At 49.6% G+C, this 461,373-nt stretch carries 379 protein-coding genes, 6 tRNA genes and 2 pseudogenes (2 of these 387 running past the window's edge); 192 read left to right on the forward strand and 195 right to left on the reverse strand.

Going from position 1 to position 461,373, the window contains the following annotated elements; genetic code table 11:
- The 11 genes from LLH06_RS14490 to LLH06_RS14540 form a co-directional block, all read right to left on the reverse strand.
- Positions 1–1,286, reverse strand: the 5' portion of a protein-coding gene (locus LLH06_RS14490; protein ID WP_228170010.1) for a RagB/SusD family nutrient uptake outer membrane protein. 214 nt of this gene lie to the left of the window's left edge; the window shows 1,286 of its 1,500 coding nt (coding positions 1–1,286); the start codon lies at positions 1,284–1,286; its stop codon lies beyond the left edge, outside the window.
- An 11-nt stretch (positions 1,287–1,297) separates the two neighbouring features.
- The gene (locus LLH06_RS14495) at positions 1,298–4,747 is read right to left on the reverse strand and encodes a TonB-dependent receptor (RefSeq protein WP_228170011.1); all 3,450 of its coding nucleotides are present in this window, start codon (positions 4,745–4,747) and stop codon (positions 1,298–1,300) included.
- Positions 4,748–4,874: 127 nt separating this feature from the next.
- Positions 4,875–6,062 carry a FecR family protein gene (locus LLH06_RS14500; protein WP_228170012.1) on the reverse strand — a complete coding sequence of 396 codons (1,188 nt, stop codon included), beginning with the start codon at positions 6,060–6,062 and terminating at the stop codon, positions 4,875–4,877.
- Between the two features lie 77 nt (positions 6,063–6,139).
- Complete coding sequence (locus LLH06_RS14505) at positions 6,140–6,730, reverse strand: RNA polymerase sigma factor (protein WP_228170013.1); 591 nt, start codon at positions 6,728–6,730, stop codon at positions 6,140–6,142.
- A 171-nt stretch (positions 6,731–6,901) separates the two neighbouring features.
- Positions 6,902–8,044, reverse strand: coding sequence for a hypothetical protein (locus LLH06_RS14510; RefSeq protein WP_228170014.1), 1,143 nt, complete (start codon positions 8,042–8,044; stop codon positions 6,902–6,904).
- Positions 8,045–8,148: 104 nt separating this feature from the next.
- Complete coding sequence (locus LLH06_RS14515) at positions 8,149–9,066, reverse strand: helix-turn-helix domain-containing protein (RefSeq protein ID WP_228170015.1); 918 nt, start codon at positions 9,064–9,066, stop codon at positions 8,149–8,151.
- 79 nt (positions 9,067–9,145) lie between these two features.
- Positions 9,146–10,033: an SDR family oxidoreductase gene (locus LLH06_RS14520; protein WP_228170016.1), complete on the reverse strand. Its 888-nt coding sequence runs from the start codon at positions 10,031–10,033 to the stop codon at positions 9,146–9,148.
- 187 nt (positions 10,034–10,220) lie between these two features.
- Entirely contained in the window at positions 10,221–11,312 is a 1,092-nt protein-coding gene (locus LLH06_RS14525) for a phytase (protein ID WP_228170017.1), read from the reverse strand.
- Positions 11,313–11,372: 60 nt separating this feature from the next.
- A complete protein-coding gene (locus tag LLH06_RS14530; protein ID WP_228170018.1) occupies positions 11,373–12,629 on the reverse strand; it encodes a right-handed parallel beta-helix repeat-containing protein in 1,257 nt (418 codons plus the stop codon).
- A 17-nt stretch (positions 12,630–12,646) separates the two neighbouring features.
- On the reverse strand, positions 12,647–15,409 hold the full coding sequence (locus tag LLH06_RS14535) for a TonB-dependent receptor (RefSeq protein WP_228170019.1): 2,763 nt from the start codon (positions 15,407–15,409) through the stop codon (positions 12,647–12,649).
- 252 nt (positions 15,410–15,661) lie between these two features.
- Positions 15,662–17,311, reverse strand: coding sequence for a tetratricopeptide repeat protein (locus LLH06_RS14540; protein WP_228170020.1), 1,650 nt, complete (start codon positions 17,309–17,311; stop codon positions 15,662–15,664).
- Between the two features lie 202 nt (positions 17,312–17,513).
- Here LLH06_RS14540 and LLH06_RS14545 point away from each other — a divergent pair, with 202 nt between their 5' ends.
- Entirely contained in the window at positions 17,514–18,353 is an 840-nt protein-coding gene (locus LLH06_RS14545; protein WP_228170021.1) for an endonuclease/exonuclease/phosphatase family protein, read from the forward strand.
- A gap of 19 nt (positions 18,354–18,372) precedes the next feature.
- Here the strand turns inward: LLH06_RS14545 and LLH06_RS14550 are convergent, their stop codons facing one another.
- Entirely contained in the window at positions 18,373–18,954 is a 582-nt protein-coding gene (locus LLH06_RS14550) for a CAP domain-containing protein (protein ID WP_228170022.1), read from the reverse strand.
- A gap of 205 nt (positions 18,955–19,159) precedes the next feature.
- On the opposite strand from LLH06_RS14550, the gene LLH06_RS14555 reads away from it, so the two are divergent.
- The 4 genes from LLH06_RS14555 to LLH06_RS14570 all read left to right on the forward strand — a co-directional run bounded on the left by LLH06_RS14555 (position 19,160) and on the right by LLH06_RS14570 (position 21,672).
- Positions 19,160–19,483: a hypothetical protein gene (locus LLH06_RS14555; RefSeq protein ID WP_228170023.1), complete on the forward strand. Its 324-nt coding sequence runs from the start codon at positions 19,160–19,162 to the stop codon at positions 19,481–19,483.
- A gap of 81 nt (positions 19,484–19,564) precedes the next feature.
- Positions 19,565–19,924, forward strand: a complete 360-nt coding sequence (locus LLH06_RS14560) for a hypothetical protein (protein WP_228170024.1) — start codon at positions 19,565–19,567, stop codon at positions 19,922–19,924.
- 49 nt (positions 19,925–19,973) lie between these two features.
- Positions 19,974–21,029 carry a nucleoid-associated protein gene (locus tag LLH06_RS14565; RefSeq protein ID WP_228170025.1) on the forward strand — a complete coding sequence of 352 codons (1,056 nt, stop codon included), beginning with the start codon at positions 19,974–19,976 and terminating at the stop codon, positions 21,027–21,029.
- 34 nt (positions 21,030–21,063) lie between these two features.
- Positions 21,064–21,672, forward strand: a complete 609-nt coding sequence (locus LLH06_RS14570) for a DUF1349 domain-containing protein (RefSeq protein WP_228170026.1) — start codon at positions 21,064–21,066, stop codon at positions 21,670–21,672.
- Between the two features lie 20 nt (positions 21,673–21,692).
- On the opposite strand, the gene LLH06_RS14575 is transcribed toward LLH06_RS14570, so the two are convergent.
- From LLH06_RS14575 to proS, 5 genes and pseudogenes are all read right to left on the reverse strand, one after another.
- On the reverse strand, positions 21,693–22,655 hold the full coding sequence (locus LLH06_RS14575) for a HEAT repeat domain-containing protein (protein WP_228170027.1): 963 nt from the start codon (positions 22,653–22,655) through the stop codon (positions 21,693–21,695).
- A gap of 435 nt (positions 22,656–23,090) precedes the next feature.
- Positions 23,091–23,948 (reverse strand): TIGR02757 family protein, encoded by an 858-nt coding sequence (locus LLH06_RS14580; protein WP_228170028.1) that lies wholly within the window; start codon positions 23,946–23,948, stop codon positions 23,091–23,093.
- Positions 23,949–23,958: 10 nt separating this feature from the next.
- The gene (locus LLH06_RS14585; protein WP_228170029.1) at positions 23,959–24,495 is read right to left on the reverse strand and encodes a hypothetical protein; all 537 of its coding nucleotides are present in this window, start codon (positions 24,493–24,495) and stop codon (positions 23,959–23,961) included.
- Between the two features lie 16 nt (positions 24,496–24,511).
- A pseudogene (locus tag LLH06_RS14590) lies at positions 24,512–25,657 on the reverse strand (cystathionine gamma-synthase); the annotation flags it as partial.
- Between the two features lie 79 nt (positions 25,658–25,736).
- Positions 25,737–27,209 (reverse strand): proline--tRNA ligase, encoded by a 1,473-nt coding sequence (proS, locus tag LLH06_RS14595; protein ID WP_228170031.1) that lies wholly within the window; start codon positions 27,207–27,209, stop codon positions 25,737–25,739.
- Between the two features lie 105 nt (positions 27,210–27,314).
- Here proS and LLH06_RS14600 point away from each other — a divergent pair, with 105 nt between their 5' ends.
- Both LLH06_RS14600 and LLH06_RS14605 read left to right on the forward strand, forming a co-directional pair.
- The gene (locus tag LLH06_RS14600) at positions 27,315–28,235 is read left to right on the forward strand and encodes a hypothetical protein (protein ID WP_228170032.1); all 921 of its coding nucleotides are present in this window, start codon (positions 27,315–27,317) and stop codon (positions 28,233–28,235) included.
- Positions 28,236–28,255: 20 nt separating this feature from the next.
- Positions 28,256–29,725 (forward strand): OmpP1/FadL family transporter, encoded by a 1,470-nt coding sequence (locus tag LLH06_RS14605; protein ID WP_228170033.1) that lies wholly within the window; start codon positions 28,256–28,258, stop codon positions 29,723–29,725.
- Between the two features lie 98 nt (positions 29,726–29,823).
- Here LLH06_RS14605 and LLH06_RS14610 read toward each other — a convergent pair whose 3' ends face one another.
- Entirely contained in the window at positions 29,824–30,303 is a 480-nt protein-coding gene (locus LLH06_RS14610) for a Dps family protein (protein WP_228170034.1), read from the reverse strand.
- 107 nt (positions 30,304–30,410) lie between these two features.
- On the opposite strand from LLH06_RS14610, the gene LLH06_RS14615 reads away from it, so the two are divergent.
- The 5 genes from LLH06_RS14615 (at position 30,411) to LLH06_RS14635 (ending at position 34,720) form a co-directional block, all read left to right on the forward strand.
- The gene (locus tag LLH06_RS14615) at positions 30,411–31,172 is read left to right on the forward strand and encodes a DUF4905 domain-containing protein (protein WP_228170035.1); all 762 of its coding nucleotides are present in this window, start codon (positions 30,411–30,413) and stop codon (positions 31,170–31,172) included.
- Between the two features lie 14 nt (positions 31,173–31,186).
- A complete protein-coding gene (locus LLH06_RS14620; RefSeq protein ID WP_228170036.1) occupies positions 31,187–32,131 on the forward strand; it encodes a DPBB and LysM peptidoglycan-binding domain-containing protein in 945 nt (314 codons plus the stop codon).
- Positions 32,121–32,768, forward strand: coding sequence for a uridine kinase family protein (locus LLH06_RS14625; protein ID WP_228170037.1), 648 nt, complete (start codon positions 32,121–32,123; stop codon positions 32,766–32,768). The genes LLH06_RS14620 and LLH06_RS14625 overlap by 11 nt, the downstream gene beginning before the upstream one ends.
- A gap of 106 nt (positions 32,769–32,874) precedes the next feature.
- Positions 32,875–33,123 carry a hypothetical protein gene (locus LLH06_RS14630; protein ID WP_228170038.1) on the forward strand — a complete coding sequence of 83 codons (249 nt, stop codon included), beginning with the start codon at positions 32,875–32,877 and terminating at the stop codon, positions 33,121–33,123.
- Between the two features lie 94 nt (positions 33,124–33,217).
- Complete coding sequence (locus tag LLH06_RS14635) at positions 33,218–34,720, forward strand: malate:quinone oxidoreductase (RefSeq protein ID WP_228170039.1); 1,503 nt, start codon at positions 33,218–33,220, stop codon at positions 34,718–34,720.
- Positions 34,721–34,796: 76 nt separating this feature from the next.
- Here the strand turns inward: LLH06_RS14635 and LLH06_RS14640 are convergent, their stop codons facing one another.
- Together LLH06_RS14640 and LLH06_RS14645 are read right to left on the reverse strand one after the other, a co-directional pair.
- A complete protein-coding gene (locus LLH06_RS14640) occupies positions 34,797–35,822 on the reverse strand; it encodes a cytochrome d ubiquinol oxidase subunit II (RefSeq protein WP_228170040.1) in 1,026 nt (341 codons plus the stop codon).
- A 1-nt stretch (position 35,823) separates the two neighbouring features.
- Positions 35,824–37,170 carry a cytochrome ubiquinol oxidase subunit I gene (locus LLH06_RS14645; protein ID WP_228170041.1) on the reverse strand — a complete coding sequence of 449 codons (1,347 nt, stop codon included), beginning with the start codon at positions 37,168–37,170 and terminating at the stop codon, positions 35,824–35,826.
- Positions 37,171–37,344: 174 nt separating this feature from the next.
- On the opposite strand from LLH06_RS14645, the gene LLH06_RS14650 reads away from it, so the two are divergent.
- Together LLH06_RS14650 and LLH06_RS14655 are read left to right on the forward strand one after the other, a co-directional pair.
- Positions 37,345–37,785 carry a hypothetical protein gene (locus tag LLH06_RS14650; protein WP_228170042.1) on the forward strand — a complete coding sequence of 147 codons (441 nt, stop codon included), beginning with the start codon at positions 37,345–37,347 and terminating at the stop codon, positions 37,783–37,785.
- A gap of 105 nt (positions 37,786–37,890) precedes the next feature.
- Entirely contained in the window at positions 37,891–38,358 is a 468-nt protein-coding gene (locus LLH06_RS14655; protein WP_228170043.1) for an ankyrin repeat domain-containing protein, read from the forward strand.
- Between the two features lie 138 nt (positions 38,359–38,496).
- Here the strand turns inward: LLH06_RS14655 and LLH06_RS14660 are convergent, their stop codons facing one another.
- Both LLH06_RS14660 and LLH06_RS14665 read right to left on the reverse strand, forming a co-directional pair.
- The gene (locus LLH06_RS14660; protein ID WP_228170044.1) at positions 38,497–39,165 is read right to left on the reverse strand and encodes a LolA family protein; all 669 of its coding nucleotides are present in this window, start codon (positions 39,163–39,165) and stop codon (positions 38,497–38,499) included.
- A gap of 150 nt (positions 39,166–39,315) precedes the next feature.
- Entirely contained in the window at positions 39,316–41,994 is a 2,679-nt protein-coding gene (locus tag LLH06_RS14665; protein ID WP_228170045.1) for an FtsK/SpoIIIE family DNA translocase, read from the reverse strand.
- Positions 41,995–42,089: 95 nt separating this feature from the next.
- Here LLH06_RS14665 and LLH06_RS14670 point away from each other — a divergent pair, with 95 nt between their 5' ends.
- From LLH06_RS14670 to LLH06_RS14680, 3 genes are all read left to right on the forward strand, one after another.
- Positions 42,090–42,734, forward strand: coding sequence for an ankyrin repeat domain-containing protein (locus LLH06_RS14670; RefSeq protein ID WP_228170046.1), 645 nt, complete (start codon positions 42,090–42,092; stop codon positions 42,732–42,734).
- 164 nt (positions 42,735–42,898) lie between these two features.
- A complete protein-coding gene (locus LLH06_RS14675; protein ID WP_228170047.1) occupies positions 42,899–43,132 on the forward strand; it encodes a hypothetical protein in 234 nt (77 codons plus the stop codon).
- A 113-nt stretch (positions 43,133–43,245) separates the two neighbouring features.
- On the forward strand, positions 43,246–44,472 hold the full coding sequence (locus LLH06_RS14680) for an alkaline phosphatase family protein (protein WP_228170048.1): 1,227 nt from the start codon (positions 43,246–43,248) through the stop codon (positions 44,470–44,472).
- A 92-nt stretch (positions 44,473–44,564) separates the two neighbouring features.
- Here LLH06_RS14680 and LLH06_RS14685 read toward each other — a convergent pair whose 3' ends face one another.
- A complete protein-coding gene (locus LLH06_RS14685; RefSeq protein WP_228170049.1) occupies positions 44,565–45,425 on the reverse strand; it encodes an NAD(P)-dependent oxidoreductase in 861 nt (286 codons plus the stop codon).
- 78 nt (positions 45,426–45,503) lie between these two features.
- Here LLH06_RS14685 and LLH06_RS14690 point away from each other — a divergent pair, with 78 nt between their 5' ends.
- The 9 genes from LLH06_RS14690 (at position 45,504) to LLH06_RS14730 (ending at position 52,601) form a co-directional block, all read left to right on the forward strand.
- Complete coding sequence (locus LLH06_RS14690) at positions 45,504–46,193, forward strand: DUF2490 domain-containing protein (RefSeq protein WP_228170050.1); 690 nt, start codon at positions 45,504–45,506, stop codon at positions 46,191–46,193.
- Positions 46,194–46,342: 149 nt separating this feature from the next.
- The gene (locus LLH06_RS14695; RefSeq protein ID WP_228170051.1) at positions 46,343–47,467 is read left to right on the forward strand and encodes a GAF domain-containing protein; all 1,125 of its coding nucleotides are present in this window, start codon (positions 46,343–46,345) and stop codon (positions 47,465–47,467) included.
- 80 nt (positions 47,468–47,547) lie between these two features.
- Positions 47,548–48,843, forward strand: coding sequence for an MFS transporter (locus LLH06_RS14700; protein WP_228170052.1), 1,296 nt, complete (start codon positions 47,548–47,550; stop codon positions 48,841–48,843).
- Between the two features lie 70 nt (positions 48,844–48,913).
- Entirely contained in the window at positions 48,914–50,248 is a 1,335-nt protein-coding gene (argH, locus tag LLH06_RS14705; protein WP_228170053.1) for an argininosuccinate lyase, read from the forward strand.
- A gap of 44 nt (positions 50,249–50,292) precedes the next feature.
- Positions 50,293–50,496: a YwbE family protein gene (locus tag LLH06_RS14710; RefSeq protein WP_228170054.1), complete on the forward strand. Its 204-nt coding sequence runs from the start codon at positions 50,293–50,295 to the stop codon at positions 50,494–50,496.
- A gap of 38 nt (positions 50,497–50,534) precedes the next feature.
- Positions 50,535–51,230: a DUF1345 domain-containing protein gene (locus tag LLH06_RS14715; protein ID WP_228170055.1), complete on the forward strand. Its 696-nt coding sequence runs from the start codon at positions 50,535–50,537 to the stop codon at positions 51,228–51,230.
- Between the two features lie 201 nt (positions 51,231–51,431).
- A complete protein-coding gene (locus LLH06_RS14720) occupies positions 51,432–51,797 on the forward strand; it encodes a response regulator (protein WP_228170056.1) in 366 nt (121 codons plus the stop codon).
- Between the two features lie 168 nt (positions 51,798–51,965).
- Entirely contained in the window at positions 51,966–52,109 is a 144-nt protein-coding gene (locus tag LLH06_RS14725) for a hypothetical protein (protein ID WP_228170057.1), read from the forward strand.
- A gap of 126 nt (positions 52,110–52,235) precedes the next feature.
- Positions 52,236–52,601 carry a PleD family two-component system response regulator gene (locus tag LLH06_RS14730; protein WP_228170058.1) on the forward strand — a complete coding sequence of 122 codons (366 nt, stop codon included), beginning with the start codon at positions 52,236–52,238 and terminating at the stop codon, positions 52,599–52,601.
- Positions 52,602–52,610: 9 nt separating this feature from the next.
- Here LLH06_RS14730 and LLH06_RS14735 read toward each other — a convergent pair whose 3' ends face one another.
- Positions 52,611–52,832 (reverse strand): PspC domain-containing protein, encoded by a 222-nt coding sequence (locus LLH06_RS14735; protein ID WP_228170059.1) that lies wholly within the window; start codon positions 52,830–52,832, stop codon positions 52,611–52,613.
- A complete protein-coding gene (locus tag LLH06_RS14740; RefSeq protein WP_228170060.1) occupies positions 52,829–54,121 on the reverse strand; it encodes a DUF2851 family protein in 1,293 nt (430 codons plus the stop codon). Before LLH06_RS14740 ends, LLH06_RS14735 begins: the two co-directional genes overlap by 4 nt.
- A 135-nt stretch (positions 54,122–54,256) precedes the next feature.
- On the opposite strand from LLH06_RS14740, the gene LLH06_RS14745 reads away from it, so the two are divergent.
- The gene (locus tag LLH06_RS14745; protein ID WP_228170061.1) at positions 54,257–56,812 is read left to right on the forward strand and encodes a zinc-dependent metalloprotease; all 2,556 of its coding nucleotides are present in this window, start codon (positions 54,257–54,259) and stop codon (positions 56,810–56,812) included.
- A gap of 252 nt (positions 56,813–57,064) precedes the next feature.
- Here LLH06_RS14745 and LLH06_RS14750 read toward each other — a convergent pair whose 3' ends face one another.
- Positions 57,065–58,627, reverse strand: a complete 1,563-nt coding sequence (locus tag LLH06_RS14750; protein WP_228170062.1) for a M20/M25/M40 family metallo-hydrolase — start codon at positions 58,625–58,627, stop codon at positions 57,065–57,067.
- Positions 58,628–58,725: 98 nt separating this feature from the next.
- Between LLH06_RS14750 and LLH06_RS14755 the strand changes: the two genes are divergently transcribed.
- Positions 58,726–59,427 (forward strand): hypothetical protein, encoded by a 702-nt coding sequence (locus LLH06_RS14755; RefSeq protein WP_228170063.1) that lies wholly within the window; start codon positions 58,726–58,728, stop codon positions 59,425–59,427.
- A 53-nt stretch (positions 59,428–59,480) separates the two neighbouring features.
- Entirely contained in the window at positions 59,481–60,629 is a 1,149-nt protein-coding gene (gene pelA / locus LLH06_RS14760) for a pectate lyase (protein ID WP_228170064.1), read from the forward strand.
- Here the strand turns inward: pelA and LLH06_RS14765 are convergent, their stop codons facing one another.
- Both LLH06_RS14765 and LLH06_RS14770 read right to left on the reverse strand, forming a co-directional pair.
- Complete coding sequence (locus tag LLH06_RS14765; RefSeq protein WP_228170065.1) at positions 60,630–61,901, reverse strand: DEAD/DEAH box helicase; 1,272 nt, start codon at positions 61,899–61,901, stop codon at positions 60,630–60,632.
- A gap of 94 nt (positions 61,902–61,995) precedes the next feature.
- Positions 61,996–62,370: a response regulator gene (locus tag LLH06_RS14770; protein ID WP_228170066.1), complete on the reverse strand. Its 375-nt coding sequence runs from the start codon at positions 62,368–62,370 to the stop codon at positions 61,996–61,998.
- Between the two features lie 109 nt (positions 62,371–62,479).
- On the opposite strand from LLH06_RS14770, the gene LLH06_RS14775 reads away from it, so the two are divergent.
- On the forward strand, positions 62,480–63,346 hold the full coding sequence (locus LLH06_RS14775; protein WP_228170067.1) for a YitT family protein: 867 nt from the start codon (positions 62,480–62,482) through the stop codon (positions 63,344–63,346).
- Here LLH06_RS14775 and LLH06_RS14780 read toward each other — a convergent pair.
- Together LLH06_RS14780 and LLH06_RS14785 are read right to left on the reverse strand one after the other, a co-directional pair.
- Positions 63,343–64,263 (reverse strand): DUF72 domain-containing protein, encoded by a 921-nt coding sequence (locus LLH06_RS14780; RefSeq protein ID WP_228170068.1) that lies wholly within the window; start codon positions 64,261–64,263, stop codon positions 63,343–63,345. The genes LLH06_RS14775 and LLH06_RS14780 overlap by 4 nt on opposite strands.
- The gene (locus LLH06_RS14785; RefSeq protein WP_228170069.1) at positions 64,264–65,328 is read right to left on the reverse strand and encodes a M20 family metallo-hydrolase; all 1,065 of its coding nucleotides are present in this window, start codon (positions 65,326–65,328) and stop codon (positions 64,264–64,266) included.
- A 1,175-nt stretch (positions 65,329–66,503) separates the two neighbouring features.
- On the opposite strand from LLH06_RS14785, the gene LLH06_RS14790 reads away from it, so the two are divergent.
- The 5 genes from LLH06_RS14790 to LLH06_RS14810 all read left to right on the forward strand — a co-directional run bounded on the left by LLH06_RS14790 (position 66,504) and on the right by LLH06_RS14810 (position 70,631).
- Positions 66,504–68,192 carry a polysaccharide lyase domain-containing protein gene (locus tag LLH06_RS14790; protein WP_228170070.1) on the forward strand — a complete coding sequence of 563 codons (1,689 nt, stop codon included), beginning with the start codon at positions 66,504–66,506 and terminating at the stop codon, positions 68,190–68,192.
- 291 nt (positions 68,193–68,483) lie between these two features.
- Positions 68,484–69,290 carry a HipA family kinase gene (locus LLH06_RS14795; protein WP_228170071.1) on the forward strand — a complete coding sequence of 269 codons (807 nt, stop codon included), beginning with the start codon at positions 68,484–68,486 and terminating at the stop codon, positions 69,288–69,290.
- A complete protein-coding gene (locus LLH06_RS14800) occupies positions 69,268–69,651 on the forward strand; it encodes a DUF3037 domain-containing protein (protein ID WP_228170072.1) in 384 nt (127 codons plus the stop codon). The genes LLH06_RS14795 and LLH06_RS14800 overlap by 23 nt, the downstream gene beginning before the upstream one ends.
- Before the next feature lie 11 nt (positions 69,652–69,662).
- Complete coding sequence (locus tag LLH06_RS14805) at positions 69,663–70,172, forward strand: MOSC domain-containing protein (RefSeq protein WP_228170073.1); 510 nt, start codon at positions 69,663–69,665, stop codon at positions 70,170–70,172.
- Between the two features lie 51 nt (positions 70,173–70,223).
- The gene (locus tag LLH06_RS14810; protein WP_228170074.1) at positions 70,224–70,631 is read left to right on the forward strand and encodes a hypothetical protein; all 408 of its coding nucleotides are present in this window, start codon (positions 70,224–70,226) and stop codon (positions 70,629–70,631) included.
- A 146-nt stretch (positions 70,632–70,777) separates the two neighbouring features.
- On the opposite strand, the gene LLH06_RS14815 is transcribed toward LLH06_RS14810, so the two are convergent.
- Entirely contained in the window at positions 70,778–71,518 is a 741-nt protein-coding gene (locus LLH06_RS14815; RefSeq protein WP_228170075.1) for a DUF4932 domain-containing protein, read from the reverse strand.
- 373 nt (positions 71,519–71,891) lie between these two features.
- Here LLH06_RS14815 and LLH06_RS14820 point away from each other — a divergent pair.
- A tRNA-Arg gene (locus LLH06_RS14820) sits at positions 71,892–71,963 on the forward strand.
- Between the two features lie 74 nt (positions 71,964–72,037).
- Here the strand turns inward: LLH06_RS14820 and uxuA are convergent.
- From uxuA to LLH06_RS14875, 11 genes are all read right to left on the reverse strand, one after another.
- A complete protein-coding gene (gene uxuA, locus LLH06_RS14825; RefSeq protein ID WP_228170076.1) occupies positions 72,038–73,258 on the reverse strand; it encodes a mannonate dehydratase in 1,221 nt (406 codons plus the stop codon).
- Between the two features lie 40 nt (positions 73,259–73,298).
- Positions 73,299–75,065: a family 43 glycosylhydrolase gene (locus LLH06_RS14830; protein ID WP_228170077.1), complete on the reverse strand. Its 1,767-nt coding sequence runs from the start codon at positions 75,063–75,065 to the stop codon at positions 73,299–73,301.
- Positions 75,066–75,098: 33 nt separating this feature from the next.
- Complete coding sequence (locus LLH06_RS14835; protein WP_228170078.1) at positions 75,099–75,977, reverse strand: sialate O-acetylesterase; 879 nt, start codon at positions 75,975–75,977, stop codon at positions 75,099–75,101.
- A 29-nt stretch (positions 75,978–76,006) separates the two neighbouring features.
- On the reverse strand, positions 76,007–76,909 hold the full coding sequence (locus LLH06_RS14840) for an alpha/beta hydrolase (RefSeq protein ID WP_228170079.1): 903 nt from the start codon (positions 76,907–76,909) through the stop codon (positions 76,007–76,009).
- A 23-nt stretch (positions 76,910–76,932) separates the two neighbouring features.
- On the reverse strand, positions 76,933–78,216 hold the full coding sequence (locus LLH06_RS14845; protein ID WP_228170080.1) for a glycosyl hydrolase family 8: 1,284 nt from the start codon (positions 78,214–78,216) through the stop codon (positions 76,933–76,935).
- 9 nt (positions 78,217–78,225) lie between these two features.
- Entirely contained in the window at positions 78,226–80,166 is a 1,941-nt protein-coding gene (locus LLH06_RS14850) for a family 43 glycosylhydrolase (RefSeq protein ID WP_228170081.1), read from the reverse strand.
- 33 nt (positions 80,167–80,199) lie between these two features.
- Complete coding sequence (locus LLH06_RS14855; protein ID WP_228170082.1) at positions 80,200–82,341, reverse strand: alpha-glucuronidase family glycosyl hydrolase; 2,142 nt, start codon at positions 82,339–82,341, stop codon at positions 80,200–80,202.
- Positions 82,342–82,486: 145 nt separating this feature from the next.
- Complete coding sequence (locus tag LLH06_RS14860) at positions 82,487–83,524, reverse strand: GDSL-type esterase/lipase family protein (protein WP_228170083.1); 1,038 nt, start codon at positions 83,522–83,524, stop codon at positions 82,487–82,489.
- A gap of 30 nt (positions 83,525–83,554) precedes the next feature.
- Entirely contained in the window at positions 83,555–85,612 is a 2,058-nt protein-coding gene (locus tag LLH06_RS14865; RefSeq protein WP_228170084.1) for a sialate O-acetylesterase, read from the reverse strand.
- A 7-nt stretch (positions 85,613–85,619) separates the two neighbouring features.
- Positions 85,620–86,972 carry a family 43 glycosylhydrolase gene (locus LLH06_RS14870; RefSeq protein WP_228170085.1) on the reverse strand — a complete coding sequence of 451 codons (1,353 nt, stop codon included), beginning with the start codon at positions 86,970–86,972 and terminating at the stop codon, positions 85,620–85,622.
- Positions 86,973–87,001: 29 nt separating this feature from the next.
- The gene (locus LLH06_RS14875) at positions 87,002–88,615 is read right to left on the reverse strand and encodes a glycoside hydrolase family 43 protein (protein ID WP_228170086.1); all 1,614 of its coding nucleotides are present in this window, start codon (positions 88,613–88,615) and stop codon (positions 87,002–87,004) included.
- A gap of 391 nt (positions 88,616–89,006) precedes the next feature.
- Here LLH06_RS14875 and LLH06_RS14880 point away from each other — a divergent pair, with 391 nt between their 5' ends.
- Positions 89,007–90,677 carry a glycoside hydrolase family 43 protein gene (locus LLH06_RS14880; protein WP_228170087.1) on the forward strand — a complete coding sequence of 557 codons (1,671 nt, stop codon included), beginning with the start codon at positions 89,007–89,009 and terminating at the stop codon, positions 90,675–90,677.
- A gap of 75 nt (positions 90,678–90,752) precedes the next feature.
- Here LLH06_RS14880 and LLH06_RS14885 read toward each other — a convergent pair whose 3' ends face one another.
- Positions 90,753–94,922 carry a hybrid sensor histidine kinase/response regulator transcription factor gene (locus LLH06_RS14885; RefSeq protein ID WP_228170088.1) on the reverse strand — a complete coding sequence of 1,390 codons (4,170 nt, stop codon included), beginning with the start codon at positions 94,920–94,922 and terminating at the stop codon, positions 90,753–90,755.
- 431 nt (positions 94,923–95,353) lie between these two features.
- On the opposite strand from LLH06_RS14885, the gene LLH06_RS14890 reads away from it, so the two are divergent.
- On the forward strand, positions 95,354–97,984 hold the full coding sequence (locus LLH06_RS14890; protein WP_228170089.1) for a glycoside hydrolase family 3 C-terminal domain-containing protein: 2,631 nt from the start codon (positions 95,354–95,356) through the stop codon (positions 97,982–97,984).
- Positions 97,985–98,058: 74 nt separating this feature from the next.
- On the opposite strand, the gene LLH06_RS14895 is transcribed toward LLH06_RS14890, so the two are convergent.
- From LLH06_RS14895 to LLH06_RS14925, 7 genes are all read right to left on the reverse strand, one after another.
- The gene (locus tag LLH06_RS14895) at positions 98,059–99,171 is read right to left on the reverse strand and encodes a glycoside hydrolase family 43 protein (protein ID WP_394800287.1); all 1,113 of its coding nucleotides are present in this window, start codon (positions 99,169–99,171) and stop codon (positions 98,059–98,061) included.
- 68 nt (positions 99,172–99,239) lie between these two features.
- The gene (locus tag LLH06_RS14900; protein ID WP_228170090.1) at positions 99,240–102,113 is read right to left on the reverse strand and encodes a glycosyl hydrolase 115 family protein; all 2,874 of its coding nucleotides are present in this window, start codon (positions 102,111–102,113) and stop codon (positions 99,240–99,242) included.
- Positions 102,114–102,136: 23 nt separating this feature from the next.
- Positions 102,137–103,222: an endo-1,4-beta-xylanase gene (locus LLH06_RS14905; protein ID WP_228170091.1), complete on the reverse strand. Its 1,086-nt coding sequence runs from the start codon at positions 103,220–103,222 to the stop codon at positions 102,137–102,139.
- Between the two features lie 433 nt (positions 103,223–103,655).
- Positions 103,656–105,599, reverse strand: coding sequence for a RagB/SusD family nutrient uptake outer membrane protein (locus LLH06_RS14910; RefSeq protein WP_228170092.1), 1,944 nt, complete (start codon positions 105,597–105,599; stop codon positions 103,656–103,658).
- Positions 105,600–105,610: 11 nt separating this feature from the next.
- Positions 105,611–108,736 (reverse strand): SusC/RagA family TonB-linked outer membrane protein, encoded by a 3,126-nt coding sequence (locus tag LLH06_RS14915; RefSeq protein WP_228170093.1) that lies wholly within the window; start codon positions 108,734–108,736, stop codon positions 105,611–105,613.
- Positions 108,737–109,359: 623 nt separating this feature from the next.
- The gene (locus LLH06_RS14920) at positions 109,360–111,735 is read right to left on the reverse strand and encodes a glycoside hydrolase family 127 protein (RefSeq protein ID WP_228170094.1); all 2,376 of its coding nucleotides are present in this window, start codon (positions 111,733–111,735) and stop codon (positions 109,360–109,362) included.
- A gap of 17 nt (positions 111,736–111,752) precedes the next feature.
- On the reverse strand, positions 111,753–112,709 hold the full coding sequence (locus tag LLH06_RS14925; protein WP_228170095.1) for a glycoside hydrolase family 43 protein: 957 nt from the start codon (positions 112,707–112,709) through the stop codon (positions 111,753–111,755).
- A 441-nt stretch (positions 112,710–113,150) separates the two neighbouring features.
- Here LLH06_RS14925 and LLH06_RS14930 point away from each other — a divergent pair, with 441 nt between their 5' ends.
- Together LLH06_RS14930 and LLH06_RS14935 are read left to right on the forward strand one after the other, a co-directional pair.
- A complete protein-coding gene (locus LLH06_RS14930; protein WP_228170096.1) occupies positions 113,151–114,062 on the forward strand; it encodes an alpha/beta hydrolase family protein in 912 nt (303 codons plus the stop codon).
- A 55-nt stretch (positions 114,063–114,117) separates the two neighbouring features.
- Entirely contained in the window at positions 114,118–115,245 is a 1,128-nt protein-coding gene (locus tag LLH06_RS14935; RefSeq protein WP_228170097.1) for an alpha/beta hydrolase-fold protein, read from the forward strand.
- A 71-nt stretch (positions 115,246–115,316) separates the two neighbouring features.
- Here LLH06_RS14935 and galU read toward each other — a convergent pair whose 3' ends face one another.
- From galU to LLH06_RS14950, 3 genes are all read right to left on the reverse strand, one after another.
- Positions 115,317–116,195, reverse strand: a complete 879-nt coding sequence (gene galU / locus LLH06_RS14940) for a UTP--glucose-1-phosphate uridylyltransferase GalU (RefSeq protein ID WP_228170098.1) — start codon at positions 116,193–116,195, stop codon at positions 115,317–115,319.
- A 3-nt stretch (positions 116,196–116,198) separates the two neighbouring features.
- Complete coding sequence (locus LLH06_RS14945; protein WP_228170099.1) at positions 116,199–117,188, reverse strand: mevalonate kinase family protein; 990 nt, start codon at positions 117,186–117,188, stop codon at positions 116,199–116,201.
- Between the two features lie 183 nt (positions 117,189–117,371).
- Positions 117,372–118,274, reverse strand: a complete 903-nt coding sequence (locus LLH06_RS14950) for a glutamate--tRNA ligase family protein (protein ID WP_228170100.1) — start codon at positions 118,272–118,274, stop codon at positions 117,372–117,374.
- Positions 118,275–118,672: 398 nt separating this feature from the next.
- On the opposite strand from LLH06_RS14950, the gene LLH06_RS14955 reads away from it, so the two are divergent.
- The 9 genes from LLH06_RS14955 (at position 118,673) to smc (ending at position 135,948) form a co-directional block, all read left to right on the forward strand.
- Entirely contained in the window at positions 118,673–120,514 is a 1,842-nt protein-coding gene (locus LLH06_RS14955) for a glycoside hydrolase family 13 protein (protein WP_228170101.1), read from the forward strand.
- Between the two features lie 122 nt (positions 120,515–120,636).
- Positions 120,637–123,660, forward strand: a complete 3,024-nt coding sequence (locus tag LLH06_RS14960; RefSeq protein ID WP_228170102.1) for a SusC/RagA family TonB-linked outer membrane protein — start codon at positions 120,637–120,639, stop codon at positions 123,658–123,660.
- 27 nt (positions 123,661–123,687) lie between these two features.
- Positions 123,688–125,280, forward strand: a complete 1,593-nt coding sequence (locus LLH06_RS14965) for a RagB/SusD family nutrient uptake outer membrane protein (protein ID WP_228170103.1) — start codon at positions 123,688–123,690, stop codon at positions 125,278–125,280.
- A gap of 77 nt (positions 125,281–125,357) precedes the next feature.
- A complete protein-coding gene (locus tag LLH06_RS14970) occupies positions 125,358–126,389 on the forward strand; it encodes a SusE domain-containing protein (protein WP_228170104.1) in 1,032 nt (343 codons plus the stop codon).
- Between the two features lie 55 nt (positions 126,390–126,444).
- A complete protein-coding gene (locus LLH06_RS14975) occupies positions 126,445–128,907 on the forward strand; it encodes a glycoside hydrolase family 31 protein (RefSeq protein ID WP_228170105.1) in 2,463 nt (820 codons plus the stop codon).
- A gap of 132 nt (positions 128,908–129,039) precedes the next feature.
- Positions 129,040–129,507: a hypothetical protein gene (locus tag LLH06_RS14980; protein ID WP_228170106.1), complete on the forward strand. Its 468-nt coding sequence runs from the start codon at positions 129,040–129,042 to the stop codon at positions 129,505–129,507.
- A 97-nt stretch (positions 129,508–129,604) separates the two neighbouring features.
- Positions 129,605–131,227 carry a DUF6377 domain-containing protein gene (locus LLH06_RS14985; RefSeq protein WP_228170107.1) on the forward strand — a complete coding sequence of 541 codons (1,623 nt, stop codon included), beginning with the start codon at positions 129,605–129,607 and terminating at the stop codon, positions 131,225–131,227.
- Between the two features lie 165 nt (positions 131,228–131,392).
- On the forward strand, positions 131,393–132,001 hold the full coding sequence (locus LLH06_RS14990; protein ID WP_228170108.1) for a hypothetical protein: 609 nt from the start codon (positions 131,393–131,395) through the stop codon (positions 131,999–132,001).
- Between the two features lie 395 nt (positions 132,002–132,396).
- Positions 132,397–135,948 (forward strand): chromosome segregation protein SMC, encoded by a 3,552-nt coding sequence (smc, locus tag LLH06_RS14995; RefSeq protein ID WP_228173299.1) that lies wholly within the window; start codon positions 132,397–132,399, stop codon positions 135,946–135,948.
- A 56-nt stretch (positions 135,949–136,004) separates the two neighbouring features.
- Here smc and LLH06_RS15000 read toward each other — a convergent pair whose 3' ends face one another.
- The 4 genes from LLH06_RS15000 to LLH06_RS15015 form a co-directional block, all read right to left on the reverse strand.
- Positions 136,005–137,510: a S41 family peptidase gene (locus tag LLH06_RS15000; RefSeq protein ID WP_228170109.1), complete on the reverse strand. Its 1,506-nt coding sequence runs from the start codon at positions 137,508–137,510 to the stop codon at positions 136,005–136,007.
- Positions 137,511–137,579: 69 nt separating this feature from the next.
- Positions 137,580–138,179, reverse strand: coding sequence for an HAD family hydrolase (locus tag LLH06_RS15005; protein WP_228170110.1), 600 nt, complete (start codon positions 138,177–138,179; stop codon positions 137,580–137,582).
- Positions 138,166–138,474 (reverse strand): hypothetical protein, encoded by a 309-nt coding sequence (locus LLH06_RS15010; RefSeq protein WP_228170111.1) that lies wholly within the window; start codon positions 138,472–138,474, stop codon positions 138,166–138,168. Before LLH06_RS15010 ends, LLH06_RS15005 begins: the two co-directional genes overlap by 14 nt.
- 7 nt (positions 138,475–138,481) lie before the next feature.
- On the reverse strand, positions 138,482–139,135 hold the full coding sequence (locus LLH06_RS15015) for an ABC transporter ATP-binding protein (protein WP_228170112.1): 654 nt from the start codon (positions 139,133–139,135) through the stop codon (positions 138,482–138,484).
- Between the two features lie 183 nt (positions 139,136–139,318).
- Between LLH06_RS15015 and sucC the strand changes: the two are divergent.
- The 3 genes and pseudogenes from sucC to LLH06_RS15030 form a co-directional block, all read left to right on the forward strand.
- Positions 139,319–140,512, forward strand: a pseudogene (sucC, locus tag LLH06_RS15020) (ADP-forming succinate--CoA ligase subunit beta); the annotation flags it as partial.
- Positions 140,513–140,789: 277 nt separating this feature from the next.
- Complete coding sequence (locus tag LLH06_RS15025; protein ID WP_228170114.1) at positions 140,790–141,323, forward strand: YceI family protein; 534 nt, start codon at positions 140,790–140,792, stop codon at positions 141,321–141,323.
- A 216-nt stretch (positions 141,324–141,539) separates the two neighbouring features.
- Entirely contained in the window at positions 141,540–142,160 is a 621-nt protein-coding gene (locus LLH06_RS15030; RefSeq protein WP_228170115.1) for an L-threonylcarbamoyladenylate synthase, read from the forward strand.
- A gap of 155 nt (positions 142,161–142,315) precedes the next feature.
- Here the strand turns inward: LLH06_RS15030 and trpA are convergent, their stop codons facing one another.
- Genes trpA through trpD form a run of 5 tightly spaced genes read right to left on the reverse strand, consistent with a single transcriptional unit; the run spans position 142,316 to position 146,390 of the window.
- Positions 142,316–143,086 carry a tryptophan synthase subunit alpha gene (gene trpA / locus LLH06_RS15035; RefSeq protein WP_228170116.1) on the reverse strand — a complete coding sequence of 257 codons (771 nt, stop codon included), beginning with the start codon at positions 143,084–143,086 and terminating at the stop codon, positions 142,316–142,318.
- Between the two features lie 27 nt (positions 143,087–143,113).
- Positions 143,114–143,560, reverse strand: a complete 447-nt coding sequence (locus LLH06_RS15040; protein ID WP_228170117.1) for a hypothetical protein — start codon at positions 143,558–143,560, stop codon at positions 143,114–143,116.
- A gap of 4 nt (positions 143,561–143,564) precedes the next feature.
- A complete protein-coding gene (gene trpB, locus LLH06_RS15045; protein ID WP_228170118.1) occupies positions 143,565–144,746 on the reverse strand; it encodes a tryptophan synthase subunit beta in 1,182 nt (393 codons plus the stop codon).
- Between the two features lie 2 nt (positions 144,747–144,748).
- Positions 144,749–145,366: a phosphoribosylanthranilate isomerase gene (locus LLH06_RS15050; protein WP_228170119.1), complete on the reverse strand. Its 618-nt coding sequence runs from the start codon at positions 145,364–145,366 to the stop codon at positions 144,749–144,751.
- Between the two features lie 34 nt (positions 145,367–145,400).
- Positions 145,401–146,390, reverse strand: a complete 990-nt coding sequence (trpD, locus tag LLH06_RS15055) for an anthranilate phosphoribosyltransferase (RefSeq protein WP_228170120.1) — start codon at positions 146,388–146,390, stop codon at positions 145,401–145,403.
- Positions 146,391–146,769: 379 nt separating this feature from the next.
- Between trpD and LLH06_RS15060 the strand changes: the two genes are divergently transcribed.
- Both LLH06_RS15060 and LLH06_RS15065 read left to right on the forward strand, forming a co-directional pair.
- A complete protein-coding gene (locus tag LLH06_RS15060; RefSeq protein WP_228170121.1) occupies positions 146,770–147,630 on the forward strand; it encodes an SDR family oxidoreductase in 861 nt (286 codons plus the stop codon).
- Between the two features lie 143 nt (positions 147,631–147,773).
- Entirely contained in the window at positions 147,774–149,675 is a 1,902-nt protein-coding gene (locus LLH06_RS15065) for an ATP-binding protein (RefSeq protein WP_228170122.1), read from the forward strand.
- Between the two features lie 63 nt (positions 149,676–149,738).
- Here the strand turns inward: LLH06_RS15065 and LLH06_RS15070 are convergent, their stop codons facing one another.
- The gene (locus tag LLH06_RS15070) at positions 149,739–150,446 is read right to left on the reverse strand and encodes an LOG family protein (RefSeq protein ID WP_228170123.1); all 708 of its coding nucleotides are present in this window, start codon (positions 150,444–150,446) and stop codon (positions 149,739–149,741) included.
- Between the two features lie 20 nt (positions 150,447–150,466).
- Entirely contained in the window at positions 150,467–151,951 is a 1,485-nt protein-coding gene (locus tag LLH06_RS15075; RefSeq protein ID WP_228170124.1) for a sodium:solute symporter, read from the reverse strand.
- Between the two features lie 175 nt (positions 151,952–152,126).
- On the opposite strand from LLH06_RS15075, the gene recR reads away from it, so the two are divergent.
- From recR to LLH06_RS15110, 7 genes are all read left to right on the forward strand, one after another.
- Complete coding sequence (gene recR / locus LLH06_RS15080) at positions 152,127–152,744, forward strand: recombination mediator RecR (RefSeq protein ID WP_228170125.1); 618 nt, start codon at positions 152,127–152,129, stop codon at positions 152,742–152,744.
- A 5-nt stretch (positions 152,745–152,749) separates the two neighbouring features.
- Positions 152,750–153,595, forward strand: a complete 846-nt coding sequence (locus LLH06_RS15085; protein ID WP_228170126.1) for a glycosyltransferase family 2 protein — start codon at positions 152,750–152,752, stop codon at positions 153,593–153,595.
- Positions 153,579–154,394: an SDR family oxidoreductase gene (locus tag LLH06_RS15090; protein ID WP_228170127.1), complete on the forward strand. Its 816-nt coding sequence runs from the start codon at positions 153,579–153,581 to the stop codon at positions 154,392–154,394. Before LLH06_RS15085 ends, LLH06_RS15090 begins: the two co-directional genes overlap by 17 nt.
- 86 nt (positions 154,395–154,480) lie before the next feature.
- Entirely contained in the window at positions 154,481–155,752 is a 1,272-nt protein-coding gene (locus LLH06_RS15095; RefSeq protein WP_228170128.1) for a TCR/Tet family MFS transporter, read from the forward strand.
- Positions 155,753–155,799: 47 nt separating this feature from the next.
- Positions 155,800–157,038 (forward strand): TCR/Tet family MFS transporter, encoded by a 1,239-nt coding sequence (locus LLH06_RS15100; protein WP_228170129.1) that lies wholly within the window; start codon positions 155,800–155,802, stop codon positions 157,036–157,038.
- An 86-nt stretch (positions 157,039–157,124) separates the two neighbouring features.
- Complete coding sequence (locus LLH06_RS15105; RefSeq protein WP_228170130.1) at positions 157,125–159,566, forward strand: penicillin acylase family protein; 2,442 nt, start codon at positions 157,125–157,127, stop codon at positions 159,564–159,566.
- A 35-nt stretch (positions 159,567–159,601) separates the two neighbouring features.
- Positions 159,602–159,955, forward strand: a complete 354-nt coding sequence (locus tag LLH06_RS15110; protein WP_228170131.1) for a hypothetical protein — start codon at positions 159,602–159,604, stop codon at positions 159,953–159,955.
- 276 nt (positions 159,956–160,231) lie between these two features.
- Here LLH06_RS15110 and LLH06_RS15115 read toward each other — a convergent pair whose 3' ends face one another.
- Complete coding sequence (locus LLH06_RS15115) at positions 160,232–160,903, reverse strand: lipid-binding SYLF domain-containing protein (protein WP_228170132.1); 672 nt, start codon at positions 160,901–160,903, stop codon at positions 160,232–160,234.
- Between the two features lie 120 nt (positions 160,904–161,023).
- Here LLH06_RS15115 and LLH06_RS15120 point away from each other — a divergent pair, with 120 nt between their 5' ends.
- The 3 genes from LLH06_RS15120 to LLH06_RS15140 all read left to right on the forward strand — a co-directional run bounded on the left by LLH06_RS15120 (position 161,024) and on the right by LLH06_RS15140 (position 163,016).
- Positions 161,024–162,010, forward strand: coding sequence for a LuxE/PaaK family acyltransferase (locus tag LLH06_RS15120; protein WP_228170133.1), 987 nt, complete (start codon positions 161,024–161,026; stop codon positions 162,008–162,010).
- A 102-nt stretch (positions 162,011–162,112) separates the two neighbouring features.
- Positions 162,113–162,769: a PH domain-containing protein gene (locus tag LLH06_RS20715; protein WP_262909347.1), complete on the forward strand. Its 657-nt coding sequence runs from the start codon at positions 162,113–162,115 to the stop codon at positions 162,767–162,769.
- Between the two features lie 55 nt (positions 162,770–162,824).
- A complete protein-coding gene (locus LLH06_RS15140) occupies positions 162,825–163,016 on the forward strand; it encodes a hypothetical protein (RefSeq protein WP_228170134.1) in 192 nt (63 codons plus the stop codon).
- 8 nt (positions 163,017–163,024) lie between these two features.
- On the opposite strand, the gene LLH06_RS15145 is transcribed toward LLH06_RS15140, so the two are convergent.
- The 20 genes from LLH06_RS15145 to LLH06_RS15240 form a co-directional block, all read right to left on the reverse strand.
- Positions 163,025–163,750 (reverse strand): ThuA domain-containing protein, encoded by a 726-nt coding sequence (locus tag LLH06_RS15145; RefSeq protein ID WP_228170135.1) that lies wholly within the window; start codon positions 163,748–163,750, stop codon positions 163,025–163,027.
- 47 nt (positions 163,751–163,797) lie between these two features.
- Positions 163,798–165,639: a PAS domain-containing sensor histidine kinase gene (locus LLH06_RS15150; protein WP_228170136.1), complete on the reverse strand. Its 1,842-nt coding sequence runs from the start codon at positions 165,637–165,639 to the stop codon at positions 163,798–163,800.
- Between the two features lie 195 nt (positions 165,640–165,834).
- The gene (locus LLH06_RS15155; RefSeq protein ID WP_228170137.1) at positions 165,835–166,434 is read right to left on the reverse strand and encodes a DUF502 domain-containing protein; all 600 of its coding nucleotides are present in this window, start codon (positions 166,432–166,434) and stop codon (positions 165,835–165,837) included.
- 11 nt (positions 166,435–166,445) lie between these two features.
- On the reverse strand, positions 166,446–168,911 hold the full coding sequence (locus LLH06_RS15160; protein ID WP_228170138.1) for a bifunctional UDP-N-acetylmuramoyl-tripeptide:D-alanyl-D-alanine ligase/alanine racemase: 2,466 nt from the start codon (positions 168,909–168,911) through the stop codon (positions 166,446–166,448).
- A gap of 117 nt (positions 168,912–169,028) precedes the next feature.
- Positions 169,029–169,220 carry a hypothetical protein gene (locus LLH06_RS15165; protein WP_228170139.1) on the reverse strand — a complete coding sequence of 64 codons (192 nt, stop codon included), beginning with the start codon at positions 169,218–169,220 and terminating at the stop codon, positions 169,029–169,031.
- A 168-nt stretch (positions 169,221–169,388) separates the two neighbouring features.
- The gene (locus LLH06_RS15170) at positions 169,389–169,715 is read right to left on the reverse strand and encodes a hypothetical protein (RefSeq protein WP_228170140.1); all 327 of its coding nucleotides are present in this window, start codon (positions 169,713–169,715) and stop codon (positions 169,389–169,391) included.
- A 191-nt stretch (positions 169,716–169,906) separates the two neighbouring features.
- Positions 169,907–169,977 (reverse strand) — tRNA-Gly (locus LLH06_RS15175).
- 116 nt (positions 169,978–170,093) lie between these two features.
- Positions 170,094–170,339: a GIY-YIG nuclease family protein gene (locus LLH06_RS15180; protein WP_228170141.1), complete on the reverse strand. Its 246-nt coding sequence runs from the start codon at positions 170,337–170,339 to the stop codon at positions 170,094–170,096.
- Between the two features lie 44 nt (positions 170,340–170,383).
- Positions 170,384–170,456: transfer RNA gene (locus LLH06_RS15185), tRNA-Gly, on the reverse strand.
- A 40-nt stretch (positions 170,457–170,496) separates the two neighbouring features.
- A tRNA-Leu gene (locus tag LLH06_RS15190) sits at positions 170,497–170,582 on the reverse strand.
- Between the two features lie 53 nt (positions 170,583–170,635).
- Positions 170,636–170,708: transfer RNA gene (locus LLH06_RS15195), tRNA-Gly, on the reverse strand.
- Positions 170,709–170,820: 112 nt separating this feature from the next.
- Positions 170,821–171,321, reverse strand: a complete 501-nt coding sequence (locus tag LLH06_RS15200; RefSeq protein WP_228170142.1) for a regulatory protein RecX — start codon at positions 171,319–171,321, stop codon at positions 170,821–170,823.
- Positions 171,322–171,369: 48 nt separating this feature from the next.
- Positions 171,370–173,061: a glycoside hydrolase 43 family protein gene (locus tag LLH06_RS15205; RefSeq protein WP_317206682.1), complete on the reverse strand. Its 1,692-nt coding sequence runs from the start codon at positions 173,059–173,061 to the stop codon at positions 171,370–171,372.
- Positions 173,062–173,200: 139 nt separating this feature from the next.
- Positions 173,201–173,719, reverse strand: a complete 519-nt coding sequence (gene msrB / locus LLH06_RS15210) for a peptide-methionine (R)-S-oxide reductase MsrB (RefSeq protein WP_228170143.1) — start codon at positions 173,717–173,719, stop codon at positions 173,201–173,203.
- A gap of 139 nt (positions 173,720–173,858) precedes the next feature.
- On the reverse strand, positions 173,859–174,713 hold the full coding sequence (locus LLH06_RS15215; protein WP_228170144.1) for an oxidoreductase: 855 nt from the start codon (positions 174,711–174,713) through the stop codon (positions 173,859–173,861).
- A gap of 142 nt (positions 174,714–174,855) precedes the next feature.
- Complete coding sequence (locus LLH06_RS15220) at positions 174,856–175,530, reverse strand: GDSL-type esterase/lipase family protein (RefSeq protein ID WP_228170145.1); 675 nt, start codon at positions 175,528–175,530, stop codon at positions 174,856–174,858.
- Positions 175,531–175,636: 106 nt separating this feature from the next.
- On the reverse strand, positions 175,637–176,923 hold the full coding sequence (locus LLH06_RS15225; RefSeq protein WP_228170146.1) for an esterase-like activity of phytase family protein: 1,287 nt from the start codon (positions 176,921–176,923) through the stop codon (positions 175,637–175,639).
- Positions 176,924–177,007: 84 nt separating this feature from the next.
- A complete protein-coding gene (rocD, locus tag LLH06_RS15230) occupies positions 177,008–178,255 on the reverse strand; it encodes an ornithine--oxo-acid transaminase (RefSeq protein WP_228170147.1) in 1,248 nt (415 codons plus the stop codon).
- Between the two features lie 100 nt (positions 178,256–178,355).
- Entirely contained in the window at positions 178,356–178,997 is a 642-nt protein-coding gene (locus tag LLH06_RS15235) for a DUF47 domain-containing protein (RefSeq protein ID WP_228170148.1), read from the reverse strand.
- A 115-nt stretch (positions 178,998–179,112) separates the two neighbouring features.
- On the reverse strand, positions 179,113–179,322 hold the full coding sequence (locus tag LLH06_RS15240) for a hypothetical protein (protein ID WP_228170149.1): 210 nt from the start codon (positions 179,320–179,322) through the stop codon (positions 179,113–179,115).
- A 435-nt stretch (positions 179,323–179,757) separates the two neighbouring features.
- Here LLH06_RS15240 and LLH06_RS20720 point away from each other — a divergent pair, with 435 nt between their 5' ends.
- Positions 179,758–179,886 carry a hypothetical protein gene (locus tag LLH06_RS20720; protein WP_262909348.1) on the forward strand — a complete coding sequence of 43 codons (129 nt, stop codon included), beginning with the start codon at positions 179,758–179,760 and terminating at the stop codon, positions 179,884–179,886.
- 55 nt (positions 179,887–179,941) lie between these two features.
- Positions 179,942–180,490 (forward strand): PRC-barrel domain-containing protein, encoded by a 549-nt coding sequence (locus LLH06_RS15245; protein WP_228170150.1) that lies wholly within the window; start codon positions 179,942–179,944, stop codon positions 180,488–180,490.
- A 58-nt stretch (positions 180,491–180,548) separates the two neighbouring features.
- On the opposite strand, the gene LLH06_RS15250 is transcribed toward LLH06_RS15245, so the two are convergent.
- Together LLH06_RS15250 and LLH06_RS15255 are read right to left on the reverse strand one after the other, a co-directional pair.
- Positions 180,549–182,834, reverse strand: a complete 2,286-nt coding sequence (locus LLH06_RS15250) for a TonB-dependent receptor (protein ID WP_228170151.1) — start codon at positions 182,832–182,834, stop codon at positions 180,549–180,551.
- A gap of 77 nt (positions 182,835–182,911) precedes the next feature.
- A complete protein-coding gene (locus LLH06_RS15255; RefSeq protein WP_228170152.1) occupies positions 182,912–183,232 on the reverse strand; it encodes a hypothetical protein in 321 nt (106 codons plus the stop codon).
- A gap of 155 nt (positions 183,233–183,387) precedes the next feature.
- Here LLH06_RS15255 and LLH06_RS15260 point away from each other — a divergent pair, with 155 nt between their 5' ends.
- Positions 183,388–184,281: a cation diffusion facilitator family transporter gene (locus LLH06_RS15260; RefSeq protein WP_228170153.1), complete on the forward strand. Its 894-nt coding sequence runs from the start codon at positions 183,388–183,390 to the stop codon at positions 184,279–184,281.
- A 91-nt stretch (positions 184,282–184,372) separates the two neighbouring features.
- On the opposite strand, the gene pyrF is transcribed toward LLH06_RS15260, so the two are convergent.
- Positions 184,373–185,203: an orotidine-5'-phosphate decarboxylase gene (gene pyrF, locus LLH06_RS15265; RefSeq protein WP_228173302.1), complete on the reverse strand. Its 831-nt coding sequence runs from the start codon at positions 185,201–185,203 to the stop codon at positions 184,373–184,375.
- A 342-nt stretch (positions 185,204–185,545) separates the two neighbouring features.
- Between pyrF and rho the strand changes: the two genes are divergently transcribed.
- From rho to purS, 3 genes are all read left to right on the forward strand, one after another.
- Entirely contained in the window at positions 185,546–187,207 is a 1,662-nt protein-coding gene (rho, locus tag LLH06_RS15270) for a transcription termination factor Rho (protein ID WP_449560086.1), read from the forward strand.
- Between the two features lie 159 nt (positions 187,208–187,366).
- Positions 187,367–188,080 (forward strand): CDP-alcohol phosphatidyltransferase family protein, encoded by a 714-nt coding sequence (locus LLH06_RS15275; RefSeq protein WP_228170155.1) that lies wholly within the window; start codon positions 187,367–187,369, stop codon positions 188,078–188,080.
- A gap of 1 nt (position 188,081) precedes the next feature.
- Complete coding sequence (gene purS, locus LLH06_RS15280; RefSeq protein ID WP_228170156.1) at positions 188,082–188,333, forward strand: phosphoribosylformylglycinamidine synthase subunit PurS; 252 nt, start codon at positions 188,082–188,084, stop codon at positions 188,331–188,333.
- A gap of 102 nt (positions 188,334–188,435) precedes the next feature.
- Here purS and LLH06_RS15285 read toward each other — a convergent pair whose 3' ends face one another.
- Both LLH06_RS15285 and folK read right to left on the reverse strand, forming a co-directional pair.
- The gene (locus tag LLH06_RS15285) at positions 188,436–188,804 is read right to left on the reverse strand and encodes an Hpt domain-containing protein (protein ID WP_228170157.1); all 369 of its coding nucleotides are present in this window, start codon (positions 188,802–188,804) and stop codon (positions 188,436–188,438) included.
- A gap of 27 nt (positions 188,805–188,831) precedes the next feature.
- Complete coding sequence (gene folK, locus LLH06_RS15290) at positions 188,832–189,311, reverse strand: 2-amino-4-hydroxy-6-hydroxymethyldihydropteridine diphosphokinase (RefSeq protein ID WP_228170158.1); 480 nt, start codon at positions 189,309–189,311, stop codon at positions 188,832–188,834.
- Positions 189,312–189,397: 86 nt separating this feature from the next.
- Here folK and sppA point away from each other — a divergent pair, with 86 nt between their 5' ends.
- From sppA to LLH06_RS15315, 5 genes are all read left to right on the forward strand, one after another.
- Complete coding sequence (gene sppA / locus LLH06_RS15295) at positions 189,398–191,170, forward strand: signal peptide peptidase SppA (RefSeq protein ID WP_228170159.1); 1,773 nt, start codon at positions 189,398–189,400, stop codon at positions 191,168–191,170.
- Positions 191,171–191,294: 124 nt separating this feature from the next.
- On the forward strand, positions 191,295–192,974 hold the full coding sequence (locus LLH06_RS15300) for a DNA polymerase/3'-5' exonuclease PolX (RefSeq protein ID WP_228170160.1): 1,680 nt from the start codon (positions 191,295–191,297) through the stop codon (positions 192,972–192,974).
- The gene (rfaE2, locus tag LLH06_RS15305; RefSeq protein ID WP_228170161.1) at positions 192,971–193,477 is read left to right on the forward strand and encodes a D-glycero-beta-D-manno-heptose 1-phosphate adenylyltransferase; all 507 of its coding nucleotides are present in this window, start codon (positions 192,971–192,973) and stop codon (positions 193,475–193,477) included. The genes LLH06_RS15300 and rfaE2 overlap by 4 nt, the downstream gene beginning before the upstream one ends.
- Positions 193,478–193,487: 10 nt before the next feature.
- Positions 193,488–194,462 (forward strand): glycosyltransferase family 9 protein, encoded by a 975-nt coding sequence (locus LLH06_RS15310; RefSeq protein WP_228170162.1) that lies wholly within the window; start codon positions 193,488–193,490, stop codon positions 194,460–194,462.
- A 46-nt stretch (positions 194,463–194,508) separates the two neighbouring features.
- Complete coding sequence (locus LLH06_RS15315) at positions 194,509–194,991, forward strand: SixA phosphatase family protein (RefSeq protein ID WP_228170163.1); 483 nt, start codon at positions 194,509–194,511, stop codon at positions 194,989–194,991.
- Positions 194,992–195,041: 50 nt separating this feature from the next.
- On the opposite strand, the gene dprA is transcribed toward LLH06_RS15315, so the two are convergent.
- Positions 195,042–196,148 carry a DNA-processing protein DprA gene (gene dprA, locus LLH06_RS15320; RefSeq protein WP_228170164.1) on the reverse strand — a complete coding sequence of 369 codons (1,107 nt, stop codon included), beginning with the start codon at positions 196,146–196,148 and terminating at the stop codon, positions 195,042–195,044.
- 230 nt (positions 196,149–196,378) lie between these two features.
- Here dprA and LLH06_RS15325 point away from each other — a divergent pair, with 230 nt between their 5' ends.
- Together LLH06_RS15325 and LLH06_RS15330 are read left to right on the forward strand one after the other, a co-directional pair.
- Positions 196,379–196,762 carry a BlaI/MecI/CopY family transcriptional regulator gene (locus LLH06_RS15325; RefSeq protein WP_228170165.1) on the forward strand — a complete coding sequence of 128 codons (384 nt, stop codon included), beginning with the start codon at positions 196,379–196,381 and terminating at the stop codon, positions 196,760–196,762.
- Complete coding sequence (locus LLH06_RS15330) at positions 196,755–198,179, forward strand: M56 family metallopeptidase (RefSeq protein WP_228170166.1); 1,425 nt, start codon at positions 196,755–196,757, stop codon at positions 198,177–198,179. Before LLH06_RS15325 ends, LLH06_RS15330 begins: the two co-directional genes overlap by 8 nt.
- A gap of 91 nt (positions 198,180–198,270) precedes the next feature.
- Here LLH06_RS15330 and rsmG read toward each other — a convergent pair whose 3' ends face one another.
- Genes rsmG through LLH06_RS15345 form a run of 3 tightly spaced genes read right to left on the reverse strand, consistent with a single transcriptional unit; the run spans position 198,271 to position 200,615 of the window.
- Entirely contained in the window at positions 198,271–198,897 is a 627-nt protein-coding gene (rsmG, locus tag LLH06_RS15335; protein WP_228170167.1) for a 16S rRNA (guanine(527)-N(7))-methyltransferase RsmG, read from the reverse strand.
- Positions 198,898–199,491: an RNA polymerase sigma factor gene (locus tag LLH06_RS15340; protein WP_228170168.1), complete on the reverse strand. Its 594-nt coding sequence runs from the start codon at positions 199,489–199,491 to the stop codon at positions 198,898–198,900.
- Positions 199,482–200,615 carry a glycosyltransferase gene (locus LLH06_RS15345; RefSeq protein ID WP_228170169.1) on the reverse strand — a complete coding sequence of 378 codons (1,134 nt, stop codon included), beginning with the start codon at positions 200,613–200,615 and terminating at the stop codon, positions 199,482–199,484. Before LLH06_RS15345 ends, LLH06_RS15340 begins: the two co-directional genes overlap by 10 nt.
- 152 nt (positions 200,616–200,767) lie before the next feature.
- Between LLH06_RS15345 and tgt the strand changes: the two genes are divergently transcribed.
- From tgt to LLH06_RS15365, 4 genes are all read left to right on the forward strand, one after another.
- Positions 200,768–201,898 (forward strand): tRNA guanosine(34) transglycosylase Tgt, encoded by a 1,131-nt coding sequence (tgt, locus tag LLH06_RS15350; RefSeq protein WP_228170170.1) that lies wholly within the window; start codon positions 200,768–200,770, stop codon positions 201,896–201,898.
- Positions 201,898–203,007, forward strand: a complete 1,110-nt coding sequence (locus LLH06_RS15355; RefSeq protein WP_228170171.1) for an LptF/LptG family permease — start codon at positions 201,898–201,900, stop codon at positions 203,005–203,007. The genes tgt and LLH06_RS15355 overlap by 1 nt, the downstream gene beginning before the upstream one ends.
- Positions 203,008–203,086: 79 nt before the next feature.
- Entirely contained in the window at positions 203,087–203,992 is a 906-nt protein-coding gene (locus LLH06_RS15360) for a DMT family transporter (protein ID WP_228170172.1), read from the forward strand.
- A 1,144-nt stretch (positions 203,993–205,136) separates the two neighbouring features.
- A complete protein-coding gene (locus LLH06_RS15365; protein WP_228170173.1) occupies positions 205,137–205,433 on the forward strand; it encodes a LapA family protein in 297 nt (98 codons plus the stop codon).
- Between the two features lie 52 nt (positions 205,434–205,485).
- On the opposite strand, the gene LLH06_RS15370 is transcribed toward LLH06_RS15365, so the two are convergent.
- Both LLH06_RS15370 and glmM read right to left on the reverse strand, forming a co-directional pair.
- Positions 205,486–206,625 carry a cysteine desulfurase family protein gene (locus tag LLH06_RS15370; protein WP_228170174.1) on the reverse strand — a complete coding sequence of 380 codons (1,140 nt, stop codon included), beginning with the start codon at positions 206,623–206,625 and terminating at the stop codon, positions 205,486–205,488.
- A 112-nt stretch (positions 206,626–206,737) separates the two neighbouring features.
- Positions 206,738–208,123, reverse strand: a complete 1,386-nt coding sequence (glmM, locus tag LLH06_RS15375) for a phosphoglucosamine mutase (RefSeq protein WP_228170175.1) — start codon at positions 208,121–208,123, stop codon at positions 206,738–206,740.
- A gap of 220 nt (positions 208,124–208,343) precedes the next feature.
- Between glmM and LLH06_RS15380 the strand changes: the two genes are divergently transcribed.
- From LLH06_RS15380 to LLH06_RS15390, 3 genes are all read left to right on the forward strand, one after another.
- Entirely contained in the window at positions 208,344–208,907 is a 564-nt protein-coding gene (locus LLH06_RS15380) for a phosphatase PAP2 family protein (protein ID WP_228170176.1), read from the forward strand.
- Positions 208,908–209,621, forward strand: coding sequence for a ZIP family metal transporter (locus LLH06_RS15385; protein ID WP_228170177.1), 714 nt, complete (start codon positions 208,908–208,910; stop codon positions 209,619–209,621).
- Between the two features lie 119 nt (positions 209,622–209,740).
- Positions 209,741–210,313 carry an NUDIX hydrolase gene (locus LLH06_RS15390; RefSeq protein ID WP_228170178.1) on the forward strand — a complete coding sequence of 191 codons (573 nt, stop codon included), beginning with the start codon at positions 209,741–209,743 and terminating at the stop codon, positions 210,311–210,313.
- A 7-nt stretch (positions 210,314–210,320) separates the two neighbouring features.
- Here LLH06_RS15390 and LLH06_RS15395 read toward each other — a convergent pair whose 3' ends face one another.
- Positions 210,321–211,013, reverse strand: a complete 693-nt coding sequence (locus LLH06_RS15395) for a pseudouridine synthase (RefSeq protein WP_228170179.1) — start codon at positions 211,011–211,013, stop codon at positions 210,321–210,323.
- Positions 211,014–211,120: 107 nt separating this feature from the next.
- Here LLH06_RS15395 and LLH06_RS15400 point away from each other — a divergent pair, with 107 nt between their 5' ends.
- Genes LLH06_RS15400 through LLH06_RS15415 form a run of 4 tightly spaced genes read left to right on the forward strand, consistent with a single transcriptional unit; the run spans position 211,121 to position 213,002 of the window.
- Positions 211,121–211,579 carry a ferritin-like domain-containing protein gene (locus LLH06_RS15400; RefSeq protein ID WP_228170180.1) on the forward strand — a complete coding sequence of 153 codons (459 nt, stop codon included), beginning with the start codon at positions 211,121–211,123 and terminating at the stop codon, positions 211,577–211,579.
- Entirely contained in the window at positions 211,579–212,082 is a 504-nt protein-coding gene (locus tag LLH06_RS15405) for a TspO/MBR family protein (protein ID WP_228170181.1), read from the forward strand. Before LLH06_RS15400 ends, LLH06_RS15405 begins: the two co-directional genes overlap by 1 nt.
- 41 nt (positions 212,083–212,123) lie before the next feature.
- Positions 212,124–212,660: a hypothetical protein gene (locus LLH06_RS15410; protein ID WP_228170182.1), complete on the forward strand. Its 537-nt coding sequence runs from the start codon at positions 212,124–212,126 to the stop codon at positions 212,658–212,660.
- A 3-nt stretch (positions 212,661–212,663) separates the two neighbouring features.
- The gene (locus LLH06_RS15415; RefSeq protein ID WP_228170183.1) at positions 212,664–213,002 is read left to right on the forward strand and encodes a TfoX/Sxy family protein; all 339 of its coding nucleotides are present in this window, start codon (positions 212,664–212,666) and stop codon (positions 213,000–213,002) included.
- An 80-nt stretch (positions 213,003–213,082) separates the two neighbouring features.
- On the opposite strand, the gene dnaE is transcribed toward LLH06_RS15415, so the two are convergent.
- On the reverse strand, positions 213,083–216,667 hold the full coding sequence (gene dnaE, locus LLH06_RS15420; RefSeq protein ID WP_228170184.1) for a DNA polymerase III subunit alpha: 3,585 nt from the start codon (positions 216,665–216,667) through the stop codon (positions 213,083–213,085).
- Between the two features lie 264 nt (positions 216,668–216,931).
- Between dnaE and LLH06_RS15425 the strand changes: the two genes are divergently transcribed.
- The 4 genes from LLH06_RS15425 (at position 216,932) to LLH06_RS15440 (ending at position 225,238) form a co-directional block, all read left to right on the forward strand.
- Positions 216,932–222,103 (forward strand): translocation/assembly module TamB domain-containing protein, encoded by a 5,172-nt coding sequence (locus tag LLH06_RS15425; protein ID WP_228170185.1) that lies wholly within the window; start codon positions 216,932–216,934, stop codon positions 222,101–222,103.
- A 4-nt stretch (positions 222,104–222,107) separates the two neighbouring features.
- Entirely contained in the window at positions 222,108–224,369 is a 2,262-nt protein-coding gene (gene tamL, locus LLH06_RS15430) for a translocation and assembly module lipoprotein TamL (RefSeq protein WP_228170186.1), read from the forward strand.
- Between the two features lie 169 nt (positions 224,370–224,538).
- Positions 224,539–224,970, forward strand: a complete 432-nt coding sequence (locus LLH06_RS15435; protein ID WP_228170187.1) for an aspartyl protease family protein — start codon at positions 224,539–224,541, stop codon at positions 224,968–224,970.
- A gap of 37 nt (positions 224,971–225,007) precedes the next feature.
- Positions 225,008–225,238, forward strand: coding sequence for a PLD nuclease N-terminal domain-containing protein (locus tag LLH06_RS15440; RefSeq protein WP_228170188.1), 231 nt, complete (start codon positions 225,008–225,010; stop codon positions 225,236–225,238).
- A 250-nt stretch (positions 225,239–225,488) separates the two neighbouring features.
- On the opposite strand, the gene LLH06_RS15445 is transcribed toward LLH06_RS15440, so the two are convergent.
- From LLH06_RS15445 to gyrB, 6 genes are all read right to left on the reverse strand, one after another.
- Positions 225,489–227,393, reverse strand: coding sequence for a DUF294 nucleotidyltransferase-like domain-containing protein (locus LLH06_RS15445; RefSeq protein WP_228170189.1), 1,905 nt, complete (start codon positions 227,391–227,393; stop codon positions 225,489–225,491).
- Positions 227,390–228,094 (reverse strand): 3'-5' exonuclease, encoded by a 705-nt coding sequence (locus tag LLH06_RS15450; RefSeq protein WP_228170190.1) that lies wholly within the window; start codon positions 228,092–228,094, stop codon positions 227,390–227,392. The genes LLH06_RS15445 and LLH06_RS15450 overlap by 4 nt, the downstream gene beginning before the upstream one ends.
- 159 nt (positions 228,095–228,253) lie before the next feature.
- The gene (locus LLH06_RS15455; protein ID WP_228170191.1) at positions 228,254–228,919 is read right to left on the reverse strand and encodes a hypothetical protein; all 666 of its coding nucleotides are present in this window, start codon (positions 228,917–228,919) and stop codon (positions 228,254–228,256) included.
- An 11-nt stretch (positions 228,920–228,930) separates the two neighbouring features.
- Positions 228,931–229,599 (reverse strand): hypothetical protein, encoded by a 669-nt coding sequence (locus tag LLH06_RS15460; RefSeq protein ID WP_228170192.1) that lies wholly within the window; start codon positions 229,597–229,599, stop codon positions 228,931–228,933.
- Positions 229,596–229,934 (reverse strand): PadR family transcriptional regulator, encoded by a 339-nt coding sequence (locus tag LLH06_RS15465; protein WP_228170193.1) that lies wholly within the window; start codon positions 229,932–229,934, stop codon positions 229,596–229,598. Before LLH06_RS15465 ends, LLH06_RS15460 begins: the two co-directional genes overlap by 4 nt.
- Positions 229,935–230,044: 110 nt before the next feature.
- Positions 230,045–232,003, reverse strand: a complete 1,959-nt coding sequence (gyrB, locus tag LLH06_RS15470; RefSeq protein ID WP_228170194.1) for a DNA topoisomerase (ATP-hydrolyzing) subunit B — start codon at positions 232,001–232,003, stop codon at positions 230,045–230,047.
- Between the two features lie 153 nt (positions 232,004–232,156).
- Here gyrB and LLH06_RS15475 point away from each other — a divergent pair, with 153 nt between their 5' ends.
- Both LLH06_RS15475 and LLH06_RS15480 read left to right on the forward strand, forming a co-directional pair.
- Positions 232,157–232,765: an OmpH family outer membrane protein gene (locus tag LLH06_RS15475; RefSeq protein WP_228170195.1), complete on the forward strand. Its 609-nt coding sequence runs from the start codon at positions 232,157–232,159 to the stop codon at positions 232,763–232,765.
- 113 nt (positions 232,766–232,878) lie between these two features.
- Positions 232,879–233,349 carry a nucleoside deaminase gene (locus LLH06_RS15480; protein WP_228170196.1) on the forward strand — a complete coding sequence of 157 codons (471 nt, stop codon included), beginning with the start codon at positions 232,879–232,881 and terminating at the stop codon, positions 233,347–233,349.
- Between the two features lie 75 nt (positions 233,350–233,424).
- On the opposite strand, the gene LLH06_RS15485 is transcribed toward LLH06_RS15480, so the two are convergent.
- Both LLH06_RS15485 and LLH06_RS15490 read right to left on the reverse strand, forming a co-directional pair.
- Positions 233,425–233,700 carry a SelT/SelW/SelH family protein gene (locus tag LLH06_RS15485; protein WP_228170197.1) on the reverse strand — a complete coding sequence of 92 codons (276 nt, stop codon included), beginning with the start codon at positions 233,698–233,700 and terminating at the stop codon, positions 233,425–233,427.
- A complete protein-coding gene (locus LLH06_RS15490) occupies positions 233,697–234,131 on the reverse strand; it encodes an RNA-binding S4 domain-containing protein (RefSeq protein WP_228170198.1) in 435 nt (144 codons plus the stop codon). Before LLH06_RS15490 ends, LLH06_RS15485 begins: the two co-directional genes overlap by 4 nt.
- Before the next feature lie 105 nt (positions 234,132–234,236).
- On the opposite strand from LLH06_RS15490, the gene LLH06_RS15495 reads away from it, so the two are divergent.
- The 15 genes from LLH06_RS15495 (at position 234,237) to LLH06_RS15565 (ending at position 250,786) form a co-directional block, all read left to right on the forward strand.
- Positions 234,237–235,055 carry a 2,3,4,5-tetrahydropyridine-2,6-dicarboxylate N-succinyltransferase gene (locus LLH06_RS15495; RefSeq protein WP_228170199.1) on the forward strand — a complete coding sequence of 273 codons (819 nt, stop codon included), beginning with the start codon at positions 234,237–234,239 and terminating at the stop codon, positions 235,053–235,055.
- Between the two features lie 132 nt (positions 235,056–235,187).
- Positions 235,188–236,312 (forward strand): glycosyltransferase family 4 protein, encoded by a 1,125-nt coding sequence (locus LLH06_RS15500; RefSeq protein WP_228170200.1) that lies wholly within the window; start codon positions 235,188–235,190, stop codon positions 236,310–236,312.
- A complete protein-coding gene (locus tag LLH06_RS15505) occupies positions 236,305–236,871 on the forward strand; it encodes an L-threonylcarbamoyladenylate synthase (protein WP_228170201.1) in 567 nt (188 codons plus the stop codon). Before LLH06_RS15500 ends, LLH06_RS15505 begins: the two co-directional genes overlap by 8 nt.
- Positions 236,872–236,946: 75 nt before the next feature.
- On the forward strand, positions 236,947–237,381 hold the full coding sequence (locus LLH06_RS15510) for an RNA recognition motif domain-containing protein (protein ID WP_228170202.1): 435 nt from the start codon (positions 236,947–236,949) through the stop codon (positions 237,379–237,381).
- A 449-nt stretch (positions 237,382–237,830) separates the two neighbouring features.
- The gene (locus tag LLH06_RS15515) at positions 237,831–238,193 is read left to right on the forward strand and encodes a response regulator transcription factor (protein ID WP_228170203.1); all 363 of its coding nucleotides are present in this window, start codon (positions 237,831–237,833) and stop codon (positions 238,191–238,193) included.
- Between the two features lie 182 nt (positions 238,194–238,375).
- Complete coding sequence (locus LLH06_RS15520; RefSeq protein WP_228170204.1) at positions 238,376–241,441, forward strand: tetratricopeptide repeat protein; 3,066 nt, start codon at positions 238,376–238,378, stop codon at positions 241,439–241,441.
- Positions 241,442–241,462: 21 nt separating this feature from the next.
- Positions 241,463–243,298, forward strand: a complete 1,836-nt coding sequence (locus LLH06_RS15525) for a TonB-dependent receptor (protein ID WP_228170205.1) — start codon at positions 241,463–241,465, stop codon at positions 243,296–243,298.
- A gap of 45 nt (positions 243,299–243,343) precedes the next feature.
- The gene (locus LLH06_RS15530) at positions 243,344–244,786 is read left to right on the forward strand and encodes a hypothetical protein (RefSeq protein ID WP_228170206.1); all 1,443 of its coding nucleotides are present in this window, start codon (positions 243,344–243,346) and stop codon (positions 244,784–244,786) included.
- Complete coding sequence (locus LLH06_RS15535; protein WP_394800334.1) at positions 244,786–245,502, forward strand: MotA/TolQ/ExbB proton channel family protein; 717 nt, start codon at positions 244,786–244,788, stop codon at positions 245,500–245,502. Before LLH06_RS15530 ends, LLH06_RS15535 begins: the two co-directional genes overlap by 1 nt.
- Positions 245,502–245,900 (forward strand): ExbD/TolR family protein, encoded by a 399-nt coding sequence (locus tag LLH06_RS15540; protein WP_228170208.1) that lies wholly within the window; start codon positions 245,502–245,504, stop codon positions 245,898–245,900. The genes LLH06_RS15535 and LLH06_RS15540 overlap by 1 nt, the downstream gene beginning before the upstream one ends.
- A gap of 10 nt (positions 245,901–245,910) precedes the next feature.
- Entirely contained in the window at positions 245,911–246,732 is an 822-nt protein-coding gene (locus LLH06_RS15545; protein ID WP_228170209.1) for a cell envelope integrity protein TolA, read from the forward strand.
- A gap of 122 nt (positions 246,733–246,854) precedes the next feature.
- Positions 246,855–248,153 carry a bifunctional folylpolyglutamate synthase/dihydrofolate synthase gene (locus tag LLH06_RS15550; protein ID WP_228170210.1) on the forward strand — a complete coding sequence of 433 codons (1,299 nt, stop codon included), beginning with the start codon at positions 246,855–246,857 and terminating at the stop codon, positions 248,151–248,153.
- A gap of 102 nt (positions 248,154–248,255) precedes the next feature.
- Entirely contained in the window at positions 248,256–249,254 is a 999-nt protein-coding gene (gene mgrA, locus LLH06_RS15555; protein WP_228170211.1) for an L-glyceraldehyde 3-phosphate reductase, read from the forward strand.
- Positions 249,254–250,228 carry a Gfo/Idh/MocA family protein gene (locus LLH06_RS15560; protein WP_228170212.1) on the forward strand — a complete coding sequence of 325 codons (975 nt, stop codon included), beginning with the start codon at positions 249,254–249,256 and terminating at the stop codon, positions 250,226–250,228. Before mgrA ends, LLH06_RS15560 begins: the two co-directional genes overlap by 1 nt.
- A 39-nt stretch (positions 250,229–250,267) precedes the next feature.
- Positions 250,268–250,786 (forward strand): DUF2911 domain-containing protein, encoded by a 519-nt coding sequence (locus LLH06_RS15565; protein ID WP_228170213.1) that lies wholly within the window; start codon positions 250,268–250,270, stop codon positions 250,784–250,786.
- Between the two features lie 73 nt (positions 250,787–250,859).
- On the opposite strand, the gene LLH06_RS15570 is transcribed toward LLH06_RS15565, so the two are convergent.
- From LLH06_RS15570 to LLH06_RS15585, 4 genes are all read right to left on the reverse strand, one after another.
- Positions 250,860–251,036: a DUF6496 domain-containing protein gene (locus LLH06_RS15570; protein ID WP_228170214.1), complete on the reverse strand. Its 177-nt coding sequence runs from the start codon at positions 251,034–251,036 to the stop codon at positions 250,860–250,862.
- A 36-nt stretch (positions 251,037–251,072) separates the two neighbouring features.
- Complete coding sequence (locus LLH06_RS15575; protein WP_228170215.1) at positions 251,073–251,732, reverse strand: CatB-related O-acetyltransferase; 660 nt, start codon at positions 251,730–251,732, stop codon at positions 251,073–251,075.
- A gap of 175 nt (positions 251,733–251,907) precedes the next feature.
- On the reverse strand, positions 251,908–252,684 hold the full coding sequence (locus tag LLH06_RS15580) for a TlpA disulfide reductase family protein (protein ID WP_228170216.1): 777 nt from the start codon (positions 252,682–252,684) through the stop codon (positions 251,908–251,910).
- A 393-nt stretch (positions 252,685–253,077) separates the two neighbouring features.
- Entirely contained in the window at positions 253,078–255,312 is a 2,235-nt protein-coding gene (locus LLH06_RS15585; protein ID WP_228170217.1) for a sodium-translocating pyrophosphatase, read from the reverse strand.
- Between the two features lie 280 nt (positions 255,313–255,592).
- Between LLH06_RS15585 and LLH06_RS15590 the strand changes: the two genes are divergently transcribed.
- Together LLH06_RS15590 and dacB are read left to right on the forward strand one after the other, a co-directional pair.
- Positions 255,593–257,041, forward strand: a complete 1,449-nt coding sequence (locus tag LLH06_RS15590) for an APC family permease (protein ID WP_228170218.1) — start codon at positions 255,593–255,595, stop codon at positions 257,039–257,041.
- Positions 257,013–258,425, forward strand: a complete 1,413-nt coding sequence (gene dacB / locus LLH06_RS15595; protein WP_228170219.1) for a D-alanyl-D-alanine carboxypeptidase/D-alanyl-D-alanine endopeptidase — start codon at positions 257,013–257,015, stop codon at positions 258,423–258,425. The genes LLH06_RS15590 and dacB overlap by 29 nt, the downstream gene beginning before the upstream one ends.
- Here the strand turns inward: dacB and LLH06_RS15600 are convergent, their stop codons facing one another.
- Positions 258,426–259,088, reverse strand: coding sequence for an MgtC/SapB family protein (locus tag LLH06_RS15600; RefSeq protein ID WP_228170220.1), 663 nt, complete (start codon positions 259,086–259,088; stop codon positions 258,426–258,428).
- Positions 259,089–259,171: 83 nt separating this feature from the next.
- Positions 259,172–259,474, reverse strand: a complete 303-nt coding sequence (locus LLH06_RS15605; RefSeq protein ID WP_228170221.1) for a hypothetical protein — start codon at positions 259,472–259,474, stop codon at positions 259,172–259,174.
- Between the two features lie 78 nt (positions 259,475–259,552).
- Between LLH06_RS15605 and LLH06_RS15610 the strand changes: the two genes are divergently transcribed.
- A complete protein-coding gene (locus tag LLH06_RS15610) occupies positions 259,553–260,509 on the forward strand; it encodes an MBL fold metallo-hydrolase (RefSeq protein WP_228170222.1) in 957 nt (318 codons plus the stop codon).
- 80 nt (positions 260,510–260,589) lie between these two features.
- On the opposite strand, the gene LLH06_RS15615 is transcribed toward LLH06_RS15610, so the two are convergent.
- Entirely contained in the window at positions 260,590–261,681 is a 1,092-nt protein-coding gene (locus LLH06_RS15615; RefSeq protein ID WP_228170223.1) for an AI-2E family transporter, read from the reverse strand.
- 412 nt (positions 261,682–262,093) lie between these two features.
- Between LLH06_RS15615 and LLH06_RS15620 the strand changes: the two genes are divergently transcribed.
- From LLH06_RS15620 to LLH06_RS15630, 3 genes are all read left to right on the forward strand, one after another.
- Positions 262,094–263,626, forward strand: a complete 1,533-nt coding sequence (locus tag LLH06_RS15620; RefSeq protein ID WP_228170224.1) for an amino acid permease — start codon at positions 262,094–262,096, stop codon at positions 263,624–263,626.
- A 91-nt stretch (positions 263,627–263,717) separates the two neighbouring features.
- A complete protein-coding gene (locus tag LLH06_RS15625) occupies positions 263,718–264,911 on the forward strand; it encodes an MFS transporter (protein ID WP_228170225.1) in 1,194 nt (397 codons plus the stop codon).
- Positions 264,912–264,914: 3 nt separating this feature from the next.
- A complete protein-coding gene (locus LLH06_RS15630; RefSeq protein ID WP_228170226.1) occupies positions 264,915–265,493 on the forward strand; it encodes a MarC family protein in 579 nt (192 codons plus the stop codon).
- A 30-nt stretch (positions 265,494–265,523) separates the two neighbouring features.
- Here the strand turns inward: LLH06_RS15630 and LLH06_RS15635 are convergent, their stop codons facing one another.
- The 3 genes from LLH06_RS15635 to guaA are packed head-to-tail and all read right to left on the reverse strand — an operon-like array spanning position 265,524 to position 269,486.
- Complete coding sequence (locus LLH06_RS15635; RefSeq protein ID WP_228170227.1) at positions 265,524–266,729, reverse strand: RsmB/NOP family class I SAM-dependent RNA methyltransferase; 1,206 nt, start codon at positions 266,727–266,729, stop codon at positions 265,524–265,526.
- Positions 266,726–268,000 carry a hypothetical protein gene (locus LLH06_RS15640; protein ID WP_228170228.1) on the reverse strand — a complete coding sequence of 425 codons (1,275 nt, stop codon included), beginning with the start codon at positions 267,998–268,000 and terminating at the stop codon, positions 266,726–266,728. Before LLH06_RS15640 ends, LLH06_RS15635 begins: the two co-directional genes overlap by 4 nt.
- A complete protein-coding gene (gene guaA / locus LLH06_RS15645) occupies positions 267,957–269,486 on the reverse strand; it encodes a glutamine-hydrolyzing GMP synthase (protein WP_228170229.1) in 1,530 nt (509 codons plus the stop codon). Before guaA ends, LLH06_RS15640 begins: the two co-directional genes overlap by 44 nt.
- Positions 269,487–269,589: 103 nt before the next feature.
- On the opposite strand from guaA, the gene LLH06_RS15650 reads away from it, so the two are divergent.
- The gene (locus tag LLH06_RS15650) at positions 269,590–270,210 is read left to right on the forward strand and encodes a tetratricopeptide repeat protein (RefSeq protein WP_228170230.1); all 621 of its coding nucleotides are present in this window, start codon (positions 269,590–269,592) and stop codon (positions 270,208–270,210) included.
- Positions 270,211–270,232: 22 nt separating this feature from the next.
- On the opposite strand, the gene LLH06_RS15655 is transcribed toward LLH06_RS15650, so the two are convergent.
- Positions 270,233–272,767: a BamA/TamA family outer membrane protein gene (locus tag LLH06_RS15655; RefSeq protein WP_228170231.1), complete on the reverse strand. Its 2,535-nt coding sequence runs from the start codon at positions 272,765–272,767 to the stop codon at positions 270,233–270,235.
- A gap of 346 nt (positions 272,768–273,113) precedes the next feature.
- On the opposite strand from LLH06_RS15655, the gene LLH06_RS15660 reads away from it, so the two are divergent.
- Positions 273,114–273,773 carry a phosphatase PAP2 family protein gene (locus tag LLH06_RS15660; protein WP_228170232.1) on the forward strand — a complete coding sequence of 220 codons (660 nt, stop codon included), beginning with the start codon at positions 273,114–273,116 and terminating at the stop codon, positions 273,771–273,773.
- On the opposite strand, the gene LLH06_RS15665 is transcribed toward LLH06_RS15660, so the two are convergent.
- Complete coding sequence (locus tag LLH06_RS15665) at positions 273,763–274,263, reverse strand: DinB family protein (RefSeq protein WP_228170233.1); 501 nt, start codon at positions 274,261–274,263, stop codon at positions 273,763–273,765. The two genes, LLH06_RS15660 and LLH06_RS15665, sit on opposite strands and share 11 nt — an antisense overlap.
- A 165-nt stretch (positions 274,264–274,428) precedes the next feature.
- On the opposite strand from LLH06_RS15665, the gene LLH06_RS15670 reads away from it, so the two are divergent.
- From LLH06_RS15670 to LLH06_RS15685, 4 genes are all read left to right on the forward strand, one after another.
- Entirely contained in the window at positions 274,429–275,265 is an 837-nt protein-coding gene (locus LLH06_RS15670) for an MBL fold metallo-hydrolase (RefSeq protein ID WP_228170234.1), read from the forward strand.
- Positions 275,266–275,374: 109 nt separating this feature from the next.
- Entirely contained in the window at positions 275,375–277,984 is a 2,610-nt protein-coding gene (locus LLH06_RS15675) for a PAS domain-containing protein (RefSeq protein ID WP_228170235.1), read from the forward strand.
- 94 nt (positions 277,985–278,078) lie between these two features.
- Positions 278,079–278,462 (forward strand): response regulator transcription factor, encoded by a 384-nt coding sequence (locus tag LLH06_RS15680; protein WP_228170236.1) that lies wholly within the window; start codon positions 278,079–278,081, stop codon positions 278,460–278,462.
- Between the two features lie 199 nt (positions 278,463–278,661).
- Positions 278,662–279,027: a response regulator gene (locus tag LLH06_RS15685; RefSeq protein WP_228170237.1), complete on the forward strand. Its 366-nt coding sequence runs from the start codon at positions 278,662–278,664 to the stop codon at positions 279,025–279,027.
- Positions 279,028–279,065: 38 nt separating this feature from the next.
- Here LLH06_RS15685 and LLH06_RS15690 read toward each other — a convergent pair whose 3' ends face one another.
- Both LLH06_RS15690 and fabG read right to left on the reverse strand, forming a co-directional pair.
- Positions 279,066–281,156 (reverse strand): hypothetical protein, encoded by a 2,091-nt coding sequence (locus LLH06_RS15690; protein ID WP_228170238.1) that lies wholly within the window; start codon positions 281,154–281,156, stop codon positions 279,066–279,068.
- Positions 281,157–281,235: 79 nt separating this feature from the next.
- Positions 281,236–281,976 carry a 3-oxoacyl-[acyl-carrier-protein] reductase gene (gene fabG / locus LLH06_RS15695; RefSeq protein ID WP_228170239.1) on the reverse strand — a complete coding sequence of 247 codons (741 nt, stop codon included), beginning with the start codon at positions 281,974–281,976 and terminating at the stop codon, positions 281,236–281,238.
- A gap of 207 nt (positions 281,977–282,183) precedes the next feature.
- Here fabG and LLH06_RS15700 point away from each other — a divergent pair, with 207 nt between their 5' ends.
- Positions 282,184–282,516, forward strand: coding sequence for a hypothetical protein (locus LLH06_RS15700; protein WP_228170240.1), 333 nt, complete (start codon positions 282,184–282,186; stop codon positions 282,514–282,516).
- A gap of 128 nt (positions 282,517–282,644) precedes the next feature.
- Here the strand turns inward: LLH06_RS15700 and LLH06_RS15705 are convergent, their stop codons facing one another.
- The 4 genes from LLH06_RS15705 to LLH06_RS15720 form a co-directional block, all read right to left on the reverse strand.
- Positions 282,645–282,860 carry a hypervirulence associated TUDOR domain-containing protein gene (locus LLH06_RS15705; RefSeq protein WP_228170241.1) on the reverse strand — a complete coding sequence of 72 codons (216 nt, stop codon included), beginning with the start codon at positions 282,858–282,860 and terminating at the stop codon, positions 282,645–282,647.
- Positions 282,861–282,917: 57 nt separating this feature from the next.
- A complete protein-coding gene (locus LLH06_RS15710) occupies positions 282,918–284,636 on the reverse strand; it encodes an alpha-amylase family glycosyl hydrolase (protein ID WP_228170242.1) in 1,719 nt (572 codons plus the stop codon).
- Between the two features lie 95 nt (positions 284,637–284,731).
- On the reverse strand, positions 284,732–285,745 hold the full coding sequence (locus LLH06_RS15715) for a PorP/SprF family type IX secretion system membrane protein (protein WP_228170243.1): 1,014 nt from the start codon (positions 285,743–285,745) through the stop codon (positions 284,732–284,734).
- Between the two features lie 4 nt (positions 285,746–285,749).
- Positions 285,750–289,292, reverse strand: a complete 3,543-nt coding sequence (locus LLH06_RS15720; RefSeq protein WP_228170244.1) for a PKD domain-containing protein — start codon at positions 289,290–289,292, stop codon at positions 285,750–285,752.
- 281 nt (positions 289,293–289,573) lie between these two features.
- Here LLH06_RS15720 and LLH06_RS15725 point away from each other — a divergent pair, with 281 nt between their 5' ends.
- From LLH06_RS15725 to LLH06_RS15740, 4 genes are all read left to right on the forward strand, one after another.
- Complete coding sequence (locus LLH06_RS15725; protein ID WP_228170245.1) at positions 289,574–290,032, forward strand: MarR family winged helix-turn-helix transcriptional regulator; 459 nt, start codon at positions 289,574–289,576, stop codon at positions 290,030–290,032.
- A gap of 63 nt (positions 290,033–290,095) precedes the next feature.
- Positions 290,096–291,475: a TolC family protein gene (locus LLH06_RS15730; RefSeq protein WP_228170246.1), complete on the forward strand. Its 1,380-nt coding sequence runs from the start codon at positions 290,096–290,098 to the stop codon at positions 291,473–291,475.
- 36 nt (positions 291,476–291,511) lie between these two features.
- A complete protein-coding gene (locus tag LLH06_RS15735) occupies positions 291,512–292,615 on the forward strand; it encodes an efflux RND transporter periplasmic adaptor subunit (RefSeq protein ID WP_228170247.1) in 1,104 nt (367 codons plus the stop codon).
- A gap of 38 nt (positions 292,616–292,653) precedes the next feature.
- On the forward strand, positions 292,654–296,079 hold the full coding sequence (locus LLH06_RS15740; protein WP_228170248.1) for an efflux RND transporter permease subunit: 3,426 nt from the start codon (positions 292,654–292,656) through the stop codon (positions 296,077–296,079).
- Positions 296,080–296,427: 348 nt separating this feature from the next.
- On the opposite strand, the gene LLH06_RS15745 is transcribed toward LLH06_RS15740, so the two are convergent.
- Both LLH06_RS15745 and LLH06_RS15750 read right to left on the reverse strand, forming a co-directional pair.
- Complete coding sequence (locus LLH06_RS15745; RefSeq protein WP_228170249.1) at positions 296,428–297,657, reverse strand: hypothetical protein; 1,230 nt, start codon at positions 297,655–297,657, stop codon at positions 296,428–296,430.
- A gap of 154 nt (positions 297,658–297,811) precedes the next feature.
- On the reverse strand, positions 297,812–299,944 hold the full coding sequence (locus LLH06_RS15750) for an FUSC family membrane protein (protein WP_228170250.1): 2,133 nt from the start codon (positions 299,942–299,944) through the stop codon (positions 297,812–297,814).
- Positions 299,945–300,163: 219 nt separating this feature from the next.
- On the opposite strand from LLH06_RS15750, the gene LLH06_RS15755 reads away from it, so the two are divergent.
- The 5 genes from LLH06_RS15755 (at position 300,164) to LLH06_RS15775 (ending at position 307,600) form a co-directional block, all read left to right on the forward strand.
- A complete protein-coding gene (locus tag LLH06_RS15755) occupies positions 300,164–300,898 on the forward strand; it encodes a hypothetical protein (protein WP_228170251.1) in 735 nt (244 codons plus the stop codon).
- A gap of 4 nt (positions 300,899–300,902) precedes the next feature.
- A complete protein-coding gene (locus LLH06_RS15760; protein ID WP_228170252.1) occupies positions 300,903–303,677 on the forward strand; it encodes a TonB-dependent receptor in 2,775 nt (924 codons plus the stop codon).
- A gap of 3 nt (positions 303,678–303,680) precedes the next feature.
- Positions 303,681–304,847, forward strand: a complete 1,167-nt coding sequence (locus tag LLH06_RS15765; protein WP_228170253.1) for a DUF4249 domain-containing protein — start codon at positions 303,681–303,683, stop codon at positions 304,845–304,847.
- An 8-nt stretch (positions 304,848–304,855) separates the two neighbouring features.
- Entirely contained in the window at positions 304,856–307,231 is a 2,376-nt protein-coding gene (locus LLH06_RS15770) for a hypothetical protein (RefSeq protein WP_228170254.1), read from the forward strand.
- A 72-nt stretch (positions 307,232–307,303) separates the two neighbouring features.
- On the forward strand, positions 307,304–307,600 hold the full coding sequence (locus tag LLH06_RS15775; protein WP_228170255.1) for a Dabb family protein: 297 nt from the start codon (positions 307,304–307,306) through the stop codon (positions 307,598–307,600).
- Between the two features lie 132 nt (positions 307,601–307,732).
- Here LLH06_RS15775 and LLH06_RS15780 read toward each other — a convergent pair whose 3' ends face one another.
- The 3 genes from LLH06_RS15780 to LLH06_RS15790 are packed head-to-tail and all read right to left on the reverse strand — an operon-like array spanning position 307,733 to position 311,348.
- Positions 307,733–307,912 (reverse strand): histone H1, encoded by a 180-nt coding sequence (locus LLH06_RS15780; protein ID WP_228170256.1) that lies wholly within the window; start codon positions 307,910–307,912, stop codon positions 307,733–307,735.
- A gap of 42 nt (positions 307,913–307,954) precedes the next feature.
- Positions 307,955–310,456, reverse strand: a complete 2,502-nt coding sequence (gene galB / locus LLH06_RS15785) for a beta-galactosidase GalB (RefSeq protein WP_228170257.1) — start codon at positions 310,454–310,456, stop codon at positions 307,955–307,957.
- Positions 310,457–310,475: 19 nt separating this feature from the next.
- Entirely contained in the window at positions 310,476–311,348 is an 873-nt protein-coding gene (locus LLH06_RS15790; protein WP_228170258.1) for an AraC family transcriptional regulator, read from the reverse strand.
- A gap of 139 nt (positions 311,349–311,487) precedes the next feature.
- Here LLH06_RS15790 and LLH06_RS15795 point away from each other — a divergent pair, with 139 nt between their 5' ends.
- The 5 genes from LLH06_RS15795 to LLH06_RS15815 all read left to right on the forward strand — a co-directional run bounded on the left by LLH06_RS15795 (position 311,488) and on the right by LLH06_RS15815 (position 319,338).
- Complete coding sequence (locus LLH06_RS15795) at positions 311,488–311,817, forward strand: L-rhamnose mutarotase (RefSeq protein WP_228170259.1); 330 nt, start codon at positions 311,488–311,490, stop codon at positions 311,815–311,817.
- A 20-nt stretch (positions 311,818–311,837) separates the two neighbouring features.
- Positions 311,838–313,499 (forward strand): UxaA family hydrolase, encoded by a 1,662-nt coding sequence (locus tag LLH06_RS15800; protein ID WP_228170260.1) that lies wholly within the window; start codon positions 311,838–311,840, stop codon positions 313,497–313,499.
- A gap of 19 nt (positions 313,500–313,518) precedes the next feature.
- Positions 313,519–314,283, forward strand: coding sequence for an SDR family NAD(P)-dependent oxidoreductase (locus tag LLH06_RS15805; RefSeq protein WP_228170261.1), 765 nt, complete (start codon positions 313,519–313,521; stop codon positions 314,281–314,283).
- 122 nt (positions 314,284–314,405) lie between these two features.
- Positions 314,406–317,321, forward strand: a complete 2,916-nt coding sequence (locus tag LLH06_RS15810) for an FAD-binding and (Fe-S)-binding domain-containing protein (protein ID WP_228170262.1) — start codon at positions 314,406–314,408, stop codon at positions 317,319–317,321.
- 967 nt (positions 317,322–318,288) lie between these two features.
- Positions 318,289–319,338: a glycoside hydrolase family 53 protein gene (locus tag LLH06_RS15815; RefSeq protein ID WP_228170263.1), complete on the forward strand. Its 1,050-nt coding sequence runs from the start codon at positions 318,289–318,291 to the stop codon at positions 319,336–319,338.
- Positions 319,339–319,344: 6 nt separating this feature from the next.
- Here the strand turns inward: LLH06_RS15815 and LLH06_RS15820 are convergent, their stop codons facing one another.
- The gene (locus LLH06_RS15820) at positions 319,345–319,911 is read right to left on the reverse strand and encodes a DUF4256 domain-containing protein (protein WP_228170264.1); all 567 of its coding nucleotides are present in this window, start codon (positions 319,909–319,911) and stop codon (positions 319,345–319,347) included.
- 131 nt (positions 319,912–320,042) lie between these two features.
- On the reverse strand, positions 320,043–321,293 hold the full coding sequence (locus tag LLH06_RS15825) for a glycoside hydrolase family 28 protein (RefSeq protein ID WP_228170265.1): 1,251 nt from the start codon (positions 321,291–321,293) through the stop codon (positions 320,043–320,045).
- 268 nt (positions 321,294–321,561) lie between these two features.
- Between LLH06_RS15825 and LLH06_RS15830 the strand changes: the two genes are divergently transcribed.
- Together LLH06_RS15830 and LLH06_RS15835 are read left to right on the forward strand one after the other, a co-directional pair.
- A complete protein-coding gene (locus LLH06_RS15830; protein WP_228170266.1) occupies positions 321,562–323,391 on the forward strand; it encodes a GAF domain-containing sensor histidine kinase in 1,830 nt (609 codons plus the stop codon).
- A 124-nt stretch (positions 323,392–323,515) separates the two neighbouring features.
- Positions 323,516–324,157, forward strand: coding sequence for a response regulator (locus LLH06_RS15835; RefSeq protein ID WP_228170267.1), 642 nt, complete (start codon positions 323,516–323,518; stop codon positions 324,155–324,157).
- A gap of 2 nt (positions 324,158–324,159) precedes the next feature.
- Here the strand turns inward: LLH06_RS15835 and LLH06_RS15840 are convergent, their stop codons facing one another.
- The 5 genes from LLH06_RS15840 to LLH06_RS15860 form a co-directional block, all read right to left on the reverse strand.
- Positions 324,160–324,483, reverse strand: coding sequence for a single-stranded DNA-binding protein (locus tag LLH06_RS15840; RefSeq protein ID WP_228170268.1), 324 nt, complete (start codon positions 324,481–324,483; stop codon positions 324,160–324,162).
- Complete coding sequence (locus LLH06_RS15845; RefSeq protein ID WP_228170269.1) at positions 324,480–324,878, reverse strand: response regulator; 399 nt, start codon at positions 324,876–324,878, stop codon at positions 324,480–324,482. The genes LLH06_RS15840 and LLH06_RS15845 overlap by 4 nt, the downstream gene beginning before the upstream one ends.
- A gap of 147 nt (positions 324,879–325,025) precedes the next feature.
- Positions 325,026–325,676, reverse strand: coding sequence for a response regulator transcription factor (locus tag LLH06_RS15850; RefSeq protein ID WP_228170270.1), 651 nt, complete (start codon positions 325,674–325,676; stop codon positions 325,026–325,028).
- A 79-nt stretch (positions 325,677–325,755) separates the two neighbouring features.
- The gene (locus tag LLH06_RS15855; RefSeq protein WP_228170271.1) at positions 325,756–326,883 is read right to left on the reverse strand and encodes a metallophosphoesterase family protein; all 1,128 of its coding nucleotides are present in this window, start codon (positions 326,881–326,883) and stop codon (positions 325,756–325,758) included.
- A gap of 58 nt (positions 326,884–326,941) precedes the next feature.
- Positions 326,942–327,406, reverse strand: coding sequence for a GNAT family N-acetyltransferase (locus LLH06_RS15860; protein WP_228170272.1), 465 nt, complete (start codon positions 327,404–327,406; stop codon positions 326,942–326,944).
- 102 nt (positions 327,407–327,508) lie between these two features.
- Here LLH06_RS15860 and LLH06_RS15865 point away from each other — a divergent pair, with 102 nt between their 5' ends.
- Complete coding sequence (locus LLH06_RS15865) at positions 327,509–328,312, forward strand: mechanosensitive ion channel family protein (protein WP_228170273.1); 804 nt, start codon at positions 327,509–327,511, stop codon at positions 328,310–328,312.
- Between the two features lie 27 nt (positions 328,313–328,339).
- Here LLH06_RS15865 and LLH06_RS15870 read toward each other — a convergent pair whose 3' ends face one another.
- From LLH06_RS15870 to LLH06_RS15890, 5 genes are all read right to left on the reverse strand, one after another.
- Positions 328,340–329,716 (reverse strand): glycoside hydrolase family 28 protein, encoded by a 1,377-nt coding sequence (locus LLH06_RS15870; protein ID WP_228170274.1) that lies wholly within the window; start codon positions 329,714–329,716, stop codon positions 328,340–328,342.
- A gap of 53 nt (positions 329,717–329,769) precedes the next feature.
- On the reverse strand, positions 329,770–332,151 hold the full coding sequence (locus LLH06_RS15875; RefSeq protein ID WP_228170275.1) for a TonB-dependent receptor: 2,382 nt from the start codon (positions 332,149–332,151) through the stop codon (positions 329,770–329,772).
- A 103-nt stretch (positions 332,152–332,254) separates the two neighbouring features.
- On the reverse strand, positions 332,255–332,503 hold the full coding sequence (locus LLH06_RS15880) for a hypothetical protein (RefSeq protein ID WP_228170276.1): 249 nt from the start codon (positions 332,501–332,503) through the stop codon (positions 332,255–332,257).
- Between the two features lie 202 nt (positions 332,504–332,705).
- The gene (locus LLH06_RS15885) at positions 332,706–333,008 is read right to left on the reverse strand and encodes a hypothetical protein (protein WP_228170277.1); all 303 of its coding nucleotides are present in this window, start codon (positions 333,006–333,008) and stop codon (positions 332,706–332,708) included.
- Entirely contained in the window at positions 332,950–333,420 is a 471-nt protein-coding gene (locus tag LLH06_RS15890; protein WP_228170278.1) for a helix-turn-helix domain-containing protein, read from the reverse strand. The genes LLH06_RS15885 and LLH06_RS15890 overlap by 59 nt, the downstream gene beginning before the upstream one ends.
- Positions 333,421–333,602: 182 nt before the next feature.
- Here LLH06_RS15890 and LLH06_RS15895 point away from each other — a divergent pair, with 182 nt between their 5' ends.
- The 11 genes from LLH06_RS15895 to LLH06_RS15945 all read left to right on the forward strand — a co-directional run bounded on the left by LLH06_RS15895 (position 333,603) and on the right by LLH06_RS15945 (position 344,890).
- Positions 333,603–334,349: an NUDIX hydrolase gene (locus LLH06_RS15895; protein ID WP_228170279.1), complete on the forward strand. Its 747-nt coding sequence runs from the start codon at positions 333,603–333,605 to the stop codon at positions 334,347–334,349.
- 240 nt (positions 334,350–334,589) lie between these two features.
- On the forward strand, positions 334,590–336,269 hold the full coding sequence (locus LLH06_RS15900; protein ID WP_228170280.1) for a GMC oxidoreductase: 1,680 nt from the start codon (positions 334,590–334,592) through the stop codon (positions 336,267–336,269).
- Between the two features lie 19 nt (positions 336,270–336,288).
- Complete coding sequence (locus LLH06_RS15905) at positions 336,289–337,719, forward strand: Gfo/Idh/MocA family protein (protein WP_228170281.1); 1,431 nt, start codon at positions 336,289–336,291, stop codon at positions 337,717–337,719.
- A gap of 33 nt (positions 337,720–337,752) precedes the next feature.
- Positions 337,753–338,325: a gluconate 2-dehydrogenase subunit 3 family protein gene (locus tag LLH06_RS15910; RefSeq protein ID WP_228170282.1), complete on the forward strand. Its 573-nt coding sequence runs from the start codon at positions 337,753–337,755 to the stop codon at positions 338,323–338,325.
- Between the two features lie 17 nt (positions 338,326–338,342).
- The gene (locus LLH06_RS15915) at positions 338,343–339,494 is read left to right on the forward strand and encodes a Gfo/Idh/MocA family protein (protein ID WP_228170283.1); all 1,152 of its coding nucleotides are present in this window, start codon (positions 338,343–338,345) and stop codon (positions 339,492–339,494) included.
- 3 nt (positions 339,495–339,497) lie between these two features.
- A complete protein-coding gene (locus tag LLH06_RS15920; protein ID WP_228170284.1) occupies positions 339,498–340,550 on the forward strand; it encodes a sugar phosphate isomerase/epimerase family protein in 1,053 nt (350 codons plus the stop codon).
- Positions 340,551–340,560: 10 nt separating this feature from the next.
- Positions 340,561–341,010 (forward strand): c-type cytochrome, encoded by a 450-nt coding sequence (locus tag LLH06_RS15925; RefSeq protein ID WP_228170285.1) that lies wholly within the window; start codon positions 340,561–340,563, stop codon positions 341,008–341,010.
- Positions 341,011–341,016: 6 nt separating this feature from the next.
- The gene (locus LLH06_RS15930; protein WP_228170286.1) at positions 341,017–342,273 is read left to right on the forward strand and encodes a nucleoside permease; all 1,257 of its coding nucleotides are present in this window, start codon (positions 341,017–341,019) and stop codon (positions 342,271–342,273) included.
- Between the two features lie 35 nt (positions 342,274–342,308).
- A complete protein-coding gene (locus LLH06_RS15935; protein ID WP_228170287.1) occupies positions 342,309–343,193 on the forward strand; it encodes a hydroxypyruvate isomerase family protein in 885 nt (294 codons plus the stop codon).
- A 27-nt stretch (positions 343,194–343,220) separates the two neighbouring features.
- A complete protein-coding gene (locus LLH06_RS15940) occupies positions 343,221–344,093 on the forward strand; it encodes a sugar phosphate isomerase/epimerase family protein (protein WP_228170288.1) in 873 nt (290 codons plus the stop codon).
- Between the two features lie 50 nt (positions 344,094–344,143).
- A complete protein-coding gene (locus LLH06_RS15945) occupies positions 344,144–344,890 on the forward strand; it encodes a 3-keto-disaccharide hydrolase (protein ID WP_228170289.1) in 747 nt (248 codons plus the stop codon).
- A 74-nt stretch (positions 344,891–344,964) separates the two neighbouring features.
- Here LLH06_RS15945 and LLH06_RS15950 read toward each other — a convergent pair whose 3' ends face one another.
- Both LLH06_RS15950 and LLH06_RS15955 read right to left on the reverse strand, forming a co-directional pair.
- Positions 344,965–346,167 (reverse strand): Gfo/Idh/MocA family protein, encoded by a 1,203-nt coding sequence (locus LLH06_RS15950; RefSeq protein WP_228170290.1) that lies wholly within the window; start codon positions 346,165–346,167, stop codon positions 344,965–344,967.
- Positions 346,160–347,209 (reverse strand): FAD:protein FMN transferase, encoded by a 1,050-nt coding sequence (locus LLH06_RS15955; RefSeq protein WP_228170291.1) that lies wholly within the window; start codon positions 347,207–347,209, stop codon positions 346,160–346,162. The genes LLH06_RS15950 and LLH06_RS15955 overlap by 8 nt, the downstream gene beginning before the upstream one ends.
- A 204-nt stretch (positions 347,210–347,413) precedes the next feature.
- Here LLH06_RS15955 and LLH06_RS15960 point away from each other — a divergent pair, with 204 nt between their 5' ends.
- Positions 347,414–350,704 carry a ligand-binding sensor domain-containing protein gene (locus LLH06_RS15960; protein WP_228170292.1) on the forward strand — a complete coding sequence of 1,097 codons (3,291 nt, stop codon included), beginning with the start codon at positions 347,414–347,416 and terminating at the stop codon, positions 350,702–350,704.
- Positions 350,686–351,477 carry a response regulator transcription factor gene (locus LLH06_RS15965; protein WP_228170293.1) on the forward strand — a complete coding sequence of 264 codons (792 nt, stop codon included), beginning with the start codon at positions 350,686–350,688 and terminating at the stop codon, positions 351,475–351,477. Before LLH06_RS15960 ends, LLH06_RS15965 begins: the two co-directional genes overlap by 19 nt.
- A 75-nt stretch (positions 351,478–351,552) precedes the next feature.
- Here LLH06_RS15965 and LLH06_RS15970 read toward each other — a convergent pair whose 3' ends face one another.
- Genes LLH06_RS15970 through LLH06_RS15985 form a run of 4 tightly spaced genes read right to left on the reverse strand, consistent with a single transcriptional unit; the run spans position 351,553 to position 355,595 of the window.
- Positions 351,553–352,308 (reverse strand): 3-keto-disaccharide hydrolase, encoded by a 756-nt coding sequence (locus LLH06_RS15970; RefSeq protein ID WP_317206684.1) that lies wholly within the window; start codon positions 352,306–352,308, stop codon positions 351,553–351,555.
- A gap of 12 nt (positions 352,309–352,320) precedes the next feature.
- Positions 352,321–353,190 (reverse strand): sugar phosphate isomerase/epimerase family protein, encoded by an 870-nt coding sequence (locus LLH06_RS15975; protein ID WP_228170294.1) that lies wholly within the window; start codon positions 353,188–353,190, stop codon positions 352,321–352,323.
- A gap of 7 nt (positions 353,191–353,197) precedes the next feature.
- Positions 353,198–354,235: a DUF6807 domain-containing protein gene (locus LLH06_RS15980; protein ID WP_228170295.1), complete on the reverse strand. Its 1,038-nt coding sequence runs from the start codon at positions 354,233–354,235 to the stop codon at positions 353,198–353,200.
- A 4-nt stretch (positions 354,236–354,239) separates the two neighbouring features.
- Positions 354,240–355,595, reverse strand: a complete 1,356-nt coding sequence (locus tag LLH06_RS15985; protein WP_228170296.1) for a Gfo/Idh/MocA family protein — start codon at positions 355,593–355,595, stop codon at positions 354,240–354,242.
- A gap of 316 nt (positions 355,596–355,911) precedes the next feature.
- On the opposite strand from LLH06_RS15985, the gene LLH06_RS15990 reads away from it, so the two are divergent.
- A complete protein-coding gene (locus tag LLH06_RS15990; protein ID WP_228170297.1) occupies positions 355,912–356,847 on the forward strand; it encodes a glycoside hydrolase family 43 protein in 936 nt (311 codons plus the stop codon).
- Positions 356,848–357,470: 623 nt separating this feature from the next.
- Here LLH06_RS15990 and LLH06_RS15995 read toward each other — a convergent pair.
- The 7 genes from LLH06_RS15995 to LLH06_RS16025 all read right to left on the reverse strand — a co-directional run bounded on the left by LLH06_RS15995 (position 357,471) and on the right by LLH06_RS16025 (position 370,331).
- The gene (locus LLH06_RS15995; RefSeq protein WP_228170298.1) at positions 357,471–358,883 is read right to left on the reverse strand and encodes a glycoside hydrolase family 125 protein; all 1,413 of its coding nucleotides are present in this window, start codon (positions 358,881–358,883) and stop codon (positions 357,471–357,473) included.
- Positions 358,884–359,462: 579 nt separating this feature from the next.
- Positions 359,463–361,934 (reverse strand): glutaminase family protein, encoded by a 2,472-nt coding sequence (locus tag LLH06_RS16000; protein ID WP_228170299.1) that lies wholly within the window; start codon positions 361,932–361,934, stop codon positions 359,463–359,465.
- A gap of 32 nt (positions 361,935–361,966) precedes the next feature.
- A complete protein-coding gene (locus LLH06_RS16005; protein ID WP_228170300.1) occupies positions 361,967–363,157 on the reverse strand; it encodes an aldose epimerase family protein in 1,191 nt (396 codons plus the stop codon).
- Between the two features lie 70 nt (positions 363,158–363,227).
- On the reverse strand, positions 363,228–364,310 hold the full coding sequence (locus tag LLH06_RS16010) for a glycoside hydrolase 5 family protein (RefSeq protein ID WP_228170301.1): 1,083 nt from the start codon (positions 364,308–364,310) through the stop codon (positions 363,228–363,230).
- A 41-nt stretch (positions 364,311–364,351) separates the two neighbouring features.
- On the reverse strand, positions 364,352–365,434 hold the full coding sequence (locus tag LLH06_RS16015; RefSeq protein ID WP_228170302.1) for a glycoside hydrolase family 43 protein: 1,083 nt from the start codon (positions 365,432–365,434) through the stop codon (positions 364,352–364,354).
- Positions 365,435–365,524: 90 nt separating this feature from the next.
- Complete coding sequence (locus LLH06_RS16020) at positions 365,525–367,201, reverse strand: RagB/SusD family nutrient uptake outer membrane protein (protein ID WP_228170303.1); 1,677 nt, start codon at positions 367,199–367,201, stop codon at positions 365,525–365,527.
- Positions 367,202–367,211: 10 nt separating this feature from the next.
- Positions 367,212–370,331 (reverse strand): SusC/RagA family TonB-linked outer membrane protein, encoded by a 3,120-nt coding sequence (locus tag LLH06_RS16025; RefSeq protein ID WP_228170304.1) that lies wholly within the window; start codon positions 370,329–370,331, stop codon positions 367,212–367,214.
- 371 nt (positions 370,332–370,702) lie between these two features.
- On the opposite strand from LLH06_RS16025, the gene LLH06_RS16030 reads away from it, so the two are divergent.
- Positions 370,703–371,587, forward strand: coding sequence for a helix-turn-helix domain-containing protein (locus LLH06_RS16030; protein WP_228170305.1), 885 nt, complete (start codon positions 370,703–370,705; stop codon positions 371,585–371,587).
- A gap of 19 nt (positions 371,588–371,606) precedes the next feature.
- Here the strand turns inward: LLH06_RS16030 and LLH06_RS16035 are convergent, their stop codons facing one another.
- On the reverse strand, positions 371,607–371,951 hold the full coding sequence (locus LLH06_RS16035) for an L-rhamnose mutarotase (RefSeq protein WP_228170306.1): 345 nt from the start codon (positions 371,949–371,951) through the stop codon (positions 371,607–371,609).
- A 296-nt stretch (positions 371,952–372,247) separates the two neighbouring features.
- On the opposite strand from LLH06_RS16035, the gene LLH06_RS16040 reads away from it, so the two are divergent.
- Positions 372,248–373,465: an acyltransferase family protein gene (locus LLH06_RS16040; RefSeq protein ID WP_228170307.1), complete on the forward strand. Its 1,218-nt coding sequence runs from the start codon at positions 372,248–372,250 to the stop codon at positions 373,463–373,465.
- A 44-nt stretch (positions 373,466–373,509) separates the two neighbouring features.
- Positions 373,510–375,714 carry an alpha-N-acetylglucosaminidase gene (locus LLH06_RS16045; protein ID WP_228170308.1) on the forward strand — a complete coding sequence of 735 codons (2,205 nt, stop codon included), beginning with the start codon at positions 373,510–373,512 and terminating at the stop codon, positions 375,712–375,714.
- A 351-nt stretch (positions 375,715–376,065) separates the two neighbouring features.
- On the opposite strand, the gene LLH06_RS16050 is transcribed toward LLH06_RS16045, so the two are convergent.
- Positions 376,066–377,697, reverse strand: a complete 1,632-nt coding sequence (locus LLH06_RS16050; RefSeq protein ID WP_228170309.1) for a sodium/sugar symporter — start codon at positions 377,695–377,697, stop codon at positions 376,066–376,068.
- Positions 377,698–377,968: 271 nt separating this feature from the next.
- Between LLH06_RS16050 and LLH06_RS16055 the strand changes: the two genes are divergently transcribed.
- Both LLH06_RS16055 and LLH06_RS16060 read left to right on the forward strand, forming a co-directional pair.
- Positions 377,969–380,257 carry a GH92 family glycosyl hydrolase gene (locus LLH06_RS16055; RefSeq protein ID WP_228170310.1) on the forward strand — a complete coding sequence of 763 codons (2,289 nt, stop codon included), beginning with the start codon at positions 377,969–377,971 and terminating at the stop codon, positions 380,255–380,257.
- Positions 380,258–380,265: 8 nt separating this feature from the next.
- Positions 380,266–381,738, forward strand: coding sequence for a glycoside hydrolase family 28 protein (locus tag LLH06_RS16060; RefSeq protein WP_228170311.1), 1,473 nt, complete (start codon positions 380,266–380,268; stop codon positions 381,736–381,738).
- 1 nt (position 381,739) lies between these two features.
- Here LLH06_RS16060 and LLH06_RS16065 read toward each other — a convergent pair whose 3' ends face one another.
- Positions 381,740–382,753 (reverse strand): LacI family DNA-binding transcriptional regulator, encoded by a 1,014-nt coding sequence (locus LLH06_RS16065; RefSeq protein ID WP_228170312.1) that lies wholly within the window; start codon positions 382,751–382,753, stop codon positions 381,740–381,742.
- A 255-nt stretch (positions 382,754–383,008) separates the two neighbouring features.
- Between LLH06_RS16065 and LLH06_RS16070 the strand changes: the two genes are divergently transcribed.
- The 4 genes from LLH06_RS16070 (at position 383,009) to LLH06_RS16085 (ending at position 389,185) form a co-directional block, all read left to right on the forward strand.
- Positions 383,009–383,899 (forward strand): inositol oxygenase, encoded by an 891-nt coding sequence (locus tag LLH06_RS16070; protein ID WP_228170313.1) that lies wholly within the window; start codon positions 383,009–383,011, stop codon positions 383,897–383,899.
- A 41-nt stretch (positions 383,900–383,940) separates the two neighbouring features.
- Positions 383,941–386,973: a SusC/RagA family TonB-linked outer membrane protein gene (locus tag LLH06_RS16075; RefSeq protein WP_228170314.1), complete on the forward strand. Its 3,033-nt coding sequence runs from the start codon at positions 383,941–383,943 to the stop codon at positions 386,971–386,973.
- 13 nt (positions 386,974–386,986) lie between these two features.
- Complete coding sequence (locus tag LLH06_RS16080; protein WP_228170315.1) at positions 386,987–388,663, forward strand: RagB/SusD family nutrient uptake outer membrane protein; 1,677 nt, start codon at positions 386,987–386,989, stop codon at positions 388,661–388,663.
- A 150-nt stretch (positions 388,664–388,813) separates the two neighbouring features.
- Positions 388,814–389,185: a response regulator gene (locus LLH06_RS16085; protein WP_228170316.1), complete on the forward strand. Its 372-nt coding sequence runs from the start codon at positions 388,814–388,816 to the stop codon at positions 389,183–389,185.
- A gap of 10 nt (positions 389,186–389,195) precedes the next feature.
- Here LLH06_RS16085 and LLH06_RS16090 read toward each other — a convergent pair whose 3' ends face one another.
- Positions 389,196–389,393: a hypothetical protein gene (locus LLH06_RS16090; RefSeq protein WP_228170317.1), complete on the reverse strand. Its 198-nt coding sequence runs from the start codon at positions 389,391–389,393 to the stop codon at positions 389,196–389,198.
- Positions 389,394–389,443: 50 nt separating this feature from the next.
- Entirely contained in the window at positions 389,444–390,043 is a 600-nt protein-coding gene (locus LLH06_RS16095) for a hypothetical protein (RefSeq protein WP_228170318.1), read from the reverse strand.
- Between the two features lie 332 nt (positions 390,044–390,375).
- Here LLH06_RS16095 and LLH06_RS16100 point away from each other — a divergent pair, with 332 nt between their 5' ends.
- The 3 genes from LLH06_RS16100 (at position 390,376) to LLH06_RS16110 (ending at position 393,311) form a co-directional block, all read left to right on the forward strand.
- Positions 390,376–391,653 carry a hypothetical protein gene (locus tag LLH06_RS16100; protein WP_228170319.1) on the forward strand — a complete coding sequence of 426 codons (1,278 nt, stop codon included), beginning with the start codon at positions 390,376–390,378 and terminating at the stop codon, positions 391,651–391,653.
- Positions 391,654–391,908: 255 nt separating this feature from the next.
- On the forward strand, positions 391,909–392,658 hold the full coding sequence (locus LLH06_RS16105; protein ID WP_228170320.1) for an SDR family NAD(P)-dependent oxidoreductase: 750 nt from the start codon (positions 391,909–391,911) through the stop codon (positions 392,656–392,658).
- 68 nt (positions 392,659–392,726) lie between these two features.
- Entirely contained in the window at positions 392,727–393,311 is a 585-nt protein-coding gene (locus LLH06_RS16110) for a TetR/AcrR family transcriptional regulator (protein ID WP_228170321.1), read from the forward strand.
- A gap of 9 nt (positions 393,312–393,320) precedes the next feature.
- On the opposite strand, the gene LLH06_RS16115 is transcribed toward LLH06_RS16110, so the two are convergent.
- Positions 393,321–393,503, reverse strand: coding sequence for a hypothetical protein (locus LLH06_RS16115; RefSeq protein WP_228170322.1), 183 nt, complete (start codon positions 393,501–393,503; stop codon positions 393,321–393,323).
- 289 nt (positions 393,504–393,792) lie between these two features.
- Here LLH06_RS16115 and LLH06_RS16120 point away from each other — a divergent pair, with 289 nt between their 5' ends.
- Positions 393,793–394,164, forward strand: coding sequence for a response regulator (locus tag LLH06_RS16120; protein WP_228170323.1), 372 nt, complete (start codon positions 393,793–393,795; stop codon positions 394,162–394,164).
- Positions 394,165–394,419: 255 nt separating this feature from the next.
- Here LLH06_RS16120 and LLH06_RS16125 read toward each other — a convergent pair whose 3' ends face one another.
- From LLH06_RS16125 to LLH06_RS16140, 4 genes are all read right to left on the reverse strand, one after another.
- Entirely contained in the window at positions 394,420–394,878 is a 459-nt protein-coding gene (locus tag LLH06_RS16125; protein WP_228170324.1) for an alpha/beta hydrolase family protein, read from the reverse strand.
- A gap of 816 nt (positions 394,879–395,694) precedes the next feature.
- Positions 395,695–396,555: an SDR family oxidoreductase gene (locus tag LLH06_RS16130; RefSeq protein WP_228170325.1), complete on the reverse strand. Its 861-nt coding sequence runs from the start codon at positions 396,553–396,555 to the stop codon at positions 395,695–395,697.
- Between the two features lie 102 nt (positions 396,556–396,657).
- A complete protein-coding gene (locus LLH06_RS16135; protein WP_228170326.1) occupies positions 396,658–397,275 on the reverse strand; it encodes a TetR/AcrR family transcriptional regulator in 618 nt (205 codons plus the stop codon).
- 214 nt (positions 397,276–397,489) lie between these two features.
- Positions 397,490–397,563, reverse strand: a tRNA-His gene (locus LLH06_RS16140).
- 111 nt (positions 397,564–397,674) lie between these two features.
- Here LLH06_RS16140 and rnhA point away from each other — a divergent pair.
- Complete coding sequence (gene rnhA, locus LLH06_RS16145; RefSeq protein WP_228170327.1) at positions 397,675–398,142, forward strand: ribonuclease HI; 468 nt, start codon at positions 397,675–397,677, stop codon at positions 398,140–398,142.
- 1 nt (position 398,143) lies between these two features.
- Here rnhA and fbp read toward each other — a convergent pair whose 3' ends face one another.
- The 9 genes from fbp to LLH06_RS16190 all read right to left on the reverse strand — a co-directional run bounded on the left by fbp (position 398,144) and on the right by LLH06_RS16190 (position 405,801).
- The gene (gene fbp / locus LLH06_RS16150) at positions 398,144–399,193 is read right to left on the reverse strand and encodes a class 1 fructose-bisphosphatase (protein ID WP_228170328.1); all 1,050 of its coding nucleotides are present in this window, start codon (positions 399,191–399,193) and stop codon (positions 398,144–398,146) included.
- 22 nt (positions 399,194–399,215) lie between these two features.
- Entirely contained in the window at positions 399,216–399,707 is a 492-nt protein-coding gene (locus LLH06_RS16155; protein ID WP_228170329.1) for a metallophosphoesterase family protein, read from the reverse strand.
- Between the two features lie 91 nt (positions 399,708–399,798).
- Positions 399,799–401,463 carry a GH39 family glycosyl hydrolase gene (locus LLH06_RS16160; protein WP_228170330.1) on the reverse strand — a complete coding sequence of 555 codons (1,665 nt, stop codon included), beginning with the start codon at positions 401,461–401,463 and terminating at the stop codon, positions 399,799–399,801.
- A gap of 50 nt (positions 401,464–401,513) precedes the next feature.
- Entirely contained in the window at positions 401,514–402,026 is a 513-nt protein-coding gene (locus tag LLH06_RS16165) for a hypothetical protein (RefSeq protein ID WP_228170331.1), read from the reverse strand.
- Between the two features lie 293 nt (positions 402,027–402,319).
- The gene (locus tag LLH06_RS16170) at positions 402,320–402,793 is read right to left on the reverse strand and encodes an SRPBCC family protein (RefSeq protein WP_228170332.1); all 474 of its coding nucleotides are present in this window, start codon (positions 402,791–402,793) and stop codon (positions 402,320–402,322) included.
- Positions 402,794–402,803: 10 nt separating this feature from the next.
- Positions 402,804–403,733, reverse strand: a complete 930-nt coding sequence (locus LLH06_RS16175; protein WP_228170333.1) for a TIGR01777 family oxidoreductase — start codon at positions 403,731–403,733, stop codon at positions 402,804–402,806.
- 13 nt (positions 403,734–403,746) lie between these two features.
- Positions 403,747–404,565 carry a thiol-disulfide oxidoreductase DCC family protein gene (locus LLH06_RS16180; RefSeq protein WP_228170334.1) on the reverse strand — a complete coding sequence of 273 codons (819 nt, stop codon included), beginning with the start codon at positions 404,563–404,565 and terminating at the stop codon, positions 403,747–403,749.
- 288 nt (positions 404,566–404,853) lie between these two features.
- Entirely contained in the window at positions 404,854–405,216 is a 363-nt protein-coding gene (locus tag LLH06_RS16185) for a hypothetical protein (protein WP_228170335.1), read from the reverse strand.
- A gap of 78 nt (positions 405,217–405,294) precedes the next feature.
- Entirely contained in the window at positions 405,295–405,801 is a 507-nt protein-coding gene (locus tag LLH06_RS16190) for a GbsR/MarR family transcriptional regulator (RefSeq protein WP_228170336.1), read from the reverse strand.
- Between the two features lie 107 nt (positions 405,802–405,908).
- Between LLH06_RS16190 and LLH06_RS16195 the strand changes: the two genes are divergently transcribed.
- From LLH06_RS16195 to arsB, 3 genes are all read left to right on the forward strand, one after another.
- Positions 405,909–406,241, forward strand: a complete 333-nt coding sequence (locus LLH06_RS16195) for an ArsR/SmtB family transcription factor (RefSeq protein WP_228170337.1) — start codon at positions 405,909–405,911, stop codon at positions 406,239–406,241.
- A 61-nt stretch (positions 406,242–406,302) separates the two neighbouring features.
- Positions 406,303–406,725, forward strand: coding sequence for an arsenate reductase ArsC (locus LLH06_RS16200; RefSeq protein ID WP_228170338.1), 423 nt, complete (start codon positions 406,303–406,305; stop codon positions 406,723–406,725).
- A complete protein-coding gene (gene arsB, locus LLH06_RS16205; protein ID WP_228170339.1) occupies positions 406,722–407,849 on the forward strand; it encodes an ACR3 family arsenite efflux transporter in 1,128 nt (375 codons plus the stop codon). The genes LLH06_RS16200 and arsB overlap by 4 nt, the downstream gene beginning before the upstream one ends.
- Positions 407,850–408,028: 179 nt before the next feature.
- On the opposite strand, the gene LLH06_RS16210 is transcribed toward arsB, so the two are convergent.
- From LLH06_RS16210 to LLH06_RS16230, 5 genes are all read right to left on the reverse strand, one after another.
- Positions 408,029–409,651: an arylsulfatase gene (locus LLH06_RS16210; protein WP_228170340.1), complete on the reverse strand. Its 1,623-nt coding sequence runs from the start codon at positions 409,649–409,651 to the stop codon at positions 408,029–408,031.
- An 89-nt stretch (positions 409,652–409,740) separates the two neighbouring features.
- Positions 409,741–412,086, reverse strand: a complete 2,346-nt coding sequence (locus LLH06_RS16215; protein ID WP_228170341.1) for a hypothetical protein — start codon at positions 412,084–412,086, stop codon at positions 409,741–409,743.
- Between the two features lie 66 nt (positions 412,087–412,152).
- The gene (locus LLH06_RS16220) at positions 412,153–413,013 is read right to left on the reverse strand and encodes an SdiA-regulated family protein (RefSeq protein ID WP_228170342.1); all 861 of its coding nucleotides are present in this window, start codon (positions 413,011–413,013) and stop codon (positions 412,153–412,155) included.
- A gap of 15 nt (positions 413,014–413,028) precedes the next feature.
- On the reverse strand, positions 413,029–415,074 hold the full coding sequence (gene ppk1, locus LLH06_RS16225) for a polyphosphate kinase 1 (RefSeq protein WP_228170343.1): 2,046 nt from the start codon (positions 415,072–415,074) through the stop codon (positions 413,029–413,031).
- A 9-nt stretch (positions 415,075–415,083) separates the two neighbouring features.
- On the reverse strand, positions 415,084–416,355 hold the full coding sequence (locus tag LLH06_RS16230) for a Pycsar system effector family protein (protein WP_228170344.1): 1,272 nt from the start codon (positions 416,353–416,355) through the stop codon (positions 415,084–415,086).
- Positions 416,356–416,580: 225 nt separating this feature from the next.
- Here LLH06_RS16230 and LLH06_RS16235 point away from each other — a divergent pair, with 225 nt between their 5' ends.
- The 8 genes from LLH06_RS16235 (at position 416,581) to rseP (ending at position 424,613) form a co-directional block, all read left to right on the forward strand.
- Positions 416,581–417,189: a phosphatase PAP2 family protein gene (locus tag LLH06_RS16235; protein ID WP_228170345.1), complete on the forward strand. Its 609-nt coding sequence runs from the start codon at positions 416,581–416,583 to the stop codon at positions 417,187–417,189.
- 103 nt (positions 417,190–417,292) lie between these two features.
- Complete coding sequence (locus LLH06_RS16240) at positions 417,293–418,243, forward strand: glycosyltransferase family 2 protein (RefSeq protein WP_228170346.1); 951 nt, start codon at positions 417,293–417,295, stop codon at positions 418,241–418,243.
- 57 nt (positions 418,244–418,300) lie between these two features.
- Positions 418,301–418,606, forward strand: coding sequence for a four helix bundle protein (locus LLH06_RS16245; protein WP_228170347.1), 306 nt, complete (start codon positions 418,301–418,303; stop codon positions 418,604–418,606).
- 106 nt (positions 418,607–418,712) lie between these two features.
- A complete protein-coding gene (locus LLH06_RS16250) occupies positions 418,713–419,681 on the forward strand; it encodes a glycosyltransferase (RefSeq protein WP_228170348.1) in 969 nt (322 codons plus the stop codon).
- 6 nt (positions 419,682–419,687) lie between these two features.
- Positions 419,688–420,461: a hypothetical protein gene (locus LLH06_RS16255; RefSeq protein WP_228170349.1), complete on the forward strand. Its 774-nt coding sequence runs from the start codon at positions 419,688–419,690 to the stop codon at positions 420,459–420,461.
- 2 nt (positions 420,462–420,463) lie between these two features.
- Entirely contained in the window at positions 420,464–421,960 is a 1,497-nt protein-coding gene (locus tag LLH06_RS16260; RefSeq protein WP_228170350.1) for a GH3 auxin-responsive promoter family protein, read from the forward strand.
- A gap of 86 nt (positions 421,961–422,046) precedes the next feature.
- Complete coding sequence (locus LLH06_RS16265; protein ID WP_228170351.1) at positions 422,047–423,264, forward strand: 1-deoxy-D-xylulose-5-phosphate reductoisomerase; 1,218 nt, start codon at positions 422,047–422,049, stop codon at positions 423,262–423,264.
- On the forward strand, positions 423,264–424,613 hold the full coding sequence (rseP, locus tag LLH06_RS16270) for an RIP metalloprotease RseP (protein ID WP_228170352.1): 1,350 nt from the start codon (positions 423,264–423,266) through the stop codon (positions 424,611–424,613). Before LLH06_RS16265 ends, rseP begins: the two co-directional genes overlap by 1 nt.
- Before the next feature lie 92 nt (positions 424,614–424,705).
- On the opposite strand, the gene LLH06_RS16275 is transcribed toward rseP, so the two are convergent.
- Positions 424,706–425,260, reverse strand: a complete 555-nt coding sequence (locus LLH06_RS16275; protein WP_228170353.1) for a hypothetical protein — start codon at positions 425,258–425,260, stop codon at positions 424,706–424,708.
- Positions 425,261–425,474: 214 nt separating this feature from the next.
- Here LLH06_RS16275 and LLH06_RS16280 point away from each other — a divergent pair, with 214 nt between their 5' ends.
- Genes LLH06_RS16280 through LLH06_RS16295 form a run of 4 tightly spaced genes read left to right on the forward strand, consistent with a single transcriptional unit; the run spans position 425,475 to position 427,967 of the window.
- Positions 425,475–425,903 (forward strand): hypothetical protein, encoded by a 429-nt coding sequence (locus tag LLH06_RS16280; RefSeq protein ID WP_228170354.1) that lies wholly within the window; start codon positions 425,475–425,477, stop codon positions 425,901–425,903.
- Positions 425,904–425,921: 18 nt separating this feature from the next.
- Entirely contained in the window at positions 425,922–426,596 is a 675-nt protein-coding gene (locus LLH06_RS16285) for a hypothetical protein (protein ID WP_228170355.1), read from the forward strand.
- Positions 426,548–427,336, forward strand: coding sequence for a sensor histidine kinase (locus tag LLH06_RS16290; RefSeq protein ID WP_228170356.1), 789 nt, complete (start codon positions 426,548–426,550; stop codon positions 427,334–427,336). The genes LLH06_RS16285 and LLH06_RS16290 overlap by 49 nt, the downstream gene beginning before the upstream one ends.
- Complete coding sequence (locus tag LLH06_RS16295; protein ID WP_228170357.1) at positions 427,326–427,967, forward strand: response regulator transcription factor; 642 nt, start codon at positions 427,326–427,328, stop codon at positions 427,965–427,967. Before LLH06_RS16290 ends, LLH06_RS16295 begins: the two co-directional genes overlap by 11 nt.
- A 25-nt stretch (positions 427,968–427,992) precedes the next feature.
- Here the strand turns inward: LLH06_RS16295 and LLH06_RS16300 are convergent, their stop codons facing one another.
- From LLH06_RS16300 to LLH06_RS16320, 5 genes are read right to left on the reverse strand one after another with little or no spacing between them, the layout of a single operon-like run.
- Positions 427,993–428,568 carry a DUF4199 domain-containing protein gene (locus LLH06_RS16300; protein ID WP_228170358.1) on the reverse strand — a complete coding sequence of 192 codons (576 nt, stop codon included), beginning with the start codon at positions 428,566–428,568 and terminating at the stop codon, positions 427,993–427,995.
- 6 nt (positions 428,569–428,574) lie between these two features.
- Positions 428,575–429,255 carry a hypothetical protein gene (locus LLH06_RS16305; RefSeq protein WP_228170359.1) on the reverse strand — a complete coding sequence of 227 codons (681 nt, stop codon included), beginning with the start codon at positions 429,253–429,255 and terminating at the stop codon, positions 428,575–428,577.
- 18 nt (positions 429,256–429,273) lie between these two features.
- A complete protein-coding gene (locus LLH06_RS16310) occupies positions 429,274–430,533 on the reverse strand; it encodes a dihydroorotase (RefSeq protein WP_228170360.1) in 1,260 nt (419 codons plus the stop codon).
- Between the two features lie 38 nt (positions 430,534–430,571).
- Positions 430,572–432,626, reverse strand: a complete 2,055-nt coding sequence (locus LLH06_RS16315; protein WP_228170361.1) for a BatA domain-containing protein — start codon at positions 432,624–432,626, stop codon at positions 430,572–430,574.
- A gap of 51 nt (positions 432,627–432,677) precedes the next feature.
- Positions 432,678–434,675 carry an ATP-binding protein gene (locus LLH06_RS16320; RefSeq protein WP_228170362.1) on the reverse strand — a complete coding sequence of 666 codons (1,998 nt, stop codon included), beginning with the start codon at positions 434,673–434,675 and terminating at the stop codon, positions 432,678–432,680.
- Positions 434,676–434,969: 294 nt separating this feature from the next.
- On the opposite strand from LLH06_RS16320, the gene LLH06_RS16325 reads away from it, so the two are divergent.
- Positions 434,970–435,965 carry an aldo/keto reductase gene (locus LLH06_RS16325; protein WP_228170363.1) on the forward strand — a complete coding sequence of 332 codons (996 nt, stop codon included), beginning with the start codon at positions 434,970–434,972 and terminating at the stop codon, positions 435,963–435,965.
- A gap of 93 nt (positions 435,966–436,058) precedes the next feature.
- On the opposite strand, the gene LLH06_RS16330 is transcribed toward LLH06_RS16325, so the two are convergent.
- Both LLH06_RS16330 and LLH06_RS16335 read right to left on the reverse strand, forming a co-directional pair.
- Positions 436,059–436,883: a hypothetical protein gene (locus tag LLH06_RS16330; protein ID WP_228170364.1), complete on the reverse strand. Its 825-nt coding sequence runs from the start codon at positions 436,881–436,883 to the stop codon at positions 436,059–436,061.
- Positions 436,884–436,942: 59 nt separating this feature from the next.
- Positions 436,943–439,264 carry a family 20 glycosylhydrolase gene (locus LLH06_RS16335; protein ID WP_228170365.1) on the reverse strand — a complete coding sequence of 774 codons (2,322 nt, stop codon included), beginning with the start codon at positions 439,262–439,264 and terminating at the stop codon, positions 436,943–436,945.
- Between the two features lie 155 nt (positions 439,265–439,419).
- Here LLH06_RS16335 and LLH06_RS16340 point away from each other — a divergent pair, with 155 nt between their 5' ends.
- Entirely contained in the window at positions 439,420–440,043 is a 624-nt protein-coding gene (locus LLH06_RS16340; RefSeq protein WP_228170366.1) for a M949_RS01915 family surface polysaccharide biosynthesis protein, read from the forward strand.
- A 58-nt stretch (positions 440,044–440,101) separates the two neighbouring features.
- On the opposite strand, the gene trxB is transcribed toward LLH06_RS16340, so the two are convergent.
- The gene (gene trxB, locus LLH06_RS16345; RefSeq protein WP_228173303.1) at positions 440,102–441,067 is read right to left on the reverse strand and encodes a thioredoxin-disulfide reductase; all 966 of its coding nucleotides are present in this window, start codon (positions 441,065–441,067) and stop codon (positions 440,102–440,104) included.
- Positions 441,068–441,371: 304 nt separating this feature from the next.
- Positions 441,372–441,758 (reverse strand): helix-turn-helix domain-containing protein, encoded by a 387-nt coding sequence (locus LLH06_RS16350; RefSeq protein ID WP_228170367.1) that lies wholly within the window; start codon positions 441,756–441,758, stop codon positions 441,372–441,374.
- Between the two features lie 284 nt (positions 441,759–442,042).
- Between LLH06_RS16350 and LLH06_RS16355 the strand changes: the two genes are divergently transcribed.
- Entirely contained in the window at positions 442,043–442,276 is a 234-nt protein-coding gene (locus LLH06_RS16355) for a hypothetical protein (protein WP_228170368.1), read from the forward strand.
- On the opposite strand, the gene LLH06_RS16360 is transcribed toward LLH06_RS16355, so the two are convergent.
- The 4 genes from LLH06_RS16360 to rlmH form a co-directional block, all read right to left on the reverse strand.
- Entirely contained in the window at positions 442,277–442,861 is a 585-nt protein-coding gene (locus tag LLH06_RS16360; protein WP_228170369.1) for an LOG family protein, read from the reverse strand. It lies immediately after the preceding gene.
- A 66-nt stretch (positions 442,862–442,927) separates the two neighbouring features.
- Positions 442,928–444,451 carry a carboxylesterase/lipase family protein gene (locus LLH06_RS16365; protein ID WP_228170370.1) on the reverse strand — a complete coding sequence of 508 codons (1,524 nt, stop codon included), beginning with the start codon at positions 444,449–444,451 and terminating at the stop codon, positions 442,928–442,930.
- 171 nt (positions 444,452–444,622) lie between these two features.
- Entirely contained in the window at positions 444,623–446,092 is a 1,470-nt protein-coding gene (guaB, locus tag LLH06_RS16370) for an IMP dehydrogenase (RefSeq protein WP_228170371.1), read from the reverse strand.
- Positions 446,093–446,255: 163 nt separating this feature from the next.
- Positions 446,256–446,729 (reverse strand): 23S rRNA (pseudouridine(1915)-N(3))-methyltransferase RlmH, encoded by a 474-nt coding sequence (gene rlmH, locus LLH06_RS16375; RefSeq protein WP_228170372.1) that lies wholly within the window; start codon positions 446,727–446,729, stop codon positions 446,256–446,258.
- A 71-nt stretch (positions 446,730–446,800) separates the two neighbouring features.
- Here rlmH and LLH06_RS16380 point away from each other — a divergent pair, with 71 nt between their 5' ends.
- On the forward strand, positions 446,801–448,624 hold the full coding sequence (locus LLH06_RS16380) for a MutS-related protein (RefSeq protein ID WP_228170373.1): 1,824 nt from the start codon (positions 446,801–446,803) through the stop codon (positions 448,622–448,624).
- 111 nt (positions 448,625–448,735) lie between these two features.
- Here the strand turns inward: LLH06_RS16380 and LLH06_RS16385 are convergent, their stop codons facing one another.
- The 3 genes from LLH06_RS16385 to LLH06_RS16395 form a co-directional block, all read right to left on the reverse strand.
- On the reverse strand, positions 448,736–451,279 hold the full coding sequence (locus tag LLH06_RS16385) for an outer membrane beta-barrel family protein (RefSeq protein WP_228170374.1): 2,544 nt from the start codon (positions 451,277–451,279) through the stop codon (positions 448,736–448,738).
- A gap of 420 nt (positions 451,280–451,699) precedes the next feature.
- A complete protein-coding gene (locus LLH06_RS16390; RefSeq protein WP_228170375.1) occupies positions 451,700–454,660 on the reverse strand; it encodes a leucine--tRNA ligase in 2,961 nt (986 codons plus the stop codon).
- A 251-nt stretch (positions 454,661–454,911) separates the two neighbouring features.
- Entirely contained in the window at positions 454,912–455,334 is a 423-nt protein-coding gene (locus tag LLH06_RS16395) for a hypothetical protein (RefSeq protein WP_228170376.1), read from the reverse strand.
- A gap of 119 nt (positions 455,335–455,453) precedes the next feature.
- Here LLH06_RS16395 and dctA point away from each other — a divergent pair, with 119 nt between their 5' ends.
- From dctA to LLH06_RS16425, 6 genes are all read left to right on the forward strand, one after another.
- Complete coding sequence (dctA, locus tag LLH06_RS16400; RefSeq protein ID WP_317206685.1) at positions 455,454–456,752, forward strand: C4-dicarboxylate transporter DctA; 1,299 nt, start codon at positions 455,454–455,456, stop codon at positions 456,750–456,752.
- Positions 456,753–456,908: 156 nt separating this feature from the next.
- Entirely contained in the window at positions 456,909–457,475 is a 567-nt protein-coding gene (locus tag LLH06_RS16405) for a PPC domain-containing DNA-binding protein (RefSeq protein ID WP_228170377.1), read from the forward strand.
- Positions 457,476–457,684: 209 nt separating this feature from the next.
- On the forward strand, positions 457,685–458,566 hold the full coding sequence (gene sucD, locus LLH06_RS16410; protein ID WP_228170378.1) for a succinate--CoA ligase subunit alpha: 882 nt from the start codon (positions 457,685–457,687) through the stop codon (positions 458,564–458,566).
- A gap of 182 nt (positions 458,567–458,748) precedes the next feature.
- Complete coding sequence (locus tag LLH06_RS16415) at positions 458,749–459,813, forward strand: TPM domain-containing protein (RefSeq protein WP_228170379.1); 1,065 nt, start codon at positions 458,749–458,751, stop codon at positions 459,811–459,813.
- A gap of 31 nt (positions 459,814–459,844) precedes the next feature.
- Complete coding sequence (locus tag LLH06_RS16420; protein WP_228170380.1) at positions 459,845–460,837, forward strand: TPM domain-containing protein; 993 nt, start codon at positions 459,845–459,847, stop codon at positions 460,835–460,837.
- 351 nt (positions 460,838–461,188) lie between these two features.
- On the forward strand, positions 461,189–461,373 hold the beginning of the coding sequence (locus tag LLH06_RS16425) for a M16 family metallopeptidase (protein ID WP_228170381.1). It continues 1,054 nt past the right edge of the window; only the first 185 of its 1,239 coding nucleotides appear in the window; it begins with the start codon at positions 461,189–461,191; the stop codon falls past the right edge of the window.

A 461,373-nucleotide genomic window follows, 5' to 3' on the forward strand; every position in this document is an offset into this window, starting at 1 on the left:
ATGATCTCATCGATCAGTGCGGCGCCGGTCTTGGTGCTTAGGGTATAAGAAGCATCACGATTTTTGGCCAACGGCAACAGCGCTTGTGCGGCAGCAGCATTGTTACCACTGCGGGCCTGGGCTTCGGCTTCGATCAGGTACATCTCAGCTATACGCATGTAAGGGATGTCGCCTGCGCGGGTAGCCACATCAGGTACCAGGAACTTGCGGTGCATGTAGATCACCTTGGTTTGACCTGATATGTTGGGGAAATTATCGCGATCGGCTGCGGTACCGTTCCACCAAAGTTTTTTGCGAATATCGGTAGACGAGATCTTGGCGTACAACAACGAGTTGATCAATTTAGGGTTAACGCGGGTAAAGGCAGAGTTAAAGTTTGCTGACATATACGCATAGAACGACCCATAAGTTGGAACCTGATCGGCGGGCTGTATGATACCCCACATCCATTCCGGATTGTTGATATCGGTAAAACCGGCGGTGTATTGAGTGTTGCTCATCAGGTTGTCGATACCGGCACGAGCCTCCTGTGCAAATTTGATGGCTGAGGCCCAGTTCTGCATCGTTAAAGCCACGCGGGCCTTGAAGCCTTTGGCCACGTTAATGTTGATGTGCGTTTTGGCGCTGCCGGTACGTGCGGCTGGTGTTTTGGCCAGCGCAACTATGGCATCATCAAGGTCCTTGTTGATCTGGGTGTATACCGCCTCAACGGTAGAGCGTGGCTGACCTTCGGTAGTGGTGGTGATCACGATCGGGATGCCGGGCTGTGAGTTGGTAGCACCTGCACTGTAACGTTTACCGTACAACTGCACCAAATTAAAATGCGCCCAGGCACGCAGGGCCAACGCCTCCCCTTTGATCCCCGATTTGGTAGCGGCATCGCCCTCTACTCCATCTATACGCTCGATGATCTGGTTAGCGTTCGATATCACGATGTAATAAAAATAGTAAGCAAAGCCGTTCACGTTATCATCGGCCGAGTTGCGGTGTGCCAGCCAGCGATATGACTGGTAATGATAAACGTATGAGGCATTGGTACGCACGTAATCCTCGCCCATGGCGTCGAGGTTGATCATTATTGCGCCATGACCATCGCGGTGCTGGTTGGTGTATTGGGTATAAAGTATACGGTAGATACCGTTAAGCGCCTTTTGCGCATTGCCTACCGATACAAAAGCTGTCTCGTCAGATATACCACCGGTTGGGTTGGTGTCAAGCGCTTCTTTGCTGCACGAGAACAACAGGAACAGGGTACAAAAGGAAATGACCGATCTGATGTGTTTCATGATCTTACTGATTATAAAGTGATGTTGAGGCCTAAAGTAAGTATACGGGTCGGGGCGTAAGTGTACGATGACACACCGGTGAACGATTGTGTTGGATCTAAACCTTTACGTTTCGACAGGATGAACAAATTCTCACCGGTGAAGAAACACTGTGCACGGCTTACACCTGCCTTAGAGCTCACGGCACGCGGTAAGGTGTAAGTAAGCGATGCGGTACGCAGGCTCACTGCCGAAGCATCGATCAGCCAGCGGTCGCTATCATACATCGTGGTGCCTGTGTTGCGGATAGGCACATCGGTGATGTCACCGGGTTTTTGCCAGCGTTTCAAGGCATCTATATGCAGGGCTCTGCCGTAAGACCCGTTGTACATCAATGACTGGTAATCAGAGTCAAATGCCCTGCCACCTACCTGGTACATCAGCAAAAAGTTAAGTGAAAAGTTCTTATAAGTGAATGTGTTACCCAAGCTGCCATAAAAGTTCGGAATAGCCGAGCCTACATAGCGATACAAAGCGGCATTAGCATTGCTGGTCACGCGGTCGCCGTTGCTATTGGTGAAAGCAGAGGCATCGGTGGTAACGTCCGGGTCGGCATAATATAGTTCCAAACCATTGTCGGGGTTAACGCCGTACCAGTCGCGTAGCCAGTAATCATAAACGGAGTGACCCACTTGGCGGTTCTTGGTACCGCTGATGATCCTATCCTGGCCTTCAGGCAATTTGGTGATACGGTTCTTAAATTTGGTCCAGTTCACCGCCACGTTCCATACAAAGTTCTTGCTACGGATCGGGTCGCCGCTCAACTGGATCTCGAAACCGCTATTATTCAAGCTACCTATATTTTTAGGCTGACTTGTACGACCAGTTGATAGTGCTAGGGGCACGTTGAACAGCAACTTCCGCGATCCACGCCTAAAGTATTCTACAGTTCCATTGATACGGTTTTTGAACAGACCAAATTCCACCGCTACATCAAAGGTCTGATTTATTTCCCATTGAACGTCCTCGCCACCACCTACAGTGCGGCTTTGGGTCATGCCCGGTTCAGAGTTGTTGTTGTTACCAATGTTGTAAAAAGATTGATAAGGGTAAAAACCTATCTGGTTAGACCCAACCTCACCGTAAGATGAACGCAGTTTTAACAGGTCTATCCAGGTATATGGTTTCATGAACGACTCATTGTGGATCTGCCAGCCACCACCTAATGACCAAAAAGTACCCCAACGAGACGACGCCGCAAAACGGGATGAAGCGTCGGTACGCAACGATGCGGTAAGAAAGTAGCGATTATCATAACTGTATTGAAAACGGGATAAAAAACTTTCTAACTTATCTTCGTCGACACTTGACTCGGCCACAGCAGGGTTGGCATAATTATCTAATTCCACAGGACCATCCACTACCTGATTATCACGTCGAGCTGTAAGGCTAACAGATCTATAGGTGTAATATTCGTGTCCTGCCAAAGCATCGATACTATGTTTACCATAGTTTCGGTTGTAATTTAAGAGCTGATTAATAGTAAGTGTTTGGCTTTTAGTGTTGGTACGTGAGGTACGGCCGTTCACGCTCACACCATCACCAATGGTGGGATTACGGTAGAACAGGTATTCGTAATTGTTCACATCTACCGCCAGGTTGGCTGTAGCTTTTAAGCCAGGCAATAGCGTTACTTCGAGGTAAGTACGCCCACCGATAGCGTTACGTTTGTTGTAAAGCTGATTCAACATGGTCTCGGCAACGATGTTACGGCCTTGAAAGACCGGGCGCAGTTCGCCGTTGTCGAACGCTTTGTTGCCGGTAGCGTCATACACATAGTTACCTTGTGCATCATGCTTGTAAACAGGATATATAGGAGCCATTAAAAGGTCTACATAGAATGGGTTCTCATTGATACCGGCATCCTCATTAGCTAAAAGCGTTTTAGAGATGGTACCCGACATATTGATACCTGCCTTTAACCATTTTTTGGGGCTAAGGTCGAGTTTGGCACGGCCGGTGATCCTGTTAAAATCACTGCCTTTGCTATAACCTTTATCGTTCAGGTAATCTACCGATCCATAGTAGCTTGACCTTTCGGCACCACCACGTAGACCTAACGAGTAATTTTGCCTTACACCGGTCTGCTGCATGGCTTTACGGAAGCTTAGGTCATCAGGGTAAAGGAAAGACGCCGATGGGTTGATGGTACCATCGGTACGCACGATCTGGTTGTCAGGCACATTAAAAGGGTTGTATACCAATTGGCTCTTCACGTTATCGGTGGCCGATTGGTTAGCCACTGCCAATGCCTGACCATTGGCCAAATACTGGTTACGCATCGATTCCCATATTAACGGGTAGTATTGAAAAGCGTCCACCTTTTCATAATTTGCCAAACCGCGGGAGGTGATACCGCCTGTAGCACGAGCCTCGATCACATCCTTGTTCTTAATACCGGATTTAGTGGTGATCAACACCACGCCGTTGGCTGCGCGCGAACCATATAGAGCCGTAGCGGCCGCGTCCTTCAATACCGATATACTTTCAATATCGTTAGGATTTAGGTTATTGATCGCGCCGCCAAAAGGAGCACCGTCCACCACATATAATACGTCAGTACCGGCATTTATCGATCCAAATCCTCGAATACTCACGCCTACACCCGAGCCTGGTTGCCCGCTGCCAGTGGTGGTCTGTATACCAGGTGCTGCACCTGCAAGGGCCGTGGTAACACTAGTAATAGGGCGTTTTTCGATCTCTTTTGCACCAATGGTTGCCACTGAATTCGTGAGCGCTCCGCGTTTAATAGTACCATAAGCCTGCACCACAACTTCTTCTAACTGCTGATTGCCTGGTATCATCTTTACATCGAGCGAGTTACCACTACCAACCTCTACTTCGCGGGTAATGAAGCCGATATATTTGAACACCAGCACATTGTTGCCACTTGGTAAATTGATCGCGTAATGACCGTTAGCATCGGTCATTACAGCGCCCGACCGGCCTTTTACCGATACCGTGGCACCGATCACCGGCTCATTATCTGTTGACGAGGTCACCTTGCCTTCGATCGTTCTATCAGGGGCGTTGCGGATGATGGGCATGGTCTTAACGATGATGGCCTGGCCGCTGATCTCGTAACTAAGCGGTTGCTCGGCAAAGATCTTTTTTAGCGTACCCTCCAGCGTTTCGTTATGCACATTGATGGTCACCGGCCTCGAGCGTTCCAACACTTCATTATTGTAGATGAAGTCCTGACCGGTCTGTTTACGTATCTCCTTAAAAACTTCTTTTAAGGTAGCGTTGCGGATAGAGATACTGATCTTTTGTGCGTAAGCGATAGCATTGGCTTGCAGTACCAGCATCATGACCAGCACAGTGATCATTGGCCTTGCCATGCGGCTGGCGTCCCATGACCGGCTTTTTTTTGGCCATAGGGGTAGTAAGGCCCTTTTTTTAAAGGGTAAACAATTGATCATAGAAGAGCATTTTGGGGTTAATTAATAGCGTTCAAGAAATAGGGCCCCATCACAATTCCGGTTCACCGGTATCCCGTACATGCGATGGGTCAGTATTATTTTATTTTGCTTTATTCATTCAAAACGATCATTTACTTTTTACGATCACCTGGTTGTCAGCCAGTTCAAGGTCCACACCGCCGGTAGACCTCAATAACTCAAGTACTCTGGATAATCTATAGTTTCGCGAGATCATACCCGTAAATTTGACCGATGGCTTAGGCCCCTGAAATTCCACATCGATATTGTACCAGCGTTTGATCTTGTTCATCACCTTTTCCATACTGGCGTTGTCGAATTGAAAATAGCCGTTCTTCCAGTCTATCGCCTCCTCCACATCCACATCCTTCAGAGCGATCATGTCGTCATGACGGTTAAAGGACGCCTGTTCGCCAGGTTTTAGCACCGTCAGTTGTTTGCCTACGGTTAGTTTCACCGAGCCCTCGCAGAGGGTCACCTCGCTTAGGTCCTCATCAGGATAGGCCGAGATATTGAAATGCGTACCCAGCACCTGCACCACCGAACGGCCGCTTTTGACCATGAAAGGATGGCTGGCATCTTTAGCGATCTCGAAGTAAGCCTCCCCTTTCAATTCAACCTCACGGGTGGCACCGGTAAACGCGGCCGCATAGGTCAATGAAGAGTTCGAGTTGAGCCATACCTTACTATTGTCAGGCAGTACGAGCATATACTTGCCCCCGGCCGGTACAGTTAAAGTATTGGGTAGCGGCACCGCCTTACCTTTAGAGCCGTCGGCCGCGTTATAGCTAAGCTTGCCTCCTTCCTGTTGTTCTATCAGGGTAGTACCCTGTTTGGTCAGCACTCCTTTGCCGGCGTTATCCAAAACGATGCGGGTACCATCGGCCAGTTGCAATACTGCTTTGTCGGTACCTGGAGATACATCCTTTTTGGTCGGTATCTTGACCATGTGTTGCTGTGCAGGGCCATCACGCTGCACCAACCACCATGACAAGCCTGCGGTGCAAAGCATCACCACGGCAGCGGCGGCCGCCAGCTTACGGCTGAACATGCGCCTGATGTTACCTCCGCCATTTTGCTGACCTACGATGTTGGTATAAATAGTATCCCAATCTACCTGATGCACATCGGCGCCCGGCGAAAGTGACCTGAGCTCGTCTTTCATGCGCTCTTGCATCAGCTCATCATAAGCCGGATCTTCTATATAGGTAAAGAACTCGGCGAACTCCTCGGGAGAGCACTCCTTGTTCAGGTACCGGTCAAGCAGATAGTTAAACCTTGTGTTGTTCAATTCCATGCAGACACATTAAATGTGTTGTTTAAAGATATAGAGTACATTAAGGGAGAAAAGGACCGGAAAAAATGTAACTTTTTTCAATTTTCCATGAACCAGGCCACCAGGCCCAGTACTCCGGCGCATTGTTCAAGATAGGTACGCAGGAATTTGAGCACCTCAACAATGATATTCTTTACACGGCTTTTGGATAGCCCTGTTTGTTCGGCGATCTGCTCATGGCCCAAACCTTCGTAACGGCTAAGCTTGAAGATGTATCGTTTTTGCTCAGACAGCATGTTCAGCGCATCCTTGATCATGCGGTCGCTGTCGCGCAGGTGCATGAGGTCGTCGGTGGAGTTATGGTCTTCTTTCAGGTTGGCCCACACCTCTTTCATCAGCTTTTCGCTTTTGGAGGCTTGCTTGAGGTAATGAAAGGTTTTGTTACGAACTACGGTATAGATATAATTACGCGGATGTTCAATATTATTGAGCGTATAGCGGTTCTGCCATAAGGTGAGGAAGGTATCTTGTAATATTTCCTCGGCATCGGCCCTTGAATGGGTAAACCCTACGATAAAGGTATAGACCTTGGTCTTATACAGGTCAAATACGCGCCTAAAAGCGATCTCGTTGCCTTTTGCTATCTGCTCAAGCAGCACTTTTTCGCCAATGAGGTCATAAGTAGCCATTATGATCGTATTAACCTTTTAAAATTACGCTAAACAACAATTAATTAGTGATATCATCGGCCCAAAAGGCTTTGATAACGCAATATAAATAAAAGAACGAAGATATTAATGCTATTAAAATAAAAAAGACCGGCAAAACCGGTCTTTTTAACGTGTATGATTAGTTTAGGGTCAATTATTATTCGGATAGGTATAGCCGTACCAGTAGTTTAGGTAATTGATCACCGCTTTTTTGATCCTCGGACCTGAAATGGCAATGATGGATGAGTTATTACGTACGGTGATACCCGGCGTCTCGATCTGTATGGCAGCTATATTATCATTATAGCCAGTGGTAGAACCTGCACTGATAGTTCCATATTTACGCGTGCAGTAACCACCATTGAAATATGGCCTACGGTCAGGCTTGCCCGATGATAGCGTTCCAAAAAGCGTTGCATTGCGATCAAGGATCTGCATCACATTGCCCGGCACCGCATGTACACTCTGTGCTTCCAGCAAACCGCCGAAGCTGTACGAACCCCGGATCAGTTGCGAGAACGGTGTGGACGGGTGCGACAAAGCGATGTTACGTACGCTCGATGAATCGGCCAGGCCGTTCAGGTAAGTGTCGTTCTTTTCAAGCGAAAAATTGCTCAGGCCATAACCTACCTCTGTTTGATCAATGAAGTTGCTTTGTATACTGTTGCCGGTGGTGGTAGAAGTGTAGGGCTCGGTATGACCATTATCATACTGATGCGCATGACCATGTATATCTAAAAAAAGCGCCCCTTGTGTACCAGCGGCTCCGCCTGCCACGGCATTGCGGGCAAAGCTCAGTAATTCATGGTAGCTGTTGTACGTGTTCACGGCCTCAGGGTCGGTGTAACGGCTGGCCACTTCGTTAGGGTAAGTATTGGGATCAACACGCTTGCGGCCTATCTCGTTAATGATCATCCAGGGCTGCAGGCCGGTATCATTCTTGAAAGCGGTAGCGATAGACTTGGCCAGCAGTTTGGTGTTCAGGTCGCGGCCGGTGTCGCCGGTCTCTGGTATCACCGGGCTGCCGGTCATCACACCATCATGTGGTACACCCAGTATCAGCGGACTGCTGCTGGCTCCTACTACAAGCTTGATGTAGTTTTTGTATCCATAAATGGTATCGCCCACGTTGTAAGTTTGCCCTTTGAAGGTCACGGCGTTCACGTCCACCTTGTTGCCCTTTTCGGCCGGTGTTTCAGTTGCAGATACCGCATCGATCTTCTTACAAGAGGCATAGGCCATCAGCTGCGCCAGGCAGCAAGCAGAGAGTAACACTTTCAGGTTGTTCTTCATGTTCAAAAGTCTATGGTAATTAATGATATAGAGCATTGAATCGTGATGAAGGACCGCCTCTGATCAAAAATTTTTTCGATAAAGGTTGAACGATAGTTGCCTGATCAATTAAAGCTTGACCGGAACTGCAATGGCGAACTGTTGGTTTTGGAGCGAAAGAGCTTACTGAACGATTGCGAGTGCTCAAAACCCAGCTCATAAGCGATCTCACTTACCGATAAGTTAGTGGTCGAAAGTTTTTCTTTTGCCTTTTGGATCAGCTTCTCGTGAATGTGCTGCTGGGTGCTCAACCCGGTGGTGACCCGCAGCAGGGAGCTCAGGTAGTCGGGCGATAGATTAAGTTCATCGGCCAGGTAATTCACCGTGGGCAGGCCGTGTTGTGATGACCGGTGTAGAAAGTATTCATCAAGCAGCTTCTCTAACCGTTCGAGCACCTGGTGGTTGGCCATTTTACGGGTAAGGAACTGGCGATGGTAGAACCGGTCCGAATAATTGAGCAATACCTCGATCTGCGACAGGATGATCTGCTGGCTGAACCGGTCCATGTTCGTCTCACACTCCCGTTCTATGTTTTTGACGATATCGGATACAATAGCTTCTTCCTTTTCGGACAGGAAAAGTGCCTCGCGGGTAGAGTAGCCGAAATACTCGTAATTATTGATATCACGTGCTAATGGCGTACCCCACAACAGGTCGGGGTGGATCAGCAGGAACCAACCAGAGCGGTCTTGTGGCTGCTGCTGATCCATCTCTATCCTGAACACCTGATTAGGCGCAATGAAGAACATCGTACCATCAATCATATCATAGGTTTGCTGCCCATAGCGGAATACCCCGCTGATGTTCTTTTTCATGGCGATCATGTAAAAGTCGTACACCCAGCTAACGGCGTTCTTGTCGGGTGAATGCTGGACGTCACGATAATCGACCACGCTGATCAATGGGTGCAGCGGACTGCCCAATCCCCTTGAACGATGGTACCCAGCTATCGTGCTGATCCGTTGGATATGTTCATTGCTCATAATTGCCCGATGTTTAATGTCCCTAACTGGCCAATATCGGCATTTTGTACCAGAACAACTATTGGTCGAATATTGACCTTTAGAAATAGACCGCCTCCATGTCCTCAATTAAATTCGGGCCGGTAGGCTGCCAATCAAGTGAGTGCCTGGTCCGTTCGCTGGAGGCCTGTATATCCATAGCGGCAAAATGCGCAAAGCCACCAAAGTGTGCGTCCGCATCGGCTGCATCCATACCGGTCACCGGCAAGTTCAAACCCTTGCCTATAGCGGCAGCTATATCCATAAATGGAATACCCAGCTCGGCAGTAGCATGGTAACGAGTACCTGTTGGGGCAGCTTGTTCCAGTGCCTGTAGGTATAGTTTCGCTGCATCTTTGCGGTGCACTGCCGGCCAGTGATTCTTCGGTTCGTTCTGATATACCGACACCCCTTTTTGCCGGGCTATACCGATCAGCATGGGTATGAAGCCACGATCGCGTTCACCATGTACCGTGGGCGGCAAGCGCACCAACACTACGTTCACTCCTTTTTGCGCCACGGCATCGGAGGCCTGTTCGGTAAGTATGCGTGGGTTTTGGCCGGGTACAGGCTGGTCATTCTCGTCTACCATGCGGCCGCGTGGCAACAGCCCCAAGGCCGAGGTGATCACCAGCTTACAATCCGTACCGGCATACACTTCACCCAAAGCTTCAATGATGCGCCGGTCGTTCTCGCAACTAGCCTGATAAACCGTAAAGTCGTCATGGTTGAACGCTGTGTGGATCGTGCTGTCGGCAAGCGCCGCACCACGGCAAATGCCGTCGATATCGGTAAGGTCAGCAAAATGCGCTTGTACACCTTTGGCGGTCAAAGCGTCGGCTCCCTTTTGCGATCGCACCATGCCGATCACCTCGTGCCCTGCTCCTAATAATTCATCAATAATGGCTAAGCCGATAAATCCGCTGGCTCCGGTAACAAATACTTTCATAATCTTTGTAAGTTAAGTAAAGGGCGATGAAGGACTTACTCCTTGCCTTATCTTTCACAAAAATGAAAAATACCGGATCATTACATGTAGCTTAATCCGGCATCATAGTAGCCATAACCGATACATTGGAAAGATCAGCTATCGTAAAGCGATGTATCAATCTAATTCATGTGCACTTGCATCGCTTCTATCTCACTTTGAGTTCCTTTCCGGCAATATCTTCCCACCGGTAATAGTGAAATGTGCGATCTGTACTCATCACTACAAAAATGCCGTGCCTGAACTTGCTTGTTAGCGGTGTGGATAGCACCTCCGATCCGTCACTTTCGCGAGCGGCCACGGGCACGATCTTCAACTGGTCATGCTCGAACGGCTTGCCGGGCTTTCCTTCGCGGCTGAAGACCTGGAAACGGTTAGCTCCCTGGTCAGATACCAGGATGTAACCGGTGGTATCAGTGAGTTTGTAGATCGAGATCCCCTCGTGATCTACCGCAAAGCCTTTGGTACCGAAGATGGACAGTTGACGGTTACCTTTAGCTGGGTCAGCGTAGTATTGCCTTACCCCTACCTGCTCATCTGAGTAGTAAACGTAACCTAGTTCATTATCCACCGCTATGGATTCGATCTCCTTTTTACCGCTGTACTGGCCAAATTTGCGCACCAGCGTAGCTTTAACATTTCCCTTACCATCATCGCCTAACAGGTATTGCCATAGGTAACCGTCCTTTTGCGGTCCATTCTTACGGCCCACTATGGCGTACATCTTCCCATCCTTAGCGGTGTACATGGCTATGCCCATCAGGTCGCGATACTCGGGGCCGTTCTCGTTCTCAAATACGGGTATGCCACCATTGTCTACTGGCTTCATATCAGGCAAACTAAATATGCGCAGTTTGTGGGTCATGCGCTCGGTGACCACAGCTATATCGGTCGGCTTTCCGGCCAGCATCAAGCCATAGGCAATATCCACATTGTTAGGCCGCTTCAGGCCTTTGACCGTTAGTTGGGGCATGATCTTACCATTAAGGTCGAACACATACAAGGCGCCGTCCTCATTTTTATCAGTGCCTATGATCAGGCTCTTAGCCGTATCGGCAGCGTTGACCCAGATGGCCGGGTCGTCGGTATCATATTTGACCGGCTCGGTGATCACCACCGGCTTTATCTCGGCCGATACCGGTACGCCTGGCGCCACCTGGCCCGATGACGGCTGATGACAAGCCGACAATCCTAATGCACCAATAGCCAGCACAGTGATCAATAAACTAATTCTTCTCATTTATCAATTAAAACATAAAGCGACCGACCAGAAGGCCGGTCGCATAAAGATCTTTAACAATTACTTGGTACCAAAAGCGCCTACATATGCCGATGGAGCCGGCGAAGCGTAAGACACACCGTTAGCAATAATGCCGTTAGCATGATTGCGGGTAAAGGTAGTAATGCCTTTGGTAAGTGCGGGCGAACCAGCCTGCAAGTGAAAATCCCAAGCGGTGTTGAACGTCGATGTATTGGTAGGTGTATTTAATGGATAGTTCACCAGTTTGGGGTCGTTATCGCCTGCCACTTTGCTGATCACATCATTAACACCACCGATCACATCACTGCTTGGCTGGAACTGGTTCACGGTGGTTTGATCATAACCGTAGTACCAGTTGTTCTTAAATATCGACCTTGAGTCTTCAGGCTTTTTGGTATCACGCTTTACACCAAAACGGGTGTTCAGGAACAGGTTATTATACAGCTCGGCACGTACGGTACTTTCTACCCAAACCGAACCTCCTTTAGCGGTGGGCCTGCGCCAGCCTGTATTTACCATGGTATTATTATAAGCCACGATGTAAGCTTGAGGCGTTCTGTCGCCGCTGTTAGACAATTTGAGTGCATTGGTGTTGGTGCTGTAGATCAGGTTGTAGGCCACATCGGCCACGCAGCCCGACTTGAAGTTCATGGCCTCGCCGCCGGTCAAACCGGTGGTGTAAAATACGTTGTTGGCAAAAATGATCTTTCCACCCTCTATGTAAGTACAATCTTCCTGAAAGTTGCGGAACACGCTGTTGGTCACGATCAGTTTACCATTCACGTTAGCGAACCATAAGGCCGGCAGGTTCTCACCGGCAACGGCTTTGTACAGGCCTTGCTTTACAGAGGTAGAAGCATCAGAAGTGGTATTGCCGCCATACTCTAAAATGGTATGGTCAAGTACCAGTTCCTGGCAGGTGGGTGACGCCAGTATACCGCCCCACAGTTTACCGAAGCGCTTGGCATCGGTCTTGTAAAACTCATTCACGGTGAAGCGCACCGGGTTTTGCGCAGTACCTAACGAGTACAAGTTACCCTTTACAATGATCTCGGGCTTGGCAAGGGTATCCATCAGCACGGTAACACCTTCTTCAATGGTGAGCGACTTGCCCGCCGGGATAATGATATCGCCTTTGATCACCTGGGTACTGCCTTTAGCCCACACGCCCGACACCTCGCCGGTGGCCGAACCATCGGCCGAGGTGGTGTCCACATCAATGTTGGCTTTCTCGCAACCCGTAAAGATGAAGGCCAACAGGCCTAAAGCTGCTAAAAATGGTCTTAAAGTCTTCATATCAGTTGTAGTTTCTGTTAAAGTTTATAGCGGATACCGATCAGGTAGCTTTGTTTGTAATAGTCGGCACGCATAAGGGTCTGCCCGTCAGATACCACGTCTTCCCTGATGTTATTATTGGCCGGGTTGGTGCCTTTGATGAATAATTTGAGCGGGGTATTGAGCAGGTTGCCTGCCTTAATGAAGATACCCAGGTTGTTCTTGAAGCGTTTCTCGGCCGAGGCATCCATCTGGATGAAAGCTTTTTGCCAGAGGTCATTGTTCAGGAACTGCGATACGGTATTGATACGCTCGCCGGTGTAAGCAGCCGCCAACTGGGCATCCCAACCGCGCTTGGTGTCCTTATAAAGCAGAGAGATGTTGCCGATATGCTCAGACTGACCGTAAAGCGGGCGGGTTTGGTCCACGTTCACTAAACGAGGGTCGCCGTTGGCATCAATGATGCGGGTGCTTTTAGGCGTGGTGATGCGTGAGTGGGTATACGTATAATTAGCCTTGATGCCCACTTTGTTGAAGAACTTGATGTAATCCAGCTCGGCACCGAAGTTGCGTGCGGTGCCAAAATTGCCCGGACTATAGTAGATGTCCTGACCACGGGTAGCATCGGCCTTAAAGATGTATTCGATAGGGTCTTTGATGGATTTGTAGAACACGCCTGCAAGCAATTGCTCCGAAGCGCCCGGGAACAGTTCGTAACGCAGATCAAAATTATCGGCCAGGGCCCGCTTCAGGTCAGGATTGCCACGCTCCTGGAACTCCTCGTTCACCACCTTGCTTGGCACGATCTCATAAAATCCCGGGCGATTCACCGAGCGGTAGTAAGAGCCGTGTAACTGCTGATTCGGGGTCAGCCTATATTTCAGGGTCAGGCTTGGCAAAACATCAGTGTACACCTGGCTGCCATTAGGGCGTGGTTCACCCGCCGGGAACAGCAGGTTGTAACCCTGATCGGTATGCTCCACACGGGCACCACCGATCACCTGCAGGTCCTTTACATCGAGCTTGACCATAACGTAACCGGCGCCGATCTTTTCAGATGCATCATAGGTTAGCGGGTTGTTCACCGCACCACCCGGGTTGGTCACGTACAGTTGGATCTGGGTATAATCCTGAAAGTCTTTTCCGTAGGCAGCGGTCGAGTTGACCGGTGCTAAGGAGTAGTTATTGTAGAAACCGCTGCGTTGTTTGTCGCGGTATAATCCGCCAATGGTCACATCAACATGTTGGGCAGCTTTGTAGCTCAGGTCAAGGTAACCGGCCTTATCTTCGTCGGTGTTGCGTTCCCAACGGCGAGTAACAGGTGAAGTGTTCACCAACACGGTGCGGGTATCTACTCCATTCACGCGGTTGCCGTTCAGGCTGATCGAGGTGTTATCAGGCACATCGTTCTTGGCTGATGAGTAAACGGCCGACCATTGTAATTTTAATTTGTCGTTCAACAGCAGGTGATCACCATGCAAGGTGCTGTTGTAGATCTGCTGCTCGGTAAGCCGGCTACGGGTAGTAAAGGTGAGCTGGGCATTGCCGGTAGCAGGGTCAAAAGCGGTAGAATAATCGGTGTTCACGGCGTCACGCAGTTGGGCGTTGGCCAGCTTTACATACATATTATAAAAGCTCAGCTTATTGCGGCTGTTGAAGGCATAATCCAACTTAGCGTGCAGGCCATAACGCTTTTGCTGCTCCGAGTATTCACGGTAGCTTTTGCTGGTGATCTTGGCATACAGGTCAGTATTGTTCACCGCCGAGTTGTAAAAAGTGCTGTTGCTTCCGCGATAGGTGTTTTGGTAGCTACCGGCCAGGATCACGCCTAATTTATTGTTCAAAAAGCGCTGACCGATCGATAAACTACCCACCACGTTAGGCGCAGGCTTTTTACTGGTATAGCTCAGGTTGCCTTTTGGGAAATCGTTAGCGGTGGCATTATACGTGCGGCCATTGATCTCATAAGGCGACTTATGGTCAATGCCGCTACGGTCGAAGCTTACAAAGTTACGGTCGAGAAATAACTGGTTATAACCGCCGGCAAGGTTACCGTTGATGGTTAGGCGGCTTGGTGCGTCCTTCATTACCATGTTCACGGCGCCGCCTACGGCATCGCCTTCCATGTTCGGGGTCAAGCTTTTGTACACTTCCAATCGGTCGAGCAGGTCGGCCGGGAAAATATCCAATGGCACGTACCGGTACTGGTTGTCAGGGCTGGGGATCTTAACGCCATTCACTAACGTGTAGTTGTAGCGTTTGTCCATACCTCGCAGGATCGCGTATTGGGCATCGCCATTGCTGTTACGCTCTACCGATACGCCCGACACGCGCTGGATCACGTTGGCCACTGTGACATCGGGCGACACCTCGATGGCTTTGCCCGATACGATGTTCATCACCTGTACCGATTGTTGCTCCAACCGGCGGGCCTCCCGCTCGGCCGAACCATCTTTGCGCGACATAACGGTCACTTCGGTGAGGTCCTTGCCGGCCGGTTCCAGGTATATCTTTAAGTGGTGCAGGTCGTCCTTCTCTTTGGTGGCCTCTACCTCCAGGGTAGCGGTCTTGTACATGATATAGCTGATGCGGAGCGTGTATGTACCAGGCTTAACGTCTTTGATCGCGAAAGAGCCATCCAACCCGGTGGAGGTTCCTTTGCCGGTACGGTCGAGCATTACGGTGGCGCCTACCAGGGGCTCACCTGTGCGCTGATCGTAGGCATGTCCCTTAATAGTGGTGGCCTGTGCGGTGAAGATGCTGAGTAGTAATAGCAAAAAGATTTGTAGAAGTTTGTTCATTGCTTAGGGGCATTCGTTTACATGATCGGGTCATTTGACCGTTGATGCAGCAAAGGTGTTAACCCTGATCATACCTGCGAAATTTTGAGCGTTACATAAAGGAAACACCGTTACCAAGACCGTTAACCGAACATTACAACACTTTTAAAATCAATTGAAAATCAATGATTTACAAGCTTAAAAAAGCGCCGTTATGCTTTTATTAGCGTTACATTAAGCCAATGTTAACACCCATTTTGAGAAGATTTTTCGCTATAACGACTGGATGAACGACGACAGGTTGTCACCCTGCTCAATATTCAGTTTCTTACGTAAACGATGGCGGGCCACCCTTAAACTGTCCATGGAGATGCCCAGCAAACCGGCGATATCTTTTGAATCCATGTTGACCTTAAGCAAGGCGATAAGACGCATATCGGCCGAGGTGAGGTCGCTGCTGTGGGCCTTCAGTTTTTCGAAGAAGCTTTGGTGCACCTGCTCGAAGGCGCCGGTGAATTCCTTCCAGTTCTGTTCATGGTCAAAGCTTTGATCGATCTGTTGCACGATCTGCTGCATCTGGCGTTTTTGGTCGCGCTTATCTTCCTTCACCATTTGTTGCAGGGTGGCGCGCATGCCCTCCAGCAATTGATTGGTCTTGATCAGGTTGAGGGTATGGTTTGATAGTTCTTTGGTCTTGAGTTCGAGTTGCTGTTTCAACCCCTGCTCCTCCAGTTCCTTATTGCGGAGCTCGAGCTGCATCAGGTCATTTTGTGCCTCGTAGATGGAGCGCTGCTGCTCGGCCAGTACCTTTTGGTCGTGTATCTTGAGGCGTTGCCTGCTGAACACCACCACCCCAATAATAATGAGCAAGATCACCACTGTTACCACAGCCACGGTGATGATACGGTTGGTTTGGCGGATGCTGTTCAGACGTGCGATCTCGTCACTTTTCTTGTTGATATCATACAGCACCTGCAGGAATAGCGTTTGGTTAAGCCCCTCTTTTGAGTACACATCGAGCGATAACCTACGACTCAATTCCACGTAATGATATGCACTGTCCATTTGCTTGAGCAGCTGAAAACTTTTGCCCAGATCACGGCTGGCGGCTGCCTCCTGGTACAGGTTATTGGTACTCACAGCCAATGCATAGGCCTGGTGCGATAGTTTCAAGCTTTCTTTCAGGCGGCCGGTCTTTCGCAGTACATCACCTATGTTGTTGAGCACCTCGATCCTGGCTACGGTGTTGTGGTCTTGCTGGTATAGCCTGTCGGAGTTGGTGAAGCATACGTAGGCGGTGTCGTACCGTTCGAGGTCCTCATATATGCTGCCCAGGTTCTCATAGATCTTGGCCTGGCCCGACCGCGAGCCGACCTTTTGGTAACCCTGCAAGGCCCTTTGCTGATAGTAAAAGGCGCTATCATACCGTTGTCGCTTCTCGAACAGGTGCCCTATCTCGCCGAACACGGCAGCCTGCCCGTTCTGATCGTTGGTTCGCCGGTACAGGTACAGCGCTTTATTGTAGGTGGTGCGGGCCTTGTCCAACTGCTTGTTGTAGTAGTATAGGATACCGATCTTAAAGAGGTTATTGGCCAGTTGGGCTTTGTTGTTCGAGGTTTGAAAGATCTTCTCGGCCTGTAAATAAAGGTCGAGCGCCTGGCCGTAGTGGCCCTGATCAAAGCAGATCTGCCCCATTCGTTGCAGGCTGAGCCCGGCCTTCAGGTCGTCATCCTGGCTTAGGGCTTGGGCATGCAGTTTACGTAATTGGATCAGCGCCGAGTCGGGCTGGTGCTGGGCCAGGGTATCGAGGTAAGGCCATGGGCCGGCGTTGCCGTACTGCGCTATCGAACTTAAAGACAAAGAACTAAGGATCAGTATGGCCAACGGCCAGCATAAAAAGAGCTTACTTAAATACTTGATCATCAGCTATTAGGGCAATGGATCACACAGGCGACCCGTCACACAAAATAACACAGTTGATGTTAACTGAATATTAATAACACCGCCAGTAAGCCCATTACAATATAACATGCCGTTAACAAGCTGTTAAAATACTTTATGCTTACTTTGCGATGGTCAGGATCGTGATGAACGATCTGACATCATATTCGAATTACCTACTGACATGAGAAACACTATTGCCCTGTTCTGCTTTTTACTGATCGCCACCGTTGCCATGGCGCAGCCTATTAACGTGGCCACCTTTAACCTGCGATATGCCAACACCACCGATACGGGCAATCTGTGGACCAGTCGTGCGCCTATGGTGGCCAACCTGATCCGCTTTCATGACCTCGACATATTTGGCACCCAGGAAGCCCTGAGCAACCAACTGAACGACATCAGCACTGCCCTGCCCCAGTACGAGCACTATGGCCCCGGCCGCGACGACGGATTGGAGAAAGGCGAGCACTCGGCCGTATTCTATAAAAAAGATAAGTACCGGTTGTTGAACAAAGGCAGCTTCTGGCTGTCGCAAACTCCCGAAAAGCCATCCTTAGGCTGGGATGCCACCTGCTGCAATCGCATTTGCTCATGGGTATACCTGCAAGATGTGGCCACCAAAAAGAAGTTCTATTTTTTCAACGTGCACTATGACCACCAGGGGAAGGTGGCCCGCGAGGAAAGCAGCAAACTTATCCTGGCCAGGATCAAAACAATTGCCGGTACGCAACCGGTGATCCTCACCGGCGATTTTAATGGCGACCACGAAAGCGTACCCTACAAGCTCATTGCTACGTCGGGCTCCCTGCGCGACACCTATGCACAGGTCAAATACCCATACACAAACAACAATCCCACGTATCAGGATTTTGGCCGAAGCCTTAAGAACGACCAGATCATTGACCACATATTCACCTCAAGCCAGTTCAAGGTGAGCCGCTGGGGAATCCTGACCGATAGCTACCGGGGTAAATTCCCATCTGACCACTTCCCGGTAATGGCCACGGTGAGTTTGAAATGACTTCTATCAAGACAGTTACCTATTCAGGGCGGCTGCTCTTTTTGATAATGAGCCGGCCGCTCTTGATCAGCTTTTGTTCGGCCTGGCTAAAGGGTACGCGGCCGCCAAGGTCCTGTACCCAGTAGCGGTCATGCTCGGCAATGCCGATCTCGGTAAGGTCAGGGTTCATGAGATTGAGGCAATGGCCCGGGCTTTTGAACCAGCCTTCGGTCACTTCGGCTATGCTCTGCTGGCCTTGGGCAATATTCTCACCAATAGCGTAGCTCTTATATCCTTGGTACGTGTAGCCGGCCTGCATAATGCGGTCCTGAATGCCGCGGCCGTCCTTACTGGTGTGGCTAAAGTATCCGCGCCTGCTCATATCGCGTGCATGCCCGGCGGCGGCCTTGGCCAACACATCGTTCCAGATCAATGGCGGCGCAGGCTTCATGTACGTGGTACCGCAGTTACAACCCCTGGCCCGCACCCTGTTGATGCGCGACAAGAACTCCGACGCGAATTGTCCGCCGTCATCGTCATTCTTCATACTAAATGCTGTCACCGCCAGCACGATAAAAAGCGTGGCGGCAAGCAGGCTTGCTTTGGTCAGTTGCTTTAACATATATCGTATCATATGACAGCTGCCACAAAACATAGTTTAACTAATTGTTATATATTTTTGCTTTAGTTATCAGCTCTTTAGCTACCAGTTCAGTTCGCATTGATTTTTATTTAATATGAGCTCAACGTTAAATTATTAGCCGTTATTTGATTATTTTTAAGCCCGATAATATAACCTGACCGTGCCGTTCAGCGTACAAGCACTTATGTTCACCGTAAACAATATCATTATCGCTTTTTTTGGTACCGGTTTAGCGGCTATCGTTCTCATCACATTCATCATGAGCCGTCAAACCACCAAGGTGCGGAGCTTTATGAAACATAACAAGAATGTTACACCACTGTTCCTGCACCGGTCTATACAGCATAAATTCAACACGATACGTACACGCTTACCTAATACACCAAGCGTTCAGCATGACCACATTAAAGGCCAATTAGAGCATTTAGCCACCCAATTCAGGAACCAGGCGATCTGCATCCGCACGTACGACAAAGGCTTAGATCATTTGATGAAACAGCTGCGTTAATAAACCTATAGTTTAGCGCTTTTAACTATGAGATGCTTTTTTTGCAAATAATAATTATCATTGCAGAAAAAGCATTTTTTTATGTCAGATGATGCACTGATCAGGCGCTTAAAGGTCATTGTGAAGGAGCACGGCGGACAGCTGGGCCTGGCCAAAGCCATTGAAGTTGACCAGGGGTTCATTAGCAAGGTGATTAACCGTAAGCAGGAGATCAGCTACTACCTGATCCGTAAACTTTGCTTTCAACTTAAATACTCGCCTGAGTGGATCATTTTGGGCAGCGGCGAAAAAAAGCTTACCAAGAGCGAAGGCCCCAAACTGATCACCGAGATACAGATGCTGCGTACCGAGGTAGATATTTTGCATGCCCGTATGCGTGCTTACGAGATGCAACTGAACGAGATACGCCAGCAAATACCCGAGCAGGAACACGTAGGCTGACCTTAAGCCCCGCACGGGCCGATATAAATGTTTAATTTCGCCCCGAATTATGATCACTTCATTCGAGGCATCACTGCAACACATTTCTGTACATCACGTAGGTAACCCGCTTCAGGACGAGCGCTACGTACTTTCTGACGCTCCGCTTGAGCTTAAGGACGAGGTGATCCCACGCTTACTGCTCCAATACTTCCTTACCCCTTTCGAGAAGACCAACGAAGTGTATCACCTGATGCACCCTGGCGATGACCTGCACCTGAACGAGATATTTCATTACTGCACTGAGATATTTGAGGATAAGGACCGCTTTCATGAGTTATCGCAGCAGATCAGCAAGCATTTATACAATGTGTCCAGCCACCCCAAGATCAAGAGCGGCGAGGTTTATATCGGCTTCTTTTCGGGCGTACAGTTGGAAGGCGAATTGCTGAACGCTGTGGGCATATTCAAATCAGAGACCAAGGAGACCTTCTTAAAAGTGTACCCGCAGGATGGTGGCTTTGGGCTCGATTACGAGGAGAACGCCATCAACATCAATAAGCTGGATAAAGGCGCCCTGATCTTTAATACTCAAAAGGATGAAGGTTACAAGGTGGTAGTGATCGACAAGACCAACGGCAGCAATGAGGCCGTTTACTGGAAGGACGAATTCCTGAAGTTGAAGATCCGCAACGACAACTTTAACCAGACCAATAACGCCCTGCACATTTACAAGAACTTTGTGACCCAAAAGCTTGACGATGAATTTGACATGAGCAAGGCCGACAAGATAGACCTGCTGAACCGCAGCATGAAGTACTTTAAAGAAAAGGATACCTTTGAGATAGACGAGTTTGCGGGCGAGGTGCTGGGTAACGATCAGGCCATCGAATCGTTCAAGACCTATAAGAGCCAGTACGAGGAAGAATTTGACACACACATCCCCGACAGCTTCGACATATCAGACAATGCCGTAAAAAAGCAGGCCCGCGTATATAAAAGCGTATTGAAGCTGGACAAGAACTTCCATATCTACATTCACGGCAACAAGGACCTGATCGAAAAGGGTTTTGACGATGGCAAGGCCATGAACTACTACAAAGTATATTTTAAAGAAGAACAATAACCATAACTCAATTACTGACCGAAATACACCTATCATGAACAAGCGCATTGTACTATTATCTATTACCCTGATCACCATGACCGTAAGCCTGCAAGCCCAAACTATGAAATGGCTCAATGAGCCCAAAAAATGGAGCGACAAATACCGGGTACTGAACATGACCGTTGACCCGGGCACCGATTACTGGCAGGTGACCCACTATGGCTTTATCAGGGACTCAGGTCCATTTTACTACCAGGAGGTAGAAGGCAACTTTGAGGCCAGCGTAAAAGTGACCGGCAACTATAATGAACTGTTCCACCAGGCAGGTTTGATGGTACGCATTAACGATAAGAACTGGATCAAGACCGGTATAGAATACGTGGACGGCGTACAGAACGTAAGCGCCGTAGTGACCCGCGACTACTCGGATTGGTCAGTAGTGCCCCGCACCGATAGCCCGCGCTCTATATGGCTTAAACTGCTCCGCAAAGGCGACTATGTGCAGATCGAATATTCCTTTGACGGCAGTAAGTACAAAATGTTGAGGCTGGCCTACTTCCCTACCAAAAGCAAGGTACAGATCGGCATGGTAGCCGCCGCCCCGGGCAAAAAGAGCTTCCCGGTGGTGTTCGAGAACTTTGTGGTGAAGGCGATCAAGTGATCAATACCATCTTCAGGGTATTAAATAGACTTGACCAACTCTGTCAACGCACCTTTGACGGTTGGAAAATGGGTGCAAACACGTGGGTCCATGATGTTACCACCGAACCCATTTTCCTCCTCTGACGCTGTAGTGGCGATCTTGATAAGCCGGGGTTTGAGTTCAATTGGGGTATATGACCTCAGTGTCCAGATCGCTATTACCTTAACAAAGTCGTTGACCTCTTTTGCAGTTAACAGCTCCATCAGAGCTTCCTTACTTTTCTGAGTATTGTAATTGGTCAGTGCGCGAACTGCTGATACCTGTGCATGAAAATTTTGCTTGTCACTCAAAAACTTCAATACCTGATCAGCATGACCTTTCAATTGCAGGTGGTATACACATTCCAACGCTACATGCTGGTTAAAAAAAGTATTTAATTCCTTAGGCTGTAAGCCAGCGGGCTTCATAATCAGATATTTATTGACGTAACTTTCAATTGCACTGGTGTCATAAGGCTTTTGGTGATAGTGACTGAAAATAGCCCCCATAGTGAGTTCGAACGGGGCGATATCCACACGTGCCTGATGGTAACTATGGCGATAAGTAGCGGCTACCTTTCCATTCTTTATCCACGCATATCCGGTAGTTGGAGTTGCAATGGCGTATCCGCCCGTACCATTTTCTTTTAAAAGAAAATAACAACTATCGATGCCTTTGAAATGATACTCAGGGCCATCGCCGCCTGATCGGCTGCACAAATGCAGATCGTAAAAACCGCTGAGTATGACGCGACCTTGAATCGCCTGGCCAGCAACGGTCTTTAAGACCAAGATCTTTAATTGACCTTTGTCGGTGCCGGCAGTATCTACCTTGGCCAATACAAAGCTATTAGCCTGCTTGATGACCTTATCCATCCAAGGCTCATCCCAAGTGGTCGCGAAAGCCTTGCTACACATGACCGAGAAGACCAATAAACAAAGAAGTGATATCGAATAGCGCATAGGTTAAGATTTTTATTGTTAAATATAATGGGAATATTTGACCTGCGTATACCGTGGCCATCGATCATATATCAACATCGTTCACGAGATGCCAGTTCGCCATTTGCCAATTCGTGCTTTAGTTATCCTCTAAATGCTTTTAACAATATTAAGTGATATAAGCACGGTGCTGAACGCTGTTTCGACAACCTTAGTGTACCGAAATAGTGTTACAGCCTGTAACAGAATTCCCCAACTTTCCCCACTTTTGAGCTTTGCAAAATTCGTAAAAACCCAACTTTTTCCAGAAAAAGCATACAAAAAGTGAGAATGTAACACCAAATGTAACACTTAACACGCCAAATGTAACACCGCATTGGTGTACCAACTTGTCGCAAAAACGCCCACTTGTGCCGGTTCACGACATGCGATCACGAAATTGGCAATGATGTAAAGTTACAAGGACACGAGGATCTGGTCGGGTCCCCAGCGCTCCTCTATGCCCAGCCCGAAAAGGGCAAAGTCATATTTTACGGGGTCGGCCGGGTCAAGGTCGCGCAGGTGTTGGGTTAATTCGAGGGCGGTTTGCCAGTCGGTCTGTTTGCGGGTAATGAGCTTTAAACGCCTTGCCACGCGGTCCACATGCAGGTCGCACGGGCATACCAGGTCGGCCATGCTGATGCGATCCCAAATGCCGAGGTCTACCCCTGCATCATCCTTACGCACCATCCACCTCAAGAACATATTTAACCGCTTACACGTCGACTTTTGCGACGGCGACGACACATGCTTTTTGGTACGGTGCGGGTGATCAGGCAGCGAAAAAAAGTATTGGCGGAAATGGTTCAAAGAAGATTCGATGCTCACCCCCCCGCCCCCTGAAGGGGGATTATAAATAGTACGCACTTCCTCCTTCCCGGCTTGCTCCCCCTTCAGGGGGCTGGGGGGCAAAAAGGCATCCTCCAAACTATCAAAACGCTCATAGTGGTGCCTAAATAAGGAGATGAAGTACAGTGTATCGATATCATTAAAAGTGCGGTGCTTAAAGGCCAGTAACTTTTTAAGGTCGGGCTCCTGATGGTTGATCACGAAGTCGTATGGGGCGCCATCCATTAGGGTGATCAACTCGCGGCATTTTTTAATAATGGTGACGCGCTGGCCCCAGGCCAGAGTGGCCGCCCAAAAGCCCATGATCTCGATATCCTGCTTTAGCTTAAACTGATGCGGTATAACGATGGGATCGTTCTGGATGAACTCCGGCCGGTTATACTGCGCTACCTTGGCATCTAAAAAAGCTTTAAGATCAACGATCATGGGTGCAGGATCAGTTATTATTCTCGCTCACGCTCATCTCCGTAATGCGGCCGTTAGCATCGCAGCTTATCGTTACGAACGCATCCGTCACGACCTTACCTACCGCGATACCCATTACAAGATGCCGCTGAACTTTGGCGTCTGCCAAGCCTGCTTTATAGGAGACCGGGAATTGAGTCCTGAGCACTTTACTGTCGTCTCCAACGCGGTAGCTATGCTTGCCCAACACCAATTGGTAAGCCTTGCCCGTAATGGTCAGATCTTGCACATGGTCATCATGAAAGTAGGCTTTAAGTCCATCATAGCGATACTTGTAACTATAACCACCGAGCACCTCATCGGCCTGCTTAACGACCTTGGCCTTACCGAACGCTTGTTGCAAACGAGCAGCAGTGCTCAGGTTGAAAGTTTTGCCCTGCGCATTTTTGACACTGATCTGCTTGTACTGGATCATGTCCATACCAAGCTTTACGCCAGCCTGAGCGAATGCTTTAGTGCAACCGATAACAAGCAAAAACAGAACGGTCAGATACTTTATGTTCTTCACGCAGGGCACTGATATGTTAGCTTAAAGCGTTCTTCAGGTCTTCCAGCAGATCCTCAATATCCTCCACCCCTACGCTAATGCGCAACAAGTTGTCTACCACACCAACTTTCTCCCGAACCTCTTTAGGTATCGATCCGTGGGTCATAGTGGCCGGGTGATTGATCAATGATTCAACGCCGCCTAATGATTCGGCCAGGGTAAACACTTTAAAGTTAGAGGCGATGCGGAAGGTCTCCTCTAAACCGGCATCTTTCAGCACGATAGAGATCATACCGCCAAAATCGCGCATTTGCTTTTTGGCAACCTCGTGGTTAGGGTGATCGGTGAAGCCGGGCCAGTATATCTTCTCTACCTTAGCGTGATCTTTCAGGAACTCGGCCACCGCACGGCCATTCTCGCAATGCGCTTTCATGCGCAGGTGCAAGGTCTTGATACCGCGTAGGGCTAAAAAGCTATCCATTGGTCCCGGAGTGGCACCACAGGCGTTGTATATGAACCAAAGTCGCTTATAAAGGTCCTCGTCGTTCATCATCAGTGCGCCCATCACCAAATCTGAGTGACCACCTATGTACTTGGTCACCGAGTGCATCACGATATCGGCACCCAGGTCCATTGGGTTCTGCAGGTAAGGTGAAGCAAAGGTATTATCCACCACCAACGTTAGGTCATGCGCTTTAGTGATCTTGGCTACCGCCTCAATATCCACTACCTGCATAGTAGGGTTGGTAGGGGTTTCGATCCACACCATCCGCGTGTTCTTGTTCAGATAATCCTCAATGATGGTCGGGTCGCTCAGATCAAGGAAATGAAAAGTGATGCCGTAGTTAGCAAATACCTTGGTGAAGATGCGGTACGAGCCTCCGTAAAGGTCATTACCGGTGATCACCTCATCGCCGGGTTGCAGCAACTTCATCACCGCATCAGTAGCACCCATACCACTCGAAAAAGCCAGCGCATGGTTAGCGTTCTCCAAGGCAGCCAGACAGTCCTCCAAGGCACGGCGTGTAGGGTTGGTACCGCGCGAGTACTCATAACCTTTGTTATCGCCCGGCGCGGCCTGCGCATAGGTGGATGTTTGATATATAGGCGTCATTACTGCGCCTGTGGTTGGATCAGGGTGTTGCCCTGCATGTATCGCTTTGGTACCGAATTTCATAAGTGTGTGATGTGTGTTATGAGGTCAGAGGGCTGTATTATGCCGAAATTATCTGGCCTCAAAGATCAGCCCTCCGTCCTCAATATTAATATGCTCTCGCGAACAATACTCTTTGTGTTGATGGTTTGCCGGTTAAGATACACTTGCCTTCCTCTTGTTTGTTGTTGAGCGGGATGCAGCGTATAGTGGCCTTGGTCTCTTCCTTGATGCGTTGTTCGGTCTCTGATGTACCATCCCAATGCGCCGACAGGAAACCTGGCTTTTCATCTAATAAACGTTTGAACTCTTCATAATCGTTCACCTCGGTGGTATTTTCTGCCCTGAAGTCGAACGCTTTTTGATAGATGTTCTGTTGAATATCCTCTAACAGCTTCTCGATGTGGGCGGCCAAACCTTCCTGGCTAACGGTCTCCTTGGTCTTAGTATCGCGGCGGGCAAGTTCTACGGTACCGTTCTGCATATCGCGGCTACCGATGGCTATGCGCAGTGGCACACCTTTCAATTCATACTCGGCGAACTTGAAGCCAGGACGCTGGGTATCACGATCGTCAAATTTGATCGAGATACCTTTGGCGCGCAGCTCAGCGCTCAGGCCCCTAATGTATGTGCGAATGTTCTCCAATTCTTCATCATGCTTGTAGATCGGCACGGCCACTACTTGTATTGGAGCCAGCTTTGGTGGCAATACCAAGCCGGCATCATCAGAGTGGGTCATGATCAGTGCGCCCATCAAACGGGTCGATACACCCCATGAGGTAGCCCAAACGTGCTCCAACTGACCTTCTTTAGTGGTAAATTTCACATCGAAAGCTTTAGCAAAGTTCTGACCTAAGAAGTGCGAGGTACCTGCCTGCAGAGCTTTACCATCCTGCATCAAGGCCTCTATACAATAAGTATCCAAAGCACCGGCGAAACGCTCATTGGCGGTCTTGCGGCCTTTTACTACCGGTACGCTCATCCAGTTCTCCACGAAATCTGCATAAACCTCCAGCATCTGTTCTGTTTCGGCTACAGCTTCTTCGGCGGTGGCGTGGGCGGTGTGCCCCTCCTGCCATAAAAATTCGCTGGTGCGTAAAAATAAACGGGTACGCATCTCCCAACGCATCACGTTGGCCCATTGGTTGACCAGGATAGGCAGATCACGGTACGACTGTATCCAACCACGGTACGTGTTCCAGATGATGGTCTCCGAAGTTGGGCGAATGATCAGCTCTTCTTCTAATTTCGCTTCCTCGTCCACAATGATCTGGCCCTCGCCATCGTTCTTTAAGCGGTAATGGGTCACCACAGCACACTCCTTGGCAAAACCTTCAACGTGGCTGGCCTCTTTTGAAAAGAAGGATTTGGGTATCAACAGCGGGAAATAGGCATTACTGTGACCGGTGTCCTTGAACATCTTGTCAAGCTGAGCCTGCATTTTTTCCCAGATCGAGTAGCCGTACGGCTTAATGATCATGCAGCCTCTTACCGGTGAATATTCGGCAAGATCAGCTTTTATTACAAGGTCATTAAACCATTGCGAATAATCTTCGTCTTTACTTATGATACCCTTACTCATGTGCTATGTTATGGAATAGAATTTGACTATTGAAATACGTAATATTGCGGCCAAATTTATAAATTTATTATGTTTTCGACTTTAACTTTTAATATACCCCATAAAATGAAAAAGAACATCCTGCCTATCGCCGTTCTTTTGAGTGCCCTGGCACTGGCCTCCTGCTCAACGCCCAACCAACTGGCGTCAAGCAAAAATGCCAACGACGACGTTTACTTCAGCAAGGCCGAAGCAGGCGACGCACCGGTTTACCGTCAGCCAATACGCGATGAGGATCGTTACGTGAATACCAACAGTGATGATGACGATTACTATTACTACGATAGCTATTCATCACGCATCAACCGTTTTGCATACAACACACCATTTGATTATTACGACGATTACTACTACGGATATAGCTCACCCTATGGATACGGCAATTACGCTTACAGCCCTTGGGGCTACGGTGGTTTAGGCTGGGGTGGTTACGGCGGTGGCTGGGGCATTGGTTTAGGCTTCGGCTACGGCGGCTGGGGTTACAGTCCATGGGGTTGGGGCGGTGGTTTTGGCTATAGCCCTTGGGGTTACGGCTACGGCGGCTACTATCCTTACTCATACTGGGGTACCGGTTATGGTTACGGCGGTGGTTACTGGGGTGGCGTATCGGCTAACAACGTTGTACGGTCAAGACCTTACCGCGGCGCTGGTTTCCCTACCTCAACAATGGGTGGCCGTACCTCAACTGCACGCCCTACAGGTTACGCAGGCAACTATCCTAATACCATGAGCTATCCGGGCCGCAGGCCACAGATCGGCTATGGCAATAACGGTGGCTATTCTAATGGCACTTCATACAGCGGCGGCCGTCCGGGCCGTGGTGGCGATGGAAGTCAACCATCTTACCGTCCTACCCGTTCGGAAGTTAGCCGTCCGCAACCTCAACCAACTTTTGACAGAGGTTCTACACAAAGTTCATCTCCAAGCTTCGGCGGTGGTGGTGGTGGCGGCGGTAGCCGTGGTGGTGGCCGTCCGTCAAGACCTTAATTCTTATTGCATTTACGCTCATGAAGATCAAATATCTACTAATGGCAATGGCTACAGTAGCCATTAGCCAGAATGCCTCTGCCCAATATTCGCAGGATGCGATCCGGTTCTCGGGTAGCCAGGTCGGTTCTACATCACGCATCAAAGCCATCGGCGATGCCAACATAGCGGTGGGTGGCGACCTTACTTCCATTGGTGGCAACCCAGCGGGTCTGGGTTTCTTTACCCGCTCGGAGGCTAGCATTACGCCAGAGTTCAACCAGTCGCGCGCTACAGGTTCATACCTTAACGCCACCACAAAAGATAAACGCAACGACGGCAACTTTAACAATGCCTCGATCGTGTTCTATGGCCAATTGAACAAACAACGCGGTGAGGACAAGACCCACGGTTGGCTATCGGTCAACTTTGGCGCCAACTATGTTCGCACTAATAACTTTTACCAGAACACTTATTACTCTGGGGTGAACGGCTCGAGCTCCATAGCTGACTATTATGCTAACCTGGCCAACCAAGCACTTGATAACGGCTACAGCCTTGACGGTTATTTGGAAGGTTGGGCACGTGATCAGCGACTGATCAATTTGAACAGCAGCAACTTTTACGAACCGTCTACCACCCTTGGTGGCACACAGTCTAACCTAATTACTGCTACCGGCGGCCAAACTGAGTATAACTTTTCGTTCGGTGCTAATTACAGCAACAAACTTTATATTGGTGCAGGATTCGGCATCACGAATATCCGTTATAACTACAATTCGCAGTTCACTGAAGATAACTATGAATATGTTAACGTGAACAAGGACTTTGTTTCGACCTATACTCGCGACCAGGTGACCAAAGGTAATGGCTTTAACGGTCGTTTAGGTTTGATCTATAAACCTGTTGAGGCAGTGCGTATCGGTGCTACCGTGACCACTCCTACCTGGTACAATATCGATGATAGCAGTTACGAAGGCTTAAGCACTACGTATCAAGGCGAGGCCCGCCGTACCGCAGGTTCAACCTACCCTGCAAGCTACAACTTACGTACACCATTCAAAGTTGGTGGTGGTTTAGCCATATTTGCAGGTAAATACGGTTTCATCACCGGCGATGTAGAGTACCTTGACTACAGCAGTGCAAAACTGAGCAGTAATGATTTTGATGTTTCGCAGGACAATGCCGACATCAAGCGCTACTATGGTTCAGCAGTAAATGCCCGCTTTGGTGCGGAAGCCCGCATACCTGGCAACTTCTTTTTGCGTGGTGGCTACGGTATACAAGGCAACCCGGTTAAAAACGATGCCACTGCAAAAGTTGGCAGCGATGTGAAGACCATTAGCGGTGGTTTAGGTTACCGTTTTGGTGATTACTACATTGATGCTACTTACGTGAACGTTAAACGTTCGGCCACCCAATATCCATATGAGATCGGTGACCTGAGCCCTGCAGCAGCTCTGAAATACAACAACAATAACCTATTCCTAACCTTAGGTATCAGATTCTAACAGTTGTTCATCCGATAAAAAGAAAGGGCCCCGGAATATCCGGAGCCCTTTCTTTTTGGTTTGACGGTCAGCTCAATTTTGATGACCTTCCTAATTCCTTAATCCTCGTTCACAAATGAACGCAGCATCCAAGTGTTCTTCTCTTTATATTGCATAAAGCGGTTCACCATATCGTTTGTACCATCGTCACCTGCATCGGCGGTGATGTCCAAGATACGGCGCTCTAACTCTATCAATGAGGCCATATCGGCGATCAGTGCACGTACCAGGTCTTTGTCTGACACACCTACGGTATCCATCTCCTTCAATTTAGAATTGGTGATGTAGTCGTTAAAGGTGCTATATGGTGGTTTGCCTAGTGTAAGGATACGCTCGGCCAACTCATCAATGGTGGTCAGTGCCTCGGTATAGAGCTCCTCAAATTTAACGTGCAGGGTAAAAAAGTTAGTGCCTTTCACGTTCCAGTGGCAACCACGTAATTTTTGATAGTGTATATGGTAATTGGCCAGTAGCTCGTTCAGGTGATCCACTACGGGGCGAACTTCTTTTTCGTCAAGGCTTATCTCTTTAGCATCCATGATAATAATGTATTTTTAAAAGTTAAAATCTCAACACAAACGCATAGCAACTGTTTTAAAAGCCGGCAAATTATTGGCAGCCCAAATAAAAGAATTACATTTAAACCATGACGCTGTTCAAACTACTGGTTGCCGAGCATTTTAGCGGGCAGATCTGGCGCATGGAGATCGACCACATCAGCCATACGCTGTTCGCCGAAGTACGCGATCAGTCTGCCCGTAAAGTAAGTTTTGCAGCGATCAGTTTAAACAACGGTAAAACGTACTTTAAAGATAACACCATCGATGAAAGCTGGCTCACCGGTATCGAGACCGCTTATAACGGTGTGTTGTTGCTTCACTACTATCAGGCCGCAGGCAGCCCTGCCCACAAAGGACTTGCCGGTGTGGACGGAACGACCGGCCGTGTACTATGGCAAAATTTCAATTATACCTTTGATCATCTCACCGTGAATGGCCCTGTGGTATTTGACGCCCGCATACAACCACCTCGTTATCAGGTGATGGATATATTTACGGGAGTGTTAGAGCGACAGATGACACCGGTAACTGATAGTATACCTGACTCGCCCATCAGCGTACCGCACAGCATGCCAGCGCCGCCAAACCTACCCAAATTGCCGGCAGCCCCCTACCACAACATTGTTCATTACCTTGAATACAATGATCTGATAATTGTATCTTTGCACACGCTTTGGGCCGATCAGCTAAAGCAATGTTTGTACATCGTTAAAGGTAACGAAGTGGTGTTCGAAGATATATTGAACACCAATATACAAAAGTTGCAGCCCGAGGCGTTCGTATTATACCGTGACCAACTCATCTACTTAAAAGATAAGGTGGAAATTAAGGTGCTTAATTTAAGCTGACAGGTTTTTAGAACATGAAATTAAAAATTACTGTACTGGCCGGCGCATTGTCTTTCTTCGCTGCGCCGCTCATAGCCCGTCCCCTGCTCGACTCCATTGGCGTGGAGAACAAGGATGGCAAAAAAGTGATCCTACATAAACTCGATCCTAAAGAAAGTTACTATTCACTCGGCCGCAAATACAACGTTAAGCCCGGCGCCATTATGCAGTTCAACAACAACGCCGCGCTTAAGATAGGCGATGTGGTGAAAGTGCCTACCGAGCTGCCTTTTATTTCAGCAGCGCCTGTTGTGGCAACACAACCGTCGGCACCAGCCGGTGGCTCAGCTACCGAATACAAGGTATCGCAAGGCGAAACGCTATATGCGATCTCGCGCCGCTTTGGTGTTCGTGTGGAAGACATCATCGCTCAAAATGGGTTGAAAAGCAACAGCCTGCACCCTGGTCAGGTATTGAGGATCAGTGGTGCATCAGCGTCTACCGCTCCACAGAATAATACTGTTGTGACCAATGCACCTGCACAAGCCAATACGCCGCCTGCTCAGCAACAACAAACGCCGGCCCCGGTGATAGCCCCACGGCCAGATACCGCTAAGCGCGATACCACCGCCGTAACGCATCCTGACAGTACTGCCGTGAACCGCCCTTTGCCGGCCAACCGTTACGGTATTACCGAGCGTAATGAAAAAGGTGTGGCGACCTTTATTGACGACGCCGGACTTGACCCGAACAAAAAACTGGTATTACACCGTACCGCACCTGTGGGCACTGTGTTAAAGATCACCAACCCCATGACCAACCGCACCACTTTTGCCAAGGTGGTAGGCCGCTTTACCGATAACGAGATGACCAAAGATGTGGTCGTCGTACTTACTAAGAGTGCTGCCGATGCTCTGGGTGCATTAGATAAACGCTTTTACGTGAACATTAGCTACGGAATGCCTACTAATGAACAATAAGCCTTATTTGATCGGGATAGCCGGAGGTAGCGGATCCGGTAAGACCTTTTTTTTAAAATGTTTCCTTGAACATTTTTCGGCCGAGGAAGTCTGTCTGGTATCGCAAGATGATTATTACATCCCTGTGGCCCACACCATGACGGCCGAGGAGAACAAGCTATACAACTTCGACCTGCCATCCACCATTGATATGGACCATTTTCACCGGGACATTTCAAGCCTGATGAACAATGAGCCGATCCTTAAGGAAGAGTATACTTTCAACAATCCGAACGCTAAGCCGAAAACGCTCGAGATCAAGCCTGCGCCTATCCTGATCGTGGAGGGCTTGTTCATTTTGCACTTTGAAGATATTGCCAGCAAACTTGACCTCAAGATCTTTATCGATTCGGCCGAGGAAGTGGCCTTGCAGCGCCGCCTAAAGCGTGACCTGAACGAGCGTGGCTACTCTAACGAAGATGTGCTTTACAAATGGCACAACCATGTGGTGCCTTCATATAAGGAATTCCTATTGCCTTACCGCGAAACCTGCGATAAGATCGTGATCAACGATACCAATAACGCAGAGGACATCATCAAGATAACCGATGATATATCTGATGAACTGCGCGAAAAGCTGTTCGGCGAGAAGCACTGATATTTTACTGATCATGACGGCCCGGGTGCATGCCATTGCGCCGGGCTCTTCAAAACATTTGATCAGCCCCAAAGTTATCCTGTATAGTTAAAGTATTTGACCATACATGAAAGCTTATCTTTCTTTCCCTCATATTTCGAACTATCCCACCGGCTTTAGCGGCTTGCTATTTGGTGCCGCCGACCGAGGGTTGATCTGCCTGCGAAATTCTATTTGCATTCCTTTTAGTGTCGTTGATCAGTCCGCGGTTGCCAGCAATGCTGACGGTCCTGAACGTTCCTTTACAGAGGTGTCATACCGGCAGATCGGTCATAAGACCGTTATGGGATATGTATCAAAAACATATCAGTTTTAAATTTTTTGTGGTGTTTTCATCATAAAGTTGTAATATCACACATTTTATCAAGTACACTACAATTGAGTGTACATTTGTACCGTTCGATGTTAAAATGACCAACAATTCGTATACCCCCGATACCGTTACCGATGTAGTGCTGATAGGCGCTGGTATCATGAGCGCCACCCTTGGCGTGATGCTGAAAGAACTGCAGCCCGACCTGACCATCGAGATATTTGAACGACTGGATGTGATGGCCGCCGAAAGTTCTGATGCGATGAATAACGCCGGCACGGGCCACTCCGCTTTTTGCGAGCTGAACTACACACCGCAATTACAGGATGGCACGGTCGACATCTCTAAAGCGATCAAGATCGCCGAACAGTTCGAGGTATCAAAGGAATTTTGGTCGTTCCTGATCGATAAAAAGATCATCGCTTCTCCCCGTTCGTTCATCAATGCGGTACCGCACATGAGCTTTGTATGGGGCGATGAGAACGTAAGCTATTTACGCAAACGCTTCGAGGCGCTGTCCAAACATCATTTCTTTGCTGATATGGCGTACTCGGAAGATACCAAACAACTATTGGATTGGATACCATTGGTAATGGAAGGCCGCGACCCGAATGAAAAAGTATCGGCCAACCGTATGGACCTGGGCACCGATGTTAACTTCGGCGCGCTGACCAATAGCTTATTTAATTACCTGAAACAACAGCCAGGCGTTAACCTGCACCTGAGCCATGAAGTACGTGGTGTTGACCGTGATAAAAAAGACGGTAGCTGGCGCTTACGCGTAAAAGACCTTAAAGGTGGTACGAAACGCAAATTGAAAGCCAAATTCGTATTTGTTGGTGCCGGTGGCGGCGCATTGCATTTATTGCAAAAATCGAACATACCGGAAAGCAGAGGCTTTGGTGGTTTCCCTGTAAGTGGACAGTGGCTGGTTTGCCACAACCCTCAGGTGATCGAGCGTCATCAAGCCAAGGTTTATGGTAAAGCATCAGTAGGTTCGCCGCCAATGTCTGTCCCTCACCTGGACACCCGTATGATCAATGGCAAAAAAGCTTTACTGTTCGGTCCTTACGCTGGTTTCTCAACTCGCTTTTTAAAGAACGGCTCCTTGCTGGACCTATTCACCTCGATCAAACCGGGCAACATCTTCCCAATGATCAAGGCAGGTATCGATAACATCCCTTTGACCAAATACCTTATCGGTCAGGTCACCCAATCGCAAGAGGACCGTGTGGCCGCACTGCGAGATTACTTCCCTAATGTGAAAGGCGAGGACTGGGATCTTGATATTGCCGGCCAACGTGTACAGGTGATCAAAAAAGACCCTAAACGCGGCGGTGTGTTAGAATTCGGTACCGAAGTGGTAGCTGCAGCCGATGGCAGTATAGCAGCCCTGCTGGGTGCTTCTCCGGGCGCATCTACGGCGGTATCGATCATGGTACAACTGATCGAGCGTTGCTTCAAAGCCCAGGCCCAAACTCCTGAATGGAAAGAGAAGCTGAAAGGCATGATCCCATCGTACGGGCAATCGCTGGCCAAGAACGCAGCATTGGCCAATGAGACACGTGAGCGTACCAGCAAGGCGTTACAATTAGCATAACGAAAACGTAGATCCGTATAAAAGAAAAGCGCCTCTTATATCAAGAGGCGCTTTTCTTTTATACCAACGCACAAGATCAGTGCTCCACAAAGCTGCCTTTGTGCCGGTCCTTTTGGAAGCTGTAGTACAGGTAAAATAACGCCGGTAGTATGAAAAGGCTACCGATCAACAAGGCCCAGGCTAACGCCGTCATAGTGGCTTGAGGTGCCTGATGTTTCAGGAGCGACAGGTGTTGGCCGTTCTTGAGGATGAGCAGATCAGGGAAATGCACATAGCTCACCGCCAGTAAGATCATACTCGCCTGGAAGCCCGCCAAAATACGCGGTATCACCGTACGCCCGCGGCTGATTAGGAACCACATCACCAGTAATGATATAGAGGCGGCTATAATAGCCGTAAGTCCCACCGCGTTACCTAGTACCCAGGTCAGTAATGGTACATGCTCTACCACCGAGGCTATAAATACTAACCCACCGCATAGTACGGCCACCACGTTCCATAGACGGGCTTTACGGATGAAGCTGTTGCGGTCGTCACCAGGCTTAGCCTCTCCTATCAGGTATACGGATGCCAGATAGCCACACAAGGCCACGGTGAACAGCCCAATGGTCACCGAGAACCAGTTGAGCCACACGAACACGTAAGATTGCAGAAAGCTCGTGCTTTCCGTATCTACACGGCCCGACAGCATGCTACCGGCAATTATACCCACGAACAATGGGGTCACTACACTGGAGTACAAAAAAATGCGGTTATAAATGCCTTGCATCTCGTCTACCACAGCATCATAATTCCTGAACACAAAGGCGGTACCGCGTGCCGTGATCCCCAGCAGCATGACCACTAACGGAATATGCAGGTATATCGACATGGTGCTATAAATGACCGGGAACCCCACGAATAAGATCACCACCGCAATGATGAGCCACATGTGATTGGCCTCCCATATAGGTCCTATGGCCTCATAAGCCGTACGCCGTGTACGGTGCCGGTTAGGTGCGGATGTAAAGAGTTCAATGATACCTGCGCCAAAATCGGCTCCACCCAACACCAGGTAAAGCAGTATGGAGAGCCATAAAAATCCGATGATCACGTATTCCATATCAATTGTGGCTTAAGGTAAGGTCTTTAGTCGATGATGCAGGACGGTCATATAATTCGGGCACCATGCGTATTTGCCTGTATAAAAGGAACACCACCACTATACTGAGCGAGATGTATATGCCTGTGAACAGGTAAAAAGACCAAGCGATACCCGGCATTGGCGTCACCGCATCGGCCGTGCGCATTACCCCTTGTATGATCCAGGGCTGGCGGCCGATCTCGGTCACCATCCAGCCGGCCTCTACCGCAATAAACCCTGTAGGTATGGCGATCACGAATAGGTTTAATAACCACCGGCTGGTCAACCATTGGTTTTTGAACCACAGTGCGATGATGTATAGTACCGACACCAGCATCATGAACATCCCTAAAGCCACCATCACCTGGAACGAGTAATGCGTGATAGGCACCGGCGGTTGTTCTTTCTCTGGGATCTGATCTAACGCCTTTACGGGTTGGTGAAAGTTGTCATACACTAAAAAACTGAGCAGGCCGGGCACTTCCAATCCATAGTTCACTTTTTTATTGGCCGGATCGGGTATACCGCCGATCACCAATGGCGAGTATGGCACGGTATGATAATAAGCCTCCATGGCGGCGAGTTTGGCCGGTTGGCGTTGAGCCACATTCTTGGCGGCCACATCACCGGTGAGCGGTTGTATAATGGCAGCCACCACCGCAAAGCCTGCGGCGATCTTAAATGCTTCCCGGTGGAAGGCCACATTGCGATCGCGCAATATCATCAGCGCATGTACGCCTGCCACGGCAAAACCTGTTGACGCGAATGCCGCAAAGGTCATATGCAGGGCTTCGGAGAACCACGCGCCATTGAACATAGCTTTGATGGGGTCGATGTTGAGGTATTGTCCGTTCACTTGGTCGAAGCCTGCGGGGCTGTTCATCCATGAATTGGCCGACACTACCAAAATACCCGATGCCAGTCCGCTAATGCCCACCACCACCCCGGTGAACCAGTGAAAATAAGGGTTGAGCTTATCCCAACCATATAAAAAGAAGCCCAGGGCGATCGCCTCGATAAAGAAAGCGGTGCCTTCTAAAGAAAAAGGCATGCCAAATATTGGCCCGGCATGCTCCATGAATTTGGGCCATAACAAACCTAACTCGAACGATAGAATGGTGCCCGACACGGCGCCGGTAGCAAAAAAGATGGCCACGCCCTTACTCCAGGCCTTGGCGACGTTCTTATGGGCCACATCACCCGTTCGTAGCCAGCGGTAATGGGCCACGGCCATAAAAAAAGGCATGACCATACCGATGCAGGCATAAATGATGTGAAAGCCCAGCGACAGGGCCATTTGTGAACGGGCGGCTAAGAAATCATCCATATCGAGTTGACATTGTTGATGCAACTAAATTACTGACCATCAATATAGCACGCTCTATTATTTTCAATTTATATTGATCATATATTGCAGATATTCTTGACCATGGCTCTTTTTGGCACGAGGTGATGTTACCATACGAGAGATATTTGTATTTTGTGGAATCAAACATACCATATGCCAACTCAACCTAACACTAATGTAAAGGTCAGCCTCACCGGTATCAGCTCACTGATACTGCTATTTATATTCATCATCGTTTTAGGCCTCGTAGGATGCCCGCGCTATCGCGTGTATACCCAAGAGATGGAAGGCAAGGCCGAACTGCAACGTGCGATCAGCAACCGGCAGATCGCTATCCAAGAGGCACACGCCAAAATGGAAGCTGCCAAGGATCTTGCCCAGGCCGAGATCATTAGGGCACGAGGCATAGCCCAGGCCAACAAGATCATTGGTAATTCGCTTAAAGACAATGAGGCTTACCTGCACTGGCTGTGGATCGATCAATTGGAAAACAACAAGAACTCGGTGATCTACATCCCTACCGAGGCCAACCTGCCTATCATGGAAGCTAATCGCCTGCGAGGCCAGATACAAAAACAGGCACCTACTAAATAAGTATTCTTACATGCGGTCGTTGTAAGGCGTCTATCCTGTATAGAAACTTTCAATTTAGTACCGTGCACGAAAACCATTAACTTGGCCTCAAATACTGAATGATCTATGGAAACTCCTCAAGCAGATATATTTGATCTGGCTCGCAGCAATAAGGCCGAAGAACTGAAGGCCGCATTGACCGCCGAAAATGTGAACATCACCGACAACCGTGGTTCGACACCGTTGCTGATCGCGGCCTACCATAACAACGCTGATGCTGTTAAGGCACTACTGGAAGCCGGGGCAGACCCTGACCGCCAGGACGCGATGGGCAACACCGCATTGATGGGTATCAGCTTTAAAGGGTATACCGGCATTGGCCAATTACTACTTGACCATGGCGCAAAGGTGGATCTGCCTAATGGTAACGGCTCTACCGCGTTAACCTTTGCCGCTACCTTTGGCCACCAGGAACTGATCAAATTGTTACTGGCCCGCGGCGCTAACAAAATGTTACGCGACCGTTCAGGTAAAAATCCTGCGGATTATGCCCGCGCCCAAGGACATCACGAAGCGGCCAACCTTTTATCATAAACATTGACGAGCACGGCCTGTCACTCTCCTGTACTCACGGTACATAGCCTGTTAAAGGCATGGCGATCAAAGACCTTGTACAACAAAGAAGGCCGGTCAATTCTGACCGGCCTTCTTTGTTATGATCATATAGATGATCTATCGAAGATCCACCACTTCAACACCAGGATATTTTTTGGGGTTGAAGGTGAAAGCATCAGCCGCTGCAGGTGCATTTGGCGTAAAGCTGTTCACGGTGTAGGTGTAACGGCTACCGTTCTTATCAAATAGCTGCGCGCTGTAGATCTGTTTCTTCGCCTTATCGATCAGCAATTTGATCTTAAAGATGCTTTGCTTGGCATCGGTCGGGGTCAGCTCGATGGCCTGGTAGGTCTTCCCTCCTTTACTTTGTAAACCCGAAAAAATGTATTTGTACCCTTTCTCGTACACAGTGAAGATCTGTGCCGGATTCATGCCCTCAGCACTAGATGATGCATCGTTCACCTGTACCTCCTTTTGCTGAGGCAAGTAGGTCCACTGCGACTTGCCATCGCTGTAGATCTGGCGTTCCAACACCTTCGACTGTGGCATATAAATGTCCAACTTGTATTTATTGGTCTTGGCCTGGGTAAGCAGGGTACCGCTCTGGCTTTGGTTAACCTTTTCCTGAGGTATCTGTACGTTGATCACAAAATCGGCCTTTACACTATTATAAGAGCGGTATTGCTTGCTTACATCGTTCAGGATGGTCTTTGCGGCGGCGTCTTGCTGAGCGTAGGCTGCAGAACTACCAGCAGCGAGTATAAGGTATAAAAAAAGTTTTTTCATGTTAGATAGGACCGCGTTCGTCATCACCTATACGAAGCGATACATGTCAAGACACATCAAAAAATGCATGCCAAACAGGGATCACTTCGTACCTCGCAATGACGCAGTGGAATTTATTTGTTGGTTAGAACACCGAACTGACCGGATAGTTTAATCGGGCGAACCCTTTTGTAGTTCTTCAAGGTAGCGCTCGAGGCTGTACTCATCGGGATAAAGCACGTCACGTGCCTTACTGCCTTCGAACGGACCCACGATGCCAGCTGCCTCCAGCTGATCGATTATGCGTCCTGCCCTATTGTAACCCAGTTTAAGTTTACGCTGGATCAGCGACGTAGATCCCTGTTGATGTAAAACGATCAGGCGGGCAGCATCATCGAACATCGGGTCACGGTCGTTCAGATCAACATCTTTGGCTGCGCTCGTCTCGCCCTCGCCTAAATATTCAGGCAACAACAAAGCGGTAGGATAGCCGCGTTGTTCACCAATGTGTTCTGATATCTTCTCTACCTCCGGGGTATCCACAAATGCACACTGGATACGGATCAGGTCGCTGCCGGTGGCCAGCAGCATATCACCCCTACCGATCAGCTGATCGGCGCCGCCTGCATCTAAAATGGTACGCGAATCTATTTTCGACAATACCCTGAACGCCAAACGCGCGGGGAAGTTAGCCTTGATGGTACCAGTAATGATATTTACTGATGGACGCTGAGTAGCGATCACCAGGTGTATACCAATGGCACGGGCCAACTGGGCCAACCGGGCGATAGGCATCTCCACCTCTTTACCCGCGGTCATCATCAGGTCGGCGAACTCATCGACCACCAGGACGATAAACGGTAAAAAGCGGTGACCGTTCTCCGGGTTAAGTTTACGGTTAACAAATTTGGCGTTGTATTCCTTCAGGTTACGTACCTGTGCATCTTTCAGCAGATCGTAACGCTGATCCATTTCGATACATAACGAGTTGAGCGTGTTGATCACCTTCTTAGTATCGGTAATGATCGCATCGGCCTCGTCAGGAAGTTTGGCCAAAAAGTGGCGCTCGATCTTTCGGAACAGCGTTAACTCCACCTTTTTAGGGTCCACCATCACGAATTTCAACTCGGCAGGGTGACGTTTGTAAAGCAGTGACACCAAAATAGCATTGATACCTACTGACTTACCCTGACCGGTAGCACCCGCGACCAGTAAGTGAGGCATTTTAGCCAGATCGGCGATGAACACCTCGTTAGAGATGGTCTTACCTAAGGCGATCGGCAGATCCATGGTGGTATTCTGGAACTTCTCGGTAGCCAGTACCGATCGCATGGACACCATCTCGGGGTTCTGATTAGGCACCTCTATACCGATGGTACCTTTACCCGGCATTGGCGCAATTATACGGATACCCAATGCAGCTAAACTCAAGGCAATATCATCTTCCAGGTTCTTGATCTTAGAGATACGCACGCCTGGTGCCGGTATGATCTCATACAAGGTCACGGTCGGGCCAATGGTGGCCTTGATCTTATCGATCTCGATATTGTAATGATTCAGCGTCTCAACGATCTTGTTCTTGTTAGCCTCCAACTCGCCCGCATCAACAGCGATCTTATTCGAACCGTAATTCTCCAACAGGTCAAGCGTGGGGTATTTGTAAGACGACAGGTCCAATTTAGGATCATAGGTGCCGAATTTATCCACCAGTTCGTTAGCGCTTACCTCAGGTGCCTTTTCAATAGCCAGTTCAGGCTGCGGTCTGGTCTCCTCTACGGTTAGCGGGATGTCGTCCTCTTCTTCAGGCACGTCATCATGTACCACAGGAGCGGTATTTTGCGGACTTAAAGTGATGGGCTCATGCATCAAAGTATTGCTGATGGCCGCTGCCTGTGCTAAACGGTCCGGCAATACTGGTGGTGGAGCCACCGGCTCTACCACTGGCCTGCTCAAAGGCTCTTGCTTGAGTCGCTCATTTACGGTACGGATAGGCGGAACGATCGCATCTTCATCGTCGTCCACTTTACGGCGGTTGTTGGCGCGCGGCCATTCCACCGGTTCAAATATCTGTTCTTCTTCTAATTCAATGTTGTCATCACCACCGATAAGGTCATAGGTCTTTTGATCAGTTACGACCTTTTTAGGGCGCTCAGGTAATTTGAAGTCGATATTGTAAGCAATGATGAGTACGGTAAGGGCCGAGAATAACAGCAAACAACCTGTACCGGCCTGGCCGATCTGTGCATTGAGCAAACGTGCGCTCCAGTAACCGAACTCGCCTTCGAGGTAATGCGGGTACTCACCTATGAAACCGTGAAAGAAGCCGATGGCCACTGACAGGAATATCAATCCGAAGAAAGAATAAGCCAGCATTTTATCGACGGCGAACAGCTTGACCTTGAACAGCAATCGATAACCGATCACAAAGAACACCATCACGAACAGGTATGATGCCACACCGAACCACTGGTAAACGAACTGATCGGCCAGTAGGGCGCCCAGCTTGCCCAGCCAGTTCTCCACTACAGGGTTATTGACGCCGTTATCGATCAGTTCCTGCTGGGTCTTGAACAAGTTGCTCCAGCCGCCATTGGATCTGAGCACATAGCTCTGATCGATCTCCCAAGTGAACAGGTAGGATGTGAACGCGATAAGGAAGAACACCGATATCACGAGGCACAACAAGCCCACGATCTTGACCACGCGGCCATCGCCCAGGTTAAAGGTAGGCAAGCTATCGATGCGTGGCCGGGCAGACGCAGCACGCTCTGAACGAGGCTTCCCCCCTTCACGTGCGCGATCCTCACCTCTGGGCACATTACCTCTAAATTGATTTCCTTTTGGCGGCATCTTCAGTAACAGTTAAAGTACAAATATAAAGTTATTGACAAAGATTTTGATTTGGCACGATTTTTAATTTATAGTTTAAACGAAAAGAATTGACTATGGGACAGTTAGAACATTTGATAACCACCGGAGACCTCAACGCCTTAAAATATCTGCTAGCGCAGAATCCCGCTTTGGCCCGGACCGCCATTGACGACGAAATATCACCATTGATGCTATCCTGCTATCACAAAAAGCCGGATGCCACCTCGTTATTACTCAAATACCTCGACCAGATCGACATTTTTGAAGCTGCAGCAGCTGGAAAGTTCGATATTTTGGCCTATTTGGTGTATACCAATCCTGAGCTGGTGCATGAGTACAACGCTGATGGCTTTACACCGTTGGCATTAGCTTGCTATTTTGGTCAATACGAAGCCGCCCGATATTTGATCTATAAGGGTGCTGATGTGAATCAGCCGATCAACGGCAACACCGGTATCCGCCCTATACACTTAGCCGCCGCGGGCGACCAGCTCGACATCGTGCGTATGCTATTAGAACACAATGTATCAATTAACACACAGCATGATACCGGAACCAGCCCATTACACTATGCGGCTCAAAACGGCAACTTAGAGATGCTGGTTGTTTTGTTGGAGAATGGCGGTGATGTATCGCTTCGTATGAACGATGGAACATTACCTGCCGATCTTGCGTTCAACAATGGCCATAAAGAGATAGCTGATATTTTATCGATCTGAGCGTCCGTCCGGTCCCATCATATAAATAGCAAAGCCTCTGTATAATACAGGGGCTTTGCTGTTATCAGAGGTATTGATAGTGTGCTGCAAAACTTTATATTTGACACTGCTGACCAAACAATAGCTGCATAGGGTACATTTAACCATAAACTGAAGTACGAAATATGAAGACAGAGAAAACGGTGATGCTTACCGGTAAACAATACCAGGACATCAAACAAAGTCTCGAAACGGGTTCAACATACGAATATAATGCCGGCACCAACAGTGACCCCGACATCGTACACATCACCGACATTTACTTAGATACCGACCCTGACTTCACCCGAAACCCAACGCAATTTGCCAAGGTGCACAATGACAACTTTGTACAGGTGAAGATCGAGTATGAGCATTAAGATCGGCCTTTGTCGCTCAAAATTTACTTCCCCTTACATAGCTGCTAAATGCGCACTGATTATCTTTGTGCGTTAATATGCTTATGATCCAACGCTTACTCGTTATAACAAGCTTGCTTTATTCGAGCTTGGCCTTTGCGCAGGCTCCTGATACCACTCAACAGATCGTGAGTGGCAGGGTCAATAGCCCCGAACAGCAAAAAAAGCCTTATGTGATCCTCATATCTGTAGATGGTATGCGGTGGGATTACGCCAAAAAGTATGGTGCTAAGCACCTGCTCGACCTGGCAGCGACCGGCGTGCGGGCCGAATCGATGGTTCCCTCCTACCCGTCGGTAACTTTTCCTAACCACTACACGCTGGTGACCGGTTTGTACCCCTCACACCATGGCATTGTGGGTAACAAGTTCTATGACCGCAAATTCAAAGAGAGCTATACCACCAAAGGTAAGACCGTGCTCGATGGCAAATGGTACGGCGGCAACCCGCTTTGGGTACTGGCCGAACAGCAAAAGATGCTTACCGCCAGTTTCTATTGGGTAGGATCAGAAGCGCCGATCAACGGCATGTTGCCGACTTACTATTACAAGTACAACGAAAAGATACCCATCCATAGCCGCATACAAGCGGTGGTGAACTGGTTGAAATTGCCTGCTGCGGCACGGCCACACCTGATCACCTTTTACTTCCCTGAAGTAGATCATGCAGGCCACAACTTTGGCCCAGGCTCCGAACAGGCCAAACGGTCGGTACTATTTATTGATTCGGCAGTGAATGAGTTGAACAAAGCTGTTAAGGCCACCAAATTACCGGTAAGCTTTGTAATAGTGGCCGATCATGGCATGACCGAGGTGTACACCGATAAAGCACTCCCTATCCCGGCCCTTGATACCGCTAAGTTCAAGATATTGAGTGAAGGCGAGATCGCCCACATTTACGCCAAAGACACTACTGCCGTACCCGCCACCTACGAGGCCTTGAAGAAAAGCGCGACCAATTACCGAGTTTTCCTGCGCACTAACACCCCTTTAGCCTGGCACTACAGCAAGGCCACCGACCGCTATGACCGCATAGCCGACATACTATTGATCCCTGATCAGCACTATGTCTTCGCTTCATCAGGTCATAAGATCAATCCCGGCGCACACGGATATGACCCTGATGCCGTGAAAGACATGCATGCCTCCTTTTATGCATGGGGACCGGCCATTAAACAGCATATGGTGATACCTTCATTCAAGAACGTAGAGGTCTACCCCATCGTGACCCGCATCCTCGGCCTGAGATCAAGCACACCGGTCGACGGCAAGGGTACCATTGCCAAAAAGATCTTAAAGTAGAAATTTCATGCAGATCGAGCTGTTAGACCTCGATATAACCGAAAAGGCGGAATGTGATCACATTCCGCCTTTTCGGTTTTTAATTTAGCTCGTTAACCTTTTTTGAGGTGCTTGTAAACGGCCATCAGATCTTCCTCGCCCAATCCATCGTTCATGGCAGCTTGATAAGTGTTGAACAAAGGGGCGCTTAGTGGCTGATCCAGCCCTTCCTCACGCGCCAGGCGCAGATCCTTAACGATGTGCTTTAAGGCGAACGCTGCCGGGAACTCTTCTTTTAATATATTGGTTGTCTTCAGCTTGGTAATGCCGCTGCCCACCGCACCTTCGTTGACGATATTCAGCATATCTTCGGCCTTTACTCCATTGCCGGTTGCAAATACCACCGTTTCGGCCAGGGCCTGCAGGTTGGCCGCCAAAAAATAGTTGATAGATAGCTTCGCGACTGCGGCCTTACCCACCTCGCCTAAGTGTACCGACATCTTTCCCAGCACATCAAGCAGTGGTTTGGCACGTTCAAGATCATCGGCACTGCCACCTACCAACATGATAAGGGTGCCATCCTGCGCCGGTTTAACGCTGCCTGATACGGGGGTCTCCAAAAAAGATGCTCCATGTTTCTGGCATTCGGCTTCCAATGACCGTGAAGTATCGGCACCCACGGTGCTTACATTGATAAATAGTTTGCCTTGCACCTCGCCCGACAAAAGTCCGTCGCCCGAAGTAAAGATCTCTTTAGCGGCGGCATCGTCAGACACCATGACAAAAATGATCTCGTTCTCCTGAGCCAGTTCGCGTAATCCAGGCGCTGAGGTTGCTCCGTTGCTAAGTACGTCTTGTTCCTTATCACGGGTACGGTTGTACACCTGTACCGGGTAATTGGCCTTCAGCAGGTTGTTCACCATGGGCGTGCCCATATTACCTAAACCCGCCCAGCCTATTTTGGGTAGCTGCATATGTTGTAGTTTAATGTTCAGTAAAGGTCAACAAATACCTGGTACATAAGTTTAATCATCAACACGAACAACACCGATTTGCGACACACACTTTTCGCCTTCCTGCTACTGACCGTTAGTTACTGTGCGTTCGGCCAATCGGTGCAGAACCAGGGCTGGCTTTTCATTAATCATAAGCAGCAACTCGACCAGCACTTTGACCTGCTGACCGATGTACAGCTTCGCAGCGCCGACCGTTATGACTACCTGACCACCGTATTGTTGCGCACCGGCATTAGCTACAACTTTAATAAGAAACACTCGGCAGCGTTAGGTTATGCCTACAAGTATGATCAGGAGTTAATGGACGGTGTGTACGACCGCAGTTATGAGAACCGCATATTTGAACAATACCTGTTCAACTTCAAGATCAGACGTACCGAGATGATGTTCAGGGCCCGCCTGGAACAACGTTGGCTCGACGAGCAGACCATTCACTTTGCTCAACGCGGCCGCGCTTTTCTGAGCGCACAGATACCGCTCATTGCCGACAGTGCTTTTACCAAAGGCATGTACGCCGGTGTTCAGGACGAGATATTTTTGAACCTACAGGGAAAGAAGCAGGTGAACAACAGCACGTTCGACCAGAACCGCGCCTTTGTGTCATTGGGTTACCGCTGGAGCAAGAAGATCGATACCGAGATCGGGTATATGTACTGGCTACAGCGCACTGATGAAGCGAATGTAAAGACCAATGTACTGCAACTGATGATCACCACCAGCTTTTAAAGCGATATACATCGCCTACGAGGTCTATCTCTCCCGTTCTCACAACTTTTGTTTGTGAGTAAAATTTAGCGTACTTTGAGAACCCTCACAACCTTTACCTAAATTTAACGTAGAACCAATTGCCGATCAACAAATGACACACGACCTAAATGCTCTTTAACGATGTATATAAGATACGCTCGATGGAAAGGTTCCTTGACCTTGATGTCAGTCGGGAGAGCGAGTTACAGAATATAGTGACCTTAGCCTCAGAGGCCTGCCAGACCTCGGCAGCGTTTATGGTGTTCTGGCATGAAGGTCAGCTGCGTTACCATTTCAAATACGGCTTTTTAGCAGACACGCTTAATGTAGAACAGACCTTTTGGGATATGCCGATCACTCGTGACCAGGTGTTGGTGATCGAGGATCTGTCGGCACACCCGCAACTCCATGACCATCCATTGGTAAAGCAAGAACCGCAAGTAAGGTTTTATGCTGGTGTACCACTGATCACTCATGACGGGCAGAACATCGGGAGCTTGTACGTGCTTGGCCAGGAGGCAAAACCATTATCAGCACGCCGCCGCCGAATGCTTGAACTCTTGTCGCACCAGGCCATAACTATGGTGGAGTTCGAACTGAGTATGGGCGTACTGAGAGAACAGTATTCCGAGGTCAAGAACGCAGAAAATAAATTGAGGTCATTTTTCGAGAGCTCAAAGTCAAGTCATCTACTGGTTGGCCGCAACCTCGAGATCATCACCTTTAACAAGACCTATAACGATATAGCCAAAAGCATCTTCGGCCGATCCATCACCCCCGGAGAACCCGCAACAGATTTCATCCACCCCGACTACCGCACCGATTTTGTAGACAACGTACAAAAAGCCTTACAAGGCGAAAGCATCCAGTTCGAACGGAGTATCAACATCCAGGGACTCGAATCGCGCTGGGCAAAGTTGTCATACAACCCCACCTATGACGCCACGGGCTATATTTTTGGCGTGTCCTTTAACAGCACTGATATTACTGAACGTAAACTTGCTGAAGAAAAGATCCTCCGACAGAACGAAGCCTTACGTAAGATAGCGCACATGCAATCGCACGAATTGCGTAAACCTGTAGCATCCATATTAGGATTAATGAACCTGCTCAAGTTAGAAGAGACCGGATGCAACGCTGAATTATTAGGGATGATGGAGCGCGTGGTAATGGATCTTGACGACATGATCCATCACATCGTTCGCAATACCGAACTTCACGACCATCCCGCCGATCTGCCCGAGACCTTCTAAAGGATCCAACTTCGCGCTCATTCGCCTCACCTGTGGCAGATGTAGCTTAATTTGCTATGTTTGCTTATATCAGGTCACCCATGGCGCAGCATAACATCACACAACTCTCGGTAATTGACCGGGTAAGATCGATCATTGGCGGGTCATTGGGCAACCTGGTCGAATGGTACGACTGGTACGTTTACTCGGCTTTCTCGCTTTACTTCTCGGCTGCCTTCTTCCCCAAGGGAGATGCTACCGCCCAACTGCTGGATACCGCAGGCATATTTGCCATTGGTTTTTTGATGCGCCCGGTAGGTGGCTGGGTAATGGGCGCCTACGCCGATAAGCACGGCCGCAAAAAGGCGCTCACCGTTTCCATATTACTGATGAGTTTAGGGTCGCTGATCATCACGTTCACTCCAGGGCATGACCGTATAGGTATAGCTGCCCCACTATTACTGGTGCTGGCCCGCGTGATACAAGGGCTCAGCGTGGGCGGCGAATATGGCACCAGCGCCACATACCTGAGCGAAATGGCCACCCGCAAAAGCCGTGGCTTTTACTCCAGCTTTCAATACGTTACCCTGATCATGGGCCAGCTGCTGGCTCTTGGCGTATTGGTATGCCTGCAACGCTTCATCCTTACCGATGAGCAATTACACAGCTGGGGATGGCGCATTCCTTTTGGCATTGGAGCCATACTGGCGATCACGGTGATGTACCTGCGCCGCAGTTTGCATGAATCGGCCGTGGAAGTGAAAGCTCAGCATGAACCCTTACGCGGCACCTTGAAAGCGCTGATGCAGCACCCGCGGGCGGTGGCTACTGTGATCGGCCTTACACTGGGTGGAACTGTGGCCTTTTACACCTTTACCACTTATATGCAAAAGTTTTTGGTGATCACCTGCGGATTTACTAAGGCCGGGGCAACTACTATATCTACGATCACCCTATTGGCCTTCATGCTGCTGCAACCATTATTTGGCGCGATAAGTGACCGCATAGGCCGCAAGCCGCTGTTGATAGGTTTTGGTGTACTTGGCTCGCTTTGCACCGTACCATTGATGACCATTCTGGCCAACACGCATGACCAATGGATGGCCGTGCTACTGATCATGATCGCGTTGGTGATCGTGAGCGGCTACACCTCGATCAACGCGGTGGTGAAGGCCGAACTTTTTCCGACCGAGGTGCGGGCCCTCGGCGTTGGCTTCCCTTATGCTATAGCGGTATCGCTGTTCGGCGGTACTGCCGAGTACATTGCGCTGTGGTTCAAAAAAGCAGGACATGCGGCATGGTTCAACTGGTACGTTACCGTATGCATAGCGGTATCGTTGCTTATTTACCTGTTCATGAAGGATACGCACAAGCATTCAAAGATCGAGCACGACTGAGGCGATGAGCCGAGTTCGCGCTCCTTATTTTAATTACACACATCTTCTCAAAATTTCACACTTTTGCAGCATGAGCAAGCTGTGGCAAAAAACTACCAATGTTGATCAGTTAGTGGAGCAATTCACCGTAGGTCGCGACCGCGAATTTGATGAGCAAATGGCCGCTTTTGATGTATTGGGATCTTTGGCCCATACCCAAATGCTGCAAAGCATAGGGCTAATGAGCACTGATGACCTTGAACTGGTGCAAGCCGAGTTGAAAAAGATCTACCAGGAGATACAGGCAGGCGACTTCAAGATCGAGGAAGGTGTGGAGGATGTACACTCGCAGATAGAACTATTGCTTACCCGCCGCATTGGCGAGGCCGGCAAAAAGACCCACAGTGGCCGCTCACGTAATGATCAGGTGTTGGTGGATCTTAAGCTCTTTTTCCGCCATGAATTGCAAGTGGTGGTGGAAGAGGTTAAACAGCTTTTTGACCAACTTATTCAATTAAGCGATCGTTATAAAGATGTGCTTTTACCCGGCTATACCCATTTACAGGTGGCTATGCCGTCATCATTCGGCCTTTGGTTCGGTGCGTATGCCGAAAGCCTGGTCGATGACCTGGAATTAGTGCTTGCCGCCTACAAGATCACCAACAAGAATCCGCTGGGTTCGGCAGCGGGTTATGGTTCTTCGTTCCCGTTGAACCGTACCCTCACCACACAACTATTAGGCTTCGAAAGCCTGAACTATAACGTAGTGTACGCGCAAATGGGCCGCGGTAAGACCGAACGCATCATTGCCCAGGCCTTGAGCTCGGTGGCTGCCACGCTTGGCCGTATGGCTATGGACCAAACACTGTACTTGAGCCAGAACTTTTCGTTCGTGAGCTATCCGGATAGCCTCACCACCGGCAGCAGCATCATGCCGCATAAAAAGAACCCCGATGTTTGGGAGATCATGCGTGGCAAGTGCAACCGCCTGCAGGCCCTACCGACCGATGTAGCCATGATGACCACCAACCTGCCGTCGGGCTATCACCGCGAGATGCAATTACTTAAAGAATTGCTTTTCCCAGCTTTTGCGGAATTAAAGAGCTGCCTGCATATGGCCAACTTTATGTTGCAGAACGTTGAAGTGAAAGCCAACATTTTGGAAGACCCCAAGTACGCCTACCTCTTCAGCGTGGAGGTGGTGAACAACATGGTGTTAAATGGTACACCTTTCCGAGATGCATACAAACAAGTAGGCATGGACATTGAGCAAGGCAACTTTAACCCCGACAAGACCGTTAACCACACGCATGAGGGCAGCATTGGCAACTTACAGAACGAGCAGATCGGTGCGGCAATGAGCAAGTTGGTAGATAGCTTCAATTTCAGCAAGACGGCACAGGCCGTTCAACAATTAGTAAGCTGATCCCTTTCTCGAACAACTCAATAACCCAGTAACTAATAACCGAAGTGAACGGACAGAATCGTAAAGATATTTACCCCGGTTTGGAGGTAGACATCATATTAAAGAAAGATCAGCGCAGCGGTACGCTGACCCGTGGTGTGGTCAAGAACCTGCTCACCAGTGCTGCTTACCATTCACGTGGCATCAAAGTGCGGTTGGAGGACGGGCAGATCGGTCGCGTTGCTCATATTGTTGACGAGGAAGACTAAAACAATTTGGGGTTCAGTATATTTATGCCAGATACACCATGTCAGCTACCCCGAACAATACCCGTAAAGCACCATTCCGTTTCGACGCACATCACCGCCTGATCCTGGCGCTTGTGGTGGGCGTTATAGCAGGCTATACCTTCTCGAGCCTGCTCCCTGGTACCGAAGCCATTTTAATGACCTGGATATGCTTTGCCATATCGCTGATCATCCCAGAGTGGATCACGATACTGAGCGCGCACCCACGTGATGTAAGGCATTATGCTTCGATCCAAGATTCCAGCCGGACGTTCATATTCCTTTTTGTGGTGGGCGGCACGCTGATCAGCCTGCTATCGATATTCTTTTTAATGCGATCGCCTGAGAACGCCAGCCCATCCCAGGTCACCTTTCACGTGTGCATGACCATTGGCTCGGTGATCACTTCGTGGTGGCTGGTGCATACGGCATTCACGCTGCGTTATGCCCACGTTTTTTACGACACCCGCGACGATAACGGCAAGAAAGTAAATGCCGGCGGTTTGCGCTTTCCCGAAGAATGCGAACCGGACTACATGGACCTGGTATATTTTTCGTTCAATCTTGGCGTAGCGTTCCAGGTGTCTGATGTGGCTACCACCAGTCCACGTATGCGCAGGCTGGTGTGGATGCACAGTTTGATCGCGTTCGTGTTCAATACGGCTATCGTGGCTCTGAGCATCAATATCACCTCAGAGTTGCTGTCAAAGCATTGATAAACACATCGCACCAGTTATAAAATTATCGCCAAAAATTGGATGGTAGGCCTCAGGCTATACATTCATGACAGTTATGTAATTACAAGTTACACTGCGGTTACATAAAGTTAGCGCGAAAATTTCGGCACACCAAAGCGTATACCTACCTTTACACCGCCAAAAAGCTCGGCTTTATGGCAACGAACCTAATTGATCAAGATGTCGAAACGCATTTTAGTGCTGGATGATAACCAGGATATCCTGGAAGTGGTGAACGAAGTGCTTTCGTACGAGAACTTTGAGGTACACACCACCTCAACAAGTCAGAACATTTTAGAAGTAGCTCATGAATATCACCCCGACCTGGTGATACTCGATTATCTGTTGCAGGACGGCAACGGCGGCGATATATGTAAACAGCTTAAAGCCGACGAAAAATTGAGCAACATTCCCGTGATCATCTTCTCAGCTTACATTAACCGCGACGTGGATTACCCGGCTTTTGGCTGTGAGGCAGTGATCCCAAAACCATTCGACCTCGATGAACTGGTGAACAAGGTGAACGACCTGACCAAGCAGAACTGACCTCCGCACCCACCGATCGTCCTTACTTTCGATACACGTCCAACATCCTTTGTATCATAAACGATACATTTATCACCACTCACAGGCGCTACTGAGCCGTTTTCTTACTTAGTTAAGACAATGGCACGCAATTGGTATAAGTTATAACAACTAAATAACTGAACTACCATGAAAGCAACCAATACCACCGAATTACTGTTAAAGACCATCGATATAGAATTGAAGAAAATGTTGCAGCAAGATCTGCAAGCATACCGTACCGCTCAGGTTAAAAAACAGAGCATACAACAGGTAGTTAAACAAGCTGCCTGATCAATATATCATCTACCCTATGTAAGCGGAAAGAGTTTTTGTAGAATGCAGGAACTCTTTCTTAGTTTAAAGAGTACTTGCTGACGCACTAAAGCGCATATATAACTCTACCAACCAATTGCCGAGATGAAGAAGAAGATCATGATCATTGAAGAGGACGTGATAGAACTGAACCGTTTATCACTGCTGCTGGGTTTCAGAGGGTATGAGGTATGTCCGCTGCACCGCTCATATAAAGTATTCACAGAGATCACACGGTGCGAGCCCGACATTATTTTGCTGGATGCAGAACTGTCATCTATGGATAGTGCAGTGGTATCACGGGCATTGAGCACCATGAACCAGACACGTGATATACCGGTGGTTATGATCGCGGTGGAGCAAGGCGAGGAAAACATCACCTATTGCATCAGGAAAAAAGGTCATAACCTGACCAGGAGAGGCGACCTTGATGTGATGTTAGATGATCTGGGTTTAGCAATGGCCAGCTAAATGGCAAGATCACCAATCCATTACCCGGGCGTGCATACGTTTGATGTAGTTGCGCACATCAAGCACTATGCCGGCAAAAAAATAGAAAGCCAAAGGGAAACCTACCGCCAGGAACGACGAGTAGATAAAGAACAGGCGTATCTTGGCAATGGAAACGTTGAAGCGCTCGCCGAGATAAGTGCATACTCCAAAGGAGTAGCGCTCAAAAAAGGTCAATATCCGCTGTATCATGATCTGTTGGTATTTAATATCTGATTCCCGATCCCACAATTCAAACACTTTTTATGATCGCAGTACTTGTTCTTTAACTGGATCAGCGCCTGCGATGCAAATGCATTGTTAGCTTTAACTCCCATTGCCTTAAAGTCGTTCACGATGTTGTTGTGCTCGAGCGGCAGATTCTCAAGCAGCTTCAAAGCCTGGTCAACATACTTTTCAAGCTTCAAATGATCACCGTAAGCGAACAAACATACAGCAACGGTATTCAGCAACAAAAGATCAACAGATGAACCGCCCAGGTTCTTTGAAGATGGTTTGCTTTCCTTCCCGAACCTGTAATGATCTTTCCAATAATCATTTACAACAATATTACTAAAAAGTTTGCGCAATTCGGCAACACTGCTGGTCTCTAACACTTTAGAGAACAAATGACTGGATGCCACGGTAAGTGCCGCGAACTGTGCCAGCCTGATGGTCGGGAAATTGGACGGGCGCAAGCGCATGAACTTCCATAAGTGCTGCTCGATCGGTCGCAGGCTATATTTCTTTTGGAGGAAAGCATACTCCGTGCGTAATCGTACCGGATACTCTTCCGTTAGGTCATCGGTCAGCATACCCGCCTGGCCAAAGATCAGGGCTTCTACCTGCAAACCATTGTTCTTGTGCTTGGCCAATATGGTTTGCGGTAACGACCGGGCCAACAACTCGAACGGCAGTGCATTGATCTTAAAGCCAAAGTTAGCGGCAAGATGCTGGTAGAAGGTCTCCTCCCAGTTGCCTCTGTTCACCTCAAGCGTACGGATCACTGCTGCGGCCTTGTCCTGCAAGCGTTCTATCGTCATGCGGGTAAGCCAGTTATGCAGGGTCATCTCGCTTACTGTGCCGATAGCGCTTTCGCAGGGAATGGTCCTCTTCAACCCATAAATAAGTTGATGGTAGCGCAGATACAGATCTTCAGGTATACGGCCCTGCAGTTCCAAGGCAGGTAATACCCGGCCCGCTGCTGTTACGATAGGGTGATCTCCCTGATGCACCACATGCAGGATCACGTTATTGTAGGCATCATCGGTATCATGTCCATGTTTCAGCCAGTCGCCCGGCGAGGTATGGATCTCCACATTACCCGCCCAAACCGTATCGCCTATCTTCAACCGGGCATTTTGAAAATCAGGACCTGAATTGAAGTTATGGATACCCGCGTTCAGGATCTCGATCGGTTCGCCCGCGGTGGTGCGCAGATCTGTCCGGTCGAACAGCTTGAATTTCCATACGTAATGCAACAGGTCTTCGGTGAGTAACACGCCACAATATACAAATATCTGTCAAGCCATCGCGTGCACGGTCAACTCCAAATTAAGTTCTGTAACAAAGACGCTATAGCTTCAGCTTGTCAGGCGATCGGCATATCTTTAAAGTTCACATAGCTAACTTAATTAATGAACAAACTATTACTCACCCTGGCATTTACGGCCGTGGCTGCGGGCAGTATTGCGCAAACCCGTCCCGACAGTACTGCACGCCGCACGGCTATACCCGGTGGCTTTGCCGGTGCCGCTCAGCAACGTGCGCAACCCAAGCCTTACAAAAGTGTGATTACCGAAAAGGCGGTGACCCGCAAAGGACTTTTCAAGACCCACAAGATCGACGACAAATATTACTTTGAGATCGGCGACAGTATCCTTAACCGTGATATATTGGTAGTGGCGCGTATATCACGCGCTGGTGCCGAGGTACGCGCAGCGGACGGCTATGCCGGCGACCAGATCGGCAGCACCGTGATCCGTTTTGAGAAAGGGCCAAGCAACCGCATCTTTTTGCGCAAGGTATCATACCGCGTGTACAGCCCTGATAGCACCAAAGCCATGTACCGTTCAGTGCAGCGCTCCAACATACAGGCTATTGCCGCGGCGTTCAACATCGCCGCTTACTCACCTGATTCGAAAGGTTCGGTGATCGACATGACCGATTACATCAACAGCGATAACGAGATCTTCTTCTTCAGCTCTCCGCAGTTGAAACAGCGCATCAGGCTGGGCACACAGATCGCCGACCGCAGCTATATAGAGAATGTTCGCAGCTTTTCGAACAATGTGGAGATCAGCACCGTGAAGACGTATGGTCTACTGGCAGCAGCATCGCCTTTCGGTCGTACGACTGCACCGGTACCTACCGCAGGCGGTGCCAGCGCGGCCAATGGCTCGGTGACCGTGGAACTGAACACCTCGTTGCTGATGTTACCTAAAGTGCCGATGAAGGGTCGTTATTTTGATCCGCGTGTAGGCTACTTCACCAGCAACTATACCGACTTTGACCTGAACCCTCAGGGCGTAAAGGATGTACAGCTGATCGCACGCTGGCGCCTGGAACCAAAACCCGAGGATATGGCCAAGTACAAACGCGGCGACCTGGTAGAGCCAAAAAAGCAGATCGTTTACTACATCGACCCTACCACTCCTCAAAAATGGATCCCGTACCTGATCGCCGGTGTTAACGATTGGCAAAAGGCGTTTGAAAAGGCTGGCTTTAAGAACGCCATAGTGGCTAAGGTGGCCCCTACCGCCAAGCAGGATAGTACCTGGAGTTTGGATGATGCCAGCCACTCGGTGATCGTTTACAAACCATCTGAAACGGAAAATGCCAGTGGTCCGCACATCTCTGACCCTCGCAGCGGCGAGATATTGGAGACACATATCAACTGGTACCACAACGTAATGAAACTGGTACATGATTGGTATATGATCCAAACTGCGGCAGTTGACCCTCGGTCCCGCAAAATGACCTTTGATGATAAATTGATGGGCGATCTGATCCGTTTCGTATCATCGCACGAGGTGGGCCACACTCTTGGTCTGCGCCACAACTACGGTTCAAGCTCTACCGTACCTGTCGAAAAACTTCGCGACAAGGCATGGGTCGAGGCCAATGGTCACACCCCATCCATCATGGACTACGCGCGCTTTAACTATGTGGCTCAACCTGAGGATAACATTACCGCTAAAGGCTTGTACCCACGTATCGGCGACTATGATAAATGGGCCATTGAATGGGGTTACAAATACCTGGGCGACAAAGGACCTGATGCCGAGAAAGAGACGTTAAATAAGATGACCATCGAAAGTGCCAAGAACCGCCGCTTGTGGTTCGGCACCGAGACCAACCCTGATGACCCTCACTCGCAAAACGAAGATCTGAGCGACAATGCCATGGTGGCCAGCACATACGGCATCAAGAACCTGCAACGCATCGTGGTAAAATTACCTGAGTGGACCAAAGAGACCGCCGAAGGTTACGATGACCTGGAGAACATGTACAACCAGCTGACCACTCAATTTGGCCGTTACATGGGCCATGTAAGCAAGAACATTGGCGGTATATATGAGAACCCTAAGACCAGCGATCAAGCCGGCCCGGTTTATGAATACACACCGGCCGCCACCCAGCGCGAGGCCATGGCTTTCCTGGATAAGCAACTATTTACCACCCCTACCTGGATGCTGGACCGTACCGTGTTAAGCAACATCGGCGCTAACCCATTGCAAGTGGTTTACACCCGCCAGGATGCCGTATTATCGCGTTTGGTGAGTGCACGTACCTTTAATAAGCTTATCGCCTTTGAGGCCAGCGAAGGTGCTAAGGCCTACAAGGTGACCGACCTGATGAACGATATGCAAGGCAACATCTTCCGTGAGGTGAAAAGCAACCAGGCCATTGATGTATACCGCCGCAACCTGCAAAAGCTTTATGTTGATAAGCTGATCGCTATGGTGAAGCCCGCCCCTGCCAACGCCGCTGCAACCCAAGTAGTGTTTGGTGGCCGTGGCGGTGCCGTTCAACGTGAATTAGAGCAAACGGATGCTATATCGGTAGCCAAAGCACAACTACGCTCGATAGCCGCGCTGATCAAGAACTCGAACGTTACTGACTCTATGAGCAGCTATCACTTACAAGATCTGAGCGATCGCATTGCCGAAGCGCTGGATACTAAAAAATAAGCAAGCACGATCTGACAAGCACAAAGCCGCCCTGTAATTGGGCGGCTTTTTTGTTTTAGGTGAACATCCCGGTCATGTCGAAGAATTTCGGCACCCCTCATGCGAAGCAGACCGATCACCCACCTGCTGGTTAACTCTATCCGTGAGATGCCGAAATGCCGGCATGATGGGTTGGATATATTAGCTTTTAAACAAAACCAGCCCGTGCAACTCATCGTTGCACGGGCTGGTCAATATATCGATCATCAGATCTTACTTATCCAAACCACCACGGCGGGTAGCTTTGGTTTGCTCTGGCCATTTCATGGGTTGGCCGGTACGTGGGTTGTTGCCCAGTGGCGCCCTTTCGGTGGAGGTGTGCTCAGGATCCTCGCTGGCCATGTAGATCATGATGGCGGTCAGTATGGCGTTACGGCGAACCTCGTCGAACACTATCTTGTCGTAGGTATCGCGGTTGGTATGCCAGGTATAGTTACCATAGCTCCAACTTAGCGAGCTTAACGAAAAACCCGGAGCGCCTACTGCCACAAATGAGGCAAAGTCAGATCCGCCACCGCCCGGTGCACCCGGGAAGCTGGTCTTCACCGAGTCGCGCAGGTATGATGGCGCCGCGTTCAACCAGCGGGTCAGGTACTCGCCAGCCTTGGCATAGCCTTGGCCTGAAAGGTTCACTACCCTACCGGTACCGTTATCCTGGTTAAAAAGTGCTTGTAAATTCTTCACGATCTCGGGATGGTCCTCCACAAAGGCGCGTGAACCGTTCAGGCCCTGCTCCTCGCTACCCCAATGGCCAACTAAAATAGTGCGCTTAGGTTTTGGATACACCTTTTTAAGAATGCGCATAGCCTCCATCATGGTTAACGTGCCGGTACCGTTATCGGTAGCGCCTGTACCGCCATCCCATGAGTCAAAATGGGCCGATAGCATCACATACTCATTAGCTTTGCTCGAACCTTTCACCTCAGCGATGGTGTTGTAGGTAGGCACCACACCCAATTCTTTCGATTCGGTATGTATGCTGATCTTTGGCTTCATGCCGCTTTCGGTCAAACGGTACAATAAACCGTAATCTTCCAGTGCGATATCGATCGTAGGCACTTTTTTAGTGTTAGCACCAAATATCTTATCCACCCCAAATCCTGCCGACCAGTTATTGATGATCACCGCAGCGGCTCCGGCTTCCTCCAACGCCACCGGCAAGGTCTTAGCCGTGTAGCCAGTGTTCTTGATCCGCTGTTGCCAGGCTGTGGTCTGCGCTGTACGCGCGGCCTTCATCTTCTCAAACTCTTCTTTGGTGGCATATTCCTGCCAGTTATAGTCGGGCCGGCCAGTAGGCTGCGCCATCGATATCATTACAAACTTACCTTTTACCTTAGGCAACCATGCTTTAAAAGCTACTGAATCGGCCACCTCGGGCAGGATCACCAGCTCGGCAGTAACGGTTTGATTACCCATACCGGGGCTCCAGGCCAGTTGGGTGGCCTCTAATGACTTAACGCGTGGGTATACCATATCGATATGCGATATGCCACGCTCCCATCCGCGCCACTCACCCCACTTTTCGTTACGGGCAGAGATGCCCCAGTTCTTGTACTTGGCAAGCGCCCATTCGTTGGCTTTAAGCATTTGCGGCGTACCCACCAGGCGGGGGCCGATGCCATCGAGCAATTCGTGCGCAAGCTTTTCGAGCTGCGAGTTCTCGTTACCCTCCTTCACGATCTGATCGATCACCGAATTCTGGGCATGCACCGTTCCTGTTGCCAATAGCAGGGCTACGGCAGGTACATAGGTCAAATAGTTTAGTTTGAGTTTCATTAAGCTAATATAATCAATAGAAGCGGCGGGTGCAGGTCACGCTGTTGTTACAAAAAACGGTATGTTGTTGCGCCCCCCAAATTATATATATTCATTAAATGAACGCTCAGGTCTTTTTCAAAGGTGAATATATTGGATCAACTCTTTTGCAGGTAGGCGACGCGAGTATGGGACATTTATACGGACAGCTAAAGCCATATAAAGATCGCGTTCGCATTATTCAAAAATTGACGCGGTCTCTCAACTCAGGAGGTGATGATAATTCAAAAGCCTTGAACGATCTTGAGATCAACGTGCAACTCGAGAATGGATATTTTCTTTTTGCGGAAGGCGGTATTACGATAGGATATATTGAAGACGTAGAGAAAGATCTGATACAAATAGACATTGCAGGCGTTGATCATCAGGTGATCGAAGATTACTTGTTAACTAACCCACCTGTTCTGTTCGTAGAAGATCCATGGTATGTATTGAACATAAAAAAGAAGATCAAGTTAGAGGAGATGTTCTTACAAGATCTTAACGCCTATACGAATAGATTTGACATCCTTTTTGCCTCACACCATACAAGTGAAAGATCAATCGGACTTAAGGTTTTAGCGTTATGTTATACGGGTTATCAAGGATCTACTGTCACACTGTATATTGTCAAAGAAGAAGGTTTCGCCAAGAAATTCGTTACAGTAGATAGGATGGTTAGAGGTGATGAAGTGTACCGTCCCAAGCTCGAGATCTTTGAAGACCTCCATCATTTCAAATATTTCCGGATGTTCCCCGATAAAGCTGATTGGCTATCTTAAGTATTCTTGTTTTTTGGTTAACTATTTGCGTACATTTAGTTAACTAAACTATAATGAAGCACTTTTGGACATCGATGATACTATTGGGTATCAGCGGACAGGTATTGGCTCAGCGCGCGGTGAAGATAGATGTGCGCATGTTCGCCAGCAATGCCGGCCACTGGTATGGGATCAAGGACGATCATAACGTGATCGGCCCTAAAAAGGACCAACCCAAATACAAACCTACCCAATTGCGCGAGATCGGCGACAATATCCTGCTCTTTCAAAAGAACAACGGTGGCTGGGCAAAGAACTACGACATCATGGCCATCCTTACCCCTGTCCAAAAGGATAGCATCAACAACGATAAAAGCAACCTGAACACCACCTTCGATAACGGCACCAGCTACACCCACGTTACCGGCCTGGCCCAGATATACGAGGCTACGCAAGATCAGAAATATGCGGATGGAGCCATCAAGGGCATCAACTTTATACTGGACGCTCAGTACGGCAACGGTGGCTGGCCGCAGTATTTCCCTTTACAAAAAGGCTATAGCAGACACATCACCTTTAATGATGATGCCTACGTGGGCATCATGAATACGCTAAAAGATATAAGAGACGACCGCACCCGCTATGGGTTCGTGAACGGTGCCCTGCGCGACCGGGTGAGCAAAGCGTACGACAAGGGCTTGGAGTGCATCCTGAATAGCCAGATCAATGATTTTGGTGAGGTGACCGCCTGGTGCCAGCAGCACGATGAAGTGACGCTACAGCCTGACTGGGCGCGTGCCTACGAGATGCCATCGATCTGTAACGCCGAGAGCGCTGGCATCGTGCAGCTACTCATGGATATCGATCAGCCATCTGCAAGAGTGGTCAATGCAGTGAAGAACGCCGTGAACTGGTTCAATGAATCGAAGATCGAAGGCATCAGGGTCAAGACCGTTCAGGCAGCGCCTGATACCAGCCGCTATACCGTATCACGAGTGGACCGCGTGGTAGTGCAAGACCCTGCCGCTCCTCCTATTTGGGCCCGCTTTTATGAACTGCAGACCCACCGCCCGATATTTTGCAACCGCGACGGCAAGATCGTGTACTCGCTGGCCGAGGTAGCGCGCGAACGTCGCTCTGGTTATGGCTGGTACACCTACAACCCGCAAAAAGTGCTCGACCGCTATCCTGCCTGGGCTAAAAAATGGAACGTAACAGAATAGTTAACCGTTGCTCGACTGCTGTTTAGGTCCGCTGTTAGGACGGCGCTTACCGCCTTTACCATTATTACGGCCGCCTCTGCCACGGTTACCCCCGCCCCTGCTGTTACGCGGACGATTGTTGGCCTCCTCCTTGAATTTCGGCGCTTCACCCAATTCAGGTGGCAGGGTCAGTTCCTCGATCTCGCGTTCGATCAGTTGCTGTATGCTCTGGAAACGGCGCATATCGCGCTGATTCACAAAGGTGATAGCGGTACCCGTGGTTGCAGCACGTGCGGTACGGCCTATCCGGTGTATGTAGTCCTCAGGGTCGGGCGGCACATCGTAGTTCACCACCAGGTCTATACCTTCCACATCTATACCGCGCGATAGCGCATCGGTACCAATGATCACGGGCAGTTGCCTGTTCTTGAACTCCAATAAGATGTCCTCACGCTCGTCCTGTTTAATGTCGGAATGGAAAGCTTTAGCATTGATGCCTGAACCGCGCAGCTCTTTATCAAGCGATTTAACACGGTCTTTAGTTGATGAGAACACGATGATGCTGGTAAAGGCCCCGCTTTTCAGGATACCCGAAAGCAGCTTGGTCTTTTGCTCATCGTGAACTTTATAGATCTGTTGTTTGATACCAACGGCCGGTTGCGAAATAGCGATGTTGATCTGCTCAGGCTCGTGCAATATGGTACGCGCCAGTTGCCTGATGCGGCTCGGCATGGTGGCCGAGAAGAGAAGCGTTTGACGTTTGGCGGGCAAATAGCTGATGATACGCATGATATCTTCCTGGAAACCCATGTCAAGCATGCGGTCGGCCTCATCCAGCACCAAATATTCTAAATGGTTAAGTTTCAAGGAGCCTGACGCCAGGAACGAGATCAGCCTACCCGGGGTAGCGATCAAAATATCCACCTTGTTATCGATGCCGCGCTTTTGCTGGGCATAGGCCATACCATCGCCGCCACCAAAAACAGCCATGGAGCTGATCTCGGTAAAGTATGCCAGGCCTTCTACCTGCTGGTCTATTTGTTGGGCAAGTTCGCGGGTGGGTGCCAGTATAAGGGCTTTGATCTGGTGGTTAGGGTGCGCACCGATCATATTCAATACCGGCAGCAGGTATGATGCGGTTTTACCGGTACCTGTTTGGGCACAGGCGATCACATCCTTACCCTCCATGATCACCGGGATGGCCATTTGCTGTATGGCGGTCGGGGTCTTGTACCCCATGCTCAGCAGGCCTTCGGCTAACTGTTCATTAAAATCAAGGTCGTTAAAGGTCACTATCTCTGCAATAAAGATGCAAGATATGAATTAAATGAGGGTTAACAGCATAACCGGCCAAATACCTTGACCTATTTGTCAAGCGTAAGCATGATCACAATACGCGTTGCAGCAGGTTAGATACCTTTTCCTGCAACACTTCCATCTCAAATGGCTTGGCCAAATGATCGTCGGCACCACAATCGGCGGCCTTGCTTTGGATGTCCAGACTGGCCGATACGATGATGACCGGTATGTCTTTGGTAGAGGCCTGGCGTTTAAGCTGTTTGCACACCATGAGGCCGTCATGACCGGGCATTTGAATATCCAGCAGGATCAGGTCAGGCTGTGCTTTTACGGCCTGCATCACCGATGTACCATCAGTGACCGACAATACCTCATACCCCGAATGATCAAGTATAGCTTTCATTGCGTCAACGATAGCCTTGTCATCATCTGCGATCAATATCGTTCTTTGCCTGGTATCCATATTCAAATTTGCATCAAAAATTACGCCTTTTTTTCTATCTTACCACCTCACCAGGCCAACATCGTACATATTTGGCCTGTTAACCGATGTTTGACCATCTATCTATCGTATGAAAGTAACCAAAGAAAAATTAGTGATCGATTGGCTTTTGATAATCCTAGGCATGTTCTCGGCCTGCCTTGGGCTTAAAGGATTCCTGTTATCGAGCCACTTTATAGATGGAGGAGTTACCGGCATCTCCATCTTGCTGGCCAACATCACCGATGTACCGCTGGCCATCCTGATCTTTGTGCTCAATATACCTTTTTTGATCCTGGGTTACAAGCGGATGGGCCTCAATTTCGCCATTAAATCGCTCATTGGCATCACCGGGCTATCGCTATGCCTGGCGTTCATCAATTTCCCCGACATTACGCCCGATAAATTACTTACCGCGGTATTTGGCGGCTTTTTCATTGGCGTGGGTATAGGCTTCGCCATGCGCGGAGGCGCGGTGCTTGATGGTACCGAGATAGCTGCCCTACTACTCAGCAAAAAAGCGCAATTGCTGAAGGTGAGCGATGTGGTGCTGATCTTCAATGTACTGATCTTTGGTGCGGCAGCTTTTCTGCTCAGCATCGAATCGGCCCTCTATTCTATCCTGACCTATATTGCCGCCACCAAGACCATGGACCTCATCCTGAATGGTATAGAACAGTATACAGGCATCACGGTGATATCACTCAAGAGCGAGGTGATCCGCAAGGTGATCACTATGCAGTTAGGCCGTGGCGTGACCATTTACAACGGTAAAAGCGGTTATGGTAAAGACGGGCAGGTGAACGACCCGCGGGATATCATTTTCACGGTGGTGACCCGTTTAGAGGTACCGGCCTTGAAAGAGCGGGTCTTAAAGGTAGATCCGGCCGCGTTCATCATTCAGCATAGCATTGATGATACCACAGGCGGTTTAATGAAACGCCGGGCGCTGCACTAAGCAAATAAGCCGCCCGGTAATGGCTGCGCCAGCGTAGGCCGGGCAACATTAAGTCCCAGTTCCTCATTGATGCGCTGGATAAAATAGTCGCACAGCACGGGCGCGGCCATTTCATCGCTTTGATGCATACCCAACCATACCGAACGCAACCCCTGGGCGGTCCATTGCTTGATGCGCGCTATCCAGGCATCCATCCTGATATGATCGGTGGCGTGCAGGGCATTCCCCACAAAACGCAGGAACAGGTGTGGTGTAGGCAGGGCCATATGGATCACATCGCGTCGCCCTACCGTATCAGTGATCACCGCGCCAATGCCCAGTTGATGCATCAGCTCAAAAACAGCATTGAAGTTGGATGAAACGCCAAACCAGTCCTTATGCCTAAGCTCGGTGTAAATGGGCAGATCGCGTGGCAGGCTTTGCAGGTAGGCCTTGTAATCATCAAAGCTTTTAGGCGCATAGTTATCGCTCATCTGCAAAAATATCGGCCCCAGCTTTTCCTCAAAAGATAACATACTTTCCAGGAACGATGTGGTGAGTTCATCGGCACCTTTCAGGCGTTTGATGTGGCTGATCAGCTGGTTCACCTTGGGGCAAAACTTAAAGTCAGGGTTTTCGGCTACCTTCTCCTTCCACTTGCTAATGGCCGCACTATCATACATGCGGTAGTGCGTAGTGTTGAGCTCGATCATGTTGAAGTTGCGGGCATACTCGGTCAGCATGTCGGCATCCTTGATCTTGGGCGGATACATGTTACCCTTCCACACCTTTTGAGTCCAACTGGAGCAACCTACATACACCTGCAGCGGCTCTTTGCCTTTAGCAGCGGCCAGCGTGTGCGCCGTGATCGGTGCATCGGGCGGCAGGCTCAGTTCAGCGTTGCCCAGTTCATTTGCAGGTAACTTGCCGAACTCCATTTAGTTGATGCTTTCGAGCATTTTGATGTACAGCGCTATGCCCTCGCGTATCTCATCGAGGTAAATGAACTCATCGGCCGTGTGCGACCGTGCCGAATCGCCCGGGCCCATTTTGAGCGACGGGATATCGAGCAGCGACTGATCTGATGTGGTAGGTGACCCATAGGTCTCGCGGCCCATGGCTATACCCGCCTGCACGATCGGATGGTTCTTATCGATAGAAGAAGGTTTTAAACGGATCGAACGTGGCACCACATCGCAACTTACCTGCTCTTTAATAATGTTCAGCACTTCCTCGTTGCGGTAAGCATCGGTCACGCGTACATCTACCGTAAAGGTACAGGCCGCAGGCACTACATTATGCTGCGAACCGGCATTGATGATGGTGACCGACATTTTGATGGGACCAAAAAGTTCAGACTCGTTAGCGAAACGGTAGTTGCGGAACCACTCGATATCGGCCAGGGCCTTATAAATGGCGTTCTCCCCCTCCTCGCGGGCAGCGTGGCCAGCCTTGCCATGAGCGGTACAATCCAGCACCATTAGGCCACGTTCGGCAATGGCCAGTTGCATCAGCGTGGGCTCCCCTACTATGGCGAACTCCAGTTTACCCAGGTCGGGTATCACCAGTTCGAGCCCGTTACGGCCCGATATCTCTTCCTCGGCCGTGGTGGCCAGGCAAAAGTTATATTTAAGGTCGGTACGATCATAAAAGTGCAGGAACACCGAGATGAGCGACACCAAACAACCACCGGCGTCATTACTGCCCAAACCGTAAAGCTTACCGTCAACGATCGCAGCATCGAACGGGTCACGGGTGTAGCCCGAATTAGGCTTCACCGTATCATGGTGCGAGTTCAGCAAAATGGTGGGTTTGCTGGGATCAAAGTGCTTATTATAGGCCCACAGGTTGTTCAGCTTACGGTGCGTAGGCACACGGTGACGGCTCAAAAAATCTTGCAGGATCAGCGCGGTCTGGTCTTCCTCTTTACTGAACGACTGGGTGCGGATCAGTTGCTGAAGCAGTTCGACAGCCTCCTGGTATAATGTTTCGGTATTGGTCATAGATGCTTAGGGCTAGTTGCCCAAATGATCGCCACAAAGGTAATTGATCTTTACGACAAACGGTATGGCTTCAATAGCACCTATGAGTCCATTGTAGTGCTTCTGCATGAGTAGTTGAAGTGGCCGCCATCAGAAAAACTATTGATAAAGGTCCTTATAAATACTGAAAAGTCCCGGTCATGCTATTCAAGCATCCCTCCTGCACGGCCGTTCACTTGTCCTGAGAGATGCCGATAGGCATCGGCATGACGAGATAGTGAGTGAAACGCTCACCCATCAAACGAACCGATCATGCTAAACTTGTTTCAGCATACCTAATGCAAGGTCGTTCACTTGTCCTGAGAGATGCCGATAGGCATCGGCATGACGGGATGGTGAGTGTAAAAGTTCACCCATCAAACGAACCGGTCATGCTGAACTTGTTTCAGCATCCCTCATGCAAGGTGAGAAGCCACTATGGAAATAAATTTAGGCATAAAGCAAGTTTTCCTTCTGTTGAATCCTTTGGCTCTAAAACGACAGATGCATTTTATTCATATCTGATAGTACATAGGACGTTAGGAAGAACAGGATATAGAACATGGAACACATATAACTTTGCAGAAGCAACTGCTTATTAACAGGCCAGAATATAGAACCTATCAAATAGCACAAGAGAGCCGCTAAATTCAATAATGGGATCACATACAAGATAAAGGAATCAGTTCCTAGTGACCCATACGCGAAGTATGCGTCGAAACGGTCGCTGAGCGTTGGGACCAACAGACAAATCCGTAATATAACCTCCAAACTTAATACGACGGCAGTTAATAATATGAGTCTGTTGCCTATGTTTTCCATAAAGTGATGTGGTCTTAGCTATTATATACACCGAACAAGATAGCTAAAGTCTAGACTTATTGCCCCTGCTAATATTTGATAAGTATTATTGAAATTGTTGCTCACGACCTTACCCCGTGATTAATTATGCCTGGATGATCTCGATAGTTAAATTCAAGACCTCCTTTATTCACAAATTTTTTACACATCTCAGCACGCTAAACACCACCAGTGACAACATCCTACAATACCTTGCAAATAGCAGGCAGGGTTCCAGTGATCACTTGTAGGATATTTGGTGATACCATTCACCACTTACAAAACCTGAAAGTTTATGCGCTTAGGCGCACCGTATTATGAGCACTGAAGATAAACGCAAATTTACTGCACCTTCCCTACCGGGTAAACGGACATTAGGCACGCTGGCTTTACTGGCCGGCATATGCACCTTCAATACCGCTAAAGCACAATATCCTACCATACCTCCTGCCGTACAGGCCAAAGCCGATTCGGCACTTGCCGTTGAGGAACGCCTGAGTGATGAGGCCTGGAAAAAAGCCCTGCCCATCATTGAAGTTGACGAGAAGAAAGGCAAGCCATACGTGCCATGGGCCAACAAGCCGGAGGACCTGCCGCAAGCCAAGATCGTAGCCTTCCCCGGTGCCGAGGGTGGCGGCGCTTATACCTTTGGTGGCCGTGGCGGCAAAGTATATGTGGTGACCAGTTTGGCCGACCGCGGCGAGGGTACCCTCCGCTGGGCCTGCGAGCAAGGCGGTGCGCGTATCATCGTGTTCAACGTGGCGGGTATCATTAAACTGAAAAGCCCCATCATTATCAGGGCACCTTACATCACCATTGCCGGGCAAACAGCACCGGGAGATGGAGTTTGTATAGCCGGCGAATCGGTTTGGATCAACACCCACGATGTAGTAGTGCGTTACATGCGTTTTCGCCGTGGGGCTACCGATGTGGCCCGCCGCGACGATGGTTTGGGTGGCAACCCGGTGGGCAACATCATGATCGATCACGTGTCGGCCAGCTGGGGATTGGATGAGAACATGTCCATTTACCGCCACGTGTATGACCGTGCCGGCGCCAAGCAGGAAAAGATGGCAACCGTGAACATCACCATCCAGAACTCCATATTTTCGGAAGCGCTGGACACCTATAACCATGCCTTTGGCAGCACCATAGGTGGCTTGAACAGCACCTTTGCCCGTAACCTGTGGGCCAACAATATCGCCCGTAATCCATCCATCGGTATGTACGGCGATTTCAATTTCTTTAACAACGTGATCTTTAACTGGTGGAACCGCAGCGCCGACGGTGGCGACGACCGCTCGTACTTCACCTTCATCAATAACTACTACAAACCCGGACCGATCACACCCAAAGGTAGGCCGATCGAGCACCGGATCTTGAAACCGGAGGGTAGTCGGCAAAAAGGCCGCCATGACGTTTATGGTAAGGTGTATGCCAGTGGTAACATCGTTGAAGGCAACGACCGCGTGACCAAGAACAATTGGGATGGCGGCATACAGATCGGTGAGGGTGAGGATGCAGGCGCACTGACCGACAGCATCAAGGCCGATAAGCCGTTCCCGATGAAGCATAAGGTGACCATCATCCCTACCAAACAGGCGTATGATTATGTACTGGCCAATGCAGGCGCCACCTTGCCTAAGCGTGATGCTGTAGATACCCGCGTTACCACTGTAGTGCGTACCGGCAAACCGATCTACGTAGAAGGCACAGCCAACCAGATCGGCCGCGAGTACATCAAACACCGCCTGCCTGACGATTCATACAAACAAGGCATCATTACCCACCCCGACCAAGTAGGTGGCTACCCTGAATACAAAGGCACCCCATACAAGGACAGTGATAACGACGGCATGCCCGACGCTTACGAGATCAAAGCAGGCCTAAATCCGAAGAACGCTGCCGATGCAACGGCTATGGCCAAGAATGGCAGTGGTTACACCAACATCGAGGTATACCTGAATAGCGTGGTGCCACTAAGCAAAGTGATCCCAGGTAAATAATATCGAAAGCTTTTTTTCATCAATTGGAGGGTGGCCGTTTTGAATGGCTGCCCTTTTTTGTTAGTGATCAATAGCCGATCACGGTATCAAAGAAAGCCGCAAAGTACCTGTTACAAGTGTTTCATCAATGTAACAGTTTCGGGCGTTTTTGAGCGGTAGGCGTACTGTCAAAACCAAGAAAAATCTGTAAAAAGCTGTAATTATCTGCAAAAGTGAAGCAGCTTATCCGCCTAACCGCTTTTGTAACACAAAATGTAACACTTTGCCGTTATCTTTGACACCGTGACCGACATGCAAAAATTACCACCTGAACCGCCGCAACTGCGCACGGTGAACGTCATCCGGTATGTGACCCCGCTGCGCGAAGGTGGCTCGCTGCCGGCCATTGCCGAGGCTGATGACGAGTTCCTGTACGTGCTCAAATTCAGAGGCGCCGGCCAGGGCGTAAAGGCCCTTATTGCCGAACTGATCGGCTGCGAGATAGCCCGGATGCTGGGCTTGCGGGTACCTGAACTAGTTTTTGCCAACTTAGATACCGCCTTTGGCCGCACCGAACCTGACGAAGAGATACAGGACCTGCTGAAAGCCAGCACAGGTCTTAACCTGGCGCTGCACTACCTATCAGGCGCCATCACCTATGATGCCGTGGTGACGCGGCTGGACGATAAGCTATCATCGCAGATCGTGTGGCTGGACTGCCTGCTCACCAACGTTGACCGGACACCCCGCAACACCAATATGCTGATGTGGCATAAGGAGTTATGGCTGATCGACCACGGTGCGTCCTTGTATTTTCATCACTCGTGGCATAACTGGGAAGAGCAGGCCAAACGCCCATTTGCGCAGATCAAGGACCATGTACTACTCCAGTGGGCCTCACAGCTTGATGAGGTAGACGAGGAATTCCGCGCCATACTCACACCTGAACGCATACGCATGGTGGTGGACTTGATCCCTACCGATTGGCTCAGCGACAACTCTACCGAGGATAGCGCCGAGGAGCGCCGCGAGGTGTACTACCAATTCCTGACCACCCGTATCAACGCATCGCAAACTTTTATTACCGAAGCCAAAAATGCCAGAGCAGCACTTATTTGAGTACGCCGTGATCCGCGTGGTACCCAGGGTAGAGCGCGAGGAATTCTTGAACGTTGGGGTGATACTGTACTGCCCTAAGGGCAAGTACCTGCAATGCCAGATCACGATCGATGAAGAACGCTTGCGTATCTTCTGTAAACAGCTGGACGTGGAAGAACTGGCAAAAAATTTGTATGCCTTTGAGCAGATCTGTATAGGCAGCCCCCAGGGCGGTGCGATAGCCCGTTTGGATGCTGCCTCCAGGTTTAGGTGGCTTACGGCTACGCGCAGTACGGTGGTACAGACCTCCAAGGTACACCCCGGGTTCAGCACTGAACCCGGTACGACCTTGAAAAGGCTGTTCGACCAGTTGGTAGCATAAAACTTATAAAGATGAAATTATCGCCTAACTCGCCCTTGCAAAAACTGATGAACACCATGCCGCAGCAAGGCAAGGTGACCTGGATAGGCGTACGCCCTAAACGTAAGGCCCCACTCTTATCAGTAGACAATGTGGAAGCTATCACCTTGAAAGGCTTACAAGGCGACCATTTTTCGGGCTCGGCCACCAGCAAACGGCAAGTGACACTCATTCAGCAAGAGCATATCGATCTGGTAAGTTCGGTGATGCAGCTGAATACCCTGACGCCCGGTATGCTACGCCGCAACATCGCGGTGAAAGGTATCAACTTGCTGGCGCTAAAAGATCGCAAGTTTTGGGTGGGCGATGTATTATTAGAATATACCGGCGAGTGCCACCCCTGCTCCCGGATGGAAGAGATCATGGGACCAGGTGGCTATAACGCCATGCGTGGCCATGGCGGCATCACCGCACGTATATTGAAGGGTGGAGCTATCGGATTGAACGCTACGGTCAGTATGGCCGAAGAAAATATCGGTTAGCCTGTAGCGATCCGTTGTGATCGAACGTCTCTGATATCAAACCCGCTTATTATGAGACGCCTACTTATCCTTCCATTGATCATCATGATCAGTTCTTCCTGCAAAAAATCTTCGGAGTCAGCCAAACCCGTGGTTTTAGACGATGCCACCTACAAGGGTACCTTCCAACGTAAACTGGACACGTATGGCAACATCTCTAACGTGCAGCTCAACTTTTCGTCGGGCAAATTCAGCGGCACAAGTGATCAAGGGAAATACCCGGGAATCTGTAACGGCACATTCTCCATCAAAGGTGATAGCATTGAATTTATGAATGCGTGCGTTTGGACGGCTGAATTTGACTGGAGCCTGATTTTAGGTGGAAGTTTCGCCGTAAAACAAAATGGGAACGACCTACGATTGAGCAGGAAATATATGAACGGCAAGTATGAGGACGTCTACCTTCTCACCAAACAATAATACCACTGTGTAGAGGCGTGTGAGCCAAATGGCAAGCACTCTTCTTTACAATAGTGAGCGTATATAACATACAAAAGGCCGCACTCCTAATAGAGTTGCGGCCTTGTTCTTTATAATAGTTTAGTTAGTCGCTTATGGTGGGGGTATTACTCTGCAGAGTTAGCTTTTCTGTAATTCTGGTTAAGGGCGTAGCTACGGCCATCGGTAGCCATGCGAGGGAACACGATGCATTCGCTGTATTGGTGACCTTTGATCTGCAAAGTACCGGCATAACCGTTGATCAGTGGCGATAACACGATCTGGTAACCTTGTGCATGGGCGTCAACGGCTTTTTTGGCTTCGTTGTAGCTGAACAAAGTGTTAGCTTTTTGCACCATTTGAGCGTAAAGATCTTGGTGTTGTATGTAGAATTGGTGGAAATTTGCTTGTTTGTACAGGTCTTGCAGTAAAAGTGCGTAACGGCTGAAGTTAACTTTATTCAGGTCGATGCGGTAGTCGGTCTTCAACACTACGCGGTTGCCATTCATTTTTAAGGCATACAGGCCATCCAGGTAATTTTTGATCATCTTAGGATCGCGGGCAATATCAGCGTTCAGTTGTTGTACCCCTTTGCTGTTCTTCAAGCTACTAAAGGCGGCGATCACTTCGTTGTAATAAGCACTGTGTTGGTTTACCACGGTAGTATCGGCTTTAGCAGCGTCGGTCAAGGCCAGCATCACGTAACCTAACTCGTACGCTTCAGGCACTTGTGCGGTAACTTTGCCGGTGTTAGCGTTGATATATTTTGAAGAATAGCGTGAAGCTACGTTCTGAGTTTGGCAGCTGGTCAGGAATGAGGTAACTGCGGTAGCTATGATCAGGGCGGCGATGGTAAGTTGCTTTTTCATTTTAATTAGGGGTTGTATTTGTTGTTGTTTGATAAGATATAGGCAACTCCAATGCCCAACAAAAGCAATTATCAATATTTCAACATATGGCATTTAAAATTACAAATCACACAACGACCTCATAGGAACACCGACCATATTCTTAATTAGTGCAGTTTAGCTACACTTTAAGTTGGGGAATGCCTACCCCGTAGATCAGGCCTTGAGCCGCAAAGTGGGAATATTGCTGAACAAATAGCGCTCTCAAAAGAAAGGACCGCAACCCCTTTGGCACAGGTAACTAATGGTTGTTTGATACAGGCTCACATCCTATCCAAAAAAACACATCTGTATCATCACGATGGCAATAATTAGTATATATTTGCCGCTCAAAGTTCCCGTAGTTCAATGGATAGAATGGCTGATTCCGGTTCAGCTGATATGAGTTCGAATCTCGTCGGGAACACAAAAGGCTCCAGCAATGCTGAAGCCTTTTTTATTTCCTTGGATATTGCCAGTTGACCAGGCCGTCTCATCACCCTATCGGTCAAATAAGGTTCTTTTGATACCCATCTCCAAACCCCTTAGTTCGGCCAGGCCTTTCAACCGTCCGATCACCGAATAACCCGGATACGTGTCATAACGGTGGTCGTCCAATATCTTGTGGCCATGATCAGGACGCATCGGGATGCTGATATCTTCCCGGCCGCTTTCGGCACGCTTCTGTTGCTCTAAAATGATCCGTTTCATCACCGCATACATATCGGTACTTCCGCCCAGGTGATCAGCTTCGTAAAAGCTGCCATCGGGCTCCCGCTGCACATTACGCAGGTGCAGGAAATGGATATGTGCACCTAACCTTGCCACCATACCCGGCAGATCATTTTTGGGGTTGGCCCCTAATGAGCCCGTACAAAAAGTGATGCCGTTGCTGGGCGATGGGCAAGCATTCACCACATCGGCAAGATCCCGCTCGGTAGAGACCACCCTTGGCAGGCCTAATATCGGGAAAGGCGGATCATCAGGGTGAACGCACATCTTCACGCCTAAACGTTCCGCCTCCGGGATGATCGCCCTCAGGAAATAGGCCATATTCTGCTTTAACACGGTAGCATCGATGTGCTCATAACGCTTCAAATGTACTTTGAACTCGTCCATGGTAAACACCTCATCAGTGCCGGGTAACCCGGCCATAATGATGTTGATAAGCTTGGTCTTGTCATCATCGCTCAGGCCATCCAGATATTGTTTGGCCTTGCGCTGTTGCTCCTCGGTAAATTCGTCGAAAGCCTCCGGTCGTTGCAAAAGGTAAAGGTCGAAGGCAGCCAACGCGATGGCATCATACCTCAGCGCCGATGCGTTGTTAGGCAACCGGTGATCAAGGTCTGTGCGGGTCCAATCCAGCACGGGCATAAAATTGTAGCACACTATCCTTAAGCCGGCCTGGGCCAGATTTCTCAGCGTGTTGATATACTTTTCGATATAAGTATCACGCTCACTCCCCGCAATGCGAATACTTTCATGAATGTTCACGCTTTCTACCACCGACCAACGCAGACCGCTGGCCTCGATGATGCCCTTGCGCTTATTGATCTCATCCATGCTCCACTCCTTTCCTGCGGGAATGTGGTGCAGCGCGGTGACGATCCCAGTGGCGCCGGTCTGTGTGATGTCAGCTAAGCTGACAGGGTCGTTCGGGCCGAACCATCTGAACGTTTGTTCAAGGTCGGCGATCATCTCATTATTATCTGTATAGCTCATTTTATTTTGATCTGCTTTTATTTATTAAGAAGGTCATGGCCTACCTGAACTGCCACCAGCTAAAGTTGAACAGCTCATCACCTTCGCCTTTAAATACAAGATAAATATCATGCACGCCGGTCATCTTTTTGATTTTAGTGGTGATGAGGCTCCACTTATTGATCCCGCCGGTGTTACGCACGTCACAGTTACCGATCAACGGACCGTCAAGCTCATCTGCATGTATCTCGATGCGTGCAGGTTTTACAGCCGCCACGTTAGCTACAAACGACCGCGGACCCTTCCTCAGGTCAATGTTCCTGACCTTTACATATCCGTTATTTTTTATCCTGGTTACATACACACCTTGCCCGCTAACACTATCTTGGCTCGTCTCGATGCCCTGCTCCCTGGCGATCGTAGCGGCTCGGACCTTTTGGTAAGGGTCCAATGTGCCCAAGCCATTTTTCAGGCCTTCGGTCGGCTCTACACGCTTGATAGCACCGTCGGCATCGAACGTTACTTCATCCACACAAACCGAACGATCGAAACCGCCGCCACCTGGCAAAGCGCCGTTATGGTAAAACAGGTAAGTCTTACCTTTATAGTCCACCAAACCGGGGTGGTTGGTAAAAGCGCCGCCTTTACCGATCACCTTCATAATGGTATCGCGGTATTTCCACGGACCTATCGGGCTTGTACTGGTGGAATAAGCCAAATGCTCAGGCACGCCACCGGCAGGGTACAGCAGGTAATACAATCCTTTGCGCTTGTAAAACCATGGCCCTTCCTCGTAAGTGGTCATCCGCTTTTCGGTCGCGTTCACGGTAGCTCCTATCTTTTTACTGACCATCTCTTGCTGATCAACAGGCGTTTCCATTATGCCGATGGTTTTGTCGTAGCTCATCATGTCGGCGTTGAGTATGGCCTGCCACTTACCGTTCTGCCAGGTCAGCCATGGCTGCTTTTCAGCATCCCATATCACGGTAGGGTTCAAAATTTGGCCATCGGTATGCTCGGTGATCAGTGGCTTACCGAGCACATCGGTGAACGGACCTATCGCCCTATCGCCCACTCCCACTCCGATCACTTTTTTACCCGTGGTTTTGTCGGTAGCCGCTACGTACCAGTATGATCTTTTATCGGCTGTATTGTTGACCGTGTGTGCATCTGTGCCGTTGATGGAGCTTGCCCATTTGAAGGTTTTGTGCGCATTGATCACGCGCAGTTTAAAAGCCTCCTCAGTAAGTGGCACCTTGACAATACCTACTGACGGGTCGTACGAGGTCATGTCCTTATTGAGCTTTACATAATAGAGATGCGGGTTACCCCAGTACAAGTAAGCCTGCCCGTCAGTATCGATAAAAACGGTGGGGTCGATGTAGCCCCACCCGCCGGTGATCATGGGTTTGCCTAATGCATCTTTGAAAGGCCCGGTCGGGCTATCGCCCACGGCCACACCTATGGACATGCCGCCATTTTTAGCGTTCACGGGCACATACCAATAGAACTTGCCGTTACGCTCGATACATTGCCCCGCCCAGGCATCTTTGCTGGCCCATTTAAAGTCGTTCAACGATAATCGTGCACCTCTATCGGTCCAATTGACCATATCGGTGGTGGAGTAAACGTGCCAATCCTTCATCACGAACCAGGTGGCTCGGTCCTCGTCATGCCCCGTGTACAAGAACAAGGTATCCTTATAAACCATGGGAGCCGGATCGGCCGTGTATATGGTTTGAATGATCGGATTTTGGGCTAACGCATTCCCGATCCGGAAGATGAACAACAGGCCGGTCAGAGCAATTATTTTAAAGTGTCTTTTCATGGATGGACCTAATAGTTGACGCAGGCAGCGGTACTATTTACTGTTAGTATCAGCATATGAATCTTTATAACCCAAGATCGATAACATCTTTACTCCATAACGTTTACCCAATTCTCGGTAACCGGCGGCATCAAAATGCAGGTGATCTTTGGAACAGGTACAACCCGCCGACGAGATCACATGCGCATTGGTTATCACATCAGGCAGCGTAGCTATGATCTTGTTCATGGATGCGCAAATGCCGCCCTGATCAGCATTGACCACCTCGCCGGCCAGTAATGGCACTTTGGATGGCCGCAGCGACAGGTCATGCATCAGGCGGTCGTAAATGCCTTTCACCCGGCGGGTCCAGGTGGTGTCATTCGTATTTGATTCGCCCTGATGTAACAGTATCCCTTTGATCATGCCTTGCTTTTGAGCGATCTTGGCCAGCTCCAACAACCGCGCGTAAGGATCGCCGCCATATTGAGCGATGGTGTTCTTCATCCAGTCGGGTGCCGTAGCGGCGTAGGCCTGGTAATTATCCTTTTCGAACACCTGGATCTTTGCGCCGGCCACAGCCACATTGATCACACCCACCTTTACCTTTTTGGGCAAAGCAGCGACCAGTGTACGGCCAAAATAGTCGGCCGGGTTAATGCCGGTCTTGCACCGGCAAAGCGGCGGCTTGGCTGTGTACCATTTATTCTTGACGCGGCCCAGTTCAGGGCAATCAACGGCCTGCAATACCCTAAACCGCTCATCTACGGTGGTGTCCTGCGCTTCGAACGGGGCATTGCCCTCCATATTGGATTGGCCAAAGCAAAGGAAAATATAAAATTTCCGGTCTTGTGCGCGTGCATTGTGGCTAACCAGCAGCGTGACCAGGCATATAGCTAAACCCAGCGAGCACCTGAATAATTTATTCTTCAATGATGATATCATAAGATGATGCGTTAAGATCACTGACCGCTGTTAGAGGTGCTTGCTGTACTGAACAGCGCCGGATCTACCGGTTTAAAGATCAGTTGTGAGAAGTTGTACAAGCCATCTTTCCAAACCTTAAAATCGTGTACGCCGGGCTCAATGTAGTAGATGTGTGGCACACCGTTCTTTTCCAGATACTCATGCGTGCGATTGCTGAAGCTCAACAAACCATCACTTGCTCCGCATGATATCCAAAGCAATTTGAGTTGTTTTTTTGCCACTTGCGGGTCAGGCACCAACTCTTCAGGCTTGCGGGTATTAGGTGCCGATGAAAAGCCACCCACCCAGGCGAACTTATCCAGATTACCCAAACCAAAATTAAGAGACTGCCCTCCACCCATCGAAAGGCCGGCTATGGCCCGGTGCTCGCGGTCTTTCATGGCTGGATATTTACGTTCAACGAATGGGATCAGGTCATTCAGCAGGTCCTTTTCAAACGTGGCGAATGCGGCCACCTTATCGGCCGCCATGATGTTGCCGGTAGGCCGGTCATCTTTCATGGCCCTGCCGTTAGGCATCACAATGATCATGGGCTGTGCTTTACCTTGTGCATACAGGTTATCCATGATCACCTGCGGTTGCCCGCCGTTCAGCCATTCTTTTTCATCGCCACCAATGCCATGCAGCAGGTAAAGCACCGGGTATTTCTTTTTAGGGGAGAAACCCGGAGGGGTGTACACGAGCGCCTTCCGATCATTGCCCACGGTGGCGGATGCGTAAGTGATGGTATCGATCTTACCACGCGGGATGCTCACCTGCACTTGATCGAACCCGGCAGGTGAAGGTTGAATAGACTGTTGTGCGTTAACGGTCAGGCTGACCATCATCAATGCGGAGGCCAGTAATGATGGCCAGGCAACGTTCTTTTTAAAGTTCATTATCTTGAAATTTAGATTCGTGATCAATGTTTTGGTTCAATAAGTTGGTATTTACCGCTCAAATGCATCAGGCTGAACAGATACAGCAAGCCATCATAATAAGGGTCAAAGTATCCGTCGCTGTAAGGTTCCAGCTTAGCGTTCCACAAGGCCTTTACAAAGTCGGCACTTTGAGGTTCGATATTCATTAAAGAAGCGGTTGCCGCGGTAGATACTAACCCCAGCGAATGACGCAGCTTTTTAACGCTGCCAGACTGTAAGATGAACGTTGGCCTTGAGCCATCCAGCTCGAATTGGTCCTCATAGGTGTCCATTCCTTTACTGCGTAAAAATCCCTGGAACCTCTTTGCATAGTCACTTTGCCATTGGCGGTCCTTTCCGAACCATTCATGATCAATAGCGATGTTCATGGGCACCCGCCATGAGTCGTACCGAAAAGCGGCGGGCATCCATGGCGTAGAGTGTGGTTTGCCGCTGAACTCTGCATAATCGGCATTGAGGGCGGTGACCGGGTCGCATGCCCGGTGCAAAAAAGCTCTTGAGGTATCGGCACAGTCACGGTAGAATTGCTCGTGACCATCGCGTGCATACTTTGCCCAAACCTCGTAAAAAGCAGGTAAGTGATAGGAAGGGTTGGTCCATAGGTGACCATTGCCCTCAGGCACAAAGGTGATCTGCTTGTGGTCGGTATTGATCAGGTTGAATACATTGCCGGTGCCGTCCTTTTTCCACATGGCGTCCAGTATCTTACGGGCTTCAGCATAGTAGTCGATACCGGTGTTGTTGCCCCAGCGATTGGAGGCAAAAAGCAAGCTTGTTACATAATAAAGTTCGCCATCAGACGCAGAACCTTCTGAGTTTCGTTTCAGTGTTTTAGGGTCGATGCTCCAGGCAAAATAGCCCGCTCTTGGGCCATCCTGATGTTGGAGATACTTTTTTGACCAGCGCCATATCCGATCGAACACATCCTTCTTGTTTAGTTGCACGGCGATCATCATCCCGTATGAGAGCCCCTCAGTACGAGCGTCATGATTTTTGACGTCCGACACATAGGCCATCGTATCGCCCACCTCAAAATAGACCTTGTTGGGCCCTTCGAATACATCGTGATAAGCCTTCGCTACTTTTTGATCGATCTCCTTCTGGCTGTATCCCATCTCGCGGAATAGGTTGCGGTACTTGCCCGATATCGCGGCCGGTCGATGTTCGGTCGGTGCAGCCTTCTTCTGGCATATTCCTACAATTGGCAATGCGATCGTGCATAGCGCCGATATAGCTACCCTGACCAGTTTTTTTACAATATCCATATTCATCGTTTATCGAGTAAAGCTGAACTCTTTCGCCATTAAACTTTTTGCTGTTTCAGGCAAGAAACGAACGAAAACATCATGCTGGCCGGTAACTTTTTTTAGTAGTTTGCTGATCACTTTTTTGTTGCCACCCGAGGACCCATTTATAGAAGCCTGAGCGATAAGTTTCCCGGTTTGCAGGTCATCTACCCAAACTTCTAACTTTCCTTTGCCCGCAGCAGTGAGCGAGATAGCCGATGGCGACGTAGTGCCCAGGTCAACGCCCGAAATCATGAACCATCCACCGTTATCGGTGGTCGTGGTCACTCCTGCTGCATCGCGGTCAACCCCAAAGTAGTTGCTGTAACCCGCGGCATTTATAGGTGAGTAGCCATCCTTGCAAATAAAGAGGTCAAAATCGGCGGGCTTGCCTTGGGCAAAAAGCCCTAAGCTGGTGCCTACCCAGCTGTTATAGTTGGGCTGAACCTTGTCGAGTGGGCGTGCATCGATAGGCGCACCGAGCGACGTCCAGTTTTGGCCGTTGATACTAAAATAGCCTGTCAGCATGTGCAGGTTACGCTCCACTTTGAGCCATACCGTGCTACCCGCAGGTGCATTGGTCGTACGCACAGCGGTGTCCATTTTAAAGATGATCTTTTTACCGTTATCAAACCCGGTAAAAAGCTTGACGTTCACTTTCTGATCGCCATTGGTCAGGTAGATGCCCGCCTGCTGATCAGGTGCCGAGGCATCAAGGTCAACCTTGGTCACGGCCGTATACCAGTGGTCTGTTTCCTTTTGCATCAGGTGCGTGCTCCCGCTATCAGGTGTTAGCCTCACCCAGCCCTTGCGTGCAGTGAGCGAATAGTTGCCCGACGCTCTTTTGGTCAAAAAGTGCCAATCCAACCCAAGCACCTCATTGTCAAATCGGTCTGACGTTACGCTTCGCCAACTAATGCCGCCTTGCGGAAGTTGAGGCTTAACGATCGGTTGTGTGGTAGGTGCCATACCCCATGGTCGGTCGTCTTCCCACATCACCGGGTACAAACCGGTTTGCCTGCCGGTACCCGACCAATCATCACCGTCGTAACGTTCATAGCTCTGCCCGATGGTCCACCAAGTACCATCTTTAAGTTGGATGGGTGCCGCGATATGGTTAGGTCTGCGGAATCCCACCTTGGCATCGGAGATCGGCTTGAAGAAATTACCCAACCGCTCCCACTTGGTAGAGTCGCTGGTTAAGGCCGATGCGCGAAGCACGTATTGCCCGCCCGAAACATCGCCCGCAGGGAAATAGTAGTAATAGCCGTTGCGCTTACACATCACCGGTCCCTCGGCCCAGCTGTATTGTAATTTGGCGTTGATCCAATCTAAATTGATCACCTTGTCGGTCAGCTGACCATCACGGCCCAAAGCCTGTAAGCGGTTCACCTTTTGCCCATTCTTGATCACCATGTAGGGTTTGCCATCGTCATCCACAAAAATGGAATTGTCATAGCCTAATGGACCGGTCTCTCTATTGGTCTTTACCTCCACCGGTTTTGACCAGGGCCCCTTAGGCGAGCTGGCCTTGCAGAACCATTGCCCGCCCGCCGAAAAATATATCCAGTACGAGCCATAAAAGTAAGTGATGGCTCCCTGCCATATCCCTGTAGACGGACGGTCATTCACCCATTTGGCATCAGCCGCGGTCAACACCCTGCTGATCACCTTCCAATGCACCAGGTCCTTAGAATGATAAATGGGTAGGTAAGGATTAAAGTGAAAGGTGGAGCCGCAATGATAAAAATCATCGCCCACCTTCAAGAGTGTAGGATCTGGATGGTCACCAGGCAATACTGGGTTCACGTAGGTCTTTACCGTTCGATAAAAAGACGCATCGGGCTTGGGCTGATCCTGGGCATTCACTTGCCCAGCGTTGATGGCTGACAATATTAGTAGTGCCGCACTGCGGAGATGTTTGTTCATATGGTCAATAGGAGAGTGATCCGTATTCAGTAATTAATTAGTGCCTAACCCCGGAACGTTATAATAATGCAATGAGCGATAATATTGCAGATCGTGTTCAGGCTTTGAATATTGATCGCCTATCGGTTTTTTCGAAAACGTTTGGAAGTACAGCACACAGGAGTTGCGCCAACGGATGGCCTCGTCATACTGCACGGCCATGAGCTGTTTGACCTCGTTGTAGCGGGTGGCGTCAACATATGGTCGCATGCCATTCCACACCTTTTGCATACCCTGAACGGCGGCCGCACCTTTATAGTAGTGGTCAACCAATTCATCCCATAGGGTTTTGCCTGAACGCATCTTGTAGTTCCAGCTCAGGTGATGGAACCACAACAGATAAATATCGGGACAGGTGGACAGGTCAGCGAAATGGTCCCTTACCTCGGGGAAATACTGAGCCACGGCGTTACTGCCAGTGGCAGTACGATCAAAGCCTATGCCCAGGCTATCGGCCTTATGGTAGTACACGGCGGTCCAGTCGGCACGGGGCATCTTATCGGTCCATGGACCGGGGCCGTAATGACCGTCGGCGCTCATGATATGGTGTAACCCAAGCGGCGTCATGTAGTTCACGGTATTTTCGCGTGAGCGCATCATATGATCCTTTATCGGGTCAATGAAGCGCTTATCGTTGGTGAAGGTCATGCGCAGCCAGTCGTCAGCTATGGCTTCGGCACTTGCGCCTGGATCCCATGCCAGCCTGCCAAAGCTGTACCAGTTGGCCTGGGCAAAAGGATGTCCGCACCAATTAAGGTCGGTTCCGATGTTCGCCACACCTGCCATGCCGGTCAGCTTGCCGGGCTGATAAGTACCCTCCAATACTTTGGCAACCGTGGCACCTTTTCCTTTTGCATAAGTATCGGCGTCGAGGCATTCCTTGAACAATGGAGCCTCATAGACCAGATGTGTAGAAAACCCGAGGTATTCTTGCGTAAGTTGCACCTCAAGCATGAGGGGTGTCTTTGCCATGGCCCCAAACAATGGATGGAACGGCTCACGCGGTTGAAAATCGATCGCGCCGTTCTTCACTTGTACGATCACATTATCATTGAACTTTCCATCAAGTGGTTTGAATTCGCTGTAGGCTTGTTTGGCGCGGTCGTCGGGTACGTTGTTATCATACACAAAAGCGCGCCACATCACGATACCATGATGCGGTGCCAAGGCCTCGCCCAACATATTGGCACCATCTGCGTGAGTGCGCCCGTAACTTTGTGGGCCAGGCTGACCTTCTGAATTGGCCTTTACTAAAAATCCTCCAAAATCCGGGATGACACTATATATCTCGTCAACCTTATCCTTCCACCATTTCCTCACCTGCGGGTCAAGTGGGTCGGCCGTGCTGAGTTTGCCCAGTTCGATCGGGCTACTGAACTTGATCGATAAGTACACTTTGATGCCATAAGGTCTGAACACATCGGCCAGTGCTTTAGCCTTTGCCAGGTAGGCCGGTGTAAGCATGATCACATTGGCATTAACGTTATTGAGCACCGAACCATTGATGCCTACCGAGGCGTTGGCCCTGGCATAGTCGGTGTAACGCGGGTCAGTATAGCCGGGCAGTTTGTGCCAGTTCCATATCGAGAACCCGGCATATCCCCTTTCCACGCTGCGGTTCGGGTTATCCCAATGATCCAGTATGCGATGCATCATCTTAGGGTGCTCGGTGATCTGCAAGTTGGTAAGATCCTTATTGGTCTGTACATGGCGGAGGAAGGCGAACACACCGTAAAGTACGCCAAGGTCCGTACCACCGGTGACCACCACCGCTTTGCGTCCTTTATTGGTCACCGACCGGATAATGAACCCATCGCCTGTAGGCCGTTCGGCTTTGGACAGTTTTAAAATATCGCCGCGCTTGGCGATCTGGTCGATATTGCCGATGATGAGTTGAGCCTGATCAGCTGGTGTGTTGACGATAGCTGTTTTGAGCATACCTTTTGCTGCGCGGGTCAACTCCTCGCGCGCAGCCTGAAGTTGTGGCGATGAACCTGCAAAATATACATGACTCATCATGGCCTTGAATTGGGTAGCGCGGACAGACGCCTCCATAGGGCGATAATTAAGCCACAGGTCATAACCACTTTGGGCCGACGAGCCAAAGGCGACCAGCACCAGAAGCGCTGTGATCATTAAAACAGGAATGCGGTTCATAATTTTAGGAATGGTGTAATTTAGGAACATCCAGCGATAATTCACAATCGATTGCAAAATATTGGTCATATCAATTTTGTGCACCACTTCAGTTACCAATTTACCTTTGACCGGATGAACGTGATCAGACGGTCAGCCATCCGTTGATGTTCTTTGATGCCGGGATGTTGATCCTTTTTGTTAGAGGCGGATCATACGGAAAGATCAGCGAATAGCATTTGGCATCGTTCATATCTTTTACTGCGGTCTCCAAATAACCAGGCCATGGCGAACCTGCTGTAGTGGCATCCATCGAGCCTAATGTGCAAATGATATGCGCATCAGGATATTTCTCCCTTAACTCTTTGAAAAAAGCGATGTAGGCCTGCACAATGACCGCTGCTGATGGAGCCTGTTCACCAAAACGGGCTTTAAATTGCACATTCTGCGGCTGATTCACGATCCATGAATCGTTCTGACCAAGGTCGACCACCACTACTTGCGGCACATAGCGCGAAAAGTCCCACTTGCTGCCGGGTTGGGTGCCATAAACTCGATCATACATCTCGGGCATGATCTCGGGGAACCAACTTACCATGAGGCCGATGCCGCTTTTGGCGATACAGCTCAGGTCGGCATTAAATGCCCTTGCGGTGACCGAACCATAAGCCAGATAGTTATTCTCATCCACTCCGGTGGTCAAGGTATCGCCAATGGCCATACCACAGGTGATCGAGTTGCCATAAAATTCGATATGACGTTTCCGCTCGGGCAATTTGGAAAGCTTTGCGCCTTTATTCAATTTGAATTGGTATAACGACGTCCCTCCTACGCCGCCCTCGGTGCGCTTGAATAGCTCGATCGTGTGTTTGCCTTTACTCAGTCCTTTGGCCAGCTCATATTCACGGCGGACGCTATCAGGTGTCAGGATGCTGGTAACGCGCCCATCAATGATCACGTTGTAACGGTCGGCACCATGATCGTCTTTCAGATCAACGCTCAGGCCCGAGCCTTCAAAACCGAACCTGACCGACGTTCCGGGCCACTCCAACCGTACATGGTCGGCATCGGGTAGCATGCGGCCATTGTAGCTTAAACGATCATCATTAAAGCGGACGATCTCCTGTGCGAAGGCACTAAACGTGACTAATAAGGTAACCAATAAAAATAGAATGCGTTTCATGACGAGCATTGTTTCAATATCGACGATGAGTTATTGACCACTTGCTATTACCGGCCTGTCGGTACGGAACGGCGATGCTGGTAGACCTTCTTTATTGTACAGGTCGGCATTCTCGGGGTTATCGGCCCAGGCATAACGAACATATTTGGGTTGAACAACCTCAGCGTTGCTTACGACCACCTTGTTGCCTACTATCTTGGCATCCGCCCAAACGAAGCGTTTATCCTCGCCAGCTATGGCAAAACCTGTCACGACGGTATCGCCGATGGTGGTAAGCCCACTGCCGATGTTATCAAAGGTCAATTCGATCTGCCGGCCTTTGATCTCCGTTGAATGTAAGGTCGGTCCTGAGTATACTACAGAACGGTCGCCATAGGCCAGCTTTTGCGCGGCGAGGGCCAGGCGGTCTCCGACGATCTTTTTGCGTAGCGGGTGGATGTCATTCCATTCGCCGGCATCTATAGTGACGGCCAAAGCGGTATTGGGCAATGCCAGGGCATCACGTTGTGCCTCCCGTATCTCGGCCCAGCCACTTTCGGCCGGGGTATATTGCACATCGCCAAAGTTAGGCAGTTGCACCACCAGTAATGGCAGATCACCTTGCCCCCATTTGCTGCGCCAATTGGTGATCAGTGTCTTCAACAAGCTCGCATAATCGCGCGAGCCCACGTTCGATTCGCCCTGATACCACACCATGCCTTTAATGGTGTAAGGTGTAGCCGGAGCGATCATGGCATTGTACAAGCCAGTAGGCTCATTCTGGGCATTGAGCATCATCATGGGTGGTGCGCCACGGCCCATGCGGCGGTCGTCAAACACCTGTCCTACTTTGTACCACCAGTCCCCGCGCAGGTCTATGGTGGTTCGCCCGTCAGTAAGCTCGTAGCGCTTATCGGGCACAAAGCCACCTTTACCAGCAGTGCTGGTGAGCCGCACCACGATCAAATTTTTGCCTGCCTTAAGCAGGCCGGCCGGTACATTGTAACGCCTTGGTGGATACTGGTAAGTGATGTTTCCTACCTTTTGCCCGTTCACGTAGGTCTCGTCGGCATCAATGATGCGCCCCATGAACAGCTTAGCGGGTTTGCCAGCCATAGAAACAGGAACATCGATCTCCTTTCGGAACCAAACGATACCATTAAGGCCCTTCACACCCTGGTCGGCCCAGTAGCCGGGCAGCCAGAATTTATGCCAGTTGTAAGGCTTATAAGCAGGGTCGAACCACTTCACCTTTTCGGCCATGCCAGCATCCAAGCTTTTTGCCGCAACTGCGGGCGCGTTTGCCGGCAGCGCAGGTCGTTTAAAACCCTCGAAGAAAGTGCTGTCGTTAAACTGCGCTACCCGTTTGCCATACTCGCTTACCTTGCTGATGGCATCGGCACTGATCCACGCTTGTATAGGTGTACCACCAACGCTGGAGTTGATGATGCCGATAGGCACATGATATTTTTGGTACAGCGCGCGTGACATAAAGAAGGCTACGGCACCAAAGTCGAGTATGGTTTGCGGATCTGCTTTCACCCATTTGCCGGGTGGCAGGTCCTGGTGTACCTTGCGTACATCGGCCATCGTGGGCACAAAAAAGTTGCGGATATCAGGATAGTTAGCCGTGGCTATATCCTGCGGATAAACTTCCTTGACCCGCTCCATTAAAATGGTCATGTTCGATTGCCCCGAGAAGAACCAAACATCACCCACCATGATATCGGATAGCGTGATATGGTCCTTACCGTCAAGCTGCATGGTGTACGGGCCGCCGGCACGCATGGCCGGTAACTCGGTACTCCAATTACCCTGAGCATCGGCCTTGGCCGTCACCTTCTTTTTGTTGAACGTGATGCTCACCTTTTCACTTGCATCGGCCCAACCCCAGATCCGGATCTTGGCATCGCGTTGCAGGATCATGCCGTTGCTTACCAATTGCGGCAGGCGGATGTTTGCAAAAGCCTGCCCTGTGGTCAAGCCTAATACACCTACCAGGCAGGTCACCATTTTCTGGCAAGTTCTGCGGAGGTTATTGCTTATCCTATCTTCTCTTGTGTTATGATCTTTGTTCAGGATCATCAGCTTATTTTCTTTCCAACTCACTTGTACCTTATTTAAAACTTATCCAATCTATCTGCACCGGGGTGCCGGTATCTGACATAACGAACAGATCATGCACGCCTTTCAATTTTTTGGTGAGGGCATGCTCTCTCACCTTCCAATTACTGCTTCCGCTCAATTTTACCCGAGCTATGGGTTGCCCAATAGGCTTATCGGCATAAATGCTAATGACAGCACCATCAGCTGCGATCGCGTTAATGGTCAGCTTGGCCGAGGATGGAGTCTTTGACAGGTCGACCTTGTTGTATCGCACCCACGCGCCTTTTTGATCAAATGCTACCTTCCAACCTTTAAAACGGTCGGCGGTATCAATGAACTGTACGTTGGTACCCTGCGGGCTTATGGCGCTGTAGCGATCGAGCTGTATGTGGGCACTAGCTTGCGTGATACCTACTCCGCGAAGCGTTGGCGTCACCTTGCGGATCGTGCCATCGGCGTTGAAGAACAGGCTATCGGCTCTGATCGAACGGTTCTTATCAAAGTTGGGCGACAGGTCCTTGTCGTGGTAGAACAGGTACCATTGATCTTTGAGCAAGATGATGGAATGATGCACGGTCCAGCATCCGTTAGGCGATTCGTCCATGATAACGCCCTTGATGGTGAACGGCCCCAGCGGATCAGTAGCTGTGGCATACTCTAACCGCTCGATCTTGTTCTCGACATGTGGGTAGGTCATGTAATAGACACCCTTACGTTCGAACAAATAAGGTCCTTCTTTGAGGCCCTTTTCAGGTAATGCACTTAATATTTTTGGCTCTGAGTCCAATTCGAGCATATTCTCCTTCAACTTGGCACCATAGATATTGCCTTGCGACCAGTACAGGTAAGCCTGTCCATCTTTGTCGATGAACACGTTAGGGTCGATGCCATGCACGCCTTTGATCGCTTCGGCCTGCGGTTTAAAAGGGCCGTAAGGCTGATCGGCAACCGCCACACCTATGCCGAAACCTTTGCGGGGACCATCACCTTTAACAGTAGCTGGGAAATAGAAATAATATTTACCGTTGCGGGCTACACAATCAGGTGCCCACATGGCATAACCGGCCGGATCGGCCCAAGGCACCTGCGTTTGGTTGAGGATAACGCCATGGTCGGTCCACTGGGTCATATCAGCCGATGAGAAAACGTGATAGTCTTCCATACAGAACCAACCAGGCCTGCCTTTACCTGGCTGCGCCTTGATATCATGCGATGGATATATATACACACGCCCGTTGAACACACGTGCCGAGGGATCCGCCGTGTACTGATCGGTAATCAGGGGGTTCTGGGCCGCTATCACGGTCGGTAATAAGATCAAAGCGCTTAAGGCGGCGAGTGCAGTTAATAGATATTTGGACATTTTTAGATAGATGTATTGATACGATGGATCTAAGGTCTTTTCGCTGGTATCAGATCTTTGGCTTCATTCAGCCTGTCACTGATCTTGAACTCATCGAAATCGGCATAGCCACCGGGTACTGATGTGGCATAGTTGAACAAGCCAAATCGATAACCCATAAAATGCGGGATGGTATAGGCCATTTGCACGGCGGAGCCAAGTGCTGTCCACGACCTCCCGTCGAGGCTGTAAGCGAAGTAACCCTTGTCTGTACGGTCCCTAACATCACATGAGGCCTTTAGATAGACCTTGTCCCGGTCGAGCGGTACAGCGGCCACCTCTTCGGCCTTACCGCTTTGCGCGTTCACCATCACGATATATTTTTTACCACCAGACATCCTGACGCCGATCCAGCCATATCGCTGCTGAAGCAGCATCAGCCCGGCGTGGTCCCCATCTTTAAGGTGCGATACATCGACCACCGTAGTGGCCACGCATACCGGGCCAACGATACGTTGTGTTAGGGTATTGCGGGCTAACAAGATGGAAGTATCGATACGGCCTGTGGTAAGACGCAAGTGACCGGAGCGTGCGGTAAGTGACCAAAGCGCCGGGTCAGGGTTATGGTTCCACTGCCAAACCAATGGCAAGGGCCTGTCACCTTTTTTACGCGAAAAATCATCTGAGGCTACAATGTGAGGGATAAGCCGTTTACTTGGAGGCAGGGCGAGCTGCATAGGCACTTTACCATTCTCGCCCAAAACCGGCCAGCCATCCTGCCAGTTCACGGGCACCCAATACGGGACACGGCCTACGGCACCATTATCCCTGAACAGGTAAGCGAACCACTTGCCTTGAGGTGTGCTGATCAATCCGCCCTGTGCAACGCCCTTATCCTGCAAAGCCACCCGGCCCTCGTAAGGCCCGGTCAGTTTATCGGCCTTATGAATGATCACCGTACGCATGTTTCCTTTAGGCCAACTGATGTTGAACAGGTAGTACTTGCCGTTCACCTTGAACATTTGCGAACCTTCGGCCGGCAAACCGTCAGTGCCTGCCACCGCACTGGCATTCTCAATGATCACTTGCGGCGTAGTGTTAGGCGCTATGCCGGTCAGGTCGGCATTGAGTTGGGCCAGCATGATACGGCCACTGCCATAGATCATGTAAGCTTTGCCGTCATCATCAAAAAACAAAGAATGATCATGCAATGATGGCTTGAACGAGACCGCCTTCCAGGGGCCTTTTTCAATATTGCTGGTGCTGTAAATGTACGTTTTGCCTGTGGTGCCCGAAAAGGTACTGACGTAATATTTCCCTTTGTGATAACGTAAGCTGCTGGCCCATGAGCCGCGGCCATAGTTACTTTTGCCGTTCTTTAAATTCAACTCATCGGTATCGTCGAGCGTGTCATACGCATAGCTTACCAAGGTCCAGTTGACCAGATCGGTCGACCGCATGATCGGCACACCAGGGCTCATGTGCATGGTGGTGCTGCTCATATAATATACCTTCCCTACCCTGATCATGGACAGATCGGGCACATCGGCATAAATGATCGGGTTGGTGGCCTGTTGTGCCATCACATTTCCAGTGGCCGTTATCATCAGGGCGAATACCATAAGATGGAACGACCGCAGTTTTTGAAATATTGATCTGAGCATGTAGCTTACCAGAGGTAGTTAAGTGGTTGGCTGACCCGCAGGGCAATTTTGCCTGACAGGTCAGCAATGGTTCATCATTGGTTAGCAATGCATCGCACCGCTTTGTTGGCCATAAATATCACCATGATCAGCAGTAATGTATATCACATTTGTTTAATATACATGGCAGAATGTTCACTCATATGTTTTTACGCACTTGAAATGGCTGTTTGAGGTGCTCAACAATTGAGCTATAACAAAACGAACGTTCCCGGATGAACATAACTGTTACTCCTTTGCACATTTGAGCCTACTGACCTTGTTCAAGGTAGCTACTTTTAAATTGCAGTGGTACGGCCGATCATTAAGATGAATGGGCCATCTCCGCGCTAGCAAAAACCAATTATACACTATGCTTAAAAAACTACTCATTGCACTGCTTATTACCGGCTCGGCACAGTTGACCACACAAGCCCAGACCAAGGTCAACAATCCCATACTGGCTGGCTTTTACCCCGACCCCAGTATAGTTAAAGTGAATAAGGATTACTACCTGGTCAACTCCTCGTTCGCTTATTTCCCAGGCATACCGGTATTTCACAGCCAAGACCTCAAGAATTGGAAGCAGATCAGTAATGTGATCGACCGCCCTACCCAAATGAACTTTATGGGCGACCGCGTGACCCGTGGCCTGTTCGCACCTGCGATCAACTACCATAACGGCACCTATTACATCACCTGTACCCAGATCGATCAAAAGGGCAATTTCCTGATGAGCTCCAAGGATCCGGCCGGACCATGGAGCGACCCGATATGGCTGCCGCAGGTACGAGGTATAGATCCGTCATTGTTTTTTGATGGCGACAAGGCCTACATCATTTACAACGGTGATGCACCTGACAATAAGCCCTTGTACAGCGGCCACCGCACCATACGCATGCATGAGATAGACCCGTTGACAGGCAAACTGATCGGCGACAATCAGGTACTGGTGAACGGCGGTGTGGACCTGTCGAAAAAGCCGGTTTGGATCGAAGGACCGCACGTTATGAAAGTGGGTGATTGGTATTACCTGTATGCGGCCGAAGGCGGCACATCTGTCAATCACTCTGAGGTAGTTTTCAGAAGCAAAGCGGTCAATGGCCCGTACGTACCTTATGAGCACAACCCGATATTGACCCAGCGCGACCTGCCTGCCGACCGTAAAGATCCTATCACCTCTGCGGGCCATGCCGAATTTGTGACCGGTCCTGATGGCCGCACTTATGCCGTGTTCCTGGCGGTAAGGCCTTATGAGGGCAACTATTACAACACCGGCCGCGAGACCTTTTTAGCCCCGGTGACCTGGAAGAACGAATGGCCGGTAGTTGATCTTGGCGGGCCGGAGATACCCTACACCTTTGAGCTACCCTACAAAACCACTACGGTTAAAGGCCTGCCCCCATTGAACGGTAACTTCAGCTACCGCACCCGGTTCGAGAACGGCATCGATGGGTCATGCTTATTCCTGCGTACTTACGAGCCCGGATGGCTCACCTTCAATAAAGCCGACGGATTGGTCATGAAGATCAGACCGGAGACCTGCATGGGCAAAGGTCATCCATCATTCATAGGCAAAAGACAGCAGCACATGCGCTGCGAGGCCACCACAACCGTACGCTTCAACCCTGCCAAGCCTAACGAAAAGGCCGGTCTGTTGGCCTTCCAGGACGAACATCATTTTTACTTTGCCTGCCGTTCTAAAGACAGCACAGGCAAAGCCGTAGTTCAGCTGTACCGCTCACCGCAAAAAGGCGAGACCATGGAACTCATGACCGAACGTACATTGACCACCCCTAACGCCGAACTGAACCTGCGCATCAAGGCCGACGGCGCCCGCTATAGTTTCGAATATTCGGAAGGCGGTCAGCCTTGGAAGATGCTGGACGGCAATGTGGATGGAAAGTTCCTGAGCACGCAAGTGGCCGGCGGTTTCATAGGCAGTTTGTTCGCGCTTTATGGCACCTCATCAGGCGAGGCCTCGAATAATAAGGCCATATTCAGATCATTTACCTACTCGGGTAACGACAGCGTTTACAAATGATGTAAATAACTATAAATCCCAAGAAAAAGCGGGATATATCATACAAATAGCTGAGATATCCCGCTTTTTTTATTGTCAATTTGAGGCCTGGCCCGACCTTGAGCGGGCAGGTTTTCGTTTTTGATTAAGGTACTCGGAAGGCAGTATCTCGTACTTGGCCTTGAACGATTTGGCGAAATAGTTAGGTGTCGCAAAGCCCACCGTGTAGGCGATCTGCGCGATGTTCAGGTCACTGTTCTCCAACAGCATGGCTGCTTTTTCCAGCTTGATCGACCGAATGAATTCGACTGGTGAAAGTCCGGTTATCTCCAATAGCTTATTGTACAGCGACCCCCTGCTCATACCAATATGCCTACTAAGGTCCTCTACAGAAAGCTGGGTATTGGTCAGGTTATCCTCAATATATTTCACCACCGACCGTAAGAACTTCTCATTCGCAGATTCCACCTGTGGCTCATTAGTAGCCAGTTTCACCTGCTTGGCATAGGTTTGCTTCAGGGTCCGGTTAAAGCTTAGTAAGTTCTTGATACGGATATTCAATATCTCGAGGCTGAACGGCTTGTTCAAATAATCATTAGCACCTGATGCTAAGCCTTTTAATTGCTTCTCTTCACCACTTGATGCGGTCAATAGAATGATCGGGATGTGGCTGGTCCGTTTATCGGCCTTGAGCTTTTGGCTAAGCTCCAATCCATCCATAAATGGCATGGTGATATCGCTCACGATAAGCTCTGGATGCGAGGCCAGCGCCTTTTGCCAACCCTCCTTGCCGTTAGCCGCCTCAATGATCTTGTAGTAAGGCTTTAAGTTATCTCTTAAAAAAAAGCGGAAATCCTCATTATCCTCCACGATGAGTATCAATGGCAGGTGTTCGCCGGTGGCCGCTGTTTGTTCGGCAGGGCGCTCATGATGCGCGATAGTATCGTCTATTATGACCGTCTGGTCCTCTCCTTCTGTGGCGGTCGCATCGCGGTCGGGTTCTGCCAGTAACGTTCGGTCATTGGCCACAAAAGGCAGCTCGATCTTGAACTTGGTTCCTTCGCCCTGCACACTGTCCACAGTGATCTGGCCGCCATGCAATTGCACGAACTCCCTTACGATCGAAAGTCCTATACCACTGCCCTGATCAGCTATCGAATCGGTACCTCTGCTTTGGTAAAAGCGCTCGAAAATGTAGGCTTGGCTGTTCTGGTCGATGCCTATGCCGGTGTCGGATATTTCCAGGATCAGCGCGTTCTCGCCGTCATCTTGCAGGGCATTCTTCAGATAAGCTACGAGCATTACCTTGCCACCTTCCGAGCTAAATTTGAACGCGTTAGACAGCAAGTTAAACAGTATACGCTCCAACTTATCAGCATCGAACGGAATATTCAGCCTGTCGATAGCGGTGGTGACCACAAAAGCGATCTGTTTTTTCTCTGACAGGTCCTGGAACGACTCACAAACCTCCTTGATAAAGCCGATCACATCGCCGGTAGTAAGGTTCAGTTTCAGTTCGCGCTCTTCTATCTTTCTGAAATCGAGCAACTGGTTCACTAGATTAAGTAATCGCCTCGCGTTACGTTTCACCAACCGCAATTGTACTACCGAATCGCCTTCCAACTGCGACCGGTGCAACAATTTCTCCACCGGCCCCATGATCAATGATATAGGCGTGCGCAGGTCATGGCTCAAGTTGGTCAGAAACTTGATCTTCAGCTTGTCCAACTCATGCAGTCGCTCGGCCTCCATTTTACTTTGCTCGTGCAGGAATTCGCGCCTCAGTTTGCGGATACCACGGTAACGCAGCAGCAACAATGCCGAACCTGCCAAGGCAAGATATAGCAGGTAGGCCCAAATGGTCATCCAGAACGGTGGCTCGATGTTGATCTCGATAGACGCAGTATGCTGGCTCACGATACCATCGTTATTGGTAGCCTTCACCTCGAAGATGTATTTACCCGGACTCAGGTTGGTGTAATAGGCCGTGGTCTTGTTACCGGCGCTGATCCAGTCACGATCGAAACCTTTCAGGCGGTAGTGATAGCTATTTTGGCGGGGGCTGGTAAAGTTCAGCGCCACAAAACTGATCGAAAAGTTCTGTTTATAGGCCAACGTTGCACCCTTGGCCACTGCTATATCGGCATCAAGGATGGTAGAATCCTTACCGCTGATCACCCGATTACCGATACGGAACTCAGTGAAGATGATCTCGGCCGAGCGGCGGTTGAATTTGATGGTACGGGGATCGATGAAGTTCAACCCCTCTCCTCCACCAAAGTATAAAGTGCCGTCATTGCTGATCATGCCTGAGCCATTCTTGAACGAGCTATTCTGCAATCCGTTATGATAACTATAGTTGACCACGCGGCCTTTGGTGGGATCAAGCCAGCTCACCCCTCTATTGGTACTCATCCAAATACGGCCGCTCTTATCACCCAGCACCTTGTGGATCACTCCATCGGCCAGGCCCATTTTATAGCGGATCAGGTCTATCTTGGTCAGGTCCTCACTGATGGGCATCAGCCCATCGCCACCCGTACCGACCCACATGGCTCCGCTGGCATCTTGCCAAAAGCTGTTCATTTTGTTGCTGGGTAAAGCATATACCGAACCGCCCAGCAATTCGAAATTCTTTTTTGCAGGGTCATAAATAGCTATACCGGTGCCATAAGATCCGATCCACATGCGGCCTTTATTATCCTCGGTCAGTGAGCGTATATAACCGTTCAATGGCAGGTATTGCATGCCCTGGCCTTCGGCAGGTGGGCCATACCTAACGATCGAGCCGGTGGCTTGGTCAAGGATGTTGACGCCACCGCCGTTGGTACCGATCCATAGGCGGCCAGCCCGATCCTCCTTAAGGCAAAAGATGTCGTTGTTGTTCAACGTGTTTTCAGCCGTACCTTTGAGGTAGTGCTTCACTTGTCCGCTAGCTGGGTTCAAACTGAACAGGCCTTTTTGATAGGTACCTATCCACAAGGTTCCGTTACGGCTTGCTTCGAGCGCCAGGATCTTCATTTCCGATGATGCAGCACCCTGTCCATTGAGCGTGACGTGATCGAACAGACCTGTCTCAGGATGATAGATACTGAGCCCTCCGCCATCGGTCCCCACATAGATGTTCCCATTTCGAGCTGGTGCCAATGCGGTAACGAATGGCGCACTCAGTCCATGAACATCGTACGGATTACTTTTCTTCAGGCCAAAATAAGTAAGGTTGCGGTCGTACTTATTCACTCCCGCCTCAAAGGTACCTACCCAGGTAATGCCATCGCGATCGTTGAGCACGCTCCGCACCGAACGACCGGAGATGGTAGACACATCACGCCCTACAGGGTAATGGTGTGATATTTTACCCGACCGGATGTCCAGTATGTCCAACCCGTTCTCGGTCCCGATCCACAGATCTTGCGACCGGCCCACGTTAAGCGTATAGATAGTGTTGCTGCTCACATGCTCGTTAGTGCTGCTCTCGGTGATGTTATGAAAAGTTCGCTTGACCGCATCAAAGCTGCTCAGGCCACTACCCGTACCGAACCACATGGTACCGGCGCTGTCTTCGGTAATGGTCTTCACCATATCGCCACATATACTTTGCGGATCATCATTACGATGCTTAAAGGCACCAAAATGTCCATTGCCTGCCGTGTAAGTGAACAACCCGTTCTTGGTACCGATCCACATCATGCCGTGGCTATCACAGTATACTGACAGTACTTCGCCACGGCTTATCTCCCATGGCACACGCCGGTCGGTGGCCAATTTGGTCACCTGATCAGTTTCGGGATCGAGTATGTTGAGGCCGCCCAACGTAGCGATCCATATCTTGCCTTTGCGGTCGCTGCAGATGCTCTTGATGTTAACGCTCGAAAGGCCGTTGCCTTTTTGGTCTTCCTTGTAGCGTACAAAGCGGTCGCGTCGGCGGTCATACAATAAAAAACCTCCACTCGTACCCACCCATAGCCGTCCGGCCTTGTCCTCATGCAAACTCGAAACTTCGTTGCCGGAAATACTGGTGGGGTCGTTGACCGCATGGCGGTAAACGTTAAAGGTAAGACCGTTGAATTTAGCCAAACCATCTTCGGTAGCGAACCAAAGTAAACCATAACGGTCCTTTAATATAGCATTCACGGTGTTAGACGGTAGTCCGTCCTTCGAGCTCAGGACCGTAAAGTGGATGTCACGGTTTTGCGCGTAGGACCGGCCTATGCAAAGCTGCAGGCAAAGCCATATAAAGAGGTAATAGCGGGTTCTTTTGAGCATATAGGTATTGTCCATACCCGTAACATTGACAACGGTCATCGCCAATGATGCATCCACGTTAAGGACGGAACATCAGCCTTGATGGTCATATCACGAAAATTCGCTGTTGAAGAACAGGTATGGTCACTGGTTAAGCAAATATAATGTGGGCGGTGCATCAACAATGGAAAATATGTCAAATTTAGTGCAACTTAAGTTTAAAGAAGTTAGCGCTTAAGCACCGATAAAATACACATCTAATTATATATCAACCACTTGCCATCGATATAACATTGTAAGCAAAGAGAACAGATGTGCTTGTGCAGACCTTGATACAAGCACATTTATTTCATCATCATACACATTAATTTGCCACATTAGCTGTTGCGAAGTATTAGCTTTACAAGATCACTCCTGAACCTTATCGCTTATTGAACCGCTCTAACCTGACCATGAAAAGACCTATTATATTTCTCCCTCTACTGTTGCTAATGGGCCTTGGCATTTGCCTAAGCTTTAAGCCTAAGCCACCATTCGCTTTCCGATTTCAAGACCCGTCGCTTAGTATCGAACAGCGTGTTAACGATCTGGTGTCACGATTGACCCTCGAAGAAAAAGTAGGGCAAATGCTCAACGCCGCCCCTGCGGTGGAACGGCTGGGGATCCCAGCCTACAACTGGTGGAACGAAAGCCTGCACGGCGTGGCCCGGACACCTTTCAAAGTGACCGTTTACCCGCAAGCGATCGGGATGGCTGCCACCTTCGACACCAATAGCATGCATCGCATGGCTGAGTTCACGGCCGATGAAGGAAGGGCGGTTTACAACGAAAGCGTAAAAGCAGGCCATCGTGGCATTTACCTGGGGCTTACCTATTGGACACCCAACATCAACATTTTCCGGGATCCGCGCTGGGGCCGTGGACAGGAGACCTACGGAGAAGATCCCTACCTGACGGCCAACATCGGCGCCTCGTTCGTGAACGGTTTGCAAGGCAATGACCCTGTTTATTTAAAGGCCGCAGCCTGTGCCAAACATTATGCCGTGCACAGCGGGCCCGAGCCTTCCAGGCATGAATTTGATGCCGAAGCTACCGACCATGACCTATGGGATACCTATTTGCCTGCCTTTCGTAAGCTGATCGTTGACAGTAAAGTGGCCGGGGTGATGTGTGCCTACAATGCCTTTAAGGGCCAACCTTGCTGTGGCAGCGACCTGTTACTGAACAACATTTTGCGTAAGCAATGGCATTTTACCGGCTACCTCACGTCAGACTGTGGCGGCATCGATGACTTTTATCAGAAACATAAAACGCACGCCAGCGCCGAGGATGCCGCTGCCGACGCGGTGCTTCATGGGACTGACATCGAGTGCGGCAACGTGACCTACCGCTCACTACTGGGTGCTGTGCAACATGGCAAGATCACCGAGCAGCAACTGGACGTTTCGTTACGCCGCTTGTTCACTATCCGCTTCCGACTGGGCATGTTCGATCCTCCTGAAAAAGATAAGTACGCCAAGATCAACGCCTCCATGCTGGAAACGCCCGAACATCAGGCGCACGCCTTGAAGATGGCACGCCAGTCGATCGTGTTGTTAAAGAACCAAAACCACTTGCTTCCCCTAAGCAAAAAGCTAAAGAAGATCGCTGTGATCGGTCCAAATGCTGATAACCCGATTAGCGTTTTGGGTAATTACAATGGCACCCCATCAATGATCACTACGCCCTATCAGGCCATTGCCGCTAAGTTAGGTAAGGGTACAGAGGTCAGGTATGATCAGGCCATCAGCTATACCAGCGAGAGCTATACCCGTAACATCAACATGGGTGAGTTAGGCAAGGTGGACGGCCAAAAAGGGTTCAAGGCCGAGTACTGGCAAAACAACACCCTGAGTGGCGAACCTGCCGTGACTCGCCAGGAGCATGACCTGAATTACATCTGGCGCGATGGTACATTTATTACCGGCCAGGTAAGCCAAAAGAACTTTTCGGCACGGTGGACCACCAATTATGAGGCCAGCAGTAATGAAGATATCACCTTTGAATTGACCGGCAACAAGCCTTACAAACTGATCATTGACGATGAGGAACGCCAGTTAAGCGGTGAGCCGGACGGTTTCGGCCCAAAGACCTACATCCTCAAGACCAAAAAAGGCCGCAATTACAAGGTTGTGATCGAATATAGGCAAACCGAGGGACGAGCCACGTTCAGCTTTAGATCGGGGGTTGCGGTTAAGGCAGATATTGATGCTATTGCCAAAAGCGTGAGTGATGCCGATGCCATTATTTATGTAGGCGGTATATCACCACAGTTAGAAGGTGAAGAGATGCGCGTGAACCAAAAAGGTTTCAACGGCGGTGATCGTACGACTATCGACCTGCCAAAGGTGCAAACCGACCTGCTTAAAGCGTTGCAAGCCACCGGTAAGCCCGTTGTTTTTGCAATGATGACCGGCAGCGCCATTGCGATCCCTTGGGAGGCCGAACATATACCAGCCATCGTTAACGCCTGGTACGGTGGCCAGGCAGCAGGAACCGCGTTAGCCGATGTACTTTTTGGCGACTATAACCCTGCCGGGCGCTTACCGGTCACCTTTTACCGGAGCGATAATGACCTCCCTCCTTTCGAGGATTATACCATGAAGAACCGCACTTACCGTTACTTTACGGGTAAGCCATTATATGCATTCGGTCATGGATTGAGCTATACGACATTCGCTTACAGCGACCTGCAAGTACCTGCAAGCGTTATTAAAGGCAAAAATGTGACCGTGCGCGTAAAAGTGAAGAACACCGGCCAGTTGGATGGCGAAGAAGTAAGCCAGCTCTACATCACCCATCAAAAACTGAGAACGCTACTGCCGATCAGGGCTCTTAAAGGATTCACGCGGAACTTCATCACTCACGGAACTACTAAACAGCTAACCTTTGTGATCAAGGCCGAAGACCTGATGGTAGTTGACCAGGACGGTGAGTTAAGATACATGCCGGGGGCATTAAGCATTAGTGCCGGCGGGCAACAACCCGACAGACTATCGGCGAGTAACAAGACCACGATCAGCCGATCGATCATGCTGAGATAAAAACGAAGAAGCCTGACCAGTGACGGTCAGGCTTCATTATCAATCATAAGACAATATCGTCCGAATACTGTCTACTATGCCTTTTTGAACGGATCGATCAGGGCTATGGTGCCATCGGCGTTATGCTTAAGCTCGGTCACCTTAACATTTCTTAAATGGGTCTTTCCTGACAGTTGAGTATCGTGGTAGAAGATATACCATTTGCCCTTATCCTCAATGATGGAATGGTGAGTGGTCCATCCTTCGACCGGCTTCATGAAAGTGCCTGCGTAAGTGAAAGGCCCCATCGGGCTATTGCCAATGGCGTAGGCCAGGTAATGCGTATCGCCGGTGGAATAGGTAAAATAGTATTTGCCATTGTATTTGTGCATCCATGAACCTTCAAAAAAGCGGCGGTCGTGGTCCTTGCCTAACAATGGCTTGCCAGCGCTATCTGTGATCAGCACATCCTTTACCGGCCCGTCAAAGGTGAGCATGTCGCCACTTAATTTGGCCACTTTGCAAGTAGCTGCCGGGGCATCGTCCTGCAACAGGTCGGTCTTGGAGCCGTTGGCGTCGTACTTACCATCTTTCCAGCGTTGGAGTTGCCCGCCCCATATACCACCAAAATACATGTAGCTGTTGCCATCGGTATCGGTAAATACCGCCGGATCAATGCTGAAGCTACCCGGAATAGGCTGTGGTTCGGCCTTGAACGGACCGGCCGGATCCTTGGAAGTGGCCACTCCTATCCTGAACACATCGCTCTTATCTTTAACCGGGAAGTATAAATAGTAAGTGCCGTTCTTGTATGCTGCATCAGGCGCCCACAACTGGCGACCCGCCCATGGGATGTTCTTGATATCAAGCGCTACGCCATGGTCGGTCACCTTGCCACCCACACTATCCATCGACAAGATGTGGTAATCGCGCATGTCGAAGTGGTCACCGTTGTCGTTCTCAGGTTTGCCTGCCTCTATATCATGCGATGGATAGATGTATATTTTACCATTGAACACATGAGCTGAGGGGTCTGCCGTGTAAATGGAGGTAATGAGCGGCTGCGATAGATATTCCTTTTTGGTGCTGTCGGCTGCGGTCTTGGCCATTCCGTTAGACGAAGTGGATGGGCCTCCGCATGAGGCCAGCAGACTGGCAATGGCTAAAAAGTTGGCGTAATGATAGCTACGAATTAATTTGGGTATCATATGTCTGTTTAATTGGTCGTGTGGTGATGATCAGATATAGGTGATCAAGTTAGGCTTATGCTTATGGTCTATCTTTTTGCTTTGGTATTTGTAGTGTTGGCGTAAGGCGGTGGACCGAGATAGCTCCGTTGAACTCCACCGGTATCGAACACGATCTTTTGCAGCACCACGCCAGGATCGATCCGCCAAAACTTAAGGACATGCTTACCTGCTTTGGCGAAGTGATGCTCGGAAGCCATCTCCCGTATGCTGTTAGCCACTAACCGATTCCATTCGCCCGGCGTTTCTTTGGCGTGCATATTCATGATCTCAGGCTCCTCATTATCTATCGACACGGCGAAACGCAACCCGCCTTTGTCGAGGATATCGAGCGTGGGCGATAGGTAGTACTTAACGGTCACCTTGCCGGTATCCTGGGCGAATACGGTGTATTCCAGATGAGGCGAACTGGCCGTGATCTTGGTTGGAGCCTCGGTAACGTTGCTATAGAACACGCCAGATCTTGTGCGACCGAGATCCGGGACCACCGTCCACCCGTTGGCCGGAACAGCTGTTGAAAATCGTTCGGCCTCCAACGCTAGATATGAATTGCGAGGCAGATAATTCGGCTGGCTCTCCACAGCAACTTGCGCCTTATTGATCATTGCCATGACCTGATAAGTGCTTCCAGCGCCTTTGATCTCGATCAGTACTTTATTTTCGCCTACGGTCACTTTGTCCCATTCTGCTTTGATCCATACACGCTGTTCAGTGGTCAGTTTCACGGTGGTCATGCCGGCATGTAACCACGGTTTACCGGTGGTGATGGTCACGTCGAAGCTAGCCTTCCCTTTGTTGAACACATCGATATAATGCTCCCTGTTCATGGCATTAAATACCGGTAAGCTGGCGCTCTGCTTCTGAGTGTCCATCGCTTCGGCATCGCCTTCTATGGCTACGCCAAGCGCGGCTTTTTGAGGTACGTCGATGGTCTTAACGTCAGGCAGCACATCCACTTTGGGTTCATTCCACGAGCGGTAGCTGATGTGGGTCTGGTCCATCATATGGTCCCATTTGCCACCGGCGTTCACTTTGTTATACCGAAAGCTGATCAGCGAATCATTTTTAAAGAATGTGCGTGCCTGGTCGGCATACTCATTGGTAGTGGAACGACCTTGTTTGGCGTATAACCTATTCTTGGCCACGGCCAGGTACATTTCGTATAGGTTAGAACAGGCCATTACCGGATGAAGCACCAGCTCAAAGTAAGCGTCGCGGTAGTTGGCAGGTAGTTGCTCTTCAATGATCTCTGCCTTCTTCAACAGTTCTTTGTAATCGGCCACTGCGGTCTCATACTCGCGGTAATTGACCAGGCTGTAAGTATCAGGCGATAGGAGCTCAGGCTTCCTGCGACCGTTGAATTTTAAATAGGTGGTGATGATATCAGCTATCTGGGCCGCATGAGCAGGACCGAACTGCGCCTCGGCCCATTTACGGGTATAAGCAGGCAATAGCGCAGCATTTAATTTATTTGGCGCATAAGCATAGTCGAGGAAGAATTCGATCGGAAATTCCATAGGTTTCAGATCACCCACGTTAACGATCCAGATCTGATCCACACCGTACTCGTAGGCCAGGTGCATCTGCTCCCAAACCTTCGCTATCGGATTAGTATTAAGCCACTTGTAATTACGCGGACCGCCCACATAGTCGAAGTGATAGTAGATACCATATCCACCTGCACGCTTCTTATCGCCAACGGCAGGAAGTTTTCGGAGGTTTCCCCAGTTGTCATCGCAAAGCAAAAGCGTGATGTCATCAGGAACCCGCATACCTTTATCGTAATAGTCCTGTACCTCTTTGTATAGCGCCCATAGCTGTGGTGTATGTTCTGGTTTGTCGTGCGTCACTTCGGCAATGATCTTACGCTGATCAGCAACGATGCGTTCCAGCACGCCAATGTTGCTTTCTTCACTCATCGGCATATCGCCATCTCCGCGCATGGCCATGGTCACAATGCTTTCATGCGTTCCCATGTTACGGATACCGTCACGCCAAAAGGAGCGCAATACCGAATCATTGGTCTGGTAGTTCCACTCCCCTTTTCCATAACGTTTCCATTCCTGTTGGCTGCGCATCATAGGCTCGTGGTGCGAGGTCCCCATCACTATACCATATTCATCGGCCAAAACCGGGTTAAGCTTATCGTCATCGTTAAAGGCATTACCCCACATGGCCGGCCACAAATAGTTACCCTTAAGGCGCAGCAGCAACTCGAACACCTTTTCGTAGAATTTGTGGTTAAGTCCGCCAAAGGTCTTGCGGGCCCAGCCGGTAAGCGCCGGAGCTTCGTCATTCAAAAAGATGCCGCGGTATTTTACGGCAGGTGATGCCAGCACATGGCGTCCAGGCGTCACACTCACCACCTTGTTAAGTTCGATAGGCACATCGGCCCACCAATACCATGGCGATACACCCATTTGGGCCGAAAGGGTATAAATGCCGTATATCGTTCCACGCTTATCGCTCCCGGCGATCACCAACGCCTGATGCACGCCCGGCATAGGTTCGATCACTACCTGGGTAAGTGACGACTCCCATTTCCCTTTAACATCGTTAACGTTGATCTTTTGCTTGCGGATCAGCTCATCGATCAGCTTACTTCTACCGATCGTGCCTACAATGATAGTATTGGATGTCCCTGCTGCAGCGCCCTCACCTATTGATGGGACCACACCGGTAACGGCCTTGATATCGGCCTGCAGATCGGTCACTGCCCTGGTCACGCCCTTCCAGTCATCAGCACTCGTGATCAGCCTGATGCCCTTGTTATTCCCGGCAAGTGTGTATGATCCTTTGCCCTTACCAAATACCACCCACTTGTCGGTGTCAGTGGCTAAAGCCGTTGCCGATAGCAACATCAGGCATATCACTGACCACAAGGGTTTATTTTTCCAATTCATTCTGTTATATTCTTGCCTGATCTTTAAAATTTGACCACTTCCCAATAGGCCTTTTTGGGCTGAAGCTCAGCATCGAATAGAAGCGGATAATTCTTGCGTCCGCGTCCGTTAAGCCAAGTGTAGCGGTCAGACACATTCCAGAAAGTGACACCAGTGATCTTTTTGCGATACTGCCTGAATACATCGAACACCATCTTATATTTTTCGAGCTGCTGCTGTTCCATTTCAGGTGTGAAGGCGGAGCTGCCAGTGGGCTGCTGCCCCTGTACCAATTGCCCGCCCTGTCGACCGGCATACACCGATATATCCAATTCAGTGAACTGTACCTGTAGGCCCAGAGCAGAGAACTCCTTAATAGACCGCTCCAATTCCTCGCGGCTTGGCGTTGATACCGACCAGTGAGCCTGCAGACCTACGCCATTAATGGGTACTTTTTTGGCGATGAGGCTTTTTAGCAGCTTCAGGATCTTCTCCCGTTTAGCCGGTATCTCGGTGTTATAATCGTTATAGAACAGAATGGCTTTGGGGTCGGCCTCGTGGGCATACTCGAATGCCTTGGCAATGAAATCCTCCCCGCATATCTGGTACCACTTTGAGCGCCTTAAATAGGTCGAATCATCAGCGATGGCCTCATTCACCACATCCCACGCGTATATCTTCCCTTTGTATCTGGTCACTACTTCGTTAATGTGATCATGCAGGCGCTTCAACAGCACCTCCTTGCTCACATCCTTACCAGCCGAATCAACGAACAACCAGCGAGGCGTTTGGGCATGCCAGCACAGTGTATGGCCGCGCACCTTCATTTTATTACGCTGGGCAAAGGCCACTATACTGTCAGCATCGGTCCAGTAGAACCTATCCTGCTGGGGGTGTATCGGCCCCATCTTCATGGCGTTCTCAGGGGTTACGCTGCCAAATTCTTTGGTGATCAGACCAGCCTCCTCGCTTTTCAGTTCGCGTGGCGTTACCGCCACTCCTATGGTGAAATATTTTTTGTAAACGTTGTTCAGTCCTTTGCGGTCCTGTGCCATTGCTTTTGATCCAAGTGCTAATGATGCTGACAACGCCAGCAGGCAGGATATCAAAAGTTTGGTTGAACAACTCATTGTTGACGGGTATAATTGTTTTATCATGTTTCCTCTGGTTCGAACTCACTGTTATAACTGCCACCGGACTTATCTGGCTCCAGCTTTCGACAGGCCGACTTTTTTAAAAGGGATAAGGAACGAATTAAGATCATTGATCTGCTAAATTGGCCTGTCCTGAACACCTGCATCTGGTCATGATCCCGGCACTTTATCATGTTCAGGTGCATCAAATGTAGCTCTGGCGATCACCCTAAAGGAGAACGTTTGTGTAAAATAGTACGAAAAATGTTCGTTCTTGTGGCGTTAAAGGCATTTTTAGCCGTTCATCAGCATACCTTACTAAAACCGCACATCGTAACTGCTTTTGACCTTCATTAAAATGCAAAAGCGTCACCCTTTGAGTGACGCTTTTGCTGAGTTGGCAACTTGTTTAGTGTCTTGTTGGATCTTATTAATAACCGTTGTTCTGCGGATATTTTGGACCTGACAACACGCTGTTGATCAATGATTGTGGTATTGGCCAACGGGTGTGGTAATCCTTAACGTTCGGTCCACCGGTGGTGTTGTACATCTGATTACGGCGTACCAGTTGCTGCGTACGTACCAGATCATACCAGCGACGTGGATCGCCGTAGAACTCGCGGGTGTACTCCTCTAAAATTAGATCCATACCGCACAGAGAGCCTGTTGAAGTGGTATTGTTAGGCACGGCCAACTGAGCTAACTGAGTAGCATTCAAGGTCATGAAATCAGCATTGGCCGAATTGACAGCAGCCATGTTAGCTGAGGTCACGCTTGCCGCATTTTTTGCCACATATTGTGCATCATCAGGGGTGCGGTAGGCTGCCCTTCTCCTGATCACGTTAAGCGAAGTAGCGGCGGCGCTCACGTTACCCAACATATAGTTAGCTTCGGCATTCATCAAATAAACTTCAGAGAAACGCATCAGCGCGATCGGGCGGCTCGAGAAGTCACCGGTAGCGGTACGTTTAGGGTCGTCGAACTTTTTCACGGTAGGGAATACGATGTTGGTGTACTGCTTAGGTGCAACGATCAAGCCTTTAAAGTCATCACGGCGTGCCATGGTAACATCTGTACCCGGCATTAACATTGCGGTATCGCCATCTATTGGACGTATGTAGGCGCTGGTAGAAGGGTTAGATGTTGGTACCAGCTTGCCCTTCAAAGAACCATCACTCTTGGTACCGGCAGCTACGTTAGTATTGCAGATCCAAAAAGTTTGAAAGGTAGCATCATAACGGCAATCATGTAACTGATCGGCGAAGGCCACATTGATAGAATATCTGGTATTAGGTGCTAAACGAACATAAGGCCTGCCGTTGTATACATCACGAAACATACCGGTCTTGTTGGTCAGTTTCTGCGGAACCGCATCGATACCAGCAATGTTATCGATACCAGGGCCTACATAGTTCATACGTGCCAGTACATAGAGCTGATTGAGGCCGTAACCACCCGACCCTTGCAGGGTATAGCCGGTGTACTGAGGATCAGAGGCGCCACCGTAATCGATAGCGAACATATTCTCTTTGCCATAATCGTTAGCTGGCTTGTGTACGTCATTGTAGTCTTGCCACAGATCAAGGCCATAAGTTCCCTTGTTGGTGATCAGCGCAGCGGTCAGGTCAGCAGCTTTCTGGAAATCACCACTTTGCTTTGCTTCACTGTAACCGCGTGTTAAATAAACCTTGGCTAAGTAAGCACTGGCAACCGCAGCAGTAGCTGTTTTACCTACACCACCTGCCGAGAATGGGCTGGTAGAAGATACGGTGTTCGGTAACTCAGCAGAAGCTTCGGTAAGATCCTTAATGATCAGGTTGTAAATGTCGGCTAAAGGTGCCGGTGCATCGGCTGTGCTGGCCTGAGTAATGTAGGTGGTGTGCAAAGGTATACCACTCTTTTGGGTAGCTGTTGTTCCACCATAGGTTTGCACCAGATAGAAGTAGATAAAAGCTCTCAAGAACTTGGCCTGAGCAACAAATTGTGTCCTGTCGTTAACATTGGTAATGGCCGATGCATATTGAAACACACCATTAAGGGTGTTAATGTCAATGTACAGACCCATGATATCAGGCGTGTTCGAAGAGTTGATACCATTGAATGCGTAATACAACAATGGGTTTCCGCTTGCGTTACCACCCGGAATGGTCTCGTCAGTACCGTTATAGTAGAACACCAGGCCCTCGCCCGAAAAAGCACCTCTAAGATCATTGTAAACACCTGTTACGGCTGCTTGCACACCGCCCGAGGTGGTAAAATAGTTCGGGTATAACGCTGATCTTGGATTTTCGTCCAGGATCTTTTTGCAACTGGTAGCTGTTGTTAGCATGGCAGCTATCGCAATGCCACTACTTACTTTATTAAATATCTTCATATTTATTATCGTTAAAAACGGGCGTTGATCCCTAAAATAAAATCACGTGTTTGCAAACCGGGGCTAAGCGCTAAACCTCGGTAGTTATTATTGTTGCCATCCTGGCCAGCAGCGTTACCACTGGTAGAAGAGTTGATCACCTGCTGGTTGTATACCGACTCAGGATCGGTTACCGTAAAGCTATGATTCATGATCGGTGCATAAATGATGAACGGATTGGTCACGTTGGCATAGATGCGCAGTGAGCTCATACCGATGCGTTTGGTCAAGCTGCTTGGCAGGTTGTAACCAAAGTTGATACTTTTTGCCCTGATCCATGAGCCATCATAGTACTGCAAGGTAGAGTAATAGTTTCCCTGACCTTGCGCGTTAGGTGTAGGGAAAGCATTGGTAGGGTTATTCATTGTCCAGTAATCGAGCACCGGCTGGTTATGACGACCAGTGTTCAAATATTGCCAGCCGATATAAGCCGAGTTAGCTGACGATACGTAAGGTACCAGCGTAGTGAACTTCATACGGCCTTGAATAACGATGCTCAGGTCGAAATTCTTGTAGCTGAATCGGTTGGTGAGACCGAACTGATACTTTGGCTGGAAATTACCGATGATCTGGTTATCGTTCTGGTCGATCTTACCATCACCGTTCACATCTTGTACACGGATCTGACCAGGATATTGTAAGGTGCCGGTCTGGCCACGCACTGGCAAGTAAACAGGACCGTTAGCTTGCGATTTTGAAGCATCGATACCAGGAGAATCACCTAACTGCCAGATGCCGATCTTTTTAACGTCGTAGATCACGCTCAATGGCTGTCCAACGAACAGACCCGAGTTGATATTCAATGGGGCACCGTTAGGTAACTCCACGATACGCTCGCGGCTGAATGATAAGTTTGCATCGGTAGACCAGGTAAAGCCTCCAACGTTTTGCAGGTTGATACTGCTTAAAGTGATCTCCAGACCTTTGTTGGCCGATGTACCTAAGTTGGTCACCTGTGCTGATGAACCATTGGTAATAGGCAGGATGTTAGGCAGGATGATACCAGTAGTACGCTGTTTGTAAACCTCCACCGAACCGGTCAAACGGTTCTTGAACAGACCGAAATCCAACGCCAAGTTGTACTCGTGAGTACGCTGCCAGGTCAAAGTAGGGTTGGTAAGGGTGGTTACCCGTACGCCCTGTGCGTTACCGGTAGATGCACCGCCATACTGATATTTAGATGAGCTTAACGCACCCAGGGTATTGTAAGGGAATATAGTGTTGGTAGTAGAGGTTATGCCGTAACCGCCGCGAAGCTTCAGGTTGTTAATGAAAGCATACTTCTTCATGAAGCTCTCGTTACTGATCACCCAGCCCAAACCGATAGATGGATATGAAGTGTATTTATTTTCAGAACCCAAAGCCGAGTTACCATCCCTGGTGATCGATGCGGTCAGGTCATACTTATCATCATAAGCATAGTTCAAACGACCAATGTACGATACAAGTCCCTGCTCAACGAACGAACCACCTACACCGGCGATAGTGGTGGCCAAGCCAAGGTTACTGTTCTTCACCGCATCAAAGGGGATACCGGTGGCATTGATGTTCGAGTTCTCGTCGTGCTGTTTCTCAGCCCGGTACACACCCACCAAATTCACGTGGTGCTTTTGGGCGAAGGTGTTATCATAGGTAAGCAAGTGCTCTTGAGCCAAACGGTAACGATAATTGTTGGTGGTACTGGCAGTGGTCCTAGTAGCGTTAACGATGTCAACGTTGTTGATACCACGGTATGTACCTTGCAACGACTGATTAAAACCGTAGTTAAAGGTGTAGCGGTATTTGAAGTGGTCCACCGGCGATACCTCACCGTAAACGATGTCGTTGTGTTGGAAACCGCGGGTATAGTCATAATACTGGTCAGGATTGGCGCCAGGATACAAAGGGTTCAACAGCGTAGCATCGATCTGATCTGACTGAGGCGTTGGGTTAATGGAACCGTCAGGATTGTAAGGGAAGGTCAACGGGCTCATGTAACGCGCGGTAAGCAGCTGATCGCCACCACCTGCATTGATCATACGTACGGTGGTTTGGGTAGACAATCCAAATTTTAAGAACCTGTTGATCTTGTGATCTAAAGTGGCGTTCAACGATACACGCTTAGTAGAGTTATTAGGCTGTAAGCCGGTATTTAAACGATAGCCTGCGCCAACGGTGAACTGAGTTCTTTCGGTACCACTGGCCACGCGTAAGCTCTGATCCCATATCATCGACCTTTTCAATAACAGGTCAACATAGTCGGTGCTTACTCCCTGGTTAAGGGCTTGTTGCTCAATAGCAGTTAAAGAGTAAGGGTTAGTTTGCGAGTTGTTCTGCAGGACCGCACCAGCTAACGCATCCTTTTGTAATTGAGCGAATTGCTGACCGTTCAAAAGTTCCAGGCTGCCTTCCAGCTTACTTACACCTACATATGAATCGTACGAAGTTACGGTTTGGCCTACCCTACCGCGGTTGGTGGTCACCAATAAAACGCCGCCCGAACCTCTGGTACCGTAGATCGCGGTGGCTGATGCGCCTTTTAATACGTCGATACTTTTAATATCCGCTGGGTTGATGTTCTCGATAGAAGCATAATAAGGCTGACCATCTAACACGATCAGTGGTCCGTCGGTACCTGGCGCTGCGCCAATGGTACGGTTACCCCTGATCGATACTATCGGGCCATTGCTTCCGCTAACCACATCGACACCGGCCACACGGCCTTTTAATTGTTCAACAAAGTTAGATGCCGGGATCTCCTGCAAGGTCTTGGCATCAACGTTCACAACGGTACCGGTAACATCTTGCTTACGCAAAGTACCGTAACCTACTACCACTACCTCGTTGAGGTCCTTACCGCTTCTGTTCAGCGTAATGGTACCGAGGTTGGCAGTGCTGGCGCTTACAGGTTTTACTTGCTCGTTATAACCTATAAATGATATTGTTACGCTCCTGGTGCCTGCCGGAACGCTCAGGGTAAAATCACCACTTACGGTGGCTGAGGTTGCGGTGGTGGTACCGGTCACGCTAACGGTGGCACCGGCCAGTGGTTCATTCTTTTCGTCAACCACTTTACCGCGCACCTGGAAGGTTTGCGCGTTAGCAAGGAAGGAGATCATGTTCATTATCAATATGAATGAACACAACTTCCAGTATCGTAAATACTCAAGTCGAAATTTTCTCATGCTGTTTAGTTTTTCTTATGATTTAAAATTGGTTTGGGGGGGCGTTTTGTCCTTGACAATAGCGATGGTCTAAGTTCTCATTTCAGGTCGTTATGATCATATATTATATATAATACCTTAGGTTATTGAGCACTGGCTCTGAATCTTTACAATCGATTACATAAACCAGATGTAAAAAGGTTTATATATACATTTTGATCAGGATGAATTAAAATTTAAATTGGTTTATAATTCTTGGAGGCGTCAGACAACGGGAAGTTGGTGAAGCAACGATGCTAATTTCTACCATTTGCAATGTTACAAATGTCTTATTTGATCAAAATGATGGTACAATTGTTCAACATTTGTAGCATCACAAGTGCATTTGGAAGCCACAGAGGCCTGTTAGGCGCAAAATTGGCCATTATCGCTGCGTGAGCCACGCGTCTATCTTATTCCATCGAACCTAAAATGAACCGTCGACGTAAAAATTAAAAGGTGGCTCAAGCGAGCCACCTTTATGATAGCGCGCAAAAAATATTTGAAGCGCTTATTAAATACGGTTAACAGTGATCGGCCTACTTCCGCAGCAGCTTTACGTTATATACAGCACTTACCGCGCTATTGTCATGTGCCTGGAACTTTACCCTTATGCGTTTCTTGCCTCGGGTCAGGCTATCAGGTATATCATACTCTACGTTCATGAACTTACCGGCGTTGCCCTTGTCGGGACCGTTCAGCGTCATCAATTTCTGATCATCTATATAGATGTCAAAAGCCTTGTCGCGCTGCTCCCCTCCCCTGTAACGTACCATCAGTTTCAGTCCCTTCTCATCATTAGTGGCCAGGTCATAGCTGAAGTAGCCGCCATTGCGGGCATCGCGCCAAAACTCATCGTAATTGTTGCCGGTGTTCGAGTTCTTGGTCTGCATGCTATGGTCAACCTCCGGTTGCTGTTCGCCGGGTGCCACCTGGTCAATGGTTCGCTTGTCCAGCGCCATCTTATCGCGCTCTACAGCGGCCATCGAGTCTACGTATGATCGGTACTGCCCGTGGGTAAGCGTCATCCAGTACATCATGTAGCGGGCATCATGTATCTTGAAGAACGGTTCCAGCTTTACCGGCTCACCATTGCCTAAGTTGTCACCAGCCATGGTGAAGTTCAGTGGTTTGCCTGCTACCGGTTTTAGCTGAGTAGCTATGCGGGCTTCGTCATCCTCTACAAATATCGGTGCCTTGTCTAACGGAAGCTTGCGGCCACTGGCAATGTGCCCCCAACGACTATCACCTGCTACTAAACCTTTAAGGTCCTCGGTGCCGGTGTTGGAGGCCAGCACGATAGGGCCATGCAGCACAGCCACATAATTTGGCACATACGGCAATTGCTCCACACTGTTATGCATAGGAAGGCTGATCTGCACCACATCGCCTTTTTTCCAGGCACGATCGATCGCCACATATGATGATGGTTGAGCGGTGTACTTCACCGGTTTGCCGTTGACGCTGATCTTGAGCGCGCCGGCATTCACCCATCCCGGATAGCGTATCATCATTTTAAAGTGGGCTTTGCCCGAAGTGATGCTGAGTTTGCTGTTCTCCTGGTAAGGGAACGCGGTCTCCTGCCTGATCACCACCCCTTTTTGGCGCCAGTTCAGTACCGATGGCATAAAAAGGTTTACATACAGCGTATTTTGGTAATGTGTGTAGATGAATTGGGCATACTTGCTCTGGTTCTCCATACCACTACCCACGCAGCACCACATCCCCTCATTTGGCGACGAGTACACACGATAATGACGGGGCCTTGCCGGGGTAAAGTACACAAAGCCACCGTGCTGCGGGTGCTGGCTGGAAAGGATATGATTATACAAAGTACGCTCATAATAATCGGCGTATTTGGCCATCGGCTGTACTCTGAACAGGTCTTCGGTCAGCTTGAGCATGTTATAGGAATTACAGGTCTCCGGGCCTTCCACATCGTTCACCAGGTCGGTAGCGGCGGTCTTGCTCGGGAAGAACTCCCTCCGACTATTACCGCCAAAGGCCAGTGTACGGTCGGCAGTCACGGTCTCCCAAAAAAATTGGCCTGCTCTGGCGTACGTATCATCATGATCAAGTTCGGCTATACGCTGAAAACCAACCGCCTTTGGCACCTGTGTGTTAGCGTGCTTATTATCCAGGTCGTCGCGCCCCTGGGCCATGGGATCCAGCAATGCACGGTGCGAGAAACGCTTGGCCGCCTTTAAATACTTATCATCATGAGTCATCTGATAAGCATCGGCATAGATCTCGTTCATGCCGCCATGTTCGGTGGCCAGCATGGCCTGCATCTGCTCATCAGTAAGCGCAGATGTTATGTCGATGCCCCAATCGCAAAATTTTAGAAAGATGTCCTTGGCGGTAGCATCGCCATTGTATACCCAAACGTCGCGTAGGCCGGCGTACATCTTGTGCACGTTATACCACGGCACCCAGGCCGAGCGGTAAGCGCCAAAGTCGCCGTTCTTAAAGGTGCTCCAAACCTTATCGCTATTAGGCACAGCACCCACATAACCTACGCCCCACTCGGGGTTATTAGCCGTATTGGCATCCTGGCAAGCTTTCAGTTCCTTGATAAAATATCGCATCCGCTCGCCACATCGAGCATCACCTGTTGAGGCGTAGCTGATAGCCAGGGCCGACAGGTAATGCCCGCCTACATGCCCGTCAAGGCCATCCCAGTTAGGATAGATCTTCGCTTTTACCGGTAGGTGGGCAATAACCCGGTAGCCGGCCAGCAGACGGTCGGCATCATACTTAAGCAGCGTGCGTACGTTAAGGTCGCGGGCGTGCTTAAAGTCGCCATCGAGCAAGGTCACATCCTTTAACGGGAACTCATTGGAATATAGCCTTTCCTGTGCACATGCTACGCTCACGGTAACAGCTAACAATGCTGTAGATAGATATTTGATCATGATCATCTTTTTCGCTCTTATTTAACGAGCTTCACGCCCGTGGTCGTCTGTACGATCTCTTTTATGGTACCATCAGGGTTGTAGAACATTTCGTCCACACAGATCGACCGGCGGTAGCTACCACCGGTGGGCAATGCTCCATTATGGTAAAAAAAGTAACTTTTGCCTTTAAAGTCCAATATACCAGGGTGGGTGGTAAAACTATTAGGTACATTTTTTTGGATAATGCCCTGGTAGGTCCATGGTCCTGTGGGGCTGGTGGCCGTGCAGTACTCGATCATTTCGGGCTTAGTACCGGCGCTGGCATACACTAAATAATAAAGTCCTTTACGCTTGTACACCCAGGGGCCTTCGATGTAGTTCTTGGGTTTGAAAACCGATATAGGCCCGTCCAGTTCGGTCATGTTCTTCTTCAACTTCACCCACTTACAGCTGCCGTTACCCCAAAAGAGGTAAGCCTGACCGTCATCGTCAATAAATACCGTTGGGTCAATGTCATCCCACCCGTGTTTCATATCGGTGGTCATCTCATTTACGATCAGAGCCTTACCAATAGCATCCTTGAACGGACCGGTAGGACCATCAGACACCGCAACACCGATGGCCGCCCCTCCTTTGCTGTTAGCATCATTCTTGTGAAAGGTAGATACGAACCAATAGAACTTCCCATCACGCTCGATGCACTGCGCGGCATAAGCGTCGCCTGTGGCCCATGAAAAGGTATGGGGCGATAGCAACGCGCCGTGATCTTTCCAGTGTACCATATCTTTGGAGGAGAACACGTGCCAGTCGGGCATTTTGTAATTGGTGGCCGTTACTGATGCCGTATCATGGCCGGTGTACAGGTAAACGGTACCCTTATGCACGATAGGTGCCGGATCGGCGGTAAAGATGCTGGTGATGATCGGGTTTTGGGCTTTAGCACCCAATACCGCAAGGCAGGCCAATGCAATGGTCAGTGATGTCTTCTTCATTTATAATTGGTTATGGGTAGGTCATACCGCTTTGCCTCCACTTAGGTGGATCAGGCCGTTCGTAACTAAAGCCTCTCCTGATAGGGTCAACAAAGCATGTTCATCCACAAATCTATCTGAACACTTGCCGCTTGTATGCTTCATTTGTTTAAACCTGCAAAAGGAATGTTGGCATGCCCATCCTTCATCTGCCGATCAGGTGTACTAAAGTAATAATAATTGTCTATTTAACATTTATTAATTAAAATACTTAAAACGCTGACGATCAAGGTTGAGTATACGGACTACGATCTTTGAACAATAGGTTGAACATATCATCTGCTCGATCTGAACAAAAATGCCATGCTGGGTGATCGCACTCTGCTATATTTGATATATGGGCGTGGCTCGCCCGTAACGGGACTGACCGCTACTAACCAAAAATACCTAATAAACATCTACATGAACGGAACATTGACCAGGGCCTTGTTGGCCGGTGCCTGTTGTTTAATGCTGGGGCTAAACCCCACCCAGGCGCAGGTAACAGAACCAGTAAAACCGACGAGCCGAATAGTTGAAGATGGTGGGACCGGGCCTTACAGAGCCATTATGCTACAGGAAGCATCGCTGCCTACGCACACCGTGCTGCGACCACAAGACCTCAAACCCTTCGGCAGGGGCAAAAAGCTGCCTATCATTGCCTGGGGTAACGGCGCCTGCGCCAACTCGCCATGGGAGCATATCAATTTCCTGTCGGAAGTGGCCTCTTATGGTTTCCTGGTGGTGGCCATAGGGCCCATGCCGCAAGAAGGCGAGAAAGGCGGCGGGCGCTCCACCTCTTCACAAATGAAGGATGCCATTGATTGGGCCATTGCGCAAAGCAAGGACCATAAGAGCATGCTATATGGCAAGATCGACACCAGCAAGATAGCAGTGAGCGGTATGTCGTGCGGTGGATTGCAAACGTTGGAGAATGCTCCCGACCCAAGGGTGACCACTGCCGTGATCTGCAACAGCGGCATATTAGGTAACCCCGGAGCCGGAATACCCGGTATGCCACCGGTCTCCAAGGACCAACTAAAAAAACTGCACACCCCTACCCTTTATATTTTAGGCGGAGAGAAGGACATAGCCTACAAGAACGGCATGGATGACTTTGAACGGATAGACGATGTGCCAGTATTTGTGGCCAATATGGATGTGGGCCATGGTGGCACCTATCGCCAGCCGCATGGCGGTGAATTTGCCAAGGTAGCCACGGCCTGGTTTGAGTGGCAGCTCAAAGGCGACCGCAAAGCAGGCGAAATGTTCACCGGAAACCCGCCGGGTTTAGCAAAAGACCCGCACTGGACCGTTCAAAAGAAACGATTGTAAAAAGGCAATTACCCACTGCCTCCAATAAATAACACGAACCAATACCCTCTAAACCATGAATTATAGACCACTATTTGCTTTGCTGGCCCTGCTGGCCGTCCAGGGGATCAGTAAAGCACAAACCACACCATCTACTGTGGCCGATGATTTTAAACAATCATCGCTCAATCAGCCCGGGCAGGAATACCCGCAGGTTAATTCGCAGGGCTATGCCCGCTTTAAGATCAAAGCTCCCATGGCCGATAGTGTTAAGGTAAGCTTGGGTTTGGGTGGCCGCGGCGGCACCCGGCTTACCAAGGGTGCCGATGGCTATTTCACCGGCACTACCGAAGGCCCTATGGACGAAGGCTTCCACTATTACCACCTCACCGTAGATGGCGGTACCTTCAACGACCCCGGTACGCTCAACTTTTACGGTTCCACCCGTTGGGAAAGCGGCATCGAGATACCTGCCCACGACAGCGACATCTACGCGTTGAAAGACGTACCACACGGGCATGTTCAGCAAATACTCTTCCCATCCAAAAGCACCAATACCTCGCGCAGGGCTTATGTATACACGCCGCCTGGTTATGAAAAGGAAAGATCAAAGAAGTACCCTGTGCTTTACCTGCAACACGGCTGGGGTGAGGACGAGACCGCATGGAGCAACCAGGGCCACGCCAACCTGATCATGGATAACCTGATCAGCGAGGGCAAAAGCAAGCCGTTCATTATTGTAATGACCTACGGCATGACCAACGAGGTAAGGCCTGGTCCCGGCGCACTGCGCAACTTCAAGATAGATGCATTTCAAACTGTACTAACCGATGAACTGGTCCCATACATTGACGCCAATTTCAGGACCATGGCCGACCGTGTACACCGCGCAATGGGCGGCCTATCGATGGGTGGAATGGAAACGCATACCATCACTTTGGCTAAGCCGGAGTTGTTCGGCTCGTATGCCTTATTAAGCGGCGGCTTGTATAATGCTAAGGAGCTGGAAGGAAAGGCCAAACCGAACCTGATCTTCATGAGCGCCGGCAGCCGTGAGCGGCCCGATGGCGTACGCAACGCTGCTACCGAACTTAAGGGTACGGGCTACAACGCCGTTGCGTATGTGTCAGAGAATACCGGCCACGAATTCCAAACTTGGCGCCGTAGTTTGCACGAATTAGCCCCAATGCTGTTCACTAAGTAGCGTAAGCATCATACTAAACAAAGAAAGGCCCGTGATCAAACGGGCCTTTCTTTGTTTTTAAGGAAGAACTACTACAGTTCGATACCTTCCATACGCTCGACGGTCTCGCGCAGGTATTTCAGGAATGGTTTAGCGAATTCTTTACGGCGTAAGGCAAAGTCAACGGTGGTCTTTAAAAAGTCCAGCTTGTTGCCAATGTCGTAACGCTTGCCCTCGATGGTGTGCGCATAAAGACTCTCGGTCTTCAACAGGTTCAGCATGGCGTCGGTCAATTGTATCTCATTACCTTTTCCGCGAGGGGTCTTCTCTAATGAGCGGTAGATCTCGGGCGTAAGGATGTAACGACCGGCGATAGCCAGGTTAGATGGCGCTTTGTCAACGGCAGGCTTCTCGATCAGCTGATCAAGCAGCATCAGGGTGTCTGATTTCTTTTCGCCACCAACTATACCATAGCGAGAAACCTTGTCATGAGGCACGGTCTCCACCGCGATCACGGTGCTTTGGTACTGCTCGTAAATATCGATCAGTTGTTGGGTTACTGGTATCACCGAATCGATGATGGTATCGCCCAGCAACACGGCAAATGGCTCGTTACCTGTGTGGTGACGAGCGTAATAGATCGCATCGCCCAAACCATTGATCTCTTTTTGACGGATAAAGTGGATGTTGGCCATGTCGGCCAGGTGACGGATCTCTTCATACATCGCGTCCTCTTTTTCCTGCAAACGTGTTTCCAACTCGTGGTTACGGTCAAAGTGATCCTCGATGGCACGTTTGCCTTTGCCTGAAATGATCAATATATCTTCGATACCTGAGTCAACAGCTTCCTGAACTACATATTGTATAGTAGGTGTATCAATGATCGGGAGCATCTCTTTAGGTGATGCTTTGGTGGCCGGCAGGAACCGGGTGCCTAAACCTGCAGCAGGGATAACGGCTTTTTTTACCATGTTTTATACTAAGTAAGGTTTTATAACTCTTGAATTTGTTTTTTTTAACGCGATCACCAAACGCTTCAGCATCTCGTCGTCTTTGTAAGTACCGATGATCGATCCGCCCGAACCGGTGAACGCGGCCGATGCACCGCATGAACGGGCCGTGTTGATCAGTTCCATATTGCTATCGCTAATGGTCATGATCTGGGTACGATAGTCAAAATTTTGGTTGATGAGCTGGCCAAGTCTTTCGTGGTCGCCGGCTAAAATGGCTTCCTTGCCTTCATCTGCCAATGAGGCGATCTTGCCTAAAGTACTAATGGTGTGCTCGTCGCCCTTGTCATATTTGGCGCGTATCTCGTTCAATACCTTGCCTGATACTTTACCAAGGTCGGTCTTGTAAGCGATGTATAATTTGGGCAGTAATGATGGGTCGATAGGTATATACAGGCCATGACCTGAATTGGCCATCTGTTCTTTATTAAAGTCCATATGCACGCAGCCTTCATAGCACTGGATCACGCGATCCTGCAGCCCTGCGTTGATACCCATCTCCTGGGTCTCGGCTTGCAAGGCCAGCGTAGGCAGATCCACCAGTGGTATCTCTACCTTATAAAATTGCATCAGCGCCCGCAGGGTAGCGATCACGATAGCGCTCGATCCTGCCAAACCCACCTGACGCGGGATGGTAGAACTGTAACGCAACGTAAAATTCTTCGAAAGGCGGATACCGTTCTTGTCACAATAGTCGCAGAATTTTTTGATGGTGGCTTTGATCAGGGGGATACCGCCATTGTAGCCGATCAGGCTCACGGTCTCTTTCAGCTGATAAATGTTCCTGAAGTAATTACTATCGGCCTGTTGTGGCTCGATGCATAGTTCGGGCGACTCATACATGAGGATCTGCGCCCCAAAATTTTTAACGATGAGGCTTACCGTTTTGCCGTTGTAACCGTCGGACGGGTTGCCTAAAAAGCCGGCCCTTGCATAGGCCCTTGAATCAATCATGGTAGGATGTTGGTGATTAGATCATGAAATAGTGCTACCACCGGCCATGCGTATGATCATACAACAGCCAGCGGTAACGGAAACAAGGTATGAACTATTGCGCATACGGCAAAAAATAATGTGACAGTAAAGGACAGTTCGTTAACTAAAGGATGTATGTACCTACAGATGCATGATCACTGGTCAGGCGAACAGCCGTTGATACACCAGATCGCCCAGCGTTCGCCAATCGGACACGGGGCGTTGCCAGCCCAGTACCTGTGCGATCAGTGTGAATATATCAGGAGCGGCGAACCCATTTTCGCGCAGGTATTTCACCGAGGTATCACCCATTGATTTGGACAGCTTGTTACCATCGCCACCCATAATGAGCGGATGATGTAAGAAATGAATGTCGTTGAAACCTTTCACGCCGAGCTGATCGGCCAAATAGGCCTGCGCCAGCGTCGATGCCCATAGGTCCTCTCCTCTAACTACCAGATCCACACCAAAATGCAGGTCGTCGATCACGCTGGCTAACTGGTAGGCCGGATGGCGGTCCTTTTTGCGCACCACAAAGCTCTGCATTTCATCGGGCAATTGATGTGTATGTACCTTGCCTAGATGGTCTCTGATCTTCAACTCCTTTTGTTGATCGATGATCAGCCGCCAACAACTATCATCAGCATCCAAACGTATACCGGCGTTGCGGCAGGTACCGGGGTACAAAGGAGCCGACCGTTGCAACTGCGACCGGCTGCACGTGCAAGCGAACACCGCTCCTGAACCAGCCAGCTGATCAAGCGCCGCCTCATATAAAGGCATGCGGTGCACCTGGGACCACGACGCCTTAAAGTCGGCAACGTTACGAGGCCCTTGATCATATGGTAGGTCCAGCAGCACGATGGTATCAAAGATGTCCTGCAGGTATTCGTCACGCACCCGTTCACGGTCGAGGTCGTCTATTCTCAACAGTATCCCTGCTCCTCGTTTTTGAGCGATGGTGGCCGTAAGTACAAAGGATAGTACATTACCGATGTGCAGGTAACCGCTTGGCGTAGGCGCATAACGGGTAAGCCCCGATGAAGGAGATGGTTCGAAAAACATTAGCGCAATTTAAATATCAGGTTAACAACTCGTCACTTTTTTGATACATATGGCAACAGCGTAACAGGTAATTTACAACTCATAAAGTTTGTAAAAGAATAAAATTAGGCTCAGATCAGCTTATATTTTCATATCTCTTGATTTTAGCAAGTCATTGACAACCATTAGTTTAACTTTTAAAAACCTTAAATTTTCTTAAATTTTACTTAAAGATAGAATGCGGATGCGTTCCGGCTATTTACTTTGTATCATCAAAGTTCCCAAATAAGCTTTGGTACCCCTAACCAATTATACTTTAATAAGAAACCAAGAATTGATCCGCCACGAATTGGACAGATAACCTGTACCGGCATGGACGCTATTTGCTCTTGATCTGGCTAAAGTATCAAATGTGTAGCATGAGAAGAATTATACTATTTGCAAGCCTTATTGTGTTAGCCCTGAATACCCGGGCCGCACAGATCGTACGCGTTGAACCGGCCAACTGGTGGGTGGGCATGAAGAACACCCAGCTACAGGTGATGGTGTACGGACCCAACATTGGCAAAACGCAATTGAGTTTTACTTACCCCGGCGTAACCTTGAAAGAGGTTGCCCGTACCGATAATGCCAATTACTTATTCGTTTATTTGAACATTGCAGCTTCGGCCAAACCGGGACTGGTGAAGCTGCAATTCAATGACGGTAAACAAAAGCTTACTTATAACTATCCGCTTAAGGCCCGTACCAAAGGAGGCGCGGCTGGCTTTAATGATACGGATGTATTGTACCTGATCACGCCCGACCGTTTTGCTAACGGCGACGCTACCAATGACAACTGGGACGGTGTGAACGTTGACCGCAATGACCCTAATGCCCGTCACGGCGGGGACCTTGCCGGGATCGAACAGCACCTTGACCACATTAAAGACCTTGGCGTTACTGCTGTTTGGCTGAATCCAGTACAAGAGAACAAGATGCCGGGCGGTTCTTACCACGGTTACGCGATCACTAACTTTTACAATATCGACCCTCGCTTTGGTACCAATGAGCAATTTGTGCGCTTAACGCAGCAAATGCACAATAAAGGCCTTAAAGTGGTGATGGATATGATCTTTAACCACTGCGGCAGCTCACACCCATGGATGACCGACCTGCCGGCTAAGGACTGGATCAATAACAATAGCGGCAAGTATGTACAGACCAATCATGCCAAATACACCATTATGGACCCGCACGCGGCTAAGGCCGACCGTGATGTACTGGTAGATGGCTGGTTCGTGCCATCGATGCCTGATCTGAACCAACGCAACCGTCATTTGGCCACTTATTTGATCCAGAACAGCATCTGGTGGATCGAGTATAGTAAAATAGATGGTATCCGTCAGGATACTTACCCTTACCCAGACTATGCCTTTATGCAACGCTGGTGCCGTGAGGTAGAGGCCGAATACCCTCAATTCAATATCGTGGGCGAATCATGGTACGGCCGCTCGTCGGCATCGGCCTGGTGGCAAAAGAAGGACGCGCTGAACAAGAACGACGCCGGTTTAAAGACGGTGATGGACTTTCCGCTCACCTTTATCAGCGGCAACGCTTTTGATTATGATCAGAACGGCGGCGGCGAAGGTTCGGCCATGTTCCGCATTTATGAAGAGATCGCCCAGGATTTCATGTTCGCTGATGTGAACAATGTCCTGACCTTTTTAGATAACCATGACCTTGATCGCTTTGTACGTGCGAACGACCCTGACCTGCGTCGCTACAAACAAGCTTTAGCCTTTTTACTCACTACCCGTGGCATCCCGCAGCTTTACTATGGCACTGAGATCCTGATGGATGGCAAAAAGGAAAAAAGCGACGGCTACGTACGTACCGACTATCCCGGAGGCTGGAAAGGCGACAAAAAAGACCTGTTCACCGCAGCAGGCCGTTCGGCCAAGCAAAATGAGGCTTATAGCTACCTGCAAAAGTTGTTGCAATGGCGGAAGGCCAACCCGGCCATCGCCCACGCCAAGCTAATGCATTACCTGCCTGATAACAGCGGTGTATATGTGTATGCACGTACCGCTCCAGGCAAGACCGTGGTGGTATTCCTGAATGGCACCATGAACGATCAAACGATCGATACCGGACGCTTTAAAGAAGCGATCAGGAACGCTACTCAAGGCCGTGATGTGATCACCGGCCAGCAGGTATCTCTAACCAAGCAATTGACCATTCCTGCAAAGGGCCAGTACATTTTAGAGCTAACCCAATAAACCAGTTTATATATGAGATAAAACTTACTTCGACCAAGAAAACTCAAAAGGACCTGACCAACCTTTTCACTCCCCCGTTCACAAACCATTTTTAAACAGCTTTTACAAGTATTTCAAATTGTATGAGAAACAATTATTTTAAAAAGTATGCGCTTGTTTGCTTTTTGCTGGCCCTGTCGTGCGCAGCATTTGCCCAAACAGGCAGCATAACCGGTAAAGTGCTTGACAACAACCGTCAGCCATTACCTGGTGTTACCGTTGGCATCGCTAACACTAACATTGGCGCCCCTACCGATGTTGATGGTAATTTCCGTTTGAACAACGTGCCTGTAGGTGCACAAACGGTTACTGCACGTTACTTTGGCTTCACCAGCGCGCAGCAAGCCGTTACCGTAAAGGCTGGCGCTACCGCCACCGTTACTTTTGACCTGCAACCTGAGAACCGCGCTTTAAATGAGGTTGTGGTGATCGGTTACGGTACTCAAACTCGTAAGGATGTTACCGGTGCCGTTACTACCGTTACCAGTAAGGATTTCCAGAAAGGTGTGATCACTACGCCTGAGCAACTGATCGCCGGTAAAGCACCAGGTGTATCGGTTACCTCTAACGGTGGTGCCCCAGGTTCGGGTAGCACGATCCGTATCCGTGGTGGCGCGTCATTGAACGCTTCTAACAACCCATTGATCGTGATCGATGGTGTGCCTTTGAGCGATCAAAGCATCTCTGGCGCAGCTAACCCATTAAGCCTGATCAACCCTAACGATATCGAGTCGTTCAACGTGTTGAAAGACGCTTCGGCTGCTGCGATCTACGGTTCACGTGCTTCTAATGGCGTTATCCTGATCACTACAAAAAAAGGTCAGCGTGGTACACCACAGATCAACTTCAGCACCCAGTTCTCACTTTCAAAGATCACCAAAAAAGTGGATGTGTTAACTCCTGATGAGTTCCGCAACTTTATCAACACCTACGGTAATGCTTCACAAAAAGCACAATTAGGTACTGCCAACACTGATTGGCAAAACGAGATCTACCAAACCGCCAAAACCACTGATAACAACCTGAGCATATCAGGCTCGGCCGGCAAGAACCTGCCATACCGCGTATCAGCCGGTTACCTGGATCAGGAAGGTATCTTAAGAACAGGTAAATTGCAACGTACCAGTGTGGCCATCAACTTGTCGCCCTCGTTGCTGAAAGATCACCTGAAACTGACCCTCAACGTTAAAGGTGCTCAAAGCAAGAACCGTTTCGCTAACGAAGATGCGATCACTAACGCGGTATTGTTCAACCCTACCGTGCCGGTATTATCAGGCAACAATAATTACGGTGGTTACTACCAGTTCTTGGACCCAAGTGCAGCTACCGGTTTGAAACAACAAGTACCACGTAACCCTGTAGGGTTATTGGAGCAACGTGAAGATAAAAGTACTGTATACCGCAGCATCGGTAACTTGCAGATCGATTACAAGTTCCACTTCCTGCCTGACCTGCACTTGAACATCAATGCCGGTTACGATATATCTAAAGGTACCGGTACCGTTTACATCCCGGGCAACGCTGGCGCAAGTTTCGGTCGTTTCACTGATGCTAACGGCGTACTGCAAAGCGGCCAGAACACCCAATACAAGCAAACTCAAAGCAACAAGACCCTTGAGGCTTTCCTAAGTTATTCTAAAGACATCCGCTCGATCGAAAGCCGCGTGGAGGCCGTTGCCGGTTATGCTTACTATGACTACAAGACAACCAACTACAATTATGCCGACTACTCTGTTAACGGCGTGTTGAACCCTGGTACCACTCCAAACTTTGCGTTCGATATCCCGCAGAACAGGTTGCTGTCATACTACGGTCGTTTGAATTACACATTCAAGAACCGTTACTTATTGACCGCCACTGTACGTTCTGACGGTTCTTCAAGATTCGGCCCTAACAACCGTTTCGCTACCTTCCCTTCAGGTGCATTGGCCTGGAAGATCAAGGAAGAGGATTTCCTGAAAGGTGTTAGTACATTGTCAGATCTGAAACTGCGTGTAGGTTACGGTATCACCGGCCAGCAAGAAGGCATCGGTAACTATGACTACATCTCTTACTACGCCCTGAGCACCAACACTGCGCAATACCAGTTCGGTAACACTTTCTACAACATGTACCGTCCGGGTGGTTACTACCCTAACCGTAAATGGGAACAAACCGCTACCACCAACGTAGCAGTTGACTATGGTTTCCTGAACGGCCGCATCACCGGTAGCTTGGAGTACTATCACAAAAAGACCAAGGACCTGTTGAACAAGATCGTGCAGCCTGCCGGTACCAACTTTACCAATGAGATCGTTGCTAACGTAGGTAACATGGAGAACGACGGTATCGAGTTCGCGATCAACGCCATCCCGGTACAAAGCAAGGACCTGACCTGGAACATCGGTTTCAACGTTACTTACAACAAGAACAAGATCACCAACCTGACCATCTCTCAAGATCCAACCTACGCAGGTTCGCCTACAGGCGGTATCGCTGGCGGTACTGGTAACAACATCCAGATCCAGTCAGTTGGTTTCCCACGCAACGCGTTCTATGTATTGCAACAAGTATATGATGGCAATGGTAAACCTGTTGATGGCGCCTTTGTTGATCAAAACAAAGATGGTGTGATCAACGAGCTTGACCTGTACCACTACAAACAACCGGATCCACGCGTTTACATGGGCTTAAGCAGCAGTGTTAACTACAAGAACTGGAGCGCTGCCTTCACCGCACGTGCTAATCTGGGTAACTACGTTTACAACAACGTTAACTCAAATACTGCTACTCAGCGTAACATCCTGAACCCGATCGGTGTGATCAACAACGGTTCGGCAGATATATTACGCAGCGGCATCACTGGTACGGTATTGACCGACAGATTCTTCCTGTCTGACTACTATGTAGAGAATGCTTCATTCTTGCGTATGGACAACATCAACGTTGGTTACACCTTCGGTCAGTTGTTCAACTCAAAAGCAACTTTACGTGTGAGTGGTAACGTACAAAATGCGTTCACCATCACTAAGTACAAAGGCATCGATCCTGAGATCAACGGCGGTATCGATAACAAATTTTACCCACGCCCACGTACCTACGTGCTTGGCCTGAACCTTAACTTTTAATTTGATAGATCATAAATATCAATAAAGATGAGAAAGACTCCGATCAAAATATACGTATTGGCAGCATTACTGAGCATGAGCGCAGTGTCTTGTAAAAAAGACCTGAACCTGCTGCCGACCAATGATATCACCGCAACAACAGTATACAGCACCCCTGCCGGTTACAAACAGGCTTTAGCCAAAGTTTACGGTAGCTACGCGCTTACCGGTAACAAAGGCCCTGCTGGTGATGATGGCACTAAAGACATACAAGGTATCGACGAAGGTACCTCAGACTTTTACCGCTTATACTGGCAAGCACAGGAATTACCGACCGACGAAGCCGTTATTGGCTGGGGCGATGCCGGTTTGCCTGACTTCCACAACATGAGCTGGTCGTCTAACAACGGCTTCCTGAAAGGTCTTTACTACCGTTCGTTCTACCAGATCACCCTGGCTAACGACTTCATTCGCCAATCGACCGATGGCATGATCTCGTCAAGAGGGATATCAGGTAACGATGCTACTGCCATTCGCGCTTACCGTGCTGAGGCCCGTTTCCTAAGAGCTTATCAGTACTCAGTTTTAATGGACCTTTTCGGTAACGTACCATTCGTGACCGAGAATGACGACCTGGGTGCGAGCCTGCCAAAACAGATCGCCCGCAAGGACCTGTTCAGCTATGTAGAAAGCGAATTGAAAGCTATCGATGGCGACCTGGTGGCCGCTCGTCAAAATGAGTATGGCCGTGCCGACAAGGCCGCTGCCTATGCCCTATTAGCTCGTATCTACCTGAACGCAAACGTATATACTGGCACTCCACGTTACAATGACGCCGCTACTTACGCTAAACGCGTGATCGATGCTGGTTATTCACTGATCGGTAACTACCGCAACCTAATGACCGCCGACAACAACCTAAATACCAGTGAGTTCATCCTGACCATCAATTATGATGGTGTGCGTACTCAAGGTTACGGTGGCACTACTTTCCTGCTGCATGCCTCTATCGGTGGCAGCGAGTCGGCCGCTTCACGTGGTGCCGATGGTGGCTGGGCTGGTCTGCGAACCACCAAGAACCTGGTTAACCTGTTCCCTGACAACACTGGTGCTGCCGATAAACGCGCGCAGTTCTACACCAACGGTCAGAGCCTCGAGATCAACAACGTTAGCAACTTTACCGATGGTTATGCGATAACCAAATACCGCAACCTGAAGGCTAATGGCGGTGCCCCATCTAACCTGACCTTTGCTGATATAGACGTACCATTGTTCCGTTTGAGCGAGATGTACCTGATCTATGCTGAGTCGGTATTGCGCAACCCTTCTGCAGGCGACCTGGTTACTGCGTTAGGTTATGTGAACCTTATCCGTGCCCGTGCCTACGGTAATGCTACCGGTGCCGTGACCACCATCAACCTTGATTTCATCCTGGATGAGCGTGCCCGCGAACTGTACTGGGAAGCACAACGCCGTACCGACCTGATCCGTTACGACCGTTTCGTTACCGGCGCTTACCTGTGGCCTTTCAAAGCCGGCGTGATCGGTGGTCGTGCATCTGATGCCAACCACAACCTGTATCCGCTGCCGGTGGCCGATGTGACCAGCAACACCAACCTGAAACAGAACCCAGGCTATTAATTTGAATATCGGTGCAGGGATGCCTGAATGATCAGCATCCCTGCATTTTACAGAAATATCAGTTTTTGAACCGAAACATGAAAAGATATACCACTTTTATGCTTGCTTTGGCCGGTTTGGCAATGCTGGCATTTGCATCATGCAAAAAGGACGAGAACCGCGTTACTGCCACCACCGGTAGCACCACCGCGCTTTCGGCCACCAACACAACGTTCACGGTAAGCAGTGCCACTTCGTCGAACGCGGCCACTACCCTATCGTGGAACACGGCTAACTTTGGCTATTCGGCTTCTACCAGCTACTCGCTGGAGTTCGACCGTAAGGGCAATAACTTTGCTGCTCCTGCTGCCGTTTCGGTATCAGGTGGCTCAAGCAAAGCTTATACCCAGGGCGAGATCAACGAGATGGCCGTTAAAGCCGGTTTCGCGCCTGACAAGGCCTCACAACTGGAGGTACGTTTAAAGGCGTCTATCAGCCCGTCATACGCACCATCATACTCTAACGTGGTAACGCTGAACTTTACACCTTACCGCGCATTTGTGAGCTACCCTACCTTATGGGTACCGGGTGCTTACCAAGGCTGGAGCCCTGCTACCGCTTCAACACTGGCTTCAGTAAAAAGCGATGGCAACTACGAAGGCTTTATAGCCTTTACCCCAGGCAACCTGGAGTTCAAAGTTAACGTGGCCCCTAACTGGGATCAAACCAACTACGGTATCAAAGGTGGTGCTTTAGCTACTGATGGAGGCAACATCACTGTACCAAGCGATGGTTATTACATGCTGCGCGCCAACCCGGATACCAAGACCTTCTCGGCCACCAAGACCAGCACTTGGAGCCTGAACGGTACCGCCACCGGCAACGCCGACCAGAACCTGACCTACGATGCTACCAGCAAGACCTGGAAAGGCACTTTCACCTTAGCTGTAGGTACTTTCAAGTTCCGTGCTAACGGTGCCAACACCATCGTACTGGGTGATCGCACACCGGTGACCACCTTCCTTACTGCTGATGGCGCTGCCATTAGCGTACCTACCGCCGGATCTTACCAGGTCGTTTTGAACCTGAGCGTGAGCGGCAACTACTACTACGAGCTCAACAAGCAATAATACCTGATAAGCCGGCCCTTGTGGCCGGCTTATTCAATTGATAACGAAGAGAGATATGATGAAGATCAGAACAAAGCTTTTGAGCGTTGTAGGCCTGAGCCTTGCCTTAACGGCAGGTGCTATGGCGCAAAGCAACGCGGTAAAAAGCATTGGCAACGTTACCGATGTGCAGGTACAGGGCCAGCAGCTGAGCCTGATGGCCGGTGTGGCCCATGTGCAGGTATCGGTATACAGCCCATCGGTGATCCGTGTACGCATGGATAAGCAGCCGCTGGGTAAGGACATGTCGTTCGCTGTGATCGCGCAGCCTGCAAAGGTGAAGGCCAACATCACGCAAACGGATAATGACATCACCATCACCACCGATTCATTGCGGATGGTGATCGGTAAAAAGCCTTTTCACACCACCTTTTACACGCTTGATAACAAAGTGATCAGTGAGGATGAGGGCGGCCTGAACACCTCATGGGTGAACGAGAACGTGACCACCTACAAGCACATGCAGCAAGGCGAGCACTTTTTAGGCCTTGGCGAGAAGACCGGCAACCTTGACCGAAAGGGCAATGGCTACACCAACTGGAACTCCGATACCTACGGATACCGCGTTGATCAGGACCCTATTTACTCTGACATACCGTTCTACATAGGCGTACACCACGACCTTAACTACGGTATCTTCATGGATAACACCTATCAAAGCGATTTCAACTTTGGCGCCAGCAATAACCGTTTTTCCTCTTTTGGAGCGCGCGGGGGCGAGATGAACTACTATTTCATCTACCACAAGCGCCTGGCCGATATCATTGCCTCATACACCACCCTGACCGGGCGCATGAAAATGCCACCGCTATGGAGCCTGGGCTACCAGCAGAACCGTTACAGCTACTACCCCGATACCGAGGTGATGCGCATCGCCCAGACCCTGCGCGAAAAGAAGATCCCGGCCGATGGTATCACCCTCGACATCCATTACATGGACAAGTACAAGGTGTTCACCTGGGATAAGCAACGTTTCCCCGACCCGGTAAAAATGAACGCCAAGTTGAAGGACATGGGCTTTAAGCTGACCGTGATCGTTGACCCTGGCGTAAAGACCGAAAAGGGTTACGGCGTTTTTGAACGTGGTTTGAAGAACGACATCTTTATCAAGTACTCCGACAGCACCAACTACACCGGCGAAGTATGGCCCGGCTGGTGCTACTTCCCTGATTTTACCGGCAACAAAGCCCGCCTGTGGTGGCAAACCGAGATCAAGAAGTACGCCGACGACGGCATCAGCGGTATATGGAACGATATGAACGAGATATCGACCTGGGGCCAAAAGATGCCCGACAACGTGATCTTCAATTACGAAGGTCAAATGGCTTCACACCTGCAGGCACGTAACGTGTACGGCCTCAATATGGCCCGTGCCAGCTATGAGGGCTTCCGCAAGGCGTTGAACAAACGTCCGTTCATTTTGACCCGCTCGGGCTATGCCGGCCTGCAACGCTACACCGCGATCTGGACCGGTGACAACCGTGCCGAGGATGATCACATGCTGATGGGGGTGCGCCTGCTTACCAGTTTGGGTATGAGCGGTGTGGCCTTTTCGGCAATGGATATCGGTGGCTTTACCGGTAACCCTACTGTGCCGTTGTACACCCGCTGGATGCAGATCGGTGCCTTTACCCCCTACTTCCGTAACCACACGGGCGTGAACACCAAATCGGCCGAGCCATGGGCATTTGGCGAAGAAGCGTTAGAGATCGTGCGTAACTACATTGACCTGCGTTACCGGTTAATGCCTTACCTGTACTCATCTTTCTACGAAGCCACCCAGACCGGTATGCCGGTGATGCGCTCGCTGGCCATTGACCATACGGCCGATGAAAAGGTTTATACCGCCAAGTTCCAGAACCAGTACCTTTTCGGTAACTCGTTCATGGTGGCACCTTTTGCCAGCACCGATACTTATGGTACCGTTTACCTGCCCGAAGGCCGCTGGTATGACCTGTACACCGATGAGGCTTTTGCAGGCAAGCAGGAAAAGATATTCCCGTTGACCATCAGCAAACTCCCTGTATTCGTGAAAGAGAGCAGCATTATCCCGATGCAATCGCTGGTACAATCTACCGCCGAGAAGCCTACCGACACCCTTACCCTGCACGTGTACAAAGGTGATCGCAATAACAGCTTTATATATTATGAAGATGATGGCGAAAGCTACAACTACGAGAACGGTGCCTATTACAAACGCACCATGACCTACAATGCTACCAAAAAGCAGATCACCTTGGGCCAGGCAGATGGCAGCGTGACCTCAAAATTCAAGCATATCAAATTAATGCTACATGGTTTTGATGGCATGAGCATCAAAGTGAACGGCAAGGCGGTTAGGTCGGCACAGGAGTTCTCGTCGGTATTAACGCCGATCTCCAAATTTGACCCGACAGGCACCGCTAACAGCGCCGAAGGAAAGAACGTACAGACCCTGCTGATCGATAATAGCAGCAAAGCCATCACGCTGAACTACTAACTTAACTAAACTAAGTATAATTACCCCAAGCCCCGCGTTTCTCAATTTAGCGGGGCTTTTTTGTGCCCTGCATGTAACAAACCTTGCGCACCATCGTTCCAAGTTACAGTTCAACTTCAATCATCATTACCGATGCGACGCCTCTTACACTTCCCCTGCTTTTTCATGCTCATCATCGCCTTTTCGTCGGGCGGGTGTAAGCACCACACCCATGATGACCATTTGGCTTTTTATGTAGATAGTGCCTGCAAGGCCGGTGGCGGCAAGCTCAACATATCTGCATTTAAAAAAGTAAAGTGGGATACCCTGTATGTGATCAGGCCTTACACCCCTATCGGTAAGTTGCCCGCGCAACTTTTGCCTTACCAGGAGCAGATCGCCAGCACAGGGATAGACCAGGTGGACCGCTTTTACGTATTGCTGCTCACCGATAAAGGCAAGCTGACCGAAATGGCCCGCATACCGGCCGGACTGGTAGATTGGGCCAGGCTTGACCAGCATACCGGAGGTAACAACGTCGGCATCTTTCAGCGCGACCGAACCAACTTCAACACCACTTACGACGCGGCCCAACACCGCTTTGTGCTGACCCGCCCTTAAGCAGATCAAAGTACCGTTAAAATATCGTTCGCCCCGGCAGGCGCTCTGTTCTTATTAAAGTTTTTAACTTGTACTTTTGCTCCGTTAAAAACCTGGTATGAGAATTTTTTGGTGTGTTGTTTTCTGTTTGATAGGCATTGGCCGTGCGTTAGCCGACACCCCGGAGCTCATAGGCCAGCTCAAGACCGAGATCGACCGCAAGCACGAGTATGACCAGGCCAAGCAGAAGCGTATAGACGGCTTAAAACGCCGTTTGAAGACCACCCCTGTGGGCAGAACGGATGCCCGTTTTGACCTGTGCACCCAGATCTACAACGAGTACAAGACCTACCAGTATGATTCTGCCTCGGTGTATATTGAAAAAATGGAGGCCATGGGCGATCGTTATAACGACCGCGCCAAGCAGTATTACAGCAAGGTGCAAATGGCCTTTATCCTGCTATCGTCGGGCATGTTCACCGAAACCTTCGACAAGTTGCGGGGTGTAGACCCGCGGTACCTGGACGATAGCGCCCGTTTTGACCACTACTCCATCCTCACCAGGGCTTATTACGACCTGGCCCAGTATGATAATGATAAGACGTACTCGCCGCGCTACAACGCACTGGCCAACCGGTATATCGATTCGGCCATTGCCCTTACCTCGCCCGGCTCGTATGATAACACCTACCTGACCGGGTATAAACTGATGAAGAACCGGCAGTACGCTCGTGCCGAGGAGATATTTAAGCGCCAGTTGCAGGAGAATAAGCTCACCCGCCACCAGTACGCCATTGTGGCCTCTACCCTGAGCGATCTTTATATCAGCACCGACCGCAACCAGCAAAGCATCGACCTGCTGATCCAGGCCGCCATTGCCGATATACAGACCTCCACCAAGGAGACCGTAGCTCTGTTCTGGCTCTCGCAGCAACTGTACAAGAACGGCGACTCGCGCAATGCCTACCTGTTCATCCAGCAGGCCATGGCCGATGCCGAGTTTTACGGTGCCCGCCAGCGCCAGTTTCAGATCAGTTCGCTGTTGCCTATCGTGGCCGCACAGGAGTTGGATGCCTCCGAAAAAGCACGGATGCGTTTCCTGCTTTACACCGTGGCCACCACGCTGATCGCGGCACTGGTAGTGGTGTTCTCGTTCCTGTTGTACAAGCAGTTGAAAAAGGTGCAGGCCAAAGAGAAGGAGATCGAGGAGAAGAACGAGGAATTGGAGATCATTAACGGCAAACTGCAGGAAGATGCCCGCATTAAGGAGGACTACATCGGCTACTTCTTCAACGCCATATCGGGCTACATTCTCAAGCTGGAAAAGCTGAAGCACTCGATCGATACCAAGCTATCTATCAAAAAGTACGACGATATCCAGATCACGATCAATAAGATCAATATTAAAAAAGAGCGTGAGGACCTGTTCTACACCTTCGACCATGTGTTCCTGAAGATATTCCCCAACTTTATCACCTCGTTCAATGCCCTCTTTGCCGAAAAGGACCAGATATGGCCTAAAGAGCACGAGGTACTGACCACCGACCTGCGCATATTTGCCCTGATGCGTTTAGGTATAACCGATACCACCGCCATAGCCAACATACTTGAGTACTCCGAAAAGACCATCTACGTGTACAAGATGCGCATGAAAGCTAAAGCCCTCATCCACGGTGACGAATTTGACGCCAAGATCATGGCCATCAAAGCAGTGGATAGCGCGAAAGAGCGACCACAATAGAAAGCCGTCATTCGAGGAACGAAGCGATCTCTGCATGTTCAAGATTTCCGGATCGAACACAATTTAAGGCGGTCATTCTTGCTTGTTGATAGACAATTTATTTTTGACCAGATCAAATTTTGCGATTTTATATAAATTAGGTCTTTCAAAATAAACCTGTCACACATGAATAAAAGATCGTACCTCCTTATATTATTATTATTGGCCGTTGCTTTTACACAATGCAAAAATAAGGTCAAAGAAAGAGATGACGCTTTGAAGCTCTCTCTATCTAAATATTTCAAAACAGAACTTGATACAACATCCAAAATAGACAGCATCATACTTCTCAAGGTTGACACCTTGAACACTAAGAATAATTATGGCTTTGAATCTGATGCATGGTTGAACTATGCCCTCAGGAGATCAAGTTTAGATTCCTTGAACGCTACTTTCGTCATTTCAAAGTTCAAAATAGCTAACGCATATGATGAAATTTCATCCAGCTTAGCATCAACTGAAAGAACTGAAGCGATCGCGATGAAAGAAAAGTATCGGAGCCAAGCTGATGAGACCTTGAGCATTATCAAGAAAGCCACTGTATTAGATTCTCTTCGTACCAACAGTAAAGACAGCTTGAATAACCTCGGGTACATCGCGAACTTTAAAGTCATTTATCGGGATCATTCAAATGTTCAAGGTAAGGTCGAGGGTTATCTACGATTTGCACCCAACTATTCGATATTAATAACAAAAACTCCAGAGATCGACTTTGACAGCTATGTTGTAAAATAGCTTCATGATTTGACCATGAGGGTAGCATGACCGAACATCGGTCGAACCATCGTTCTGTAGTAGCATGACAAGCTGTTTCACATCGAAAAAAGTATTACATCCCTGTAACAAAATTCCCCAACTTTCCCCACTTTTTGACGTTGCGAAAATCGTAAAAACCCAACTTTTTCCAGAAAAAGCAACATTTTTCGAAAATGTAACACCAGATGTAACACTTTTTGAGTGAAATGTAACACTTACCACAGGCTAAAAGGCATGGACCGATGGCGGTCATCGTGCCTTTTTGCGCTATTTTTATTAATTTCGTAATGGTGATTTCTGGCCTGTTGTGGCAGGCCGGCCCCCTATTGATCGAACCATTTTTAAAAGGCGTGCCGGCGGCATGGCGCGAACGTATGCAGTTAACTAAGTTAGAGGTAAAAGGCTTTAAAAGCTTTGGCGATAAGATCACCATCAACTTTGATGAGGGTGTTACGGCCATTGTGGGCCCTAACGGCTGCGGCAAATCTAACGTGGTGGACTCAATACGCTGGGTCCTGGGCGAGCAAAGCACGCGGGCCCTGCGGTCCGAAAAGATGGAGAATATCATTTTTAACGGTACCAAAAGCCGCAAACCAGCCAACCTGGCCGAGGTTTCGCTCACGTTCGACAATACCAAGAACGTGCTGCCGACCGAATTTTCGCAGGTGACGCTTACCCGCAAATTATACCGTACCGGTGAGAGCGAGTACCGCCTCAATGATGTGCAATGCCGCCTGAAGGACATCACTGACCTGTTCCTGGACACCGGTATAGGCTCCGACTCCTACTCCATTATCGAACTGAAGATGATCGACGAGATCATCACCAATAAGGAAGGCTCGCGCCGTAACCTGTTCGAGGAGGCATCGGGCATATCCAAATACAAGCTTCGTAAAAAGCAGACCTTCAACAAATTAAAGGACACCGAGGCCGACCTGGAACGCGTACAGGATCTGCTTTTTGAGATCGAGAAGAACTTAAAGACGCTGGAGAACCAGGCCAAAAAGACGGAGCGTTATTACCGGCTAAAGGACCAGTACAAGTCGTTAAGTATCATGCTCGCCTCATTCCGTATCGTATCGTTCAGTGAGTCGCTGGTACGTATAGAGGAGCAGGAACAGAAGCACCGTGAGGAACGCTCGGGCATTACCACCAGGATCGATACGCTGGAAGCTACCCTGCAACAGCAAAAGCTGGACAACCTGACCCGCGAAAAGAACCTCTCGTTACAACAAAAGACCACTAACGAGTTCATATCCAAGATACGGGCTTACGAAAGCGAGAAAAAGATCAAGAACGAGCAGCTCAAATTCCAGCGCGATAAAGAGAGCCGCCTCACCGAGGAATTGGAACGTGACAAGAACCAGCTGAACCACGTACTATACAACATTAAACGCCTCAACGAAGAGAAGCTGCAGGAAGAAGAGAACCTACAGACCATAACCAGCAAAGTGGCCGACCTTAAACAGGCCGTCGATGACCTGCGCCAGGACCAGGCCGCCCTCCGCGGCGAGTTGAACGAGCTGACCAGCATCAACAACCGTTTGCAGAACCAGATCTACCAGACCGAGAAGGACCTCGACATCTTGCGTATACAACAGCAGGCCCTGGAGCAGGAAAGCCAGCGCAATATGGAAGATACGGCCAGCCGCGAGGTGGAGCTATCGCACTTTAATCAACTGGTGGCCGAACTGGAAAGCCGCACCGGTACCGCTGAAAGCGAGATGCAGGCGGCGGTAGAGTTCGAGGCACAACTGCAACAACAGATCCGCGATACGGATGACGAGATCAACCTGACCAAGGACCAGCTATCCAAGCAAAGCCGCCAGCTGGATGCCAAGCAGAACGAGTACAACCTCACCAAAAGCATGGTGGATAACCTGGAAGGCTTCCCCGAAAGTATCCGCTTCCTAAAAAAACAAGCCGATTGGGCTAAGAACGTACCGCTGTTCAGCGATATCCTTTTTTGCCAGGAAGATTACCGCATCACCATCGAGAACTATCTCGAACCATTGATGAACTACTTTGTGGTGGAGGACCGTGAGAGCGCCATCAAAGCCATTGGGCTGTTGCGCAATGCCTCTCGCGGCCGCGCCCAGTTCTTCATTTTGAATGAGTTCAAAGATCTGGCCAATGGACCAGTGCATGTCCAACAAGGTTGGGTACCTGCCTTGCAGGTGATCGAGGTAGATGCGCGTTACCGCCCCCTGTGCGACCACTTGTTAAGGAACGTTTACCTGATCGATGACACGGCCGAGACCGCACTTAATGCGTCACCAGTGCCTGATGATGTGGTGTTGTTGGGAACAAGCGGCAAGTTCAGCAAAACACGGCTGATCATGGCCGGCGGATCAGTGGGTTTATTTGAAGGTAAACGGATAGGCCGCGCCAAGAACCTCGAGAACTTAGCCAAGGAGATACGCCAGAGCGAACAGCAGATCGGACAACTCAAGGCCAGCCAGGAGACCTTGCAAAGCAAACTCGCGGCCCTGAAAGCATCAGGAAAGGCGCCCGACATTTTACAAAAACAGCAGGAACTGAACCGCCTGCATACCGAACTGGTAACCGTGACCACCCGCCGCGAGCAGTACCAAACCTTTATTACCAATAGCCGCAACCGTAAGGACGACATTGCCCGCAAGATCGCCACCATACAGGAGGACGAGCAAAAACTCATCCCTCAATTGGCAGAGCTGCGGACGCAAAAAGAGATACAGTCGGACCAGTTGCTGGACAAGCAGCAGGCATTTAATGAGTTGAACGAGTATACTACCGTTCAAAGCAATGCCTACAACCAGGAGAATATCCGCTTTCACCAACAGCAGAACAAGGTATCGGGCCTGGTGAAAGACCTCGAATACCGCGAAAGCCAGCAGGATAATTTGGAAGGCCGCATCAGGACCAATTCGGCAGAGATGGAAAAGGTGCAGGCAGCCTTGCTGGAGACCCTACAGCACAGCGACCTGTCAGACGATGAACTGTTAGACATGTACACCCAGCGCGAGGCTTTGGAAAAGGCCACCAAGACCGCCGAAGAGGAATATTACAAGGGTCGTGGCGCCATCAACGAGACCGAGAACGATATAGCCCTGCTGCGTCGTCAAAAGGACCAGGCCGATGTGATCGAAAACGACTTGAAGGACAAGCGCAACAACTTAAAACTCGAATTGAACGCCTTAAAAGAGCGCCTGGCCGTGGAGTTCAGCATTGATATCAATGACCTAATGGAGACCGAAGTGCCGGCTGATGAAAGCGAGCAGGACCTGCGCGAACGTACCGACAAACTCAAAAAGCAACTGGATGATTTTGGCGCCATCAACCCAATGGCTCTCGAGGCTTTCCAGGAAATGAACGAACGCTACGAGTTCATCCAAAACCAAAAGAAAGACCTCATGGAGGCCAAGGCCTCGCTCCTATCTACCATTCAGGAAATAGATGATACGGCCAAGGAGAAATTCATGGGAGCCTTTACGTTGGTGAGGGAAAATTTCATCAAAGTGTTCCGCTCGCTGTTCAACGAAGAGGACTCGTGTGACCTCATCCTGACCGAGCCGGATAGCCCGCTGGAGTCGGACATTGACATCATTGCTAAGCCCAAAGGTAAGCGCCCACTGTCCATCAACCAGCTATCAGGCGGCGAAAAGACCTTGACCGCTACCGCGATCCTATTCTCGCTGTACCTGCTCAAACCAGCCCCCTTCTGTATATTTGATGAGGTGGACGCACCTCTTGATGATACCAACATCGATAAGTTCAATAATATCATTCGCAAGTTCTCGTCAAGCTCGCAATTCATCATCGTATCGCACAACAAACGCACCATCGCCAGTACCGATGTGGTTTATGGAGTCACCATGGTCGAGCAAGGTATATCGCGCGTGGTACCAGTAGATCTTCGCCAACTGGCCGATCAGCCTGCCGCATAAAAAAGGCCATCCTGTATCAGGACGGCCTCTCTCAATATTATTTCTTTAAATATTTGTTATGGCCTTAATAATTTAAGATCACGTTCGTGGATCGCGCCATTGAACTGCTGCTTGGTATCCAGTAATTCGTTAGCGTTACGCAGGCTTGCAGCATCGTTATTGCTGTTAAGTGATGCTGAGGTCTTGATCGGGTAGCTGCCCTTGTCTATAAAATTCAGCGCGGCGGCCAGCATGGTCTCCAGCGGATCGCCAAAGTCGTGGGTAAGGTCATCGGTGGCGGTAGTGCCCGGCGCATAAGTGCCCGGGATCATGCCCTGATAAAAATCGGCCTTACCTTCTGAGTTGCGGCTCTCGATCTCAGACAAATAAAGATCATACTCCGACTTAGTACCCAGCGGGATGCCGAAAAAGCCTACCGGTTTACCGTAGCTGGTAGCGCCAATGATCTGCACACCACCCGAAAGCGCTGGTTTGATGTTATTGATCGTAAGCTCACTGGCCGAGGCGGTGCTGCCGGTGATCAGGAAAAACACGCGGTTGAGGTTCAATGAACCTTTCTTGCTAAAGTTATAAGTGTTCTTGGCTATGCTGAAATCACCTGCATTGATCTTGTATTTTTTTGATAGCAGCGGGTGGTCGCCTTTTTGTAGCCTATCATTGAACGCCTCAACGAACATCAGCGAGCCGTTCTTGGCGCTTGGCACCAAATAATTGTCAATGTATTGTGCGGTCTCGATAGCGCCGCCGCCGTTATAGCGCAGATCGATCACCAATTCGGTAATGCCATCCGAAGCGAATTTGTTAAATGCCGCATCGATCGACGCCCTGGCGTTATCCAAAACGGTGAAACGGCTAAAGGCAAAGTAACCGACCTTAGTACCACCCGCAGTGGTGATCGTGGTAGCCTTGATCACCGGGTTAACGGTGTAGGTGGTCTTGCTCACGGTAGCCGTAAATACCGAGTTATCCGGACGTTGCAGGGTCAATTTGATGGAGTTGCTGCTCAACGCCTGATTAATACGTACGATAGCCGGATCGGTGCTGGTGTTGGTGGTAAGCGTAACTGAACCATCATTAACAGCTGTTACACGATAGCCACGGGCCAAACCCTGTGTCGCAGCCGATGAGTTAGGATACACATAACGAATGCGCAGGTCATCGGTACTTACGTATTTTAAAGCAAAACCCAGGTCGCCGCCGGTACCGCCAATGGCTGTGGCCGCCTGGCCGCCATCGATGTATGAATACTTTGAAGTATTTGGATAGCTGGCGTTATACTCGTATGGCTTGTTGGTGGTCGGGTTGATCTTGATCTGCGAAAGTGCATCGATCTCGTTCTGCAAAGCATCAAGATCAGAGCTGCCGGTGAACCGGGCCGTATTGAAAGTGCTGGCGCTTGGCAATGCATCATACCACAAGTATTCTTCCTGGGCGTAGGCGTAAAGGGAGTCCTTCAGTAACTGTAAGGTCTTTCCGTTATCAGCCTCACCATTATTCTTATCTTTTTTACACGACGCAAAAACACCCGCGAACAGGAACAGGAACGGTAAGAACTTCTTCATGAAAATTAGATTTGTTTAGTAACGTACAATATAGCAATAAATTATACGAATAAACAGACCGTTCGGATGTTATATTTTGATCAGGTCTATGCCACATGCTTCGGCACAAAGCTGGTCGGTCTCGGTGTGTCCGATCATGACCACATCACGTCGTTGAAACTGATGTTTTTCCAACAGTAAATGGATCATATCTGGCTCTGGCTTAGGTACCAGTTCGTTGGCAAAGTAGCAGGTCAAATAAGCCTCCAGGCCTTGCCAGTCGGTATGTTTGATCTTGTTGAGCTGTGTTTTGGGGGCACCGTTGGTCACGATGAAGATCTGTTTGCGGTCCACCACGATATCTTGCAGCAGCGTCAGCATCTCGGGGTACAGCATGATGCGCAACGGGATCTGTGCGGTGGTGTGCAAATGCTCAAAGTTTTCGCGATATTTCTCGTCTATCTTGAAGCGCTCCTGCAACACATCAAAAACCTTAGCGGCACCCTGCTCCTCATGTGTGGCCACCATCAGGTTCACCAACACCTTGGCGTCAAGCAGTTCGGTATATTCTAAATAACCGGCAAAGAGGTAGTACACCTGGTACAGGTACTCCTTTTCAGGGAAAAGCACATTATCCAGCTCAAATATAAAAGCCTGCTTACGGGGGTCGATGTTACTATAGCTGATCATACGCTGCGGTTAGTTTGATGCCATACTCGCTGAACAACAATTCGGCAGGGGCCAGCGCGGCCATCTCCTCAGGCCGTAGCAAATATACTTCACCGATATGGTGATCCAGACACAGGGCCAGCATCTCGTGCGGGTAAGTATCGCTTTGGGGTTTGGGTGTGGTGATCATGGCACCGCTTTTAAGCATCACCTCGGGCAGATCGGTGTGATCACCTAATAAGACGTCATGGCCGTTCAACTGGCCTTTTAACTGGTAAGCTTTGGCCGTTGCGGCCGCTGTGATCAATATACGCACTGTTTATCTACTGAACTATTAATCCATCTTTCATCATCACCTTGCGGTCGCTCAGGTCGGCCAGGTCCTCGTTGTGGGTAACGATGATGAAGCTTTGATCGAACTCATTACGAAGATCGATGAACAACTGGTGCAGATCCCGGGCGTTGGCCGAGTCAAGGTTTCCTGAAGGCTCATCGGCCAGTACGATGGCCGGCTCATTGATCAGCGCACGGGCCACGGCCACGCGCTGCTGCTCGCCTCCTGAAAGCTGGTTGGGCTTATGATAGGCCCGGCTGCTGAGGCCAAGCTTACTTAACAATGCTGCTGCACGCTTTTGCGCATCGGCCTTGCTCACACCGGCTATAAAGGCGGGTATACACACGTTCTCGATGGCGTTGAATTCGGCCAGCAAATGGTGGAACTGGAAAATGAAACCGATCTGCTTATTGCGCACCTGGCTCAGCTGCTTGTTGTTAAGCTTGCTGATCTCCTGTCCTTTTAAATAGAGCTGACCAGCATCGGGCTTGTCTAACGTGCCAATAATGTTGAGCAGCGAGCTTTTACCGGCGCCCGATGCGCCCACAATGGTCACGATCTCGCCCTGCGCTACCTCAAGGTCAACGCCCTTGAGTATTTGTAACGACCCATAAGTTTTTTGGATACCCAACGCTTTAAGCATGTGCAAATGTAGGAAACCTCACCTAAATCCTCTCCAAAGGAGAGGACTTTAAAACACATAGACATTATAAATTAAAATGTCCTCCCCTTGGGAGGGTTGGGTGGGGTTGCTAATTTCATAAAATCGGCTTTCAAATTTTATTACTCCGACTGAAATTGTAGATTTACCGCAAATTCTTCACAAAACATGAATATTCACGAATATCAGGGCAAAGCGATACTAAAAAGCTTTGGCGTAAGGGTACAGGAAGGCATTGTGGCCGATACTGTGGAACAGGCTGTTGAGGCTGCCCAAAAAATGAAAGAAGATTTCGGCTCGAGCTGGGTAGTTGTTAAGGCCCAGATCCATGCCGGTGGTCGTGGTAAAGGAGGCGGTGTTAAATTAGCCAAGAACCTTGATGAGGTGAAAGAAAAAGCAGAGGCCATTTTAGGCATGCAACTGGTTACTCCACAAACCGGACCTGAAGGTAAAAAAGTACATAAAGTATTGATCGCTCAGGATGTTTACTACCCTGGCGACAGCGAGACCAAAGAGTTTTACATGAGCGTATTGTTGGATCGTGCCAAAGGCCGCAACATTATCATGTACAGCACCGAGGGTGGTATGGACATTGAAGAAGTAGCACACGCTACCCCTCACCTGATCCACAAAGAAGAGATCGATCCTAAAGTTGGTCTGCAAGGTTTCCAGGCACGTAAGATCGCCTTTAACCTGGGCCTTTCGGGCGATGCTTTTAAAGATATGGTGAAGTTCATCACCGCTTTGTACAAAGCTTATGATGCTACCGATTCATCTCAATTTGAGATCAACCCGGTATTGAAAACATCTGACAATAAGATCCTGGCCGTTGACGCTAAGGTTAACCTTGACGATAACGCTTTATACCGCCATGCTGATTACGCGGCCATGCGCGATACCAACGAGGAAGATCCAACCGAGGTTGAAGCAAGCCACTCGAACCTGAACTACGTGAAACTGGATGGTAACGTAGGTTGTATGGTGAACGGTGCCGGTTTAGCGATGGCCACTATGGACATCATCAAGATCGCTGGTGGCGAGCCTGCTAACTTTTTGGACGTAGGTGGTACCGCAAACGCACAAACCGTTAAAGCTGGTTTTAACATCATTTTGAGCGATCCTAAAGTGAAAGCTATTTTGATCAACATCTTTGGTGGTATCGTTCGTTGTGATCGTGTTGCTCAAGGTGTGATCGATGCTTACCAGGAGATCGGTAATATCCCTGTGCCGATCATCGTACGCTTACAAGGCACTAACGCTAAAGAAGCTAAAGACCTGATCGATAACTCAGGTTTGAAAGTGTTCTCGGCCATACTGCTTAAAGAAGCTGCTGAAAAAGTAAAAGAAGTGTTGGCCTAATATCCAACGGCCCCACCCCGGCCCTCCCCAGGAGGGAGGGAGTAATAATTATAGCAAAGAAGCCCCGTCTAGTTTAGACGGGGCTTCTTTGTATCATGAAATTTAAAGCCCTCCCTCCCGGGGAGGGCCGGGGTGGGGCTGCGGGCAATTTTTCTTAACCTACATTAAGTGTCATTATTCAAATAGTGCGTTCCTTTGTTAATAGATAATTGACATTAAAATTATTTGTTTAAACATACGAATCGTTTATACTTGTAAATACTTAAACATCATACATATGGCAACTAATAAATGGGTAATGGACCCAATGCACTCAGAGGTACAATTCAAGGTTAAACACCTGGTGATATCTACCGTTACTGGCTCGTTCCGTAAATTTGAAGGAACCGTGACCAGTGAGAATGATGATTTTCAAGGCGCCGACATTCAATTCTCATTGGATGTGGACAGCATTGACACCACTCAAGAGGCTCGCGACCAACATTTGAAAGGCGAAGATTTCTTTAACTCTGCCGCTCACCCGAACATCAGCTTCAAGTCTACCTCGTTCACCAAAGTAAGTGGCGACGACTACAAACTGACCGGCGACCTGACCGTTAAAGGTGTGACCAAACCAGTTACCCTGGATGTTGAATTTGGTGGATCAGCTACCGATTTTTACGGCAACACCAAAGCCGGATTTGAGATCGCTGGCAAGATCAGCCGTAAAGAATTTGGCCTGACCTGGGACGGCGTTACCGAAGCCGGCTCGATCGTGGTTGGCGACGAGGTGAAACTGATCATTAACGCTCAATTCGCTAAAGAGGCGTAAGAAGATAAAACATCGTCATCGCGAGGTACGAAGCGATCCCTACGCAGATTTATTAGCTAACATAGCTGAGAGATCGCACCACCTTCGCAGTGACGTAACAAAAAGCCCTGTCTACTATGACAGGGCTTTGCTATTTGACATGATCTTTTAGCCCTTCCCCATGGGGAGGGCCAGGGTGGGCCGCAAACTTATTTTGCCGATATTTGCTTAATCATTATGCTGATCAGAATATATCCCGAAAATCCAAATCCTAAGGCCATAGAACAGGTGGTGCAGGTTTTACGCCGCGGCGGGATCATCATCTACCCTACTGATACCGTTTATGGTCTCGGTTGCGATATCACTAACCACCGCGCCATTGAGGCGGTGGCCCGCATTCGTAACATCAAGCCTGAGAAAGCTAACTTTTCGTTCATTTGCCATGACCTGAGCAACCTGGCCGATTATACCAAACCGATCGATAATGCCGTGTTCAGGGTATTGAAAAAGGCTCTCCCTGGTCCTTTCACGTTCATCCTGAATGCCAGCGGACTGGTTCCGAAGCTATTGAGCTCCAACAAGAAGACGGTGGGTATACGTGTGCCTGATAACAATGTAGCGCGCGAGATCGTGAGGCAACTGGGCAATCCTATACTGTCCACTTCCATCCGCGATGATGATGATATTATTGAGTACTCCACCGACCCTGAGCTGATACACGAGAAATATCAGGACCTCGTGGATATTGTGATCGATGGCGGATACGGCGGCAACGTGGCTTCTACAGTGGTGGATGTCACCTCAGGCGACTTCGAGGTGATACGGGAAGGCAAGGGCGACCTGGATGCTTATTTATAGCCCCCCAGCCCCCTGAAGGGGGAGCCAATGGTTATCACCTTAAAAAAGAACGGTCATCCCGAACTTGTTTCGGCATCCCACAGATAGGTAATGGAATTGACCTGTTACCTTGCAAGAGAGATGCCGATATGCATCGGCATGACGGATCTCAGTGTTTATTCTCTTACGCCTTTGACGAACTCACCTATCCGCTCTAAATAGTTCTCTTCGCCTAAAAACTTCACGAAGGCACTGCCTACGATGGCACCGTTAGCATATGAGGTAGCTTTATCAAAAGCCGCTTTATTGCCAATACCGAAGCCGATCACCACAGGGTTGTTCAACTGCATGTCCTTGATGCGTTGAAAATAGGTCTCCACCGAATCATTGATCTCCAGGCTGCGGCCGGTGATCGATGCTGATGATAGCAGGTAGATGAAGCTGTTGCTCAACTCATCGATCTTGCGAATGCGTGCCTCGGCGGTTTGCGGCGTCACCAGGAAGATGTTGCTGATGTTGTGTTTGGCAAAGCAGTCCTTATAAAGGGTCTCGTACTCATACATGGGCAGGTCGGGCACGATCACACCATCTACCCCCACCTCGGCTGCCTTGGCACAAAAGTTCTCTACGCCGTACTGTACCATTGGGTTGGCATAGCCCATCAGCAGCACCGGGATGCTCACTCGCTTACGCAGATCAGCCAGTTGTTCGAACAGCAACTTGAGCGTCATGCCATTATCCAGCGCTTTTTGCGAGCTGTTTTGGATGGTAGGTCCGTCGGCTACCGGATCAGAGTACGGGAAACCGATCTCTAAAAAATCCACACCGGCCTTTTCCAAGGCTTCAGCGATATCTAAAGTAGTATTCAGTTCAGGATAGCCGGCAGTAAAATATACCGATAGCAAGTTGTTCTTTTTAGTAGCGAACAGTTGGTTAAGGCGGTTCATTGTTTGTCTAATTAATACGGTCGATCGTTAACGAGTTCTTATCATGAAGACCATCTCTATCAGATCAACTTGGGTTGCTTTGAAGTAAGTATCGCTTACGCGGCGTGAAAAGCCTATTTCAAATGAATCGGTTATGGCTTCAAGTTCAAAAATAAATTGGTTGTTCTTTACAGGAATGGAGCAATCCTTTCCAGATATAAGCTTGCCTGCAAATTGAAAGCATCCTCCGTACAAGTGCTCCTCGTTTCCATAATCCGTGAGCTCTGCTTCTTTTGCGAGATCGACGCCTAAATCTTCAAAGAGTTGCTTTATTTCAAGTGGATATAAACGGTCTTTTATTTCGATGAAATAACTACAATTGCTGCAGTTGCACTTCTCTGCATCGGTCACAGTAATATTGTTATATAACAATTGAGTTAACGGTCGATCAACTTCCATTACCCATCCTCTATATCTAACAATTTTAAGAGGCATTTAGCTAAAATCCGAAATGTTTGATATAAGTGCTCAGGTCCTTATCTCCACGGCCTGACAGGCATACTACTACGTTATCGGTAGGTTCAAATTTCATTTTCTCGAGGTAGGCAAAAGCGTGGGCCGATTCAATGGCCGGGATGATGCCTTCCAGTTGCGATAACAGTAGGCCGGCATCTAATGATTCTTCATCGGTAATGTTCACATACTGTGCACGCTGTATCTTGTGCAAATGCGCATGCTGCGGACCAATGCCTGGGTAATCCAGGCCTGCTGATATGGAATATGGTTCTACCACCTGCCCGTCATCGGTCTGCATCAATATGGTACGGCTACCGTGCAGGATGCCTTCGCGGCCCAGTACTGAGGTTGCTGCAGAATGACCGCTATCTACCCCTTTTCCGGCGGCCTCAACGGCGATCAGTTTCACGCTTTCATCCTCTAAAAAGTGGTAGAACATGCCCATGGCGTTGCTGCCACCACCCACGCAGGCCAGCACGTATTGCGGCAATTCGCTGCCGGTATGCTCGAGTAATTGTTTCTTGGTCTCTAACGAGATAATGGACTGGAACTTAGCCACCATTTCGGGGTATGGGTACGGGCCCACCACCGAGCCGATGATGTAGTGAGTATCTACCGGGTTATTGATCCAGTCGCGCATGGCCTCATTGGTGGCGTCCTTCAGGGTCTTGCTGCCTGAGGTGGCCGGCACTACGGTAGCACCCAGCATTTTCATACGGGCCACGTTAGGGGCCTGGCGCTCCATGTCGATCTCGCCCATGTATACCACGCATTCGATACCCATTAGGGCGCAAACGGTGGCGGTGGCCACGCCATGCTGACCGGCACCGGTCTCTGCTATGATACGTTTTTTGCCCAGGCGCTGGGCTAACAGGATCTGCCCGATGGCGTTATTGATCTTGTGCGATCCGGTATGGTTTAGATCCTCGCGCTTGAGGAAGATGTTGGCACTATACTTTTCAGACAGCCGCTTGGCATGGTACAAAGGCGAAGGGCGGCCTACATAATCCTTCAGCAGGCTTTCGAACTCGGCCTTGAAGCTTTCGTCGGTAATGATGGCCTGATATTGCTGGCGCAGCTCTTCAATGTTGGGGTACAACATCTCGGGGATGTACGCTCCGCCAAAATCACCATAATATCCCTGCTCGTTAACTGAATACTTCATCGTTATGCTCGTAATATTTCGAATGCTTTACGCAATCTGTCAATGTCCTTAATTCCGGGCCCGGTCTCGAACCTGCTGTTGAGGTCAACACCATAAAAGGCCGGATGTTGCAAATTTTTCACGCTTTCAAGGTTCTCTAAGCTCAAACCGCCTGATAAAAAGAAGGGCACCTCAAGCTGATAGCTATCAAGCACCCGCCAATCGAACGTTACGCCAGATCCACCGTGCGCTTCGGTCTTGGTGTCGAACAGGAAGTGATCCACCACACCCACGTATGGCTTCAGCACCTGCATATCGAACTGTTCGTTAACACCAAAGGCCTTGATCACCTTGGCACGATCACGAAGTGCAGCGCAAACCTCCGGGCTTTCGGCTCCATGAAGTTGTACCGCATCAAGGCCATGTGCATCGATCAGCTGGTCAATGGTGTCGATGTCCTCGTTCACAAAAACACCAGTTTTGATGATCGGTTCGTGTGCCGCGCTCAGGGCTTCCTGTATCCATTCTCCCACATACCTGGGCGATCGGCTGTAAAAAATGAAGCCGAGCAGGTCAGGATGCAGCGCTGCTACTTTCCTTATGTTAGCCGGGTCTCTCATCCCGCAAACCTTGATCTTCATACAATAAGTGATCTAAACGTTTGGCCTTGCTTAATTATTGATCCAATAATAGCTTGAAGCTTTTCAGCGCCTTGCCGCTTAGCAAAGCATCCTCGGCCTCATAAAAACTATCGGCAAAGGTCTTTTCAGGCGTGATAGTGCGTATGGCCAGTGCAGCGTTGCACAATACTACGTTATTTTGCGCAGTGGAGGCCTCGCCGTTCAATACTTTCATAAAGATCTCGGCCGATCCGGCTACCGTGTGGCCACCTGCTATCTCGTTCGGGTCCAGTTTATCAAAGCCTAATCCGGCAATGCTGTTAATCTGCTCGCCCTGGCTCGAAAAGGTCTTGAAGTCGCCTGTTAACGATATTTCATCATAACCATCCAGCGCGTTAACGATCGTATACTTCACGTCCGACCGTTGATACAGGTAAGCATACAAGCGGGCCAATTCCAAGTTATACACCCCTACCATCTGGTTCTTAGGCCTGGCCGGGTTCACCATGGGGCCCAACATGTTAAAAAAGGTCTTCACGCTGAGCTCGCGGCGTATCGGCGCCACGGTCTTCATGGCTGGATGGAACAACGGGGCATGCAAAAAGCAGATGCCTGCTCTGTCCAACCCACGGCTTAGCTCGTCCATATCGTTGGTGAACTGGTAACCCAGGTACTCCATCACGTTGGATGAACCACAGCCTGATGACACGCCGTAGTTACCATGCTTAGCCACCTTATACCCCGCTCCTGCCACCACGAACGATGCCAGGGTAGAGATGTTAAAAGTATCCTTGCCGTCGCCGCCGGTACCGCAAAGGTCGATCAGGTCGCCGGCGTCCAGTTGTACGGGCAGGCAAAGCTCCAGCATCGCATCTCTGAAACCTTCCAGTTCGTGCACCGTGATGGTGCGCATACAATAGGCGGTCATAAAGGCAGCCATTTGCGTGGCGTTATATTGGCCCTGGGCAATGTTGGTCAGTATCTCTTTCGATTGCTCGCGGCTAAAGGTCTTGTGCTCAAATAAATGGTTCAGTATGGCTTTCATTACCCAGTGCCCTTTTTAAGGGGACTTATATCGTTAGTGTTGTTATTTCCCCTGGATATTCACCCGCTTCTCCGTCAGGGGGCCGGAGGGCATGGACACAAAAAAAGGGCTGCCTGATGGCAACCCTTTTGTATACGTTCACATAAACAGGAAGTTGCCTTACGATCTCTCGTTCAGCCACCACCAGTTGTTGTTCATTAGTTTCATTTCTGTATGCGGCAAATATGATGATAGTTTTTGAAAATGCAAATATGATCGCACTTTTTACCATCACCAAAATTTCAAACCGCTTGGGCGAATCTTGTGGGTTAATTAAATAAACTATTAATAAACATGCACCCCATCATAAGGGTTATATTCAAAACATCAACAAAAGCTTATGTCGAACTATCCAGAAAAATTCCCTGCCGAAACACAAGATCATCAGCCCGGCACCGAGGCCGAAATGACGCCAAGGCCCGAATACATCAAACCCGATTACCGCGCCGCCGGCAAGTTACAGGGCAAAGTAGCACTGATCACCGGTGGCGACAGTGGCATTGGCCGCGCAGTGGCCATACATTACGCTACGGAAGGTGCCGATGTGGCCATCGTGTATCTTGACGAGGATGAAGATGCCAAAGAGACCCAACGGCTGGTGCAGGAAGCCGGGAGACAATGCCTGCTCATCAAAGGCGATATCAGGCAAAGCAGCTTTTGCAAGGAGGCGGTCGAACGTACGGCCAGCGAGCTAAACGGACTGAATATATTGGTGAATAATGCCGCCGTACAATATCCGCAAGAGGACTTCGAGGCCATTGATGAGGAACAGTTACAGCGCACGTTCCAAACCAATATCCTGTCGCATTTCCACTTTTCATCAGCGGCCATGAAGTATTTAAAAGAGGGCGACAGCATCATCAATACCACATCGGTAACGGCTTACCGCTCATCGCCCCATTTGATCGATTATTCGACCACCAAAGGCGCTATCGTGACCTTTACACGGTCATTATCCAAGAACCTGGCCGAGAAAAAGATCCGCGTGAACGGCGTGGCACCCGGCCCGGTATGGACACCGCTGATCGTATCGAGTTTTGACGAGGAGAAGATCGCCAAATTTGGCCAGGACGTGCCGCTGGGCCGTGCCGGACAACCATCAGAAGTTGGTCCTGCGTACGTGTTCCTGGCTTCGGATGACGCCTCGTACATCACTGGCCAGATCATTCACGTAAACGGTGGCGAGATCATTAACGGCTGATCACGCGGCTTATTGCGTTCACACATTTAGGGAGTAAGGAATATCGGTTCACAGCCAGGCCAACGACAACAATGTAGCGGCTATATTCGTATCATTGTGCCTTTCCGTCGTCCCCTGATCTGATGAACCGATATCTTTCACTTTTGCTGATACCTTGTATCACGCTGGCGGCACAAGCTGCACGGGTGAAAGTAGCTGCCAGCCAGGGCATGAGTGCTATAGCTGCACATGACCAAGTGGACAGCTTGAACAACGCTGCCTTCAAGCTCTTGATGTCGCGACCGGCCCTGGCGCGTGAGCTGGCGCAAAAGGCGCTGTTACTGGCCCGTCGCCAACGATGGGACAAAGGCATTGGCGAGAGCTTTTTGAATATCGGTAAAACCTACTGGACGCAGAACCACTTCCACATCAGTCTTTTTTCATACAGCACGGCGTTGACCTACCTGCAACGAACGCGCGATAGCACGTTACTGTCTGACTGTTACCGCTGCCTGGGCCGCAACTACATTGACCTGAAAACGCTTGATGCTGCGCCCGGCTACCTTGATAAGGCTCTCCATTACGCCGGTAAGGACGATGCCTTGCGTGAACTGGCCTTACGTGAGCGCTCGCAATATTTTATCTATAAAAAGCAGTTCGACCGGGCACTGGCCGATATTAACGTGGCTATGGCCATTAGTCGTAAGGCCGACCGCAAGATCAGCTTAGGTGTGTTGTACGCACGCCTGCTTGACCTCAGCGTGCATAAAGGCCAACTGACCCAGGCCCTTACCTATGCCGACACTGCCATACAACTCAGCTACGCCGCCAATAACAAGCGTTTACGGGCCGTAGTGTTGGTAGATGAGGCTGGTATTTATCTAAAGCAAGGCCGCCAGGCAAACGCCATTAAACTGGGTAAAGAAGCAGCCACCCTGGCGCGAGCCATTGGCAACACCGAAGTGTACAAACGCGCGAGTCGTTTGCTGTACGAAATTTATGCGCATATAGGCAATAAGGACATGACGCTAAAGTACCAGCATGATTACATTGCCATGCAGGATAGCCTAAGCCTGCTATCGGCCCAAAGTAATACGCGTTTGATACAAGAGTACCTGGCTTTGAACTCCAAGCTGCACAGCATCGATAAGATCACGCATCAGAACGAGGTTGGCGGACTGCTCATCCGCTCGCAGCGCATCACGATCATTAACCTGGCGGTCACCGTGCTGATATTGACCATACTGATGTATGTGCTTTACCGCAGCTACCGCTCAAAGAACCGGCTATCAAAACAATTGCACGCCGAGCACCAGGAAGTGACCGAGCAAAAGCGACTGATCGAACTGCAAAGCCGCGACCTTAACGAGCTGAACTTGCAGAAGAACAACCTGCTGGCCATTATAGGCCATGACCTGAGAACTCCTATGGCCAACATTAACATGATCATTGAGCTTTTTGAGGAGCAGGAAGTGGACGAGCAGGAAGTGAAGAACCTGATCAGGGACATGGCCCCGGCCATAAAAGGTGCCGAACTGACCTTGAACAACCTGATGGACTGGGCCGGTAGCCAGATCCGCGGTGCACAGATCAACATCACTCGTGTGGATGTGACCGCCGTAGTGAAGGACACGCTGAGCGCCTTTACCCTGCCATTATCACGCAAGCAGATCGCCACCGAGGTACGGGTGCCCGCCGAGGCAATGGTAATGGCCGATGAGTACCAACTCAAGACCATATTGCGCAACTTTTTAAGCAACGCCATCAAATTCACGCCCGATCAGGGCGCCATATGCATTTATGCCGAACCCAAAGCCGACCGCTGGATCATAGCCGTAAAAGATACCGGCAAAGGCATGACCGAAGCCGACATCGATCGGTTGTTCAAGGCCAGTTCTCACTTCAGTAAGACCGGTACCCGGGGCGAGAAAGGCTCGGGCATAGGCCTGCTGCTATGCCGGCAGTTGGCCGAGGCCAATGGTGGTACTATAGGCGCATCGTCCAACGGTGGCCAGGGCGGTGTGTTCTATGTTTCGTTACCCGCTGCGGTACTCATTACGGCCTGATCACAAAAAAGAACGGGCAAGCCTGATGGCCTGCCCGTTAGATATATTCCGGTATATCCGCTATTAAAAGTTGGGTTTAAGCAGATATTTATTGTAAAAGCGGAAGATGTGCTCCACGGCTTCTTCGGCGGTATCCACCACACGGTAAAGGTGCAGGTCATCAGGGCTTATGTTGTTCTCGGCTTTGAGCATCTTCTCTTCAACCCAGTCAAATAAACCTTTCCAATAATCCACACCGATGAACACGATCGGGAAACGCGCGATCTTACCGGTTTGGATGAGAGTGATGGCCTCGAATGATTCGTCCATGGTACCAAAACCGCCAGGTAACACGATGAAACCTTGCGAGTACTTCATGAACATTACTTTACGCACAAAAAAGTAATCGAACTCGAGTAGTTTATCACGGTCGATGTACTTATTATGGAACTGTTCGAAAGGAAGTTCGATATTCAAACCTACTGATTTGCCACCGGCCTCGTAAGCGCCCTTATTGGCCGCCTCCATAATACCAGGGCCACCGCCCGATATCACGCCGTAACCCTGCTCGGTCAACAAGCGGGCACATTCTACCGCACACTCGTAGTACGGGTTCTCGTTCTTAGTACGTGCCGACCCGAATATGGACACGCACGGGCCTATCTTGGCCAGTTTCTCAAAACCGTCCACGAACTCGGCCATGATCTTGAAGATCGACCAGCTATCCGTCACTTTGATCTCGTGCCAATCCTGGTTCCTGAAGGCTTGTCTTATTTTTTCATCACCTGTCATTATCTGTCTTGTCTAAGTTGTTATAACGCTAATACCCTCGTTTTTGCTTTAGAGGTAAGCAGCAAACTTACAAAAGTGATCAGACCATTCACAATGATCAACTCATTATCGAAAACATAGCCTCCTAAAATGTTCTTCGACTCGGTGCTCAAGAAGTAACAAACAGCTGGCGAAATGAGACAAATGAACGGCACCAGCTTATCATTCACCTGGCGGCTACTCATGAACAGGCCAAAACCATAAAGCCCTAATAGCGGCCCGTAAGTGTACGAAGCCACCTTGAATATGGCGCTTACCACAGCATCGTTGTTAACCGCGTTGAACAAAATAATGGTGAGGAACATGAGTGCCGAAAAGGCGATATGCACATAATGACGGGTGCGTACCATGGCCTTACTATTCTTGTCCTCTTTTTTATCAAAGTTCAAAAAGTCAACGCAGAACGAAGTAGTGAGGGCCGTTAACGCCGAATCGGTAGTGGCAAAAGTGGCAGCCGTAAGCCCAAGCATGAACACGATGGCCGGTGCCAAGCCCAGGTATTTTAAAGCGATGGTCGGGTACAGATAATCGGTCTTCTCTACCGTGATGCCATTTTTTGCGGCATACAGGTATAACAATGCACCCACACTCAGGAAGAAGATGTTGATCACCACGAACACCGCGGTAAAGCTGAACATGTTCTTTTGTGCTTCGCCGATGTTCTTACAGCTCAGGTTCTTTTGCATCAGGTCCTGGTCAAGGCCGGTCATGGCCACGGTGATGAACAAACCACCCAGGAACTGTTTGCTCAGATGCAGCTTACTGCTCAGGAAATCATTGGTGAAGAATATCTTGCTGTAGCTGCTCTCTTTGATCGCCTCGGCCGCCTGGAAGATGTTCATATCCAAACTGCGGCAAATGAAGTATATGGAAAGGAACACCGACGACACCAGGAACAGCGTTTGCAAGCTGTCGGTAATGATGATCGTTTTTAACCCGCCCTTGAACGTGTACGACCAGATGAGCAGCAGGCAGAATAGCACCGTTGCCCAGAATGGGATGCCATAGCTATCAAAAATGAAGCGCTGCAATACGATCACCACCAGGTACAACCTGAACGATGAACCGATGGTACGGCTGATCAAAAATATGGTAGCCGCTGTTTTATAGCTCCACCGGCCCAATGCGCTTTCAATGTAGCTGTAGATAGACGTTAGCTTCATGCGGTAGTACAAAGGAAGCAGCACCGTAGCAATGATGATAAACCCCGCCGCATTACCCAGCACGAATTGAAAGTAAGCGAACTGATCACCGCCGGGCGCCCCTACCTTGCCCGGAACGGATATGAATGTCACACCACTGAGCGCTGTACCGATCATACCAAAGGCCACCAGGTACCATTTGGAATTACGGTTGGCCACAAAAAAGGCATCATTATCTGACGAGTTGCGCGACGTGAGGTACGAGATCAGGATCAGTACCAAAAAATATCCGGCGATGAATAATAGTAATACTCCGGGCGACATGGGCTACTTGGTTTAAATATGTTTAGTAAAAGTAAGGGTTAAAACTAATACAAAAGAGTTGAACTGCCTAATAAGCGATCGCATTATTATGCATGTTGTGTAAAACAACAGGCAACAACTGGCGACACCCATGAAACATCCCGCTGTTCGGCCTATTTTTTGTAAATTTGAACTTATGAATTTTTCTTCGAAGTTGTTGGAAAATGCGGTGACCGAATTTGCTAAACTGCCCGGTGTTGGGCCTAAGACCGCGCTCAGGCTGGTGCTGCACCTGCTTGATCAGGACAAGCCCGACGTGGAGCGCTTTAGCACGGCGATCACCAAGCTGCGCAACGAGATACAGCACTGCCGCGTTTGCCACAACATCTCTGACCATTCCATTTGCGAGATATGCAGCTCCAAGAAGCGCGATCACACCACCATATGTGTAGTAGAAGATACACGCGATGTGATGGCTATTGAGAACACTGATCAGTATAATGGTGTGTACCATGTGCTGGGAGGCCTCATTTCGCCTATGGATGGCGTGGGCCCGGCCGACCTGGAAGTGACCTCTTTGGTGACCCGCATCAGCGAGAATGAGGTCAAAGAAGTGATATTTGCCCTGAGTGCGACCATGGAGGGCGATACCACCATTTTTTATTTGCATAAAAAGCTTAAAGATCAGCAAATAAGCATCTCGACCATTGCCCGTGGCATAGCGTTTGGAGGTGAACTGGAGTACGTGGATGAGATAACCTTAGGCAGGTCTATCGCCACCCGCGTACCTTACGAAGGTTCGCTCTCCAAATAACACACATGCAACTATCTGTCATCATCGTCAACCACAACCAATGCAGGCTGCTACACCGCTCGTTAACGGCTCTCCGCCCTGCGTTGCAACACCTGGAGGCCGAGATCATGGTGATAGATAATGCCTCTTCAGACCGCTCACTGCACATGCTGCAAGCCGAGTTCGGCGAGGTGCAGGTGATGCCTAACAGCACCGACGAAGGCTTTTCCGCACCGGTGAACCGGGCCATCAAAAAAGCCAAAGGCAGTTACGTGCTGGTGATGCATCCCAGCATCGTGAATGGTGAGGACACCCTCGACAAAACACTCAGCTTTATGGACGAGCATCAGCACACCGCAGGGATCACCGTACGTGTGTTGGATGCCGAAGGCCACTTTGTGAAAGGCTCCAAAAAGGCCATGCCCGAGGAATGGGTCAAGTTCTTCCGCTTCACCGGGCTTTCCAGATTGTTCTCCAGGTCAAAGCTATTCAGTCCGCACTACGAGCCAGGTTGGGATGAGGAATTTGAAAATACCGAGACCGACGTGCTTAACAGCTGCTTTATGCTGCTCAGGCGCTCGGCACTGATGGAAGTGGACGCCTTTGATGAGCGTTTCCCGATATTCGGTTACGATATCGACCTCTCTTACCGTTTAAGGCTGGCCGGTTACCAGACCTACTATTTCGCCCGCACGTTTGTGATCCAACAAGCCATGGCACCGGCGGCGCAATTTAGCCTGCGGTACGTCCGCAACTTTTACGGTGCAATGCTTACTTTTGCTGCTAAATACTTGTTCAGGATGCCCGAGCTGCGTTTAAAGACCATGCCGGGTGCCCCTACCACAGCAGCAGCATATGGCATCAAACAATAAAGTAGCGATCATTACCGGCGCATCGTCGGGTATAGGCAAGGCGTTGGCTTATGAAATGGCTCGTCGCGGTTATGACCTTGTACTTGGCGCACGCCAGTTCGTTACCTTGTGTGAGATAACCCAAGACATCGAGAAAAATTTCAGTACCAAAGCCGTTGCAGTGCAATGTGATGTGAGCGTGGAAGAGGACTGTGCCCACCTGATCAAGCAGACCATCCTGACCTTTGGCCGCATCGATGTATTGGTGAACAATGCCGGCATCTCTATGCGTGCCCTGTTTAAAGACCTCGACCTCGACGTTCTACGCAAGTTGATGGATGTTAACTTTTGGGGTACGGTTTACTGCACCAAATACGCCATACCCGAGCTGCTGAAAAGCAAAGGCACCGTGGTCGGTGTATCTTCCATAGCTGGCTTTAAAGGTTTGCCGGGCCGTACGGGTTACTCAGCCTCTAAATTTGCCATGAATGGTTTTTTGGATGCGCTACGAGTTGAAAATCTCAAGACCGGCGTACACGTCATGACCGCCTGCCCGGGTTTCACGGCTTCCAACATCCGTAACACGGCCCTCAACAGCGAAGCCAAACAACAGGGCGAAAGCAGCATGGACGAGGACAAAATGATGAGCGCCGAAGAAGTGGCCGCCAAGATCGCCGATGGCATCGATAAACGTACCCGCACGCTCATCCTCACCAGCCAGGGCAAGCTGACCGCGCTGCTCACCAAGTTCATCCCCGGCTTTGTAGATAAGAAAGTGTATGAGCTATTCTCGAAAGAAAAGAACTCATTATTAAAGTGATACACGCCTGATACCGCTGGCAGAGATAGGCAGTGGTCACTTCAGATAAGCCGCCTCGTTTCTGTTTTTTTTGGTAATTTGCCCCCATGGAACAACCTGCACAACCTAAACGTGAGGCTGCTTTAGGCTTTATTTTTATCACTCTCCTGATCGATATCACAGGCTTCGGCATCGTGATACCGGTATTCCCCAAGCTTATCCAGCATCTCATTCATGGTGACCTGAGCCAGGCCTCACGCTACAGCGGTTGGTTGCTGGCCATCTATTCGATCATGCAATTTATCTTTTCGCCGGTGATCGGTAACCTGAGCGATAAATATGGCCGCCGCCCCGTGCTGCTGGCCTCGCTGTTAGGTTTCAGTATCGATTATGTGTTCCTGGCCTTTGCACCCAACATTTGGTGGCTATTCGTGGGTCGAATGATCGCGGGTATCACCGGGGCCAGCTTCACCACGGCATCTGCCTACATTGCCGATGTGAGCGCGCCTGAAAAACGCGCACAGAACTTCGGTATCATCGGTGCGGCCTTTGGTCTGGGCTTCATCATTGGCCCGGTGCTGGGCGGTGTATTGGGTGCTTACAGCACTAAATTACCGTTCCTGACCGCTGCCGGTTTAGCGATCCTGAATGCTATATATGGCTACTTCATCCTGCCCGAATCATTATCCAAAGAGAACCGTCGTCCGTTCGATTGGAAACGCGCCAACCCGGTAGGTTCGCTCATGCAACTCAAGAAGCATTCGGAAGTGAGTGGGTTGGTAGCTTCTCTTATCCTCATTTACATCGCCGGCCATGCCGTGCAAAGCACCTGGACCTATTTCACCATGGAGCGTTTCAACTGGGGCGAAAAGACCGTTGGTTATTCGCTGGGCTTAGTGGGTTTACTATCGGGCCTCGTACAAGGTTTGCTCATTAGGGCCACCCTGCCTAAACTGGGCATGAAAAAGAGCATTGCTATTGGCCTGCTGCTGTATAGCATCGGCTTGTTCCTGTTCGCTTTCGCTAACCAAAGCTGGATGATGTTCGCCATATTGGTGCCTTACTGCCTGGGCGGTATAGCCGGACCGGCCTTGCAAGGGCTGATCAGCAACCAGATCCCACCTAACGAGCAGGGCGAATTGCAAGGCGGATTGACCAGTTTGATGAGCGTGACATCGATAGTTGGTCCGCCGTTAATGACCACGCTTTTTGCCTGGTTCACCAGCAAGAACGCGCCGGTGGCCTTCCCTGGGGCACCGTTCTTAGCGGGTGGTATATTGATGCTGCTGAGCACTTTGTTGGCCATCCGTAGCTTCCGCAAAGCACGTATCGTTGATGCCACCCAACCATCATCTGCTGATATTCCTGCACATGGTTAAAACAAACCGCCCTTAACCACCTTTAAAAATGGTTATGATATATCAAAATGACCGAGACCGTTAAGCACAAGCGCCCCGCCGCACTAAGTTTCATCTTTGTGACGGTATTTGTTGATACGCTTGGCTTAGGGGTGATCATCCCGGTGTTGCCCAAGTTATTGGAAATATTGGGCCATGCCGATATAAGCGGGGCCACCCAATTGAGCGGCTACCTTACCTTCGCTTATGCGGCCATGCAGTTCATCTTTTCGCCGGTGCTGGGCAACCTGAGCGATCGCTATGGCCGCAGGCCGGTGCTGCTTACCTCACTGGTAGGTTTCGGTATCGATTACCTGTTCATGGCCTTTGCCCCTTCCCTGTTCTGGCTTTTTGTGGGACGCATCGTGGCGGGCATAGCCGGTGCCAGCAGTACCACAGCTACCGCTTACATTGCCGATGTAAGTACCGGCGATAACCGCGCGGCCAACTTTGGCCTGGTAGGCGCCGCCACTGGTTTGGGTTTTATTTGCGGGATAGGTTTGGGTGGATACCTGGGCGATGTAGGCATCAAGATACCTTTTATGGCCGCGGCCGGTATGGCGTTGCTTAACGCACTTTACGGCTTTTTTGTACTGCCCGAATCATTACCGGTAGAGCATCGCCGGGCGTTCGACTGGAAACGCGCCAACCCGATCAGCTCCCTTACCCGTTTGGGCATGTACCCAACCATAGCCGGACTGATCAGCGCATTCACCCTGGTATACGTAGCCACCAAAGCGGTAGAGACCGTGCTGGCCTTCTTTTTGATCGAGAAATTTCATTGGACCATGAGCAGCATCAGTACGCTGGGAATCTTCATTGGTGTGCTGCTGGTGGGTATACAAGGCTTTTTGATCCGCTGGGTGATACCCCGTTTGGGTCAGGAACGCAGCATCACTTTCGGGTTATTATTTTACGCCATAGGGCTCATCCTGATCGCTTTTGCCAACCATGGTTGGTTAATGTACCTGTACATGATCCCGTATTGCCTTGGCGGTATATCGGGCCCGGCCTTGCAGGGTATGATCACCAGCCATGTACCCTCTAATGAGCAGGGCGAATTGCAGGGGGCGCTTACCAGTTTGCAAAGTATCACCACGGTCATCGGTCCGCTGCTAATGACCAGTTTGTTCGCGCATTTCACCAACCCTAAGCTGTCGTCCATTTACTTCCCGGGGGCACCGTACCTTTTGGGAGCCATACTGATGCTGATCAGTACACTGATCGCGGCACGTAATTTTAAACGCTCGGCACCGGCCAACTCATGAAACCCGAGGCGTCCATCAGTCAGCAACATGACCGATTTGGCGGCCCTGAACTATTTATCTACATTAGTACATCTGTTCAGCCTTTCATGAAGTTACTTAAAGCGTTATTATCGGTAGGGTTAACACTTGCCCTGATCTGGGCCTTGCAGACCAGGTTCGGCCCTGTGCCACCGGTGGGCAAGTTCCTGAACCCGCAAACCGGCTTCTGGCAAAATGCCGAAAGTCGGAACATCAAACCCGAGGAGGACCTGCAGCTTACCGGCCTCAATGACCAGGTGACCATCAAATTCGATGAGCACCGCGTTCCCCACATATTTGCCCGTAACGAACATGACCTGTACTACGCCCAGGGTTACGTTACCGCGCGTGACCGACTTTGGCAAATGGACATGCAAACACGCGCCGCATCAGGCCGCTTATCGGAAGTGGTGGGCACACGTGCCCTTGAGCTCGACCGCTATCGCCGACGCATGGGCATGGGTTATGGTGCCGAGCAAGCCATTGCCGAAATGATGAAAGACCCGCGTACCCGCCGTAGCATCGAGGCTTATACCGATGGCATTAACCAATACATCCGTGATCTGACCATCCGCAACTACCCTATCGAGTTCAAACTGCTCGACTATAAACCCGAGGAATGGAAGCCGATCAATTGTGCTTACCTGCTCAAGGCCATGACCGAAACGCTGGCCGGTGGTACCGACGAACTGGCCATGACCAATACGCTGAACCATTTTGGCGCAGCCGTGACCAACGACCTCTTCCCTGATCAAAGCTTTCAGCAAGACCCGATCATTCCTGTGGGCACCAAGTGGAACTCTAAGCCGCTACCTATCCCCCAGCCTTCAAAGGCGTTCAAGGATATGATGATGACAGGCGGTAAATTATCCCAAGGAAAATCGGAGGGCATAGGCAGCAATAACTGGGCGGTATCGGGCAGTAAAACGGCCAGCGGCTTCCCTATACTGGCCAACGATCCGCATTTACATCTAACTTTCCCTTCCATTTGGTACCAGGTGCAGCTTACCGCACCGGGTGTGAACGTTTACGGTGCATCGTTACCTGGAGCGCCTAACGTGATCATTGGCTATAACCAAAAAGTTAGCTGGGGCGTTACCAATGTGGATGCAGATGTGTTGGATTGGTACCGCATCAAATTCAAGGACAAGAGCCGCAATGAATACTGGTACAATGGCCGCTGGAACAAGACCACCCGCCGCAAGGAAGTGATCGGTGTGCGCGGCGAAACGCCCCACACCGAGGAAGTGATATACACTCGCTTTGGCCCGGTAGCTTATGAGGACGATGCCCAGAAGCCCACCAAGGCTCCCAATGATGTGCCCACCGGCGCAGCCGTTCGCTGGATAGCCCATGAACGCTCAAACGACCTGCTCACCTTTTACCTGCTCAACCGATCCGCCAATTATGCCGACTACCGCAAGGCGCTGGCCACCTACACTGCACCGGCCCAAAACTTTGTTTTTGCCAGTGCCGACAATGATATAGCCATTACGCCCAACGGCCGCTACCCGCTTAAGTACCGCGATCAGGGCAAATTTGTACTGGATGGCACCGACCCCGCCGACGATTGGCATGGCTGGATACCCGCCGACCAGAACCCGACAGTGAAGAACCCGCCACGTGGCTTTGTAAGTTCGGCCAACCAATCTTCTACCGATGCCACTTACCCATACTACCTGAACTGGCAGTTTGGCCCCTACCAGCGTGGTGCCCGCATCAATGGCAGGCTGGCCGCCATGAACAAGATCACGATAGATAGCATGCGCACCCTGCAGACCGATAATTACAGCATCACCGCACGCGATATACTACCTACCCTGCTCAACAATCTGAAAGGTACTAAACTGGACACTGACCAGCAGCAGGCCCTTGATCTGTTGACCAAGTGGGACCTGTATTACAACGCAAACTCGGCCGCGGCCACCATATTTGACCGCTGGTGGGAAAACCTTTACCAACTGATATGGAAGGATGAGTTTGAGGTGAAAGGCGTATCATTACAGATACCATCACGTGATCGAACCATCAAGTTGCTAACCACCGAGCCGGGCTCCAAATGGTTCGATGAAGTGAGCACGCCAACCACCGAGACCTGTGCTGATATGGTACAAAAGGCCTTTAAGCGAACCGTGACCGACCTGGTGCGCGATCATGGCAAAAAGCCACAAGACTGGCAGTGGGGCACCGTAAGGCCGGTCGAGATCGGTCATTTGGCCAGTCTACCGGGTTTTGGGTCGGGCAAATTCGCCTCAGGAGGCAACCGTGGTATCGTGAACGCCATATCAGGCAGCAACGGCCCATCGTGGCGTATGGTGGTGCAGATGGGCCCGCAGGTGAAGGGTTATGGCATCTACCCTGGCGGGCAGTCAGGTAATCCGGGCAGTTTTTACTATACCGATATGCTGCAGACCTGGAAGAACGGCGAACTGAACGAACTGTTGTTCATGCGATCACCCGATGAACGGTCGCAGCGCATCAGCTCCACCTTGATCATGACCAAAAAGTAAGAACACGGGCATAAAGCCTTAATAAGAAACTATCAATGCTTTTTTTCCTCATATTCATCCTTTGTTTGGCCACCAGCTATGTGCTGCCGTGGTGGGCTGTGGCCATAATCGCTTTCGTGGCATCGGTATATGCAGGTAAGCGTCCCGGGCAGGCCTTTTGGTCGGGCTTTGGCTCGGTGTTTTTTGTGTGGATGATATTGGCCATCTTTAAAAGCATCCCTAACGATCACATGCTGGTGATGCGCGTTGCCGCGTTATTTGGGCTGCCTAACTGGATCCTCCTCTTACTGATGACAGCCATCATTGGCGGCTTAGTAGGCGGTATGTCGGCCCTGTCGGGATTGATGGTGAAACGGTTATTTGAGAAGGAACCGACGGTCGCAAATTGATCGGTGAGCAGCGTTACAGGTGTTACACCGATGTAACATAATTCCCCAACTTTCCCCACTTTCAGACATTACGAAATTCATAAAAACCCAACTTTTTCAAGAAAAAACAACATTTTTCAGGAATGTAACACCAAATGTAACACGCATTGGCGAAATGTAACACTCCAGACGAACGTTTCAGAAAGGCTGTTAAACACAAAAGATCTGACCATTACCCACTTTTACAAATTTGGCAATGATCAGATCTTTCGTATCAAGTACTAAGCTTGCTACGGCTTACAAACCTTTTAAAGCGGCGCGTAAAGCATTCACAGTAGCCGACGAGCTCTTGTTGGTCTCGAAGATCTGCTGTGAGGTGGTACCCGTACCATAGAAATTAAAGTTCGACGATTTGTCGATACCCAGGTTGGCACCGTTAACGGTCACACCGGCAAACAAGCCTTTGCTGCGTGAGTATGAATACACCTCGGCCTCGAACTTATGGTCGGTGCTGGCAGTTGAGCTGCGGCCTACCGGACCTGCAGTGGCCGAGATATCGCCACCGATGGTGAAATCGCCGTCCTTCACCTTGGTCAGTACACCACGGTTCTTGAACACCAACACCAGGTCTACCGATTGTACACCGATCTGCAAACCAAAGCTACCACCGGTAAGGGTAATGAACACCGGGTTGCTCCAGCTACCATCGGCCAGTTTTACGACGGCCACACCTTTGCCACGTTTGGCGCCGGCCACAAAGCCGGCATTGATCATTTTCGGGATGATCACGAAACCTTCCGTCTTCTTCAACAATTCCTGTGGTATCTTGCCGGTCATACCGGTGAAGGTCTTTAATACTTTGGTCGAGTTTTGGATACGCTCGGTCTCTTTACCGGCATCCTTGGCTGATGCCATCACGATCAATCCGCTTAACAGCAATGGGGCTAATAAAAATTTTATGGCTTTCATCTTGTAAATGTTTCCATCACAACACTTTAAAACAGCCAATGTTTACAGCAGCCGATCATCTTAGTGTTACAATAGCTAGGGTGCATTGGCGGCTTGGGGCAGGGTCGTTATCTTTGCCCCATGCAAAAGCCAACGCAGCAACAAGTATTCGGGATAAACAACGAGCGATCATTCGCTGAGGTGGCCTTGCGAACCTTCAGTTACCAGGCCCAGCACTGCACCATATACCGGGAGTTCATCAACGGGCTAAGCATCGACCCTGAACAGGTGCGAACACTTGAACAGATACCCTTTTTACCGATCGAGTTCTTCAAGAATCACGCTGTAGTAAGCGATCCTGCCCAACCGCAGATCACCTTTACCAGTTCAGGCACCACCGGCATGATCACCAGCAGCCACCACCTTACTGATGTGAGCTGGTATACCGAAAGCTTCACGCGTGCCTTTGAGTTGTTCTATGGCAACATTGAGCAGTACTGCGTTCTGGCCGTGTTACCGGCGTACCTGGAGCGCGCAGGTTCATCCCTGGTTTACATGGCCGATGCGCTAATCAGGGCATCCAATAACCCCGATAGTGGCTTTTACCTCTACAATTACGAGGAACTGCACGACCAGTTACTGAAGCAACGGCAGGCCGGCAAGCCTACCCTGCTCATTGGCGTTACCTTTGCCCTGCTTGACCTGGTGGAAAGATACCAGTTCGAGTTCCCAGAACTGATCGTGATGGAGACCGGTGGCATGAAAGGCCGCCGCAAAGAAATGATCCGCCAGGAACTGCATGACACGCTCTGCAAAGGCTTTGGTGTGGCCAAGATCCATTCAGAGTACGGCATGACGGAGCTGTTATCGCAAGCCTATTCGAAAGGCGACGGTATATTTGCCTGCCCGCCGTGGATGCGCATTCTTACCCGCGATACCAACGACCCCTTGAGCCCTGTAAGCAATGGCCGTACAGGGGGTGTTAACATCATAGACCTGGCCAACCAAAACTCCTGCTCCTTTTTAGCTACCCAGGACCTGGGCAAGCTTTATCCCGATGGCTCGTTCGAAATATTGGGGCGCTTTGATTCGTCGGACATTAGGGGTTGTAATTTGCTGATCGCTTAGTCGGATCAGCCTTAAAGGCTACTCGAATAGCAACATATGGCCTGCATTTGCAAATAGCAGAATATTAGTACATTTGGGTCGACAAGACAATAACTTGATCTTATGATAGAGAAATTTTTGAACGACCAGCAAGATCCAAAAGCGGTCGAGAAAGTATACTCACGTTTGGTGGAACTGCTGCCGCCGGGCGAGGAGACCCTGTATATAGCCACTCAGAAAAAGCCATTGGTGAACCTCCTGCCTGATTGCGTAGTGGTGACCAATCGTCGCGTATTGTTCTTTACCCCGGCCAACCTGGGCCTATCCTTAAAATTCATCGATTTTGTGTGGAAGGACATTGCCGATGTGAACATGAAGGAAGAGATCATTGGGTCGGTATTCACCATACGCACCACTAAGGGCGCCGAAATGGGTGTTGACTATCTACCTAAGGTTCAAGGACGTAAGTTGTACAAGCAATCGCAGGAGTGCCGCGAGAACGAGCGCAAACGTGAGGAACTGCAAAAGATACAGCACACCCCATCGCCTGCACCTGCTCCGGAACCAAAACCAGTTGAAGAACCGGTGGCACCACAGCCGCCGGTGTTCGAGGCGCCTAAACCAACGCCTCCGCCAGCCCCTGCCCCTGCCCCGGTGATCGAAGAAAAACCCGATGAGCTGACCGAGAAATTGAAGAAGCTGAAAACGTTGTTCGATAACGGCCTGATCGCTCAGGAGGAGTACAACGCCAAAAAGATGGAACTACTTAGCGACCTATAATACGGTCCATATAAAAAACAAAAAAGCTCCTCAAGATCATTGAGGAGCTTTTTTGTTGAATGAAAGGCCGAACTTTGACCTTATCCTCTCCGTACAAAGCTTCATGCAGCACGACGACGAGGTGACCCTGAATATCCTGACCCATATCGCATTCTCGATGATCATTATCGCTCTGACCTTGCGGGTTTTCGTGATCTATATCGGTGGTACGGCGGCCGACCCATTCATCAGGATGCTCGACCGATAAGGTTTCTGTTATAATTTTGTTTTCCCGATGGTGTACTGTATACCCGCAAGCAGATGTTGCAGGAACAGCGGATCGCTGTAACTTTCGTCAGTATGGCCCAGCGCGGTCACAAATACTTTGCTGCCTTCAAACTCCTGATACCAGCTCATGGGATGCTCAGCCCCGTTCTTGCCGCCGATGTACGAGGTCTCATCAATGGTTAGCACCGGATGTATCTTGTCAGATATCGACTTAAAATTATACCACTCATCGGTACGTGTCCAGCTGGCAGGCAGCATCTTGTTCAAAACATTGATAGGGCTTACTATCTTAAGGGTAGCTTGCTGTACTTTAGGATGATCGCTAAAGTATGCTCCGGCCAGTTGCCCGTACCATGGCCAATCGTACTCCGTATCAGTAGCGGCATGTATGCCGACAAAACCTTTTTTAGAGCGGATATAACGCTCAAATTCGGCCTGCTGCTGGTTGTTAAGCACATCGCCGGTGGTGTTCAGGAATACTACGGCCGCATACTTTTTCAAATTAGCATAAGTGAATTTGGTGGCATCGGTGGTGGTGTCGACCGAAAAATTATTTTGTTTGCCCATCAGCATCAGGGCGTTTAGGCCAACGGGTATGCTTTTGTGGTGAAAGCCTGCCGTTTTGCTGAACACCAGTATACGCGGCATCGCCTGGGTGATCACTGTGGTGAAGGTAGCCAGCACGGCGATCATGAAGAATATCTTACGCATCATTTCAAGTTTGTTGGTCGTAGGCAAAGCTGATCAATTTTATCTGAATATCAAGTGATGCTATTCAACCAGGCGATCGCATCAGCCTCGTTATCGAACTCGCGCGCCACGATGCCTGATCCTAACTCCCTCATCATGTATTGAGCCGATAGCTTGCTGAACGTACTGGGCGAGGTTACCCAGGCCAGGTATTTCAACCCACTGGCTTCAGCCACAGGGAACCAATCATTCACCAGCCAGTTGCAGGCGTCCAGCCATCCCCCTACCACGTTCTTATTCACATTGAGCAAGCGGCCGTTATTATGCGTGGTGATATGGCTCAGGATCAGTTCGCAGCCGTCGCGTATGGTGAATTTGTTATGGAACGAGGTCCAATCGGCACGGGTAAAGCAGTGCATACGATCGAACGTGACCTTGATGCCGGGATCTTGATACACCGAAAAATCAGTGCGGCCTGATACGATATACTGGGCCACGTTAGACAATGGGAATCGTAGATAGAAAGACGTACCCGCACCGGGCGCGCTCTCGAGCCACATGCTGCCGTTATGGCGCCGGCATATCTCGCTGATCTTAGGTAACCCCATCTCTATCGATATGCCGCGCATCTGATTCATGCGCTCAAATTGTTCCCTCACCTGATCGGCGGTCATGCCCCGGCCCTCGTCGGTAACAGAAAGTACGATGTTCTGATCCATGACCTGTGTCTCGATGGTGATCCGCGAGCCTGGCTTGGAGTAGCGGGCCGCGTTATCGATCAGGTACATCAGCGCCAGTTCGATGCTTTGGCATATGCCGTAATGGTCGCGGTAAATGTTGTTCTTGACAACAATGGGCGACGGCCTGTACAGCAGTTCCACCTCTTTAACGGCACCATCTACCATGCGGCCGAAGTTGAACACACCGGGGGCGTGTTCCAGTATCTGAAAATGGTCCTCGTCACTTACACGGCGGTTCACATCCTTCACCACCTCATCCAACTCGGCCACACACTCCTTGATCAGCACATTGATCTGGCTGTATTCATCGGGCGGAATGATGCCATCACTTACCAAATGCGTCAACCCGATCAAACTGGCCACCGGTTTGCGCAATGAGTGTGAGTTGATGAACGATATCTCTTTCAACTGATCCACTTTTTCCATCAAGGCCCAGCGCGAAAGACGTTTATGGGTGATGTCCATAAAATGAACGATGATGCCCGACCCGATCGGGTAAGCATGGCACTGGAACCAGCGCTGCCTGGGCCAGTAATAGTCCGCCACGTCGGCGGGTTTATGGGTAAGCATGGTGCGTTCGAACTGCTCGTACAGGTCTGAATGGCGCATTTCGGGCAGTACAGCCCAAAGGTTGCGGCCCATCACATGTACCCGTTGGTAGCCGATCAGGTCCTCAGCGGCCTTGTTCCAGTATACGATGTTCCAGTCGGGGTCAAGCTGCAAAAAGCCGATAACGGTACTCTCGAGTATGTGCAACAACTTGCGCTGGGTGAGAATGAGCCGCCCGGCCAGTTCCTTTCGGTCATCGATGCTGCGGGCGTAGATCACGCGTGCGGCCCGGCCTTTGTATTCCATATGGTAAGATACGATGGTGGCCTGGATCACCACGCCACTTTTGGTGATGTGGCGCATATCGCGGTAATGAACCTCCCGGTCGCGGCGCATGGAGGGCAACAGGTGCTCCACAAAGATGCGATCTTGCGGCGGACTCAGATCAAGCACGTCCATTTGCAATAGTTCCTGTCGGTCATATCCATAGATCCTCAAGGCAGCCTCGTTCGCATCCAAAATATGGAGCGTCTCCACATCGAACACCCACATAGGTTGCGGGTTGGAATAGAACAGCGCGCTGAAATCTACAGTTCCGGGTTGGGTACTAACTTCGATGCTCATAAGGGTTACCTTTCGGCTATAATTGGTGACACACGAATAGAAATGACCAGTGCGTAAGACCGTCAGATACAGATCATGGCCTATACAAACTTACTGATTTAACTGATAAGAGAACAGTTATTTCACCCTATGAAAAAAAGTATTTTAACCTATATGGCTCTGTCTACGAAGAAGATACAGATAAGCGGGATCCGACTACCGGTCAAGATCAGTGACCCCGCCCGAGATAACGAACTTCATGATATCGGCAGCGCTGCGGTCGATGTGCTTCACCTTATCAGCCGGTACGATGACCACCTGGCCGGCAAAGGAGTATGAGTACGGGAAATAAACGGCCACTTCGCCAGGCAAGCCAATGGACGACATATCCTTACGGGTCAGGAACCCGATCTTTTTGATGCCTGATGAGCCCACTTCTACGATCACCGGCTCGTTAAATTTCTTTTCTTCTCCTACAAAGGCCTCGGTAAGATCTTTAATGGACGAATAAAGGAATTTGAACAACGGCAAGCGGTTGAGCCAATAGCTCATCCATTTTTTGATAGGATCGGTGATCACATTGGTGACCAGCACGCCCGCTATCATGATGAGCACCACTACCGTCATGATACCCAGACCGGGGATGTAGATGCCCTTGCCGGTCTTGGGGTTTACCCACAATACGTCACTCAGGTTCAGCGCATAGTCAAGCTTAGCTACGGCCCATACGATCAGGAATATGGCCACGCCCAAAGGCACCACTACCAGGAGGCCTTTGATAAAATAATTAACTATACCGCGCACGAACCTGTTCATCAGGTGCAATTTTACTCATAAAAATACACTCTTTTTACCCGCTGCGAAATATTGGTCAATATTTCATACGGTATGGTGCCTATCTGCTGCGCCAGATCTTCGATGGTTTGCTGCTCATTAAAGATGATCACCTCGTCGCCTTCCTTCACCTCTACGGCACTCACATCGATCATGCACATATCCATGGCAATGTTGCCAACAGTAGGGACCAGCACGCCCTTTACCAGCATCTTGCCTACGCCATTACCAAAGGCCCGCAAGTAACCATCAGCATAACCAATGCGTACCGTGGCAATACGGCCGTCATGTAACAGGCTGCCCTTGCGGTTGTAGCCCACGGTCTCGCCGGCGGTGATGTACTTTACCTGCGATATACTGGTCTTGAGTGTGGCAATGGGCTGCAGGCCGTTCAAATGCTGAGGCACGGCACTATCGATGCCATAGAGGCCTATACCCAAACGTACCATATCAAAATGGGCATCGGGCCAGCGCATAATGGCCGATGTGTTGGCGATATGTTTGATCACTGGGTGACCCAACGCGGCCTCGATCCTGGCCGCCGCATCACGGTAGGCCTTGATCTGCTTGCGGGTAAAATCATCATGGGCCTCGGCATCGCTGGCCACCAGGTGCGAGAACACCGAGTTGACCTTGATGTATGGGTTGTCTTCCAGCAACTCGCAAAGCATATCCCATTCGGCGTATTCAAAGCCCAAGCGGTGCATGCCTGTATCGATCTTGATGTGTACGGGGTAACCCTTCAGATCGTGCTGCTGCGCGTAGCGTACGAACTTGTCGAGTATACCGAAGCTGTACAGTTCCGGTTCAAGGCGGTACTCGGTCATTTTATCGAACGCTGAAGGCTCGGGGTTAAGCACCATGATGGGCAGTTTGATATCGGCCTCGCGCAGGGCAACACCCTCATCAATGTACGCCACGGCCAGGTAGTCCACCTTTTGATGCTGCAGGATGTTGGCTACCTCGAAAGTGCCGCTACCGTATGAAAAGGCCTTTACCATGGCCATCATTTTAACGCCCGACTGTAATTTGGAACGATAAAAGCTCAGGTTACCCAGCAGCCCGGTCAGGCTGATCTCGAGCATGGTCTCATGAGCTTTTTGCGACAGCGCCTTACTAATGCGCTCAAACTCAAAACTGCGCGACCCCTTGATTAGGATCGCCTCGTTATTAAAGTTGATCTCCTTGCGGTGGCGCAGCATATCGGCCGTATCGGCGTAAAAGAACGTCTGCGGACCATCTTCAAAGTAGCTGCGGTGCTTGCTCAGCGCCTCGCCTACGCCAATAAAGCGGTTCACGCCCTTGGCTTTAACCATATCGGCCACCTGGCGGTACAACACATCCTCCTGCAGTCCCGACTGAAATATATCGGACAGGATCAGCGTATGTACCTTATGCTGATTTTGCTGCTGCAAAAAGTTGAGGGCGATCTCGAGCGAGCGCACATCAGAGTTGTACGTATCATCGATCACCGAGCAATCGTTGATACCTGTGCGCATCTCCAACCGCATACTTACCGGGGCCAGGTGCTCCAGGCGTTTATCGGCCTCAACGGGGCTATAGCCAATAGCCAGCAGCGTTGCCCAGCAGGTGATCGCATTCTCCACCGAGGCTTCATCCAAAAACGGGATCAGACACTCGATCTCCTTACCCTGGTAACGGGCGCGCAGGTAATAACGTTTGGAGATGATGGTCTCGCTGAACACCTGCAGATCGGCCTGTTTACTGCGGCTCCAGCTAAAGGTACGCGCGGTAGATGGTAGCTCCTGCTGATATTCGATCAGTTGATCGGCGTTGTGAATGATCAGCTCACAGTCTTTAAATAGTTTCAGTTTTTCGACCACCTTTTGTCGCCTGTCGGCAAAGCCTTCATCATGTGCCGAACCCAAATGGGTAAGCACGCCAATGGTAGGCCTGATCATGGCTTGCAGCGCTTCCATCTCACCAACGGTGGATATACCCGCCTCAAAGATGCCCAGATCATGATCAGGACCGATCTGCCATAACGACAATGGCACTCCTATCTGTGAATTGAAGCTCTTGGGATTGCGTACGATGTTATGCCCTGAGGCCATCAACTGGTAAAGCCATTCTTTAACAATGGTTTTCCCGTTGCTGCCCGTGATACCGATCACCTGGATATTAAAACGGCTGCGATGGTGTGCTGCCAGCGTTTGCAGCGCCCTCAACACATTAGGCACCACCAGGAAGTTTGCCGCGGTGTAGGAGTTGGCAGGTATGTGCTGCACCACAAAATTGCGGACACCATGCGCATATGCCTCATCAATAAAATCGTGTCCATCGCGGCGGCCTTGCAGGGCAAAGAACAGGCTTTCGGCCGGGTGAGCGATCTGCCGGCTATCGGTCAGGAGTATGCTGATGCTGTTCTCGCGTACGATGGTAGCGGTGGCGTTAATGATCTGCTGTATGTCAACAATAGGGTACGGAGTGCTCAACATAAGTGCGAAGGTGAAACTTTTTAGCTAAACACCCAAACGCGCAAAGTGATGAGCGATCGTTAGAAAAAAACAGCGAACGCGATACCTGTATCGTACCGGCAATGGCAAGCGAAATGCTTATTTGGAATTAGCCTTCAGCATCACACGGCCTTTTTTGGTCAGCGCACACTCTGGCACCCGCTCTTCAGGGTTGGTGATGTCCACAAGGGTGTAAGAGCGGAGCGTTTCCAGGTCCTCCTTACTGATGCCTTTGGCTTTCCCGGTCTCGGCAATGATCTTTAATGCGGCAACTACCTCTTCGTGTTTCATGTATGATACTTATCAATAACAGTTATGACCTGCAAAATTGCTGTTTTTTAAGCGAATAGCCAAGCGCCTTGTTCTATGGTGCCACATCTTCCAGCATTCTTAAGACTGAAAAAGCCGCCCTCCGGCGGAAGACAGCTTTATAGATCGTTTATGAACAGACGACGGCGATCAATGCCAAAGCATACCTACAAGGCCCAACACGGTGCCCATCCACAATCCAATGATGTATATCACGATGCTTAAGATCACGGCAACTGCCTTGTAGCGATCAAGATACCAATTGATCAGGTAAGCAAAGGCGCCACCGGTAGCACCGGCCAGTGCGATCATCACGAACGGCCGCAACATCCACATAGGCCCCCACTCGGGCTTTGGATGCTTTACCGGTAAAAGGAATAGGGCCATGAGGAGCAGGCCAAGGCCGGCACCGGCAGCTGCAAGGTTCAAAAGCTTACGGTAGTTAATAGCTCGGGGTACAAGGGTGTTCGGTGTCATGATGATTTGAATTGATGAACAAATATAGAAAAGTACTTTCAAAATAAAAGTACAATTAAACAAAATATTTTTCCTTTAATATCGCTGCAAAAGAAATGTCATTTGAGAACGCCTCGAGAACAAGTGAAAGGATGCAAAGTAAACCGTGATATATAAAAAAAGCCTTCCTGAGAACCAGGAAGGCTTTGATGAGCGAAAGACGAGATCCACTCGCGACCTCGACATTGGCAAGGTCGTGCTCTACTAACTGAGCTACTTTCGCGTTGGCTTATAAAAAACCCGATACATCATGTCGGGTAAGTACCTGGGGCGGGAATCGAACCCGCACTCGCCTTAAGGCGAACCCCGACATTGGTCGGGGCGTAACTACCATAATGCTTAGTGATCGGCGACCAAACGTTCAATGTAGACCCGGCTCTTCATCTTTTTGATATACAATTCCCGGGCATTAGCCTCTTGCTTGGTAGTAAAGGTCTCGATGTACTTGACTTCCCACGGTCCTTTGTTGCGTGTGGCTGTTACCATGCCGCTATTATAACGACACGAACGCTCATCCATATCAGCTTTATGGCCGATATAATAACGACCACCTTTTTGCGACCAAAGAATGTAAGTGTAGAACATAGCGCATAAAAAAAGCCTTCCTGATGACCAGGAAGGCTTTTGTGAGCGAAAGACGAGATTCGAACTCGCGACCCCGACCTTGGCAAGGTCGTGCTCTACCAACTGAGCTACTTTCGCGTTGGCTGATAAAAAAACCCGATACGTCATATCGGGTAAGTACCTGGGGCGGGAATCGAACCCGCACTCGCTTTAAGGCGAACAGGATTTTAAGTCCTGCGTGTCTACCAGTTCCACCACCCAGGCAGGTGATATACCTTTTAAAAAACAGATCCCTTCTGAACTCAGGAGGGATCGTGAGCGAAAGACGAGATTCGAACTCGCGACCCCGACCTTGGCAAGGTCGTGCTCTACCAACTGAGCTACTTTCGCATTTTCGTAAGTGATACTTGCCGTAACGTGTACCCCTTTCGTTTTTGGTGATGCAAATATAGGCACAAAAGCGTACTGTGCAAATAAAAAATTTAAAAGTTTTTTAACTTTCCTATAACTCGCTGGCTTTCAAAACATCGTTGATCAGGTCATTTTCAAAACCCCGGCACATGGCATACTGCATCAACTTATACCGGCGTTTGTACGGATCTTTTTCGGTCACCTGGGTGGCTTTTTTGGTGAGCACATTGGTAAGCAGGCGCAGGTATTCGTCGCCATCGATGGCGCGCAGTGCCTTACTGATCAGTTTATCTGGTACCCGTTTTAGCTTCAAGCCCTGCTTGATCTTGATGCGCCCCCACCCTTTCATCCTGAATTTGCCCTGTGCGTAGGCATTAGCGAAACGCTCCTCATTCAAAAAGTTGTTAGCGATCAGCTCGCCGATCACCTGCTCAACACCGGTCGGGTACATGCCCATATCGTACAGCTTATCACGCACTTCCTGTTGTGATCGCTCCTGGTAGGCACAAAAGTGCTCGGCCTTGGCCAGGGCGGTCTTTACATCGGTGATACGTTTCTTTTTGGGCTCGTCCATCGGTACAAATTTAGCCATCAGCTAACAAAAAGCAGCAGCTGATCTTAAGCCTTTACCGTGCCGTGATCACTTATTAGCCGTCACCCTGAACCAGTCTACATCGGCGTAGCCCGAATCATTGGTTCGCCCTTCCCGTGTGCAGAACAGGCCCACTTTGGCGCCTTTCCAGCGGCCTACTTCGGCTGTGAACACGTCGACTACTTCTTTAAAGCTATTGCCATCGGTACTGTAACTGAACCGGCACTTACCGCCTGCCTGCACCACTACTCGCAGGTACACGGGCACTTTGCTTTCCAGTTCGGTGATCACCGTTTCTTGTTCGGTTTTGCCTTTCTCGGCGTCTTGACAAAGGGTGTACACCAGGTATTGGCCGTCCTTTTTGCTTTTGACCGCTATGTTGGCGTAACTGAAACCCATAATGGTGAGTCCGGCCTTCTCGTTCTCCACTTTGGGGTTAGGCGTAAAAGTGAGTTTGACGGTAACGGTGAACTCATCGGCCATGAACTTTTGCAGCAACACATTAGGGGCACGCCAAAGGTTAGGCGCGCCTTCGGGCCATTGATCGCTGTAGAGCCTTAAGGTGCCTTTGGCTGCGTTCAGGTACAGCCAGGTGGGTTTGGGATTGGCCTGCCACTGCCATTGCATACCAAGTGTGGTGGTGTTGAACTCATCGCTCTCAACCGGGGTATTAACAGGGTACACCTTACCTACATTGGGCTTTTTGTAGGTGAGCACCGGCTCGCCTTTACCATCGCCGTCCTTATCGATGCCGATCACCGGCCAATCGTTCTTCCAGGTCATGGGTTGCAGGTGTACTACGCGGCCGTAGGCCTCTTTATCCTGAAAGTGCATGAACCAGTCCTCACCTGTGGTGGTGTTCACCCAGGCGCCCTGGTGCGGGCCGTTGGTAGTACTTTTGCCCTGATCCATTACCACCTTGCGCTCGTAGGGGCCATACAGGTTCCTGGAACGCAGCACTAATTGCCATCCGGTAGGCACACCCCCTGCCGGAGCGAAGATGTAGTAGTAGCCATTCCGCTTATAGAATTTAGGACCTTCGATGGTGGGGTCGGTCTCGTGGCCGTCGTATACGATCACGCCATCATCGGTCACACGGGTGCCTTCCTTATTGAGCTTATTGATGGCGATCACACTCTTAATACCCGCCCGGCTGCCTGCAAAGGCATGTACGAGGTACATCTGACCGTCATCGTCCAATAGCGGACAAGGGTCAATGATACCTTTACCTGCCATGACCAGCACAGGCGCGCTCCACGGGCCAGCGGGATCTTTGGCTTTCACGAGGTAGATGCCGTGATCAGGGTCGGGATAGTAAATGCAGAAATCGCCTTTATAGAACCGGATGGCGGGAGCCCATACCCCATCGCCGTGACGCGGTACGCTGAAATGCTCGAAAGGAGGCTGCTTTAATAACGCATGCCCGATGATCTTCCAGTTCACCAGATCTTTAGAATGCAAGATGGGCAGGCCTGGAATATCCTCAAAACTCGACGAAACGAGATAGAAGTCGCTTCCTACACGGATCACATCAGGGTCGGAGTAGTCAGCGTTGAGGACCGGGTTCTTGTAGGTGCCGTTACCCTGATCGGCCGACCATACTTTTGAGATGTATCCGCTGGGCGCTGGTCTTCCTGTCGTCTTTTGCGCAAAGACCGCCTGACCGGCCATTATCATACCGCCCAGCAGAACGAGAACGTTGATCTTTTGCCTGATATTAATGAAGTTAGATAGGTTCAAATCGGTGATGTTGATGATGGCCGTGCGGCCTAAGCAAGTATAGCGAATAAGTTGGACGCGCAGCAACGCTGCTCAACGCTATCTTCAACATTCTGATCATTTTAAAACAAAAAAGGCCTACGGAGAGGCCTCGATATGGTTATGAACCGAACGGCTCGAAGTCGAGCGATACGGAGTTCATACAGAAGCGCTTGTAAGTGGGCGCCGGACCGTCGTCAAAAATGTGGCCCAGGTGCGAGTTACAACGGGCACACTCCACTTCGGTACGTTCCATCCCGAACGACTTGTCTACCTTGTAGATCACCGCGTTCTTGCGTACGGGCTCAAAAAAGCTGGGCCAACCGCACTCGCTGGCAAACTTAGCGGTAGATAGGAACAGCTTATTGCCGCATACCGCGCAGTAATAGGTGCCTTTGGCATTGGCGTTCCAGTACTTGCCGGTAAAGGCGCGCTCGGTGTTTTGCTCGCGGGCCACAGCGTACAATTGCGGCGACAGGATCTTCTTCCACTCGGCATTGCTCACCTTGAGCGGGCGGGTATCGGTGTTGGAATAGTAAGGATTGTTCTGGTGTCCTTTGGAGCTTTTGATCTGCTGCGCCATCACACCACCTGCAGTAGCGATCAGTAAGCAGCAAATGAATATCATCTTTTTGATCATGGTCATCATTGTTTGTACACATATACGGCGTTTCCTCACATAGCGTATCTCAAAACTCCCGTGTTTGACAATTTTATTACACAACATAGAAAAGGGTAGTGCCAATGCACTACTCTTTTTCAGATCTTTGCGATGATCGTTACCTCTCGTTCTCCGGGAAATCGGCACCTAAGGTGAGGTCCTTTAACTCCTCAAAGTTCTTACGTTGTGTGTCCAGTTTTTCAATGGCCATGTCAAAGGCCATCTTGCCTAACAGTAAACGCAATTGGTCACTGCCCGAGGTCACTACCTCGATGATAGCCTCGCAACCGCGTACAGGGTCGCCCACCTGCTTACCGCTGTTGGCCTGACTGGCCTGCATGCGCTTGCCCACAGTGTCTTGGTAATCATCGATCTGCACTTCGGTACGCGCGGTAGACCGGCCTGCCCAATCGGTACGGAACGGACCCGGCTCTACGATCAGCACCTTGATACCCAGCGGACCAACCTCTTGCGATAACGACTCGGAAAGGCCCTCCACCGCAAATTTAGTAGCGTGATAATAGCCGGTAGACGTAAACGCCCTCAAACCACCAATGGACGAGAAGTTGACGATATGCCCGCTGCGTTGTTCACGCATCACTGGTAACACAGCTTGCGTCATGCTGATCAGGCCGAAAACATTGGTCTCGAACTGGGCACGGATCTTTTCATCCTCACCCTCTTCAATACTGCTGAAATAGCCATAGCCGGCATTATTCACCAACACATCGATGCGGCCAAATTTGTCGAGCGTCTGCTTTACGGCAGCGTCCACCTGCGCTTTGTCGGTCACGTCTAACGACAGTACCAGCGCGTTATCTTCATGCCCTTGGGCCAGATCCTTCACCTGGTCGGGCTTGCGGGCCGTGATCACGGCCTTCCATCCCTTGTTCAGTATCAATTTTACCAACTCGCGGCCAAAACCGGTAGAACAACCGGTGATGAACCATACTGGAGTGCTTGTGTTTTCCATCAGGTAGTTTGTTTCAGTTTGTTTGCTAACATAACTGATGGTATGGCCGTGGGTTTTGATCCGCATGCAAATTGACCGTGACATTAAAAAGGCCGGTAGTGTTCAGTACTACCGGCCTTTCAGGTCGTTCAATATCTTATGCTTACTTTAATAGGTAAGGCTTTAAGGCCTTCTCCCACAAGGCATATCCTTCAGGCTTCATGTGCAGGCGGTCGCCTCTAAAAAGTTCTTCTTTAATGTTGCCCTTACCATCTACCATTAGCGGGTAGATGTCCACAAAAGCGATGTTCTTTTCTGTTTTGATGAACTGGCTGATCAGCTGGTTAGTGGCCTTCACCTTATCAATGAATTGCACACGGCTTGGGCTGGGTTTCATGGCAATATACACCAATGGCACGGTAGGCAGCTTGGTCCTGATGGTGCTGTACAGGGTCTTGAAACGGGCAAATATGCTGTCGGCGTTCAGGGTGTTGTCGCTAATGTCGTTCTCACCCACATAGATCACCACCTGTTTGGGCGCGTAAGGCACGATCAGATCATCCACATAGCGGGTGATATCGTTAGTGCGGGTGCCGCCCACTCCCCTGTTCAGTACCGTGTACTGCGGAAAAGCCTTGGCCATGCCGCTCCATAAACGTATGGACGAGCTGCCGGTAAAAACGATGCCGCCTTTGGGCGCCTCGTATATCTTATCGTACTTTTTAATGGTTTGCACATCATCATAAAATGGCGGCAGTTGCTGCGCCGATGAATGTGCAGTGCCTATGGCCATCATGACCAAGGCAATGGCCCATGACCGTAAGATCGTTCTTCTCATTTTGGTAAAATATTATCAGTTAGATGGGCGGCAATATACGAACATAAACCACAAAGGCGACCCTTTGCCGGGCCGCCTTTGTGCATAGGTAGATGGCAATAAGCCTTTACAACCTGATCTTTACAAAATAGATACGGTTACGGTCCAACGAGTTGGTTGCCGGTAGGATCTTGGGCGCAAAGGTGTTGGAGCCATTGTCCACCACGCTAAAATCATCATCGTTGGAGATGGCCAGTATATTGCCGGGCAGCAAAGCCAGGCCTTCGGCCTTATCATGCGGGTAAACGGTGGGCAGGTCCTTCAGCAAATCAAGCACCTGAGTTTTGGTGACGGCGTTAATGCCTGCTGCGGTAAGGCCGGCGTTATCGTTCAGCTCTTCCACCGTTTTACCACCGTACAGTTTGCCGTTGGCACCGTTGGAGGCATCAGATATATCGGTAGCGTTACTGATATCGATCTTGAATACCTTTTTAAAGGTGGCCGGGCTGGTAGATGCACCGCCGTAAAGACCATCGCGCTCAAGGGTCAAAAAGGTGGTGGCGTTAACGGCAATGATCTCGCTCACGCCGGTCAACGATTTGTTGTCCATCAGATAAGCGTACTGTTTGGTAGCGCCCGAAGCGATATCAAAGGTCACGATGCTCAACACCGTCGAGTTAGCCACCGCGTTTTTCGATGGATTGTACATGGGCGATTGCATCATCCCCACCAAAGTTTTACCATCGGGTGTGATGGCCAAGCCTTCCATGCCACGGTTGGCACGGCGGGTCATGAACACGGCCGGTATCTTGCGGCCGCCAGTACCGGTACCAAATGGGTTGATACGTTCGATAGTTTTGCCAGTAGCATCAAAATGCACGATGTGCGGGCCGTACTCGTCACTGATCCAGAATGAGCCATCGGCCATGCGTACCATCCCTTCCGAGTCGATACCATCGGCGCTTGGGGCGATCACCTGGCCATTCAAGTCATAGGCGGTCTCGCCCGAGGCGCCCATACCGGCCGGGTTAGGCAGTCCGTTCAATTTGCCGCCATTAGCGTTCTTCAGTTCGATGGTCTGCTCCAATACCAACTTGCCATCCTTTAACCTGAACTTGCCGATCTGCGGGCAAAAATCAGGACGGCCGATAATGATCGAGTTGGCGGCAGTGCCCGCCACATTGGGGCCACGATCGGTAAGCAGGTAAAATACATCGGCCTCGGTGGGATCAGCCGCCAGGGATGATCCGAATCCGCCGTTGTATACCTTCACGCCCTGCGCGGTGGTGTACAACAAAGCCGGATCTGACGCCTCGGCCATATCAGGGTAAGTAAAATTGTCGTTGTGGTGCTTTTTGCAGGATGCAAAGCATACGGCAGCCAGTGCCAGTGTAGCCAAAAGTGATCTGTTCATTGTTGTTTAGTGTTCGATCCGCAAAACAAGTGCGGCAATATGAACACACCATTAACTTATGAACAAGTGTTGGCTCAGCTGCGCTTACTGATCGGCCAAGTAGCTGATCGTTTGCTCAATGATGTCGCAGCATTCGGTCATTTGCTCGGCCGTGATCACCAGCGGTGGCGAAAAGCGGACCGTATGGCCATGAGTAGGTTTAGCCAGCAGTCCGTTACGCGACAGCGCCATACATACATCCCAGGCGGTAAAGGTCAGGTCAGTGGCTATATCGATGGCATTAAGCAGTCCACGGCCCCTAACAGCGGTAATAATGTTGGGGTACCGCTCCTGCAATTGGTACATACGCCCGCGAAACACCATGCCCTGTGCATTGGCATTGGCCGGAAGTTCTTCTTGCTGGATCACTTCCATTGCGGCAATGCTCACCACGGCGGCCAGCGGGTTGCCTCCAAAGGTGGACCCATGCTCACCGGGCTGTATACACAGCATGATATCATTATTAGCCAGCACGGCCGATACTGGTAACACGCCACCGGCCAGGGCCTTACCAACGATCAGCACATCAGCCTGTACCTCATCATAATAACTGGCCAGCAGCTTGCCGGTACGGCCAATGCCGGTCTGTATCTCATCGGCCAGGAGTAACACGTTATATTGTTTACAAAGGGCATGTACCGCGGCCAGGTAGCCCTCATCCGGTACGATCACGCCGGCCTCTCCCTGAATGGGTTCTACCAAAAAGGCACAAATATCAGGGTCAGCCTTCAGGGCTTGTTCAAGCGCATCTACATCGTTATACGGGATGATGCTGAAGCCCGGCAGGTAAGGCCCAAAACCCTCGCGCGATTCGGCACTGTCAGAAAATGAGATAATGCCTGTGGTACGGCCATGGAAGTTGCCCGAGGCCGTCAGTATCCTGGCCTTGCCTTCCTGAACACCCTTGCGCAAGTAGGCCCATTTACGGGCCAGCTTGATGGCGGTCTCCACGGCTTCGGCACCCGAGTTCATGAACAGGGCCTTATCATAATTGAACAGGCGGCAAACGAATTCTTCAACGCTGCCCAGCTTATCGTTATAAAAAGCACGCGATGTAAGGGTAAGTTGCGCGGCCTGCTGCGTGAGGGCACCAATGATGTGCGGATGGCAATGACCCTGATTAACGGCACTATAGGCCGACAGGAAGTCGAAGTACTGCTTGCCTTCCACGTCCCACACGTGCACGCCTGAACCACGGCTCAGCACCACAGGCAGCGGATGATAGTTATGAGCGCCAAAGCGTTCTTCGGTATCGATATAATGCTGCGGATCGGTGGTGATATTGGTCGTCATACGCCTTAGAGTGTTGAAATTGTGGCCGCAATATACCTTTTTAGTGAATAGTGACCGGCCCTTTTATCATCAACGCTGAGGGGTACCTTCGCCGTATATTTTAGGTGTTCTTGACAATGATGCTTTCGATGATGTCGGTCGCATCTTCGCACTTGTCTGTCGCATCTTCCAGTGCGGCCAGTATCTCGGTATATTTGATGAGTTCGATGGAGTTGGTCTCGGTATGTACGATGGCCGACATGGCCTTGTCATACACCTTATCGGCGTAATTTTCTAACTGCTTCACCTTGCTGCAATGGCCGGCCATCACCGGCGCGTTATGCAGATCACGCAGTGCCTGTATGCAGTGGTCAAGCTCGATACTGGCCTCTATCAGGATGCCCGCTATCTCACGGATGGCCGGTTCCACAAAGTCGAGCTTGTACAGGCTGATGCGCCTGGCGGCCACGTTCATGCTATCGCAAACCTGGTTCATGGCTGATGCCAGCGCATACATATCGTTACGCTCGAACGGCGAGATAAGCGCACGCGACGAGCGCAGGTACACCTGGTGCTTAATGTCGTTCCCTACCGTTTTTAACCTGCTGATCTGGTTAAAGTGCATCTTTTCGTCGTGCGGCGAATCGCTGCAAACGGCCTTGTACAGCAACTGGCTCATTTGCACGTTGTTGGTGGCCGACCGGCCGAAAAGGTCATAAAAAATTTGATTGCGCGGAACGAAAAAGCTTAACAGGCCAGACATTGAAATGGTGTATGCACCAAAAGTATGTGCACCTTGTTAAGCCTGCGTATACCCTGCTTTACCATTTTGTAAGCATCCGTTCCGCGCAGTGATCAGGCCTGAGCCCGGCAGATCTTTACCGTTTTTTGTCAAGCGCTACCAATGCTATACCACCGATCAGCAGTATGCCACCGGCATATGGGGGCCATGATACGGTCTTTTCCTTATCGGCAGATACCTCGATCGGTCCTGCATCAATGATCTTTTCTTTTTTAGTGTAGGTGAATCCGGTCCAGATGAGCATGATGGCTCCGATCACGATAAATACGATACCTGCTGTTCTCATATCAGTAAAGGTTGTTTTTGATACCAAAGTACCAACGGCCATAATTGTTTGCAAAGGCAAGCGCAAGCCAGCGTTCCAAGCTACCGAACAGTGGTTCTTTATGAAGACTTAGTGTACCGAATCGTGTTACATCAATGTAACAGAATTCCCCAAATTTCCCCACTTTCCAGCATTACGAATTTCGCAAAAACCCAACTTTTTCCAGAAAAAGCATACAAAATACCGAAATGTAACACCTGATGTAACACTTTTGACCCTATATGTAACACTGCGATCGTGTATCGAGCAGTGCGCATTACTCCTAAAAGTGGTGAAACTTCAGTTTTTTGCGGATCTCATAATTATCAGAGACCTGATCAGATTTTAAGTGCCCGACAAAACCAGGGAGCATTGATATTGGTTAACTGACTATTAATATACATCAACCGAAAAATTATGGCCGACCTAAGCGTACAACCTAAAAGAAGAACACCCTGGTGGTTATGGATCATATTACTGGTGCTTACCCTGGCCATACTGATATTTTTTATGCGTGGCTGCGGTAATGTGGCCATTGGTGCCTAAGCATTAATAACATTAACTATTCACTAAAGCCATATCCTGGCCCACTGACATACCTATGGACGATACCGTATACAGCCGCCTTGAAGAGCTAAGCGGCAGCGATTATGAGATGACCGACGGACAGCCTAACATTAAAGGCTGGGACGTTAAGAACGACAAGAACGAGGTGATCGGCGATATAGAAGAACTCCTTTTCGACCCGCATACCCGTAAAGTGCGCTACATTATCGTTGATACCGACGCCAACGACCTCAAATTGGAAGCACGCAAGATCCTGATCCCGATCGGTGTGGTAGAATTGCATGCCGACCATGATTTTGTGGTGGTGCCACAGGTTGAGGTATCACACCTGGAAACGCTACCCGCATATACCAAAGGCAGTGTGACCGCTGAGCACGAGGGACACATCCGCAATGTTTTCTCGAGCCTTGGCGCCGCCGGCATGGGCATGGGCGCTGTTACCGCCACCCCCACCGAAGACTTTTACGAGCACGAGCAGTTCAACCAGAACCGCATTTACAACCGCCGCAAGCAAGAGACCAACCCGGAAAAGTTGTTGCCCGAAAAAGGTACGGCTGATGAGGATAACCGCGACATCTTTTAATAACAAAAAAGGCGGGCCGAATAATCGGCCCGCCTTTTTTATGGTCATTCAATACTTATTACCGGATATTGAACGGTAAAAAGAAACCGAACGTGATGTTACGGCCCGGATTAAATACGCCCAGGTCAAGGTTCTCCTGGCTGATGCGGCCTGGTTTCAGGCGGCTCAGTGCATCATAGTAACGTTTGTTGGTCAGGTTAGCGCCCGACACGTAGATCTTAAGCGGCTGCGAACCTAATTTGATCGTGGTACCGATACCTGCATTCAACAAGGTATATGAATCGGTGGGTGTTTCAAAGGTGGCATCTACACGGGTCTGCTTGAAGTAATTATCCAAACCTACGTAGAAGTATAAAGAGTTCAGTCCTTTTACCTTTGGCTCAAAACGCAGGGTGTTGTGCACCGCACCGGCAGGTGTAAATGGCAGCGGACGATCGAACGAGCGGTTCTGCGCATGAGTATAGTTAAAGGTATTCTCGAAGTGGATGAAAGATACCGGGTGCAGGGTCAGGGCTGCTTCAGCACCGTATAAATTGGCGTTCACCTGTCCGTAGCGGTATACCGGGTAATCTACCAGCGGTTCGTCAGGTATATTTACCGATTCGCCATTGGTCGATGCATAAATGAAGTTGTGCACATAGTTCTCATACACACCAACACTACCGGTCACGATACCCGAACCGAACTCTAAAGTAGCATCGGCCTGGTAGCTGCGCTCAGGGCTCAGGTTACCATTACCTACCTCATACCTGAAAGTACCTTCGTGAACACCATTTGAGCCTAATTCGGCCGGGTTAGGTGCACGGAAAGCCGTACCTGCATTGGCTTTGAAGTTCAGGTTATCATTAAAGATGTGGGTGTATCCCAAGGCACCGCTCACACTGTTAAAAGTGTTCTTGAAGCCGGTGAACTTTTGCTCACCATCTTCGGTCAGTTGTTTACCGTTGTTCTTGATATAGTCGTAACGCAAACCGGCGCTCACGGTATTTTGTCCGTAGGTCTTCTTCACGAAACCGAACACACCGGCCGCATAGGCGGTATATTCAGGGATCAGCTTCTCTTCGGCCTTGTTCAAACTATTGCCAATGCTACCACTCAAACCGATCACCGGTTCCCATCCATTCTTAGCAGGTAATGAATATTTGGTGTCTAATGAGTAGGTATTAAGGTCGAAGAACAGTGATGGATCAGGGCCATCTTCCAGCTCGCGGCGCTGGTTCTTTTGATATCCCAGATCAACTTTCAGGGAACCTTCGCCAATCACAAAGTTATTGTTCAGTGCGATCTTATAATGACGAATGTCCTGACGAGGGAAATCCAGCGTACGTGAGCGCTCGGTGGTATACAGGTCATCTACCGACTCAGGGTCGAAGAAACCGATGTTGTTCTTGTAATAAGAAAAGTTCAGATGTGAGTAGCCCCAGCTTTTATTCAGGCCTACCATACCGCTTAGGTTAGTATTGTTATAACCACTATTAGGGAAATAACCGGCTGGGGTCTTGAATGAATAGGCATTCTGGTAAGAGCCTCTTCCACGCCATACAAAGCCATTTTCGTTACCGGTCAACATCAATGACGAACCGGTCAGGCCGTTGTTGGTGGAATAGTTGCTCAACACCTCACCTTTGATCAGGCCTGGTGCTGGAGCCAAGGGCTCAACTAGGTTGATCACACCGCCGATCGCGTCCGATCCGTATTGTAAAGAAGCTGCACCACGCAATACCTCCACTTTATCGGCCTGGTACTGATCCAACTCGATACCGTGCTCATCGCCCCATTGCTGGCCTTGTTGTTTAACACCATCGCTGATGGTCACTACGCGGTTGTAGCCTAAACCGCGGATCACCGGTTTGGATATACCCGGGCCGGTAGTGATCTGGCTTACACCAGGCACTTGTTTGGCCAAGGCATCGATCAGGTTGGTGTAAGGACCTTGCAGGTCTTCTTTATCCACCACCGTGGCCGATGTACTGTTGTTCTTGCTGGTCGATGTGATCAGCGTGCCGGTGACCACCACCTCCCGCGTTTCGATCATGCTTGGTGTAAGGGCCAAGTTCAAAGCCGTTGGCGACGAAAGATCGACCGTGCGGGCTAAGGTCTGGTAACCTAAATAACGTACCTCAACCACGTAGCGGCCACGGGCTGGTAAGGTACTAAAGCTGAACTGACCATTGGCGTCGGTGCTGGTACTGATCTTTAATTGTGGAATGGTAACGGTAGCGCCAACGATCGGGTCATTGGTCTTGGCATCGGTAACTTTTCCGGTAAATGCGGCTAAACCCGCGGCATATATATATACAGGTAATAACAGCAGCAATAAGCTGCCTAAGAATTTTGATCTCATGGTAATAGAAAATACTTAACAGATGATTGAAAACAGAAATACACAGCTACGCCAGGGCAGCTGTTATGGTCAGCACATCAAACTGTCGGTGGACCTCTGTTACCTGATAGCAGCAGCTGGATACTCTGATATTGTACAGCATGCGCTACCGGCCGGTATGAGCTGGTAAGTGTCCAGAACTGGAAAACGTCGTTCTGTGGGAGTAATAGCTGAAAGTTGCCATGCTGCGCACAAACGGGGCAATCATCGTCGCTTAAACGAGAGCGGTCCTTTTGGGCAAAGTGCTTGGCAGTGCGTGTGTCAAACTTGTGCGTATGTGCGAACAGGATGAGCTGCCCCGCCACGAACGTGAACAGGAGCATCATCGACACCCATAACTTTGCACTCTTTTTATTCACAACTTTGTTGCAAATATATCGCTCCGACCGGCTTTTTCGCAATTAATTCTCATCATAACTGTTTTATTACAAATTCAGGGCTTCATCGTCGCTATTGCTAAGGTCTTTCTTGCAAAGCCATCCAAACCCATCAGGCGTTACCCTGTTAAGGCTGTATGGCCGCATCCAAGACCCCGATATATACCGCACTTGCTGCAAATCTGCTCATTGCAGCCACCAAATTGACAGCGGCCATATTCACCGGCAGCTCGGCCATGGTATCTGAGGGGATACACTCACTGGTGGATACCAGCAACGAGGTGTTATTGCTTTTAGGGATCAGCAAAAGTCAACGCCCTGCCGATGAGCAACGCCCCTTCGGTTATGGCAAGGAGCTTTATTTCTGGTCGTTCGTGGTGTCGTTGCTATTCTTTGCGCTGGGCGGCGGCTTTTCGATATATGAAGGTATCGAGCACCTGATCAACCCACAGGAAGTGACCAACCCTATCTGGAATTACGCCGTGTTAGGCATAGCGTTCATATTTGATGGCATATCATTCATAACCGCCATGAAGGAGTTCAAGCGGCAGCGTGGCGAAACTCCATTTTGGAAGGCGGTACGGCAGAGTAAAGACCCATCTACCTTTGTGGTGCTGTTCGAGGATGCGGCCGACGTGATAGGTATACTGATCGCCTTTAGCGGTATCCTGATCGGCCAATTGACCGGCAACCACTATATAGATGGCATAGCATCGGTATTGATCGGCTTGCTGTTAACCGCCGTAGCTATCATATTGGTACGGGAGAGCCGCAGCCTGCTCATGGGCGAAACGGTTGACCAAGCCGAAATGGAAGAGGTTTTAGCGATAGCAAAAAGCCACCCGGCGGTAGAACGCATCATCCATCAACAATCGATGTACCTTGCCCCCGAAGAAGTGATCCTCTTATTGCGCATCGACCTTAAGCAGACCAACGCCTCCTCCATCGTTAAGAGCATTAACGAGATACGCGATAGCATCAGGCAACGCTATCCGCATTATAAGCAACTGTATATAGAGCCGGCGAGTTGAGGTGAAATGTGCAGATGTGCGGATGCGAATATGTGCATATGCAGGAATCGGGACCGGTGTTCAGCACATCCGCACATTCATCATCCGCACATCAAATGATCCCCGCCTTCTCCAGTTCCTCGGCCATTTGCTGTTGGAGCTTTAAGGCTTCGGCGCGGGCGGCTTCCGCAAAATCCTCGCCGTTGGAGGCATAGATGATCGAGCGGGATGCGTTCACTAACAAACCGCAATCTTTGGTCATACCATAGCGGCATACGTCCTCCAGGCTTCCGCCCTGGGCGCCTACGCCGGGAACCAGCAAAAAGTTATCGGGCGCGTAACGGCGTATGTTCTCAAATTCGGTGCTTTTGGTAGCACCAACCACGTACATAATGCGGTCGGCACCGGCCAAAGTATTCATTTTTTTGATCACGGCCTCGTATAAAAAGCCTTTATTGGTTTGCAGGTATTGCAGATCCAGGCTACCTATTGATGAAGTTAGCGCCAGGATGATCACCCATTTACCGTCATATGCCAGGTAAGGCGTCACACTATCGTGGCCCATATAAGGGGTGATGGTGATCGCATCGAAGCCCATCCCTCCGCTTTGCTCATCAAAAAAGGCACGGGCATAACGATCGCTGGTGTTGCCTATATCGCCACGCTTGGCGTCAATGATGCTCAGGCAGTCTTTAGGTAAATATTCGTAAGTACGGGTGAGCGCCTGGAGGCCTTTTACGCCATAAGTTTCATAAAATGCGGCGTTAGGTTTGTAGGCCACACAAAGGTCACGAGTGGCGTCAATGATACGCTTATTGAATTCGAATATAGGGTCTTCATGATCGTGCAAAAAGGCGGGTATCTTATCCAAGTCGGTATCCAGACCAACACATAAAAACGTTCTTTTTTGCTTGATCTGATCAATGAGGTCCTGTCGTGACAGCATACTTATAAATTATATATATGACTTTTTTTGAGATCAAAAAAACTAAAAATCATTGGGAGTGTTAGCCAATTGCAAGTATTTTTTAAAATAATTGCGGATCTTGAAATAAATGGTTACTATTGCAGCGTTTCCAACACAGATTTTTCTTGCGCTAAAGAAAAGTTGTAAAAAATCCCACGTTGCATACCATTATTTGATAGAGTATTTTTCCGAAGGTACGTTACAGCCGCAAGAGCGATTTTCTTATACATTTCTTACAGAATCCCATATTGAATTATAATTCATAGCATGCCTGATACACTTGAATTGAATGACAAATTAGTGTCTGAATTACGTCAAATGGCTAAAGAACTGGGCATTGCCGAAGCAGACGAGCTGCGTAAGGCCCAACTCATTACCCGCATTGTTGAACAAGAAAAAATGATCGATGCGGCCCGCGCCCAACGATCTACCTTAGATAGTAATTACGGTGGCGCAGAAGCTGCCACTGCCGAAACTCCTGCCGAAGCACCCGCAGCCGAAGATAAACCACGCAAAAGAACACGTACCGTTAAAGGCAAGACCGCCGCACCGGCCCCTGCCCCGACCGCAGAGGAGGTCGGCGCCGACCTTTTTGCAGCTCCGGAGCCTGTGGTACAGGCCGAGACCGCACAAGCCGGTACACCAAATGATGTAGAGGCTGTAGAGGCCTTGAGTGAGCAAGCCGCGCCTATTGCACCTGCCGCCCTCACTGAGAACACTACTCCTGCCGCGCCTGTTGCACGTCCTCAAAAATTTGAGCGCAGACAGAACGACCGCGACAACAATAACAACAACAATAATCAGCCGAAGCAGAACCGCGAAAAGAACGACCAGAACGCTAAAAAAGAAGAGATCAACCTTGACTTTGATAACGTGATCGTTAACGAAGGCGTGCTCGAGATCATGCCTGATGGTTACGGCTTCCTGCGTTCTTCTGACTATAATTACCTGACCTCGCCCGATGATATCTATGTATCACAGTCGCAGATCAAACTTTTTGGCTTAAAAACAGGCGACACCGTTCGTGGTAGCATACGCCCGCCAAAAGAGGGTGAAAAATATTTCCCGCTGGTACGTGTAGAGGCCATTAATGGCCGTATACCTGCCGAGGTTCGTGATCGTGTGCCATTTGATCACTTGACCCCGCTTTTCCCGTCTGAGCGTTTGAACCTGTTCACTGATGCCGGTAACTATTCTACCCGTATCATGGACCTGTTCTCGCCAATAGGTAAAGGACAACGTGGTTTGATCGTGGCCCAACCTAAAACAGGTAAGACCATGTTATTAAAGGACGTGGCTAACGCCATTGCCAAAAATCACCCTGAGGTTTACCTGATCATCTTACTGATCGATGAACGCCCCGAGGAGGTTACCGATATGGCCCGCAGCGTACGCGCCGAGGTGGTATCATCAACCTTTGATGAGCCGGCCGAGCGCCACGTCAAGATCGCTAACATCGTTTTAGAGAAAGCTAAACGCATGGTAGAGTGCGGTCATGACGTAGTGATCCTGCTCGACTCGATCACCCGTTTGGCCCGTGCATATAACACCGTTGCACCTGCCTCAGGTAAGATCTTATCGGGTGGTGTGGATGCTAACGCCCTGCACAAGCCTAAGCGCTTTTTTGGTGCGGCCCGTAACATTGAGGATGGCGGCTCGCTTACCATTATCGCTACCGCACTGACCGAGACCGGCTCTAAAATGGACGAGGTGATATTCGAAGAGTTCAAGGGTACCGGTAACATGGAGTTACAATTGGATCGCAAACTCTCGAACAAACGTATATTCCCGGCTATCGATATCACTGCTTCAAGCACCCGTCGCGACGACCTATTATTGGATCGCGACACCTTGCAACGCATCTGGATCCTGCGCAACCACCTGGCCGACATGAACTCATTGGAATCAATGGAGTTCTTGCAAGCACAGATCCGTGGTACCCGCTCAAACGAGGAATTCCTGGTATCGATGAACTCATAAGCGAGTCACACGATAATGATACTGTAAGTAATGCCGAACTTGTTTCGGCATTACTTATTTATACCCACCTGCTGCGCAAACAATTGAAGTTAAGATCTGCTTAAAAGGTTATGCTATTCATGCACCATATCTATTTATTGGCTATCTTCAACCCCTGAAATGAGGAAACGCGTTCAAAAGCATGTGCCCAACGCCATTACCTGCGCTAACCTGTTCAGCGGTTGTGTGGGCATCGTTTGTGTTACTTTTCAGGACAACCTGATCTTTGCATCCTACTGTATATTCCTGGCGGCCATCTTTGATTTTTTTGACGGACTGGCCTCACGCGTGCTACGCTCCTTCTCACTGATCGGTAAAGATCTTGATTCCCTGGCCGATGTAGTAAGCTTTGGCGTACTTCCGGCCTTTATCATGTACCGGTTGTTCCTGCAGGCACCGCAGATCGAGCATGTGAGCAACTACCTTAACTACATCGCGTTCCTGATACCGGTATTCTCGGCTTTACGATTGGCTAAATTTAACAATGATGAGCGGCAGACCGATAGCTTTATTGGCTTACCTACTCCGGCCAACGCCATACTGATCGGCTCGTTCCCACTCATTTTGAAAGACAATTACACCTTCTTCAACGATTTTATCCTCAACCCCTTTTTCCTGGCGTTCTTTGTGGTGATCATGTGCGCCCTGCTGGTGATGGAGTTGCCGCTCATGTCGTTAAAGTTCAAGGACAGGGACCTCCAACGAAATTTTTACCGCTATTTATTGCTGCTGTTCTCTGCTATTTTGATATTGTTTTTTAAATTTGCGGCCATTCCGGCGGTCATCATAATGTATATCGCCCTATCATTTATTCAAATAAGACTCGCTAAATAGTATGAAATTCCAGGCCGAAATTGATGTAATGCCCAAAAAAGAGATCTTGGATCCTCAAGGTAAAGCTGTTACCGGCAGCATGAAGAATCTTGGTCTTGCCGAGATACAGAACGTACGCATCGGTAAACACATCAGTTTAGAGATAGAGGCTGAGAATGAAGAAATAGCTAACGCGAAGACCGAGCAAGCCTGTAAAAGCCTGTTAGCTAATCTTATTATGGAGAGCTATACCTTCACGGTAACTCCTGCTTAAGTCAAGCGCATTTCAAGATATTCTTTAAAACGAATATAGCCCATACAAAAAGGGTGTCAGCCGATAAGACTGACACCCTTTTTTCATCAAATACTAAACTTATCATTGCTTTTCAGCTTTGATCTCCTGTAGCTTTACCAGGTTGGCTTCGATCTGTGCCTTGGCGGTATCGAACTTTTGAACCACGGCACCTTCATCGGGTGCACCACTTTTGGCCATCATCTCAATATCCTGCATCATGCTTTGCAAGGTCAGCATTCCAAAAAAGCCCATGTTAGGTTTCAATTTATGAGCAGCAGCACCTACAACAGGCCAGTTCTTATCGGCAATGCCCTGGCTGATCTCAGTAACTAACTGAGGGGTCTGCTGCATGAACATATCTATCGATTCAACAATGAACTCATCGCTTCCATCGGCGATCTCGTACAAAAAAGAAAGGTCAAGGTCTGGGTTGGGTAGGGCTTCTGCCATGAGGTTTAATAATAGTTTATATCAAAATTAATTTTTTTTTACTTCCAAAGTATCGGTCAGCTCATTTTTTAATTGGCTTATGTCCTTTTGAAGTATTGGGTGTATAAGATCAGGCGCGATCTGTGCTAAAGGCTCCATTGTAAAGCGCCTGTTATGCAAGTGCGGGTGCGGTACGATAAGGTCTGGCTCATTGATCACCTGATCGCCATAAAATAGGATATCGATATCCAGCGTTCGTGAACCCCATTTTTCTTCACGCTTTCGTCCAAGTAACAATTCGATCGCTAATATCTCGTTCAATACTTGTCGGGCGGTCTTGTCGGTATGTATCAGGATGACCTGGTTCAGATAGTCGGGAGCATCGGTATTGCCCCAGCTCTGTGTACGATAAACGTCTGACGTGGTGACCACCTGCCCTACCCGGCTCTCGATGTGTTGAATGCCCTGTTGCAGGTATGCGGCGCGGTCGCCCAGGTTACTGCCCAACAGCAAATAAACGTTTACCATGTTGTAACAAATAATAGATTATACGCTCTAAAGCTTATATTGTACCCGATCATTAAGTTTGCATAGATAAATATTTAAAATAGTTAATGAAACAATTTTTCAAGTTCGTACTGGCCACCATGGTAGGCATCATTGTCATGAGTGTGATCCTGGTGTTCATGGTACTGGGACTGATCGCCTCGGCCGGCAGTGATAAGGAGGTGAACGTGGACGACAACTCGGTACTGAACATCTCTTTCAAGACCGCCGTGACCGAGCGTACGCCTAATGATCCCCTAGCCAACCTACCGGTGCTTGGATTGAATAGGGAGAAAAGTATAGGCCTGAACGATATATTAGCCAGCATCAAAAAAGCCAAGACCGACGACCACATTAAAGGCATCTACCTGAATGATGGCTACATGCTGAGCGGTCAGGCCACTACCGAAGAGATACGTAATGCACTGATCGACTTTAAACGTTCTAAAAAGTTCGTTATCGCCTACTCGGAGGTTTATACTCAAGGCTTTTACTACCTGGCCTCCGTTGCTGATAAGGTATATCTTAACCCCAAAGGTTACTTTGATTTTAAAGGCTTAAGCCAGGAGATCACCTTTTTTAAAGGTGCGCTTGATAAGTTGGGCATCGAAGCACAGGTTATCAAGGTAGGCACCTATAAAAGTGCCGTTGAGCCGTACATCCTGAATAAAATGAGCGATGCCAACCGCATGCAAGTGAATGCTTACCTGGGCTCACTTTACCAGCAATTCCTGACCAATATAGCCAAAAGCCGTAAGCTTGATAAGGATAGCCTTTATAACATTGCCAACGAATTGAAGATACAAGCACCGGAAGATGCCGTGAAGTATAAAATGATCGACGGCCTGAAGTACAAAGATGAGGTACTGGACGAGCTGAAGAAACTCACCAACATTAAGCTGAACAAGGACCTGAAAAGCATCGACCTGGCCGATTACGCTGATAGTAAGGGTGATAGCGATAGCAAAGGTGACAAAAGCGACAGCAACCAGATCGCTATGATCTATGCCTCGGGCGAGATCAACGGCGGCGACGGCGACGACAACTCGATAGGATCTGACAAGATATCGGCGGCTTTACGCAAAGTGCGTTTGGATGATAAGGTGAAAGCTGTTGTTCTACGTGTCAATTCTCCGGGCGGCAGTTCGCTGGCTTCTGATGTGATCTGGCGCGAGGTATACCTTACGAAAAAAGTGAAACCGGTGATCGTATCTATGGGTGACTACGCGGCATCAGGCGGTTATTACATCTCCTGTGCGGCCGATTCTATCTTTGCTCAGCCAAATACTATTACCGGCTCCATCGGCATCTTCGCCATATTACCTAACATGCAAAAACTGCTTAACGATAAGCTGGGCCTCACCTTTGATGGTGTAAAGACCGGCAAATATGCCGACCTGGGCGATGTTAGTCGTCCGCTTACCCCAGAGGAGCGCGCCATATTGCAAAATGAAGTGAACCGCGGTTACGACGACTTCACAAAAGCCGTTGCGCAAGGCCGTAACAAGACCCAGGCTTACATAAACAGCATTGGCCAGGGCCGTGTATGGACAGGCGAACAAGCCATCAAGATCGGTTTGGTGGACCGCTTAGGCAGCATCAATGATGCGATAGCCAGTGCGGCCAAAAAAGCCAAGCTGAAAGATTACAAAGTGGTGGGCTACCCTGAGCAAAAAAGCCTGTTCAAAAAATTTGGTGCCGATATTGAGAGCCGCGTAAGCGAGCACTTCATGAAGGCGGAACTGGGTGACAATTACAGCTACTTCCAGCAGATCAAAGGTTTACAAAAAATGATGCGTACACCGCAGGCTCGCCTGCCTTTCGTGGCCGAGATCAAATAAGGCTACTTGCCAGCAATGCTGATGCGTTATCAGCCGCTGCATAGGCAGTAACCATTTTCAACAAAATAAGACCAAAAGCTGTTCATTAGAATGGCTTTTGTATTTTTACAGCCTCACACCTCGTATGGAAAATAAACCTATTGCCGGCCGGCTTAAGCTTTTAGCGCAACTGATGGAACTGCATGAGCAGAACGCATTCAAGATCCGTTCGGTGGCCAATGCGGCCTTTAAGGTGGATAAACTGCCTTTTAAGCTTGCCGGTAAAAGCATCGAGGAGATGAACCAGATCGATGGGATCGGCAAAAGCATATCGGCCTACATCACAGAGTTACTGGATACCGGCTCCATTGCCGACCTGGAGGACCTGCTCAAGGCCACACCTGATGGCGTGGTAGAGATGCTGCACATCAAAGGCATAGGTCCAAAAAAGGTAGCCATCATTTGGAATCAGTTAGGTATCGAGAACACTGGCGAGTTATATTACGCCTGCAACGAGAACCGCCTGGTAGAGGCCAAAGGTTTTGGCATCAAGACCCAGGACGAGATCAAACGCGCCCTGGAGTTCAGGATGGCCAGCAACGGTAAGTTCCTTTATGCACAGGCCAAACACGAGGCACACGAGCTCATGACCTTGCTTAAAGGTATGTTCCCCGGAGCGTTGCTTGAATTTGCGGGCGATTATCGCCGCTGCTGCGATGTGATATCTGAACTGAACATCGTATTAGGGACCCGAGATGCGGAGATGGGCCTGAATAACCTGAGCACCTCTGCCCTGTTACAAAATATCACCGTGAACAGCGACCATATCAACGGCGAAACCGCTAATGGGCTGCTGGTAGATATTCAGGTGACCGAAAAACGCTTCTTTTATCTCGAGTTGTTCAAAGCCACTGGCAGCGATGACCATGTGAAAGCTGTGCAGGCCCGGTTGAATGATATCGTTGACCAGCCCGACAGCGAGGAGTTCATCTACAAGAAAGCGAGCTTGCCTTGGATACCACCTGAATTGCGGGAAGGTGACAGCTTCATGAACAAGGCCATCCTCCCCGACCTGATCGATGTTTACGACCTTAAGGGTTCAATACACAACCACAGTACCTGGAGCGATGGTATCAACACCCTGAAAGAAATGGCCCTGTACTGCCGCGACGAGATGAAGCTGGAGTACCTGGGTATTTGTGACCATAGCAAAAGCGCGGTGTACGCCAAAGGCCTCAGCATTGAGCGCGTGTTGCAGCAACATGAGGAGATAGACCGACTGAACCAGGAACTCGACGGCTTCCATATATTTAAAGGTATCGAGTCTGACATCCTGAACGATGGCTCGCTCGATTATCCTGACGAGATATTGGAACGCTTTGACCTCGTGGTAGCCTCGGTGCATTCGAACCTGAAAATGGATGTGGATAAGGCTACCGCCCGTATCATCAAGGCGGTAGAGAATCCTTATACTACTATATTAGGTCACCCTACGGGCCGCTTATTGCTGAGCCGTAAAGGGTATGAGATAGACCACCAAAAAGTGATCGATGCCTGCGCCGCCAACGGCGTTGTGATCGAGATCAATGCCAACCCGCTCAGGCTCGATTTGGACTGGCGCTGGCATCAATATGCGATCGAGAAGGGCGTACTGCTATCCATTAATCCCGATGCGCACCGTGTAGAAGGCTTCAAAGACATGGAATTTGGTATACTGGCTGCCCGTAAAGGCGGCGTGACCAAGACCAATTGCCTGAACGCGTTATCATTAGAACAGATCACCGCTTACCTGGCAGAGCGCCGCACTAAACGATCAGCCAAATGAGGGATAATTTAGAAGCACAGCTCCTGCACAAGATCACCGACCTGGCCACCTTGCAAGGCCGGGTGAAGGACTGGCAACAGAACGGTCAAAAGGTGGTGTTTACCAATGGCGTTTTTGATCTGTTGCACATTGGGCACCTCACCTACATGGCCAAAGCTGCCGAAATGGGCGATAAACTTATCATTGGCCTCAATGCCGACAGTTCGGTGAAACGCCTCAAAGGCCCTGACCGACCGGTAAATGGTCAGGACAGCCGGGCCATGCTGCTCGCTGCACTGTATTTTGTGGATGCGGTGGTATCGTTCGAGGAGGATACCCCACTTGAACTGATCAAAGCCCTGTTACCCGACATCTTGGTAAAAGGTGCTGATTATGCCATTGAGAATATAGTTGGCGGTAAAGAGGTATTGGCCAATGGCGGTGAGGTCAAGACCATCACTTTTGTAGAAGGGTATTCTTCTACCTCGATCATCCAAAAGATCCGCAACCAATTAGGTCAATAGCACGCTGAACATGAAGATACTGGTGATCCGCTTCAGCTCCATGGGTGACATTATATATACCACTCCGGTGGTACGCTGTCTGAAACAGCAATTGCCCAATGCCGAAGTGCATTTCCTGACCAAGCCAGCGTTTCGCTACATTTATGACAACAATCCGTACGTAGATAAGCTGTTGCTCTTGCAGCCCACCCTCGGCCAATCCATTGCCGATATCAAGGCCGAAGGTTACGACCTTATCGTCGACCTCCACAGCAACCTGCGCACCAGCATCATCAAGCTGCGCACCGGCATACGCTCGTACACGTATGACAAGCAGCGCCTGCGCAAATGGCTCAGCCTAAAGTTCAATTTAAAGCTGGTACCACCCGTACACCTGGTGGATCGTTACCTGAAAGCTGTGGCGCCTTTAGGTGTAGTGAACGATGGCCAGCCGATCAACTATTACATCAAGAACCAATATCAACTGACCGATCTGCTGCCGGCCTCTCACCTGCAGGGCTATGTGGCTTTTGTGATAGGTGCCACACACAACACCAAGCGTATGCCTAACCATAAGATCATCAGCATATGCAATCAGATCAGCAAACCGATAATATTATTAGGCGGTAATGATGTAAAAGCCAATGGAGATGAGATCACAAATGCCGTTAGCGCAAGAGTTTATAACGCGTGTGGCGTCACCACACTGGACGAGTCGGTGTTTTTAGTATCACAGGCAGATAGCTTATTAGGTTTTGATACCGGGCTTACCCACATCGCCGAAGCATTTGATATACCTATCGCTTCCATTTGGGGAAGTACGGTACCTGAGCTTTTAGGCGTACAGCCTTATATGGTGAAACGGTCGTTGGTTGCCGGAGTTGAACTGCCGTGCCGTCCCTGCTCTAAATTCGGGCAGGAGAAATGCCCGCTCGGTCACTTCAAATGTATGAACGATATGCCCGAGCTACCGCTGATCACCTTCGCGGAGCAGAAGAACGCGTAATGGTCACTTTATAATTGTACTGGCAAATGCCTACATTTATTCTTGTATGAAGAAGCTACTATTGATACGTCATGCCGAAGCGGTATCCAGTTCTAACGATGGCGATATGGGTCGCCAGTTATCGGCACGGGGTGAAGCTGATGTGCAGGCTTTGGTGCAAAAGCTACAGGCTACGGGCAACGTACCGCAGTACTTTGTCAGCAGTCCATCGGTACGCACCATTAAAACAGCTACCACGCTTGCTCAGCAGTTGGGTGCACCTTCACCGCTATTAGCACCTGCTATATATGAGGCCAGCGAAAAGGCATTGTTAAAGACCATCAACCATTTTTCAGACCAGTATGACTTTGTGGCCATGGTAGGTCACAATCCGGGTATTGCTTACCTATTACTCAACCTTACCGAAAAAGTTCGTGATGTGCTTCCCTGCACGGCCATATTGGTAGTTTTCGAAGATGTTGACAGCTGGCAGGAAGTGACCCATGGCTCGGGGGTGATCACTTACTATACAACACCTGGTCACTCCTAAGGTGATCTTGAAACAGCCAAACATATCTCTTTCCGGGCCTGACGATTGGACTATCCGATCACATACATCTTACCGGGCTTGGCGCTTATGTAGCCCTGCATCTCCATGTTGAGCAGGTCCATGGCCAGTTTGCTCAACGGCATACTCAGCTTGATAGCCAGATCATCTATGCTTACCGGCGCCTTGGCGTGTTGCAAAATATCCCAAATATTCCTTTCATCAGCGGTGAGGTCAATTGGCAGCGCGAACTGTTTGGCCTTGGGTTTGGCAGCGTTATCTTTTTCGGTGTCCCAACCCATCAAGTGGGCCAGGTCGGCCGCACAGGTCAACAAGCCCGCTTTGTTGTGCCTGATCAGGAAATTGCATCCCTCCGAATACTCATCGGTGATACGACCGGGAAAAGCGAACACATCACGGTCGTAAGAGTTGGCTATCTCGGCCGTGATCAAAGCGCCCCCCTTGATACCTGCCTCGATCACCACTGTAACATCGGCCATACCGGCCACAATGCGGTTACGCGCAGGGAAGTTCTCGCGATCAGGCTTAGTGCCCGATGGGTACTCGGTGAGCAACCCACCGTTCAGCAACATCTTATCGGCCGTTTGTCGGTTCTGGCTCGGGTATAAGCGGTCTAACCCATGGCCTAAAACACCTACCGTAGGCAATTCTGCTCGCAAGCTTTCCTTATGTGCGGCCACATCTATACCAGCGGCAAGCCCGCTCACGATCAGTACGCCGTATTGTTGCAGGTCGTCGATCAGTTGCTTACACAAGGCCCGGCCGTAGTCGGTCGCGTTACGGGTTCCTACGATGCTTACTGCGCGGCGGTTGTTCAGATCGGCGTTGCCTTTACTATATAATAAAATGGGGGCGTCATTACAGTTCTTAAGCCGCTTGGGATAGCGCTCATCGGTATAAAAGATCACATCGATCCCATGCTTCTTTACATAAGCTTCTTCAGCTTCGGCACGTTCCAGTGCCTGGGGTAGGTTGAGCTGCTCAATGATCCTGCTGCCAATGCCCGGCACTTTGGCGAAACGTGCCGCAGGCACCTCAAAAATTTTTTCGGGATGGCCAAAATAAGCCAGTAGTGATCTTGATAAGGTTGGGCCTATGCCTTTAATAAAGGTGAGTGCCAATTGGTGTTTAAGTGACATAAAAACGCGGCGCCACCAAAGTACAAAAACATATTACCCTTTAGGGTGAAAAAATTTTTTCTGAAAAAGGGCCGTTTCACGCTAAAAAGAGCACTCAACTACACAAATAGTTTGCAAACTATAAAAATAGTAGTATTTTCGTGTATTCGAACTATAAAAACAGTTGACCAACTATTCGGATAGTTTACCCAAACTACTGATATAGTTAGGGTTTTGGACCAAAAGAACGTATGAAAGAATTGACTAAAGCAGAGGAAGAAGTAATGCAGATCCTATGGAAACTGAAAGAGGGCATAGTGAAGCAGATACTGGAGAAAATGCCGGGCGACCCCAAGCCAGCGTACAACACAGTAAGCACGGTGGTGCGCGTATTGGAGACCAAAGGATTTGTTGACCACAAAGCCTACGGTAACTCCCATGTGTACTTCCCTATCGTGAGCGAGGAAGATTACAAGAAGTTCGCTTTTGACAAAGTGATCAAGAGCTACTTCAACAACTCGTACAAAAGCCTGGTGTCATACCTGGTAAAAGAACAGAAACTTAACCTGAGCGAACTGGCAGAGCTGATCCTATTGGCCGAGCGCAGCCGCAAAAAGACCAACAACGATGAGTAATTGGATGCGCTATTTGCTTGAGGCCAATGCTTACCTGTGCGTAAGCTACGGCCTCTATTGGCTACTGCTACGCAAGCAAACCTTTTACACCGCCAACAGGACATATCTGCTCCTGAGCATAATGGTGTGCTTTGCGCTGCCAGCCATAAAAGTGAGCTTTGAACCGGTAACCTCAGCAATGAAGGACCCGGTGGCTAAGGCGTCGACCATGGTCGTGCATGCTGATCAGCGCTCCACTACCCTATCGCAGCCGCCCGTTGTAAAGCCATTTAAAGCCGCTAAGGCGATCTATTTGCTTGGATGCGCATCAACGCTCGTCTTAACATCGATGAGGCTTTACAGCGTCTTAAAATTGATCGCTGGCAGGAAGGTGTATGTTATGGGAAATTATACGGTCGTTAAGGTCGCTAACGCGAAGGTTCCATTCTCATTTCTGCACTACATGTTCGTGAGCGATGAGGCCGATGTGGATGAGACCATACTGCGCCACGAATGCGTGCACATGCGGCAAAATCACAGCATTGATATTCTGATCACAGAAGCACTGAAAGCGCTGTGCTGGTTCAACCCGGTGGTATACCTGCTGCAGAACAGCCTGAAGGCGGTGCACGAGTACGAGGCCGACCGCTGTGCCGCGCTTGATGAGACCGACCGCTATGTGGATCTGCTGATCGGGCAGGCCTGCCTAAGCAGCGGCATCCCGCTCACCAGCGATTTTTCTGATACGAAACTTTTAAAAACCAGAATAATGAAGCTCTATCAAAAACGCTCAGGTAGGTTAGCCAGGCTAAACTACCTTGCAGCACTACCCCTATCGGTAGGGATGCTCCTCGCATCCTCAGCTGCTTTCAGCAAAGATCACAGTTTGATCACCGTTCATTTGGTCGGCAGTGGATCACCAACAACAACCCACTATCGATCAAAGTATTTTGACTCAAAACATGAAGTATCTGTCGATATTGAAAAAGCGACCGTTCGGAATATTTTAATGACACCTGGCTACAAAGGGCCTGTCAAATTTCCACCACCAATGACAACGAGAGATACTAACCAAAAAGGTCCTATTAAGTTCCCGCCTCCGAGCCAGGTAAAACACAGAGAAAAAAGCAATGTTAAGTTCCCGCCACCGGCGATCGATCGTGGCATTGAAGCATCCAGCTCGTCAAAAGCAAGTGCCATACCTAGTGCTGAGGGTGTTGTTCCGCCCCCACCGCCGCCGCCTGCTTTGCCAAGATCATCAAAAGCACGTGCTATAAGAGGCAAGAATGGCTCCATTCCACCGCCCCCACCGCCGGTATCATCAAGAATACGCGCTACACCTAACAGCGATGGTTCGATCCCGCCGCCGCCACCGCCGCCGAGCACACAGCCGTCATCAACGAAAGCAAAAAAGCACGGCAAAACTAAGCATACCTGATCGTTGATGTAACATACTACAATAAGCTGATAACTATCAAATTAATTTCTCGCCCCCCCAAAAAAAAGTAATTGATCAGATAGAAAACGAACTACCCTTTTACGTAGATGACCTGCTTGGTCTCGAAGAACTCTTCCTCAAAATAGTTCTTCAGGAAGTATTGCTGAACGGCCAAACCCGATTCGGCAATTTCCTGTTCAAGGTCTCCCCCCTTCAAATACAGGATCCCGCTGGGTAAAGTGTTCTTCGCGCTTTTGGTGAATTTTCCTTTCACCCATGGATAAAAATCCTTCAACTGCGTTACCGCACGCGATACCACAAAATCGAATTTACCAGGCACTTGTTCGGCCCTCGAATGAGTAGCTTTAAGGTTGGTCAAACCAATTGCCGACGATACCTCGGTGACCACTTTGATCTTTTTACCGATACTATCCACCAAATGGAACTGCGTTTCAGGGAACATGATAGCCAGCGGCACGCCGGGGAATCCCCCACCGGTGCCTACGTCAAGCACCTGCTCGCCAGGCAAAAAGCGCATCACCTTAGCAATGCCCAATGAATGAAGCACATGGCGCTCGAAAAGCGAATCCATATCCTTGCGCGAGACCACGTTGATCTGCTGATTCCAGTATGGGTATAACTCGCCCAACTGTGCATACTGTTCTTGCTGACGGGCGGTCAGCTCCGGAAAATATTTGGTAACGATACCAGCGTCCATCTATCGCTCTATACGGTTTATGATATTGCCTAACAAGTATTTGGCCCTGAACAATTGTGCTTTAACGGTGCCCAGCGGCAGGTCGAGCTGCTGGGCGATCTCCTCGTACGAGAGCTCGTCAAAATACCTCAGCGTGAGCAAATTACGGTACCTTGGCGGCAAGCTTTCGATCAGCACCTTTAACTCTTCCGACTGCTGTTTTTTGATAGATGACTCCTCTGGGTTCAGCGTATCGGCCTTTATCTGTAGCGGGCGCTCATCCTCCTCGTCGTTCATTTGGTTGATCGATACGGTGTTGAGCTTTTTCTTGCGTAAAAAGTCGATACAATTATTGGTGGCTACCCTGAACAGCCAGGTACTGAAGGCGTAGTCAGGCTGGTATTTGTCCAGTTTCTCGAAAGCCTTCGCAAAGGTCTCTACCGTGATATCCATCGCATCCTCGCGGTTATTCACCATTTTGAGCGACATGAAGTAGATCGAGTCCTTATAGCGCTGCATGAGGTCGGCATAAGCTTTTTGATTACCCTCCCTGGCTTTCAGCACCAATTGGTAGTCGTTCTTAGCGTTCTCGGTAAAGTTTGCGTTCACTTCCATTGGGTAGTTCGTGTAAAGGTTCCTATTAGGCCAAATATGTTAATGAATAAAAAATAAAGCACATCATAGAACGGCAGGAACCAGATCAGGCCCGTACCGGTAAGTTTTTTTGCTGAGCTGTGGTAGATCACGCCCTGCGTAAGCAACCGTAACAAGTAAGCCCCGCCAACAATGAACAAACCTATCGGCTGATCATACCTGAAATACAAGCAAAGCCCCAAAGCGATGTAGAAGAATGAGCCGCTAAGCGCCTCGAACGTGAGCATACGCCGGTGCTTGTTGCGGTACAGCCTGCCCACGCCCATGTGGCGACGCTTTTGCCTGAAGTACGCACCTATCCCGCGTTTGCTTTCAGTGTAAATGAACGAATCGGGGTGTATCTCGATCGCGGTATTGGTAGGCGTGGCGTTACTGTTCACAAAAAGATCATCATCACCGGCCATCACGTGCAGGTGCGATGCAAAGCCTTTGTTTTTGAAAAACAGCTCTTTAGTATAAGCTAAATTACGGCCGATGCCCATATATGCATCTTTTGCCAAGGCGGCCGAGAAGTAATTGATCGCGGTGTGCAAGGTCTCGAAACGGGTGAAAGCGTTGATAAAGCCACTACGGCGGGTATATGGCGAATACCCCAGAACGATCTCGGTACCGGGCTGAAAATTGGAAGCCATGCGCGCCACCCAATAAGGCGAAGCAGGCTGACAGTCAGCATCAGTGAATAGCAAGTGATCGTATCTGGCGGCTTTGATACCCATGGTCAAGGCGAACTTTTTGCCGGTCTTGAATCGGCGGTGTTCTGTAACAGTAACCAATTTAAGATGAGGATGTTTTCTGCTCAGCTCCTCAAGCACCTGTTCGGAACTATCGACCGAGCAATCGTTCACCACCACTACTTCAAAATTCGGATATCGTTGCTCCAATATCGCGGGCAGGTACAGGGCCAGATTCTCGGCCTCGTTGCGGGCACTGATGATGACCGAAATAGGCAGATCAACAGCAGATACATCGGTATCAGGCACCTGATAAGCGGCCAAACGGCGCTGGCGGATGAGCAAAAAACCCATTTGTGCTAAAAAACAGATCAGGAACAGAACTAATAAGGCCTGCGGTAAATATGGTGCCAACTCTTAAAAAATATGATGCGCAAATTTGTTAAAATTAAGCGACTTGACCGTCAAATACTTTCAATTAAGAAGGCTTCGCCCGCTTGCAGGCGCCCTATCGGGGCGCGGGGTTTGGGCAGGGGGTTTATTATTAGTAATTTTGCCTCATCAAAATGAAATTTGCTCTCACCGCTCAAGATAAACTCTCAAAGGCCCGCGCCGGCGAGATCACTACTGACCACGGCGTTATCCAAACGCCTATATTCATGCCTGTTGGCACCGCCGGAACGGTCAAGGCCGTACACCAGCGCGAACTAAAGGACGACATTAAAGCCCAGATTATTTTGGGCAATACTTACCACCTTTACCTGCGCCCGGGGTTAGAGACCCTGGAAAAGGCAGGTGGCCTGCACAAGTTCAATGGCTGGGACCGCCCTATTTTGACGGATAGTGGTGGTTATCAGGTATATTCATTAAGTAATGCCCGCAAGATTAAGGAAGAAGGTGTGACCTTCCGCTCGCACATTGATGGGTCCAAGCATTTGTTCACACCCGAGTCAGCTATGGACATCCAGCGGGTGATCGGTGCTGATATCATTATGGCATTTGATGAGTGCACGCCCTACCCTTGCGATTATGGCTACGCACGCCGTTCCATCGAGATGACGCACCGCTGGTTGAAGCGTTGCTGCGAGCGCGTGGATAGCACCGAGCCCAAATACGGCTACCATCAAAGCTTGTTCCCGATCGTGCAAGGATCTGTTTATAAGGACCTTCGCGAAAGATCGGCCGAAGTGATCGCCTCGTTCGGCCGTGAAGGGAATGCCATCGGTGGCCTGTCAGTAGGTGAGCCGGCCGAGGAGATGTACGCCATGACTGAACTGGTTTGTAACATACTACCGGCCGATAAGCCCCGCTACCTGATGGGCGTGGGTACGCCTGCTAACATATTGGAGAACATCGCTTTAGGTGTAGATATGTTCGACTGCGTGATGCCCACCCGTAATGCCCGCCACGGGTTACTGTTTACCCGTAACGGCATCCTGAACATGCGCAACGAGAAGTGGAAGAACGACATGAGCCCTATTGATGAGGAAAGCGACCTTTGGGTAGACCGCGAGCACAGCAAAGCTTACCTGCGTCACCTGATCGCCTCGGGCGAGTTATTGGGTGGTCAGATAGCCAGCTTGCACAACTTGCATTTTTATCTGTGGCTGGTGACCGAGGCACGCAATAAGATAATTAGCGGCGAGTTCTATAGCTGGAAGAACGCCATGGTCACCAAATTATCGCAACGCCTGTAATGTCTAACTTTTTGAACCGATACATCAAGATACTGGACTGGTACATCATTAAAAAGTACCTGGGCACGTTCGTGTTCACGCTTTCGCTGTTCCTGGTGATCATTGTGGTATTTGACGTTTCGGAGCACTTGGACGACTTTTTGAAAAGCAAGGCACCGTTGAGCGCCATCGTTTTCCAATATTACGGCGGCTACCTGCCCTACTATGCCAATATTCTGCTACCGCTGATCAACTTTTTGGCGGTGATATTCTTTACGGCCAAAATGGCCAACCAGACCGAGATCGTGCCCATTTTGAGTGGCAAAGTAAGCTTTAATCGCTTCCTGAGGCCTTATTTTATATCCTCCGGCGTCATCTTTATCGTTTTCTTTTTCGGTAACGTATATTTTATACCTTACACTAACCAGTTGAGTGTCAAGTATGCCAATACCTATACAAACGATACCGACCCCACATTGAAGCAGCTGCATATGCAGTTGGACAAACACACTTTCGTTTACCTCGAATCGTACGATAACGTTGTGCATTCGGGCTACAATTTCATGATGGAGAAATTCGACGGTGACGTGATCAAGGAGAAACTGACCGCCCCGCGTATCACTTACGACTCGCTTAAGCGCACCTGGTCATTGCTGGATGTGCAGGTACGGTATGTGAATGGCCTGAAGGAGCAATTCCTACAGATACCCCGTAAAGATACCACGCTGGACATGCGCCCATCCGATTTTGAGGCCAATAACGATATCAATACTAATATCTACAGAGCCATCCCAACTAAAGAACTGGCCAAACGGATAGAAAAAGAGAAGATACGCGGCACAGGCCGCTTGGTAGAATTACGCCTGGAGATGTTTAGGCGCTATGTTTACCCGTTCTCGGCCTTCGTGCTTACGCTGATCGGTGTGTCCATATCCTCGCGTAAGGTACGCGGTGGTATAGGTCTGCCTTTGGGTATAGGCATCTTGCTATGCTTTTTATATATCGTGATCGACCGGTTCGCTAACGTGTTCTCGCTCAAGGCTAACCTGCCGCCTATCATCGCGGTATTCATCCCTAACCTTTTATTCGGACTAACCGGGTTATATTTGCTGCGCAAAGCCCCTAAATAGTCTGCCGGCGTAGTGCTCTTGTGGTCGCGTAATAGATGCGATATACAGGGTATACGTCTTTATATTTCTTTACAGCTCAATGTCATCCAGTCAAAACGCATCTGCTCAACTTAATAAGAACCTGCTCATTCTGCACTTCACCGTTTTCATATGGGGTTTTACAGGCATACTGGGCAACCTGATCACTATGACCGCCGTTAACCTGGTGTGGTACCGGGTGCTGATCGCGTTCGCTACGCTGTTCCTGTACTTTAAATTCAATAAAAAGCATTTCAGCATCGATCGCAGCACCTTTCTGAAACTGATCCTCACCGGGGCGCTGGTGGGCGGGCACTGGATCTTGTTCTTTCAGGCCATCAAGGTATCCAATGTCTCGATCACGCTGGTGTGCCTATCTTCTACCACACTGTTCACGGCTATTTTTGAGCCGCTGATCAACCGTAAACCCATTTCTAAGCTCGAGATACTATCGGGCATACTGATCATTATAGGCATTGTCCTGATCTTTAAATTTGAAACACAGTACACCTTAGGTATCACGCTTGGGCTGCTTTGTGCGTCCGCATCGAGCCTGTTCTCTATCATCAATTCGCGCCAGGTCAAAACCACCCATCCTACCATCATTTCCTTTTATGAGCTGATCGGCGCGTTCTTTTGGATAACTATATATATGCTCCTTAGCGGAACGTTCACCGACCTGCAGATACCCCAGGGTGAAGACATTGGCTACCTGATCATTCTGGGCACTATATGTACTTCCCTGGCCTACGTTGCAGGGGTGTCGGTCATGCGCGAACTATCAGCTTTTAAAGTAGCCCTGATCACCAATCTGGAGCCTGTATACGGCATCGTTATGGCCTTTATGTTTTTCGGAGACCTGCATACCATGAGCATTGGCTTTTGGGCTGGCGCCGTGGTCATCCTGTCTACCATCTTCCTTTTTCCGGTGGTTCAGCGCAACATTGGGCGCCTTAAAAATCGCTGATCATTGGCTCATTCGAATGCTTGACCAGGACAAAAAAGCACGCTGCCGAGCTAAGTTCTACTTTGATCATTTCCACTGCTATGGCAGCGACACACTCAGTGTTACCACTGGCTATCGGACAAATTCGATACAATAAGCTCTTTGCTTTGCACCCGATTCAGGAGAAACCTCACATCAATAGTGAGCGCCTCATGTATTAAATTCTCTTAAGCTGTATAAGCCGGTCATCTAGTTTAAAGATGTGATGAGCACATCGTGATGATCCATTGTTGACGCCTGCCGTCGACCCAACTTCGCACATCTTATTTGTTGGTCGAATTTTTACCGACGATCTCTCTTGCCAGTCGAGCTTTACGGATCTTTAAACTTACCCACCGCCTCTCTTGCTCCGGCCGCTCATTTGTGCGTCTTATACCACGTCAACGATGGCATTGACCTAAACAAAACAGGGGTCAAGCGCCCACTATTTTCGACTTGCGACGTAAGACCCGCTCATTTGCGCTGACGCATTTTAAAGCCCTATGAGCACTCCAATTTTTTGGACACTGAAATGTACGTCTTAATGAAGATGATCCAGCACAGCCAATTTCTATTTCGAACTTAGTGTACGGTTCAACACCTCACATCTTGACTCTTCAACTCCTAAAAGTTTCTTTAAGCACGATGATTAAGAATAAAAACCTATTAAATTTATCATCATATAAATACTGAATACCAGTATTTTATAAATTCCAAATTATAATTTACTTGATTTACAAACGGTCGTTGAACATGCATAATGCTATTATTTTTAGCATATTTACTAAATGAATGATTTATAATTTAATAAAAACATGATTATCAGCTATTTATTTAAATCTAAATAAACTAATATTATCAGAAGGATTTTTCTTGCGAGGAAGCAAGATAGTGTACTGATGTCGTAAACCCCTAAACCTCAATTTTTACTTGAGGTACACGGCCTATTATCTTTTTGTATACGAATGCCTAAAGAACGGGCCGATCTTGATCAGGAAATTTAGTGGAACATTCCCCTCCTACTGGTATCTATTATGGTCGGCAGACGCGGTTCATCGATGAGAAATATGGAAATAACGTGTGCGATCTTTTTTGCATATTGTATAACAAAATTGCCGATCGCACCATGAGCTTTAAAACCATATTGGCTATCCTGATCACTATAGTGCTTACGGTGTTCATCATCCAGAACCAGGACGAAGCAACGTTCCATGTACTGTTCGGGACCATGACGACCTCTAAGATGACCGCACTGATCGGCGTTGCGCTGGGAGGTTTCATCCTGGGCGTCATTGTGGCCACACCGGGACGTAAGAAATATGAAGAGCGGGAAGAAGAGTACGACGAGGAAGAGGAGGAAGATGATGCACCACGCAGGCGTCCCGATACACTAAGTGACGAGGACAGAGATTATATCAGCTAACAGGACGTTAGTACCGATGGTATGTCCACCAAAAGAAAAAGCCTGACTTTCGTCAGGCTTTAGGGTTACAGATTTCTTTGATCTTGGCCACCGTGAGGTCGATCTCCTCGCGGGTGTTGTACTTGGAAAAGGAGAACCTTACTGCCGGCCGGTCAGGGTTGGCCCCGATGCCGTTGAGCACGTGAGATCCTATGTTGCTACCTGAGCTACAGGCACTGCCGCCCGATGCCGAGATGCCGGCGATGTCCAAACTGAACAACAGCATATCGGCCATCTCCATCTCCGGGAACGAAACGTTGAGCACGGTATACAAGCTCTTGGCCGGATCGGTCTCTCCGTTAAAGTGAATGCCTGGGATCTGCTCTAATTGAGCCATCATATAGCTTTTAAGGCCTTGTATATGCTCTTGATGAGCGGCCATGTCCGTATAGGCCATTTCTACGGCTTTAGCGAGCCCCACGATACCGTAGATGTTCTCGGTCCCCCCACGCATATTTCGTTCCTGAGAACCGCCGTATATCATCGGGTTTATCTTCACTTTGTGGTTGATGTATAAAAAACCTGTGCCTTTTGGGCCGTGAAGCTTATGCGCAGCACATACGATGAAGTGTGCTTTAAGCTTGCTCAGGTCGTGCGGATAGTGACCGAGCGTCTGCACCGTATCGCAATGATACAAGGCATTGTACTGCTCACACAGGTCGCCTACGCGCTCCATATCGGTTAGGGTACCCAACTCATTGTTGGCATGCATCAAGGATACAAAACTGCGCTCGTTGGTCTTTAACAACTCCTCTAAATGCTCATAATTCACGCTGCCTTTATCGTCAACGTCCACAAAACTGAGCTTGATCGTGCCATTCTTTTCCAGTGCCTCCAGGGTATGTACCACGGCATGGTGCTCAATGCGGCTGGTGATGGCATGCTTTAAACCGTGATCAATGATGCCACAACGGATGGCCGTATTGTCGGCCTCGGTACCGCCTGAGGTAAAAAAGATCTCGGCAGGTGAGGTATGCAACAGGTTAGCGACCGTTTTACGAGCCTTTTCGATCAGCGAGCGCGACTCGCGGCCATGCGCATGTATAGATGACGGATTACCATAATTACCTTCCATCACCTTCACCATCTCCTTCATCACTTCAGGGTCGATAGGCGTGGTAGCGGCATTATCGAGATATATTCTTTCGTTCATTAGTAGTTATATTTCCGTCATTGCGAGGAACGAAGCGATCTCTGAAATGTGTATGGCCATCAAGCCTACGCAGAGATCGCTTCGTTCCTCGCAATGACGTGTTTGGTCTTAATTATATATTTAAGATCCCCTTGATATCAGCAATGATCTGGTTAGCTAATGCATTGGCTTCCTGCTCGCCTGCTGCTTCAGAGTATATGCGGATGATCGGCTCGGTGTTAGACTTGCGCAGGTGTACCCATTGCTTGTCGAATTCGATCTTTAATCCATCGATCGTGCTGTGCGGCTGATCCATGTACTTTTCTTCCACTTTCACCAGCAGAGCATCGATATCCATGCCTGGTATAAGCTCGATCTTATTTTTGGAGATAAAATAGTTAGGGTAGCTGGCACGCAGGGCAGATATCGGCCCGTTGAACTTAGCCAGATGCGTTAGGAATAAAGCGATACCTGCCAGCGCGTCACGGCCGTAGTGCAACTCAGGGTAGATCACCCCTCCGTTACCTTCGCCACCGATCACGGCGTTCACCTCTTTCATCTTGGTCACCACGTTCACCTCTCCTACCGCAGCAGCATGATATTCGCCGCCGTGGGCCTCCGTCACATCGCGCAACGCACGGGTAGACGACAGGTTGGACACGGTATTACCCTTATGATACTTCAACACATGGTCGGCCACGGCCACCAGTGTATATTCTTCGCCAAATACGTTGCCATCTTCACAAACGAAGCACAGGCGGTCAACATCAGGGTCCACGGCTATACCCAGATCGGCCTTATGCTCCACCACCTGCTTGCGCAGTTCGGTCAGGTGCTCAGGTAGTGGTTCAGGGTTGTGCGGGAAGTGCCCGGTCGGTTCACAATACAACGGATGAATAGTATTCACACCTAATTGCTTTAACAAGGCAGGCACGAAGATCCCTCCTGTCGAGTTCACGGCATCCACCACTACGCTAAAGTTAGCGTTGCGGATGGCCTCCACATCAACTAATGGCAAGGCCAGTATTTGATCGATATGTTTTTGCAGGTAAGTATCATCAGCGGTAACGGTACCGAGCTCATCTACCTGAGCAAAATCTATCTCGCCGCTTTCAGCGATGCGCAACACTTCCTTTCCGTCCTGATCATTGATGAACTCGCCCGTGGCGTTCAATAATTTGAGGGCGTTCCATTGCTTAGGGTTGTGGCTAGCGGTAAGGATGATCCCTCCGGCAGCACCTTCGGCGGGTACGGCCACCTCCACAGTAGGCGTGGTAGACAGACCCAGATCGATCACATCGATGCCGAGGCCTTGAAGCGTACCGATCACCAGGTTGTTCACCATGGTGCCCGAAAGGCGGGCATCACGGCCCACCACGATCTTACGGATGCCGGTACGACCCATGGCCCACGCGCCGAAGGCTGCCGTGAACTTCACTACATCCAAAGGAGTTAGGCCATCGCCGGCGGCACCACCTATCGTTCCCCGTATGCCTGATATAGACTTAATTAATGTCAAAGCGGATAATGTTTTAAGTGTGCAAAAGTAAAAATTTATTAACTACGCGTCATATAAAACCGCCCGGTATTTATGCCAAGGGTAATTGGTTATATTTGCAGGCGTTTTCCATAACGTCATCGCGAGGAACGAAGCGATCCCGGAACTATGTATCGTTGTACATGCTTGACCAGAGATCGCTTCGTTCCTCGCGATGACGGATCACTTTTGAAGCACCGTGATGCCCGACCTGTTATTACAGTTAGACCGTAAGCTATTCTACTTCATTAATCATACGCTGGCCAACCCGGTGTTCGACGTGGTGATGCCGTGGCTACGCAACCCTAAATTCTGGATACCGGTATATATATTTATTATCGTGTTCACCATATGGCGCTACAAGAAGGCGGGCGTGATCCTGATCGTGACCTTGCTCATCACCGTTGGCGTGGCCGACCTTACCAGCGCAAGCCTGATCAAAAAACAGGTGCAACGTATGCGCCCCTGCCATGACGCCGTACTGGCGCCTACCATTACCAGCCGCGTGCCCTGCGGTACGGGGTACAGTTTCCCGTCTACCCATGCTACCGATCATTTCGCTATGTCGGTGTTCCTGGGAATGGCTTATCAAAACAAATGGCGCTGGGTGTGGTTGTGGGTGATATTGTGGGCCGCTATCGTTTGCTTTGCGCAAGTGTATGTAGGCGTCCATTTTCCGATAGATGTTACCGCGGGTGCGCTTTACGGCGGCTTGCTGGGGTTCTTATTTGCCCGCGTATTCAAAAGATCACAACCTCAGTTTTAAATGACCTGGTATCTACTTCTATTATTTTTTTGTGCCTTTTTTGGCGGCGTATCAGCGTTGTTCTTTAAGGGGAAGGATCATAAGCAACTTAAGCTCATCCTATCGTTCAGCGGTGCGTACCTGTTCGGTATCACCGTGCTACACCTCATACCCGAAGCCTATCACGGCAACGACCACCTGGTGGGTGTGTTCATATTGGCCGGCTTCGTTTTCCAGGTGATCTTAGAGCAATTCTCAGATGGTATAGAACATGGCCACATGCACCTACATCAACATGATAAGGTGGCTTTTCCGGTAGGGATCATGGTGAGCCTTTGTTTGCATGGTTTTTTAGAGGGCATGCCCCTTGCCGGCGGCCATAAGCAGGAACTGGTTTTCGGGATCGCGTTACATCATATACCGGCGGCGTTCGCGCTGGCCACGGTGTTAATGGCCAACCACCAAAGCAGGACCATGACCATCATGTTCGTTGGCCTATTTGCGGTGATGGCCCCTGCCGGTTACTTTTTTAGCGATGCGCTGAGCAATGGCGGCATCGGTAACCTGCAGCAATATTTTAACCGCATTATGGGTGTGGTGATCGGGATCTTCCTGCATATATCCACCACCATCTTATTCGAGGCCGGGCCTGATCATAAATTCAACCAGCGTAAACTGATCGCCGTATTACTGGGCGTGGGTATCGCACTGGCGGGCTTCGTGAGTGGGTTGTAAATAGCCCCATCCAAACCCTCCCCGGGAGGGAGGGCTTTAAAAGCTTGGCTTCGTTTAAAAGTCTCCCCTTCCGGGGAGATACAGAGGGGCCGTTGGTTCTTTTTCCTTACTTTAGCCGCATGAGCAAGCCTGATATACAAAAGTGGAAAGTACTGAAGGAAGAGGACGTTTCACCGAGCCCTTGGTTCCCGATTTTGAAGCATACCGTTGAACTGGCCAACGGAAAGATCGTTGACGATTATTATTTTTCTCCGCTGGGCAATGTGGTTCAAGTGCTGGCGCTAACTCCTCAGCATGAGGTGGTGTTGGTAAGGCAATATAAACACGCCCTGGGCGAGATCCTGCTCGAACTACCCGGAGGTATGCAGCAAAAAGGCAGAACTCTTATTCAGTCGGCTCTTAATGAGCTGGAAGAAGAAGTGGGCATAAAGGCTGAGGCCGATCAGCTGATCTCGATAGGTAAGATCACCAACAACCCCACCAAGACCAAGCAGATCACTTACGGCTATATCCTGTTCAATGCGGTGTTCAACTCGGAGCAAAAGCTGGACGAGACCGAGAACATAGAGGTACTGACCATGCCTGCACCGCAGGTATTGCAGCATGTAAAGGACGGCCTGATCTGGGTGACCGATTCGATGAACTTTATATTGAAGGCGGCCTTACAGTACCCAGAGATATTTGGTGTTTAAAACTCACTCAAACTACGAGTTCGCTCCATCCCATCATCTTCATCACCCTTACAAATTCAGCTTGCAGTGGCGCTTCAATGCTGACCTGCTCGTTGGAGACAGGGTGTGTGAACACTAATTGACGGGCGTGCAGCAGCATGGTGTTCATGTCCCACATTTCGGTAAAGAGCTTATTTTGTTTGTTACAGCCGTGCGTGCGATCGCCTATGATCGGGTGAAAGATGTGGGCAAAATGCTTGCGCAATTGATGCATACGCCCCGTGGTCGGGTTGGCCTGCACCACCGAATAGCGCGACGTAGGGTGCTTACCCAAAGCTACCGGCAACTCGGCACGGGCTAAGGTTGTGTAAGCGGTAAATGCCTCCTGTAGGGTACCGTTCTCCTTTCTCAGCCCATAGTCGATCTCGCCGCTATCAGGCGTATGGCCGCGCAGAATGGTCCAGTACGTTTTGTGCACTTCATTAGCGGCAAATTTTTGCTGCATGGCCACTTCAGTCGGTTTATCCAGGGCGAACAACAACACCCCTCCTGTCTTACGGTCTATGCGGTGAGCCGGGTATACCAGGCGGCCTAACTGATCACGCAGCAATTGCAAGGCGTATTCTTCGGCATCGGCCGCAATGCTGGAGCGGTGCACCAATAAACCGTGTGGTTTATTGATCGCCACTAAATGATCATCCTGGTATAGTATATTTAACATGGGGCTGCTAAATTACCAATTACTGCCCGCATGTGAATATGCCCACCATAATAACAGTAAACTAACTGAACTGATGATCTGTATATAATGTATATATACTTGCAAATATGAGCACCGAACTGAAAGATACCGCCGAGGGATTAGATCACCTCATCATTATAGCTAACGATGGCAAAAAAGGCTATGCCCAAGCCGCCGACATTGCTAACGACCCGATGCTGAAAGCCATGTTCACCCGCTATTCGGCCGAAAGAGCCGAATTTGTCGAGCAGCTGCAAACGTTGGTGGCCAGCATCGGCAAAACACCCGCTACAGGCGGCGGCCCGTTGGGCGCCTTGCACCGCGTATGGACCGACATTAAGGCTTCAGTAGTCACTAATGACGACCTTACGACCCTGAAAGAATGTATAGATGGGGATGAGACCGCCCTAAGTGCTTACAGATATGTATTGGATGAGCACGCACTTACCCCGGCACAGGCCGACATCTTGAAAGCACAGGTGGAACTGATCAATGATGCCTTGTTCTCCTTAAAGCAGGAACTGGATAAAGAACGTACAGCGTAATGGCTACCCTAACGGTACAAGAGCGTAAAAGCTCGGTGTGGTGGGCATTGCTCGTCAGTATCCTCATTACCGAGGGTATTGGTGCTACAGCGTCGTTCTTCACCATCCCTCAGATACCTGGCTGGTACAGTACGCTCACTAAGCCCTCTTTCACGCCGCCTAACGGCGTGTTCGGGCCGGTATGGGTAACGCTGTACCTGATGATCGCTGTAGCGGCATGGTTGGTATGGAAGCAGCACCATAACGACCTTAAATATCGCCGCACGCGCAACGTGTACCTGGTGCAGTTGCTGCTTAATTTCTCGTGGTCCATGGTTTTCTTTAGGCTCGAGAGCATTCTTGGAGGGTTGGTCGTGATCACCTTGCTTTGGTTCAGCATCATTGTCAACATCATATACTTTGCCCGGTATAGTAAAGTGGCCGCATGGTTATTGGTTCCCTATTTGTTGTGGGTGAGTTATGCCTCTATGCTAAATCTGTATATTTACATCCTCAACAGGTAAGAGTACGCATCTTTTTGCCTGTTGCAACATATCGCACCCGGATGAAAAAGATACTGTTCGCTGTCCTGCTATTTTTACTATCGGCCACTGCCTTTGCCGATACGGTAAGCATCAATAGATTTATCATTAAAGAAAATCCGTTCGCCCGGCAGGAGATCGCTGTGGTAGCCACCGATACGGCCGACCACATCCTCGAAAATGTGAACGGCCGTTTTGCCTTTACCATCAACGGCTTTAGCTATAACCTAAACTTCCAGAACGGGACGGCCTTTGTGCGCCAAAAGCTGGAAAAATCGAGCTTTATGTATGTAAAGCACGCTAACGAGAGCGGCACGCATTCGGTATTGTATTACGTGTACAAGAGCGACGATAAGCTTACCCCCATCCGCATCAGTTGGATGTGGCTGGTGGCCATACCGTTGCTTATCATGTTCGCGGGCTATTTGTTCAAGCGCTTTTTGGTGATCGCAGCGGTGATCCTGATCATCTTCATTTACTTTAACTACCATAACGGGTTAAGTATACCTACGTTCTTCGAAAGCATCTTCGACGGATTGAAGCACAGCTTGATGGGTTAACTTATGGATGCGGAACATGTACATAATTACCTCCGTGAGGTACTGAGCGAGCGTTATACCTCTTTAGAGGAGAGGTGGATGTTCGGCGGTACCTGCTTTATGGTGAACGATAAGATGTGCATCTGCATTAACGAGCGCGACCTGCTTTGCCGCATTGGTGCCGATAGCGTAGCCAACGAAGTGGAAGCAGGCAATTGCCACCACATGATGATGAATGGCCGTACCTCCAAAGATTATGTTTACGTGGAGCTGGACACGCTGCATAACCTTAAAGATGTTGACCGCTGGCTGGATATGTGCCTGGCGTATAACCCGCACGCCAAGGCATCCAGAAAGAAATAGACCTTATTATATGAATGCAGAACGCCCCATGGTCATGACCATGGGGCGTTCTGCATTCGTTACTATATATAGCTCCCGTTCTACTTCAATACCGGCTGCACATTGGTCAGCCCATAAACGCCGGCCAAAAAGTCGTCGCTGGGGTTAATGCGACATGTCTTTGAGGGCAGATCGATGAACAGGTTCTCTTCGCCATCTTTGATCATCACCCGTAAAGCACAGTTCTTGACGTCGTATTTTTGATTGTTGACCGATATCAGTCGCTCCAGTTCGTCAACAAATTGCTCGTTGATGTTGTGCAGGTGCATACATACCGTGAGCGATTTGGTCATCTTATCGCGCATCTCTGATAACAGGTTAATGGCCGACAGCCTGAGATCCCAGTTATCTTTTTGGCGGTACTTTTCCTCTACCGTGCCTTTGATCTGGATAAAGTATCCATCGCCCAGCAGGTTGCGGAACTTGATGTAATCATCACCGAACAAAGCGAATTCGTAGCTGTCAAAATAATCCTCGATCACGAAGGTGCCGAAGGGTTTACCGGTTTTGGTCATTTTGTGCTGCACACTGGCCATCAGTCCGCCAATGCTCAATTCACCCTGGCGTTTGAGTTGTGCAAAACGCTCCATCGTTTCGGGTGGAGCCTCGCCGTTGCGCATGGCCACCAGGATCTTAAGATCTGATACCTTATTCTGGCAAAACTTCTCAAGCTCGAACTTATAATTGTCCAGCGGGTGACCGGTCAAATAGATACCGATCACATCCTTCTCGTATTTTAGTTTCTCGATCAGCGGCCATTCCTCACTTTCGGGCATGGCCGGTTCGGGTATGTAAGCCTCTACCGTACCACCGAACAATGACGATTGCGAACTGCTTTGCGTATTTTGATAATCGTTGGAGTATTTAATCAGCCTTTCTACCCCGGTCAGTATCCCATTCTCCGTCTTGGCAAAGAATTGGGCCCGGTTCAAGCCAAAGCTATCGAACGCACCGCTGTAAATAAGGTTCTCGTACGCCTTTTTATTAACGTTACGGGTATTGCTACGCTGGGCAAAATCAAATATCGAGGTGTAAGGGCCACGCTCTAACCGCTCTTCAATGATACTTTCGATGGCCTTTTCGCCCACCCCTTTCACACCGGTCAAGCCGAAACGCACCTCACCTTTCAGGTTAACGGAAAAGGCCATGTCCGACTCATTCACGTCAGGACCCAGCACGGGGATACCCATGCGCCTGGTCTCTTCCATAAAGAAGGAGATCTTATCGATACTGTTCTGGTTATTCAGTACCGCCGCCATGTACTCGGCAGGGTAATGTGCTTTCAGGTAGGCCGTTTGATAGGCAACGAAGGCATAACAGGTAGAGTGCGATTTATTGAACGCATATTGCGCGAAGGCTTTCCAGTCGGTCCAAACCTTGGCCAGCTTATCTTTAGGGTGACCTTTGGCTAAGGCACCGTCCATGAACTGGGCCTCCATTTTGTTCAGTACCTCGATCTGCTTTTTACCCATGGCCTTACGCAAAACGTCGGCATCGCCCTTACTAAAGCCTGCCAGTTTTTGCGATAAAAGCATCACCTGCTCCTGGTACACGGTGATACCATAGGTCTCGCCCAGGTATTCTTCCATGTCGTCCAGGTCGAACGATACCGGCTCTAAACCATGTTTACGTTTAATAAAGCTGGGTATATACTCGATCGGGCCCGGGCGGTACAAGGCGTTCATGGCGATAAGATCCTCGAACCTATCGGGCTTAAGATCGCGCAGGTACATTTGCATACCGTCACTTTCAAATTGGAACGTACCATTGGTATCTCCCCGCTGGTAAAGTTCGTAGGTCTTTTGGTCATCTAGCGGTATATAATCTATGTCGATCTCGCGGCCGTGGTTCTGCTTGATCAGGCGCAGCGCATCTTTGATGATGGTGAGGGTCTTTAAACCCAAAAAGTCCATCTTGATAACGCCGGCATCCTCGATCACGCGACCATCATACTGGGTCACCAACAGATCAGAGTCCTTGGCCGTGGCCACAGGCACGATGTTGGTCAGGTCGTCGGGTGCGATAATGATACCCGCAGCGTGTACACCGGTATTGCGTACCGACCCTTCCAGCTTTTCGGCCTCGCGGAGTACCGTTGCTTTGAGGTCATTACCTTCTTTAATGGCTTTCAGTTCCGGAACCTGCTCAATGGCCTGTTTCAGGTTGATGCCCAATGTATCGGGCACCAGCTTTTTCATGGCGTTCACATCGCTCAGTGGCATATCCAGTACACGACCTACGTCCTGTATACTGGTACGGGCAGCCATGGAACCATAAGTAATGATCTGCGCCACCTGGTTCTTGCCGTATTTATCTACCACGTAATCGATCACACGCTGACGACCGGCGTCGTCAAAGTCGGTATCGATATCGGGCATCGACTTACGATCGGGGTTCAGAAAACGTTCGAACAGGAGGTTATACTTGATCGGGTCTATATTAGTGATACCTATACAATAGGCCACTGCCGATCCTGCGGCCGATCCACGGCCGGGGCCGATGAACACGCCCATGTTACGCCCCTCCTTAATAAAGTCGGCCACGATGAGGAAGTAACCCGCAAAACCCATGGTCTTGATGGTGAACAGCTCAAAGTTGATCCGCTCCTCTACATCCGGTGTGATCTCCTGGTAACGTTCGCGCGCGCCGGTAAAGGTCAGGTGCTTGAGGTATTCCCACTGGTTCAGCACATCGGCCTCGGCACCCTGGTGTATCTGGAACTCGGGCGGTATCGGGAAGTTGGGCAGCATGATGTCACGCTTCAACTTCAGCACCTCTACCTTATCAACGATCTCGTTGGTATTATCTAACGATTCGGGCAGATCATGGAACAGCTTGCCCATCTCGGCCTGCGTTTTGAAATAGAACTGATCGTTGGGGAACCCGAAACGATAGCCCTTACCACCCTCCTCATCCGTCGCGATGGGCGTGCTCTGCATATCGCCCGTGTTCACACACAACAAAATATCGTGCGCGTTGGCATCCTGCTGATCCACGTAATGCGAATCGTTAGAGCAAATGATCTTGACCTGGTGCTTTTTGGCGTATTTAAGCAGGGTATTGTTAATGATCTCCTGCTCGGGGATGGCATGGCGCTGTAATTCGATGTAATAATCCTCACCAAAAAGGTCAAGCCACCATTTGAACTCCTGCTCGGCCTCATCCTCTCCTTTTTTGAGGATGGCCTGCGGCACCGACGCACCTATACAGCACGTGGTAGCGATCAGTCCTTTATGGTATTTAAGGATAAGTTCCTTATCTATACGAGGCCATTTGCTGTACAGCCCTTCCATGTAGCCAAGTGAACACAGCTTGATCAGGTTCTTATACCCCTCGGCATTTTTAGCCAGGAACAATTGGTGATGGCGTACATCCTTCTTCTCTTTGGTGAACTGCTTTTTGTGCCTGTCCTCTACCACGTAGAACTCACAACCCACGATAGGCTTCACGTTATGTTTCCCCGCCTCGGCCACGAATTTGAACACCCCGAACATGTTACCATGGTCGGTAATGGCCAACGCCTTCATGCCATCCGCAGCAGCTTTTTTGTAAAGCTTGGATATATCGGCGGCGCCGTCGAGCAGAGAAAATTGAGTATGTACGTGTAAATGAGAGAAATCAGGCATAGCAGTATCATTACGGCCCTAAACACGGGGGCGTGATACAAATCTACCAAAATATGATGGCTATTCGGTCCTGTTGATAACTTGTGACACACTATGCAGATAGCCTTCGAAGTTGGAATAGAACGACCATCGTTATCTTTCGTAGGAGTAACGCAAGGCCGATGCCTATCAGAAATGTTACTTCTGATAGGTTAAAACAAGATCCGAAGGCTATTTGTATTACAAAGGTCACATCATCCGTCTCATCTTACAAACACAAATAAATTGGGAAAATTTGGACGTATAGCTCTAAAGACTATTTTATGGATCATTGCAAGTGTCATATTCCTGCTACTGCTGGTCGTTATATTGATACAGGTACCGGCAGTGCAGCAATTTGCCAAGAACAAAGCCGTTAACTTTTTGGAAGGCAAGATCCACACCAAGGTGGAGATAGGCCATATCACCATCGGGTTCCCGAAAATGCTGGTGCTGGAGAACGTATACTTCGAGGATCAGAAAAAAGATACCCTGATCGCCGGCGAAAAATTGAAGGTGGACATCAGCATGATGAAATTGCTGAAAAGCCAGGTAGAAGTGAATGAGATCAACCTGCAAGGCATCACCGCCAAGGTTAGCCGCGGCGCCGACAGTACCTTCAACTTCGACTACATAATCAAGGCCTTTGCCAGCGAGAACAAGAAAGAGCCAAAACCGCAGGATACTACCTCTACGCTCAAGATATCACTGGATAAGATCATCCTCGATAAGATCAACATCGCTTATAAGGATGTGACCACCGGCAACGATATCAAGTTCCTGCTGGGGCATTTTGATACCCGCATCAAGACCTTTGATCTGGATAGTATGCGTTTTGCCATACCCAAGATCAACCTGAGCAACGTTAACGCACGCATCATTCAAACGCCGGCCGGTTCGAGCATTGCGCAAACCAACGCTATCGATACCGCCACCAAGCCCATCAATTTAAAACTGGATCTGGGTACCATCGACCTTTCGAAGATCAAGGTAGATTACCGCACCAACGAGATGAGCACCAGCATGGACCTGGGCCAGCTATTGGTAGAGATGGATAAGATCGACCTGCAGCACCAACGTGTGGGTGTAAAAAGCATCACCCTCAACGATACCCGTGCCGGGCTTACCCTTGCCAAACCACAATCGGTGGCCAAAGCGGTAGAGAAAGGCGTGAAAAAATTGGATACGCTGGTGACACCGCCGCAAAGCAACATGCCATGGCGGGCCACTATTGGCAAGATCAGCTTAGCTAATAACGATATCAAGTTCGATAATAATGCCCTGGCACCGCAACGACGCGGACTCGACCCTGGTCACGTTTTTATAAAAGGACTCAATACCGAGATCGAGGACCTGTCATACAGTCCTGATACCATTTCGGGTAAGGTGAAGCAGTTCGCGTTCAGCGACAAGAGCGGCTTCAAGCTCAACCAGTTCCGTACTGATTTCATGTATGGCGCCAAGAATGCATATTTGAAGGACCTTTATGTGGAGACCCCATCTACCGTTATCCAGCGTAACGTAGAGGTGGCCTACCCTTCTATCGGGGCGATCAGTAAAGATATCAGCAAACTGAGCATCAATGCCAACTTAGATGGCACCCGCATTGGCCTCCGTGATATATTGATCCTGATGCCTACCATGGCCAGCATGGAACCGTTCCGCAGTACACCTAACGCCGTATTTATGGTGAACGGACGAGTGATCGGCCGTGTGGACAACCTCAACATCCCTAATTTTGAGGTGACCGGTTTGAGCAATACGCACATCAAGACCTCTGCCCGCTTGAAAGGCTTACCTGACGTGAACAAGGCCTACTTTGATGTGGACCTGGCCGACCTGACCACCAGCCGCCGCGACATCTATCGCCTGGCGCCTAAAGGCACCATCCCTAACAGTATCAATATCCCTGAATACCTGAGCTTAAAAGGTAAGCTTAAAGGAACCATGAAGAACCTGAGCACCCAACTGGCCCTGCGCACCAGCCTGGGCAGTATGGATGCCACCGCCAACGTGAAGAACGCTACCGACATGAAGCGTATCGCGTACTCGGCCAATGTAAAGGTGAACAACCTGAACGCAGGTGCCATCACCAAGCAGCCACAAACGGTAGGCCGCCTCACCCTGACCGCCAACGTTAAAGGTGCCGGTGCCGACCCTAAACACCTGAACGTACAATTTGCCGCTAACGTGGTAAGCGCACAGATCAAAGGCTATACCTATCGTAACCTGGTGGCTAAAGGCAGCGCCCGAAACGGCAGCTACGTGGCCAACGCCACCATGAAAGACCCGAACATCCACTTTAGCCTGGATGCCAAGGCCAACATGAACCAAAAATATCCATCGGTTAAAGCTACCATGATGGTGGACAGCATCAACCTGCAAAAGCTTCATTTTGTAAAGGATGATATGCGTTTCCATGGTAAGTTGGTGGCCGATCTGCCTACTGCCGACCCTGACCACCTGAACGGTACCGTATTGCTGACCGAGCTACGCGTGATCAACAAAGGCACGCCGATAGCCATTGATACCGTTAGCCTGAAGGCTACCGCCAATAGCGATAGCAGCAGCCTGTTATTACGAACGCCGTTCCTGTACGCCCACTTGGGTGGCAAATACAAACTGACCGAGATCGGTACCGCCTTGCAGGATAACATCAACAAGTACTTTAACATGGCATTGGCCGCGGCCCCTGCACGTACGGCCAAACCGGTGAAAAGTGCGCCGTACTCGCCTCAACAACTGAACTTCCAGCTCAAGATCGTAAAGACCAAGCTGTTCGACCAGTTCGTGCCTGATCTTAAACAGTTAGACCCAGTGCTGATCAATGGTAACTTTGATAGCCAGAGCGGCCAGTTATTGGTGAACGGCACGATGCCTAAGATCATTTACGGTACCAACATCGTTGATAACGGTAAGATCAACATCAATACCAACAACAACGCGCTCAACTATGCGCTTACCTTCGACCAGATCAAGGTCGGCGAGAGCTTGAAACTACTATATCCAAGCGTATCGGGTAACGCACAGAACGATAAATTGAACGTGAGCCTGCAGGTGCGCGATGCTGCTAAGAAAGAGCGCTATCGAATTGCCGGTATCTTCAGTGTGATACCAAGCGCCTACCAGTTCAGCTTTGCTCAGGATGGCCTGTTGCTTGATTATATGAAGTGGGCGGTCAATCCTAATAACTCGTTCCAATACGGTAACAAAGGTATCCTGGCGCGCGATTTTTCGATCACCAACAGCAACCAGGTGTTGAGCATCAACAGCAACCCGCCACAAGCCAACGCACCGCTTGATGTCAAGTTCACCAATTTCCACATCGAGACCCTGACCCGTTTGGCTCAGCAAGACTCATTACTGGTAGGCGGTACCATTAACGGCGGCGCCACCTTAAGCAACCTGCAAACCTCACCGGTGTTCGTGGCCGATATGAACGTGGGTGACTTTAGCTTTAAGGGCGACACCGTAGGCAATATTGCCATCAAAGTGAATAACCAAACGGCTAACGCTTACGCGGCCAATGTTGACATTACCGGCAAAGGTAATCAGGTAACGTTGAACGGCATGTACTATACCGATGCCCCACAGGGCCGTATGGACCTGAACCTGAACATCGTGACGCTTAACATGAAGAGCATCGAAGGTTTCAGCTTTGGCAGCATACGCAGGGCTACGGGTAATATCACCGGTCAGCTCAAGATCACCGGAACCACATCAGCACCGGCAGTAAGGGGCGATATCCGTTTTAATAAAGTGGGCTTCAACGTATCGATGCTGAACTCGTACTTCACCATGCCTAACGAGAGCATCACCTTTAATAACGAGGGCGTGCGTTTTAACGACTTTAGCCTGATCGATAGTACCGGCAACAAGGCCGTGGTATCAGGTGCGATATATACCAAGACCTATACTGATTTCCGCTTCGGTATCGACATTAACGCCAACAATTTCAGGGCGGTCAACTCTACTCAGGCCGACAATAAGCTGTTCTATGGCAAGCTGTTCATTGATACGCGCATACGCATACGTGGCGATATGAAAAAGCCGGTGGTGGATGCCAACCTGACCGTTGATCCGCAAACCGACATGACCTTTGTGCTGCCGAGCACCGACCCAAGCATTGAGGATCGTAAAGGCGTAGTAGAATTTATTGATAAGAACGCCATCCCGTTAGACTCCATCCTGCTGGCTAAGCAACTCGACTCGTTACGTAAATCGGAAGTGACCGGTTTGGATGTGAACGCTACCATTAACGTAGCTAAGGAGGCTAACTTCAACATCGTGATCGACCCACGCAATGGCGATGTGGTACACATACGCGGCGAGGCACAACTGAACGGCGGTATCGATCCGAGCGGCAAGATCAGCCTAACCGGTACTTACACTGTGGCACAGGGCTCTTATCAATTGTCATACGGTCCGGTGAGTAAATTATTCAAATTTAAGCCCGGCAGTACCATTGTTTGGAACGGCGACCCTACCGATGCCAATGTTGACCTGACGGCCATTTACGTAGCCAACGTTCCTCCTATTGACCTGGTAGCCGATCAGTTAGGCGGCTCCGACGCGCAGAAGACGATCTATAAACAAAAGCTACCTTTCAACGTGAACCTGAATATGAAGGATAAGCTGATGACGCCGAAGATCAGCTTTGACATCATATTGCCTGACAGCAATTACTCGGTAGGTACCGATGTTACAAATGCCGTAGATACCCGTTTGGAGCAGATACGCCGCGACCCTAATGAGATGAACAAGCAGGTGCTTGGCGTACTGGTACTGGGCCACTTTATTGGCGACAACCCACTGCAAAGTCAGGGCGGTAGCGCCGGTGCCGAAGGTTTGGTGCGTAACAGTGTGAGCAGCCTGCTCTCGAACCAGTTGAACAAACTGGCGGGCGACCTGATCGGCGGTGTTGACCTGAACTTTGACCTGCAATCGGGCCAGGACTACTCTTCCGGTACCGAACAGAACCGAACCGATCTTAACGTGGGGCTATCCAAACGGTTCCTGAATGATCGTTTAACGGTCACCGTGGGCAATAACTTCCAGTTGGAGGGTAAACAGCAACCGGGCCAGCGGGCCAGCACCATTGCGGGTAACGTGGCGATCAATTACCGCTTGACCAAGGACGGCCGTTACGCCCTGCGTGCTTACCGCCGCGACCAATACATCGTGATACAGGGCCAGGTGATCGAGACGGGCGTTGGCTTCTCTGTGAACGTTGACTATAACCGCTTTAAAGAGATATTCTCGAAGAATACTCCTGAAGAGCGCAGGCTACTACGCCAGCGCAAGCGCGAAGAGCGGGAAAAGAAAGCCGAAGACCAGCAAAAACAATATGAGGTACAACCTGGCGACGACCCTAAAAAGGCCAAAGGAGCAACCGATACCGTGACCACTTTTAACTGATCCCATGACCCAAAGATCTGCATATATCCTACTTACTATGTTAGTGGTGCTGAGCGCTTGCAGCACCACTAAAGACCTACCGCCCGGACAAAAATTATACACCGGTGCCGAGATCGATTTTACTGACAAAGACCTGAGCAAAAAAGAGAAAAGCTTACTCACCGAGGACCTTACTGGCCTTTTACGCCCTGAACCCAACAGCAAACTGGGGCCGTTCCGCTTTAAGCTATACATCTATCAAAAGACCAAGGACAGCAAGAAAGGACTGAAAAAGCTACTTAAAAAGTTTGGTGAGCCGCCGGTACTGGCCAGCAGTGTTGACCTGGTGCAGAACGCTAACATTTTAAAGAACCGCCTGGAGAACCGTGGCTATTTTCAGGCCCAGGTTACAGGCGACACCGTAGGTAAAGAAAAGGTAGCCAAGGCCGTTTATAAAGTAAGCGCAGGCCCGGCTTACAAGTATCGCAATATCAATTTCCCGGCAGGTACCGACTCGCTGAGCCGTGCCATCAAAGCCACCGAAGGCGAAACGATATTGAAGAAAGGTGAGCAGTATAACCTGGACGCCATTAAGGCCGAACGCCTGCGTATAGACGCCCGTTTAAAGGAGAAAGGCTTCTACTACTTCGCCCCCGAGAATTTGATCTTTAGCGCGTATGATACCACCATTGCAGGCCACCAGATCGATGCCAACATGAAGGTAAAGGATGATGTAAGCGACCGTGCAAGGCAGATCTATACCATTAACAAGATATATGTTTACCCGGCTTACACGCTGCGTGATACCGCGCTTAAGCTTGACTCGGCCACTAGCTACAACTGGTATAAAGTGATCGATCGCCGTCGCCAAACCATACGCCCTTATGTGTTCAAGAACGTGGTATTGCTGCACCCTGGCGAAGCTTATAACCGCACCGACCATACCAACTCCCTGAACCGCTTTGTGGAGCTTGGCCCATATAAATTCGTGAAGAACCGTTTTGAGGACGTTTCTACCGCCGACTCATCAAAGCTGAACGCCTTTTACTTCCTTACGCAGTATCCGCGTAAATCGCTTTCACTGGATGCCTTGGTACGTACCACTTCGGCCAACTTTAATGGTACACAGTTGAACCTGAACTGGCGCCATCGCAATGCCTTTAAAGGTGCCGAGCTGCTGACCATCACCGCCTTTGCAAGCACCGACGGACAGATATCGGGCAACGCCGGTGGTAACAATGCCCTGTTCCAGATCGGTTTGCAGGGTACCTTATCATGGCCAAGGTTCATCAGTCCGTTCAACTTTTCGGCAGACAATGCTTACATTCCCCGCACCAACCTATCGGCCGGGTACTCGATCATTCGCCGTAGCGGCCTGTACAGCCTCGACTCTTACAACGGATCATTTGGCTACCAATGGAAACAAAGCCAGCATAAACAGCACGAGTTGAACCTGCTTAACGTTACTTACGTACGTCCATCAAGCGTTACACAGCAGTACCTTGACAGTATCACCAGCACCCGTAACCCAGCGCTGAAACACGTGATCGATCCGCAGTTCACCTTTGGTCCAAGCTATAGCTACACCTATACCAACACTACCGAAACTTACCGCACCAATACGTTCTATTACAACGGTCGTGCAAGTACATCGGGCTTCCTGACCGGTTTGATCACCGGTGCCGATACCTTGAATGGTAAGGCACGCAGTGTGTTCGGTACGCACTTTAATCAGTATGTTAAGCTGGAGAACGAGATCCGTTTCTTCCACCGTGTGGGCGCTAAAAGTACCATTGCGGCAAGGGCCATAGCCAGTGCCGGTATACCGATGGGCAACAGCACCATACTGCCTTACAGCCAGCAGTTCTTTATTGGCGGTGCTAACAGTTTGAGAGGCTTCAGGGCACGTTCGATCGGTCCGGGTTCGGTGGATCCTACCCAGTACATCAATAACAACAACAGCTTTATTGCCGATCAATCGGGCGATATCAAGATTGAGGCCAGTTTAGAATACCGTCCGCACTTATTCAGCATCGTGTACGGTGCTCTATTTGCCGATGCGGGTAACATTTGGAATGCCCGTGGTCACCAGCCCGGCGGCACCTTTGGCCCCAACTTTTTAAGCCAGATGGCGGTGGATGCCGGCTTCGGCCTGCGCTTTGACGCCAGCGTGCTGGTGCTGCGTACCGACTTTGGTTTCCCGCTTAAAAAGCCGTTCACCCAAAGCAATCCGCTCATCAACTACGACAAGATGGTGTTCAACCTGGCCATCGGTTATCCGTTCTAATGAGTTAATATCAACGTGTGATCGATCTACCGTCATGCCGAACTTGTTTCGGCATCCCACAGGACCGTACGCCTGTAGTGTATACCGGGTGGCCCAACGTGTGAGATGCTGAAACAAGTTCAGCATGACCCTGGAGAATTGAGTGCAGTGACTATCTTTACCCCCTGCTATGAAGATCAAGATACCGCTGCAAGTGATCGATATGAAGGGCGATGGTTACCACGTGCTCATCGAGGTGATGGTGGGGCGCAAGCGCTACCCGCTGGTGTTGGACACCGGTGCATCCAAAACGGTCTTTGACCTTGCGGTGCTGCGCACCCACAAAAAGATCGATATCCGGTCCACTCATCACCTATCGGCGGGCTTGGGCACGCTCAGTATGGAATCATTCACGGCGGTGCTGCCCGCATTCAAGATCGGAAAATTGAAACTGCCAGGCTTTGAGGTTGCCGTGCTCGACCTATCCACCATTAACCAGGCCTATGCCCAATTGGAGCATCCGCAGGTGCTGGGCGTTCTGGGAGGTGATATATTGGTGAGATACAATGCAGTGATCGACTACGGAAAACAACGGTTGATACTTAGTGCAGATGCAAAGTAAGTTGGCTATATTGCATCATCAAAACATACACGCTACCATGATGGACCAACTATTATTCTTGAATTTAAGTGACGGAGTGGTAGTGCTGTTGGTACTGGCCCTGGTATTGTATCCGCTAACGGTCATTTACTGCCTTGTGGATATCATCCGTTCGAGGGTAAAATGGTCAGCCACTAAATTGCTGTGGATATTGGTGATCGTATTCGCGCCATTTGTAGGTTCGATAGCCTACCTGATGATCGGCCGCGACCGGGAATTGGTCGCTTAAAACTCAGCGTTACGATCGCTTATAAGTGTTACATCGATGTAACAGAATTCCCCAAATCTCCCCACTTTTTGGCGTTGCGAAATTCGCAAAAACCCAACTTTTTCAAGAAAAAGCCACGTTTTCCGGAAATGTAACACCAAATGTAACACTTGAACGGTGAAATGTAACACCTGCAAGATGGCCTAAAGCTGGCCCAGTAGCACTACAGGTTGTAAGCCGATCAAATTTTATGAAAATGCTGATCACCGCGTTAGAGCAGGCTGTTGGTAAAATCGATCTTGATCTTACTTTGAAAGTTACTGATCACCTTGAATATCTCCTTCAAAGTAACGCGCTCGATCTTAGTGAGCGATGAAATATCGATGTAATTATCGGGCGCGGTCTTGTCGTTCAGGATCTGCGTGGCCTGTTTTTTTAAGCGCATGCTCATTAAAAAGTAGTACGACTGGTACAACTCATGGTAAGCCGTTTCGGTGAACACATCCAGCTTGCGTAGTGCCTTCATCCGTTCGCCGGTATTCACCTCAAATACGCGGTGTTTAAGCGCATATACGCGCACCAGATCAACGATCGGTGTCATGGCCTTCTTGATATCAAAAACCTCGCGGTGGCCCTTGGTAAAGGTACGTATGCTGTTGAAGAACGTGAGCGGTGGTTCATATTGCAGCGCGTTCACCGCCATGTTGTGGAACAGCTTATCTACCGGCTTTTGCAACTCCTTGTTCAGGAACTGCTTCAGATCATCCATGATGGTGGCATCACCGAACACGAACCGGCAATCGAAGAAGGTAGAGAAGTTGATCACCGTTTCGGGCAATGATTCGGCTATCCAGCTCAGGTAATTGCGTTTCCAGTGCGATAAGGAGTGCGTCCACTTAGGATTTTTAGCCATGAAACCGCCCGTACAATAGGCAAAGCCGGCCGTATTTAACCTGTCTGATATCCGGGTAGCGAATTCAAGAAAGTAAGCTCTAGCCTCTTCGCGGTGCTCGTTGGCTTTATCCTCGTAAATGATGGCGTTGTCCTGGTCGGTCTTGAAGGTCTGCTCCTTGCGGCCCTCGCTGCCCAGCACCATGAACACGAAACGTGCCGGGGCAGGTCCCATTTCATCCATTACGCCCTGGATCACCTTTTGAGCGATCGTATCAGCAATGGTGGTCACTACCTGGTTGGCTATCTGCGCATTAACACCGCGTTCGAGCAGCTGGTTCACAAAATGCGGCACCGAGTCCCACTTGCGCTTCAATTCCTCCTCGCTCACCGCCGACCGTACCGACTGGATAAATACCAGCGGCGATTGGGCCTGTTCGCTCAGCAGTTTATTACGGCTCAAAAAGCCTACGTATTCTTCATTGCGCTTTACCAGCAGGTATCGCGTTTTAGTGCTGAACATCATGAGGATGGCCTCATAAACATAGGCTTCCACATCAATGCTCATGATCGGGTTATCGGTCACGGTGCTTACCGGGTCGGCACTGTTGCGCTGCTGGGCGATCACTTTATCACGCAAGGTGATATCGGTCACATAACCGTTGATGTTCCCTGTAGCATCGGTAATGAACAGGCAACTTACCTTGTTCACGGCCATTTGCCGGGCCACCTCATATATGGGTGTATCTTCGGTACAGTGTGCTATGGGCCGGTATTCCACACTCTCGATCTTGCGCGAGTACAGCTGATCGGCGGCCAGGTAGCTCTCTTCAAATGCTGGCGGCTGCTTAAAAAAATGCACGAATTCTTCGTTCTGCATGCGCCTGCCGAACTCGGCAGTGAAGTACAGAAAGAAATCCTCATAAGCTTTACAAAGCGCCCTGAAATCCTTACGATGTAGAAAGTAGACCAGCGTACCTTTTTTGGCGATCACCGTACGTAATGATAACCGCCTGTTGAGTAATACCGACACGCCGCCAAAGCAAAAGCCAGGCTGATGATGCTCAACAAGGCGCTTGGTTTGCACGCTATCATAAAAAAAGGACTCGTATTCGCCCTTTACAATGATATCTACACCCTTTAGTTTGGATACTTCCTGCTGGTATATCACCTTGTCTTTAGGGTAGCGTATCTCCTGTAACTGCTCGGCAACGCCTTCCAGCACTTCCAGGGGCAGCAGGTTGAACGGTTCGAATCGCTGAAGATATTTTACGCGCTCATTCATAAATGACGTGACAAAAAGACCAACAACATTGCGATGATCAGCGGCAACAGCATGGCGAACAGCTTGCCCGACCGCGGCTTCAATTCTTTGATACCGGCATCCTTTTGCTGGCGCTCGATCAGTTTGTCATTGATCTCGCCGCGCTGCTTGAGTTCAAAGAAGCATTTCGCCGTAGCCTCGGCATCGCACAAGGCGTTATGCTGATCATTCAAGGGTTTATAAAACAGATAGGAATACAGGTCGCCCAAAAGCAAATTACGTGGCATCGGGTTCCATACCAGTTGGCTGGTGGCTATCATGGTACAAAATATGGGCAGCTTTGCTAACCGGCTTTGGATGCCCGCCCGGTACATATCGGCACCAATGATGTGGTAATCAAGTTGTAAGAAATGTCCCACTACCATGGGCTGATACTGTTCAAGGTCATTCTCCAACAGTTGCATGATGCCTTTACGCTCACGCCCTTTTACCGCCAGCAAACCAGGATTGATACCATGGATGGCCATAGCGGCCGGACTGATCGTAAAATCGGTGTTGCGGATGTAGTGGTCCTCCCGTTTCACTTCCTGCCCATCCTTGCTGTAAATGATCCAACTCACTTGTACCGCCGACGGCCAGTTACCCTCAGCAGAATATGGCTCATGCCAGTTGACGGGCAAGCCCGACGATTCGGTATCGATGAACAGTAGGTGGTCGGTCACAATTTAAGCGATTAGGGGTTGACCAGCTGTAGCTTCACGAAGCGAGTGCCGGTCAATGGTGTTGCAAAATACTACTTAAATACAATTCTGCAGCAAATTTGCTTTTAAGCGACCGTTAAATTTTTAGTGATGCGTTGTAAGCGGTAAATACCATGACGGCTATGATGCCCAAGCCTCTTTCTTGAGGTTGTTTTGGAATACTTTGACCGCGCTGAATCCATAGACCACATAGACCACCAACAAAGCGGTCACCAAGGCAGCGTGAGCCTGAAAGATCAACCGGTAATGTCCATCGGTAAGCATACCAGGTAGAATGATCAGCAAATTGTTAATGGTGATACCCAGCGAGCCGATCTTTTGAGCCGCACGGTCTTTCACGGAGGCCTTGTACTTTTTGCTCCACGTACTGAAAGAGATGAACCTCGAACTGAAACCCATGGGGACCAAGACGGCAAATAGCATAATGAAGAAGGTGACGCCCCTATCTACCTGTGCGGTCGCGAAGAAGGCACAACCTGATAGCAACAAGGTAAAGACCAACAGAGGCAATTTGAAATATCTCCGGAACTCAGCCCAAAGGCTTTTCCATAAACTCGTCCGCAGATCGCGTTCGCGTTGCTTCTCCAGTTCCTTAAGGCCATCCCACCCACCGAACTCGCTATCAATGATGATTTTGGCCATTTGATGAGGAGCCATATCGTGATCAGGCTGATGCTCGATACTGGTCAGGATGTGATCGTACACCTCGTTGAACGTTTCGCGATACTTAGTGTGATACCACAACACTTCACGAATATTGTCCTGCTGAGCGGTCGTCAATTGCATGGAAGTGGTTGTTATTTAGCTAAACTAATGCGATAATGCTTACGATACATCATCAAAAAGCTGATGCCCTGAACCAGGTACAATGATATCAGGAATACCGCGACCCAAACATGGGTCTGAGCAAGCATCTTGTAACTTTTGGTTCCGCACAGCAACTTGGCAGCCCATTCAATACCCCTGATCGCGTAAAAGCTACACAAACCTATCCTGAATATGGCCAGATCGGTTATGGATGGTTTTTTGGTATCAGGAACAAAAAGGTTGGCCAGCATACGATAAATAGCCATGATCATAGGTATCAAACCCAGCACTACTGAGAATGCCAGCAAGCCACCTGCCGCAAAAGAAGTTGGCCAACCATATATGACCAGCGTGACCACCAATATCAACGCGCTATACGGCGTATAAAGGAACGACAGCAGCATCTGCATATACTGGCGTATCACCTGCCGGGTGGTCATTTTAAAACGATCTTTTTCGTGTTCTTTTATGCCCTTCCATCCACCAAGGTCATTAGCTATTATCTCATCGACCACGGTCATTAACGGCTTGCCGTCATCAGGACGCTCCTCTAAGGCAGTAAGCACGTGGTCATACACTTCGGCTATTGTCTCGCGGTATTTTACTTCGGGCCACAAGGCACCTCTCACAGCAAGCACTTGTTCGTGGGTCAATTTCATGATAGGTTAGGTTTAATATTCAGTAGTGCCTGTAATTGTTCAATGAAAGCTTCTGCTTCCTGCAATTTATTACCAACCTCTTGTCCGCCTTGCTCGGTAAGTCGGTAATACTTGCGTACGCGGTTATCCACTACCTGATTAAAGGTCTCAAGCATACCATCGGCCTCTAATTTGTGCAAGGCCGGATAGAGTGCGCCCTCGGTCAACTTCATCTCACCGTCGGTTAGTTCCTTAACTCGTTGAGTGATCTCATAGCCATACATCTGCTCGTTATCTTCCAGCAATTTGAGAATGATGGTCTGCAGTGTACCTTTTAGTAATGGGTTAGTGCTCATTTGAAGCAAATGTATAATTTATTTATATACATAAGAAAACTATGTATTCATTTTCCCAATAAAAAAGCCCTGTTCGAACGAACAGGGCTTAAAATATCAAATTGATCAAGTTACGCGTCTATACGAGCGTACTTGGCGTTCTTTTCAATGAATTCGCGGCGCGGAGCTACCTCATCACCCATCAGCATCGAGAAGGTGTGGTCGCAGTCAGCAGCACTCTCGATAGTGGCTTGGCGCAAGGTACGGGTTGCAGGATTCATTGTGGTTTCCCAAAGCTGGGTATCATTCATTTCACCCAAACCTTTGTAACGTTGTATGTGTACGCTATCCTCTTTACCGGCTCCTTTTAAGCGTTGTACGGCGGCATTGCGCTGTTCGTCATTCCAGCAGTATTCGAACTCTTTACCTTTTTTGACCATGTATAACGGCGGCGATGCGATGTAAACGTGTCCCATCTCGACCAGTGCACGCATATAGCGATAAAAGAAGGTCAGGATCAACGTGGTGATGTGCGAACCATCCACGTCTGCATCCGTCATGATCACGATCTTGTGGTAGCGAAGTTTGGTCAGGTTCAATGCCTTGTCATCCTCCGGGGTACCAATGCTCACACCTAAGGCCGTGAACATGTTCTTGATCTCCTCGTTCTCGTAGATCTTGTGCTCCATGGCCTTCTCTACGTTCAGGATCTTACCACGCAAAGGCAAAATAGCTTGAAAATCGCGGGCACGACCTTGCTTGGCCGTACCACCCGCCGAGTCACCTTCGACCAGGAATATCTCGCAAGCTGCCGGATCGCTGTTGGCACAGTCGGCCAGTTTACCCGGCAAACCTGAACCACCCATCACGCTCTTGCGCTGCACCATTTCGCGGGCCTTACGGGCAGCAGCACGGGCAGTGGCCGCTAAAACCACCTTGCTGATGATCATGCGGGCCTCTTTAGGGTTCTCTTCCAGGTACATGCCCAATATCTCGGCAACGGCCACGTTCACGGCACCACTCACCTCGCTGTTACCCAGCTTGGTCTTGGTCTGTCCCTCAAATTGGGGCTCAGCTACCTTTACTGATATAATGGCGGTCAAACCCTCACGGAAGTCATCACCGGCAATATCAACTTTAAGGTTCTTTAACAAACCTTCTTTCTCAGCGTAAGCTTTAAGCGTACGGGTCAAACCCATACGGAAACCGGCCACGTGGGTACCACCTTCAATGGTGTTGATGTTATTTACGTACGAGTGAACGTTCTCACTATAGGTATCATTGTATTGCAAGGCCAGTTCTACCGGTACACCTTGCTTGGTGCCCTCAACATAGATCGGCTCCGGGATGATCGGCTGACGGGTGCCATCCAGGAACTTAACGAATTCCTTCAAGCCACCTTCAGAAAAGAACTCTTCTGTAAGGAAGGTTCCGTCATCTTCCTGTACACGCTCGTCTGTCAGACTCAAGCGAATACCTTTGTTCAGAAACGCCAGCTCACGCAAACGTGCCGCAAGGGTATCATATTTGTACTCGAGTGTAGTGGTAAAGATCTCGGGATCGGGCTGGAACCATTGAATGGTACCGGTACGGTCCGATTCGCCAATGGTCTTAACGTCGAACATTGGTTTACCACGCTCGTACTCCTGGGTAAATATCTTACCCTCGCGGTGCACAACGGTCTTTACGTGGGTCGATAAAGCATTAACGCAGGATATACCCACACCATGCAGACCGCCCGACACCTTGTAAGTGTCCTTATCGAACTTACCGCCGGCGTGCAAAACGGTCATTACGATCTCAAGCGCTGATTTATTTTCTTTAGTATTGATACCTGTTGGTATACCCCGGCCATTATCCTCAACGGTGATGGAGTTACCTTCATGAATGATCACTTTGATATCGGTACAGTAACCGGCCAATGCCTCATCGATAGAGTTATCGACAACTTCGTATACCAGGTGGTGTAAACCTTTTACCCCGGTATCGCCAATGTACATGGAGGGTCTTTTTCGAACTGCTTCCAGGCCTTCAAGTACCTGGATATTATCTGCCGAATAATTTGACTTATTCTGATCTTTTTCGCTCATTATTTAAGGTTAAATACGACCTACAAATATACTGAATTTTGAGCACAACTCCTCAATGTTGATAATTATAGAGGCTTTCAACGGCCAAGCAAAAACTTTAGGATAGTTAGGGTGAAATCATATATTTGTGAAATTTTTTAAAACAAAGTTACGATGAGAACCCCGGCTTCGATCATATCGAAAATCACTTTAAGCTTAATGCTGGCAGGAAGCCTGGCAGCCTGCAACCAGACCAAGACCGACGATAAAGCTGCCGCACCGGCCGCCACATCAAGCACTGCCAATAACCTGAAAGCAACTGACATCGTGTTCGTTAACTCAGATACTTTACTGAACAAATACGATTACTTTAAAGATATGGCCGACCGTTTGGAGAAAAAAGGCAAAGCTGCACAAGCCGAGCTACAAAGCAAGGGTCAGGCTTTTCAGCGTGAAGTGGCCGAATACCAAAAAGGTGCTGCTACTATGGCTGCCGATCAGCGTCAGGCCACTGAGCAACGCTTAGCCCGTAAACAACAAGAATTACAAGCTTATCAGCAAAACGCTGGCGCTCAGGTCCAACAAGAGCAAGCCGGTGAGCAAGCTAAATTATACGAAAAGGTAGCCGACTTTTTGAAGGTATATGCTAAAGAAAAAGGCTATAAAATGGTAATGACCTATCAAAAAGGCAACAGCGGTATCCTTTACGGTGATGCCAGCCTGGACATTACTCAAGACGTAGTTAAAAAACTGAACGAAGCTTACGCTAAGGACAAGAAATAATAGCCCCACCCTAACCCTCCCCAGGAGGGAGGGAACTTAATAAAACATTTAATGCCCTTTGTAATTATGCAAAGGGCATTATTTTTTGATGCTGATTATAAGTAAAGAGCTTTATGACCCACGAACAATATATGCGCCTGGCCATTGAATTGGCCGAAAACAATGTAGCCGAAGGGCTTGGCGGTCCATTTGGAGCCGTGGTCGTGAAAGATGGCCAGATCGTTGGTGCAAGCGGGAACAAAGTAGTGCCTACTAATGACCCAACCGCACACGCCGAAGTATCGGCCATCCGGTTAGCATGCCAGAAATTGAATAATTTTAGCCTGGAAGGCTGCGTGATCTACACCAGTTGCGAGCCCTGCCCCATGTGCTTAGGCGCCATTTACTGGGCCCGTATCGAGAAGATCTATTACGGCAACAACAAGGCCGATGCCGCCGCCATAGGCTTTGATGACCAGTTCATTTACGAAGAACTTGACCGCCCTAAGCAAGACCGCAAGTTACCCATGGTAGAGTTACTGCGCGACGAAGCGCTGGGTGCGTTCAGGGCTTGGGAAGCGCATGAAGGGAAGACTCATTATTGATGTGCATATGATCTGATGTGCAGATATGCAAATGATGGAACCATCTGCACATTCGCACATCTGCATATCTACAAATTACCTATCTGAATGGCCCAGGCTTTTATCAGGAGCTACCACATCGCGTACCAACTGCTTAAGCTCTTTGATCTCGGGGAAGCGGCCTGCCGATCTGCGGTCGAAGACCACATTGCCATCGATGCTAATCACATAGCTGCCACTCGTTTCACTTGGCTGCAAAAGCACGCCATGCACCTCGTTGCTAAAAGTGGTCAATATCTCCTGAGCCATGTAGGCCGCACGCAACATCCAACCGCATTTGGGGCAGTACTCGATGGTTACGGTCGGCTTCATTTGGTTTCCCCTTCATCGCTGCCACCTGCCGGTGAATCGGGCGTAAAGTAATTATCTTGCAGGTCATCGATCTCGCGTCGTTCACGCTTGGTTGGTCGACCGGTGCCCCTGTCACGGCGCAATACCGGTGCATGGAACATGCTTTTAAAGCCGGGTGTCTGATCGTTCGGCGTCAGGTCAGAGTAGTAATTGACCGCTGTCTTGGCGTCTACTCTGTTCTCCAACAAGCCGGTAACGGTGATGATCTTACGCTCGGGGCCCTTGGCCACATTATAGGTCTCGCCGATCTTTACCTCATGCGAGGCCTTTATATTTTGTCCGTTAAGCTTCACGCGCCCTGCCTTGCAAGCCTCGGTGGCCAGTGTGCGGGTCTTGAACAGGCGTATGCTCCAAAGGTATTTATCTATTCTCAGTTTCTCTTTCTCAGGCATGATGCAAAGTTACAAGGAATGCCCCATAAGCACCAACAGGTGGTAATGAACATCCCCTTTATCAAATATGCCTAAAAATCCCTTTATTTGCGAAAAGATTGAACGATGCCACCTACATTAAAACAAATGATCGAAGATGCCTGGGAAGACCGGGGATTGCTTAACCTTAACGAATATATTGACGCTATCGAGACCGTTATCGAACGTCTGGATAAAGGCGAGCTTCGCGTGGCCGAGCTTATCACCAACCGCTGGCACGTGAATGAGTGGATCAAAAAAGCGGTGATCCTGTACTTCCCTATCCGCGAGATGGAGGAGATCAAAGCAGGTCCGTTCGTGTTCCACGATAAAATGAAACTCAAGACCGACTATAAAAAGAACGGTGTACGCGTGGTGCCTCATGCTATAGCCCGCTATGGCGCTCATTTGGCCAAAGGCGTGATCATGATGCCATCGTACGTGAATATCGGTGCTTATGTTGACGAAGGCACCATGGTAGATACCTGGGCCACTGTAGGTTCATGCGCACAGATCGGTAAGCATTGCCACCTGAGCGGCGGTGTGGGCATTGGCGGCGTATTGGAGCCGGTTCAAGCCTCTCCGGTGATCATTGAAGACAACTGCTTCATCGGCTCACGCGCCATTGTTGTGGAAGGTGTACACGTAGAGCGCGAGGCCGTGCTTGGCGCCAATGTAGTACTGACGGCATCTACCAAGATCATTGATGTTAGCGGCGACTCCCCTATCGAATATAAAGGCCGTGTACCTGCCCGTTCGGTAGTGATCCCTGGTTCATACACCAAAAAGTTCCCTGCCGGCGAATACCAGGTACCTTGTGCCCTGATCATCGGCAAACGTAAAGAATCGACCGACCTCAAGACCTCACTGAACGATGCCTTGAGAGACCATAACGTGGCGGTTTAGTTACATACCACTCTCGTCATTGCGAGGAACGAAGCAAACTCTGAACGGTGTATGGCAGCAACGCCTGCACGCTGAGGCTTCATTCCTCGCATTGACATTTTAGCACCGATCAACAACGACCAACTAAAAAAAATGAACATCGGGTACGACGCCAAACGTGCTTTTTTGAACAACACCGGGTTGGGTAATTACAGCCGGTGGCTCATCAAGGCTATGTCCGCGTTCTATCCTGATAACCGATACGGGCTTTTCACACCCAAAACGGGCAACGGCGAACATGCTGGCCAGTTGGAAAAGTTAAAAAACGCCTATACCTTTGTACCGCGAGGCAAGTTCTCCCCTTTGTGGCGTACTAAAGGCATCGTTACCGATCTGCAAAAGAATGGTGTTGAGCTTTATCATGGACTAAGCCATGAACTGCCCCTGGGCATCCGCAAGAGCGGTATCAAAAGTGTGCTTACCGTGCATGACCTGATCTTTTTGCGCTTTCCCCAATATTTTAAACTGATCGACCGCCTGATCTACAAGGCCAAGCTAAATTACGCCTGCAAGGCTGCCGACAAGATCATAGCCATAAGCCAGCGTACCCGGAAAGACCTGATCGAACTGCTGGGCGTTGATCCCAACAAGATCGAGGTGATCTACCAGGGATGCAACCCGGCTTTCACCCTTTACCAAAGCGAAACGCATCGGGCACACATCAAAAAGACCTACAAGCTTCCTAAAAGATACCTGCTCACAGTAGGCACTATCGAAGAACGTAAAAACCTGATGTTACTGGTAAAGGCCCTAACGCTCACCAAATGCAATATGCCGCTGTTGGTAGTGGGCAAGCCTACGCCTTATGCTGATGAGGTGAAGCGTTTTGTGGAGGCCAATGGTCTGCAAAAGCGGGTGATCTTTTTGCACCAGGTAGGGTTCGATGACCTGCCTGCCTTGTATCAGCTCAGCACAGTATTCATCTATCCATCGCGTTACGAAGGCTTCGGGATACCTATATTAGAGGCCATTAATAGCGGGGTGCCCGTGATCGCGGCTACCGGTTCATGCCTGGAAGAGGCCGGCGGTGCCGGGAGCATCTATGTAGACCCTGACAATGAGCAGGAACTGGCCAAAAAGATCGACCGCGTTTGGCGCGACACAGCGCTGAGGCAACGCATGATCGATCAGGGCTTTGAATATGCCCGGAATTTTAAGGACGAGGTACTTGCGGCCCAATACATGCAAGTATATCAAAACACATTGCAACATGCTTAGAGACGAAGTAAAGAAAGCATACGAGGTGATCCGCGACGGCGGTATCATCCTTTACCCTACCGATACCATTTGGGGCATAGGCTGTGATGCCACTAACACCGCGGCCATCGAGAAGATATATGAACTCAAGCAGCGCGCTCAGGAAAAAAGCATGATCATATTGCTGGAGAGTGAGAACATGTTGGAGAGCTACATATCAAATGTATCACCGTTAGCGTATGACCTGATCGAATTTGCCGAACATCCGCTTACGCTGGTGATGCCTGGCGCCAAAAATATCTCGCCCCTGCTCATCGCCGAAGACAAAAGCGTAGGCATACGCGTGTGCAAGCACCCTTTTTGCCAGCAACTCATCCAGCGGATGCGTAAGCCGTTAGTGTCAACTTCGGCCAATATCAGCGGGCAGCCATCCCCACAGAACTTTGGACAGATCGCGCCCGAGATCATTGAAGGAGTGGATCTGGTGGTGGATGTGGACCAGCACGACACCTCCGTAAAACGACCATCTACCATCATGCGTCTTTCTGCGGATGGGGCGTTCGAGTTTCTGCGTAAATAATTATCATTGTGCTTTGAAATAATTTAAGCGGATACCCGTTTTTTTGTTAAACTTTGCATATCAACTCCATTTATCATGAAGATCTTTGTAGCCAAACTCCCTCCTGATTACGACGAGACCGCCATTGCCACCTTGTTCATCACTTATGGCGATATCTCGACCATTAACCTGGTCATGGATCGGGAGACCGGCCGCAGCAAAGGTTATGCGTTCATTGAGATGCCTAATGATGAGGAGGCTCTTAACGCGATCAGTCACCTCGACCAAAAAACCATTGGTCACAACCGCCAGCTTTCGGTAAGCCAGGCTCAGGAACGTCCTAAACCTGCAGGCGGTGGCTTTAACCGCAATAACAACAACCGTCAAGGTGGTGGCTTTCAGCGTAATGCCGGCGGTGGTGGTTATAACCGTAACAACAACTATAATAAAGACCGTGGTCCGCGCAATGGTAATTACGACCGTAGCAGCAATTACGACCGCAACAAGAATGGTAACAGCACTGAAGGCTGATACCAAGCGAAACTACTTATATATGAAGGCCTCCGGACACCCGGGGGCCTTTTTTGTAACAAAATACTACACATTGTACAAAAAAAAGGCCGTTAACTCCGTAAACTGTTCGACTACCATACACAATGTATACAAGTTGCAACGATCAAATCATAAGACGACGCTGTGTGGAAAATTTGGAACATTATCCACGATCGTTAAGTATGGAGTTATACGCCACACACCAGATTTCTCTTATCCAATGCTTATAACAAACTTTCATCATATCATTACTCCGTAAAGACACAAGCCATCACCATCGATAGCATCATTGATCACATAACCTTCTGAAAGTATTTTGGCCTGTAAATTGTAAATGTGTACTCGTACAAGCAGACGCGCGAAAAAGTTCGGCCGACAGCTGCCCGCCACTTATTTTTTAAGACGATACTTACAAGATGAAAACGATCATGAGCAGGATACTCGCAGTTGACGATGATCAGGGAATATTAGAGGTCCTGCAATTCATATTAGAGGATTCAGGATACGAGGTTAAGACCATTTCAGACGGTCACCAATTATTTGACGCTATTCGTGAAGGCCAACCAGACCTTATATTAATGGACATCATGCTTAACGGATTAGATGGGCGTGATCTTTGCAAACACGTGAAATCTAACGATACTACGCACGATATACCGGTGATCATGATATCAGCCAGTCATAGTCTGGGAGATGTATTACATCAGGAGAACGCTCCGGATGATTTCCTGGCCAAACCTTTCGACATTAACGTATTGCTGAGCAAGATCGAGCGCCAATTGGCTGCATGATCTATATCGCTCGCTCCAACGTGACCTCATACTAAATTAACGAGCTGTTAATAAAGTATTTATTAGCGCGATAAGACAGGTTTATACCATCTAATAATTACTTTCGTTAAAAATATGCGATCCAGGGTTGTTTAAACCTCCTGTTGATCGCATTTTTGCATTTGCATTGTTAACGGCTCTCTATGATCAAACTAAAACCCATTGCTGCGTGCGCTTTGCTGCTGGGCACGCTTACGGTAAAAGCTCAGCAAAATGCCTCGTATCATATTTATAATACCTATCATAACGCTACCAGCCTGCTCAACAACGGCCAGTTCGTGGCCGCGGCCGAGCAGTTCCGATTGATCGAACGTACGCGTGGAAAAGCTTCCAGCGCTCCCCAATTTGAGTCAGAACTTTCATTGCTGAAAGAGAACGCGCAGTATTACGAAGCGTTATGCGCGCTGGAACTGGGCAATGATGATGCGCTTAAGATGTTCCAGCAGTTCATCAAAGAACATCCTGAGAACCCGCTTTCGCGCTTGGCCAATTACCAGATCGGCCGCTCCTACTCTAAACAACGGCTTTACGGCGATGCGTTGCTTTGGTTCAATAAGATAGATGCCAAAGAGCTTACCGGTAAAGAATATACAGAGTACAAGTTCAGGAAAGGATATGCCTACTTTGAGACCGGTGATATGCCTTACGCGCAAGAGCAATTTGCCGAGGTCAAGGACCGCCGCTCACCTTTTCAGGAGGATGCTACCTTTTATTACGCCTACATTGCCTACCTCAACAAGGATTACCATGTAGCCTTGGTGAACTTCGAAAAACTGAAGAACTCCAAAAAATACGAGAGCAGCTACCCATATTACATTACTGCCGTTTACTTTTTAGATAAGCGCTACGATGATGTATTGAATTACGCTATCCCGATCCTGAATACCACTAAGCAGCAACACGAGACGGAAATGCTCCGCATCGTTGCAGCCACCTATTTTGCCAAAGGCGATTTTGCCAACGCGGCCAAATACTATGCCCGTTTCCAGGACGGCGACCAGAACAAGACCCAGAACTCGCAAGACAGTTACCAGATCGGTTATGCCAACTACAAGATCGGCAATGACACCAAGGCCGTTACCGAATTAGAGAAGTTGGTGGACAAGTCGGACCCATACAGCCAGAACGGTAACTACACGCTGGGTTCCATTTTTTTAAAGGCCAACAACAAGCGTTCGGCACGCAATGCGTTCCAGGTAGCTTCAAAGCTTGATTTTGATAAGCAATTGCAGGAGGATGCTCTGTTCGAGTATGCCAAGCTTTCTTACGAACTGGACTTTAACAGCCAGGCACTCGAGGCAACGCGCCTTTATTTGCGCAACTATCCACGGTCGCCAAGGTTGGCCGAGGTCAAGATCCTGCTGGGCGAAACGTTACTGAACTCGAAAAATTACAAAGAGGCGGTAGAGATACTGGAGCCTATAGTGGCCAACACGCCGAGCGCATCGGAGGCCTATCAAAAGGTTACGTACTACCGCGGACTCGAATTTTATAACGAACGTGCCTTTGAGAACGCCATCGGTATCTTCCTGCGCTCGTTGCAACACCCGCGCGACGAAAAGATCGTGGCCCTTACCCGTTATTGGCTCGCCGAATCAATGTACGAGGTGCGCAAGTATAGCGAATCGGTGGAGCAGTTCGAAGCATTTTTGGAGAACCCTGAAGCTCGCAACTCGGGCGTTTATAACTATGCCAATTATGGTTTAGGCTATGCCGCCTACGGTGCGGAGCAATATCGCAAAGCGGCCACCTATTTTGAGCGTTTCCTGAGCGGGGGCGCCAAGGATAAGAACACCATCAACGATGCGGTAGCGCGTTTGGGCGATAGCTACTTCGTGATGAAGAATTACGGTAGGGCCATGTCATACTATGACCGTCTGATCGCCAGCGGTAGCCAAAGCCAAGATTATGCCCTGTTCCAACGCGGTATGATACAAGGCTTGCAAGGCAGCCCTGACACCAAGATCGCCACTTTGAACGATGTACTGACCCGCTACCCTAACTCTGACTTTGCCGATGATGCCTCTTTCGAGATCGCTTATACGTACTTTTTAAAGAATCAGGGCGACCGTGCCAAGACCGACCTGCAAGCCATGATACAAAAGTATCCGCAAAGCAGCTACGTGCCACGCGCATTGGTGACCATAGGTTTGATCGACTATAACGCCAATCAGGACGACCTGGCCGTTGAGTCGTTCAAAAAGGTAGTACAGACCTATCCTTCTACTGAGGAAGCCCGTCAGGCCCTTAAACAGATAGAGAAGATATATACTGACCGTGGTGATGCACAAACGTTCATCAACTATGCTACAACTACGCCTATCGGCAACTATAGTGCTGCCGAACAGGAAAGCATCATGGCCACAGCTGCCAATAACCTTTACTTAAAAGGCGATTGGAACGGTACCGTGTCAGCAGTTAACGGCTATTATGACAAGTTCAGGAACAAGCCGATCTACGAGAAGCAAATGCGCTTCATTCGTGCGCAGGCACTGGTGAACCTGAACCGTACAGACGAGGCTGTTCAGGATTACAACGTGATCCTGAACGATTGGACCAGTGCATACACCGAGAAGTCGTTGATCGCCATGTCCAAGTTATATATCTCTCAAAAACGATACAACGAGGCTGTAGTGTTCCTGAAACGATTGGAGACCAACTCAGAGTACAAGGCCGATTATACCTTTGCGATCAATAACCTGCTTATGTGCTACACCCAAATGGAAATGCCGGATGATATTCTGCACTACGTGAAGCTGGTACGTGAGAACGAAAAATCATCAGAGGAAGATAAGTTCAAGACCGGCTTGTATGCGGGTAAGGCTTACCTGGCTAACAACGATACTACTTCGGCCATCAAAGAATTCAACTACACGCTGTCCAACACCAAAACGGTAGCAGCTGCCGAGGCCAAATATAACATTGCCGAGATCGAGTATATGAAAGGCAACTACAAGGCATCGTTGAATACCTGTTTCGACCTTACCAAGAAATTTGATAATTATGATTACTGGTTCGCTAAAGCTTACTTGCTAATGGCCGACAACTATGTGGCCATGAAGGACACCTACCAGGCCAAAGCCACCCTGCAAAGTTTGATAGACGGCTACAAAGGTAACGACGATATTCTGCCTGCCGCCAAAGCTAAACTGCAGGACATTGTAGAGAACACCAAACCTGCGGCCACCACTGCTCCTAAAAAACAGTAAGCAACCCAACCATTTAATTCCATGATCAGAACATATCATTATATAGCGCTTGCAACTGCTTTAACGTTCAGTTTTACGGCCACGCAGGCACAAACGCAACCTAAAAAGACCACGACTAAACCCGCGGCAAAAGCCACGACCAAACCTGCTGCAAAACCCGCCGCCAAGATCGGGGAGGCAGCAGCTAAGGTTAAACAAGACACCACTAAAAAAGGTGGAACCGCGGGCAATACGCCTGATAACAACGGAGGGAGCCTTTCGGAAGAGATCGTTGTGACCACCGTATACAAGCCAGTACTGGCCGATGCGGTGAAGATACGCCGTAACCCCAACCTTGAGGATACCCAGCCATACAAAGCTCCGCTCACCTATGCTACGTTAGACAAGCGCCTCGACCGCAACAGCGATATACGCCAGTTAGAGGCCATGAAGATGCCGGTGGAACGTGATTCCATTCCGCTCAATAACTTCGCAAGGGCCGGCTTTGGTAGCCTGCGCACCTTATTTGGCGAGGCTTACGTGAACAACGGCGCCGACCAAGCGCTTCAAATGGGCGCTTATGCCAAGTACTTTGGCCAACAGGGAACGGCGCTCACCAAACAGAACCAGGACCGTGCCGAGGTTGGCGTTTTTGGTAAGACCATTGGCGATGTACATACGCTGAACGGTCGCATCAACTACCTGCGCCGCAGCAACTACTACTATGGTTATGATAACACGCTTACCACTGCGCCTATCGACCCGGCCAAGCAGCACTTCAACACCATCAGTGCCGAAGGCGAACTGACCCGCAATTTCCAAGATACTGAGCGAGCATTCACCTATGCGGCTAAACTGAGCGGCTACGCATTTAGCAACGCTTACCAGGGGCGCGAGAACAACGTAATATTAAGTGGCTTCCTGAACCAAACCATCAAGCAATTTTATGCCGGGCTGGGTGCCTCGTTAGATGTTGCCAACCAAAAGGACTACCAATATTCACTGAACAACAGCTTGTTTAGGGCCAACCCTTACCTAAAGTTCCAGGGCGAAAAGTATAAGATCGATGCAGGGGTGAACATCGTACAGGAGTTCGGTTTTTCGAGCCGTTTCTTTGTGTTCCCTGCCGCCAAGCTGGAGTTCCAGGTGCTGCCTAAATATGTACGTCTGTTCGCAGAGGCTAAGGGTGATATCAACCGTACATCTTTACGCTCTTTGTCAGAAGACAACCCATTCATCGGTCAGAACATCAACATTAAGAACTCGGTTGACAGGCTTGACGTTACCGTTGGTTTGAAAGGTCAACTCTTCCCGGGCATGGGCTTTAAGGCGGCCGTTTTCCGCAACGAGGTAAAAGATCTGCCACTGTTCGTGAGCAATGTACAAGCCGCTATCAGCGGTCAGCCTGCAACCCCGGGTGACCCTGTACCGGTAGGCAACAACCGCTTTAATTTGATCTATGACAATGGCCTCTCGCACATCACCGGCTTCAATGGCGAGCTGGATTACAAAGCCTCTGACGACCTCAACATATTTGGCCGTGTAGAAGTAAGAGACTATAAGCTTAAGAGCGAGGCCGAGGCCTGGAACCTGCCAAAGTTCCGCCTTACTGCCGGTACCGCCATCCATATCAATAATAAGATCGATATCAATGGCTCGTTACTGTTCCGTGGTGCCACTAAGGACCGCATTGCCGGTAACCAGGTGGTCACCCTCAGTTCATTTGCTGATGTGAGCGGCGGCGTTAACTACAAAGCCACCAAAAAACTGTCGGTATTCGTTCAGGCCAATAATATCCTGAACACCAAATACCAGACCTGGCTGTACTACCCTAACTACGCATTTAACATATTTGGGGGCTTGGGCTACAGTTTTTAATTATATTTGCTCAACTGTCATCAAAACAACTGGGTGCACTGAACAATGGATCTGTCGGTTTATATAGCTGAATTACTGAACAAAAATGGCACGGTAAGCATACCCCGAGTAGGTGTGCTGAGCCGCGTACGCATGCGTGGATATTACAACGCCGAAGAAGGCAAGCTATATCCGCCTTACTACCAGACCAATTTTGAGTTCCAGCCCGAGACCGATGATTCTTTGGTGAGATACCTGGTATCTCGAGCCAACGTGTCCGAGCAATCTGCCAAGTACTTCATTGATAAATATTTACAGAACCTGTTTCAACAGGCCGAGATCGGCGAAGCTTTGTTAGGCGGCTTAGGCTGGCTATCGAAGGATGGCGATAAATTGCATTTCAGGGCTGATAAGCGTATGAGCGCTACCGTGGCCACCTTTGGCTTTAGTCCGGTAGATCTTAATGCTCAACTCGTTGCTGCCGAAAAAGAACTGAACGAGCCGTTCAACCAGCCGGAAGTACCTACACCGGCACCTCAGGAAGTTGTGCCTCCTGCAACACCGGTACAACAAGTGCCGGAGCCAGTGGTACCAGTAAGTCATGAGCCAACACCTGTTCCTGAGCCTGTGATCGAAGCACCAGTTGTTATCGAGCCGGTTCAACCTGTTGAGGTAACTCCTGCTATTCCTGTACAAGAAACACCAGTAAGCGCTGTGACTCCTGTGGAGGTACCGGAGGTGGTCAACACACCTACGCAGGTGTCGCCGCTTATGCGCCGCAACCAGAACGACACTCCACGTACTCCTCCTGCCACGCCCGAGCCACCGGCTCGTGTAATTCAGCCAAAAGCAGCGGCACCGGTACCTGACCAGTACCCTCAGCCAGGTAAGAAAGAACCAGCCAAGCAGTTCTACGAGAACCCTTGGTTAATGGCGCTGATCGTAGGCGCGGTCGTTATTGCGGGCCTTGTCATGTTCTATCCCCGGCAAGGCAGGGTCGCAGGAACTGAAAGGTCTCAAAAGGATGTAGTGACACCCAGCACCGACTCGGTGAAGGTCACACCATCTGTTGCGGCCCCGGTACTGACCACCGATACTACAGCTGTGCCTTCTAACGATAGTTTGAAAGTCGATAGCGCCAAGACCACGATATCAGGGATGGCTCGAGCCACTCCACTACCTGCTTCGACCGAATTTGCGCCCGAGGTGGAAACACCTGCTAAAGCTGGCAAAGGCAAAGAACTGACCAACCCTAACAATTACCGTTTTGTACTCATTGGCGGCTCATACGGTACCTGGGAGCTTGCCCGCGAGGCAGCTGCACGATATCATGCCGCCGGCATCGATGCTTCAGCGTTCGAGAACACCGGACGTACCGTTAAAGTAGCCTTGGGTTATTTTGCTACCTGGCCCGAAGGTCAGGAATACAGGAAGCAACTCATCACTCAGAAAAAGGTATTGAGCTGGAAGTTGTACATGGAAACTCTAAGAAAAAAAGCTAAAAAATGATGTTATTAGTACTGTTGCAAGATACAGCTCAGCAGATCGTAGATACCGCTAACAAAGCCGCACAAACCGTAGCAACGCCTGTTGCCGCCCCTGTTGAGGACCTCCGCTTCGGCGAGCTCATCATGAAAGGTGGTTGGGTAATGATCCCGATCGGTATCCTAGCCGTACTGGGCCTGGTGATCTTCTTCGAGCGTTATTTTACCATCCGCAAAGCTGGTAAGGACGAATCGAACCTGATGTCACAGATCCGCAGCAGCATCACTGCTGGTAAACTGGAATCGGCCGTCGCGGTGGCCCGTAACAGCAACTCGCCGCTTGGCCGCATGTTGCAAAAGGGTCTGTTACGTATCGGTCGCCCCATCAAGGATATCGAAGGCTCTATCGAGAACATCGGTAAACTGGAAGTGTCTAAACTGGAAAAGAACATCGGCATCCTGGGTATCGTTGCAGGTATCGCTCCCATGTTCGGATTCCTGGGTACCATTGCGGGTGTTATCCAGATCTTTTATAACATCTCCAAGACCGACAATATCAGTATGGGTGCCATCTCAGGTGGTCTGTACGTAAAAATGGTGACCTCGGCCGCTGGTCTGTTAGTGGGTATCGTGGCCTACGTATGTTACCACGTACTGAACATGATGGTAGATAAGGTGATCCTGAAATTGGAGACCGATGCCATCGAATTTATTGACATGTTAGAAGAACCCAGCAGATAATGAATCTCCGTAAAAAACATAGCCGTGCATCGGCTGAGGTACACACCTCGGCCATGAATGATATTATGTTCTTTTTGCTGCTGTTCTTCCTGATCGCCTCTACGGTGACCAACCCTAACGTGATCAAGCTTTTGTTACCGAAGTCGTCATCAGGGCAGGCGGTATCAAAAAAGACCATCAATGTGGCCGTGACACAAGATCTGCGTTACTACGTTGAAAAAAAGGAAGTTCCGGTAGATGCCTTGCAAGCCACCTTAGAGGGCTACAAGAACATGGCAAAAGAACTCACGATAGTGCTTAGCGTTGACCGCACCGTGGCCATACAGGATGTGGTACAGGTAATGGATATTGCGCAAAAGCTGAACATCAAATTGGTATTGGCTACACAGCCTAAGTGATCGATCGCTCATGGACCATCGTCAGGAAGAGAATAATTACCCTAAGGCATTTGCAGCAACGGCCGTGATCATGGCCATACTGATCGGCCTGAGCTACTTTATTGTCTTTCAGCACCCGGCCAAAGAAGAGGACGGCACCGGCGGCATCCTGGTGAATTATGGCACCGTAGATGAAGGCATGGGCGATGACTATATGAGCACCGAAGAACCTTCGGTAGCTGAACAGGCCAACAATACCCGCCCTGATAAGGTGACCACCGCTCCTCCTACTGAGCAGGTAACTCCCAGCGAGAACACCAGCCAGGATGTAGTGACCCAAAATACGGAAGATGCTCCGGAGATAGCGGCCAACAAAAAGCCGGAAAAAGCGGTAACAACTCAGCAGCAACCCACTAAAGAGCCGGCAAAACCGACGATCAACCAGAACGCGATATTTAAAGGCAAGACCAATAACGGTACCGGCGAAGGAGATGGCAACGGCAACACGCCGGGCAACCAGGGGAAGACCACCGGCACCACGCTCACCAACAATTATGATGGCACAGGCTCAGGCAACGGCGGTAACCTTACCGGCATGCCTCAGCGTAACTTCATTAGCAAACCATCGGTAAGTGACGATAGCCGCCGTACCGGTAAAGTGGTGGTAGATATCCGCGTGGATAAGGATGGCAACGTGACCTATGCCCGTGGCGGCGCCCGTGGTACCACCATAACCGATCAGGCCCTGATCGACAAGTGCGAGGATGCGGTAAAACGCGCCCGCCTTAACTCGTTAGACAACGGCCCCGACCTGCAGCAGGGTACCGTGGTGTTCGTTTTCAAAGTACAGTAAGTCAGCTCTTATTATATCCAACGTCATCGCGAGGAACGAAGCGATCTCTGCGGAGGCCGGTCGGTCATATGAATCTTACAGAGATTGCTTCGTGCCTCGCAATGACGGTCTCAAACGCTATCATGAATTACCAGCAAACCCTCGAATATCTATACACTCAACTCCCCATGTTCACCAGGGTGGGTGCGTCGGCTTTTAAAAAGGACCTGACCAATACGCTGGCGTTGTGCGAGGTATTGGATAACCCGCAACACAAATTCAAAAGCATTCACATAGGTGGCACCAATGGCAAGGGTTCTACCTCGCATATGCTGGCCGCGGTGTTGCAAATGGCCGGTTATAAGACCGGGTTATATACTTCCCCTCATCTGAAAGATTTTCGCGAACGCATACGCATCAACGGCGAAATGATCAGCGAGGCCGAAGTGGTGGACTTTGTGGCCAACCAACAAGCCCATATCGATGCTATACAGCCCTCATTTTTTGAAATGACAGTAGCCCTTGCGTTCGATATATTCGCTCGCCACGAGGTGGATATCGCCATCATAGAGGTAGGCTTGGGTGGCCGGTTGGACAGCACCAACGTGATCACGCCTTTGCTATCTATCATTACCAACATCGGCTGGGATCATATGAATATGCTGGGCAATACGCTCCCTGAAATAGCAGGTGAGAAAGCTGGCATCATCAAGCCGCACATCCCCGTTATCATTGGTGAGCGCCAACATGAAATAGAACAGGTCTTCATCGATAAAGCGGCTGCTCAACACGCTGATATCAGATTCGCGTCAGATCATTTTGGGATCATACAAAACGATCAGCCTGCTGATCAGGCGCTACGCAATGTGACCGTTGTTCCAGCACAAGCTAATGCACAGGCCTCCTATCAACTGCAACTTGACCTTACCGGAACTTACCAACTAAAGAACGTGAAAAGCGTACTGCTCGCTGTTGAAGAACTCAATAAGCAGGGCTTTGTGATAACCACTGATCAGGTAAAGCAGGCTTTGGCAAAGGTCAAGACGCTGACCGGATTACAAGGACGCTGGCAAACACTCAGCACGCACCCGCTCACCATTTGCGATACCGGCCACAACCCCGACGGCATACAAGAGGTTTTGAAGAACATAGCGGCCATTCAATTTGACCACCTGCATTTTGTGTTAGGTATGGTGAACGATAAGGATATCACCAAGGTGCTTAAACTCCTTCCCCGAAACGCTACGTACTACTTTTGCCGGCCCGACCTGCCGCGTGGTCTCGAAGCCGAAAGCCTTCAGGAACAAGCACAGGCCGTAGGACTGCAGGGCGAAGTGTACCCATCGGTATTACAAGCACTGAAAGCCGCCCAGCAAAAGGCCACCGACCGCGACCTGGTATTTGCCGGTGGAAGTACCTTTGTGGTGGCCGAAATAGTTTGATATATTTGGGAAAGTTCAGGGCTCATGATCGATTGGAAATGGTCCTTTTTTGGAGGCCATACCACAAGTTACAGCCATGAACGATGCACCTAACATACTACCATGGCCTACCTACCTTTAGCCTCACGATATGAGGAAATGACCTACCGTCGCTGCGGCAATAGCGGCATCCAACTACCGGCACTTTCATTGGGCCTATGGCACAACTTCGGTGGTGTGGATGTTTTCGAGAGCTACCGCAAGATCCTGCAACTGGCGTTCGACAGCGGCATCACCCACTTTGATCTGGCCAACAATTATGGTCCGCCATATGGCTCGGCCGAAGAGAACTTTGGCATCCTGCTTAAAAAGGACCTTGCCGCACATCGCGACGAGCTCATCATCTCGAGCAAAGCAGGTTATGACATGTGGCCCGGCCCTTATGGCAACTGGGGTTCCAAAAAGTACTTGGTAGCCAGTTTGGACCAGAGCCTCAAGCGCATGGGACTTGACTATGTGGACATCTTTTATCACCATCGCCCCGACCCTGATACGCCTTTAGAAGAGACCATGGGTGCGTTAGACCTTATCGTCCGCCAGGGTAAAGCGCTTTACGTAGGCATATCCAATTACCAGGCCACCGAAGCTAAACAAGCCATCGATATCTTAAAGCGTTTGGGCACACCTTGCCTGATCCATCAGCCTAAATACTCTATGTTCGAACGTTGGGTAGAAGGCGGCTTGCTCGATGTATTGGAGCAGGAAGGTGTAGGCTGCATTCCCTTTTCGCCATTGGCGCAAGGCATGCTTACCAATAAATACCTGCACGGCATCCCCGAAGGGTCAAGAGCCGCCAAGGCTTCAGGCCACCTGCAAACAGAGGCCATTACTGATGCAAAGATCGCACAGATCAGGCAACTGAACGATATAGCCATCACCCGTGACCAAACGCTTGCTCAAATGGCGCTGGCCTGGTTAATGAAGGACAAGCGGGTCACCTCAGTGCTGATCGGCGCCAGTAAGCCCGAGCAACTGGCCGACTCGCTTAAATGCCTACAAAACACCCATTTTGAAGCAGAAGAACTGAACCAGATAGAGAACATTTTACAGAACAGACCATAATGCAAAATATCAATTGGGGTATCATTGGCTGCGGCAACGTGACCGAAAAAAAGAGCGGACCAGCTTTTAACAAAGTGACGGGTAGCCAGTTAGTGGCCGTGATGCGTCGTGATGCTGAAAAAGCTGCCGATTACGCAAGCCGTCACAACGTAGGTAAATGGTACAACAATGCCGATGAGGTATTCAACGACCCCGAGATCAACGCCATCTATATCGCCACCCCGCCGTCTTCGCACCTGGAATACACGCTGGCCGCCCTTCAAAAAGGCATGGCCGTTTATGTGGAAAAGCCTGTTGCCATGAACGCCGCAGAAGCCCAGCACATGGCCGAGGCCGCCCGCACTTACGGTGGTAAACTGGTGGTGGCTCACTATCGCCGCCGTTTACCCATGTTTCTGAAAGTGAAGGAACTACTGGATAACAAAGCGATAGGTGATGTTCGCACCATACAAATGCGTTTATGGCAAAGCCGTAAGCCTGCATTAGTGACCAAAGACGCACCCAACTGGCGTACCGACCCAAACATCTCAGGCGGTGGTTATTTCCATGACCTGGCCCCTCATCAACTCGACCTGATGCTGTACTTTTTTGGTCAGCCGCTCCGTTATCAGGGCTTTAGCCTCAACCAATCAGGCGATACTCCCGCCGACGATCATGTGACCGGTTCGATACTGTTCGCCAATAACACCGTGTTCAACGGTTCATGGTGCTTCAATGTGGCCGAAAATGAGAACATGGACCGTTGCGAGATCATTGGCAGCGAAGGCAGTATCAGCTTCGCGGTGTTCGGCACATCGGTCACGGTAAAGGTAGGGCCACGCGAAGAGGTATTTGAGTTTGAGCACCCCGAGAACATTCAGCACCCTATGATCAGTAGTGTGGTAGGTTACCTGAACGGCGAGGAAGCTAACCCTTGCACCATTGATGAAGCGATCACTTTAATGAAAATAATAGATACTTTTACCACGAATTGATCGTATCTATAAACGAAACTAAAAGTTCATTTTGATAACATGAAGAACCTGTTCAGAAAATTCGCATTTGTTGGCCTCATGATGGCCGCTATCACGGCATCGGCCCAGCAGCCTAAAAAGCCACGCCCAAGTCCTCCGGATACCGTGAGAGCTACCTTGAACAACGGCACAGCCGTACAAGTGGCCTACAGCCAGCCATCAGTAAAAGGTCGTACCATCGGTACCGACATTGCTCCTTATGGTAAATGGTGGCGTACTGGTGCCAACGAGATCACTACCGTTGAGTTCAGCAAAGATGTGAAGGTAGAAGGCAAGGCCCTCCCTGCTGGTAAATATGCCTTGTACACTATTCCTGGTGAAAAAGAGTGGACCATTATCTTTAATAAGGACAACAAGAACTGGGGAACCAAATATGAAGAAGCTGACGACGTATTGCGCGTGACCGTGAAGACCGGTAAGTCGGCAGCCTTTGTGGAGCAACTGAAATTTATGGTTGACCCAGCCGGAAAGATCAGCTTTGCCTGGGGCGATAAGTTAGTGGCTTTCAAAGTGAAATAAGCTGTAAAATTCAAGATAAAACAAGAAAAGCCGTGCAAATGCATGGCTTTTCTTGTTTTTATAGGACCGTTTATCAGTCTTTCTTCTTGGGTACTTTGGCACCTTCCTTACGTGCTTCAGACAGGCCAATGGCTACCGCTTGTTTCTTGCTGGTCACTTTTTTTCCGCTGCCGCTTTTCAGTTTGCCTTCTTTCATCTCATGCATGGTCTCCCCCACTTTTTCCTGAGCCTTTGCTGAATATTTTGCCATGGTGTATATCAGTTTATGTTATATGAATAACTATGGCTATGGTGCAAAAGTTTTGACCACCTGTTCAAGTGCGTCCAGATCATTGGAGTTGATGAGTTTGACATTACGGGTGATCGTCTCTGCGTCCCAGTCCCACCACCTCAGCTTGAGCAAGCGGCTGATCGTATCCTCGTCATAACGCATGCGGATCACCTTGGCCGGGTTTCCACCAACGATCGCATAGTCGGGCACATCGTGCGTTACCACGCTCCGGGTAGCTATGATGGCACCGTTACCTACTTTTACGCCCGGCATAAACATAGCGTCGTGGCCTATCCATACATCATTACCGATCACCGTGTCACCTTTGTGCGGATACTTGGTGGTCAGGTCGGCCCCTTCATGTACAGCCTCCCAACCATGGCCAAAAATGGCGAAGGGGAAGGTGGAGACAGGCGCTAACTCATGATTACCGCCATTCATGATGAACTTTGCGCCACTCGCAATAGCGCAAAACTTACCAATGATCAGCTTATCGCCCAGGAACTCGAAATGGTAAAGGACGTTCTTCTCGAAGTTATAGGCATCCACGGTATCATCATAGTAGGTATAATCGCCCACGATGATATTGGGGCGGGTGATGATATTTTTGAGGAACACCAGGTTAGGATAATGCTCTAACGGATGTATCTTATGAGGATCAGGACCTTGCAGCATAACTTAGATAATTTGGTGTAAGGCAAAATTAGACAATTTGCTCGGAGGATATCAGGTATCACAGATAGCATATTAAAATATAAAGGGCCACATCGATTGATGCGGCCCTTTTTGCTTTACACTGCTTTGTGTTGTTCGTTGTTCTCTTTGTTTCTATGTTGCTGATGCGCCTGGCTTATTTGCTGGCCAGGGTCAGTTCCTTTACATCGGCTGCACCTGCGGTGGTCTTCAGCGTCTCGATGGTCTTGCCGATCCAGTAAGCATTAGCGGCATTGTAACCGGTAGTGTGGTATTGTACCAAGCCGTGCTGATCGATCACTACGTCCGTCGGTTGACCAACTACGCCTAACCTGCTGCTCAGTTCTTTGCCGTTCTCCAGGTGCTGGTAGGCCAGTGGGCTATATTTCAGGAACTCTTCTACCGTTTTTTTATCATCCAGTGGTACGGACAGGAACACCACGTCACCATCTGCTTTGTAAGTTACGGCCAGTTCGTTCAGGTCTGGCAATTGCTGACGGCATTGGATGTTGTTCACATACCAGAAGCTCATCACCACGATCTTGCCTTTTAGTTTCTCATTGGTCCACTGCTCACCGGCATAGCTTTTTTCTTTCAGTTTTTTGCCGAAGGCCTGACCGGTAGTGAAGAACGGGCTTTCTGCCGGTTTACCCATCTTAGCGAACTTGGCATCTCTTGCAGCTTTGCTCATTTTTACTAAACGCAAGGCGCCTTTACCGTTCTCCATCACTACTACCTTTACTTCGTAGCGGCCGCTGTTCACTAAGGTGGTCCAGGCAGTGTAATCCACTTTACGTCCTGCTGAGTCCAGTATAACCGAGCGCTCGTCCAAACGTGGCAGGCGATATACTTTTTGCGGGCCTGAGGTGCTGGTCTGGGCCTTTGCGAAGGTCACGGTAAGTAAAAGGGCGATGGTGTAAAGCAGTGTTCTCATTGTTATTGTTATTAGGGGTGTTATGCTTAAGGTATAGGCAAACGCTGTTCCCATAAAATACGCCCCACTGCTCAAAACGGCCTTTTTTGCCATTTTCACAAGAAACGCCTGCCAAAACGCCTCATTTTCGCCAAATGAGACCCCACATTTTACCGATCGTTAAATTGTTAAGCCAGGCGACATTTTTATCGCCGGGGGAAATATTCCCCAACACTCGCTACCTCAACTCCCCGCTTCCCCAATGCGTGGGCACTTTCGCCACGGTTAAAATGTGAAATATTGATCGAGCTGATGCATTAGATAGCGGTACAGGCGACTAAACAGCCTCATTACTTCTACCAAATAAAAAAGGCTGTACGGTCAGTACAGCCTTTTGCTTCGTTGATATTGTATTCAAGCGTTTTTATCTACATAAATATGATGAGGAACCTTCGACCGCAGATCCAGCTCTTTCTGAATGTGCTTACTCGTTCCTACTTCCTGGTGTAAATGCGGAGCGATTACCAATGACACGATCGACATCAGTTTTATTAGAATATTCATGGATGGCCCTGATGTATCTTTGAATGGATCGCCCACCGTATCACCCGTAACAGATGCCTTGTGCGGGTCTGATTTTTTGTAAAAGGTCTCGCCATTGATCACCACACCTTTCTCGAACGATTTCTTGGCGTTGTCCCAAGCGCCGCCGGCATTGCTTTGGAAGATGCCCATCAGCACACCCGAAACCGTAACACCGGCCAGCAGGCCGCCCAGTACCTCAGGCCCAAAGGCGAAGCCAATGATGATCGGCGTGATCAGCGCGATCAGTCCCGGAGCCATCATTTCGCGGATGGATGCCTTGGTCGAAATGGCCACGCACTTTTCGTATTCAGGCTTGGCCTTATACTCCATAATGCCCGGTATCTCCCTGAACTGTCTCCGCACCTCCTCAACCATTGACATGGCCGCACGGCCCACTGCGGCAATTGCAAGCGAGGAGAAGATGAACGGGATCATGCCACCCACGAACAACCCGGCTAATACATCGGCTTTATATATGTCGATGTGATCGATACCAGCCACGCCCACAAAAGCGGCGAACAAGGCCAGCGAGGTCAAGGCAGCGGAAGCAATGGCAAAGCCTTTACCTGTGGCCGCTGTAGTGTTACCTACCGCATCCAGGTTATCGGTACGGTGGCGTACTTCCTCAGGTAATTGGTTCATTTCAGCAATGCCTCCGGCGTTGTCAGCTATAGGACCGAAGGCATCGATAGCCAGTTGCATGGCCGTGGTGGCCATCATACCCGCGGCCGCAATAGCCACGCCATAGAGGCCGGCAAAATGGTAAGAACCATAGATACCTGCCGCTAATACCAGGATCGGCAGTACGGTAGATTCCATACCTACCGACAATCCACCGATGATGTTGGTGGCATGACCGGTGGACGACTGCCTGATAATGCTCATGACCGGGCGCTTGCCCATGGCCGTATAATATTCGGTAATTATCGACATCAGCGTGCCTACCACCAGCCCAACCACAATGGACAGGAATACCCCCATGCGATCAAATACCAGTGCACCAGCTTTGATCACGCCATTGGCCTCGTCACGTACCAGGTGGAATTGCCCCTGAGGTAACATCCATTGCACCACAAAATAGGTGGCAATCGCTGTAAGCAATATGGACGACCAGTTACCGATGTTCAACGCGTTCTGCACGCTATCGGTCTCGGTCTTGATGCGAACGAAGGATGCACTAATGATCGAAAAGATCAGCCCCATCCCGGCGATCACCATGGGCAATAACACCGGGGCAATGCCGCCAAAATTGTCATGGGATACGATCTCGCGACCTAAGACCATGGTCGCCAGGATGGTGGCCACATACGAGCCAAAAAGGTCGGCGCCCATGCCGGCCACGTCGCCTACGTTGTCGCCAACATTATCAGCTATGGTGGCGGGGTTGCGCACGTCGTCCTCTGGTATACCGGCCTCCACCTTGCCTACCAGGTCGGCGCCTACGTCGGCCGCTTTGGTGTAAATGCCACCGCCCACGCGCGCGAACAAGGCGATAGATTCAGCACCTAAAGAGAAGCCGGCCAATACCTCCAATGCTTTTGACATGGCCTCGCCATTGACGTTACCGCCGGTCTTGACCACATACAAGTGATAAAATAAGATAAAAAGCGAACCCAAACCCAGTACCGCTAAACCGGCAACGCCAAGGCCCATCACGGTGCCGCCGATGAACGATACTTTAAGTGCTTTAGGAAGACTGGTCTTGGCAGCCTCGGTGGTACGCACGTTGGCTTTTGTAGCAATGCGCATACCCAAATACCCTGCAAAAGCCGACAAGAACGCCCCTATCAGGAACGATACCGCGATCACCGGGCTCGAGTTTTGCACTGTAGTGCCCGACCAAGCCAGTAAAATGACCGCGATCACCGCAAAGTAACTGAGCACTTTCCACTCGGCACGCAAAAAGGCCATGGCGCCATCGGCAATGTAGCCTGCCAATTGGTTCATGCCTGCATCGCCCGATGGTTGCTTGACCACCCAAGCCGATTTCACTGCCATGGCCAACAGGCCAATGATACCCACTAAGGGTATACAATAGATCAGATAATGGTACAGAAGATCCATAATTTAGTTGGTTTTAAGAAAGTTATGATTGGTTATAACGAATGTGCGAAAAAAATAACTGAATAAAGCAATAGCCTGCATATCAACGCAAAAGATAATTTGGTTAAATGGTGTCCACCCGTGATCAGGGATGATCGCCGGCCCGTTCTTCTCCACGTCCACGTGGTATGGTCAGCCGTGCAGGCACGGATTAGATCATTTTAGCCTCTTAATATTTTCGTTACCACAGTGCTTTCCCAACATTTTTGGATAGATTAGGGCTTCAAACCCCAAATTATTGATGGAACCTACTAATTCTCAACCTAAGCTTAAGAGCGAACTCGGCCTGCTCGATGGCACCATGCTGGTGGCCGGATCCATGATCGGCTCCGGGATATTCATTGTCAGCGCTGACATTATTCGCAATGTAGGTTCATCAGGTTGGCTGATCGCCGTTTGGCTCATCACAGGTTTCATGACCCTTACCGCGGCCGTTAGCTATGGCGAGTTGAGCGCTATGTTCCCCAAAGCAGGCGGGCAGTACGTATACCTGAAAGAGGCGTATAACAAGCTCATCGCCTTTTTGTATGGCTGGAGCTTTTTTGCCGTGATCCAAACCGGAACTATTGCTGCCGTGGGGGTGGCCTTTTCCAAATTCGCGGCCTACATTTTTCCGGTCGTTAGTGAGGAGAATATCCTGTTCAGCATGCCGATCGGCACTTATACCTTCACGCTGAGTGCGGCACAGGTGGTATCTATCATTACGATCATATTGCTCACCTATATCAACACCCGCGGTGTTAAGGGCGGAAAACTGATCACCACTACCTTTACCCTTACTAAGCTGTTAAGTCTTTTTGGCTTGATCGCCTTTGGCTTTATTATGGCCCGTGGCGATGTTTGGACCGCCAACTGGACCAACGCCTGGGATATGCACGGCTTAGCTAAAGACGGCAGCATAACCGCCTTGACCATCACCGGCGCGCTGGGTGCTATAGCCGCATCAATGGTGGGTTCTATATTCAGTAGTGATGCATGGAATAACGTTACCTTCATAGCCGGCGAGATGAAGAACCCTCAACGCAACATCGGTCTGAGTTTATTCCTGGGAACGATGATCGTGACGCTGATCTACGTATCGGCCAACGTGATGTACACCTCGGTGCTTCCGCTAAATGAGATCGCCACAGCCGAAAAGGACCGCGTGGCCGTAGCGGCTTCAACCGTCATATTCGGTAACGTCGGCACGTTGATCATTGCGGTTATGATCATGATATCCACCTTTGGCTGTAATAACGGCCTGATCCTGGCAGGTGCAAGGGTGTATTATACCATGGCTAAGGATGGCTTGTTCTTCAGCAAAGCTGCTAAATTGAATGATAACCAAGTGCCCGAGTTCGGTTTGTGGATACAATGTGTGGTGGCCAGCGTATTGTGCTTGAGCGGTAAATATGGCGACCTGTTGGATATGATATCCTTTGTGGTGGTGATATTTTACGTGCTTACCATCATCGGTATTTACATCTTACGCGTTAAAAGCCCTGATGCTCCTCGCCCTTACAAAGCTTTTGGCTACCCGGTATTACCGGCCATTTATGTGATCATGGGTATAGCTTTTTGCATTTTACTCATAAAATTCAAACCACAATACACCTGGCCGGGTTTGATCATTGTGCTGATAGGCATACCTATTTATTACATCTCAAAAAGCAGCAGCAAGCATGAGGATACTGTCCCTGATCGTACTTAGTTCGTTAATATTTCAAACCACTACCCGGGCACAAGGCCTGGAGAAGAACTTACAGACCGCGTTAGACCGGCTACAGCAGGACAGCCAGTGCCGCTATGCGTCCATATCGTTAACGGTGTTGGATGCAGAGACCGGTAAGGAAGTGTTCAGCGCCCACCCCAATGTGGGGCTGGCACCGGCATCGACGCTGAAAACGTTAACCTCGATCACGGCATTCAACGTACTTGGAGCCGATTTTAAATTTCAGACCCTATTTGGCTATAGCGGCGCCATTGATGCCACCGGAACGCTTAATGGCGATGTGATCATTAAAGGTGGCGGCGACCCTACCCTGGCCAGCTGGCGCTACCCACAAACCAAGGAAAATAATATTCTCACCCAACTGGTGGCCGCTTTAAAGAAGGCCGGCATCAAAAAGATCAATGGGCGCATCATTGGTGATGATTCGCTATTTGATACGCAGGCCGTTCCTGACGGCTGGATCTGGCAGGATGTGGGTAATTACTACGGCGCAGGCGCATCGGCCCTTTGCTGGCGCGAGAACACTTTTGATATCAAATACGAGACCAGCACCGTTGGCAATCCTGTAAAGGTGATCGGCACCTCGCCAGCCATGCCTTACATCGACTTTAGGAGTGAGGTGACCACCGGCGCGCCCGGTACGGGCGACCACTCTTACGCCTACGTGCCTGTGGGTACCAAGAACATGTACGTACGTGGCTCCTACTCTACCGATAAGGCCGAGAAAAGCATATCTGTATCCATGACCGACCCGGCTTACGATGCGGCCTGGCGTTTAAGCGATACCCTGAAGCGCATAGGCATTGCCATAAGTGGGGAACCGGTATCAGTGACCACCTTAACAGCCGCCAACCTGCCTTTGCCGGCCATGAGCAAGACCCTCACATCCATCAATTCGCCAGACCTGGGAAAGATCGTGTACTGGCTCAATAAAAAGAGTATCAACCTTTATGCGGAGCAGTTGATCAAGACCATTGCACAGCGGAGCGGTAAAAAGGTATCGACCAGAGGGGGCGTGTCTGCCGTGAAAAGCTTTTGGCAAGCTAAGGGGATAGACAGCGCTGCATTGAACATTTATGACGGTAGCGGCCTGTCGCCCGGCGACCGTATCACTACCAGCGCGCTGGCACAGATACTCCGCACTGCGGCCGATCAGCCATGGTTCGGTGTTTTTTACGAAAGCTTGCCTTTGTATAACAATATGCACATGAAAAGCGGTACCATTGCCGATGTTGTGGCCTACGCCGGTTACCAGACCCACCAGGGACGTAAACTATGCTTTTCGGCCATTATCAACAATTACACAGGTTCGACCACTGCGGTAAGGCAAAAGCTGTTCAAGGTACTGGACGAGCTGAAATAGCTATTGCAGCATGAACTCTGCCTTTTGAACACCATCGAGTGCCCGAATCTGTTGTAACACTTGCAGTTTGTTCACATTCTTGACATCCTGTTTGACCAGCGTGATGCTGATCTCATCGGTACCGTCCTCAACCTTTTTAAGGTCGATGTGAGTATAGCCTAAGTGAAGTTCTTTCAGTAAAGGGTCTAATTGGTCCACCAGTGTGTTCCCGTGTTGGATGCTTATCCGGATCTGGTCGGTTTGCCCTGCCTTAAAGTATCGTAGCTCCAGGGGTTTGATCAGCGCCAGTATGATGAGGGCCAACACAGTGGTCAATACCGCAGCTCCGTACATGCCTCCGCCAACCGCCAATCCGATCGCCGCTACCGTCCAAAGGCCGGCCGCGGTGGTCAGTCCTTTGATCACTTGTTGCCGCACGAACATGATGGTACCTGCGCCAATGAAGCCAATACCACTCACCACCTGCGCGGCCACGCGCGACGGATCAAGCTCGATCCCTTTTTGACCGACAACATCGGTGAAACCATGCATCGATACGAGCATGAACAATGCAGCACCCATACAAACCAGCATGTGGGTACGCAGGCCTGCGGTCCAGTCGCGGCGTTGCCGCTCCAGACCTATCACGCTGCCCATTAAACAGGCAAGCAATATCCGAAGCATTATCTGTGTCAAGGAGATCATAGATAATTCACGTCTATACACTCCTATATGTTTTAAAGAATTGTAGAAAGCAGTATCGATCGCTACCCTATTGCGGCAGATACCCGCCAGAACACCGCCATACCGTAGATGATCAACATCACGGCATTAACGATCAGCAAAAGGTTGAGATCAGTGTATTGGAACTTTTTGACCGTGCAGGTGATCAGCAGACCAATAAAGCTTAGCATTAGCAACAGCGGGAATATATTTTGCCACTGGTACAGGTTAATGTAGCCCAGGTGCTGCATCTTGTCCTTATATTGTATAAGCGCCACACCGGCTGCCAGCAGCATTATGAAAAATAGCCTCACCATAAAGCGGGCTATGTATCTGATCGCTTTCATATCGGGCGTAAAATTAGGTTTTTACGATGGTATGGTTCGCCATAGCATAAATTTATTACCGATGGTTAACTTTAGGGCATGAAAAAGCTTTACGCTATCGTTTGCTGCCTGGCCATTATATCGCTGACCCAACCTGCGGCTAACGCTCAGTCTCCCTCATTCAAGGTGGTGCCGTTAGGCGTTAAGGGCGGTGTTGATGAAAGCGACCTTTCGGCATATATGGTGGCGCCCGTTGCTGATGATCGCTTTATTTGCCTTGATGCCGGCACCATACATCACGGTTTGGAGCGTGCCATTGCCAACAAGGCATTGAATGGTACCCCTGAAGATGCACAACGCAGGCTGATCAAAGCTTACTTTATCTCGCACTCTCATTTGGATCACTTGAGCGGCCTGGTGATCAATTCGCCGGAGGACACCTCGAAAGCTATTTATGCCAACGCCGACTGCATCGAGGCTTTCAAGAACTACTACTTCACTTGGAAAAGCTGGGCCAACTTTGCCAATGAGGGCGAAAAGCCACAGCTGAACAAGTACAAGTACGAGGTGATGACCGGAGGACAACAAGTGAGTGTTCCGAATACCTCTCTCAAGGTCCGGTCATTTCCGCTTAGCCATTCCAATTTGCAAAGCACCGCGTTTTTGGTGAACAGTAAAGATAACTATCTCTTATATCTGGGTGATACCGGCCCTGACGAGATCGAGAAAAGCGAGAACCTGAATAACCTGTGGAAAGCGATCGCACCAATAGTAAAAGCAGGTAAGCTTAAAGCGCTGCTGATCGAGGTGTCCTTCCCTAACCAGCAGCCGGATAAGAACCTGTTCGGCCACCTGACCCCTAACTGGCTGAACAAGGAAATGAAGGTACTGGCAGGCTATGCCGGTGCTAGAAATATGAAAGGCTTTAAACTAATGGTAACGCACGTAAAGCCACCTCAAAGCAAGATACTCATGATCCAACGGCAGCTAAAAGCTCAAAACGAACTTGGGTTACAATTGGTATTCCCGAAGCAGGGCAAGCAATTGCTCTTTTAGACTTTTTTAAAAGTCAACTAAAGCAAACAGCCACGAGGACCCGTGTCCTCGTGGCTGTTCTGTACTATATGTCAACGGGATCACTCCGTTTTCATTTCTTCCTGAGCTACGCGGTTGTATTCATAATCGCCCCCTAATAGGTAGCCCCACGGCCGGAGACCCTCGATATGGTCGAAGATGATCTTGCAGATGGCGATCACCGGAATAGACAGGAACATACCTGATAAACCCCAAAGCATCTCGCCCAGTACGATACCGATAAAGGTGATCAGCGCGTTCAAACGCACTTTTGAGCCCACTACCATTGGCAATACCACGTTGGCATCGATCGCGTGAATGGCTACCACAACTATGGCCACTATCACGGCCTTACTTACCGCACCAGTAGCAAAAGTGATCAGCGTACTCAGCAGCAAGGCAGAAAAGATGCCCACGTACGGGATAATATTGAACAATGCGGTGATGATACCCAATAGCATCGCATATTTAACACCAATGATCCAAAAAGCTACGCAGGTGATCACAGCAACTACCAGCATCTCGATCAACAAACCCAAGATGTATTTACGCAGAATCAGTTGAATGTTCTCGACCACTTTATGCACGATAGGTGTAGCTTCTTCCCTGAATACGTACAGGATAAAACGGAATAGTAAACGGCGATAGAATAGGATCAGGAAGGTAAAGATGGTAATGAACAAGTAGAATAACACTAATGAGGACAACGCGCCGAAAGTGCTACCTACTACCGTGGTACCCGATGCTACCAGTTTGTCGGTAGTGTCGTTCACATATACCATCTGCTTTTCTACATTGACATGAAAGGTACGTTGTACCCATAGCTGGATATCCACGGCCGACTTATTGATCTGTTCCTTAAGGAGCGGCCAGTCATGCGCAAGGTTAGAAATTTGGGTGCCTACCAGATAAACAATGCCGCTGATGAACAATATCATCAACAGTATAGAAACAAAACCTGCCATACTGCGTGGCAATTTGAGTTTACGTTCCAAAAAATTACTTATCGGCAACAGCAATATCGCGAACAGGAAACCGAACATCAGCGGATCAAGCAGCTCTTTACCTAAAATGATCAGGAATCCAAGAGCAAGAACACCGATCAGTACAAAGGCAAGGCGGGCATAGAAAGGCAGGTCATCTTTAAGGATCATGGGCAATTATATAAGTTTGTTCATATTAACGGATCTTAGCGGTCAACAAGCTTTATTATGTAATGTTTTTATTACACAGGCTTTTACCATTCAGCGTTTAAAACTTCTATCTCTTGAACACCGAACAGTTCAAGATGCTCCAAGCCTTGAGCAGCCGGCCGGTCCTCTTCCAAACTTATTTCGATACAACGAAAGAGCTGTGAGATAGCTTTTATCTAAAGATCAGCTTCTCAGGCTCGCTAACGATGTCCACAGAAGGACTAAAATGCGGATATCAGATAATTAATGACCTGAAATGCAACAATTTTGGCTTGTGTTTGTACGCTACCCGCCCCACCCTTTAGATTATCAATAAAAATGGTTAGGTTTGAAGGGATAAACATGATCAAATCTATACAACTGTTCAAAAAACATGAGTTTATTTATTAAAAAATCCATCAAGTCGTTGCTTGCTGCATCGGTCGAGTCGGATAAGAGTTTAAAACGTACCCTTGGGCCGGTTGCCTTGATCGCATTGGGTATCGGGGCTATCATTGGCGCGGGTCTGTTCGTCCGTACAGCGGCAGCTGCCGGTGGCAACGCAGGTCCGGCTGTTACCATTTCATTTATCATCGCTGCTATAGGTTGCGCACTGGCAGGTCTTTGCTATGCTGAGTTCGCCAGTATGATCCCTATCGCGGGTAGTGCCTACACCTATTCATACGCTACCATGGGCGAGTTCATCGCCTGGATCATCGGGTGGGATCTCGTATTGGAATATGCCTTGGGTGCTGCAACAGTTGCCATAGGCTGGTCGCAATATCTCAACGATCTGCTCAATACGTTCTTCGGGTTCACCATACCTTATGAGTGGAGCCATTCGCCGTTCCAGGTGTCGGATCTGGGCGTGCATGGTATCGTTAACCTTCCAGCTATCCTGATCATCTTATTACTGACCATGCTGCTGATCCGTGGCACGGCCGAGTCGGCATTGGTAAATAACATCATCGTGTTCGTTAAAGTGGCCATCGTGTTGCTGATCATCGGCTTCGGCTGGCAGTTCATCAACCCGGCTAACCACACCCCATACATGATCCCTGCTGATGCCGGTACCGTTAAACTGAATACCGGTGCTATACATGACTACGCCGCTGCTGGTAATCACGGCTGGTTCGGGGTATTGCGTGGAGCCAGTATCGTATTCTTCGCCTTTATAGGTTTTGATGCGGTTTCAACTGCTGCCCAAGAAGCTAAGAATCCACAGAAAGATATGCCACTGGGTATCCTGGTGTCATTGGTGATCTGTACCGCTTTATACATCCTGTTCTCGCACGTGTTGACCGGTGTGGCCTCTTACAAAGAGTTCCTGACCCAAGGTAGCGAAGCTTCAGTATCATATGCTATACGCAATCACATGCCTGGATATGGCTGGTTGGCTAAATTAGTAACAGTGGCCATCCTGGCCGGTTTCTCATCGGTTATCCTGGTGATGCTGATGGGCCAGACCCGCGTGTTCTACACCATGAGCACCGACGGCCTGGTACCTAAAGTGTTCTCTAAACTTCACCCGGTATACCGCACGCCATACAAATCACAGTGGTTATTCTTCGTATTCGTATCGTTGTTCGCAGGTTTTGTGCCTGATAGCATCGTGGGCGATATGGTGAGTATAGGTACGCTGTTCGCTTTCGTATTAGTATGTATCGGTATCTTTATCCTCCGCAAGACCGACCCTAACATCGAGCGTCCGTTCAAGACCCCGGCTTACATGATCGTTTGCCCGCTGGGTGCGTTAGTTTGCTTGTCAATGATCGCCAGCGAGGGCTGGGAGAACTGGGCCCGACTGATCGTTTGGCTGGCTATCGGTTTTGTTATCTACTTTGGCTATAGCATCAAACATTCAAAGGTGCGCCACGGTGACAGCGGTATCCCGTTCGATCCACCTAATCCTACTTACGTTGAGTAACATCCTTCATACATAACAAAAAAGGTTCTGCCGCAAGCAGAACCTTTTTTGTTAATGATCCTTAGTAACGTGCACACCGTTATCAACCTCAATGAAAGCCGACAAAAATCTATGGATACTGGTATTCATATGCGTCATCAACTCGATGGGCTTCGGCATCATTGTGCCGTTGCTTTACGACTATGGCAAAAAGTTCGGCCTTAACGAGCAAACCATTGGCATCTTAACAGCGTCATTTTCCGTTGCCCAGTTCTTCGCCACGCCCCTGCTGGGCGCCCTGTCTGACCGTTGGGGACGCAAACCCCTATTGGCCATAAGCCTGGTAGGCACCTGTATCTCTTTTTTGGTATTCGCCTTTGCACAGAACCTGTTGATGCTTTTTGCTGCGCGGATATTAGACGGCATCACCGGCGGTAATATATCGGTAGCGCAGGCCATGGTGTCTGACAGTTCCACCTCCGAGGACCGCGCTAAAAAATTCGGCATATTAAGTTCAGCCTTCGGGTTCGGTTTTGTGCTGGGGCCAGCCATTGGCGGTTCATTAAGCAATTGGGGCATGCAGGTACCGTTCTATTTTGCGGCGGACATTGCCCTCATCGGCGCCTTATGCTCTATCTTTTTACTGAAGGACACCTCAAAGAACAAAGACCAGGCGGCAAAAGCAGACGCTAAAAGCGACCGCCCCAAGAACTTCAATTTCTCGTCACTGATCACCGCTTTAAAGATCCCAGTGATCGGCACAGCGGTGTTCACCGGCTTTTTGCTGACCATGGCCCAGTTCGTGATGATCATCGGTTTTCAAACCTTTTCGGTTGATGAGTTGAAGATCAAGCCAGCGCAGATCGGGCTGTTATATGCCGGCTTTGGCGTAACAGGCATCCTGATGCAACTGGCTGTACCGCTGATCAATAAACTCATTCCTTCAAGGTCGTCGGTGCTGATCATTTCTACCACTCTTTGTGCTATAGCCATGGCACTCTCAGGATTCACCAGCGCGTTAATACCGTTCATCATTTGCATTTACGTTTACGGCCTGTTCAACGGGCTACGTAACCCTATGCTGAATGCCGTTATAGCCGATCACAACAGCGATGACCGCCAGGGCGAGATACTGGGCGTTAACCAGTCGTATGCCTCGGTAGGGCAAACGCTTGGCCCCATAGCAGCAGGCTTGATCACCGCCGTTTCCATACATGCGGTGTTCTTTCTTTCGGCCTTTTTTATTTTGACTGGCCTTTTGCTTACCTTTAGGCTGAGAACCAAAGAGCAGCAAAACGCTCACTGATGTATGCTGAACGCCTTCGACCCCAGGCAGGTACTGTCTGTGACCATGATCCTTTTCGCCATTATCGATATCGTGGGATCCATCCCCATCATTATCGACCTGAGGCAACGTGCGGGCCATATTCAATCTGAAAAAGCTGCGCTGACCGCCCTCGTACTCATGGTGATGTTCCTGTTCGTGGGTGATGAGATGCTAAAGATCATTGGTCTTGACATAGCGTCATTTGCCATTGCCGGTTCATTGGTGATCTTTATCATTGCCATGGAGATGATCTTGGGTATACAGGTGTTTAAGGAAGACGACCACATCCCTGCTACCGTATCTATCGTCCCGCTGGCCTTCCCTCTCATTGCTGGTGCAGGTACCATGACCACCTTGCTATCCTTAAAATCACAATACGCCACCATCAACATCGTAGTAGCGATCATGCTCAATACGGCGATCGTTTACGTGGTACTCAAGAACGTGAAACTGTTGGAGCAACTATTAGGCAAAACGGGCTTGGGAGTGCTGCGTAAAGCGTTTGGCGTGATCCTATTGGCCATAGCCATCAAGCTATTCAGAAGTAATAGCGGGCTGTAAAAAAAGAGAGGCAAGAGCTAAGAGCGGACACTATTCCATCTCCACTGATCGGTCGTTAAGACTTTTTGGCTTATCCGGCGCTATCAATCTTGCAACGAACATGGTATCGGCCTTGTGTTCATAACCCTTCAACACCTGCATCTCTTCCAGCTCTAATCCTAACTCTTCGGTCAGATAGTCGACCGCGTCCTCGTTCTCTGCTTTGAAGGCCGAACAGGTGATATAAATGAGCGGCTTACCGGGGCTAAGGTATTTGGCCACATTGCGGGCGATACTTTGCTGCAGGCGCTGAAAAAAAGCGATGCGATGCCCATCAAATTGGGTGATCAGCTCGGGGGTACGCCCCCAGGTGCCAGAGCCGGTGCAGGGCGCATCCAGTATGATACCGTCAAAAGCATAATCATGCATCAGGTAGTCGGGATTTTGGGTCAGGTCCAGTATCTTTTTCTGGTACTTCATCAAACCCACCTGCCTGAAGCGTTCATCAAGGTTGGCCAGTATATTCTCCCTCACGTCAGAGACCACCAACTTCAGGTCGGCCTGTTGCTCATGCAGCAAGAGTGACTTTCCGCCTGATGCGGCGCAGGCGTCCCACCATTTCTCCCAACGTTGCGGCCTGAAGTACCGTGCGGTCTGTTGCGAAGAATGGTCCTGCACCTCGAACCAGTGCTGATTAGGGAACAAGGTCTCAAGCTTGGTACCGTTAGGTAACGTCAAACAGTTGTGGCCTTCATCTTTAAAGGTCACTCCTGCCTGGCTAAGCGTAGCCTTCACCTGCGCCTCAAAGCCTTTACGCACCCTGATGAAAAGATCAGGCTGAACAAAGAATGATCTCAAAAAAGCTTCTTTATCTATAGCGGGCGACAGTTGCCCGTGCTGCGGATAAACGTCATGCAGGTCGAACTGTGGATAGCCTGCTTTCACCATATCCAGTTTTTCCTGCAGGTCGAAATGTATACAGGCCTCCCACTCTGGCTTAAAATGCAGCAGGAAGGAGTTGGTTTGGGTATTACACAGGAACTCGGCCACCATCAGGCGGTCCTCGGCAGGCAGGTCGGCCAGGGCGTTACCCAGGCGGAAGTAGTTATATACTAACCGGCTGGCCACCTTACGATCGGTAGAGCCCATTTGCTTGTTCTGCCTGAAAAAGCCTGGAAGGAACTTATTCAGTTGAACATCGGCCGGGTACTCGGCCAGTATGCGTTGAAAGGTCTTGAGCTGGTTAAGGGCTTTCATTGTACCTGTTTTAACTCAAAGTTAGTGTATTTGAGCACATTCACATGGGCATTTATCCATCCTAAGCCCGGCCTCCTCACAAAATCGAAACGGTTATGCAATGCCTGGTAAGGATATTGATCTAAATGAGAAAGTGCGTCACCCTCTTGCGCCACTAACCCACCAAAGTACATAGCCTCATCAAAACCCTTGTAAGCATAGGCCGATGGCTCGCTGCCATAAAAACGGCGGTACGAGCGTATGAACGCTGTGGTGGCCGACTGCCTGTAGCTCACACGGTCACTTGACGTGATGTGGGCTTTGATGCGCTGCAGAATGTCTGCTTTCAAAAAGGTCAGCTTTTCCCAATTAGGGTGACCGATCGTAGTTACCGGATAATGTCTTGAAAGGGTATCCAGTGAGCGTAGGGTAACGGTCAGGAACGACTTGTTTTGCGCCGGAACGATGAAGACGTTCTCGACCTTGTTGTTCAGCTGCGGAAGCAACTTGGTCAGGCTGCCGTGCGATACGATAAAGTATACCACCTGCACCTTACGTTTGCTCACCGTATCCATACTGTGCTTGAATGGCGTAATGAACTTTTTATCTTCACTAAAGCCCGACAGCAGGATGAACACCTTGCGCGGCTTTACGCGTGTATGCACAAATTTAGCGGCCGCAGCGGCATGATACTCCAATGGAGGCATCACGGTGATCAGCTTATCGCTGTGCAGGTCGTCAGGCGAGGCTGGCGACAACGGCGATACCAGCGGCCTGGTCAAGGATGCCGGTGTACCAATGAAAGTTTTAAGCCCTTCGGGAAATACAGGACCAACGATCAACGCACTGCTACGTACCGATGGGTTCACGGATAAGCTATGCGTGTAAGCCAACTCATCGCGCGTATCAAATACCTGTAACTTGTAATTGTAGCCTTTGGCAGTAAGCGAATCAAGCGCCAGTTTAAAGCCCTGGTAATAATCTACCGCTATATTGGCTTTTTTGAGGTCGGCCGCATTATAACCTTTTACCGAATTGAGGTTATCAAGGCCGAACGGTAACAACAACGAGATGTTGGACACACGAGCATGCTCGACCGTTGTAGCCGGTTTGGTAGTGGCCGGAGTAGTAGCTTGTGGCTTGACCGGCTGTGTGGGCGTTCCATTAGCCGATGGGCCTGTACGGCCCACGGTACGTACTTTTGGCGAGCAGGCGCTGATGATCACCAGCGCCAGCAGCCAAAGTTTTTTATTCCCACTCAATAGTAGCCGGTGGTTTCGAGCTAATGTCATATACTACCCGGTTAATGCCTTTTACGTTGTTAATGATCTCGTTGCTGATCTTGGCAAGCAGATCATATGGTAAATGGCACCAGTCGGCGGTCATACCGTCCAACGATTCTACGGCACGTAAACATACTACGTTCTCGTAAGTACGCTCATCGCCCATTACCCCTACCGACTGTACCGGCAAGTAAATGGTGCCGGCCTGCCAAACCTTATCGTAAACACCGGCCTGGCGTAAATTGTTGATATAAATAGCATCGGCTTGTTGCAGTATGTCCACCTTTTCAGGCGTTACCTCGCCTAATATCCTGATAGCCAAACCTGGCCCCGGGAATGGGTGACGGCCTAAAATATTATCATCGATGCCTAAAGCCTTACCTACACGGCGAACCTCATCCTTGAACAGGGTGTTCAACGGCTCAACCACTTTCAGCTTCATAAAATCAGGCAATCCGCCCACGTTATGGTGTGATTTGATGGTGGCCGACGGACCCTTTACCGATACCGACTCGATCACGTCAGGGTAAATGGTGCCCTGTCCTAACCATTTAACATCTTGCACCTTATGAGCTTCATCATCAAACACTTCGATGAACACGCGGCCGATAGCTTTACGTTTTTTCTCAGGGTCGCTTAAGCCTTGCAACGCATCGTAAAAACGTTGTTTAGCATCAACACCGATCACGTTAAGGCCCATGTGCTTGTACGAATCCAATACCGACTCGAACTCATCCTTACGCAACAACCCGTTATCAACAAATATGCAATACAGGTTCTTGCCGATGGCCTGGTGCAACAGCACGGCTGCCACTGATGAATCGACACCGCCTGAAAGCCCTAACACCACCTTGTCATCGCCCAGTTTTTCTTTCAAACCGGCAATAGTGGTATCAATGAATGATTCGGATGTCCAATCCTGGTGGCATCCACATATATCTACTAAAAAGTTTTTTAATAGTTGTTTACCGTCAAGGCTGTGCGTAACCTCCGGGTGGAACTGTATACCGTAGGTTTGCGAGCCTTTGATATGGTAGGCCGCCACGCGCACGCTATCGGTGCTAGCAATAATCTCGAAGGTATCGGCCACGTTGGTGATCGTATCACCGTGCGACATCCACACCTGCGAATTCATAGGTACGTCCTTGAACAATGGGTTCTCCTGCTCGATGTATTGAAGATTGGCCCGGCCGTATTCGCGGGTGTTAGATGGTAACACCTCGCCGCCGTTATGCTGCGCCAGATATTGCGCACCGTAGCAAACACCCAGTATAGGCATTTTACCATGGTAAGGGGCAAAGTCGAACTGCGGGGCATCTTCCTGCCTTACCGAGTAAGGGCTACCAGAAAGGATGATACCTTTGATGGTGCTGTCGATGTCAGGAAAATTGTTGAAGGGGTGGATCTCGCAATAGATATTGAGCTCTCGTACGCGGCGCGCTATAAGTTGGGTGAACTGTGAGCCGAAATCGAGAATAAGAATTTTTTCAGGCATGAGCAAAGATATGTTTTTGAGCCGATAAATGGGGAAAGAGTTGTGAGATGATCGATAAGATGTAAGACGGAATGGCGTTGAATGTGTAGTTTAGCTCTTGAAAATGAGAACATCTACCCTACTGACCATCCCCCGGCAACTGCTCACAGCCCTGCTGCTCATTGCCGGCTCGCTATCGGCGTATGCGCAAAAGGCAGATAGTGTTTACAATAAATATACCGACATGAACCTGGAACGGCTTCAGGGTCATACAGCATCAGCCTTGAATTTGGCCTTGCAGATCTTGCCTGTCGCCAACCAATTGCCTGCCAAAACACAGATCCCCTTCTATAATAGTTTGGCCAAGCTGTATGAGGATACCCAACAATTTGACAAGGCCCGGCCGTTATATGAAAAGGTGATCGCTGCCGAGCCCGATTATTATGTGGCTCACCTGGCTTTGGGGCACCTGTACCTTGATCAAGCTAAAGAGCTCACCAATAAACTGAACGCCAGTAAAGGCGATGCAGCCAATTATCAAAAGCTACGTGCCGAATACATTGCCATGGCAAAAAAGGCGCTTCCTCATTTAGAAAAGGTACAGGCCTGCGACCCCTATGACGAAAATCTACAGCTGATCAAACAACTGTACACCAACATTGGCGATGCAGCGGCATTCAACCAGCTACCTGCCCGCTTGAAGCCACTGCAAAAGAAGTGTGTAGATATCCTGAACGATAATTGACCAACAATTACTCGGTCCACCGTTAGAAACGGTAACCCAGGTTCACGTACACGAACTTGCCCTCGTGCGAGCGTGCCAGCGTAGCCTGGATCAACAGCAACTGAGCAGGGATCAGGTAAAAGCCACCGCCATAACCATCATGCCATTGGGAGGATGATTCGCCGGGCGACCATACACGGCCGATATCATTAAAGGCGATCAAACCCAAACGGCCCGGAAATAGGTACGAGTTGAAATCAAATAACTTGATGCGTGCTTCCACATTGTTGTAAAGCATGCTGCGGCCGGTGAAACGCCAGGTACGGAAGCCTCTCAAATTGTCGGATCCGCCCAATTTCAGTTGCTGGAAGAACTCCGGATCACCTAATGTGGTACCACCACCAAAACGCGTAGCAAGCACGAAAGTAGAGTCGCGGCGGGCGTCCCAATAGAAACTGAACTCACTTAATAATTGGCCGTAACGGGCATTGTCCTGATTCAATTGCTGCAAGCCGCGTACGGTGGTCTCAAAGTACACACCCTTTGTAGGCATGAGCAGGTTATTACGCGTATCTATCTCGGCACCGGCGATCAAACCCGCGAATGTTTTATTGCTGAACACCTGCTCGCCCGGGTTCAGCTTATCATATACTTGTAAGTAGCGGTTGTCATTATCGCCTTGATATGCATGGTAGTATTGACCGGTAACACCTGCGCTCAATTTCACTTTGCCGTAGGTGTGGGCAAGGCGTGCATCGCCATACAGATAATCGTAACGGTTGCGGAAGAACTTGATCCACTCGCTATCCTTTTGGAACACGGTGTTGTTGCCGATGCCAAAGAAGTTGCTGATATTATCAGGACCGCGCGAGGTAAAGTGGATCATGATGTCATTATTACCAACGGCTTGCTTAAAGTCGCCGTTGTAATGGATGCGCCATGATTTACGGCCGAAAGCATAATCCACCAACAATTCCTGGCGCCAATCATATGGCGCCTTGCGGAAACCATATTTGGTATAGGCGAACCCACCGGTCAGGATCACGCCGTAATCGTTATTATATCTGGCGAACACGATCGGTTGCGGGCGGTCGTACTGGTAGTTCTTGCGGTCGTAATAGGTCACGCTGGTATCGGCAGCGGTATGGATCTTGGCCTGCTTTCGTGAAGGCAACACGTTGGCCTCGTCAGACCGGTCGTAGATGTACAGGTTACGTTTATCATCAACCTCCTTAGCTACCGTAAAGGTATCTACACCCGGCGCACCTACCAATCTGAACTTGATCGGGCTGCTGCCGCTGCCGGTCACTTTAAAACGGTCGCCACCGCCGTAGCCATAAACACGCACCTCTTTGGTCACCTTAGGATCAAAGGTGCGCTCGAAAACATCCCGGCCAACGCTATTATCCTTTTTGATATTGCTGATGGTGAGTTTCACCTTGCCGCTGTCTTTGAGTGCCACCTTGATCTGCTCGTTCTTGGCACTCGCCGCCACATCTACCTGGGCCGACAGGAAACGGTAGTAATCCATCCCCTGCTTGCTCATATTGTCACGGCGGGCTTTCACGGTCCTGATCAGCTCCTCACCCGATATGGCGAACACACCCGGCGGCATGCGGTGCATGGCCTTGGTGATAACTTCATCAGTAAGGTGGCTCTGTACGTAGGCGATCTGCTCTTTCCAGTCCTTTTCGTCCATCTCGGCCAAAAAGTAACGATCGAAGTACATGCCGTTCAGGTTCCAGGTCTTGATATCGCGTATCTCCGGTTTGAAGGGCTGAAATTTGGCCTTTAACCATTGATGCGCCACGATCCAAGGCAGTATGCCTGAGGTTTTGTAGTATACCTGGTCACGGTCGCGCGGTACGGCTGTGTAAACGGTCTCTTTCTTGCTTTTATCCTTATCCCAGCGCCACTGATCATCATGACGGTCCCAGTCGCCAATGATCATATCCAATATGCGGGCGCGCAGGGCCATTTTGGCATCTATCCGAACATCATTATCCTCACGTAGCTTTTTTTGAACCTTGTGGGTATTGTCGGTGTCCTCACTTTCCAGTGGCTCGCGTTCTTCAAAAAGGTAAACATCGTTGCGCAGGTCTTTACGGTATTTACCTAACGCAGGGTCATCACCTATATAAACGATCTCGGGGTTAGAATGCGGTACACCAAGCACTTCGGCCATGGGTGGCACGGTAAGCGCAGCAAATGGATTGCCGGTGGTCACCTGGTCATCAATGATCACTTTGGTCAGGCCGGCGCGCAGTGCCGGAGGCAAGATACGTTCAGGAAATTTTTGCACCGAACGCAGCACCCACTCATGCCCAGTAGGATCCACCAGCCGTAAAGACTTGGTTTGCATACCGCCACCTTTTTGCTCGATCTTGAGGCCGCCCTTTTCTTTGCTGAGGTCCAAAACCCGCACTTTTACAGGCGCTGCCCATTCTTTGCGGTAATTCTCGCCCAGTAAGATGCGGTGTAAGGCCCCCACGCTATCATAACGGGCACCTGCCCTGATCACGATACTGTCGGGTTTTGATTGCGCCGTAGCCAGTTGCTGAGCGAAACCGAGTGACAAAAGCGATAAAGAAAGTACAGCGCGCGGGTAAGATATTTTATGCATAAAAGAGTGTGGGCAGCTTAGGCAAAGTTAAGCTAAGCGTTATAACATTCAACATACGGATCTGTGTTGAGCAAGCCGCCGGTGTTGCTAAAAAAAATTAGACATTGATATGACCACGGTCTTTAATTAACTTAAAGTTCACAAAAACAAACTTAGGAGAGATTCCGTACAACACCTCATCAGTACTTCCCAAAGCCGCACCATTTGTTGCGCGTGATCGAAATGGATAAAGCGGCTAACAAAATATAAATGCGTTTTGGGAGTTATGATATGACCGATCCCCCTAATTATTGACCTGTTGATGAAAGAAAGACGATTACTGCTTTTGTTGCTGATCTTGAGCACCGTGATAACTAAGGCTCAAAACCTGGATATCGCCTTGTTGAATAAGTTCAACCCTAACAATGCCTCATCAGAGAACGCCGCCTGGAAGTTCATGTCTGACCGGGCCATTTACATGTCGGCAGCTACGCCGGTGGCTTTAATGGCTGTGGGGTTGGCCACACATGATCAAAAATTAAAGCAAACCGCTTTCACAACAGGCATGGCACTGGCCGGTAACACCGTACTCACCATGTATATGAAAAAGACCATCCAGCGCCAGCGCCCATTCGTGACCTGGGCCGACAGGGTGGAACTACAAGGCAACACCTCTCCAACTGATTATTCTTTTCCTTCGGGGCATACCTCTACCGTTTTTGCGGTGGCCACATCAGTAAGTATGGCTTATCCTAAATGGTACGTGATCGCGCCAAGCTTTGCCTTTGCGGGTGCTACGGCCTATTCACGCATGTATCGTGGTGCCCACTATCCTACCGATGTATTATGTGGTATGATCGTAGGTTCGGGTACGGCCTACCTAACCAATAAACTTCAAAAATTCATGTTCAGGGACCGGGCCCGCGAGCGTCGCCTTAAAGCACTGGCCATGACCTCTACGGCCGAACTGGTCACGCCATAGCAGGCATGCCGTAGGCCGCCCATTCCTCGGCCGATGGGCCATACAGACCGGGTACCATCAACCCCAGCATGCGCATGATAATGGTCATTTGGCTGCGGTGATGCGCCTCATGCGATACCAGAACGGACAGTACCACTCCCTTGGTCCATTCCTCGGTGTACATTTGCACACGATCGGTCAGGCTGGCATCGGTCCAACGCGAGTAAACGGCATCGGCCAATAAAGCATTATAGCGGGCATGTGTAGCCGCTATCTCGGAAAAGGTCGCTGGGATAGGCTGATCCTCTAAGGCGTCATGATCAAAGATGCCGGCACGGCTACCCATCTCGGTGATCGTTTGCGTGATGTGCCACGCCAAACGCTCCAGCGTGCGAATATTGGGCGCTATCTTTTCGGCCTTTGTTTCCTCGGTGATGTTTGCAAATATCTTTGCGGTGTTCTCGGCCGCGAGCTTCCAATCGGCCAAAAAATCTTGAATGTGGTGGTACATAAAGTGCAGATGTTCTTGGATACAAAGATGATCGATCGCTACATTATTTACTAATATTTTTAGAGATAGTTACAGCACGCCCACAGCGATCACTAAAATATATGTGTGGCTTCTTCCGGCTTTGACGTACTTTTTTGAATAAAAAGCGGTTAATTTGTAAGTTACATGGCACTTTATATCGCTTCACTCAACTCAGGCAGTAACGGCAACTGCTACTATGTTGGCAACCACCGGGAGGCCATATTGGTTGATGCCGGACTATCATGCCGCGAGACCGAGCGCCGCATGCTACGCCTGGGCTTGAACATGCAAAAGGTAAAGGCCATTTTTATTTCGCACGAGCATAGCGACCATATTCGTGGACTCGAGGTGCTCTCCAAAAAATACCAGCTACCGGTGTATATCACGTCGGCCACTATGCAGTATGGCAAGCTGTTCTTGCAGCGCGAACTGGTGCGACCGTTCAGGGGGCATGAGGCCATACGGATCGGCGACCTGTCGGTCACTGCTTTTCCCAAATATCATGACGCTGCCGAACCACATAGCTTTTTAGTGAGCAATGGCCAGGTGCGGGTAGGCGTATTTACCGACATAGGCGTACCTTGCGCACACCTGGTGACTTATTTTAAACAATGTCATGCCGCCTTTTTAGAGGCTAACTATGACGAACAGATGCTGGCCACCGGCCGATACCCATACCATCTAAAACGGCGCATAACCGGCGGAAGGGGCCACTTGTCGAACAAACAGGCGCTTGATCTTTTCATTGACCATAAGCCTCATTTTATGAGCCACCTGCTACTGGCTCACCTCTCTAAGGATAATAACTGCCCCAAACTGGCACTCGAACTTTTTGCTGCCCATGCCGGCCGCACCCACGTTACAGTGGCCTCACGCTATGAGGAAAGCCCAGTATTCAAGGTCAGCAATGAACTGGGTAACGAGGTCTCTGTCACGAATACCGTCCCAGCTTTTAGTACCACTCAGTTCTCCCTTTTCTAGGTATCGTACATTACTGTCTTAGGTTGTAAGCAAGTTTTGACCCGAACCAAAAATGGGTCATAACAGCGTGCTATAGATCGGGGCAAAAATGTAGATTTGTTACCTGAGCATGGACCACCTTGAAAATGACGTTGCCGCTTTGCGGGCCCTGATCGAAGAATCGCCTACACCTATAGCGCTTTATGTGGGCCCTGAGATGCGTATCCATATAGCCAATAAGGCTATGATATATGGTGCGTGGGGCAAGGATACTTCAGTACTTGGACAGACCCTAAAGGCGGCACTACCTGAACTTGAAGGTCAACCTTTTCATCAACTGCTGGACGATGTGTACCGCAGCGGCATAGCCTATGAGGCCAAACAAGACCCGGCTACACTTATCATTGATGGCAGGCCGGTCGAGCGGTATTACAACTTCACCTACAAGCCGCTTTTAACTACTGATGGCCAGGTTTGGGGCATCCTTAATACGGCCACTAACGTTACCGAGCTGGTTTTGGCCCGAAAGCAGATCGTTGATGTGGAGGCGCAACTTGCCTTTTCGCTCAAAGCCGCCGGCATTGGTACCTGGGACCTCGACGTCACTAATAAGAGCATTACGTGGGACGACCGCACCAAAGAACTATATGGCTTTAACCGTGCTGATACCGCCTCGTATGATCAGGTGTTGCGGTATATGCACCCTCAAGATCGGGCGGTGGTAGATAAGGCGGTTAGGAACGCACTTGATATATCATCTGGCGGTGTGTATGATGTGCGCTTTCGCACCATTGGCGCCGATGACAATAAATTGCGCTGGCTGCACTGCAAAGGAAAAGCTTACTTCAATGAAAAAGGTGAGCCCTACCGATTCTCAGGGATAGCCATGGATATTGGTGCACAGATCAGTGCCGACGAGCGGCTGCGCTCGGCTGAGCAACTCACCCAATTAGCGCTCGAGAACATTGACGCCGGCAGCTATTTTATCCATCTTCCCTCAAAAGATATCACTTATACCCCACTTTTTACCAGGGTGCTCACCGGTAAGACGGAACTTGGCCTTGAGCGTGACGAGTTCATTAAACATATTCACCCCGACGACGTGATCGTGCGCCGCAAAGCCTACGAACTGGCCGTAAGCAGCGGCAGCCTGGACTTTGAGGCGCGCTACGTTTGGAAGGACGCCTCCATTCATTGGGTGCGTGTATTGGGTAAATATACATACGATGACCAGAATGACCCCGTATACCTTTCGGGCATTGTACAAGATATAACCGCTGAGGCCGAGGCCAAACAAGAGCAACGAAAGCTGCTTTGGCTGATCGAGAACAGTACGGACATGATCAGCCTGATGGATAAGAGTGGCGACCTTACCTACCTTAACGAGGCTGGTCGCCGTATGCTTGACATCAAAGTACTGCACGAAGATACCCGTAAGCGCGCAGCCTATTTGATGGAAGCTGAGCTTGACCGTGTCAGGCAGGTGGTGGATCCCGCCTTATTGACCGACGACCGATGGTCGGGCGAATTGATGTTCCGCAACACCAACACGGGCGAAGCGATCCCCTGTTTTGTGACCACTCTGCTGTTACGCGACACTTCAACAGGCCAGCCTTTGGGTTCAGCGTCGGTAGTGCGCGACATGCGCCCCGAACTGGCCGCTCAAAAAGCTCTGATCGATAACGAAGAGCTGTTCAGGGCCATTACCACGGCATCGCCCGCGGCCTTATGGATGACCGACGCCGAAGGCAGCATCACCTACGTTAACGATATTTGGCTCAACTGGACAGGCAGATCTTTTGACGAGCACCTTGGCCAGGGATGGGTAGAGGCTGTAGTGGCCGATGACCGAGCATTGGCTGGCGAACGTTTCGTTAACGACTTTACTCAACGCGTGTTCCATGAAAGCCAGTTCAGGATACAACATACCGATGGCACCCGGCGCTGGATCGTGTGTACCGGCCACCCGCAATACCATGTGGACGGCGGCTTTAAAGGTTATATAGGCGCTTGCGTGGACATTAGCGAACAAATGCATCTGCAGCAGCAAAAGGACGAATTTATAGGTGTGGCCAGTCATGAGCTTAAGACCCCAGTCACCAGTGTAAAAGCCTATGCCCAAGTATTGCAGACCATGTTCGAGCGCGAGGTGGACGATAAAAAGGCGCTTATGCTGAGCAAAATGAACAGCCAGATCGATCGCCTGAGTTCGCTTATCAACGACCTGCTCGATGTGACCAAGATCCAGTCGGGCCGTTTGCAGTTCCATGATCGCCACTTTGATCTTAATGACCTGGTACTGGAAGTTTGCGAGGACCTGCAACGCACCGCTCATAAACATCAACTGATCACCGACCTCCATTCCACTGCACCCGTGCACGCCGATGCCGACCGCATCAGGCAGGTACTGACCAACCTGATCACCAACGCGATCAAATACTCTCCGTCTGCCCATAGCGTGACCATAAGCAGCTCCATGACCGATACTGAGGCCATCATATCGGTACAGGACCATGGCATCGGCATTAGTGCTGATAAACAGCCAAAGGTGTTTGACCAGTTTTACCGGGTAAGCGGCAGCAACCAACATACCTTCCCGGGGTTAGGATTGGGCCTATACATTACGGCTGAGATCATTAAAGGTGAGGGTGGGCGCATATGGCTCAGCTCAGTACCGGGAGAGGGCTCGATCTTTTACTTCGCACTGCCGCTAAGTTCGGGTCAAAGCATTGTGAAGTAACCCGGCGTCCTATCAGTTCGATAGCGGTTGCAACAAATATTTTTAGGAGAACCTTTTAACTGAATGAACAAATAATTAAGTTTGCTCATATCAAATGAAAGATCTGCCGAAACGGATAATGATCGCTGACGACGATCCGGGTATCGTTGATGCGGTCGAGATGATCCTCGATCTACATGGCTACGAGGTATCAAGTACATACAACGGTAATGATGTGCTCGAACTGGATGATCAACTCCCCGACCTGCTGCTCCTGGATATATGGATGTCGGGCTGCGATGGTCGCACCATTTGCAAAGCACTAAAGGCCAATGACGATACACGGCACATGCCTGTGCTCATGTTATCGGCCAGTACCGATATCAAAGGCTCGGCCATGGAGGCAGGCGCTGATGATTTTTTAGCAAAGCCATTCGAAATGAAAGAGTTGGTGAATAAGATCAACAACTTATTGCAAGAACAACGCTCGATGGCTTAGTTGCGGTACCCTTCGCTGCACTAACTTGACCTACGGAACTCTGTACACTCCCAAGGTGAAAATATTTTCGTATGTTTGCCTTAGTTAAGCCCTTTCATCTCTATATTAGCCCAACACCATTACTATTGCGTAGCTGCCAGCCTCTGTTCAGTAAGCGCCATTAGCCGCTGCTCCTGCATACCAGGTCAACAAACTTTTTATGCTTAAAAAGATATTAGTACTTGATGACAATATGGACATCCTCGAGATCGTGCACGAGGTGCTCACCTATGAGCGCTTCGAAGTAAAAAGCACGTCGACGAGTGTGAACATCGTTGCATTGGCCGAGTCGTACTTACCTGATCTGATCATTTTGGATTACAAGCTGCTTGACGCTAACGGTGGTGACATTTGCCGTATGTTCAAATCGCACAAGGTGCTGCACAGGATACCGGTCATCATCTTTTCGGCTTACAGTACCAATGTTGATTTTTACAGCTTTGGCTGCGATGCCGTGATCGCCAAACCATTTGACATTGATGACCTGATCGGCACGGTGAATAAATGCCTTGAACTCGCGGCCTGATCAATTTGCTGTGCTATCCTGATAGATAGCTCTCCTACCTACACCTCCCCTTCCCGCTTACGCAAGAACCATTCGACGCTTAACAGTATCAAGATCAGCCCAAAAAGCCATTTATTGTTAATGAGGTCACTGTAATGTTCATCATCATACACGATGGTCTTGATGTTGTCATTATGCCGTATCAGATCTACCAGCTTTCCTAATTGAGAGGGTTGCAGCATTTGTGCGCCTGAACGTTTGGCCATGTCATACAGCAGGGCGTGATCAGCGGTACTTTGCCTGCTTTCCAGGTCGAGCGGCTTAATGGTGAACTTGCCGGCAGCATTGAAGCGCTGCTTACCCAATACGCTGTTGGCTTTAAAGCTATATTCGCCTACAGGCAAGGCACCCGCATTAAGTTGGTAGCTCTGTCCCGTGCGGGTGAACAGGAACCCATAACTTTTGCCTTTCTCATTACGAATATCTACGCTCACATCGGGCGTGTTGACCAACTGCAAGGCATCATTATAAAGCTCGGCGTTGAGGATAACGTCGTCCCCTTCATCAAAAACATTATGAGCAGGGTATACCCGGAAGCGCTGACGGTTAGTATTGGCCGTAAGGTACTGTATGCTTTGGCCAAATAGTTCTTCCAGCGCCAGGTGGTCGTTGTGCTCTTGAAATTCGGCCAGGTTCCAGCGCCATATGCCCTCACCGGTCAGGGTGGCGGTACGGCGACCATTCACCTCGTTAAAGGCCAGCAAAGGGTAAGTAGTGCTCACGCTGCCGATGCGTTGCTTCAATAACACCGATGCACCGGGCGCCGAACCATAATTACCGAACGGCGCCATCAGCGGCGGGAAGCGTTCGAGCCTCTTCAGCGTAGAATCAGACAAGGTGAACAGCGAGAAATCTTTGACCGGTACGGCGAACTCCTCCTGCACATCGGCACGGCCACCAATGATACGGATGGTGTTCTGTTCCTGGTTCAGGTCGTCCAGGTTGGAGCGCGCACCAGCCATGTACCAAACAGGCACCTTGCTTTGGGCAACATAGTTCTTGAGCGCCAGGTTATCGCCGGCGGTCACCTGATACAGCATCAGCAGTCCATAGTCGGGTAGTTTAACGGTCGATAGCTTATCGAGGGCAACCGCTTTAAGTTCAAAGTTACGGTCATGCTCTACCAGCGTTTTGACCACGCCGATATCAGGGTGGGCAGCATCATATACCAGCAGTATCTTTTGCCGGGCATCCAGTACTTCTATGTAGACGGTCTCAGTGTTATTTTTAAGTGTGAGCTCATTAACGGCCGGGGCCAGCCCTATCGTGAAGCGGTGGATACCCTTTTTATCGGCGCTGACCTTGACCGGCACCACTTTACGGAAGCTGTTATCATTTACCGGTATGCTTTGCGTGAACACTTTGCGACCATCCTCAGCTACAGTAAGCCGCATGGTCTCTCCTCTGCTTTGATAGGCTTCTACCAACACTTCCAGGATCATATCATTCCCTAAAAATGCGGTACGGTTATAGTTCACGTTGCCAACAACGAGGTCGCGGCGTGGAATGGTATCGCCCAGAGCTACGGTATAGATGTTGGTCTTGAGGTCGCGCGCCACATACCGAGGGTCGGCGCCGTGGTCGTAAAGGCCGTCGGTGGCCAGCACGATGGCGCCAATGTTCTGTCCAGCGTACTGCTCTTTTAATTGGGTCAACGCTGAGGCAATGTCGGTGCGGTCGCCGTTATAGGCAGATGAGAGCCCTTGCTGAAGGTCACGGTCAAAGTGGAATTCACGAACATCATACTGATCACCCAAGTGCGCTTTCAATGACGCCAGTTGCTGATGGAACTTAGGCAGATCGAAACCCTTAGGCTTAAAGGCCTTAATGGACGTAGAATTGTCCTGCGCGATGATTACCAGCGGCTTTTGCGGTTCATAGTTGACCGTGCGGATCAGCGGCGATACAAGCAGGAAGCCGACCAGACTCACCGCCACAGCGCGCAGGGCGGCCAGCAGCCAGCGCATACGGTTATCCAGGATCACCGGGTCGCGGTAGAGCAGCCATGCGTACAGCACACCCAGCAACACACATAATGGTATATACCAGCCCGAAACCGTACCCCAGGTGACCGAAAACAAAAACAGCATACTTGTATCCCAAATATGCTGTTTATTTCTTATTTACCTGAACTTTTTAGCTCATGGTATCGGTTAGTGTGCTTGCTAATTACATACCACCATCAACGCCCAATACCTGGCCGGTGATGTAAGCGCTCATATCTGAAGCCAGGAATACGCAAGTATTGGCCACATCATCGGTCTCGCCGGCACGTTTAAGCGGGATATCGTTGGTCCAGCCTTCAACCACTTTAGGGTCGAGGATCTCGGTCATTTCAGTTTTGATAAAGCCCGGGGCCACTACGTTGGCGCGGATATTACGCGAACCCAGCTCTTTGGCCACTGACTTGGTGAAGCCGATGATACCGGCCTTTGAAGCCGCGTAGTTCGATTGACCCGGATTACCTTTTACACCCACTACCGAGCTCATGTTGATGAACACACCCTGACGTGCTTTCATCATGATACGTGAAGCAGCCTTAGTGATGTTGAATATCGATTTCAGGTTCACGTCGATCACCTCGTCCCACTGGTCTTCGGTCATACGCATCAGAAGGCCGTCCTTGGTGATACCGGCGTTGTTCACCACGATGTCGAGCTTGCCCATATCGGCTACGATATCGTTGATCAGCTTATCGGCCTCGTCGAACTTAGAAGCGTCGGAACGATAACCTTTTACCTGGGTGCCGTAAGCTTGTAATTCCTGCTCAAGGGCCTGCCCTTTTTCTACTGATGACAAATAGGTAAAAGCCACATTAGCGCCGTGCTCGGCAAATTTCTCGGCTATTTTACGACCAATCCCTTTCGATGCACCGGTGATAAGCGCGGTCTTTCCTTCTAACAGTTTCATATTCGTGTTCTCGAGTAATGTTTTTTTCGAAGGCGTGAAGGTAAGGATTTTTTGTTGAAATCACGGGCTTCCATGCTTGTGGCTATAGCGACCTTAAGGCGTATGATCGGGCAACGTTATTGTCCTGCCCCACTGCTAATATTTCGCCCATAACGTTATCAAACTTAACAGTAGGTACGGTGTTAGGGTATTAAACTTACACTACCTATGAACACCGCTAAGATCATCCGTCACCGGCATAAATACCACCATTATTTGAATGACGACCTGAAAGAGGTCAAGGAAGACACCCATTTCAAGATCGTGTTCTCTGAGCCTGCCGAATTTGACCGGTTCAGGGACTGGATCAAGGAGCATGATGGAGAGTACAATTATAACAAGGAAGAAAGCCGCCAGGAAGGCAAATTCCCTAAGGTACCCATGTTTCATGACGAGATCTGCTGGTGCGATATCATGACCTATTACCTGATGCACGTGGCCGGGTACGATTTTTACGACACCATAAGCCCTTACAAAGGCGAGGTTTATATTAAGAGATAGAGGCAAGTTGAGAGACAAGATATAAGAAGCAAGACACAAGAGTTAAAAGATAAAAAGACAAGAGCCAGGATGTCCTTTCAAAGGTCCTGGCTCTTGCATCTTGGGTCTTTGCTCTTACCAAGATCGGGCTATTTCTTTCCGCCCTTTTTCAGTTCGCTTTCTGATTTGATCACTTTAGTGCCGTTGTCTTGTTTGATCTCGTAAGCAGGCTCATCTTTGCTGGCCTTGCGTTTTACGGTGGTACCTTTGGTCTTTTTTTCTACGGTGCTGGTGTGCTTAGCCTCGATCTTTCCTTCGGCTTCCGATTTGCCCCACTCCCAGTGTACGGTGTCTCCTTTTTTCATGGTATTTGATGTTTTTGCCTTCGTTGTTGCAAAAGCCACGCCACCATTGCCCACCACTCAAAATTGGAGTATTAACCCGCCCGACGCTGGTAGCACCGCCGCCACGCCACCATTGATATCAGCAGTGCTGATCAACTTACCGGTCAGCAGATCGGTGAGCTCGATGGCACCGTTCAAGCCCCATTGCTGAAGCAGATCGGCCGGTATCCTGATATTGAAGTTGCGCTCGTGGCGGCTAAAGTTCACGGCGATCAATAAACGTTGCTGATCGGTGTATCGCAGGTACAGGTAAAGCTTATCGTCAAAGCCCCACTCCCGTTCGTTGGCCATCATCAGCTCGTAAAAGCTACCATGGGTAATGGCCTCATGCTTAGTCGTTACGTTCAGCAGCGTACGGTAAAATGAACGCAGCTGCTGCTGATCTTCCGATAGCCGGCCTCCGTCGCATTGGCCATCGTTCAACCATTTCTGGTGTTCGGGTACAGGGCAGTAGTCAAAAATAGAGGTGCGTCCATCATCGCCGCTAAAACCTTGGGCGCCGGCTGCGGGTTCTCCCACTTCCTGGCCAAAATAGATCATTACCGGTCCAGTGTTCAATGTGGCCGTCACGATCATAGCCGGTATGGCCAGCCAAGCGTCACCCGCGAAGTAAGGCGAGGCGATGCGCTGTTCATCATGGTTCTCCAAAAAGCGCAGCATCCGCTCATCTATACCCTGGCTATCGTGGTTCCACACAGCATTGATCTGCCAGGTGCTGGCGCCATGCTCATCGCGGATCAGCCGCTTCAGGGCATCGTACAGGCCCACCTTGTCATACAGATAGTCAAATTGACCATGGAACAGGTAATTACGGTACTCACCCGTGCGATAGGCCTCGCCAATGAAGATGATACCAGGGTAGCGCTCCTTCATCTGCGGGATAAGCCATGCCCAAAACTCAGTAGGCACGTATTCCACCATATCGCATCTGAAGCCCTCAACGCCTTTGTCCGCCCAATAGCTCAGGATATGCAGGATCTTATTCCACAAAGGCGGCACCGGGTCGAAATGGCAATGGTAGCCGCCATTAAAGTCGACACCATAATTGAGCTTTACCGTTTCGAACCAGTTGTTGACCGATGGACTTGGCGTAAAAACATCATCGCCTGTTCCCTTGGCCGGATACTCGTCGAACTGACCATCTTTTAACGGGTCAACGAACTCCGGTCCGCCGGGATCATAACCTTGTGGCACGGTAAAGCGCTGGCCGGGGATATAGTACAGATCGTTGGTAGGGCTAAAGGCTTTGGTCACATCATCATCCTCACCGATATCGCGTACGCCGTCGGGCTTCACATCTGAGGCATAGGTGCGCGCCACGTGGTTGGGCACCAGATCAATGAGCACCTTCATGCCCTGCTGATGAGTGCGGGCGATCAGCGCTTCAAATTCGGCCATACGGTCAGGTATGCTCACGGCCAGGTCGGGCGCTACATCATAAAAGTCCTTAATGGCATATGGCGAACCGGCACGGCCTTTCACCACATCTGGATCATCGCGCTTGATGCCGTAGGCCGTATGGTCGGTCATGGTAGCATGCTCGATCACCCCGGTGTACCAGATATGGGTAAAACCCATATCCTTGATGGCTTTTAAAGCGGTACAGGTAATATCGTTGAACTTGCCGCAACCGTTCTCTTCAATGCTGCCGTAGAATTTGTTATTGGTGTTGGTATTGCCGAACAAGCGCGGCAGTAACTGGTATATGATCAGCTTATGATCGGGTGTAGATGCCATGTAAGGTGTGATGTAAGTACCGCAATTTACGGTTTGACCGGCACCAAGGACAATATTTACGTTAAAAATTTACCAGCTGCATTGTGCGCTAATATTTACCAGCTACGTTGCGCGCTGCTCACATTGTAGCGGTTGTTGAACAAAATGGCCAGCACTATCTCGTGCGTGCCATTGCTCACCGTACGCAGGTTGGAGCTGGTAAAATCATACGCATAGCCCAAGTTGATCACCTTGCTCAGGTTCAAACCCAGCATGGCCGATTTAGCATCGTTATGACGGTACGACCCGCCCACCCAAAATTTATTGCTGAAGGCCAGCTTTAAGTTAATATCGAAGCTTGCCGGAGCCGGGCTCACCAGCTTAAACAACGCCGAAGGCAGCAAAGTGATGTCATCATCCAGGAACACCTTTACACCACCGGTAAAAAAGTAGTGTGGCACCGTTTTGCCCTGGTTATAAACCGAGCGATCGCCAAAGGTGATCGTTTGTTTGATGAGCTGCTGCACCGATACGCCAAAGTAGTACTGGCCTGAGTATGCCCAAACACCCATACCCACATCAGGCCGGTATTGGCTATTGTTACCATTGTAAATGGCCGGATCGTCGGGGTTCTCCAACTTTACCTGGCTTACATCCAACGTGATGCGGTTGATGCCGGCCGATACCCCTACCGATAGGTTGAGCTTGCTGGTGAGGCCCAGATGGTAAGCATAAGTACCGTTGATACTGGTTTGATTGATAGGGCCTGCGCGATCGGTCATGGCTATGATGCCTACGCCGTGGTGTGGCTCGGCCGCCATATAATCCTGCGTGGCCAAACGGCTCAGTGGGTTTTGATTCTCGCCCTGCATGCTCATGGGGTCGCCGTATAAAAAGCGATCACCTAAAGGCATATTGACCGACAGGTAGCTGGTCACTGGCGCACCTTCAAGGCCTGTCCACTGGCTGCGGTAGCCGGCACGCATATCCGTATAATTCTCTATACCGCTCACCGCAGGGTTAAGCAGGTAATTATTGAACATGTATTGCGTATACTGAGGCTTTTGCTGCGCCAAAGCAAGGCACCAGCACGCCATTAAAAGTGATAAGGTAAGTATAGGTCGTTTCATAAATTCATCGTACAATGGTGACCCACCCGCTCATGACCGCGCGGCCATTTTTGGGGTCGATAATATAATAATAAGCACCCACCGGAAGATCCTTACCCCTGTAGCGTCCGTCCCACGGTACGGGGTAGCCTATGGAGTTGAATACCTTGTCGCCGTTGCGGTCAAATATCTCCACCGTGGCTTTAGGGTAGCTATCGATGTGCTCGATCACCCAGGTATCGTTACGGCCATCATTGTTAGGTGTAAAAGTATTATATACATTGGGTTGCTGCAATACCTTAACAGTAAATACTGCGGTGGAAGGGCATTTATCTGGCGACTGCACCGTGAGTACATATCGCGTATCGGTAGTTGGGCTGGCTACCGGGTTAGGCGATGAAGGGTCATTAAGACCGGTGCGCGGCGTCCAGCTGTAGGTAAGTGGCGTGCGGTTCACCGATACTACCGATGGTTCCAGCGTGATCTGCCCGCCTGCCAGGATCACCAGCTCGCGGTTGCCGTTGATCACCGGTACCGGCAGCACTTTAATGGTGAACACCTTGGTGTAGGTACAACCACCCTCGGCTGATGTGAACACATAAGTGATGGTGTGATCGCCCGGCCCGGCCACCTTAGGGTCGAACGTGCCATTGGCCGCTATGCCGCCACCACTGAACACACCGGTACCTGCAAATGTGGTGGTGCCGGTAATGGTAAAGGCCGGGTCGCTTTGGCAAACGCTGGTGGGTGGGTCAAGCACCACATCAGGATTGGCGTACACCCTTACTGCAGGCTTATCATAAACCGCCTGGCAACTGGCCGAATTACCCGAATACACTAAAATGCGGATGTGATAGTCATTATAAGCCGGTGTGGTGCTAAAGCCATAATCATGGACAAAACGTTTATCGTCAGGTATGGCGGTATGGTCCTTATCGTACTGAATGAATTCGGTCGGGTGACGGTCGTAGTCATAATAGATATCATACCGCACGATCTTTCCCGGGTCCACCGTGCTCTGATCTTGGATCACCAGGTCATCGCTGCTGCAGATCTGGTCAGGTATCACAAATTTAGTGACCGGGAAAGCACCGTTCAGTGCGAAGGTCTTGCTGGTCTCGGTAGAGCAGCCATCCTTAGAGGTCACCTTCAGCTTCACAATAAAGTTACCTGCCGTGCTGTACTTATGTGACCCGTTGGCGGTGGTTGCCTTGCTGCCATCACCAAAATCCCATTCATAGGTGAACTGGCTCTCACTGCCATCGGCAATGGTGCTGATGTTGGTAAAGCGGGCCACATCTACTAAACACGCCTCCGGTAACAAAAAATCCACCACCGGGTTAGGATTCACCACCACGTTGCCGGTGTACACAGTACTGGTACAACCTTTATCGGTGGTCACCTTCAGGGTCACGGCGTAGGTTTTTACATCTGCAAAAACATGAGTGAACGCGGCGTTGGTGGTCATGGTCTGCTCAGGGGTGCCATCGCCAAAGTTCCATACCCACTGGGTGATCGCACCCTCATTAGGCACCGACAGATCATTAAAAGTGACCTCCTTACCCCCACACGACGGCGACAGGTATTTGAAGTTGGCCGATGGGTTGGCCGTCACATGTATCACCTTGGTCACCGTGGCCGATTCGCAACCGTTCTGGTTCACTACGGTAAGTTTAACGTTGTAATCGCGGCCGCCAACGGTATACGTGTGTTGAGGATCTTTCAAGGTGGACGTGTTGGGATTGGCCGCTGTGGCGTTAGGGTCGCCAAAATCCCATACATACTTGCTGATCACGTTACCCACCGCATCCGAGGCATCAGCAAAGGATACGGTACTACCTGCACAATTGCCTACTGGCGGCGTAAAGTTGGCCACCGGATATTCGGCAATGTTAAAGTTGAAGCTGATCTGCTTTTCGGCACCACAACTGCTATTGGTGATCACCGGTACGGTCACTGTAGCCGAAGCCGTATAGTTGCCGGCCGGATAGGTCACCGTGCGTGAGAAAACGTAGGTATACAGCACCGTGCCGTCGTCTTTAGTGGTGGTAGTACTGTATTTGGGGTTGGTTTGAGTTACCGGTACGCTGCCATCATTAGGATCCCATACGATCTTGGTGGGCTGATACGGCACAGTAAGTTCCAGGTAATATGGAATGCCGGTACAACCGCTGATCTGCGTTGGCCCGCTACTGGTACCACTCAACGCAATGAACTCCGACAAGTTGCTCAGGTTGGTACCTGCCGCATAGCCGTACGATTCAAAGTTGCCGAAGCCATAAGCAATGGCATTGAAAGTGGTACTGGCCCTGATCAGGTGCGTGGCGTTAGAACTCACCGGCACCTGCGCATATGAATAATTGGAACCTGCTATAGGTGTAAAATTGGTGTAAGCCACCCCATCTACCGTGAATGATGACACCGCACTGGTAGCTAAGATCACGTTGATATAGCTTTGCGCGATGCTGAACACCCCCGGCGAGTACAGGGTCACATGATCCAACCCCTGCTCGATAGGGCTGAGGTAGATCATCTCGGGATCGCCTACTGTTGTGTTGCCGTTGCCCTGGGTCACGGCATACTGTGCTACCTGGATGGGCTTATCGGCGGTGATCACCTGCGGGGTGGCGATCTTGGGTAATTCGTAATAAAAGTTGTTGGTCAGGAGCGTCTTATCCAGCACCACGCCGTTCACGGTAACGTTGGCGGCCGGGTCGCTGGTCACGATGCGGATATAGTCGTACGCTCTGGTGGCCAGCGGCGCCGTGATATAGCTGAGGCCCCAAACCACGGTAGGGTAATTTTGCTGGAAAAAGTTATCGCCCGAGTTACCGGTATCGCCCAGGGTCATGAAGCTGCTGCCCGAGTACACCGCTATACGCTTACAAGTGCCAGAGCTGGTACTTACCGAGCGCACCCTCGTGCCCGTAAGATCGGTAGACGACAACGCCTGGTACAACTCTCCTTTTTGCAGGGTAATGGTCTTGACCTGGCCCTTCGGTGAGCCATCCACTAAAGTAGCACTGGGTGTGATCTCTACTGTGGTGGCATCCTCCGCAGCGATCACGCAGACCGTGGAATATACGGGTACAGACCCGGTAGTACCTATAGACGCCGCCTGGGCTTTTTGCCGGTAGCTAATGGCATAATAATCATTGGTGAGCGAAGCCACAGGCAATACCAGCGTGGCCCCCGACCGGTTGCTGGCATAAATATGTGCATATACCACGATCGGTTTTTTGGATTGGATATGGATACCCTTATTGAACTGCGCCTGTCCGCTTAAATACGCCGATGGGTCAATGGCAACGGTGGTGATGGTGTTCGGTGTTACCGTGAAGTTGGCGGTAAAAGTACCATCGGCGGTGCTGACGGTGCCGGTTGTGGCCACATCGCCGGTGATGTAAAGGTTCATGCTGCTGGAGCCACTGCCGGTAACGCCGTTACTATGCATCATCCAGGCGGTCCAGAATTCGGTACCCTGGTTGGTGGTTATTTGTGCCTGGGCAGTGATGGCCACGCATAGCAATAACAACAATAAAAGACACAAGCCCGATAGCCTCTTCACTGCTTCAATAGTTTAATTGGGGATGCCGCGATCGCCTGAGGCAAAGCAGCCTTTAAAACTACATAATATTTGATAAATAATATTGCGTCAAAATAAAATGTCGTACGCCCCCTGAACGATATCATATATACATAGGGCACGGTCAAGCCTCCTACCGTTTTTGCTCAATTTATCATACCGATATATTAATGATATATCAACGCAATGTTAAGAGCGCGATAAGCATGCATAAATTTTAAAATAATAGTTGACATATCAACCATTATTGATACTTTTGCGGCGTGGAAAAGTGTGATGTAAAGACCGACCTCCTCTTGTTCAAGATCTTTCACATTTACAAAGTGATCGGTAACAAGTCGAACAAAAGGTTCTCTAAAGAAGGGATGAACATACAGGTGGAACAGATCCCTGTGCTGATGGTGCTGTTTTACGAAGGCCCGCACTCGCAGCAGGACATTGCCGACGAGTTGGAGCGGGATAAGTCATCAGTGCTCAGAACCGTAGCTTCATTAGTGGCAGCGGGTTTTTTGAAGGTGCAACCCGATACGGTAGACAAACGTAAGAAGCTGGTGAACCTGACCGAGGCCGGCCAGAAGCTGGCAAAGCAGCTGCACGAAGAGATCGGGCTGATGGATAACATGATGTTCTCGAACCTATCGGTAGCCGAAAAACTGATCCTGACCGAGCTGCTGGACAAGTGCACTGAACACATCAACAGCATGGATCTAAAATTTGAATAATAGTTGACATATCAACATGATGTTACGACATATATCACTAAGCAACACTAACTCTATCATTATATGAATATCCGCGAACTAACAGCAGCGATCCTACTGTTCAGTTGTTTTCCAGCCTTGCTATTCGCGCAGGGTCAACCGCAACAAACTGCGCGGCCTGCCCCTACCCCAGGCCAGATCTACACCTTTAGCTTACAAGAGTGTATCAACTACGCGTACGAGCATCAAGACACCGTGGTGAACGCCAATTTGGATGTCAAGAGCGCCGAGTACCGCGTTAAAGAGATCGTAGGTGGTGGCCTTCCGCAGATCAATGGTGGCGCCAGCATACAAGACTACCTGAAGATCCCTACCACACTTATCCCGGGCGAGTTCATCGGTCAGCCGGGCTCGTTCATACCGGTAAAGTTCGGGGTAAAATACCTGTCGAACCTTACGTTGGATGTGAACCAGATCCTGTTCGATGCCAGCTACTTTGTAGGCTTGCAGGCACGTAATACCTACAAGGAGTTGTTCGTACGCAACTACAAACGCAGCCGTATAGATGCTAATGTGAACGTGACCAAGGCTTACTACCAGGTACTGGTGAGCGATGAGCAGATCAAATTGCTGGATGCCAACCTGGCCCAGCTGAAACAGCAACTGGATCAAACCACTGCCCAAAATAAACAAGGGTTTGTAGAGAAGATAGACGTTGACCGTTTAGCCTACCAATACAATGACCTCCAGACCCGACGCGAGAACACGCTGCGCCTGCTTGCCCTTAACTATCAGCTCTTAAAGTTTCAGATGGGTATGCCTATCGAGGAGCAACTGGTGCTGAAGGACAAGCTATCTGACGTGAAGATGGAGGAGACCGCTGCCGACCTGAACACCGATACCACATTTTACCGCAACCGTATAGAGTACAATATCTTTGAGACGCAGGTAAAACTGAACGAGTACGATGTAAAGCGCAGCAAAGCTCGCTTCTACCCAACGCTGAACGCATTTGGTAACCTTACCTCATCGTACCAGAACAACAACTTCAGCGGCTTGTACAGCAGCAACTTCCCAGCAAGCTACATTGGCTTACGCCTTAACGTGCCGATCTTTAGCGGTGGCCAGCGTTTGAACCAGCTGCGCCAAACCCAGATCACGGTACAAAAATCAAAGAACGACCGCGACCGGCTGAAAGATGCCTTGAGCCTGCAGGCCAATGCAGCACGCATCAACTTCTATAACGGTTTGCAAACGCTCAACAGCCAGCGTAAGAACCAGGATCTGGCCAAAGAGGTGCTGCGCGTATCCAAGATCAAGTACCAGCAAGGTGTTGGTTCCAGCATTGAAGTGACCCAGGCGCAAACCAACCTCGAGGACGCCGATAACAAATACATACAGGGCCTTTACCAGGCGCTGGTATATAAAGTTGAACTCGAAAAAGCATACGGACGCATCCAGTAATATCATAACCATAACCTCATATCCATACCATAAGCAATGAAAAAACTGATATATATCCCCGCATTGATCGTGCTGGCAGCTTGCAATAACAAGCCTAAAGACAAAAAAGCTGAGCTGGCCGACCTGAAGAAACAGCAGGCCGAGCTGAACAGCAAGATCACCAAGTTACAGGCCGAGGTGGGCACCACCGACTCGACAGCCGCTGTTGAAGTGGGCGTGGCCGAAGTAAAGACCGGCTCTTTTGTGAACTACGTTCAGTTGCAGGGTAAGATTGATGCACAGGATAACGTGACCGCCTATCCGCAGGCTCCGGGTACCATCATCGCCATTAAAGCGCGGGTGGGCCAGCATGTAAGCCGCGGACAGGTACTGGCTCAGTTGGACAACAATGTGCTCAAACAAAGCATTGCTCAGTCTGAAGCGCAGGTATCACTTAACCGCACCTTGTACAACCGCCAAAAAGCCCTTTGGGATCAAAAGATCGGTACAGAGGTACAGTACCTGCAAGCACAAACCACTTTGCAGGCCAGCGAAAAGGCTTTGGCCTCATTGCGTCAGCAAGCCAGCCAATACCGCATCGTGTCGCCCATCAGCGGCACTATCGACCAAATGGATCTCAAACTGGGCCAGGTGGCTCAGCCCGGTCAAACCGGTATCCGCATCGTTAATGCGGATAACTTAAAGGTAAAGGCCGATGTGCCTGAATCATACTCGGCCAGCGTGAACACCGGCAACATGGTCAAGATCCTGATCCCTGATGCTAACGACTCGCTGACCACCCGCGTTACCTTTGCTGCCAAGGCCATCGACCCTACCTCACGCAGCTTTGCGGTCGAGATCAAATTACCTACCCGCCGCACCCTGCGCCCTAACATGACGGCCATCATCAAGATCGCCGACTACAATAAGGCCAATGCCGTGGTGATCCCGGTAAAAGCGATCCAAAGGTCAGAGGATGGTGACTTTGTGTACATCAACGAAAACGGTACCGCCAAAAAAGTGAACATCAAAGCCGGTGTTACCTACGGCGGACAGACCGAGATCCTGTCGGGCCTTAAACAAGGCGACCAGCTGATCACCGAAGGCATTGCCGACGTTGAGGATGGCGATAAAGTAAAGGTATCGCAACCGGCCAACTGATCTGTTCAACGTAAACGACCTCCATCATATCGCTATATATGAAAGATGTAAAAAAAGAATTTGGCCCATCGAGTTGGGCCATTGATAACAAAACGGCCATATATGTGCTGATGTTCCTGATCACCATACTGGGTTTGATCAGCTACAACAACCTGCCCAAGGAAAATTTTCCTGACATTGCCGTACCCAAGATATTTGTGACCACTACGTTCCTGGGCCAATCGCCGCAGAACGTGGAGAACCTGGTAACGCGCCAGATCGAGAAGAAACTGAAATCGCTGAAAGGCTTAAAAAAGGTGACCTCGAACTCGGTGCAGAACGTATCGATCATCACGGCCGAGTTCCAGCAGAACATCAAGACCAAAGATGCCAAGATCGATGTTCAGGATGCGGTAGACAAGGCCAAGCAAGACCTTCCGCAAAATGACCCTAACTTTAAAGAGCCCGTGATATCTGACATTAACGTGGCCGATCTTCCGATCCTTTACGTGAACCTTTCGGGCGATTATGACCTAAAGAAACTGAAGGAATATGCCGACCTGCTGAAGGACGAGATCGAAGGATTCAAAGAGATATCGAAAGTTGACGAGATCGGTGCCTTAACGCCCGAGATCCAGATCAACGTTGATGTGAACAAGATGGCCGCTGCCCAGATCAGCTTTGGCGATATTGCGCAGGCCGTGGGTAACGAGAACATCCTGTCATCGGCCGGTACCATCAAAACAGATGGTGTACGCCGTGCCATCGACATTAAAAAGGACTTTAAGAACGCCGATGAGGTGGCCGCCATGGTGATCCGCAACCCTAAAGGACAAGCGGTTTACCTGCGCGATATTGCCGAGGTGAAGGATTCATTTTTGGAGCAGGAAAGCTACGCGCGTTTGAAAACGCCCGAGCAAAGCAAGTTCAAAAATGTGATCACCCTTAACGTGAGTAAACGTGCCGGCGAGAACCTGATCGAGGCCTCAGACAAGATCAATGCCCTGATCAAGGAAAAACAACGCACCGTGTTCCCTAAAGGCTTGAATATTACTGTTACCGGTGACCAGAGCGACAAGACCCGCACCACGCTGAATGACCTGATCAACACCATCATTATCGGTTTCATATTGGTGACCGTGATCCTGATGTTCTTTATGGGTACCACCAACGCCATATTTGTGGCGCTATCGGTACCACTATCATGCTTTATCGCCTTCCTGATCATGCCGGCCATTGGCTTTACGCTCAATATGATCGTGCTTTTCTCGTTCCTGCTGGCGCTGGGTATCGTGGTGGATGATGCCATTGTGGTGATCGAAAACACGCACCGGATATTTGCCAACGGTAAAGTACCGATCAAAGAGGCCGCTAAAATGGCCGCCGGTGAGGTGTTCCTGCCGGTATTCTCGGGTACCATGACAACCCTGGCGCCCTTCGTGCCATTGGCGTTCTGGAACAGTATCATTGGTAAGTTCATGTTCTTCCTGCCGATCACGCTGATCATCACCTTATTGGCGTCGTTAGTAGTGGCCTACATCATGAACCCTGTATTTGCCGTGGACTTTATGAAGCCGCACCATGACGGCGAGCACGAGAACCCTAAGTTTGACAAACCGACCAAACGCGCACTGATCTACTTGGCCATTGCCACCGTGATCTCATACTTGATCAACTTTGGATTAGGCAACTTCATGGTGCTGATCATCATCCTGTACCTGGTGAACCACTTCTTCCTGCTCAAGATCATTGACAGGTTCCAGAAGAACGTATGGCCGCGCTTTCAAAACTGGTACGCCAAATGGCTGGAGCGTGCGGTACGCCGCCCGATCACAGTGTTGCTGGGTACTTTAGGTCTGTTCATCGTGGCCTTGGTGATCAATAGCGTATTGGGCAAAACCCCTGAGTTCTTCCCATCGGGCGATCCTAACTTTGCTTACGTATACATCACCATGCCTATAGGCACCGACCAGGCCACCACTAACGAGGTGACCCAAAAGGTAGAGCAACGCGTGGCCAACATCGTGGAGCCTGATAAGGACATCGTATCCTCCATCATCTCCAACGTGACCAAGAGCGTTACCGACCCTCAGGATGAGGATCAGGGTGACTACCAAAATAAAGGTAAGGTGACCGTTGCGTTCAAAGAATTTAGCGAACGTGAGGGTAAGGATACCAAGCTCATTTTAGCCAACATCCGTAAAGGTATACAAGGCATAGCGCCAGGCGTGAAAATATCGGTAGCCCAAGAATCAAGCGGCCCGCCGGTACAAAAGGATATCAGTATCGAGATCATTGGCGATAACCTGGATACGCTGGTACGCACCGGTAACCGCCTCAAGACCTATTTGGATAAACAGAATATACCGGGTATTGAGAACCTGGTGGCCGACGTGCAGAACGACAAGCCCGAGATCGTATTCGATATTGATCGCGAGCGTGCCAACCGTGAGGGCGTAAGCACCCAAACCCTGACCCAAACCTTGCAGACCGCAGTATTTGGTGCACCTGCGGCCAACTTCCGTAACACCAAAGAGGATGATTACAAGATACAGGTTCGTGCACTGGAGCAACAACGCAGTAACCTGAACGAGCTGCGCAACATGAAGGTGACCTACCGCGATATGGGTATGGGCGGCGCAATACGCCAGGTACCGGTATCGGCCTTTGCCGATGTAAGGTACACCAACACCTTTAGTAACATTAAACGCAAGCAGCAGCGCCGGGTACTTACCCTGGGCTCTAACGTGATCAAACCATATAACGCTAATGAGGTGAACGCGGCCATACTGACCGCCATTGGCAACTTTAAAAAGCCCGACAACGTGATCATACGCCAGGGCGGTGGCCAGGAAGATCAGATGGAGGCCGTTACCTTTTTGGGTGGCGCATTGCTTACCTCGTTCGGTTTGATCCTGATCATTTTGATGATCCAGTTCAACTCGATCGGTAAAACGCTGATCATCATCTCCGAGATATTCTTCAGTATCATCGGTGTATTGCTGGGTGTGAGTTTATTTGGTATGACAATGGCCATCGTAATGACAGGTATCGGTATCATTGCCCTTGCCGGTGTGGTGGTACGTAACGGTATATTGCTGGTGGAGTTTACGGATATGCTGATCGAGCAGGGAACCAGCGTACATGATGCCGTGGTTGAGGCGGGTCATACCCGTATGACGCCGGTATTACTTACCGCAACAGCGGCCATCATGGGTCTGATCCCACTGGCGGTAGGTTTCAACATCGACTTTGTTGGCCTGTTCACCAGCTTTGAACCACACATCCACTTCGGTGGTGATAACGTGGCGTTCTGGGGTCCGCTGGCCTGGACCATGATCTTCGGTTTAGGTTTTGCCACCGTGATCACCCTGATCGTGGTACCATGTATGTACCTGATCCGTGTCAATTTAAAGAACCGCCTGTTCGGTAAAAAAGCCGACAAGCACATCGACGAAAAACCATTGATCGATCCGGCCCACTAAGCCGATCGGTATAATAAAAGCAAGGCCGCCCTTTTAACCAAAGAGCGGCCTTTTTATTTGCACTGATCAGTGGGATAAGCGCTCACGATTTTTAAAAATTCAAGCGTTACAGGTGTTTCATCGGTGTAACAAAATTCCCCAACTTTCCCCACTTTTCAGCATTACGAAATTCGTAAAAACCCAACTTTTTCCAGAAAAAACCACATTTTTCAAGAATGTAACACCAAATGTAACACCATATGTGAAATGTAACACCGAATGTAACACTTGCAAAGCACGGCGATAAACCTAAAAGATCTGAGATTCGTCGGTTTTACGAATTTGGCAATGATCCATACAGCCGCTACCCTACTGCCGAGCGCCCGCCTGACCCGGAAGTGTACGGGCTGGCTCGTAATGGTAAACCACCTGATAAGGCTGCTTTTGGTATTTAGGCGATAGCTGCCCGATAGGCAGATCATCGGGCTGCAAAGTAGGTTCACAAACCGAATAGGCCTTTCCCTGGTAAATGACCGACCGCCCCACCGGCTTATTGAATTGCACGGCCATGGTGATATGGGTTGGATACAGCATAGCGATCATAGGCAGGTCGTATATCTCCTTCACGAGGTAAAAGAACAGGGCTGCCCGGTCATCACAATCACTATACTGATTGAACAGCGTTTCTTCCGGCGACATGCGCTTTTCCTTACCGAAATTCTGTTCATCGTTCTCGTATAAAAAGGCGTAACGGGTAAAACGCATCAGGTAGTCAACACCTTTGGTCTGGCTCATGCCCGCCACGTTCTTCTTTAACAGTGGTATCAGTGAACTATAGGTCTCGCGGGTGAGCGGTATGTTGAAATAGGTCTTGAAATCTACCCCAGGATAATTAGTGAACAAGCTGTCTACCTGCCTGTTGAGCTTGATCTTGAAGCTGTAGGTCTTGTTCTGATATACAAAGGCCAGTTCCTTATCAAAATACCCTGAAGGCTCAAAGTCAGGCATACGGGTCACCTCGTACGAAAAAGCCCTATCAGCATCCGGCACTTTGATGTTGACCGGATAAGGGGGCTCCTGGTGCAGGTCGGTATTGGGATGATCATGGTAATTAAGGCACATGTACTTTTTACCATCGATCATAAAGAAAGGTATATCGCTGATGTCCTCATCGTTATACACATAAAAAATAAGCTTATTATTGGCCAACGCCAACCTTGCATCATACCCCGAGCGTACCATCAGGAACCATTTGTAAAGGGTATACCGGTCGTAATCATTCTGTTTGGGGGCTAATTGCTGGGCCACACGGCGGATGAGCTGGTAATACAGCCAATCGTTCAATTGATGCTTTTTTTGGTAAGCTGCAAGCGCATTGATCAGCGGTTGGTAATTAGCCTCATTCACCATATCATAAAAGGCGCTGATGGTGCGCTTATTCACCGGCCGGTCCAATGCAGGCAGCATCGCAACGTCGGCGTCTGCCTCGAAAATGTCGTTGTAAAGCTCCAATTTAACGTGCACAGCATGGCCTTGTGCATGAGCCAAATCCGCAGCACATAACAACAGGATCATTCCGATGAATACAAGCGCCTTCATTAGGCTTTACAAATTGGTTATACTAAGGTAACGATTAATTAACGTTAAGTTCACACTGATAGTTGCCGGATATGACATTAAATTTTGCACATCATAGCGCACAAAAAAAGCGGTCACTTAACCGCTTCTTAACTTCAGAATATACTTTGTGAACTTAAACCTTCAGCATTTGCAGCCTGACAGACAGCTCTTCCAACTGCGTGGCCGTAGCTAAAATGCTGTTGAATTGTTGCGTCAAATTGCCTTGAGGGGCCTCGTTAGCGGGAACGGCGTCGGTCAGATGACCTTCGACCGGGACTATGACCAGCGGGTACTCCGCATCGATGCCTAACTTTAACCTGCTTAGCGCATCGTTCACCGATCGTAAATGTGCAGGCTGGACCTGCTGGTCAAGATCGCCATTAGACGATAGGGACGCCACCGTACCGTACAATTGGTGGTTCAATGCCTGGAAGCGTTGCATATCCTCTACCGATACCCGTGTGCGGTCGGGCTCCAGCATGGCCCGCTGGAAGGCGGCCGAAAGATCGGCCAATTTGGTATAAACGTTCTTACGGATGAGTTTGTAGGTGTGATGGTCGGTACGCTTACCGGAGATGCGTTGTTGCAGGTTCTCGAGGTAAGCATAGTTGGCTCTGATCACCTCGCGGATGTAATTGGTGATCCCCCAATGCTCCCAAACCGGGAACAGGTACGAGGCGGCCAAGGCTATGCCACAACCGATCAGTGTATCGTACACTCTTTCGAGGATGAACAAGGTTTGCCTGCCGCTGTAAATGTGCAGGCAAAGCATCACCATGGGCGTAATGAACATCACGCTCAAGGCATAGCGGCTCCTGGCGAAAGTGAAAAAGCCCAGCAGGAAAACTAGTGCAATGACCAGCAACACCACCGTATTATGGATGAGCGCCAGCAGCAGCAACCCCATACCCACCCCTATAAGCGTCCCGATCAGGCGCTGCTTATTGCGCTGACGGGTGATGCTATAGGCCGGCTTCATGATCACTACCACGGTCAGCATGATCCAATAGCTATACTTCCCCAGTGGCAGTATACGGCCCAAGCAAAAAGCGAACACGCAGGCCACCGCTAACCGCAACGCGAACCTTAATATAGGTGAGCGCAAGTTAAAATGAAGTTTGAGCTGATCGATGCTCTGCGGGCGGTAGGTCAAAAAGTCCTGGTATACGGGCGGCTCACCACCCTCAACCTCTTGACGTTGGCTGCTCCCGGCAAGCATGGCCCTCAGTTGGGTAATGCGGCCACTAATGTCTTTGATGTTGCGGTGCAGCTCGGTCAACAGCAACTGGTTGGATACATCTTCATGCTGGATCACATAGTTGAGCCGGCTCTCTAAATAGGCAACCTCCTTGGTATGCTGATCCTGCACAAGCGGCTTGTTCAAATAAAAAGCATGCCCGGCCTGTTCCAACTCAATGGACATGATCTCGATCAACCGGCTCACGATCTCGAGCGCACCGGTCACGCCAAAGGCCTGTCTGAAGTGCTGATAATCGAAATGCACCGTGGTAATGTGCTCATAAAGATCGATCACCTGCATGGCTATGCGCAGCATTTGTTGTCCTTTGCTGTTATCAGGCCGCATGGCCAGCCGGTCGCGCAGTAGCAGGTCCCGTACATTTTCCTGCCGTTCGCTTACCAGGGTGTGCAGCGGAATGATGTTGTGATAGCACTCATCAAGCGGGATATTATGATCGTAGAACGCTGTACGGGCCTTCATATAAGATGCCGTAGCCATGATACACTCTGCTACCGCTTGCCTTAACGACCTGAACGGCCACAGCCAGGCTTGTAGTAAGCTCACCACGTAATAGAATACTCCACCAACCAGGATGTACGCACTGAACTGAAAGCCATCCTCCGGTCGCAAGCCGCTGATGAACACGCAAAGCGCGATAGCTGTGGTGCCAACCATCGAGAACCGGTTACCCAAGGCGGTCAGCATCGAAAAACTTACGCAGAAGATGAACAGCACCGCGCCCATCAACCATGGATAAGGCCAACAGAACGACGTAGTGAGCGCTACGATAAAGAACAGAATAACGCTCACCCATGATATGGTACGCTTATCATCATAGGTACCGGAGCTATCGGTAAGGCTGGTGAGCAGGGTACCAATACCCACGGCAATGGCCATTTGTGCGCTACCGACCTCGAATAATATCCACACTGGTAGCAGGATACTGATGACCGTCCGCAGCGCATCGGTAAAGAACTCGCTGGACAGGAAATAAGCTATATTTTTTTTGACCGAAAGCCAGTTCATTTGCACCATCAAAAGTAAACATTTGGCTGTTATGACTCACTAACCGTCAAATATCATTTGAGGTAACTGTAGCACTTGCCCAATCAATTACGTCAAGTAAATGATCAAAAGTTCCGTTTTCTGAAAAAGAACGTTATTTTTGAGACTTCACAATAATATTATTGCCCGTTCATGATCGCTTAACGGACAATAAATAAGATCCTAAACTGACACACTGCAATGATGCGTTCCGCTCTGCTACTGCTCACTCTATTTTTGGCGCTGTCAAGTTCGGCTCAGGTTAACAATATTCCTGCCGATAGCTCTTTGACCGATACGCCACTCGGCAACTCTGTTAAAGTATTCATCAAAGGTATCGGCGATAATGCCGAGATATACAACGGACGCGAATACTTTTTCGCCCCGAAAGCTTACAAAGGCGACCCTTATTTTGGTGATACCATCTTATTTCGCCCGGCGGTGATCAAATATAACGGCACCTGGTATAAAGATATTTCCACTCTTTACGACAGCTACCAGGGCGTACTGGCTGTTCTACGCCCGACCAACCAAGCCATATTTACTTTAAAGGACAGCCTGGTATCTGAGTTTTACCTGCACGACCGCCACTTTTACCATATCACTAAACCTGATAGCGCAGGTGTGCTTAAAAAGGGCTTTTACGAAGATAATTACCACGGCAAAAGCAACGTACTGACCCAACACTACAAGGTGCGAACCGAAGAGGCCGTGCAACCGCGCGTGCTCGTGACCTTCAAAGGCGAAAAAAATTACTACATCATTAAGGACCGGCAAGCCCATCGCGTGAACAGCAAATCGTCGGTACTGAACGTATTTAAAGACAAGAAGGCCGAGCTCAATAGTTACATCAAAAAGAACAGGATCGAATTTGATGATAACCGCATCAACGCCATCGTGAAACTAACCTCTTATTACGACCAGATAAGCCAATGACCGCATGAATAAACTTTACTTGTTATTTTTCTTCTTTATTGGTTTACCATTGCTGGGTTTGGCTCAACGAGCTTCAGAGGGTCCTATCAGTGTTCATTTTGAGCAGGCCGGGGTCAACCAATTCGTGACCGAGCTGGAAGCTAAAACGGGCTACCGTTTCTTTTACGATGCCAGCAAGTTCGATAGCTTACGGGTAACGCTTCACCTGGAGCGGGCCATGCTGAGCACAGTGCTTGATTCAGCTTTCAAAGGAACTAAGTACCATTTTGCCATCACTGCGCAAAAGCAGGTACTGCTTACTAAAGACATCGCTATCCTCACTCAACTTGCATCTGGGTATTACAACGACGCCCCGACCAACGCTACCCGGCCTACTACAACGGCCGCACCTGATTATACCTCCGCACTTGCTGAAAAAAAGGTGATCGAGGCCACGTCAGAGAATAAGACCTACGAGATAGGCGTGCGCAGCAATAACATCAGAAGCGGGAAAGTGACCCTTGCTGGCTATGTACGCGATGTAAAAAGCGGCGAACCGGTGATCGGTGCCAGCATTTACCTCCCAGCCACCAAGACCGGCGTGGTGACCGACCAGTTCGGTTATTATTCGCTCACGTTGGAACGCGGTCCCCACACCTTCCTGGTACGTGGCTTAGGTATGCGTGACACGCGCAGGCAGGTGGTACTTTACACCGACGGCAAGCTCAACATTGATATGCAGGAGCAGGTGACCTCACTTAAGGAAGTGAGAATATCGGCCGAAAAGATCGCCAACGTACGTAGCGTGGAGATGGGTGTGAACAAAGTGGATATCGTAAGCATTAAACAAGTTCCCGCCGTATTTGGCGAAGCCGATGTGCTGCGGGTAGTCCTGACCCTTCCCGGCGTACAAACCGTTGGTGAGGCCAGTACCGGCTTTAACGTACGTGGTGGCTCGGCCGACCAGAACCTGATCTTACTTAACGACGCAACGATCTATAATCCGTCACACTTTTTCGGTTTCTTCTCGGCGTTCGACCCAGACATCGTGAAGGACATCGAATTGTACAAAAGCAGCATTCCTGAAAAGTTCGGCGGACGTTTGTCCTCTATTTTGGATGTGAACAATCGCGAGGGTAACAAAAAGAAATTTACCGGATCGGCCGGTATAGGCTTGCTTACCAGCCGCTTTAATATAGAGGGGCCTATCGATTCTAACCGTACCTCATTCATCTTCGGTGGGCGTACCACTTATGCTAATTGGTTGCTTGATCTGCTGCCTGCTCAATACAAGAACAGCCGTGCTAACTTTTACGATCTTAGCTTGAACCTGAGCCACCGCATCAACGAAAAGAACGACCTTTATTTCAGTGGATATTACAGCAACGACGGTTTCAGGCTGAACAGCGATACCTCTTATAATTATGGCAACCGTAACTTCTCGTTAAAGTGGAAGCATAATTTCAATAACAAGCTTTATAGTGTGGTTTCAGGTGGATACGACCGCTACCAGTATGGCGTGAGCAGTACCGTGAACCCGGTGAATGCTTACAAGTTCGCATTCAATATCAACCAGATCAACTTCAAAAGCGACTTTAGCTATTTCATCAACCCTAAGCATACGCTATCATTTGGCTTAAATGCGATCCATTACAAGCTGAATCCGGGCAGCAACGTACCGGTAGGTTCACAGTCGTTGACGGTCGCAGAAACGGTACCTGCCGAACAAGCCTTGGAAAGCGCCTTATACCTGGGCGATAAGTACAACATCACCAACGCACTGACCGTGAATTTCGGTCTGCGTTACTCGATCTTCAATTACTTAGGTCCACAAACAGTGAACAATTATGCACCGGGCCTGCCACGTACCACAGTGAACCTGCTTGACAGCACCACTTATGGCAGCGGCAAGTTCATCAAGACCTATGGCGGTCCTGAGATCAGGTTATCGGCACGGTATATCATTACTGATAACTTCTCTATCAAGGCCGGTTACAATACGCTGCGCCAATACATCCACTTGCTATCGAACACTACGGCCATATCGCCTACTGATGTTTGGAAGCTGAGCGACCCGAACATCAAACCGCAATTTGGCGATCAGGTATCGTTCGGTATCTACAAGAACTTCAAATCGAATACCGTGGAGACGTCGGTTGAGGTATATTACAAGCGTCTGAAGAACTATCTGGATTACCGGAGCGGTGCCACCCTGGTGCTGAATCAAAATATCGAGACCGATGTATTATCGACCCGTGGAAAGGCCTATGGCGTGGAGTTCCTGGTGAAAAAGAACGCAGGTAAGCTGAACGGTTGGATGAGTTACACCTATTCGCGCACCTTCCTGAAACAGGATGACCCCAACGCGGGCGAGCTGATCAATGGTGGCGCTTACTATCCGGCAAATTATGATAAGCCCCACGCTTTCAACCTGATCGGTAATTATCGTTTTACGCACCGTTACAGCTTCTCGCTAAATACCGTTTACAGTACCGGCAGGCCGCTTACGCTGCCGATCGGCCGCTTCTATTACGCTGGCGGCGAGCGGGTGGTGTATTCTGACCGTAATCAATACCGTATCTCCGATATCTTCCGTATGGACGTTTCGGTGATCCTGGAAGGTAACCACCGCCTAAAACAACGTTTCCATAACTCATGGACCTTTGGAGTGTATAACCTGACCGGCCGTAACAACGCCTATTCAACTTATTTCAGCCAGGAACAAGGCCGTATCAACGGTTATACCCTGTCTATTTTTGCCAACCCGATACCATTCGTCAACTATAACATAAGGTTTTAAAAGATGAAACGCACACAGATCATTTACTTACTTGTGGCGATCGCCATGGTGACCATCACCTGTAAGGAGACCTATACGCCACCCGATACCAACATCAATACCAACTGGCTGGTGGTGGAAGGCAACATCAATACCGGGAACGACTCTACCATCATTAAACTGAGCCGGACGGTCAAGCTAACCGCATCAACAGCGATCAAGCCTGAGTTGAACGCCACGCTGACCATCGAGAGCAATACCAACAACAATTACACGCTTACGCAAAAAGGTAACGGCGTGTACTATACCGTGCCATTAGCACTTGACCCGAATAAACAATACCGGTTGCGTATACGCACCAGTGATAACAAGCAATACCTGTCAGACTATGTGGTACCAAAAGTGACCCCAGCCATTGATGAAGTGACCTGGAAGGCCGATGATGCCAGCCTGAAGATATATAATAACACCCATGATGCAACAGGCAAAGCCCGTTACTACAAGTGGGATTTCAGCGAGACCTATCAGTTCATTTCTGCAGTATCGTCAAGCTGGAAGTCGGACGGCAAGCAGATCGTGGCACGTAACTTTCCGGCAGATGATATCACCACTTGCTGGAAGACCGTGGAGTCGACCACCATCGGCCTCGGCTCATCAGTGAAGCTGACCCAGGATGTGATCAAGGACAACCTGCTCACCACCGTACCATCGTCGGAAGAAAAGGTAAGTTACAAGTACAGCATCCTGGTCAAACAATATGCGCTTAACAAAGATGCCTTTGAGTTTTGGGAGCGCCTGAAAAAGAACACCGAGCAGTTAGGATCCATATTTGATGCGCAACCATCCATGCTGCAAAGTAATATCCATAATGTGACCACTCCTACCGAGCCGGTGATCGGTTACCTATCGGCATGTAACGTGACCACTAAGCGGATATTCGTTAGCGCATCTGAGCTGCCTTCCATCTACAGCAGGCCACGTTATAGCTGTCCTTTAGATACGTTCTATTTCCGCAACCCCAATACGAGGGCCAATGATGTGACCGACATCCTGATACCGAAATTCGCTATACCTGCGGCAGAATACACACACCCGGAAACAGGTGCCGTGATCGGCTACACCGGTCAACGTGGTAACTGCATCGACTGTACTTTAAGAGGATCCAACAAACGACCTGCATTTTGGCAATGATCAACTACATGACAAGCAACTTCAAGCTAAACCTCTTCGCGTTGGCCACGTTGGCGGCAGGTATCGTTCTTAACCCGGAAGCACGTGCGCAAAACCTCAGCTCGTTACAAAACAGCTTTAACGCCTACCAACGCGCGGCCGTTACCGAAAAGATATACGTACATACTAACAAAGAGCTTTACCTCACAGGTGAAGTACTTTGGTTCAAGTTGTATAACGTTGATGGCGATAGCAACCGCCCGCTGAACCTGAGCAAAGTTGCCTACATTGAGATACTGAACGCCGAGAACGTTCCGGTTTTGCAGACCAAGGTAGCACTGAAGGAAGGTCGTGGCAGCGGATCACTGTTCATGCCAGCTTCGATCAACACCGGCAACTATCATTTAAGGGCCTACACGGCCTGGATGAAGAACTTTTCGCCCGACTACTTTTTTGAAAAGCCCCTATCGATAGTGAACGCCCAGCGGTCGCCCGAGGTAGCTGCGGCGAGCAAAGCTGCGGGATATGATGTACAATTGTTCCCGGAGGGTGGCCATTTGGTGACCGGACTTGCCTCTAAATTAGCGTTTAAAGTGACCGGTGCTGATGGTGTTGGACCGAACACCTTCAGAGGTGCCATCATTGATCAAAAGAACGATACAGTGGCCCGCTTTGCCCCTCAGCGCTTTGGAATGGGCAACTTGATGTTCACACCCCAGGCGGGCAACACTTACAGGGCTGTGATCAAAGTGGCCAAGCAAAACATCATCAAACCCATACCGGCAGTAGATGAGCGTGGATACGTGATGCAGGTAGCCGATCGCGGTCAAAGCTGGGAAGTGACCGTTAAGACCTCAGGTACCACCGATAATAACCTTTTCCTGTTGGCCCATACGCGGCAAAGCCTTAAGCAGGCAACTCAAATGGGGCTGAATAACGGCGCAGCCACCTTCACGATCAGCAAAGATAAGCTGGGCGAAGGCGTAAGCAACATCACCCTATTCAACAGCGCAATGAAGCCGGTGTGCGAGCGCCTAGTATTCAAAATGCCTACCCAACGCTTAACGATCAGTGCCGGCACCGACGCTGCAAGTTACAGCACCCGTCAAAAGGTGTCGCTTGCCATCACCGCTAAGGATGAGGCGCAAAAGCCCCGCACCTCTGATCTTTCGGTATCTGTGTACCGCACCGATGCCTTACAAATGCCTGCAAAGCAGCATATCTTAAGTTACCTATGGCTAACCTCTGAGCTAAAAGGTAACATCGAAGACCCTGCCTATTATTTTGAGAATGGCAGCCAGGCATCGGAAGCTTTAGACAACCTGTTGCTCACCCAGGGCTGGCGCCGTTTTGAGTGGGACAAGGTCATGACCGGCAAGCCCGAGATCCGGTTCATGCCTGAATACACCGGCCATATCATCAATGGAAAGTTAGTGGACCTGAACGGTCAGCCTGCCCCAAATATCAACGCCTATCTATCCATACCGGGCAATCGAGTGCAGTTATTCTCCTCAAAGAGCGATTCGTTAGGAAGGCTGTTCTTCAACACCAAAGACCTTTACGGTGCTGGCGAGGTAGTGCTCCAAACCGACTACAACTATGACAGCACCTATCGGGTACAACTGCTCGACCCTTTTGCAGAGCGTGCATCGGCAACTATGCTGCCCAACTTCAGCCTAAACCCTGATACCCGTGCCGCATTGGAGAACAACAGCATAGGCATGCAGGCGCAAAACATTTACTGGGCGCCTAAGCTGCGCGAGTTTTACAACCCAATGGTGGATAGCGCTGCCTTTTATGGCAAGCCTAACAAAATCTACTTCCTTGATGCTTACGTAAGGTTCACCTCTATCGAGGAGGTGTTCAGAGAATACACCTCGTGGCTGTTCGTGACCAAAAGCCGGGGCAAGTTCAAGGTAAAGATGTTCAACGAAAAGAAGCTGCTGGACGGCAATCCTTTGGTGATGTACAACGGCATACCGTTCTTTGATATGAACCGCGCGTTCGCTATCGACCCGCTCAAAGTAAAGCGCCTTGAGGTAGTGAACTCTAAATACTTTTATGGCAGTGCAGGATATGACGGCATCCTGAGCATGACAGGTTACAAGGATGACATGGCCGGTGTAGAGATCGACCCAAGGGCAGTTATCTTGGACTATGAAGGTCTGCAACTGGAGCGTAAGTTCTACTCGCCGGTGTACGATACCGAGCAGCAACGCAACAGCCGAATGCCCGACCTGCGTAACGCCCTATACTGGCAGCCCGACGCCTTTACCGATCAAGCAGGCAAACACGTGGCTTCCTTTTATACCTCTGATCAGCCCGGTAGATATGTAGGTGTGGTACAGGGTATGACGGCCACTGGCCAGTGCGGTAGCCAGGTGTTCAACTTTGAAGTGAAGTGATCAGGCTGATGGCAATGCAAATTATGACCGTGCGTTAAAGGGTGTATTTATATATTTGAAAAAATATTGATCATGATAGCACACCACGTACTTTTTTGGCTTAAAGCCGACACTACCGACGAGCAAAAGAAAGCGTTCCGCGCCAGCCTGGAGACCCTTCAGGGTGTTGAGGTGGTACGCACCATACACATTGGCACCCCGGCCCCTATCGAGCGCGCCGTGGTAGATACCACTTACACCTTCAGCTTGCTTTTGACCTTTGATGACCTCGACGCTCACAACGTTTACCAGGTTCACCCGTTGCACCAGGCCTTCCTTGACGAGTTCAGGGTATACTTTGATAAAGTAGTGATCTACGACGCCCAATAAGCGCTTTACCCCCGCATAAAAAAGGGATTGCTCAGCAGAGACCATCCCTTTTTTATTATCACATTGTTCGAACACAAAAAAAGCCGGACCTTTTGCAAGGTCCGGCTTGATCTTTTAGAATAATATAAGCTATTATTTCTCTTTGTTCTTTAAGGTAGTTACCTCTTCGCGTACTTCTTGAGCAAGAGCTTTCAGTTGTTGCATGGCGTTACGCACACGTGTACCGGCAGCTTTGTTGCCTTTCTCAAAAAACGCGGTGAAATCAGCCTCGCTTGCCGCGATCACTTCTTTCAGTTGGTTGAATTTTTCCATTAGATGTGAAATTATTTAGTTAAAGCCCGCAAATGTAACTTTTTATTTGGCAGTTGACGAATGCGTATCGATAGTGATCACTCCTGCTTTCAAACCTTTGGCCGAAGCTTTCAGTTGGATCTTGCCTGGCTTCTCGCTGCTTTGCACGATCGGCACCATCATACCACTGAATGCGTTCATCATTGGTTTTTGGAATGATTGCAGGTTGGTAGCATCGCCATTAGCTACAGCCTTAAAGCTACCAGCACCAGTAACCTCAAAGTTGATCAGGTTATTGGCATCAGGGCAAAGGTTGCCATTAGCATCTACCACGCTCACGTCAACATAGGCCAGGTCCTTACCATCAGCGGTGATCGAGTTGCGGTCGGCCTTCATCACGATGTGGTGTGGCTTGCCTGCGGTCTTCACCTCTTTTTCGGCTACAGCCTTACCGCTAGCATCATAAGCCACGATCTTCAGGGTACCTGGTTCGTACTTCACATCCTTCCACATCAGGCGGTAGCGCGTTTGGTTGTTGGTATTGTTCTTGGTTTGTTTACCCATGCTTTTACCGTTGATGAACAGCTCAGCCGTTGGATAATTGGTGTAGCAGAACACCGGGGTCACCTGACCTTCGCGGCCTGGCCAGGTCCAGTGTGGCAGCACGTGTAAGGTCTGCTGTGTTGGGTTCCACTTGGCGCGGTACAGGTAAAAACGATCTTTAGGTAAGCCAGCCAGATCCACTATACCAAAGTAAGAACTGTGCGATGGCCATTTGGTATCATAAGGCGTTGGCTCGCCCAGGTAATCAAAACCGGTCCATACGAACTCACCGATCACGAATGGCAAATCGTCCTGCTTCGCAAATTCGTCATCAGGTACCTGCGACCAAGGACAGGCCTCGAAATCGTAAGATGAGCTTTGGTTATCCGGGTATTGTTTCTCTTTGTAGAACTCGACCGGGAACTTGTAGATACCTCTTGAGCTTACGGTAGAAGCTGTTTCGGTACCCAGTAAGAATCCCTGTGGCAATCTGTCGTTAGCTTTGTCGTAAAAGGCTGGTTTATAATTAAATCCAGCAATATCCAATACCGAGGCAAAATTATTGTTCAGCGCCGCGTCCAGGCGGTCCATACCAGCAGTTACCGGGCGGGTAGGGTCCTCGCGATGGCAAATGTCCTGCAGCATCTTGGCGATCTTGTTACCGCCTTTAGCGCTCTGATCTGGCACCTCGTTACCAATGCTCCACATGATCACACTTGGGTGGTTACGATCGCGGTGGATCATGTTCACGATATCCTTTTCCGCCCACTGATCGAACAGGTGGCTGTAGCCATTCTTTACCTTAGGGGTCTTCCACTCGTCAAATGATTCTACCATCATCATGAAGCCCATCTCATCGCAAAGCTGCACCAGCTCAGGAGCAGGCATGTTGTGCGAGGTACGGATGGCATCGCAACCCATATCTTTCAAAATGGTCAGTTGCCTGCGTAGGGCAGCAACATTGATAGCCGCACCCAACGGACCCAGATCATGGTGATTACATACACCCTTGAACTTGCGTACCTGATCGTTCAAAAAGAAACCCTTACCTGCTTCGATACGGATCGAACGGATACCGAATTTGGTGGTGTATTCATCTACTAATTTGTCGTTGTCATACACGCGTGATACAGCGGTATACAGAACAGGTGTCTCAGGCGACCATAATTTTGGCGACCTAACAATGGCTTGCTGGCTAAAGGTCTGCTGATCGGTGGCGGCCAGTGTGCTCGAAGTTTCCGATACTTTTTGACCTTGCTGATCCAGTACCTCAGTAACTAATTTCAACGGTTTGAAAGTATTGCCCGGAAGGCTCACCTGGGTTTGAATAGCCACTTTAGCAAATTCCTTATTGATCACCGGGGTGGTGATGTAAGTACCCCAAACCGGGATGTGTGCAGCGTTGGTAACCTGCAAGTGCACATTACGGTACAAACCAGCACCTGGGTACCAGCGCGACGCTTCAGGCAAATTCTCTAAACGTACGGCCAGTACGTTATTGCCACCCGCGATCAGTTTATCGGTCACGTCAAAATAGAACGAGTTATAACCATAAGGCCATGCGCCAACCTCTTTACCGTTCACGAAAACTTTGGCGTTGCTCATGGCGCCATCAAATATCAATGATGCCCTTTTACCATTGGCAAAGGCAGGCGCTTTGAACTTCAGCCTGTACCAACCAATGCCAATGAATGGCAAACCACCAGTACGGCCTGACTTTACAGAAGCCTCTTTTTCTCCGTTCTGCTCGATCTTAACCTCTTGCTTATCGTTGTTACCATCGAACGGTCCGGTGATCGCCCAGTCATGAGGGATGGTCACATGTTCCCATTTGCTGTCATTATAGGTTGGCGATACAGCTTCCTGGCGTTCGCCTTTGCTAAAGGCCCAACCTTTGTCTAACAGGTACTCAGTTCGAGTTTGCGCACAAAGAGCATTGGAGATGATGGCAGCACAGAACACACCACCGATCCTCACTAATTTCGTCGTGATACTTAACGGCATAAAAAAATTGTTGATCATTTGACACCAATGATACGCATTATTGCGCTTTAACAAAGCTTTTCTGGTAGCCTAATGGGCTTTTTCCGGTGATCTGCTTAAAATATTGGTGAAAGCTCGCAAAATTGTAGAAGCCACTCTCGTAACAGATCTCTTTTACGGGCAGTTGATCCTCTATAAGTAGCTTACAGGCATGCCCTACCCTTATCTCGTTCAGGAACAACGAGAAAGTTTTGCGGCTGCGCGACTTGAAATACTTGCAAAAAGAGTTGGGACTGATGTTAGCCACCGCCGCTATCTCGGCCAGTGTGATCTTTTTCTTGAAGTGGGTAAGCGCATAATTATAGATGTCATGTATCCGATCCTTTTCAGCCTCCTGAAAGTTATGGGTGAATCCTAACGATGCCAGCAAGGTCTTACCGTCAGTGGCACCGATCATATCCAGCACTTCTAATAACAGCGTGATCTTACGTATCCCGTCCGCATTAATGATCTGCTCCAGTAACAAGCCGATCGGTCGTGCCTCATCACCACTAAGGTGTATACCGCGTACGGCTTGATCGAGCGTATGCTTCACTCGTTTGCTTTCGGGTAGTGAAAGCAAGGTATCGCCCCAAAAGCGTTCGTCAAAATGGATCACGCAAACGTCTACTGTGTTAGTGCCTTCGGTATCAAAGTATCGTTCATCAAATCGCCAGTAATGAGGTAGGTTGGCACCTAATAGCATCACGTCGCCGCTGTTGAATTGGCTTATGTTATCGCCGATAAATTGAGTGCCGTCACCTTTTTTAAAGTAGATGAGTTCCAACTCCGGGTGGAAATGCCAGCGGTTATTGATGTCGGGCATATTGTCGCGACGGGAGCTGTACGAGTAGGTCAGATCACGCGATACTTTGAGCAGCTGGGGTTTCATGGCGGCAAATATAATTAAGCTTAATTACTACTGATCGCCTAAGATCAGTAGTAATGATACAATATAACTGAATAAGTGGCTAAAAATATAGCACATTGCTATTGGCTTATGAACTTAATTTGTATCACCAGTTATACTCATGAAAAGATACTGCCTTACTCTTGACCTTAAGAACGACCCGCACCTTATTGCCGAATATGAAGAATGGCACCGTAAGGTATGGCCCGAAGTTCTGGAAAGCATAAATACTTCCGGCATCGAGCATATGGAGATCTATCGTGCAGGTACCCGCCTTTTCATGATTATGGAGGTATCACCTACGTTCAGTTTTGAAGAAAAGGCCAAAGCCGATGCGGATAATGCAAAGGTGCAGCAGTGGGAAGAACTGATGTGGAAGTACCAGGAGCGTTTACCCGGAAGCCAGCCCGGTGAAAAATGGGTACTGATGGACCGCATATTTGAGTTATGATACAACGTTAAAAGATAAAGATGAGCGACAGCCGACATACTTTTTTACAGATACACCCGCACGATAACGTGCTGGTTGCCCTTGCCGACCTTACCGCAGGAACCATCATCAATTTCAATGGGCACGACATCTTACTGACCGATAACGTGGCCGCTAAGCATAAATTCACCATACAGCCGCTTGATACAGGCGCTGAGGTGTTCATGTATGGCGTATTGGTAGGCAAGGCCAGCAAGCCGATCCCTTTGGGTGGACCTATCACGGTAGATAACCTGGAACATGCCTCTGAAGATTTCAAGATGGGCAGTCGCAAGATCGACTGGCAACAGCCCGATGTGTCAGCCTTTCAGGAGCGTACCTTTATGGGTTATCACCGGGCCGATGGTTCGGTAGGTACGGCCAACTACTGGCTGGTGATCCCGCTGGTATTTTGCGAGAACCGCAACATTAACGTACTGAAGGATGCCCTATCGGCTAAGTTGGGTTTTGCTAAACCCCGAGGTTACGAGAACGAGGTGGACAGCCTGATCGACATGTACCGTACCGGCAAGACGGTGGAAGAGATACTGACCGCCGACCTGCAAAGCACACCCGACCAGCAGCCGGCCAACCGCTTGTTTCCCAACATAGATGGTATCAAATTCCTGAATCATGAACTGGGCTGCGGTGGTACCCGTACCGACTCTGACGCCCTGTGCGGACTACTTGCCGGATACATCACCCACCCTAACGTGGCAGGTGCTACCGTGGTAAGCCTCGGTTGCCAGCACGCGCAGGCAAGTATCCTGAAGGACGAGATCGCCAAACGCGACCCTAATTTCAGCAAGCCATTGATCGTGCTGGAGCAGCAGCAATTAGGTACCGAGAGCATCCTGATGCGCGAGGCGCTTAAACGAACCTTTACCGGTTTGATACAGGCCAACGCCCAGCAACGCAGACCTGCTCCACTGTCTAAGCTGTGCATCGGCCTTGAGTGTGGTGGATCTGATGGCTTTTCGGGCATATCGGCCAACCCAGCCTTAGGTTATTTGTCAGACATGCTGGTGTCCATGGGTGGCAGCGTGATACTGGCCGAGTTCCCAGAGCTTTGTGGTGTGGAACAGGAAATGAGCGACCGTTGTGTTGACGAAGGCACGGCTACCCGCTTTATGGACCTGATGCGCACCTACAACGCCCGTGCGGAAGCAGATGGCTCCGGCTTCTACGCCAACCCATCTCCCGGGAATATAAAGGACGGTTTGATCACCGATGCGATCAAATCGGCCGGGGCCGCTAAAAAGGCCGGTAACTCGCCTGTTGTGGCCGTGCTTGATTATCCTGAGAAAGTAAGCCAGGCAGGTTTAAATCTACTTTGCACGCCTGGCAGTGACGTGGAAAGCACCACAGCGGAGGTAGCAGCAGGAGCCAACATCGTGCTATTTACCACCGGCCTGGGCACGCCTACCGGCAACCCGGTAGCCCCGGTGGTCAAGCTATCCACCAATACGAAGCTGTTCGAGCGAATGCCCGACATCATCGATATCAATTGCGGTACCATCATCGAAGGAACGGAGACCATTCCACAGGCTGCCGAACGCATACTTGACTATGTGATCGAGCTGGCCAGTGGCAATATCAAACCCAAAGCCGTAATATTGGGACAGGATGACTTCATCCCATGGAAAAGAGGTGTTTCATTATAGATCTGATAAAATACAGGATATGTTCAGTTTAAAAAACAAGACCGCCATTGTGACCGGTGGCGGAAGCGGTATAGGTAAAGCCATTTCCAAACTATTCGCCAAGCAAGGTGCTGCCGTACACATCATCGAGCTTAATGCTGATGCTGCCCAGCAGACCATTGACGAGATCAAGGCAGAGGGCGCCGAGGCCTTTGCACATAGCTGCAACGTGACCGACCAAGCGCAAGTGGTGTCGGTGTTCCAAAGCATCGGCAATATCGATGTTTTGGTTAACAACGCCGGTATAGCTCATGTAGGCAACGTAGAAAAGACCACCGAGGCCGACCTGGAGCGCGTTTATAGCGTGAATGTGAAGGGTGCGTACAATTGCTTTTTTGCGGCCATTCCGCTGATGAAGCAACATGGCGGTGGGGTGATCGTAAGTATGGCATCTATCGCCTCATCGGTAGGTATAGCCGATCGTTTTGCCTATTCCATGAGCAAGGGGGCTATCCATGCCATGAGTATGTCGATAGCTCGCGATTATTTGCATGATAACATCCGTAGCAACAGCATATCACCGGCACGCGTGCATACGCCATTTGTTGACGGCTTTATAGCTAAGAACTACGCTGGTAAGGAAGCCGAGATGTTCGAGAAACTTTCGAAGAGCCAACCCATCGGCCGTATGGCCAAACCCGAAGAGATCGCCTCGCTGGCGTTGTTCCTGTGCGCTGACGAGTCAGGCTTCATCACCGGTTCTGACTACGCCATAGATGGTGGCTTCATCAGGTTGAACAACTGATCAGTAAGCGATATAAGGCCCGCTAAGGCCACGTATTTTTAGTAAATTGCCGGCACTTTGTCTCAAAGTGCCGGCAATTTTTGTTTAGTAGCTTTGGACAAGAGGTTCACGTGAACAGCACCATGATCAAAGAATTTGAAAGACTCGCGCCCAGGATAAAGGGTGAGCTCTACTTCGATAATAGTCCAAAGCATCAGACCCGTTTGATGGCCTATGCTACCGATGCATCCATATACCAGGAGAAGCCACTGGCGGTGGTATTACCGGCGGAAATCAACGATATCAAGGAACTGATCGCCTTTGCTACCCAACATAAGCTGACCCTCATCCCCCGTGCAGCAGGCACCTCGCTGGCCGGTCAGGTGGTGGGTAAAGGTATCGTGGTGGATATATCGCACAAGTTCACTTCTATACTGGGAGTGAACAAGGAAGAAAAATGGGTGCGCGTGCAACCCGGCGTGATCCGTGATGACCTGAATGCTTATTTGCGTCCTTACGGGCTATTGTTCGGTCCGGAAACCTCTACAGCCAGCCGGGCTATGATCGGTGGCATGGTAGGTAATAATTCATGCGGTCTGCATAGCATTGTTTGGGGCGCCGTTCGCGATCATTTACTTGAGGTGAACGCGATCCTAAGTGATGGTTCAGAGGTAGTGATCAAAGTCGGCGACCATACGCAAGGCCATACCGGCCTGAAGGGCAAGATCTACCATGAATTGAACGACATGCTGAGTAATGAGCACAACCAGCAACTGATCAAAAACTCCTACCCCAAAAAAGATGTGGTGCGTCGCAATACAGGTTACGCATTGGACGCCTTGCTACAAATGCAGCCTTACCAGGCAGATGGCCAACCATTTAACCTGTGCAGCCTGATCGCGGGGTCCGAAGGGACGTTGGCGTTCATCACCGAGGTCAAGCTTCAACTACTGGACCTGCCGCCATCACAGATAAGCGTGGTATGTATCCATACCAATAGCATTGATGAGGCTTTACGCGCCAACATTGTGGCGTTGAAGCACAAGCCCATGGCATCCGAACTGGTGGACAAGTTCATTATGGACTTCACCATCAACCATCCTGAATACCATAAGAACCGGTTTTTCATTGAGGGCGACCCGGCCGCCATTTTAATGGTGGAATTTATGGCTGATACGGCCGAAGCTTCATCAGGACAGGCCAATGCACTGATCAATGAACTGCAGGCTTTGGGTCTGGGCTACGCCTACCCTGTTCTACATAACAAGGACACCGTTTTTGCCTGGGATGTACGTAAGGCCGGTCTTGGTCTATTGCGTAATATTCAGGGTGATGCGCAGCCGGTCAACCTGATCGAGGATTGTGCGGTTTCGCCGTTGGAACTGCCCGATTATGTGAAGGACCTGGAAGTAGTATTGAAAAAGCATGGCGTTCAAGCATCATACTATGCCCATGCCGGTGCGGGCGAACTGCACATCGAGCCAATCGTCAATCTCAAGACCACCGAGGGACAGGCGGCTTTCCGCGGCATATTGGCCGATACCGTTGAACTGATCAAGAAATATAACGGCTCTCTCTCCGGCGAGCATGGCGACGGCCGTTTACGAGGCGAGTTCATCCCTACTGTATTGGGCAGCGAGACCTACGAACTGTTGCGCAAGGTCAAATACCTGTTCGACCCTAATAACATATTCAATGCTGGCAAAGTGATCGATACGCCCAAGATGGACACCCATCTGCGTGTTGACACTAAACCTGTTCCGGTCACTGATACGATCTTTAATTTCAACAAGAACGGCAGCATACTGCGTCTGGCCGAAAAATGCTCTGGATCGGGCGACTGCCGTAAAACAGCGGTCACCGGCGGGCTCATGTGCCCCAGCTATATGGCCACCCGGCAGGAAAAAGATACCACTCGTGCCCGTGCCAATGTGTTGCGCCAATACCTGAGCGGTCAGGAGACCAACCCTTTCGACCACGAGGAGATCAAGGAGGTGATGGACCTGTGCCTCAGCTGTAAAGGTTGCAAGATCGAGTGCCCTTCAAGCGTGGATGTGGCCAAGATGAAGGCGGAGTTCCTGCAACATTACTATGATGCCAATGGGGTGCCCATGCGTGCCAAGCTGATCGGAAACTTCACCAAGCAAATGAAGCTGGCCTCCATTGCACCGGGCGTGTACAACGCGATCGTGAACAACGATGTGGCACGACGTGCCATGAACAAGCTGATCGGCTTCCACCCCGACCGTACCATGCCTGAGCTGGCCAAACAGACGCTCCGTTCATGGTTCAAGGGCCGTAAGGCAACAAGATCAGCAGGTAAGCTGGTGTACTTGTTCTGCGATGAGTTCACGAATTATAACGATGTGGAGATCGGTAAAAAGGCCATTCAGTTGTTGGAGAACCTCGGCTACCAGGTGGTGATCCCTGAACATCTTGAAAGCGGTCGTACTTATCTATCCAAAGGATTGGTGCGTAAAGCTGCCGAGATAGCCAACCAGAACGTCCAGCTCCTGGGCGACCTCATCTCGAAGGACGCACCGCTGATCGGTATCGAACCATCCGCCGTGTTGACGTTCAGGGATGAGTATGTTGACCTGGCTAAGGACGAGAACCTTGAAAAGGCACTCAGGATAGCCAAGCATACGTTTACTATAGAGGAGTTCATCGCACAGGAGTTCACCGAAGGCCGTATCAGTGCTGAGCAGTTCAGTGATGAGAAGCGTACGGTGGCCATACACGGGCATTGCTATCAAAAATCGCTATCCTCGCAGTCGTACATACAAACGATGTTGAGCATACCTGCCAATTATGAGGTATCGCTCATTCCATCAGGCTGTTGTGGCATGGCCGGCTCGTTCGGATATGAGGAGGAGCACTATGAGGTATCGAACAAGATCGGCGAGCTGGTCCTGTTCCCATTTGTGCGCAGCCAGCCTGAGGAGGTGATCATCGCCGCCGCAGGGACGTCATGCCGCCACCAGATCAAGGATGGCACCAGCCGCAAGGCCAAGCATCCGGTAGAGATCCTTGGGGAAGCGTACCTGCCTAAGGACTGACCATTACGAGATCCGCAATAACGTGTCGCAAATCGACCAACAAACGGCCATTTGCGACACATATAACGCTTACGGCAGTGTTACATTTGGGTGTTTCCGTGTTACATTCGGTGTTACATTTCGCCTTTTTGTATGCTTTTTCTGGAAAAAGTTGGGTTTTTACGAATTTTGCAATGATGAAAAGTGGGGAAAGTTGGGGAATTTTGTTACAGGCATGAAACAGCATTTCGATACACGAAGTAGGTCGTTCTCCATGTAAGAACCACCCGTCATGGCGAGGCACGAAGCCATCTCTACGGAAGCGAAGTACGCCAACTGATCGCTTGGTGGCGCTCATTCGCCGCTATGGCTTTGTTCTTTTGTCTGTAGCCACAAAAGAACCAAAAAGGCCAAGTCAGCCCGATCCCTGCTAACCCACAGGCCAGCTCCCGGCCGGGCGTGCTGACAGCCCAGCGCTCCTTTAACAGTCGCGTTGCTACGCAACTGCAATTAAATTCTGCTGCTGGCGCACACTTACCGCGTGTGCATCGCACCGCAACTGCTACTAACTACTGCCACTGTTTACTGCCACTTAAAGACCGCCACTAACTACCTGCCCCTTGCCAAACCCGTCAGTTCCCGGCTTGGGCGAGAGCCGGGAAGCACAAGGGGGAAATGTGTGGATGGTAAAGGGCCTTTCAGCTCTTGCTGAAGTGAGGGCCAAGGTGCGAGCGCAGCGGGGCAAGAGCTGAACAGCCCGTGGTGCTGCCGGGATCTGCAGGGCAATGGCCTGTGTGGAAAAAAGCATAGGGAATTGACTTGAATTTTTTGCTACTTTTTGTTTCAAGACAAAAAGTAAAAGGGCCCCGCGGCCCAGAAGCGGTAATTAAGCGACCATCATATGAACCGATCAACATATAGCATTCAACTCGTCGTCATTAAACCCCACTTTGAAAAACCCTATCTTTACCCCTTTCTACATCACCTCATGATAAATTTACGCGCACTCATCATCGTTGCATCGGTACTTATACTCACCGCTTGCAGCACCAACAAACTGGCCATCACCAACCAAAACAACGCCTTTGCCAAAGGGGCCGACATTAGCTGGCTGCCGCAAATGGAGGCTACCGGCTTTAAGTTCTATGATAACGATGGTAAACCGCAAGACTGCTTTAAGATACTTAAAGATAAAGGCATCAACACCATCAGGCTGCGCACTTGGGTGAACCCTAATGATGATAAGGCCAGCGGACATTGCAGTAAGGACGAGACCGTGGCCATGGCGGTGCGAGCAAAAAAGTGGGGCATGCGCATCATGATCGACCTCCATTACAGCGATAGCTGGGCCGATCCGGGCAAACAAAAAAAACCTAAGGCCTGGGAAGGACACGATATGCCTACACTGGTGAAGGACGTTCACAACTACACCCTTGATGTGATGACCGCCCTGCAAAAAGCCGGCGTGAATCCGGAGTGGGTACAGGTGGGCAACGAGACACCCAGCGGCATGATCTACCCCGAAGGCAGTACCGATAACTGGCCTCAACTGGCTCAGCTGATCAATGCCGGTCATGATGCCATCAAAAAGGTGAGCCCTAACAGCAAGGTGATCCTGCATATTGACCAGGGCAACAACAATGCACGCTTCCGCCATTGGTTCGATAACGCGGTGGCCAATAAGGCCCGGTTCGATGTGATCGGCCTTTCATACTATCCTTACTGGCTAAGCGATAACCACCCCAACTATACCGCATCCATCAACGATCTGGGCGCCAACATGAACGACATGGTGGCCCGTTACCACAAAGAAGTGATGGTGGTTGAGGTTGGCGGCGAATCGTCCAAACCGCAGAACACCTACGATATGCTTTTAGCCGTGATCAAAAAGACACGTGAAGTGCCGGGCGGCAAAGGCCTGGGTGTATTGTACTGGGAACCACAGGGTGCCAACAGCTGGAGCCACTACCCGCTCAGCGCCTGGGGCGATGACGGCCGGCCTACCAAAGCCATGGACGCCTTTAAGGATGCCCACTGATCGGCATTAAACCTTTAAGCAGCCACGAAAGCCGCGGGCCCCGTAGTACGACTCGGCACCGTTATGGTATACAAATACAGTGTCATACCGGCGGTCGCAAAATAGGGCACCTCCCAATTTCCTGATAGCTGCCGGGGTGCTTACCCAGCTCGATGTCTTAAGGTCGAACTTGTCGAGCGTTTGTAAGTGCCGATACTGCTCCTCGGTCATTATCTCGATACCCATATCGGCGGCCATACCCACGGCGCTATTGGCGGGCTTATTCTCTTTACGGGCGTTCAATGCTTCGTGATCATAACAGATACTGCGCCGGCCTTTAGGGCTTTCGGCAGCACAATCACAGATCAGGTATTCGCCGGTAGTGGCATCATGGCCGATCACATCAGGTTCGCCACCGGTGGCCTCCATTTCGGCTACCGACCATAGCTTACCTGCATTAGCTTCCAAACGGCTTTGCACATCGGCCCAGTCCATACCCTCGTGCCGGTGTATGTGCTTGTTAAATCTGGTCTGTAGGGTTTGTAATAGTTCAAGGCGATGCTCGGCCGGTATCTCTTTATTGGTCTTGCTCATGATCTCAGTTGTCAGGTGCCCGAATTTAGGCATTGTAGCTCACATACCCTAACGTTAACCGTGCGGCAACCTTCATAAAAACAAAAGCGGGCCGTAATGGTCCGCTTTTGTTAAAGGTAGATGCGTAAAACTTACAGTTTTAATGGAGCACCGTTCACGGTCACATTCTCTGCCTTAATGCCTTTGTAAATATTCTTCAATTCAGGGTCTTTTGCGGTGGCAGTGATATTTTTAAAAGTGATATTAGATACCTTATCCAGCGGGTTGCCTTCCAGCTCGCCAAATTTGAGGCAGTCCACCTTAATGTTCGATAGGGTGATGTCATGCACCGTTCCAAAAGGTTTTTCGGCACTGCCACCCAGGTCAAAGAACTGCTTCCACGGAGCTATCTCAATGATCTTGCCGCACTTGCCGGTAATGTTCTCCACCCTGATGTTCTCAAAATGCTGGTACGTATCGGGGCGCATCTTGAGTTTCAATAGCGGCATATCGTTATTCACTTTGCAATTACGCATCACAATGTTGCGGGCGTGTATACTTTCGCTGCCAAGGGTAAGCGTGGCATGAGCGGGGCCAATGGTGCAGTTCTCTACCAGCACATCCTCTACGATACCGTTCTCGGGCAGTTGATGCGCATTAGGGCCTTTGCCACCCTTGATGCAAATAGCATCATCATTTACCGATACATAGCAGTTGCGCACGGTCACTTTTTTGCATACATCTATATCAACACCGTCGCTGCTTGGGGCCGGTACCGGTTCAAATGGCGAGGTGATACGGCAATTTTCGATCAGCACGTTCTGGCATTGGTACAGGTGGGTGGTCCAAAAGCCTGAGTTAACCAATTTGGCGTTCTTGATGGTCACGTTGTTGCATCCCCAAATGAACAACAAGCGAGGGCGATGCACTTCGAGGTTGGTCGATTCCTTCCCCGCTTTACGCATTGAGTCGCGGTGATCCCAAAACTGTTTCCAAAAACGCGCACCGTTGCCATTGATCATACCCGGACCGGTTATGGTGAAACCATTCACCTGGTAGGCGTTCACCAAAGCTGCATAATAGTCCAGCTTTCGGCCTTCCATACGTGAGGGGAGCAGCGGATAGTCATTGATATTGTCTGACCCCTTCAATACCGCACCTTCCATGAGGCGCAGGTGAGTTTTGGGTTTAAAAAAGAGCGCACCACTCAGGTAAGTACCTTTTGGGATCACTACAGTGCCACCACCGTTGGCAGCGGCTTTATCGATCACCTTTTGTATGGCTTTGGTATTTAAAATGGTGCTATCATTGACCTTCACTCCATAGCGGGTGATCACCAGGTCCTGCGCGTGCGCAGCAAATGTAAAGGCAGTTAAGCAAGCAAATAGAAAGATCTTCTTCATTTATCAGTTCAAGGTGAGCATGTCATGCCCAATCATTCAAGGCTGCCTGACAACTCGTTTTATAAGTCTATAACGGTCAATAACGATGTGCTGGTACCAAATATATACAGGTCGGGTAAAATGCCTGTCCTGCACTGTGGGTTAGCTGGCTGCCCGATACCGGCGTAAGCACTATCATTGGACCATCTTTACTCCTTTTCGGTTTAACACAAACCATCAGGGTATTTACCGAATAAACGCTGTACGACGCCAACCTGATAGGTGCGCTTTGCTCCAAATATTTAATTTTGAAGAAAGCCCGTTATTTGACCAAGAGATGCCGACCCACACCGATCACCATCCACAGCAGGAGCCAGCTAATGCTGCGCACCCCCCGCCCGATGTTACTGACCATGACCTGATCAGCCAGCTTGGCCAGGCCCTTGCTCATGCCCACCAGCCTGAACAGATTAAAGCTATCGCGGCCAGGCTACTGGCCGAGGTCACTGAACGGGACCGTATCGCAGCAGAGGCTGCCAAAGCCGAGGAACAGCTACGTAACAGTGCCGACCGGTATCGTACGTTACTCAACTCTATAGATGAGGGGTTTTGCATCATCGAGATGATCCATGATGAAAACGGCAAGCCTATCGATTACCTTTTTGTAGAGGTGAACCACATATTTGAAAAGCAGACCGGCCTGCGCGATGTGGTAGGTAAAAAGGTAAGCCATCTATCGCCCCTTACTGAGGATCACTGGCTGCAAGATTATGATAACGTTGCGCGTACCGGCCAGCCCATGCGTGTAGAGAACTATCATGCCGGCACCGAGCGCTGGTACCTGGCCAACGCCGCCCGGGTAGGCCATGCCGGGAGCAAGCAGGTAGGCGTGGTATTTGAGGACATAACCGAGCGCAAACGCTTTGAGCAACGCCAGGCCCTATTACTCCAACTGACCGATGCTTTGCGCCCAGTGGCCGACCCGACCCAGATACAACAGACCATGGCTCACACCATACGCGACTTTTACAAGGTGGATCGGTGTTTTTACGCTGAGATAGAAAACGGAGACGCCATTATACGCCGCGACGCCTGCCCTGCCGACCTGCCGTCGATCGCGGGCACGTACGCTATTGGCAGCATGCGTTTGTTCAATAGTGTGCTGGATGCCGGCAAACCGTTCATCGTTACCGATGCTCACACCTCTCCCATTTTGGATGAGGAATTACGCGCGTTATGTCTTTCGCTCCAGATCATTTCTTTTCTTGATGTGCCGGTGATCAAGCATGGTGTACCCGTAGGTATACTGTGCATCACACACTCCGTACCCCGCGAGTGGGATGATTTTGACATTGAACTGGCCGCCGAGATAGCCGAACGCACCTGGACCGCCGTAGAACGATCGCACGCCCAGGCGGCCCTACACCGTGCCGAAGCAGATGAGCGGGTGAGGAAGGTGATGTTACAAAATCAGCAGGAGACCTTTAAAGCCACGCTATCCATCCAGGAAGAAGAACGCCGCCGTATATCAGAAAGCTTGCATAACGGCTTGGGGCAATTGCTTTACGGCATCAAGATCAGCTTGAGCCACCTTACCTGCGATCAGGCCACCGCCGATCCTAATACCTTCATCACGCATAAGCAATACACTGATCAGCTGCTGAGCCAGGCCATACGCGAGAGCCGGCGTATATCGCACGAGTTGATTCCAGCCATGCTGGAGGATTTTGGGCTCAAGGCCGCCATTGAGGATATCTGTAAACAATTTTCGAATGGTGTGCAGTTCAGGTGTAAGATCACCGGCATTACCGAGCGCCTTGATGGTTACCTGGAATTGGCCATTTTCCGTATCGTTCAGGAACTGCTTACCAATGTGATCAAGCATGCCAAGGCGACGCTGGTTTGGGCTAACGTTAAATTACAGAACGAGGTGATCATCATTAGCGTGAAAGATAATGGCAAAGGCTTCAACACGACCGTGGGCAAACGCCCGGGCATTGGGCTGGCATCGATACGCAGCAAGATGAAACTCATGAACGGCGATGTTAAGGTGATCACGGCGGCTAACGAGGGATCTACCGTTAAGGTAACGCTGCCGCTGCAACGTACCGATAGCTGAGCGGAGTGAAAAGCCGCCTTTTAAAATGTGTGAATTACGCTTAAGGATCGAGTATTTGCCGTATTGATTATACTTTCCGATCGTTGAATTTTTGCAGGCTATAGCTATCTATTAACGCCTGTTCATGATCAAGATATTATTGGCTGAAGATCACGCCATTGTTAGGAACGCACTCAAGGAATTACTGGAAAAGGTACCCACGATCAGGGTGGTGGGCGAAGCACTGAACGGCAGCGATGTGATCAGCATGATCACCACACTGGAAGCCGACATTTTGCTGGCCGACCTTAACATGCCCGGACTTAACGGGGTCGACCTGGCCCGGCAACTCAACCAGCAAAAACACCCTATTAAGGTAATGATGCTCACCATGCATGATCACCGATCTTATGTGATCGATGCATTTAGGGCCGGGGTACAGGCATACCTGATCAAGAACGTAAGCGGCGACGAACTGGTGTTCGCTATTAAACAGGTACACAGCGGGCGTAAGTACCTGGCCAACGAGCTGTCGTTACAACTATTGGATGAAAGATTAAAGGCACCGGTACAGGTGCTTGAAGGAGGAATAAAAGCAGAGCTATCGGCACGCGAAAAACTTGTACTTGAGCTGATGGCAGAGGGACTGACCAACCAGCAAATAGCCGACCGGCTATTTACCAGTAAGCGTACAGTGGAAGGGCATCGCCAGGCCATGATCAAAAAGACCGGCGTCAGCAATACCGCTTCACTCATCAAGTACGCCATGATCAATCAACTCATTTGACCTCAAACGGTGATCAGGTTAACGCTTTGCGCGCTGATAAAGGTACGGTAACGCCTGATGGCCTGTTCATCAGTGAACTGCTGCGTTTGCAAGCGTCCTTGTACGTAAACCAATGCGCCTTTATTGAGGTCGTGCACATTGATCAGCCGTTCGCCGATCTTGATATCATGCGTTTCGGTGTGAGTGGTAGTGGCCTCACGTCCTATTTGCTCTATCGTTAATAATGAAAAACAAAGTATACGCTCGCCGCCACTAACGTGCCAGCGGGGCTCTTTGATGATGCGTCCCATCAACATGACCTTATTTACACAAGAATTCTCTTTCATGTACGTTCCAAAAATGTATCTGACCTTGTAAGTGAACTGATCGAATCTGTCATCTCTTTCAGATCAAATGGCTTGGAGATAAAAACGTCGCAATGGTAATCGCCTAAAGAGCGGATCACCCTTGAATGTGCCGACATCAGCACCACCGGTAACTTGCAGGTAGCCTCATTGAATTTGACCTGGTGGCACATCTCGCCGCCATTGATACCATCAAGTATATAGTCAATGATCAAAATATCAGGTTCGTGCTGGTTTATCTCCTTTAATATATCTGGTGTTTCCAGCAAGCCGGTGACCTGATAACCTTCGTATGTAAGTATCTCGCTTAATACATCCAATACGGCTTCGTCGTTGTCTATGATCAGTATTCGTTTGCTACGCCCCTCTCTCGCCATGTTGATCTTTAGTTAGATGACGTAGCGAAGGTACAACCTATGGTTTTGGAACATAACGTATTTATACCCGAAAAACGTTTCGGTAAATACGTAAATTAATTATTGGTTAACCGGAGTGGATCACTGTAGCAGTGAGATACGGAAAGATCAATTGATCAGTCCGTTCTGTATGGCATAGCGGATCAGGGAGGCAGTGTTCTTGGTGCCGGTCTTTTCAATGAGCGACTGGCGGTAGTTCTCGATGGTGCGTTTGCTGGTGAACAGGCGGTCAGCGATCTCCTGGTTGGTCAGGCCGTCGGCGATGAGGATCAGCGTCTCGATCTCGCGTGAGGTGTATTCGATGCCGGTCTCGGCCTCTAATTTATGGCGGTTAGGCTGTTGGATCAGCCTGTCTAAAAAGCGTAGGGATAGTTCGGAGCAAATGTAACGGCCGTCGATATGGATATGCTGGAGCGAGAAGATCAGTTCATCGGCGCTTATGTTCTTGAGCAGGTAGCCGCTCACCCCAGCCTGGAAGGCTTGCACAACGTAGCGCTCGTGATCGAGCATACTCAGGATCACTACTTTTACGATCGAGCCCTGCTCTTTCAATCTTTCGGCCATCTCGATACCGCTCATTACGGGCATATTGATATCGGCCAGGATCATATCGGCGCTGATGCCACTATCGAGCAGGTCAAGTACCTCCTGGCCATTGAGTGCCTCGCCAACGATCTTAAGGTCCTTAACCTTTTCGAGCAGGTTACGGATGCCGTTGCGTACAATATTGTGGTCCTCTGCCAGTATGATCTTTACCATGGCGCTCTTTTAAGTATAACGCTAAAATATAGGAATATGCTTTTGGTGATCGATCAATTTTGCAAGATCAGCATGACCGTTACACAGATGCATTGATCTGGAAACGGTCGGATAAGGAGGCTTGAGGGTCACCGGCCACGTCATCAGGGTGCGGCATGGCGTAATATTCTCCCGTGATCAGCAGGCCCTGATCAGGCTGCTTTTCGACGGAGATCTTAAGAAAACCATGGGCCGCTTCGTTGTAGGTCACCAGGTCAACATCCTTTAATAATGGGCTATCGGCGGTAAAACGGGCATCATCGGTGGCGGCTATAGAGTGCAGTTCACTAAAACCGCCTGATCCTGCCACGATGTAGGTCAAAGAGCCGTTGGCGTAGTGTTTTTGGAAACGCTGATAGTTGTGCACATGGCCGCTTAATACCACATCTGGCCTGATACCTATCTGATCGAATACCCCTTCTAAAAGGCTGATCATATACGCGCTGGCGCCATGGTTGGTATCGGCTGAGTACGGCGCATGGTGCACGCACAAGATCACTGCCTTATCAGGGCGTTGGGCATTGGCGGCGATCAGTTCACTGATCAGCCATTGGCGTTGCTCCTCACTCACTGATCCGAACTTGGGCGTGTTGCTATGCATACCTATGATGGTGGCCAGTGGTGTATCCAGCGTCCAGTATACGTTGGGTTGCGTCATGCTTTTGCGTTCTGCTCCGTTGCTAAAGGGCACGATACGCGGCTCGGTGTCGCAAAAAACTGCGGTAAAAGCATCCAGGCTGCGGTATGGGTTCGCATCCTCGGGGTCTACCTCACTGTCATGATTACCGGCAATAGCAAATATGGGTCCCGGGTAGTTGCGGTAGGGCTCAAAGAACTGGCGTGCGTAACGCGCCGCCTGCCCGTGATGATAAACGATATCGCCCAAATGATACAGGAACTTGGGACGTTCCTTGTCGGTAAGATCGCCCTTGAACTGGCGGGCCATGGCATTTACCACCAGCTGCTGTGATCGCGGGTCGGTCACGTTACCGGTATCACCCACCATGTGGAACACCAGTTTGCGGGCATCGGGAGCCACGGCGGTCACCTCGCTCAGGTTCAAATGATAGGGGTATGCACCCGTGGGCTGGGGTAACGGCTGTATCTTATAACTATCGTCGGGCAAATCTTTCTTGAATACGGGGGTAGTATGTTTCTCTATCGCCATCAGGCTTTACGGGTTGGTGAACGGTGGCAAATCTACGGTTCACAATATAAATCAAAGGTTAAATGATGTTTTTATCCGGATGCAGCACCATCTCGATGTGGTCTATCCCATCCTCGTCATAGATCTCGCCTTCGGGCACGAAGCCTAACGAACCATAAAATTTGACCGCATAGTACTGAGCCCCGATGCGCACCGGCTGCGCGCCATACAGGTCAGCACACGCCTGGATCGATCTTTCCATCAACTCACGCCCTAAGCCGGTGCCCCTGAACGCAGGCGAGGTGACCACTCGACCGATCGATACTTCGGCATACGACACCCCTGCCGGCACGATGCGGCTATAAGCGGCCAGCGCTTCGCCCTTGTACAGCAACAGGTGATGGCATTTCTGGTCCTTATCATCAGCATCCAGGAAAACGCAGTTCTGCTCTACCACAAATACCTCGCTGCGCAGCTTTAATAATTGGTACAGTTGAATGTTGCTCAGTTGCTCGAATGACCGGATGACACTGGTAGTTTCCATAACACAAAGGTATGACAATTTAGTACCTAAAATGCCTTGCAAGCCCAACGCACATGAACAAAAACGACCAACGCAGGGTTAGTAGTGTTACCTGACCGAGGTATGAATATGAAGAAAGAGTTCAATATAGACAAGCTTTACGACCGTGTTTGGGACTGGCTGATCGCTTACGGGCCACGCTTTTTGCTGGGTATGGTGGTATTATTTGTGGGCATGTGGCTCATCCGCTGGCTGCTCGACCGCTCCCGCCAAGGTATGCACCGTAAAGAGATAGACCCATCGGCCAAACCGTTCCTGATCAGCATGTTGGGCGTGGCCATGCGGGTACTGCTCATCATCGGTGTGATGCAGATCATAGGACTTGAGTTGACGCTATTCACTGCCGTAGTAGGCGCCTTTGGTGTGGCCGCCGGCCTGGCCCTTTCGGGCACGTTACAGAACTTTGCCAGCGGTATCATGATCTTGCTGCTCAAGCCCTTCGTGATCGGCGATAATATACTTGCGCAGGGATTGGAAGGCACCGTGACCTCCATCGAGATATTTTATACCACCGTGACCACCTTTGACAACCGGGTGGTGATCATCCCCAACAGCAAACTCTCTAACGAGGTGATCATCAACATCAGCCGTGAAGGCAAGCGCCGAATGGATATCTCCTTTAAACTGCCCAATCAAATAGCCCTTACAGAGGCCAGGCAGGTGATCAACAATGCCATTGATAAGGTGAGCAACGTGTTGGTAGAACCCGCGCGCCGCATAGGTGTAAGCGAGCTGCAGTACGATGGTTACGTGGTGATGGTGAACGTTTGGGTGAACGCCCATGGCTATTACGACACCAAACTAACGCTACAGGAGACCATACTACAGGACATAAAGGATGCGGGCATCAAACTGCCCGGGTTATAAAAGCGCGAACAGCAGGATGCTGTAGGCTTACTGGCTAACGCTAAGGCCGGTAACATTCTCGCTGATGGTCTTTTTGTCGGTGATCTTACCAACGCTCACATTATTGAGCGTCACATTCTTTACCGGCAACTCTTTTTGCCCCTGTATCCTCGACATGAACTGCGCTTCTTTAGCGGTGATGTTACGCAGATGAACATCGCTGATCGGTGTCAGCTTTTTAATGGTGGTAGGTACCAGGTCGCGCCATTGGTAAAGCACGTCGGTCTCTATGCCCAATACGCCCAGGTCGATCTTGCCCGAACTGATATTGACCATGTTGATGTTCTTGACGTAGCCACCCATTCTCTCATTGGTCTTAATGAAGAGCAAATGGCCCAGTTTGGCGCCATCCTGTACGGTACAGTTCTCGGCCAAAACGTTCTCTATACCGCCCGAAAGTTCGCTGCCTATGGCGATCAGCTGGTGACCGTTCTTCACGAGGCAGTTACGGATCACGATGTTCTTGGACGGGGTCTTCAACCGCCAGCCCTCGGGGTTGCGGCCCGATTTGATGGCCACAGCATCATCGCCCTGGTCAAATTCACAATTTTCGATCAGCACGTTCTGGCTCATTTCGGGGTCTACCCCGTCGTTGTTATGGCCGTGCGCATATACCTTCAATTTGCGGATCACTACGTTGGTACACAAGTACGGGTGTATGGTCCAAAATGGACTATTCTGTATGGACACGCCCTCTATAAGCACATTATTGCAGCGGTTGAACTGGATGAACTGCGGGCGCAGGTGCGCCGTATCATTCACCATTTGCCTTTGCTCAACAGGCACATACTTTTCGGCCATCTGGTACAGGCGTTTCAGGCTTAGCATATGTGGCCTTGGCCTTGCGAACCATACCTTCCAAACATCCATCTTGGCCTTTAACTGTCCCTCGCCGGTAATGGCCACATTATCGCATTTATAAGCGTAGATCAAAGGCGAGTAGTTATAGCACTCCATGCCCTCCCAGGTGGTGTGCACGGCGGGCAGATAATCTTGCGGATCATCAGAGAACAGCAGCGTAGCGCCTTTGCTTAAGTGTAGCTCCACATTGCTTTTAAAATGCACCTTGACCGTAGGCCACTCACCGGGTGGGATCACCACCACGCCGCCACCTGCCGCATTGGCTCTGGTAATGGCGTCGGCTATGGCTTTGCTATTACGGGTCTTGTCCCGTTCGGCGGTGCCTAAGCCGGTCACCTCAAATTTGGGGCATCTGGACAGATCAGGCACCTTGATGGCCGGCATAGCAAAAGGGGCTTTTACGGTCACTTTGGTGAACTGTACTTTGCTCCCTTTTTGAGCTTGTGAAACGAATGGCGATGCCGCGAGGGCCACCAACAGCATGATCTTGTTGAAACTACGCATGCTCAATATTAAACATTTATAACCATTTGCAAGGCAGGCGCGCCCGGTATCGATCAGAACTTTAAAGCCACGCTACCCAGGAACTGGGCTGGTGCCTGCGGTGTCAAACGCACCGACCAGGCCTTTTCGCTGGTGAGGTTGTTGACCTTAAAGCTTACGCGATATTTAGGCTGATCATAAAATAGCGCGGCATCAAACATGGTGTACGACGGGATGATCACCTTGGTGGTACGGTTGTTCAATTGGTACGACCGGCTACCGTAATTACCACCGAAACCGGCACCCAAACCGTTCAATTGACCTTTAGACACACGGTAGCTTGCCCAAAAGTTGATCATTTGATCAGGGCCCGAACCATCAGGGCGTAAGCCATTGATATCGGCATTGGCATTGGTGATCACGCTGTAGTTATAGGCGTACCCGGCCACTACATTGAAGCCGGTAAAGGGGTTGGCGGTCAGGTCCACCTCAACGCCCTGGCTTTTGCGGGTACCATCCTGAATAGAGTAGTTGGTATTGTTAGGGTCGGTGCGCAATACATTCTTCACCCTGATATCATAGTAGCTCACCGAGCCGGTAAGGCGATGGCCGAACAAGTTGCCTTTAGCGCCGAATTCCATCTGGTTGGCATGCTCGGGCCTGAACGGTGTACCATCGGCGGCCTGACCGCTCCGGTTAAAGAAACCGCCCATGTAGTTACCGAACAACGACAGCCTGTCCTTAGCCACCTCATACACCAATCCCATTTTTTGTGATACGGATGTTTGCTTGTACGGACCTATGGATACGCCATTGGCACCAAGTCCGCCGGCGGTTTGCCCGGTATTGACATTGTAAACGCCCAGATACTGGTAACGATCCACCCTGATGCTACCCATTACCAGCAACTGATCGGTGATGTTGAACGCATCTGACACGTAAGCGGCATAGGTATTATCACGGTTCTTCTCCTTACGCAATGTGCCACCGGTATTGGCGGCCGAATCTACCTTGAAACGGCTGATGCGATAATTGGCATTAGGCACCAGGTAATTTACCGCAGGCAGGTTAACGGTAACGCGGTCAAAATCGTTGAAATTATTATAATAATCGAGCCCTGCCACGATGCGGTTGCGGTGGTCAGCGATGTTCAGATCACCGATAAAGTTCTGCTGAATATCCGTAGCGATAAAATTAGTGGCGCCAACGATGATGTTAGGGATCAGCGTGTTGTTGGCCCTGCCGTTGAGCGCGGTGATATATCCGTTAATAGTGGAGCGTGCACGTGACACCACGGTCTGTGATGTCCACTGGCTTGATATCTTGTAATTGGCCTGGGCAAAAATATTGAGCATTTGTGTACTGTAGGTCAGGTCATTGCTCATGAAGGTGCGGTTGTAAGGCACGCCGATATCTTCAATGGTCTGTGTTTTACCACTGGTGGTAAGCGGGTTAAAACGCACTACGGAGGTGCCTTTTTCCTGACCGAACTCTACCTCCAGCAGTAACGACAGCCGGTCGGTGATCTGGTACGAGAAACTTGGCGCCAGCGACAGATTATTGGTGAAGCCCTGATCCTGAAACGTTTTTTGGTGCGTAGTGGCCGCATTGAGGCGGAACAGGGCCGTTTTATCGGCGTTCACCGGACTGTTCACATCTACGGTCAAGCGGTTCAGGTTCCAGCTACCGCCAGTGTAAGCCACCTCGCCGCCCACATCATTATATGGCCGCTTGGTGACGCGGTTGAACAGGCCACCGTAGCTGCTGGATATATTGGTACCGAACAATGTGGTGGATGGACCTTTGATGGCCTCGATACGTTCCAGGTTCACCGGATCGATCGACGAGAAGGCCGCACCGGCCACACCATTACGGGCATTGGGTTCCGTCTCGAAACCACGCGAACGGAAGGTCACCCGGCCCTGGTTAGCGATCATAGGGATGCCCGCACCCGGTACGTTCTTGGAGATGCTTCCAAGATCGATGGCCACCTGTTCCTGAATGAGTTCTTTGGAAACGGTGTTATACACCTGCGGGTTCTCCAGGTATTTGAGGGGCATCCGCGCCACAAAGCGGGTCTCTTTTTTGGAGAACTTGTTAGTGCCGCTGGCTACGGTCACTTCCTGTAAAGCCTGTACGTTCTCTTTAGGAAGTTGGTGATCGGCGGTAACGGTTTGCCCGGCCACAACGGTCACTTCTATATCTTTCTCGGTGGCACCCAATACCTGTATCTTGATGTGGTACCTACCGGGTGAAACGTTGTTGAACGTGTAATGTCCGTTCCCGTTAGTTAGTGTGGCCCGGCCCGTCTCTTTAATGGATACCGATACCGAAGCAAAGGGCTGACCATCTATCAGGGTCACGGTTCCGGTGATGGTGCCGGTGTTTTGTGCTAATAAAGGCTGAAAAGTGAACAGCAGAAAAGTAACCAGGACGGCTCGTAAAAATAGGGTCATGCAGCAATAATTAGGGTTGATGCTGCAAATATATGACCTTTATTTATAATTGGTCTAAATAATATTAAAGTTCATCCCCAATTTGTTACACTTGCCCCAAGTGTTAAGCAGCTCCCTTGTTATCCCAATGATCTTTGATCACCTTGCCCTCGGCATCGGTCACTATGCGGCGCACAAAACGGTCACCTTTGATCATACCCTGCTCATTGAATTCGCCCAGGAACAACAGCACCGGGCGGCCTATCGCGTCCGTTTTAAATTGCAGGTCGTACCTCCCCATCTGTTTCTCGATCATGGCATCAGCCTCGTAGGTGCGGTTCAATATCTTCATGATCTGTTTACCCAGTTTCATACGCTTGACTATAAAGTTTGACCAACGGCCGCTTGAGCGGCCTTGTTAGCTGTAAGGGATCGGATCTGAAAATAAGTTATAGGGATCGGCTAAACGGAACGCCCCGGTCCGAACATTCGGACTCAAGGGCGTATATCTATTTTACAGATCAGCGCGCTGGTTGTTTGGAAGATGATGGCGTCAAGCCGGCAAGAGTTGGGCCTTAGTTCATGCGTTGTATAGCTTCGAGCACGGCACGCATCCGCTCCATCACTGCTTGCTGATGCGCGGCCGATATCTCGCTTTCCAACTGGGCCGACAATACGCGCAACTCGGCGAACAGGTCGCTTTTTTGGTAAGTATCGCTGCTGACGCTGGTATCTAACAATTGCGGCCGCACCAGGTAACTGATTTGTCCTTGATCTTCGATATGGTAGCAACTAACACGCACGTTCCTTAACTTACGGTCACGGTCCCAATGCCTGATCGGTCGTTCGTAAGTAATGTCTCCTTGAAGTTCTCTCACCTTGGCCCTCAGCGATGGGGTATCCTCTTTTGGTCTGATGTCCGCATATGGTCATCGTCATAAAATCGGCGTGGGTAAACCCGTAGTGATGGGTAGCGGCCTCGTTCACCTCCAAAAAACGCAAACTCGCCGGGTCGAACATCCACATGGGCTCCGTACTTTGATAGAACAGCTTACTCATATCGGTAACGCGCCGTTCCTGGCCTACCAGCAAATGTGCTGGCGATAAGTTCAGTGCCGAACAAAGCGATATCAATCGGTCTACCGTAAGCGCGGTCTGTCCCGATTCGATGTTACTGTAGCCGTTCTGGCTCATATCTATCTTGCCGGCCAAATAGCTTTGTGAGTAGCCCAGTTCGTTCCTGCGCTGTTTAATGACCTTGATGACCTGGTTGAGTGATCTTTGTTCCATAGGTTAACATTGGTGGATACAAACATAAATATAACACTTATTCTACTGTTCCGTTCACATAACGTGTAGTTGTAACATCTACGTTAGAGAACCAACTAAATTTCCACAATATCGGTGAGGCCGATAGGTCACAGTTGGAATAAGCGCTTTTGTTTACCGGCAAATATTCTCTTATTTGCAATATGAACGTGATCGACCTGTTCGAAAAAGGAAGCGAATTAGCTTACCGCTCATGCATCCCGCATGTGTCGGTCGATTGCGTGGTGTTCGGTTTCCACGAGTCATCACTAAAAGTGTTACTGCTGAAGATGAAGGGCTTTAACAAGTGGGGCCTGCCCGGCGGTTACGTCAAAAAAGAAGAGGACCTTGACCATGCTGCTTACCGCATCCTGAAAGCACGCACCGGCGCCTCGGTCATCTTCCTCGATCAGTTCAAGGTGTTCGGCAAGATGGGGCGATCAGAGGCCGATATGTCGCACCTGCCCGAGCATGTTTGGCAGCGGCAGCGCTTTGTTTCGGTAGGCTACTATGCATTGGTGAACTACGGCGAGATCACACCTGTGACCGACCGCATATCTGAACGCTGTGAATGGATGGACATAGACGCGTTGCCCGATATGATGATGGACCATCATGAGATATTGGAGAACGCGCTCCGTACCCTTCGCCGCAACATCAACTACACCCCTATCGGCCTTAACTTGCTGCCGCGTGAATTCACCATGCCGCAGTTACAGCGTTTGTACGAGATCATTTTGGGCAAACCCCTGCATCGCGGTAACTTTCAGCGCAAGATCCATAGCTTCAACATCCTGGTGAAGCATAACACTACCCCGAGCAAACAGGCGCATCGCCCGCCTATACTATATAGTTTCGACACCGAACGTTACAATGAGGCCCTCCAAAATGGCCTTAAACAGGAGTGGTGATCACTTTGCCTGATAATTAAGATCAGGCCGGTGAAAATTTGTAACGATCATAATATATATTTGGAAAAGTAGAAGAGGCTATTATCTTTGTCTCTGAATGAGACATACTACTCGATGTCTGTCATTCATCAAGTTACATGTATAGCAGTTGTACGGTCATACACGTTTGACGCTACGCTGCTGCTGACTCTGCAAGTTACCAATACTTGCTTCATTTAACTATCGATATAAACCTGCTTTATGGCAACCAATACTTATGATGCAATAGTTGTAGGCTCCGGTATATCCGGCGGCTGGGCAGCTAAAGAACTGACCGAAAAAGGTTTGAAGACCTTATTGCTTGAACGTGGTCGCAACATCGAGCACATCAAGGATTACGTTAACGCCAATACGGCTCCCTGGGAGTTCGCGCACCGCGGTACACCTACCCAGCAAATGAAAAGAGACCACCCGGTACTGAAGCGCGACTACGTGCTGTCAGAGACCAACGAGGACTACTGGGTCGATGAAAAGGAAAGCCCTTACATCGAAAAAGAGCGCTTCGATTGGTTCAGGGGCTATCATGTGGGCGGCCGCTCCCTTATGTGGGGACGCCAATCATACCGTTGGCACAACATGGACTTTGAGGCCAACGCTAAGGACGGCATTGCCGTTGACTGGCCTATACGCTACGCCGACCTGGCACCATGGTATAGCTACGTAGAAAAGTTCGCTGGTATATCAGGCAACCGTGATGGTGTGCCTATCCTGCCCGATGGCGATTTTATGCCACCAATGGATATGAACGTGGTGGAAAAGGATGTTGCCGCCCGCTTAAAGAAACAATTTAACGGTAGCAGGCACATGGTGATCGGCCGTGTGGCCAACATCACCGTACCTCACGAAGGCCGTGCCAACTGCCAGTATCGTAACAAATGCTGGTTGGGTTGCCCATTCGGCGCTTACTTCAGCACACAATCGGCCACCCTGCCAGCGGCAATGAAGACCGGCAACCTTACCCTGCGCCCATGGAGCATCGTGACCAGGGTGATCTATGATAAGGATACCAAACTGGCCAAAGGTGTGGAGGTGCTTGATGCCGAGACCAACAAGACCTACGAATACTACGCCAAGGTGATATTTCTCAATGCATCTACCATCAACACAGCAGCTATATTGATGCGCTCGGCCACTGATATTTGGCAAGGCGGTTTGGGTAGCAGCAGCGGCGAACTGGGCCACAACATTATGGACCACCACCTTAACGTAGGTGCATCAGGCATGGTGGAGGGTTATGAAGACAAATACGTTTACGGCCGCAGGGCCAACGGTATCTATATCCCTCGGTACCGCAACCTCAATGGCGAAAAACGCGATTACATCCGTGGCTTTGGTTACCAGGGCAGCGCCTCGCGTGAGCGTTGGAGCCGCAACATACCGGAGATGACCATTGGTGCCCAGTTCAAGGACGAACTGAGCGAACCGGGCAGTTGGAAAATGGGCGTGGGCGGCTTTGGCGAGACCTTGCCTTACCACGAGAACCGCATGTGGCTGGATAAGGATAAAAAAGACAAGTGGGGCCTGGCCGTACCGGTGATTGATGCTATAGTGCGCGACAACGAGAAAAAGATGCGCATCGACATGATGAACGATGCCGCCGAGATGCTGGAAGCCGTTGGTGTTAAAGACGTGAACTCTTACAATGAAGCTGCGATATTAGGCCGTGGTATACATGAGATGGGTACCGCCCGCATGGGTCGTGACCCTAAAACATCGGTACTGAACGAGTGGAACCAGGTTTGGGACGCCAAGAACGTTTACGTGACCGATGGCGCTGCCATGACCTCGGCCGCCTGCCAAAACCCGTCGCTTACCTACATGGCCCTGACGGCCCGCGCTGCCGACCATGCGGTATCAGAGTTGAAGAAAATGAACATCTAATCTCATTTACGCTGATACCATGAAAAACGACGAGGAAGAAAAAAAAGGGATCACCTCCCGCCGCGACTTTTTAAAGACCGGTATGCTGGCCGCCGCCGGCTTCATGATCGTGCCCCGCTATGTATTAGGGGGCCGTGGTTACGTAGCCCCGAGTGACCGGCTGGTGATCGCCGGCGTAGGCGCAGGAGGCAAGGGTGAGACCGACATCAGCAATTTTTACAAAAGTGGCAAGGCCGAGATCGGTTACCTGTGCGATGTTGACGACCGCCGTGCGGCCAACATGGTCAAAAAGTTCCCGAAGGCTAAATATTACAAGGATTGGCGCGAGCTGTTCGACAAAGAGCATAAACATATTGATGCGGTATCGGTGGCTACGCCCGATCATAACCATGCGATCATTACCTATCATGCTATGCAGCTGGGTAAGCATGTGTATGTTGAAAAACCGCTTACCCACGATATTTGGGAAGCCCGCATGCTTACCCAGGCCGCCAAAAAATATAAGGTGGTCACACAAATGGGTAATCAGGGTGCATCTAATGACGGTACCCGGTTACTGTCGGAGTGGTACGATGCCGGTTTGATCGGCGATGTGCACACCGTGTATTGCTGGACCAACCGCCCCGTATGGCCGCAAGGCATTGCCTGGCCATCTACAGGCGGCAACATCCCTAAAGAACTGGACTGGGACCTTTGGCTGGGTACCGCACCCTACAAGCCTTATGTAGATAAACTGGTACCGTTCAACTGGCGTGGTTGGTGGGATTATGGCACCGGTGCACTGGGCGATATGGGTTGCCACCTCATCGAGGCTCCGTTCCGCGTTCTTGACCTCAAATATGTCAAATCAGTACAGTCGAGCGTGGGCAGCGTTTACGTTGATGAATTTAAAAAAGGCGTGTTCCCTGAAAGCTGCCCGCCATCGAGCCACGTTACCCTTACCTTCCCTAAGACCGGCAAAACGAAGGGCGACATCTCCCTGCACTGGATGGACGGCGGTATCCAGCCCGAACGCCCTGACGAGTTAGGCCCGAACGAAAAATGGGGCGGCGAAGAAGGCAACGGTACGCTGTTCATCGGCACCAAAGGAAAAATGTATGCCAGCACCTACTCTACCGCACCAACGCTTTTACCAAAATCGTTGACCGAGCAGGCCAAGGCTCCGCAAAAGTGGGCCCGTGTACCGGGCGGTTCCAACGGCCATTACACCCAATGGGTGGAGGCATGTTTGGCCGGCTATGGTAAACAGGAACTGAGCTCACCGTTCGAGGTGGCTGGTCCGCTTACGGAGGCCTTACTAATGGCCAACCTGGCCGTTAGGGGACATGACCTGCCGGGCGGGCAATTCAAATACGAATGGGACAACAGTGCCATGAAAGTGACCAATTTTGATGCAGTGAACCAGTACGTGAAGCGTAATTACCGCAGCGGCTGGGACCTGAAAGTATAATGATCTATTGACCTGAATTATATCGATGATATTATGGACAGAAGAGAAGCTATAAACCGCGTGGCCCTGTTGCTGGGCGGTACCGTGATCGGAGCCGAGTTCCTGCTATCGGGCTGCAAGCCCGGCGGATCAGTGAACACCGATGACCTTTTTGACCAGGACACCGTTGCCTTTTTGAACGAGGTTGCCGAAACCATTTTGCCACGTACCGAAACACCGGGCGCCAAAGCTGCCGATGTAGGCGGCTTTATGGCCAAGATGGTGCGTGACTGCTATGAGGAGGAAGACCAAAAAGTATTCAAAAAAGGCGTTAATGAACTTAACGACGCCTGCAAAAAGAAATTTGACCGCAACTTTATGGAGGCGGAGCCTGACCAGCGTACCCAACTGCTGATCGACCTGGACAAGGAACAGGCTGCCTACAGCAAAAAGAAGGAGAAAGATGCTCCTAACCATTATTTCACCATGATCAAGCAGCTGACGCTGTTCGGTTATTTTACCTCTGAGATAGGTTGCACCAAGGCACAACGTTACCTGCCGGTGCCGAGCAAATACAACGGTGATTACCCGTACCGTAAAGGCGATAAGGCCTGGGCACTCGCTTAAAGGATATACATCTGCTTATGAAGTTAAAGTTAGGAATGATCGGCGGCGGTCAAGGTGCCTTTATAGGTGCCGTACACCGTATCGCCTCCCGTATAGATGATGAGTATGAACTGGTATGCGGTGCGTTCAGCAGCAATGCCGAACGTTCAAAGGCCAGCGGTGCAGCACTGGGCATCAGTGATGAACGCGTTTATGGCACTTACCAGGAGCTGATCGAAAAAGAACAACAACTGCCCGAAGATATTCGTGTGCAGGTGATCAGCATCGTTACCCCTAATCACGTACATTTTGAACCAGCCAAACTGGCGCTGCAAAGTGGCTTCCATGTGGTATTGGATAAACCCATGACGCTGACACTACAGCAGGCCAAAGAATTGCGCGACGTGGCGAAAAGCAGCGGCAAGTTACTTTGCCTTACTCACACTTATACCGGCTACCCAATGGTGAAACAAGCCAGGGAGCTGGTGGCCGCAGGCCATATAGGCCAGGTGCGTAAAGTATATGCCCAATATCCACAGGGATGGTTGAGCACCTTTGCCGAGGGCGATGATAACAAGCAGGCCTCATGGCGCACCGACCCATCGCAAAGCGGCATTGCCGGAGCTATGGGCGACATTGGTACCCATGCGTTTAACCTGACCGAATATGTGAGCGGCCTGCAGGTAAGCCACCTGTGTGCTGATATCAATACCGTGGTGCCCGGCCGTAAACTGGATGATGATGGTGCCGTACTACTCCGCTTTGACAGTGGTGCGAGCGGCGTGATCACTGCCACACAAATAGCTGCTGGTGCCGAGAACAATGTGAAGATCAGTGTTTACGGTGACAAAGGCGGCCTCGAATGGCAACAGGACGATGCCAACTCGCTGATCGTGCGTTACCTGGACAAGCCTGCGGAGATATGGCGTACCGGCGGTGGGTATACATCAGCCACGGCTCAGTTCAATACCCGTACCCCATCGGGTCATCCCGAAGGTTACCTGGAAGCCTTTGCTAACCTGTACCGCAACTTTGCGCTTACCGTGAAAGCAAAGGAGCAAAAGGAAGAACCTACCGCTGCAATGCTCGACTTCCCTGGTGTGGAAGAAGGCGTACGCGGCATGGCCTTCATCGAGAATGTGATCGCCTCTGGCCGATCTGAACAAAAGTGGACACCATTTACCATCTAACCTATGTTGACCATTAAAGGACCAGCCATATTCATAGCCCAATTCATAAGCGATAAAGCTCCGTTCAACGATCTAAGGTCCATTGCGCAATGGGCAGCAGGTTTGGGCTACAAAGGCCTGCAACTCCCTACCGGTGATCCGCGCTTCATCGACTTACAGAAAGCGGCCGAAAGCAAGGATTACGCCGACGAGATCAAAGGCATCGTGAATGAGGCCGGTTTGGAGATAACCGAACTATCGACCCATACACAAGGTCAATTAGTGGCCGTTAACCCGATCTATAACGAACTATTTAACGCTTTTGCTCCTCAGCATCTGCATAACGACCCTAAAGCACGCCAGGAATGGGCCGTGCAACAGGTCAAGTATGCCGCCAAAGCATCGCAGAACCTTGGCCTTAAAGCCAGCGTGACCTTTAGTGGTGCATTGGCCTGGCCTTTCATTTACCCGTGGCCGCAACGCCCCGCCGACCTGGTGAAAGAAGCTTTTGACGAGTTGGGCCGCCGTTGGACACCCATCCTTGATGTATACGAGGAATGCGGTATCGATTTGTGTTACGAACTGCACCCTGGCGAGGACCTGCACGACGGTATCACTTATGAGATGTTCCTGGACCGGGTAGGCCAGCACCAGCGGGCCAACCTGCTGTTCGACCCATCACACTATGTGCTGCAATGCCTCGATTACCTGGACCATATCGATATCTACCATGAACGCATCAAGATGATGCACGTGAAGGATGCCGAATTTAACCCTACCGGGCGCCAGGGCGTTTACGGTGGCTACCAGAATTGGATTGATCGTGCTGGGCGCTTCCGTTCACTGGGTGATGGCCAGGTGGACTTCAAAGCCATTTTCAGCAAGATGGCTCAATATGATTTCCCTGGGTGGGCCGTGCTGGAATGGGAATGTGCCCTCAAGCACCCGGAAGACGGTGCCCGCGAAGGCGCCAAATTCATTGCCGACCACATCATCCACGTGACCGACCACGTATTTGACGATTTTGCCTCATCAGGCACTGACACCTCGATCAATAAAAAAATATTAGGACTATAACCTACCGACCATGAAAAAGACACTCATCATACTCTCTGTTACCGCTACCTGCCTGTTCGCGGCGGCCTGCGGCGGCTCGCAAAAAGAAGACAAGATCAGCACCGATACCACCATCGCCACTGATCAGAACGCGGTGGCCCAAAACCCGAACGCCGCGCAAGATACCACCGGCAGCATAGGTACCGAGAACACGGCCACCAGCGTGGCCACCAAGTCTAAGGGTGCCAATTTGATCGCCTCGTCAGACTGTTTGAGCTGCCACAAAGAGCACGATAAATTAGTGGGCCCATCATACGCCGAGATAGCGGCCAAATACAAAAAGGATGATATTGACAAACTGGCCGATAAGATCATTAAAGGTGGCTCGGGCAGCTTTGGCGATGTGCCCATGTCGCCCCACCCTGCTTTAAGCGCCGATGACGCCAAGGAAATGGTTAAATACATACTGACCGTTAAATAGCAGCTTATGAACACAAGGATCAAGATCCAGTTATCGACCATGATGTTCCTGGAGTTCTTTATCTGGGGCGCATGGTTCGTTACGCTTGGCACCTACCTGCTTAAAGGACTTAACACCAATGCAACCGAGGTGGGTGTGGCCTATCTCACGCAATCAATAGGCGCGATAGTTGCACCTTTCATTGTTGGGTTGATCGCCGATAAATACTTTTCGGCACAAAAGATATTAGGCGTACTACACATCGTGGGTGCGGTCATGTTATGGTGCTGCTCTACCGCACCTGACTTTGGTGCGTTCTACCCCTACGTATTGGCCTACATGATCATTTACATGCCAACGCTGGCTCTGGTCAATTCTATTTCGTTCAGGCAAATGACCGACCCAAGCAAAGAGTTCCCTCCTATCAGGGTATTGGGTACTTTGGGCTGGATCGTAGCCGGCTTCGCTATTGGCTGGTTAGGTTGGGAACAAAGTGGCACGTTGGATCTGACCTTCAAGACCGCTGCTGCCGCATCATTGGTGCTTGGCCTATTCAGCTTCACACTACCTGCCACACCACCGCTTAAAAAAGGAAGCGCTACCTCAGTACGCGATATTTTAGGACTGGATGCCATCGGCCTTTTAAAAGACCGTTCGTACCTGGTATTCTTTTTAGCATCGGTGGCCATTTGCGTACCGTTGGCATTTTATTACAACTTCACCAACCCGTTCCTGAACGAAACAGGCATGGAAGGTGCCGCCGGCAAGCAAGCTTTCGGGCAGGTGTCAGAACTGGTGTTCATGGCGCTGATGCCACTTTTCTTTAAAAGATTGGGCGTCAAAAAGATGCTGGCTGTGGGTATGCTGGCCTGGGTGCTACGTTATGTGATGTTCGCTTACGGTAATATCGAGACCAATTACTGGATGCTGATCGCGGGTATCGTACTGCATGGCATTTGTTATGATTTCTTCTTTGTTACGGGTCAGATCTACACTGATGAACTGGCTGGCGAAAAATTTAAAAGCGCGGCACAGGGCTTTATCACGCTGGCCACTTATGGTGTGGGTATGCTGGTAGGTTTCGTCATGTCGGGTCCTATCGTTGATGCACACAAGACCGCCACAGGCCACAACTGGCAACAGATCTGGATGATCCCGGCAGCCATTGCGGCAGTGGTTCTGATCCTGTTCCTGTTGTTGTTCAAGGACCGCAACAAAGCCGGACAATTGGCCACTGATACTGAGCTACCACGCAACCTGAACGCTACACCCGACCCTTTATAATTAAACTATTTTACTTAGATCCCCTCTCAATTAATATGAGCACCGACCGCAGATCAGCCATCAAGAACATAGTTGCCGGTACAGCGGCACTATCCGCTACCGGCATGCTGGGTAACATAAATGCTATGGCCACTTCAACCGAACAGAATACCGCCCTCAAAGGCAACATCAACCACTCAGCCTGTCGCTGGTGCTACCAGGATATCCCACTCGAAACACTTTGCGCCGAAGGCAAAAAATTAGGTCTTACGGGTATCGACCTGGTCGGTCCGCGCGAATGGGACACGCTTAAAAAGTACGGTTTGCACTCATCCATGTGTAACGGTGCCGAGATCAACCTGGTAGATGGTTTTAACGATAAAAAGTTCCATGCCACGCTGATCAAGCAATACAGCGAGATGATCCCGCTGGTGGCTAAGGCCGGTTATACCAATCTGATCTGCTTCAGCGGCAACAAACGCAACAAAAGTGATGAGGAAGGCTGGCAAAACTGTGTGGATGGCCTAAAGCAACTGATGCCATTGGCCGAAAAGCACAAAGTGGTGCTGGTGATGGAGTTGCTGAACAGCAAGCTGAATCATAAAGATTACCAGGCCGACCGTACCTGGTGGGGTGCGGAACTTTGTAAAAAACTAGGCTCTGAGAATTTCAAATTGCTTTATGATATCTATCACATGCAGATAGATGAGGGCGATGTGATCACCAACATTAAAGATTTCCACCCATACATAGCACATTATCATACTGGTGGCGTACCCGGCAGGCACGAGATAGATGAGACACAGGAATTATTTTACCCGGCGATCATGCGTGCCATACTGACCACAGGTTATAAAGGCTTCGTTGCACAGGAGTTCGTTCCTACCGCGAAGGATAAATTGAGTTCATTAAAAAAATGTATACAGATCTGTGATGTATAAGCATCCCTGACCAAATTACCGTCGAACATGACCAACAGAAGAACATTTATATTACAGGCAGGATTGGTAGGCGCGGGCCTGGCCATACTGCCCAAATTGCTTATGGCAAAAGGCAATAACGTGGCCGGACTGCAGTTGTACACCCTGCGCCAGCAATTACCTGCTGATGTTAAAGGCGTGATCGCCAAAGTGGCTCAGGCCGGTTACAAAGAGGTAGAGGTTTATGGCTACAGCAAAGCCAAAGGCTTTTGGGGCCTTACCCCTGCCGAGTTCAAAGCTTTAATTGATCAGCATGGCCTAAAGTCGCCGAGCGGCCATTACGGCATGGACCAACTGCTGGAGACCGGCAGCCCTGATGAGGTGAACGATGCCATTGAAGCGGCAAAAGTATTGGGCCATACCTACGTGACCATGCCTTACATCAATGCTAAATACCGCAAAACCGCAGCCGACATCAAGAACATCGTAGAGAAGGTTAACATTGCCGCTGCCCACATCAAAAAGGCCGGATTGAAGATGGCCTACCATAACCATGATTTTGAACTGATCCCGGTAGAAGGTGTGACCTTGTATGAATCACTATTAAAAGGCACTAAGCCCGGAATGGTAGATTTTGAGATGGACCTTTACTGGGTGGTACGTGCCGGCCATGACCCTGTGAAATGGTTCGAGCGTTTCCCTGGCCGTTTTACTATGGTACACGTAAAGGATATGGATAAGCAAGATAACAAACTGAACACCGAGGTGGGTTCGGGCGCTGTTAACTTTAAAGCCATTTTTGCTAAAGCCAAGGTGGCAGGCATCAAACACTACATTGTTGAGCAAGAGAACTTCAAGATAGACCCGTTCGTGAGCATCACCCAAAGCTGCCGTTATTTATTAGATAAATTGTTGAGCTAAGCCTTATAGATATGAAGCACACAAGATCTTTTTTACTAAGCGTTGCAGCTATGGCTCTTTACGTAAATGCCGAGGCACAGCAAAATGCGAAACCTCAGGACACCGAAACCTGGACACCTGTGCCTGCCAAAGTAAATGTGGGCAAGGCACATGCCATGGTGGCCCCTCCATCTGATGCTGTGATCCTTTTCAACGGCAAGGGTTTGGATGAGTGGGTATCCAACGCCGACCGCAACAAACCTGCCGACTGGAAGGTTGATGGCGATGCATTAGTGGTGAATAAGCAGGCCGGCAACATCGAGACCAAGCGCATGTTCGGTAGTTACCAATTGCATTTGGAGTGGAAGATACCGGCAAACATTACCGGCGAAGGGCAAGCACGCGGCAACAGCGGTGTGTTCCTGGCCTCGTTAGGTAAAGGCGATCCGGGGTATGAGTTGCAGATCGTAGACTCATATGATAATAAGACCTACGTGAACGGAATGGCCGGCAGTATCTACAAGCAATTCGCACCGTTGGTGAATCCGTCGCGCGAGCCCGGTCAATGGCAAACCTATGATGTGATCTGGAACGCTCCTGAATTTGAGGAAAGCGGCACCGTGAAACGCCCGGCCACAGTGACCGTGATCTGGAACGGTGTGATCGTTCAGAACAATACTACCCTGATGGGCCCCACACAGTACATTGGCAAACCTTCGTACTCGGTAAAACATGGCAAGGCGCCTATCAAATTACAGGCTCATGGCGATAAAAGCGAACCGATCAGCTTCCGCAACATTTGGATCAGGGAGTTGTAATCGCTTGATCTGACTATAAAGAGAAAAGGCCGGAGGTTAATAACATCCGGCCTTTTCTCTTTTATCAATACTGGTTATGAACCAACATTATAGGCATCCTTCCAGCGCACGATCTCCTGACCATACAGGGCCTGGTTGGCCAGATGGACACATATAGCGGTCTTAGCACCGGTGTATACGTTCGAATCGGGTAGCTTGCCACTTCCTATGGTCTTGTAAAGGTCGTTCAGGGCATACCAGGTACCGTCCTTTGTGGGTTCGGGGAGGATGGATGTGCCTCCCTCCTTTTCCCAGGTGATACGGGTCGCGCCGGTGACCCCGTCAACAAGACCTTTTTCTTTGATGAGGCTCTTCTCGGGATAGAACATTCCCTGGTCTGTCAGTAAGGATACTGTGCCTTTGGTACCCTTGATCTTGAACAGGTAACCATCGCGGCTGTTACCGCAGGTAGCACCAAAATTGCCTACCATGTTCTGGTCATTGTAACGCAAAGCTACTTGTACATTGTCGTAGGTCTCTCGCCCATCCTTGAACACATCGATGCCTCCCGTAGCCATGAATTCATCAGGGTGCGTATCAAATGCCCAGTTAATGAAGTCGACCTGGTGTGACAGCAATTCGGCTACCAATCCTCCCGAATATTCTTTGTACATGCGCCAGTTGATCTGCCGCTCCAGTGATGGGTCAGGCACCGGCCTGCGCCAATTGGCGTTACGGTCCCAACGACAGTCTACCTGGCTGATCTTACCTAAATAACCTTTGTTGATCATCTCCTTTACGCGGTAATAAAGCGGCGAATAACGGTATTGATGACCTACCTGCACCACCTGCTTAGGCCGGCTTTTAACGAGTTTCACCAGATCAAGTGCCTGTTGCACGTTGTAGGTCATCGTTTTTTCCAGGTACAGGTGCTTATCAGCCTTCAAACTATCTACGGCTATAGGGTAGTGCATATTGAGCGGCACAGCGATCACCACCACCTCTACGGCCTTGTCATCAAGCAACTTGCGATGGTCGGTATACTGTTTAAATTGCGAGGCTTTTGAGATCTTTTGTGCCTCACGCAGCCGCATATCCAACACGTCGCACACGGCCACTACGCTGAATTTGTCGGGCATCTCTTCGATCACGCGGATGATCCCTTTACCACGATCGCCACAACCGATAACGCCCACTTTGATCACGCGGTCGGCCGGTAAAGCAAATGTATCTTGTGTGCTGAGGTACAGGCCACCTAATGCTATCCCGCCGTTCCTCACAAAAGTTCTTCTATTCATGTTGATCTGTATACAAATATTTAGTGAACACCTGGGTCGCTGTATCGGCCACCGTACCATCCGGTTTGCGGTAAACGATGTAAGCGCCCATATCTGTTCGGTTAGCTATCCATGTTAATGTTCTTTTCAGTCCAAGCACCATAAAGCCATTATCGATACCATCCGCAGTGATGCCATCTTTGGCGAGCACTGTCACGCTGATCATCTCATTATCGGCCGGGTGCCCGGTACGTGGGTCGATGATATGCGACAACTTTTTACCACCTGCCTCCACGTATTTACGATAGTTGCCCGAGGTGGTGACCGCACCATCAGTAAGGCCGATCACCTTGCGGAAAGGTTCAGGCATCAGATCATTACCACTGATGCCCTCCACACCGATACTGAACGGCTTGCCATCAGGCTTAGTACCTTTCACACGCAGTTCACCACCGATCTCGGCCATGTAGCTACTCACCTTTTTGCTTTGCAGCAAACGCCCTAACAGGTCGGCGGTATAGCCTTGTGCTATGCCGTTAAGGTCAAGCTGCACCTTGGGGTCAAGCTTGTGCAGGAAGTTGCCTTCCAGCCTGATCTTGTGCATGCCTACATGGGCAAGCACTGCTTTGATCTGCGCATTATCCGGCAACCGGCCGCTCTTTGTAATATCAGCCCCCCAGGCATCTACCAAAGGTTTAACGGTAACATCTACTGCACCGTCCGTGGCCTTATTGATCTCGAATGCCTTTTTGACCAGCACCCTAAACGGCTCATCGATAGTGATGCCTTTGACCGACCCATTGAACCGGCAGATCAGCGACGTAGGCAGGTATAACGATACTGACCGGTCAATGCTTTTCAGTTCATCATCTACCTGCTTTTTGCTCACCACCGCATTCGCCGCATAATAAACGATGTGGTATGTGGTGCCCTGAGCAAAGCCGCTGATCTCATATCGTTGTAAAGGTCGGCTCACAGGCAGCGTAAAAGCCAGCAAGGGCATAAGGGCCAATAAAGCCATTACCCTACCCCGGCCGCCGCCAATAAGATCGCCTTTCAACATGATGATCACTCACTTAGGTTAGGGCCTCACCACAAGAACTGGTGCTGCCTCGTGACGAAAGATCGTTATTTAGTTGCTCAACCACAAATGGCGGCATCCTGCTGTCGCAAAATAAGCAGCCGCTTTTTGCGCTAACTGATCGATCTTTTGTCGATTTGTATCATTTTTATATAACGGCATGCCTAAAAACGCGCTTTCAAGCTCATGAGCGCCAATTGTAACAATGAAAGTACACTTGACCGGCAGCCTTTTACAACACCGGCCCACGAGGCTTACCACGCGTTTTTGATATATTTGGAGTTACCGATCATGCACCTATTTCTGCGTTCAGCTTTTATTTACCTGCTGTTATTTGCCTGGGCGTTCACTGCTCGTGCGCAGTCCTTCTACTTTAAACATTACCAGGTAGATGACGGCCTGTCGCATAACTCGGTGACGGCCATACTTCAAGACAGCAAAGGACTGCTTTGGATCGGTACACGTGGCGGACTCAACCGCTTTGATGGATATACTTTTAAAACGCTTAAGGACAAGAACAAAGAACTGGGCAACATTGGCAATAACGTGATCAATGTACTGGCCGAGGATAGCAAGGGCATTATTTGGATCGGTACCGGGAAAGGTATCTTCAGGTACGACCCCTACTCCGAGCAGCTCGACCTGCTGTCGATCGCGCCGCAAACCTTCATCAGGGCCTTGCTGGTGGCCCAGCACGATGAACTTTGGTTCTTGGGTGATCATACCCTTTACAAGTACGACCAACGGGCCAAGAAGATCACGCAAACGCCCTTGCGGGCCAACTGCATGGCGGTAGATCAGCAAATGAACATTTGGCTGGCCGATGATGATGGCGTGCTTACCATTTATTCGCCTCGTGCCAGAACGGCCCAGAGCGCCCGGTTGATCAGCACCAACGTCCCGGCTACATTAAGATCCATCAGCAAGATATATCCGTTACAGAATGGGCAAGCACTTATCGGTTGCTTTAAGCAAGGGCTAAAGATCTATGATCCGGCCACTCGTAAAGTAAGGTCTTTAGCGCTTACCGATAAAAGCGACACCGAGACGTATGTGCGTGACATCACCGCTGCTGATCAAAATGAATACTGGGTAGCCACCGAGGACGGCATCTACATTTACGACCTCCTGAACAACACCAGCCGCAACATCAGGAAAAGGGCCGACGACCCTTTCTCGATCAATGACAACGCAGTGTACACCGTGCAAAAGGACGACCGCGGCGGCATGTGGGCAGGCACCTTTTTTGGCGGATTGAACTATTACTCCAAAGAAAATGCACGTTTTGAAAAGTATTACCCAAAGGCCGGCTCTAACTCCATATCGGGTAATGCGGTGCGCGAGATCTGCTCAGACCACAATGGCAAGCTTTGGATCGGCACCGAGGACGCGGGTATCAATAAGCTGGACCCGGCCACAGGCCAGTTCACCAATTACACTTACAACGGTAATAAAACCGACGTATCATACCACAACATACATGGATTGCTGGCGGTAGGTGATCAGCTCTTCATCGGTCCGTTCTTACATGGCATGGAGATCATGGACATTCGTACCGGCAAGATCACCGATCGGTTCAAATACATTGGCAACAAGGATGACCACGTAAGTGACTTCATCCATAGTATCCATCTCACCCGCGACAGCACTCTGCTCATCGGGACAGCCTATAACGGCTCGGGACTTTTCAAGTATGACCGTAAGCAACGCACGTTCGAACGCATTCAGCAGATTCCCTATAACTCCTACGTATACCATATTGAGGAGGACGCGCAGGGCAATATATGGACCGGCAGCGTTTCGCAAGGCACTTATTATTACAACCCCAAAACGGGTAAAAAAGGCAATGTACACTTTGGCGTAAAGGTCAATGACCACTATGTGAACGAATTTGCGGTGCGCTACATTTTGCAGGATAGCGACGGCGCCATGTGGTTCGCTACCGAAGGCGGCGGCCTGATCAGGCTGAATGCGGATCTGCGTACCTTCAAGCGCTTCACCACCGAGAATGGCTTGCCCAGCAACGTGCTTTTCAGCATGCAGGAGGATGGTTTTAAACATTTGTGGATAAGTACATTGCGCGGCCTGGCCTGCTTCGACCTCAAGACCAACAGATCGGTCACTTACACACAATCGAACGGTTTGCTCACCGATCAGTTCAATTACAACTCGGCCTTCAAAGACGCAAAGGGTAAGATGTACTTTGGATCGGTAAAAGGCATGATCGCCTTTGATCCGGCGGCTTTCTACCGAAAGGAAGCACCTCCGCCTACCTATATCACCGGTTTCCAGATCAACAATAAGGAGCAAGTGCCTGATGATGAACAGGGTCCGCTTTCACGTTCGATATTGTTCACCGACACCATTGTACTGACGCATCAGCAAAGCAATTTTAGTATCGAGTTCGCCTCGCTCAATTATTCTTCTCCCCAGGTAACGCGTTACAAGTATCTAATGAAGGGCCTTGACCAGGATTGGACCTACCTGAATAGTAACCGCAAGGCCTACTTCACTGATCTTTCACCGGGCGAGTATGATTTCATCGTCAGGGCCGAAAGCAATACGGGCAGTTGGACGGGTAAAGAGCGCCGTTTATACATCAAAGTACTCCCCCCCTTGTGGAAGACCAATACGGCGATCGTGATCTATACGCTGATCGTGATCGCAGGGTTGATCATAACGGTGCGCAACTATCACCTTTACCTCGACCGCCGCAACCAGCGCAAGCTACAGCTATTTGAACACGAAAAGGAAAAGGAGATATACCAGGCCAAGATCGAGTTCTTTACCAATATAGCTCACGAGATACAAACACCGCTCACATTGATCGTTGGCCCGATCGAGTGGCTGATCAAAAAAGCAGAGCAGCCAAGCCTTAAAAAGAGCTTGCTGCTGATCGAAAAGAACGCCAGGCGCCTGACGGAACTTACCGGTCAGCTATTGGATTTCAGAAAAACGGAGATGCACCAATTCGGCCTCAACTTTGTGGATACCGACGTGGCCAAGCTGTTGAAAGAACAGGTACTGGCCTTTGAAGAGTCGACCGCCAAAAGTGGCATCAAGTTGGATCTGCAACTCCCCAGCAAACCGCTTATGGCTTTTGTTGACCGTGAGGCCCTAATCAAGATCACGAGCAACCTGATATCTAACGCGGTGAAATACGCCGACCATCTGGCCACCATCACCCTTGCCGACATTGACCAAGCCGAGAAAGAATTCGTTATCCGTTGCACCAATGATGGCAAGGGCATACCCGACGAGTACCGCGAAAAGATATTTGAGCCGTTTTTCAGGCTACGCAGTAATGACCGGCAGGGCACCGGGATCGGCCTGGCGCTGGCCCGCTCGCTGGCAGAGTTGCACAATGGCTCGCTGGTACTAGCCGAGAACCGCCACAACGCCACCACCTTTGAGCTGAGACTGCCTGTGCATCAACGATTTGAATTTAAATTAAGCAGTTGGAAAAAGATCAAATGAATATGACCGACCACGTATTAATAATTGACGACAACGAGGACATCCTTGACTTCCTATCAGAGGTATTGAGCGATACCTATACCCTTCACCTGGCCGAACACGCCGAGAAGGCTTTGGAAATACTGAACAGTGAGATGATCAGCCTGATCGTATCTGACATTATGATGCCGGGCATGGATGGTTTCGAACTGTGCAGGCTGATCAAATCCAATGTTGACCTGTGCCATATCCCCATCATCTTGCTTACCTCCAAAAACACCTATGCCGCTCATATTGAAGGCTTGGAAGTAGGCGCAGATGCTTATGTACAAAAACCATTCTCACCAGAGTTGCTGAAGCACCAGATCGCCAACCTGCTTAGGAACCGTTTAAAGATCAAAGATCATTTTGCAAGCTCGCCTTTTGAGGATGTGAGAGTGATGGCACACTCCAAGACCGATGAGGCCTTTTTGAAGAAGCTGGACGAATACATTCGCAAGAACCTTAAGGATACCAGTATGGACATTGACAAACTCTCTGACCATATGAACATGAGCCGTCCCACTTTTTATCGTAAAGTTAGGTCATTGTCCTCCCTATCGCCCAAAGAACTGATCGACCTTACCCGCTTGAAAAAGGCTGCCAAACTGATCGCGCAGAACGAGTACACCTTATTCGAGATCGCGAAAATGGTGGGTTACAGTTCACAGAGTTTGTTCACCCGTAATTTTCAAAAGTATTTTAAGCTTTCGCCGTTAGAATATGCCAATTCGTTGGAGCGACCAAAAGAATAGTTATCACCATAAATAGAAAGGAGCTGCCGGAGAATCTCCGGCAGCTCCTTTCTATTTCAAATTGATCAGCTCAGCTTATTTAAGCTCTTTGATCTTGATATTACGGAAGCTAACCTCGTTACCATGATCTTGTAACAGGATATGGCCTTGCTTAGCCTCGCCAAAATCTTTCCAGATCTTATGCTTGCTCATTTGTACCAGCTTACGGAACTCTTCTGATCCGCGCTCATATTCCAGCACTTTCTTGCCATTCAGCCAGTGTTCAACATGGTTGTTAGGGTAAACGATCACCCTGCCGCTGTTCCACTCGCCGATCGGTTTGGTAGCACCGGTCTTGTTAGAGGTCTTCAGGTCGTATAACGAGGCCAGAGTACGGTTACCGTCGCGGCCCAACTTGGCATCGGGGTGTACTTCATCATCCAACACTTGGTACTCCAGTCCAATAGCCGATGCACCTGAGTTCTCCTTCAGGGTAACGAAGTATTTGACACCGCTGTTAGCACCACGGGTCAGTTTAAAATCGAATGCCAGTTCAAAGGCAGGCCCGTATTCGCCCACGGTAACAATGTCGCCTGCATTTTGCGATTCAGCACCGTTGGTGGCCTGAATGGTCATGGTACCATCCTTAATGATCCAACCTTTGGATGACTTAGGGAAGGTATCGGCCTTGGCACTGCGCCAGCCTTTGCTATCCTTACCATCAAAAAGCAGTTTCCAGCCTTCTTTCTTTTCCTTAGCGGTCAGTGTATTTTGTGCGTTGGCCGAGCTGCATACAGCGAATAGAGCTACTGCCAGGCCCGACACTTTCATGAATTTAGTTAAGTTCATCATTATTGTTTATGTCTATTTTTTCAACGAATTCAAGTACTTGATGCTTTGAGGCACCTGCTCAATTGAGGAACTGCTTTCGTCCTCTATGTAATAATGCTTTACTCCGGCTTTTTTAGCTGCTTTGATCACGGCCGGTATATCGATCTGTCCGGTGCCAAGCACCACGTCATTATTTTGATCGGTACCTCCTGAGTTGTTGCCCGCTACGCCTTTTTTGAGATCTTTAAGGTGCAACGCACGGTAACGTTTGGGGTAGGTAGCCAACAATTTGGCAGGATCCTGACCTGGGAAAAATGCCCAAAGTATATCCAGCTCGAAGCTCACGTATTTGGGATCAGTGCTTTTAACGATGTGATCATAAAAGGTACCGCCCTGGTAAGGCTCAAATTCAAAGCCGTGGTTATGGTAAATGAATTCGAGGCCGTACTGATCCTTCAAGATCTTGCCCACCCGATTGAACTCGTTGATCGCCATGGTGGCGTTCTCCAAAGTGAACGTACCCTTGGTATGCGGTATGTTGGCCACACGTACGAATTGTGCACCCAGCGCCTTGGCGGCAGCCGCAACCTCGACCGTCTTGCCGGTCAGCGCTTCCCAGCTTACACCGTACGATGAACATTTCAAACCACGCTCGTCGAGCATGCGGCGCAGGTCTTCAGCCTTTTGACCAAAGAGGTTCGAGAATTCGATATCGGTTATGCCATTGCCCTTGATCATATCCAGCGTACCCGGAACATCCTTTGCAAAGTTGTTACGATAAGTGAATGATACGATGCCCGGTGCTTCGGGGAACAGCAGTTTGCCCGATTGCGCTTTGGTGAGGTCGGCCGAGCCACTGATCACCAGGAGCATTAAGAAAGTATTATATAAAAGCTTTTTCATAGATCGATCATTTTTTGGCGAAGCTTTTGGCTTCGGCGTTCAATTGAGTTGGTGTCAAAGCCCTGTTGCCATTGCTTACTATTACCCTGTACTTGAAGGTGACCGACTGGCCGGGTTCAAGGGTCAGGTTCTTGGCAGATGCGCCATTGGTGAAGATCTTTTCGCCCAGTGGATTGGCCGCGAACAATCCATAACCCCTGGCATGCCAAAAGGTAGGATAATTGGGATTACCCGGGTGATCGATCATGGCCACGGTTACCGAATCGTTACCCATTTTGCCATACACCTCGCACCAAACACCGCGGGTGCTCCAGGCGGCATCCCCCATTTTGCCTTCACTGGTACGGTACATGCCGGTAGGAACCTTATCGGTACCACCCTTTACGACGGTAACGATACCTTTGCTATCGGCAAATTTTTCATCCTTGGTTGTAGGCATTTGCAGCTCATGTGCCAGGCGCAGCCCCAGCATACCGTCCTTGGCATCATTGAAAACCGCTTTTTTAACGGCCTTCAGTGTGGTGACCCGGTCAATGATACGTTGACCGTTGATCCCGCTGAATTCGTAACGGGTATTCTCGGTCAGGATCACGTCGCCGGCCTTATCGGTCCAGTTGGCCATGTAAGCTAATATGCCTTTACGACCACTTTTAGCTTCGGTGATCTTTTGAGTGCGTATCCAACCGTACTGGTCTTTTTTGGCGGGAGGTATTGCGTACGAATTATTCCAAAAGTCCAGCCCGTTCAGGTTCTCAAAGTTGAACCATAACCCGATGTGGTGCGGATGATCGGTCGGGTCGCCGGGCTTAGGATTCAACGGAAAGCCACGGGTAATGGTGGTGCCATTGGCCGTAGCGATCGGGTACAGGGTCGGCTTCTCCAGTGTATCAGGGTACATGAATGTGGTGAAGGGCTCGCCCCCGATCATCACGTCCACCTTCTTTTGCTGATCGTTCCGTTTGATGGTGACCTCTGCATCCTGTGCGCTTGCTGTAGTTGCAGCCGCCGCCAGCAGGCAACAGGTCAGTATCCAGCTTTTTGCCATAGCGTTAGTATTTGAATACCTTACCATTCACCATAACCTCCTGGCTCTTCTCGTCAAACGTGGCCTTCGAACCAGTATGAGCAGCTGCGGTGGTCATGATGTTCGCTATACTGTGACTATAACCAGCATCAACAGGGGCATTAGGCTGCTTGCGGCTACGCACACACTCCATCCAGTTACGTACGTGGTTCGAGGTCAGCTTATCGCCGCCAGTGTTGGCTGATGCTACGGCTTGCTCAGAGTTATCGAGCGCGATCTCAGGCAGTAAATTAGCTTGCATGCCCATGGCAGCGGCCGCCCTTGCGGTCAAACCACCTTTAGGCGATATCTTGTTGGTGATCAGGTTCAATTCGCCACCGTTGGAGTAATAGATCTCGGCAGGGTGCTCATCGCCATTGTGCATGCGTGAGCCGAAGGTTACCTGGAAGCCCTTGCTCTTATCATCAAGTGGTCCGTAATCAAAAGCGGCCATGATGGTATCCCAGTTCCTGCGGCCATCCTTCCATTGGTAGATGCCACCATTGGCCACTACGCTGCGTGGATGTTTTAAGCCGGTGAACCAGTGCACAGTATCGATCTGGTGGCTCATCCACTGGCCAGGTAAACCTGACGAGTAAGGCCAGAACAGGCGGTATTCTAAGTAGATACGTGGGTCGAACTTTTCAAACGGGCGGTTCATCAGGAAGCGCTTCCAATCGGTGTCCTGCTCTTTTAGTACATTCAAAAGTTCTGGGCGGCGCCAGCGGCCGGGTTGATTCACGTTCCAGGTCAGCTCTACCATAGTGATCGGACCAAATTTTCCTGACTTGATAAAATCATTAGCGGCATGGTAGTTAGAGCCGCTACGGCGTTGCGAACCGATCTGCACGATCTTGTTCGATTCACGCACCGCTTTCAGCGCGGCCTTATTATCATCCATCGTCTCGGCAAAAGGCTTTTCAACGTAAGCGTCGCAACCGGCTTTTACGGCCTCTATGGTATGCAGTGCGTGTTGGAAATCGGCAGTGCTGATGAATACCGCATCTACCGTTTTGCTGCCATAAAGTTCCTCGTTGTTACGGTAGGCCTTCACGTCGTTCTGCATTTTCTCTTTCCACATGGCAGCGCCTTCCTCACGGCGTTTTTTCCAGATGTCAGACACGCCCACTATCTCGAAGTTCAGTTCTTTATAATGATTCATGAAGCATGGCATGTGCGAGCTGCGGTGACGGTCAGAAAAACCGATCACGCCCACCCTTACGCGGTCGTTAGCGCCAATGATGCGTTTATAACTTTTGGCGCTCCAGCTGGTCTTGCTGAGCATGATACCTGCGCTGGCTATGGTCGCCTGCGTGATGAATTTACGACGAGAGTTCTCCATTTTAGTATAAAGGTTTTTATTGCTGTGCAACTGTAATTGGCTGGGCCGGTGCCGTAGGCAGGGCCCGGTCTCAAATATCGAAGATAAAGTGACATTGTCAGCCTTTTACAAGGTAAATGTTACACAGCACCTAAATAAAGTTTTGATGTAAATAACTGAACTACAAGGCAATGTTGCAAACACACGATCAGCCAGCAAAGCATTTTGAGACGAATCGACAAAATAATGAACAAGCAACGCCTGCCCGCTCCCATACCTTTGGTGCCAACCAGCCAAAACACACGCTGCAAAGTTGTGATAGCACACTCATTTGACCATGAAGAATTTCCTATATACACTTGCCTTTTGCCTCCTATCAATAATGTCGTTAGCCCAAACGACCGACCGTGGTATCAGGCTGGCCGACCCGACCATTTTTGTAGAGAATGGCACCTACTACCTATACGGTACGGGCAGTGCGAACGGCTTCCCGGTGTACACCTCAACCGACCTGGTGAAGTGGCAGCCGCATACTCAACTGGCACTCACCAAAGGCGATAGTTATGGCACCAAAGGCTTTTGGGCGCCGCAGATATGGAAGAATAAAGATCGATATTTTATGGCTTACACCGCTGACGAGCACATTGCCATTGCCAGCAGTGATAGCCCATTAGGCCCTTTTAAACAAGCGACAATACGCCCTGTTAGCATGGGCGGCCGGCAGATCGACCCTTTTGTTTTTAAGGACCAAGACGGCCGTTTTTACCTATACCATGTGCGTTTACAGAACGGTAACCGCATATTCGTTAGCCATTTAAAGGATGACCTGAGCGATGTGGCCGATACATCTGGCGTGGAATGCATTAGCGCCAAAGCGACATGGGAGAACACGGCCAACGCCCAATGGCCAGTGACAGAAGGGCCTACCGTGACCAGGATAGGTGCGCTGTACTATTTATTTTACTCTGCCAATGATTTCAGAAACATCGACTACGCGGTAGGTTATGCCACCGCTCCTTCGCCAACCGGGCCTTGGACCCGCTTTACCGCCAACCCGATCATCAGCCGAAGCAATACCGATCGCAACGGCAGCGGCCACGGCGATGTATTTACCGACAAGCAAGGACAACTTTGGTATGTGTTGCATACGCATAGTAGCAACGACCAGGTAGAGAAACGCCGGACCGCCATCGTTAAGCTCCGCTTAAACAACGGCCAATTTACAATGGTTCCTGGCAGCTTCAGATATCTGGAGTCAGAAGCCGCAAAATGATCATTGCCATTTTGGTGATTGATGGCCGCTAAGTTACCTTAAAGGTCAACTTGCGACACGATGATACACGTTCGGCTTGTTACATTTTGGTGTTTCCGTGTTACATCTGGTGTTACATTTCGCTCTTTTGTATGCTTTTTCTGGAAAAAGTTGGGTTTTTACGAATTTCGTAATGCCAAAAAGTGGGGAATGTTGGGGAATTTTGTTATAGGAATGTAACAGATATCAATACACGAAGCAGGCTGAGGCAGCACACCATGAAGGAGTAGTCCGAGCGGTCTCACCACCCCGTCATGGCGAGGCACGAAGCCATCTCTGCGGAGGACAACGACCATCCAACAGGTCATGCCGAAGCCTCTCGGCATCCCATCAAAAAAGTGGCAAGTCAAACAAAGGCGAGTCACTGGTCGCTCGTGGCGCTCATTCGCCGAGATAGCGTTAGCACGGCGGTCTCATACACAGCTCATCGCTTTAAGAAACACACCCCTGCCCCTCTCAAGAGGGGAATTGAACGTGATTCTCGTTGTGCTGGCGCACGCGTGTCGAGTGTGCTTCGCACTACTAATGCTCCTGACCACCGCCGCTGTTTGACCGCTACTGCTACTAAACACTGCCACTGCCTTCTACCCTAACAGCTCCGGCTTACTTTTATATGTCTTCCATAAAAATTCACCAAAGAGGGTGTTGGCCCAGGCGAACCAGTGGCGGGTGAACTTTTTGGCATCGTCCTTATGGAACGACTCGTGCATGAAGCCAGTGCCGGCGTGAATGCGTTTCAGGGTCTGGATGCACTCGCGGATCTCGGCGTCGTTGGTGCTGGTTAGGCCGCGGGCAATAATGCTCATGGGCCAGATCATGTCCTTACCTACGTGCGGGCCACCAATACCCTCGGCCACTGCGCCTTTGTAGTAAAAGGGGTTGTCGGTAGATAGTACGTACCTGCGCGTGTTCTGATAGATCGGGTCCGTCTCCGGTACCGAGCCCAGGTAAGGCATGGCCAGCAGGCTGGGGATGTTGGCATCGTCCATCAGGATATGGCTGCCCATACCGTTCACCTCAAAAGCGTAGATCTTGCCATATTGCGGGTGATCGATCACAGCATGTGCCTTCAGGGCGGCATCTACTTCGTTGGCCAATTGGGTAAATCGCTGTGCAGTGGCGTTATCATGCGCTACAGCGGTCAGCATCTCGGCCGCCTGCCTCAGGCTGGCTACCGCAAAAAAGTTAGAAGGTATCAAAAAGGAGAAGACCGTAGCATCATCGCTTGGGCGGAAGGCCGAACAGATCAGGCCGACCGGTTTCACCGGGTAGCCGTAGCCATTCATGGGCACGGTATCGGTAGCGAACTCGGTCATGCGCTTAAATGAGTATGGACCATCACCGTCCTTGCGTTGCTGTTCCTTAAAGGTCTGGTAAATGGTCTCTACCGCCTTTTTCCACTGATCATCGAACGGGCGGGTGTCGCCGGTCATTTTCCAGTAGTGGTAGGATAACCTGATGGGATAACATAATGAGTCGATCTCCCATTTTCGCTCGTGCAGGCCAGGCTTCATTTTCGTACTGTCTTTAGCCCACTCGCCAACCTGATTAGGGTCATGGTAAAAGGCGTTGGCGTAAGGATCAGTAAGCACGCACCTCACCTGGCGGTTGATCACCCCGGCGATCAGGTCCTTCAGCTTGCTATCGGTATTCACGAATTGCAGGTAAGGCCATACCTGGGCCGAACTGTCGCGCAGCCACATGGCATCTATATCGCCGGTGATCACATATGTGTCGGGTCTGCCTTTCGAGGCATCGTAAGTAACGGTAGTATCAAGGGTGTTGGGGAAGCAATTGTTGAACAACCATACCAGTTCCTTATCCTTTACCTTGCTGCTAAATTCGGCTATGGCCTTTTCTACAGCAGTGCTGCTAAAACGGCGTTTAGCTGCTGCCGTACGTACCAGCGGAAAGCTTTCGGCCGCCAGCGAGGTTTGGCTAAGGGTAACAGCCGACGCCAGGATGGCACAGTCCTTTACAAAATGTCTTCTCTTCATTGTTTGGTAGAAAAATGGTGGTCGGCACAAACATAAAAGATCTTCATGGTATGATGAAGATCTTTGGAGCGATGGTCGGTTTCAGTTCGATTGTGAGACGTCAATACTCCCGCTTGTCATCCTGAGCGAAAGCGAAGGATCCTGTACAGTGGACCATTCCGTCGTATAGGAGTTTCACTGCTTTCAACATGACAGGGGTTGGTGAGTGAATCCCCTCTTAATAGTCATGCTGAACTCGTTTCAGCATCTCACAAGCAAAGTTAAGAACGGCACACATCGTCCACTTGGCTAGAGGGATGCTGAAACAAGTTCAGCATGACCTTTACGTCTATATCATTCTCCCATGTCATCCTGAGCGGAGCGAAGGATCTTCTACGCAGGATAGACTGTTCAGGCGTATAGTATCTTTCACTGCGTTCAACATGACAGAGTTTTGGTTAATGTCTCCTCTCTTAATAGTCATGCTGAACTCGTTTCAGCATCTCACAAGCAAAGTTAAGAACGGCACATATCGTCCACTTGGCCTGAGGGATGCTAAAACGAGTTCGGCACGACTTAGTTATTTATATAAAAAAACCCTTACTTCTTCACTGCTGCCAGTTTGCGTTTTAGCGTAGGCATGTAGTAGCCTGCTACCACGCTGCGGGCCTGGAAGCCTACCTTTTTGCCGTCGAGCGTTTCGTGCCAGTCGTTGAGCGGCACGCGGGTCGTGGTCTCGGTGGCGAAACGGTATATCGGGTCCACCAGGGAGTGAAACGCTTTCGGGTCTTCGGTCAGGGCCGATGTCCACAGGATCCAGTCCGACTTGGTGTAAGTTTTCCGGCTATCCAGCGGCAGGCCGTACTTTTGCTGCTTGGTCAAATAGTACTTGATCTCGGTATCATAGATCTTTTGCGGGAACAGGTGGAGTTGGAGCACCTTGTCCCACACCATATTATACTTCTGGCTCCAGGTGTTCTTGTTATCAAATACCAGTGCATAGTGATCGCCCGCGTTGGCCATGGTCTCCCATTTTTTAGCCATTTGGGCGGCCATGTTGCTGTATTTTTTAGAGGCGGCCTTATCGCCCAGCATATCGGCCATTTGCGCATAGGCGCCAATAGCCACAATGGCTTTTACCGATAGGTTGGCATTGTGTGCCAGGTGACCGGCAAAATCGTCGGTGCAAAGCTGGCTACCCGGATCCAGGCCGGCCTCGGCCAAATAATTCACCCAGGTGCTGAGGGTCTTCCAGTGCTTGCGGGCATAATCGGGGCGGTTCTCTACCCTGGTAATGGCCGCCGTCAGGATGATCATATTGCCATTCTCTTCTACCGGCATGTCCTCGCCATAGGTTTGCCCGTTAGCCAATGGGTAGGTACCCAGGTCATGAGCCGGGAAAGGCTTGGTCCACTTGCCACTTTCGCTGTAGTAAAATATACCGTTCATCATGCCCTTGAGCAGATCAGGGTTATATAGCAGGAACATGGGTGCCGATGGATACGTGATATCGACCGTGTTGATGGAACCGTTACTAAAATTCTCCTTGGACAAGAATAGCAGATCGCCCTGCGGACTTTTGACCAGCTGATGTGCTGCTATGGCCTGGCGGTAGGCCAGCACGCAAAGCTGGGCATACTTATCGCCGCCTACTTTCAGGGCATCCTGGTAAATGCGGGCATCAGTAGCCTTGCATTTAGCGATCACCGCTGCATAATTTTTCAGTGCTTTGCTCAACTCCCCTTCCATGGTGGCTTTGGCATCGTTACGCCACCAGGGCTTCAAGTCAGTACCAAAGTACTGAATGGCGTCCACCTCGTCATAACCCAACGCTATACTTTTGCTCACCGGCCCTGCGCCTACTTTGCCCAAATGTAATATGGTGTTTAGGCTTAATGAACGACCTTTAGCAGCTTTTTCGCTATTGTTATCGCGGTTGATGAACGAAGTGATCGCATCGGTACCCTGGTTGATATATTGCTGGGCATTTTGCGCGGCCACATAAACATAACCCCAATCGATACGCAGGTCGTCACCGCGTTTCTTTAACACAGGTTGTGCGGTGGTACCGGCTTTCAGGATGTTGAGGCCGTTATTGGTGTAAGCCTTTGCCTCTACCTGCTGTGCAGGCTGATCGACCGACAGATCGGTAGATACGCTTTGCAGCAAGCTTACCTGGTGAGCCTTACCATCGGCCGAGGATACGCTATATGTGATGTACGATACCGGCGTGGCCAGCAGCGACAGGTCATTGAGCAGTAACGGCGAGGTGAAGGTGACCTTAAGATTGGCCGGGCCGCATTTGAACTGGTAGGTGGTTTGCGTGGCGGTGATCACAACGTTGGTCTGCTTAGCGGCCTTGATGGCGTTGTTAGCGGGTTGCGGTAACTCTTCACCCAAACCTACATCGAGCCAGCTGCCACCCACGCTGTTGTTGCAGTGCACGGCGATCACATTCTCACCTTTTACCAAAGCACTTTGGGCCTCGGGTGTAAGTTTCATATATTTCAATTCACCGGTCCAGCCTTTGATCTGCTTGATCAGCTTGCCGTTCAGGTAAACTTCCACATCATCATCATGGAACAGGTTGAGCAGTAGCTCGCCTTTAGGTAATTCGTTGATCGTAAATTTGCGGCGCATCCACACATCGCCCTTGGTCCAGCTCACCCCTACTTTGTCGCGGTCGTCGCCAAAGGGGCCGTTGCCGGTCTTCCATTGGGCATCGTCAAAGTTGGGCTGCTGCCAACCGGCGGCAGGCTGCTGGTTGATAAGGTAGCGGCAGGTGTACGATCCCTCGTCAGCGGCGGCCAGTACGCTACGGTATCGCTTTTGTGCTTCGCCCATAAAACGGTAAGCGGCATCATCCACTTTGACCACACCCAGTAACGACTGCGACTTACCGGTCCAATGCGTGGTGACCGAACCGTTGAGCTGATCGGTGTTCGACCAGATGCTGAAATATGGTGTATGCGTGATGAGCGGGTACGACGGCGCCTTTTTGATCTGGGCGCCGGCCACTACCGGTAACTGTAAAAGGGCCGCGGCCACTACTATCCTGAACTTGTTGAACATATATTTAGTAAGAGATATATAGCTGATGTGGTTTATTTTTTTGCGCCAAAAAGATACAATGATGTGCTTTGATATACTTTGCCCGGGTCAAGCACTGTGCTCGGGAACTGTGGCTGGTTGGGCGAATCAGGGAAATGCTGGGTTTCCATACAGAACGCTGTTCGCGGATCATCTTTATGACCACCTTTCATGCTGTTCTTGCTTTGCATAAAGTTACCACTATAAAATTGCAGGCCCGGCTCGGTGGTGTATACCGTCATGGCTATGCCGCTCTTATCGCCGATCACCTCGGCCACGGCGTCGCCAAATTGGTGTGGGTTGAGCACGTAGTTGTGATCATAGCCCTTCCCGTTGGCCAATTGCTGATCCTTCTGATTAATGCGGGCACCGATGGTCTCCATCTTAACAAAATCGAACGGCGTGCCTTTCACCGGCTCTAATTTGCCGGTAGGGATCAGGGTGCTATCCACAGGGGTGTACCGATCAGCATTGATCCTTACCTGGTGCTGTAAAATGCTTCCGCTGGCCTCGCCGTTGAGGTTGAAGAACGCATGGTTAGTAAGGTTGACCACCGTGCGCTTATCGGTAGTGGCGCGGTAGGTGATCTTCAGGCCGTTATCCATGGTTAGCTCATAGGTCACCTTTACGCTCAGGTTGCCAGGGAAGCCTTCCTCCATGTCTTTGGACACATAGCTTAGCTGCAGGGTATTGTCGTTCAGTTGTTCGGCATCCCAAACCACATCCTGAAAACCTTTTTTGCCACCATGCAAGGTGTTAACACCATTATTGGTGAATAGCTTGTAAGCTTTACCATCAAGCGTAAAACGGCCTTTGGCTATACGGTTACCATAACGACCGATCGTAGCGCCAAAATAAGGTTCTGCCGAGTGCTGATAACCTTCGACCAAGTTAAAGCCGGCCACTACATCGGTGGGTTTGCCGTTCTTATCAGGCACCCATAACGATACCAGCCTGCCACCGTAGTTGGTGATCTGAGCCCTTACACCGTTGCGGTTGTACAGGGTATATAACTGCACCGGCTTCCCATCAATGGTACGGCTAAAGGCAGCGGCGTTCACGGTATCCGAAGCGGTCGACCGTGATGACACTGCGGTACTGTCGTGCGTATCGTTATGTTGCGATGATGGGCCACTGCATGCGGCCAACATTATAACGGCCAGCCCCGAGGCGGCCATAAGTTTCGATGAACTTAAGTTCTTCATAGGATAGATGTAAAACAGAAAGAAAAAGTGATAGGTATAGGTAAAATGTATCTTAATTGTAGGTATCGTTCTATTTGCGGTCGGTCGCCTTTTTGATCGCTTCCACCTCGTCCTGCTTGTACATGGTACCATCCTTACGAAAGATATCGTGGAACCATAGCTTTGGTTCGCTGCCATCGGCTATCGGGGTGTCCCAGGCGTAAATGGTGTTGGTCTTGCCGGCGACCAGTCCCCAGTTAATGGCGCCTACGTTCTCTTTTTTCAACATGGGCAGTACATTGCTGAACAAGCTGTTGTTGCGGCGGGCCATGTATTCGGTGCACACCATTGGGCGGCCATGGGTACGCAGCATCTGGATGATGCGCAGGTGCTTTTCAGGTTCTTCGTACTCATGGTAAGTGATCACATCGGAGTTGAGCGCTTGAAAGGTGTTGAGCTCATTCAATTCCCATTTCCATAAACCGGCCGATACCGGCTGATCATGCACCGTACCCCGCGCCCACTCGAATATCTTGGTGAGCAAACCCATGGAGGCATTGCCTTTTTTGGAGTTACCCGGCTCGTTATAAAGATCCCACAACAAAATGCGTTCATCATGCCCGAAGGTGGTCATCACATCTTTCACGTAGACCGATAAGGTGGCCAGATCCTTGGGATCAGTGATCATGCGGCCCGGATCCTGCGCCCACCCTGAGTTGTGTACACCCGTCTTAGGTTCGGGTTGCTTGCCGATCTTAGGATCAGGGTTCCAGCAGTCATCAAAGAACACGAAAATGGTCTTGATGTGATGCTTAGTGGCGATACGGAGGTATTGATCCACACGTTTTTTGAAGCCTGCCGGATCTTGCTTGTAAGCCAGGCTGTGCAAGAACACGCGCATAGCATTAAAACCGATGCCTTCGGCCCAACCCAGTTCGCGGTCGATAGTTTGCGGATCAAAGGTAGATGCCTGCCACATCTCGAGTTGGTTAATGGCCGTGCTGGGGATAAAGTTAGCGCCCGAAACCCAACCCTGCTTGCTTTGCCATGCGGCGGCCTTTTCAATGCTCCAGCGCGGAGATAGCTGCTTGGCTGTTTTAGGTGCTTGCGCCTGGGCGTAAAGAGTAGTTGCCGATAGTGCCGCGGCCCATAACAACTGGTTCAATTTATTCATATATAATATTCTTATGCGATAGTTCTTATTTATAAGGCTGGTCACTTGCTGCCTGAAGGCACGGGCAGTTCGGCACCTTCTTTTACCGGGATGCCAAAGTTCGGTGTACCGTCCTTGTTCCAGGTGAAACGCTGCATACGCGGCGAACGCTTGCCACCGCAGCCACAGCCGGGTGCCGGATTGGCGTGGTACAAGATCCAGTCCTCGCGGCCATCGGGCGACTTGAAAAAGCTGTTATGACCGGGTGCGTACACGCTATTCTCTTTGCTTCCCTTAAATACTGGCTCAGGGTGTTTGGTCCACGAGGCCGGGTCTAACGGATCAGCATTGGCTGACGCACTGAGCATCCCCAGGGCGTAATCATCGGTCCAACAACCGCTGGCCGAATAAATAAGGTACAATTTATTGTTATGCACCAATACCTCCGGGCCTTCGTTCACGTTGACGTGGGGAGGGTCGCCGGACTTGTCCAGGTCGCCGTTCTTTTCCCAGGCATACTGTGGGCTCGATATCTTGACGCGTTTACCATCAATGGTGTATGGGTTCTTCATTTTAGCGATAAAGATGTCTTGCTGACCATTGTGATCGCCTTCCCATCCTGACCAAATGAAGTATAACTGGCCATTGTGCGTGAACACCGACCCATCTATCGCCCATTTGTTGGTATCATCAGTGATCTGGCCTTTGAATGTCCATTCGCCTTTCATGGGGTCGGTCGAGGCGTTCTCGATCACGTAGAGGCGGTGATGATCGTTCTTACCATCATCGGCGGCAAAGTACATGTACCACTTGTTGTGTAAAAAGTGGATCTCGGGTGCCCATATCTCTTTAGAGTACATGGTACCGGCTGGCGGGGTCCAAACGGTGGTCTTAGGAGCGTTGGCCAGATCGGCTATGTTGCGGGTACGGCGCAGGGTAAGCGCATTACCCGAGGTATTGGTGTAATAGTAATAACCATCCTTATACATGATCCACGGATCGGCGCCTGATGGCAGTATAGGGTTGGTAAATGTCTTTTTTGCGGCATCCTGAGCCATGGCCGTTACAGCCATCGATAACAGGATGATGCATGGCAGCAAAGCTTTTAAGGTTCTTGACAATAGTTTGGTATCAAAAGGGTTCATAAGCAGATGTAAGGGTCCATTCAGCATCCCGGGCGATCAGGTGGAACGCCCGGGATGCCTAAAGGACCCAAGTTATTGGGCGGTCACTGATCAGTAACCAGGGTTCTGTTCTAATTTGGCATCCTTGTTACGCTCGATCTCGCCGGCAGGGATAGGCCACAGGTTATACGTAGGCAGCATGTCCTTATAGTAAGGGTTGCATTTGCGTACGCGATCGTTCAATAAGCCCAAACGGCCCAGGGTCACGCGGCGTTTTTCCTCTACACCTAATTCACGCATACGCTCATCTAATATATAATCGATGGTCACGTTGGCAGCGGCCACTGGCGAAGCATTCGCTCGGCCTCTTACCACATTGATATCGGCAGCGGCGGCGGTCTGGTTGTTCAAACCTAAGTAAGCCTCGGCACGCAGCAGGTAAGTTTCGGCCAGCCTGAAAAAGTACTGATCGGTATAAGTAGCGCCGGCGGTAGTTTTGAGCAGTCCGGTATTGGCATCCTGGATCAGGTTGCTGGGGTGATCAAATGGTGTGGTGGCCTTGCTTTGGTAAGCATAAAAAGCACGCGATGGTACCGTAAGTCCTTTTGGCGGATTATTGGTCGAGATCACCTTTTTGTACAGGTCAGACGCCGGGTTGTTGCACACATAATCGCGAACGAAGTTATGGTTGGCGTTGCGTATATCGGTAGTGAAATCACTCTGCCAAATATCGGTCATGAAGTATTTGGTAGATACTGCCCAGCCTATGCCCCTGCCGCCAGAGTAGTCATTATTAGGCCACAAAAAGGTAGGCACGTTGGTGCTGGTACCGGCCGTATTGATAAAGATATCACGTACCGATGGAGCATGGTGACGCTCGAGCATGTAGCTACCATCGCGCGTGGTGGATAAGGCCCCACCACCGATCACGTCGGTCTCGAACTGGATCACCCAAATACCTTCACGGTTGTTATAGCCAGAGCGATTTTGATTTTTTTGCTGGAAAAGGTCCCAGTAAACATCGCCGGGTGTAACGGAAGATCTTGAACCGAAACGGGTACGCATCAGGCTCACATTCGGGTTGCTGATCACTGCCGTAGCAGCATCAACAGCCAATTGGAATTGTCCAGCGGCCAAATAAACTTCCGATAGCAGGTGCGATGCGGCCAGGTTATTGATCTCACCATCTTTAACAGCGGTAATGGCCGGCAGGTTGGTCACCGCGAATTTGAGATCGGTGATCACCTGGTTCAGGCAGTCGGCCTTGGAGGCGCGTACATAATCCGTCTTAGGGGTCTTTACCTCTTCTAATGAAAGTGGCACGCCACCATATAAGGCTACCAATGTGCGGTAAGCCAAACCGCGGTAAAAGCGGGCCTGTGCCTCGATCAGCAGTTTTTGTGCATCGGTAAGGCTTGAGCCTGCCAAACGGGAAATGATGGTATTGGATTCGGCCACGATCTTGTACAGGTTGGTCCAGTGCGTGCCTGCGATGGTACCTGTTGGGTTATACGCCGCCACCATGTTGGTGTGGCGATCACTGCTTGGCTCGCCATCAAATACCAGGTCGGTACCATATATATAATCGAACGGGCGCACCTCGCTGCCACTATAAAATTCGGCACGGGTAAGCACATACAGGTCGATCACTGATGCAGTAAAGTCGGTATAGGTAATGAATGCGTTAGAGCTGCTTAAAAAGGCGATCGGCTTTTCGGTGAGGAACTCCTTTTTACATGAGGTAGCGCCCACCAATAATAAGATCGCTATGGATAATGTCTTTTTCATGACTTGCATATTATAACGTTACGTTAACTCCAATTGAATAACCTTTCAGCAATGGGCGGCCGCTCCAGTTCAAACCACCATCGGTGATCTCGGGATCCCAGCCTTTCCAGTTGGTCCAGGTGACAAGGTTCTTGCCGCTCAAAAATATGTTCAGGTTCTTGACGTGGATCCTGGTGAGCAAACTTTGTGGCAGGTTGTAGCCCAGGGTAATATCCTGCAGCCTTACAAAGTTGCGCGACTTATAATAGCCGGGATTGAACGTTGGTGACACTTGCGAACGCGGATACTCGCCATTAGGGTTAGTAGGCGACCACCAATCCACACCGGCCACGTTGTTGTACCTGATGTTGTTATCATTCAGGATCAGCAGGTAGTTGCTGGTGGTGGTACTGTTAGGGTTGGCATTGGCCAGGTAACCATTGGTACCGCCTTGTATCGAGTTAATGAAAGCACTTAAGGTAAAGTTCTTATAGTTGAACGAGTTGAGCACGCTGAAACGGTAGGCCGGATCACGTGAACCCAGTATGGCACGGTCGGCATTGTTCACCACTCCATCACCATTGGTATCTACCACGCGGCGTGTGCCCGGGTAGTAGCCGGCCGGAATGCTCTCGTTGAGGCCATAAATGCCGTTCACCCTGAAATCATATATCGCGTTGATCGATTGGCCGACAAACAGACCGCTGTTGATCAGGTCGCCGCTGCCTAACAGTTCGGTGATCTTATTCACGTTGCGTGAGAAGTTAAAGGTGGTGTTCCACTTGAAACCTCCGCTGTTGATATTGGTGGAGGTTAGCGTCACCTCAAAACCTTTATTGGTCACGCCGCCCACGTTGGTGGTGATCTGGGTAAAGCCTGTTACGTTAGGGATGTTCACCCCGAACAACAGGTCATTGGTCTTACGCGAGTAGATATCGAAAGAGCCGGTCAGTCTGCCTTTCAGCAAGGTAAAATCGGCACCTACGTTGATCTCGCGGGTACGCTCCCAGCGCAGGTCAGGGTTACCCAAATTGGTCACGCGCTGGCCGAACTGGGTATTGGAGTTACCATCGCCAAAGATGTAAGTATAACCGCTGGCGCCCACCTGATCTAAGGAAAGATAACGGCCTACCTGGTTACCGCTTACACCGTAACCTGCACGCAGCTTGACATACTGGATGGCCGGCACCGCAAAGAATGGCTCATCGGTGAGTACCCAGCCCAGTGACGCCGATGGGAACACCGCGAACTTATTATTCTCGGCAAAGGCTGAGAAGCCATCGCGGCGGATAGTACCGGTAAAAATATAGCGGTTATTGAACGTGTAGTTCACGCGGGCCATTTGGTAGTTCAGGCTTTCGCGATAACCGCCTGACCCTACTGTTTGTACAGCACCCAAACCGATGTTGTTGTAACCCAGGGTCAATCGGCTAAAGCTGGTGGCCGTGGCACGGGTGGTCTCATCGCGGCGCTCAATGGCACCATATAATAAGGTAGCATTGATGTTATGCTTCTTTATCGTGCGATTAAAGGTCAAAATATTATCCAACGTGTAATCATAGTACTGCTCGATCTCTTTTTGTACGCTACCGGTCTGGCTGGCACCGTAAGGATTCGACACGTACACATTATCGGTACGGCCGTTGTTACCAAAGTTCAAACGGTACGACAATCCCTTCAGGAATGGAAAATCGATCTGCGCATACAGGTTACCGAAGTAAAAGTTATGACGGTCAAAGTTATCAACGTTAGAGGTACTGAACGGGTTAATATCCTGCGAGGTGGTGTAAGGCTGTACGATCAGCGCACCTGCCGGGGTATAAGGCACCAGTAAAGGTGATGTTCTGAATAGAGCCACCATATCGGGCTCGGCACCGTCCTGGTTATTAAACGCCGCAAATGCCTGAACGCCTACGGTCAACCAATCATACACTTTGCCTTCAACGTTCACGCGGGCACTTTTACGCTTAAAAAGGTCATTGATGATGAAGCCCTTTTGGTTAGTATAGTTGGCCGATATGAGGTAGTTCATTTTGTCAGCACCACCCGAAACGCTCACGCCATAGTCATTTATCATACCGTTGTTGGTGCCTTCTTTATACCAGTTGTAATCATTAGGCAATATGCCGCTGGCATTTTTCATACCGCCATCAATGATCTGTACCAATGAAGGCTGCACGTAAGACGGATTGGTGTATGACTTAGTGAGGTCGAGCGCTTTGATATACTCCAACTGTTCATCGCGCGTCATGGGGCGGATGTTACTGGTAGGTGTTTGGGTGGTATATGAGCTGGTCAGGTTGACCCTTGGCGCACCTTTGCCCTTACGGCTGGTGATCAGTAAGACACCATTGGCCGCCTGGGCACCGTATACCGCGGTCGAGCTGGCATCTTTCAATACGTCGATCGACTCGATATCGTCAGGATTGATAGAGGCCAAACTACCGTTGAACTGGATACCATCTAATACGATGAGCACGTTCTGGGTACCGCCGAGGGTGTTTTGACCACGCACACGGATGGTAGGCGTGTTACCAGCACCGGTCACCGGCCCAACGTTAAGCCCCGGTACCGAACCTTGTAACGATTGGGCGATGTTCACGTTAGGTGCATCCTTGAACGCCGCGAGGTTAGCTCTTGCGACCGAACCGGTCACGGTGGCTTTACGTTGTGCACCGTAACCTACCACCACTACGTCGGCCAGGTTCTTGGTATCTTCGAGCAGGGTGATGTTAAGCACTGTGCCTGCGGTAAGCGCTTGCTCCTGGGTAACAAAGCCGGTATAACTGAACACCAGTTTGGCGTTGCGGTCGGCCACTTTAAGTCTGAACTGTCCGTTCACATCGGTAACAGTGCCCGAGGTGGTGCCCTGCACCTTTACTGAGACACCCACAAGCGGTTGTCCTTTATTATCGGTAACCTTACCGTTAACATCAATATCCTGTAAAATATGATCATGATAGGCTGACCTGTTGACTGCCATAGAGGCCTGGCCGATCCACTTTGCATTGGTGGGCGCTTCGGCCGATGTAGCTTCGCCGTGAACCAGAACAGCCAGTGCCAAGCCCGACATCAACCTGATCGTAAGCCATCCTTTTGGCATAAGCCCGGTGGCTTCACGGCGTTTAAAAGCTGTAAATGTTCTATACATTAGGTATTTAATTATAATTGGTTATGGAAAGAGATATTAAATACTACCGGCTGCCATTGTAAGCTTTAGGTAGGCTCGGCGCAGCAAGTAAATACACATGTTTTGAACTGAATAAGTAATGATCTACCTCAATGGTCCTCCCTTCGTTATCTTTGAGACCAGCATCAACGTGGTCGTCATATAATTGGTAGTGAACTATAGCAGGTTCATGACCCACTTTTTTTTGAAACTCACTGAGATCAAAGTAAAACAAAGGGGGTAAAACTAATTGTTCAACGTTTTGACGATTTGTCTCAATTTGCTTTTTTTGAGGTGATCGAATGTGAGTTTGACGTAAATGCCGTAACGTAATATTTATAGCTGAGAGATAAATGATCAAGAGGAATATTCAATACACGTTCTCGCTGCTGAACGTTGATCATGTAAAACTGGGACCAAAGTGGAATTATAAGAACGTGATCAGTCCGTACAACCGGATCTATTACATAAATGAGGGGGAGGGAGAGTTAACGGATGCCAGCGGCACCTATAAGCTGGAGCCAGGCTCGCTATACATCATACCAAGCTACACGCTTTGCGATATGAGCTGTAAGGAAGCGCTTGGCCAGTACTTCATTCAGTTCTTTGAAGATTCGGCCGATGGTAACTCACTATTTGCCGATCATCGCCGCATCGTTCAAGTGCCGGCCACTGATCTTGACCATGCCCTGTTCGAGCGGCTGCTGCAGATCAACCCGGGCAGGGGCATCAACCGCTCCGACGATCCGCGCATTTATGAAAAAGAGGTATTTTATAAAGAGTACCAACAGTTGAACAACCAGCAGAACCTGGCCAACTTCATCGAAACGCAGGGTATTTTGCTGCAACTCACCTCACGGTTCCTGACTCCGCAGTTCTTCAAGACCAGCTCCAAAAAAGTGATCCCCAACAAGATCGCCGAAACGCTGAACTATATTCAGGTGAATTTACACAACGACCTATCGGTGGCCTTATTAGCGGCCCGGCTTGGCCAGAACACCGATTACTTTTCGCGCTTGTTCAAACTGCATACCGGTACGCGGCCGGTCAACTATATCAACGAGAAACGGATCGAACGGGCGCAATACCTGATGGCTTCCAGCCGCATGACCTACTCCGAGATCAGCCGGCATACAGGGTTCGAGGACCTCTCCTATTTCTCGAAAACGTTCAAGCGCTTTACGGGCATGTCGCCTAAGGAATATAAAAAGCAGATGTACAGCGTGATGCACTCATGATCACGCAAGGTGGTGTTGATCATTGTGCTTTGAGGTCGAATATGCGCTGCATGGGTAGCCACTTTTCGCCTTCCTTAGCCCAGGGTAAAGGTTTCTGGAAGCGCCACATTAACTGCTCCCACTCCTGTACTTTGGGGTTACTGGCGTCCATCTCGGCCTTTCTGGTGGCCGAGAACTCGTCGCTCACCTCCATGATCATGAACAAACGGTTGCCGGTGCGATAGATCTCCATTGACAGGATGTGGGCATCAAGGATGCTTTCCCTGATCTCAGGCCAGCCGTTCTCGCTGGAGTGCCAGCGCTCGTACTCGGCGATCAGTTCAGGGTCATCAACAAGGTCAAGGGCATAGCAGTATCTTTCCATCGCGATATCGTTCAAGGGGAAATCAGAACGAAGCAAACTTACGACCGCCCACCGCCTGCGATATGGCTGATATCAGACCTGTTTTTTAACAAATCCGATAAGCTTTAGCGCAATGACTTAAACGTTTACGTAAAAAGCTACCAGGGCTGATTGCATTGTATCAGATATTATTTGAACTTAGCAGCAAAATGCACCTGAACCCACCGGTCGGGTGACCTTTATATGAACCGCCATCCGGCCATTCATGCCGTAAGGACCAACTTATTTCAGCTTATTTGCAGCGCCGATATGGTGATATGACGTACGATAAAACGCCTCCTTTAAAACGACCTGAACGGCTACGTTCGCTTGATGCGATACGGGGTTTCGATATGTTCTGGATCATTAGCGGTGAAGAGATCTTTCATGGGTTGGCCGATGTAGTTCAGCAGCGATATCACCTGTACCGCAACCCTACCAACTGGCAGCTCAGCCTTACCGATCAGGTGCCCTTTTTTCAGCGCCTCATGGTACACCTCAGCAACCAGTTGCACCACAGCGTTTGGAACGGCTTTACTTTTTATGATCTTATTTTCCCGCTGTTCATTTTCATAGCCGGCATTGCCATGCCGTTCGCCTACGCCCGCCGCCCCGAAGCCTCAGGTGCGCTCACCCCGCTCGATAAACGCCGCATCTATACCCGGTTATTGAAGCGAACCTTACTGCTCATCATATTAGGTACGGTGGTGAATGGCGCCTTGCAGTTCAATGGTTACGAGAACACCCGTTTTGCCAGCGTACTGGGGCGTATCGGGCTATCATGTTTTTTTGCGGCCATCATTCATTTGAACTTTGGTACTAAGGGCAAGATCGGCTGGCTGGCTGGCCTGTTGTTGGGCTATTGGGCACTCATGACCCTGGTGCCTGTTCCGGGCCATGGCAGTGGTGTACTTACGCCTGAAGGTAATCTGGCCAGCTACATCGACCAGCATTATTTGCCGGGTAAACTACATCGTAAGATCTTCGACCCTGAAGGTTTGCTGGGTATCATCCCGGCAACGGCTTCGGCCTTGTTGGGTGTTTTAACAGGCGTGTTCCTGTCCATGCAAAGGCCTGACCTTACCGGTAAAAAGAAGTTACTGACCCTGATCGCTGCCGGAGCCGGGTTACTTGTAGCTGGCTTGCTATGGGGCCAGTTGTTCCCGATCAACAAAACCTTGTGGACCAGCTCGTTCGTACTTTACGCCGGCGGCTGGAGCATATTGCTATTTGCGCTGTTCTATGGCATTATCGATGTGGCGGGCTTCAGCAAATGGAGCCAGCCCTTTGCCTGGATCGGTATGAACTCGATCCTGATCTACCTCATGGCACATGGCATGGTGGATCTGCTGGCCTCGTCAAAGTTCTTTTTAGGCGGCATGATCAAGGATCTTGACCCGATCTGGCACCGTCCCATCTTATGGACCGGCGTACTCCTTATACAACTATGGTTGCTGCGAATACTTTATGAGCGTAAGATATTCCTGAAGTTGTGATATTACCCTTTTCCCTGACACACTTGACCTACGTTATTGATAATATGAACTTGAATTTTAAAAAGTTATTCTCTGCCTTTGTTGCCTCGCTCACCATGGGTGCAGCCTTTAGCCAAACGGTGGAAAAAGAAGGCATGGCGCTGGTCCAGCGCCTGGTACCGGCCCACGCTAAAGATTTTGTGATCAAAAAGATAGACAAGGGCGATAAGGACCACTTCGAGATACAGAGTGTGAACAATAAGATCGTGCTGAGCGGCAATAATGGCGTATCGGTGGCATCGGCCTTGTACCACTACCTTACTGAATATGCTCATTGCCAGGTGACCTGGAACGGTACGCAACTGAACCTGCCCAAGACACTGCCTAAGGTACCTACCAAGGTCAGGAAAGATACTCCGTACGAACTGCGCTACTATTTGAACTATTGCACCTTCAACTACAGCATGAGCTGGTGGGATTGGTCGCGCTGGGAAAAAGAGATCGACTGGATGGCCCTGCACGGCATCAACATGCCACTGGCCATCACCGGCGAGGAATATACGTGGTACCTGGTGTACAAGGAACTTGGCTTCACCGACAACGACCTGAAGGACTTTTTTACCGGCCCCGCCTATTTTTCATGGTTCTGGATGGGTAATATGGACGGCTGGGGTGGCCCGCTGCCTATGAACTGGATGCGCACACACTTTGACCTGCAAAAGAAGATCCTGCAACGCGAGCGTGCTTTAGGTATGCGCCCGGTGCTACCTGCCTTTACCGGCCACGTTCCAGCATCATTCAAGAACCGTTTTCCACAGGCCAAATTGAAGACCACTAACTGGAAGAACGGCTTTGCCGACACTTACATACTGGATGCAGAAGACCCGATGTTCGCCCGCATAGGCAAGCTGTTCCTGCAAAAGCAAACGCAATTGCTAGGCACTGATCACCTTTACTCGGCCGATACCTTTAACGAGAATGAGCCTCCTTTTGACGAGCCTGAAAAGCTTAGCAAATTAAGCGCAAAAGTTTACGATGGTATGCGTCAGGCCGACCCGTCGGCAGTATGGGTGATGCAGGGCTGGTTATTTTATAGCGACCGCAAATTCTGGCGCGCCCCACAGACCGAGGCCTTATTAAAAGCGGTGCCTGATGATAAGATGATCATTCTCGATCTGGCCACTGAGATAGAGCCGGTTTGGAAACGCACCAGCGCATTTTACGGCAAGCCGTGGATATGGTCGATGCTGAACAACTTTGGTGGCAACACCAACCTTTTTGGCCGTTTGGAAAGCGCCGCCAGCGGCCCTGCGCTGGCACTTAAAGACCCGAACAGCAAACGCCTCACCGGCATCGGCCTTACTATGGAAGGTATAGAGCAGAATCCGGTATTATATGAGTTGTTCACCGACAACACATGGACCGACAAACTGATCGACACTGACCAATGGATGAACCGCTACATCCGTAACCGTTACGGCGCTACCGAGCCTTTAACGCTTTCGGCATGGAATACCTTACGCAATACCGTTTACACCGTACCTAAGGATAAGTACATTCGTGATGGTGCCGAGTCTATCATTCAGGCCCGCCCTACTTTAGACAGTGCCTCGCGCTGGGCAAGCACCAAGTTGAACTATGAGCCTAAAAAACTGTTACCGGCCTGGAAGGCGTTGGTAGAGGCAGCTCCAAAATATACCAACAGCGACGGCTTTAAGTATGACCTGGTAGATGTGACCCGCCAGGTGCTGGCCAACCACGCGTTGACCGTTCAACAAGCCATGGTATCGGCTTATCGCCGTAAGGATGTGGCCGAGTTTAATAAGCAGTCGGCTAAGTTCATTCAATTGATCGATGATCTTGACCGTTTACTGGCCACCCGTACCGATTTCCTCTTGGGTAAATGGGTAAGCGAGGCGCGTGCCTGCGGCATCACCGAGCCTGAAAAGGCTTTGTACGAGCGTAACGCAAAAGACCTGATCACTCTTTGGGGCGATAAGGACTGCCCGTTGAACGAATACGCCTGCCGCCAATGGAGCGGCCTGCTAACCGACTTTTACAAACCACGCTGGAAGAAGTTCATCACCCACCTATCAGCCGACCTGCGCGGCGAGAAGGCTCTGGATATGGCCGCCTTCACCAAAGAGATCAAGGACTGGGAATGGAATTGGGTGACCGCCCGCAAGGACTACCCTACCAAAACCACCGGCAGCAGCGTAGCCGTAGCACAACAGCTATATTCAAGCTACTGGAAAACACTTAACGAATAGCTCCCTGGATATTTGCCTCACTACATAAAGGGCCGCCGCTACAAAAGTATCGGCGGCCCTTTTTCATTGAGCATCAAAACCTCAATTGAAAAGCCAGCTCGTCAGCTCGGGTTGGCATTGCGTACACCAGAGCGTACCGTTCAACAGGTCTCTTTATTTATCGTGATATAATATTAGCCGTCGCCCTAAGCATTTTGACCCGGGGCCACGCCGTCGGTCCAAATGCGGGGGCCTGACCCATGATCCCTAAAACCACTGGATCCTCAGATCAAGACCATGCCAATGATCGCCCGTGATCTGTAAATATCCGACCTCCCTTAGATCATGCTGACAGCTGACAAAAGCTCTCGCCTACCAGAAAACGGTGTACAAAGCGGCCAGGATACCGATGATGATCACCGCTCCTACCTGGAAGCTCCGGTGAACCTTGAACATGGAAGTATCTACCACGATCTTTTCCTCAGTTGCTGAAGGATCTGAAGAGGTACTGATCAAGCTCATGACCACCATTACCGCCACGATCACCACAAAGTCGATCGCCATACGGTCCAGGAACGGGAATACCGGGAAGCTACCGTTTGTCCACTTAGGCAAGAATTTAAGCACGGTGGATAGCGGGATAGTGATCAATGCACCGGCCATAGCCGCAGCAGAGGTGGTACGTTTCCAGAAAAAGCCTAATAAAAAGATGGCCAGTACGCCTGGCGACACAAAGCCTACATACTCTTGTATGAATTGGTAAGCCTGGTCCAGTGAGCGCAGCGAAGGCGCTACAATGGCGCCGATAGCCAGTGATACTACCACGGCCAGCCTACCTACCCTCACCAGTTTGCGTTCACTGGCATTTTTATCGATGAATTTTCTATAGATATCTAAAGAGAAGATGGTGCAGATGCTATTGGCCTTACCCGCCAGCGAGGCCACAATGGCCGCTGTAAGCGCAGCGAACGCAACACCTTTTAAGCCGGTAGGCAACAGGTTGATCAGTGTTGGATAAGCATTGTCAGACCTCAGCGCGCCGCCGGCATGCATTTCATTAATGAACAAGCCTTTATGGTAAAGTACATACATAATGATGCCCGGAAGCACCGCGATAAGCGGCACCATCAATTTCAGGAATGCGGCGAACAAGATACCCTTACGGGCGGTAGGCAGATCGGCACCTAAGGCACGCTGTACGATGTACTGGTTACAGCCCCAGTAAGCCAGGTTATTGACCAGCATACCGCCAATGATCACCGATGTGCCCGGAAGTTCCTGGTAGTACTTGTCTTTAGGGCCAAATATCATGTGGAAATGATCAGGAGCTTCTTTCACCAAGGTTTTAAGGGCCGAAAAGATTCCCGGCGTGCCGTAAGTTTGGCTGAGGAGTTGCAAAGCTAAGTAAGTGGTCACCAGGCCGCCAATGATCAGCACCACCACCTGTATCACATCGGTATAACCGATCACCTTCATGCCGCCAAGCGTAACGAACATGGAGAACAGGCACAAACCCGCCACGCACCAGCCAAAGCTGAGCGGCGATATGGATGAGATAGCCAGCGCACCCAGGTAAATGATCGAGGTGAGGTTAACGAACACATACACCAGCAGCCAGAACACGGCCATCACCGTACTCACCTGGTCATTATACCTCATGGACAGGAACTGTGGCATGGTGAAGATGCGGTTCTTGAGATATACGGGTATGATATACACCGCTACGATGATCAGCGTGGCGGCCGACATCCACTCGTACGAGGAGATAGCCAATCCCATGGCGAACCCGGATCCTGACATACCGATAAAATGTTCGGCCGATATGTTGGAGGCGATCAGTGAAGCGCCTATGGCCCACCAGGTAAGTGAACCTTCGGCCAAAAAGTATTCCTTGGCATCCAGTTCTTTAGTTTTCCTTTTATGATAGATGTAATAACCGTATCCTGCAACGATCAGGAAATAGACCACAAAAACGGCGTAATCCGTAGCTTGTAAATGATTCATTAAAAAACTCTATATAAATACGATGATCAAGATCAGGCCAACAGGTGATGTGACCATAGGAGAAGATCTTTCAAATTGGTTCTCAAACTTATGCTTACTTTTTACCATCGTGTTGACCATAACGGACCTTGATCTGTAATTTTCCGACCATGGCCTTTATCGCACTGATCAACTTAAACGATTTCGCAATTTATGTCAATTCTTTCATTTGCACATGCACTGATCTTGATAACTTAGCCATCTATACACTAACCGAACCAATTACCGCCCCTTGAAAAAGACCTACGCGTTCATGACCATGCTCATGATCTGGTTACCTCGTGCTGATTCTATGGCCCAGGACCTGGTCAGTTATGTGCAACCTTTGTGCGGAACGGCGCCTTCCACCACACGGTCGGCCACCCGCCACGGCAGCGGCACCGAGCTCAACGCCAATACCATACCCGCTGTAACGGTACCCTTTGGCATGACCCAATGGACACCCGAGACCCAGCGTTCAGAAAATAAATGTGTACCGCCCTATCGTTATAACGATACAAGGCTTACCGGCTTCAGGGCAAGCCATTGGCTAAGCGGATCCTGCACACAAGACTATGGCAGCTTCACCATCATCCCTGCTGGTGCGCACTTAGAACTGCGCCCCGAGAAGCTGACCACCACGTTCAAACACCAAGACGAAAAAAGCGCTCCACATTACTATAAGGTTCAACTGCCAGAGCGCAACCTGACCGCCGAACTGACCGCCACCAAAAGGGCGGGTATGTTACGGTTCACCGCTACCAAAACCGATAGCCTTTACCTGCTCATTAAACCGAACAGCGATCGCGGCGAAGGCTATGTGAAGATAGATAAACAAAAGGGCCTTATTTGGGGCTATAACCCGGCCCATCGCATTTACCAGGGATGGGGCGAAAGCGCCGGCTTCAGCGGCTATTTTGTGATCCAATTACCAAAGGCCATCACCAAAGGCGGCGTGTTCCGTAATAGAGCCGTTGTTACTGCCGATAGTGTAAAGAACGGCGAGGATGTTGGCGCTTACATCAGCGTGGCCTTAAAGGCCGGCGAAAAGCTGACCCTACGTACCGGCACTTCTTTCACCAGTCTGGAAGGGGCGTTCAAGAACCTAACTGCCGAGATCAAGGACTGGGACCTTGATGCATTAGTGAAACGGAATAAAAGCATTTGGGAAACCGCCCTTGGCCAGATCAAGGTAGATGGTGGCTCGGAACAAAAGAAGCGGATATTTTATACTGCCTTTTACCACACCATGCAGCACCCTCGCTGCTTTAATGACATCGATGGTAAATACCCACGCTTTGCCGGCAATTATGTGACCGAGAAGCTGAGCAAGGGCAACTACTATGATGACCTTTCCATGTGGGACATCTATCGTGCACAGTTGCCCTTATTCGAGATACTTGACCCTGCCCTTATCAATGATGTGGTAAGGTCGGTGGTATTAAAAGGTCAGCAAGGTGGCTGGCTGCCTATATTTCCTTGCTGGAACAGCTATACAGCGGCCATGATCGGTGACCACGTGACAGCTTTCATCGCGTCGGCCTACGTACGGGGCATACGTGATTATGATGTGCAGGAAGCCTATCGCCTCATGCGTCAGAACGCGTTCGATATCCCCGACGAGGCTACTTACAAAGCCGGCAAAGGTCGCCGTGCCATGGCCTCCTACCTCAAGTACGGATACGTGCCGCTCGAAGACCCTGTAGCGGACGCCTTTCACAAGAACGAGCAGGTGAGCCGCACCCTTGAGTACGCCTTCGACGATCATGCACTGGCCGTAGTGGCCGCCGGGCTGGGAAAGACCGCCGATCAAAAAATATTGACCGAACGCAGCCGGAACTACCTGAAAGTGATCGACCCGAGCACCGGGCTGGCCCGTGGCCGTTACGCTAACGGCACCTGGATCACGCCTTACCATCCTCAACAAAAGGAGAGCTATATCACTGAAGGAACGCCTCAGCAATACACCTTTTATGTACCCCATGATGTGAAAGGCCTGGCCAAGGCCATGGGCGGTGATCAGGCGTTGGAGCGCCATTTGGATACGCTGTTCAACGCCGGCGAATACTGGCATGGCAATGAGCCCGGCCAACAGATACCGTTCCTGTACAACTACACTAACTCCCCATGGAAGACCCAGCTCAGGGTGGATCAGATCATGCAGGATGAATATACCGACGGTCCTGGCGGCCTGAGCGGCAACGATGATGCCGGGCAGGTTTCAGCTTGGTATGTGTTCGCCGCTATGGGTATGTATCCGGTTAACCCTGCATCTGACGAATATCTGTTGACCTCACCTGCGTTCCGCACCTGCACCATTAGTTTGCCTGGCCAAAAGAACTTCGTGGTCACCTGTCATCGTCAGCAAAAAGGCGCACTCTACATCGACCACATCGTCCATAACGGCCGCCTGTATTCCAAAGGCTTTATCACTCACCAAATGATCCGTAATGGCGGCACGCTTGACGTTTACTTGAGCAATACCCCTAACCGTGAATGGGCATCGGCATCTCCAAACAGGCCCGGTTCGCTCACCAAATAACTGAACACATGAAGATCCTGAATAAAATGATCACACTGGCCGTTATGGTCACTGGCCTTGGTCAATTCAATTACGCCGGTACCATGCCGAAACCATCTACCGACCTGCTCATCACCGACTTTGGCGCCAAAAGCGATCCTAAGACCGACAATGCAGCGGCCATACAACGTACTATTGATGCTTGCTCAAAGGCCGGTGGCGGGAAGGTGATCGTACCTAAGAATCAGAACTTCATGACCGGTCCGTTCGAACTGCGCTCCAACATCGAACTGGTTGTTGAAGCAGGTGCCTGTGTGATCGCTAACCCTGATGAAAGCATTTACAAGAAAAGCGCTTTTAAAGAGAACGTGGGCGAAGGCACGATATGGATCGGTGGCCACGACCTTAAGAACGTGACCTTTAGTGGCAGCGGCTGCCTGGATGGTAACGGTGTATCATTTATGGGTGCTCCTATCACTGACTCATACATACTGAAGCCTTTTGACAAGCTGGACCCGAGGCCTCACCTGCTCACCATCATTGGCGGCAGCAATATCCGTTTTAAGGACCTTACCGTGCGCAACTCGGCCTACTGGACCTTACACCTGATCGGTTGTAACGATGTGACCATTGATAACATCACCCTCCTGAATGACCTAAAGGTCAGAAACAGTGATGGCATTGACCTGGACCATTGTAAAAACGTGCGCATCAGCAACTGCTATATTGAATCGGGTGATGATTGTATATGCCTGAAGAACCGCCGGGAATATGAAGAATTTGGCCCCTGCCAAAACATCGTGGTGAACAACTGCACCATGACCTCCAGATCATGCGCGATCAAGATCGGTTCAGAGAACATGGACTCGATAGACCATGTAGTGATCAGCAACTGCATCATCAGGGCCAGCAATCGCGGCATCGGCATCCAGAACCGCGATGAGGGTACGGTTAGCGATGTGCAGTTCAACAACATCCTCATCGAGTCGCACCTGTTCACTGATGTGTGGTGGGGTAAAGCTGAGCCCATCTACGTAACGGCCTATGCAAGGGCCAATGCCAATAATAAAGATGCTAACTGGCGTTTCCCCAAAGGTGTTAAAGAGGGTAAGGTTGGCAAGGTTAGCCGCATATATTTTTCGGGCATTAAAGCCACCAGCGAGAATGGCGTATACGTTGGCGCCGAGTCTGCCGACAAGATCACTGATATTTACTTTGACCAGGTAGACCTCCATATCAACAAGACGACGGCCAACAAAGGCGGGGTTTATGACCGCAGGCCAGCCAAGGTAGAAGGATTATTGACAGGAAGCACCTCAGGGTTCTATTTGGAAAACGCCGGGCATGTGGTGATCCGCAACAGTTCGGTACAGTGGGGCGCCAATAAGCCCGACTATTTTAAACATGCCATAGAAAGCCATAACGTTCAACAGCTTGACCTGTCAGGGTTCATGGGCACCTCGGCCTTCCCAGGCAAATGGGCTGATGTATCAAAGAATTAAATTATTCAGTAGCCGTTGATCCCCTTGCGTTCAGTACAGAGGGTATCACCTGGCTTTCCTCGGCCAGATCAAGGCCGGGGTTCTTGAGCCGCTTTAACAAGGCTGTGGCGGCGGCTTTTCCCAACTCAAAGGCGGGTTGGGTAATGGTGGTCAGGCTTGGGTTCAGGATCACGGCCGAGGCTTGATTAGAAAAGCATATCACCTTTAGGTCGTGAGGAATAGAGATACCCAGATCTTTGCATGCAAGGTAAATATCGGTGGTGAGCCGCTCAACGGTAGCAATGATCCCGTCGGGCCGTTGATCGCGCTGCAATAACTCCATTAAGGCCGAACGGGTAGCTTCTTCCTCTTCTCCACAATTGATCACTTCGCATAACGCCGGGTCAAGCCCATGATCAGCTATGGCATTGTGGAAACCCTCGCTACGGTCGGAGATGATGGACAAACTTTTGGAAATGGACAGCATCACGATGCGCTTACATCCAGCCTCGATCAAATGCTGTGTGGCCAGGTAACCGCACTCCAAGTCGTTAGTGGTCATTTTGGCCGTACGCGGCTCATGGCACACCCGATCGAAGAACACCACAGGTAGTTTTTTACCAAATTCAACGATATGCTCGTACGAATCCGTTTCTGAACTAACGGACATCAGCGCACCGTCTACCCTGCCGTACAACAATTCCTTTAATATTGCTTTTTCGCGTTCCAACTTTTCGTGCGTAAGGTAGATCAGGGTATGATAACCTTTTTGCAGCGCCACTTCCTCTATACCGTTCAGTGCTATGGAAAAAAAGCTATCGGCCACCTCAGGGATCAGCACGGCTATGGTCTTGCTTTTGTTACGGCGCAAACTGCTGGCATACGCGTTGGGCACATAATTGAGCTCTTTGGCCAATTCAAAAACGCGCTTTTTGGTCATATCGCTGATCTCATGACTATCACCCAAAGCTTTGGAGATAGTAGCGGTCGAGAGTTTGAGTCGTTCGGCAAGTAGTTTTATGGTGATCGTTTCCATGAGTGCATCACATGTGCGCTTAAAGGTCATCATCTTTTTCAGAAACTTAAAATTAATTTAACAGGCCCATGATGTTCAGAACGTTAAGCATGTCAGCATTTCTCGCTTATCTCACTTAATCGTTTACGTAAATAAATGTACCTGTGCCGCTTACGACAATATGTAAAAAGTACCACTTTAGTGCTATAAACCAATTACCAACGATGGTGCTGTTACGGCACATCAGAGGATGAAACGACATTAAATCTTTACGATATGAATTTGGAAAATGGTATCCCGGCCAACGTTCAAGTATCGCCGCTTGAAAGTTTGGATGTGTGGGAGGATGATGTATTGCGTAGATATCCGGATCCTTCAAAGATCAACGCTGATAAGGATGAAGAGCAGTTCAGGAATTATGACGCTACCGAAAAAGATTCGGTACGTGAGTTCTACCGCTTGAACCACCGCTATCAGACGTTCGACTTTGTGCTCAAGAACAAAAAGAACTTCCTGAGCTTCTCGCGCGACAAGATGCCGATCTGGGATGCCTTTACCTTTTTGAATAAACTGGTGGATGACTCAGACCCTGACACCGACCTTGATCAGATGCAACACTTATTGCAGACCTCAGAGGCGATCAGGAACGACGGCCATCCGGATTGGATGGTGCTGGTGGGTTTGATCCATGACATGGGCAAAGTACTGTGCCTTTTTGGTGAGCCACAATGGGCAGTTGTGGGTGATACGTTCCCGGTAGGCTGCGCATTTTCAGATAAGATCGTATATTCGGAGTTTTTTAAGGATAATCCGGACATCAATGATCCACGTTACAATACTAAATATGGCATCTACAGCCATCATTGCGGCCTCGACAATGTACATATGTCATGGGGACACGATGAGTACGTGTATCATATGATGAAGGACCACATTCCGGAACCTGGCCTTTACATGTTACGTTACCATTCTTTTTATGCACAACACCGCGAAAATGCCTATGACCATTTATTGAACGACCACGACCGTGAGATGTTCAAATGGGTAGACCTGTTCAACCCGTACGATCTTTACTCCAAGAACCCGAATCAAAAAAGCTGGCAAGAACTGCGCCCTTACTATGAGGACCTTGTTGCCAAATTTTTACCGGCCACACTCAGCTTTTAATCATCAAACCATTTTAATATGAACTTAATTTTACGCTAAACATGAGATCCAACCTTATTTGCAAAAAGGGTAAACCATTTATCCTATTGCTACTCCTTGCACTGATCTTTAATTTGCAGGCCGCCCTGGCGCAGGATGGCCGGATCACCGGTGTGGTGGTCGACACTAAAGGTGAGGCCCTGCCCGCCGTTACCGTTACCGTTAAAGGTAAGAACCGCGCCACCTCTACTGATGCCAACGGTAAATTCGGCATCACTGCTGCATCAGGTGATGTACTGGTGGTGACCTACATTGGCAGCGCCCCTAAAGAAGTTGCCGTTACTGGTGACAAGACCTACACCATCCAACTTGCCGAATCGAACAACGCATTGAAAGATGTGGTAGTGGTAGGTTACGGTACAACTACCCGTAAAGCGATCTCGAGCTCGATCACTCAGGTGAAACAAGAGGACCTTAACCGTGGTGCCATTGCCGACGTAGGTCAGTTGCTTCAAGGTAAAGTACCCGGCCTGAACATCACTGCCAGCGGCGACCCTAACAAGCCAGCTGCCGTGATCTTGCGTGGTGCTTCTACCGTGAACAGCCCTGGCTCGCCTTTCTATGTGATCGATGGTATCCCAGGTGCTGACATCGCTGCTGTTGCCCCTAACGACATCGTGACCATTGACGTACTAAAAGATGCTGCCGCTACGGCGATCTACGGTAACCGTGCTGCCGCAGGTGTGATCATGGTAACTACCCGCAGAGGCAAAAAAGGCTCTTCAATAGTGACCTACAGCGGTTATGCAGGTATCGAGAAAGTGAGCAATCAACTTGACCTGATGAACGGTGATGAGATACGCGCTTTTCTGACCAAGAACAACACCAGCTTCGCATCTGGTAACGATTTCAATCAGAACACCGATTGGATGAAGACCATCGAGCGTTCTACTGCATTTTCACAAAACCATAACGTATCGTTAAGTGGCGGTGGTGAGCACGGCACTTACAGCGCCAGCATCAACTACTTCAAAAAGAACGGTATTTTACAAGGTAGTTCGTTAGAGCGTGTAATCGGCCGTTTGGCTGTTGATCAGTATGCGCTGAACGATAAATTAAAGTTCAGTCTTAACCTTTCTAACTCTACCAGCAACTCTAACAACGTTCCTCTGCAGAACGTAGTGCTACTGCAAGCTGCAAAGCACTTACCGGTAAATCCTATTTACAATGCTGACGGTTCTTACTTCGAGAACTTTAACACTACTGGTTACTACAACCCGATCGCTATACGTAATAACGCTCAGGATAACACTAAATACAACGTGTTATTAGGTTCGTTCGTTACCGAAGCTAAATTACCTTTCGGCTTCACTTACAACGTGAACCTTTCGTACCAACGTACCACTTCATCACACGGTGAATTCTACGGTAGCTACTACAACAATTACCCAAGTGCAGGTTTTTACAACAACCCTGACCCAGGTATCGGCGTGGTGCACTCGTTGGTGAACTTTGGCAAAAATGGTTCTGCTTTACGTAGCGAATACTCTAATACCATCAAAACGCTGGAAACTTTCCTGACCTGGAATAAAAAATTAGGTGACCACTCGATCAATGCGGTATTGGGTTATTCATACCAGGAGAACGTGAATGGTGATGGTGTTCAAGCTACCAGTACCAACTTCCCTGCCGACAACGTTGGCTTCAACAACCTGGTAATTGGTAACCCTTACGGTGTATCAGGTTATACCATTGACCTTGGTAATCCACAAGCTTACGGCAAGATCCTATTGATCTCTGATTTCTTGAGGATCAACTATAGCTATAAAGACAAATACCTATTTCAAGGCTCGGTTAGAAGAGACGGCAGCTCGGTGTTCGGTGCTAATAACCGCTGGGGCTACTTCCCTGCGGCCAGTGTGGCCTGGCGCATCTCTCAGGAAGAGTTCATGAAAGACCAATCGTTGTTCAGCGAGTTAAAATTGCGCGGTAGCTACGGTGTTACCGGTAACTCTTTCGGCATCGGTGCTTACACAGGTCGTTTATTATACGGCTTAAGCGGCAGATACTATAACAACGGTGTATTGGCCGGCGCATACTCACCTATCCAAGGACAGAACCCAGATCTTAAATGGGAGCGCACTGCCAGTACCAACATCGGTTTGGACTTTGCTATCCTGAAGAACAGGATCACCGGTTCGGTAGACGTTTATGACAAAAAGACCACCGACATGCTATTTGGCTACAACGTGTCAGCAGCGTTAGTACCGGGCGGTTTTATCAACGCTAATGGTGGTAGCATCAGCAACAAAGGTATCGAGGTTCAGTTATCAGCTAATGCAGTATCGAACAAGGATTTCACCTGGTCGACCACTATCAACGCTGCTTACAACAAGAACAAGGTGACCAGCTTGCAAAGCCCTTACGCCAACCGCGACTCTGTATTGTACAGCTCTCCGGAAGGTCCGGGTCAATCAGGTAACACCTTGCAGATCCTGAAAGTAGGTTATCCACTGGGTCAGTTCTTTGCCTTCAAATATGCGGGTAAAGATGGTAACGGTAATTCTTTGTTCTACAAAAGAGATGGCTCGACCACTACTCAGCCGCTTACCGGTACTGATTATTTTTACTTAGGCAGCCCGCAACCAAAGCTGTTAATGGGATGGAACAACTCATTCCGTTATAAGAACTTTGATCTGAACATCTTCTTGCGTGGTACCTTTGGTAACAAGATATTCAACGCTACCAGAGCTGATCTTTCTAACACTACGGCAGCCAACGTTAACAACATCCTGCGCAGCGCTGCTGATGACAAGACCACTGACGTTAGGAATCCATGGTACTCTGACCGTTATTTAGAGAATGGTTCTTACGTAAGGTTAGACAACTCTACTATCGGTTACAATATCAAACAACCGATCAAATCGATCAGCAACATCAGGGTATACTTAACAGGTAACAACCTGTTCGTGATCACCGGTTACAAAGGCATCGACCCTGAGATCAACCAGGGCGGTCAGTCTCCGGGTGTTGATTACAATAACTTCTACCCAAAAACACGCACCTTCTTACTGGGTGTTAACGTATCATTATAAGCAAGCAACGATCATGAAAAAGATATATTTAGCTATCGCGTCATTAGTTGGCGTAGCCGTAATAGCATCATCTTGCCACAAAACGGATGTGAATGTGAATACACAGCTTACTCCTGATGTGTTCCCACAAACCCCTGCTCAGTACACTGCAGCATCAGGCGCAGTATACATCGCCTTAAGGAACGATTATACCGGCGCATACTTCTTTTCACAAAGCCAGACCACTGATGAGAACCTGTTAGCGATATTCAGATCTGACTGGGTGGATGGCAACCGTTACATGGAGTTACACCGCCATACATGGACAAAAGATAATGCTGGTGTTAACGCCATATGGTACTTTATGACCAATATGATCGGTATCACCAACCAAACACTGTCTATCTTCAAATCGGCCCCTGCTGGCGCTGCGAAGAATACCAGTGTTGCCGAGTTAAAGACCATGCGTGCATTTGCCTACTTCATGATGGTAGACAACTTTGGTAACGTGCCTTTAGATACCTTATACGGATCAAAAGACCCTGCACCACAAGCTACACGTACACAAGTGTTCAACTTTGTTGAGAGCGAGTTGAAGAATGCCATACCTTACTTAAAACCTGATGTTAGCGGTGCCACCTATGGCTTGCCTACGAAATGGTTAGCGTATTCGATATTGGCTAAAATGTACCTGAATGCCGCCGTATACACTGGTACACCACGTTATGATGATTGTATAGCAGCTTGCGACCAGATCATCAACTCGAAGAACTACTCGATCGAGAGCATGGCCAACTACCTGCAAATGTTCTACCCTACCAATGGCCCGAGCATGAAGGAGTTCATATTTGCTATTCCTTACGATGCCTCAGTTAGTGGTAACCTGATCTTTGCCCGTTACAACCTTAACCGTAACTTGGGTATCCGTTACCTATATTCAGGTTCAACCCCAGGTGGTTTTACCAACCCGGTAATGAACCAGGCATCAGGCAATGGTTTGGTGAACAACAGACCAAGCGGTCCGTCAATGACAACCTCAGAGTACTATGCTTACTTTGATGATCCTAACGACATTAGGAACAAGCAATGGCTGACCGGTCAGCAATACTGGCAAGATGGTAGCCCGATCATGGTAAGCACTACCAAAGCAGGCTACGACCAATTCTTTAAAGGTACTGCCGATGAAGGTAAGCAAACATATGTTTACCCACTGGTGTTAACTCCACTACCTTTCAGACCACGTACCGGCACTAACTCTGATTATGATCTGGGTGGCGACGAGATCGCATGGAACACTGGTTACCGCAATAACAAATTCCTTGCCGATTACACCAACACCATTAACCGCAACCAGAACAATGACTTCCCGGTATTCCGCTACTCTGACATCGTCTTGATGAAAGCTGAAGCGATCCTTCGTGGTGGCGCTCCTACTTTAGGTGCAACTGCCCTGTCACTGGTTAACCAAATCAAAGCTAACCGTACCACCTCTCCTGCCCTGACCAGCATAAACCTGGACGGCATTTACAGTGAGCGTGTAAAAGAGTTCGCGTTCGAAGGATGGCACCGAAACGACATGATCAGGTTCGGTAAATACGAGAATACCTACGGTTTAGGCAAGACCAACGCCGACACATACCGTCGTTTGTTCCCTATCCCTTCTTCAGGTTTCCAAACCAACCCTAAATTGGTTCAGAACCCCGGCTATTAATTGTTGTTGTTTTTTGATCATATAGTGATGAAGGCCAGCTCGTAAGAGCTGGTCTTCTTTTTTGGTGGCAACTTTGCAATACAATCAATAGGAATATAAAGATGTAAACCATTGCTCATTACGGTTGTTAAAAGGTTATAAGCCGAAACGATGGGTACCATAAGAAAAAAGATACTGGTGGTGGATGATGACCCTGATATCCTCGAGATCATGACGATAGTACTTCGTTCTGCCAACTATGAAGTGCTTGCTGTTGACAATGGTCACCACGTGGCCGACCTTGTGCAGCAATTCGCGCCCAATGTTATCTTACTTGATGTAATGCTGGGCGACCTTGATGGACGTGATATTTGCAAAGCATTAAAGAACACACCTCAAACAGCCAACTTACCGGTGATCATTGTAAGTGCTACGCACGGCTTGCACACTGCCCATGAAAAGCGCTGCGGTGCTGATCAATATATTTCCAAGCCTTTCGACATCGCACATTTAAAACAGCAAGTGCATCAATTTGCTATGTGATCGATCATGATCACAATCGATTTATAGCCTCTGTGAGGCTACGCATATTTTGCTGTACCGACCTTACGCTCGCCTGTAGCTGGTTGTTCATATCCGCCAGGTGTTGAATATCTTGCTGAGAAAAGTACCCTCCCGTTCTAAAGTATCGCAACTCATCTTTGGGGTCGATCTTATCTTCAAATACGAACAGCAGCCATCTCTTCTTCAATGTTTGAATAAGCGAATATTGACCACTATTACTGAACGAACGATCGGTCATCACCCGCCACAATGCCGGAGGAAAGGCATTGCCAGCGTTATTTTCATACCATACATTGTCAAGCAAACTCCTTGTGGAGTGATACTTACCTTTTTGCCTTTAGGGTTAAGAAGCGCAAAACCCAGGCCTGCTCCGGTTACACCACCACTGATGTTGATCGCCTTATTGACGTTATCATTTTTGATCAGCACTGTTGAGATGGTGATCGCGGCGGCGGCAAGTATTGAGGCCACGGTCAAACGGGTGTTAACGCGGCTGTTCCGGTCATTCAGGTAGCGGGCCAGCTGGTCGAAGCGTTCACCGTTGCAATCAAGTTCGGCAACCACTGCCTCTACTTGTGTATTGAAAAGCAACATCTGATCAGTGATCTTTTGCTTAGCGGCAAGTTTCTCAAGGGGTGACGTACTGTTCAAGTAAGCCGCAATGGAGGTGGTGAGTCCTATCCTGCTGGCCAAAGTAAGGTCATGTGCATTTAGCTTTTGAGCCATCGCCGCATTTACTGATGCAATCTTTGTTATGGCTACTGTATCTTCCTGCTGGTAAGAAACGTTGGGTGCGCAATAATCGTTCAGCAACGCATTCACCTTTGAGCTTTTCATGAGTGATGAGCAAGACGAGCAAACAGTGAATGTGGCTATGATGGTAGCTGACACGAGTGCCTTGATCGGCTTTCGACGTAAATCAGATGTTATCATTTAAGGATCGGCAAATGAAATTGATCCAACCAAGTTACTCAATTTTTCGCGCTGGCATACCGGAAACCCATTGATGGTGAACCAGTGAATGTGGTTGTGACCATTATCGGTATTATCGCTTCCATACACTCGAACAGACGATTTGTTTAACTTACAAGTAATTATTTTTTTGGGTTTATAACAAAGTAGAAAAGATCACGTAAGAGTTAAATACCCTAATAAAATTTTACTATTGTATGCAGAAAACCCTGTTATTCTTACTGCTATTGGTAATTTTTAGCTGTAAGAAAGAAGAAGCTATCTCCCCGGCTGATGAACCTTCGTTCCAGGACAAGAACATGTCGGCGTTGAGCGCAAGTGTAACCTCATCGGCCACGGTACCGGCCGGCTTACCCAAAAGACTGGCCTTTGGTATAGAGGGTGATGTTTCGCAGCGTGCGAGTTTCATTACTGAGTCTGAGTATGTTTATGTTTACCTGGCCGGCGATATATTTGGCAACGGCTGGACCACCTGGAACTATCCGTCAGGCCAGTATGCCCGCAACTTCCTGACCGAGATCGGCAACATGGGCAAGACCCCTGTTTTCACTTATTACAATATCGTACCGGCTCGTAATCGTTTCCAGGAGCCTGCTACCATCAACCTGAACGATGCAGCCTTGATGAAGAAGTATTTTGATGACTTCAAGTTCCTGCTACAGATATGCAAGGCCTACGGTCGTACGGTCATCATCCATTATGAACCCGACCTGTTCGGCTATATGCAGATGTATAAGAACGACCCGTCGAAAAGCACGATCAAAGTAAGCCAGAGTGGCCACCCCGATGTTCAAGGCTTCAGCAACGATGCCAAAGGCTTGGCCCAGGCTATCGTTAGTTTGAAGAACAAGTACGCGCCTAACGTTTTGCTGGGTTGGCATGCCTCGCAATGGTCTACCGGTGTGGATGTGATCGGTAACAAATATAATCCTGAAGAACACGCCGGCCTGACCGCGGATTATTACCGCTCGCTTGGTGCCAATTTTGACCTACTTTTCTCAGAATTCTCTGATCGTGATGCTGGTTATTACCAGCTTGTATACGGGCGCCAAAATTCATGGTGGTCAATGGAGCCGCGTGCTGATAACGCCTACCTGAGCGACTATGACCGCTTTCAGCGCTATTTGAAAAAGCTGAATCAGGACCTGTCCAAAAAGATCATTTTGTGGCAGGTACAAATGGGTAACACCATTACGGCCAGCTGTAATAGTACCCCTGGTCATTATAAAGACAACCGTGTGCAGTACTTCCTGCAGCCGGTAATGGAAAGTGGCGACAAGACCAAGATCTCGCAATACGCACAAGCCGGTGTGATCGCCTTTTTGTTCGGTTGGGGTTCGAATGATTGTACCACCTACTTAGACCTGAGAGGCGATGGCGTGACCGCTCAGAACGAACCTGCCGATGATGACGGTGGCTACCTGCGTAAGGGCATCAAGTCCTATTACCAAAAGGGAGCTATCGGGCTTCCGTAACAGCCAGCATTAGCTGATCAAATAACTTTCTGAAGTGTACATGATCACCCGTCTTCACTTTAGTGAACGATGGGTGATCTTTTTTATACCACTAAGCTCCGTCCATCCTTTAAGCAAAGTATATCTGAACGCTGTTCATGTCTTGCCTAGTCCCTTAGTCTGTCTTGTCATCAAAAACACATTTTCATGAATAAAGGAACGAACATTCCAAAATGGTTATATATTTGGAACGTTCATTCTAAAATAGAAAATATCATGAAAAAATTATCAGGCAAGGTCGCTTTGGTGACCGGTGCGTCTAAAGGTATCGGTGCTGGTATCGCTAAAAGTTTGGCTGCTGAAGGTGCTGCCGTTGTGGTCAATTACGCTTCTTCAAAAGCTGGTGCAGATAAGGTGGTCGAGAATATCGTAGCTGCAGGTGGCAAGGCAGTTGCCATACAGGGTGATGTATCAAAAGCAGCGGATATCGACAGGTTGTTCTCAGAAGCAGAAGCCACATTAGGCCACCTTGATGTGTTAGTAAATAACGCCGGCGTTTATGAGTTTGGCGCGATCGAAGCGATCACCGAGGAGCACTATCACCGCCAATTCAATACCAACGTACTTGGTTTACTATTGGTAACGCAACGCGCAGTGCAAAGCTTTGGCGAACGTGGCGGCAGCATTATCAATATCAGCTCTACCGTTTCACGCATCACCCCGCCGCAAAGCGCCGTGTATACCGCTACTAAGGCTTCAGTGGATGCTATCACTCAGGTGCTGTCTAAAGAATTAGGCCCTAAAAAGATCCGGGTGAACGCGATCAACCCAGGCATGGTGGAGACCGAAGGCACCCATACCGCCGGGTTTATCGGAAGCGACTTTCAAAAGCAGATCGAGCCTCAGGTACCGCTGGGCCGCATCGGGCAGCCAGAAGACATCGCTCCTATCGCTGTGTTCCTGGCCTCTGAAGATTCAGGCTGGCTGACCGGCGAGGTGCTGATCGCAAGTGGTGGTATGAGATAATGTGTTGAACTACATAACAATTTCAATAGCTTTGCTCTTTGTAATAAAAGACAAAGCTATTGCTGTTTATGGCCCGGACGAAGGAATTTGATGAGAACGAGGTACTGAAGAAAGCCATTTGCCTTTTTTGGAACAAAGGCTATAACGGCACCTCTATGCAGGAACTGGTGGATGGCCTGGGCATAAGCCGGTCGAGTTTGTATGATACCTTTGGCGATAAGCACCAGCTTTATTTAAAGGCATTAGAAGCTTACCGTGATGGGTATGGCGATCGCTTGTGCACCTTGATCACCGAAGCGCCTTCGGCAAAGAGCGCTGTTAAAGATATATTCGAGCTGGTGGTCAATGACCTTTTGGATGATCAGCAACGTAAGGGCTGTTTCCTGGTGAATGCAGGTATCGAGCTTGCCGCTCATGACCAGCAGGTGAACCAGCTGATCTGCCAGAACGAACAGGAGTTAGAACATACCTTTTTGAAGATCATTACCCAAGGTCAAAAAAACGGCGAACTGGACCCAACTAAAGACGCGCAAAGCATAGCGCGCTTTCTAAACAATACGGTAAAAGGAATGCAGGTATCAGTATCGTCCACCACTGATCAAAAGTTCTTTAACGATATCGTTAACGTTGCTTTAACCGTTCTTAATCAGTAAAATCCTCCTTTATTCGGCCCGGGCAATGATCTCGTCATCACCCTCGGCCGGAAGTTCCTCGTCCTGGCTATCACTGTTCAAAGCTATCGCGGTGGTCAACTGATCCCTGATCTCATGAAGATCCTGGTGTTGGTCAAGTACCCCGATCAAATGCTGAGCCTGAAGTGTGCTGATATCTAATTCTATTTTCATCGTCTATCAAGTACAAATGAGATATCTTTTAGTTTATCATACACTCATCGTACACAATTATATCTGAAAAACATATCACAAACCACCGTTCACAGCCAAAGACCGAGAGGCTCTCTGCGCTCAAAAAGCGGTCGGCGTTCTTCAGTTGGTCTTACCGGCTGTCATGCTTAATAACTGACACAAGCTGCCTGTATCGGAAAATTCGATATGCCAATTCGTTTTAGCATGGTTATTGTTGGCAATGTCCACTGTCTGATGGCACCAATTCATCAGCATTAGTTATAAGCCTATGTTCAAAAAGCACATACTGGTCATTGAGGATGATGCAGATATTAGAGAGGTTTTGACCACTATACTTACAGAGGAAGGTTATGAGGTCACTACGCGTGAAGAAGCGAATGATGTGGTGAAAGAGGTATTGGATATCGGTCCGGACCTGATCATCACCGACTATATATTACAAGGCATCAATGGCGGTGAGTATTGCAGTGCCATCAAGAAAGATGAGCGCACTGCCCATTTGCCAGTGATCATTTTGTCAGGCTTTGGCAAGGTGTTGCATTCGCTTGGAGATTATCAGGCAGATCTGATCATTGATAAGCCCTTTGACAATAGCGATCTATTGCAAGAGGTGGCTAAACTCATGGGATCAGGTACTTGATAGGGATGGTTCTTGCGAATCGTCACCAAATCTAAAAAAGAACCTCGATCGATCATGATCAGAACAAGCGAACATTACAGCCGCAACCAAGGGCGATCAAAGTAAGCGGTCCTCATTACGGTTCGACGTGGATATCCTTCGGCTGCGAACATGGTTGATGAAGCCGATTTGAAGATCCAATTTCATTCGATCAACGGCCAATCGGTCTCCTCCCAGCAATATCACATCTGAGGATCGGCAAGTGGATTCTCCGTTCTAATGAACGATCTTTTTGAGCCAGTTAGCTATCACCTGTAATGCCTGCGGCGAGAACGAGGACCTGATGGAGGAGTATTCCTGTGTTGTACATTTCTCACAAGGTAAGAACAGATGGTTCAAACCGGGCATTACCACGGTTTCTACATTCTTGTTTTTGCCATGGGCAGGCAATGCCTTCCAATTGGCCAGATCCTCTTTGTACGATACCATGAGGTCTTTATCGCCATTCAGTGACAGTATGGGCACTTTCACTTTTGCCAATACCGGTGCAGGATCATACTTTATAAAATAACGATACCAGGGCGATGTTGCCTGCTTTGCGAAGCTGTAAATAGGGAATCTAAAATGGTCGAACTCCACATGGCGGGCTTTGACCCCTTCGTCGTCGGTCCTTTTCCACTGGTTATAGGTATCGATCAGTTTCTGCTCCATGTTGGTCGAGTCGGCATATCGCAATTATTGTGGTAGAGCATTAGGCACTCGTTAGCTTGTACTCTGCTTAAACCAAATGGTTAATTAAGTGTGCATCTTGGTCAGCAGCCAGCAAAAACCCAATACGACCATGACCTTACTCATCAATTCCAGAATGAATCACATCATTTAATAGACATGATTTTGCAAAGACGCTGACGGTTTTGTGATATCTCTAAATTGATGTGTGTATTCCATTTGAGTTCTGTTAGGCCTCAGACCATTACTTAAGAAGTCTTTGTTTTAGTCACCCTTTTCGATCAATCTTCATTATAGGCGGAAGTTTCTATAATATTATCTGAGCTTTTCCTCAACGATCATCAGTCTAAAAAACTGATCGCTCAATAACCCCTCATCTACACTTTGCCTTCTCATGATCTTCGACGTGCGTGGCCAGTATGCAAAGATGTCACCGCGCTTTCGAGTATGACTTAGAATCCATGATAGGATCGGTGCACATGTCAAAGATCAGCAGCGCCAAATAGAGATCCTTTTATGTACCTCCATTGTACTGAACAAAAGCGGGCTTACCCTGGTCCCATCGTATTATTGCAGACAGAATGGTTCCGTTCGCTTGGTGATCTTAAGTGATCGGTCCGGGCATGAGTAATGATCGTATAAAGGCTGAGTAGTGCCGGCGTTAAGATCCGCCTAACAGCTCCTATCAATTTCGACGCGATGCATCCCGCCCTTAGCCTTTGATCACTATCTATATTGAATATCTTACGGCCCTCTTGCATCCTTTTTGAGAATGAGATCGGAATGCACCTAATGGCAGAGAAAGTGGCCAATGGATATCATCTATGACCCTAAGAATCTTTCTCTATGCGCTTGGGCAAAATTCATGAAAGAACTTGGCTGTTGACCGGTCAGCCGGTAGACCTCCTCGCCAAGATCGTGATCATGATGTTTTGCGACCACTTCCGCATACTGTTCAACGAGTCCGTTCGCTAACCAACGCGATGCACCAGTAGCCCTAAGTAAAAGGCGGAACGCGATTGAGGGCAAATTGAGATATCGCACTTTTTTGCCTATCACTGATGATAATTGCTGTGCGATCTCATTCATGTCGAGCGCTTCCGGACCGTTCAGATAGTAGGTAGCCCGTTTATGTTCGCCTGCTGTTAGCACGTGGTAGGCAACTACACCTATATCCTTTGCATCAATATACCCCACCAATCCTTTACCACCGATCTGAGGCAAGTAGCCTTTGGAGATGGGCTTGGTCATGGTTAAAAAGTTTTGCATGAACGCAGTGGGTTTAAGAATGGTCCAGGCGATACCTGACGAACGAAGATAGTGATCGATATGAGCATGAGCTTTTGCCCAGGGTACAGATATCCGCAGATTCGCATCAGATGCGGAAACCCTTACGATGTAGGTGATACCTTCTTCCTTGGCCGCATCAATGGCCTTTTTTTCCGATTCGAGCTGCTTTTCATTCGGCGGGCTCACTAGAAATAGGGTATCACAGCCTTCCATGGCCAGGCGAAGGCTGTCCGTGTCAGTGAAGTCGCCGAGCACCGCCTCGATATTTTGCTGACGGAAGTTTTGTAATTGCTCTTCTTTCCGGCACATGGCACGAAAAGGCTTTTTGTGTGCTGCCAACAGCTCACATAACTTTTGTCCGATAACGCTTGTAGCTCCTGTTACTAAGATCATGATCCTATTATTTTATGCATTTATAAAGTTCTTTACTCGATTCAAGCATGAATCACTAACCTCATCACAAAAGTGACCAACGGTCACTTTTGGTTAAAAAAATCATTTACTCATACCGCTTACGATGATCTCTGAATACGTTTCCAGCAGACCTGTTCTTTTAAGTTTGACGATATCTTCAATGAACACCTTTTTTGCTTCGATAAAATTCATCAGCCCCATACAGCTTCCCCAAATGATATATGTACAATAAGTTGGATCCAACTCCTTCTTGATAAGGCCATCAGCCTGGCAACGGACAAGGTATGCCGTAAAATAATTTTTGATCTCTGAACTTACGCTTAGATAGCTTTTGATAGCGCTTTGAAAATCCGGTCTTTCCATGTAAATAAAAAGCTCAAAATAAACCGGATGCTCCAAATAGAACCGATAAAAGGCCATGATCATTTTACGTAAAGCCATTAAGGGATCCTGCTCTTTTTTCTCAGCTTGTGTAAAGTACTTAAGCAACACATGCAAGGCTTTAACACTCACCTCTGCAAGCACGTCATCTTTGCTTTTATAGTACTTGTAAATGGTACCCTTAGCAACGTCTAAATAAGTGACCATTTTATCTATCGTAAAATCATGAACTCCAACATTCAATAGAACGCGGTCCGCAGCATCCACGATCTGTTGCTCTCTTGTTGCTTTAGGTAGATGTTTATGTTTAGCGATCATTAAAGTGACTATTGGTCACTTTAAGACATTTCAAAGACCGTTTTGTTTGAAGTATTGATCGATTCGATGTTCGTAGAAAAGTTCACTTTCGAAGATCTCCAACATCGAACCGCAAAAATGGCTGAATGCTTTGAATATATCTATTTGATAAATAGAAAGTTAGAAACAAAAAAAATGGGACAAAAGAACTTAAAAAATTCTTTGTCCCATTAAGGGTAAATGATCGGGCTCGAACCGACGACCCTCGGTACCACAAACCGATGCTCTAACCAACTGAGCTACATCTACCGTGTTAGCGGGTACAAAAATAGTATTTTCAGATGGGTTACCAAATCCTTTTTTATATTTTTTTGAACCAGCCTCGTAAAGGCTAATTTGTTTATCATTGCACTGCTTTTTATGATCGAGATCTTTACTGACGGCGCTTCGAGCGGTAATCCCGGACCGGGTGGTTATGGTACCATTTTGCGGTCGGGACAGCATTACAAAGAACTTTCTGAAGGTTTTCGCAAAACCACCAATAACCGCATGGAACTCATGGCGGTGATCAAAGGTTTGGAGGCGCTCAAGAATCCCGGGCAGCAGGTCACGGTATATTCCGACTCAAAATACGTGATCGATGCCATTGAGAAACGCTGGCTTGACGGTTGGCTAAAAAAGGGTTTTGCCGGAAAGAAAAATAAAGATCTTTGGTTACGTTACTTACAGGTAGCCAAATTACACCAGGTGCGTTTTGTATGGGTGAAAGGCCACGCAGGCCACCCCGAGAACGAACGCTGCGACCGACTGGCTGTAGCAGCCGGTCAGCAACGTGATCTGAAGATCGACTCGGTATTTGAAATGGAAAGCAGTAAAGGACTCTCTTAAATTATTGAATGGTCACAACACCCTCAAAGGTGGTCTTGGTGATCTGCGGCGAAAAGCAAGCCAGCATCTCTTCCGCCTTTTCTACCATTTTAGTGGAGCCTATAATGATCGCCGAACGCTGGTGCAATTCTTTTACTTCCAATTCCAATATACGCTCATAACCATTGGTGGCACGGCCGCCGGCCTGTTCAACAATAAAGGCTATCGGGTTGCACTCATAAATCAGTCTTAATTTACCGTTAGGTGCCTGTGCCGTTATCGGGTACATAAATATGCCACCCTTGATCAGCGTGCGATGGATATCGGCCACCATTGAACCAGTATAGCGTGAGGTGTATGGGCGGCGGGTCTTTTCGTCCTCTACCTGGCAAAATTTGATATATTTTTTGATCCCATCCGGAAAGTGGGCATAATACCCCTCGTTGATCGAATAGATGTTACCATCCTGAGGCACTTGCATATCGGGATGTGATAAACAGAACTCTCCTATTGACGGATCGAGGGTGAATCCGTTCACACCTTTACCAGTGGTATATACTAACATTGTAGATGATCCATAAACCACGTATCCTGCAGCGACCTGCTCGGTACCTTTTTGCAGCACATCTTCCATAGTGGCCTTGCCGTCCTTAGATACCCGGCGGAATATTGAAAAGATAGTACCCACACCAACGTTCACGTCGATGTTTGAGGAACCATCCAATGGGTCGATGCATACCACGTATTTAGCGTTCTTCGATATCTCAGAGTCGATGTAAACGTATTCATCGTTCTCTTCAGATACCACGGTGCAGCACTCGCCGCCGCTTTGTAAGGCAGCGATGAATTGCTCGTTGGCATATACGTCCAGCTTTTTCTGATTCTCACCTTGCACGTTCACGGTTCCCACATCGCCAATGATGTCGGCCAGGCCTGCCTTGTTCACCTCGCGGTTAACAATCTTGGCGGCTATACCTATGTCTCGCAATAGGCGCGAAAGCTCGCCCTTGGCATAGGGGAAGTCGGCTTGTTTTTCGATGATGAATTGTCCTAAAGTTTTTACTGCTTTCATAGGCTTAGTGTATTTATTACATTCAATTAATGAGTTCTATCACTTCCAAGTTATGGATTTTTTCTATAGAAACACAAAACTTCATTAAAGTTTTCACCTTATGCCAACCTTGTTTTCCGGCCGCTCCGGGGTTTAAATGCAAACATTGGATCTTTTTATCAAAAATGACCTTCAAAATATGGGAGTGTCCGCTGATGAAGAGCCCGGGAGGCTTAGTGTAAATAGTACGCTTTACGGCAGAGCTATAGCGGTCAGGATAACCACCGATATGGATCATCCAAACATCCAGCTCTTCGCACTTAAAACGAAGCTCTTCGGGGAAGCGCTGACGGATCTCAGGACCATCAATATTTCCGTACACACCGCGCAGCGGTTTAAAGGCAGCAAGCCGGTCTATCAACTCGATGGAGCCAAAATCGCCGGCATGCCAGATCTCGTCACAGTCGGCAAAATGTTTAAATACGGCATCGTCAAGGTAGCCGTGGGTATCAGATATCAAACCGATGCGGGTCATGGATATTCAGTATAGTTATATAAAAGCCAATGTTGGGCAGAACATATTAAAGATAAGTCGGTGAAGACGCCCGGCGCAGCCGTGGTCAGAGCTACCAGCTCAGCTTGATAAGCTCCACATCCTGGCGGGCCAGTGATGTCGCTATACTTAGCTGACCATCTTTTACCGGCATTTGTTTTACCGTTCCTACCATTTTTAGTTGTCCGGCCTTTTCCAACTGACCGATCTGTGCTTTTGTAGGTTTTTGTGGTGAGCCCATCTGTTTCCAAAGTGTGTAGGAGTTACTGTTGTGCTGATCGATGCGGTAACGAGTAATCTTGATCGACCCTGCCGGTATGCCGGTCAGTGTCACACTAACTGGTTCAGCAGCGGGCAGCTTGTCCATATCATGGTAGCTCCACAGCATTACGGCAGCGTCCTTACTTCCTTTGTTGGCCATTGCACCTATATCATTATTCCGGCGGATACTCGAATCTAACACCGCTTTCAACGGGTACATGCGATCGCCCTTTACCTCCACCCTGTCACCCCTCATCATGGCGAACATGCGGAACACGTTCAGCACCGGCTTATCCACCCCATTGGTGGCCAGGTCACGGAAACCCGCGAACCAGGGCTGATCTTCGAACTCGAACGACCAGGTGACCGCGCCTAACAGATTGATCTTATACTGCTGGGACAATTCGTATACTCTTGCAAAGGAGGCCGCAGTGTAGCTGCTATACATGGTCCCGTTACGGTAGGCGTTCTCAGGGTTGGTGCTCATACCGCAGGCCGCGCAACCTTCGGGGTCCGATTCACCAATGATCACCGGTATGTTCTTGAGTTGAGGATAGGTGTTGATCAGCTCGAACATCTCGTCGATATCATGCAGCTGGCGCCTCATGTTCATGCGCACCGTGCCATCGATCACACTTGGTGCTCCTTTGGCGTGGAACAACATGGCCTCCAGCGGCGAACCCACCTTGCCGGTCACGTAATTGGTATCGCTCAGGCAATGTTTCAGGAACGCTTTGAGGAAGCGGGTGCCTCCGCCGGTCACGTTGCAGCCGCCTATACGGGCGGTAGGCAAAGCACGCTTCACGCCATCGGCAGCATAGTCATATAGCTTGCAGAACTCCGGGATAGTACCTTTCCAGTAGGCACCGTTCGGTTCGTTCCAAACCTCCCAGTACCAACTCTCTACTTCCTTTTTGCCGTAGCGGGCCACGCAATGCCTCACCCACTGATAGCAAAGCTCACCCCACTTTTTATAGTCTTTAGGCGGATACGCCCACCCGGTCTCGATCTTGTTATAGTCCATACCAGGCCTCCATTGGTGCTGATAGGGCTGCGGTTTAATAGATAACGCTTCGGGCATGAAACCGATCTGGGCCAAAGGCTTCATGCCGCGCTTCACATAGGTATCAAATATACTGTCGACGATATGCCAATTGTAGACCGGTTCACCTTGGGCATCTTCGGTATAGATGTTGGTAGAGCCCCATTTAAGCGCCGGCGTGCCATCACCACTGGTGAGCAGGTTATGCGCCCGCACATATACAGGAACCTTGCTGAAGGTGGCGATCTCGGTCAGCAGTTTTTTGCCGTCCTTCATGTAGGTATAATTGGGTTCGTCGTACCCGAACCATGCCCAAATGGGTCTCATGGCTCCTTGTGACCGTGTCAGGTCCACTTCTATGGATGCCGGGGGAGCGGTTTGCGCAAAGCCGACCGATGCGGCTAGCAGACAGAGCAATAAAGTCAAGTGCCTCATAAATAGCAATAATTGGTTGTGCTATAAATGTACGGCTTTAAATTTAACCGTTAGTTTGACACTTCGTTAATAACATATTGCAGCCGGTCGGCTTCTAATGCCGCCAACCGCTTGATCTTATAATAACAGATGAGCAATGGCACAGAACAGATCACCCCGAAAGAACAATCGATCAGCTGCCAAAAGAACGGGATATGCCTGATGTGGCCGGCGATAAATGCCAATGGAACGATGAGCACACTGGCGATCATACCAAATTGGATCACCCAAATGTTGCGTACAGGATCTTTCAACGGACCAACGAACAATATGGCCAGTACAAGGTGCGCAAAGGCCAGCCAGTCGGTACCATAACTTAAATAGGGATAATGCTCATTGGTATCTCGGATCGCCTGATAGATGGTGTTTAACCATTGTTGCATGGCAACCGGCAACACAGAGGAATGCTGCACAAGCCATTGCAGTTCGGTCTCTAAAGGGAAGGCGGTCACGCCGCTGATGAACAGTCCGGCAATGATCACGATTACGCATGTTCTGATCTGGGTTTGAAGATGAGTTCTCATTTTTTGTTGTATTTATATCGTTATAATGAAGGATGAAGCGACCCTGCCGGGGAGAATCAGTTGAGCGCAACTAATAATACGTCATGGCGAGGCATGAAGCCATCTCTGCGGAAGCGTTTCACCGATCGCTTGGTGGCGCTCATTCGCCGCTAGGGCTTTGTTCTTTTGTCTTAGCCACAAAAGAACCAAAACCTGAGCGCAGCGATCTCATGAACACCAAAGAAGACAAACAACAGGTGAATAACGCCAAGTCAGCCCGATCCCAGCTGCTCCCCCCCGCGGTCCAGAAGCGGTCAACGAGTGACGACCGCCAGCTCCATTGATTCCGCTACCTGTTTGATCACCACATTCCTTTCTTCTAATAACCGCTTCATGTACGCCGTCAACACCCACCGATCGGCCAGTCGACCCAGCCACCCCAGCGGCGACCGGTAGACGAACTCGTCGGTCATGATGGTCATGTCACCCTTCGATTCAAAGCCGTGGTAGTGTCTGAACCATTTGAACGGACCGCTGACCATTTCATCTACAAAGTACCGGAACGGCTGCATCTCGCTTATTGTTACGGTCATGCTCAAAGGCACACCGAAGTGCCTGGCTTTCCAGGTCACGATATCGTGCAGGTCCATTGGTCCGTGGGGGTTGCCAGCAATGGCCTTTTCATGATAACGATGCATGCTTTTCACATGCAGGTCAACACTCCGCGACAGATCAAAGCAGATCTCAACAGGGGCCTTGATCAGTGTTTTTAGTTCGATACTTGGCATGGTGAAGTTATTAGGTCCTTGTACTTAAAATATCATTCACCGCATGTTTAGCATGCGCAAAGCTGAATTGGTAACCGCTATCAAGCAAGCGTTGAGGAGCTACCCAGCGGCTTTTGAGCATGAGTTCGGTCTCGGTACCGATCAGCCAGGCGCCGATCTCCAGCAGCCATTGCGGCGATGGGATGCCCAAGGGTATACCGTAACTTTGGCGGAGCATCTGCATCAGCTCACGGTTCCGCACGGCGTTAGGCGCTGTGGCATTCACCACACCATCAAGATCAGGGTGTTGTAAAAGCCATTCGGTCATGCGGGCGGCATCACGCTCATGTATCCAGTTCACGTATTGATCGCCGTTGCCTTGCCTGCCACCCAAACCCAGTTTGACCAGCCGCATCAAGAGTGGGAACACCGCACTATCGCGCCCCATTACGATGCCCATGCGTAAAGCCACCTTACGAGTGAACGGTGTATGCGCGTCAAAAAATACCTGCTCCCACTGCTTACATACCTGTACTGAAAAGCCGCTGCCCAGCTCGCCGGTAACCTCATCCTGTGCATGATCTTCGGCATGGCGGTAAATCGTGGCCGAGGTAACATTGATCCACAATTTAGGTGGATGGGCCAGTTGTCCAATGGCCCGCCCCAACAAAGCCGTAGGGATGAGCCGTGAATCAAATATCTGCTGCTTGTTGCTTTCGGTATAACGGCAGTTCACACTTTTACCGCAAAGGTTCACCAGCAGGTCGGCGTCTTCCAGGCTGTTCACCCAGTCGCCTCCGTTCAGGCCATCCCACTGTATGGTAAGCACGTTACCTTTTATTGGCGCGGCCTTCCGGCTCAGTATGATCACCTCGTGGGCCAGTTCGCGGTGATGATCAGCCAGTACGCCTCCCAAATAACCTGCACCTCCGGCCAATACGATCTTCTGATACTTCTTCATGGTACAATGGGTGTTAATTGAATAAATAGATCATGAGCAACACCACCAGCCGGTAAGCTACCCAGGTGATGGTGAGCCCCCATCCTATCCCCAGCAACTTGCTACGGCGAATATGTTCCAACAACATTAGGCCGGCCACGGCCATGAAGCATAGTGTGTAGGCCATTGGGCCGAGACCTATGATGTGGCCGATCAATGTTACTATAGAGAGCACGATCGCCCCGCCCATCGAGATGGTCATCATGTTACCTAGGTACTCCCAACGTTTGGCCGGGCGGTAAAACGCCACCACTACACCCTGAACCACCATTTGCATTCCACAGATCAGATACTCACGGTAGCTGCTCCCTATCGGAACGATGGGCACCAAACGCGCCGCGTAGCTTGTCAGGATGTAAGAGGTGACCAACCATGCGAATAGCAGATAAGCCAGGCGATAGTTCAACCTGAACGCCGGCTGTATACCACTTTCGCCATGAGGCGCCGGGATGATCACCCTGCGGTTGTAGGAGATGAAAGCATACACTTTACGCATGATCCCAATGAAAGGTGCCCAGCCGAAAAGCGGCTTAAATACTGGCACCGCGTTGCCGATCACCTTGAACAGGCTTTCGATACCATAACTCACCTCGCCGGTACAGGTGTTCACCAAGGCGATCTCGTTCATGGCGCGTTGCCTGTCCACCAGCGGACAAGCCGCTTCGGGCATGTCCTGGTAGCTGGCCCTGCCGTCGGCATCGAGCATACCAGTACGGGTGAACGCCCGGGTGTACACCTTGCACATGGGGCAATCAGCATCGTATAGAATGATATGGTTATATAGCGTATTCATGATAATGTGTTGAAAAATTATAGTACCGTCATGGCGAGGAACGAAGCCATCTTTGCGGAGGCATTGCCTGCTATTCAAAAAGCGCTTCACTGATCGCTTGGTAGCGCTCATTCGCCGCTATGGCTTTGTTCTTTTGTCTTAGCCACAAAAGAACCAAAAAGGCCAAGTCAGCCCGATCCCTCCTCTCGCTCAGGCCAGCTCCCGGCCGGGCGTGCTGACAGCCCCACGCTCTTTTTAACAGAAGCGTTGCTGCGCAACTGCTCGTTGACCGGTGCTCGCGCTTCCAATTCACTCAGCGCCGTTCACTTGCTGTGCGCGGTTGCGGAGTTTAAAGAACACGATAAGGTTTAGGAAATGCATACCGCCCAGTATCAGGATGATGCGGCCTAATTTGCGGCTCAGGATCTCGAGCAATTCGCGGGTGTCAAGTATGGCGCCGTACTCTTTGAGCACTAAACTGATGTAACCGATGTTGACCAGGTAAAAGCCTACCACCAGCAAGCGGTTAACGGCATCGGCCAGCGGCGTGTTGCCATGAAAGATGTCGACCAGAAAGATGCGGCCATTGTTGAACAGTACCTTGGCCACCCATACGGTAAGGGCAATGCTAACCAGTAAATAAAAAGTGTAAGTGATGATAACGTAGTTCATGATGATAATTATTTAAGTTAGTATAATATATATTGAATTTTCAGTATTAATTGAAATATTGGGGCAAAAAAATAAGACCTATTTAAAGATCTTAAAGATAGAGCCCCAAAACCAGCTCTCTTCGGCTTTGAGCATGGTATCCAGTGTGCGGTTCACGTTAGAGGCCAGTTTATTGATGCCCGCTATCGAGGTCTTGAAGGTTTTATAAGCCGGGTCCTTTTCATCGCCCTTTACACTTTGCAATTCGCTCAGGATCTTGAGCACCGGATCCAGTTCGCGCTTCTTGCGTTCCTGGGCCACCTGGCGGGCAATGTTCCAGGTATCTTTTTCTGCATAAAAATACTCTTTACGTTCGCCTGGTTTATGCTGCTTCTCGATCAGTCCCCAGCTAATAAGGTCGCGCAGGGTCATATTGGCATTACCGCGCGATATGCTCAACTCCTCCATGATCTCTTCGGTGGTCATGGCCTCGGGCGATACCAGCAGCAGCGCATGTACTTGCGCCATGGTGCGATTGATGCCCCACTCCGACCCTAACTTACCCCACGCTTCAATGAACTTTTGCTTTCCCTCTGCCAATTCCATGACCCAAAGGTAAAACAAGTTATTAAACTTTCAAATATTATTGAAAGTTTTTTTTAAGATTACTTTCTTGAGTTTCTCGGATATTCATCGTAATATTGCGATACGATATGGGTGCCACTAAAACAGACCTGTTCACCAAAGAGCAGAACGATATTGCGGCCATGGCTAAGGCCCTGGCTCACCCCGCTCGTGTGGCGATACTGCAGTACTTGGTACGCACCGATACCTGTATGACCGGCACACTGGTGGATGAGTTGGGTTTGGCGCAAGCGACCGTATCGCAGCATTTGAAAGAACTTAAACTGGCCGGCATCATTCAGGGTAGCATAGAGGGAGCCAGTGTTTGCTACTGCATTGATCCTTTGGTGTGGACCCGTTACCGGAACTTTTTCGTCGATTTTTTTAAAGACATCGACCCTTCTAAGTTCAAATGCTGCTAACCCTTTTTTTGACAACAATCATCGCAATATTGCAATAAACCGATAATAATGAGCAGTTGATATGAAGAACGTATTGGTACTATGTACCGGAAATAGCTGCCGGAGCCAGATCGCCGAAGGGTATTTGAGGCACTTTGCCGGACCAAATGCAGCGATATATAGCGCAGGCATCGAGACACATGGCGTGAACCCACGTGCCGTAGCGACCATGAGAGAGGATGGCATCGATATAACTACCCATACCTCCAATCATGTTGATGAGTACCGCGACATCAACTTCGACCATGTGATCACCGTATGCGATCATGCCAGCGAACGCTGCCCATACTTTCCGGCTAACGCCCAACGGTGGCATCACAACTTCCCCGACCCGGCCAAGGCTACCGGAACTGAAGAAGAGGTGATGGAACAGTTCAGAGCGGTTAGGCAGCAGATCAGGACCTATTGTGAGGATTTCGTTCACGATCACCTATCGGCATCATGAGCGCCAACCAATGTGCCCCTGCCGCCGACCGAAAAAAGCTGGGCTTTTTAGACCGGTACCTTACCTTATGGATATTCCTGGCCATGGCTGTGGGTGTTGCCTTAGGTTACTTTGAAAGCCCGGCAGCACGTTGGGTGAACAGTTATAACACGGGTACTACCAACATCCCGCTGGCATTGGGTCTCATTTTGATGATGTATCCGCCTTTTGCTAAGGTACGTTACCAAAAGCTCGGCATTGTGTTCAGCAATATCAAGGTACTGGCCACGTCCCTCCTGCTCAACTGGGTGATCGGTCCGCTGCTGATGTTCGGCCTGGCGGTCCTTTTCCTGAAAGGCCACCCCGAATACATGACGGGGCTGATCTTGATCGGGCTGGCGCGCTGCATTGCCATGGTGATCGTTTGGAACGAGCTGGCCGAAGGTGACCGGGAATATGCCGCAGGCTTGGTAGCGCTCAATAGCGTGTTCCAGGTATTGCTTTACAGTATCTATGCCTACTTGTTCATAACCGTATTCCCCCCTTATCTTGGCATTAACAGTGCGAACATATCTATCCCTATGGCTGATATAGCCAAAAGCGTGGGCATATACCTGGGTATTCCTTTTGCGATGGGCGTGTTGGGACGCTACCTGCTTACGGCGTTAAAAGGTGAACGATGGTATCAGGAGCATTTTTTGCCGTCCATTTCGCCGGTAACGCTGGTGGCGCTGCTGTTCACCATTGTGGTCATGTTCAGCACTAAGGGCAAGCTTGTAGTGCAACTGCCTGGAGATGTATTGATGATCGCCGTTCCGCTGGTCATCTACTTTGCGGCCATGTTCGGTGTGAGCTTTTGGCTGGGTAAAAAAATGGGTGCCGACTACTCACGCACCGCCTCGATCGCCTTCACTGCTGCCGGCAACAATTTTGAGCTGGCCATAGCGGTGGCCATAGGTGTATTTGGGATCAACAGCGGCCAGGCCTTTGCAGGGGTGATCGGTCCGCTGGTAGAGGTACCCGCGCTGATCGCTCTGGTGAGGCTTGCTCAATGGTTCAGGGCCAGGTATACCTGGCCAACGGCAGGCGTCGTGCCATCAAAAGGTGTTCAGCGCACCGTCATTGATCAAGCAGCAAGTCGCTGATCCGGGGTGTTTCACTGTTATACCGATGTAACACTTTCGGGCCATCCTAGGCATTTTGACGAGCCTCAAAACCCAACTATTTCCACAATTTTCTGCAAAGATCTGTAAATATCAACTTTTACCCTGCGGACCGAACATGTAACATGCGATCGTAACACTTACCAGAGTTCGCTGATCATTTACAGGTCGCCCTTGCCTTTGCTTAGTTTTTGGGGCTCGATCACGCCTATACGGTCGGCCCATTGCTGGTAGAGCTTGGTAAGGGTGGTCACCTTGTCGGGGTATTGAGCGGCCAGGTCGTTCTGCTCCGAACGGTCGTTCTTGAGGTCGAATAGTTGCCACTTGTTCTCAGGGTATTGGGATACCAGTTTCCAGTCACCCTGACGCACTGCGCGGCCGCCTTCATGCTCCCAAAACAGGGCATCGTGGCCTTTCCATGTCCTGCCCTCTATCAGTGGCTTCAGGCTGATACCCTCGGTAGGTTTGATGGGCTGCCCCCTGTAAGTAGTCGGGTATTTACCACCCGCCAGGTCCAAACAGGTAGACATGAGGTCAACGATGTGGCCGGGTCGGTTACTTTTCATGGGGTGCTTGATCACCGCCGGATAGCTCACGATGAACGGTGTGGATATACCGCCTTCATACTCCCAATGCTTAAATAAAGCTAATGGCGTATTGCTCACATTAGCGCCAGGGAAACCATAGGCGGTAAAGGAGGTTGGGTCGCTGGCCGGTTTGGCGCTGGCCTCCTGCATTTCCTGGGTGAAGCCAGGCCCTCTGATGGTCTCATGACTGGCTCCATTGTCAGACAGGAACATGATAACCGTATTCTGATCCTGACCGGTCTCCTTCAGAGCCTTGCGGATGCGGCCGATGTTCTGATCCATGCGGTCCACCATGGCGCTGTAAACGGCCATCTTATCATCCCAATCAGCTTTTTCTTTATCGGTCAGGGTATCCCAATCGGGCACCCGGCTATCTCGTACCGATAGTTTGGTACTTGCCGGAATGATGCCTGAACGTTTCATCTTTTCAAAGCGTTCCTGGCGAAGCTTGTCCCATCCACCCATGAACTTGCCTTTGTAATTGGCTATATCCTCCGGAAGGGCATGCAATGGCCAGTGCGGCGCCGTGAAGGCCATGTATAGGAAGAATGGCTTGCCGGTGGCTTTATTGTCTTTGATGTATTTTACCGCATACCCTGCATAGGCATCAGTGGCATAAAAATCTTTGCCGGGTTGGTAAGGTTTGTCGTCGAGCGCTACGGTCAAATGCTGGTTGGGGCGATATGGGTGGGTAGGGTCAAAGTAACTACCCGCTCCATCGATCAATCCGAAATGGTGGTCGAAACCACGTTTTACCGGCCAATGGTCGGGCGCCGTACCTACGTGCCATTTTCCGGCCATGTAGGTATTATATCCGCTATTCTTCAACGCCTCGGCTATGGTGACGCAATTGTTGTTCAAATAGCCTTGATAGGCTGGCTCGACACGGGTATTCACCATATCGCCTACGCCTGCCTGGTGCTGGTATAAGCCGGTCAGCAATGAAGCACGTGACGGGCAACAGCGCGATGCATTGTAGAACTGCGTCATCACCAAACCGGTACCGGCCATCTGATCCAGGTTCGGAGTGCGGGCCACTGTAGAGCCAAAACAGCCTATGTCAGAGTAACCCATATCATCGGCCAGGATAATAATGATGTTCGGTCTTTTTACAGTTCTGGCAGCTTTTTGAGCCATAGCGACGGGTATGGTCAGCAGCAAAAGCGCACCGGTTATAAAGGCATGGGTAGTTCTCATGAAATATCAGGTATGGTCGGTTTAGGTAAATATACAGATCATACTACCTTATGCATGTAAAATTACAGATAGGAACAGGATGGTTCGTGCTACTCGTTCAAAGCAACGGTAACGCGCAGCGCTTTCAAACCGGCCACGCCCTGTAACTCCTCCAGGTCAAGATGTTCTACCTCGGGCAGCAGGAGGCCGTCCTTTTGGAGCTTTTTGATATAGCCTAATTGCTCCTCAGCCTCGGCCTCACTAAAATAAACGATGGCGATCTTACCGGGTTGGGTCAGCCGCTCCTCGCTATCTTTGAGGCACACCTTGTCGATCCGCTTTTTGATCACCTCGTAGCGTATGTTATAAGCGCCCTCCACATCAAAACGGCGCTCGTCATTCCTAAAGCTGATATCAATTGGCATGCTGTGGATGAAGATCATTTGAGTGGTACGCAACAGCGCCGGCATCTCCTCCTGCAGGTCATGGGTGAGGCGGGTCACGTCTATCATTGAGGTGAGTTGCCATAAACGCATCTGCCTCAGGATGTCGGTACTGAACGGACGACGTGGCGCGATGGCCTGCCCGATGTACAGATCGTATTCCACCCCATCAGTACGAATCTTTTCAAAATAGCATGGATATACCTGCTGTATAGTACGCTGGGCCCGCTCAAAGTAGTTATTCACGGCGGTGTTAACCATTTGCATGGATATCTCCAGCCGGTTACGTTGCTTGAAAGCCGGGCCGCTATTCTCCTGCCCGATCATTTTAAGGTAGGGCTCGATCACCCCGGCCGCCTCAGCATTAGTGTTGCGATATGCCGAAAGTGCAGGCCCCGCCTCGTTCTCCAAGAACTGGTCAAGCAGCATCTCATCGTTCGTGTTAACAAAGTCATTTACGGTGTGCAGCCAGTCGTTGGTCTTGTCGATCAGTGCCGACCATTGCTCATTGGGGTGTTGCTCATCAAGCGTGAGCAATACTTTAAGCAGATTCTTGAGTATGCGTTTCAGATCCTGCTGCAGGGCCATGTTCCGTTCAATAGTGGAATTACGGATATCGATAGCGCCATATAACGGATATACGTCCTTGAAAGTGATATTGCCATTGGCCTGCGCTTTACCACCATTCTTGATATGCTCCCATGCCGTTTCGTTGAATTTCCATTGAACCGCAGGCTGTAAGGATGTGAACTTTTCTTTGATCACATCATCAATGCAACTGTTGAAATGCTCTATGCTGTTCTGCAATAGTTGGGCGATCATGGGTATGGCGAACTCCAAACGCGAGAGCAGGTTCTCGTAAAACACCAGCTCCTTTTCAGAATACACTTCCATTATGCCGGCCACGTGCTTGTTATAAAAAACAGGTATGACGGCATAGGACCTGATACCCTCCTCTTTGAGCGCCTTCAGGAAAAAGAACTTTTTTTGACGAGCCTCAGTGATCGAGCTAAAGAACACCGCGTTGGGTTCACGTTCATAATGATTCACCATGGCGTAGTACGCCTCTTCGGCTATGCCATACTTTTTCGACGCCTGTATCACGATGCTTTGCGAGCACGACGTAAGATCAAATACCGGCTCCGCATTCAATTTCAGGAAAGGGAGCAGACCGAAATGCACATCATTGTTCTCGGCCAGGGTCTTGAGCGACCGTATAACGGTCTTGTAAAGCAGTTTTTGGTCATCTACCGGGTCAATGATAGCCTCGCGTATCTGCTCAATGGCCCTTGTCGGCGTCACGTCATGTAATGAGATCACCGAGAATCCTTCAAAACTGAACAGGTCAAGCGGCAATACTTCTGAGAGTATGTCCAAGCCATCATCCTCGTGCAAGTAGTTCTCCAGTGTCTCAAAATCCAACTCAGGCAAATGACCTTTGACATCGATACGGATGAACGTTGTATCTATTTGTACATTATAATAACGTGAAAGCCCGGTGCTTGGATCTACGTACGAGTAGTACATGTTGTTGCTAAGCACCGAGTTAAAATCATACAGCCGCTTCAATATCAAACGGTAAATATATTCGCGCTGCTGAAGTTTGAAGATGTTCTGATCAGTGATGATCGCTGATGATGCTCCCCTGATATCACTCTTGGTCACCAGTTGAAAAAATGCATCGGTACTGTATAAGACCAAGTTGGGCACGGGTGTGCTCAGTGCCCAATAACACTCATTCTCGCTTTGCAGTACCGGCGTTAGCGCGCTGTAGATCAACTCGAGCGCATACTCATTGTTCATCCGCCTACCGGCTTCCTGGGCATCGCTGTTCAACTCTCGATCGATCTTAAAATGGTCAAGAACGAACTCGTAGAACTTGGATTTGATCGAAGTGTGGTCGGCCTCCAGTTTTTCTGCGATATGCCTTATAAATGGCTCGAACGATAAGGCCGCCTTGACCAGTTGATGATCTGCCAGATCTTGATTGATATAGAATGATCTTGCCTGCATGAATAGGTATTATTAGAACTCCAGCAGCGTTGCATCAGATCTTCTCTGATGCTTAACGACGGCTGATCACTTCCCCGACGTGTAATTGAACTTCAATACGTTACCCCTACTGAATTCGTCGCCCTCGTTAGAGATATACATATTGTTTTGGCTATCGAACGCGATACCTTCAGGCTGCAGGAACACCTTATGATCAAGCGGATAAACATTGGTCACGTTCCAATTGCTATCGGCTACCACGAGTATCTGATTGACCGCCGAAACGATGAACCATTGCTTGCTTTGTGCGTTCCACGCCATGGCCGATGGCCTGAACTTCATCTTGTCGTCGCCGGTGATCTTTTTGATCTGCTTCACCTCGATCTGGAAGGTGACACCTGCTTTCAACGTATTGTCGGGCAATATATCAAATACGTAACCGGTGCTGCTTTTGGATGTGCGCTCATCGTCACAGTTCTTGCAAAGCACGTAAAGTTTGCGGGCCGCTTCGTTCACATACATGCTCTCATACTCGCCAGACGGCAGTATCTTGGTCAGCTCTTTTACGTTGGTCAGCTCCTGTTCCTTGATCTCGCTAAGGGGAAAAGTGTAAAGCTTCCCGTTGCTTTTCAATACGATGACCAGGTTGCCACAAATGGCCAGGTCCTCATAATCGCCGTGCTTACCAAATTTGGTGTGGCTTACCTTATCGGCTCCCAGCTTGCCGTAAAAAAGCTTTCCTTCTTCATCTTGTATGGCGTAGAACATATCTGCATTGCCACGGCTGAAGGTAATGCCTGATATCTCGAGCAGGTCGTCAGGCATCTTGAACTTGATAGGCTGATCCAAATTATAACCTTTAGGGCTCGGGTGTTTTTGCGGGGTTTGGGCGCAGGAAAAAGTAAGCAGGGTAAAAATGGCCGAATATAATAGAACGTATCTTCTCATGGATAGGGTCAATAGTTATATGGTGCTTGTTCTTTGTTGTAATAACTGGTAGATCTGTAATTGCGATCGTACCACAGGCTCAGTAGTATTAACAGGGATATTATGCAATTGTGTGTCGAGACGCACGGCCTGTACATTATCCTTTAACTGAAGGTCCATCATCTTTATCACCTCTTGCTTCAAGCGCTCATCTACCACCGGGAAACAAACCTCGATGCGGTGATAGATATTGCGGTTCATCCAATCAGCAGACCCCATGTATACCAGCGGGTCGCCATCGTTATCAAATATGAAGATGCGACCATGCTCCAGATAGCGATCAACGATGCGTGTGACCGTGATATTCTCACTTTGCCCCGCAACGCCCGGCACCAGCCGGCAAATACTCCTGACGATCAGCTGCACCTTCACCCCGGCGTTGGAGGCCTCGTAAAGTTTCGAGATGAGCTTTTCCTCCTCCAGGTTATTCATCTTGATGATCACTGATGCCGGCTTGCCCGCCTTATGGTTGGCTATCTCGGTATCTATCATCTCCATAAAACGTTCCTGTAAGTTGAACTGTGCCACCAAAAGATGCTTGAACGGCATCACTTGCGCCTTGGCGGGCTTTTGCTTTTTGGCCAGGAAGATGAACAACAGTTCCATCTCACGCAGCAGAGCATGGTTGCCGGTGAGTAATATATGGTCTGTATAAAAGCGGGAGGTGTTCTCATTAAAGTTGCCCGTTGCTAAAAGCCCACGGTAAAGTGTGCGATCTGCCTTACGCAATTTTACCAGCGCGATCTTGGCATGCACCTTTAGTGCGGTCACGCTGTAGATCAGCTTGGCGCCTGACGCCTTCAACTTTTTTGCCCATTTGATGTTATTGGCTTCATCAAAACGTGCCTTGAGCTCCACCAGTACATTAACACTTTTACCGTTATGTGCAGCGCTGATGAGCGCATTCACGATCTTGGAGTCACTAGCCACACGATATAAAGAAACATATATCTCCTGCACATCGGGCCTTATGGCTGCCTCATTGAAAAACCGCAATATGGTATCGTAACTTTGATAAGGCGTGTGCAAAAGGTGATCATGCGTACCAATATCGTCGAGCACGGAGCGGGTCTCGTGCAGTTCGGTATAGCGCAAAGCCGGCCACTTGTCAACCTTCAACGAGGCATCATTGATTGGTAACGAGGCCAGATCACGCAGATTGTGGTAATGGCCACCTACTACCAGGCTGGTCTCTCCCAAGCCCAGCACACCAGCAAATGCATGCAGCACTCTCAATGGCATGCCCGGGCTGTATAAAAAGCGGGTGGCCAGACCAAGGTCGCGCTTGCGCAATTGCTTTTCCAGCTCTTCGGCAAGGTCGCCAGTATACTCGTCCTCCAATTCCAATTCGGCATCACGCGTGATCTTGAAACTCCAGCAGCCGGTCACCTTTTGCGGGAATACCTTATCAAGGTTGTGGCGAATGACATCGTCGATAAAAACGATATATCGCTGTTCCTGATCATTGACGCTGTAAAAACGAGGCAACTCGTCCGAAGGAATATTGAGTGCGACCAGTTGCTCTTTTCTGTCCTCATCCTCCAACTGCACTAAAAAATAAAGCTTGTTGTTCTCGGGAAAAAAGCTGCTGCCCTGTTTGATAGTGACAGGCTGCAGAAAAGCCATTACCTGGCTCAGGAACTGATCGGTGAGCGGTTGAATGATCGGTTGAGGCAAGGGCTCATCGTAGATGATATGGATACCCTTCTGCTTAAGCTTGGGCAATATATCATTACGCAGCATGTTGCCATATAGCTCCTGTTGTTTCAGGATCTGTTCGCGGGCCTGTTGCAGCTCATCGCCATGCAGTACGGCTTCGACGGCGTTCTCCTTACTGATCACCTTGTGCAGGGCACCCATTACCGGTACCCTTACCCGGTAGAACTCGTCGAGGTTGGATGAGTAGATCGACAAGAAGTTGATGCGCTCGAGCAGGGGAAGGCTTTGCCTGTTGGCTTCGAGCAACACCCGTTCATTGAACGATAGCCAACTCAGATCGCGGTCAAAGAACTGGTATGACATAGCAGTTGTTTAGTGTTTACCGCCACCGGCAAGGGTTGATGCTATGATAAATGCTGCCACCGATGCGATCAACCCGAACATGAAGATGTTGTAAGAGATACGCAGCAAACGGTATTTACGCCCTAATACTACACCCTGCGAGTAAACGTCGTTGATCAGGCTGCCGTACAGGAACTCGCGGTCGGCCATCACATTGCGCATACCGGCAATGTACTCCTGCAAGCTCATGCGGTAAAAGTTACCGAAAAAAAGCAGGTTCACCTTCTTATCGTCAATATCTTGCGGCGTGAAACGCCCCTCGGGTATTGACGGGCGGGTAGCCAATATGGCAAATATCATGGTGGTCAAGCTAATGAGCAAAATGATGATGGTAGGGATGATCAGGTAACTATAATCCTCTAACCTGCGCAGCAACAAACTGATAATGGCCGACAGGATGATCGAGTTGACCGTGATCATGATATGTGCCTTGTTATCGGCCATATCGCTCAGGCGCTGATGGTTGCTCGAACTTACCCTGAACATGGTCTCGATACCTTTTTCAGGACGGTCTTTCTTTTTAACCTCCTTTTCGGTGTACACGTCGGCCTTTTCAACTTTATTGGCTTCAACGGTCACCACCACCTTACTATCTTTTTCCTTGTCTTTGTCCTTATCTTTTTCTTTCGAACGGTTCTTTTTTTCCCACTCGGCCTCTTTGTCTTTTAAGGCCTGCAGGTTCTTCTCCTTTTGATCGGCCAGCAGCATGACCGCATAGTCGGTATGATAATGATGCCCCTGCATGAACTGGATGGTCTTGCGGCGCCAGTCGGGCTTATTAAAATCGCACTTGTATACGGTGCGGCATTCCTTACGCAGCTGCTTATTATTATCATCGAACTGTTCAGTACCCAAATGGAACACGTCAGCATCACAAACGATACTTTGCAGCAGCCCTGTAGGCCGTTGTGGCATTTTGGTGGCCATGATGCAACCTTTGACCTGGTCGATCACTTCAGCATCTACGTTATGCGAGCTCAGGAATTCGGCCGCGCGGCGCGCGCTTTCCTCCTCATGGGCGCCTGGATCGTGCAGGTAACCCGTATCATGCAACCAGGCCGAGGCCACAACGATAAAAAAGTCGTGATCGTTGAGCTGGTAATGGTTAGCTATTTGAATGGCCGCCTTCACCACCTCCTGCGTGTGGCGCAGGTTATGGTACAGCAGGTCATCGGTAGGATGTGCTTTAAATTGCGAGATCACCTGCTGTTCTGTCTCGGCCAGCAGTTGTTGGTAGTTCATAGGCTAAAGTGAGATCGTTACGGTAGTACCAAGGCTAATGGTATAGCAGTGGTGAACCCTGCATAATAATGCTTTTTTACGCCTTTGGTTTTACCGCTTACCATTATACTTACGCTGTGTACAACGCTTGTTAAAGGTAATAATTACCTGCTGATATATACAACGGTGGCCCAACATACATTTTTGATGTTCAGATGATGTATTTTTGCATCATCTATGACGCCTATGAACGTATATCGGTATGCCCTGCTTGCCTTTTTGATAGTGCTTGGCCGTGCCTACGCGCAGGTGCCGCCGCGGGGCAGCATCATACAGCGGGTGGATGACCAGATCATGATCGATCTGGCCGACCACCGCACCCCAAAGGGTACCAGCTTCAACTACTTTATGTCGCAATCCAACATGTACGGTAATATTCTGATACCGGCCGGGTTACTGGCAGGCGGCATCATCGATAATAACAAGGAGATGCGGCAGAATGCCTTATATGTAGCCAGCAGTACGCTGATATCATATGGCACCATATCGCTCATCAAGCGTTTGGTTAAACGGCCTAGGCCCTACCGGGGCAACTTCCGTATCGTGCCTGTGTATTTGCCTAATGAATACTCGTTCCCTTCGGGACATTCGGCCTCATCGGTAAGTACGGCAACGGCCTTGTCGCTCGCTTACCCTAAATGGTATGTGATCGCGCCAACAGCCTTGTGGGCGTCGTCGATCGTGTACTCGCGCATGTACCTAGGTGCACATTACCCAAGTGATGTTGCCGCAGGCAGCCTGATCGGTGCGGGTACCGCGGTGTACTTTAACACGATCCGCAAGCGGGTACAGTGATCACCCACGCTTTTGCCCTGGCTACAGCCGGCCTCTTAAAGCCAACTATTTTTGTATTTTTGCTTTTTGCAAGTAGGGCTTCTTGTGCCCCAAAGCTGTATACATGGACATCTCAGTTGTAGTACCGCTATATAACGAAGTAGAATCGTTACCTGAACTTACCTCATGGATAAGCCGGGTAATGGATGAAAATAAGTTCACCTATGAGGTGCTGTTGGTGGATGATGGCAGTAACGACGGATCGTGGGACATGATCTGCAAATTACATCAGCAAAATGCACTGATCAAGGGCATCAAATTCAGGCGTAATTACGGCAAATCGGCCGCATTGAACACCGGCTTTGAGGCCGCTAAAGGCAATGTGGTGATCACCATGGACGCCGATCTGCAGGACAGCCCCGGCGAGATCCCTGAGCTCTACCGCCGTATCACCGAGGAAAAATTCGACCTGATATCGGGCTGGAAGGCCAAGCGTTACGACCCGCTTAGCAAGACCATCCCTACCCGTTTGTTCAATGCTGCTACCCGTAGTATGTCGGGCATACACAACCTGCACGATTTTAACTGCGGACTTAAAGCTTATCGCAACACAGTGGTCAAGAACATTGAGGTTTACGGCGAGATGCACCGATATATACCGGTGTTGGCCAAGTGGGCAGGCTTTACTAAGATCGGTGAGCAGATCGTAGAACACCGCGCCCGCAAATATGGCAAGACCAAGTTCGGTATGAGCCGCTTTGTGAACGGTTTTTTAGATCTGTTGTCCATATTCTTTGTCGGAAAGTTCGGCAAGCGCCCTATGCACTTTTTTGGTTCGATGGGCGTATTGAGCTTTTTCATCGGTTTGATCATGGCGATATGGATCCTGGTCGAAAAACAGATACACATCGCCAATAATGAAAAGTACCGCGACGCTACCGACCACCCTTTGTTCTACATCGCATTGGTGGCCATCGTAGTAGGTTTCCAGTTGTTCCTGACGGGCTTTGTGGCCGAATTGGTATCCCGCAACGCATCCGAACGTAATAATTATCAGATCGAAGAGCGACTATAGGATATCGGAGGTCGGATGTTCGATCTCGGATTTATAATATCCAGACCGGTCAAGAGAATGGACAAGACAGAACTTAAACGCAGGACCCAGCTTTTTGCTGTGAACACCATCAAATTTGTGGAAGGGATCCGTCCATCAGGTTCTTTGAAGATCTTGACCAATCAAATCTTAAGAAGTTCTACATTGGTAGGCGCAAATTATCGCTCCGCATGCAAAGCCAAATCAACAGCCGACTTCATTAATAAGATCATAATTGTTGAAGAAGAATCTGACGAATCTATCTATTGGTTCGAGTTAATGGAAATGTCAGGATTGGTTGGGCCGCACCTTGTAGCCCCATTAAAAAAAAAGCGGACGAACTGACAGCAATATTTACTGCGATCGGTAAGACCGCAAGAGCAAATCAAAAAAACAAGAACGTTTGATCTCAGTTAAATCCGACATCGAACATCCGAATTCCGAGATCAGAATGTTTTTTTCCATCATCATACCACTCTATAACCGTCCTCAAGAAATTAAGGAACTATTGCATAGCCTTACCCGGCAAACCTACATGCAATTTGAGGTTTTGGTGATCGAGGATGGATCGACCAATGATTCCCGCGATATAGTGGCGTCATTTGCCGATAAGCTGGATGTACATTATTATTTTAAACCGAACGAAGGACAAGGTTTTAGCCGCAATTTTGGTTTTGAACGGGCCAAAGGCAGCTACTTCATCATCTTCGATTCGGATTGCCTGATCCCACATAACTATCTCGAGATCGTTAAACACCGCTTGGAGACCGACTACCTGGACGCCTATGGTGGTCCTGACGCTGCGCATACCAGTTTTACGCCCATGCAAAAGGCCATTAGCTACAGCATGACCTCTCCCTTCACCACCGGTGGTATAAGGGGCAACAAAAAAGGCATCGGGCAATTCCATCCGCGTAGCTTTAATATGGGTGTATCGCGGGAGGTTTGGGAAACGGTCGGCGGCTTTATCATCACCCGCTTGGGCGAAGATATCGAATACAGTATCCGTATACACACTGCCGGGTTCAAGATCGGGCTCATCCCAGATGCCAAGGTTTACCATAAACGCCGCACCAGCTACCTGCAATTTTATAAACAACTGCACTTTTTTGGCAGGGCACGTATCAACATCTACAAGTTCTTCCCTAATGAGTTAAAACCGGTGCATTTTTTCCCGGCGGTTTTCACGTTGGGCGTGATATTCACGTTGCTGTTCGATCTGTTGGGATGGCAGTTAGGCATGATCGGTAACTATGTGTTACTACTTTTTACTTTGTTGATATTTTTTCATTCTTTATTTCAAAACAGATCGTTAAAAGTTGCATTTTTGAGCATAGGCGCGGCCTTTATTCAACTCATTGCATACGGCTTAGGATTTATGCAGGACCTATGGAAGCGTGTTATTTTTAAACGATCATAAGCACCTATGTATCACCCGTTCTCCGTTCCCGAAACCATTAAAACAGCGTGGAACGTCATCAAGAAGAATTATGTTTCGCTGATCGTGTATTCGATCATCTCGCTGATCTGCTATGAGGTGATCAAATTCTTCACCGGCTTTATCGTGGTATATGATAACCAGTACAGCCAGGTAGCGTTCGTTTTCTTCATGATGCTGGTTCAATCATACATCGTACTGAGTTTTTATAAACTGATACTCACCTTGATGGACCGGGAGTATTACGAGTTCGAGTTCAAGGACATACTGCCATCGTTCCGTATGGCGCTATCTTTCGTCACTATAGCGGTACTTTACACCTTTTTGATCGGCACGATCATGTTCATCAACTTTCGGCTCGATCTTACTGAAAGTGCCCGCGCCATTGTGGATAAGGTAGAGATACTGGCCTTAGGTTACCTACTAGTCAGATCCATGTTCTGCCTGTGCTTCATCGTTGATGAGGATTCAGGCCCCATCGAATCGCTCAAGCAGAGCTTCTTTATCACGTGGAATAACTTCTTCAAACTCCTGTCACTGATATTGATCGTGGTCATCTTTGTAGCCTTGCTGTTGATCATTATCAACCTGATCATCACTACCATGTTCGATCTGGATAATGACAGCTATGTGTTCAAACTGGCGGCCATCTGCTGGTTCGCTATATCGTTCCCTACGGTACAAGTGATGATCATGGCCAGCTATCGCAAACTGGTATACGCCCACCAGGATGTGGACGACGACGTATCGGAAACCTTATAACTATGGGGCTAAAAGCTGCTTTAAGCAAACTATTTGCCGCGTGGGTGAACCGCGACATGGACCGCATGAGGCAAAACGCTGTAGCCATGCAACAGCAACTCATGCTTCAGCTCATCGAACAGGCAGCCCATACAGCATTTGGAAAAGACCATCGCTTTAACGAGATCACTTCTTATGCTGACTTCAAAGCGAACGTTCCTGTGGCCGATTATGAAGATCTACGCCCTTACATTGACCGGGTGACCAACGGCGAGGCCGACGTGATGTGGCCTGGAAAGCCGGCCTACCTGGCCAAGACCTCGGGTACCACTTCAGGGGTCAAGTACATCCCCATCTCCAAGGAGAGCATGCCCGAACATATTAAAGCCGCACGTAACGCCCTGCTGAGTTATATACATGAGACCGGAAAGGCCGACTTTGTGGACGGCAAGATGATATTTCTACAGGGAAGTCCTATCATGAGTAAAAAGCATGGCGTGGCTGTGGGCCGTTTGTCGGGCATCGTAGCTCATCATGTGCCTGCTTATCTGCAAAAGAACAGACTGCCCAGCTACGAGGTGAATTGCATTGAAGACTGGGAGCAAAAGGTAGATGCCATTGTGAACGAGACGTACAACGAGGACATGCGCCTCATCTCGGGTATACCTCCTTGGTGTCAGATGTACTTCGACCGCCTATCAGCCAAGGCAGGCGACAAGAAGATCAAAGATATCTTCCCCAACTTTAAGCTGTTCGTGTATGGAGGGGTGAATTACGAACCTTATCGTGCGCGCATAGAAGAAAGCATCGGTTTCGGGATCGATACCATCGAGACCTACCCGGCCTCTGAAGGTTTCATTGCCTTTCAGGATTCACAAAAAGACAAAGGTTTGCTGTTACAGGTTAACTCGGGCATTTTTTACGAGTTCATCCCCAGCGAAGAATATTTTAATTCCTCTCCAACGCGTCTGAGTTTAGCCGAGGTGGAACTGAATAAGAACTATGCGCTCATACTGAACACCAATGCCGGCCTTTGGGGGTACAGCATAGGCGATACCATTAAGTTCACCTCACTTGCTCCCTACAAGATCGTGGTGACCGGACGCATCAAGCACTATATATCGGCCTTTGGCGAACACGTGATCGGCGAAGAGGTAGAACACGCCCTCATGAGCGTTGCCCAGCAGGAAGGCGTGGATGTAGTAGAATTCACTGTAGCCCCTCAAGTTACGCCCGATAGCGGGTTGCCTTACCACGAATGGTTCGTTGAGTTCGGTAGAGGGCCTGCTGATATGGAGGCCTTTGCTACCAAGGTGGATCAAGCCCTGCAAAAAAAGAACATTTACTATTTTGACCTGATCGAGGGTAACATCCTGCGCCCGCTGATCATTCGTAGCCTGGCACCTGATAGTTTTATTAACTACATGCGGTCGCAGGGTAAGCTGGGCGGCCAAAACAAGGTACCGCGCCTATCTAACGACCGCAAGATCGCCGATGCGCTTGCACAATACGTTATTTAACCTTAATTTTAAACTTGCTTTTGCTACACGTACAACCGTTCAACAATAGTTAACGTATCTAAGTAAAAGCTTTTACCATACAAGTTTTGGACAATAACACTGTTAAGAATATCGCCATACTTGGGTCTACCGGTAGCATTGGTACCCAAACCATGGAGGTGATAGCCGAAAACCCCGACCGCTTCAAGGTACATGTACTTACGGCCAACCGTAATGCTGATCTGCTTATTCAGCAGGCATTAGCGTGTCGCCCGGCCTATGCCGTGATATGCGACGAAAGTCTTTACGAGCACGTCCGCACCGCATTAGCAGGTATTGATACTAAGGTACTTGCCGGATACAGTGAGGTAAAGCAGATCGTGACCCTGCCTGAGATAGATATCGTACTTACCGCCATGGTCGGCTTTGCCGGCCTGGAGCCTACCATCAATGCCATCAAAGCAGGGAAGGACATTGCCTTAGCCAATAAAGAGACCTTAGTGGTAGCTGGCGAACTGATCACCGCTTTGGCGGCAGAGAACGACGTCAAGCTTTTGCCGGTAGATTCGGAGCATTCAGCCATATTTCAGTGCTTGGCCGGAGAGGAAAAGAACCCCATCGAAAAGATCATTCTGACCGCTTCGGGCGGCCCGTTCCGGGGTAAGGATAGCGCATACCTGTCGAACGTGACACGTCATCAGGCCCTTAAACATCCCAACTGGGTAATGGGCGCCAAGATCACGATAGATTCGGCTTCGTTAATGAATAAAGGCCTGGAGGTGATCGAGGCTAAATGGCTTTTCGACCTTGACCTGGAACAGATCGACGTGATCGTGCACCCGCAATCTATTATCCATTCGCTGGTTCAATTTGAGGATGGATCGATGAAGGCGCAAATGGGGCTGCCTGACATGAAGTTGCCGATACAATATGCGTTGGGCTATCCCGAGCGGATCAAGAACGACTACAAACGCTTTGATTTCACCAATTATCCGAACCTGACCTTTGAAAAGCCCGATCTGGAAACCTTCCGCAATCTGGCCTTTGCCTATGAGGCCCTGCGCATTGGTGGTAACATGCCTTGCATAGTTAACGCGGCTAACGAGATCGCTGTGGAAGGCTTTTTGAATGATAAGGTGTCCTTTTTGGGCATGAGCGAAATAATTGGGTCATGCATGCAACAAATAGCCCCTATCAAGCATCCAACCCTTGCCGACTATTTGAATACTGATAAAGAAACACGCATCTTAGCGCAAAATTTAATTACGCGAACGCCGTTAAAGGCAGGTAGCGTTCAAGTTACACACGACGTACAACAACAATAATGGATATAGTGATCATGGCCGGCCAGTTGATACTGGGCCTTTCTATTTTGGTTATACTGCACGAGTTCGGGCATTTTATAGCCGCAAGGGCATTCGGCATTAAGGTAGAGAAGTTCTACCTGTTCTTTGACGCCTGGAACTTTAGCCTGTTCAAGTTCAACTACAGAGGCGTAGAATACGGCATGGGCTGGTTGCCTTTAGGCGGCTATGTGAAGATCGCCGGTATGATCGATGAATCGATGGATACCGAGCAAATGGCAGGCCCGCCACAACCATGGGAATTTCGGTCAAAACCGGCCTGGCAGCGTTTGATCGTGATGCTGGGTGGTATCGTGGTCAACATTATACTGGGTATCGTTATATTTTGGGTACTCACCATTAAATATGGCGAAAGCTATATTCCCAACGATAATTTGAGATACGGTATCGTACCGGGTAAGATCGGTCAGGGTATCGGCCTTAAAGCGGGCGATAAGATCACTAAAGTAAATGGTGTGAAAGTGGAGCGCTTTGAGGACCTGGTGAGTTCAAGAGTATTGATGGGCAACAGCACGCTTACCGTGCAACGCGGAGCGCAAACACTACAGATCAAGGTACCAGGTGGTATCCTGAACGATGTATCAGATCTGGGTATCGAGCAGTTCATCAGTCGCATGCCACGTACCACTTTCGCAGTTGATTCGGTAGTGGCTGGTAGTAATGCACAACGCGCGGGCCTTCGCCGTGGCGATAGCATTATAGCAGTTAACAATGTACCGATCCACTTTTACGATCAGTTCCAGACCGAGTTGCAAAAATACAAAGATAAAAAGGCCGACCTTACCGTAAAACGTGATGGCACTACCCTCCCACTGTCTACCGAGGTGAATAAGGACGGCATGCTCGGCTTTAAAGACGGCCGCTACGGCATCAAGGTCAAAACCGACCTTCCATCCGAAAAGACCTTAAAATTCGGTTTCTTTGGTTCATTACCAGTAGGCGCTTCGAAAGCCTGGGGTACCTTTAGCGACAATGCCAAGGGATTGGGCAAAGTTTTCACCGGTCAGGTAAAGGCCAACAAGGCCTTATCAAGCCCTATAGGCATCGCCCGCCTATTCGGTGCTGAGGTAGATTGGTTCAGGTTCTGGAGCCTTGTAGGCCTTCTGTCGATGGCTCTGGCGCTTATGAACCTATTGCCTATACCGGCTCTTGACGGTGGCCACGCGCTGTTTCTGATCATCGAAATGATCAAAGGCAAGCCTTTAAGCGATAAGTTCCTGGAGCGTGCGCAGATCGTTGGCTTTGTGGTGCTTGTTTCGCTGATGGTATTCGTTTTTGGAAGTGATATCATGAAGATCATGAAGAAGTAGTTCTCGGATCAATTACTGTATAATACAAAGGGCCTTCCATCGCGGAAGGCCTTTTTGCTTAACTAACTACTAATTTAGAACCAAAAGCACCATTAACGTTCGTATATGATCACCGGCGACCTGCGGTCGTAAGAGGATAATGATCCCTCCATTTCCCGGACCACTTTATTCCCGTCCATGATCCGTAATTTATATCGGGCCGAACCGTTCTCACCCACACAAGGATCAAAGTAACGAGCCCACACCTTGAAGGTACCTTTTGGTGCCGTGCCAGGAACCCAGTAAACGTTCTCATTACCACCTTCAGGGCAATCGCCGCAAAGGCAATCTACATCCATTTTACCATTTTGTGCACTGATGTTCTGGTAATTGATCACCGAACCGTTAGGCGTTTGCACATAAAGGTCAACGTCACTACCGTCGTTATTGGTGAATTGCAAATTGAAACGCGGGCTACCCGCCGACCCTTTGATCTTAGTGAAGCTATCCTCTGCATCTGGTCGGCATATTCCGGCCATGATCATGATACTGAACGCTGTAATGCCCACCGTGACCGGGGCTTTACCCAGTGTCCTTTGCTTTGACCACCAATACCAGGGCCTTATTTGTAAATACTGGGTAAGCTGCATGACCTTACAAAAATGCATGTGGAACGCATTAAAAGAATTGCCTACACAACGGAAAGTAAGCCAAGATTTGACGCATAAATAACCGTCAAAACACGGTGCTGCATGTTTGAGAACCGACAATGAATATTTTCGACTGTCGTTCAAGCAGATGCAAAAAAGGGCCTAATTACCGTGAAAACACGGAAAAATGAATGCGAGCGGTCTTATAGTTTTAGATAAAAATATATCTAACATGTCAGAACAACGAACCATCACATTTGAAGAAGCTAAAGCACTGTTTGACAACTACAAAGAGAACCCTGCCAATAAAGGGCAAACCCAACAGGTGTATTTTAAGTACGACGGGCTAATGGACTATCTGAACAGCATAGGCAAAAAGCTTGGTACCGATGACACGAGTAATTTGGGCATTAAGGTGTACTTTGGCCAGTATCCAGATGACCATCCCGACAAGGAAAAGCAGGGACGCCGTACCGTATTTTTTGTACCTTGCATAGCCATAGAAGAGAACGGAAAGATCATTGATCAGGATATCCTTACCGATGATGCTAAGAATAGGTTTGGCATCGACGTGGAGGCTTATAATCATGGTCAGGGCTGTCCTCCTTTTAACGGTACGGACCAGAGCGGTGAGCCGATCTGTACCGGATCGGGCTTTTGATCACAATTATTACTATTGATGGACCTGCCTTTATTCAATTGGATCGAGATACTGACCTGTTTGGTCAGTATCTTATATGCCAAACAACTATTCCGAACCAAGCTCTGGGTACTCACGCCCTACATGATCATGATCGTGATCGCCGAATTAAGAGGTAAATACCTGGCCGAACGTAAGCTTTATGTTGACAATGTGCATGTGTTCAATATATCCACAATTATAGAGTTCATGGCCTTTTATTACATGCTTTATCATCATGTAAAAAGTGAGACCTGGAAGAAGATCATCGCATGGACGGTCCCGGTGTACCTTGTCATCACTGCCATAAATCAAACAGTTGTTCAAGGTTTTGATAACCTGCATACTTACACGTTGGCACTCGGCGGCATATTTGTGATCATATTCATCTTCGTATATTTTTTTGAGGCCTTAAGCACTACCGAACCACGGATACTTACCCGTGAGCCTATGTTTTGGATATCTGTCGGTCTCTTCTTCTTCTACCTGGGCGATACCACCTACAATCTGGTACAGCCGTACATGGTGCGCGAGCACATGCAAAAGGAAGGCATGCATCTTTTCCGGTTGATCAATAATAATCTTATTATATTTGAGTACGCCTGTTTTAGTATCGGTATCATCATATGCGGCAACAGCAACCCTTCAGTATCGAAGCAACGATCATTGCCATAACGATCGTTTTTTTGATACTGGGTGTATTTGTGGTTATCATATTATTAGCCTTCCGCAAAAAACGGAACACGCACATTATCACCTACCGGCAGGAAATGCTCAAAACACGCCTGGAGGTACAGGAGCAAACACTTAATAACGTAAGCCAGGAGATACACGACAACATCGGCCAGGTGCTATCGTTCGTGAAACTCAATCTGGGGCTTACCAACGTGCCGTCGGACCAGTTGCAGCACAAGATGGCCGAAAGCCGCGAATTGGTAGCCCAGGCCATCAACGACCTCCGTGACCTGTCAAAGAGTTTAAGTGCCGAGCGGATCGCTCAACTGGGGTTGGTGAACGCCATAGAAGCATCGGCCGATCGGGTGAACCGTAGCGAACTGATCAATGTGCAAGTAAAGGTGACCGGGTCGCCCTACTCTCTTGGCGAACAAAATGAATTGGTGCTATTCCGCATCTTTCAGGAAACGCTTAACAACGCCATGAAACATGCCCGTGCTCATCATTTTAAGGTAGGCCTGCTATACAAGGATGACAGGCTTGACATGACCCTTACCGATGACGGACAAGGCTTTTCGGTTGATGAAAAGCTTGCCTCAGGCGGCGGTTCAGGCCTCAAGAATATTGAAAGCAGGGCGGCTCTCATAGGCGCCCATACTTCGATCAAAAGTACGCTGGGCGCTGGCTCAGTCATCAGCATAAGATTTCAACCTACTTCTCTTTCACCTAATGCCAACTGAAAATATCAATATCGTTCTGGTAGATGACCACCGACTGTTCAGAAGCGGGATCGCTTCGCTGATCCAAAGTATGCAAGGCTACACCGTGATGTACGAGGCCAGCAATGGTGTTGAGCTTGGCAACAAGCTAACGCCTAAAACAAGGCCCGACATCATACTGCTGGATATCAACATGCCACAGATGAATGGGATGGATACTGCAAAATGGCTAAAGGATAACCACCCTGATGTGAAAGTGATCGTGCTGTCGATGTTCGAGGATGCCGACAAGGTATTGGCTATGCTGAAATTGGGTGTAAAAGGATATTTGCTCAAGGATTCGGAACCGGCTGAATTTGCTCAGGCGCTTAACCGGGTGGCCAATAATGAAGTATATTATCCACCCTTTGTGACCCGGCACCTGGTGCACAGTTTCAACAACGAACCCGATAAGATCAAGCTTAACCAGCGAGAGTTGGAATTTTTGCGGCTGGCCGGATCAGAGCTTACCTATAAAGAGATCGCTGATCAAATGTGTGTGAGCGCACGTACGGTGGATGGTTACCGTGACCAGCTATTTGATAAGCTACAGATCAAAAGCCGGGTGGGCTTGGTGCTTTACGCGATCAAGAATAAGCTGATCGAGGTATAAGGTTTTGCTAAGTGGTGTATACGGCTCAGCCGTTATCTGTTGTGGGACGCCCCTCTCTTTTGAAAAGTATCCCTAAAAGCGCGGATACTGCGAATACCAGGATAGCCGATACCGCCAGTGACCGGAAAAAGCTGCCGATCGTCACGTGGCTACCTTCCTCAAAGGTACGCTGCATATTAGCCTCTTCCTCTGCCATTTTTTTTGCCGGTGTACCACTTGATGCCATGGCTTGTTTACGTGCCTCTATAAAGCTGGTATGCGCTTTTTGAGCAAGCTCCGGAGCTACATACCCTGAAAATACAGTAAGCCCATTGTTCCATACAAATGAGGATACGAAGAGCATGATGAAGATGCCCGTAATGGCTTGTTTAAGGTTCCAGAAACGCCCGATGTTGTTGCGCAATCTGCTGATGAAAAGCAAAGCGGCACCAAAGAATACGATGTAATAGACCGGATACAACACGATGAAGGTAATAATGGGCTTACCCGGTGCATAAGCCAGGTAGCACATCTTCAAAATATCGATGATCAGCATCAAAGCCCCGAACAACAGGCCCAATACCAGTCCGTTCTTTCTTACCGCGCCGTCCAGATCCCTCATCTATGTTTAAGCTTCGTCTTGGTTAAAGGTAACCAGTATAGCATATACGGTCATGTCAAAACCTTTGTCTACTGCATTTTGCGCTACCTCCTCCTCATCGCTGGTTCCAGGACGAGTGTTTTGGAAGAAGGTCATTATGGCATAGAACAGATCTTTAAGCTCTGCATCCTCAGAGATCTTGACCGCCACCTTTTTAACTTCTTCAGGAGTGCTCTCGATCAATATCTGATTGGCGATCACTGGCTCGTAGATCTGGTGCTCATCTTGGAACTCATCATCATCTACCAGCAGGAACTCGGTCAGGTAATCTTCCAATGATGGCTCTATAGCCTCATCACGGCACTCGTTCAAGTACAATAACAGGTTAAGCAGTTCGGTTCCGCGATCAAGCGTCTCGTCCTCGATCTGAGCCCATTCAGGTGAGTCAAGGTAATCCTCTTCCAAGCGGTTCACATCAGCGCTAAAGAAGTTGACCATCAACAGATCGAAGAAAACTTCGCGAAGCTCTTCTAGTTCGGCATGGTCATCAAAAAAAGCGTCAAGGGAACGGGCCTTGGTCAAAAAGTCGTCGTCGGCCTCAAATACAGTGATCAGCTGCTCGCTGAACTGCGCTTCGTTGATGGGAGTATGTTGGTTAAAAGCCTGTAAAGAAGCAGTTATCGCTTTTTTGATGGTAGGATCGATCATATGGTCGGATGTTTTAGATCAGTTGGTGAATACCTGTGCGTTGTTACAGGTTAACAATACTTTGCCTTTTAAGTTCTGGCCCATGAAAGGCGAGTTGGAGGATCTTGAACGGTTGGTATCCTTGTCCAGCGTCCAGCTGCCGTTCACATCGAACAGGGTCAGGTCAGCAGTTGCGCCTTCTTCTAACACTGGCTCAGCTATTTTCAGGATCTTACGTGGACCCACTGCCAGCTTCTCTACGATCAGCTCAACACCCAGTCCTGCCTGTATGGCAAGTGGTAACGCGGTCTGTAAACCGATGATGCCAAATGCGGCGATCTCGAACTCTACTTCTTTACATTCCTTTTCGTGAGGAGTGTGTTGCGATACGATGGCATCGATGGTACCGTCGTTCAAACCTTGTAACAACGCCTCAATATCAGAACTCGTACGCAGCGGTGGTTTTACTTTATACTGGCTGTCAAAACCCAGCAAAGCTTCGTCGGTAAGCACTAAATGATGTGCGGCTACGTCGCAGCTCACTTTTAGTCCTTTGGCTTTGGCATCGCGTATCAATTGTACCGACCGTGCAGTAGAAATGGTGCTGAAGTGAATGGCCGAATCGGTGTACTCTGCCAAGTAAAGATCGCGGGCTATCTGCAGTTCTTCGGCGAGGGACGGAATCCCCTTCATGCCTAACAGGGTACTGGTCACGCCTTCATTCACCTTGGCTTTACCGGCAATGGCCACATCCTCAGGATATGAAAAGATCAAAGCGCCGAAGCCGTGAGCATACAGCAGGGCACGTTCCATGAGCCCGGCATCTTTCACCGGCTTGTTACCATCGGTGAAGGCTTTGGCTCCGCTTAGGTACATGTCATACATCTCGGCCATGTCCTTGCCGGCACGATCTACTGATAAGGCACCCAGCGGGTAAACGTTCACCAGGTCACCTTTACTTTTATTCACCAGATATTCTACCTGGGTCTTTGAATGTACCGGAGGTTCGATATCGGGCATTAGGGCTACGCCGGTGAAACCGCCGGCAGCAGCTGCCTTTAACCCGGTATGAAGATCTTCTTTGGTCTCCTGACCTGGCTCGCCTATGTTGCAGTTCAGATCAACAAAGCCCGGCGAAAGATAGTGACCATTCGCTTCCACGACCTGTGTTTCGGCATCGGCGTCTAAGCTTTCAGCAATGGCCTTTACTATCCCATCAACGATCCATACATCAGCCTTTTTTTGATAGAAACTTGAACCCGGATATAAGATGGTGGCAGACCTGATAAGCAAATTCATGTAAAGGAGCTTTGTGTTTACGCGTTCTGTAAAAACGATCACCATGATGCCGCAGCCTGTTGCTTATCGGTTTTAAAGAACCGTAGCAGCAATATTTCGGCAGCTATAAAGATCAGGGCCAAAATTATACAAAGTTTCCATAATTGCAGTCCAAAATTTGTATCGGCTATCACATCCTGCAATGGCGCCTTGCCCGCCTGTATCACCGATCCGTTACCCGGCAGCAGTTGTTTCAGGTCGGCTTTGTTCATGTACGTCAGGTCTGACTCGGCCCTGCTACTGTTAAATGCCAACATGGCCACCAAACTATCCTGCTTTTTAAGTTGATAGTTACCTGGCTGCTGTACCTGATCAGCTATGTATAACAGCATATTTCCATCCTGCTGGCGAACCTCCGGGATGAGCGCCACATCTCCTTTGATCAGCTTCAGTAACTGCTTTTCATTCACTTGCACTGGCGGCACCTCTATGGAAACATTACTGCCAATAGTATAAGCCAAGGGCTGATCATGACCGCTCAGCAAGGCCATGCGATAAAGGATAGGTAACAATAACGCATGGCGGGGCAAATTGCTCATTCGCTCGTTAAGGGCCACGGCCGATACATATATGCTGCCGGCACCGCTTGGGTATCGGCCCCAAAAAGTGAGTCTACCTGGCAATTCCATCAAATTATTAGCCCGAACCGTTGAGCCACCACTTAACCTGAAATATTGGTGCACTAACGGAAGATCAGGGTTATGTGGTACATCTTCGAAAACGGTACGGAAGACCGGGTCATTCACATTGAGGGCACTCACACGGACATCTTCAGTGATCAACTTTTCTGGATAGGCCGCGCCTGCGGGTCGCAACAGTGCCTGGTAACTGGCCAGATCAGCGTCAGCAGGCGGGAACACCGATAACGTGCCGCCTTTAGCAACATATGCGCGTAATTGCTGAGCCAAACCGGCAGACACACTTTTAACGTTACTAAGCACCACTAACAGATAGCCGCCCAACCCTGCATAATTTACGTTACCATCGGTAGCGTTGACCGGCTTGAAAAAGGGGTCAGCCTCGTAAGCTGCCTGTAAGTATCTATCTACTTCTCCCCGATTGATCAGCAATACGGGCGATATTTCTTTCACATGGAACGTGAAGTAGAACTGGTCATCATAGGTCACCGGGGCATCCTGCAGTTGCACTTCGCCTTGCTGCCAACCCGCTTGAAGTCCTGAAAAGGTCAAGGTATCTGTCAAGGTAACGCCAGCCTTTACGTTGAAGCTCCCCAACGCTTTTTGTTGCCCGTTGATCACTAATTTTAGAGGGATGCGCTGCGCATCTTCTGATGAATAGTTATGCAGCTTTACTGCCAGCTTTTCGGTCTCTCCTGGGCGATGCACCGCGCTGATCAGCCATACGGAATCGACCGCAACATTAGGCACCGAATTGGGTATAACCTGAACCAGATCCAACCGTACACCAGGCGTTACCTTTAACGGCTTCGTTCCTGTGGCATTTTTTTGCAGGTCAGATATTATGTAGGTTGAGACCAGCCCGCTGTCACGTTGTTGCAAGGCGCCTTGTTGTCGGGTGATGATCTGTTGAAGCGTATGACTCTGAGTGCTTACCTTAACTGCATCTACCGCGTCATTGAACTCATTGCGATCAAGTAAGCGCTGATGCCCACCCTCCAGGTCCTGCGTTAAGAGCTGAAAACGATCGTTGATGGAATACGCCGACGCGATCTCTTTGGCCCTGCGCTTGGCCTCGTCAAGCAGGCTTCCCTCAGCATTGAGGGTTCGCATGGAATAAGAGTTATCGACAAAGATACTGACCACGCGCTGCTGACCGGCGCTTATGGTATTTTGATCAGGGATGTAAGGCCGGGCAAAAGCCAGTACCAGGAAAGCGAGCGCTCCTAACCGGCAGACAAGCACGATACGTTCGCGCAGGTTACGCCTCGACGACCGTTGCTCCTGAACCTCTTTTAGAAATTGTACGTTGCTGAAAAGAACCTTTTGATAACGCCTGAAATTGAAGAGATGAACAATGACCGGTATGGCCAACGCCGCAAGTGCGAACAAAAAAGCAGGGTATACAAAATGCATGCTACAGCGTTATCACAGCATGGTGCTGTAAACAAATATAGCCTTATGCATTTAACTTGCCAACTGTTGCGGGCCAACGCTCACCGATGCCGGAAGGCTAATAGTGAACGAACTTCCCTGTCCCGGAGTGCTCTCGATCAATAATTTGCCGTTCTGTTTTTTTACCAGGTCGCGTATCAGCATCAGGCCAAAACCACTTCCCTCTTCATTCTGGGTACCTTTACTGGTATAATAGTTCTCTTGGCTAATGCGGTCAATAATGTCCTTGGCCATCCCTATACCGGTATCGGTCACGGTGACATTGGTAGTAGTATCATCAGTATGACCATCGATAGTGATAGTGCCGCCTATCGGGGTAAATTTGATGGCATTGTTCAAAAGATTTCTAAAGATGATCCGCAGCGTCTCCTTCTCAGCCATCCAATTTAGATCAGGCGATAGCTTATTGACCACGTTGATCTTTTTTTCATTGACCGGCATCTTTTGCTCCTCAATGATACCACCTAACACATATTGCATGTTAACGGGAGCCAACTCTAACTGGGTACCGCTCACCTGTGCCCTGATCCAGTATAACAAATTATCAGTAAGGGCCATTACCCGGTTATACTGCGCCTCCAATTGAGTGAATAGGTCCTGAGCCTCCTCCTGCGATACCAGGTCCATATTGACCAAGTGGATAATGCTTTGCGTATTAGCCAACGGTTTACGAAGATCATGTGTGATGATAGACAATAACCTGCTTTTTAACATACTGTCGCTCTCAAGCGCCTCGTTCTGTTTAAGCACCTCTCCGTTCAGCTTGTCAAGTAGTGCCAATTGCTGCTCGATCTGCTTGTTTTTCACGTTAAGCTCGTCGGTATAGCGCCTGGCCTTTTTGTAGTTATAGGTCAATAGGAATACGATGATCACAAAAACCACCAGAAAGCCGGTGTAAAGAGTGATGAGCGTTTTTTGCTGCGATGACTTCCTCGACACTTCCAGAATCTTTTGCTGTACACGTAACTGCTGCTCTTCCTGCAGCCGCAAAGCATCGATAAAGTTGTTCGACTCGCGGCGCTCCATTTCGGCCATGTTATTATCAACGTACAGTAACACATCCTGCCATTGTATAATGGCATCCTTGTTCAACAGGGCGCGGCTCACGTTGATCTGCAATTGTACAGCTGTTCGTACTAAAGCAAGTCCTTCCACTTCGCTGGCCCGGTCATAGGCCAGTTGTGCGTACCGCGACGCTTCTTTGTACTGCTTAATGGTGTAGTACACGCGGCTCAACTCAACATACGATAATGCCTTGCCGTAAGTATCATTAGTGATGGTGTCAATATGCAGCGCGCGGTTCAAATAACCGATCGCTTCCTGAGGCTTTCCGATCTTTTGCAGTAATAAGGCTCTGTTGTAGTAGCTTTTCTTTTCCCCAAAGGTGTATTTAACCTTTCGGCTTAACTGGTAGGCCCTTTCATAGAACTTTATGGCTTCATTGTATCTCTTTTGCTCTGATTTAAGCAGACCGAACCTTAGCAATATGTTCACCATATCCACCGGCTTGTTTAGCTTGGTGAATATGGCCAGTGTACGGCCCAATAGCAGTTCGGCCTCGGCATAATCGCCACTTTTACGTTTGATTGTACTTACATGCTGTTGGGCACGTGCTATATTGTAAATGTCATCGTTCTTTTGGCTAAGTTGCATCGACCGGTAATACAATTCGAGTGCTCGCTTAGAGTACCCGCGCTGATTCAGTACTTCGGCTTGATTAAGGAGTGTGACCGCTAAGCCTTTTTCATATTTGTACTCAATGGCCAAGGCCTCGGCTTGTAACAGCAGGGTATATGCCCTGCCTACATCCTTGCGGATCAGGGCACTGGCCTGGTTGTTCAGGGTGTCTACCTCAGCTTTTATCTTCTTACTTCCGGATCCTGGCGGGGATGCCAAAGCTCCGCTCAAGATGAACATTCCGGCTATGACCATTAGGCTGGTCAATAGCCATCGCTTTACCTGAGTGCTGATCGCAGGCGTTGTTATAACTGATCTTTTTAACAAAAACATAGATCGTCTATACGTTATTACAAGCACTGCTTGTGTTGATAGGTCGAATGAAGGCATATATACTCATTTGACCAATTAAATGTTACACCATTTGCTTGTTTAATACTATTATAGATGCAAACCAGTTCATTCATCACTATAAGATCGGTAGGTTTACAATAAAAAAGTTGAACAAAATGTTTGATAATCACCCCCCTCTGTTGTGAAAGGCGAAACTTTTTTAGTTGACCACCCCATGACCGAACCATTGCAACAATAATTTATTTAGGATGTTCTGCTTTATATCTACAAAGTATGGAATACAGAAAATTAGGAACAAGTGAGCTGCAAGTGTCGGCCATTACTTTTGGCGCATGGGCCGCTGGCGGATGGATGTGGGGCGGAAATGATGACCGTGAGGCGATAGCGGCCATGAGGGCAGCATATGACCTGGGTATCACCTCCATTGATACCGCCCCCATATACGGCCAGGGCAAAAGTGAAGAACTGGTAGGCCAAGCCATTAAAGGCATACCACGCGACAAAGTGCAGATCCTGGACAAGTTCGGTATGCGCTGGGACCTGGCCAAAGGTACTTTTGGCTTTAAGTCGAAAGATAATAGCGGAAAGGATATCGATATTTACAAATATGCCGGCATGGACAGTGTGATCAAGGAGTGCGAGGATAGCCTGAAACGTTTGGGCACCGACCACATTGACCTGTATCAATTACACTGGCCCGATGCTTCGACGCCTATAGATGAGACCATGGAAGCTTTGGTACGCTTGAAAGAACAGGGCAAGATCCTACAAGCTGGTGTGAGCAATTATAATGTGGCTCAAATGAAGGAAGCTGCCAAGACCATCGATCTGGTGTCTGACCAGGTGCCGTACAGTATGGTGAACCGAGGCATCGAGAGCGAACTGTTACCGTACTGCATCGAGCATCAAAAAAGTATATTGGCTTATAGTCCTATGGAGCGAGGCTTATTAACAGGTAAAATGAAGCCAGGTCAAAGTTTTGGGGAGGGCGACCACCGCGCGGGCGTTAAGTTCTTTAAAGATGAGAACATCGAACGCACCAATAACTTTTTAGCCAAGATCAAACCGCTGGCCGAGGAAAAGAACGCTACCATAGGACAATTGGTGATCCGCTGGACCATTGACCGCCCAGGCATAACCGTGGCCCTGGTAGGAGCACGTAATGCCGAGCAAGCTACACAGAACGCCAAGGCGATCAACGTAAAACTGAGCGCCGAAGAACACGATATGATCACTGCAGAACTAGATAAGCTGCAGTTGGTAGACTAATAGATCGTTAATTAAAAGAGCCTGTGTAAGCCTGGTCAACAGAATTGTTGATGGTCTTATACAGGCTCTTTATTTTATGATCTTGGGCAGATGCTAATGCCTCCTTCTCTTCTTTTTTGAGGTCTCCTTTTTTGAGGAGCGTTTTGATCTCTCTTTCCTGGAAGAGCTATGGGAGGTAGAGTGCCTACGCGATGAAGAGCTTCTTTCATTACGCGACGAACTACTTGATCTGGTGCTTGAGTTGTTAGATGATGAAGACGACTCCTTTTTTGCGGGCACCGCAGCAGCCGATGTGGTGCTGGTGCTGTCCTTGCTGATCTGCTCGGCAGAGATACTATTTCCTCTCAGGCTGTATTGGATCAGTCGTTTCTGGATCGGTTTTTTAGCAAGGGTGTCGTTCTCGTCGTACACATCAAATTCCCGCATCAGGCTACCGTCTTTCATAAAAAAGTTATCGTTACCACGGTACCCTTTGCGTTGCGAGCGGGTCAGTTTTGGAAAATCGAGCTGACGAGCTTTATCATCGTTATATTCAAATGCAAATATCTTCGCAGCATTGGTGCTATCGGCCGCCTGAGTGTGGATGAATATCTCCGGGTTACCGTCGGTATCCATATCTGAGTTCATGGCATCCACTATCTTACCCTCCAGGTCCCCGGTAGTGGTGGTATATTTCATGGAAGATGAATCGGACCGCAGGATCTCAAATGCACCCATGGTCTCGGAGCCGCGACCCCAGGCCAACACATCATAATACTTACCCGGTGCCACCTCAATGGTCTTTTGGTACCTGAAAGGCGCCATGATCTTAGGCGCTTGCGCGGCCGAAGGAGCCGCTATAGTTTGTTGTGTGTCGGGACGGTTGCAGGCGGCAATGCCCAGCACGCCACTCCAAAACAACATGACACATTTCTTCATGCTTGTCATTCTTAAAAAATCAATAGCTCATCGATCAGGGTAAAACGCAGCGCAGCAACTTAGTTGACCAAGGCCTCTGCCGAAAACTCGCCTTTAGGCTTGCCCGGCATGGTCATGTACACCCTCAGCGTACTAAATGCACCAGCTTCAAAATATTTGAGCGTGAACTTGTGCATACCTTTTTGCAGCAGCACTTCGCCCGGTTGCTCATATAAACTATGCTTGCCATCATTATCTACCACCAGCTGATCATCGATAAAGATCACCGAACCATCATCGCTCTGGGTAGAAAAGATGTACTTGCCATCAGCATCTACATTAAAATAACCCTCATACGTGACACCGAAAGTACGGTTAGCCTTTTTAAAGGCCGCGGTGTTGAAGGTCTTAACCACACCCGTATCCAATACACGTGCCCCGTCCAGTTGGCCGGTGCTGGTAAACAGACCGGCTACCAATTCATATTTAACACCCGGGCGCTTACCGGTAAAAGGTACCGGTGGAAGCGGCGTACGATTGTAAACAGTGGTATGGGTGACCAAGCTGCGTTTGCCTGTTGGAGTTATAACGATCGTTTTGAGTTCGCGGTATTCATCAGGCGGAATATTGAGTGTGAACGGATAGGTGTACTCCTCGTTGGTCTCGTTAGGCGTGTACCCGTCTATAGAGTAATAGATCTTGGCGCCGGTAACAGGCACTTTCAGGTTCACCACTAATTGCGCGCTGGTGTATGAGGTGTCCTTGGCGCCAATGGCGGTCGGCACACGGTAATCAAAACGGTTAGCGTCCAACCAAGCCAGATGGCGCGGCAACCTTACCTCGGCCATGTCAGTATAGTTCTTGTTAGCCAGCGGCGACCATGCCACTTCAGACAGGGCCATCAGGCGTGGCAACAGCATGTACTCGGCCTTGGTCTCGGTGGTGATGTATTCGGTCCAAAGGTTGGCTTGCACACCCAGAATGTGTCTTTGCTGATCAGGGGTCAATGCCGGGGTAAGCGGGTTATACGCGTAGGTCTTTGACAACGGGGTGTAACCACCAATGCTTAAAGGCTCCAGATCCGATCGTGCTTGTGAGTGGTCAAAGTATAAACCGCTGCTGCTTGGCGTCATGACCACATCATGGTTCTGCTTGGCAGCGGCGATACCACCTGCCTCACCACGCCAGCTCATTACAGTAGCGTTAGGCGCTAAACCACCTTCTAAGATTTCATCCCATCCAATGATGCTGCGGCCTTTGCTATTCACAAATTTTTCCATGCGCTGTATAAAGTAGCTCTGCATGGCGTGCTCGTCTTTCAGTTTGAGTTTTTTGATCATTTGCTGCACCTGTGGCGACGACTTCCAGATCACCTTTGGGGCCTCGTCACCGCCGATATGGATGTATTTGCTCGGGAAGATGTCGATGATCTCGCTCAGCACATCCTGCAAAAAGCCAAAGGTTTGTTCGGTAGGGCAAAATATATTGTTGAATACGCCCCAGGTCTCGGCCACCTTATATGGCTGGCCAGGGTCGCAACTGAGTTCAGGATAGGCTGCCAAAGCGGCCATGGCATGGCCCGGCATCTCGATCTCAGGGATAACGGTAATGTAACGTTCAGCAGCGTAACGTACGATATCGCGCGCCTGCTCCTGAGTGTAGAAACCCCCATAAGGCATACCATCAAATTGCTGTGGCATACGATCATGGTAATTACCGATCAGCGTTTGTGCACGTTGGCTACCTACACTGGTCAGTTTAGGATACTTCTTGATCTCAATACGCCAGCCCTGGTCGTCAGTAAGGTGCCAGTGGAACTTATTGAGCTTGTAAGCTGCCATCAGGTCGATGTAACGCTTTACGAACTCGATGCTGAAGAAATGACGACAAACGTCCAGGTGCATGCCCCGGTAGCCAAAGCGTGGCATATCCTCTATGCGGGCACATGGGATCTTAGCTGTAGCGGCACGCTCTATCGGGAGTAATTGGATCAGTGTTTGTACTCCGTAAAAAAGACCTGCGCCTTTTGCAGCGATGGTGATACGTTGCGGAGATATGGTGAGGCGATAACCCTCTGCAGGTAAACCTTCGGTACCGGCCGATGTGAACACGATCACGTTGCTGGCGGCCGAACCCTTGTTAGGCAGCACCTTGTTCTTTAATACGAATTTGCTTTGCAGGTAGCTGCTCAGGAATTGCACCGACCTATCCGAGACGGTATCGGCCATGATGGTGGTCTCCTGGCTTAACACGAAATTACCGGCTTGCTTTTGAACCGTTACCGGTGCGGGTATGATCCCCATGTAAGGGTCGGCCGGGGCCGGTGTTTGGGTTTGGGCGTTGGCAGCGCCTGTTAATAGTATTAGTGAGATACAGAACGATAGACAGGTTTTATAAGACATATCAAGTTTACTCAATTAGTTCGTCACGAAAACGTGAAGTTAACAGATCTTGTTCTATACAGGCTTATGCATTGCAAAAAAGATGGCGGATAACCTCAATTTTAAGCACATGTGTGCCCGTTCGGTGTTATAACTCATGAACAAGAACTTTTCACATGCGACCTATCAGCTTTTTACTTCCATTAATATTGATGGCGGCCAAACCTGCCGACCAACCGATCAAGACCGTACAGGTGCCAGCATCTGCCATCCCGAAGGATATCAAGTACTCGGGCAAGATCATCAACAGCGTAAAATATACCGATGCCGGTGGAGACCATCTGGTGATCACTACCGAGACCTTAAGCGGTACTTACCTGAAAGATGACGCAGATACCCGCAAGGCCGAGATACATGCATGGAACTATGACCTCAAGCCTGGTCACCAATTATTATGGAAGGTGGCAGACCTAAGTGAGTGCCCGATAGTGGATGTGACCGCCAAGTACGTTCCGCGCACCTTTGCCGTTACCGATCTTGATCATAATGGCACTGCCGAGGTGTGGCTCATGTACAAGACCGCCTGCCGTGGTGATGTAAGCCCAAGCACCATGAAGATCGTAATGTATGAAGGTCAAAAAAAATATGCTGTACGCGGCACCAGCCGTGTAGCCCTTGGGAAGGGAGAAAGCGAGGGCGGTGCTTATACCTTAGACGCCGCCTTTAAAGCCGCGCCTGAACGGTTCAGGCAATATGCAACAAGCCTGTGGAAAAAGAATATCAACGAGGTTTGGGAATAAAACACTAAAGCCATCCTGTTGGGTATGGCTTTAGTGTTTTATAAAGATCTTACTTATATTATTGATGTGCCATCATTTCTTCGGCTTCTTTATCGGCTAAATAACGCTCGGCGTCCAGCGCGGCCATACAGCCTGTACCGGCTGCGGTCACTGCCTGGCGGTAGATGTTATCCTGCGCATCACCACAGCAGAACACGCCCTCTACGTTAGTATGGGTACTGCCTGCCTTGGTGCGGATATAGCCTGTCTCGTCCATATCGATTATACCTTTAAAAATGTCAGTGTTCGGATGGTGACCAATAGCCACAAAGAAACCGGTCACGTCCAGTATTCTTTCCTCGTTGGTTTGGTTGTTCAACACTGCAACACCAGTAACACCGGTATCGCCACCTAATATCTCCTTGGTCTCGGTGTTGTAGATCACCTCGATGTTAGGTGTGTTCAGCACGCGGGTAACCATGGCCTTTGAGGCACGGAACTCATCGCGGCGAACAAGCATATAAACTTTGCGACATAATTTAGCCAGATAGGTAGCTTCTTCGGCAGCGGTATCACCGGCACCAACGATGGCCACATCCTGACCACGGAAGAAGAAACCATCGCACACGGCACATGCGGAGACGCCAAAGCCGTTAAATTTTTGCTCTGACTCCAGGCCAAGCCATTTAGCCGAGGCACCGGTCGATATGATCACGGTATCAGCAGTGATGGTTTTTACCTCGTCGACAACTACTTTGTGTGGCAAGCTCGAAAAATCTACCGAGCTCACATATCCAAAACGGATGTCGGTACCAAAACGCTCGGCCTGCTTGCGCAGGTCATCCATCATTTCAGGGCCCATCACACCATTTGGATAGCCAGGAAAGTTCTCCACATCAGTAGTTTGGGTGAGTTGACCGCCGGCCAGCATACCCGTATATAGCACGGGTTTAAGATCGGCACGGGCAGCATATATAGCAGCGGTATAGCCTGCAGGGCCTGAGCCAATAATGAGGCATTTAACGTGTTCAGTATCTTGAGACATCGACATAATATTAAGCTTACAAAGCTACGCTTTTAACCGCTATACAACAAATGCTGTACCGTTGGCATCAGGCCATGGTCTTTTGGCAGACGAGCCGCACATCACTGCCAAAATTAATTAGTAGTTAGATCATGTAACAGTTCTTGAAAGTTTAGCGTAAACAAGTCAGGTCGCACAAGCGTTGACCAATACCGGATCTAATAGCCGTTACTATGATCATCATGACCATTATTTACTTGTGTAAACGTTATAACGTTATCGCTTGGTTCAAAAAGCAACCTGCCGCAACATCCTGACCAGGGTATTATTTACGATTGAGCAGTTCGATGATAAGCTCTTTGTCCTTAAGCTGACTCTCTAATAAGCTGATCTGCTTTTTGAGGCTTTCACGCTCATTGTAATAACCTTCAGAGGGCTCGGCCACCTGGGTCAGATGCTCGGGTAGTCTGTATGGAACGCTGCCGGAAGAATGGTCATCAAAAAAGAAAGGGATGGGCTGCTTTAACACCTGCGATATCTTGCGCAGGGTCTTGACCTTGATACTCTCGGTCGAAAGCATTTTGTAGAAGCCTGCCTCGGTCATTTCAATGTGCTTTGCCAGATCAGATAACGTAATGCCTAAGGCTTTGGCTTGTTGCCTTATATTACGCTCGATCACTCCAAAGAAATTGTCAGGTCTTTTGTCAGGCATTTCAGGTAACACTAAGTTTTTTATAGGATGATATAACACATTACACAACTTTAATTAAGCTGCATGCATTCAATTTATCAAATTACCTGAAGTTATAGATGGGATATTAAAATTTTGAAGATAACACCGGGTCAAATCACGGATTATGTGATCACAGCTCGAAATTTTTTTTCTGTAGAGTTTGACTCGACCTACCAAAGCCATTACATACCCAGATCCATGTTTAAAACCTGAAGTTGTTAGTATATATTTAACTAAACTTTATTATATCCGTATAAAACATCGTGGAAACCACCGAATATTTGATCATTTTATTGGAAGAACTCCGTATCAAACGCTCAGTATTTGACGAGCAGATCCGTGCCGTGATCGCTGCCCCTCGCGACACGGGCATCGAGAGCGCTCATCGGGAAGAGTTCATGCATTTCCTTGCGCAACGCATCATCCATATCGAACGCAAGATCAACGACCGGCTCAATGATATCAAGCTTGATCTTGACCAGATCGCTGACCGCTGATCAGGTCAGGTCACGGTCTTTGAACCATACCTCATCCGGCCGTGCCTCAAAGCCATCCAGCAAGTTCACCAATTCGATCGGGTCGGTCGAGGTAAGCACCAGTTCGCGGTTCGCCGGTTTCAGGAACTTTTGCTCCACCATCACATCCATTTGCTTGAGCAGCATATCATAAAAGCCATTCACGTTCAGGATGCCGATCGGTTTTGTATGCAGGCCCAACTGTAACCAGGTGAGCACCTCAAAAAATTCCTCCAACGTACCGAAGCCACCGGGAAGCGTCATGATCGCATCGCAAAGATCATTCATCATTTGCTTACGCTGATGCATATTCTGTACAACGTGTAACTCAGTAAGCCCGGTGTGGCCAACCTCTTTGTTCATCAGGAATTCAGGTATCACACCAATGGTCTTGCCACCTTTACTGATCACCGCATCGGCGATCATGCCCATCACCCCTACCCGGCCTCCACCGAACACTAAGGCGATGTTGCGGCTCACCATTACCTGGGCCAGTTGTTCAATGGCCTGGGCCAACAGCGGATCACCGTTGTAGTTGGCTCCGCAAAATATACATAGTGCTTTCATTGTGTTATTCAGTATCGGGTGCTAAATTAAACAAAGAATATAGTGGTTAGCACCACGAAGGATGTGTTACTTGTTATAAAAAGTATTCATTAATTGATAACGGTCATCGTGCTTAGCTTCCTCCGAACGGCTGTTCACATCGATGATCATGATCTGTTTAGGTACCCGCTCTTGAAGGCTGTACCACTTAGGCAATTTGGTTGTACTGCTTGTAGCGCTCATTATACCATTGGGGTTGCCTGTCTTGATGAAATTGACAAAATAGCTTTGCATGGTATTGGATACCTGATGATCATCGAGCGACCAGGCGTATACTTTGTTGTAACGAAGGTTACCCATAGCATACTCGATCTCGGCCGAGTGCGATGCGCCTTTTGCAGCGGGCTTACCGTCAACAGTGGCAGGCCTTGGCCTTGTATAGTAATAACGGTATACCGGTTCACCGCTGGTACGGCTATGCAGATCAGTGAACTTCCAGGTGGCGTAAGAGATGAACCGGTCAGAGGCCAGTTCGGTGGCTACCTGTTCCACATCGGCATCTGTAGCTGGCTTGTACACTTCGACCACGGCCTGTGCCTTGTCGGGATATAGTCGTTGCAGTGCTGCCTTGTAGTTCTCGATGGTCGGTTCGGCTTTGCCCAATATGGCCTGCGGTCCCCCTTCGGCCGAGTTCCAACCTGCCAGTAAGGGCACCTTCATTTGCTGGCCTGTGTTAAAGGTCTCCTGCGGCTGTTCGGTCAGGAAGTAGCCATCGATGGTCACATAAAAACGGGTGCCCTGGGCAGACCTTAACATATCTTCGGCAGGGATCTTGCGCAGGTCACTGAGCGTAGTGGCACCTACCTTTTTAGCGAAGTCAACACCTGCTTGTTCCGCTTCGGCTAAGGGTGCTGGTGCAAGGTTGCCCAATATGGCGCCACTCTCGCCTATAGCGCCGGCAAATAGGCCTTTTGATAATGGTGACACCACCTGTGCACTCACCGACATAGAACCGGCCGACTCCCCGGCGATGGTGACACGTTTAGGGTCGCCACCGAAAGCGGCTATATTCTTTTGCACCCAAAGCAATGCCGCATGCTGATCCATCAACCCATAATTGCCCGATGAGTGATGTACCGATGTCCGGGTCAGTTCGGGATGAGCCATGAAACCGAACACGCCCAAACGGTAGTTCACCGTGATGGCGATCATTCCTTTGGTGGCCATGTTTTCGCCATCGTACCGGCCTTCAGAACCATCGCCCATTTGCAGGCCGCCGCCGTAGAAGTAAACCAATACCGGCAGCTTCTTGCCCTTTGCGTTGGCGGGTGCCCATACGTTCAGGTATAAGCAATCTTCACTCTTGCCCGCGCTGCGGAAGATCATATCGGTATACAAGAAAGGCTGCATGGCTTGCGGACCAAAATGATCAGCCCTACGTACGCCTTCCCAGTTCTTGGGTTCCTTTGGTTCGGTCCAGCGCAGTTCACCTACAGGGGGTTGGGCAAATGGGATCCCCTTAAACGAATGAACGCCACTTGCTTCGGCCACACCTTCCACAATGCCGTTGGCGGTACGCACCTGAAGATCCTTGCCGCCAGTTTGTGCCATAGCCCCAAAAGCAGTCAAGGTAAGTAGAATGGAATAGAATATTTTCATAACGGTAGATCTGTATCAGTAACGCAAGATAGTGCTTATAAGCCCACCTTATAAATAAAAAAAGGTCATTGAGTTATCACCAAAAATGATAGCTCAATGACCCAGTAACTTTATACCTAAAAACTACCTGGTGTAGTTAGGTGCTTCTTTAGTGATGGTGATATCGTGCGGGTGCGACTCGCGGATACCGGCCGCCGTAATGCGTACGAAGCGGGCCTTTTGCAGGGTAGCGATATCCTTGGCACCGCAATACCCCATACTGGCTTTCAAACCGCCAACAAATTGGTAAGTGACCTCGGCCAACGTACCTTTGAAAGGCACACGACCAACGATACCTTCGGGTACCAATTTCTTGATGTCATCCTCTACGTCCTGAAAATAACGATCTTTTGAACCTGATTCCATGGCCTCGATCGAACCCATGCCACGGTATGATTTGAAACGACGGCCTTCGTAAATGATGGTCTCGCCTGGTGATTCTTCCACACCGGCAAATAACGAACCTGCCATGATCGAGCTAGCACCGGCTGCTATAGCCTTGGCGATATCGCCTGTATGCTTGATACCACCATCAGCGATCACTGGTACGCCGGTACCCTCTAAGGCCTTGGCACACTCGTAAACAGCATATAGTTGCGGTACACCCACACCAGCAATGATACGGGTCGTACAGATCGAACCCGGACCGATACCCACTTTTACCGCATCGGCACCAGCCTCGGCCAGCGCGCGGGCAGCATCGGCAGTGGCAATATTACCGGCGATCACTTGCAGATCAGGGTATTTGGCTTTAACGGCTTTCAGTTGGTTGATGACCCCTTTGGAGTGACCGTGTGCTGTATCGATCGCGATCACATCCACACCTGCTTTAACCAGGGCATCAACACGATCCATGGTATCGGCAGTTACGCCTACGGCTGCGCCTACCCTTAAGCGGCCATGCTCATCCTTACAAGCTATAGGGTAGTTCTTAAATTTTTGGATATCCTTGAAAGTGATCAGTCCGCATAAGCGGCCGTCGCCATCAACAACGGGTAGCTTCTCGATCTTTTGGTCTTGCAGTATCTCTTCGGCCTGCAGCAAGGTAGTACCTTGTGGCGCGGTGATCAGGTTCTCGCTGGTCATCACATCACGTACGGGCCTGTCCATTTGTTTTTGGAAGCGCAGATCGCGGTTGGTCACGATGCCTTTCAGTTTGTGGTCGGCATCGATCACCGGTATGCCACCGATCCTGTACTCACGCATGATCTTGAACGCGTCAGACACCAGGGCATTCTCATCCAACGTTACCGGATCCTGGATCATACCACTTTCCGAGCGTTTTACCTTGCGCACCTCATCGGCCTGGGCCTGTATGCTCATATTCTTGTGCAGCATACCTAAACCACCGGCCTGTGCAATGGCAATAGCCAGTTGCGACTCGGTAACGGTGTCCATAGCGGCAGATACGACAGGGATGTTCAGCCTGATCTTTTTGGTCAGGTAAGAGCTGGTATCAACCTCGCGCGGTAAAACTTCTGAATAAGCCGGAAGGAGAAGAACGTCATCATACGTTAGGCCTTCGGCAACAAATTTGGATGGATCGAGCTGCATGGCAAATAAATATTATTATATGTTATTTGCCGGGCAAAGGTAGCATTTTATGTGCAGATGTGCAAGCGGGCAAATGTGCAGATGAATAAATGATATGGAGATGAGGAAGATGTGCGAATGTGCAGATGGGAAATGTGTAGATGTGCAAGCGGGCTAACATCCCCTACTGATGATGATAAGGTTCGCCTTTGATGATGCTGAACGCCCGGTATAGCTGCTCTACAAAGAAAAGCCTTACCATTTGGTGCGAAAAGGTCATGCGCGACAGCGCAAGCTTGGCGTTGGCCCGCTCGTAAACCGAACTGTCAAAACCGTAGGGCCCACCGATCACGAACACAAGCGACTGTACAGAGCCGATGGCCTTTTTGTCCAGGTAGTCGGCGAACTGTACCGAGCTGAATTCCATTCCGTTCTCATCAAGCAGCACCACATGGTCATGGGGGGTGATCTTTTTCAGGATCATCTCGGCCTCTTTGGTCTTTTGCTGTTCCTGGGTAAGCGCCTTGGTGTTCTTGAGCTCCGGCAGATCAGTGATCTCGAGCCGAGTGTAGTGTTTCAGGCGCTTCACGAATTTATCTATCCCCTCGCGTATGTAGGCATCCTCGGTCTTACCAACGGTGAGCAGCACAATCTTCATGATGCAAATAAACGCAAAAACTTACTACGTGCTAAAATTGCTGTAATTTGCCGGTCACTGTATCACCAACTATGAACACCGACCTTATAGCCGACTATCAACAACGCGTTGCCGCTGCCACCCAAAAAGCTGCCGAGCAAGAAAAGCTGATCAACCAATATGCGCTGTTACGTTTACTGGTGTTCACGCTGTTCCTGATCGGTATCTATTTTTCGGTCGATGCCGGGAGTGTAGCGCTGTTCCTGACGATCACAGCAGTGCTGGCCGTGGCCTTTAATTGGCTGGTACGCCGACAAAACGTATTTGAACGCGATAAGATCTATTACGAAAGTTACCGCGCCGTTAACCAGAACGAACTGGATAACGATGCCCACCGCACCAATATTTACGACAATGGCGCCCGCTTTACCGATGACAAACATTATTATACAGCCGACCTCGACATCTATGGCAAAGGCTCATTATTCGAGCTGATCAACCGTGCGGCAACCCCGGCGGGTAACCGTACCCTGTCGCTCTGGTTAAGTGCGCCCGATAAAAAGGAGACCATCCTGATCGCACAGGAAGCCGTAAAAGAACTGGCCGGCAAAAATAACTGGCGCCTGGATATGCAGGCCCGTCTGCTGTTCGTGCTCGGGCAGGATGAGCAACAGATCCCTCGCCTGCTTTCCTATCTAAAAATGCCGGTAGCTTTTGATGATGAAAAATGGCTGCGGATCTATAGCCGGATAGTTCCGTTCCTGAGCGTAGGCCTGCTGATCGCGGCCGTGTTCTTTACAGAGGCACGTTATGCGGCTGCCGTGTTGCTGGCCATTAATGGCAGGCTGGTACTATCAAGGAACCAGATCGTGGAAAAGGCCGACCTGATAGCCGGACGCATTGGCAAAGGATTGAACAGCTACGCAGAGGTTTTTAAGGAGATAGAGAACGAGACCTTTACCTCCGTATACGGGAAACAACTGGCCGGCATGATCCACCGCGACAAAGGCAAACCCATATCGTACCAGGTGCGGGCGCTGGCGCGGCTGATCAATAACTTAAATCAGCGGCTCAATATGTTCGTGAGTATGGTGCTCAACGGGCTGTTTATCTGGAATATCAGGCAGGTGATGGCCATTGAGGATTGGAAGCGCGATAATCATCATGACATTGAGCAGGCTTTCAGCGCCATCGCTGGCTTTGAGGCAGTGATCAGCCTGGCCGCCCTGCAGATCAATAACCCTGACTGGGCCATCCCCAAGATAGCCGACGGACCAAATTATACCCTTACCGCTAAGGATATAGCGCATCCGCTAATCCGGAAAAGCACAAGGGTCGCTAACAGTTATGAACTGAATGATACGCGCAAGATCGACATCATTACAGGCTCTAACATGGCGGGCAAAAGCACCTTCTTGCGTACGCTGGGCATCAATACGGTACTGGCCCTGGCCGGCGCGCCGGTATGCGCGCAAAGCATGACGGTATCAGTAGTGCAGCTATTCAGCTATATGCGCATCAAAGACTCGCTTAACGAGAGCACATCCACCTTTAAGGCCGAGCTGGACCGTTTGCAGATGCTATTGAAAGCGGTAGAACAACAGCCTAACATCTTTTTCCTGATCGATGAGATGCTTCGGGGCACCAACTCGGTAGATAAATACCTCGGCTCAAAGGCCGTGATCGAAAAGCTCATCGGCCAGCAGGGCGTTGGCTTGGTGGCCACTCATGACCTGCAACTGGCCAAATTGGAGGACGAGCATCCCAAATATGTACGCAACTTTTACTTCGACATCCAGGTGATCAATGGCGAAATGCTGTTCGACTATAAACTCAAACCCGGAGAATGCAAGACCTTCAATGCATCGTTACTGCTGGAGAGGATAGGGATCTTTGCAAGCCCCCCCGCCCCCTGAAGGGGGAGTAAGAGATCAATAAATGCAAAAAGGCCGATGTGATCCATCGGCCTTAATTATTTAATATTTATTAGTTGTTAAAGTACTCCCCCTTCAGGGGGCGGGGATGTCTTACCTCGGACCACCGCCTTGGCCCGCACCACCGCCCATGCCACCTTGGTCGCCACCTTGCATCAGGTCATCATTTTTAACACCTTTTTTCTTTTGCTGGCCGTAGTTCAGCTTGCCAAAGTTGTAGGTGAACGATATACCGAACGAGCGCAGTGGGTAACGGATGGTTTGCTGTTGCTCGAACCCGTTGCTGCTGATCTTGGTATCCAGCTTCAGGTAGTTTTGGAACGGAGATAAAGCGTTCAGTCCTAAAGTGAATTTCTTGGCGATCAGTTCTTTTTTCACACCGAAACCGAACAGGTTGAAAGCTGGGTTCTGACCTTGTATGGTACGACGAGGTGAGTTGAACACACCGAAGAACTCTGCGGTCCAGGTCTTGGTGATGGTTGCCGAAGCACTCAGGAACGCGTTGTAGTTAAAATAGGTACCGGTCGAGCTACCTACACTAGCCTGTGAGGCATTGATAGTTGGCTTGTAGGTATAGGTGTTGATGCTACCACGAATGGTCAACGGTTTCCATGGAGTTACCGAACCAAAGAAGCTGGCACCGAACGAGTTGTTCTTACCGATGTTCTGGAACGTGGTACGGGTCACATTACGGTTCAATTCGGTATCGAATACGGTACGTGCGATACCTTCGATCAGGTTGTTGGTGTACTTGTAATAAGTAGAAACGTTGATCACCGATGAACCGATGAAGGTGTTGTAACCCAACTCAACGGTCTGCGATATCTCAGGGTTCAGATCAGGGCGGCCTTCGGTCTGGTTATCAGGGTTAGCCTTGTTGATGAACGGGTTCAGGTATTGTAAGCTCGGGCGTTGTATACGTTTGCTGTAGCTCAATTTGTAGGTCTGTGTTCCTTTAACGGTCTTTGATAAGGTCACGTTAGGTACAAAGTTGGTGTAGTTCTGCGGGAACGACTGCAAGCCTGGTTGTGCGGTGTTGCTTGGTGTACCGGTAATGTCGGTACCTTCAACACGTGCACCAGCCAATAACGAGAAGTTCTTAGGCAAACTGAACGTGAACTGTGAGTAACCAGCATAAACGTTCTGTGTGTAATCGTACTGGTTAGACAATACGCTGTTAGGCACGAACGGGTTGTTGTTCGGTCCGCTTACCACACCTGCCTGGTTGGCTACCGAGTAATCACTGTTGATGCGGCGGAAGATACCTTTACCACCAGCTTCCCATTTGATCGATTTGTTGATCGGCAACACATAGTCGGCCTGGGCGGTGTACTCATCATTGATACCGTTGTTGCTACCTAGTTGGTTAGGGAATTTGGCAAGGTCGGCAGTGTTGTTCAGGTTAAAGAAGCTGTTAGCGAAATCAGAAGTGATCTTACTGTGGCTCCATTGGCCGGCAATGGTCAGTTCCTCGCCTTCTTTCTTGAATTTGTGCGTATAATCAGCGTTCCAGTCAAAGCCACTGAAGTTAGCCTTGTTAAGTACATTGCTATTGTAATAAGCATCGTTCAACGTGTTGTTGAAGTTGTCTGACCCACCATCAATCTTGAAGTAACCACCATTCAAACGGAAAGTGGTGTTGATGCTGTTATAGTTATTGAAATCATAACCAGCGTTGATCGAACCGATCAAACCGCCACGCTTGGTATCGCTTGACGAGCTTTGGTTGATGATGGTGGTGTTAGAACCGATCACCGCCCTACGGTTCAGGTCAACCAGCGAGGTTTGTGGCCATGCAAAGTTACCACCCAGGTTACCGGTGATGCTTAAACGATTTTGTTTGTAGTTCAGGTTAGCGTTACCGTTGTTTTGGCGGGTACCTATACCACCGCTAACCGATCCGCTTAAGCCCGATACATCTTTACTTTTAGTGATGATGTTGATGATACCGCCCGAACCCTCAGCATCATATTTAGCTGATGGAGCAGTGATCACCTCGATGCTTTTGATCTGATCTGCAGGGATGGTGCGCAACACATCGGCCAAGCTGGTCGATAATGCACCTGAAGGTTTACCGTTGATCAGTACGCGTACGTTCTGATCGCCACGCAGGGCAGGTTTACCATCAAGATCCACTGATACTAATGGCACTTTACGCAATACATCGGTAGCGTTACCACCTGATACGGTGATGTCTTTTTCGGCATTGTAAACGATCTTGTCGATCTTGTTCTCGATAACCGGGACCTGGCCTTGTACGGTCACGGCGCTCAGGGTCTTGGCACTTGGTGCCACGATCACCGAACCCATGTTGTTATCAGGTTTGCTCAGGGTGGTCTCTACCGGATCTATCACCTTGGTAGGGTAACCGATGAATGTTACAGAGATCTTGTATTTGCCGGGAGCTACGTTATTTAATTTGAAGTTACCTTTTTCATCGGTAAGGGTACCGTTCAAAATGGCCTTGCCACCGCTGCGCGATATGCTTACGGTAGCATAATCCAAAGGCTTTTTAGTGATAGAATCGATAACGGTACCTGATATACGGCCGGTGATGCCACCACCCGCACTTGGCACCTGTGCCTGGGCACACATGAAAGAGCTTATTAATGCGATCAGAGTAAAAAAACGTTTCATTTATTAATGATTTGGTATTAGGATGTTGATAGCGTTGATTTGTTACAGGAATTTTAATGATTTTTTAAAGTTTGCCGTGGCAAAGCCTTGTGTAGCAAGAAAGTTGCAATAGATGCCTGATCTGGCGGTCAATGTTGTTCATGATCCAAAGATGCACCGATCCCTGATAACCCCATAGAGCTTTTGGCCGAACGGTGTTATATGACGGGCGAATGGCAGGAACAAGGGAATGAAGGTGGGGTGTGATATCTGAAATACTGTCATGCTGAACTTGTTTCAGCATCTCACAAGCTCATTGATCCGACGGATGAGAGTCGGACACCCTATCCGTGAGATGCCGATATGCATCGGCATGACGAGTTATAAATGACCTGTCATGTTTCACATACATACAACATGACAGGTCAATAGTGAAATCAATTACACCACGATATTCACGATACGGCCTTTTACCACGATCACCTTTTTAGGGGTCTTGCCGTCGAGGTATTTTTGTACATCGGCGTTGGCCAGCACGTATTCTTCCACCTCTTTTTGCTCCATGGTAAGGGCCATATTAAGGTTAAGGCGGGTCTTGCCGTTGATCGATATCGGGTAAGCGAACTCATCCTCAACCAGGTACGATGGATTGAACACCGGGTAAGTTGCATATGACAAGGTACCGGCCTCGTTACCCAGCAACGTCCACAGCTCTTCGCTGATGTGCGGTGCATAAGGTGATAAGATGATGACCAGATCCTGGAGGATAGCCTTCTTATTACATTTCAGCTCGGTCAACTCATTAACGGCGATCATAAAGCTCGACACCGAGGTATTGAACGAGAAGCGTTCGATATCCTCTTCCACCTTGCGGATGATCTTATGCAATGAGCGATACTCGGCCTTTGTCGGTTCGGCATCGGTCACATTGAGTTCCCACTGGTCATTATGGAACAAACGCCAAAACTTACGCAGGAACTTGAACACGCCTTCGATACCGTTGGTGTTCCATGGCTTGCTTTGCTCCAGTGGCCCCAGGAACATCTCGTACATACGCAGAGTATCGGCACCATAACGCTCGATCAGGTCATCCGGGTTAACCACGTTGAACTTCGATTTCGACATCTTCTCCACCTCTACATCGCAAACGTATTTGCTTTCGTGCTGAGCCTCGTCGTTGGGGTATACTACGGTACCATCTTCTAAAACAAAGATCGCTTTGTGGTTCTCAGGTCTCCACTTACGGAAGGCCACGATATCCAGAGCATCGTTATGAACGATGTTCACGTCCACGTGCAACTTGCTAAAATCCATCTCGCCTACTTCGGCACCCTCTGGCAGCAGATCCTTGTAAAATGCCGCTATCTGTTCAATGGTATCAAAATCGCCTTCTTTGTAAAGCTCATACACGCCTTTTGATACGTATACCTCAGGCTTGGCAAAGTTCTCGTCGATGTTCAGCAGCAACGGATTCAGGCGGTAAGTAAAGCTTGAACGCCCCTGGATCATGCCCTGATTGATGAGCTTTTTGAAAGGCTCCTCCTCCACCGCGATGCCGATATCTTTCAGGAACTTGTTCCAGAAACGGCTATATAACAAGTGCCCGGTAGCATGTTCAGAACCACCGATATACAGGTCAACATCTTTCCAGTATTGAATGGCTTCGTTTGAGGCCAGCGCCTGATCGTTCTGCGCGTCCATGTAACGGTACCAGTACCAGCTGCTGCCGGCCCAACCTGGCATAGTGCTCAGCTCATATTCGTATTCTGAGCGGTATTTCCAACCTTCGGCACGGCCTAATGGTGGCTCTCCGCTTTCGGTAGGTAAGTATTTATCGATCTCAGGTAAAATGAGTGGTAGCTCGTTCTCGCTGATCAGGTAAGGCAGACCATCTTTGAAGTATACCGGCACAGGTTCGCCCCAATAACGCTGACGACCAAAAATGGCGTCACGCATACGGAAGTTCACCTTGGCCTTACCAGCGCCCAGTTCTTCCAGCTTAGCGATGATGGTCGCCGTGGCTTCTTTATAACCCAAGCCGTTCACCAGGTCAGAGTTGATGTACTTGCCTTCTTTGGTCGGGTCGGCCTCTTTCTCGGTATTCTGAGTATTGAGGATCGGGATGATCGGCAGGTCAAAATGTTTAGCGAACAGGTAATCGCGCTGATCACCTGATGGTACCGCCATTACGGCACCGGTACCATAACCGGCCAATACGTAATCGGCTATCCACAGTGGTATGCGTTCACCGTTCAACGGGTTCAGCACATAGCTACCTGTGAAAGCGCCCGATACGGTCTTGGTGTCGGCCATGCGATCCAATTCCGATCTCTTTTTCGTTTGCACGATGTAGGCCTCAACCGCCTCTTTCTGTTCAGGCGTGGTCAGCTGAGCCACTAATTCATGCTCCGGTGCCAACACCACAAAGGTCACACCATATATGGTATCTACACGGGTGGTGAATACCTCAATGAAGTTGTCGGTTGCGGGTTGTGAGTTGCCAGACCCCTCTTTTCCGGCAACAGCCAACGGGAATCTTACGCTAGCGCCCACGCTTTTGCCGATCCAGTTGCGCTGCATCTCTTTAAGCGGGTCGGGCCAGTCAATATGATCGAGGCCTTGCAGCAAACGCTCGGCATAGGCCGTGATGCGCATGCTCCACTGCATCATTTTCTTTTGTACCACAGGGTAGCCTCCACGCTCCGAGAAGCCGTCCTTCACCTCATCGTTGGCCAGTACCGTACCCAATGCCGGGCACCAGTTCACGGTGCTTTCGCGCAGGTAGGTCAGGCGGTATTTTAACAGTTCGGTCTGCTGATCATCATGAGACATCGCATTCCATTCGTCAGCCGTAAAGGTCAGTATGTCCTCATCGGTCACCGCATTGATACCGGCCGAACCCTTGGCAGCAAAATGAGCCACCAGTTCATCTATCGATACTGCTTTCTCGATGGCCTTATTATACCACGAGTTGAACAATTGCATAAAGATCCACTGCGTCCACTTGTAGTAATCAGGCGAACTGGTACGTACCTCTCGGCTCCAGTCGAATGAGAAACCCAGCTGATCCAGCTGGCGGCGGTAGGTGGCGATATTGTCCTCGGTGGTCACGGCAGGGTGCTGGCCGGTCTGGATAGCATATTGCTCAGCCGGCAGGCCGAACGAATCATACCCCATTGGGTGCAATACGTTGAAACCCTTTAACCGCTTATACCGCGAAAAGATATCAGAAGCGATGTAACCCAGCGGATGGCCCACATGCAAGCCCGCGCCCGATGGGTAAGGGAACATGTCGAGAACATAGTACTTAGGTTTGTCGGAGTGATTACTGGCTTTGAAGGTCTGGTTGTTGGCCCAGAACTGCTGCCACTTCTTTTCAATATCTTTGAACTGATAATCCATTATAATATAAGCGAGTTATAGAGAAAAACTTATCCCGCGAAACTACAAAAAAGCGGCTACTTTTTAACGCTATGGGCAAATTCGGTGTTTAAGGCAAGGCTCAAAACCAGCTTTTGAGTCCTTTCTCCGGATAATATTTGGTAAAGATCTGGCTTTAAGTGATACTAAAAAAGGCCCACGATATGCGGACCTTTTGTTTTAGAAACACCCGGCAAATGCCAGGCGTATGTTCATATGTCTTTCCTATACGACTATCGATAGAAATAATATTTTGTTACTGAGTACGGCTGGCCGGCCACCTTTGCCGCACCTACGCTATAATCAAATGTATTAAAGTTAAGGTTGATCACGGTACCATTGTAAGTTCCGGTGGCATCCTTGATAGTGAAAGCGGTGTTGCTGGTCACATTGTAAGTACCCGAATTGAATTTTTCCCCTTTTACCGTAGTGTAAGCATAGGTACCGTCCTCTTTGAATTCAACGCGGTATATGCCGGCCCCTGTTCGTGCTGAATCGATAGGCTTGTTATCCGCACCATAATTCACCTTCCAGGCATAACGGAAGATCCAGCTGTCTGACATTTGCTTTTTCAGGTTGTCGGGCGTTTGCTGCTCATCCTTACACGAGCATAACATGAACAGGGCGATGAACAGTAAGTAAAAGTTATTTTTCATTGTAGCGCTTCTTAATAGGGTAAAAATAAGGATTTTTCACTTATAAACACTGATAAAAGCAACTTGTGAGCAGCAGTGATACTTATTTGCCTTAGATCGCAACAATTATGTATCACGATATGGGCCAACAGGATCTTTATCGTATCATTGTTATTGATCGTGAACCTAAATATCTCATGAAGCGTTTTTTCTCTAATCTTACCGTACAGGTGATCACCGCTATTTTGATCGGTGTGGTGGTAGGCCTTTACTTCCCTGGCTTTGCGCCCTGGGCCCAGCGGATCAGCAAAATGTTCATCGGGCTGATCAGTATGCTTATTGCCCCTATCATCTTTTTCACGATCGTGCTGGGCATTGCCGGCATGGAAAGCCTAAAAAAGGTAGGCCGTGTGGGCGGTAAGGCATTACTCTATTTTGAAGTAGTGACCACCTTTGCGCTGATCATTGGTGTTACGGTGGCCAACGTGATCGGCCCCGGCCGTGGCATCAATATACCTATACCTGCCGAAACTGAAAAGGTGGCCCAATATCAACAGCAGGCCAGCGAAATGAACATAGGCGACTATGTGAGCCACATCATCCCTACCAACTTTGTGGAGGCATTTGCCAAAGGCGATATCCTGCAGGTGCTGGTGATCGCCGTGTTATTCGGCTTCGCCATGAGCCATTTGGGGGAGACCGGCAAGGCACTGATCCCTACTTTTGAGCGATTGTCAAAAGTATTTTTTGGCATATTAAAAATGGTGATGAAACTGGCACCTCTGGGTGCGTTCGGTGGTATCGCTTACACAGTGAGCACCCATGGCGTCAAAACACTTAAGCCACTGGCGGTGCTGATGGGTAGCGTGTATGTAACGATGGCGCTCTTTATCTTCATCGTATTGAACCTGATCTGTTACCTGTGCAAAGTAAGTTTGTTCAAGTACCTTAAACACATCAGGCAGGAATTGCTGATCGTGTTCGGCACCTCATCGTCGGAGTCGGCTTTACCGGGCATGATGGATAAGTTAGAAAAACTGGGTTGTGCACGCTCGGTAGTGGGCCTTGTTATCCCAACAGGCTACTCCTTCAACCTTGATGGTACCACCATTTACCTGAGCATGGCCACCATATTTTTGGCGCAGGTATTTAACGTGGATCTATCGCTCGGGCAAGAGCTTAGTATCATAGGCCTGCTCATGCTCACCTCTAAAGGAGCGGCGGGCGTGACAGGTAGTGGCTTCATCGTATTGACCTCTACTCTGGCAGCGATCAAGATCATACCGGTAGAAGGCGTTGCCTTACTGCTGGGTGTGGATCGTTTCATGTCGGAGGCGCGGGCCATCACCAACGTGATCGGCAACGGCGTGGCCACCATTGCGGTGTCAGTAAATGAGAACGCATTTGACAGGGCTAAATATGAAGAGGTGACGGCGTAACGAACAGCCCCTCCCAAACCCTCCCCGGGAGGGAGGACTTCAGAGTCTCCCCTCCCGGGGGAGATACAGAGGGGGCTCCTTCCTGGGGAGGGTTTGGGTAGCGCTACTTCTAAACTATTACCCATCTGCTCGGTTGTGTTGTAAACAACTACCGCAATGAGATCAAATATTATTAAAGCTTCGCTGGCCGTATTCGCACTTGGCCTTTTCTGGATGGGCAAGGCTTCGGCACAGGAATACGTATCACCTACCAAAGCCGCGCAGACCGGCCGCTCACCTGGCGTTAAGGTCAAACTCTTGAGTAAAAATGGCAACGTGAGCACCTACGTGCTGGTGTTTGCCAAGAACGACGAGATTATATCGGGCCTTACCGAATTTGCCCAAAAGTATAATGTTACCTCCGCACATTTTAAAGGATTAGGCGATGCTATGCGCGCCAAAGTGGGCTGGTATGAAAAGAGCAACAAGCAGTTCAAAGTGATACCGATCGATCAGCCGGCCGAGATCACCTCGCTCATCGGCAACATCACCATGAACAACGGCAAGCCGGTGGTACATGCCCACATTAACCTGGCCGATAGCAATGGCATGGTCCATGGTGGTCACCTGCTGGAGGCGTTCATCTTCCCAACTTTGGAAGTGTTCGTGACGGTAGAACCTACCACCATGTATAAAAAGATGTATGAAGAGGCCGGCGCCTTTGTGATCGATGCTGATAAGTGATATTTGAACAGGAATTTTAGGAATTAGTAAAATGAGCCGGATCACTGTTGTGGACGATCAACTGAGCGACCTGGCATTATGCCAATTCTTTATTTAAATAAATTCCGGTTCAGACAAATGATCACCATTTTCGCATTTTTTTATTCTTGCCTCCACTTTCTTGCCTCTTATCTCTTTTTTTATAGCTTTGCCGTACTAAAATCAAAACCATGAGTGTTCTCGTAAATAAAGATTCAAAAGTCATTGTTCAGGGTTTTACCGGTAACGAAGGTACTTATCATGCCGAGCAAATGATAGCGTACGGTACCCAGGTAGTAGGTGGTGTAACGCCAGGTAAAGGCGGCCAAACTCACCTTGACCGTCCGGTATTCAACACCGTTAAAGATGCGGTAGAGAAAGCTGGAGCCGACGTTTCGATCATCTTCGTGCCACCTGCATTTGCGGCCGACGCTATTATGGAAGCTGCCGAAGCAGGCATCAAAGTTATTATATGCATCACCGAAGGTATCCCGACCAAGGATATGATCCAGGTGAAAGAATATTTAAAAGACAAGTCGTCACGCCTGATCGGCCCTAACTGCCCTGGTGTGATCACTGCCGATGAGGCCAAGATCGGTATCATGCCGGGCTTCATCTTCAAAAAAGGTAACGTAGGTGTGGTATCAAAATCAGGTACCTTAACTTATGAGGCCGTTGATCAGGTGGTTAAAGCTGGCTTAGGTATCACTACTGCTATCGGTATCGGTGGCGACCCGATCATTGGCACCCCTACCAAAGAGGCTGTTGAATTACTGATGAACGACCCTGAAACTCATGGCATCATCATGATCGGCGAGATCGGTGGTGGTATGGAAGCTGAGGCTGCCCGTTGGATCAAAGAACATGGTACTAAACCTGTAGTAGGTTTCATTGCTGGTCAAACTGCGCCTCCGGGCCGCCGTATGGGCCACGCCGGCGCGATCGTTGGCGGTGCTGATGATACTGCTGCGGCTAAAATGAAGATCATGGAAGAGTGCGGTATCCGCGTGGTGGTATCACCAGCCGAGATCGGTGCTGCCATGGCCGAAGAACTGGCTAAGATCCAGAAATAAGACATCAGAAGTAACACTTCAAGATAAACAGAGATCCCGGTCAGTTTGGCCGGGATCTTTTATTTTATACCTATGCACTGAACACCGGTGAATAAAGTGGTTCAATGAGATTATCTTTTTTAGGAAAGATCAGCGTTTTTGACTTAACTTGCTTAACAAAACAAAGATCAGGACCTTATTACATGAAAAAGCTTACCCTACTCGTATGCTTGATCCTGTCGTTCGCGCTGACCAATAGCGACGCCAAGATCCCCAAGCCTCAACCCAACACCTACGTTAACGACTTTGCCGGCATCTTGAAGCCTGCACAAATCGCCTCATTGAACGAAAAGATCCACCGTATCGAACGACTATCGACCGTGCAGATCGCGCTGGTGCTGGTGAACAAGATACCCGACGAGTACGACATTGAAGATTATACCCTGCTGTTAGCCCGCAAATGGCATGTGGGCAAAAACAAGAACGGCTTTGTATACGTGGCAGCCATAGACCAGCGTAAGCAACGGATCGAGGTTGGCCGCGAACTGAACAGCAAGCTCACCAACGCACAGTGCAAGGTCCTGCTCAGCAACATTAAACCTTATTTTAAAGATAAAAATTACGACGGCGGACTACAGAACCTGGTGCGCGAATTAGGCGAAAACCTGGTCCCTGCCACATCAACGACCACTGAACCGGCAGCTGCCGCAAAAACCACGCAGACCGCTACCGCCATTACTCAGCAAAAAGCTAAAAAGGACGACGGCAATAATACTGGCATGATCATCGGGTTAGGTGTTATCATATTGGTGATCTGGATCATAGCCAGGATCGTGCGCCCACGCAAGCCTGTTTACGCGCAGCCACAGCCTGGATACGGCGGCGGCAGCTACAACAATGGTTACGCTCCGCAGGGTGGTATCAACATCAATAATTATGGAGGTGGCGGCGGGTCAGGCATAGGCAGCGGTGTTGGCGGCTTTGTGGCCGGCGCAGCTACAGGCTATGCGGTACGTTCGCTGCAAGATCGCCTTGACGACGATGACCGCCATGACCACCATGACCATTACGTGAACGATAATGACGATGATGAGGACGAGGTAGAGGAAGAAGAGACCGACAACTCACGCGATGACGACCCATCTGACTACGGCAACTGGGGCGACGGCAGCAATTCTGATACAGACGAGGATGAAGAAGAGGACGACAACTCCTCATCATCAGACAGCGGCTACGACGGCGACCGCGGCGCCACTTCTGATTGGTAGACCATTGATGCTTTTCAACTGATCAAAAAAGATGAAGAAGCTTCTATTACTAGTAGCACTGCTCATCGGCACTACATGCTTTGCAAAATTGCCGTTGCCTCAAAAGAACACCTATGTTAATGACCTTGCACATTTGCTCACCAAAAAGCAGGTCAGGTTCATTAACGAGCGGATACGTGCGCTCGAGAACAAAACCTCTGCACAACTGGCCGTGGTGCTGATCAACCGTTTACCGGCCGAGTATACGATAGAGGACTATGCTACCGCTATAGGCCGGAAATGGAAAGTAGGCAACAACGGAAAGGGGTTGGTGTATGTTTTGTCTGTTAAAGACAGGAAGCAACGGCTTGAAGTTGCCGACGGTATGCTTAAATACATTCCTGATAATGAAGCAGCAGAAATATTAAGCTGGACCAAGATCGATCTAAAACATGAGTTGTATTTTGATGCGGTAAAGACGCTGATCACCCAGGTCGACGGCACTATCGCCTCATATAAAGCTGATATTGCTGCAAAAGAGGCTGACGCGATCAGGGAAAAGATAGAACAGGACTCGATCGCTAAAGCGGAGGTGCTGGAAAAAGTCGAAAGAGAGAAAGATGCGGACACTACGTTCAGCTTCATTTTATGGGGACTTGGTATATGGTTATTCTTTTTGCCCGCTCTACATCTATTGATGTGTATCATCAGCTTCATCCATGATCTCTTTTTCCCCGGAAAGCATAAAGAAGGGTCGGTAAGCGAATCCTATTTACAGTATCGGGGTGACGGCTATAGCCCGATGGGTGCCCGCGCTGCTGCCAGCTACACCACTATCCGCCGGGTGATCCATAAGACCGTCCGCCGCCCAACGCATACCGAAGATACTCATGAACGACCACCAGAGCGACCGGCACCGAAGCATATCGAGATCATTGAAGAGGTTGAGGACGAAAAAAGATACGGTAACTGGGGTAGCGGTAACAAAAGCAGTTCGTCAGGCAACAGCGGCTTCAACGGTGGAGGCGCCACCTCTGATTGGTAGGCATAGTTGACCCATAAAAGCATTGCGGAAAAGTCGACCCAAACCATCGTTACAAGTGTTACATGGATGTAACAAAATTCCCCAAATTTCCCCATTTTTTAGATTTGCGAAAATTGTAAAAACCCAACTTTTTCAAGAAAAAGCTGCATTTTTCTGAAATGTAACACCATTTGTAACACTTGAACACCCAAATGTAACACCTGATGTAACACTTCGAGGTGGCTGTATCAGCGCTCCAGGTTGTATGATGGGAAGTTATTGCAAATTTGATAATTGCATTTGTCTTACCATCTGGTACATCAAAAAGTCTACCTTTGGCACTTTGTCAATTAAGATCGTCCTGAAATATACATGGTTAAATTCGACCGTTTTACACTAAGCAACGGCCTGCGGGTAGTTGTTCACGAAGATAATACTACGCCAATGGCGGTGGTCAACATATTGTATGATGTTGGCGCACGCGATGAGGACCCTGACCAGACCGGCTTTGCACACTTGTTCGAGCATTTGATGTTTGGCGGGTCCATCAACATCCC

The organism is Mucilaginibacter daejeonensis, assembly GCF_020783335.1.
GTDB lineage: Bacteria > Bacteroidota > Bacteroidia > Sphingobacteriales > Sphingobacteriaceae > Mucilaginibacter > Mucilaginibacter daejeonensis.

Excerpts from the sequence above, each read along its gene's own strand:
- rsmG (WP_228170167.1), bottom strand. The coding sequence starts at position 198,897 with ATGGACGCTGGTATCGTTACCAAATATTTTCCGGAGCTGACCGCCCGT.
- LLH06_RS15550 (WP_228170210.1), top strand. The coding sequence starts at position 246,855 with ATGAATTACCAGCAAACCCTCGAATATCTATACACTCAACTCCCCATG.
- LLH06_RS15865 (WP_228170273.1), top strand. The coding sequence starts at position 327,509 with ATGAATATGAAGAAAGAGTTCAATATAGACAAGCTTTACGACCGTGTT.
- LLH06_RS14870 (WP_228170085.1), bottom strand. The coding sequence starts at position 86,972 with ATGTCCAAATATCTATTAACTGCACTCGCCGCCTTAAGCGCTTTGATC.
- LLH06_RS15480 (WP_228170196.1), top strand. The coding sequence starts at position 232,879 with ATGACCCACGAACAATATATGCGCCTGGCCATTGAATTGGCCGAAAAC.
- LLH06_RS15710 (WP_228170242.1), bottom strand. The coding sequence starts at position 284,636 with ATGGCATCTACACCCGATCATAAGCTGATCATATACCAGTTACTGCCG.
- LLH06_RS15485 (WP_228170197.1), bottom strand. The coding sequence starts at position 233,700 with ATGAAGCCGACCGTAACCATCGAGTACTGCCCCAAATGCGGTTGGATG.
- LLH06_RS16420 (WP_228170380.1), top strand. The coding sequence starts at position 459,845 with ATGAAGAAGCTTCTATTACTAGTAGCACTGCTCATCGGCACTACATGC.
- LLH06_RS15360 (WP_228170172.1), top strand. The coding sequence starts at position 203,087 with ATGTCATCCAGTCAAAACGCATCTGCTCAACTTAATAAGAACCTGCTC.
- LLH06_RS16135 (WP_228170326.1), bottom strand. The coding sequence starts at position 397,275 with ATGATCGCTAAACATAAACATCTACCTAAAGCAACAAGAGAGCAACAG.
- LLH06_RS15225 (WP_228170146.1), bottom strand. The coding sequence starts at position 176,923 with ATGAACAGATCACTTTTGGCTACACTGGCACTGGCTGCCGTATGCTTT.
- LLH06_RS15385 (WP_228170177.1), top strand. The coding sequence starts at position 208,908 with ATGACCTGGTATCTACTTCTATTATTTTTTTGTGCCTTTTTTGGCGGC.
- LLH06_RS14950 (WP_228170100.1), bottom strand. The coding sequence starts at position 118,274 with ATGTTTTTCGAACCATCTCCTTCATCGGGGCTTACCCGTTATGCGCCT.
- LLH06_RS15925 (WP_228170285.1), top strand. The coding sequence starts at position 340,561 with ATGAAAAAGACACTCATCATACTCTCTGTTACCGCTACCTGCCTGTTC.
- LLH06_RS15580 (WP_228170216.1), bottom strand. The coding sequence starts at position 252,684 with ATGAGAACACTGCTTTACACCATCGCCCTTTTACTTACCGTGACCTTC.
- LLH06_RS14675 (WP_228170047.1), top strand. The coding sequence starts at position 42,899 with ATGAAGACAGAGAAAACGGTGATGCTTACCGGTAAACAATACCAGGAC.
- LLH06_RS14660 (WP_228170044.1), bottom strand. The coding sequence starts at position 39,165 with ATGAAAAAACTTTTTTTATACCTTATACTCGCTGCTGGTAGTTCTGCA.
- LLH06_RS14775 (WP_228170067.1), top strand. The coding sequence starts at position 62,480 with ATGAAAGTAACCAAAGAAAAATTAGTGATCGATTGGCTTTTGATAATC.
- LLH06_RS15575 (WP_228170215.1), bottom strand. The coding sequence starts at position 251,732 with ATGCTGCAAGGTCCTGATCCTCATAAGATACATCCGTTAGAGCATTAT.
- dprA (WP_228170164.1), bottom strand. The coding sequence starts at position 196,148 with ATGTCACTTAAACACCAATTGGCACTCACCTTTATTAAAGGCATAGGC.
- LLH06_RS16005 (WP_228170300.1), bottom strand. The coding sequence starts at position 363,157 with ATGAAGAACTTAAGTTCATCGAAACTTATGGCCGCCTCGGGGCTGGCC.
- LLH06_RS15920 (WP_228170284.1), top strand. The coding sequence starts at position 339,498 with ATGTTGACCATTAAAGGACCAGCCATATTCATAGCCCAATTCATAAGC.
- LLH06_RS15610 (WP_228170222.1), top strand. The coding sequence starts at position 259,553 with ATGAAAAAGCTTTACGCTATCGTTTGCTGCCTGGCCATTATATCGCTG.
- LLH06_RS16120 (WP_228170323.1), top strand. The coding sequence starts at position 393,793 with ATGTTCAAAAAGCACATACTGGTCATTGAGGATGATGCAGATATTAGA.
- LLH06_RS15435 (WP_228170187.1), top strand. The coding sequence starts at position 224,539 with ATGAAGATCAAGATACCGCTGCAAGTGATCGATATGAAGGGCGATGGT.
- LLH06_RS14875 (WP_228170086.1), bottom strand. The coding sequence starts at position 88,615 with ATGCTCAGATCAATATTTCAAAAACTGCGGTCGTTCCATCTTATGGTA.
- LLH06_RS15075 (WP_228170124.1), bottom strand. The coding sequence starts at position 151,951 with ATGTCGCCCGGAGTATTACTATTATTCATCGCCGGATATTTTTTGGTA.
- tgt (WP_228170170.1), top strand. The coding sequence starts at position 200,768 with ATGAAATTTGCTCTCACCGCTCAAGATAAACTCTCAAAGGCCCGCGCC.
- LLH06_RS15915 (WP_228170283.1), top strand. The coding sequence starts at position 338,343 with ATGAAGTTAAAGTTAGGAATGATCGGCGGCGGTCAAGGTGCCTTTATA.
- LLH06_RS14855 (WP_228170082.1), bottom strand. The coding sequence starts at position 82,341 with ATGATCACAGCGCTTCTGGTGCTGGTCGCCTTTGGCTCGTCGGCCCAA.
- LLH06_RS14715 (WP_228170055.1), top strand. The coding sequence starts at position 50,535 with ATGTCAGCTACCCCGAACAATACCCGTAAAGCACCATTCCGTTTCGAC.
- gyrB (WP_228170194.1), bottom strand. The coding sequence starts at position 232,003 with ATGAGCGAAAAAGATCAGAATAAGTCAAATTATTCGGCAGATAATATC.
- LLH06_RS15825 (WP_228170265.1), bottom strand. The coding sequence starts at position 321,293 with ATGAAGAAGATCTTTCTATTTGCTTGCTTAACTGCCTTTACATTTGCT.
- LLH06_RS15495 (WP_228170199.1), top strand. The coding sequence starts at position 234,237 with ATGCCACCTACATTAAAACAAATGATCGAAGATGCCTGGGAAGACCGG.
- LLH06_RS16085 (WP_228170316.1), top strand. The coding sequence starts at position 388,814 with ATGGGTACCATAAGAAAAAAGATACTGGTGGTGGATGATGACCCTGAT.
- LLH06_RS15815 (WP_228170263.1), top strand. The coding sequence starts at position 318,289 with ATGATAAATTTACGCGCACTCATCATCGTTGCATCGGTACTTATACTC.
- LLH06_RS15260 (WP_228170153.1), top strand. The coding sequence starts at position 183,388 with ATGGCCGCATCCAAGACCCCGATATATACCGCACTTGCTGCAAATCTG.
- LLH06_RS14985 (WP_228170107.1), top strand. The coding sequence starts at position 129,605 with ATGAGAATTTTTTGGTGTGTTGTTTTCTGTTTGATAGGCATTGGCCGT.
- LLH06_RS15810 (WP_228170262.1), top strand. The coding sequence starts at position 314,406 with ATGATCAAAGAATTTGAAAGACTCGCGCCCAGGATAAAGGGTGAGCTC.
- LLH06_RS16295 (WP_228170357.1), top strand. The coding sequence starts at position 427,326 with ATGCCAACTGAAAATATCAATATCGTTCTGGTAGATGACCACCGACTG.
- msrB (WP_228170143.1), bottom strand. The coding sequence starts at position 173,719 with ATGATCAAAAAGATGATATTCATTTGCTGCTTACTGATCGCTACTGCA.
- LLH06_RS14905 (WP_228170091.1), bottom strand. The coding sequence starts at position 103,222 with ATGAGTTGTTCAACCAAACTTTTGATATCCTGCCTGCTGGCGTTGTCA.
- arsB (WP_228170339.1), top strand. The coding sequence starts at position 406,722 with ATGAGCGCCAACCAATGTGCCCCTGCCGCCGACCGAAAAAAGCTGGGC.
- LLH06_RS15680 (WP_228170236.1), top strand. The coding sequence starts at position 278,079 with ATGAAAGATCTGCCGAAACGGATAATGATCGCTGACGACGATCCGGGT.
- LLH06_RS15665 (WP_228170233.1), bottom strand. The coding sequence starts at position 274,263 with ATGTACCACCACATTCAAGATTTTTTGGCCGATTGGAAGCTCGCGGCC.
- LLH06_RS15465 (WP_228170193.1), bottom strand. The coding sequence starts at position 229,934 with ATGAGCACTAACCCATTACTAAAAGGTACACTGCAGACCATCATTCTC.
- LLH06_RS16080 (WP_228170315.1), top strand. The coding sequence starts at position 386,987 with ATGAAAAAGATATATTTAGCTATCGCGTCATTAGTTGGCGTAGCCGTA.
- LLH06_RS15340 (WP_228170168.1), bottom strand. The coding sequence starts at position 199,491 with ATGGAAGTGAACGCAAACTTTACCGAGAACGCTAAGAACGACTACCAA.
- LLH06_RS15240 (WP_228170149.1), bottom strand. The coding sequence starts at position 179,322 with ATGAGAACAGCAGGTATCGTATTTATCGTGATCGGAGCCATCATGCTC.
- LLH06_RS15730 (WP_228170246.1), top strand. The coding sequence starts at position 290,096 with ATGAATATCCGCGAACTAACAGCAGCGATCCTACTGTTCAGTTGTTTT.
- LLH06_RS15390 (WP_228170178.1), top strand. The coding sequence starts at position 209,741 with ATGAGCAAGCCTGATATACAAAAGTGGAAAGTACTGAAGGAAGAGGAC.
- LLH06_RS15105 (WP_228170130.1), top strand. The coding sequence starts at position 157,125 with ATGAAGTTACTTAAAGCGTTATTATCGGTAGGGTTAACACTTGCCCTG.
- LLH06_RS14850 (WP_228170081.1), bottom strand. The coding sequence starts at position 80,166 with ATGAACAAACATCTCCGCAGTGCGGCACTACTAATATTGTCAGCCATC.
- LLH06_RS15795 (WP_228170259.1), top strand. The coding sequence starts at position 311,488 with ATGAAAAGATACTGCCTTACTCTTGACCTTAAGAACGACCCGCACCTT.
- LLH06_RS15980 (WP_228170295.1), bottom strand. The coding sequence starts at position 354,235 with ATGGCAAAAAGCTGGATACTGACCTGTTGCCTGCTGGCGGCGGCTGCA.
- LLH06_RS15755 (WP_228170251.1), top strand. The coding sequence starts at position 300,164 with ATGATGCGTTCCGCTCTGCTACTGCTCACTCTATTTTTGGCGCTGTCA.
- LLH06_RS16215 (WP_228170341.1), bottom strand. The coding sequence starts at position 412,086 with ATGCAGGCAAGATCATTCTATATCAATCAAGATCTGGCAGATCATCAA.
- LLH06_RS14610 (WP_228170034.1), bottom strand. The coding sequence starts at position 30,303 with ATGGATGCTAAAGAGATAAGCCTTGACGAAAAAGAAGTTCGCCCCGTA.
- LLH06_RS15765 (WP_228170253.1), top strand. The coding sequence starts at position 303,681 with ATGAAACGCACACAGATCATTTACTTACTTGTGGCGATCGCCATGGTG.
- LLH06_RS16040 (WP_228170307.1), top strand. The coding sequence starts at position 372,248 with ATGACGTACGATAAAACGCCTCCTTTAAAACGACCTGAACGGCTACGT.
- smc (WP_228173299.1), top strand. The coding sequence starts at position 132,397 with ATGCAGTTAACTAAGTTAGAGGTAAAAGGCTTTAAAAGCTTTGGCGAT.
- LLH06_RS15405 (WP_228170181.1), top strand. The coding sequence starts at position 211,579 with ATGGCTACCCTAACGGTACAAGAGCGTAAAAGCTCGGTGTGGTGGGCA.
- LLH06_RS14990 (WP_228170108.1), top strand. The coding sequence starts at position 131,393 with ATGAATAAAAGATCGTACCTCCTTATATTATTATTATTGGCCGTTGCT.
- LLH06_RS14755 (WP_228170063.1), top strand. The coding sequence starts at position 58,726 with ATGAACGCTCAGGTCTTTTTCAAAGGTGAATATATTGGATCAACTCTT.
- LLH06_RS14920 (WP_228170094.1), bottom strand. The coding sequence starts at position 111,735 with ATGATCAAATATCTATCTACAGCATTGTTAGCTGTTACCGTGAGCGTA.
- LLH06_RS16235 (WP_228170345.1), top strand. The coding sequence starts at position 416,581 with ATGAACGTATATCGGTATGCCCTGCTTGCCTTTTTGATAGTGCTTGGC.
- LLH06_RS16285 (WP_228170355.1), top strand. The coding sequence starts at position 425,922 with ATGGACCTGCCTTTATTCAATTGGATCGAGATACTGACCTGTTTGGTC.
- LLH06_RS14635 (WP_228170039.1), top strand. The coding sequence starts at position 33,218 with ATGACCAACAATTCGTATACCCCCGATACCGTTACCGATGTAGTGCTG.
- LLH06_RS16180 (WP_228170334.1), bottom strand. The coding sequence starts at position 404,565 with ATGAATACGCTATATAACCATATCATTCTATACGATGCTGATTGCCCC.
- LLH06_RS14620 (WP_228170036.1), top strand. The coding sequence starts at position 31,187 with ATGAAATTAAAAATTACTGTACTGGCCGGCGCATTGTCTTTCTTCGCT.
- LLH06_RS16105 (WP_228170320.1), top strand. The coding sequence starts at position 391,909 with ATGAAAAAATTATCAGGCAAGGTCGCTTTGGTGACCGGTGCGTCTAAA.
- LLH06_RS16385 (WP_228170374.1), bottom strand. The coding sequence starts at position 451,279 with ATGAAACGTTTTTTTACTCTGATCGCATTAATAAGCTCTTTCATGTGT.
- LLH06_RS15800 (WP_228170260.1), top strand. The coding sequence starts at position 311,838 with ATGAGCGACAGCCGACATACTTTTTTACAGATACACCCGCACGATAAC.
- LLH06_RS15660 (WP_228170232.1), top strand. The coding sequence starts at position 273,114 with ATGAAAGAAAGACGATTACTGCTTTTGTTGCTGATCTTGAGCACCGTG.
- LLH06_RS14800 (WP_228170072.1), top strand. The coding sequence starts at position 69,268 with ATGCCAGAGCAGCACTTATTTGAGTACGCCGTGATCCGCGTGGTACCC.
- LLH06_RS14970 (WP_228170104.1), top strand. The coding sequence starts at position 125,358 with ATGAAAAGATATACCACTTTTATGCTTGCTTTGGCCGGTTTGGCAATG.
- LLH06_RS15670 (WP_228170234.1), top strand. The coding sequence starts at position 274,429 with ATGGCACTTTATATCGCTTCACTCAACTCAGGCAGTAACGGCAACTGC.
- LLH06_RS15995 (WP_228170298.1), bottom strand. The coding sequence starts at position 358,883 with ATGAAGAGAAGACATTTTGTAAAGGACTGTGCCATCCTGGCGTCGGCT.
- LLH06_RS15630 (WP_228170226.1), top strand. The coding sequence starts at position 264,915 with ATGCTGAACGCCTTCGACCCCAGGCAGGTACTGTCTGTGACCATGATC.
- LLH06_RS15070 (WP_228170123.1), bottom strand. The coding sequence starts at position 150,446 with ATGACAGGTGATGAAAAAATAAGACAAGCCTTCAGGAACCAGGATTGG.
- LLH06_RS15930 (WP_228170286.1), top strand. The coding sequence starts at position 341,017 with ATGAACACAAGGATCAAGATCCAGTTATCGACCATGATGTTCCTGGAG.
- sppA (WP_228170159.1), top strand. The coding sequence starts at position 189,398 with ATGAAACAATTTTTCAAGTTCGTACTGGCCACCATGGTAGGCATCATT.
- LLH06_RS15850 (WP_228170270.1), bottom strand. The coding sequence starts at position 325,676 with ATGGTAAAGATCATACTGGCAGAGGACCACAATATTGTACGCAACGGC.
- LLH06_RS14525 (WP_228170017.1), bottom strand. The coding sequence starts at position 11,312 with ATGAGAAGAATTAGTTTATTGATCACTGTGCTGGCTATTGGTGCATTA.
- LLH06_RS14930 (WP_228170096.1), top strand. The coding sequence starts at position 113,151 with ATGAACGGAACATTGACCAGGGCCTTGTTGGCCGGTGCCTGTTGTTTA.
- LLH06_RS15000 (WP_228170109.1), bottom strand. The coding sequence starts at position 137,510 with ATGAAGAAGTTCTTACCGTTCCTGTTCCTGTTCGCGGGTGTTTTTGCG.
- LLH06_RS14925 (WP_228170095.1), bottom strand. The coding sequence starts at position 112,709 with ATGAAGAAGACATCACTGACCATTGCATTGGCCTGCCTTGCGGTATTG.
- LLH06_RS14890 (WP_228170089.1), top strand. The coding sequence starts at position 95,354 with ATGAAAAGACCTATTATATTTCTCCCTCTACTGTTGCTAATGGGCCTT.
- LLH06_RS14700 (WP_228170052.1), top strand. The coding sequence starts at position 47,548 with ATGGCGCAGCATAACATCACACAACTCTCGGTAATTGACCGGGTAAGA.
- fabG (WP_228170239.1), bottom strand. The coding sequence starts at position 281,976 with ATGAAACTGTTAGAAGGAAAGACCGCGCTTATCACCGGTGCATCGAAA.
- LLH06_RS14845 (WP_228170080.1), bottom strand. The coding sequence starts at position 78,216 with ATGGATATTGTAAAAAAACTGGTCAGGGTAGCTATATCGGCGCTATGC.
- LLH06_RS14960 (WP_228170102.1), top strand. The coding sequence starts at position 120,637 with ATGAGAAACAATTATTTTAAAAAGTATGCGCTTGTTTGCTTTTTGCTG.
- LLH06_RS14695 (WP_228170051.1), top strand. The coding sequence starts at position 46,343 with ATGCTCTTTAACGATGTATATAAGATACGCTCGATGGAAAGGTTCCTT.
- LLH06_RS16170 (WP_228170332.1), bottom strand. The coding sequence starts at position 402,793 with ATGCCAAGTATCGAACTAAAAACACTGATCAAGGCCCCTGTTGAGATC.
- LLH06_RS14725 (WP_228170057.1), top strand. The coding sequence starts at position 51,966 with ATGAAAGCAACCAATACCACCGAATTACTGTTAAAGACCATCGATATA.
- dnaE (WP_228170184.1), bottom strand. The coding sequence starts at position 216,667 with ATGCCTGATTTCTCTCATTTACACGTACATACTCAATTTTCTCTGCTC.
- LLH06_RS16330 (WP_228170364.1), bottom strand. The coding sequence starts at position 436,883 with ATGAAGAAATGTGTCATGTTGTTTTGGAGTGGCGTGCTGGGCATTGCC.
- LLH06_RS14655 (WP_228170043.1), top strand. The coding sequence starts at position 37,891 with ATGGAAACTCCTCAAGCAGATATATTTGATCTGGCTCGCAGCAATAAG.
- LLH06_RS14665 (WP_228170045.1), bottom strand. The coding sequence starts at position 41,994 with ATGCCGCCAAAAGGAAATCAATTTAGAGGTAATGTGCCCAGAGGTGAG.
- LLH06_RS16075 (WP_228170314.1), top strand. The coding sequence starts at position 383,941 with ATGAGATCCAACCTTATTTGCAAAAAGGGTAAACCATTTATCCTATTG.
- fbp (WP_228170328.1), bottom strand. The coding sequence starts at position 399,193 with ATGAAAGCAGTAAAAACTTTAGGACAATTCATCATCGAAAAACAAGCC.
- LLH06_RS14580 (WP_228170028.1), bottom strand. The coding sequence starts at position 23,948 with ATGATCGTTGATCTTAAAGCTTTTTTAGATGCCAAGGTAGCGCAGTAT.
- LLH06_RS14575 (WP_228170027.1), bottom strand. The coding sequence starts at position 22,655 with ATGCGCTATTCGATATCACTTCTTTGTTTATTGGTCTTCTCGGTCATG.
- LLH06_RS14900 (WP_228170090.1), bottom strand. The coding sequence starts at position 102,113 with ATGAATTGGAAAAATAAACCCTTGTGGTCAGTGATATGCCTGATGTTG.
- LLH06_RS16350 (WP_228170367.1), bottom strand. The coding sequence starts at position 441,758 with ATGCCTGACAAAAGACCTGACAATTTCTTTGGAGTGATCGAGCGTAAT.
- LLH06_RS14600 (WP_228170032.1), top strand. The coding sequence starts at position 27,315 with ATGAAAAAGAACATCCTGCCTATCGCCGTTCTTTTGAGTGCCCTGGCA.
- mgrA (WP_228170211.1), top strand. The coding sequence starts at position 248,256 with ATGGCCTACCTACCTTTAGCCTCACGATATGAGGAAATGACCTACCGT.
- LLH06_RS14535 (WP_228170019.1), bottom strand. The coding sequence starts at position 15,409 with ATGAACAAACTTCTACAAATCTTTTTGCTATTACTACTCAGCATCTTC.
- LLH06_RS15780 (WP_228170256.1), bottom strand. The coding sequence starts at position 307,912 with ATGGAAAAATTCAACCAACTGAAAGAAGTGATCGCGGCAAGCGAGGCT.
- LLH06_RS15570 (WP_228170214.1), bottom strand. The coding sequence starts at position 251,036 with ATGGCAAAATATTCAGCAAAGGCTCAGGAAAAAGTGGGGGAGACCATG.
- LLH06_RS16300 (WP_228170358.1), bottom strand. The coding sequence starts at position 428,568 with ATGAGGGATCTGGACGGCGCGGTAAGAAAGAACGGACTGGTATTGGGC.
- LLH06_RS16390 (WP_228170375.1), bottom strand. The coding sequence starts at position 454,660 with ATGGATTATCAGTTCAAAGATATTGAAAAGAAGTGGCAGCAGTTCTGG.
- LLH06_RS15200 (WP_228170142.1), bottom strand. The coding sequence starts at position 171,321 with ATGGCTAAATTTGTACCGATGGACGAGCCCAAAAAGAAACGTATCACC.
- LLH06_RS14605 (WP_228170033.1), top strand. The coding sequence starts at position 28,256 with ATGAAGATCAAATATCTACTAATGGCAATGGCTACAGTAGCCATTAGC.
- LLH06_RS14505 (WP_228170013.1), bottom strand. The coding sequence starts at position 6,730 with ATGGCTACTTATGACCTCATTGGCGAAAAAGTGCTGCTTGAGCAGATA.
- LLH06_RS15690 (WP_228170238.1), bottom strand. The coding sequence starts at position 281,156 with ATGCTGTTTTTGTTTTCGGTCACCTGGGGTACGGTTTCGGGCTGGTAT.
- LLH06_RS16290 (WP_228170356.1), top strand. The coding sequence starts at position 426,548 with ATGCGGCAACAGCAACCCTTCAGTATCGAAGCAACGATCATTGCCATA.
- LLH06_RS14860 (WP_228170083.1), bottom strand. The coding sequence starts at position 83,524 with ATGAAACGCATTCTATTTTTATTGGTTACCTTATTAGTCACGTTTAGT.
- tamL (WP_228170186.1), top strand. The coding sequence starts at position 222,108 with ATGACCCAAAGATCTGCATATATCCTACTTACTATGTTAGTGGTGCTG.
- LLH06_RS14530 (WP_228170018.1), bottom strand. The coding sequence starts at position 12,629 with ATGAAGACTTTAAGACCATTTTTAGCAGCTTTAGGCCTGTTGGCCTTC.
- LLH06_RS16020 (WP_228170303.1), bottom strand. The coding sequence starts at position 367,201 with ATGAAAAAGACATTATCCATAGCGATCTTATTATTGGTGGGCGCTACC.
- trpD (WP_228170120.1), bottom strand. The coding sequence starts at position 146,390 with ATGAAAGCCATACTGAACCATTTATTTGAGCACAAGACCTTTAGCCGC.
- LLH06_RS14945 (WP_228170099.1), bottom strand. The coding sequence starts at position 117,188 with ATGATTGATTCAAGGGCCTATGCAAGGGCCGGCTTTTTAGGCAACCCG.
- LLH06_RS15330 (WP_228170166.1), top strand. The coding sequence starts at position 196,755 with ATGAGTAATTGGATGCGCTATTTGCTTGAGGCCAATGCTTACCTGTGC.
- LLH06_RS16255 (WP_228170349.1), top strand. The coding sequence starts at position 419,688 with ATGTATCACCCGTTCTCCGTTCCCGAAACCATTAAAACAGCGTGGAAC.
- LLH06_RS15585 (WP_228170217.1), bottom strand. The coding sequence starts at position 255,312 with ATGGATCTTCTGTACCATTATCTGATCTATTGTATACCCTTAGTGGGT.
- LLH06_RS14880 (WP_228170087.1), top strand. The coding sequence starts at position 89,007 with ATGCTTAAAAAACTACTCATTGCACTGCTTATTACCGGCTCGGCACAG.
- LLH06_RS15005 (WP_228170110.1), bottom strand. The coding sequence starts at position 138,179 with ATGATCAGCTATAGTAACATCGACCCCCGTAAGCAGGCTTTTATATTT.
- LLH06_RS16210 (WP_228170340.1), bottom strand. The coding sequence starts at position 409,651 with ATGAGAACTACCCATGCCTTTATAACCGGTGCGCTTTTGCTGCTGACC.
- LLH06_RS15400 (WP_228170180.1), top strand. The coding sequence starts at position 211,121 with ATGAGCACCGAACTGAAAGATACCGCCGAGGGATTAGATCACCTCATC.
- LLH06_RS15750 (WP_228170250.1), bottom strand. The coding sequence starts at position 299,944 with ATGAACTGGCTTTCGGTCAAAAAAAATATAGCTTATTTCCTGTCCAGC.
- LLH06_RS16325 (WP_228170363.1), top strand. The coding sequence starts at position 434,970 with ATGGAATACAGAAAATTAGGAACAAGTGAGCTGCAAGTGTCGGCCATT.
- LLH06_RS16200 (WP_228170338.1), top strand. The coding sequence starts at position 406,303 with ATGAAGAACGTATTGGTACTATGTACCGGAAATAGCTGCCGGAGCCAG.
- guaB (WP_228170371.1), bottom strand. The coding sequence starts at position 446,092 with ATGCAGCTCGATCCATCCAAATTTGTTGCCGAAGGCCTAACGTATGAT.
- LLH06_RS16275 (WP_228170353.1), bottom strand. The coding sequence starts at position 425,260 with ATGCATTTTTGTAAGGTCATGCAGCTTACCCAGTATTTACAAATAAGG.
- rocD (WP_228170147.1), bottom strand. The coding sequence starts at position 178,255 with ATGACGACCAATATCACCACCGATCCGCAGCATTATATCGATACCGAA.
- LLH06_RS15880 (WP_228170276.1), bottom strand. The coding sequence starts at position 332,503 with ATGAAACTGGGTAAACAGATCATGAAGATATTGAACCGCACCTACGAG.
- LLH06_RS15395 (WP_228170179.1), bottom strand. The coding sequence starts at position 211,013 with ATGTTAAATATACTATACCAGGATGATCATTTAGTGGCGATCAATAAA.
- LLH06_RS16155 (WP_228170329.1), bottom strand. The coding sequence starts at position 399,707 with ATGACCCGCATCGGTTTGATATCTGATACCCACGGCTACCTTGACGAT.
- LLH06_RS14805 (WP_228170073.1), top strand. The coding sequence starts at position 69,663 with ATGAAATTATCGCCTAACTCGCCCTTGCAAAAACTGATGAACACCATG.
- LLH06_RS16240 (WP_228170346.1), top strand. The coding sequence starts at position 417,293 with ATGGACATCTCAGTTGTAGTACCGCTATATAACGAAGTAGAATCGTTA.
- LLH06_RS16050 (WP_228170309.1), bottom strand. The coding sequence starts at position 377,697 with ATGAATCATTTACAAGCTACGGATTACGCCGTTTTTGTGGTCTATTTC.
- trpA (WP_228170116.1), bottom strand. The coding sequence starts at position 143,086 with ATGAACCGCCTTAACCAACTGTTCGCTACTAAAAAGAACAACTTGCTA.
- recR (WP_228170125.1), top strand. The coding sequence starts at position 152,127 with ATGAATTTTTCTTCGAAGTTGTTGGAAAATGCGGTGACCGAATTTGCT.
- LLH06_RS16395 (WP_228170376.1), bottom strand. The coding sequence starts at position 455,334 with ATGAAAAATAACTTTTACTTACTGTTCATCGCCCTGTTCATGTTATGC.
- LLH06_RS14640 (WP_228170040.1), bottom strand. The coding sequence starts at position 35,822 with ATGGAATACGTGATCATCGGATTTTTATGGCTCTCCATACTGCTTTAC.
- LLH06_RS16405 (WP_228170377.1), top strand. The coding sequence starts at position 456,909 with ATGAGATCAAATATTATTAAAGCTTCGCTGGCCGTATTCGCACTTGGC.
- LLH06_RS15745 (WP_228170249.1), bottom strand. The coding sequence starts at position 297,657 with ATGAAGGCGCTTGTATTCATCGGAATGATCCTGTTGTTATGTGCTGCG.
- LLH06_RS15635 (WP_228170227.1), bottom strand. The coding sequence starts at position 266,729 with ATGAAAGCCCTTAACCAGCTCAAGACCTTTCAACGCATACTGGCCGAG.
- LLH06_RS14785 (WP_228170069.1), bottom strand. The coding sequence starts at position 65,328 with ATGACCAATACCGAAACATTATACCAGGAGGCTGTCGAACTGCTTCAG.
- LLH06_RS15515 (WP_228170203.1), top strand. The coding sequence starts at position 237,831 with ATGAGCAGGATACTCGCAGTTGACGATGATCAGGGAATATTAGAGGTC.
- LLH06_RS15025 (WP_228170114.1), top strand. The coding sequence starts at position 140,790 with ATGGCAACTAATAAATGGGTAATGGACCCAATGCACTCAGAGGTACAA.
- LLH06_RS15530 (WP_228170206.1), top strand. The coding sequence starts at position 243,344 with ATGGATCTGTCGGTTTATATAGCTGAATTACTGAACAAAAATGGCACG.
- ppk1 (WP_228170343.1), bottom strand. The coding sequence starts at position 415,074 with ATGTCATACCAGTTCTTTGACCGCGATCTGAGTTGGCTATCGTTCAAT.
- LLH06_RS15250 (WP_228170151.1), bottom strand. The coding sequence starts at position 182,834 with ATGAGATCAAAATTCTTAGGCAGCTTATTGCTGCTGTTATTACCTGTA.
- LLH06_RS15155 (WP_228170137.1), bottom strand. The coding sequence starts at position 166,434 with ATGAACAGGTTCGTGCGCGGTATAGTTAATTATTTTATCAAAGGCCTC.
- LLH06_RS15235 (WP_228170148.1), bottom strand. The coding sequence starts at position 178,997 with ATGTCTGGCCTGTTAAGCTTTTTCGTTCCGCGCAATCAAATTTTTTAT.
- LLH06_RS15445 (WP_228170189.1), bottom strand. The coding sequence starts at position 227,393 with ATGAATGAGCGCGTAAAATATCTTCAGCGATTCGAACCGTTCAACCTG.
- LLH06_RS16340 (WP_228170366.1), top strand. The coding sequence starts at position 439,420 with ATGCGACCTATCAGCTTTTTACTTCCATTAATATTGATGGCGGCCAAA.
- LLH06_RS14555 (WP_228170023.1), top strand. The coding sequence starts at position 19,160 with ATGTTCACCGTAAACAATATCATTATCGCTTTTTTTGGTACCGGTTTA.
- LLH06_RS16195 (WP_228170337.1), top strand. The coding sequence starts at position 405,909 with ATGGGTGCCACTAAAACAGACCTGTTCACCAAAGAGCAGAACGATATT.
- LLH06_RS15030 (WP_228170115.1), top strand. The coding sequence starts at position 141,540 with ATGCTGATCAGAATATATCCCGAAAATCCAAATCCTAAGGCCATAGAA.
- LLH06_RS14830 (WP_228170077.1), bottom strand. The coding sequence starts at position 75,065 with ATGAAAAGACACTTTAAAATAATTGCTCTGACCGGCCTGTTGTTCATC.
- purS (WP_228170156.1), top strand. The coding sequence starts at position 188,082 with ATGAAATTCCAGGCCGAAATTGATGTAATGCCCAAAAAAGAGATCTTG.
- LLH06_RS16130 (WP_228170325.1), bottom strand. The coding sequence starts at position 396,555 with ATGATCTTAGTAACAGGAGCTACAAGCGTTATCGGACAAAAGTTATGT.
- LLH06_RS16060 (WP_228170311.1), top strand. The coding sequence starts at position 380,266 with ATGAAGATCCTGAATAAAATGATCACACTGGCCGTTATGGTCACTGGC.
- LLH06_RS15490 (WP_228170198.1), bottom strand. The coding sequence starts at position 234,131 with ATGCCTGAGAAAGAGAAACTGAGAATAGATAAATACCTTTGGAGCATA.
- LLH06_RS15120 (WP_228170133.1), top strand. The coding sequence starts at position 161,024 with ATGCAAAAGCCAACGCAGCAACAAGTATTCGGGATAAACAACGAGCGA.
- LLH06_RS14915 (WP_228170093.1), bottom strand. The coding sequence starts at position 108,736 with ATGATCTCCTTCCTTGCTAACGCGCAAACCTTCCAGGTGCGCGGTAAA.
- LLH06_RS15985 (WP_228170296.1), bottom strand. The coding sequence starts at position 355,595 with ATGGAGAACTCTCGTCGTAAATTCATCACGCAGGCGACCATAGCCAGC.
- LLH06_RS15705 (WP_228170241.1), bottom strand. The coding sequence starts at position 282,860 with ATGAAAAAAGGAGACACCGTACACTGGGAGTGGGGCAAATCGGAAGCC.
- LLH06_RS15455 (WP_228170191.1), bottom strand. The coding sequence starts at position 228,919 with ATGCAATTGACGACCGCTCAGCAGGACAATATTCGTGAAGTGTTGTGG.
- LLH06_RS14745 (WP_228170061.1), top strand. The coding sequence starts at position 54,257 with ATGAACAAACTATTACTCACCCTGGCATTTACGGCCGTGGCTGCGGGC.
- LLH06_RS15675 (WP_228170235.1), top strand. The coding sequence starts at position 275,375 with ATGGACCACCTTGAAAATGACGTTGCCGCTTTGCGGGCCCTGATCGAA.
- LLH06_RS14895 (WP_394800287.1), bottom strand. The coding sequence starts at position 99,171 with ATGATACCCAAATTAATTCGTAGCTATCATTACGCCAACTTTTTAGCC.
- trpB (WP_228170118.1), bottom strand. The coding sequence starts at position 144,746 with ATGAAGTATTCAGTTAACGAGCAGGGATATTATGGTGATTTTGGCGGA.
- LLH06_RS16415 (WP_228170379.1), top strand. The coding sequence starts at position 458,749 with ATGAAAAAGCTTACCCTACTCGTATGCTTGATCCTGTCGTTCGCGCTG.
- LLH06_RS15875 (WP_228170275.1), bottom strand. The coding sequence starts at position 332,151 with ATGACCCTATTTTTACGAGCCGTCCTGGTTACTTTTCTGCTGTTCACT.
- LLH06_RS20715 (WP_262909347.1), top strand. The coding sequence starts at position 162,113 with ATGATAGAGAAATTTTTGAACGACCAGCAAGATCCAAAAGCGGTCGAG.
- LLH06_RS15170 (WP_228170140.1), bottom strand. The coding sequence starts at position 169,715 with ATGACACCGAACACCCTTGTACCCCGAGCTATTAACTACCGTAAGCTT.
- LLH06_RS15535 (WP_394800334.1), top strand. The coding sequence starts at position 244,786 with ATGTTATTAGTACTGTTGCAAGATACAGCTCAGCAGATCGTAGATACC.
- LLH06_RS14980 (WP_228170106.1), top strand. The coding sequence starts at position 129,040 with ATGCGACGCCTCTTACACTTCCCCTGCTTTTTCATGCTCATCATCGCC.
- LLH06_RS15605 (WP_228170221.1), bottom strand. The coding sequence starts at position 259,474 with ATGAAAGCGATCAGATACATAGCCCGCTTTATGGTGAGGCTATTTTTC.
- LLH06_RS15060 (WP_228170121.1), top strand. The coding sequence starts at position 146,770 with ATGTCGAACTATCCAGAAAAATTCCCTGCCGAAACACAAGATCATCAG.
- LLH06_RS15245 (WP_228170150.1), top strand. The coding sequence starts at position 179,942 with ATGGACGATACCGTATACAGCCGCCTTGAAGAGCTAAGCGGCAGCGAT.
- LLH06_RS14795 (WP_228170071.1), top strand. The coding sequence starts at position 68,484 with ATGCAAAAATTACCACCTGAACCGCCGCAACTGCGCACGGTGAACGTC.
- LLH06_RS15805 (WP_228170261.1), top strand. The coding sequence starts at position 313,519 with ATGTTCAGTTTAAAAAACAAGACCGCCATTGTGACCGGTGGCGGAAGC.
- LLH06_RS16030 (WP_228170305.1), top strand. The coding sequence starts at position 370,703 with ATGATCAAGAGGAATATTCAATACACGTTCTCGCTGCTGAACGTTGAT.
- LLH06_RS16185 (WP_228170335.1), bottom strand. The coding sequence starts at position 405,216 with ATGAACTACGTTATCATCACTTACACTTTTTATTTACTGGTTAGCATT.
- LLH06_RS15380 (WP_228170176.1), top strand. The coding sequence starts at position 208,344 with ATGCCCGACCTGTTATTACAGTTAGACCGTAAGCTATTCTACTTCATT.
- LLH06_RS14500 (WP_228170012.1), bottom strand. The coding sequence starts at position 6,062 with ATGGAATTGAACAACACAAGGTTTAACTATCTGCTTGACCGGTACCTG.
- LLH06_RS15845 (WP_228170269.1), bottom strand. The coding sequence starts at position 324,878 with ATGGCGAGAGAGGGGCGTAGCAAACGAATACTGATCATAGACAACGAC.
- LLH06_RS14650 (WP_228170042.1), top strand. The coding sequence starts at position 37,345 with ATGCCAACTCAACCTAACACTAATGTAAAGGTCAGCCTCACCGGTATC.
- LLH06_RS15150 (WP_228170136.1), bottom strand. The coding sequence starts at position 165,639 with ATGAGCATCGAAGTTAGTACCCAACCCGGAACTGTAGATTTCAGCGCG.
- LLH06_RS14670 (WP_228170046.1), top strand. The coding sequence starts at position 42,090 with ATGGGACAGTTAGAACATTTGATAACCACCGGAGACCTCAACGCCTTA.
- LLH06_RS15505 (WP_228170201.1), top strand. The coding sequence starts at position 236,305 with ATGCTTAGAGACGAAGTAAAGAAAGCATACGAGGTGATCCGCGACGGC.
- trxB (WP_228173303.1), bottom strand. The coding sequence starts at position 441,067 with ATGTCTCAAGATACTGAACACGTTAAATGCCTCATTATTGGCTCAGGC.
- LLH06_RS16305 (WP_228170359.1), bottom strand. The coding sequence starts at position 429,255 with ATGATCGATCCTACCATCAAAAAAGCGATAACTGCTTCTTTACAGGCT.
- LLH06_RS16175 (WP_228170333.1), bottom strand. The coding sequence starts at position 403,733 with ATGAAGAAGTATCAGAAGATCGTATTGGCCGGAGGTGCAGGTTATTTG.
- LLH06_RS15100 (WP_228170129.1), top strand. The coding sequence starts at position 155,800 with ATGACCGAGACCGTTAAGCACAAGCGCCCCGCCGCACTAAGTTTCATC.
- LLH06_RS14910 (WP_228170092.1), bottom strand. The coding sequence starts at position 105,599 with ATGAAGATATTTAATAAAGTAAGTAGTGGCATTGCGATAGCTGCCATG.
- LLH06_RS15545 (WP_228170209.1), top strand. The coding sequence starts at position 245,911 with ATGGACCATCGTCAGGAAGAGAATAATTACCCTAAGGCATTTGCAGCA.
- LLH06_RS14565 (WP_228170025.1), top strand. The coding sequence starts at position 19,974 with ATGATCACTTCATTCGAGGCATCACTGCAACACATTTCTGTACATCAC.
- LLH06_RS15520 (WP_228170204.1), top strand. The coding sequence starts at position 238,376 with ATGATCAAACTAAAACCCATTGCTGCGTGCGCTTTGCTGCTGGGCACG.
- LLH06_RS14625 (WP_228170037.1), top strand. The coding sequence starts at position 32,121 with ATGAACAATAAGCCTTATTTGATCGGGATAGCCGGAGGTAGCGGATCC.
- LLH06_RS15870 (WP_228170274.1), bottom strand. The coding sequence starts at position 329,716 with ATGCGTAGTTTCAACAAGATCATGCTGTTGGTGGCCCTCGCGGCATCG.
- LLH06_RS15840 (WP_228170268.1), bottom strand. The coding sequence starts at position 324,483 with ATGAAAGAGAATTCTTGTGTAAATAAGGTCATGTTGATGGGACGCATC.
- LLH06_RS15940 (WP_228170288.1), top strand. The coding sequence starts at position 343,221 with ATGACCAACAGAAGAACATTTATATTACAGGCAGGATTGGTAGGCGCG.
- LLH06_RS16310 (WP_228170360.1), bottom strand. The coding sequence starts at position 430,533 with ATGAATTTGCTTATCAGGTCTGCCACCATCTTATATCCGGGTTCAAGT.
- LLH06_RS16365 (WP_228170370.1), bottom strand. The coding sequence starts at position 444,451 with ATGGCACAAACTGGCGGCAAGGATCTTCAGGTGCGTACCGCCAACGGC.
- LLH06_RS16000 (WP_228170299.1), bottom strand. The coding sequence starts at position 361,934 with ATGTTCAACAAGTTCAGGATAGTAGTGGCCGCGGCCCTTTTACAGTTA.
- LLH06_RS15310 (WP_228170162.1), top strand. The coding sequence starts at position 193,488 with ATGAAGATACTGGTGATCCGCTTCAGCTCCATGGGTGACATTATATAT.
- LLH06_RS15300 (WP_228170160.1), top strand. The coding sequence starts at position 191,295 with ATGGAAAATAAACCTATTGCCGGCCGGCTTAAGCTTTTAGCGCAACTG.
- LLH06_RS15620 (WP_228170224.1), top strand. The coding sequence starts at position 262,094 with ATGAGTTTATTTATTAAAAAATCCATCAAGTCGTTGCTTGCTGCATCG.
- LLH06_RS15475 (WP_228170195.1), top strand. The coding sequence starts at position 232,157 with ATGAGAACCCCGGCTTCGATCATATCGAAAATCACTTTAAGCTTAATG.
- LLH06_RS16315 (WP_228170361.1), bottom strand. The coding sequence starts at position 432,626 with ATGCATTTTGTATACCCTGCTTTTTTGTTCGCACTTGCGGCGTTGGCC.
- LLH06_RS15685 (WP_228170237.1), top strand. The coding sequence starts at position 278,662 with ATGCTTAAAAAGATATTAGTACTTGATGACAATATGGACATCCTCGAG.
- LLH06_RS15650 (WP_228170230.1), top strand. The coding sequence starts at position 269,590 with ATGAGAACATCTACCCTACTGACCATCCCCCGGCAACTGCTCACAGCC.
- LLH06_RS14520 (WP_228170016.1), bottom strand. The coding sequence starts at position 10,033 with ATGAAAGTATTTGTTACCGGAGCCAGCGGATTTATCGGCTTAGCCATT.
- LLH06_RS15085 (WP_228170126.1), top strand. The coding sequence starts at position 152,750 with ATGCAACTATCTGTCATCATCGTCAACCACAACCAATGCAGGCTGCTA.
- LLH06_RS16065 (WP_228170312.1), bottom strand. The coding sequence starts at position 382,753 with ATGGAAACGATCACCATAAAACTACTTGCCGAACGACTCAAACTCTCG.
- LLH06_RS16320 (WP_228170362.1), bottom strand. The coding sequence starts at position 434,675 with ATGTTTTTGTTAAAAAGATCAGTTATAACAACGCCTGCGATCAGCACT.
- rho (WP_449560086.1), top strand. The coding sequence starts at position 185,546 with ATGGCTAAAGAACTGGGCATTGCCGAAGCAGACGAGCTGCGTAAGGCC.
- argH (WP_228170053.1), top strand. The coding sequence starts at position 48,914 with ATGAGCAAGCTGTGGCAAAAAACTACCAATGTTGATCAGTTAGTGGAG.
- LLH06_RS14685 (WP_228170049.1), bottom strand. The coding sequence starts at position 45,425 with ATGCAGCTACCCAAAATAGGCTGGGCGGGTTTAGGTAATATGGGCACG.
- LLH06_RS15955 (WP_228170291.1), bottom strand. The coding sequence starts at position 347,209 with ATGTTGAAAGGCGATCTTATTGGCGGCGGCCGGGGTAGGGTAATGGCT.
- LLH06_RS14965 (WP_228170103.1), top strand. The coding sequence starts at position 123,688 with ATGAGAAAGACTCCGATCAAAATATACGTATTGGCAGCATTACTGAGC.
- LLH06_RS14545 (WP_228170021.1), top strand. The coding sequence starts at position 17,514 with ATGAGAAACACTATTGCCCTGTTCTGCTTTTTACTGATCGCCACCGTT.
- LLH06_RS14515 (WP_228170015.1), bottom strand. The coding sequence starts at position 9,066 with ATGAGCAATGAACATATCCAACGGATCAGCACGATAGCTGGGTACCAT.
- LLH06_RS15110 (WP_228170131.1), top strand. The coding sequence starts at position 159,602 with ATGCTTTTTTTCCTCATATTCATCCTTTGTTTGGCCACCAGCTATGTG.
- LLH06_RS15760 (WP_228170252.1), top strand. The coding sequence starts at position 300,903 with ATGAATAAACTTTACTTGTTATTTTTCTTCTTTATTGGTTTACCATTG.
- LLH06_RS15510 (WP_228170202.1), top strand. The coding sequence starts at position 236,947 with ATGAAGATCTTTGTAGCCAAACTCCCTCCTGATTACGACGAGACCGCC.
- dctA (WP_317206685.1), top strand. The coding sequence starts at position 455,454 with ATGGGCCAACAGGATCTTTATCGTATCATTGTTATTGATCGTGAACCT.
- LLH06_RS15775 (WP_228170255.1), top strand. The coding sequence starts at position 307,304 with ATGATAGCACACCACGTACTTTTTTGGCTTAAAGCCGACACTACCGAC.
- LLH06_RS14550 (WP_228170022.1), bottom strand. The coding sequence starts at position 18,954 with ATGTTAAAGCAACTGACCAAAGCAAGCCTGCTTGCCGCCACGCTTTTT.
- LLH06_RS15590 (WP_228170218.1), top strand. The coding sequence starts at position 255,593 with ATGGAACCTACTAATTCTCAACCTAAGCTTAAGAGCGAACTCGGCCTG.
- pelA (WP_228170064.1), top strand. The coding sequence starts at position 59,481 with ATGAAGCACTTTTGGACATCGATGATACTATTGGGTATCAGCGGACAG.
- uxuA (WP_228170076.1), bottom strand. The coding sequence starts at position 73,258 with ATGAGCTATACAGATAATAATGAGATGATCGCCGACCTTGAACAAACG.
- LLH06_RS15275 (WP_228170155.1), top strand. The coding sequence starts at position 187,367 with ATGAGGAAACGCGTTCAAAAGCATGTGCCCAACGCCATTACCTGCGCT.
- galU (WP_228170098.1), bottom strand. The coding sequence starts at position 116,195 with ATGGTAAAAAAAGCCGTTATCCCTGCTGCAGGTTTAGGCACCCGGTTC.
- LLH06_RS16335 (WP_228170365.1), bottom strand. The coding sequence starts at position 439,264 with ATGTCTTATAAAACCTGTCTATCGTTCTGTATCTCACTAATACTATTA.
- LLH06_RS15215 (WP_228170144.1), bottom strand. The coding sequence starts at position 174,713 with ATGGAAAACACAAGCACTCCAGTATGGTTCATCACCGGTTGTTCTACC.
- LLH06_RS16160 (WP_228170330.1), bottom strand. The coding sequence starts at position 401,463 with ATGAGGCACTTGACTTTATTGCTCTGTCTGCTAGCCGCATCGGTCGGC.
- LLH06_RS14510 (WP_228170014.1), bottom strand. The coding sequence starts at position 8,044 with ATGAAGAACAACCTGAAAGTGTTACTCTCTGCTTGCTGCCTGGCGCAG.
- LLH06_RS15890 (WP_228170278.1), bottom strand. The coding sequence starts at position 333,420 with ATGGAACAAAGATCACTCAACCAGGTCATCAAGGTCATTAAACAGCGC.
- LLH06_RS16025 (WP_228170304.1), bottom strand. The coding sequence starts at position 370,331 with ATGTATAGAACATTTACAGCTTTTAAACGCCGTGAAGCCACCGGGCTT.
- LLH06_RS14885 (WP_228170088.1), bottom strand. The coding sequence starts at position 94,922 with ATGCTCAAAAGAACCCGCTATTACCTCTTTATATGGCTTTGCCTGCAG.
- LLH06_RS15960 (WP_228170292.1), top strand. The coding sequence starts at position 347,414 with ATGAGCGCCAATTGTAACAATGAAAGTACACTTGACCGGCAGCCTTTT.
- rseP (WP_228170352.1), top strand. The coding sequence starts at position 423,264 with ATGGATATAGTGATCATGGCCGGCCAGTTGATACTGGGCCTTTCTATT.
- LLH06_RS14770 (WP_228170066.1), bottom strand. The coding sequence starts at position 62,370 with ATGGATACCAGGCAAAGAACGATATTGATCGCAGATGATGACAAGGCT.
- LLH06_RS15945 (WP_228170289.1), top strand. The coding sequence starts at position 344,144 with ATGGCTCTTTACGTAAATGCCGAGGCACAGCAAAATGCGAAACCTCAG.
- LLH06_RS15740 (WP_228170248.1), top strand. The coding sequence starts at position 292,654 with ATGAAAGATGTAAAAAAAGAATTTGGCCCATCGAGTTGGGCCATTGAT.
- LLH06_RS15095 (WP_228170128.1), top strand. The coding sequence starts at position 154,481 with ATGGAACAACCTGCACAACCTAAACGTGAGGCTGCTTTAGGCTTTATT.
- LLH06_RS15565 (WP_228170213.1), top strand. The coding sequence starts at position 250,268 with ATGAAGAACCTGTTCAGAAAATTCGCATTTGTTGGCCTCATGATGGCC.
- LLH06_RS15090 (WP_228170127.1), top strand. The coding sequence starts at position 153,579 with ATGGCATCAAACAATAAAGTAGCGATCATTACCGGCGCATCGTCGGGT.
- LLH06_RS15355 (WP_228170171.1), top strand. The coding sequence starts at position 201,898 with ATGTCTAACTTTTTGAACCGATACATCAAGATACTGGACTGGTACATC.
- LLH06_RS14720 (WP_228170056.1), top strand. The coding sequence starts at position 51,432 with ATGTCGAAACGCATTTTAGTGCTGGATGATAACCAGGATATCCTGGAA.
- LLH06_RS14780 (WP_228170068.1), bottom strand. The coding sequence starts at position 64,263 with ATGGAGTTCGGCAAGTTACCTGCAAATGAACTGGGCAACGCTGAACTG.
- LLH06_RS16045 (WP_228170308.1), top strand. The coding sequence starts at position 373,510 with ATGAACTTGAATTTTAAAAAGTTATTCTCTGCCTTTGTTGCCTCGCTC.
- LLH06_RS15895 (WP_228170279.1), top strand. The coding sequence starts at position 333,603 with ATGAACGTGATCGACCTGTTCGAAAAAGGAAGCGAATTAGCTTACCGC.
- LLH06_RS15500 (WP_228170200.1), top strand. The coding sequence starts at position 235,188 with ATGAACATCGGGTACGACGCCAAACGTGCTTTTTTGAACAACACCGGG.
- LLH06_RS15415 (WP_228170183.1), top strand. The coding sequence starts at position 212,664 with ATGGATGCGGAACATGTACATAATTACCTCCGTGAGGTACTGAGCGAG.
- LLH06_RS16245 (WP_228170347.1), top strand. The coding sequence starts at position 418,301 with ATGGACAAGACAGAACTTAAACGCAGGACCCAGCTTTTTGCTGTGAAC.
- rnhA (WP_228170327.1), top strand. The coding sequence starts at position 397,675 with ATGATCGAGATCTTTACTGACGGCGCTTCGAGCGGTAATCCCGGACCG.
- LLH06_RS14570 (WP_228170026.1), top strand. The coding sequence starts at position 21,064 with ATGAACAAGCGCATTGTACTATTATCTATTACCCTGATCACCATGACC.
- LLH06_RS14645 (WP_228170041.1), bottom strand. The coding sequence starts at position 37,170 with ATGGATGATTTCTTAGCCGCCCGTTCACAAATGGCCCTGTCGCTGGGC.
- LLH06_RS14495 (WP_228170011.1), bottom strand. The coding sequence starts at position 4,747 with ATGATCAATTGTTTACCCTTTAAAAAAAGGGCCTTACTACCCCTATGG.
- LLH06_RS15900 (WP_228170280.1), top strand. The coding sequence starts at position 334,590 with ATGGCAACCAATACTTATGATGCAATAGTTGTAGGCTCCGGTATATCC.
- folK (WP_228170158.1), bottom strand. The coding sequence starts at position 189,311 with ATGGTAAACGTTTATTTGCTGTTGGGCAGTAACCTGGGCGACCGCGCC.
- LLH06_RS16110 (WP_228170321.1), top strand. The coding sequence starts at position 392,727 with ATGGCCCGGACGAAGGAATTTGATGAGAACGAGGTACTGAAGAAAGCC.
- LLH06_RS15835 (WP_228170267.1), top strand. The coding sequence starts at position 323,516 with ATGATCAAGATATTATTGGCTGAAGATCACGCCATTGTTAGGAACGCA.
- LLH06_RS14540 (WP_228170020.1), bottom strand. The coding sequence starts at position 17,311 with ATGATCAAGTATTTAAGTAAGCTCTTTTTATGCTGGCCGTTGGCCATA.
- LLH06_RS15790 (WP_228170258.1), bottom strand. The coding sequence starts at position 311,348 with ATGAAACCCCAGCTGCTCAAAGTATCGCGTGATCTGACCTACTCGTAC.
- LLH06_RS15370 (WP_228170174.1), bottom strand. The coding sequence starts at position 206,625 with ATGAACGAAAGAATATATCTCGATAATGCCGCTACCACGCCTATCGAC.
- LLH06_RS15325 (WP_228170165.1), top strand. The coding sequence starts at position 196,379 with ATGAAAGAATTGACTAAAGCAGAGGAAGAAGTAATGCAGATCCTATGG.
- LLH06_RS16015 (WP_228170302.1), bottom strand. The coding sequence starts at position 365,434 with ATGAACCCTTTTGATACCAAACTATTGTCAAGAACCTTAAAAGCTTTG.
- LLH06_RS15860 (WP_228170272.1), bottom strand. The coding sequence starts at position 327,406 with ATGGAAACTACCAGTGTCATCCGGTCATTCGAGCAACTGAGCAACATT.
- LLH06_RS15820 (WP_228170264.1), bottom strand. The coding sequence starts at position 319,911 with ATGAGCAAGACCAATAAAGAGATACCGGCCGAGCATCGCCTTGAACTA.
- LLH06_RS15365 (WP_228170173.1), top strand. The coding sequence starts at position 205,137 with ATGAGCTTTAAAACCATATTGGCTATCCTGATCACTATAGTGCTTACG.
- LLH06_RS15950 (WP_228170290.1), bottom strand. The coding sequence starts at position 346,167 with ATGAATAGAAGAACTTTTGTGAGGAACGGCGGGATAGCATTAGGTGGC.
- LLH06_RS15935 (WP_228170287.1), top strand. The coding sequence starts at position 342,309 with ATGAGCACCGACCGCAGATCAGCCATCAAGAACATAGTTGCCGGTACA.
- LLH06_RS16250 (WP_228170348.1), top strand. The coding sequence starts at position 418,713 with ATGTTTTTTTCCATCATCATACCACTCTATAACCGTCCTCAAGAAATT.
- LLH06_RS16360 (WP_228170369.1), bottom strand. The coding sequence starts at position 442,861 with ATGAAAGCACTATGTATATTTTGCGGAGCCAACTACAACGGTGATCCG.
- sucD (WP_228170378.1), top strand. The coding sequence starts at position 457,685 with ATGAGTGTTCTCGTAAATAAAGATTCAAAAGTCATTGTTCAGGGTTTT.
- LLH06_RS16280 (WP_228170354.1), top strand. The coding sequence starts at position 425,475 with ATGTCAGAACAACGAACCATCACATTTGAAGAAGCTAAAGCACTGTTT.
- LLH06_RS15160 (WP_228170138.1), bottom strand. The coding sequence starts at position 168,911 with ATGTTGAGCACTCCGTACCCTATTGTTGACATACAGCAGATCATTAAC.
- LLH06_RS15970 (WP_317206684.1), bottom strand. The coding sequence starts at position 352,308 with ATGATGAACTTAACTAAATTCATGAAAGTGTCGGGCCTGGCAGTAGCT.
- LLH06_RS15145 (WP_228170135.1), bottom strand. The coding sequence starts at position 163,750 with ATGATGCGTAAGATATTCTTCATGATCGCCGTGCTGGCTACCTTCACC.
- LLH06_RS14840 (WP_228170079.1), bottom strand. The coding sequence starts at position 76,909 with ATGAACTTTAAAAAGAACGTTGCCTGGCCATCATTACTGGCCTCCGCA.
- LLH06_RS15905 (WP_228170281.1), top strand. The coding sequence starts at position 336,289 with ATGAAAAACGACGAGGAAGAAAAAAAAGGGATCACCTCCCGCCGCGAC.
- LLH06_RS15855 (WP_228170271.1), bottom strand. The coding sequence starts at position 326,883 with ATGGCGATAGAGAAACATACTACCCCCGTATTCAAGAAAGATTTGCCC.
- LLH06_RS16220 (WP_228170342.1), bottom strand. The coding sequence starts at position 413,013 with ATGAGAAGATACGTTCTATTATATTCGGCCATTTTTACCCTGCTTACT.
- LLH06_RS14615 (WP_228170035.1), top strand. The coding sequence starts at position 30,411 with ATGACGCTGTTCAAACTACTGGTTGCCGAGCATTTTAGCGGGCAGATC.
- LLH06_RS20720 (WP_262909348.1), top strand. The coding sequence starts at position 179,758 with ATGGCCGACCTAAGCGTACAACCTAAAAGAAGAACACCCTGGTGGTTA.
- LLH06_RS15180 (WP_228170141.1), bottom strand. The coding sequence starts at position 170,339 with ATGTTCTACACTTACATTCTTTGGTCGCAAAAAGGTGGTCGTTATTAT.
- LLH06_RS14750 (WP_228170062.1), bottom strand. The coding sequence starts at position 58,627 with ATGAAACTCAAACTAAACTATTTGACCTATGTACCTGCCGTAGCCCTG.
- LLH06_RS14630 (WP_228170038.1), top strand. The coding sequence starts at position 32,875 with ATGAAAGCTTATCTTTCTTTCCCTCATATTTCGAACTATCCCACCGGC.
- LLH06_RS14815 (WP_228170075.1), bottom strand. The coding sequence starts at position 71,518 with ATGAAAAAGCAACTTACCATCGCCGCCCTGATCATAGCTACCGCAGTT.
- LLH06_RS16010 (WP_228170301.1), bottom strand. The coding sequence starts at position 364,310 with ATGAATAAATTGAACCAGTTGTTATGGGCCGCGGCACTATCGGCAACT.
- LLH06_RS15640 (WP_228170228.1), bottom strand. The coding sequence starts at position 268,000 with ATGACATTAGCTCGAAACCACCGGCTACTATTGAGTGGGAATAAAAAA.
- LLH06_RS15315 (WP_228170163.1), top strand. The coding sequence starts at position 194,509 with ATGAAGAAGCTACTATTGATACGTCATGCCGAAGCGGTATCCAGTTCT.
- LLH06_RS15975 (WP_228170294.1), bottom strand. The coding sequence starts at position 353,190 with ATGAAAAAGCTTTTATATAATACTTTCTTAATGCTCCTGGTGATCAGT.
- LLH06_RS15700 (WP_228170240.1), top strand. The coding sequence starts at position 282,184 with ATGAACACCGCTAAGATCATCCGTCACCGGCATAAATACCACCATTAT.
- LLH06_RS14935 (WP_228170097.1), top strand. The coding sequence starts at position 114,118 with ATGAATTATAGACCACTATTTGCTTTGCTGGCCCTGCTGGCCGTCCAG.
- LLH06_RS15165 (WP_228170139.1), bottom strand. The coding sequence starts at position 169,220 with ATGAAACACGAAGAGGTAGTTGCCGCATTAAAGATCATTGCCGAGACC.
- LLH06_RS15115 (WP_228170132.1), bottom strand. The coding sequence starts at position 160,903 with ATGAAAGCCATAAAATTTTTATTAGCCCCATTGCTGTTAAGCGGATTG.
- LLH06_RS15050 (WP_228170119.1), bottom strand. The coding sequence starts at position 145,366 with ATGAAGATCAAGGTTTGCGGGATGAGAGACCCGGCTAACATAAGGAAA.
- rfaE2 (WP_228170161.1), top strand. The coding sequence starts at position 192,971 with ATGAGGGATAATTTAGAAGCACAGCTCCTGCACAAGATCACCGACCTG.
- LLH06_RS15540 (WP_228170208.1), top strand. The coding sequence starts at position 245,502 with ATGAATCTCCGTAAAAAACATAGCCGTGCATCGGCTGAGGTACACACC.
- LLH06_RS15220 (WP_228170145.1), bottom strand. The coding sequence starts at position 175,530 with ATGAGAAGAACGATCTTACGGTCATGGGCCATTGCCTTGGTCATGATG.
- LLH06_RS16100 (WP_228170319.1), top strand. The coding sequence starts at position 390,376 with ATGCAGAAAACCCTGTTATTCTTACTGCTATTGGTAATTTTTAGCTGT.
- LLH06_RS15615 (WP_228170223.1), bottom strand. The coding sequence starts at position 261,681 with ATGATCCTTAAAGATGACCTGCCTTTCTATGCCCGCCTTGCCTTTGTA.
- LLH06_RS16035 (WP_228170306.1), bottom strand. The coding sequence starts at position 371,951 with ATGGAAAGATACTGCTATGCCCTTGACCTTGTTGATGACCCTGAACTG.
- LLH06_RS16165 (WP_228170331.1), bottom strand. The coding sequence starts at position 402,026 with ATGAGAACTCATCTTCAAACCCAGATCAGAACATGCGTAATCGTGATC.
- LLH06_RS15910 (WP_228170282.1), top strand. The coding sequence starts at position 337,753 with ATGGACAGAAGAGAAGCTATAAACCGCGTGGCCCTGTTGCTGGGCGGT.
- galB (WP_228170257.1), bottom strand. The coding sequence starts at position 310,456 with ATGATCAACAATTTTTTTATGCCGTTAAGTATCACGACGAAATTAGTG.
- LLH06_RS14790 (WP_228170070.1), top strand. The coding sequence starts at position 66,504 with ATGAGCACTGAAGATAAACGCAAATTTACTGCACCTTCCCTACCGGGT.
- LLH06_RS14560 (WP_228170024.1), top strand. The coding sequence starts at position 19,565 with ATGTCAGATGATGCACTGATCAGGCGCTTAAAGGTCATTGTGAAGGAG.
- LLH06_RS15600 (WP_228170220.1), bottom strand. The coding sequence starts at position 259,088 with ATGCTTCGGATATTGCTTGCCTGTTTAATGGGCAGCGTGATAGGTCTG.
- LLH06_RS15715 (WP_228170243.1), bottom strand. The coding sequence starts at position 285,745 with ATGAAACGACCTATACTTACCTTATCACTTTTAATGGCGTGCTGGTGC.
- LLH06_RS16190 (WP_228170336.1), bottom strand. The coding sequence starts at position 405,801 with ATGGAATTGGCAGAGGGAAAGCAAAAGTTCATTGAAGCGTGGGGTAAG.
- dacB (WP_228170219.1), top strand. The coding sequence starts at position 257,013 with ATGAGGATACTGTCCCTGATCGTACTTAGTTCGTTAATATTTCAAACC.
- LLH06_RS16070 (WP_228170313.1), top strand. The coding sequence starts at position 383,009 with ATGAATTTGGAAAATGGTATCCCGGCCAACGTTCAAGTATCGCCGCTT.
- LLH06_RS15525 (WP_228170205.1), top strand. The coding sequence starts at position 241,463 with ATGATCAGAACATATCATTATATAGCGCTTGCAACTGCTTTAACGTTC.
- LLH06_RS15285 (WP_228170157.1), bottom strand. The coding sequence starts at position 188,804 with ATGGCAGAAGCCCTACCCAACCCAGACCTTGACCTTTCTTTTTTGTAC.
- LLH06_RS15735 (WP_228170247.1), top strand. The coding sequence starts at position 291,512 with ATGAAAAAACTGATATATATCCCCGCATTGATCGTGCTGGCAGCTTGC.
- LLH06_RS14955 (WP_228170101.1), top strand. The coding sequence starts at position 118,673 with ATGAGAAGAATTATACTATTTGCAAGCCTTATTGTGTTAGCCCTGAAT.
- LLH06_RS15560 (WP_228170212.1), top strand. The coding sequence starts at position 249,254 with ATGCAAAATATCAATTGGGGTATCATTGGCTGCGGCAACGTGACCGAA.
- LLH06_RS15625 (WP_228170225.1), top strand. The coding sequence starts at position 263,718 with ATGAAAGCCGACAAAAATCTATGGATACTGGTATTCATATGCGTCATC.
- guaA (WP_228170229.1), bottom strand. The coding sequence starts at position 269,486 with ATGCCTGAAAAAATTCTTATTCTCGATTTCGGCTCACAGTTCACCCAA.
- LLH06_RS15990 (WP_228170297.1), top strand. The coding sequence starts at position 355,912 with ATGAAGAATTTCCTATATACACTTGCCTTTTGCCTCCTATCAATAATG.
- LLH06_RS15770 (WP_228170254.1), top strand. The coding sequence starts at position 304,856 with ATGACAAGCAACTTCAAGCTAAACCTCTTCGCGTTGGCCACGTTGGCG.
- proS (WP_228170031.1), bottom strand. The coding sequence starts at position 27,209 with ATGAGTAAGGGTATCATAAGTAAAGACGAAGATTATTCGCAATGGTTT.
- LLH06_RS15440 (WP_228170188.1), top strand. The coding sequence starts at position 225,008 with ATGATGGACCAACTATTATTCTTGAATTTAAGTGACGGAGTGGTAGTG.
- LLH06_RS16115 (WP_228170322.1), bottom strand. The coding sequence starts at position 393,503 with ATGAAAATAGAATTAGATATCAGCACACTTCAGGCTCAGCATTTGATC.
- LLH06_RS16260 (WP_228170350.1), top strand. The coding sequence starts at position 420,464 with ATGGGGCTAAAAGCTGCTTTAAGCAAACTATTTGCCGCGTGGGTGAAC.
- LLH06_RS16230 (WP_228170344.1), bottom strand. The coding sequence starts at position 416,355 with ATGAACTACCAACAACTGCTGGCCGAGACAGAACAGCAGGTGATCTCG.
- LLH06_RS15040 (WP_228170117.1), bottom strand. The coding sequence starts at position 143,560 with ATGCCTCTTAAAATTGTTAGATATAGAGGATGGGTAATGGAAGTTGAT.
- LLH06_RS15015 (WP_228170112.1), bottom strand. The coding sequence starts at position 139,135 with ATGCTTAAAGCGTTGGGTATCCAAAAAACTTATGGGTCGTTACAAATA.
- LLH06_RS14975 (WP_228170105.1), top strand. The coding sequence starts at position 126,445 with ATGATGAAGATCAGAACAAAGCTTTTGAGCGTTGTAGGCCTGAGCCTT.
- LLH06_RS16380 (WP_228170373.1), top strand. The coding sequence starts at position 446,801 with ATGAACACCGACCTTATAGCCGACTATCAACAACGCGTTGCCGCTGCC.
- LLH06_RS15460 (WP_228170192.1), bottom strand. The coding sequence starts at position 229,599 with ATGAAATTGACCCACGAACAAGTGCTTGCTGTGAGAGGTGCCTTGTGG.
- LLH06_RS14810 (WP_228170074.1), top strand. The coding sequence starts at position 70,224 with ATGAGACGCCTACTTATCCTTCCATTGATCATCATGATCAGTTCTTCC.
- LLH06_RS14735 (WP_228170059.1), bottom strand. The coding sequence starts at position 52,832 with ATGATACAGCGGATATTGACCTTTTTTGAGCGCTACTCCTTTGGAGTA.
- LLH06_RS15410 (WP_228170182.1), top strand. The coding sequence starts at position 212,124 with ATGAAAAAGATACTGTTCGCTGTCCTGCTATTTTTACTATCGGCCACT.
- rlmH (WP_228170372.1), bottom strand. The coding sequence starts at position 446,729 with ATGAAGATTGTGCTGCTCACCGTTGGTAAGACCGAGGATGCCTACATA.
- LLH06_RS14730 (WP_228170058.1), top strand. The coding sequence starts at position 52,236 with ATGAAGAAGAAGATCATGATCATTGAAGAGGACGTGATAGAACTGAAC.
- LLH06_RS16095 (WP_228170318.1), bottom strand. The coding sequence starts at position 390,043 with ATGAAAAGCTCAAAGGTGAATGCGTTGCTGAACGATTATTGCGCACCC.